This window comes from Streptomyces paradoxus (assembly GCF_014202475.1).
Taxonomy (GTDB): domain Bacteria; phylum Actinomycetota; class Actinomycetes; order Streptomycetales; family Streptomycetaceae; genus Streptomyces; species Streptomyces paradoxus.
The window spans coordinates 55778-506240 of sequence record NZ_JACHGV010000005.1 but is presented as its reverse complement, the minus strand read 5'-3'; the positions used below and the strand labels follow the sequence as shown (position 1 = coordinate 506240).

Here is a 450463-nt window from a genome sequence, read left to right as displayed (position 1 = left end):
GGGATCCAGGGCCGCTCCGGTGGGCGTCCCGCGCGCGGGCAGGAGCAGCTCCAGGTGCTCGTAGACCTCCTGCGCGGAGGCGGGCCGGTGCTGCGGGTCCTTGGCGAGGAGACGCAGGACGAGGGCCTCCAGGGCCTCGGGGACTTCGGGGCGGAGGCGGCGTACGGGCACCGGGGGCTCGTACAGGTGGCGGTGCAGGACGCCGAGGGCCGTGGAGCCGGAGAAGGGCACGTCGCCGCTGAGCAGTTCGTGCAGGACCACGCCGAGCGCGTACAGGTCGGTGTACGGGCCGACCGCGCCGCCCATCGCCTGCTCCGGGGCCATGTAGGCGGGCGAGCCGATGGGGGTGCCGGTGTGGGTCAGGCGGGTGGTGTCGGCGTCCATGACGGAGGCGACGCCGAGGTCGAGCACGGTGACCGTGCCGTCCTGCTTCACCATGACGTTGCGCGGCTTGAGGTCGCGGTGGACGATCGGCACGGCGTGCACGGCGCTCAGCACGGCGCACAGCTGCGCGGCGACCGCGACCGCCCACTGCCAGGGGTACGGCTCGTGCTCGGCGAGGTGCCCGGCGAGGTCGGCGCCGTCGATGTACTGCATGACGAGGAACAGCTCCTCGCCCTCACTGCCGGCGTCGTGCACGGTGACCAGGCCGGGGTGGTCGACCTGCGCGGTCACCCGGCACTCGCGCACGAAACGGCGGCGCAGTTCCTCCGCGTCCTGGCCGGCCACCTTGTCCGGGCGCAGCAGCTTCACCGCCACGCGCCGGTCGAGCCGCTGGTCGTACGCCGTCCACACCTGGCCCATGCCGCCCTGCCCGAGGACGGTGGACAGTTCGTAGCGGCCGGCGACGACTCGTCCTGCCGCCGCCGTCACCTTCCGTCCTCGTGGTCGCCGTCCCGGTGGGCTTCGCCCTCGTGCCGGCGCAGGTAGTCGCTGAGCTCGTCGAGTTCGGCGCGGACCTGGTCGATACGGGCCGGGGCGGGGCGCTGGGGGGACGGGGGCGGCTGGATCGGGCCGGGGACCGGGGGCGCGGCGTCCCGGGGGGTGGGTGTGTGGGGTGCGGGAGGCTGCGGCACCGGCGTGGACGCCGGGGCGTACGGCGGCGCGGGGTGCTGCGGGTAGCCGTACGGGGTGTGCCCGACGGTCGATGCGTGGGGCGAGGCGTAGCCGGCGAACCTCCGCTGCTCGCCGTGGTGGCCGATGTCCACGACGAGGAAGTAGACGGCGGCGCCCGCTCCGAGGAGCAGGATCGCGGCCAGCGCGATGTCGGTCCGGTAGTCGCTCTCCGGCAGCGCGCCGATCACGGCGAAGCACGCGATGGACAGCGGCAGGCTCACCCAGGCCAGCGTCCAGTCCAGGGCCCGGCCGCGCAGCACGGCCACCCGGAACAGCGGTACGCAGGCCAGCACGCCGCAGGTGAGGAAACCGGCTGCTGCGAACAGCACGCGCAGGGAGATGACCGTTGCCGCGCTGCGGGGAGGCGGCGCCGCGCCGTGGCCGTACATGACTGCTCCTGGACCGGTGGCCGATGAGGACGGACGTGCGAGTGACAGACCCTGTTGGGGAATCCGAGCGTATAGCCCGACACGGACAACCGGTCACGGGTTGTACCGAACCGTTGTCATGCTGATCACTTCGTGTGAACAGCCCGCCCCACTGCCTACAACGGGTGCCGCATCCACACGTTGGGCTCGACGTACACCGCGTACCCGCGCTCCACCTCGCAGCGCACCGGCACCAGGGCGCCCGGCACTTCGACGTCGCCGTCGGTGTCGAAGGGCAGGCCCGTCCAGCGGCGCCAGTCCGCGAGCGGGGCGGACACCGTCATGGACGCCGGTGCCACCGAGTCGATGGTGGCTCCGGCCCGGGCGTGCACACGCAGCCAAGGGTCCTGGGGCAGGCCGTCGGGGCGGACGCGGTGGGCGTACTCCTCCATCGGCGTACGGGGTTCCAGGTGCTTGGCGTTGGGGCGGACCGGGGCGACGACCTCGCGGAAGCCACGGGCCCGGGCGTTGTCGCGCATGGCCGAGAGCATCACCGCGGACAGGCCGCGACCCTGTGCCCGCGGTGCGATGGAGACCGAAACGGCGCTGACCGTGTCGGGCCGGATGCCACGCCGCAGGTCGGAGAAGGCCCACACCAGCATCGCGTCCCAGCCGTTGCCCGGCAGCCGGCCGCCGCGGCGCTCGGTGCCGAGGGCGAACGGCACGCTGTAGGCGTTCGCCACGATCTCGCCCTGCTCGTCCTCGGCGAACAGGACGTACTCCGGGAGTTCGGCGGCGATGCGCGGGAAGTGGGCGGCGCCCACGAGGTCCTGGATCACGAACTCCGGCCAGGTGTCCGCCATCCCGACGACCCGCTCCAGCATGTCCGGGCGGTCGGCGAGGCTCGATATCTTCAACTGCATGTGATCAGGGTAGGTACGAGGGCGAAGACCCGGAACCGGATTACGGCCCGGCAGCGGGAGCGGGTCACCGGGCGGGCACGCGGTCCGCCGCCCGGTGAGACCCGGCTCGCCGAGCGCCGGCGCGATGAGTCCAACCGGCATCCGTCAACTCCCCGCCCCTCAGCACCTGATCGGCAGGTCGGGTCCTACCCACCGCACTGCTTCAGCATCATGTCCTTGTCGGGAACCGTCACGGGGAGTTCGTACTTCAGCGACACCTGGGCGAAGCGCACCGAGTAGGCGCAGCGGATCCGCTTGTTCGGCGGCAGCCAGGACGCCGGACCCGAGTCCCCCTTCGAGCCGTTGGTCGGTCCGTCCACCGGGACGAGGTTGAGCGGGTCGTTGGCGATGGACTCCCGCTTGTCCTTCGTCCAGCGCGAGGCGCCCATCTGCCAGTCGTACGACAGCGGCATGACGTGGTCTATCTGGACCTTGATCGCATGGGACTTGGTCCACTCGATCGACTTCCCGGTGTACGGGTCGTGCAGCGTCAGCGCGGTGACGACGCAGTCCGATCCCGACCGGAAGCGCAGGTCTTCCCCGTCCCGCTTGAGGAGGTCGTTGCGGGTGTCGCAGCCGTTGCGGGAGAAGGGGACGTCGCGCGGCGCCGAGTCCATCCAGGCGTAGCCGAACTCGTCCCGTTCATAACCCGTCCTGGGGCCGCGGCCCTTCGTGTCCACCTTCTCGATCAGGGCACGCGCCCTCTCCTTGTCGGCGCGGGAGGTGATCGCCGCCAGCCCCGGTTTGGTGCCGTCCGGGTTGTCCAGCGGGTTGGCGGCCCGTCCGTCGCCGGCGGCCGGGGCACCCGAAGCGGAGGCTCCACCGCCGTCCGCGGGCGGGGCCAGGCCCTCGCAGCCGGCCAGTGCCGAACCGGTGAACACCATCGCGACGGCCAGTGCCGCCCCGCCCCTCAGACGCCTCACCGTGCGCCCCTCCTCCGTCTGCCTGTTCCGCTCCGGCACGGGCGGCCCGTGCCGGGTCCCACCGTAGCGAGGAAGAGGTTCAGACCACATCGGGCCTCAATGCGCATACTTCACATCTCGCGCGTATCGTCGGTTCTGAGTCACCTCCGGAGGGAGCTTTGCATGGGCATCTTCGACAAGTTCAAGAGCCAGGCGCGGAACAAGGGCAAGCAAGGCTCTGACACCGCGGAACAGCGGATCAACGAGAGGACCGGCGGCAAGTACGAGGACCGGGTCGACTCCGGCCAGCAGCGCGTCGAGGGCTCGCTGGGCATGGAGCGCGACCGCGACCGGCCCGAACAGCAGTAACGCCTCCGCCTCCGGGGCCGTCCGCGGAGACATGGACGCATCTCCTGCGGACGGCTTCGCCGTGTCCGGGACTCCGGATCAGGACCCGAGCACCGACGTGAGGAACTCCCCGACCCACGCCAGCAGTTCGCGACCGACCAGCGGCTTTCCGCCCACCTTCGCGGTCTTCGGGCGCGGCACCAGCACCTGGTGCACCGCCGGCTTGAGGACGACCCCGGGGTACAGCCGCTTGACCCGCAACTCCTGCGACTCGCGCAACTCCACCGGCGCGAACCGGATGTTGTTGCCCTGCAGCACGATCTCGCCGACCCCGCACGCGCGCGCGAACATGCGCAGGCCCGCGACGAGCAGCAGGTTCTCCACGGGCTCGGGCAGCTTGCCGTAGCGGTCGACGAGCTCCTCGCGGACCGCCTTGATGTCCTCCTCGGAGTTGGCGGAGGCGATGGCACGGTAGGCCTGGAGGCGGAGGCGCTCGCCCGGCGCGTAGTCGTGCGGGACGTGCGCGTCGACGGGCAGCTCGATCTTGACCTCGAGCGGCGGCTCCTCCTCGATCTCGCCGGTCTCCAGCTGGCGCCGGTAGTCGGCGACGGCCTCGCCGACCATCCGCACGTACAGGTCGAAGCCGACGCCCGCGATGTGGCCGGACTGCTCGCCGCCGAGGAGGTTGCCCGCGCCGCGGATCTCCAGGTCCTTCATGGCCACGTACATACCGGCGCCCATCTCCGTGTGCTGCGCGATGGTCGCGAGCCGCTCGTGCGCGGTCTCGGTCAGCGGCTTCTCCGGCGGATACAGGAAGTAGGCGTAGCCGCGCTCGCGGCCCCGGCCCACCCGGCCGCGCAGCTGGTGCAGCTGGGACAGGCCGAAGTTGTCGCCGCGCTCCACGATCAGGGTGTTGGCGTTGGAGATGTCGATGCCGGACTCCACGATCGTCGTGGACACCAGCACGTCGAACTTCTTCTCCCAGAAGTCGACGACGACCTGCTCCAGCGCCGACTCCGACATCTGCCCGTGGGCGGTGGCGATGCGCGCCTCGGGGACGATCTCGCGCAGCCGGGCCGCCGCGCGGTCGATCGACTCGACGCGGTTGTGGATGTAGAAGACCTGGCCCTCGCGCAGCAGCTCACGGCGGATCGCGGCGCCGATCTGCTTCTCCTCGTAGGGGCCGACGAAGGTCAGCACCGGGTGGCGCTCCTCCGGCGGGGTGGTGATCGTCGACATCTCGCGGATGCCGGTGACCGCCATCTCCAGCGTCCTGGGGATGGGGGTCGCGGACATCGTCAGCACGTCGACGTTGGCCCGGAGCTTCTTCAGCTGCTCCTTGTGCTCGACGCCGAAGCGCTGCTCCTCGTCGACGATGACCAGGCCCAGGTCCTTGAACTTGGTCTCGGACGAGAACAGCCGGTGCGTGCCGATGACGATGTCGACCGAGCCCTCGCGCAGGCCCTCCAGGACCGCCTTGGCCTCGGTGTCGGTCTGGAAGCGGGAGAGGGCCTTCACGCTCACCGGGAACTGCGCGTACCGCTCGCTGAACGTGCCGAAGTGCTGCTGCACCAGCAGGGTCGTGGGCACCAGGACGGCCACCTGCTTGCCGTCCTGGACGGCCTTGAAAGCGGCGCGGACCGCGATCTCGGTCTTGCCGTAGCCGACGTCGCCGCAGATCAGGCGGTCCATCGGGACCGTCTTCTCCATGTCCTCCTTGACCTCGGCGATGGTGGTGAGCTGGTCGGGCGTCTCCGCGTAGGGGAAGGCGTCCTCCAGTTCGCGCTGCCAGGGGGTGTCCGCACCGAAGGCGTGGCCGGGGGCGGCCATGCGCGCGCTGTACAGCTTGATGAGGTCGGCGGCGATCTCCTTGACGGCCTTCTTGGCGCGGGCCTTGGTCTTCGTCCAGTCGGCGCCGCCGAGGCGGTGCAGGGTGGGGGCCTCGCCGCCGACGTACTTGGTGATCTGTTCCAGCTGGTCGGTGGGGATGTAGAGGCGGTCGCCGGGCTGGCCGCGCTTGGCGGGGGCGTACTCGACGACCAGGTACTCGCGGGTGGCGCCCTGCACGGTGCGCTGCACCATCTCGATGTAGCGGCCCACGCCGTGCTGCTCGTGGACGATGTAGTCGCCCGGCTCCAGGGTGAGCGGGTCGATGGTCTTGCGGCGGCGGGCCGGCATGCGGGCGCCGTCGCGGCCGGACGCCTTCTGGCCCGTCAGGTCCGTCTCGGTGAGGACGGCGAGTCTGAGGGTCTCGTCGATGAAGCCGTGCTCGATGGAGCCGCATGCCACGTGCACGACGGAGGGGGAGATCTCGGCGAGGTCCCCGTCCAGGCGGGCGGCGATGCCCTCGCCGCCGAGGACCTCGACCGTGCGGGCCGCCGGGCCGTGGCCCTCGGTGATGAACACCGCGCGCCAGCCGTCGGCGAGCCAGCCCTTGGTGTCGGCGAGGGCCTTGGCGGTGTCGCCGCGGTAGGTCTCCGGGGCGTGCATGCCGAGCTTGAGGGTGTCCCCGTCGAGCTCTTCGTCGGCGGCGAACGGCGACACCGACCACCACATCATGTCCAGCTCACGGGCCCGGTCCCGGACGTCCGCGATGGACCACAGGGAGGCCGCGCCGACATCGATGGGGGCCTCGCCGCCACCGGCGGTGGCCGCCCAGGAGGCCTGCAGGAACTCCTGCGAGGTGGCCACGAGGTCCGACGCGCGCGTGCGGACCCGCTCCGGGTCGCACACCACGGCCATGGCGCCCTTGGGCAGCACGTCGAGCAGCAGCTCCATGTCGTCGACGAGGACCGGCGCGAGGGACTCCATGCCCTCCACCGCGATCCCCTCGGCGATCTTGCCGAGCAGTTCACCGAGCTCGGGGTGCTGTTCGGCCAGAACACGCGCGCGCGTGCGGACGTCCTCGGTGAGCAGCAGCTCGCGGCACGGCGGCGCCCACAGGCCGTGCTCGGCGACTTCGAGGGAGCGCTGGTCGGCGACCTTGAAGTAGCGGATCTCCTCGACGTCGTCGCCCCAGAACTCGACGCGCAGGGGGTGCTCCTCGGTGGGCGGGAACACGTCGAGGATGCCGCCGCGCACGGCGAACTCGCCGCGCTTCTCGACGAGCTCCACGCGCGCGTACGCCGCTGCCGCGAGCGCTTCGACGATCTCGCCCAGGTCGGCGCTCTGCCCCGGCCTCAGGGAGACCGGCTCCAGGTCGCCCAGGCCCTTGACCTGCGGCTGGAGCACGGACCGGACGGGCGCCACGACGACCGAGACCGGGCCGGTCTCGGGGTCGTCGGGGCGGGGGTGGGCCAGGCGGCGCAGCACGGCCAGGCGGCGGCCGACGGTGTCGCTGCGGGGGCTGAGCCGCTCGTGCGGGAGCGTCTCCCAGGACGGGTACTCCACGACCCCCTCGGCCGGGAGGAGGGAGCGCAGGGCCGCGGCCAGGTCCTCCGCCTCACGGCCCGTCGCCGTGACCGCCAGCACCGGGCGGCCCGTCTCACGGGCGAGGGCGGCGACCGTGAAGGGGCGGGCGGCTGGGGGGCCGACCAGGTCGACGTGCATGCGGTTGCCGTCTGCGGCCGCCCTGATCGCTTCCGCGAGGGCGGCGTCCTTGACTACGGCGTCGAGCAGACCGTGCAGGCTCATTCGGGGCTTTCCGTCCAGGGGGGTGGGCAAGACGACGGGCCTGACGCGCGCCGCGGGCCGGGGGGTCTCCAGCGTACGATGATGCGCGCCCGCGCGGCGGGCCTGTGGATAACGCCCGTTCTCCCCGGGGCGAACACCCGCGCCGTCCGGTGCGGCTCCCGGAGGGCGCGCCGGCCGGGAAGCCCGGTTCCCGCGGCACGCCGGCGGCCGAGTGGGGATTCGGCCGCCCAACCTTCACAACATCATCCCCACCCGTTGTTTTCGCCCCGGCATGATCGGTCGGACGCCCTTCCGGCCGTTCATCGCACCCCTGAGGCACGGCATGCCTGCCCCCACCGTCCAGGTCTCACAGCCCCGCATACCGGCGCCGGTCGCCCGCCCCCGGAGTGACCGGCCCCCCGGCCGCGCGCGAGGTGAGCCCTGGGCCCTCGCGGCGGTCCTCTTCGCCGCCTACACCGTCGTCTCCGTCGGCCGCTACCGGCACATGGCCACCCTCTCCTGGGACCTGGGCATCTTCGAGCAGGTCGTGCGCGCCTACGCGCAGCTGCGGGCGCCGGTGTCCGACCTCAAGGGGCCGGGGTTCGTCATCCTCGGTGACCACTTCAGCCCGGTGACCGCCCTGCTCGCGCCGCTGTACCGGCTCTTCCCCTCGCCGGCCACGCTGCTGGTCGCGCAGGCCGCGCTGTTCGCGCTGTCCGCCGTGCCCGTCACGCGGGCCGCCACCCGGCTCCTGGGTCCTCGCCGCGGGCTCGCGCTGGGTCTCGCGTACGGGTTGTCGTGGGGCGTCCAGCGTGCCGTCGACTTCGACTTCCACGAGATCTGCTTCGCCGTCCCGCTGGTCGCCTTCTCCCTGGAGGCCCTCCTCACGCGGCGTCCCCGCGCGGCCCTGGGGTGGGCGCTGCCCCTGGTGCTGGTGAAGGAGGACCTGGGACTGACGCTGGCCGCGATCGCTCTCGTCGTCGCCTGGCGGGCGCGCGGTTCGTCGCCGCGGACGGTGCGGTACGCGCTCGGCGGGGCGGTGTTCGGCCTGGTGGCGACCGTGCTCGTCCTGACGGTGGTCGTCCCGTCGTTCAACACCTCGGGCGGCTACGACTACTGGACCAAGGTCAGCGATGCGGGCAGCCCCTTCGACGGCGCCGGCAGCAAACTGCGCACGCTCGCCTGGCTGCTGGTCCCGACCTCGGGCCTGCTCGCCCTGCGCTCCCCGCTGCTGCTGGTCGCGCTGCCGACGCTCGGCTGGCGGTTCCTCTCCGGCGACGAGCACTACTGGGGCACCGACTGGCACTACAGCGCGGTCCTGATGCCGGTCGTCTTCCTGGCCCTCGCCGACGCGCTCCCGGCCGTGCGCCGCAGCACGCGCGCGTGGCTGCGTTCGTACGCCGCCCACCTGCCGGCCGCCGTCGCCGCGGCGGCACTGGCGCTGACCACGTCACTGCCGCTGGCGCAGCTCACCGAGGCCGAGGTCTATCGCAGGCCGGCCGCGGTGTCCGACGTGGAAGGGCTGCTGGCGCGGATTCCCGACCGTGCCGCCGTCGAGGCCAACATCGGCCCGATCAGCCGCCTCACGTCGCGCTGCCAGGTCTTCTGGCTCGGCGACACCCGGGGCGTCCTGCCGGAGTACATCGCCCTGGAGAACACCGACGGCAGGTATCGCGACCCCGTGGGCTACGCCCGGACGCTGCACCCCCTCGCCGAGTACGCCGTAGCGGGCGAGGCAGCCGGGTACGTGGTTCTCGAGCACGAACGGTGACGGCCGGGGCCCGACTGACGCACCGAACGGTGACGGCCGGGGCCTGACGCGTCCGTGCGTCGGGCCGAGGGCGCCTGGCCGGCCCGCCTCCCGCCGGCGAGGCCCGCCACACACCCGCCCACTCCGGCAAGCCGTCGGGCCCGCCCCGGAGGTCAAGTCCTCCGGGGCGGGCCCGTCCCCCGCAACCCCCGTGTGCGGTGGTCTCGGCGGCTCCGGCTACTCGGTGGCGATCGCGTTCAGGACGTTCATCCGGCCTGCCCGGAACGCCGGGATCAGGGCGGCGAACAGGCCCACGAACGCCGAGCCGATGAAGACGCCGATGATCGTCGGCCAGGGGATGTCCAGGACCCCGAGGCCCTCCAGGGCGAGCAGTTGCTGTGCCGTGGCGCCCCAGCCCATGCCCAGTCCGAGACCCAGCAGGGCACCGAAGAGGGCGATGACGACCGACTCCATGCGGATCATGCGGCGCAGCTGGCGGCGCGAGAGGCCGATGGCCCGCATCAGGCCGATCTCCCGGGTGCGCTCCACCACCGACAGGGCCAGGGTGTTCACGACGCCCAGGATGGCGACGATGATCGCCAGGGCCAACAGGCCGTAGATCATGTTGAGCAGCTGGCCGATCTGGTCCTTCAGGGCGTCCTTGTAGTCGGTCTGGTCGCGCACGATGTACTGCGGGTAGTCGTGCAGCGCCGACTTCAGGGACTTGTAGGCGGCGTCCTGCTGCCCCTCCTTGGCGCTGGCGAAGACCAGCGCGTCCAGCGGCATCTTGTCGGCCGGGACGTACTTGGCCACCGTCGAGATGGAGGTGTACATCGCTCCCGCGTCGATCACGACGTCGCTGCTGGTGATCGCCCGGACCGTCAGGTCGGCCGCGGAACCGTCCTTGAAGGCGACCTTGATCTTGGACCCGAGGCTGATGCCGTGGTCCTCGGCGAACTTCTCGTGGACCGACATCGAGTCGGGCTTGTAGGCGTCGGGGAGCTTGCCGGCGACCGTCTCGGTGCGCAGGTCCGTCGCGTACGACGGGTCGGCCGCCGTGATCGCCGTGTCCTTGAGCGTCTTGCCGTCCGGGGTGGTGAAGTCGGCCTGGGTCAACTTGTACTCGGTGACGCGCTCGACGTGCGGCGCCGACTTGGCGGCCTTGACGGCCTGCGGGGTGATCAGCTGGCCGCGGTCGGACTGGATGATGAAGTCCGTGCCGACGGTCTTGTCGAGCTGGTCGGTGGCGGACGCCACCATGGAGGAGCCGACCACGGACAGGCACGCCACCAGGGCCAGGCCGATCATGAGGGCGGCGCCCGTCGCACCGGTGCGGCGCGGGTTGCGCAGGGCGTTGCGCTCGGCCATGCGGCCGACGGGGCCGAACATGCGCAGCAGCACTGCGCCCAGGACGCGGACCACGGCGCCGGCGAGCAGCGGGCCGATGACGACGAAGCCGATCAGCGACAGCACGATGCCGAGGCCGAGCCACAGGGAGCCGTCCTTGGCCTTGTCGGCCGCCGACGCCAGGTAGAGGGCGAAGCCGCCGGTCCCGGTGAGGACCGTGCCGATCGCGGCGCGGATCCAGCCGGCCTTGGCGTCCGCGGGGGCTCCCGCGTCGCGCAGGGCGGCCATCGGGGAGATCTTGCCGGCGCGCCGGGCGGGCAGGTAGGCGGCCAGCACGGTGACGATCACACCGAGGACGAGGCCGACCACCGGAGTCGTCCAGGCCACCGTGAGGTCGTCGGTGGACAGTTCCATGCCCACCGTGCCCATGACCTTCATCAGGCCCACGGCGAGGCCGACGCCCGCGCCGACGCCGAGCACCGAGCCGACGACACCGAGCAGCAGCGCCTCGGCCAGCACCGAGCGGTTGACCTGCTTGCGGGAGGAGCCGATGGCGCGCATCAGGCCGATCTCCCGGGTCCGCTGGGCGACCAGCATGGAGAAGGTGTTGATGATCAGGAAGATGCCGACCAGGAAGGCGATCCCGGCGAAGCCGAGCATCGCGTACTTCATGACGTTCATGAAGCCCTCGACGTCCTTCTGGTTGGCGTCGGCGGTCTCCTTGGCCGTCTTCACCTGGTAGCCACCGCCGAGTTCGGCCGTGACGTTGTTCTTCAGCTGTGCGTCGCTGACACCGGCGGCCGCGGTGACGTTGACGTTGGTGTAGACGTCGCTCTCGCCGACCAGGGTCTGCTGGGCGGTCTTCGTGTCGACGTAGAAGATCGCGGCGCCGGGGTTGGTGACGGTGAAGTCGGCGATGCCGGAGATCTTCGCGGTGTGGGTGCCGATGGCGCTGATGACGCCGATCTCGTCGCCGAGCTTCAGGTCGTGCTTGTCGGCGGTGTCGGCGTCGACCATGATCTGGTCGGCGCCCTTGGGAGCCGCACCGGAGGTGATCTTCATGGTGCGGGCCTCGTTGGCGTTCCAGCTGCCGACGATGGTCGGGGCGCCGCTGGAGGGCGACAGGTTGTCCTTGTCGGCGTCGACGACCGTCACCGAGGTGGAGAACACCGCGCCCTCGGCGGACTTCACGCCCTGGGCCTTGCGGACCTCGCCCAGCACGGAGGCCGGCATGACCGGCGGCTTGCCGTTGTCCGCGGTCGTCTCACCGCTGTCGGAGGCGCCCTTGGCGCTCACCGTCACATCGGAGGAGGTGGCGGCGAAGAGCTTGTCGAACGTGGTCGACATGGTGTCCGTGAAGACGAGCGTGCCGCAGACGAAGGCGACCGACAGCAGGACGGCGACCGCGGAGAGCGCCATCCGCCCCTTGTGCGCGAGGAAGTTGCGCATCGAGGTCTTCATGACGGTCATGACGTGCGCCCCCGGGCGTCGAAGTCCTTCATGCGGTCGAGGACGGCCTCCGCGGTCGGCTTGAACATCTCGTCGACGATGCGGCCGTCGGCGAGGTACAGCACCCGGTCCGCGTAACTGGCGGCCACCGGGTCGTGAGTGACCATCACGATGGTCTGGCCCAGCTCGTCGACCGACCGGCGCAGGAAGCCGAGGACCTCGGCGCCGGCGCGGGAGTCGAGGTTTCCGGTCGGCTCGTCCCCGAAGATGATCTCGGGCCGGGCGGCGAGCGCCCGCGCCACGGCGACGCGCTGCTGCTGGCCGCCGGAGAGCTGGGTGGGCCGGTGCTTGAGCCGGTCGGCGAGCCCGACGGTCTCCACGACCCGCGTCAGCCACTCCTTGTCCGGCTTGCGGCCCGCGATGTCCATCGGCAGGGTGATGTTCTCGATCGCGTTCAGCGTCGGCAAGAGGTTGAACGCCTGGAAGATGAACCCGATCCGGTCCCGGCGCAGCCGCGTGAGCTTCTTGTCCTTCAGACCGGTGATCTCGGTCTCGTCGAGGTAGATCTGGCCGCCCGTCACGGTGTCGAGCCCGGCGAGGCAGTGCATGAGCGTGGACTTGCCGGACCCCGAGGGGCCCATGATCGCGGTGAACTGGCCGCGTGCGATGTCCACGTCGACGTGGTCGAGGGCGACGACGCGGGTCTCACCGGATCCGTACGCCTTCACGACCTGCCGCGCCCGCGCGGCAACGGCCGTTCGCCCTCCAGTACCCCCGTGCCTGGGAATGGTCACAGCCGAAGTCACGGTATGTCTCCTATATCGGTCAGCAAATGGTGAAGGCGGTCGCCTGGTCGGCAGCCGTCGTGCGCGGTGCCGGACCAGGAACCGGTCCGACGCGTTTCAGTCTCGCGGCGGGGAGGGGTCCCGCGCCCTGGTGCTCAGCGCAGTCTTGTGCTGTGGAAAACCCCACCCCCGCCGGTGTGCCAACCGCCCCCCGGCGGCGTAAAGCCAGGTTAAGGAAGGCCCGCTCCCCGTCTCGTCCTCCGCCGGTACCAACCCTCCCCAGGTCGTAGTACGGAGGTACCCCTAGGGGCAGTCCACCGAAGGGTGGAGGCCGTCTCAGGGTCGGCTCCACCCGTCGGTCCACTCAGGCTCCACCCTCCCGCTGCGTGAGGGTCAAGTGGGAAGCTGTCCGCGGCAGGTAGGTGCAAGGGGCAGGCATCAGCGACGGGACATGTGGCGAGGGCGGGGCCGGGGCGAGGGGGAGGACCGGGAGTGGGCGGCACCAGTTCAGCGGAGCGTGAGACCGCGCGTCCCGCCACGGCCGGCCGGCGTGGAGCCGTCGTCGCGGCGCTCATGCTCTCGATGGCGCTGGCGGCGCTCGACGCGACCATCGTCTCGACCGCCGTCCCGCAGATCGTCGGGGACCTGGGCGGTTTCTCCGTCTTCTCCTGGCTGTTCTCCGGCTATCTGCTGGCCGTGACCGTCACCCTGCCCGTGTACGGCAAGCTGTCCGACACCTTCGGCCGCAAACCGGTCCTCATAGCGGGGTCGGTGGTCTTCCTGCTCGGCTCGCTGCTGTGCGCGCTGGCCTGGAACATGGGGGCGCTCATCGCCTTCCGTGTCGTGCAGGGCCTGGGCGGCGGCGCGCTGCAGGGCACGGTGCAGACACTCGCCGCCGACCTGTATCCGCTGAAGGACCGCCCGAAGATCCAGTCGAAGCTGTCGACGGTGTGGGCGGTGTCGGCGGTCGCCGGCCCCGGTCTCGGCGGGGTGCTCGCCGCCTATGCGGACTGGCGGTGGATCTTCCTGATCAACCTGCCGATCGGTGCGGTGGCGCTGTGGCTGATCGTGCGTCACCTCCACGAGCCGGAGCGGGAGGCCACCGCGCACGCACGCGTGGACTGGGCGGGGGCGCTCGCGGTGTTCGCCTGCGGCGGCGTACTGCTCACGGCCCTGGTGCAGGGCGGGGTGGCGTGGCCGTGGCTCTCGGCGCCCTCACTGGCCCTGTTCGGTGCGGGACTCGCCCTGGTCGCGGTCGTGGTGCTGGTGGAACGCCGGGCGGCCGAGCCGGTCATCCCGGGCTGGGTGTGGCGGCGCCGTGCGATCGCCGCGGTCAATCTGGCCCTGGGCGCGCTGGGCCTGCTGATGGTCGCGCCGTCGGTCTTCCTGCCCACGTACGCCCAGTCGGTGCTGGGTCTCGCGCCCGTGGCCGCCGGATTCGTCCTGTCCGTCTGGACGTTGAGCTGGCCGGTGTCGGCGGCGCTGAGCCAGCACGTGTACCGCAGGATCGGCTTCCGCAACACGGCGATGCTGGGCATCGGCACGGCCGCGCTGATCCTGTTCGCGTTCCCTTTCCTGCCCTATCCCGGGCAGGCGTGGCAGCCCGCGCTGCTGATGCTGCTGCTCGGCGCCGCGCTGGGCCTGTTCCAGCTGCCGCTCATCGTCGGTGTGCAGTCGACGGTGGGATGGGCGGAGCGCGGTACGACGACCGCGTCCGTGCTGTTCTGCCGCCAGACCGGCCAGACGATCGGCGCGGCGGTGTTCGGCGCGGTCGCCAACGGGGTGCTGGCCGCCAGGCTCGGCGGTGCGGGCGACCTCGACTCGGTGACGCGGGCACTCGACTCGGGCAGCGCGCCGGAGGCGACCCGGCGGGCGATCGCCGACGCGGTGCACGCGGTCTACCTCGGCGCGGCGTGCGCGGCGGCCCTGGCGTTCCTGGTGCTGCTGTTCCTCGCGCCCCGGAAATTCCCGGTGCTGAAGGACTGAGCGTCCCTATCCTCACTCGCATGGTGACCTTGGAACCCCTGCGGGCGGATCACGCGGAAGCACTGCTGGCGTTCGAGCGGGAGAACCGGGCGTACTTCGCCCGCACGGTGCCGGACCGCGGGGACGCCTTCTTCACGGCGGAGGGGTTCGCCGCACGCCTTCAGGCGCTCCTCGACGAGCAGCACGCGCGCGTGTGCCGCTTCCATGTGGTCCTCGGGGAGGACGGTGAGCTGATCGGCCGGATCAACCTGATGGACCTGGTGGACGGCAGCGCCGAACTCGGTTACCGCGTCGGCGAACAGGCCGCCGGCCGGGGCGTGGCGACGGCGGCCGTCGCGCAGGTGTGCCGGCTGGCGGCAGCCGACTACGGCCTGACGTCCCTCACCGCGCGAACGACCCTCGGCAACCCGGCTTCCATGAGGGTCCTGACCCGCAACGGCTTCACGTGGGTGGAGAACACGACGGTGGACGGCAGCCCGGGGGTCCGCTACGAGCGACGGCACCTCGACGCCGCCCCCGACAGCCCCCAGGTCGTGTCCGCAAGGTCAGGGCAGCCAGAGCTGTAGAACGGCGATGGGGACCAGGGCCTGGTTGCGGCGGGCGAGTGTCGTAGCGGGCAGCGTCAACTTCACCGTCCTCGCGGGCAGTTCGGTCCCGCGCCGGACCGACCGGCGGCCGGCCTTCCGGGCGACGGCCGACGATCACGCCGAAGTGCCCGCGTCCGTGGCGCTGATCCACCGCGGCTGACACGCCGGGGATCCCCGAAAAGCGGGGTTAACGCGGGTAACACACGAGGTCAAAAAGGTAAGCGCATACCGACCGATCAGTTTGCTGAAACCCTCGCGCTGAACCCCTACCCCGAAGTAGCGTGCGTGGCTCCCGCCCCCCACCTCCCTGCGGCCCGCCGCACCGGATCCCACCCTCGCAAGGAGTACCGGGATGTCCTACGACCCGTCCCCGTCCTACCCACCCCCGTCCTACCCGTACCGACCACCCGATCCGCCCGCGTCGTACGACCCGTACACGTACGAGACCTATCCCTGGGCACCTCGGGAGGCTCCCGAGCCGGCCGAACGGCGTCCCCAGCGCCACGCCGCGCTCGGACACCACAGCGACCTGCGGGTCCTGCGCAGCGCCTACCGCTGGCAGCGGCGCGTGGCCACGCTCACGGCGCTCGGCTACTTCGTCCTGTTCCTGATCCTGTCGGCGTTCGCGCCGTCGTTCATGACGAGCACCGTCACCGACGGCCTGCCCACCGGCCTGCTGCTCGCGCTCGTCCAGGTCCCCGTGACCTGGCTCGCGGTCGCCCTGTACGAGCAGACGGCCCGCCGCCGCGTCGACCCGATCGCGGACCGCATACGCAAGCACGCCGAGCTGGACGCGAAGCGGGAGGGAGCACGGTGACCACCGTTTTCAGCGGCAACGCCCAGGCGATGTCCCTCGTCGGCTTCTCCGCCGTCGCCACCATCACCCTGCTGCTCTGCGTGATGACGGGCCCGGACCGGGACGACCTGGACGAGTTCTACACCGGCTACAGCTCCCTGTCCCCCATGCGCAACGGCCTGGCGATCGCCGGGGACTACATCTCCGCCGCGACCGTCCTCGGCACCGGCGGGGTCATCGCCCTGTTCGGCTACGACGGGATCGTGCTGGCGCTGAGTACGGCCCTGTCACTGATGCTGCTGATGTTCCTGCTGGCCGAACCGCTGCGCAACGCGGGCCGCTTCACCATGGGCGACGCACTGACGCGCCGGATGCCGGGACGCGCTGTCCGTATCGCCGCCTGCGCGGTGACCCTGGCGGCACTGGTACCGCTGATGCTCGTCCAGCTGGCGGGCACCGGGCAGCTGATGGCGTTCATCCTCGGCTTCTCCGGCGAGTCGCTGCAGACGGGCTGCATCATCGGCGTGGGCGCGCTGATGATCAGCTACGCGGCGATCGGCGGGATGAAGGGCACCGCCCTCATCCAGATCCTGAAGATCGTGTTGCTGCTCGGCTCCGGCATGGTGGTCGCGCTGCTGATCCTCAACCGGTTCGACTGGGACCCGGGCGCCCTGTTCGACGCGGCCGCACAGAACAGCGGTGTCGGCTCGGCGTTCCTCTCCTCGGGCCTGCAGTTCGCGGGCGGCCCCAGCCCCGACCTGGACATGATCACCGCACAGCTGACGGTGGTCCTCGGCGGTGGCGTCCTGCCGCACGTCACCATGCGCATGTACACGGCCTCCAGTGCCCGGCAGGTGCGGCGCTCGATGTCCTGGGCGGTGTCGGGCGTGGCCCTGTTCGTGCTGGTCATCACGGTCGTCGGCTTCGGCGCGACCGCGCTGATCGGACGGAAGCTGATCGCGCAGGTCGACCCGCAGGGCAACACGGCGTATCTGCTGGGATCGCAGGCGGCGTTCGGGCGGGACGTGTCGTCGGCGGAGACGTTCCTGTTCACGACCGTCACCACGGCGGTCTTCCTCACGCTGCTCGCCTCCGTCGCCGGCATGATCCTGGCCTGCGCCAACTCCCTCGCGCACGACGTGTTCGCGGCCCGGGTGCAGGAGATGTCGCCGCGGCGCGAGATGACCGTGGCACGGCTGTCGGCCCTGGCCGTGGGCATCCCCGCGATCCTCCTGGCCACCCAGGTCCAGCACCGCAGCCTGCAACCGCTGGTCACGCTGTCCTTCTGCCTGGGCGCCTCGGCCATCGCACCCGCGCTGGTCTACAGCCTCTTCTGGCGCCGCTACACGCGAACGGGCCTGCTCAGCACCCTCATCGGAGGCTCCCTGGCCGTCCTGGTGCTGATGCCGGGCACCAACCTGGTCTCCGGCTCACCCGTCTCGGCCTTCCCCGAAGCCGACTTCAACTGGTTCCCGTTCACCACGACGGGCCTGCTCTCGATACCCCTGGGCTTCGCCTGCGGCTGGCTGGGCACGATCGCCTCCGGCCGCCGGAAGTCGGAGGAGCAGCGCCACCAGTACGAGGCCGTGGAGGGCTGGATCCTGGCGGGCGCGGTCCGCAGGGACAACTGACGCGGAACCGCGGGCACCGGTCGGCGTGGTCAGAGTGATCGGCGGCGCGGACCGCCCGTCGCCGCCAACAGGGTGACGCCCGCGGCCTGCCGCCGGTACGAGTGCCGCCCGTGTCCGTTACACGTGACAGGGGCGGCACCAGCGGGCACCCGCCGACGCTGTCACTCCGCCGTCGACTGTCCCGCCCACGCCGTCAGGCTGGTGTGGACGCGGGCGATGTGGGCGAGGGCGTCGTCCCGCTGCTCGGCGTGCACGCGCAGGAGCCGGCCCGTCTCCGCCTCCACGGCCTCCGCGTGCTCCCGGGCCCGGGCGACCAGTTCCGCGGCATGCGCTTGGGCCTCTTCCTCCAGGTCGCGGGCGGAGTCCCCGGCGTCGGCGAAGGCCTGCTCGGCCTCGGCCAGCACGGCCTCGGCGCGCGTCACCGCCTCGTCGTGGTGGGCGTCGGACGCCGCCTCGCGGGCGGCCTCCTCACGCTCCGTCTCCGCCCACCGCTCGCCGCGTTCCCTCTCCTGCTCGGCCAGCATCCCGGAGGTGCGCTGCCGCATCTCCCGCAAAGCGGCCACTGCCTCGCCCCGAAGCTCCCCCTCCTCACGCCGTGCCGCGCCCAGGATCTCGTCGGCCTCGGCGTGCGCGGCGAGCAGCCGCTGCCGGGCACGTTCGTCGGCGTCGGCGCGTACGGCCTCGGCATGCGCCCGTGCGGACTCGCGCACGCCTGCCGCGGACGCCCGCGCCCCGTCCACCAGTTGGCGCGCCTCGTCCCGCGCCCCCTCCCGGACGGCCGCGGCCTCCTGCTCGCCGAGTTCGAAGAGGCGCCGCGCCCGGTCGCCGAGCGTCTCGTAGTTCTGCGGGGCCAGCCGGGCCACGGCCTCGCGCAGCCGCGCCAGTTCTTCGTCCATGCGCCGGGCGAGCACCGTCAGGCGGGCGGCTCTCTCCCAGGCCGCGTCCCGGTCCGCGGAGAGGGCCTCGGCGTACTCGTCGACCTGCTCGGGACGGTAGCCGCGCCCCCGCACGGCCGTGAAGCCGTGCGGTGACACCGTCGCGCCGCTCATCCGGACCCCTCTCCACCACACCGATGTGAAGTCGCGCCAGAAATGGGATGATTCAGCGCACATCTTGGTGGATCAGACGGAAGTGTTCATAACGCGACACTCCGCTCAGGGGTCAGGGCCTCGTGGCCGGACCGGCGGCCGCCTCAGCCCCAGTTGGTGCCCGCGGGCTCCTGGATGGTCGTGTTGATGCGGTTGAACATGTTGGTGACCGAGACGGTGAGGATCAGCGCGGAGAGTTCCTTCTCGTCGAAGTGGTCGGCCACCTCGTCCCACAGCGCGTCCGGCACCGACTCCCCCGAGAGGTCGGAAAGCCGTGTCATCGCCTCCGTCAGCTTCAGGGCCGCGCGCTCGGCGTCCGAGAAGAAGGGCGCGTGCCGCCAGGCGGCGACGGCCGCGATGCGCTCCTCGCTCACCCCGGCCTTGCGGAGGTTGGCGACGTGCCCGTGCACGCAGGCACCGCAGCCGTTGATCTGGCTGGCGCGCAGCCCGGCCATCTCCGCCACGTCCTGCGCCAGACCGCCCTCCCCGATCGCCTGGAAGAGGGTGCCGATGCCCTTCATCGCGCCGGAAAGGACGTACGCCGGGTTCGTCATCCGTGCCTGCATGATCTCTGCCTCCTGTGTCGGCGGTGCGTCGCTGTCACTGCACTGACGGAGCGGCGGAGGAAGGTGTGACAGCCCGAGCGAAGAATTTTTCGGCGCGGGCATGAGAAAGCCGGGCCCGGTCGCACGAGCGACCGAACCCGGCTCCTTCGGAACACGTCAGCGGCGACGGCTCACAGCAGTCCGTCCCACATCTCCTCCAGCAGCACCGACCACCAGCTCTCCGGCGAGCCCAGCGCCGCCGGATCGAGCGCGGCCAGCTGGGCCTGGAAGTCGACGGTCCAGCGTCCCGCCTGCTCCTGGTTCAGCCCGAACCGCAGCCGCCACATCCGCCCGAGCAGCGCCAGGCAGCGGGCGAACTCCGGCAGCCCGGTGTTCACGAACTGCGGCGGTACGGGCGCCCCGCCCGGCCCGGCCTCCACCGGCACGGCGACGATGTTCGCCGTGCCGTACTGCACGCAGATCGCCTTGCCGAAGTCGCTGCCCATCACCAGGTAGGAACCAGCGTCCGCGGCCGGCTGCACACCGCGCTCGGCCGCCAGCTCCGCCAGCGTCGGAACGGGCCGCCCCGGCTGGGCCTGCGCCCAGAAGAACGGGCCCATGTCCATCGGCAGTCCGGCCGCCACCAGCGTGTGCGCCACCACCGGGGGCACACCCTGCCGCGACACGGCGGCCTGCTCGAACCGGAACACCCCCGGCCCGAACGCGGCCCCCAGCTCCTGCCCGATGGCCTCCGGCGGGATCGGCGGCGCCGGCTGCACCGGCGGCAGCGGCGCACGCACCGGAGCCGGCCGCGCCGGGCCGTCCGCCACCTGGTGCAACTCGCCCTGGTGGGCCAGCAGCTGCTGCATGCCCTGCTGCCGGCTCGCGTGGTCGGTGCCGTACGGGGCGATGCTCGTGATGCGGGCCTGCGGCCACTGCTCCCGGATCATCCGCGCGCAGTACGCGCCCGGCAGCTCGCACGACTCCAGCTCGGTGTGCAGCTCCAGCACCTGGTCCGGGGGCACGTTCATGGCCCGCAGCTCGTGGAAGATCTGCCACTCCGGGTGCGGCATGCCCGGCGCCGAACGCCGGATCAGCTGCTGCTCGGAACCGTCCTGCGCGCGGTAGCGCAGCACGGCCTGGTAGCCGGGGCCGACGGTCGGCTGCCCGGTGGGCTGCTGCGGATAGCCGTACGCCGGCGGCTGCCCGGGAGCGGGCTGGCCGGGCGGCGGCATCGCACCCGGCGGGATCGCACCGGGCGGCATACCCGGAGGCACCGCACCCGGCGCCCCGCCGTGCGGCACGGGCGGCGGCCCACCAGGCACGCCAGGCGCGCCCGGAGCTCCGGGCGCTCCCGGGGCAGCGGGAGGCGCGCCGGGGGCCTGCGGCGGCGGAGGCACGCCGGGGCCGCCCGCCGGAGGCGTGGCCAGCATGGTCTCCGCGTGATGCACGGGACCCGGGCCGCCAGGAACACCCGGGGCACCAGGAGCCCCCGGGGCGCCGGGCGGCTGCGGCGCACCAGGCGGGTTCGGAGCACCGGGCGGATGGGGAGCACCGGGCGCTCCCGGAGGCCCCGGCGGCTGCGGAGGCTGAGGCGCGCCCGGGCCCATCCGGCCGGGGTCGGCGAACATCGTGGCGGCATGGTGGACACCCCCAGGAGGCGTACCACCAGGGGCACCGGGCGGCTGCGGCGCACCGGGGGGACCAGGCGGCTGCGGCGCACCCGGACCCTGCGGAGACCCGGCCCCCGCGGAATTCCCCGGGCCACCGGGCGCACCGGGCCCTCCGGAGCCGGGCCCTCCCGGAGCACCAGGCCCGTCAGGACCGAGCGCCGACACCAGCTGCGTGGGCACATAACCGCCCGCCGGAGTCCCCGGAGCCCCGGGCCCCGACGGCGGGGGCGTACTGCCCGGCCGTGCACCCGGCACACCCGGCGCACCCGGAGCACCCGGTGGAGGCGGTGTGGCCGGACCCGCGCTCCGCCCACGGCCCGGCGGCGGAGCCGCCTTGCTGGTCGCGGCGTCGGCGATGTCCCCGGCGTTGGGCGCGAGCGGCCGCTCCGGCGCACCCGGACCGGCAGGCGGCTGCGGCGCACCACCCACGGGACCGGCAGGACCGGCCGGGCCGGCGGGACCTGCAGCCCCGCCACCCGCCCCCTGCGGATAGCCGTACGGCTGCCCACCCGGCACAGGCGGAGGCGTACTGCCCTGCGGCACCCCGCCGGGCGGCGTCCCCGGCACACCGGGCGCGGTGGCCGGACCCGAGGGGTAGCCGTACCCCGGCCCGCCCGCGGGGCCGGAGCCCGGGGCGCTCGGACCGTCCACCGCCGGCGTCACCGCGGTCGGCGGAAGCTGACTGCCGCCCGACATCAGGGCCGTATGGGCATCGGGTGTCGTCGACGGCGGCGGCGTGGCACCGTCGGTCTCGCTCAGCGGCGGCGCGAAGACCGTCGCCGGCAGCGGTACCGAACGGTCGTCACCGGCATCGCCGTTGGTGTCCGTACCGGCCCACGGCGTCGCCCCGTCGGGCACACCCGGCGCGGCGGAAGCACCCGGACCGGTGGCCGAGGCCTCGCCCTCCTCCGGGTCACTCCCCCCGGCGGCCGGCCACGCCGTACCACTCCCCGGCGCGACGGGCGCCCCCTGGGCGGGAGTCGCCGCGCCCGCAGCCGAGGCACCGGAAGCGGCACCGGAAGCCGCCCCACCGGCAGACACCGGACCATCGGCAGCAACCGCAGGACCCGAAGGGGCCGCAGAAGCCGAAGAGGCCGCAGGAGCCGAACCCGTCTCACCGGACCCCGCACCCCGCCGATCCGGAATCCCCAGCTTGTCCGCCGCATCCTGCAACCACTCCGGCGGAGTCAGCAGGAACGACGTCTGGTTCAGATCCACCCGCGCCGCAGGCGCAGCCGGTGCCGGCTCCTCCGCCTCGTCCGGACGGCCGTACTCCTCCTCGTACCGGCGGATCACCTCACCCACCGGCAGCCCGGGCCACAACGTCGCCTCACCGCTGTCCCGCGCGATCACCAGCCGCTGCGCACCACCGTCCGACCGCGGCCCGTCCGACCGGTCCTCGGCCCACACCACGAACCCCAGGTCGAACTCCCGCACCCGCACCTCACGATGCTGGTACGCCGGGAGATCCCCGTTGATCCACTCTTCCGCGCGCTCCTGCGCCTGCGCGAAGGTCACCATCGCCGACCTCACTCCCCCACGGCCGAGGACGACACCGCACCCACCGGCACCACACGCGCGAACCCGCCGTCCACCATCAGGTTCGCCACCGTCTCCAACTCCGGCGGATTGCCCGCCAGCCGCGACAGGAAGACATCGAAGTCGTCCCCGCACGGAAGCAGCAGCCGCTCCACCCGCTCCGCGGGCGGAACCGAGGGATCCACGTCCCGCGCGTCGTCGTACGCGCAGAACCACACGGACCCGATGCGCTCGCCCTTCACCTTCACGGCCAGCAGCCCGCCCTGGACGAAGGCGACCCCCAGATAGTCCTTGGTCAGATGGTCACGCAGACACTTGTTGACGTACACCAGGTCATTGACCGCGGCCTCGTCGCGCACCGTGAAGAACGGCTGGTCCACCAGCAGCCCCAGCGCCGCGTCCAGCGCGGCACCCACCGGCGCGCAACCGCCCGCCGCCTTCAGGAACGACCGGTACGCACCCGGCAGCCGGTAACCGAGGTCCTCCTCGACACCCTGCACCTGCGACTCCGTCACCGCCACACCCGACTTCGGCAGCCCGAAGTGCGCCGGACGCGTCTCCTGCAACGGCCGCGTCCCCCGCTTGGAGTGGTCCACACCCGACGTCGCCACACCACCGTGATGCCGCAGCAGCGCCTTCACCTCGACCGGAACCAGCTCCAGCCGCCGCGAACCCACCACGTGGTGCCACGTCCAGCCGTGCGGCGTCGCCACCGCCGGCACCGTGTCCCACAGTTCGTGCCCGGACGCCGACAACGCCGTGTTCGCCGACACGTAGTCCGTCAGCCGCAACTCGTCGACACCGAAACCCTCCGGCGGCTCCGCGATCTCCGCGGCCGCACGCGCGTAAGCCGAGAAGTCGGGGTAACCATGCTCATCGACCCGTACCCCTCTCGGGTGACGGGCCGCCCGGACCGGATCCGGGAAATGCACGACCTGCCCGGCGTAGGCCGCGTTCGGCGGCGCGGCTTGCTGCCCGAGCCGACCTGTCGTCATGGCGGTTGCCCCCTGCGGCACTCTGTACGACCCGTATTGACCACCCTTGGCGCCCTACGACCCGTATCGACTGTCACGTCTTGTTCCTCGACTGCACTGCACCTCGGCGCACTTCACCGCGCCTCACTGCAACCGCCGACCCCGCGGATCACCCTCCGGTTCACTGCATCGAACCCCGAACGGATCACCGCATCGCCCGCGGTGCCGACAGCCTATGCGGTACGACGACACCGGTCACCGGCACCGGCCGGCACCCCCTCCGCTTCCGTGACCAGCCGTCACCCCACCGTGACGGCACACCCCGCTCCGGGCGTGTCGCCGCGCCCCAGCTTCCGCACCGGCCACGGCATTTGGCAGTCTGTGCCCCCCGGGGGGATGCACGGAGGGGAAGACGATCATGAACGCCACGCAGACGGGACCACACACCGGCCGGTCCGCCGACCCACGAAACGGCGACCCCAGAGGCACAAGCCGCGACCCCGGCCCCCTGGCCGGCGACCCGCGAGCCACCGACCCCCGCGGCGGCGACCCCCGCATCGGCTGGAGCACCACCGAAACGGCCCACACCCCCGCCCTCCGGCACCGCCGCGACGGCATCCTCCCCACCGTCGCCGCCGCCCTCTCCGTCCGCGGCGCCACCCTCACCGGCACCGCCGCCCGCGGCGACACACCCCCCGCCCTGCACCCCCTCGTCCAGGACTTCCTCGACACCCTCACCAGCGCCCAACGCGACCGCTTCACCGGCCGCTGTGCCGAAACCATCCTCATCTCCCGCCACATCGCCGCCGCCGACACCGCCCGCAGCAAACGCGCCGCACGCAAACCCATGACCAACGGCGAGGCACGCAAAGCCCTCAAGCAGGCCAAACTCACCACCCGGCGCATCCGCGAGGACGGCGACCCCCTCCACGGCAGCTTCGCCACCCCCTGCCGCGCCTGCACCGCGCTCAGCGCCCACTTCGGGGTCCGCATAGTCGACCCGGCGTCCCAGAACGGCTGACGCCCACCCCCCACCCCCAGCACCACACAGCACGGCACACACACACGCGCGCCTCATGACCTCGACGAGACGAAGGGCAGATGCACACCGACCGCACCTCCACCACCCGCTTCGCCGTACCCGTCGACGCCGCCCTGCGCGCCGCCGGCTGGCAACCCGGACGCTGGGACATCAAACAAGCCGAGATCTGGGCCGACACCCTGCGCGACCACATCTCACCCGCAGGCCATCGCCACACCGTCTTCCCCGCCGCCGTCGAAGCCTGGGCCGAATTCGGCGGACTCCACATCACCCCCACCGGCCCCGGCCGCCAAGTCGCCCCCGCCACCCTCCACCTCGACCCGCTGCACGGCCTCCACATGGCCCGCACCCTCGCCGACCTCGGCCGCGCCCTCGGCACCGACGTCTGCCCCCTCGGCACCGAAACCGACAGCCAGGCACTCCTCGCCATCGACACCGACGGCCGCGCCTACACCCTCGACCACACCGGCGACTGGTACCTCGGCCCCGACATCGACCACGCCCTGGCCACCCTCATCACCGGCACCGGACCCGCCCGCCTCACCACAAACTGACCCCGGACCCCACCCCCGGACGGGCTACGACGCCGGAATCACCGCCGACACCCGGAAACCCCCCGCATCCGTCGGCCCCGACACGAACACCCCACCCAGCGCCGACACCCGCTCCTTCATCCCCACCAGCCCGTTCCCCCCGGACGGCAACCGCGCCGACGACGCCGCCTCCTCCGGCGGCTCGTTCTCCACCTGCATCGCGATCTCCGACACCCGATGCGCCAACCGCACATACGTCTTCGCCCCGGCCGCGTGCTTGTGGACGTTCGTCAACGCCTCCTGCACCACCCGGTACGCCGTCTGCTCCACCAAAGGCGCGTACGACCGCGCATCACCCTCCACCGACAACGCCACCACCATCCCCGCGGCAGCCGACTGCCCGACCAGCTCCTCGATCTCCGCCAGAGACGGCCCCTCGTCATCCGCAGCCCGCGAAGCCGCCGCAGCGGCAGCCACCCCCACCGCCACCAACGGCACCGACGCCGCACGCTCAGGACGCCCGTCCCCACCGGTGCGCAGCACCCCGAGCATCTCCCGCAACTCCGTCAGCGCCTGCCGCCCCATGTCCCCCACCAGCGCGGCATTCCGGACAGCCTTCTCCGGATCCTTCCGGGCCACCGCCTGCAGCGCCGCCGCATGCACCACCATCAGACTCACCCGATGCGCGACGACATCGTGCATCTCCCGCGCGATCCGCGTCCGCTCCTCGTTCCGGGCCCACTCGGCCCGCTCCTCCGCCCGCTCCGCGAGCAACTGAAGCTCCCGCTCCAGACTGTCCGCCCGCTCCCGCAGGCTCTCCATCAGCCGCCGCCGCGCCCCCACGTACAGCCCGAGCAGCACCGGAGGCGCCGTGAAGCCCAGCGACATCGTGATCGCCGCGAAGGGCACGAACCAGTCCCCTATGTCCAGGTCCCCCCGGGACATGTCCTGCCGCGTCTTCACGAACGTCACGATCAGCGTCCCCACCAGCGACATCCCCGCCAGCGACGCGATGATCCGCCGGGGCAGCTCCGCCGCGGCCAGCGTGTACAGGCCGACGACGCCCATCAGGAAGCCCATCTCGGCGGGCGTGATGGCGATCGACACCAGCACCACCGCGATCGGCCACCGCCGCCGCACGACCAGCACGGAACCGGCCAGCAGCCCGAACACGACCCCCGCCGCCACCGGGATCCCCGCGTCCCGGGCGAACGGGATCCCCTCCAGCCCGCACTCCAGCGCGGACACCACGGCCAGACCCACATCGAGCCCGGCGCTACGCCGCCTGGCCCACCACCAAGGCCCTCCCCGGGCCGTCACATGCTCTTCCCCCGTCGCGGTCATGCCTCCCAGCCTACGGGCGGCCACCGCCGGTTTTCCGGTGAGTTTCCCGGACTGGCCTACACCACACACCGTGACCGTTCGGCTGCGAAACCACCCGATATCCCTCGAACTGCCGAATCGCTCACCGTTCGACCCTGGAACCCATCATTCCGCCCAGACGGTATGCGTATGACACATGCATCTGGCAAGTACGCGGACTTCGAGGGCCTGCGGGAGAGGGCGGTGGCACTGCGCAGGCAGGGCCTCAGCCTCCGCCAGATCCGCGACGAACTGAAGATCTTCAACAACGACATCCTCAACCAACTGGTGAAGGGAGAACCGCCCCCGGCCTGGACGAAGCGCCCCCGGGCGAAGGACGACCTGCGGGAGAAGGCAAGGGAGCTTCGACTCCAGGGCTGGACGTACGACCAGATCGAGGTGGAGCTGGGGTGTTCGAGGAGTTCAGTGTCGCTGTGGGTTCGGGATCTGCCGAAGCCGGAGCGCAAGCGAACTCCCGAGGAGGCGTCAGTGATCGCGAGGCGTGGCTGGGAAGCCACCATGCGCCTGCGGGACGAGGAGCGACAGCAGACCAAGGCGGCGGCCAAGCAGGCCGTCGGCGCACTGTCGCCGCGCGAGCTGTTCCTCCTGGGCGTCGGCCTGTACTGGGCAGAGGGCGGCAAGGACAAGCCGTACGCCCGCCGCGAGAACGTCTGCTTCGTCAACAGCGACCCCGGCATGATCCAGGTCTTCCTGGCCTGGCTCGACCTGCTCGGAGTGGAGCGCGAGCGCCTCAAGTTCACCGTGATGATCCATGAGTCGGCCGACGTGGTGGGCGCCGAGCGGTACTGGGCCGACCTCGTCGGCGCCGATCGATCCGCCTTTAACAAAACGACGCTGAAGAGGCATAACCCGAAGGCACACCGCAAGAACGTCGGCGATTCCTATCGAGGCTGCTTGGTAGTCAAAGTCCTGAAGGGCGCCGATCTATACCGTCGCATCGAGGGCTCCTGGTACGGCATAGTGGAGTCCGCGCGCAGCCCGATCTCCTGAATCGGACATAGCGCGCACTTCATCCCGGATCGTCTAAGGGTAGGACAAACGGTTTTGGTCCGTTGAATGAGGGTTCGAATCCTTCTCCGGGAGCCCACAGAAAGCACGACCTCAGTTCGGGTCCTGACCCACAATCCATCGGTCAGGACCCGCACCCATGCCCCCACAAAAACCCCCCGGTATCCTGCGGATGTCACCCCACCCCATCCACAGCCGAAGGGCATCCCGTGAGCGCCAACCGCCCGGCAGCCGTCGTCGTTCTCGCAGCGGGTGAGGGCACCCGTATGAAGTCGGCCACACCCAAGGTCCTGCACGAGCTCTGCGGCCGCAGTCTCGTGGGGCATGTGCTGGCCGCCGCAGGCGAGCTGCAGCCCGAGCACCTGGTCGTCGTGGTCGGCCACGCCCGTGAGAAGGTCACCGCGCACCTCGGTGAGATCGCCCCCGACGTCCGTACCGCCGTACAGGCCGAGCAGAACGGCACCGGGCACGCCGTGCGGATGGGCCTGGAGGAGCTGGGCGGGTCCGTCGACGGGACCGTCGTGGTCGTGTGCGGGGACACTCCGCTGCTGACCGGTGCCACCCTGCGGGCCCTCGCCGACACCCACTCCGCCGACGGCAACGCGGTCACCGTGCTGACCGCCGAGGTGCCGGACGCGACGGGGTACGGGCGGATCGTCCGTGACGACGCCACGGGTGCCGTCACCGCCATCGTGGAGCACAAGGACGCCACCGACGTCCAGCGGTCGATCCGTGAGATCAATTCGGGTGTGTTCGCCTTCGACGGCCAGCTGCTCGCCGACGCGCTGAAGAAGGTGCGGACGGACAACAGCCAGGGCGAGGAGTACCTGACCGACGTGCTCGGGATCCTGCGCGAGGCCGGGCACCGGGTCGGGGCGTCCGTGGCCGGCGACCACCGTGAGATCGCCGGGATCAACAATCGTGTGCAGCTCTCCGAGGCCCGGCGGATTCTGAACGACCGGCTGCTGACCGAGGCGATGCTCGCCGGTGTGACGGTCATCGATCCCGCGACGACCTTCGTCGACGTCACCGTCACGTTCGAGCAGGACGCCGTCGTTCACCCGGGCACCCAGCTGCAGGGCGCGACGCACCTGGCGGAGGGCGCGGAGGTCGGGCCAAACTGCCGCCTGACCGACACGCGGGTGGGTGCGGGTGCGCGGGTCGACAACACCGTGGCCATGGGGGCCGAGGTCGGCCCGGAGGCGACGGTGGGGCCGTTCGCGTATCTGCGTCCGGGGACGCGGCTCGGCGCGAAGGGCAAGATCGGTACGTACGTCGAGACGAAGAACGCGTCGATCGGGGACGGGACGAAGGTGCCTCACCTGTCGTACGTGGGTGACGCGACGATCGGGGAGCAGTCCAACATCGGTGCCGCGAGCGTGTTCGTGAACTACGACGGGCAGGAGAAGCACCACACGACGATCGGTTCGCACTGCCGGACGGGTTCGGACAACATGTTTGTGGCGCCTGTCACGGTGGGGGACGGTGCGTACACCGCTGCCGGGTCGGTGATCACGAAGGATGTGCCGCCCGGTTCGCTGGCCGTGGCCCGTGGTCAGCAGCGGAATATCGAGGGTTGGGTGGCTCGCAAGCGTCCGGGGAGCGCGGCTGCGAAGGCGGCGGAGGCGGCTTCCCGGGAGTCGGCCGGCGAGGGCTGACCGGAAACCGATGCCCCAAACACGGCGTACGGTGATAAGTGCACAACCCGCACCCCCACCAGCTGAGACGGCCTCCGGCAAGCCGGCTGCGAGGTCTCTCGCCACCCAGCTGCGACACCTCTGAGGAGACAGTGCTGTGACCGGGATCAAGACGACCGGCGAGAAGAAGTTGATGTTCTTCTCCGGCCGCGCCCACCCCGAGCTTGCGGAGGAGGTCGCCCAACAGCTGGGTGTCGGGGTCGTCCCGACGAAGGCCTTCGACTTCGCCAACGGTGAGATTTATGTGCGTTATCAGGAGTCGGCGCGTGGTGCCGACTGTTTCCTGATCCAGAGCCACACGGCTCCGATCAACAAGTGGATCATGGAGCAGTTGATCATGATCGACGCGTTGAAGCGTGCGTCGGCCCGCTCCATCACGGTCATCGTGCCGTTCTACGGTTACGCGCGGCAGGACAAGAAGCACCGTGGGCGTGAACCGATTTCGGCGCGTCTGATCGCGGACATGATGAAGACCGCGGGTGCGGACCGGATCCTGACCGTGGATCTGCACACGGACCAGATCCAGGGCTTCTTCGACGGTCCGGTGGATCACCTGTTCGCGTTGCCGCTGCTGGCGGACTACGTGGGCCGGAAGGTGGACCGGGAGAAGCTGACGGTCGTGTCGCCGGACGCGGGCCGGGTGCGGGTCGCGGACCGCTGGTGCGACCGGCTGGGTGCGCCGCTGGCGATCGTGCACAAGCGGCGTGACAAGGACGTCGCGAACCAGGTCACCGTCCACGAGGTCGTGGGTGAGGTGAAGGGTCGCGTGTGTGTCCTGGTGGACGACATGATCGACACGGGTGGGACGATCTGTGCCGCTGCGGACGCGTTGTTCGCGCACGGTGCGGAGGATGTGATCGTGACGGCGACGCACGGTGTGCTGTCGGGCCCGGCGAGCGACCGTCTGAAGAACTCGCGGGTGAGTGAGTTCGTGTTCACGAACACGCTGCCGACGCCGTCGGAGCTGAGCGGGGACCTGGACAAGATCTCGGTGCTGTCGATCGCGCCGACGATCGCGAGCGCGGTGCGTGAGGTGTTCGAGGACGGTTCGGTGACGAGCCTGTTCGACGAGCAGTAGGCACCTCTGGTGGTGCTTGCGTAGATCCTTTTGGGTGCGGCCTCCCCTTCCGAGTAGACTGCTGAAGTTGCTCGGCGAGGGAGGCCGTTCCCGTTTTGGGGATGTGGCTGTCCGTTATCGACGCGCTCTTCGTAGCAGGCCGTTCGTGGCCGGGTGACCACGTCCGTTCTGATTTCGAGGAGTGACTATGTCCGAGGTGAAGATCTCCGCCGCGACGCGCACCGAGTTCGGCAAGGGTGCCGCGCGCCGTATCCGTCGTGAAGACAAGGTTCCGGGTGTCCTGTACGGGCACGGTTCGGACCCGCTGCACCTGACCCTGCCGGGTCACGACCTGCTGATGGCGCTGCGTACGCCGAACGTGCTGATCGCGCTGGACATCGACGGCAAGACGAACGAGCTGGCGATTCCGAAGTCGGTGCAGCGTGACCCGCTGAAGGGCTTCCTGGAGCACGTGGACCTGCTGCTGGTGAAGCGCGGCGAGCAGGTCAACGTCGAGATCTACGTCCAGACCGAGGGTGAGCTGGCCCCGGGCGGCAACCTGCTGGAGCACGTGCTGAACGCGCTGCCGGTTCAGGCCGAGGCCACCCACATCCCGGAGTCGGTGACCGTCTCCGTCGAGGGTCTGACGGCCGGTGACTCGATCCTCGCCAAGGACATCCCGCTGCCGAAGGGCACGACGCTGGCCGTCGAGGAGGACACCGTCGTCCTGCAGGTCCTGGCCGCGCAGGCCGAGGAGGCCCCGGAGGGCGAAGAGGCCGAGGGCGAAGAGGCCGCCGAGGCCTGATCCTCTGCGTCGTCGTTTCGTCGGCCGCTGTTCCCGTGCGGGGCAGCGGCCGACGCGTATGAAGGAGACATGGACGTGACGACCGATGCCGCCGCTCCCTGGCTGATCGTGGGGCTGGGCAATCCGGGGCCGGAGTACGCGGGGAACCGGCACAACGTGGGTTTCATGGTGGCCGATCTGCTGGCGGACCGGGTCGGGGGGAGGTTCAAGCGGGCCGGGCGGGCGCAGGCTCAGGTCGTGGAGGGCCGGATCGGGCCGCCGGGGCCGTTGAACCGGCGGGTGGTGCTGGCGAAGCCGATGTCGTTCATGAATCTGTCGGGTGGGCCGGTGAACGCGCTGCGGGACTTCTACAAGGTGCCGGTGGCTCATGTGGTGGCGGTGCATGATGAGTTGGACATCGATTACGGGGTGCTGCGGCTGAAGCTCGGTGGTGGCGACAACGGGCACAACGGGCTGAAGTCGATGACGAAGGCGTTCGGGTCGGACTATCACCGGGTGCGGTTCGGGATCGGGCGGCCGCCGGGGCGGATGCCGGTGGCGGATTTCGTGCTGAAGGATTTCTCGTCGGCGGAGCGCAAGGAGCTGGACTACTTCGTGGACCGGGCGGCGGACGCGGTGGAGGCGTTGGTGATCGAGGGGCTGGAGCGGGCGCAAAGCACGTACAACTCCTGACTTGTCGCCCGGCGAGGTTGACGGGCCGTTCAGGCATGGCCAATGATCCCGGCCATGCCTGCCCACGCCACTCCTTCGTCCCCGGCCTCGGCCGTCGTGTTGCGGTTCGGGCGGTTCGCGGCGATGGGTACGGTCGCGTTGCTGATCCTGATCGCGGGTGTGTGGGCGTCGTGGGGTACGGCGCAGCACGTGATGCTGACGAAGGGCCGGGAGCGGGGCACGGTCGAGGTGGTGCGGTGCGGGCCGGAGACGTGCTCGGGCCGGTTCTCGCCGTTGTCGGAGGGGTCGCAGCCGCGGTCGCGGGTGGTGCTGGAGAAGTCGGTCGCGGTGGAGAAGGGCCGGACCTACACGGTGGTGCTGAAGCCGGGCAGTGACGACGCGGTGCGGTCGGGTCCGGCGGGGGTGTTGTACGCGTGGGTTCCGCTGGGCGGTGCGCTGTTGCTGGGGTCGGTCGTGGTGGCGGGTGGTCTGGCGCGGACGCGGTTGGCGTGGGTGCTGGCGGGGTCTGGTGTGGCTCTGCTGACGGTGGTGTTCGTTGCCGTCTGAGGGGTTCGGTCGTTCTCCTCTTCGTGGAGGGGCGAGCGTTGTGTGTTCGTGATTGACGTGCTGCCGGGCGAGGCTGGAAGCTGAGCCGCCCCCTCCACATCTTCCCGGTCACTTCTCGAAGATGGACTGCCTCTCCATGCGAACCTTCTCGCGTTTCGGCGCTGTGTGCGCCGCCGCTTCCTCGGTCCTGCTGCTTGCTCCGGCCGCCCAGGCGACCCCTCCCGGTGACAACGGCACGGTGAAGATCCATGACGCCTCGACGGGCGAGGAGTTGCGCCGTAACGAGCCGCACGTGTGCGCCTTCTACCTGGACGCCTTCGGTTTCGACGGTGGTCAGGAGGTCGACTGGCACATCGACGCGATCCCTCCGAGTGAGAACAAGGGGGAGACCGTGAAGTCGGGTGCGCTGACGCTGGACGCCCAGGGTCACGGCCGCAGCGAGGACCTGTCGCTGCCCGACGGGCACTACAAGCTGTTCTGGAACTTCGAGGGTGAGAAGGGCGCTGCCAAGCACAAGGTGTTCTGGTCGGACTGTGAGGACGAGCAGGAACCGGGTGGTTCGACGCCGTCGGGTTCGGCGTCCGCGTCGCCTTCGTCGGAGGCGTCCGGTGAGCCGTCGGGTGAGCCGGGTGCGTCGGCGTCGCCGAGCGCGTCGGACGGTGCCGGTGTGCCGGCGTCCTCGTCGCCGTCGCCGCAGGGTGGTGGCGAGGGTGATCTCGCCGAGACGGGCAATGGGGCGCCGGTGGGTGTGCTGTCCGGTGTGGCGGCGGCGCTGGTGGCGTGTGGTGGGTTCCTGATGCTGCGGCGCCGCAAGGCCGGCCGCGGCTGATCCGGATGGCACTGTGCCCCCGAGCCTGTACGGGCTCGGGGGCACAGTCGTGTGCGGGGGCGGTTCAGCCGGTGTTGCGCAGGCCGGCCGCCACACCGTTGACGGTGAGGAGCAGGGCGCGGGCGAGGAGCGGGTCGGGCTGTTCGCCGGCGGCGGCCGCGTCGCGCTGCCGCTTGAGCAGGGCGACCTGGAGGTAGGAGATGGGATCGAGGTAGGCGTCGCGGATGGTGAAGGTCTGCTTCAGCACGGGCGCGGCGTCGAGGAGTTCGGCTTCGCCGGTGACGCGCAGGACTTCGCGGATGGTCAGTTCGTGTTCGGCCTTGATGGTGTCGAAGACGTGCTTGAGCTCGTCGGGGACGAGGGTGTCGACGTAGTGCTGGGCGATCCGCAGGTCGGTCTTGGCCAGGGTCATCTCGACGTTGGAGATGAAGTTGCGGAAGAAGTGCCACTGCTGGTGCATCTCGTCGAGGACGGTGTCGAGGCCGGCTTCGCGCAGGGCCTTGAGGCCGGAGCCGACGCCGAACCAGCCGGGGACGATCTGCCGGGACTGGGTCCAGCCGAACACCCAGGGGATGGCGCGCAGGCCGTCGAGCGAGACGCCGGAGCCGGGGCGGCGGGAGGGCCGGGAGCCCAGGTGCAGGTCGGCGAGCTGGTCCACCGGCGTCGATGCGAGGAAGTACGTCGGCAGGTCGGGGTCCTCGACGAGGCGGCGGTAGGCGGCGTGGGCGGCGTCGGAGACGACGTCCATCGCGGCGTCCCAGCGGGCGAGGGCCTCGTCGGACTGGCGGGGTGCGGTGTGCAGGGCGGACGCCTGGAGGGTGGCCGCGACGGTCAGCTCCAGGTTTTCCCGGGCCAGGGACGGGATGAGGTACTTGTCGGAGATGACCTCGCCCTGCTCGGTGACCTTGATCTCGCCTTCGAGGGTGCCCCAGGGCTGGGCGAGGATGGCGTCGTGGGTGGGGCCGCCGCCGCGGCCGACGGTGCCGCCGCGGCCGTGGAAGAGGCGCAGGCGTACGCCGTAGCGGTGGGCGACGTCACGCAGGCGGCGCTGGGCGCGGTGGATCTCCCACTGGCTGGTGGTGATGCCGCCGAACTTGGAGGAGTCGGAGTAGCCGAGCATGACCTCCTGGACGTCGCCCCGGAGCGCGACCAGGCGCCGGTAGGACGGGTCGGAGAGCATGTCTTCGAGGATGGTGTCGGCGGCCTTGAGCTCGTCGGTGGTCTCCAGCAGCGGCACGATGCCGATCTTGGCCCAGCCGGCGTGGAGGTCGATGAGGCCGGCTTCGCGGGCGAGGACGGCGGCGGCGAAGACGTCGTCGGCGCCCTGGCACATGGAGATGATGTAGGACTCGATGACCTCGGGTCCGAAGACCTCCAGGGCGCGCTTGACGATGCCGAAGACGCCGAGGGTCTTCTCGCCGGGCGCGTCGACGGGGGCCGGGGTGGGGGCGAGCGGCCTTCTGGACCTGAGTTCCTTGGCGAGGAGCTTGGCGCGGTAGTCGCGGGGCATGTCGGCGTAGCGCCAGGATTCCTCGCCGAGCCGGTCGAAGAGCTGGCCGAGGGCGTGGTGGTGGGCGTCGGCGTGTTCGCGGACGTCCATGGTGGCGAGCTGGAGGCCGAAGGCGGCGAGGGTGCGGATGGTGCGGGCGAGGCGGCCGTCGGCGAAGAGTCCGCCGCGGTGCTCGCGCAGGGAGCGCTGGATGATCCGCAGGTCGTCGAGGAGTTCGCTGGTGCCGAGGTAGTCGCGGCCGTCGCGGTGGGCGGTGCCCTTGGCGAGGCGCTTCTTGGTGTTCTCCAGCTTCTGCCGGATGCAGGTGGCCTTGAGCCGGTAGGGCTCTTCGGCGTTGAGGCGCTTGTAGCGGGGGCTGATCTCGGGGAGGTTCTCCAGGTCGGCCTGGAGGGAGGTCAGCAGTTCCTCGGTGGCGCCGGCGTAGCGGATGGAGTTGGACAGGAAGCCGCGGAGTTCGTCGATCGTCTCCAGGGCGTCGTTGATGCCGTGTTCGTGCTGGAGGATGAGGACGTCCCAGGTCACCTGGGGGGTGACGTTGGGGTTGCCGTCGCGGTCGCCGCCGATCCAGGTGCCGAAGGTGAGGGGGCGGGTGTCGTCGGGGAGCTTGACCCCGGCGCGCTCCAGCTCGGCGGTGAGGTCCTCCAGGACGTCGCCGACGGCGTTGGCGTGCAGCTCGTCGAGGTAGTAGATGGCGTTGCGGGCCTCGTCGGCGGGCTCGGGGCGCACCACGCGCAGTTCGTCGGTCTGCCAGACGAGGTCGATGTTCTCGGCGAGGCGGGTGTCCAGGCGGCGCCGGTCGGATTCGATGACCGGGGTCTCCAGGAGCGCGGCGATGCGCCGGAGCTTGTTGAGGACGGACCGTCGTGCGGCTTCGGTGGGGTGGGCCGTGAAGACGGGGCGGACGTTGAGGTTGCGGACCGTCTCGCGCAGGTGCTCGGGGTCGGCGTCCTTGAGCCGGTCGGCCGTACGGGCGAGGAGTCCGCCTTCGGCGGCGCGGCGGGCGCGCAGCTCGCGGCCGCGGTGGACCTGCTCGGTGACGTTGGCGAGGTGGAAGTAGGTGGAGAAGGCGCGGACCAGCTTGGCCGCGGTGTCGAGTTCGGTGCCGCGCAGCAGCTCGGCGGCGGCCTCGCCGTCCTCTCGGGTGAGGCGGCGAACCTTTTCGACGAGTTCCAGCAGCTCGGGGCCCTCCTGGCGGACGAGGGTCTCGCCGAGGAGGTCGCCCAAGCGGCGGATGTCGGCACGCAGCTCACTGCTCGTCGTCGTGGTCTGGTCGTCGGCACTGCTCACAGGTGCGGCTCCTTGCAGTGTTGAAGCTCGTCTGGGAGGGGAACCCGGACGGCGTCTCGCGCGGCGGGGCGCCGCATACGGTCCGGACATCCGGGAGGAAATCAGAGCGGACCGCGCTGTCCGACCGACACCAGGATAGGTGTCGGCGGGGACGCGCAGGCTCGCGGGCTCTTGCCGCCGGGCGACGCGCTGCCATACTTACGATGCCGTAGGTTACGGACCCGTAGGGAGCAGGTCACGGTTCCCGTGCTGCGGCTACCCCTTCTCCGTCCACATACCCCCCAGGGGATGCGTATGACCAGTAGTTCCGACGTGATCGACACCGCCCCCAAGGCGCCCGGTCAGGCCTCCGACGCCGACTCCGCCACGCTGGGCGGCGAGCAGAAGCGGTCCATCGAGCAGGTCGCCCTGCTCCTCTTCATCACCGTCCCGTTCCTCGCGCTGCTGGCGGCGGTTCCGCTGGCGTGGGGCTGGGGGGTGAGCTGGCTGGACCTCGGTCTGCTGGTCTTCTTCTACTACCTGGGGTGCCACGGCATCACGATCGGTTTCCACCGCCATTTCACGCACGGTTCCTTCAAGGCCAAGCGGCCGCTGAAGATCGCTCTGGCGATCGCGGGTTCGATGGCGGTCGAGGGTCCGCTGGTGCGCTGGGTGGCCGATCACCGCAAGCACCACAAGTTCTCCGACGCGGAGGGTGACCCGCATTCGCCGTGGCGGTTCGGTGAGACCCTCCCGGCGCTGATGAAGGGCCTGTGGTGGGCGCACATCGGATGGATGTTCGATGAGGAGCAGACGTCGCAGGAGAAGTACGCCCCGGACCTGATCAAGGACAAGACGCTCCGGAACATCTCCCGCCAGTTCGTGCTGTGGACGGTGGTGTCGCTGGCGCTGCCGCCGCTGATCGGCGGTCTGGTCACGATGTCCTGGTGGGGCGCGTTCACCGGCTTCTTCTGGGGTTCGCTCGTGCGAGTGGCCCTGCTGCACCATGTGACCTGGTCGATCAACTCGATCTGCCACGCGGTGGGCAAGCGGCCCTTCAAGTCGCGTGACCGTTCGGGCAACGTGTGGTGGCTGGCGGTCCTGTCCTGCGGTGAGTCCTGGCACAACCTGCACCACGCCGACCCGACGTCCGCGCGGCACGGTGTGATGCGCGGGCAGCTGGATTCGTCCGCCCGGCTGATCCGCTGGTTCGAGATGGCGGGCTGGGCGTACGACGTGCGCTGGCCGTCACGCTCACGTATCGATTCGCGCCGTAACACCGGGGAAGGCGGCTCCCCGCGCGGGAAGGAGCCCGTCGAGGCGGCATGATGGTCGCTGTGGCGACCGACTCGAGCAGCACCCCCAGCAATGACAAGCCGCGGCGAGCGCGTCGCACCCGGATGACCGGTGCCGAGCGCCGTCAGCAGCTGCTGGAGATCGGTCGCACGCTCTTCGCGGCGAAGGGGTTCGAGGGCACGTCGGTGGAGGAGATCGCGGCGAAGGCCGGGGTCTCGAAGCCGGTGGTGTATGAGCACTTCGGCGGCAAGGAAGGGCTGTACGCGGTCGTGGTGGACCGTGAGATGCGGCGTCTGCTGGACATGGTGACCAGCTCGCTCACGGCCGGTCACCCCCGCGAACTCTGCGAACAGGCGGCGTTCGCCCTGCTGGACTACATCGAGGAGTACACGGACGGTTTCCGCATCCTGGTCCGTGACTCCCCCATCCCCCAGTCGACGGGTTCCTTCGCCTCGCTGATCTCGGACATCGCCACGCAGGTGGAGGACATCCTGGGCCGCGAGTTCAAGAGCCGCGGCTTCGACCCCAAACTGGCGCCGCTGTACGCGCAGGCCCTGGTCGGCATGGTCGCCCTGACCGGCCAGTGGTGGCTGGACGTGCGCAGGCCGAAGAAGGCCGAGGTGGCCGCGCACCTGGTCAACCTGGCGTGGCACGGCCTGGACGGGATAGAGGCCAAGCCGCACCTCATAGGGCGCCGCAAGGCCTGAACCCCCTGCGTTGCCGCACAGCCCCCGCCGGCGTGAGCGGGGGCGGTGGCCGTCAGCCCGGCTTCCGGGCGACGGCGAACACCCGGCGGAACGGGAACGGTGTGCCGTGCGGGCCGGCCGGGTACGACTCGCGCAGGGCCGCCCGGTACTCGGCGACGAAGTCCTCCCGCGCCTCGGGCTCGTCGGCGAGGGCGGTCAGCACGGGCCGCAGGCCGGTCCCCTTCACCCAGTCGAGCACCGGGTCCTCGCCTTGGAGCAGGTGGATGTAGGTCGTCTCCCACACGTCGGCCGCGCAGCCGAGGGACGTCAGCCGCTCCAGGTAGGCCTCTGGTGTGAGGACGGCGTCCGAGTGGCGCAGAACGCCGGCGAGCCGGTCACGCCAGCGCGGCGAACCGGCGAGTTCGCGCATCAGCCGGTGGCTGGGGGCGTCGAAGTTCCCGGGCACCTGGAAGGCGAGGGTGCCGGACGGCTTCAGCCCGGCCACCCAGTCGGCGAACCGCTCGACGTGCCCCGGCACCCACTGCAGGGTGGCGTTGCTGACGATCAGGTCGTACGGCTCGTCCGGCGCCCAGGTGCGCACGTCGGCGAGGGCGAAGTCGAGACGCCCGCCGCCCTCGGTGGGGCCCTGGTGATCGACGTGGGCCTGGTCGAGCATTTCGGGCGAGTTGTCGTAGCCGGTGATCCGGGCGGTGGGCCAGCGATCGGCGAGCAGCGTGGTGACGTTGCCGGGGCCGCAGCCGAGGTCCGCGATGCGGGGTGCGCCGCCGGGCAGCTCGGGAACGCGGGCGAGGAGGTCGGCGAAGGGGCGGGCGCGATGCCCGGCGTGGCGGAGGTACTGGGCGGGGTCCCAGGTGGGGGCGGCTGCGGGCATGGAGTCCTCCAGATGTCCTGGTGGTGGCCGTTCGGGACGCACACCCACCGTGACACCCCACATATCTCGACGTCAAGAAAATTGATGTCAAGAGACTCTACGTCGACACAACCACTACACTGATCGTCATGGAGGACGAGGTCGATCGGCTGGTCGCAGCGTGGCGCCGGGAGCGCCCGGACCTCGACGTGGAACCGCTCGAGGTGCTCAGCCGTGTGAGCAGACTGGCCCGGCATCTGGACCGGGCCCGGCGGCTGGCGTTCGCGGAGCACAATCTGGAGCCGTGGGAGTTCGACGTCCTGACGGCCCTGCGCCGCGCGGGCACGCCGTACCAGCTCTCGCCGGGGCAGCTCCTCACCCAGACGCTGGTCACCTCGGGCACCATGACGAACCGCATCGACCGCCTGGCCAAGAAGGGCCTGGTGGAGCGGCTTCCCGACCCCAGTGACCGCCGGGGCGTCCTGGTCCGGCTGACGGACGAGGGCCGGGACCGCGCGGACCAGGCCCTGGCGGGTCTGCTGGACCAGGAGCGCGCGATCCTCGCGGAGCTCTCCCGGGCCCAGCGCGGCGAGCTGGCGGGGCTGCTACGCCAGCTGACCGCCCCGTTCGACAACATCCCCGGCTAGATCCGCGGGCCCGACCCCGGCCCGCCGCGCCAGGGCGACGGCGGCGAGGGTGGAGTGGACGCCGAGCTTGCCGAGGACGTTCTGCATATGGGTCCGCACGGTGTGCGGCGACAGGTACAGGCGCTCGGCCACGGCCTTGCGCCCCAGCCCCGCCACCATGCACCGCAGCACTTCCCGCTCACGCGGAGTGAGGGACTCGACGAGCCGCTCGCTCTCGGTGCGGTGCTTGCGGGCGGCGGTGAGCTCCCGCAGGACACCCGTCAGCAGGGCGGGAGGCAGATGGGTCTCCTCCCGCAGCACGCCCCGGATGACCGTGAGCAGGCGGGACAGCGAGCAGTCCTTGGCGACCCAGCCGGAGGCGCCGGCCTGCAGGGCGAGCGCGGCCCGCCGTGGATCGTCCTTCTCGGCGAGCACGACGATCCGCACATTCGGCTGCGCCGAGCGCACTCCCGTGACGAGGGAGATCCCGTCGACGAGCCCGTCCTCATTGCCCTCCTGCACGGGTACGGCCGGGCGGGCGCCCGGCACCTTGCCGCCCAGATCGGCGTCCACGAGCAGCACGTCGAAGCGCCGCCCCTCTGCGACCGCCCGCTCCAGGCTGCGCAGCGCGGCCGGACCGCTGCCGGCCGCCGAGACGTCGACATCGGGCTCGGCGGCCAGAGCCGCCGCGAGTGACTCGGCGAAGATGCGATGGTCGTCGACGACCAGGACTCGGATGCGAACCACGAAACCCCCTTCCCCGAGCTCCCGAAGAGCAGGGGCTACCCCATCACCGGAGGATGACACCGCGCGGGTACGACGCCGGAGTGTCCGGAACTGCCGCACCGACCGTCCGTCGTTGCCGCAGCAGCCTGTTCGGGTCGCCGCAGCCGCACGGCCGCCGCCGTGCAGTAACCGCTACCCCCACCCCGGGCGTCGTACCCGGCTGTCTCGCCCCCTGATCGGCACCGGCCCCCACCGGTGCTGTTCATCAGGGTACGGACGGGGGCCCGGAGCGGAAGGTTATTTGCAGAACTGACTGTCCGACGCGTTTATGGTGTGCCGCATGTTCCGTCTTGAGACAGAAGTCGACAAGGCCCGACGTGATCTGCTCCGCACACGCCTGCGGGACACGAACACAGCCGCCTCTCCGGTCCTGCGCGCCCTGCGCGGAACACCGGACGAAAGGGACGTCCCCTTGCATGTGTGGGCTGTGAACGACAGCGACGACGGCCTCGCCGGCGGCCTGGTCGGCCACACCTGGGCGACCTGGCTCCACGTGACGTACCTCTGGGTCGACGAACGCCATCGCGGCCGGGGTTTGGGTGCGCGGTTGCTCGCGCAGGCGGAACACATCGCGACGATGTCCCGCGGCTGCCGCGCGGCCCGCCTGGAGACCTGGGACTTCCAGGCACCGAGGTTCTACGAGAAGCAGGGGTACGAGGTGGTCAGCGTGATCCCCGACTATCCGCCGGGGATCACGGAGTACGCGTTGACGAAGAGGCTGGGCTGATCTGCGACTGCGAAGCCCTCGATGCCGCGCCGACTTCGACCACCGATAGCGTTGGTTCGCTTGAGTTATCCCCCCACATGATCAACGGGAGACACAGTGAACCGCCCCGCCCGGCTCGTGACGGCCGCGCTCACCGCATCCGCGGCCCTGCTGCTGACCGCCTGTGGCTCGGGGGGAGGTGACGGTTCGTCGTCGTCCGACAAGATCGCCGGAGCGGATTCGGGCGACCAGGCCTCTGCTTCGCCATCGGTTTCCGCGTCTGCGGACGGGATCGACCGGCCGGAGATCAAGCTCCCTGGGGACATGAAGCTGGTGTTCGAGGGCGAGCAGACCGGTGACGCCGTCAAGGACGCGATCCTGGCGGACAACGAACGGGCCGTCAGCACGGTGTGGCAGGCCGTGGCCTCCAGCGATCTGAAGAAGTCGGGCATGGGCTTCTACTACACGGATACCGCGCTGAGGGGCGTCTACAACTACGCGAAGGACAACAACGCCAGGAAGACCAGCTGGGCCGGCACCCTGCGCTACTTCGACCGCCGGGTGACGGTGTTCGACAAGACGTCTGCGGCACTGACGTACTGCGTGGACGAGAGCCAGGCGAACGTCAAGGACCTGAAGACGAAGAAGGTGAAGGTGGTCGAGACCTCACCTGACAGCTACGTGTACTACAACGCCAGCGTGAAGCAGGACAAACAAGGCGTCTGGCAGATCTGGAGCCTGCACGAGGACCGCGGTTCCCAGAGGTGCCAGCCGTGACCCAACGCGTGGCGCTTGTTGCCCTGACCGCCACGATGCTCTTCCTCGGAGTTGACACAGCCGTCGCTGGAGGTATCGGCAGCAACGGAGAGCAAGCCGAGCAAACGTCCGGTGACTCCTCGGGCCCCCTGCTGGAGTCCCGCGTCAGCTTCAACGTGAAGGGCAGCGCCCCCTCGAAAGACAGTGGCCCGATCACGTCCACCGCCGTGGACTGGGAACCGCCGGCCTGCTGGTACGAGCCCTACTGGAAGGCCAAGGACTTCAAGACCTACACCGAGGCCAACTGGTCGATCTACGACTCGGTCGGTGGTGCGCCTGCGGGCGTCGCAGACGACAAGGCCCGCTACAAGGGGGGCCGCCCCTACAAGGACTTCAATGTCGACAAGAACGACGAGGGCATGTGGTGGGTGGCCGTCAAGAATCCGAAGATGGAGGATGACCCCGCCGCCGGAAACTGCAAGCGCGACCCCTTCTGGGTCGACAACGGCAAGGACCCCGGTGTCCCCCAGGCCATCGACACCGAGACCCTCGCCGGGCTCGCGCACCAGCGCACCGTCGTGCCGCCGACCGAGATCTCCATGGCGCCGAACGGCAGGTCCACGGTGAACGCGCCCACCTGGGTCTGGCTGGACGAGGGGGCGTTCAAGCCCGTCTCCGTCACGGCCAGTCTGCCCGGCACGGGGCTGTGGGCGACCACCACGGCCAAGCCGGTGAGCCTGCACCTCGATCCGGGAACGGCGGACGCGGAGACCCTCCCGGCGTCCGGTGAGTGCCTGATCAACGACGACGGCTCCATCGGAGAGCCGTACGCCAGGGGCAAGGGGGAGCGGACGCCTCCCTGCGGCGTGCGGTACCTGCGTTCGTCGGGAGACGACACCTACGGCCTGGAGGCGACTCTCACCTGGGAGATCACCTGGGAAGGCGCGGGCGGCACGGGCGGTGACCTGCCCAACGGCACGTTCGCCACCACCACCGAGGTGCCGGTCCAGGAGATCCAGTCCGTCAACCGCTGACGCGGAGATGACAGCAGCGCCCCCGTGGGAACGAGGGCGCCGCTTTCGTCGGGGTGGTCAGTGGAGGCGGCGGGCGCCCGCCGACGGGACCGCTTCGAAGACGCGGGGGCTCTTGAAGCCCGCCGCCGCGAAGGCCTCCGTCACCGCCTTGGTGATGGCGTCGACGTCCTGCTCCTCCGCAAGGACGATCGCCGAGCCGCCGAAGCCGCCGCCCGTCATGCGCGAGCCGAGGGCGCCGGAGGCCATGGCCGTGTCGACGACCAGGTCCAGTTCCGGGCAGGAGATGCGGAAGTCGTCGCGGAGGGACGCGTGGCCCTCGACGAGGACCGGACCGATCGCGCGGGTCTCGCCCGACTCCAGGAGGGAGACGACCCGTTCGACGCGTTCGTTCTCCGTGACGATGTGGCGGACCAGGCGGCGGACCTCCTCGTCGTCGCCCAGGCGGGCCAGCGCCGCGTCCAGGCCGGCGTAGGGGACGTCCCGCAGCGCGTCGACGCCCAGCAGGGCCGCGCCCTTCTCGCAGCCGGCCCGGCGCTTGCCGTACTCGCCCTCGCTGTGGGAGTGCTTGACCTGGGTGTCGACGACCAGGAGGCGCATGCCCTCGGCCGCCAGGTCGAAGGGGATCTGCTTCTGGGAGAGGTCACGCGTGTCGAGGAACAGGGCATGGCCCGTCTCGCAGCAGGCCGACGCCGTCTGGTCCATGATGCCGACGGGGGCGCCGACGTAGACGTTCTCCGCGCGCTGGCACAGGCGGGCCAGTTGCCAGCCCTTCAGGCCCAGTTCGTACAGGTCGTCGAGGGCCAGCGCCACCACGACCTCCAGCGCCGCCGACGACGACAGGCCCGCGCCGGAGGGGACCGTCGAGGCGAGGTGGATGTCGGCGCCGGTGACCGGGTGACCGGCCTCGCGCAGCGCCCACACCACACCCGACGGGTACGCCGTCCAGTTCCGGTCGGCCTCCGGCACCAGCTCGTCGACGCGCAGTTCGACGACCCCGCCCTCGACGTCCGCCGAGTGCAGGCGCAGTACGCCGTCCGTGCGCCGGGAGACGGCCGCCACGGCGGTGTGCGGCAGCGCGAAGGGCATCACGAAGCCGTCGTTGTAGTCGGTGTGCTCACCGATGAGGTTGACGCGGCCCGGGGCCGCCCAGACCCCCTCGGGGGCGGCTCCGTAGAGCTCCTCGAAACCGTCCCGCACCTGCTGTGCGCCCACTACTGCTCCCTTGCGATGTTCTGCGCGAAGTCCCACGCGTCCGCGACGATTCCCGCGAGGTCCGCGCGGGACGGGTTCCAGCCCAGCTTCTCGCGGGCCGTGGCGGCCGAGGCCACCAGGACCGCCGGGTCACCGCCCCGGCGCGGGGCGACCACCTCCGGAATCGGGTGACCGGTGACCGTGCGGACCGTTTCGATGACCTCGCGGACCGAGAAGCCGTTGCCGTTGCCGAGGTTGCAGATCAGGTGCTCACCGGGCTCGGCGGCCGTCAGGGCCAGCAGGTGGGCCTCGGCGAGGTCCGCGACGTGGATGTAGTCGCGTACGCAGGTGCCGTCCGGCGTCGGGTAGTCGTCGCCGAAGACCGAGATCGCCTCGCGCCTGCCCTGCGCGACCTGGAGGACCAGCGGGATCAGGTGGGACTCGGGATCGTGGCGCTCGCCGTACGCGCCGTACGCGCCCGCGACGTTGAAGTAGCGCAGCGACACCGCGCCCAGGCCGTGCGCCGCGGCCTCGCCCGTGATCATGTGGTCGACCGCGAGCTTGGAGGCGCCGTAGGGGTTCGTCGGGGACGTGGGCGCCGACTCGACGATGGGGATCTGCTCGGGTTCGCCGTACGTCGCCGCCGTGGAGGAGAAGACCAGCTTGCGGACGCCCGCCTCGCGCATCGCGGCCAGCAGCGCCATGGTGCCGCCGACGTTGTTGTCCCAGTATTTCTCGGGCTTCACGACCGACTCGCCGACCTGCGAGAACGCGGCGAAGTGGAGCACGCCGTCGAAGGAGGAGTCCAGCCACTTGGCGGCGTCGCGGATGTCGCCCTCGACGAACGCCGCGTCCGCCGGGACGCCCTCGCGGAAGCCCGTGGAGAGGTTGTCGAGGACGACGACCTCGTGACCGGCCTCCAGCAGGTGCTGGGCGACCACGCTGCCGACGTATCCCGCGCCGCCCGTCACCAGGTACTTCCCGCTCATGAACTCGCTACCTCTCGCAGTCGCTCGGCCGCGCGCTCCGGCGGCACGTCGTTGATGAACACGTTCATGCCGGACTCGGAACCCGCGAGAAACTTCAGCTTGCCGGAAGTGCGGCGGATGGTGAAAAGCTCGAGGTGCAGTGCGAAGTCCTCACGCACGACCCCGTCGAAGTCCTCCAGCGCGCCGAACGGGGCCTGGTGCCAGGCCGCGATGTACGGCGTCGGGGATTCACTCTCACCGAAGATCCGGTCGAAGCGCCTCAAGAGTTCCAGGTAGACCTTGGGGAACTCTGTGCGCGCGCCCTCGTCCAGCCCGAGCAGGTCGGGCACGCGGCGCTTGGGGTACAGGTGGATCTCGTACGGCCAGTGCGCCGCGTACGGCACGAAGGCCACCCAGTGTTCACCTTCCAGGACGACACGCTCACCGGCCAGTTCGCGCTCCAGAACGGCGTCGAAGAGGTTCTCCCCGCCGGTCATCTCCTTGTGCGTCGCGGCCGAGCGGAGCATCAGGGCGGTGCGGGGGGTGGTGAAGGGGTAGGCGTAGATCTGGCCGTGCGGGTGCCCGAGGGTCACGCCGATCTCGGCACCCCGGTTCTCGAAGCAGAACACCTGCTCGACGGCGGGGAGGTGGGACAGCTCCGACGTGCGGTCCGTCCACGCCTCCAGGACCAGACCGGCCTGCTCCTCGGTGAGGTCGGCGAAGGACGCGTTGTGGTCGGAGGTGAAGCAGACGACCTCGCAGCGGCCCGAGTCGCCGGCGAGCGAGGGGAAGCGGTTCTCGAAGACGACGACGTCGTAGGACGAGTCGGGGATCTCGCTCAGGCGGTCGCCCTCGGAGGGGCACAGGGGGCACTCGTCGGCCGGGGGGTGGTAGGTGCGGCCCTGGCGGTGCGAGGCGATGGCGACGGAGTCGCCGAGGAGGGGGTCGCGGCGGATCTCGGACGTGGTGACGGTGCGGTCCAGCGGGCGTCGGTCGGTGGCGTCCCGCACGCTGTCGTCACGCAGGTCGTAGTAGATGAGCTCGCGACCGTCGGCCAGCCGGGTCGAGGTCTTCTTCACGCCGGACTCCTTGTCCTTCAAACAGAACCCAACATATCAAAACACAACTCACCACAATCGTCAACATCACAATCAAACAAAGAGCATCAGCGGGCGGGTTCAATAACTGAATGCGGAGAAGTGGATTCCGCGAGGTATCAGTTCCCGCAACAAGGCGAGGGCTCATGCAGACCCCCACATATCTGGCAGCCGAGCTGCGGCTTCCCACGAACTGGCTCGACTACACGATCCTCGGCATCTACTTCGTCGTCGTCCTCGGCATCGGCTTCGCCGCCCGCCGCTCGGTGAAGACCAGCCTCGACTTCTTCCTCTCCGGCCGTTCCCTGCCCGCCTGGGTCACCGGTCTCGCGTTCATCGCGGCCAACCTGGGGGCCACCGAGATCCTCGGCATGGCCGCCAACAGCGCCCAGTACGGCGTCTACACCACGCACTGGTACTGGATCGGCGCCATCCCGGCCATGGTCTTCCTCGGCCTGGTGATGATGCCGTTCTATTACGGCTCCAAGGTGCGCTCGGTCCCCGAGTTCCTGCTGCTGCGCTTCGACAAGGCGGCGCACCTGCTCAGTTCGATCCTCTTCGCCTTCGCCGCGATCCTCATCGCCGGCGTCAACCTCTACGCCCTGGCCATCGTCGTCGAGGCGCTGCTGGGCTGGCCGGAGTGGGTGGCGATCGTGGTCGCCGGCTTCTTCGTCCTGGCGTACATCACGCTCGGCGGCCTGTCCTCGGCGATCTACAACGAGGTCCTGCAGTTCTTCGTGATCCTGGCGGCGCTCATCCCCATCTCCGTCCTCGGCCTGAAGAAGGTCGGCGGCTGGGACGGCCTGTCCGACTCCCTCACCGAGAGCCGTGGCGCCGACTTCATGACGTCCTGGGGCGGCACGGGCATCGGCAGCGACAACCCGCTGGGCGCGAACTGGCTGACGATCGTCCTGGGCCTCGGGTTCGTCCTCTCCTTCGGCTACTGGACGACGAACTTCGCCGAGGTGCAGCGCGCGCTGTCCGCGAAGAACCTCTCGGCGGCCCAGCGCACCCCGCTCATCGCCGCCTTCCCGAAGATCTTCATCGTGTTCCTGGTGATGATCCCGGGCCTGGTCGCCGCGGTCCTGGTCCCGAAGATCGGCACCTCCGGATCCGACCTCCAGTACAACGACGCCATCCCCTACCTGATGGAGCAGCTGCTGCCCAACGGCGTGCTGGGCATCGCCGTCACCGGCCTGCTGGCGGCGTTCATGGCGGGCATGGCGGCGAACGTGTCGTCCTTCAACACCGTGTTCACGACGGACATCTGGGCGAAGTACGTCGTCAAGGGCCGCGAGGACGAGTATTACGTGCGCTTCGGCCGGCTCATCACGGCGATCGGTGTCCTGGCCTCCATCGGCACGGCGTTCCTCGCGCGGTCCTTCTCGAACATCATGGCCTACCTCCAGACACTGTTCTCCTTCTTCAACGTGCCGATGTTCGTCGTCTTCATCATCGGCATGTTCTGGAAGCGGGCTTCGATGAAGTCCGGCTTCTGGGGGCTGCTCGCGGGCACCACCGCGGCGATGGTCAACTACTTCGTCCTCTACAAGCAGGACGTCATCGACATCCCCTCCGACCAGGGGGCCAACTTCGTCTCCGCGATCGCGGGCTTCGTCGCGGGCGCGGTGGTGATGGTGGCGGTGTCGCTGTTCACCGCGCCGAAGCCGGCGGAGGAGTTGCAGGGGCTGGTCTACGGCACGACCTCGCCCGGCATGGCGGAACCGCCGGCACCCGGGGACGAGGCCTGGTACCGCAGGCCGGCGCTGCTGGGCTGGGGCGCGATCGTCCTGGCCGCGGCCTGCTACATCCCGTTCTCGTTCTGACCGAGGGAGGATTGACAGATGTCCGAGTTCTACTCCGACAAGGACGTGCAGCGGGAAGTCACCGAGCTGCAGGGCAAGTCGGCGACCGCCGCGCGGCTGTTCGACATCCGGCGGATCATCGGCGGGCTGTTCGTGGTCTACGGCGTCATCGTCACGATCGCGGGGTTCACGGCGTCCGATGCGGACATCGACAAGGCGGAGGGAGTGAACATCAACCTGTGGACGGGGTTGGGGATGCTGCTGCTGGGCTTGTTCTTCCTGGCGTGGCTGAAGCTGAGGCCTGCGGCGCCGGCACCTCCGGGGGTTGAGCCGGAGGACGACGAGCGGGTGGAGTGACCCGGCCGCACCGGTGCTGAGGCCGGGTGGTGCGCAACCCACGACGCGCCCGCACCCGCCGTCGCACGCAAGGGGCCGCGCCGGGGGGGTGTCCGCCCGCAGCGGTTGGCGCGTCGACGCCAGTCAGTCGGTGAGTAGGTCCATCGCGCCGTTCCGAGGACGGACACCCCCGGCGCGGCCCCGACCCACCACCGGCGAGAAGGCGAAGACGCGCACCCCCACCACCGATCAGACGGCTCACGGCTCCCGGGACACCGGCCCCGCCCGGTCCAGCAACCCCGTCCGCGCCGCCAGCGCCGCCGCCTCCAGGCGCGACCCCACGCCCAGTTTCATCAGGACCCGCTGGACGTGCGTACGCGCCGTCGACGGTGCGATGCCCATGCCCGCCGCGATCAGCCGGGTGTCCTCGCCATCCGCGACGCGGACCAGGACCTCGACCTCCCTCGGCGTGAGCATGGACAGCAACCGCTGCCCCTCGTCGTCCGGTTGGGCCGCCGGGTTGAGCAACTCGCTGAACGCCCCCTGCAGCAACTGCGGCGCCACCGCCGCCTCCCCCGCCCGCGCCTTCAGGATCGCCCGCTCGACACCCTCTATGCGCTCATCGTGGCGGACATAGCCGGAGGCCCCCGCCGCGAACGCCGCAGCGATGCCCCGCGGGCTCGGCACCGGCCCCAGCACCAGCACCGCGACCTGCGGCCGCTCCCGCTTGATCCGCACCACCGGGTCGAAGATCCCCGGCTCCGCCGGGGCCGCCGTCCCCAGCAGGCACACCTCCGGCGCCCTCGTGATCACCAGCTCCGCCGCCCCCGCGGCCGGCGCCGCCGCGGCCAGCACCCGGTGCCCCCGCAGCTTCAGCGCCGAAGCCAGCGCCTCGGCCAGCAATCGGTGGTCGTCGACCACCATGAGCCGCACTCCCATCGAGCAACCCCCCAGTCACCCCAGCCCCCCATGGAAGCCCCCCGGCTCCCCCGCCTTCATGCCCCCGGAAGCTACACGCTTGTTCGACGTTGCGCTCCCCCTACCCGCGAGAATCGCCCCGGATCACCGAAATTGCCATCATTCCAGGTTGACCGCGCCAAACACGAACGGTCCCGCCCCTGAACAGGGACGGGACCGAAGGGAACCTCAGTCGGTCACCAGACGATCAGCTCGTACCGAAGCCGACCGCCAGATACTCCTTGTCCCTCACCGTCGACCGCTTGCTCGCGTACACCTTGGACATGTAGAGGTGCCCGTCGGCGTACAGGAACTCGGAGTACTCCGGCGACATGCTGGTCTCCACGTCGCGCACGGCGTCCGTCGCGGGGTTCTGCAGCAGCGTCGTCTCCTTGAAGCCGGTGCCGGAGATGGTCACGACCTGTCCGCCCTTGTCGTACGGGGGACGCTTGTACGCGATCAGGTTGCCGCCGTCCATACGCAGCGGCGAGATCGTGTAGCCGTCGCCCGCGTCGGCCCGCTGCCCGGTCTGCTTGCCGGTGGCGAGGTCGAAGGCGACGATCTCGTTGGTCTGGCTGTACTTGCCGGTGCCGTCGTGCTCCTCGGTCGGCAGGTACAGCCGGTCGTTTCCGACGGCCAGCAGGTTGCAGGCCTCGACGCGGGTGATGCCCTCGCAGCGGGCCGCGAACTGCTCGCCCGGCGCGGAGATGCGCGTGCGCAGCTTGCCGGTCTTGCCGTCGATGGAGAAGAAGTCGGAGATGCCGCTGCCGTCGCCCGCGGAGTCGCCGACGTCGGCGGCCACGACCAGGGGGTTGGTCGACACGATGCTCGCGTACTCGATGCCCTCGGTCATCTTGTACTCCGAGATCACCTTCCCGGACTTCGGGTCGATGGTCTGGATGTGCAGCTGCCGCTGGTCGTAGGAGCCGCACTTGCGCACCGCGACCAGCTTCTCGCCGCCGCCGTACCCGGCGTCGTAGCAGGAGTCGGCCGGCTTCGGGCTCCACAGGAGCTTGCCGGAGACGTCGAAGGCGGCTCCGCCGCTGGTGCTGCCGACGGCGACGGTCTTCCCGCTGAGCGTGATGTTGTCGAAGTTGATCAGCTGGTCACCGGTCTTGACCGTCTTGGTCCACAGCCTCTTGCCGGCGTCGAGGTCGATGAGCGCGATCTGGCTGCACCCGTGCGAGGGGTCGGCCTTCGTGGGCATCGCCGGCTGGTAGAGGATCGCCGTCAGGTTGTCGTCCGTGACGTGGCGGCTGGCCTGGCAGACCGGGCCGGCCAGCGGGATCTTCCACAGCTCGCCGCCCTTGTCGCGGTCGTAGCCGACGATCCGGGCGATGCCGCTCTTGACGTACGCCTTGTCGGTGAGCCACGAGCCGGAGACGACGACCGTGCTGTCGTTCTTCACCTCGGGCGCCGGGACCTGGAAGAGGACCTTGGCGCTGGGGTCGGACGGCGCCTTCTCCTTGCCGGAGGTGGTGCCGCCGTTGCCGTCGTCCGTGCCACCGGTGCCGCCGCTGGAGGAGGCGGTGTCGTCCTTCTTGCCGTCGTCCTCGCCGGACGAGGCGTACCAGACGCCGCCGCCGATGATCAGGGCGATCGCCACGACCGCGGCGACGATGATCAGCATCTGGGCGTTGAACTTCCCGCCGCCGCCCGGCTGTCCGGCCTGCGGCGGGTGCGGCATGGTCTGCTGCGGATAGCCGTAGCCGGGCTGCTGCCCGTACCCCGGCTGCCCGTAAGGCGCCTGCGGCTGCCCGTACGGCCCCGGCTGCTGACCGGGGTAGCCGTAGCCGGGCGGGGCCTGCGGAGGCTGGGGCGCCGGGGCCCCCTGCGGATACCCGTACCCCTGCGGGGGCTGGGGCGGGGTCTGCGGGGCGGCAGGCGGAGGCGTCTGCGGGGCCTGGGGCGCCTGGGGGTAGCCATACCCCGGCTCCGGGGCCTTGCCGAGGTCCGGCCCGGCCGCGGGCGGCGGGGTCTGCGGCGGCTGGTCCTGGGGCGGCCCGAAGCCGCCCCCCTGCGGGGGCTGCTGGGGCGGCGGGGGCGGCGGCTGGGTCATGGCGTGGGTACCTCGGGGAAAGGGGCGGACGACGAAGGCAGTTCGGAAGGAGGAGGAGTCACTTGCCGTAGGCGAGCATCAACTTCTCCTTCGTGTCGTCGTTTCCGCTCAGCCGGGTCGTCGAGATGTAGAAGCGCCCGTCGGCCCAGTCGATGTCCTTGGAGAAGAAGCTGTCCTCGATGTCCGCGGCACCCTGCGGGTTCTGCAGCAGCTTGGACGGCTTGTGGCTGCTGCCACCGGTCGGGATGGACACGATCTGCCCGCCCGCGTCGTACGACGGCTCCACATAGGCGATGAGCTTGCCGCCCTCGGTCTTGACCGGCAGCATCGACTCGTCGGAGGGCGACTTCACACGCCACTTCTCCTTGCCGTCGGCGAGGTTGACCGCGACGATCTCGTTGGCGCCGGACGTGGCCTCGGTCGGCAGGTACAGCGTGGTGTCGTCGACCGCGACGCCCTCGCAGCCCGTGAGGTCGCGTTCGAGGATGGCCCAGCCGCACTCGGGGGCGAAGTCCTCGTCGAAGCCGACCTGCGAGCGGAACTTGCCGCCGGAGGTGAAAGTGGAGATGTTCCAGGCCTTCTTGGCCTCGTTGGTGCTGTAGACGACCAGCGGGCTGACCGAGTAGGTGCGCGCGACCCGCCAGCCCTTGTCGAACGGCTGGGTCCACCTGGCCTTGCCGGTCTTCGGGTCGAGCTCCTGGATCTCGTCGTGCTCCTTGTCGGTCCCGGCGCCGCAGGAGGAGACGGCGATCAGCTTCTCCCCGCCGGCGAACGCGGCGGGGAAGCAGGCGTTGCCGTACTTCTTCTTGTCGAAGAGCTTGTCGCCGTTGGTGACGTCGTACGCCGTGCCGGACTGGGAGCGGCCCACCATCAGCGTCTTGCCGGTGATGGACAGTTCGACGGAGAGCGTGGAGTCGAACAGGGCGCCCTCGGCGACCTCTTCCTTCCAGCCCTTCTCACCGGTGCCGAGGTCGATCTCCTGCAGCTGGTTGCACTTGGCGCGGTCGCTGCTGCCGCTCATGTACGCGACGACGATCTTGTCGTCGGAGGTCTTCTGCTGGGTCGTCGCGCAGATCTTCTGCGGGAAGGTGATCGCGTCCCAGGCGGGCTTGCCGTCACCGACGTTGTAGGCGAAGAGCTGCTTGTACGCGGCCTTCACGGCGGTCTTGCCGGTGATCCACATGCCGTCGGCGTCGGCGCCGGAGCCGGGCGCGTCGGGCGCCTCCTTGTACCAGAGGACCTTGGCCTCGCCGGCCTGGCGGCCCTCGTTGAGGTTCTCCGGGTCCTCGCCGCCGTCGCCGCTGCCGTCACCGGGGTTGACCGGGGCGGAGGAGCCGGGCTTGGCGTCGTCGGTCTTCTGGGCGACCGGCTTCTTCTTGCCCTTGCCGTCGTCACCGCCGGTGACGGCCCACACGGTGCCGCCGACCACGAGCAGCGCGGCGACCGCGGCACCGATGATCATGGCGGGCTTGCCCTTGAAGAAGTTGTTCGAGCCGCCCCCGGGCGGGGTGCCGGGCGCACCCGGGTACTGCGGCTGCGGCGGGTAGCCGTATCCGGGCTGGCCGTACGGGCCCGGCTGCTGCGGCTGGCCGTACGGGCCGGAGTTGTACGGCCCGGGCTGCCCGTACGGACCGGGCTGCTGCGGGGCCTGCTGCGGGTAGCCGTAGCCCGGCTGCGGCGGGCCCTGCGGGGGCGGCGGCGTCTGGGGCGGGCCCTGGGGCGGCGGCGGGGTCTGCGGCGCCCCGTAACCACCGCCCTGCGGCGGCTGGTTCTGCGGTGCTCCGAAGCCACCGTGCGGTGGCTGATTGGGCGGCTGAGTCATCAGCGGCTCCCCCGTTCGATCACTGATTTTTAGCCACGCCCTGAGGTACACGATGGGCTCAGAGTCGCTTCATAAAGTTCTAAGACGCCTCTTTCTATCACCAGGTTCCGACAGCACAGCGGGCCGATCACCCCCTGTTCCCAAGGGAGGACCGGCCCGTGATGCCCCCGTTATGCGCCTTCACGCACCCTTCACGCGTCCTCGGCCAGTTCCAGCCAGCGCATCTCCAGCTCCTCGCGCTGACCGGCCAACTCCCGCAACTCGGCATCCAGTTCGGCCACCTTCGCGAAGTCCGTGGCGTTTTCAGCGATGTGGGCGTGGAGCTTGGTCTCCTTCTCGGAGACCTTGTCGAGCTGCCGCTCGATCTTCTGGAGCTCCTTCTTGGCGGCGCGCTGGTCGGCCGCGCTCTTCTCCGGTGCGGCGGACTGCTGCTGCGCGGCGGCGGGAGCCGAGGCGGCCGCCGCCTCCTCCATGCGCTGCCTGCGCTCCAGGTACTCGTCGATGCCGCGCGGCAGCATCCGCAGGGCGCCGTCACCGAGCAGCGCGAACACCCGGTCGGTGGTGCGCTCGATGAAGAACCGGTCGTGGGAGATGACGATCATCGAGCCGGGCCAGCCGTCGAGGACGTCCTCCAGCTGCGTCAGCGTCTCGATGTCGAGGTCGTTGGTGGGCTCGTCGAGGAAGAGGACGTTGGGCTCGTCCATGAGCAGGCGCAGCAGCTGGAGCCTGCGGCGCTCACCACCGGACAGGTCGCCGACGGGCGTCCACTGCTTCTCCTTGCCGAAGCCGAACGTCTCGCACAGCTGCCCCGCGGTCATCTCGCGCCCCTTGCCGAGGTCGACGCGCTCGCGCACCTGCTGCACGGCCTCCAGCACGCGCGTGGCCGGGTCGAGTTCGACGACCTCCTGGGAGAGGTAGGCCAGCTTCACCGTCTTGCCGACACGCACGCGCCCGCCCACGGGCTGGGTCTCGCCGTCGGACCGGGCAGCCTCGGCCATGGCCCGCAGCAGGGACGTCTTCCCGGCCCCGTTGACCCCGACGAGGCCGATCCGGTCGCCGGGTCCGAGCTGCCAGGTGACGTGCTTGAGGAGGACCTTGGGGCCCGCCTGGACGGTGATGTCCTCCAGGTCGAACACGGTCTTGCCGAGCCGCGAGGACGCGAACTTCATCAGCTCGCTGCTGTCCCGGGGCGGCGGCACGTCCGCGATGAGCTCGTTGGCGGCCTCGACGCGGAACCGCGGCTTGGACGTACGGGCGGGCGCCCCGCGGCGCAGCCAGGCCAGCTCCTTGCGGACGAGGTTCTGCCGCTTGGCCTCCTCGGTGGCGGCGATGCGCTCGCGCTCGGCCCGGGCGAAGACGTAGTCGGAGTAGCCGCCCTCGTACTCGTAGACCGCACCGCGCTGGACGTCCCACATGCGGGTGCACACCTGGTCGAGAAACCACCGGTCGTGGGTGACGCAGACGAGGGCCGACCGGCGCTTCTGCAGATGACGGGCCAGCCAGGCGATGCCCTCGACGTCGAGGTGGTTGGTGGGCTCGTCCAGGACGAGCAGGTCCTGCTCCTCGATGAGCAGCTTGGCCAGCGCGATCCGGCGCCGCTCACCGCCGGACAGCGGGCCGATGACGGTGTCGAGGCCCTTGGGGAAGCCCGGCAGGTCGAGCCCTCCGAACAGGCCGGTCAGCACGTCCCTGACCTTGGCGTCGCCGGCCCACTCGTGGTCGGCCATGTCGCCGATGACCTCGTGGCGGACGGTGGCCCCGGGGTCGAGGGAGTCGTGCTGGGTGAGCACGCCGAGGCGGAGCCCGCCGGAGTGCGTGACCCGCCCGGTGTCGGCGCTCTCCTGCTTGGCGAGCATGCGGATGAGCGTGGTCTTGCCGTCGCCGTTGCGGCCCACGACACCGACGCGGTCCCCTTCGGAGACGCCGAGGGAGACGCCGTCGAGCAGGGCACGGGTGCCGTACACCTTGCTGACGTTCTCGACATTGACCAGGTTGACGGCCATTACTCTCCTGCCAAGGGGGATGGATCGACTCTCCAGGGTAGACGCGCGCGGGGGTGTTCCGGCCGGGGCGGTCAGCCGCCGTCGGCGGCTTCCCGGCGCCGCTGGTAGCGCCACACGTCCATCAGCCGTTCGTCGAACGGCAGCTCGGGATCGAGGGGGCCGATCCGGTGCTCGGCCTCCACACAGCGCGGATCGTCACGGTAGGCCAGCCCGGACACGGCACAGATGCGGACGGGCTGTGCCTCGTCATGGGTGAGCGCGACCAGCGCGTCCCCTACCTGGGGTTCGCTCCCCCGGTGGTGCCCGAGCCAGCGGCACGCCGCCTCGCGTACGTCGGGGTCCTCGTCGCGGGCCAGGGTGAGCACCGCGGCGAGGCTCTCGGGGCGGGCCTGGGAGCGGCCGTCCTCGGAACGCTCCAGGGTGTCCGGCACCAGGGAGCGCACCCTCGGGTCCGGGTGGGTGAGGTGCGACAGCCCCACGGCCTCGATCTCCGGGGCGCTGTCGTGGGTCATCGCGTTCAGGAGGGCGGCCAGCACCTCTGGGTCCTCCTCCTGTTCGGCCCAGGGCACCAGCTCCCTGCCCCGGTCCCAGAAGGGGTCGGCCTGCTTGACCGCGTCGCCGAGGATCAGGAACAGCAGGATCTCCGCCGCGAGCAGGCGGTGCAGCCGGTCGGGGTGGTTGAGGAGGTCCCGGGTCCACTGCCAGGTCTCCTCGTCCAGCCGCCGGCCGAGGGTGAACACCACGTCCGACCAGACGACGTGGTCCCGGTCGGGGTGGGCGAGGGCCCGGTCCACCAGTTCGTCGAAGGGCGTACGGATCCCGTAGCGCTCCTCCATGGACGTGAGCACCGCCCGGTGCTCGTCGCGCACGGTCATCCCGCCGAGCGTGAGCTGCTCGCACCACCAGCCGATCTCTTCGTGCCGGACCCGGATCCGCTCGATGGGGCCGGTGCGTCCGGTGAGGCGGCGCAGTTCCGCCTCGGCGCCCGCCTCGGCCCAGCGCCGGGCCCGGGCCAGCAGTTCGGTGCGGGCGGGTGCCGGGAGGGGGATCCGGCTGGTGGCGAGCGCGTAGGTCAGGAGGTGGGACCCGCCGTCCACCGCCCGCAGCAGCGGGGTGCTCCCGTCGGGCAGCCGGCACAGGGGGTCGGCTCCGGCCTGGAGCAGCGCTTCGGCGACGGGTTCGTCGTAGGCCGCCACCGCGAGGCAGAGGACCGGGAGGCCGTCGGCGAGGGTGCCGGGGTCGGCGCCGGACTCCAGCAGTGCCGTGACCTCGTCCGCGTCCCCGCGCCGTACCGCCGCGACCAGTTCCCGCACGCCTGAGCCCCCCTCGTGGAACAACCGGGAGAGCCTAGGCGCCCGGCAGCGGCCGGGGCACGTGATTAACGCCCGGCGATCGTCGCCCCGGGGGCCGGGCCCGAGGCCGTGCGGACCGTCCGGCACGTCCCGGAGGCGAGCAGGGCCTGCGCCACCGCGGCGGCCGACTCCGGGTCGCGGACCAGGAACGCGGTGGTCGGGCCGGAGCCCGAGACGAGGGCGGTGAGGGCGCCGGCGGCCCGCCCCGCGGCCAGGGTGCCGGCGAGTTCGGGGAAGAGGGACAGGGCCGCGGGCTGGAGGTCGTTGGAGACGGCGGCCGCGAGCGCGTCCGGGTCGCCCTTGGCGAGGGCGGCGAGGAGTTCGCCGGAGGCGGCGGGCTCGGGGATGTCCGTGCCCTCGCCGAGCCGGTCGAACTCGCGGAAGACCGCCGGCGTGGACAGGCCCCGCCCGGCCATCGCGAACACCCAGTGGAAGGTGCCGCCGGTCTCCAGGGGCGTCAGCTGCTCGCCCCGCCCGATGCCGAGGGCCGCCCCGCCGACCAGGCTGAACGGCACGTCACTGCCCAGCTCGGCACAGATGTCGAGTAGTTCCTCGCGGGAGGCGCCGGTCTCCCACAGGGCGTCGCAGGCCACCAGGGCGCCGGCGCCGTCCGCGCTGCCGCCCGCCATGCCGCCGGCGACGGGGATGTCCTTGGCGATGTGGAGGTGGACGCCGGGGCTGCGGCCGTACCGCTCGGCCAGCGCGATCGCCGCGCGCGCCGCCAGGTTCGTACGGTCCAGGGGGACCTGGTCGGCGTCCGGGCCCTCGCAGGTGACGCGGAGCTCGTCGGCCGGGGTGACGGTGATCTCGTCATAGAGGCCGACCGCGAGGAAGACGTTGGCCAGGTCGTGGAAGCCGTCGGGGCGGGCGGCGCCGACCGCCAGCTGGACGTTGACCTTGGCCGGGACGCGGGCCGTGACGCTCACGCGGGCTCCTTCTCCTGGTGCTGGTTCGCCTTGTGCTCGGCGATACGCGCGAACTCTTCCACGGTCAGCGACTCGCCCCGGGCCTGCGGCGAGACCCCGGCGGCGACCAGGGCCTCCTCGGCGGCTGCGGCGGATCCGGCCCAGCCGGAGAGCGCGGCCCGCAGCGTCTTGCGGCGCTGGGCGAACGCGGCGTCGACGACGGCGAACACCTCCCGCTTCGAGGCCGTCGTCTTCAGCGGCTCGCTCCGGCGGACCAGGGAGACCAGGCCGCTGTCGACGTTGGGCGCCGGCCAGAACACGTTCCGCCCGATGGCACCGGCGCGCTTGACCTCGGCGTACCAGTTGGCCTTGACCGAGGGGACGCCGTAGACCTTCGAGCCGGGCGGCGCGGCGAGCCGGTCGGCGACCTCCGCCTGGACCATGACGAGGGTGCGCTCGATGGTCGGGAAGGTGTCGAGCATGTGCAGCAGGACCGGGACGGCCACGTTGTAGGGGAGGTTGGCGACCAGCGCGGTCGGGGCCGGGCCCGGCAGCTCGGTGACGTGCATGGCGTCCGAGTGGACCAGGGCGAACCGGTCGGCGCGCTCGGGCATGCGGGCCGTGATGGTCGCGGTCAGGGCACCGGCGAGCACGTCGTCGATCTCCACGGCGGTGACCCGGTCGGCGACCTCCAGCAGTGCGAGGGTGAGCGACCCGAGCCCGGGGCCGACCTCGACGACCACGTCGTCGGGGCGAACCTGTGCGGTGCGGACGATCCGGCGGACGGTGTTCGCGTCGATCACGAAGTTCTGTCCGCGCTGCTTGGTGGGGCGCACGCCGAGGGCTGCCGCGAGCTCGCGGATGTCGGCGGGGCCCAGGAGGGCGTCGGGGGTGGGGCTGCTGGTCACGGGACAAGGGTACGGGGGTTCGGTTCCCCCTTATCCGCCCAGCCGTGCCCCGCAGTGCGGCCAGGGGCTGGCCCCCCGCCGCACGTACAGCTTCTTGGCCCGGTAGGTCTGTTCCGCCGCCGGGGCGTCCTGGGGGCGGCCGCTGCCGCCGAGGGCCTGCCAGGTGCGGGTGTCGAACTGGTACAGGCCGCCGTAGGTGCCCGAGGAGTCCACCGCGTCGGGCCGGCCGCCGGACTCGCAGGCCGCGAGGCCCTGCCAGTCGAGGTGGTCGGCGCCCCGCACGGACGCGGGGCGCTGTTTGGTGCCGACCTTGACCACCTGCGGGCGCGGCTCGCGCACCACCTCGGACCTGATCCGCCGCGGCTTCTGCTTGACGCCGTTGACCGTGCGCAGGGCGAAGGTGACCCGGCGCAGGCCCGGCTCGCCCGCGCGCTCCACGACCTCCGTGCCCCGGAACAGGTCCGGGTCCTCCGTCCGCCGCACCTGGAACGGGATCGGCTCCTCGCGGACCTCCTTGCCGCCGGTGATCCGCAGTACCGTCACGGTCTGCCCGTCGCGCGGGAAGCTGCCCTGCGGGACCGACGTGGTGTCCTGGCCGTGCAGGGTGATCCCGGCCTCCTCGACGGCCTCCCGGACGGTCGCCGCGTTGGTGCGCACCGTGCGGGCGCGGCCGTCCGCCATGACCGTGACCGTGCGCTCGGTCCGCACGTCCAGTGCGAGCCCTTCGCGCCCGATGCGCCGGGAGCGCGACGCGGACACGTACGCGCCCTCCTGTCGCACACCCAGCTGCCGCAGCGCTCCCTCCACCGTGTGGGCGGTCGTCCAGACCTCGCGCCTGTGCCCGTCGAGGGTGAGCCGCAGAGGACGGCCGAAGTGCACGGCGACCTCGTCGCCGCTGCTGATCTCCGCGCCGGGGCCGGGCGCGACCACATCATGGGCGCCGACCTCGACGCCCTCCTCCGCGAGCAGCTCGGTGACGTCGTCCGCGAAGGTGTGCAGCGTGCGCGCCTTGCCGTCCACGTTCAGCTCGATCGCCTTGTCCTTGGCGACGAACGCGGTGGTGCCGCCCGCCAGGAAGGCGACGACCAGGGCCTGCGGGAGCAGCCGCCGCATGGGACTGTCCGGGCGCTCGGGGTAACGCGCCTTGTGCCGGCGTGCGGTTCTGCGGTGTGCGCCGGTGCGCGCCGCGGCACGCGATCCGGTGTGCGCTCCCGGGGCCGGGCCCGTGTACTCGACGGACCCGGGGCCCGGCCCGTCGTCCGGAGCGCCCTGCCGGGGCAGCCCGGGCAGGGTCGGCCCCTCGTAGGCGGGCCGGTAGGTGTCCTCGTAGGCGCCGGGTGCCCCGGGCGTCCCGCAGCCGAGCGTCTCGGCGCTGTGCAGATCGGCCGGCGGCACGTCGAAGCCGCCGTACACCGGGTCGGCGGGGGCCGGGCCATACGTCTCGTACGTTTCGTATGTCTCGTACGTCTCGTATCGGGAGTTGCTCACGCCGACACGCTCCAGGGGCCGGAGGGGGTCCAGAGGGGTCCGGATCGGGCCCCCAGAACCTAGCGGAGCGTTCGTCACTCTCCAAAGCGACGCGACTACGCACCGTCCTGCGGCCGGTGTCAGTACCCGAAGGCGCGTGCGGTGTTGGCGCCGAGCGCCGTGGCCAGCGTGTCCTCGTCGATGCCGCGCACCTCCGCCATGGCCCGCACGGTGACCGGCACGAGGTACGGCGCGTTGGGCCGCCCGCGGTAGGGCGCCGGGGTGAGGAAGGGCGCGTCCGTCTCGACGAGGAGGAGCTCCAGCGGGGCCACCGCCACCGCGTCCCGCAGGTTCTGGGCGTTCTTGAAGGTGACGTTGCCGGCGAAGGACATGAAGTAGCCCGCGCTCGCGCAGATCCCGGCCATCTCGGCGTCGCCGGAGTAGCAGTGGAAGACGGTCCGCTCGGGGGCGCCCTCCTCCTTCAGCACGCGCAGGACGTCGGCGTGGGCCTCGCGGTCATGGATGACCAGGGCCTTGCCGTGCCGCTTGGCGATCTCGATGTGGGCGCGGAAGGACAGCTCCTGCGCGTCCTTGCCCTCGGGGCCGGTGCGGAAGTAGTCGAGGCCGGTCTCACCGACGCCCTTGACCTGCTCCAGCGCGGCCAGCCGGTCGATCTCGGCCAGCGCTTCGTCCAGCGCGGCCCGGCCGCCGGGTTCGCGGGCGCCCTGCCGCGACCACCCGTCGGGGTCGCCGTGCACGATCCGGGGCGCCTCGTTCGGGTGCAGGGCGACCGTGGCGTGGACGGCGTCGTGGGCCGCCGCGGTCTCGGCCGCCCACCGGGAGCCCTTGAGGTCGCAGCCGACCTGCACGACCGTCGTCACTCCGACCGACGCCGCCTTCGCCAGCGCCTCCTCGACCGTGCCGGACTGCATGTCCAGGTGGGTGTGGGAGTCGGCGACCGGCACCCGGAGAGGTTCCGGGAGGGGCGGGGCCGCGTTCTTGTCCTGGCGGCCGGCGTCGTTCGAAGGCATGCCCCGATCCTACGAAAGGGGTACGCCCTCCCCGATGGGGGAGGACCGGGGAGGGCGTCGGACAAGGCAGCCGGACGGGTCAGCTCGCCTTGCGCTGGAAGGGGTGCAGCAGGTCGGACAGGTGCCAGTGGTGGTGCTCGCGCTCCTCGCCCTCGGTCCCGGCCGCTGCGGCGGGCGCCTCCACGGGCCCGGCGGGCGGCGGCACGCGGGAGGGCCGGTGCGCCGCGTCGCGCGCCGACGCGACCCGCCCGGGCCGCATGATCCGCACCACGTGGCTGTCGCAGTTGTGGCACTCGGGCCTGCTCAACGGGGAGGGCACCACCTTGCCGTCGGCGACGTAGAGCACGAACTCGTGGCCCGCGGCGTCCGTATGGTGCTCTATCTCGTACGACTGCTCCCAGCCGTGCCCGCACCGCATGCAGGCGAACGAGTAGGACTCGTTGACGACTGCGGTCGCACCGGCGCGGAGCCCGGTCTGCCCTGCGATCTCACTCATGCCAGCTCCTGTTCCGCTGTGGCGTGAGGACGATTCCGTCCCCGCAACCCAGTGGACTCCTCGGCCGGACCGATGGCAGCAGACCTGTCGTCTATTGGCCCCGATTTGGGCGTCCCTTGCCCCTGCGCCCCTTGCGCTTTACCCACCCATGGGGCGCACGCTCAAACGACATGCGCCCTGCTCAGAGGGCGCTTGGTGCCCCGACAGGGGCGCGGGGAACTGCGCGATCAACCACACACAACGCGCACCCCGCCAAGCACTCCGGCCCCCACCCCGAACCCGGCTAGGGAGCGGCATTCTTCGCGGCGACCACCGCATCGAAAACCACCCGCTTCGGCACCCCGGCCTCCACCGCCACCGCGGCGATCGCCTCCTTGCGCCGCTCCCCCGCTTCCTCCCGCACCCGGACCCGCCGCACCAGCTCCTCGGGCCCGACCTCCTCGGGCCCCTTCTCCGGTGCCCCCTCCACCACGACGGTGATCTCCCCGCGCACGCCCTCCGCGGCCCACGCGGCCAGTTCCCCCAGCCCGCCCCGCCGGACCTCCTCGTACGTCTTGGTCAGCTCCCGGCACACCGCGGCCCGCCGCTCGGCCCCGAACACCTCGGCCATGGCCGACAGCGTGTCGTCGAGCCGGTGAGGAGCCTCGAAGTAGACGAGCGTCCGCCGCTCCCCGGCGACCTCCCGCAGCCGCCCCAGCCGCTCCCCCGCCTTGCGCGGCAGGAATCCCTCGAAGCAGAACCGGTCGACCGGCAGTCCGGACAGCGCGAGCGCGGTGAGCACCGCGGACGGCCCGGGCACGGCGGTGACCCGCACGTCCCGCTCCACCGCGGCGGCGACCAGCCGGTACCCCGGGTCGGACACGGACGGCATCCCCGCGTCCGTGACGAGCAGCACCCGCGCCCCGCCCACCAGCTCCTCGACCAGCTCCGGCGTCCGGGCGGACTCGTTGCCCTCGAAGTACGACACCACCCGCCCCTTGGGCGTGACACCGAGCGCCTGGGTCAGCCGGCGCAGCCGCCGCGTGTCCTCGGCGGCGATCACATCGGCTCCGGTCAGTTCCTCGGCGAGCCGGGGCGGGGCGTCCGCGATGTCGCCGATGGGGGTGCCTGCTAGTACGAGGGTTCCGATCACGCTCCCATCCTCCCAGGGGCGGAGGATGCGGACTCCTCCCAGGGGCGGAGGATGCGGACGCATACCGGCCATGCACGGGACTCACACAGAACGGTTCCCTACGATGGCGCGGTGACCAGTACCGCGTCCTCCACGGACACCCGGCAGGGCCAGGCGCCGCTCGACCAGCGGCCGTCCTGGCAGCAGCGGCTGCGCCGCTTCGGCTACCAGGGGCAGCCCAGAAGCGACGCCCGCGACGTCCGTGACCGCCTGGTGCCGCCGTACACCGAGCCTTCCCCGCGCCTGTGGGCGGCGCTCGGCGTCCCGCACACGCTCGCGGGCCGGCTGGTGCGCTGGTCGGGCTGGATCGGCCCGCTGCTGGTCACGCTGCTGGCCGGGGTGCTGCGGTTCTGGAACCTGGGCAGCCCCAGGGCGGTGATATTCGACGAGACGTACTACGCCAAGGACGCGTGGGCGCTGATCCACCGCGGGTTCGAGCTCAACTGGGACAAGAAGGCCAACGACCTGGTCCTGTCGTCGGGCGGGCACGTGCCGCTCCCGTCGGACGCGGCCTACGTCGTGCACCCGCCGGTCGGCAAGTACGTCATCGGGCTCGGCGAGCTGATGTTCGGGTTCGACCCCTTCGGCTGGCGGTTCATGACGGCGGTGCTCGGCACGCTGTCCGTGCTGCTGCTGTGCCGGATCGGCCGCCGCCTGTTCCGCTCCACCTTCCTGGGGTGTCTGGCGGGCGCGCTGATGGCGGTGGACGGCCTGCACTTCGTGATGAGCCGCACGGCGCTGCTCGACGGTGTGCTGATGTTCTTCGTGCTGGCCGCGTTCGGCTGTCTGCTCGTCGACCGGGACCGGGCCCGCGCGAGACTCGCCGCCGCGCTGCCGCTGGACGAGGACGGCCGGGCCCGGCCCGACCGGCACACGGCCGAGACGGCCCGGCTGGGATGGCGCCCCTGGCGCTGGGCGGCGGGCCTGATGCTGGGTCTGGCCATCGGCACGAAGTGGAACGGCCTCTACATCCTGGCCGCGTTCTGCCTGATGGCGGTGTTGTGGGACGTCGGTTCGCGGCGGGTCGCCGGTGCCCGGCACCCGTACGCGGCGGTCCTCAAGCGCGACACCGGCCTCGCGTTCCTCGCCACGGTCCCGGTCGCCCTGGTCACCTACCTGCTGTCCTGGACCGGCTGGATCCTCTCCGCCACGAACGGCTCCGGCGGCTACTACCGCAACTGGGCCGCGACCAGCGGCAAGGGCGGCAGCTGGACGTTCCTGCCCGACTGGCTGCGCAGCCTGTGGCACTACGAGCACCAGGTGTACGAGTTCCACGTCGGCCTGTCCTCGCCGCACACCTACCAGTCCAACCCGTGGAGCTGGCTCGTCCTCGGCCGCCCGGTGTCGTACTTCTACGAGTCCCCGGCCCCCGGCAAGGACGGTTGCCCCGCCGACGCCGGCGAGAAGTGCGCCCGCGAGGTCCTCGCGCTCGGCACGCCGCTGCTGTGGTGGGTCGCCTGTTTCGCGGTCCTCTACGTGCTGTGGCGCTGGTTCTTCCGCCGGGACTGGCGCGCGGGCGCCATCGCCTGCGGCATCGCGGCCGGCTACCTGCCCTGGTTCATGTACCAGGAGCGCACGATCTTCTTCTTCTACGCGGTCGTTTTCCTGCCGTTCCTGTGCCTGGCGGTGGCGATGCTCCTCGGCGCGATCATCGGCCCACCCCGCTCCACCGACACCCGCCGGGTCGCGGGCGCCACGGCCGCGGGCGTCCTGGTCCTCCTGATCACCTGGAACTTCATCTACTTCTGGCCCCTGTACACCGGCCAGGCCATCCCGATCGACGACTGGCGGTCGCGGATGTGGCTGGATACGTGGGTCTAGCCGGACGCATGGGCATGACGGTCCGCGCTCGCCCGGACCGTCACGATCGTGGCGGTCCGGCAGCGGCCGTGGACCACGCAGGCCAGGACGCCGCCTGGGCGTAGCGAGCTCATGTCACCCGGCTCAAGGCAACCTGGGCGCGCCACGGCACCGCACGACCGAACGCCACTGTTCGCCGGGGTGCGCCAGTCATCACTCCGGACAGCGCCAGTGTTCGGTCAAAATTCGAAACACCCGTCCCCCTGGTAATCGCTTACGCATAGAGTGCCCCCGGGATCGAGCTTTCTGAACGCGTTCAAAGAGCGCGGGAGGCTCAACGGGGAGGGGCCGGTCCATGGGCAAGGGGGTCAGAGTCGCCGTCATAGGCGGCGTGTTCGCGGTGATGGTGGGCGGGGCCGGGTACGGCGCCTACAACATCGTGAGCGCGCTCAACGGTGACGGGGGCGGCACGGGCGGGGTGGCCGCGGAGAAGAAGTCGGGGCCGCCCGAGAGGGACGAGGTCGAGGAGACCACGGCCAAGTTCTTCAGGGCCTGGGAGAAGGGCTCCGCCGCCACGGCGGCCTCGTACACGAACAACGACGGCGCGGCCGAGCAGCTGCTCACCGCCTTCGGCGACGACGCGCACATCACCGGCGTGAAGATCACGCCGGGCGCGGCCCGGGGCACCACCGTGCCGTACACGGTGCAGGCGAAGGTGGCCTACGAGGGGAAGTCCAAGCCGCTGAGCTACAAGAGCGAGCTGAAGGTCGTGCGCGGGCTGACGACCGGGCGGGCGCTGGTCGACTGGCAGCCGTCCGTCGTGCACCCCGAGCTGAAGAAGGAGGACACCCTCGTCACCGAGCAGTCGGCCACCCCGCCGATCGAGGCCGTGGGCCGTGACGGCTCCGAGCTGACGAAGGAGAAGTACCCCTCCCTCGGCCCGGTCCTGGACGCCCTGCGCGACAAGTACGGCGAGAAGGCCGGCGGCGCCCCCGGCGTCGAGCTGGTCATCCGGCACGTCGGCAACGGTGCTCCGGACACGCCGCTGCTCACCCTCGCCAAGGGCAAGCCGGGCAAGCTCACCACCACGATCAGCCCGGGCGCGCAGGCGGCGGCCGAGAAGGCGGTCAAGCGGTTCGCCCAGTCGTCGGTGGTGGCCGTCAAGCCCAGCACCGGCGAGGTGCTGGCCGTGGCCAACAACCGCACGGACGGCTTCAACGCCGCCTTCCAGGGCGAGGCGGCACCCGGCTCCACCATGAAGATCATCACTGCGGCGATGCTCATCGACAACGGCGTGACCTCGATGAACGGCCCCGCGCCCTGCCCCGACACCGCCGTGTGGCAGAGCCAGACGTTCAAGAACCTGACCAACATGAAGCCCGACGAGAGCGCGTCGCTGGCCAACAGCTTCATGCGGTCCTGCAACACCGCCTTCATCAAGCTCATCGACGAGAAACCGCTCACCAACGCCTCCCTGACCCAGGAGGCCGAGCAGCGCTTCGGCCTCGGGCAGGACAACTGGAAGACCGGCATCGCCTCCTTCGACGGCAGCGTCCCCGCCGTCGACGGGCCGGACCGGGCGGCGGGTGCCATCGGGCAGGGCCAGGTGCAGATGAGCCCGCTGAACATGGCGTCGGTCACCGCGACCGCCATCACCGGCGCCTTCCGCCAGCCCTACCTGGTCTCGCCGAAGCTGGACGGCCGGGAACTGGCCCAGGCCCAGGGCCTGCGGGGGAGCACCGCCGCGCAGCTCAAGCAGATGATGCGGCTCACGGCCACGCAGGGCACCGCCGCACGGGCCATGGCCGGGCTGGGCGGCGACATCGGCGCCAAGACCGGTTCCGCCGAGGTCGACGGCAACGCCAAGTCCAACAGCTGGTTCACCGGATTCCGCAACGACATCGCGGCGGCGGCCATGACCGAGGAGGGCGGCCACGGCGGCGACGCGGCCGGGCCGATTGTCGCAGCCGTGCTACGAACAGGTGGCTGATCTCACCTCCGCGGCACGGGACTCTAGGGTGGTGGCCGTCGTTGCACCATGGGACAGCTGAGGGCAACGGGGACCCTGGGGAATATCGGAGGAACGGACAGCAGTGGGCAACAGAAGGCGCGTCGCCGAGCGACGGAAGACCAGACCCGCCGTGATCGGCGGGATGATCGCCGTGGTCGTCGTGGGCGCCGGGGCCGGTGCCTACGCGCTGTACGGCGGTGGCGCCGTCGCCGATGACGGGACGCGGGCGTCGGACCAGAAGCCCAAGGTGAAGACGGGCCCGCTGTCCCCGGCCGAGGTCACCACCACCGCCCGCGCCTTCCTCACCGCCTGGCAGTCCCAGAAGGTCGACCGGGCCGCCGCGGCCACCGACGACGCGGCCGCGGCCCGGTCGCTGCTCACCGGCTACACCAAGGACGCCCACATCAAGGACGTCACCCTCACCCCGGGCAAGCCCACCGGCGACAAGGTGCCCTTCTCCGTCAAGGGCACGGTGTCCTACAAGGGCACCGACAAGCCGCTGGCGTACGACAGCGCCCTGACCGTCATGCGCCGCACCGCCGATGGAAAGCCGCTGGTCGACTGGCACGCGGCGGTCGTCCACCCGGATCTGCGGGACGGCGACACCCTGGTCACCGGAGCGGCGGGCACGCCCCCGGTCAAGGCGCTCGACCGGGACGGCGGCGAACTGACCAAGAAGAAGTACGCCTCGATCGGCCCGATCCTGGACGGCCTGCGCGAGAAGTACGGCAAGGAGGCCGGCGGCAAGGCCGGCATCGAGCTGCGGGTGGTGCGCGGGAAGGCCGCCGAGGCGAAGGACCTCTCCGACAAGACCCTGCTGGAGCTGAGCGAGGGCACGCCCGGCACGGTGAAGACCACCCTGGACCCGAAGCTCCAGGCGGCGGCCGAGCGGCAGGTCGGGAAGAAGGCCCGGTCGTCGGTGGCCGTGGTGCGGGTGTCGACCGGTGAGATCCTGGCCGCCGCCAACGCCTCCCCCGGCTTCAACACCGCCTTCCAGGGCTCCCTGGCCCCCGGCTCCACGATGAAGGTCATCACCTCGTCGCTGCTGATCGAGAAGGGCCTGGCCTCGGCGGACAAGAAGCACCCGTGCCCGAAGTACTTCACGTACGGCAACTGGAAGTTCCAGAACGACGACAAGTTCCAGATCAAGAACGGCACCTTCAAGGCGAGCTTCGCCCGCTCCTGCAACACGGCTTTCATCAGCCAGGCCCCGAAGCTGAAGAACGACGACCTGACCAAGGAGGCCCAGCAGGTCTACGGCCTGGGGCTGAACAACTGGGCGATCGGTGTGCCGTCCTTCGACGGCGCGGTCCCGGTGCAGTCGGCGGCCCAGATGGGTGCCTCGCTGATCGGGCAGGGCGGGGTCCGTATGAACCCGCTGAACATGGCGTCGGTGTCGGCGACGGTCAAGGCTGGCACCTTCCGCCAGCCGTACCTGGTCTCCCCGGACGTGGACGGGCGCAAGCTCGCCAAGGCCGCGCGCACGATGCCGGCGAGCACCCTGTCCCAGCTGCGTGAGCTGATGGCGTACACCGCCGCGTACGGCACGGCCGCGGAGGCGATGGCCGGGGTCGGCGGCGATGTCGGTGCGAAAACCGGTTCCGCCGAGGTCGACGGGCAGAAGAAGCCGAACGGCTGGTTCACGGCCTACCGGGGCGACCTGGCCGCCGCGGGCGTGGTCCAGCAGGGCGGGCACGGCGGTTCGACGGCCGGCCCGATCGTGGCGGCACTGCTGAAGGCGGGGGGCTGAGCCGCGGGTTCAGCGCGTGACGGGGTTCAGTGCTGACGGAGTTCAGCGCCTGACAAGGATCAGTGCGTGACGGGTTCCGCGGCGGCGATGTAGGTCCGCCGCAGGAACCGCAGCAGCGCCTGGCGCTCGAACTGCACCACCGACACTCCTTGCGCGGAGTGGAACTCCACCACGACCTGCACCCGGCCGCAGGGCCACACCCGCACCTCGCCGCTCCCGGCAGGGACCCGCAGCCCCTCCTCCAGCAGCTCACGGCTGAAGACCCACTCGTGTCCCCCGGTCCCGGGCAGCACCATGCGCACCTTCCGGGGGTCGTGATCGGGGTCGTACCGCAGGGTGACCGGAACCGCCTCCAGCTCGTCGACCAGCGGCACGGCCGCGTCCGAGACGATGTGGGCTCGCGCGTACTGCTCGACTACGGACATCGGACGGCCCCTTCACCGTGCGCAATCCGAGTGGAAACCGTGCGTCCACTCCCCCTCCAATGTCGCATATTTTCCGGATTGCGCGCCTGGAGCCGGATATATCACGGGTGAGATAAAACGAGCATCACGCTCTTGCAAATCGTTCGCATCAAGCCACATCATCGAACGGTGCATGTACCTGACGGATTCATCGACGCGCCCACCTCCGCCGCCACCGGTGTGATCGCCGCGGGCGCCGTCGCCGTGAGCCTGCGCGGCGCACGGCGCGAGCTCGACGAGCGCACGGCGCCGCTGGCCGGCCTCGTGGCGGCGTTCATCTTCGCCGTGCAGATGCTGAACTTCCCCGTCGCGGCGGGGACCAGCGGCCATCTCCTCGGCGGTGCGCTGGCGGCGATACTCGTCGGCCCCTACACCGGGGTCCTGTGCGTCTCCGTCGTCCTGCTGATGCAGGGCATCCTGTTCGCTGACGGCGGTCTGACCGCGCTGGGCGTGAACATCACCAACATGGCGATCGTCACGACGGTCGTGGCCTACGCCCTCTTCCGCGGCCTGGTGAAGGTGCTGCCCCGCACCCGCCGGTCGGTCACCGCGGCCGCCTTCGTCGCGGCCCTGGTCTCCGTCCCGGCCGCCGCGCTGGCCTTCACACTGATGTACGCGGTCGGCGGCACCACCGACGTCTCGATCGGCAAGGTCGCCACCGCCATGGTCGGCGTGCACGTCCTGATCGGCATCGGCGAGGCCGTGATCACCGCGCTGACCGTCGGCGCGGTCATCGCCGTCCGTCCGGACCTGGTGTACGGGGCGCGCGGGCTGACGCAGAAGCTCAAGCTGCGGGTGAACGGCGAACTCGTCGACGCCCCCGGCGCCGACCCCGTGCCCGCCGCCGCCCGGACCTCGCACCGCAAGGTCTGGGCGGGCGGTCTGGCCGCCTCCCTCGTGCTGGCCGGGTTCGTCAGCTTCTACGCCTCGGCGAACCCCGACGGCCTGGAGAAGGTCGCCGCCGACCACGGCATCGACAAGAAGGCCGAGGAGCACGCGGTGGCCGGCTCCCCGCTCGCCGACTACGGCGTCGAGGACGTCGACGACGACCGCCTGTCCGGGGGACTGGCGGGTGTCATCGGCGTGGGTGTCACGGTCGTCGCGGGCACCGGCGTGTTCTGGGCCGTGCGCCGCCGCCGCACCGACGGCACCTCCCCGTCGGACACGACGAACACGCCGGACACGGCGAGCACGACGAGCACGAGCGTCTGACATGGGAGCAGGGCACGCGCACAAGCTGTACCGGCACGGGCACTCGCCCGTGCACGGCCTGCCGCCGCACACCAAGCTCGCCGCCGTCTTCGCCTTCGTGGTCGTCGTCGTGTCGACGCCACGCGAGGCGATGTGGGCCTTCGGGTTGTACGCGGTGCTGCTCGGGGCCGTCGCGTGCGTCGCGCGCGTGCCCGCCGGCTTCCTGCTCCGGCGGCTGCTGATCGAGGTGCCGTTCGTCGCGTTCGCGGTGCTCATGCCGTTCGTGGCGGAGGGCGAACGGGTCGACGTCCTCGGTCTGTCCCTGAGCGTGAACGGCCTGTGGGGCGCCTGGAACGTGCTGGCCAAGGGCACGCTCGGCGTCGCGGCCTCGGTGCTGCTGGCCGCCACGACCGAGCTGCGCGAACTGCTGCTCGGCCTGCAGCGCCTCAAGCTCCCGCCGCTCCTCGTGCAGATCGCGTCCTTCATGATCCGCTACGGCGACGTCATCACCGACGAGATGCGGCGGATGCGGATCGCCCGGGAGTCCCGCGGCTTCGAGGCCAAGGGCGTCAAGCACTGGGGCGTGCTCGCCAAGTCGGCCGGCGCGCTGTTCATCCGCTCCTACGAGCGCGGCGAGCGGGTGCACCTGGCCATGGTCAGCCGCGGATACGCCGGTTCCATGCCCGTCATCGACGAGGTGACCGCGTCCCGGGCGCAGTGGTCGTACGCCCTCGCCCTCCCCTGCGCCGCGCTGCTCGTCTGTCTGCTGGGATGGACCCTGTGACTGCTTCTCTGGAGGTCTCGGGCCTCGCTTTCGCCTACCCCGACGGGCACCAGGCCCTCTTCGGCGTCGACTTCTCGGTCGCGCGCGGTGAGCGGGTCGCGCTGCTCGGGCCGAACGGCGCCGGCAAGACGACCCTCGTGCTGCACCTGAACGGCATCCTGACCGGCGGCGCCGGCACGGTGAAGGTCGCCGGGCTGCCCGTGGACCGGCGGAACATGGCCGAGGTCAGGCGCCGGGTCGGCATCGTCTTCCAGGACCCGGACGACCAGCTGTTCATGCCGACGGTCCGGGAGGACGTGGCATTCGGGCCGGCGGCTGCCGGGCTGAAGGGGCCGGAGCTGGAGGACCGCGTGCAGCGGGCCCTGGAGCGGGTCGGCATGGCGGAGTTCAGGGACCGTCCGCCGCACCACCTCTCCTTCGGGCAGCGCCGCCGGGTGGCCGTCGCGACCGTGCTGGCCATGGAGCCGGACATCCTCGTGCTGGACGAGCCGTCCTCCAACCTCGACCCGGCCTCGCGCCGCGAACTGGCGGACATCCTGCGCTCCCTGGACGTGACCGTGCTGATGGTCACGCACGACCTGCCCTACGCCCTGGAGCTGTGCCCGCGCTCCCTGATCCTCAGCGACGGGGTGATCGCGGCCGACGGGCCGACCGGCGAGCTGCTCTCGGACGAGGAGCTGATGCGGGCCCACCGTCTGGAGCTGCCGTTCGGCTTCGATCCGCGTTCCGTCCCGGCGGCTCCGGCCCGTCCGTGACAATGGCCGCGTGACGAACGAGGAGAGCACCGGACCACCGCTGCTGGACGACCAGCTGTGCTTCGCGCTGTACGCCGCCCAGCGCGCGGTGACGGCGGCGTACCGCCCGCTCCTCGACGACCTGGGCCTCACCTACCCCCAGTACCTGGTGCTGCTGGTCCTCTGGGAGCGCGGTGAGACGACGGTGAAGGAGCTGGCCGCGGCCCTGCGCCTCGACTACGGCACGGTCTCGCCGCTGCTGAAGCGGCTGGAGGCGGCCGGTCTGGTCCGGCGTGAGCGGTCGGCGCGGGACGAGCGGTCGGTGCTCGTGGCCGTGACGGGGCGCGGGGAGGAACTCCGGGAGCGGGCGGGGCGGGTGCCCGGCGCGCTGATGGCGGCGACGGGGCTCGACGGGACGGAGGCCGGGCGGCTGCGGGCGGAGCTGTGGCGGCTGGCCGAGCGGGCGGAGTCGGCGGCGGACCGGGCCCGCTGAGGGTTATCCCTCGTTGTGACCCCCTGGTATGACAAGCCAGTTACTGGCCAGTACCTTGTGCACGATGTGTTTGTGCGCACTTGGTTCCGGGGGAGGACAGCATGACTGACGGCCCCGCCGTCGACACCCGCCCGACGAAGATCATGTTCGTGGCGGAGGCCACCGCCCACGGTGGTCGCGACGGCTATGTCACCAGCCAGGACGGTCAGATCGACCTCAAGGTCGCCATGCCCCCGCAGCTCGGCGGCGACGGCAACGGCACCAACCCGGAACAGCTCTTCGCGGCCGGCTACAGCGCCTGCTTCCACAACGCCCTGATCCTCGTCGGCAACCGCGAGGGCTACGACCTGACCGGCTCCACGGTCGCCGCGAAGGTCGGCATCGGCCCCAACCGGCAGCGCGGCTACGGCCTAGCGGTCGCCCTCAGCGTCTCGCTGCCGGTCGTCGACCCGGACCTGGCGACCAGGCTGGTGGACGCGGCCCATGAGGTGTGCCCGTACTCGAACGCGACCCGCGGGAACATCGACGTGACCATCCTGCTTGGCTAGAGGGGAGCACCACGAGCACAGCGGCGAGCGAGGAGTACGGGCGTGGACGTGCACGGCACAGTGGCCGAGGGCTTCGAGCCGGTGAGGGACGCGTTCGTAAGGAACTTCGAGACGCTCGGGGACCGGGGCGCGGCGGTCGCCGTCTACCGGGACGGGCAGCAGGTCGTCGATCTCTGGGGCGGCACCAGGGACGTCGACGGCACGGCCCCCTGGGAGCGCGGCACCGCCCAGGTCGTGCGCTCGGCGACGAAGGGGGTCGCCGCCGCCGTACTCCTGCTGCTGCACCAGCGCGGACAGCTGGACCTGGACGCGCCGGTGGGGCACTACTGGCCCGAGTTCAAGGCGCGGGGCAAGGAGCGGGTGCTGGTCCGGCACGTGCTGAACCACCGCGCCGGGCTGCCGGTCCTCGACCGGCCGCTCACCCCGCAGGACGCCCTCGACCCGTTGAAGGGCCCGGAGGCCGTCGCCGCGCAGGCCCCGGTCTGGGAGCCCGGCACCGACCACGGGTACCACGCGCTCACCTACGGCTGGCTGCTCGACGAGCTCGTGCGGCGCGTGACCGGGCAGGGCACCGGGGCGTGGCTCGCCTCCCAGGTCACCGGCCCGCTGGGCCTGGATCTCTGGCTCGGCCTGCCGGAGTCGGAGGCCGGCCGGGCCGGGCGGGTGGGCCGCGTCGAGGGGGCCGAGCGGACCGGTGGTCTGCGGGCCCGCCCGAAGCGGTCGGTCACCGAGGCCTACGAGGACCCGGCCTCCCTCACCCGCCGGGCGTTCGCCGCGATCTCCCCCTTCCCCGACCAGAACGACCCCGCCTACCGCGCGGCCGCCCTGCCCGCGACGAACGCCGTGGCGACGGCGGACGGACTGGCCCGTTTCTACGCGACCCTGATCGGCGACACGGCCGGCGCCGCCCGCCTGTTCACACCGCAGACGGTGGAACTGGCCCGGGCCGAGGAGTCGGCGGGCCCCGACCGGGTCCTGGTGGTCGGCACCCGCTTCGGCCTCGGCTACATGCTGCACGGCAGCGCGTCGCCGCTCCTCACCCCGGGCTCCTTCGGCCACCCGGGGCGCGGCGGTGCCCTGGGCTTCGCCGACCCGGAGACGGGAATCGCCTTCGGCTACGTCACCAACGGCTTCCGCAAGACCGTGACGGCGGACCCGCGGGCACAGGGGCTGGTGCGGGCCGTGCGGGGAGTGCTGGACCTCTAGAAGCCGCTAGACATGGATGGGGTGCGAGGTCCGGCCGGACGCCTGGTCGATCTCCTCGTGGGCTTTGGTCAGCAACCGCATGGCGAGTTCGTTGAGCGCCCTCGCCCCGGCGATCTCCTCCCCGACCCTCGGCTGATTGGCGTCGGTCCGGTGCCGGCTCGCGTGGCCGTGCGCCCGTACCTCGGTACCGTCGGGCAGGCGGACCATCGCGGCCGCTCGCGTGTGCTGGTCGTCCTCCGTGAACTCCATCTCGACGTGCCACCCCACGGTGGTGTGCATCATGACGATCACCTCCGGAACGCTTAGTTCCAGGGTGCTCCTCGCACGGGCCGGACGCACCCGTCCGACGGGCCCCTATCCGGCGTGCAGCATCAGCCCTATGCCGACGACGAGCAGCCCGGCCGCCGCGATCCTCGGCGCGCCGAACCGCTCCTTGAAGAACACCGCCCCAATGGCCGCGCCCACGATGATCGACGACTCGCGCAGGGCCGCGATGGGGGCGAGTTCGGCCCTGGTCTGGGCCCACAGGACGAGGGCGTAGGCGGCGACGGACAGCGCGGCGCCGAGCAGCCCGACCCCGGCGAAGGGCCGGAGCAGGGCGACCGTCTCCCCGCGCCGGCGCCACGCCGCGTACGCCGGGATGACGACCCCCTGCACCGCCATCAGCCAGGCGATGTAGCCGAGGGAGGACCCGGAGGCCCGTACGCCAAGACCGTCGACGACGGTGTACACCGCTATGGTCAGCCCGGTCGCCAGAGCCGCCCCGATCGCCGCCCAGTCGGGCCGCCGCCCGCGCAGTCCCCACAGGGCGACGCCGGTCAGCCCCGCGCAGGACAGGGCGATCCCGGCGGCGGCCCACCCGTCGGGCACCTCGTGTGCGAAGAGGGCGGCGAGCAGGGTCACGACGAGCGGCGCGGTGCCCCGGGCGATCGGATAGGCCTGCCCGAAGTCGCCCAGCCGGAAGGACTTCATCAGCAGGGCGTAGTAAGCGATGTGGACGGCGGCGGAGGCGAACAGGTACGGCCACGCTCCGGCCGCCGGAAACGCCACGAAGGGTGCCAGGGCCAGTCCGATGAGGACCCCGCCGCCCGAGATCAGCGTGAAGCCGGCCAGCTTGTCGGTGATCTTGTGGGCGATGGCGTTCCAGCTGGCGTGGGTGACGGCGGCGAGCAGAACGGCGGCCGTGACCAGGGGGGTCACGCGGTGCGCTCGCGCACGTCCACCAGGGTGCCGTCGGCGTGGGCCACGAGGTCCTCGGGGGCCATCGGGAACACGGCGTACGGCGTCCCGGCCGCGGCCCAGACGACGTCGTGCTCCAGCAGGGACCGGTCGGCGAGCACCCGGGTCCTGGTCCGGTGCCCGAAGGGCGGTACCCCGCCGATGGCGTACCCGGTGGTCTCCCGCACGATGTCCACCTTGGCCCGGGTGACCTTGTCGGCGCCGAGTTCCTTGCGGACCAGTTCGAGGTCGACCAGGGAGGCCCCGTCCATGAGCACGAGCACTGGAACGCCGTCCGCGGCGAAGATCAGCGACTTGCAGATCTGGCTCAGCTCGCACCCGATCGCGGCGGCGGCCTCGGCGGCGGTACGGGTGGCATCCGGGAACCGGCGGACCTGTCCCACGAGATCCCCGAGCCCGAGCTCCCGCAGGGCCTCGGCGAATCGGGGGTGGGCTCCGGAGCCCTCGGCGTCAGTGGCGGCTGTCGTCGTCATGCCCTGCACGCTAGCGGTACGTGTAGAGGACAAGCGAGGCCGTTTCAGCCGGTGGTGTCCTCCGGCCGGACGTCCGCGAACTCCCACCAGGCGAGCGGCAGCCAGTCGCCGTCGACGAAGCCGTCGACGGATCCGCCGGTGCCCTGGATGGCCACGCGGGTCCCGACAGGGTAGGTGGTGCCGGACAGTCCGGAGACCGCCACGAGAAGGGTGCCTATACGACGAGACAAAGCCCTACTTCCTTTCTCCTCTGGGTGCAAATCGTCTCATCATGCACCAGCCTGGTATATGAGCCACGGCACAGATGGAGGTGCTTGACGATGAGGGCTGTCGTATACAAGGGGCCCTTCGAGGTAGCGATAGAGCAAGTGGAGGATCCACGGATTCAGCACCCGAACGATGTGCTCGTCCGGGTCACGTCAACGGCCATCTGCGGCTCCGACCTGCACATGTACGAGGGCCGCACGGCCGCGGAGCCGGGCATCGTGTTCGGCCACGAGAACCTCGGAACAGTCGAGGAGACAGGAGAGGGTGTCACCACACTCAGCAAGGGCGACCGGGTGGTCATGCCGTTCAATGTGGCCTGCGGGTTCTGCAAGAACTGCTCGGCGGGCTTCACGGGCTTCTGCCTGACGGTGAACCCGGGCTTCGCCGGCGGCGCCTACGGCTATGTCGCCATGGGGCCCTACACGGGCGGCCAGGCGGAGTACGTACGGGTCCCGTACGCCGACTTCAACTGCCTGAAGCTCCCGGAGGGCACCGAGAAGGAGACCGACTTCGTGCTGCTCGCGGACATCTTCCCGACGGGCTACCACGGCAACGAGCTGGCCGACGTGCGCCCCGGTGACACGGTCGCCGTGTACGGCGCCGGTCCGGTCGGGCTGATGGCCGCCTACTCCGCGATGCTGCGCGGTGCGAGCAAGGTGTTCGTGGTCGACCGGGTGGCGGAGCGCCTCCAGAAGGCCGAGGAGATCGGCGCGGTCCCGATCGACTTCACCCAGGGCAACCCGGCGGAGCAGATCAAGGAGCAGACGGACGGCCAAGGGACCGACAAGGGCATCGACGCCGTGGGCTACCAGGCCCAGGCGCAGGGCGAGGACCGCGAGGAACCGGCGATCGTTCTGAACTCCCTGGTCGAAACGGTCCGCCCGACGGGCGCGCTCGGCATCCCCGGCCTCTACGTACCGAGCGACCCGGGCGGTCCGGACGAGTCGGCCAAGAAGGGCATGCTGATGGTCTCCGTCGGACGCCTCTTCGAGAAGGGGCTCCGCCTGGGCACCGGGCAGTGCAACGTCAAGCGGTACAACCGCCACCTGCGGGACATGATCATCGAGGATCGCGCGAAGCCCAGCTTCGTCGTCTCGCACGAACTGCCGCTCGAACAGGCTTCGTCGGCATACGAGAAGTTCGACAAGCGCGTCGAGGGCTACACGAAGGTGGTCCTCCACCCACAGGCGGCGTAAGGAGCCCGAGCAGAGCCGATCGGAGCATCCGGGCCACCTCGGCGCACCCGTTCGAAGAGGCCGGTGAGGGCGCACCGTGGGGACGGTGCGCCCTCACCGGCCGGTCTTTCACGAGGTGTCAGACGCGGACCAGTTCCCTGTCGCCGTCGTCGTCACCGGAGGCGGCGCGCAGGCCCTCGCCCTCCACGTCCACGTTGGGCAGCGCGCGGTCGAGCCACCTGGGCAGCCACCACGCCTTGCGGCCGAGGAGGGCCAGGACGGCCGGGACGATGGCCATGCGGACGACGAACGCGTCGAAGAACACCGCGATCGCGAGGCCGAAGCCGATCATCTTGACCATGGACTCGGACGAGCCGATGAAGCCGGCGAAGACGGCCATCATGATGACCGCGGCGGCGGTGACGACCCGCGCGCCGTGCCGGAACCCGGTGACCACGGCCTGCGCGGGCTTCTCACCGTGGACGTAGGCCTCCCGCATCCGGGTCACGAGGAACACCTCGTAGTCCATCGCCAGGCCGAAGACCACGCCGACCATGAAGATCGGCATCATCGACATGACCGGCCCGGTCTGCTCCACGCCCATCAGGCCGGACAGCCAGCCCCACTGGAAGACCGCGACGACCGCGCCGAGGGCCGCCATCACCGACAGCAGGAAGCCGAGGGCCGCCTTCAGCGGGACCAGGATCGAGCGGAAGACCACGATCAGCAGGAGGAAGGCCAGCCCGACGACCAGCACGAGATACGGCACCAGCGCGTCGTTGAGTTTCTCGCTGACGTCGATGTTCATCGCCGTGCTGCCGGTGACCAGGACGTTCGCGTCCGTGCCGGCCTTGATGTCCGCGCCCGCGTCCCGGATGCCGTGCACCAGGTTCTCGGTGGTGACGGAGGACGGCTTGGAGCCGGGGATCACGGTGATGGTGGCGGTGTCACCGGCCTTGTTGGGCTGCGCCGGCGTGACCGTGACGACGTCCTTCAGGCCCTTGATCTCGTCGCCGGTCTCGGCGAAGGCCGCCTTGGGGTCGTCGCTGTCCTTCGCGTCGACGACGACCATCAGCGGGCCGTTGAAGCCCGGTCCGAAGCCCTCGGACAGCAGGTCGTAGGCGCGGCGCTGGGTGGTGGAGGTGCGCTGGGAGCCGTCGTCGGGCAGGCCCAGTTCGAGGGAGGTCGCCGGGACGGCGGCCGCGCCGAGGCCGATGACGCCGAGCAGCAGGACCGCGACCGGGCGGCGGACGACGAAGCTCGCCCAGCGCGTGCCCAGGTTCGGCTTGGCCGGCTGGTCCTGCTTCTTCGCCCGGCCGAGGAGCTTGCCCTTCTCCCCCATCGGCTTCACCTTGCGGCCCGCGTAGCCGAGCAGCGCCGGGACCATCGTCAGGGCGATCAGCACCGCGATGGCCACCGTGCCCGCCGCCGCGATGCCCATCTTCGTCAGCATCGGGATGTTGACGACGGACAGGCCCACCAGCGCGATGACCACGGTCAGACCCGCGAAGACCACCGCGGAGCCCGCCGTGCCGACGGCCCGGCCCGCCGCCTCCTCGCGCTCGCGGCCCTCGGCCAGTTCGGCGCGGTAGCGGGAGACGATGAACAGGGCGTAGTCGATGCCGACGGCCAGGCCGATCATCATCGCGAGGGTGGAGGTGGTCGAGCCGAGATCCAGCGCACTGGCCAGGCCCGTGATCGCGGAGACGCCGATGCCCACGCCGATGAGCGCCGTCAGCAGCGGCAGCCCGGCCGCGACCAGCGAGCCGAAGGTGATGACCAGGACGACCGCGGCGACCGCGATGCCGATGATCTCGCTGGAGCCGGTGTGCGGGACCGCCTGGAGCGCGTCACCGCCGATCTCGACGGTCAGCCCGGCCTCGCGCGCGTCCTGCGCGGTGTCCTGAAGGGCGTCCTTCGCCGCGTCGTCCAGCTCCATGCCGGAGACCTTGTACGACACCTGCGCGTAGGCGATCGTGCCGTCCTTGCTGACGGCCTTCGCCTGGTACGGGTCGGTGACGCGGACGACCTCGGAGCCGTCGGACAGCTCCTTCACCGTCTCCTGGACCGTCGCCTTGTTGCCCGGGTCGGTCATCTTCTCGCCGCTCGGCGCCTTGAAGACGACGCGTGCGGTGGCTCCGTCGGCACTGGTGCCGGGGAAGCGCTGCTCCAGCAGGTCGAAGGCCTTCTGGGCCTCGGTGCCGGGGATGGAGAACGAGCTGTTGCCCGCGGCGGGGGCACTGGCCGCGCCGACACCGGCGAGGGTCAGCAGCGCCACCCATATCAGGGCGACGAAGTGCCGCCGCCGGAACGAGAGCCGGCCGAGTTTGTAGAGGAAAGTGGCCACGAGGGCGTACTCCCGGTCAGTCGTGGGGTCTTCAGGGCAGGGGTGATCAGCCCGACGACGTGAGCGGATACGTCAGGTAGGGGCTAGCTGAGGGGGACTACTCGGTGGGCACGCCGAGGGCGGGGAGGACCACGGCGTCGATGTACGAGATCAGGAACTGCTGTGTCGGCGGCTGGTCGTCGATCAGCGTGCGCGTCGCGAACGCGCCGATGAGCATGTGCATGACGTAGCCCAGCGCCGGGGAGTCGGCGCGGACCTCGCCTCGGTCGACGGCCCGCTGCACCACTCGGTGGAACTCCTCCATCTCCGGCTCCACGAGCAGTTCCTTGAACGCCTGGAGGAGGTCCGGATTTGCGTGCACCGCCATGAACAGGCCCCGCATCAGCGCGGCGTTCTGCTGCATGGTGCAGTCGTCCTCACGGGAGGTGAGGGCGTGCAGGTCGCCCCGCAGGGACCCGGTGTCGATGTCGGAGATGTTGCCCGGCTTGTTGTGCCGGATCGCCTTCGCCACCAGCTCGGGCTTGCCGCCCCACTGGCGGTAGAGGGTGGCCTTGCTGGACCGGGTGCGCGCGGCCACGGCGTCCATGGTGAGGGCGTCGTAGCCGACTTCGCGGAGCAGGTCGAGCACGGCCGTGTAGAGCTCGGCCTCACGCTCGGGGGTGATCCGGCTGCGACGCGCGGCGGCGACCTCGGTCATCCCTCTCACCTTCCTGACTCCGAACGACACGGTTTCGTACGTCACGAATGTAGCGCACCCCTCATGGAAACGAAACCGTTTCGTACGTGTGCTGGGTCACGAGCGGACTTTTGCCTTGAGTTGCCCCGGTCCGTCCCCCGGCAAAGCATGAGGGCGTGACCTATCTGCGTCTGCCGCATCTCCATGACGACCTGCTGTGCTTCGTGGCCGAGGACGACCTCTGGCTCGCGCCGCTCGACTCCCCCGGCCGGGCCTGGCGGCTCACCGTCGACCGCACCAAGGCGGGCCACCCGCGCTTCTCGCCCGACGGCCGCCGGCTCGCCTACACGAGCTGGCGCAGCCTGGTGCCCGAGGTCCACGTCGTCCCGGTGGACGGCGGCCCGGGCCGCCAGGTGAGCCACTGGGGCAGCGCCGACACCCGCGTGTGCGGCTGGACCCCGGACGGCGAGATCCTGGCCGTGGCCTCGCACGGCGAGCCCTTCTCCTACTTCACCTGGGCCTACAAGATCTCCCCCGACGGCGACCCGGGCCGCAAGCTGCCCTGGGGGCCGGTCTCCGACATCCAGGTCGCCGACGTGTCCGGCGAGCGCAGGTCCCTGCTCCTCACCGGCACCCCGCCGCACGAACCGGCGTCCTGGAAGCGCTACCGCGGCGGCGCCATGGGCCGGCTCTGGCTGCACGGCGAACGGCTGCTCGAAGGCATCGGCGGCCATCTGCACTCCCCCATGTTCGCCGGCGGCCGCATCGCGTTCCTCTCCGACCACGAGGGCATCGCCAACCTCTACTCGTGCGCCTATGACGGCTCGGACCTGCGCCGGCACACCGACCATGACGCCTTCTACGCCCGGCACGCCGCGAGCGACGGCACCCGGGTGGTGTACCAGTGCGCGGGCGACCTGTGGATCGTCGACGACCTGTCCCCGGACTCCGAACCGCGCCGGCTGGACGTACGCCTCAGCGGGCCGCGGGCCGGGCGGCGCCCCTACCAGGTGGCGGCGTCCCGGCACGTCGACGGGCTCTCCGTCGACGAGACCGGGCGGGCCAGCGCCGTCGTGGTACGCGGCAGCCTGTACTGGCTGACCCACCGGGACGGCCCCGCCCGCACCCTCACCGACACCCCCGGCGTCCGGGTGCGGCTGCCCGAGATGCTCGGCGCGAGCGGGCGCGTGGCGTACGTGACGGACACGGAGGGCGAGGACGCGATCGAGATCGCCTCCCTGCCCCGGGCGAGCGGCGAGCGGGCACCCCGGCGTCACGCCCCGGGCGCGCTGGGCCGGGTTCGCGAACTGGTCTCCGACCCCGAGGGCGAGCGGCTGGCGGTCGCCTCGCACGACGGCCGGCTCCTCCTCGTCGACGTCACGGAGGGCTCAGGGGGCGAGGTCACCGAACTGATCCGGTCGGTCAACGGGCCCGTGCGCGACCTGGCGTTCTCCCCGGACGGGGCGTGGCTGACCTGGTCGCACCCGGGCATCGGGCGGACCCTGCGGCAGATCAAGACGGCCCGGCTCGCCGACCGGCTGATCGTCGACGTCACCAACGGCCGTTTCGAGGACGAGAACCCGGTCTTCACGCGCGACGGCCGCTACCTCGCCTTCCTGTCCTGGCGCGGCTTCGATCCCGTCTACGACGTGCACACCGGCGACCTGTCCTTCCCGCTGGGCTGCCGCCCGTACCTCGTGCCGCTGTCCTCCGCGACGCCCTCGCCGTTCGCGGTGAACCCGGAGGGCCGCCCGGCCGCCGGGGGCCTGGACCCGGTGGAGGACGACGACAACGGCGACAACGGGGCCGTCACCGTCGAGGTCGAGGGGCTGGAGAGCCGCGTCACGCCGTTCCCGGTGGCCGCCTCCAAGTACTCCGCGCTGCACCCGGTGGCGGGCGGCGGGCTGGTGTGGCTGCGCTGGCCGATCTCGGGCGCCCTCGGCGAGACGTTCGCCAACCCCGACGACACCACCGGCCGGCCGACCCTGGAGCACTTCGGCATCACCAAGGCCAGGAAGACCGAACTCGCCCAGCACCTCGACTGGTTCGCCGTCAGCGGCGACGGCAGCCGGCTGGTGATCGTCGACGAGGGCGAGCTGCGCGCGGTCCCGGCCGGCGAGCAGGGCGACAGCGACTCCACCGTGTGGATCGACGCGCGCCGCATCCTGCACACGGTCGACCCGGCGGCGGAGTGGCGGCAGTCGTACGAGGAGGCCGGGCGGCTGATCCGGGCCTACTTCTGGGATCCGGGCATGTGCGGCATCGACTGGGACGGCGTGCTCGACCAGTACCGCCCGCTGGTCGAACGGGTCGCCTCCCCCGACGAGTTCGCCGACCTGCTCCGCGAGGTCCTGGGCGAACTGGGCACGTCCCACGCCTACGTCACCGCCGCCCGGCGCAACGAGGGCCCGCCGCACTACCAGCGCCGGCAGGGCCTGCTGGGCGCCAACCTCGTCCGCAGGAACGGCGGCTGGGCCGTGAAACGGATCCTGCCCGGGGACTCCTCCGACTCCAAGGCCCGCTCCCCGCTGGCCGGTTCGGGCATCCGGGAGGGCGCGGTCCTCACCCACGTGGACGGCCGCCCGGTGGATCCGGACACGGGCCCCTACCCGCTGCTGGCCGGCGCGGGCGGTACGACCGTGGAGCTGACCTTCGACCCGGCGGAGGGCACGGGCCCCTCCCGGCGGGTCGCGGTCGTCCCGCTCGTCGACGAGCGGCCGCTGCGCTACCAGGACTGGGTGGCCAAACGCCGGGCAGTGGTACGCGAGTTGAGCGGAGGCCGCTGCGGCTACCTGCACATCCCCGACATGGGCGGCTCGGGCTGGGCCCAGTTCAACCGCGACCTGCGCATGGAGGTGTCCCGCCCGGCCCTGATCGTGGACGTGCGCGGCAACGCCGGCGGTCACATCAGCGAGCTGGTCATCGAGACGCTGAGCCGGACGATCCTGGGCTGGGACCTGACCCGCGACGCCCAGCCGGTGTCGTACACCTCGAACGCGCCGCGCGGCCCGGTGGTGGCCCTGGCCGACGAGGCGACCTCCTCCGACGGCGACATGATCACCGCCGCCTTCAAGCTGCTGAAGCTCGGCCCGGTCGTGGGGCAGCGCACCTGGGGCGGGGTGGTCGGCATGACCGGCCGGCACGAACTGGGCGACGGCACGGTGATCACGGTGCCGATGAACGCGGCCTGGTTCGACGCCTACGGCTGGTCGGTGGAGAACAAGGGCGTCTCCCCCGACATCGATGTCCTGCGCACCCCCCTGGACTGGGCCGAGGGGCGGCACGCCCAGCTGGCCGACGCGGTGGAGCTGGCACTCGGACTGCTGGAGAGCAACCCGCCGGCGACGCCGCCGCCCTACAGCGACGTACCCGACCGCTCCCGCCCGAAGCTGCCGCCCAGGACCTGAACGCCCGGGGCCGGACAAGGGAAAGGGGCGCCCCGCACGGGGACGCCCCAGTCCGCTCAGCACGCAACGTCAGGCGTCGAAGTCCTGGTCGAAGCGGTCCTCCTGCTCGCGCTCACGGTCGCGGTGCGGCTCCGTGCGCTCACGGTCGCGCTGCGGCTGCGAGGGGTCCATGTCCTCGTCGCGCCGGCGGTTGCGGCCCGGCACCTGCTCGCGAGCCTGCTCCGCCTTCTGGCGAGCCTGGTTCTGCCACTGCTCGGACTTCTCCTGGAACTGGTCCTTCATACCCATGTGGGTTCACTCCCGTTGGGGGTGAGGGGATCTGGCTCGATCAGATTCACACGGGCCGTGACGCTGCGCATGTCGATCACTTACGCAGCGTAGTCCGCTGCTGTTCGTCGGCCTCGCCACCGGCCCCGACCAGGCCCGTGCGCATGCCCGTCAGCCGGTCCGCGAACCGCCGCATCTCGCGCTGGCCCACCGTCCCGATGACGCCGGGCAGATAGCCGCGCACGCCCTGCATCCCGCGCAGCCACCACTGCCCGTACACATGGCTCGACCGGCGCTCGATCCCTTCCACGAGCCGGTCCACGGCCGGCCCCAGCGGGTAGGTCTTGTTGGACGGCCAGGGCAGCCGCTGCCTCAACTCCCGCATGACGTCGTCCTGGTCGGCCCCGCGCACCATGTCGGTGTCGGTCCACGACAGGTACCCGACGCCCACCTTCACGCCCCGGTGCCCGACCTCGGCCCGCAGGCTGTGCGCGTACGCCTCCACACCGGACTTGGACGCGCAGTACGCGGTCATCATCGGCGCCGGGGTGATCGCGGCGAGGGACGCGATCTGCAGCAGATACCCCCGGCTCTCCAGCAGCGACGGCAGGAAGGCCCGGCCGGTCACGGCCGAGCCGATCAGGTTGACCTCGATCACCCGCCGCCAGGACTCCGGGTCGGAGTCGGCGAAGGGACCGCCGGTGGCGACACCGGCGTTGGCGACGACGATGTCGACCCGCCCGAAGCGCTCCTTGACCTCGCTCGCGACCCGGGCCATCGCCTCGTGGTCGGTGACGTCGGCGTGCCAATGGTCGCTGTCGCTGTGCAGCCGCCCGGAGACCTGCTTGAGCCCGTCCGGCTCCAGGCCGACCAGCGCCACCTTCACCCCGCGCGCGGAGAGCTTGCGGGCCAGCAACTCCCCGACGCCGCGCGCCGCCCCGGTCACCACGGCGACCTTGCCTTCGAGGCTCACCCTGCTCATGCGCTCTCCTCGGATACGACCTGGATGTGTGTGCGGACCAGTTCCCGGATGGTGCCGGTGACCAGTTCCGGCGCCTCGACGGGCGTCATGTGGCCGATGCCGGGCAGTTCGACGATGCCGGTGCACTGCGGCAGCGCGGCGGCCAGGGCCCGGCTCTGCCCCGGCGGTGTCAGCCGGTCCGCCGTCCCGACGATCACGGCCGTGGGCACGTCCAGCTCCCGCACGCCGTGGTCGAGGTCGAGCAGATCCAGCACCTGCGACCAGGCGTGGCGGACCTTGCGGGGGCAGGCGTGCACGATCCGGGCGCACGCCTCGATCATGTCCGGGGCCGAACCGGGGCCCATCGTCCCGTACTTCAGGATCCGGCGGGCCAGCGGTGTGACCGGCCCGAGCGGGGCACGGGAGCCCAGGATCCGCCGGGTCAGCCAGGTCCGCACCGGCCCGGCCCGCAAGGGGACGACGGTGGAGGCGGCGACCAGCTGCGAACTGCCCGTGCTGCACAGCAGGACCGCCGCCGCGTGCGCACGGAACGCTGCTCTGCCGGAGGCCGCCATGATGGTCATCCCGCCCATGGAGTGCCCGGCGACCACGGCCTGTTCGCCGGGCGCGAGGGTCGCCTCCAGTACGGCTTCCAGATCGTCGGCGAGCGCGTCGGGGCTGCACGCGGGGCTCGCCGGGCTGCGCCCGTGGCCGCGCTGGTCGTAGGCGATGACCCGGTGGTCGGCGGCCAGGCCGCGGATCTGCGCCGCCCAGAAGGCGGTGGAACAGGTCCAGCCGTGGGCCAGGACGACGGCCGGCGCGCCCTCGGGCCCGTGGACCTCGACGTGCAGCCGGGATCCGTCGGCGGAGACGACGGTCGGTTCACGCGCCGGGGCGGGCGGGGCGTAGGGGCCGGATCCGACGTGCAGAAGGCGGCTCACGCTTCCACCCCGGCTTTCTCCTGCGCGATGCCCTTCACGGCCGCGGGAGCCCGCAGGACGTCGTACTCCGCGAGGTCGACGCGCCGTGTCGCCCGCCGGAACTCGCCGGTCGTACCGGGCCAGATGGTGGTGTTGCGGCCGCTCGCGTCGAGGTACCAGCTGGTGCAGCCGCCGGTGTTCCACACGGTGCGCTGCATGCGCTCCTGCACCCGGTGGTTCCAGGAGCGCACCGCGTCCGGGCGGGCGTCGAGGGCCACCCGGCCCCCGAGGACGTCGAGTTGACGGACGTAGTCGGCCAGGTAGTTCAGCTGGGACTCGATCATGAGGATCATCGAGGAGTTCCCGAGGCCGGTGTTGGGCCCGATGATCGTCATCCAGTTGGGGAAGCCGGCCGCGGAGGCGCCGCGCAGGGCCTCCATGCCGCCCTTCCAGGTCTCGGCGAGGGTCCGCCCGTCGGCGCCCACGACCCGCTCGGCGATGGGCATGTCGGTGACGTGGAAGCCGGTGCCGAAGACGATCGCGTCCACCTCGGCCTCGCTGCCGTCGGCGGCGACCAGGGTGGACCCGCGGACCTCGGCGAGCCCGCTCGCGACCACGTCCACGTTGGGCTGCGCGAGCGCGGGGTAGTAGTCGCTGGACAGCAGGATCCGCTTGCAGCCGATGCGGTAGTCCGGGGTCAGTTTCGCCCGCAGCGCCGGGTCCTTGACGGAACGGGCCATGTTGCGCCGCGCCAGCTCCTCGACGAGGCCGAGCTGCTTGGGATGCTTGGTGAACGCCTGGACCTGCAACTCCCGGATGCCCCACAGCAGTCCGCGCCTGAGCTGCGAGGTGAAGGGAAGCTGCCGGTGCAGCCACCGCTCGGGACCGCTGATGTTCCGGTCGACGCGGGGCATGACCCAGGGCGGGGTGCGCTGGAACAGGGTCAGGCGCGAGACCTCGGGCTGGATGGCGGGCACGATCTGGGCGGCCGAAGCTCCGGTCCCCACCATGGCGACGCGTTTGCCGCGCAGGTCGCAGTCGTGGTCCCAGCGGGCCGAGTGGAAGACCTCGCCCGGGAAGGAGTCCAGCCCCGGGATGTCCGGGATCTTCGGGTCGGACAGCGGCCCGGTCGCCGACACGACCATGTCCGCCGACAGGCTCCCGCTGCTGGTCTCGATGTCCCAGCACAGCCGTTCGGCGTTCCAGCTCATCCGCTTCACCTCCGAGTCGAAGCGGATGTGCGGGCGCAGCCGGAACACGTCCGTCACGTGCTCCAGGTAGGCGCGGATGTGCTCCTGCCCGGAGAAGGTTCGCGGCCAGTCGGGGTTGGGCGCGAAGGAGAACGAGTACAGATGCGAGGGCACGTCACACCGGCACCCCGGGTAGCTGTTGTCCCGCCAGGTGCCGCCGACGCTGCTCGCCCGCTCCAGGACGACGAAGTCGGTGACGCCCTCGCGGCGCAGCCGCACGGCGGCCCCCAGCCCGCCGAACCCGGACCCGACCACCGCGACCCGCACATGCTCGTGTTCGCGCTCGCCCATGCCGACACCTCCACACACCAGGAGAACCATGCCAGTGAACACTGGCGCAGTGGGAGCGTAGGGCAGCGGCGTACCGATGGGTAGGGGGCGGGGCGAGGAAAGTTACCCCTGGTACGCCTTAAGGTGCCCAGGTGGCCGAGAAGCGTGAATACCGCATGGAAGAGCTGGCCCGCCTCGCCGGGATCACGGTGCGCACCCTGCGCTTCTACCGCGAACGCAAGCTGATCCCGCCACCCCGCCGCGAGGGCCGCATCGCCTGGTACGACGACCAGCACCTGGCCCGGCTGCGCACGATCACGGCCCTGCTGGAGCGCGGCCACACCCTCAGCGGCATCGCGGAACTGGCGGAGGCCTTCGACCACGGCCGCGACGTCGGCGACCTGCTCGGCGTCGGCGGCCCCACCGAGGAGGAGCCGGTCCACCTCACCCCCGAGGAGCTCGCCGACCACTTCGCCGGCGAGGCCACCCCGGAGAACCTCGCCGCCGCGATGGAACTCGGCTACCTCGGCACCGACGGCGGGGAGATCGTCCACATCAGCCGCCGCCTCCTGGAGGTCTCCTCCGCCCTGGTCCACGAGGGCATCCCCCTCGCGGAGGTCCTCGGCGCGGCCGAACAGGTCCGCACCCACGCCGACGCCCTCGCCGAACTCTTCACCACCCTGGTCCTCCGCCACGCCTCCCCCGAGGACCTGCCCCGCCTGCGCCCCCTGGCCCGCAGCGTGGTGGAGGCGGAACTGTCACTGGCGCTGGACCGCAGGATGCGGAAGCCCTAGAGGTCGTAGACGACGGTCACCGGCGCGTGGTCCGACCACCGCTGCGCGTGCGTGGCGGCCCGCTCCACGAACCCCTTGACCGCCCGCCCGGCGAGCCCCGGGGTGGCCACGTGGTAGTCGATCCGCCATCCGGTGTCGTTGTCGAAGGCCCGCCCCCGGTACGACCACCACGAGTACGGCCCCTCGGTGTCCGGGTGGAGCACGCGGACGACGTCGACGTAGCCGCCGTCCTCCGGAGTGAGGACCCGGGTCAGCCACTCCCGCTCCTCGGGGAGGAACCCGGAGTTCTTCTGGTTGCCGCGCCAGTTCTTCAGGTCGGCCTGCTGGTGGGCGATGTTCCAGTCGCCGCAGACGAGCACCTCGCGCCCCTCGGCGGCGGCACGCTCCCGCAGCCCCTTCAGGTGGGCGAGGAACTCGCCCATGAAGCGTTCCTTCTCGTCCTGCCGCTCGGTGCCGACCTCGCCGGAGGGCAGGTAGAGGGAAGCGACGGTGACCCCGGGCAGGTCGATCTCCGCGTACCGCCCACTGCCGTCGAACTCTTCCGAGCCGAACCCGACCCGGACCCGGTCCGGCTCGCGGCGGCTGTACAGGGACACCCCGGCCCGCCCCTTGGCGGCGGCCGGCGCGTGCACGACATGCCACCCCTCCGGCGCGCGGACGGGCCCGGGCAGCTGCTCCGGCTCGGCGCGCACCTCCTGGAGGCACAGCACATCGGCTTCGGTCTCCGCGAGCCACTCCACGAAGCCCTTCTTCGCGGCGGCACGCAGCCCGTTCACATTCACAGAGGTCACTGTCAGCAAAGCACTCTCCTCGACATCACCGGCGACCCCAGCGGCAGGACCCGTTGTCGGAGGTCACAGTGAGCACCCCGGCACGATACCGGCACCCTGGACGAGGTCCAGTTCCGGATCGAATACGGTAGCGGCCATGCACATACGCCGGGTCTCCTTCGACCACCCCGACGCCATGAAGCTGAACGACCAGGTCCAGGCCGAGTACGCGGTCCGCTACGGCGACGACGGCGACGCCACGCCCATGGCCGCCGCGGACTTCGAACCGCCCAACGGCACCTACCTGATCGCGTACGACGAACACGGCACCCCCGTCGCCTCGGGCGGCTGGCGGGCCCAGGACGCCAACGACGAGGGCAACGTCGACGGCGACGCCGAGCTCAAGCGCATGTACGTGGTCGACGGCATGCGCGGCCGGGGTCTGGCCCGGCGCATCCTGGCCGCCCTGGAGGAGGACGCCCGCGCGGCCGGCCGCGTCCGCATGGTCCTGGAGACGGGCACCAAGCAGCCGGAGGCCATAGCCCTGTACACGTCCAGCGGCTACGAGCCCTGCGCCAAGTTCGGCTACTACCGCCTCTACGAGTCGAGCCGCTGCTTCGCCAAGAGCCTTTGAGGCGTGTGGCACTGAACACACGTCAGAGCCCCGGTCGGTTTCCCGACCGGGGCTCTGAGCTGCGTGGACCTGAGGGGATTTGAACCCCTGGCCCCCTCGATGCGAACGAGGTGCGCTACCGGACTGCGCCACAGGCCCTTGCAACGAGTGAAACTTTAGCACCCCGATCGGCCTGCTTGGAAATCCGTTCCCCAGGGGCGGTCACCTGCGGCTTCGCGGGCCTACTCGTTGGCGGCCCGGGGCCGGTCCCCGTCCTCGTACTGGTCGAACAGCGGGGTGCGGCCGCGCTCGCGGGCCCGTCGGGCGGAGGCCGCGCGGCGGGCGTCGGTGCGTCCGTCGCCGTCGTCGTCGCCCGCGTCCTGGGCGGGGGGCTGCGGCTCACCCGGGCGGTCCGCGGCGGCGGACTCGCTCTGCGCGTTCGGGGTGACCGCACTCGACCGGGCCGCGCTCCAGGTGTCCGGGGCGCCGAGATCCACGTCACTGGTGGCCCGCGGGGCGACCGGGGCCGTCACGTACGTCGGCAGGGGCACCGGCACCGGCTCCCAGCTGTCGCCGCCCTGCCCGGGCCGCCGCTGCCGCTCGCGCTGCTGGTCGACCCACTCCGCGTGGTCGGTCTGTTCGACGAGGGCGCGCCGGTCCGCCGCGAGGGCCGACAGGCCGGGGTCGGTCACCGGCTCGGGTCCCTCCTCCGGTTCGTCGCTCTCCTCGTCGGCGAGGGCGCGCCGGCGGGGCTGGCGCTGCCGCTCCTGCAGGCGCTGCGCCGCGGCCTCGGCCATGCGGCGGTCCATCTGGTACGCGAAGCGGCGGCGCTCCTGGGAGCGCAGGTACGCGATGTAGACGCTGAGCATGACCGCGGGCACGCCGGGCGCCCACAAAAAGGCGAGCCCTCCGACCGCGGCGACGATCGCGCCGAGGGTGAAGGCGAGGAACAGCATGGTGGTGGTGCGCCGGCGGCGCGCGAGCACCTTCAAGCGCCGGGCTCGTGCCGCGGCCGCCTGGTTCGCCTGCGCCGAGGCGCCGCGCCGGGCGGCGGGGACCCGTTCCCGGGGATGTCCGGACGTCCCCGCCTTCGGTGCGGGCGACTGACGGGCCGGGGGTTCGGGGCCGGGCGAGGGTACGGGTGCCTGGGTCTGGGGGCGGGTCTTGGACACGGCGAAGGCCCGGACGTCCACCGAGTCGGTGACGGCGTCCAGGTCGCCGGCGTCCTGCTCCCCCTCGTCGGTGGAGCGCGCCCGCAGGTCCTTGGCGTACCGGCGCTCCATTCCCGCCCGTCCGGACAGCAGCCGGATGGCGGTGCTGAAGCGTTCCGTCGGACGGGCCTCGTTCAGCTCGTCCTGCCTACGGAGCCACATCGGCACCAAGTAGGCGGCCCAGGCCCCGACAATGACTGCGTAGATGAGGCCGCTGCTGCTCACGCCTCACACCGTAGAGGGGTTTGCGTGAGGCCATCTGCCAATTGAGCCGGTGTGTCGCACGATCTGGCTGATATTTCGAACTTTTCTTGCGATCGTTGCGATCAGCAGACCGCCCAGGCCGGGAATTCATTGCCCTGAGATGGTCACCGGTCGATCAATTTCGAACACTTATTCAATTTCCGGGGTAGCGCCGCATTCCCGGATCACTCTGCGACCGTGCCCGCTGCCAGCGCCTCAGCAACCCGTCCGGCACCTCTTCCGCGGTGAGGGCGAAGACGAGATGGTCGCGCCAGGCCCCGTCGATGTGGAGATAACGCGGCCGCAGACCCTCCTCGCGGAATCCGAGTTTCTCCACGACCCGGCGGCTGGGCCCGTTCTCGGGGCGAATGCAGACCTCGATGCGGTGCAGTCCGACGGTGCGGAAACAGTGGTCGGTGACAAGCGCCACCGCCGTCGGCATCACGCCGCGGCCGGCCACCGCCTCGTCCACCCAGTAACCGACATGGCCCGAGCACATCGAGCCCCAGGTGATCCCGGCGACCGTCAACTGCCCGACCAGCCGCCCCTGGTACTCGATGACGAAGGGCAGCATCCGGCCCGCGTTCGCCTCCGACCGCAGATGCCGGACCATCTGGCGGAAGGTCGGGCGGTGGGTCATCGGCCCGCCGGGCGTGGGCGGCGGGATCGTCGCCTCCCAGGGGCGCAGCCAGTCGCGGTTGCGCCGGTTGACCTCGCGCCATGCCCGCTGGTCGCGCAGCTTTATCGGCCTGAGGACGATGTCGCCGTCCACCAGCTCCACGGGCCAGGATGGGCTGTTCAGCTCGCACCCCCGCTGCCGGGTCTGGGGTGGTCGCCGCCCCGGAGCTGCTCGACGGCGTGGACGAGCAGCGGCTCCAGCACGGCCAGGCCGTCCTTCACGCCGCCGCTGGAGCCGGGCAGATTGACGATCAGGGTGCCGCCCGCCACGCCGGCCAGACCCCGGGAGAGCGCCGCGGTCGGCACCTTCTCCCGGCCGAACGCCCGGATGGCCTCGGCGATGCCCGGCACCTCGTGGTCGATGACGCGGCGGGTCGCCTCGGGGGTGCGGTCGGTGGGCGAGATGCCCGTGCCGCCGGTGGTGACGATCACGTCGTAGCCGGCGTCGGCACCGGCGCGCAGGGCGGCCTCGACCGGGTCGCCGTCGGGAACGACCTGCGGCCCGTCGACCTCGAAGCCGAAGCGCTTCAGGCCGTCCGAGACCATCGGGCCGCCCTTGTCCTCGTAGATCCCGGCGGCGGCCCGGTTGGAGGCCGTGACCACCAGAGCGCGATACGTCATGCCCGGCTCCAGTCGCCCGACTTGCCGCCCGTCTTCTCCTCCACCCGTACGTCCGTGATGACCGCTCCCTTGTCGACCGCCTTGACCATGTCGATCACGGTGAGCGCGGCGACGGAGACCGCGGTGAGGGCCTCCATCTCGACACCCGTGCGGTCCGTCGTCTTCACGGTGGCCAGGATCTCCACCGCGTCGTCCGCGACCGACAGGTCCAGTTTCACACCGGACACCGACAAGGGGTGGCACAGCGGGATCAGATCGGGGGTGCGTTTGGCGCCCATGATCCCGGCGATCCGCGCGGTCGCGAGGGCGTCGCCCTTGGGGACGCCCTCGCCGCGCAGCAGCTCGATCACGCGGGGCGAGACGAGGACGCGCCCGCTGGCACGGGCGGTGCGCGCGGTCACGTCCTTCTGAGACACGTCGACCATGCGGGCGGCGCCCGCCGCGTCGATGTGCGTCAGCCGGTCCTGTGTGGGGCCGTCCTGCGGGGGTGGGTCCTGCGTGCTCATGCTGTGTGGCGCTCCCGGTCCGGGCCCGTCGCGGTGCGGCGCACGGGCCTGTTGTGCGCGACACGGTACCCCCAACCAGCGCCTATCGGCCGAGCAGGACCACCTCGACGTCGGTGCCCGGCTCGACGGACTCGGTGTCCTCGGGGACGGCGATCAGGGCGTCCGCGTGGGCGAGGGCGGCGACCAGGTGGGATCCGGCGCCGCCGACCGGGGTGACCTTGCCGTCGGCGTAGGTGGCGCGCAGGAACTGGCGGCGGCCCTTCGGGGAGGTCAGCGCCTTGTCCGCCACCAGGGTCGCCCGGGTCGTCGGGCGGTGGACGTCCTGGAGGCCCATCAGGGTGCGGATCGCGGGGCGGACGAAGAGTTCGAAGGAGACGTACGACGACACCGGGTTGCCGGGCAGGGCCAGCAGCGGGGTGTGGTCGGGGCCGATGGAGCCGAAGCCCTGGGGCTTGCCGGGCTGCATGGCGAGCTTGCGGAAGTCGATGCCGCTGCCGGCCTCGTCCTCGTCACCGACGTGGGACAGGGCTTCCTTCACCACGTCGTACGCGCCGACGCTCACGCCGCCCGTGGTGACCATCAGGTCGGCGCGGACCAGCTGGTCCTCGATGGTGGAGCGCAGGGTCTCGGCGTCGTCGGCGACGGCGCCCACCCGGTAGGCGATGGCGCCGGCGTCGCGGGCGGCGGCGGTGAGGGCGAAGCTGTTGGAGTCGTAGATCTGACCGGTGCCCAGTTCCGTGTCCGGCTGGACGAGTTCGCTGCCGGTGGAGAGCACCACCACGCGCGGCCGCGGGCGGACCCGGACGGTGCCGCGGCCGATCGCGGCGAGCAGGGCGATCTGGGGCGGGCCGAGGACGGCGCCGGCCTCCAGGGCGCGGTCGCCGGCCTTCACGTCGCTGCCCTTCGCGCGCACATGCGCGCGCGCCTCGGCCGGACGGTACACGTGCACGTGCCCGGTGGCGCCCTCGGGGCCGAGGCTGCGGGCGCGCATGCCGTGCACCGGGCCCTCGCCGAGCCCGCCGTCGGTCCACTCGACGGGCACGACCGTCTCGGCGCCGGGCGGCAGCGGGGCGCCGGTCATGATCCGGGCGGCCTGGCCGGGGCCCACATGGAGCAGTTCGGCCTGGCCCGCGGCGACGTCCCCGACGACCTCCAGGGCCGCCGGGAACTCCTCGCTCGCGCCCGCGACGTCCGCGACCCGTACCGCGTAGCCGTCCATCGAGCTGTTGTCGAAGGGCGGCAGGGACACCGGCACCGTGATGTCCTCGACGAGGACGCAGCCCTGGGCGTCGAGCAGGTGCAGCTCGATGGGTTCCAGGGGGCGGACGGTGGCGAGGATGTCCTCCAGGTGCTCGTCCACCGACCACAGGTGGTCGGGGCCGAAGTGGTCCTGGCCGGTGACGTGGGGCGCGGCGCTGCTCAACGGGCTACATCTCCTCGGCTACGTAACTGCGAAGCCAGGTCCGGAAGTCCGGGCCCAGGTCTTCACGTTCGCATGCGAGTCGGACAATGGCACGCAGGTAGTCGCCGCGGTCGCCGGTGTCATAGCGGCGGCCCTTGAAGACCACGCCGTGCACCGGGCCGCCGATCTTCTCGTCCGCCGCGAGCTCCTGCAGGGCGTCGGTGAGCTGGATCTCGCCGCCGCGGCCCGGCTCGGTCCGGCGCAGTATCTCGAAGATGTGCGGGTCGAGGACGTAGCGGCCGATGATGGCGTAGTTGGACGGGGCGTCGGCCGGGTCGGGCTTCTCGACCAGGCCGCTGATCTGGACGACGTCGCTGTCCTCGGTGGTCTCCACAGCCGCGCAGCCGTAGAGGTGGATCTGCTCCGGGGCGACCTCCATGAGCGCGATGACGCTGCCGCCGCGCTGCTCCTGGACCTCGACCATGCGCTGCAGCAGCGGGTCGCGGGGGTCGATCAGGTCGTCGCCGAGGAGGACGGCGAAGGGCTCGTCGCCCACGTGCGGGGCGGCGCACAGGACGGCGTGGCCGAGGCCCTTGGGGTCGCCCTGGCGGACGTAGTGCATGGTCGCGAGGTCGCTCGACTCCTGCACCTTGGCGAGACGGCCGGCGTCGCCCTTCTTCTGGAGGGCCGACTCCAGCTCGTAATTGCGGTCGAAGTGGTCCTCCAGGGGGCGCTTGTTGCGGCCCGTCACCATGAGGACGTCGTCGAGACCCGCGGCAACGGCCTCCTCGACCACGTACTGGATCGCGGGCTTGTCCACGACCGGCAGCATCTCCTTGGGAGTGGCTTTGGTGGCCGGCAGGAACCGGGTGCCGAGGCCTGCTGCGGGAATGACAGCCTTGCTGATCCGAGGGTGCAACTGAGTCATGTCGGCCACCCTATCCGGTGCCTTTGCATGGAATCTGCGGCTCCGGTTCATAGGCGCTCATATGAGCGTATTGCGACGGTACGGGAGCAACCATTGAGGCCTATCGCACGTCCGGGCGAGCCTGACAAGCGGAGTTTGCGGCGCGAGATCCTCGCGGTGAGGAACAGGTTGACGCCGGATGACCTGCGGGAAACATCGGCCGCGCTGGCCGGGCGGGCGCTGGAGCTGCCCGAGTTGGCGCGGGCCGGGACGGTGGCCGCGTACGTCTCGGTGGGGAGTGAACCCGGGACACTCGCGCTCCTGGACGCGCTGCGCGCCCGGGGCGTGCGCGTGCTGCTGCCGGCCCTGCTGCCCGACAACGACCTGGACTGGGGCGCGTACGAGGGCGAGGGCTCCCTGGCGCGCGTGCAACACGGCGGCCGCATGGCCCTCTTCGAACCCGCGGGCGAGCGCCTCGGGCCCGACGCCGTGACCACCGCCGGCGCCGTGCTGCTGCCCGGCCTCGCGGTGGACGCGCGCGGGATGCGGCTCGGGCGGGGCGGCGGCTCGTACGACCGGGTCCTGACGCGGCTGGAGCGGGCGGGGACGCATCCCGCCCTGGTGGTGCTGCTGTACGACTCCGAGGTCGTCGGGCACGTCCCCGCCGAGCCGCACGACCGGCCGGTGGACGCGGTGGTGACACCGTCGGGGGTGCGACGGTTCCGGCCGGCGCCCTGACGCCGAAGGGCCCTCCACGCGCGCGTGGAGGGCCCCTTGTTCACCGGCTCACGGTCTGAGCACCAGCTTGTCGGCGGTGCTCTTCTCGACCGCCTGGTCCGAGAAGGACCAGGGCAGCAGTTCGCCGTCTGCCCACTTCTCGGTCTGGTCGACGTAGTGGGAGTTGTAGGCGTGCCCGGAGGCGCCGGTGAGGTTGATCCACTTCGACTTGTCGAGGTCGCCGAGGTTCACCACCATCCGCATGGACGGCACCCACACCACCCCGTAGCCGCCGGCCGCGTTCCAGCCGGTCGCGTTGACCGTGGCCTCGCCGCCGCCGAGCTCCCAGGGGCCGCGGTTGAGGGCGTACTGGATGAAACCGGGGCCCGCGGTGCCGAGGGTCTGGTTCTTCAGGAACAGGCGGTGCAGCCGGCCCCAGCTCCAGGAGTCGATGTCCTTGCCGAGCTTGGCGGTCAGCTCCCAGCGGGCGTCGATCATGGCCCGCTTGAACAGCTGGTCGCGGTCGACGGCACCCGGGCGGCTGTTGCTCACCTTGGGCGTCTTCCACCAGTCGCTGTCCGGCTGGTTCATGAGCTTGCGGACCACCTCGAACCAGCGGTCGCCGCCGTCCGGCTGCGCCCGGTCGGGGTCGCGCTGGCCGCACTCGCGGACCTTCTCGGCCTCATCGGCGGGGCCGGTGGTGTTGACCGGCTCGACCCACAGGCACTGTCCCTTGGGGCGCAGCTCCTTGGGCAGCTTGTTGCCGAAGGCGAGCTTGAGGATGTTGCGCCACACCGCGTTGAAGTAGGCCGCCGCCGCGGAGTCGGCGTCCTGGGTGTAGTCCCAGCCCTCCAGGAGCTTCTGCGCCTCGCGGACGTCCTTGTTCCCGGGGTCGATCTTCAGCAGCTTGGGCACCAGCAGCCGGGCGATCTCGCTGCTGTTGTCCAGCTGCATCTGGCGCATGTCGTCCGTGGAGATCTTGCCGCCGTCCTTGATCTTCGACTGGATCAGGTCGGTTATCCGCTGGCTGCGGGCGCCGTAGCCCCAGTCCGCGGTGAGCGTGTACGGGTACTCGTCCGGGTCGATCACTGCCTGGTTGGCGGTGACGATGTAGCCGCGCTCGGGGTCGTACTCGTAGGGCAGCGCGTCCTGGGGGACGTACCCGGTCCAGCGGTACTTGGAGTCCCAGCCGGGCGCCGGGATGGAGCCGTCGTCGCCCTTCGCGCGCGTGGGGATCTTCCCCGGCAGCGTGTAGCCGATGTGGTTCTCGGTGTCGGCGTAGATCAGGTTCTGCGAGGGCACCTCGAACCGGGCGGCGGCCTTGCGGAAGTCGGTCCAGTTCTTCGCCTTGTCCATGGCGAAGACGGCGTCCATGGTGGTGCCTGGCTGCAGGGCGGTCCAGCGCAGCGCGACGCCGTAGCCGTCGCCTCTGTCGGGTGCGGCGGTGTCGACGGCGGCCTTCCTGCCGACCCTCACGAGCTCCTCGTCGCGATCGGACAGCAGAGGCATCCCGTCCTCGGTCTGCCGTACGACGATCTTCTTGGACTCGCCCCCGGCGACCTTGATGGTCTCCTCGCGTGTCTTGAAGGGCTTGACCTTGCCGTCGTACAGGTAGCCGTCGCCGGTGAGCTTCTCCAGGTAGAGGTCCGTGACGTCGACGCCGGAGTTGGTCATGCCCCAGGAGATGTCCTGGTTGTGGCCGATTATCACGCCCGGCATGCCGGCGAAGGTGTAGCCGCTGACGTCGTACTGGCACGCGCTGGAGACGCTGCGGCAGTGCAGGCCCATCTGGTACCAGACGGACGGCAGGGAGGGCGACAGGTGCGGGTCGTTGGCCAGCAGCGGCTTGCCGGTGATGGTGTACTTCCCGCCGACGACCCAGGAGTTGGAGCCGATGCCGTCGCCGTTCACGCCGACGGCCGGCGGGAGGTCGTCCAGGACGTTGGTGAGGCCGCCGAGCTGGCTGTCCAGGCCCGCGGTGCCCGAGGCGCCGGAGGCGGTGCCGCTCGCGCCGGACGTGCCGGAGGCGGCGCCCTGGGTGCCCGCCGTTCCGGCGGAGGCTCCCGCGGTGCCGTTCGCGCCGGAGGTGCCGTTCGCGCCGCCCTGCTCGAACGTCTGCGTCAGCTCGTTGTACTGGCCCTCCTGGACGATCGCCTTGTTCCGGCCGTACGGGTACTGCGGGTACAGGTCGGCGATCTGCTTCGGGCCGAGGCGGCTGGTCAGCAGGGCGCGGTCGATCTCGTCCTGCATGTTGCCGCGCAGGTCCCAGGCCATCGCCTTCAGCCAGGAGATCGAGTCGACCGGGGTCCACGCCTGCGGCTTGTAGTCGTTGGTGAAGCCCAGTGCCGCGTACTCCAGGGAGATGTCCTCGCCGTCCTTGCCCTGGAGGTAGGAGTTGACTCCCTTGGCGTAGGCCTGGAGGTACTTCTTCGTGGTGGCCGACAGCTTGGTGTCGTACTCCTGCTTGGCGACCCGGTCCCAGCCGAGGGTGCGCAGGAACTCGTCGTTGTCGACCTGGCTCTTGCCGAACATCTCCGACAGCCGGCCGGAGGCCATGTGGCGGCGGACGTCCATCTCGTAGAACCGGTCCTGCGCCTGGACGTAGCCCTGCGCCATGAACAGGTCCGCGTCGGAGGAGGCATAGATCTGCGGGATGCCGTAATGGTCGCGTTTGACCTCGACGGGGCCCGAGAGGCCCTTCAGCGTGAGGGTGCCCTTCGTCTGCGGGAAGGAGGCCCGGACGGTACTGATGGACCAGTACGACCCGTAGGCCACACCCCCTATGAGGGCCAGCACCAGGACGAGCACGATAAGTCGGGCTTTGCGCCCCTTTCTCCTGCCGGACTTGCCGGGCTGCTGACCCGTGGAGGCGGTGGTGTTGGGGGGCATCGCTGTCCTTGCTGTCCTAACGCGAGCGGCAGGTTCGGCTGTGCTTTTAACTGAGCGCTGGAGCAACGATAGGCGCAGGGCCTTGCGCCCCTTGACGCGGAGTCGGGAACCAGCACGGACGGATGTTCGATCTTGCCCCAAGAAGTGTCAAGAAATCGTCAAGAGTTAGGTAAGGTAACGAAGTAGTTGGCGCGGTGCGCCACAGCTTCATGTGCGATGTACGTGAGCCCACGCGCGCGTGCGTGCGGGCCAGGGAAGGATTCGGCCGCTGACTGTTCACCACCTCAACCAGCTCCTGCTCGTCTGCTCGCTCGTCCTGCTCGTCGCCGTCGCAGCGGTACGGATCTCCTCGCGCAGCGGGCTCCCCAGCCTGCTCGTGTACCTGGGGATCGGCGTCGCCATGGGCCAGGACGGCGTGGGCGACATCCATTTCGACAACGCCGAACTGACTCAGGTCATCGGGTACGCGGCCCTGGTCGTGATCCTGGCCGAGGGCGGTCTGGGCACGAAGTGGAAGGAGATCAAGCCGGCCCTGCCGGCCGCCACGGCACTGGCGCTGGCCGGTGTCGCGGTGAGCGTCGGGGTCACGGCGTCGGCCGCGCACTACCTCATCGGGCTGGAGTGGCGGCAGGCCCTCATCATCGGGGCGGTCGTCTCCTCGACCGACGCGGCGGCCGTGTTCTCCGTGCTGCGCAAGATCCCCCTGCCCGCGCGCGTGACGGGCACGCTGGAGGCGGAGTCCGGCTTCAACGACGCCCCGGTGGTCATCCTCGTGGTGTCCCTGTCCATGGCCGGGCCCGTCGAGCACTGGTACACGCTGCTGGGCGTGATCCTGCTGGAGCTGGCGATCGGCGCGGCCATCGGACTCGCGGTGGGCTGGCTGGGCTCCTGGGGGCTCAGGCACGTGGCGCTGCCCGCCTCCGGCCTCTACCCGATCGCCGTCATGGCGATCGCCGTGGTGGCCTACGCGGCCGGCGCGCTCGCCCACGGGAGCGGCTTCCTCGCGGTGTACCTCGCCGCGATGGTGATGGGCAACGCGCGGCTGCCGCACTGGCCGGCCACCCGCGGGTTCGCCGACGGGCTCGGCTGGATGGCCCAGATCGGCATGTTCGTCCTGCTCGGCCTGCTGGTCACCCCGCACGAACTGGGCGACGACATCGTGCCCGCGCTGGTCATCGGGCTGGTGCTGACCATGGTGGCGCGACCGCTGAGCGTGGTGCTCTGCCTGTCGCCGTTCCGGGTGCCCTGGCAGGAGCAGGCCCTGATGTCCTGGGCGGGGCTGCGCGGGGCCGTGCCCATCATCCTGGCGACCATCCCCATGGTCCAGGGCGTCGACGCCAGCCGACGGATCTTCAACATCGTCTTCGTGCTGGTCGTCGTCTACACCCTGGTCCAGGGCCCGACGCTGCCCTGGCTGGGCCGCAAGCTGCACCTGGGGGACGGCTCGGAGGCCGCCGACCTCGGCATCGAGTCGGCCCCGTTGGAGCGGCTGCGCGGCCATCTGCTGTCCGTGGCGATCCCCGGCGAATCGAAGATGCACGGCGTGGAAGTGGCCGAGCTGCGGCTGCCGCACGGCGCGGCCGTGACGCTCATCGTGCGCGGAGGCGAATCCTTTGTCCCGCTGCCGACGACGATCTTGCAGCGGGGCGACGAGCTCCTCGTGGTCGCCACGGACCCCGTCCGGGACGCGACCGAGAGCCGGCTGCGGGCCGTGGGGCACGGCGGCAAGCTGGCCGGCTGGCTGGGCACGGACGGGGCGAGCCGTTGAGGGCGTTTTGCGCGGTTTGGGATTTGTAGGGCGTCCAGGGGCATGGTGCTCACTTTCACAGGAGAGCAGCCCTTGATCCCTGTACGATGAAGGCGTTACCCAGATCGAACCAACTCTGCCTGACGCAGAGCTGGCGCGACCGTATGGCGGTCGGGACACCCCTCCTCACCGGGCCCCGGCATCTACCGCAGTTCCGCGCAAGAGGACAGCTCTCGGCGCCGCCCGCTACGGGGCCGCGCTACCAGGCGGCAGAAAGGCACGGGCCGTGGCGTCCACGGTCACCTCGAAGGCGTCGGAGAACCCGACGGCTTCCGCCCGCCCGGGATACGGCCGGCTGCTGCGCACCCGCGGCGCCTGGACGTTCCTGCTCCCCGGCTTCGCGGCACGCCAGCCGTTCGCGATGCTGACCATCTCCATCGTCCTGCTGGTGCAGCACACCACCGGCTCCTACGGTGCGGCGGGCGCCGCCGCGGCCGCCACCGGCGTCTCCATGGCCCTGTTCGCGCCCTACAGCGGCCGTCTCGCCGACCGCTACGGGCAGCGCGCCGTGCTGGTCCCCGGAGTGCTGCTGCACGCTCTGTCCGGTCTGACGCTGACCGCGCTCGCGCTCATGGACGCACCCCTGTGGGCGGTGTTCGCGGCGGCCGTCCCGACCGGTGCCTCGGTGCCGCAGGTCGGCCCGATGGTGCGGGCCCGCTGGGGCGTGAAGCTCAAGGACTCGCCGCTGATGACCACCGCCGCGGCCTTCGAGTCCGTCACGGACGAACTGACCTTCGTGGTCGGACCGCTGCTGGCCACCGCCCTGTGCACGGCCGTCGACCCGGCCGCCGGACTGGTCACGGAGGCCTCGCTGACCCTGATCGGCGGTCTGCTGTTCGCCGCGCAGAAGAGCACGCAGCCCTCGGTCGCCACCGGCGGGCACGCGCGCGTGGAGCACGCCTCGGCACTGCGCGTCCCCGGGGTGCGCGTGCTGATCGTGACCTTCCTGGGCATCGGCACGGTCTTCGGCGGCATGCAGGTCGCGCTGGCCGCGTTCACCGAGTCGATCGGCGAACCGGGCCTGAACGGCGTCCTCTACGGCGTCTTCGCCGCGGGCAACATGCTCTCCGGCGTGGTCTGCGGCGCGATCGTCTGGAAGGCGGCCCCGCAGCGGCGCCTGGTCATCGGCTACGCGGCGCTCGCCCTGGCCGCGTCCGGTCTGTGGGCCGCCCACTCGGTGCCGGTCCTCGCCGGCCTCGGCCTGCTGGTCGGCATGTGCATCGCGCCTGCCCTGATCACCGGCTACACCCTGGTCGACAGCCTGGTCCCGGCCGGTGCCCGCACCGAGGCCTTCACCTGGCTGACCGGAGCGGTCGCGCTCGGCCAGGCCGCCGCCGTCACGGTCGCCGGTCAGCTGGAGGACCGCTTCTGGTCGGGCGCCGGTTTCCTGGTGCCGATGGGCGGCACGGTGCTGGCCCTGGCGACCCTCCTGGCGCTGCGGTCCCGGCTGGCGGCGCGGGCCAACGGCCGGACCGTTGCACGTGGCGTGGGTCACCGCGTGCCGGTGGCAGTGGACTGAGCGGCCGGAATACGTCACTATGGATCGTCGTTAGCACTCATCGAGTGAGAGTGCCAGGAGGAAGACAGTGCCCACCTACCAGTACCAGTGCACCGCGTGCGGCGAGGGCCTCGAGGCGGTGCAGAAGTTCACCGACGACGCCCTGACCGAGTGCCCCAGCTGCCAGGGCCGCCTGAAGAAGGTGTTCTCGGCGGTCGGCATTGTCTTCAAGGGCTCCGGCTTCTACCGGAACGACAGCCGCGGCTCCTCGTCGAGCAGCTCCCCGGCTGCGAAGTCGAGTTCCGCGTCCTCGGGCTCGTCCTCCTCCGACTCCGGCTCGTCGAGCTCCGGCTCGAGCTCGTCGTCGAGCACCAGCAGCTCCTCCTCCAGCACCACCGCCGCGTAAGGCCCGATTCTTACGGGACCCTGTCGCCCTCGGGCGACGGGGTCCTCGGCGTTCCTGCGTCCGGTTAGGGTGCGGGCATGGCGAACAAGGCGAACGTGGCGGACCAGGAAGGCGCCGGGATCGGCGTCATCGGCGGCTCGGGGTTCTACTCCTTCCTCGACGACGTGACCGAGATCCAGGTCGACACCCCGTACGGGCCGCCCAGCGACTCCCTCTTCCTCGGTGACGTCGCCGGCCGGCGGGTCGCCTTCCTGCCGCGGCACGGACGGGGCCACCACCTGCCGCCCCACCGGATCAACTACCGGGCCAACCTGTGGGCGCTGCGCTCGGTCGGCGTGCGCCAGGTCCTCGCCCCGTGCGCCGTGGGCGGCCTGCGCCCCGAGTACGGGCCGGGCACGCTGCTGGTGCCGGACCAGCTGGTGGACCGCACGAAATCCCGCGCCAACAGCTACTTCGACGGGGTGCCGCTGCCCGACGGCTCCGTGCCGAACGTGGTGCACGTGTCGCTGGCCGACCCTTACTGCCCCGCAGGGCGGGCCGTCGCGCTGAAGGCGGCGCGCGGCCGGGACTGGGAGCCGGTGGACGGCGGCACGCTGGTCGTGGTCGAGGGGCCGCGCTTCTCGACGCGTGCGGAATCGTTGTGGCACCAGGCGCAGGGCTGGTCGGTGGTGGGCATGACCGGCCACCCCGAGGCGGCGCTCGCCCGCGAGCTGGAGCTCTGCTACACGTCGCTGACCCTCGTGACCGACCTCGACGCGGGCGCCGAGACGGGCGAGGGCGTCTCGCACGACGAGGTGCTGCGGGTGTTCTCGGCGAATGTGGACCGGCTGCGGGGGGTGCTGTTCGACGCGGTGGCCGGGCTGCCCGCCGAGGGCGAGCGGGACTGTCTGTGTGTGCGTGCGCTGGGCGGGATGGATCCGGGGTTCGCGCTGCCGTAGGGCTCCGCGGCGGGGCCCGTGGGGGTGCCGGCGCTGGTGGTGCTGGTGCTCATTCCGGCGGTTGGGGCTGTGGCTGCGGAGCGTCCCGTTCGGGTGAGGGAGTTCTCCACAGGCCGGCGGTGGATCCACAGGCCTGAGCGGGCGGTGGCGCGAGACCTCATCGTGGGGGACGCAAGCCGGTCCCTCGTCACAGGTGGTGGTCTCCGTGTCCCTCGCTCGTTCCTCGGTCGTGCCCTCGTCTCCCTCCTGGTCACGCGCCTCGTGCCCGCCCGGCGCGGAGGTGCCCGCGACCCGTGAGGTGCCGCGGTTCGAGCCGGTACGGGTCCGCGGCGGGCACCGGTCCGGCCGGCTCGTCCGGCACCGGCGAAGGGCCGTGGCCGTGGGGCTCGCGGTCACCGCCACGGCACTCGTGGCGGCGGGCCCGCGCGATACCGACGCGGCCCGTGGTCATCCCCGGGCCCGGCCTCCCGCCCACACGGCCTCGGTGTCCGGGGAGCAGCCCCCGCTCACGCGCCGGGCCCCGGGACCGGTGACGGCCCCGGTCCGGATCGCCGACGCGGCCACGGTAGGACTGCTGCGGCCCGGCGACCGGGTCGACGTCATCGCCGCCGAGGGGGCGGTGCCGGGCGGCGACGCCCGGGTGGTCGCGCGCGGGGCCAGGGTGACGAAGGTGCCGGAGCCGGTGGAGGGCGCGGGCGACAGCGGGGCGCTGGTCGTGCTGTCGGTGCCGCGGGCCACCGCCGCCCGGCTGGCCGGCGCGGGTGCCACCGGGCGGCTGGCGGTGACGCTGTGGTGATTGCGTGCATGATCGCGTCAAGGCCCTCGTTCAAGGGACCTGGTTGCCCGGTTCGGCCCAGCGGTGACGTAGGTTGCGGAGCGTTTTGTTCCACAAGCTGCTCGTACGAGGAGAGGCCCCCAGGTGAGCGAGAAGAAGGAGCCGAGTGTCTGGGAGGGCTTCAAAGCCTTCCTGATGCGCGGGAACGTCGTCGATCTGGCGGTGGCGGTGGTGATCGGTGCCGCCTTCACCAACATCGTCAACGCCGTGGTGAAGGGGATCATCAACCCGGTCGTCGGCGCCATCGGGACCAAGAACCTGGACCACTACAGCTCGTGTCTGAGCTCGACCTGCGAGGGCGAGCAGGGCATCCAGATCCTGTGGGGTTCCGTCCTCGGTGCCGCCCTGAGCTTCGTGATCACCGCGGCGGTCGTGTACTTCCTGATGGTCCTGCCCATGGCGAAGTACCTGGCCCGGCAGGAGGCCCGCCGGAAGGCGAAGGAGGGCACGCAGGAGATCTTGGAGGTGACCGAGCTGGAGGTGCTGAAGGAGATCCGGGACGCCCTGGTCGCCCAGCGCGGCTCGGGGCACGACCGGGAGGAGCGCGACGGCTTCAGAGGTGGTGGGGGGGCTTCTCGTCCAGGAAGCGCTTGAGGTCCGCCGCGCTGCCGCCGGAGTCGGTGCGCTCGCCCCAGCCGCGGTCGGTGTCGTCGGAGGACTGCTGGTCGAGCGGGTCGTCGAAGACCAGCGCGGGCTTCGGCTCGCGCGGCTCGGGGCCGGGGACGGTACTCATGCAACCAGGGTACGGTCGCGGAGAAATTCCCCGTGCCTTCTGCTCTGCTGGGACGCATGACGTCCAGCCCCACTCCCCCGCCCGTCCCCGCGCCCGGCAACAGGGGGGCGCTGCGCAGGCTTCGGGCCCGTGGCCGCGACGAGGCGCACCGGACGGCCTCGCCGCTGGAGCTCTTCTTCGATCTGTGTTTCGTCGTGGCCGTCGCCCAGGCGGGCATCGCGCTGGTGCACTCCGTCGCCGAGGGGCACGCGGGCCAGGGCATCCTCGACTACGCCATGGTGTTCTTCGCCCTGTGGTGGGCGTGGATGAACTTCACCTGGTTCGCCTCGGCGTACGACAACGACGACGTCCTCTACCGGGTCGTCACGCTGGTCCAGATCGCGGGTGTACTGGTCCTCGCGGCGGGGGTCTCGCGGGCGTTCGAGGACCACGAGTACCTCGTGGTCTGGCTCGGCTACGCGATCATGCGGGTGGCCATGGCGGCGCAGTGGCTGCGGGCGGCCCGCGCCGCCGGGGGCCCGGAGCGTACGACGGCCCTGCGTTACGCCGGCGGCGTGCTGGCGTGCCAGGCCGGCTGGCTGGGGCTGCTGTTCCTGCCCGAGGGGGGCCGGCCCTGGTGGTTCCTGGTGATGGCGCTGCTGGAGATGTGCGTGCCGCCCGTCGCGGAAAGGCACCACACCACGTCCTGGCACCCCCGCCACATCGCGGAGCGGTACGGGCTGTTCACCATCATCGTGCTCGGCGAGACGATCGCGGCGGCCACGATCGCGGTGAAGTCGGGCATCGACGAGAACGACGCGCTGGGCGAGCTCCTCCCCATCGCGGCGGGCGGCCTGCTGGTCATCTTCGCCGCGTGGTGGATCTACTTCGTGGTGCCCATCCACGGCCATCTGCGGACCAGCCGCCAGGCGTTCCTGTGGGGCTACGGCCACTACCTGGTGTTCGCCTCGGCGGCGGCGATCGGGGCCGGGCTGGAGGTGGCGGTGGAGGAGACGGTCGGCAAGGCACACGTCTCCACACTGGCGGCGTCGGCCGCGGTGACACTGCCGGCGGCCCTGTACCTGCTCACGGTGTGGGTCCTGCACTCGCGCCACTTCAAGCGGGGCATCACCCAGCAGCTGGTGCTGCCGACGACGGCCCTGCTGGTGATCTGCTGCACGTTCCTGGGGCACTGGGCGGTGTTCGCGGCGGGAGTGGTCTGCGCGCTGTCGGTGGCGGCCGGAGAGACCCTGGCCACGCGCCCGGCCACGCGGGAGAGCGGGCCGGCGACGCGGACCGGGTGAGGGCCTCCGCGAGCCGGTCCGCGCACCGGTCGACGGGCTGACGCGGCAGCCACCGGCTCGGTACGCCCGCCGGGGCCGGTGGCGGACGAGACTGTGCCCCATGACAGTTGACGCACTGACGGATGTCGCCGGCCTGCGCGTGGGACACGCGACCCGCACCGGCGACGGTTGGCTCACCGGCACCACGGTCGTGCTCGCCCCGGAGGGCGGGGCCGTGGCCGCCGTGGACGTGCGGGGCGGCGGGCCCGGCACCAAGGAGACCGACGCGCTGGATCCCCGCAACGTGGTGCGGAAGGTGGAGGCGGTCGTGCTGACCGGCGGCAGCGCGTACGGGCTCGACGCCGCGTCGGGGGTGATGGCCTGGCTGGAGGAGCGGGGGCGCGGGATCCGCGTCGGGGCGAAGCCGGCCGAGGTCGTGCCCGTGGTGCCCGCCGCCTGTGTCTTCGACCTGGGGCGGGGCGGCGACTTCCGGGCCCGGCCGGACGCGGTGACCGGCCGGGCCGCGGTCGAGGCCGCCGCGGCGAGCGAGCTCGGCGCGCCGGTGCCCCAGGGGTGCGTGGGGGCGGGCACGGGAGCGGTGGCCGGGGTGGTGAAGGGCGGCATCGGCAGCGCGAGCACGCTGCTCGGCTCGGGGATCACGGTGGCCGCGCTGGTCGTGGCCAACGCGGCGGGGTCGGCGCTGGATCCGGAAACGGGGGTGCTGTACGGGGAGTTGTTCCAGGGGCGGGTGGAGTACCCGGGGGCCCAGGTGCACGCCCGGGCGCGGCGGCGTCTGGCCGAGGCGGCCGAGAGGAATACGCCGCCCCCGCTCAACACGACGCTCGCGGTGGTCGCCACGGACGCGGACCTGTCCAAGGCGCAGGCACAGAAGCTGGCCGGCACGGCGCACGACGGCATCGCCCGTGCGGTGCGGCCGGTGCATCTCCTCAACGACGGGGACACGGTGTTCGCGCTGGCGACGGGCGACCGGGCCCTGGACGCCGCGAACCCGCTCGCCCTGAACGAGATCCTCGCGGCGGGTGCGGACATGGTGACGCGGGCGATCGTCCGGGCCGTGCGGGCGGCGGACCCGGTGGACGGTCCGGGCGGGGCGTGGCCGTCGTACGGAGAGTTGTACGAAAGCCGCTGAACTGGCCCGCGGGCACAGCGGATCCACAGCCGAACCGGAATTTGTCGCGGTTCTGTCACGTGACGGCCTTCATGGGGAACGGACGGAACCCGACCGGTTCCCCGGCCCCTCTTCCCTCACGTACTGGAGCGGATCACGCAACATCACACGAACTGGGAGCAGCCCGTGACAACGCCGAACATTTCAGCGCGGCGCACTCTGACGGCCTGTGCCGCCCTGATGGTCGGCGCCCTGACCCTCACCGCCTGCGGTGGCAGCGCCAACGCCAAGGACGACGGGAAGGACGGCAAGGGCGGCGCCAAGACGTCCGTGGCGAAGATCGCCATCTCGGCGAAGGACGGTTCGACCGGCGCGTCCATCAACACGACCGGCGTGAAGGTCAGCGACGGGAAGCTGACCGAGGTGAAGATGACGGTGGCGGGCAGCGGGCAGACCGTCGCGGGCTCGGTCTCCGGTGACGGCAAGGTCTGGAAGCCGAAGGAGCAGCTGGAGCGCGGGACGAAGTACCAGATATCGGCGACCGCCAAGGACGCGGATGGCCGGACGGCCGCGGCCAACTCGATCTTCACGACGGTGACGACGTCGAACAGCTTCATCGGGACCTACACGCCGGACAACGGCACCACGGTCGGCGTGGGCATGCCGGTGTCGTTCACCTTCGACAAGACCATCACCGACCGGAAGGCCGTGCAGTCGCACATCACGGTCTCCTCCAGCAGCGGGCAGAAGATCGTCGGGCACTGGTTCAACGGGCAGCGCCTCGACTTCCGGCCGGAGGAGTACTGGAAGGCCGGCTCCAAGGTCACGATGAAGATCGACCTGGACGGGGTCGAGGGCGCGAACGGCGTCTACGGCGTGCAGAAGAAGACGGTCACGTTCACGGTGGGCCGTTCGCAGGTCTCCACGGTCGACGCCAGCACCCAGACCATGACGGTCATCCGGGACGGCAAGACCATCAAGACGATCCCGATCTCGGCGGGCAGCCCGGAGCACACCACCTACAACGGGCAGATGGTGATCTCCGAGAAGTTCGTCCAGACCCGGATGAACAGCCGGACGGTCGGGCTGGGCGGGGAGTACGACATCCCGGACGTGCCGCACGCGATGCGTCTGACGACGTCGGGCACGTTCATCCACGGCAACTACTGGTACAACAAGGGCAACCCGCCCTTCGGCCGCCAGGGCACCAGCCACGGCTGCGTCGGTCTCGCCGACGTCCAGGGCGCGGGCGGCAGCACGTCGGCCAAGTGGTTCTACGACAACTCCCTCATCGGGGACGTGGTGATCGTGAAGAACTCCCCCGACAAGACGGTGGCGCCGGACAACGGACTCAACGGCTGGAACATGCCGTGGAGCCAGTGGGTCGCGGGCAGCACTTCCTGACCGTCCGGCAGACCGCCTGAAAGATCGCCCCAGCTGGGGTTTTTGACGGACCGACCGGGCCGCGCGGGAACTTTTCGCGCGGCCCGCGCGTTTTCCCGGACGTACGTTTTCTCGGTTCCCGGACATGATGTCCGACCGAGGGGCTACCGTATGCACCCACAAGGTGACATGCAGCAACGCCGGGAGAAACCTTGAGCGTTCCGTACGAGACGGCAGCGTACGAACCCCACGACTCGCCCGAGTCTCCGGAGGAGCACCTCGCGCGACTCCTCGGCCGCGCCCTGAACTCCTTCGAGCTACCGGACGAGACGATAAGGCGCCTGGACTGCGCGCTGGCGCACGACGGTTCGCTGCACTCCGCGCACCACAGTGCGGGCCTGCACCGGGAGACGTACCGGCACACATGGCTGCTCGCCGACGGTTCGGCGCTCACGCTCTGGGAGCTCGTCCACAACACCGCGCCGGGCAGCGAACCGCATCACGAGGTGTACGTCGACGAGGAGGAGCTGCGCGCGGCCACCATGCGGCTGCCGCTGCCGCCGGACACCCCGGACTTCGAACTGCCGGTGACGGTACAGCTGTCACCCGTCCCCGCCCCCCGGCATGCCTACGCCGGGGAGAACTCCGCGGACCACGCGCGCCGTTTACTGCGCCGGGCGGAGAACACGGACCGGCCGGGTGCGGAGACGGCGGCCCTGCTGGCCACGGCGTCGGGGCACCGGATCACCCAGGCCTTCGGCCGGCCGTGCCGCGCGGGCCGGGCGGGCCTGGGCTTCTCGCTCTACGAGCACGCGTTCCTGCTGCGCGACGGCGAGGAGGTCTCCCTCTGGGAGGTCGAGCACACGGCGACGCCGGACGGACGGCACATGTGCGAGGTGTACGCCAGCGAGGACGCGGCACGCGAGGCGATGGAGCGGCGGGCGGCGCAACGCTCCTGAGGCGGACGGAGGTTCGCTAGACGCCTCTGTCGCCGAGTTGGCGCACCAGGTCGGCGAAGGCGGCTCTCTCCTCGGCTGTCAGCTCCAAGGACTCCGACCGGGGGCCCGTCTGCCGCTGTTGCGGGAGGGCGGGGAGCGGGTGGCCTTCGGGCCATCGGGAGACGTGCTCGGGCATGCGCCCCAGTAGACACCACGGCCCGGGACTTCGGTCCCGGGCCGTGACTTTCGTGATCTATCTCGCAGGTGGCATGAACGGTTCACACGCCTCGAATCGGGCGAACCCCCAGCCGCTTCACACCGCGACGGGCTGCTTCGTCTCCGCCGCCCGTGCCGCGCCGCCCTCGCCGGACGCCGCCGCGGCACCCGGGACCGGCTTGCGCAGGCCCTTGAGGACGATCACCAGGGCCGTCGTGACGCAGACGCCCGCGGCGATGGCGATCAGGTAGAGGAACGCGTTGCCGATCAGCGGGACGACGAAGATGCCGCCGTGCGGGGCGCGCAGGGTGGCGCCGAAGGCCATCGACAGGGCGCCGGTGACCGCGCCGCCCGCCATGGAGGCGGGGATGACGCGCAGCGGGTCGGCCGCGGCGAACGGGATCGCGCCCTCGGAGATGAACGAGGCGCCGAGCACCCAGGCGGCCTTGCCGTTCTCGCGCTCGGTCTGGGTGAAGAGCTTGCCGCGCACGGTCGTCGCCAGGGCCATCGCCAGCGGCGGGACCATGCCGGCCGCCATCACCGCGGCCATGATCTTCATCGCCGAGTCGCTGGGGCTGGCCACCGCGATACCGGCCGTGGCGAAGGTGTAGGCGACCTTGTTGACCGGGCCGCCGAGGTCGAAGCACATCATCAGGCCGAGGAGGGTGCCGAGCAGGATCGCGTTGCTGCCGGACAGGCCGTTCAGCCAGTCGGTCATGCCCTTCTGGGCCTCGGCGATGGGCTTGCCGATGACGACGAACATCAGGAACCCGACGATCGCCGAGGAGATCAGCGGGATCACCACCACGGGCATGATGCCGCGCAGCGCCGCCGGGACGTTCACCTTCTGGATCGCCATCACCACGCCGCCGGCGATCAGACCGGCCGCCAGGCCGCCGAGGAAGCCGGCGTTGATGTTGAACGCGATCATGCCGCCGACGAACCCGGGGACGATGCCGGGCCGGTCGGCCATGCCGTAGGCGATGTAGCCGGCCAGGACCGGGACGAGGAAGCCGAAGGCGACACCGCCGATCTGGAAGAGCAGGGCCGCCCAGCTGTCGGCCTGGGTCCACAGGAAGTGGTCCATCACCGACGGAGCCTTGTTGATCTTGTAGCCGCCGATCGCGAACCCGAGGGCGATGAGCAGACCGCCCGCGGCGACGAACGGCACCATGTAACTGACCCCGGACATCAGCCACTTGCGCAGCTTGGTGCCGTAGCCCTCGCCGGAGTCGCCCGCGCGGTCCACCGGGGAGGACGGGGCGGAACCGGAGGTGACCTCGCCGCGCGCGGCCTTCTCCCGGACCTCGGCGATGAGTTCGGCGGGGCGGTTGATGCCCGCCTTCACCCCGACGTCGACGGTGGCCTTGCCGGCGAACCGCTCCTTCTCCCGTACGGGCACGTCGTGGGCGAAGATCACGGCGTCCGCCGCCGCGATGACCTGCGGGTCGAGCCGGGTGAAACCGGCCGAGCCCTGGGGCTCGACGGTGAGTTCCACGCCCGCCTCACGGCCGGCGTTCTCCAGGGACTCGGCCGCCATGTAGGTGTGGGCGATGCCGGTGGGACAGGAAGTGACGGCGACGATGCGGAACGGCCGCTCCTCGGCGGGGGCGGTGTCGTCGGTGACCGTGGCGGCGGCGGGAGAGGCCGCTCCCGCCGACGCCACGGTGTCTTCGGAACCCGCGGGTGCGGGTGCTTCCGGCTCGTCGCCGCGGATCAGGGCCGCCGCGGCCGGCGCGTCGCCCACCGCGCGCAGGGCGTCGGTGAACTCGCTGTTCATCAGCTGCCGGGCCAGCGACGACAGGATCGTCAGATGGGCGTCGTCCGCACCGGCCGGCGCGGCGATCAGGAAGATCAGGTCGGCGGGGCCGTCCGCGGCACCGAAGTCGATGCCGGCGGCGCTGCGGCCGAAGGCGAGCGTCGGCTCGGTGACGTGCGCGCTGCGGCAGTGCGGGATGCCGATGCCGCCGTCGAGGCCGGTCGGCATCTGGACCTCGCGGGCCGCCACGTCGGCGAGGAAGCCGTCCAGGTCGGTCACCCGGCCCAGGGCCACCATGCGCTCGGCGAGGGCTCGCGCCGCCGCTTCCTTGGTGTCGGCGGCCAGGTCGAGATCGACCAGGTCCGCCGTGATCATGTCGCTCATCGCGGGCTCCTTAGCACGCGTATCGCCCGGTGGGAGGGGTGGGCGGGGAGGGGGACGGGGGTGCGGTGGGGGGTGACGGGGGTGGAGGCGTGGCCCAGGGGTAACGGGGAGGGGGCCCGCCGCTCGCGCGTCGGTCCGCGCTGCTCGTCGTACGTCATGACACCGGCTCCTTCAGCACACGGTCCGCCGGGACCTCGGCCGTGACCGTCACCGCCGCCGGGTCCAGGTCGCTCGGCGTCGGCATGACGCTGCCGGGGAGCTGGACGGCCGCCGCGCCGTGGGCGACCGCGGAGGCGAGGGCCTCGGGGCCGTTGCCGCCGGCGATCAGGAAGCCGGCGAGGGAGGAGTCGCCGGCGCCCACGTTGCTGCGGACGGCGGCCACCCGGGCGCTGCCGAACCAGGCGCCCTCGTGGGTGACGAGCAGCTGTCCGTCGGCGCCGAGGCTCGCGAGGACGGCCCGGGCGCCCATCTCGCGCAGTTCCTCGGCGGCCTTGACGGCGTCGCCGACGGTGGCGAGGGGACGGCCGACGGCTCCGGCGAGCTCCTCGGCGTTCGGCTTGACCACGTCCGGCCGCTCCCGCAGGGCGGCGAGCAGCGCGGGCCCGGAGGTGTCCAGGGCGATCCGCGCCCCGGCGGCGTGCGCGCGGGCGACCAGGTCGGCGTACCAGGAGGGGGCGAGTCCGCGCGGGAGGCTGCCGCAGCAGGCGATCCAGGAGGCGTCGCGGGACTGCCGGCGCACGGTCTCCAGGAGCAGTTCCCGCTCGGCACCGGAGAGTTCGGGGCCGGGCGCGTTGATCTTCGTCAGGACCCCGTCGGATTCGGCGAGGGCGATGTTGGAGCGGGTGGCCCCGGCGACCGGGACGGGCGCGACCTCGATGCCCTGCTGGTCGAGCAGGTCGGCGACGAGGGCGCCCGGGGCACCGCCCAGGGGCAGGATCGCCACCGTGCGCTGCCCCGCCGCGGCGACGGCACGCGAGACGTTCACACCCTTGCCGCCCGGGTCCATCCGCTCGCCGGTGGCGCGGATGACCTCGCCGCGGTCGAGGGACGGCACCTCGTAGGTGCGGTCCAGGGACGGGTTGGGGGTGACGGTGAGGATCATGCGCGCACTACTTCCGTGCCGCCGCGCTCGATCGCGACGGCGTCTTCGGGGCTCAGCCCGCTGTCGGTGATCAGCAGGTCCACATCGCTCAGGTCGCCGAAGCGGGCGAAGTGCTCCTGGCCGTGCTTGGAGGAGTCGGCGAGCAGCACCACCCGGCGGGCGGCGGCCACGGCCGCGCGTTTCACGGCGGCCTCGGCGAGGTCGGGCGTGGTCAGGCCGTGTTCGGCGGAGAAGCCGTTGGCGGCCACGAACAGCACGTCGGCGCGGATCTCGCCGTACGCCCTGAGCGCCCAGGCGTCCACGGCGGCGCGGGTGCGGTGCCGTACGCGCCCTCCGATGAGGTGGAGCTGGATGCCGGGGTGGTCGGCGAGGCGGGCCGCGATGGGAAGGCTGTGCGTGACGACGGTGAGGGAGGCCTCCAGCGGGAGGGCGGCGGCCATCCGGGCCACCGTCGTCCCGGCGTCGAGGATGACCGTGCCCTCAACGGGCAGTTCCGCGAGGGCGGCCTTGGCGATGCCGTCCTTCTCGTCGGCGGCGGTCGTCTCGCGCTCGGCGAGGTCCGGTTCGAAGTCGAGCCGTCCGGCCGGGATGGCCCCGCCGTGCACCCGGCGGACCAGTCCGGCGCGGTCGAGGGCCTTCAGATCCCGACGGATCGTCTCCGCCGTCACCTGGAACTCCTCGGCCAGCGACACGACATCCACTCGGCCGCCGTCACGGGCGAGCCGGAGGATCTCCTGCTGCCGCTCCGGTGCGTACATGTCCGTCCGCCTCCACCTCATGCCCGAACGTGTGGTTTCAGCGGGAGGCTACGCCGAGATTTCCGCGAAGTAAACAGGTTCGGACCCAATCGGGCATGACCGGAAAGGTCCAGCGACCACGGGAGCGGAGACGCGAACGGGCCCGGCACCGAGGTGCCGGGCCCGTTTCCTCCGGTCAGACCAGCGCCGGTTCCTTCGCCGCCACCGGCGCCTGCTCGCCCTCCACATGCTGAGCCGGCCGCTTCGGCAGCGCGAACATCAGCAGGAAGATGGCGCCCAGCACCGCGGCGACCCAGCCGAGCGCGTTCTGGAAGGCATCCGCGAAGGCCGGACCGATCTGCTCCGGCCGCAGGTGGTCGGAGATCGTGCCGAAGAACACCACCGACACCAGGCCGAGCCCCAGCGCGTTGCCCATCTGCTGCACGGTGTTGATCAGCCCCGACGCCGAACCGGCGTGCTCGCGCGGCACCTCCGAGAGGATCGCGTCCGTCAGCGGCGCGACGATCAGGCCCATGCCCACGCCCATCACCACGAGCGGGAGCGCCATCTGCCAGGGCTCTATCGCGAGGCCGTAGTGCCCGGACTCCCAGATGTAGAGCAGCACCCCGGCCGCCATCACCAGCGCGCCCGCCTGGAGCACCCTGCGCCCGAAGCGCGGCACCAGCTTCTGCACCGACATCCCGGCCGCCACCGACACCGCGATCGAGAACGGCACCCCGGTCAGCCCGGCCTTCAGCGGGCTCCAGCCCAGCCCGAACTGCATGTACAGCGTCCACACCAGGAAGAACACGCCGAGCGCGACCCCGAAGACGGTCTGCACGGCGATCCCGGCCGCGAAGCTCTTGACCCTGAACAGCGACAGCTCGACCAGCGGGGAACCGTCCCGCGCGGCCTTGCGCTTCTCGTACGCCACCAGCACCGCGAGGACGGCGAGCGACCCGGCCATCGACACGTACCCCCACACCGGCCAGTCCAGCTCGCGGCCCCGGATGAGCGGGTAGAGCAGCATCAGCAGGCCCAGCGTCACGAGCGCGACGCCCACCAGGTCCAGCTTCAGGGCGCGCGGCGCCTTGGACTCGCTGATGAAGCGGCTGCCGAGAATCAGGCCGGCGACACCCACCGGCAGGTTGATCAGGAAGATCGACCGCCATTCCCAGCCGAACAGGTTCCACTCGGTGAGCAGCGCGCCCAGCAGCGGGCCGGACACGGCCCCGAGGCCGACGACCGCGCCGAACAGCCCGAAGACCTTGCCCCGTTCGTGCGCCGGGAAGGTCGCGTGCACGATCGACAGCACCTGCGGCACCATCAGCGCCGCCATGCCGCCCTGCAGGAACCGCGAGGCGACCAGCATCTCCGGGTTCACCGCGAGACCGCACAGCGCGGAGGCGACCGTGAACCCGCCGATGCCGACGAGGAAGATCCGCTTGCGCCCGTGGATGTCTCCGAGCCGTCCGCCGGTGATCAGCCCGGCGGCGAAGGCGAGGGCGTAACCGGCGGTGATCCACTGGATCTGGCTGAAGGACGCGCCCGCCTCCCGCTGGATCGAGGGGATGGCGATATTGACGATCGTCACGTCGACGAGGTCCATGAAGGCCGCGGTCATCACGATCGCGAGGGCGAACCAGCGCCGGCGGTCGGTCCCGCCGCCCGCCGTGCCGAGGGTGGTGTCGGTGGAGTTCATGATGCGAAGCTAAACCCCCAATAGGTCAGATCATGTCCTAGTGGTGCGGCATCCTCTTCGCTATGACGACGGACACTCCGGCCCGGCTGCTGACGCTCCTCTCCCTCCTCCAGACGCCCCGCGAATGGCCCGGCGGCGAGCTCTCCGAGCGACTCGGGGTCTCCCGCCGCACCGTGCGGCGGGACATCGACCGGCTGCGCGAGCTGGGCTACCCCGTGCAGGCGACCAAGGGCGCCGACGGCGGCTACCGGCTGGTCGCCGGCAAGGCGATGCCGCCGCTCGTGCTCGACGACGAGGAGGCCGTGGCCATCGCGGTCGGGCTGCGCGCCGGGGCGGGGCACGCGGTGGAGGGCCTCGACGAGGCCTCGGTGCGGGCACTGGCCAAGCTGGAGCAGGTCCTGCCGGGCCGGCTGCGCCACCGCGTGACCACCCTTCAGGCCGCGACTACGCCACTGACCAGTGGGGACGGGCCGAGCATCGCGCCCGAGACGCTGACCGTCATGGCCTCGACGGTGGCCGGGCACGAGCGGCTGCGGTTCGCCTACCGGGCCGCGGACGGCACCGGGTCGCGGCGCCTGACGGAGCCGTACCGGCTGGTGTCGACGGGCCGCCGCTGGTACCTCGTGGCGTACGACATCGACCGGGACGACTGGCGCACGTTCCGTGTCGACCGGGTCAGCGAGCCGTTCGCCACCGGGGCCCGGTTCGTACCGCGCGAACTGCCGACGGGGAGCGCGGCCGAGTACCTGCGGCGCTCGATGCAACGGCAGCAGCGGTCCTACGACTTCGACGTCACGTTCGCCGCACCGGCCGGCTTCATCGCCGCCCGGGTCCCCCAATGGCTGGGCACTCCCGAGCCGTTGGACGAGGGCAGCTGCCGGCTGCGGTGGTCCGCCGGGGACGCGGTGCAGTGGGTGGCGTTCCGGCTGGCGATGCTGGAGTGCGACTTCGTGGTGCACGAGCCGCCGGAACTCGTGACGGCGGTCCGGGAGTTGGGGGCACGGTTGAGCAGGGCGGCCGGTGGACGGGACGCGGCCGGGGCGTGAGCCCTGGACGCGTCTCCCCCACGGGAAGTCCCGCAGAGGGACGCGGGCGGAGCCTGAGCCCTCGCGTCACGGCCCCCACGGGAAGTCCCGCAGGGCCGCGAGGTTGCGCAGGGCGAGTTCCGCCGGACCGTCCGGGCCCTCGACGGGCCCGTCCCCCGCGGCCCAGGCCTCCAGCGCGGCACGGACGGCGGCACTCGCCACGGCGGCGGCGAAGCGCAGCTCAGGGGTGATCGCGGGTGGCCGACCGGTCGCGGCAACGTTGTCGCCGCCCCGGCGCGCCCCGGCAGCGCCGGGCGCGTCTGCACGTGTCACCCGTTCCGCCAGCACCTCCCCCAGCAGCCGCTCGGAGGCCTGGCACACCTCCGCCCACACCCTGCGCAGGGACGGGGTCGTCTCGGCCAGGCGCAGCAGCGAGCGGACCCGCTCCCAGGAGGACGCCGAGACGCCGACGCCGGGGGTGAGGGTGTGGCGCACCCCCTGCTCCAGGGCCCGGAGGACCCCGGCGTCGGCGGGAGCGGCGCGTACCGCCTCCACCCAGCGGCGGGCGCCGGTCGCGTAGAGCGGGGCGACGGCCTCCTCCTTGGTGGCGAAGTACCGGTAGAAGGTGCGCGGGGCGATGCCCGCGGCCTGGGCGATGTCCTCCGCGCGGGTGGCGCGCAAGCCGTGCCGCACGAAGAGGCCGGCCGCCGCCCGGGCGATCTCCATACGTGTCTCGGCCTTCCGCCGCTCGGTCAGCGAGGGCGAAGGCGGGGTCGGGGTGGTGCTGCTCACGCCCGGCAGGCTATGCCCATGTGACACAATCTGCCATCTGGCGGGCCACCCCGTGGTTCAGGTACGGGGTGGCCCGCCCTCCAGCAAGAGAGCCGGGCCCCGACGTCCGGGGGGAGGGACGCCGAAGCCCGGCTTCGGGGAAAGTCCCGGCGCCGGGGGGAGTGCGACGGGACGTGGCTGTCGGGGGTCAGGGGGTGTGACCCCGGGCCCGAACTGGTGGACCCAGAAGTCTTGTTCCCTGAGTCCGTGGATTGAAGCGGCGTTACAACGCCATGTTTGCGCGGTCTTTCGCCACCCGGCGTACGCGGTGCCCTCCGGGCGCACACGGTCCGTGACCCACTGGCCGCAGCGGGAACGGGTCGTACGCCCGGACGCTCACCGTCTTCCACCGGTCTCGCGCCACCCGGCGAAGGGCCACGCGGATCTCAGACGGCGCTGGTCACGCCGCCGCGTCGAACCCGGTGCTGCGGGCCAGCTTCTTCAGCTCCAGCAGCGCGTGCTTCTCGATCTGGCGGATGCGTTCGCGGGTCAGGCCGTGCTCCTTGCCGACCTCGGTCAGCGTGCGCTCCCGGCCGTCCTCGATGCCGTAGCGCATCTTGATGATGGAGGCCGTGCGCTGGTCGAGGCGGCCGATCAGGTCGTCGAGCTCCTCGCTGCGCAGCAGGGTGAGGACCGACTGCTCGGGCGACACCGCCGAGGTGTCCTCCAGGAGGTCGCCGAACTGGGTCTCGCCCTCGTCGTCCACCGACATGTTCAGCGAGACCGGGTCGCGGGCCCAGTCCAGGACATCGGTGACCCGCTCGGGCGTGGAGCCGAGCTCGGCGGCGATCTCCGCGGGCTCCGGGTCCCGGCCGTGCTCGCGGTTGAACTCGCGCTGCACACGGCGGATCCGGCCGAGCTCCTCCACGAGGTGGACGGGCAGGCGGATCGTACGGGACTGGTCGGCTATCGACCGGGTGATGGCCTGGCGGATCCACCACGTGGCGTACGTGGAGAACTTGAAGCCCTTGCGGTAGTCGAACTTCTCGACGGCGCGCACCAGGCCGGCGTTGCCCTCCTGGATCAGGTCCAGCAGCGGCAGGCCGCTGCGGGGGTAGCGGCGGGCGACGGCGACGACCAGGCGCAGGTTGGAGCGGATGAAGACGTCCTTGGCCCGCTCGCTCGCGTCGACCAGGGCCTGCAGCTCCTCGGGCGAGGCCCCGGCCTTGTTCTCCTCCAGGCCGTCGAGGATCTGCTGTGCGAACACACCCGCTTCGATGATCTGCGACAGCTCGACCTCCTTGGCGGCGTCGAGCAGCGGTGTGCGCGCGATCTCGTCGAGGTACATGCCGACCAGGTCGCGGTCGGCGATCTCGCCGCCATGGGCGCGAACACTGCTTGCCGCGTCGGCCGTCTCGCCGGTGGCGGACTGACGACGGGCGACGGCACGGGTTGCCATGCGAGCTCCCTTGCGATGGTGAGGTCAGCGGGTGGTCCTTCGGACGCTGGACTCCGTCTTCCGGGACTCTCCGGACTCTCCTCGGGTGCCCTGCATCCGATGGAAACAACGACTGGAATCAGGACAGAATTCCCAACCCGGCCTCCGATTTTTCTGATCATGCAGTACCCTGTCCGCCCACCCGGGGAGGCGCGATGCCGTCGGAACACACAGAGGTGCAGGTCAGGCCGGGAGTCGAGGGTGACCTCGACGCCCTCACGGCCCTCTACAACCACTATGTACTTGAGACGGCGATCACATTCGATACCGCGATCTTCACTCCGGGGGAGCGCCGCCCTTGGCTGCTCTCCCACCCTGAAGACGGGCCGCACCGCCTGATGGTTGCCACGGCACCGGACACTCAGAGGATTCTGGGCTACTCCACATCCAGCCCTTTCCGAATGAAGCCCGCCTATGCCACCTCGGTGGAGACGACCGTGTACGTGGCCCCCGACGCCGGCCGGCGCGGCGTCGGCACACTCCTCTACAAGGCCCTCTTCGAGGCCCTCGCGGGCGAGGATCTGCACCGCGCCTACGCGGGCATCGCGCTGCCGAACGAGGCGTCGGCCCGGCTGCACGAGCACTTCGGCTTCCGGCACGTCGGCACGTACCGGGAGGTGGGCCGCAAGTTCGGCCGGTACTGGGACGTGGCCTGGTACGAGAAGCCGTTGTAGGCGCCCGCCTCGGAAGCCGTTGCAGGTGCCCGCCTCGGACCTGCCTGCCTCAGCCGAACTGCACCGACCGCTTCGCCAGCCCCATCCAGAACCCGTCGATCACGGACTTCTGCGCGTCCAGCTCGCCGGTCGCGTCGGCCGCGCCCATCGTCACGAAGAGCGGGGCGAAGTGCTCGGTGCGCGGGTGGGCCAGCTGCCCCGCGGGGGACTTGCGGGTGAAGTCGAGCAGGGCGTCCACGTCACGCGCCTCCAGCGCCCGCCGGCCCCAGTCGTCGAACTCCGCCGACCAGGCGGGGATGCCGCCCTGCCGCAGCGCGGCCAGGTTGTGGGTGAAGAAACCCGAGCCGACGATGAGCACGCCCTCGTCCCGCAGCGGGGCGAGCCTGCGGCCGATCTCCATGAGCCGGACCGGGTCGAGCGTCGGCATGGACACCTGCAGGACCGGGAGGTCGGCCTCCGGGTACATCTCGACCAGCGGGACGTAGGCGCCGTGGTCGAGGCCGCGGTCGGGGACGTCCTGGACGGGTATGCCGGGGGCGCGCAGCAGCTTGCGTACGGACTCCGCGAGCTCCGGTGCGCCGGGGGCGTCGTACGTCACCCGGTAGTAGTGCTCCGGGAAGCCCCAGAAGTCGTAGACGAGCGGGACGGTCTCGGTGGCGCCGAGGGCGAGCGGGGCCTCCTCCCAGTGGGCGGAGACGATCAGGACGGCCTTGGGTCGCGGCAGTCCGGCGGACCAGGCGGCCAGCTCACCGGGCCAGACCGGGTCGTCCGCCAGGGGCGGGGCGCCGTGGCTGAGGTACAGAGCGGGCATGCGCTCCTGGGTGGCGGCGGACATGCTGCGGCTCCTTCCAAAACGTGGTTCCCTACAAAACTGTACGGACCATTTGTTTAAAGTTCAAGGAGGAGCCACGTAAAGTGGAACGCATGAAGGCACCCGCATCCGCACCGACACCGGGCTCCGCCCAGGAGCCCCAGGAACCGCGCTGGCTCACCGACGAGGAGCAGCACGTCTGGCGATCGTTCATGGAGGGCGTCACCCTCCTCGACGACCATCTCGACCGTCAGCTGCAGCGCGACGCGGGCATGCCGCACGTCTACTACGGCCTTCTGGTCAAGCTGGCCGAGGCGCCGCGGCGACGGCTGCGGATGACCGAGCTCGCCATGCTGGCGAAGATCACCCGGTCCCGGCTCTCGCACGCCATCGCGCGGCTGGAGAAGAACGGCTGGGTGCGCCGGGAGGACTGCCCCGACGACAAGCGGGGCCAGTTCGCCGTCCTCACGGACGAGGGCTACGACGTGCTGCGGCAGACCGCCCCGGGCCATGTGGAGGCCGTGCGCCAGGCGGTCTTCGACCGGCTCACCCCGCAACAGCAGAAGTCCCTCGGCGAGATCATGCGGATCGTCGCCGAGGGACTTCAGCCGGCCGAAGCGGGTGCGGACCTGCCCTGGCTCCGCTGACGCGCGAGCCGGGCAGGTCCTGGATTCCGCAGGTGCGGGGCGTCCCCTTCCCCGCGCCTACGGATGGCCCGAAGGGGTGCGGTGCGCGGGCGTCAGTGGGCGACGACCGGGATCTGCACCTCGTCCGCCGCGTCCTCGCCGGAGGACGCCGTCGCCGGAGCGCCCGGGCGGCCGGCGTTGACGAAGGTCAGGGCGATCACGGCGGCCACCACGAGGATGCCGACGGCGAACCAGATGGCGCTGGTGTAGCCCTGCACCATGGCCTCCAGCTGGACCAGCTGCTGCTGGGACCGGCTGGTCGCCCCGGCGATGTGGTCGGCGACGTACGCCGTCGTCGCCGAGGCGGCGATGGTGTTCAGCAGGGCCGTGCCGATCGCGCCGCCCACCTGCTGCGAGGTGTTGACCATCGCCGAGGCGACGCCGGAGTCACGCGGCTCGACGCCCTGGGTGGCCAGCGACATGGCCGGCATGAACGCCGTACCCATGCCCAGACCGAGCAGCAGCATCGCCGGCAGCAGCAGGGCGGCGTACGAGGAGCCGATCTCCAGCTGGGTCAGCAGCAGCATGCCGAGCGCGGCGACCAGGAAGCCGGGGCCCATCAGCAGACGCGGCGCGACCCGGGTCATCAGACGGGTGCCGATCTGGGTGGAACCGGTGATCATGCCCGCGATCATCGGCAGGAAGGCGAAGCCGGTCTTGACCGGCGAGTAGCCCTTCACGATCTGCAGGTAGTAGGTCAGGAAGAGGAACAGGCCGAACATCGCGATGATCGCGAGACCGAGGGAGAGGTAGATCCCGCCGCGGTTGCGCTCGGTGACCACGCGCAGCGGCAGCAGCGGGGCCTTGACCTTGGACTCGACGAACACGAAGGCCGCGAGCAGCACGGCCGAGGCGACGAACATGGCGACGGTCACGGTGTCGCTCCAGCCGTCGGACTCGGCGCGGGTGAAGCCGTAGACCAGGGCGACCAGGCCGAAGGTGGACAGCAGCACACCGGGGATGTCGAGCGGCGAGCGGTTGCGGCCGCCCTCCGGCTCACGGATGACGAAGTACGCTCCGGCCGCGGCGACGATGGCGAACGGGATGTTCACGAAGAACGTCCAGCGCCAGTCCAGGTACTCGGTGAGGAAACCGCCGAGGATCAGGCCGACCGCACCGCCGCCACCGGCGATCGCGCCGTAGATGCCGAACGCCTTGGCGCGCTCCTTGGCGTCGGTGAACATCACGGCCAGCAGGGAGAGCGCGGCGGGCGCGAGCAGGGCTCCGAAGACGCCCTGGAGGGCGCGGGCGCCGAACATCATCGCCTCGTTGGTGGCCGCGCCGCCGAGCGCGGAGGCCGCGGCGAAGCCGCCCAGACCGACGACGAAGGCCTTCTTGCGGCCCCACAGGTCGGCTATCCGGCCACCGAACAGGAGCAGACCGCCGAAGGCGAGCGCGTAGGCCGTGACGACCCACTGCCGGTTGCCGTCGGAGATGCCCAGGTCCTGCTGGGCGGAGGGCAGGGCGATGTTCACGATGGTGGCGTCCAGGACGACCATCAGCTGGGCGAGCGCGATGAAGACGAGCGCTTTCCAGCGGCCGGCGTCCGGTTCTCTGACCGGTGTGCCGAAGGTCTTGGAGGCTGTTTCAGACATGGGGATACCCACTTCGGGACTTCGTGACGGAAAAAGGTGACGAAAGGTGACGGCTCGTCTGCGGGGACGGCCGTAGGGACTGTCGTTCAGCTGTCGTTCAGGGGTTCAGACGGGTGGGGCGGCCTGAAACTCATCGGCGAAGCGGTCGGACGGAGCTCATGGAGCTGGACGGATCGGGCTGGTTCGGATCGGGCTGGTTCGGATCGGGCTGGACGGTTCGGTCAGGGCCGGCGCAGGTCCTCCAGGGTCACGGCCGTGCCCGGGAGGGCGGAGCGGGCGGGGGCCCGCAGCCCGTCCAGGAGCAGCTGAAGATGGCGGTGGACGAACCGGTCGGCCCGGAAGCATTCCGTTCCGGCCGGGGGCCTGCTGAGCTGGGCCACGGCGATCATGACGTCCCCGACGTCCACGTCGGACCGGAGCTGCCCGGCCTCCCTGGCGCGGTCCATGACCTCCGCGATCAGCCGCTCGACCCGTTCGCGCGCGGCCTCCAGGTCCGGGTGGTGCTTGTCGAACGTGCTGGAGACCATCGGGCACAGCGCGCTGATCCGCTCGTCGGCGGCGGCGTGCACGAAGCGCTCCAGCGCCTCGAACGCGTCGCCGGTCTCGGTGAGCGCGGCCTCGGCGGCCGCGGCCGTACGGTCCATGACGGAGCAGACGACCTCGCGGACGAGCGCGTCGCGGTCCGGGAAGTTGCGGTACACCGTGGCGTTGCCGACCCCGGCCCGGCGGGCGATCTCGTCGAGCGGCACTTCGGGGCCGTGCTCGACGAACATCTCCCGGGCGGCGGTGACGATCCGCTCCCGGTTGCGCAGGGCGTCGGCGCGGGGCCGGGGCACCTTGCGCGCTTCGGGGGTGGCGGTCTGCACGGTGTACTCCTGGTGAGTGAGGCGATCCGGGGACTGCATCCCCGTTTCGGTCGGACACATGGCTAAACGGGGACTGGGTCCCCGGTATTTCCCGCTCGCGCGGAAATTGTTTGTGACCTGGCTCACAAGACCATCCGGCCCCTGCTCAAGACCATCCGGCCCCTACTGACGGGAAACCCACGATCGGTCTCCTCCAGCGCGCGTCCCCCCCGCCCCGCGACGCAGGGTGATCGCAAGGGTGCAGCCGGAGACCGGTGGCTGCCGTGGCGCGGGAGGTCCCTTGCAGGTCCCTTGCAGGCAGCCGCAGCCCCGGCACCCCCGCCCGGACGGCACGGGGCCGCCCGGCCACCGGATACCGAGGCGCCGTCTGGCCGCCCTGGCCTGCGTGACCGCCCTGACCTTCACGGTCAGCACCTCGGCGGGCACGGGCCGACTCGCACCGGGCGCCAGCACGGCGGGAGCGGGCCCCGTCACCCTGTCCCACACCTCCGCACACGGTCCCTGCATGATCCGCAGCGCACGCGAGGTCCAGATGTCCGAGGGCATCCCCACCTCCGCCGGTTACACCCGCTCCACCGGCACCGTCCGGGCCCTCACTCTCATGATCGACTTCTCCGACGCCCCCGGCGAGGGCGACGCCCAGGACCGCTTCCACGAGTTCTTCCCGCAGACCCGCGACTGGTTCCGCACCAGCTCCTACGGCCGCCTCGACTACCGTCCCGAGACCCCGATACCGGGCTGGCTGCGGATGCCGAAGTCCTTCCGCGAGTACGGCATAGAGCGCGGGGCCCCGTTCGAGCCCGGCTACCGCGCCCTGGTCGAGGACCTGGTGGCCGCGGCCGACCCGAAGGTGGACTTCCGCGCGTACGACCTGCTGAACGTCCTGGTCACCCCGAACGCCGGCCCCTCCGCCCTGGACACGGTCCTGTCCGTCACCTTCGCCGGCAACCCGGAGGCACCCCGGGCCGACGGCAAACCCGTGGCCAACGCCTCCTTCGTCTACTCCCGCCAGGACGACGGCTCCGGCTCCTACGACCGCACCGGCTACCGCGTCCTCCCCCACGAGAACGGCCATGTCTTCGGCCTGCCCGACCTGTACACCGCGGAGGGCGGGGGCGCGGTCGGCCACTGGGACATCATGAGCGAGGACTGGGGGGCCAACAACGACTTCCTCGGCTGGCACAAGTGGAAACTGGGCTGGCTCGACGCCGCCCAGGTCCACTGCGCGGCGTCCCCCGGCACCACGGAGTACGCCCTGACGCCCCTGGCCCTGGCCGGCGGCTCCAAACTGGTCTTCGTCCCCCTGGACCGCAGAACCGGCTACGCCGTCGAACTGCGCACCCGCGCCGGCAACGACGAGGCGGTGTGCCGCCCGGGCGTCCTGATCTACCAAGTCGACGCGAAGGTGGACACGGGCATGGGCCCGGTCACCGTCATCGACTCCCGCCGCGACAGCGGCGGCTGCACCCGCGCGCCGAACGTCCACGCGGAACTGTCGGACGCGCCGTTCACACCCGGCGAGACGTTCCGCGACGCGGCACGGGGGATCACGATCGAGGTGGCGGGGGCGGGAGCGGTGGGGGCGGCGGGGGCCGGTGGGGAGGGGGCGTACCGGGTGCGGGTGACGAGGAGGTAGGGAAGGGAGGAGGTAGGGAAGGGAGGAGGTAGGGAGGGGTGGGGAGGAGCAGAGGTGGGGGGCGCGCGAAGCGCCGGGGGGAGTTCAACGCCCCGGACAGCCCGGCATCCGGACCACCGTTTCGGATTACGGTGGGCCTGCCGCGACCGTCGCGGTCTTCGCGGCCGTCGCGGTCCTCGCGGCCGTCGCGACCGCCGTACCGGAGAACCGATGCCAGCGAAGCCCATGCCCGAGACGCCTCCGGAGGGGTCCGCCCCGACGGCCGACGAGAAGGGACCGCCGGCCGAGGGGGCCATGACCGCCAGGGCAGCTGCCCTCACCGGTACCGGTGGGAGCGCCCCCGCGGAGGCGGTCGCTCCCCTCATCCGCGGAATCGCGGTGCTGCGGGAACTGACGGAGGCGAACGGCACGCTGAGCCTGAGCGGCCTGGAACGCGCCACCGGCCTCGCCCGCTCCACGGTCGACCGCATCACGACCACCCTCGCCCGCATGGGCTACGTCCGCTTCGACGGCCGGGACGTCCACCTGTCCCCCCGCCTCATGGAACTGGGCAACGCCTACCTGTCGGCCCTGCGCCTGCCCGCCCTGCTCTCCCCGCACGCGGACGCCCTGGCAGACGAACTGGACGAGTCGGTCTCCCTCGCGGTCGCCGACCAGGACGGCATCCGCTTCATCCACCAGGCGACCCGCCGCCGCGCGATGTCCCTCAGCTTCCGCATCGGCGACCTGCTCCCGGCCGAACGCACCGCGCCCGGCCCGCTGTTCGCGGCGGAGTGGACGACCGCGGACTGGCAGCGCTGGCGGGACCGCAGGGCGGCGGATCCGAGGGACCTGTCCTTCACGGCCGTACCGCCACGGACGCACCGACCGGACGCGCGGGACGACGACACCTTCGTCAGCCGCACGGAAGAGGCGTCCGCCAACGGCTGGTCCCTGGACGACCAGTTGATCGAGCCGGGCCTGGTGGCGATCTCGGTGCCGGTCCGCAGCCCGGGACCGGACGGCCGGATCGCGAGCGTGGCGAGCGTGGTCAGCCACACGAGCCGCCACACCGCCCACACCCTGCGGACGGCCCTCCTCCCGAGGCTGCGGTCCACGGTCGAGGCGATGGAACGCGAACTCCGCGACACCCCGCCCCCCGAGCCCGGCCCGCCCCCCTCGGACCTGGCGCTCTGGACGGGCGCGTCCAAGCAGCAACTGGGACGCGAGTTCATCGAATCCCTGGCCCGGGGACTGACCGTCCTCACGGCCTTCGGCGAGGGCAGGCCGGAGCTGACCCTCACGGAGGTGGCCCGGGCGACGGGCCTGGCCCGGGCGACGGCCCGCCGGGCCCTGATCACCTACGAACACCTGGGCCTGGTGGCCCCGGCCGGCCGCACCTTCGCACTGACCCCCCGGGTCCTCTCCCTCGGCTTCCCACCCCTGTCCCGCACCACCCTCCCGGAGATCGCCCAGCCCCACCTGGCCGACCTGACGTCCCGCATCCACGAGTCGACGTCATTGGCGGTGCTGTCGGACTCCGGCGAGGAGATCCAGTACACGGCCCGGGCGACGACGGCCCGGGTGATGAGCGTGAACATCACGGTGGGCACGAGCCTGCCGGCCCACGCGACGGCACCGGGCAGGGTCCTGCTGGCGGACACCCGTGAGGAAGGGACCCTCGCCTCGGTCCGCTCCCAGGGCTACGCCCTGGTGGACGAGGAACTGGAAGAGGGCCTCCGCTCGATCGCGGTCCCGATCCGCGACCGATCGGGCCGGGTGGTGGCGGCCCTGAACACAGCCCTGCACGCCAGCCGCCGCACCCCGCGGGAGTGCGTGACGGACCTCCTTCCGGAACTGACGGCGACGGCGATGCGGATCCAGACGGACTTCCATACGGCGGCGCGCTTCACTCACGTCGCGGCGTCGTGACGCCCGCGCGGTCCGGCCAGGACTCTGACGTACCCGGCGCCACGTGTCTCCCGGGGGCCCTTGAGGTGCCCCACGCCACGTGCCTTCCCCGGGCCCGGAGGTTGCCCCGCGCCACCTGCCTCCCCCGGGCCCTGAGGTTGCCCCACGCCACCTGCCTCCCCCGGGCCCTGAGGTACCTCGACGCCACCTCGCCACCCCGGATCCCTGACGTGACCCCCACACCCGCCCGACCCGCATCCGGTACGCTGACGCCTGTGGTCCTCCCAGACCACGGGCACGTCGCTGCTTGCGTCCAGTGCCACTGCCTTCGTAGCTCAGGGGATAGAGCACCGCTCTCCTAAAGCGGGTGTCGCAGGTTCGAATCCTGCCGGGGGCACCAGCGAGAAGGCCCTGGACCGATCTTGGTCCGGGGCCTTTGACATGCGCTTCTGACATCAACGCGGGCGATCACTCGCGCTCAGGGCGCCTCTTTCGCAACAGCCGGTCCATGTGGCTCATGGCCTCACGCTGGGTGTCCTGGACAACGTGGGTGTACACGTCAATGGTGATGCTGATCTGGGAGTGGCCCAAGATCTTCATCACGATGCGGGGCGCGACCCCGGCCGTGGTGAGGAGGGTCCCGGTGCCGTGCCGAGCGTCGTACAGCCGGATGACGCAGAGGCCAGCTACGGCTTCATCTGACGTATTCCAGTTCGGAGTGGCTCGACGAGCAGGGTCCGTGTCAGTCCTGCGTGCCACAGTCATGCCATGACAGACGAGCAGAGCCCTGCTAGGACAAGGCTGTTGCAGGTGCTTGGCACCATGAAGACGTTTGAACCCGAAGGTGACTACTACGCCCTCACCCTTGGAGCCAATCGACGCGGGCGCCCATTCTGGGGGGCGCAGACTCACTGGGTTGGGTTCTCCGAACGGAATCCTCGCTGGGAAGTACGGGCCGCCAGCCTCGTTAATCCCGCAGGCGTCGCCGAAGCCTGGTCCGTGATGGGACGGGACTGGGTCGCCGTGCATGATGAGGCCAGCCTCGCGCTCTACCTGCGGCTCGGCGGGAACGCTCTGGTCGCCAAGCAAGTTGCTGAAGACCATTTGGCCGATGTGATCGCACCCTCGGAGTGCATGCATGACGGCTCCATCGAGGTGGGCGGATTCGGGTATCTCGGTACTGAGCACCTTCCGGACGATGCGGTTGAGCGTCGGGCTCCTAGCAAGAAGCTATGGATGCAAGTCATCAAGCGGGATGGTTTTCGGTGCGTGGTCTGTGGTCGCAGGCCCAGCGATTACACGGACATCGAGCTGCATGTGCACCACCTAGTGCCCTGGCGAATGGCTGGCCCGACGGCCGAGGAAAATCTCGTCACCCTCTGTAGTACGTGCCATAAGGGCCTCGCTCCGGACTACGAGCCGACCCTGCGCGAGCTTGCTCGGCTGCCTGGGCCAGCTTCAGGCTTGGACATGGACAACTCAGAGTTCGACGAGGAGGTGGCGCGCTACCGCGAGTTTGCACAGGAATTGGTCAGTCGCGCGCGGGGGGCCGAAGGAGCACCGCAGGACACACAGTCGTAGTCATCCGATCAAGAAGCTGGGCTCACGCCGACCGGCACCGTCCCGGTCACCACTCGTCCGGCGAGCAGGCGACCTCCGCTGCGTAGCGATTCTCATGGCAGGGCAGCAGCTTTGGGTGCAGCGCGATGTCGTAGACGAACCGCTGACGGGGCGATCTAGGCCAGGACTCGGCCCGGAAGGGCTTCGTTCCGTTGCGGAGCACGAGGCCTGCGTGCCTACCGTCGGCATCCGTGTAGGTTGCTCGATATCCCAGTCGCAGGTGTCGCCCGTGACGGCGGCCACGCGCAGCCCACCGGGTTCCAGGCCGCCACCCAGGTCGATCCTTCGACGCTCGAAGTACGGGCGGGCCTGGTCCGGGCCTTCATCGGTGCCAACGGGGACGATCGGAATGGAGTCCGTCCCGGTGAGATCGAACAGGACTCCGGAGTATGCGGACTCACCGGCGTTCGGCTTTCGAACCACTGTCTGCGCGGTCGGGGGGCACAGTGCACGTTGACGGCCCGCATCCCGGTAATGGAAACGGGAGACTTGCGCTTGCTGAACAGGTTGAGGGTGCAAAAGGAGCTAGGTCCGTAGGGATGCCGCTCCGCCTTCGGCATGACTGGGGTGGCGCCGATAACTCGGCCGCCCAACGGGCCAAGCAGGCGCCACACACGGCGGCCGAAGTCGTCGGTTTCCGCATCCAACGCCAGCAGGGCCCGTACCTCTCCGGGGTTCAGCGTGCGATCGAGCACGATGGTCCACTCGTCGCCGTCAAGTGCCGACGTGTCGGGACTCGCGACGGCTGTGAAGGGAGGCTCCTGCCGGTCGAGCCGGTCTTCGACGTCCTGCTCGGACTGCAGGCGCGAGTCGACGGTGACCAACTCATAGGCGTAGTCACCAAGCAGCCCGAGCAGCACCCCGCAGACTGCCACGACCCCGGTGACGGTGAGGATGGCTGCGCGTGTCCGCCGCCGCTTGGCCCGGGACAGTGACGCCGTGCCGGGTGCAAACTGCTCGGCCAATGCATCGCGGAAGCGTTCCCTGTCAGGAGCCGGAGCGTCGCTGGGAGCTGGCGCCGAGGCGGGCGGCCGGGCACCAGCTAGACCGCTAGGGGTAATGTCCGCCGCGGGCAGCCCTCCCGGCTCAGAACCGACCGTACTCGGCTCTTCGGTCGGCGCTGGCTGGCCGGTCGGCGATGCGGGCGGGGTAGACCCTCCTCCCAGTGCAGGTTCTTCTGCCGGTGTAGATCTTTCGCTCTGCGCCGGACTGGTGGATGGGACTGCCCGCGGAGACCGCGACAACGGCCGTGGAGCGGCGCGAGATCCCTCCACCCCAGGGTTCGCAGGATCATCCAGCGGACGGCAGTGTGGGCATGCGCGGTGCCTCCCCCTTGCCTCGGTTGCCCGTGGGCGGGTGAGGAGGCTACCGCCTGTCCCGAGCGCTGGATGGTGTAGCCGACAACGCCCGAGGAACTTCGACTGGTATGCGCCCCTCGAAGTCACTGCTCGGCGCGGGGAATTGAACTCTTGTGCGGCTACGAGCAGGGGGTTCGCGAAGTCAGCCTAAGGATCGCCACCGTGCTGCCGGCCTCGCGGGGTTGCTTTGGTCGACGACACCCAGCAGCGTGGGCCTAGAAGGGATGGGGGAGCGGCGGGGCATGCGCGGCCTGGTTGGTCAGCTCACACGCCCTCGCAGCTGGCTGACGCGGGCTGACGTTCGTGCCACTACCGTGCCAGATATAGGAGTCAGCCACGGGCAGCAGCGGCGGTGTGCAGTCAAGTTGCCAGCCACCACATCAGTTATCGAAGCCGCAAATCAGTAGCGAGACACTTCAGCCGCTCTCCTAAAACGGGGGTCGCAGGTTCGATCCTGCCGGGGCACAGTCAGAAGGGCCAGTTCAGAAGAGGTTTCCTCCGGGGCTGGCCTGGGAGCAGGTCTGCGTCGATCATCACGCCGCATGCGCGACGGCGCGGTCACGCCGTGCCAGCCGATACTCCGCATAGAGCCGGTCACCGATGTCGCACGGGGTGGCGGCCCTGCCGTACTCGTCCACAGCACGGCACTCCTCGCACCCCGGAAAGTGCAGCAGGATGCGCAGATACGCGGCTTGCTCCGGGCCCGTTGGGGCACTGGTGGTCAGGGCTCTCGTAGTTGGCACACAGGGCACTTACGGACCGGGCCAGCCGTTGTGCGTGAGCGATGCGGGCAGAGACGCAGCGACCGGGCTCGGCGTTCAGTCGTCACCGTGCCTCCCCGAGACAGAAGAACGCCCATACCCGCACCGCGCTGTTCCCCGGACGATGCCGACGCGGGCCCCTCGATCTCCGGCATGGCTTACTGCTCCATCCAAGGTTCCTCATGCCGCTCACACGTAAAAGTCCGGATCAGCTACGGGTTGGACTCTCCGAAGGCGGATTCCATGCGGTCGACGACCTGTCCGGCGGAGCACGGCAAGCGCTGATCATCAGCCGTCGAGTTACCGTTCGCGTTGCATCGCATTGCTGCGCGCCCACGTCTGAAACTCGGTCAGGCTGGGTGTCAGAGTCGCCCCGTCTGCCAGATTGGGTCGTCGGGTGCGGGGCGTCCGTCGAGGCGCTGGAGGGGTTCTCCGGTGAGCGAGAGATGCCGACGAGCGACGGCTATGAAGTGTGCCTGTGCGGCAACGACTCTGCCTCTGAGCTCCATCCAGTGCTCCTCGGGAGCCAGACCCCGCCGAATGGCAATGTGAAAGCGCCAGATCTGCTCGTCAATGGTGTGCGCGGCTGCTGCGATGTCTGGGCTGGCAACGAGATTGACGCTGCCGAGGGCCTCGCCCCAGGGGCGCCAGTCGACTGTCGTCGGGGCAAGCACGCCTTGAGGGATGTCGTCGGGTCGGTTGCGGTCCATGTCGCTGAGGTCTACGAGCACTGAGGATGATTCCCGCAGCACACGGACGCACGCTGCCGCCTGCTGTTCCCTGATCCAGTGGCGTTCTTGAGCTCTTCTGCTGACGATGCTCCCGACGAACACGCCAATCAGTGTGGTCAGCACGGCCCCGACCGGAGCCGCCAGTAAGGCCGGCAATGACGTCATATCAGTCATTCTGGCGACGATTCGGTGGCTTGAGTAGCGGCTCATCTCAGCTCGCTGCAGCCGGCCAGAGGGCAGCGCCGCGCCCTTTGCCGAAGCCGTTCAGGAACCCGGAGATCGCAGCCCACTCGTCGACCGCATCCACCGACCTCGGCCCCGGCTGCCGGATCCGCGGCGCCGCTGACTCACCCCCTGAGCATGCCCCCCGTGCCAGACAGTGCGGGGACCACAGGGAACAGCGTCACCCATCCAGCACACCCTCAGGTCATGAGCCCTCTCCGCAGCAGTCAGCAAGCCCATCGGCCCCGTAGAACCCAAGCTTCCCAAGCGGAGGCGGTTGGGTCGCTCACCGGCAGTGGCCATGCCGGTCATCATCCCGGCCATTCGGGGGATACGCGGGCGGCCTCAGAGAGATATCCCACCCTGCGGGGGCATCCCTTGCTGGGACGAAAGGGAGACATGATGCCGCTCTATCTATCGAGGTTCAGCTACACGCCGGAGACCTGGGCGAGACTCATCGGCCACCCCGAGGACCGCGCAAAGGCCGCTCAGTCGTACATCGAGTCCGTTGGCGGCAAGCTCCACGGCTTTTGGTATGCGTTCGGCACCCGCGACGGTTACAACCTGTGGGAGGCCCCCGACAACGTCTCCATGGCCGCAGTCGCCCTGGCGATCAGCGGGGGCGGCGCACTCAGCTCGTTCGAGACGACCGTTCTCCTGACCGTCGACGAAACCATGAACGCCCTGCGCAAAGCCGGGCAAGTCCAGTACCGGGCTCCCGGCGCCTAGCGGTCCAGACGGCTGGCGGCTGCTGGGGGTTCAGGCATCGAGACGACAGCGAGGTACAGCTACCGTCACGCGTCCAGTAGTGGTCGTTGAAGGCCGCATAGCGTCATGCAGCCGTCATGGCTGTGGCCGTCGTCAACGGCCGGACCCCGAGGGCACTTTGGTCGACGCTGCGTCGTCAGCGGTCAGTAGCGTCCTTGAAGTGCCTTGTGCGCGCCGTACGCTTCGACGAATCCCTGGATCGCCTGAAGGTTGTCGGCGAAAGATGTGGATCGCCACTTCGCCTTCGTGCCGTCGCTGTATCTGAGGTCCACCCAGACGCTGAGCGTCGCGAAGGAACTGCTGGAGGAGGTGCTTGCGGCCGCCTTCAGCGTTATGTCGGCCAGCTCGTAGAAGTTGATGATCGTCAGCGGCTTGCGTTCGTCCTTGTACTCGATGGCGCCTTCCGGGGTGATGACCAGCAGCGGGTTCGGGTCCTCCGATGTCCCGCGCAGGAAGCCGGACACCTTTCCGCGCTTCTTGGTGAAGACGCGCCAGTCCGCCGGTACGGGACCTTGGCGCGCCTGCGTGAGGATGGTTCGCGGATCCGTCATGCCACCTCCGGTGTCTGGCACCGTGCACCTGCGAGACCGGCCAGGAACAGGAAAATTGTCCGCTCCCTGGCCTATGTGCGCCACTCAGCGTCCCGCGAGCCGACGCGGGGCTCACCCGGCCAGCACGATGGCATGCGGCGACGGTGCCAGCCGTGCCCGGTAGCGGCGGATCCCCCAGCTGCGGTGCTCCAGCTCCGCCGCCATCAGCACCTCCGCCGTGTTCAGCCGGCCGGGCACGAGTTCCACCAGCGCGGCCACGGGATGGTCGCCGGCCAGCGGGTAGCTCTTGACCCGGCGAAACTCCCACTGCGGGTTCGGCTGGGACGAGCCGTGGCCGCGGACGATCCACTCGTCCCTCTCCGGCCCCGCACCCGGTGGCTTCTCCACGCCCACTTCCAGCACACCCGCGTTGACCGTGAAGCTCATGCCCATACCGGAGCCGGCGACAGGGCGGGTGCGCTCCCCCGGGTCGATCAGCCGTGCGACGGGCTGTGCCCGGCCGTCCGGTGTGGACAGGGAGACGCCCAGGGAGGCGTGGCGGAACGCGCCTTTGCCGGTCGGTGTCTCCGGGCGGAAGGAGCACACCATCAGCAGCTGCCGGAACTCGCGGTCGGGCGTCGCCTTGACGTAGGACGCCCACTCCGCGGGCACGCCCTCGTGGTCGGCGGGCAGCACGTCCCAGCCGAACGTGAGCCTGCCGCGCAGCGGCTCGTCGTCCGCCGGGCCGCCGAGGGTGCGCTCCGGCAGGAGCTCGACCTCGTGCAACCGGACCTCGGTCATGCCACGGCTCCTTCGCTCCGACCGTGCAGGTAGGTGAACGCTCCCCAGTCACGGTAGTGGGGATGCCGGGCGCGGGTGGCGAGTTGGGCCTCGCGGAAGGCACGCTCCGGGTCCAGGAGATCGTGCGCGATCCGGTGGTGCATGTGGTGGTAGAAGTACGTGGCCGGCCCCGGGCGTACGGGCCACAGGCATCCGACGACGGCCTGCGCTCCGGCGGTGATCAGTGCGGACGGGATGCCCCGGACGTTGTCCGCGCGGTCGAACCGGCCCAGCGCGGACTCGCACGCGGCGAGGGTGACCAGGCGGACACCGCGCAGGTCGGCCTCCAGGAAGTCGTAGGCGAAGACCCTGCCGTCGTCGTCTAGGTCCGGGGTGAGGTGAAGGCAGTGCATCCACGGCGCGTCCTGGTCGAGCGTTCCGTGTACGGCGATGTGGACCACGTCCGCCGTGGAGAGCTCCGCGAGCAGCCTGTCGCGCGTGGCCGCTGGACCGGTGAAGGCGTCCGTGCCGACCGCGTCGGCGATTTGACGCGCGTGCTCCTCCAGCGCCGGTTCGGCCTGCAGCCCGTAGGGCACGCCGCCGTCGGCGGAGGCCAGTACCGCGGTGCGGCGCGGCCGTACGGGGCCTGCGGCGGGCGTCAGGGCTTCGAGGCCGGCGATGGTGGTGACCGTCCAGTCGTCGGCGATCATCCGGTCCCCGGTGCGGCACAGCGGTAGCGGCAGGTAGTGCAGCGCGCCGTGCGGCCAGGCCAGGATCCGGTCCTTGCCCTGGGTCCGCCACTTGTCCCACAAGTCGGCGCCGCCGAGCGGCAGGTCGCCGGGCTGCCGCAGCAGCCGGCTGCCTTCCGGCGTCACGTCGCCGAACAGCGGGTCGCGTTCGACCTCTGTCCGGATCGCCTCGACCCGGTCCGCCACCGGGTGCCGGTCGTGGTTCTCGTCCGCGCCGTCGCCCAGGTGCACGACGAGGTCCCGGCCCTGCCTGGTGACCGCGAGAAGCACGGCCGCGCCGCTCACGGCGGCGGGCAGGAACCAGGTCAGCAGTACGGTCCGGTCGTCCAGCAGCTCGTGCGCTCTCGCCCAGAGGCGCTGGTCGTCGATGAGCGGTGCCGAGCGGCGGCTCAGTTCGTCGTCGATGAGCGACGAGACGCGCCACCGCAGGTTCCGGGCGATCTGCCGGGTGTCGTGGCCGCCGGGACGGTGGTCGGAGTCCAGTGCGTTCAGCAGGGGCGGCGGCCCGCCGGACGCACCGTGGGAGGCGGCGGGGCCCTCCAGGTCGCGCAGCTTGCCGAGGAGGTGCTGGATGTGCGCGGGCAGCGCGAGGGGGCCGTCGATCCGCCACCACGCGCCCAGCTCGGGTCCCTTGCCCGCTTGGTGCAGGCCGAGCATCAGCCCCATCGGCAGGGTCTCGGATTCCGCGGTGAGCTGCCAGACCGCCGAGTGCACGAGGTCGCGCAGTATCCCGCCGAGTTCGGGCGCGCGGCTCGTGTCGAAGTTCGGCACGTCCACGATGATCGCGGACAGCGCCGCCTTGAGTTCTTCGCCGTGGAGGTCGCCCACCTGCTGCACGAACGGCACCAGGCTCGCCCGCGCGAGTTCCTCGAAGCCGAGCGAGGCGTAGCCGAGTGCCGCGTACGTGTAGTAGCCCCACGGGAACGGGACAGGGCCGACGACCGGCTCGCCCGCCTGGGCCGCCTGGTGGTAGAGGTCCGCCGTCAGCAGCGTGGCTTCCTCGCTCCGTACGTCGCCCGCCTGCCTCAGGAGGGTCAGCCCCAGCGCCGGCTGCCGCAGGTCGCGGGCGTGCGCCGCCGTGTGCAGCAGCGCCGCCGACCGCTGCGTCGGGGTCCATGAAGGAGGGGACTGGGAGGGAGGGGACTGTGACAACGACGCCGCGAGCGGATGGTCGGAGCCGGCGCCCGGGCAGTCGGTGGGGTCGTCGGGCAGCACGTGGAGGCGTGCCTCGGTCAACTGCCTGCGGTGGGCGGGGTCCCAGCGGACGCCGAGCTGTTCCGCCCAGTCCAGCACGGTCCGCAGCAGGGGCCGGTCGGCGCGTTCCCGGGCCAGGTTGACGCCCTGGCTGATCACCTTCGCGGTGACGCCGCTGCCGTGGGCGGCGGCGAAATCGGCCCAGGGCGACCCGAAGATCGCCCTGGGCAGCCCGTCGGCCAGGGTCGGGGGGATCCCGTCCACCACCCTCAGCAGGAACAGGGCGACATCCGGATCGTCGGCGGTGGACGAGTCGAGCCATGCCGACAGCGCGGCGCCGGCGGCATCCCGGTCGACTCCCTCCTCGTCCGCGAGGATCTGCGCCAACGAGGCCAGGAGCCGGGGCTTTCGCGTGCCGCCCTCCAGCTCCAGGGCGCGCACCACCAGGTGTCCCGCCTCCGCCACCAGCCGGTGGGACTCGGCCTGGAAGGGCTCCTCGCCGGTGAACCACGTGCGGTACAGGTCCGCGTCCAGCCGAGCGGACCAGACGGTGCGCAGCCCGCGGGCGTAGTGGTCGGCGGCGAGGTCCTCCGGTCCCCGGGTGGCTATCCGCAACCGGGCGGCGGCCAGCAACGCGGCTTCCCGGGCGGCGGACGCGGCGGGCGCCGCCCCTCCCCCAGCCGGGAGTCCGGCGGGATCGCTCAGCTCGTCGATCAGCCGTGTCGCCAGCGCGTCCGCTTCCTCGAAGACCGCGCGATCGCACCGGTCCGCCACCAGGGGGACGGCCGACTCGACGGTACGGAGCGCCGCGTCCCGCCAGGCGGCCTCGGCCCCGCAGGCGTCGGCGACTTCGGCGACCAGCCTCCAGTAGACGTACATGAGCTCGACCAGGCCGCGGTGGTCCAGGAACTCGTCCCGGAACAGCAGTTCCACCATCGCTTCGGCGGTCAGGGCCTGGTCCGTATGTTCCGCCAGGGCTCGTCTCGTCCGCTCCAGCTCGCGCGCCTGGTGCTTCGCCTGGGGCAACGACAGGATCCGGTCGCACGTGAAATGTGCCAGGTCCGTGAGCGTGCCGACCGGGTCGATGAGGAACCTGACCGTCGGCGCGCCTTCCTCATCGTGCGGTCCGCGGCCCGGCTCGCCGAAGCGCACGGGGCCGGCGCACACCATGCCCTGCCGCGTCTCGACGTCGAGCGCGCCGATCGGATCGTCCTCGGCAGGCAGCACGTGGGAGACGACCAGCATGACCGAACCCGAGGCGATCGCCGCCTCACGCCAGCCCGGCGGCTCGTCCAGGCGGAGGTCGTGCGCGAAGTGCGCGCCGTCCGGGCTGAGGACGGACAGCACGCCTGCGTCATCCCGCGTGACACACCACCTGTGGTCGACGGGGTGCCCGAAGGGCAGTTCGTTCAGTGAGAGGAGCACGGGGAGGCCCCACCAGCCGTTCGCGCGGGTGAACAGGCTGCCCCCGGACCCCTCGCCGGCGGTGAACGGGCTGATGGCGGCCAGCCCCACCGCCAGGCCGGCATGCCGAACGCCCTCCACCTCCGCTGTGAACGCCCACCCCGTGATGTCCCGCGACAGCCGCACGCCGTCCCCCCTCGCGCCAACCGGTCATCAGTGGGACTCACCATTGCACGCCCCTCCGCTCAACCCAGCGACGAGAACAGCCGGTCGGCTCCCAGCAGTCCCAGCGTCGTGCCGATGGCGTTGGCGCTCAGGAAGAGTACGTTCTGGCCCGTGGACAACAATTCCGCCTCGGGGTGGGTCGTCAGCGCCCAGAGGCGGTCCTGGCTCAGCCCCCAGACCATGCCCCGCACACCGACGGGCTTACGGAAGGCCAGGAGAAGTCCGACGGCACCGAGGAGCGCGGGCCGCGCCGCCCAGGGGAGATCCGTCGCGAACAACTCCACGGCCCCTGCCGCCAGGAGCAGCGGACCGATGAGGCTCCTCTCGTCGGCCTTGACCTCGCCGGCCGGCCCTGATCGGCTGAGCCCATGGCCACGGACTCCAGCGATGACGACGAAGCGATGCCGGTCGCGTCCCGCCTCGCCGCCCAGGCCATCGGCACCAGGCGGCTCGACCTGCTGCCGCTGCGTATCGAGCACGCCGAGGAGATGGCCGACGTGCTGTCCGATCCGGCCCTGCACACCTTCATCGGCGGTGCTCCGGACACCCCGCAGGCCCTGCGCTCGCGCTACCGGCGCATCACGGCAGGCTCTCCCGATCCGGCCGTCTCCTGGCTGAACTGGGTGATCCGGCTCCGTGACGAGTCCTGCGTGACGGGTACCGTCCAGGCGACGGTCAGCCCCTCCGGCCAGGGAACCGTCGCCGAGGTCGCCTGGGTGGTGGGGGTGCCGTGGCAGGGACGAGGCATCGCCGCCGAAGCGGCCCGGGGACTCGTCGACTGGCTCGGCCGGCAGCCCGTGCACGCCGTGGTCGCCCACATCCACCCCGAGCACCGGGCGTCCGCCGCCGTCGCCACCGCCGCCGGGCTCGCACCCACCGGCGAACGGCATGACGGCGAGATCCGATGGCACCGGGGCATCCCGCGATAGCTTCGGCGTCGCCAGGCCTTGACTCCGACTCCGGATACACCATGCGCAAGCGCTCCGCACGACATATCCGGAAGAACCCCGACACCAGCCGTGCGGGTGCCACCGTGAGGTGTGACCTCGACAACGTTCCTGCCGTTCATCGGCGTTGTGCTCGGTGGCCTCGTGTCGACCCTGGCCCAGTACTCGTTGGGTCGCGCTTCGGAGCGGGCCGAAGTGCGGCGAAGCGCTCGTGAACGCGCCGAGGCGCGTCGCAACGAACGCGTCACCCACCTCGTCGACTTCCTGTCCTCGGTGCAGGAAGCCGAACGGGTCGCCGTGGACCGCTACCACCACCGTCTGGCCGACGAGCAGTGGCAAGCGCGGGCGAAGCAGTCCATCGACAGGATGTGGGTGGCGCAGAAGACCATCCACATGCTGTGCGCGTCCGAGGTGAACGCGGCGGCACGTCGTCTGGCGTACGACGTCCAGGACGTGATCAGAAAGGGCCCCGACGACCTGGGAGAGCCGCAGGACGAGAAGGTCTGGGCCTACATCCGCCCCAGCCGGAGGGCGTTCCTCGATGTCGTGCGCGACCAGTTGGAGTAGCCACCGCGTGCAGGGGCCCTAGCCCCGGCCCGCTGTGCCTCGTCCCGCTCCTGACGTCTCCTCTTGCGCTGTCCCGGCATCGGCCCAGCATCGTCGGCTTCCACCATCACGGCAAGGTCGTTCCCCCACGGCAGACAATCTCGCCGTGTGAGGGATAGCCGCGCACCCCTCATCACGTCGTCATGGTTCGAGAAGGGGAGGGTCGATGGAGGCCTCTAGTCATGACGAGTTCCGGGAGTTCGTGGCAATGCGCTCCACCGCGCTGCTGCGGCTCGCGGTGCTGCTCACCGGCGGGGACCGGCACGCCGCCGAGGATCTGCTGCAGATTGCACTGATGAAGGCCTACGGGCGCTGGGCGCGCATCGAGCAACACGAGGCCTACGTGCGGCAGGTGATGTACCGCCAGCAGGTCAACCGCTGGCGGTTGCGCAGGCATCGCGCGGAGACGACGGTGCCGGTGCTGCCCGAGTCGGGTACGGACGCCGACGCCGGGGCGGAGTCCGAGTTGCGGATCGCGCTGTGGGCGGCGCTCGGGCGGCTGTCGAAGCGGCAGCGGGCCGTGGTCGTGCTGCGCTACTTCGAGGATCTGCCGGAGGCCGAGGTCGCGGCGCTGCTGGGATGCCCGGTCGGCACGGTCCGCAGTACGGCGCACCGGTCGCTCGCCAAGCTCCGGGTGCTCGTACCGGAGCTCGGGCCCGAAGGGCCCGCGGAACGGGTCCAGCCGCTCAGCTACACGCCGAAGGAGGTCCAGCGATGACGACGGAGCGGGTGGAGGAGAAGGTCCGGGAGACGCTGAACGCGGTCGCCCTGGACGGGGTGCGGGCGCCCGGGGATCTGGTCGAGAAGGTGGTGCGGCGGCGCAGCCGGCGCCGTTTCTCGCAGGCCGCGGGGGCGGCGGTCGCCGTCGCCGCGATCAGCGTGGGGGCGGTGTTCGGCTTCGGGGACGCCGGCCGGGCGGGGCAGGACCGGCCGGTGCGGCCGGCGGCGTCGCCGGCGACTCCGCCGGAGGGCTGGAAGCCGTGGCAGAGCAGCAGCCCGGGCGACAGTGAGCGGGGGTGCCTGGTGGACGGTTCCGCGCTGTACTGCAGCGGGCGCACGTACGACACCGTGAAGATCGACGCCAACACCGGTGAGCGGCTGTGGACCGTCGAGGTCAATCGCGAAGGCGACGGGATCGACCGCCCGTTCGCCGCGCGCGACGGGGTGGTCTACGCCTTCCGCAACCACACCGCGGAGAACCAGCCGGACGGGGACTACGCCGGGGGTACCGATCTGATGGCGGTGGACGCCGAGAACGGCGACGTGCTGTGGACGGTCGAGATGCCGCAGGACGACCGCACGGCCCAGGCCGCCATGCTCATGGACGGCGCGGTGCTGGCGAACACCCCGTCGGTCCGCACGGTGTCGGCCCTCGATCCGCTGACCGGCAAGGAGAAGTGGCGGTACAGCTGGGACAAGGGGACCGTGTGCCAGCGGGCCGTGCTGGGCGGGGTGCCCTATCTGCTGTGCGCGCGGGACGTCGAGAAGCCGGACGGCACCGATGTTCTCCGGCTCGATCCCGCCACCGGAAGCGCCACGAAGGTCACGACCCTGCCCGGCATGCAGCAGCTGATCGGGACCTCGGGGGACCGGATGGTCCTGATCGCGGCGCGGGGTACCGACGGCGGGGACCTGCGGCTGACCACGGTCAGCGGCTCGGGGGAACGGGCCTCACATCCCTACCGGATCAACGGGCCGCAGGCCGGCTCCGATGTCGTCGGTGATCGTCTGATCTCCGTGTCCTGGCAGGGCAAGGCCTCGGCCTACTCGCTGACCACGGGAAAGGCGTTGTGGACCCGCCCGGTGGGCGTCGGGATGCCGGACCAGGACGCGATGCAGGGCCTCGCCTCGCCCGTCGTGTCGACGCGGCAGGGGGTCGTGTACTTCCTCGGCCAGGACGGAGATCTGTCCGGACTCGATCTGCGCACCGGTGAGCAGGTCTGGCGCGGTCACGCCGACCTCCGCACACCGCGTCCCGGGCTCGCGGACACGCCCCAACTCCTGCTCTATGGAGATGTGTTGGTGGCCCGGAACGGCAGCAAGGTCGTCTCCCTGCTGCCCCGGACCGGTGGCTGACCCGACCGCCGGAAAATCCTGTGCGTCCGCTTGCCCCGCCCGGTACGGTCGCGCTCGCGCCGCGGGCTCATCGAGAGCTCCGCACGCGGCCGTCCGGGCAGTCCGGTCCCCCACGCCGAGAGCAGGTTTCGTCCATGGCATGTCGTATCAGTGAACTCGTGCTCGGTTGCCGCGACGTGGAGGTGCTGGCGCAGTTCTGGTGTGAGGTGCTGGACTTCGTCGTGCTCGACCGCGATGGGGACGAGTGCATCGAGATCGGGCCGCGCGAGGGGTTCGGCGGACCTCAGCCGACGATCATCCTCAGCCGGAGGGACGAGCCGGAACCGGGCAAGACCCGGCTGCACATCGACGTCAATCCCACCGACCGCGATCAGGACGCCGAGCTCGAACGACTCCTGAAGCTCGGGGCGCGCCCGGCCGACATCGGCCAGACCGGCGAGGAGCAGTGGCACGTGCTCGCCGACCCCGAGGGCAATGAGTTCTGCCTGCTCAAGGCCCGGCTGAAGGCGCTCTGACGGCGCGTAGCCCGTCCCCGCCTCCTGAGCAGGCGGGCCGCAGTGTGGTCCCGGCTTGATCCGGAAGGATCTCGAAACATTCGAGGTCCGGAATCCCTCCCTCCGCGAGCGAAGGGCAGGCGATGCGAACCGACTTGGAGCCAGGCATCGATCAACTCTCACCTGAACAGCGGGAATGCTCGCCGGCCCGGACTCGGACAGCCCCGAACCTTTCGTAAGAGCCGCCGAAACCATTGACAGTTGACAGGGCCCGGCCAACACTCCGGATGACAGAGCTCCCCCATCGACCCACCCCCACGAGGACGAGGAGGAAGCACCCCATGAAGGAGTCACCAGGCCGCTTCCGGCTGCTCATCAGCAGCGCCTGCACCATGCTGCTGGTCGCGGTCGCGGCCCTCACCATGCCGGGCACCGCGCACGCCGACACCGTCATCACGACCAACCGGACGGGCACCGACAACGGCTACTACTACTCGTTCTGGACGGACGCGCCGGGGACGGTCTCCATGACCCTGTCGTCCGGCGGCAGTTACAGCACCTCATGGCGCAACACCGGGAACTTCGTGGCCGGCAAGGGCTGGAGCACCGGCGCCCGCCGCACCGTGACGTACTCGGGCACGTTCAACCCGTCCGGCAACGCCTATCTGACCCTCTACGGCTGGACGGCCGACCCGCTCGTCGAGTACTACATCGTCGACAACTGGGGCACCTACCGGCCCACGGGCACGTACAAGGGCACCGTCACCAGCGACGGCGGCACGTACGACATCTACAAGACGACGCGGTACAACGCCCCGTCCGTCGAGGGCGTACGCACCTTCGACCAGTACTGGAGCGTGCGGCAGTCGAAGCGGACGGGCGGCACCATCACGGCCGGGAACCACTTCGACGCGTGGGCCCGGGCCGGGATGCGGCTGGGCAGCTTCAAGTACTACATGATCATGGCGACCGAGGGGTACCGGAGCAGCGGCAGCTCCAGCATCAGGGTCGGGCCGTGACGGCGAAGAGGGCGCTCGCCCTCCTCGCGACGGCCGCCGCCCTCACCACGACGGCCACCACCGCCTCGACCGCCGCCCCGGCGCACACCACCGCCTGCACCGGCTACGTCGGACTCACCTTCGACGACGGCCCGTCCGGCACCACCACCCGGCTCATCGACGCCCTCAGGCGGAACGGCCTGCGGGCCACGATGTTCAACCAGGGCCGGTACGCGGCCGCCAACCCCGCCCTGGTCCGGGCGCAGGTGGCCGCGGGCATGTGGATCGCCAACCACAGCTACACGCACCCGCATCTGACCCGGCTGAGCCAGGCACAGATCGACTCCGAGATCTCCCGCACCCAGCAGGCCATCAGCAACGCCGGAGGCGGCACCCCGAAACTGTTCCGCCCGCCGTACGGCGAGACCAACGCGACGGTGAAGTCCGTCGCGGCCCGCCACGGCCTGACCGAGATCATCTGGCACGTCGACTCACAGGACTGGAACGGAGCGAGCACCGACGCGATCGTCCAGTCCACCGCCCGCCTCACCAACGGCCAGGTCATCCTCCTGCACGACGGTCCGGCCAACACCCTGGCGGCCGTCCCCCGCATAGCCCAGACCCTGGCATCCCGCGGCCTGTGCCCGGGCACGATCTCCCCCCGGACGGGCCTCGCGGTGGCCCCGTCCTGACCGTTCCGGAACCTGGCATACCTGAGTATTCGTGCTCATGACGAGTCCGGCGCCGTTCCCCGATGCTGGTCGTATGACCAAACGGGGAATGGTGGCGGCCGGGGCCGCGCTCGTCGGTGGTGTGCCGGTGGCCGCCTGGGGGCTGATGGGGCAGCAGAACTACGACGGGCTGCCGGCCAGTGAGCTCGACTACGCGTTCCAGCCGTGGGACATCGGGGACGGCGTGGCCGCGGTCGCCGGGGGGCTCGCCCTGGTGCTGGCTGCGGCCGGGGCGGCGGTGCTCGTGCGGGGCACGCTGCGCGGGGCGATGGACGGGCGGTGGTGGGGGGTGCTCGGGCCGCTGGTGGTGCTCGGTCTCATGCTCGGGGTGGGGTGGCGGATCCTGACCGCGGGGGGCATCGGGGCCAACATCGGAGCCGGGCTGCTGATCATGCTGGGTACACCGGTCGCCGCCGGGCTGCTGCTGTGGGCCCTGGCGTTGGCCCTCTGGCTGCTCGTCGAGCGACGCGGGCACGGGAGCGGCGGCGACATGGGAGGGATCTCCTCCCGCGGGGTGTAGCACCGGGCGGGCCGTGGCCGAAACCGCACGGCAGGCGCCTGGCGGGAGGGACAACCGCCTTATCGGGTGGGGAAGTTCGCCTAGGTTGGGGGCCGTTCCGCCCTTCCCCGCCCCCCAGGAGGCCCCGCCGTGTCCGACGACAGCCTGCGTGAGCGCATCGACACCTCCAAGCCGCACTCGGCCCGCTTCTGGAACTACTTCGTCGGCGGCAAGGACAACTACGAGGTCGACCGCGAGATCGGCGACCAGATCAAGTCGATCTTCCCGGGGCTGGTCGACGTGGCGGTCACGAGCCGCCGGTTCCTGGGACGGGCCGTCGATTACCTGGCCGGGGAGCAGGGCGTACGGCAGTTCCTGGACGTCGGCACCGGGCTGCCCACCGCCGACAACACGCACGAAGTGGCCCAGCGCGTCGCGCCGGACGCCCGGATCGTCTACGTCGACAACGACCCCATCGTGCTGGCCCACGCCAACGCCCTGCTCACCAGCACGCCCGAGGGCAGGACCGCGTACCTGGACGCCGACCTGTACGACCCCGAGGCCGTCCTGAAGGCCGCCGCCGGCACGCTGGACCTCTCCCGGCCGGTCGGCCTGATGATCCTCAACACCCTCGGCCACGTCGCCGACTACGAGCGGGCCCGCGATCTGGTACGGCGGCTCATGGCCGGGCTGCCCGCCGGAAGCCACCTGGTGATCAGCGACAGCACCGCGACCAGCGAGGGCATGATCGCCGCGTCGGAGGCGTACAACGCGAGCGGTGCGGTGCCGTACTACGTCCGTCCGGTCGCCGAGATCGCCGGGTTCTTCGACGGGCTGGAGCTGGTGGAGCCCGGTGTGGTGAGGGTGCCCGAGTGGCGGCCGGGGGCTGCCGGTGCCGTCGGTCCTGGCGCAGTGGATGCGTACTGCGGGGTGGGGCGCAAGGCGTAGGCGCGTGGTCCGGTGCGGCGGGGTGGGGGCTGATCGCGCAGTTCCCCGCGCCCCTGTGGGGGACCGCCTCGCTCCGTTCACCCGTCCGGGCCGGTCATCTCAGCTCTCCACCACCCCCACGCGATAATCAGGACATGCCCGCCCCTCCCCCCGTCCCCGAGCCCGCCGGCCGGCTCCTCGGTGATCTGCTGGCGGCGGGTGAGGCCTGCTCCCTCGTCCTCGCCGGCGGATACGCGGTCCTGGCGCACGGGCTCCTGGAGCGGACCGGACCGGCCGTGGACGCCGCCACGGAGCACCCGGCCGCGATGGAGGTCGTCGCGGACACCGTCCGGACCGGGCTGGTCGGGAGGGGCTGGCTCGTGCAGACCCTGGAGACCGGGCCGCTGTCCGCCCAGTTCGTCGTCACCGACGCGGCGAGCGGCGTGGAGTGCGAGGTCGCCCTGCACAAGGAGGTGCTGTGGCGCCCGCCCGTGGAGACGGAACTGGGCCCGGCGCTCTCCCTCGACGACCTCGTCGGCACCCGGGTGCGGGACCTGGCCGACCGCGGACTCGCGCGCGACCTGGTCGACGTCCACGCCGCCTCGGCCCGCTGGAGCCACCCCGAACTCGAGGAACTCGGCCGCCGCCACGCCCCCGACACCTTCGACCTCACCGACCTCCAGGCCCGGCTGACCGGCACGGACTGGCTCGACGACAGGGCGTTCACCGTTGCCGGCCTCGACGCCCCGTCCGTCGCCGGGCTGCGCCGCTGGGCCCAGGAGTGGGCCGACGACATCGCCGAACGCCTCATCGAGGGCGAGGCCCCGGACGAGGAGTGACGCACACGCCCCGCACGGCGACAGACCGGTCGGTACCCTGACCCGATGGGGAACGGGGCAGCCGGACAGGTGGGGGTGGTCGCCGCGCTGGTGCGCGCGGCGTTCCTGGTCGACGGTGTGTACGCGGAGGCCAGCCGGGCGTACGGACTGACGCCGCAGCAGGGGCAGTTGCTGTGTGTGCTGTTGCCCCAGCCGTACGGCATGAGCGAACTCGGCGAGACGCTCGGGCTGGCGAAGTCGAGCCTGACCGGGCTGGTGGACCGGACGGTGCGGCGAGGACTGGTACGGCGGGAGGCCGACCCGCGCGACGGACGGGCCGTGCGGGTGGGGCTGACGGACCAAGGAGCCGCGCTGGCCCGGAAGTTCTACGCCGAGACCTGCCGTCGCATGGAGGCCCTGCCGTCCGGGCTGAGCGGCAGCGAGCGGGACCGGCTGGCCGTTCTGCTGTCGAGGGTCGTCATGGACAACGAGGTCCCCGAGGTGTTCGTGGAGACCGCGGCCGTCCCCGTTTCCGTCCCCGGCGACTCCCCCTCCTGACAGCCCCTCAGCGGCTCACCGCCCTCGGCTCCGCCCGCTTCGCCGCGCCCATCAGCAGCAGCGTCACCCCTGCCGACGCCCCGGCCATCGCCGTCATCGCCGCCGCCGGGGACGTCAGTTGGGCCACCGAGCCCGCGAGCGCCGCCGCCACACCCTGCATCGTGAGCATCCCCGCCGAGTGCAGCCCCAGGGCGTGCCCCGTGAGCCCGTCGGGGGTGAGAGCGACCAGCCGCTCCTGCTGCACGAGGCTCGCGCCGAACCCCACGGAGGCCAGCGTCACCGCGGCCGCCGCGAGCGCAAGCGCCGGGCACAGCAGGAACACCACGTACGGGACGGCCAGGAGCAGCAGAAGCGGAAATCCCAGGCGGGAGCGCAGGCCCGGTGGGAGCACGCGTCCGACCAGCACGTCCCCGGCGAGCATGCCCAGCGCGGCGCAGGCGAAGAGGGTGCCGGCGGAGTCGGGGGCATAGGAGACGTAGAGGGATTCGCAGCCGACGACCAGGCCGTTGGGGATCCACAGGGCCAGATAGACCTGGCGGCGGGGCGGGGACGACCAGAGCAGCGCGTTGGCGCGCCAGGTCGCCGCTGCCGAGGGGCGGCCCGCCGTACGGGGCGGGCGGCGGGTCAGGCCGAGGCGGACGACGACGGCCGCCGTGCCGTACAGCCCGGCGGCGGCCAGCAGGGACAGCCGCGGGGAGAGCAGGGCCACGAGGGCGCCGCCGGTCGCGTAGCCGGCGATCTGCATGAGGCCGCTCATCATGTTGAACACCGAGCGGCCGAGCAGATAGCCGTCCTTGGAGAGGATCTCGTTGAGCAGCCCCCAGCGCACTCCCCCGCCCACCGACTCCACCAGCCCCTTGGCCAGGACGATCGCGAAGAGCCACCGGACGGACAGGCCGGGCAGGGCCAGGGCGGCGGTGGCCGCGGCGAAGAGCAGCGGCAGGGCCGTCAGGGCGGCGCGCGGGGGCAGCCGGTCGGCGGCGGAGAGCAGGACGCTCGCGCCCAGCACCTGCACCAGCGACGAGCCGAACATGCTCACCGCGGACAGCAGCGGTGAGCCGGTCGCCCGGTAGACCAGGGTGCCCAGGGCCAGTCCGCCCATGGTCTGGGCGACCGTCTGCGCCGAGGCGGCCAGGAAGAACGGGGTGAACTCGGGCGTGCGGAACAGTTCGCGGTAGCTGCGCATACGCGGAGTCTTCGGCGCCCCTGAGCGCGTGGTTATTGTTTCGCGCGGACGCGAAACCTCGCGAAGGGGGGCTCATGGGCTGGTGGCAGATCAGCGCCGACACCCTGGCCGGGAGCCGGTTCGTGATCTCGCCGTTCGCCGAGGCCTTCGCGAGTCTGCGGCTGCTGCACGCGGCCGAGGCGGCGCACCCCGGCGAGCGGCGGTGGCTCGACGCCCATCTGCCGGCCTACCGGCGGCGGCTGGCCCGGGACCCGGTGACCGCACAGCTGATCAGCGCCGGGATCGGGCGGGAGTGGACGGCCGACTTCCTCTCCCCCGCCCCGCGCGACGGGGAGCCCTTCGAACAGGGGGTCGAGCGGGTGCGGGCGGCCGACCCTGAGGCGGCCCGCGCCCACCTCACCGTCTCGCTGCGCGGCCCGGTCCCGGCGGTGCTGCACCGGGACGACCTCCCGGAGCGCGCCGCGGACCTGCTGACGTACGTCTGGACCACGGCCGTGCGGCCGTACTGGCCCCAGCGCCGGCACATCCTCGAAGCCGATGTGGTCGCGCGGACCGCGCAGGTCAGCCGGGGCGGCTGGGCGAGCGCGCTGGACACGCTGCGGCCGGGGACGCAGTGGCTCGGGGAGAACCGGCTCCAGGTGAACGCGCACGAATACCCGCCGCGCGAGCTGTCCGGCGCCGAGCTGGTGTTCGTGCCCATCACCACGCAGCGCATCGGCTGGGTGGCGTGGGAGGGCACGGAACGGTACGCGCTGGTCTACCCGTGCGCCGGGGCGCTCGCCGACCCCGGCGGCGGGCCCGTGCCCGCGAGCCTCGGCGCGCTGCTGGGCGCGGCTCGCGCCGGGGTGCTGGTCCGGCTCGGCTCGCCCCTGAGCACCAGCCAGCTGGTCGCCGTGACCGGGCAGGGGCTCGGCTCGGTCGGGCGGCATCTGCGAGTGCTGCTGGACGCCGGTCTGGTGGAACGGCGGCGGGCGGGCAGGTCGGTGCTGTACTCGCGGACGGCGGCGGGGCAGGTCCTGGTGGAGGCCACCGAGGCCCGGAACCGGCCCGGACCCCGCCGGAGCTAGGGTCTGAGCATGACGACTACCAACGGTTCCTCTCCCCTCGACGTCGAGATCGGTGCGCTGCAGGGCGGCCCGGCCGACCTGTCCCAGTACGCGGGCAAGGCGGTGCTCGTGGTGAACGTCGCCTCCAAGTGCGGCCTGACCCCGCAGTACACGGGCCTGGAGAAGCTCCACGAGCAGTACGCCGCGCGCGGCTTCTCCGTCCTCGGCGTGCCCTGCAACCAGTTCCTCGGGCAGGAGCCCGGCAGCGCCGACGAGATCGCCGAGTTCTGCTCGGCCACGTACGGCGTGACGTTCCCGATGACCGAGAAGGTCGAGGTGAACGGCGAGGGCCGGCATCCGCTGTACGACCGCCTGACCGGCTTCGCGGACGCCGAGGGGCACAGCGGTGACATCCGCTGGAACTTCGAGAAGTTCCTCATCGGCCGCGACGGCCGGGTCGTGGCGCGCTTCTCGCCGCAGACCGAGCCGGACTCCGCGGAGGTCGTGGCGGCGATCGAGGCCGAGCTGGCCTGACGTCCCGCGGCTTGACCTTGCCCCTGGGGCAGGCCCGAGCGTCCTCGTCGTCGGGCGGAAGAGCCGCCCGACGACGGAGGATGCCATGGTGGACGGACCTGAACGGAACCTGGAACTGTTCACCATCGGGGCGTTCGCCGCGCGCGCCCGGCTCTCGGCCAAGGCCCTGCGGCTGTACGACCGGCTGGGCCTGCTGGCCCCGGCGCACGTCGACGAGGCCACCGGCTACCGCTACTACCGCGCCGGCCAGGTCGAACGGGCCCGGCTCGTGGCGATGCTGCGGCAGCTGGACATGCCGCTCGCCCGGATCGCCGAGGTGGTCGAGGCGGGCGACGGGGCCGGGGCGGCCGAGCTGCTCGGCGCGTACTGGGCGGATGTCGAGGCGCGGGTGGCGGGGCAGCGGACGCTTGCCGAGTACCTCCGTGGACGGCTGTCGGGGAGGAGCTCCGAGATGTACGGGAAGTTCACGGTCGAGACGGTGGAGGCACCCCCGCAGGTGGTGATCTCCGAGAAGCGGCACACGCTCGCGGACGAGCTGCCGGCGTGGATCGGGGCGGCGCTGGGCCGGCTGGAGGAGGCGGCCCGGGAGTGCGGAGGCGTGGCCGGGGTGCCGTACGTCGCCTATCACGCGGAGGTGTCGATGGAGAGCGACGGCCCCGCGGAGGCGTGCGTGCCGGTGGCCGACGAGGCGGCGGCCCGGGCGTGGGCCGAGCGGCGGGGCCGGGCGTGGGAGACGGCGGTCCGGGTGGAGCCGGCCCGGCGGCTGGCGTACACCAGGATCACCAAGGCGCAGGTGGCGCACCCGCAGATCCTGGCCGCTTTCGAGGCGGTGGAGGAGTGGATGGCGGAGCGGGGGCTGACGGCGACCGGCCCCTGCCGGGAGCTCTACTTCGCGGACTGGGCGGCGGCGGGACCGGAGGACCCGGTGTGTGACGTGGCGTTCCCGGTGAGCTGATCCCCCCTCGGGTCCTGCTCAGGCCCGCGGGCACCAGGGAGCCCTCTCGGCAAGGACGGCGATGCTGGTCGAGAGGGCTCTGTCGGTGGTGCTCGTGGTGCGGTCGGTCTCGCGCCTCAGGCCTTGACCGAGTCCACGAAGGCGTTCCACGCGGCGGCGGGAAACGCCAGCTTGGGGCCCTCGGGGATCTTGGTGTCCCCGAGCTCCAGGGCCTCTTCGACGGTCGACCTGACCATCACGCACGCGCCGTTGTTGTTGGTGTAGGAGGACGTCGTCCACGTTTCCGTGGCGCCCAGACGAATTGCCATGTTCGCTCCGTTGCCAGTTGCGTTTACGCCAACCCGTGCTGGTGGTTGGCGTGATCGACGCTACTCGCCAACATCTCCGTTCGGAGCAGTCATTCACTCGACTGGATGGCATATTCCAGGGGAGACTTCCAGTCAGGCGTGTCAGGGGTGTAACATCCCGCGCTTTGCCCGACGGAAAGTCATCCTCCGGCGGCGGCTCAGCGCGCGTACTCCTTCGCCACGCGCTCGATGAGCTGCCGTGACTGGTCCACGTTCAGCGCCTGTGCCCGCAGGTGCTCGTACATCACCGTGTACTTCTGCACGTCGAGCGGCTTCTCCAGGTAGAGGTCGCTGGTGACGCCCTCGATGTAGACGACGCTGGAGTCGGCCGCGTCGGCGAACTCCAGGATCGAGTACTGGCCGTTGATGCCGGCGTGCGCGCCGACCTCGAACGGCAGGACCTGCACGGTGATGTGGGGCAGCTGTGACATCTCGACGAGGTGCTCCAGCTGCTCGCGCATCACCGGCCGGCTGCCGACGATCCGGTGCAGGGACGCCTCGTCCAGGACCACCCACAGCCGCAGCGGTTCCGTGTCGGCGGTGATCCGGCCCTGCCGGCGCAGCCGGACCTCGACGCGCTTGTCGTTGTCGGCCTCCGACGCCTCGGGCGAACCGCCGCGGATGATGGCCTCGGCGTACGCACGGGTCTGCAACAGGCCGGTGATGATCTGGGGTTCGTAGACGCGGAGCGACTCGGCGTCCGTCTCCAGGCCGATGTAGACGCTGTAGGGGATGTCCCCGAAGGCGTGCCACCAGCCCTGCTGCCGGGAGTCCTTGGCCATCTGCATCAGCGAGTCGACGATGCGCTGGTCCTCGACCTCGTAGACCCCGCACAGGTCGCGCACGTCGCGCTGGCTGATGCTGCGCCGCCCGTTCTCCAGGCGGCTGATCTTCGACTGCGACACCAGCAGCCGCTCGGCCACCTCTTCGGCCGTCATGCCCTTGAGCTCACGGAGCCTGCGGAGCTCCTGGCCCAGCCGGCGCCGCCTGACGGTGGGATTGACATTGGACGCCACGGGACGTGCACCTCCGGCTGCGTGCCTCTACTTTGCGTTTCTGCTGTTGAGCAGACTGCCACCAAGGTGCTTACTACCGCTGGGAAACGGTGGATATGCGACGGGTACACGCCAGTTCGGACACGGCACGCCGAGCGGGGCGAAGAGAGTGTGCGCTCTCTTCGCCCCGCTCGGACAGCGGCTCCCGTGACCGGGTCGTGGGTCCCGTGGTGCGTGTGCCGGTCGTAGGTCGTGCTGGTGCCAGTCGCGCCGGTGCGGCGCGGCTCAGTGGGCCACGGCGCGGGCCATGCTTCCGTGGCGCGGCTGCATCGGGACGCCGCGGGCGGGTTCCGATGCGGGCCTGGCCGTACCGGCGGCCGGACGGCCGGACGGTGCCGGGCTGCGGCGCGGCTGGGCCGCGACGCCGTTCTGGACGTCCATCACCGCGTGCGCGACGAGACCGCCCATGGGGTCGTGCCTGATCAGGTCCCTGAGCCGGGAGCGAGAGGAACGTCCCTCGTTGCCCGGGTACAGGTGCTTGCCGAGGCCGACCGCGTGAGCGAGGGCCGCGAGGGCCGCGGTCCGCGGGTCCGGCGGTACGCCGGTGCGGATCGCGGAGTCCAGCCGGGCCCTGATCTCCCGGCTGATCTCGGTGTCCGTCGCCTGATAGCGAGTCGTCGGCAGCACTCCGCACATCTGGCCGGCCACGGCATGCACCATGCCGCACCGCTCCAGATGCGAGAGGTAGGTCTGGCGCAGCCCGAGACGCGGCCCGCCGATCCAGTGGACGGCACGCACGGGAGCGCCACGCCTTCGCAGCAACTCCAACGCGCAGTCCAGTGTTGGATCTCCAGTCGGCCGTGGTGCCACCACGGCGATACGATCCCCGTCTGGGGCTATCCGTCCGGCCAGCGCCAGCTCTACTAGCTGTGCTCCGGCCAGACCGAGGTCGAGCGACTGCGGCTGTGCAGTGGTACCCGTGGCCGGGTCCAACGCCAGCAGCAGAAGCTCCTCCGGAAGTGTTCTGCGGCTCCTGCCCATCCATGCCTCCCCGCGTGGATGAAAGACAGGGTGACCCCTCTCACATTGGTCTGTCGAGGGTGCGTGACCGGTTCGTAGTGGAACCAGTAGGTATGTCGTTCTCGTCTACCGGATGGGTTTGGCCCGCACACAGGACACTGGTACATGGTTCGGACAGCGCCGGAGCGGTGTCACGGGCGGCGGTTCACGGTTCGGTACGCGCACGCGGGGCATGCGGCGCGAGGAGGAGGCATCGGTGGCGGGCGAGTCCCCCGACAGGTCGAAGCAGCGCGAGTCGTCGGCACAGAAGACGTCGGGGAGCGCGAGTCCGGTTCCGGAGGCCAGGAGCGAAGTCGCCGACCCGCGGCTCGCGGTGGCCCGGGACCCGGAGAGGTCCGCCGCGCGGGGCGGTGCCGATACGGCGACCCGCGTGCTGTCCACGCGGACGGCGCAGGAGCCGGAGAACACCGAGGACGACGCCGAGCGGGTCGACGGCGACTCGGGCCCCGAGGGAGCCGACAGCGACTCGGGCGCCGAGGACGCGGCGGCCGACGCCGGGCAGGACGCTTCCGGCTCCTCCGAGGGATCCGGGAAGTCCCGGGAGTCCGAGGAGTCCGAGGAGTCCGAGGGCAGTGACGGGCGGCTGCGGGATGCCGTCGCCGCGTGGGTCGCGTCGGCGGACGGGGGCGAGCCCGCTGCCGCCGAGAACGCGGAGAAGGGCGGGAAGGCCGAGAAGGCAGATGCGGACGCCGAGGAGACCGACGCGGACGCCGACGCCGACGCCGAGGACGACCGTGCGGACGAGCCCGCGGAGGCCGGCACGGACGCGGAGGACGCCGAGGAAGCCGAGGATGACCAGGAAGCCGCCGAGACGGCGTCCGAGGGCTCCAGGAGCGGCCAGGGTGACGCCGACGAGCCCGAGGCGGACCGTTCCGCCAACGCCGACGACGAGGACACGACCGAGGCGGAGACTGAGGCTGAGCCGGAGGCTGACGAGCAGACCGACGACGGGGACTCCGAGCCCTCGGCCCCCGTTGCCGACAACGACGTCAAGGGCCGGACCCCGGACGACGACGCCGACGACGCCGACGGCACCCCCGCCGAACCCCCCGTCGACCAGCCCACCGCCGTCTTCAAAGCCGTACGGCCTCCGGTGGACCAGCCCACCACCATGCTGAAGCTCGGGGACAGGGCCAAGGACCTCCCGAAGTCGGACCTCCCGAAGAAGGACGTTCCGCAGAAGGACGCCCCGACGAAGGACGTTCCGGAGAAGGACGCCGAGCGGACCAGCAAGTTCGTCGCGCTCAAGCCGCTGGACGACCCGTCGGCGAGGAAGCCGGCGGCCCCGGCGGCGGCCCCGGCCGACGCCACCGCGCCCGTCCCCACCGTCGGCCCCGAGCGGACCACGCAGCAGCCCCTGCCGCCCAAGCCGCCGCTGGATCTGCTGGCCGAGCTGACGAACACCCCGCCGCCCCCGGAGACCCCGCTGCGGACGGCGGCCCGGCGGGTGAAGATCTGGACGCCGCTGGTGCTGCTGCTGGTGGTCGTCTTCGCCGTCGTGCAGAGCGTGCGCCCGCTCCCCTCGCCCACGCTGGAGCTCACCGCCGAGGACAGCTACACCTTCGAGGGCGGCAAGGTCGACATTCCCTGGCCCACCAAGGGCCAGGCCGCGCTGGACGTCCAGGGCATCGGCACGTTCGGGTCCTCCGGCGAGCAGAAGCCCGTCCCGATCGCGAGCGTCGCCAAGGTCATGACCGCCTACGTGATCCTGCGCGATCACCCGCTCAAGAGCGGTGCGGACGGCCCGAAGATCCTCATCGACCAGGCCGCCCAGGACCAGTCCGACGCCGGCCAGGAGTCCACCGTCGACGTGACCAAGGGCGACCGGATCACCGAGCGGGAGGCCCTGGAGAGCATCCTGATCGCGTCCGCGAACAACGTGGCGCGACTGCTCGCCCGCTGGGACGCGGGGTCCGAGAAGGCGTTCGTGCAGAAGATGAACGACGCCGCCGAGGACCTCGGCATGAAGAACACGACGTACACCGACCCGTCGGGCCTGAACAACACGACCGTCTCCACGGCCGTGGACCAGGTGAAGCTCGCCAAGGCCGCCATGCTGCAGCCGGCGTTCCGCGAGGTCGCGACGATGATGTCGTACGTCGACTACAAGCAGAAGAAGCACGACAACTGGAACCGCCTGGTCGGCTACAACAACGTCACCGGCATCAAGACCGGCACCACCACCTCGGCGCTCGGCAACCTCGTCTTCGCGGCCAAGAAGGACGTGAACGGCGAGACCCACCGGATCATCGGCGCGGTCGTGCGCCAGCCCGCCGGCGGCCCGGACAACACGATCCTGGGCGCGGCTCTCCACGAGGGCGACAAGCTGATCCGGGCCGCGCAGGGCGCGCTGGAGTCGGCGACGATCCTGAAGAAGGGCGACGTCGTCGGGTACGCCGACGACGGTCTCGGCGGGCGTACGCCGGTCGCCGTCACCGAGGACGTCACGGCCGTCGGCTGGGCGGGTCTGTCCGTCAAGCTGACGTTCGCCGCGGACGACCTGCCGCACACGGCCGAGGCCGGCACGAAGGTGGGCACGCTCACCGTCGGTGACGGCACCACCAGCGCCGTGAAGGTCCCGGTGGCCCTCCAGAAGGACCTGGTGGAGCCGGGCTTCGGGGCCAAGCTCACGCGCCTCGGCTGACCCGGGGCGCGACCCGCACCACCGCACTCCGCCGGTAACGGCCCGTCCGGGCGCCGCCCGGCGGGGTGCGTGCTAGCGTCCCGAACCGGGACAGGCCGAGAACAGAAGACGGGACACGGGGAGTGCCTTCGAGTGGCCACTGCGGAGCCGACACGCGCAGACGACGCCGAACCGGGCTCGGTATCAGGCCCGCGAATACGCCTGCCCGAAGCACCGGAAGCCGACGCGCCGAAAGCCAGCGCGGCTGACGGCAACGCGTCCGAAGACGGCGCGCGCGACGACGGCGGGGCGGGGTTCGAGTGGCCCGCTCCCGTACTCGCGCTGCGTGAGCGCATGCTGCGGCACCCGGTCCTGTCCGTCACGGGCCTGGCCGCGGCGCTGCACATCCTCTGGTTCTTCACGTTCGCGAACAGCGGTGGCGACCTGGCCGCGCAGGACGCGTGGGCCGAGTTCGTCGGCCGGCACCCGGACTCGGCGTACAACCTCGCCTGGTACGGCGGGATGCACCCGGTGTCGTACAGCATGGTGTCGCCGTATCTGATGTCGGTGCTCGGCGTGCGGACGACGATGATGATCGCGGGCACGGTCTCGGCCGGTCTGCTGACGCTGCTCCTGCTGCGCAGCCGCTCCGTCCTCAACCCGCTGTGGGCGTCTCTGGCCGGTGTGTTTGGGCTGTTCTGCAACGCGGTGTCCGGGCGGGTGACGTTCGGTCTCGGCATGATGTTCGCGCTCGGCGCGGTCGCCGTCGTGTTCTGCTGGCCGTACCGGTGGCGCTACAAGCGCTGGGCGAAGGCCCTGAGCGCGGCGCCGCTGGCCGCGCTGGCCACCATGTCGTCGCCGGTCGCGGGCCTGTTCGTGGGCCTGGTGGCGGTGGCGCTGTTCCTGCAGAAGCGGCGGCCGGGCGCGTGGGCGCTGGGCCTGGCGCCGACCGCGGTGGTGGCGGTGTCGGCGTGGCTGTTCCCGTTCTCGGGCACGCAGCCGATGATGATCGGCTCGGTGCTGCTGCCGCTCGCGTTCTCGGTCCTCGCCTACGTGCTGGTCCCGCGGGAGTGGAAGACGGTCCGGCTCACGGCCGCGGTGTACGGCCTGGGGGTCGTGCTGGTGTGGCTGATCAGCTCCCAGATCGGTTCGAACATCACGCGGCTGGCGATGCTGTTCGCCGGGGTCGCGCTGGTCGCCGCGCTGCCGTTCACGGTGCCGCGCAGCCGCAAGTGGTACGCGGCCGTCGTGGCGCTGTGCGGTTTCGGCGTGTGGATCGGCTTCAAGACGGTCGACGACATCGTGCACACGGCCCCGGCGGCGTCCTGGTCGCGCGAGCTCGCGCCGCTCGTCAACGAGTTGCAGGAGGTCGGCGCCGAGAAGGGCCGGGTCGAGGTCGTCCCGGCCCGCTCCCACCGTGAGGCCTCCGCGCTCGCCCCGTACGTCAATCTGGCCCGCGGCTGGAACCGCCAGGCCGACATGGAGCGCAACCCCCTCTTCTACGACGACACCCTCAACTCGGCGAACTACCACGAGTGGCTGAAGCGCTGGGCGGTGCACTACGTCGTGCTGCCCAAGGGCGAGCCGGACGGCGACGGCGGTCAGCGGGAGCGGGCCCTGGTGCGGCGCGGGCTGCCGTATCTGACGCAGATCTGGGGCGACGCCACCTGGCAGCTGTTCAAGGTGAGCGCCCCGACCCCGCTGGCCGAGCCGAACGCGGTGGTCGACCGGGCCGAGCAGGGCGAGATGGTCCTCCAGGTGAAGAAGGCGGGCCGGATCCTGGTCCGCATCCCGTACTCGCCGTGGCTGAGCGTCGTCGACGCGGAGGGCAAGAGCCTGAAGCCGCCGCAGGAGACGGAGGAGTCCCGCAACCGCCCCGAGGGCGAGCCGAAGACGTACGTGAACGTCAACGGCTGCCTGACGGAGACGGAGGAGGACGCGCAGGGCGACAAGTGGACGGAGCTGCTGGCCCCGAAGGCCGGCACGTACCGCCTGGCGGCGCCGTACCAGCTCCCACGGGGGACGCCGTGCCCGGAGGAGCTGCGCTGAGCCGGTCGGCCCGCTCTGCATCACCCCTCTGAACCACCTTTCCCGTTCGATTACAGTGCTGAGCTGTCGTACGTATGGACGGTGCCTGGGGAGGTCAAGGTGGGTGCGACTGCCGGCGCCGTCTGGGGCCGTACGGAGCAGCAGGACTTCCGCAGCCGGGTGCGCGGGACCCTGCTCGGCGTGGCCGTGGGAGACGCGCTGGGCACGCCGGTCGACGGGCTGACCATCGGCGGGATCCGGGAGGCGCACGGGGCGGAGGGCCTGGTGGACCTGGCCCCCGCCTACGGCAGACGCGGCGCCGTCACGCACCTCACCCAGCTCACCCTGTTCTCCGTCGACGGACTGATCCGGGCCCAGGTCAGGCGGGACACCGGCGCCTGGCATCCGCCGACCGACCTGCACCGGGCGTATCTGCGCTGGGCCGCCACCCAGCGCGACTGGGGGCCCGACGAGCGCCGCAAGGAAGACGGGTGGCTGGCGCGGGAGGAGTGGCTGTACGCGCGGCGGGAGCCCAGCCGCGCGCTGCTGCTGGGCCTCGGCGACGAGACCATGGGGACGCCGGAGGCGCCCAAGAACCCCGGTGAGGCCGGGCCCGAGGCCGCCGCCCGGTCGGCCCCCTTCGGGCTGCTGGTGGGCTGGGAGCCGCAGCTGGTCGCCCAGCTCGCCGTCGAGTGTGCGGCGCAGACCCACGGTCATCCCACGGCGGCCCTGGCGGCGGGCGCGTACGCGGTGATCGTGCATGCGCTGGCGCTGGGCGAGAGCATCGACGCCGCCGTGCAGCGGACCTTCGGGCTGCTGGCCGTCCGGCCCGGGCACCAGCCGGTGTCGGAGGCGCTGCAGCATGCGCTGGGTGCCGTGCGGCAGGGCATGCCCGGCCCGGAGCGGGTGGCCGAGCTGAGCGGGGCGGGTACGGCGGAGGGGCTGGTCGCCGCCGCCGTGTACTGCGCGCTGGTCGCGGCCGACGTCCGGCACGGGCTGTGTCTCGCCGTGAACCACGACGGCCCGTCCGCGGCCACCGGCGCGCTGACCGGCGGCCTGCTCGGCGCGCTGCACGGGGAGACGGCCCTGCCGCCGGGCTGGCTGGCCGAGCTGGAGGGCCGTCCGACCATCCTGGAACTCGCCGACGACTTCGCCATGGAGATGACCCAGGGCCCGGCCCTGCACGGCCCGGCCGGCTCGTCCCCCGGCTGGCTCGCCCGCTACCCGCGAGCCTGAAACCCTCCCGCTCCGTCCCGCGACACGACGCCGGACGGACGAGCGGTATCCCGACCATCACACGCCTTGCCGCATGGCCGGCGTAGAGAGCTATAGTGCTAGGCAACTAGATAAATGGAGGAACTGGTGATTGAGTTCCACCTGAACAGCCGGTCCGGCCTGTCCCCGTACCAGCAATTGGTCCAGCAGGTACGGCACGCGCTGCGCCTGGGGCTGCTGGAGGAGGGGGACCGGCTGCCGACGGTCAAGGACGTGGCGAAGCAGATGGCCGTCAACCCGAACACGGTGCTCAAGGCGTACCGGGAGCTGGAGCACGACGGCCTGGTGGCCGCCCGCCCCGGCGTCGGGACGTTCGTGACCCGGACGCTGGCCGACGGCACGCTCGCCGCGCACGGACCGCTGCGCAAGGACCTGCAGCGCTGGCTGACCAAGGCCCGCCTGGCCGGGCTCGACGACGAAAGCATCGAGGCACTGTTCACGAGCACGTTTCGTGACGCCGCCGGAGAGGACGTGGCGTGAGCGCCGTCTTACGGGCCCAGGGCCTGGGCAAGAGGTACAAGCAGCGCTGGGCGCTGCAGAACTGCGACCTGGACGTCCCCGCCGGCCGGGTGGTCGGCCTGGTCGGTCCCAACGGCGCCGGCAAGTCGACCCTGCTGAAGCTGGCCTCCGGGATGCTGACCCCGACCGCCGGCACCATCGAGGTGTGCGGTGGCCGTCCTGCCGCGGGTGTGGAACAGCTGGCCAAGGTCGGCTTCGTCGCCCAGGACACCCCGACCTACTCCGGGCTGAGCGTCGCCGACCACCTCGACTTCGGCAAGCGCCTCAACCCGAACTGGGACGACGCCGTGGCACGCGACCGGATCCGTCGCCTCGGCCTGGATCCCGAGCAGCGGGCGGGCAGGCTGTCCGGCGGCCAGCGCGCGCAGCTCGCTCTCACCCTGGGCATCGCCAAGCGCCCGGAACTGCTGATCCTCGACGAGCCGGTCGCCGCCCTGGACCCGCTCGCCCGACGGGAGTTCATGCAGGACCTGATGGAGGCCGTCGCCGAGCACGAGCTGAGCGTCGTGCTCTCCTCCCACCTGGTCTCCGACGTGGAGCGGACCTGCGACTACCTCATCGTCCTGGTCGACTCCCGGGTGCAGGTGGCCGGCGACATCGACGACCTGGTCGCCTGCCACCACCGGCTCACCGGACCGCGCAGGGACCCGGACACGCTCCCGGCCGGTCAGCACGTCATCACCGCCAGCCACACCGACCGGCAGACCACCCTCCTGGTGCGCACCGGCACCGCGGTCCACGATCCGTCCTGGACCGTCAGCCCACTCGGTCTGGAGGACGTCGTCCTGGCCTACATGACCCGGCCCGCCGACGCGGTGCGTGACACCCGGCCCGCGCTGGAGGTACTCCGATGATCTGGCTGACCTGGCGCCAGTTCCGCACCCAGGCCGCCGTGGTCTTCGCCGCCGTGGCAGTCCTCGCCGCCGTCCTCGCGGTCACCGGCCCGCAACTGGCCGACCTCCACCGGACGGCCGGCAGCGGCCTGGTGGACCGGGTCTCCGGTTCGGACCAGAGCCTCTACTACACCGGGCTGCTGGTCGTGCTCGCCGTGCCGGCGGTCATCGGGATGTTCTGGGGCGCCCCGCTGATCTCCCGTGAACTGGAGACCGGCACCCACTACCTCGCGTGGAACCAGGGCGTCACCCGCACGCGCTGGCTCGCGACCAAGCTGGGCCTCGGTGCGGCGGCCTCCATGACCGCCGCCGGACTGACCAGCCTCGCGGTGAGCTGGTGGAGCAGCCCCATCGACCGGGCTGTCAACGGCGGCGGCGCGACGGACACGTACTTCCCGCGGCTCGACCCCGTGGCCTTCGCCGCACGGGGTGTCGTCCCCATGGCCCATGCCGCCTTCGCCTTCGTCCTGGGCGTCGCCCTCGGCCTGGTCCTCCGCCGCACCCTGCCCGCGATGGCCACCACGTTCGCCCTCTACGTCGCCGTCCAGCTCGTGGTGCCGCTGTGGATCCGGTCCCACCTGGCCGCCCCGGACCGGACCACCGTGCCGATCGAGCCCGACGGCGCCCCCATCAGCGTCCAGGACGAGGCCGGGCAGATCATCGCGCACCTCGACGACGTGCCCGGGGCCTGGGTCACCTCCCAGCAGACGCTGAACGCCGCCGGTCAGCCCGCCCCCGTGCCGTCGTCCTTCCCCGACTGCCTGCGCACCGAGTCGGGCCCGCCCACCCTGCAGCAATTCGAAGGCTGCATCGCCGACCTCGGCGCCCTGGGCTACAAGCAGCAGGTGACGTACCAGCCCGCCGGCAACTTCTGGGCCCTGCAATGGGCCGAGACCGGGCTCTACCTCGGCCTCGCCCTGGCCCTGACGGGGTTCTGCGCCTGGTGGATCCGCCGCCGGGTGACCTGACGGACGCAGGTCCCGCCTCTGTGCGGTCGTGCCGGGCGGCGCGCCTGCCCAACGGGAAGGGGCGCCGCCCGGCGTGAACGTCGGGGGTTCACCCCTCGGCGGTGCGCACCACGTCGTCCGCCGGACCGGCCGGGGTCGGGATCGTGGCCGACGCCGCGCCGTCCCCGTCCGTGTTGATCTTCTCGATGAGCGCCAGCCGCTCCGGGGTGTCCTCCGGCCGGATATAGCCGACCAGGATGTAGAGGACCAGCGAGACCGCCAGCGGGATCGACACCTGGTACTGGAGCGGCACGCCGCCCTCGACGTTCCAGTTGATCGGGTAGTTCACCAGCCAGAAGGCGAGCAGGCCCATCGACCAGCTGACGAGCGCCGCCGTCGGGCCGGAGCGGCGGAACGCGCGCAGCAGGCCCAGCATCATCGGGATCGCCATCGGGCCCATCAGACCGGCCACCCACTTGATGACGACCGTGATGATGTCCTTGAAGGCGGGGGAGTTGACCTGCGTCGCCGCCGCCATGGACAGGCCGAGGAAGACGACCGTGGCGATGCGGGCGACCCGCAGGCCCTGGCTCTGGTTCCAGGCCCGGGCCCTCGCCCAGATCACCGGCGCGCAGTCCCGGGTGAACACCGCCGCGATGGCGTTGGCGTCCGAGGAGCACATGGCCATGGTGTGCGAGAAGAAGCCGACGATGACCAGGCCCAGCAGGCCGTGCGGCAGGAGCTGTTCGGTCATCAGGGCGTAGGAGTCCGAGCCGTCCGGCTTCTGCGACTCGACCAGCAGCGGCGACATCCACATGGGGAAGAACAGCACCAGCGGCCAGACCAGCCAGAGGATCGCCGAGAGGCGCGCCGACCGCTCGGCCTCCTTCGCGTTCGGCGTGGCCATGTAGCGCTGGGCCTGGTTGAGCATGCCGCCGTTGTACTCGAAGAGCTTGATGAAGAGGAACGCGAGCAGGAACACCGTGCCGTACGGCCCGACCAGCGGTTTCTCGTGGCCCTGGAGTTCGGGCGAGTCCCAGACGCCGAAGAAGCCGCCGTGGTCGTCGAGGCGTACGAAGACCGCCACGAACATCGCGATGCCGGCCAGCAACTGGATGATGAACTGGCCGAGTTCGGTCAGCGCGTCCGCCCAGAGGCCGCCGATCGTGCAGTAGATCGCCGTGATGCCGCCGGTGATGAGGATGCCCTGATTGAGGGAGATGCCCGTGAAGACGGACAGCAGCGTGGCGATCGCCGCCCACTTCGCGCCCACGTCGACGATCTTCAACAGCATGCCCGACCAGGCCAGCGCCTGCTGCGTCTTGAGGTCGTAGCGGTTCTTCAGGTACTCCAGCGGGGAGGCCACATGGAGCCGGGAGCGCAGCCGGTTGATGCGCGGGGCGAACAGCTTCGACCCGATGGCGATGCCGAGGGCGATGGGGAAGGACCAGGTGACGAAGGACGTGACGCCGTAGGTGTAGGCGATGCCGGCGTACCCGGTGAACATCACCGCGCTGTAGCCCGACATGTGGTGCGAGATGCCGGAGAGCCACCACGGCATCTTGCCGCCGGCGGTGAAGAAGTCGCTGACGTTGTCGACGCGTTTGTGCGACCAGACGCCGATCGCGACCATCACGGCGAAATAGCCGATGAGCACGGCCCAGTCGAGACCGTTCATGTGCGCCCTCCCAGGGATCAGCCCGGCGCTCATCGTGGGCGCTGCCGCGTGAACACGACAAGTGACCGTCAGGTCAAGGAGAGGTAAAGAAGTTCTGTGTGATGGTTGCCGTTCATCCACATGAACTCAACGCATCAGCTCCCCCGCGTTGACCAGCAACGACTGCCCGGTGATCGCCCGCGCCCTGTCCGACGCCAGGAACGCCACCGCGTCGGCCACATCCGTGTCCGTGGCCAGATCCGGCAGCGCCATCCGCTCGGTCAGCCGCTCCAGGACGGCCGCCTCCGGCACCCCCTCCGACTGCGCCGCGAACTGCACGTACGCCTGCACCGGCGGGCCCCACATCCAGCCGGGCAGCACGGTGTTGACCCTGATCCGGTGGGGCCCCAGCTCCCGCGCGAGCGAGTACATCGCACTCGTCAGCGCCCCCTTCGACGCCGCGTACGCCGCCTGCCGCACCTGCGACGGGGCCGCCACCGCGGACTGCGTCCCGACGAACACCACGGATCCGCCGCCCTGTTTGAGCGACGGCAGACAGGCCCGGGTCATCCGCAGCGTGCCCAGCAGGTTCACATCCAGGACCGACCGCCAGGACTCGAAGTCGGCGTCCTCCAACCCGCCGAAGTAACTGTCCAGCGCGGCCACATGCACGACGGCGTCGATCCCGCCGAACCGCTCCCGCGCCACCTCGGCCAGCGCCTCGCACTGCACCTCGTCGCGGATGTCCGTGACCCGGTACGCCGTACACGCCCCGCCGGGATCGACCTCGGCGGCCGTCTTCGCCAGGCTCGCCTCCGTACGGGCCCCGAGCACGGCACGCCCGCCGTCCCGTACGACAGCCGCCGCGACCTGCCGTCCGAGCCCGGCCCCGACCCCCGACACGACGACCGTCTTCCCCGCGAGCAGTGACATGGCAGGACCTCCCCGGACCGCAACCCTGGCGCTCTATCTGACGGAGCGTCAGAGTATGGGTCAGCCACCGACGAAGGGGAAGGGCATGAGCGAGGACACCCGCAGCGAGCTGTACGCCGAACTGGCCGCCGTCGGCCCCTACGGCACCCACGCCGGACACGCCCTCATCACCATGGTCGAGCCGCATCCCGGCCATGAGTACGCGTACAACCGCTGGTACGAGGACGACCACTACTACGCCGGTGCGATGGCCATGCCCTGGATGCAGGCCGGCCGCCGCTGGGTGGCGACCCGCGACCTCCAGCTGCTGCGCTACCCCGAGAAGTCGGCGATCGCCCAGCCCGTCACCGCCGGCTGCTACCTCTCCACGTACTGGATCACCGCCGGCCGCTACGACGACCACATACGCTGGACGGTCGCCGTCAACAAGCGCCTCAACCGGGACGCCCGCGTCTACCACGACCGTACGCACGTCCTCACGGCGTTCCAGAACCACGAGGCGACGGTGTACCGCGACGGAGCGGCCGGCCCCCGGGACGTCCACGCCCTCGACCACCCCTACGCGGGCCTGGTCCTCCAGGTCGTCGAGGCGGACACCCCCGAGCAGCGCGCCCCGCTCCTCCATTGGCTGCGCACCCGCCACCTCCCCAAGCGCCTGCCGGGCTCCCCGGCCGCCCTGGTGACGGTCTTCAGCCCGACCCCCCCTCCCCGGCGACCGCATGACGTACGTGAAACAGGTCGAGGGCGTCGACACCCGCCTGACGCTCCTGTGGTTCCTCCAGACCGACCCGAGGGAGTGCTGGGAGCCGTACTTCACCGGCCTCGACACGGCGGTGGCGGAATCGGGGCTGGGCAGGGTGGAGCTGGTGGCCCCGTTCATCCCGACGGTGCCGGGCACGGACACGTACGTGGACCGGCTGCGCTGAGGCCGGGCGCGCCGCACGGCGGCCACACGTCGCTGACATCAAGCGGGCTTGGACCCGGCGCCAGTTCCGCCCACACGGTCTTGCCGTGGGCCGCCGCCTCCAGCACGCCCCAGCGGTGCGCGTACGCCGCGACGATCCGCAGCCCGCGGCCGGTCTCCGCGTCGTCCGCGACCGGTTGCGGGAGCCGTGGGATCCGGTCACCCCGGGCGTCGGTGACCTCGATACGGAGCGTGCGGTCGGCGTGCAGCCGCAGCGTGAGCCGGAAGTCCCTGCCCTGGACGCGCCCGTGCAGCACCGCGTTCGACGCCAGCTCGGCCACCACCTGCGCGGCGGCGTCATACGCCTCGCCCCATTCGTCGAGCTGGCGTTCGGCGAGCAGGCGAGCCAGTCGAGCACCCCTTCGAGTGGCGGACAGCTGGATCGCGAAGTGGCGTACGGGGGTGCTGATTTCAGCGAGGGATTTCTGGCTCATGTCACCCAGCGTGGCCGCCCGAACCTACTCTGAACAGTGACGACCCTGGTACGGAACGTGACTGTCCGGACGTGAGGCGGGGTCGTACGGCTCGTACGTCAGGAGGGGAAGGCGTGGAGGACGAGGAAGCGGCGGCCGTGCTCAGGACGGTCGGGCGGCAGATCAAGATGTGGCGCGAGGCAGCCGGGCTGAAGCAGGCGGAGTTCGGATCGGCGATCGGGTACGGGGAGGAGATGGTGTCGTCCGTGGAGCGGGCGCGCCGGATCCCCAAGCCGGATTTTCTCGACAAGGCGGATGAGGTACTGGGTGCCTCCGGCAAGATCTCCGCGATGAAGGAGGACGTGGAGAAGGCCAGATACCCGAAGAAGGTAAGGGACCTCGCGAAGCTGGAGGACGAGGCCGTCGAACTCGGGGCCTACGACAACCACCAAGTTCATGGGCTGCTCCAGACTCCGGAGTACGCCCAGGCCTTGTACGCCATGAGGCGCCCGGCCTTCACCGAGGACGAGATCGAGCGGCACGTCGCCGCCCGCATGGCACGGAAGGCCGTGTTCGATCGCGTGCCGCGCCCGCTCATCACGTTTGTCCAGGAAGAGTCGACGCTGCGGAGGCCGATCGGGGGCAGAATGGTGCTCCGCCGACAGCTCGAACACCTGTTGCGGGTCGCTGGGTTGCGGCACGTTTCGATCCAGGTCATGCCGACGGACCGGGAGGACCACGCGGGTATGGCAGGTCCGTTCCGGGTGCTGAAGCTCCAGGAGGGCAAGACCCTGGGGCACTTCGAGGCCCAGTTGCACAACCGCGTGATCGACGATCCCCGTGACGCCCAGATCCTCGACATGCGCTATGGAATGATCCGGGCCCAGGCCCTCTCACCTCGGGAGTCCCTGGCCTTCATTGAGAAAGTCCTAGGAGAAGAGACGTGACCACTGACCTCCACTGGTTCAAAAGCAGTTACAGCAGCAACGACGGTCCCGATTGCGTAGAGGTCGCCATATCCACTGCTCAGCCCGCCATCCTTCTCCGCGACTCCAAGAACAAGAACGGCGCCCGGCTGGAATTCACCGGCGGCGCCTGGTCCGAGTTCGTGGAGTTCGCGGCGGGGCGTTGAGCCTCAGTTCTGATTCGCACGATGTTCACCTGCCGATGAACGGCCCCAGTACCGCACGGTCGGTTTCCGAAAGGCGTTCCAAAGCCGCGGAATTCAGTTCCCGTACGCGTTCCACATCCGCCCGGGCCTCCTCCCGCCGACCGGAGACCGCGTGCAGCACGGCCCGGCGGGACAGTGCCCAGACGTACCCCGGGCGCATGTCCACCGCGCGGTTCAGGTCGGCCAGTGCCTCCGCGTGGCGGCCCAGCCGGGCCAGGGACTCGCCCCGGCTCGCGTACGCCGACGTGTACGCGGGGTCCAGGGCCAGCGCGACGTCCAGGTCCGCGACCGCCTCTTCGTCGTGGCCGGTGACGCGCAGCGCGTCACCCCGCTCGCAGCGGGCCCAGGGCCAGTCGGGGTTCAGGGCCAGCGCCCGGTCGAGGTCTGCCAGTTGGCGGTGGGATTCGCCCCGTGCGCGCCAGACCCGGGCGCGGCGGGCGAGCGCCCAGGCGTAGTCCGGGTCGAGGTCCAGCGCCCGCCCCAGGTCGGCGAGGGCCGCGTCGAGGTCTCCGGCGCGCTCGTGCGTGGCGCCCCGGGAGGCCCAGGCGAATCCGAGCGCGGGGTCGAGGCGGATCGCCTCGGTGAGGTCCCGGATCGCCTCGGTGTCCCGTCCGGCGATCCGCTGGTGTTCGCCGCGCAGCGCGACGTACCAGGCGTTGTCCGGTTCCAGCGCGACGGCCCGGTCCAGGTCGGCGATCGCCCCGTCGTGGTCGCCCAGGTCTCCCCGGATCCCGGACCGGTGCCGGTAGGCGACGGCCAGTTCCGGATCGAGCGCGACGGCCCGGTCGTACTCGGTGAGGGCCTGCGCGTACACGCCCTCGCCGCGCAGCTCGTCGCCCCGCACGAGGCGGGCCCGGGCCTGAGCCGGAGCGTCGAGTACCGCACGGCGCAGGAGCAGCCCGAGCGCGGCGCCGACGCCCTCCGTGTCGAGGGCCGCCGTCAGTTCGGTGCCCCACCGGGACGCCGGCTCGGCGTCCGCGTCCGCTCCGGCGTCCACCAGCGCGCGGGCCCACCGCCCGGCCACGCCCGCCTCGCACGCCCGGACGAAGTCCCCCAACGCCTGCGGCAGCGCGTTCCGGTCCCCCGCGCACAGCGAGTGGTACGTCTCCTCAAGCCGCAGCTCCCGCCACGCCTCGTCCGCCCACAGTTCTCCGGTGCCGCGGCCCGCCCCGGCCTCTTCGCACCAGGCCCCGAACAGACCGGCCAGGTGCCGCTGCCGCTGCGCCCACTCCCGGGGCGACCTGCGGCGTTCCGCGCGCAGCATCGGCGCCCGTACGACGTCGTGGTAGCGCAGTCGTCCCCCGCCGCGCTCGTGCACGAACGGCATCCCCCGCAGCCACGCGTAGAGGGGCTCCCGTTCCTCCGGCGGGCAGTCGGCCGCCGCCCGGAACACGTCCCCGTCCAGCCACCTCGGCAGCGCGCAGGCCAGGGCGGCGGCCCGCCGGGCCGGGTTCTCCTCCCACTTGAGGAAGCGGTCCACAGCCGTCGCGCTCGGGTCGCCCACGTCGTCCGGGTCGGTGGGGCGGGACTCGGCGAGGGTGGAGACCAGGACGGGGAGGCCGCCGGTCAGGCGCAGCACCTCCGCGACGACCGGTTCGGCGGTCACGCCCCTGGCGGCCAGCAGACCGCGTGCCTCGGTCTCCGTGAAGGGGGCGAGCGGGAGGTCCGTCACGAAGTCCGCCAGCCCGCCCCAGCGGGCCGGGTCCAGGGGCGCCCGGCCGGCCGTGACCACCACCGTCGTGGCGGGCAGGGGGCCGTGGCGGTCCGTCGTCATCGTCTCGTGCAGCCAGGGGTCCAGGTAGGGGCCCGTCCGCTCGTACGTGTCCAGGAAGAGGGTGATCCAGGGAGCGGACGTGTCCGCGAGCTCGCGCAGGAGGACCGGTGTGAGCACCTGCTCGGGGGCGAGGACCAGCTGGAGGTCCTCGTGGTTGCGGAAGCGGTCAATGAGGCTCGCGCGCAACCGGTCGGCCACGTGGGCGAGTTGCTCCGCGTCCAGCATGCCCGCCAGTGGGCCGACGACCGGCACCATCCCGGCGGCGACGACCCCGGCCCGTGCCACGATCCTGCCCCCGGCGGACGGTCCGGGCTCCTCCGGCTGGGTGTCCAGAACGGCCAGCGCGGCCAGTTCCGCCTCGTGCCGGCGCTCTCGGTGGGCGGCGAGCAGCCGGTCCAGCTCCTTCAACCGTCTGCCCTGAGCGGCGAACTGACGACTGATCTCCGCCATCATTTCGGGCACGCTGCCCGCGCTGTCGTCGATGTACGCGGTCAGCGCGCCCTGTTCACGGGCGACCTGCTCGAACTCCCGCAGCAGGAAGGTCTTCCCGACGCCCGCGTTGCCGTGCGCGTGGAAACGGAAGCGGTGGCGTTCGTCGTGCGGGGCGGTGTCGAAGTTCACCCGGAACAGGGCCCGTTCGGCGCCCCGGCCGACGAATCCGGCCCGGGTGCGTTGCCGGATCAGATCCTGCATCGACGGTCGCTCCTGGGCCATCCGTACGTCCCCTCGTCTCGCGCGGCCGGCTTCGGGCTCATTCTCTCGCGTCCGCTCGGGCCGCTGGGGAGAATGATCGGCATGGCCACCTCCACACCACGCGGCGCACTGTCGCTCGCCGCCACCCTGCTCACCGCCACCATCGCCCTGTACATGGCGCTCGTCGCGTTCGGGAACATCACCGACTTCGGGACCAATCAGCAGTTCGTCCGGCACGTGCTGGCCATGGACACCACGTTCAAGGACGAGGACCTGATGTGGCGTGCCGTCACGAGCCAGGGGCTGCAGGACGCCGCCTACGTCGGGATCATCGTCTGGGAGACCGTCGCCGCGCTGGTCCTCATATACGGGAGCTGGCTGTGGGCCAGACGCGATGACCTGCGGGCCCGGCGGATGTCCACGTACGGGCTGCTGATGGTGATGCTGCTGTTCGGGGCCGGGTTCATCGCGATCGGCGGTGAGTGGTTCTCGATGTGGCAGTCGGAGGACTGGAACGGTCTGGACGCCGCGACCCGCATCTTCCTGTTCAGCGGGGTCGTGCTGATCGTCAACCAGCTGTCGGCCCCACGGGCTCAGCCGCCCGCCTCCTGAGCGCTGCCGCTACTTGACCACGGTCACGGTCGTGCCGACCGTGCCGAACGCCCACAGTGCCGTGCCGTCCGCCTTCCGCATCCTGACGCCGCCCGTCTTGGTGCCGGAGGCGGCGGGCGGCGGTGAGGCCCCGTCGACCGCGTTGGAGAAGGCGACGGAGACCCCGTCCTTCGAGGCGAAGTACATGATGTGCTCGATCTGGACGCCGTCCGAGCCGGTCGTGGCCGCGTTGCGCGACGACACGGTGTAGGTGCCCGGGTCGGGGCTGACCGAGCCCGGCCAGACGGTGAACGTGCGGCGGCTCGCCTCGCTCGCGTCGACCAGCCACACCCGCTTCTCGCCGAGGGAGTAGACGACGCGCCGGCCGGTGCCGGAGCCGTCGGGCACCCGCGCCGGGACCGACGCCGTGGGGGTGGGCTGCGCCGAGGCCGTGCTGCTGGGCTTGGCCGACGTGGCGGTGGGGTGCGGGCCCCGGTCCGCCTGCACACCCAGGACCGTCACCGCGGCTATCGCTCCCACGGTCAGCCCGGTCACCCAGGCCCACGAAGGAAGTCGGGCAGGCACCGGCACGCATCTCCTCAGTCACGGGACCCCGCATCGAAGCGGGGTTCCGTTCATCGTACTGCGCACCCGTGACCCCTCGGCTCCCTCAGGGGTCCCCGGCGGTCTTGCGGACCGGGACCGGGCCCGTGCCGGCTCCGCGGGCGGCGTAGCGCGGGGTGCGCACGGGTGCCGGGTAGGAGAGGTGCACCAGCCGGGTCTGCTCCTGGCGCATGTGCATGAGCGACTCCAGGATGTAGCCCACGAGCAGCACGAGCGCCGCGATGGTCATGATCGCGGCTGCGAGGATCGCCGTGGGGACCCGGGGCACGGTGCCCGTCTCGACGAAGTCGGCGATGACGGGGATGCCGAGGATGAGGGAGACCAGGGCGAGGATTCCGGCGAGGGCGGTGTGGACCAGCGAGGGGCGCTCGCGCCGCGCCAGGTCGAGGATGACCCGCAGGATACGCCAGCCGTCCCGGTAGGTGCGCAGCTTGCTCTCGCCCCCGGCCGGCCGGACCCGGTAGTCGGTGAGGACCTCCGCGGTGGGCAGCCGCAGGTGCAGCGCGTGGATGGTCATCTCGGTCTCGGTCTCGAACTCGCGGGCGAGCGCCGGGAAGGACTTCACGAAGCGCCGCGAGAAGACGCGGTAGCCGCTGAGCATGTCGGTCACGTCGTTGCCGAACAGGGACCGCACCGCCCCGGTGAGCAGCTTGTTGCCGACCGCGTGCCCGGCCCGGTAGGCCCCGTCGACCGTCACGCGGCGGGCGCCGACGACCTGGTCGTACGGCCCCTCGAAGAGCAGGTCCACCAGGTCGCGGGCGCGGGAGGCGTCGTAGGTGTCGTCGCCGTCGATGATGAGCAGCGCGTCGGCGTCGACGTCGGCGAAGGCGCGGCGGATGACGTTGCCCTTGCCCTTGCGGGTCTCCTGCCGGACGATCGCGCCGGCCTCCCGGGCGACCTCCACGGTGCGGTCGGTGGAGGCGTTGTCGTACACGTAGACGACGGCCTCGGGGAGGGCCGCGCGCAGGTCGCGGACGACCTTGCCGACGGCCGCCTCCTCGTTGTGGCACGGCACGACACACGCGATCGTCGGTTCCACGACCACTCCTCGCTCGACTCACCCGGCCGGTTCCTCAGACAGTCAGCACCTCAGACAGTCAGCACCTCATACATCAGCACCTCATACAGTCGGACATAGTGCGATATGAGCGCGCCTGACCGGATGGGGCACGCCGGGTCGTTAGGCTCGCCGTGTGCCGGTCCTCGACTCTGTGACGCTGCGTGCGCGTGACGCCATCAAGGGCATCTGGCGCGAGGCCGCCAAGTTCGGCGTCGTCGGGGCTCTGGCCTTCGTCGTCGACAACGGCGGCTACAACCTGCTCGTCTTCGGCCTGCCCGGCGGTGCGGAGGGCGGGGTGATGCGGACCGCCCCCGTACAGGCGTCCGTCATCGCGACGGCCGCCGCCGCGCTCTTCAGCTGGGTCGGGAACCGCTGCTGGACCTATCGCGGTCGGCACCGCGAGAAGGTGACCCAGGAGCTCGTGCTGTTCCTCGTCGCGAACGGGGTCGGGCTCGCCATCACCGCGGGCACGGTCTTCGCCTCCCGGCACCTGCTCGGGCTGGACTCGGCGCTCAGCGACAACACCGCCCGCATCCTCGGCTGGGTCCTCGCGACCCTGTTCCGCTTCTACGCCTACCGGCGCTACGTCTTCGTCGCCCCCTGACCGGCCGGGATCCATCGAGCCGCTAGCATCCGGCATATGGGACAAAAAGGATGGACGTGGCGTCAGAACCGGCAGTGGGTCTGGGTCCTGGCCGCCGTCGCCGCGGTCTGCTGCCTGGGCACGATCCTCGTCTTCGCCCCCGGCTTCCTGAGTCCCGACAGCCTCGACCAGCTCCGCCAGGCCGAGGGGAAGAAACCCCTGACGGACTGGCATCCGCCCGTGCTCAGCCTGGTGTGGCGGGCGCTCATCGCGGTGACCGGCTCGATCGCGGCCATGCTGGTGCTCCAGTGCCTCGTCTTCTGGACGGCGCTGTGGGTACTGGCCCGGTGCGTGTGGGGACTGACCGCGAGCCGGGGCGGTTCGCTCGCCGTGCTGGGCCTCGGGCTGGCTCCGTTCGTGCTGACGTTCGTCGGGGTGGTGTGGAAGGACGTGCACGCGGCGTTCGCGCTCCTCGCCGCGTGCGCGGTCGCCTTCACCGGCCTGCTGCTGCGGGACCGCGACCTCCGCCCCGCCGTCCGCTGGGGCCTGCTCTGGCTGGGCGTGCTGTTCCTCGCCTACGCGATGCTGGTGCGCAAGAACGCCGTCGTCGCCGCCGTCCCCGTCTTCGTCATGCTGGTCCTCGCCCTGTGGGGCAGGCCCGGACGCCGTACGTGGGTGACGTGCACGGCGGCCCTCGTGGCCGGGCTCGCCGTGCCCGCCACCGCCATCTCCGTGTTCGCCGCGCCGCTCCAGACCAAGCAGGGCGCCCAGATCATGCTCGACGACCTCGTGCACGTGCTGAGCGTGGAGGAGCTGCGGTCGGCGGACGTGCCGCCCGCCCTGCGGGACCGGCTCGTGGCCTCCGCACGGGAGTGCGAGCGGGTCGGCGCCCTCTCGGACGCCTACTGGGCCTGCTACCAGCGCCCGGCGGACGGGCTGCGCGAGGACTCCGGCGAGATCACGTCCCTGTGGCTGCGCGAGATGAGCGGGCACGTGCCGGGCTATCTCCAGTACCGCCTGCTGCTCTTCACGACCCTGCTGTTCGAGACCGACTACGCGTACAAGGCGGGGATCACCCGCAACGACCTGGGCATCGAGGTGGCGCACCCCCGGCTGGAGGACGCGCTCGGCACGTACGTCAAGGGCATGATCGAGGACGTGCCCTGGATGTTCCGCGGCTGGTTCTGGCTCGCGGTCGCACTCGTGATCGCCGTCCGGCCCGGCAGGGGCGTCTTCGCGATGCCGGTCCGGGCGCTGGGCATCAGCTCGGCGGCCTACATCCTGGGCTATCTGCCGATCATGCCCGCGACGGACTTCCGGTACGTCTACTGGCCGGCGATCGCCTGCGCCCTCGGCCTGCTGCTGCTCTGGCTGGGCCGGGGCACGCCTCCCCCACGGCCGGCGAGCCCCGGCGCCCCGGCCGGCCGTACCCTCACGGCGCAGCAGCCGGCGGACGCCGGGGGCCAGTAGCGCGTCAGTCCAGCACCGGCAGCAGCTGGGGCAGATGCCCGTCCGACGCGGCCGCCGCCCGCTGCCGCTCCTCGGGGACCTCCCCGTACAGGGTGCTGCGGGCCCTGGCCGGACGGCCCGCGGCGTCCGCCACCGCGATCAGGTCCTTCACCGACTTGTACGACCCGTACGACGAGCCCGCCATGCGGGAGATGGTCTCCTCCATGAGGGTCCCGCCGAGGTCGTTCGCGCCCGAGCGGAGCATCTCGGCCGCGCCCTCCGTGCCCAGCTTCACCCAGCTGGTCTGGATGTTGGGGATGTACGGGTGCAGCAGCAGCCGGGCCATGGCCGTGACCGCCCGGTTGTCCCGCATGGTCGGGCCCGGGCGGGCGATCCCCGCCAGGTAGACCGGCGCGTTGGTGTGCACGAACGGCAGCGTCACGAACTCGGTGAAGCCGCCCGTGCGCTGCTGAATGCCGGCCAGGGTGCGCAGGTGCCCGAGCCAGTGCCGGGGCTGGTCGACATGGCCGTACATCATCGTCGAGGACGAGCGGATGCCCAGCTCGTGGGCGGTCGTCACGACGTCGATCCAGTCGGCCGCGGGCAGCTTGCCCTTGGTGAGGATCCAGCGGACCTCGTCGTCGAGGATCTCGGCGGCGGTGCCCGGGATGGTGTCCAGGCCCGCCTCCTTGGCGGCGGTCAGCCACTCGCGGACGGACATGCCGGTGCGGGTCGCGCCGTTGACGACCTCCATCGGCGAGAAGGCGTGCACGTGCATGCCCGGGACGCGTTCCTTCACGGCCCGCGCGATGTCGAAGTACGCCGTGCCGGGCAGGTCCGGGTGGATGCCGCCCTGCATGCAGACCTCCACCGCGCCCACCTCCCAGGCCTGCTGGGCCCGGTCGGCGACCTGGTCCAGGGAGAGGGTGTAGGCGTCGGCGTCGGTGCGGCGCTGGGCGAAGGCGCAGAAGCGGCAGCCGGTGTAGCAGACGTTGGTGAAGTTGATGTTGCGGGTGACGATGTAGGTGACGTCGTCGCCGACGGCCGACTTGCGTACGTCGTCGGCGACCCGGGCGAGCGCGTCCAGCGCCGGACCGTCCGCGTGCAGCAGGGCGAGGGCCTCGTCGTCGGTGAGCTTCGTCGGGTCGTCGGCGGCCGTGCGCAGGGCCTCGCGTACGTCGGTGTCGATGCGCTCGGGGGCCATGCCCGGGGCGGCGGCCTCGCGCAGGGCGGCCCAGTCGCCGTACACCTCGTCGAAGTCGTCCCGGCGGTCCGACGTACGGCCCTCGGAGTCGATCGAGGAGTGCAGGTCGGTGCGGCCGGACGCCGTGAAGACCTCCTCCGGCTCCTGCCACGGCAGGCCCGCCGGAACCGCCTCGGGGCGGGCCAGGCCGGTCTCCGGGTCGGCCAGCGCGGCCACGTGCGGACGCAGCCGCGGGTCCAGCCAGGGCTCGCCGCGGCGCACGAACTCCGGGTAGACGCAAAGGCGTTCGCGCAGCTCGAACCCGGCGGCCCGGGACTTCTCGGCGAGCTGCTCGATCTGCGGCCAGGGGCGCTCGGGGTTGACGTGGTCGATGGTGAGCGGGGAGACGCCGCCCCAGTCGTCGATGCCGGCGCCGATCAGCCGCTCGTACTCGTCGTCGACGAGGTTGGGCGGAGCCTGGATGTTGCCGCTCGGGCCCATGAGGAGCCGGGCGACGGCCACCGTGGCGACCAGTTCGTCCAGTTCCGCGTCGGGCATGCCGCGCATCGCGGTGTCCGGCTTGGCGCGGAAGTTCTGGATGATCAGTTCCTGGACGCCGTGGTAGGCCCGGGACACCTTCCGCAGCGCGAACAGCGACTCGGCGCGCTCCTCGTAGGTCTCACCGATGCCTATGAGGATCCCGGAGGTGAAGGGGACCGAGGAACGCCCGGCGTCCTCCAGGACGCGCAGCCGGACGGCGGGCTCCTTGTCGGGAGAGCCGTGGTGGGGGCCTCCCGGTTCCGACCAGAGGCGGGTCGCGGTGGTCTCCAGCATCATGCCCATGCTGGGCGCGACGGGCTTGAGGCGCTGGAAGTCGGCCCAGCTCATGACGCCCGGGTTGAGGTGCGGCAGCAGGCCCGTCTCCTCCAGGATGCGGATGGAGATGGCACGGACGTAGGCGAGGGTGTCGTCGTAGCCGTGCGCGTCGAGCCACTCGCGCGCCTCCGGCCAGCGGTCCTCCGGCTTGTCGCCGAGGGTGATGAGGGCTTCCTTGCAGCCGAGGGCCGCGCCCTTGCGGGCGATGTCCAGCACCTCGTCCGGCGACATGAACATCCCGTGCCCGTCCCGGCGCAGCTTGCCGGGGACGGTGACGAACGTGCAGTAGTGGCACTTGTCGCGGCACAGCCGGGTAAGGGGGATGAAGACGCTCTTCGAGTACGTGATGACGCCGGGCCGCCCGGCCGCCTCAAGGCCCGCGTCCCGCACCCGGGCGGCCGAGGCCGACAGGTCCTCCAGCTGCTCGCCCCGGGCCTGGAGCAGCACCGCCGCCTCGGCGACGTCGAGCGAGACACCGTCCCTGGCCCGTTTCAGGGCGCGACGCATGGAGTTGTCGGTGGGTCCGGTTCCGGAGGTCGCGGAAGTCGTCATCCTTCGAGCATACGAGTGCGCTGATCAGGCTCGGGGCAGCCCCGTCAGTGGAAGGCCAGCCAGCCGATGCCCAGGGCCGAGACGAAACCGGCGGCGGCCACGGCGGCCGGTCTGTGGCGGTGCAGGGCGAACCAGGCCAGCGCGGCGGTCACCAGCACGGCCGTCGTGCCGATCGCGGCACGCAGCAGCCCCTGACTGTAGCCGTACTCGGTGAAATGACGCAGGAGCCAGGAAAACCAGGCAAGCCGCATGACGCTCTCTCCCCCCGTGGTGAACTGAACAGTAGTTTAGTAGAGGGAGGCCAACCGGCTTGCCGGGCAGGGGACTTGTCAGAGATGGGCGGCGAGGCCGTCCAGCGTCTTCAGCACCTCCGCCTCCCCCGCCGGAGGCAGCTGCGCCACGACCTCCTCGATGCCGAGGTCGGCGTAGTGGGCGAGCTTGCCCGGGGTCGGGTGGACGGCGTAGGGGACGACCTGGAGGGCCCGGGGGTCGCGGCCGGCGTCGGCCCAGACGGTGCGCAGGACCGGCAGCGACTCGCCGAGGCCGCGGCCGCCGATCGGCAGCCAGCCGTCGGCGTACTCGCTGATGTGGGAGAACAGCTTGGGCCCGGCGGCCCCGCCGACGAGCGTGCGCGGGCCGATGACCGGACCGCGTGGCTTTTGCACGGGCTTGGGATGAGCGTGACTGGCCCGGACGCTGCCGAACTCCCCGTCGTGGGCGGCCGGTTCCTCCGACCACAAGGCCCGCATCAGCGCCATCCGGTCCCGGACCAGCTCGCGCCGGGTACTCCACAGCACGCCGTGGTCGGCGGCCTCCTCGACGTTCCAGCCGAAGCCGATCCCGAGCGTGAACCGGCCGCCGGAGAGATGGTCGAGGGTCGCCACCTGCTTGGCCAGGTCGATCGGGTCGTGCTGGGCGACGAGCGTGATGCCCGTGCCGAGCCCGAGCCGCTCGGTGACGGCGGCGGCCTGACCGAGGGCCACGAACGGGTCGAGGGTGCGGCCGTACTCGGGCGGCAGCTCACCGCCCGCCGGGTACGGCGTGGTCCGCTCCACGGGGATGTGGGTGTGTTCGGGCAGATACAGCCCGGCGAAACCGCGGTCCTCCAGCTCCCGGGCCAGCCGGGTCGGAGTGATCGTCTCGTCGGTGAGGAAGATCGTCACGGCGATGCGCATGACCTTTCTCTACCCGAGGGCGGCCCGACTGTCCATACCGACCGGTCGGACCATCCACCGTTCGTCGTCCGGTTCCCCTCCCTTGCGCACAAATTCACGACTCAATACAAGGGTTGCAGGCACCACCCCCGCACCACCCACGCCACGTCACCGACGACACCTGGGGAGCAGCAGCATGTGCGAGGACAGCCACGGCGGGCTCGGCCGGCGCGCTCTGTTCATGACGGGAGCGGCGGCCGCGCTTACGTTGGGAAGCGTGAGCTTCGCTTCAGCGGCCGACGGGGACCAGGAGAGCAGGACCGTGCGCGGCACGCTGCCGCCCGGGTCCCCGGACTTCGTGTACGTGCCCGTCGAGGTCCCTGCCGGTGTCCGGGAGCTCAAGGTCGCCTACACCTACGACCGGCCGTCCGTCCCGGCCGGGACGCTCGGCAACGCCCTCGACATCGGCGTCTTCGACGAACGCGGCACCGAGCTCGGCGGCCGGGGCTTCCGCGGCTGGTCGGGCGGGGCGCGCACCGAGTTCTTCCTCCGCGCGGACGACGCGACGCCCGGCTACCTCCCCGGCCCGGTGCGCGAGGGCACCTGGCACATCGCGCTCGGCCCGTACACGGTCGCCCCGCAGGGCCTGTCGTACGAGATCACGATCACGCTGACCTACGGGGAGCCGGGCGAGACCGTGGAGCCGGTGTACCCGCCGGAGCGGGCCAAGGGGCGGGGGCGCGCCTGGTACCGGGGCGACTGCCATCTGCACTCCTGGCACTCCGACGGCCGCCGCACCCCCGCCGAGATCGGGGAACTGGCCCGGGCGGCCGGTCTGGACTTCATCAACTCCTCCGAGCACAACACGCACGCGGCGCACGCGCACTGGGCCGACGTGGCCGGGGACGACCTGCTGGTCATGCTGGGCGAGGAGGTCACGACCAGGAACGGGCACGTCGTCGCGCTCGGTACCGACCCGGGCACCTTCGTCGACTGGCGCTACCGGGCCCGCGACAACCGCTTCGGCCGGTTCGCCCGGCAGATCCGCCGGGCCGGCGGCCTGGTCGTCCCGGCCCATCCGCACGCCACCTGCATCGGCTGCAACTGGAAGTTCGGCTTCGGCGAGGCGGACGCCGTGGAGGCGTGGAACGGCCCGTACACGCCCGACGACGAGGTCGCCCTGGCCGACTGGGACAGCATGCTCGTGGCGTCCGTACGGGACGGGCGCGACTGGATCCCGGCCATGGGCAGCAGCGACGCCCACCGCTCACCGGACGCGGTGGGCAGCCCCCAGACGGTCGTCCTCGCCGACGACCTGACCCGGGAGGCCATCCAGGAGGGCATCCGGGCGGGACGCTCCTACGTCGCCGAGTCCGCGAGGGTCACGCTGTCCTTCCGGGCGTCCGGCGGACGCGGCGAGCACGCGGGCATCGGCGAGCGGCTCGCCGTCGGCCGCGACACCCCGGTCACCGTCCGCCTGGAGGTCACCGGCGCCCCGCGCTGCACGGTCCGCCTCGTCACCGACCAGGGCGTCGTCCACACCAGCGCCCCGCTGCCGGTGGCCGGCTCGGGCGTGGTCGAGTGGCGGACGACACCGTCGTACGCGGCGTACGTACGGGCCGAACTGCGCCACGAGGCGGCGGCGGGACCGCTCCCCGGGCCGCTGGCGGCGTTCACCAACCCGATCTTTCTCGGACGTCGGTGAGATCGAGTGTCGGACCCCCTTATGTGGATCACGGAAGTAGAGGGCCAGCCGCCCGTCGTCCGACTCCGCCGCCGGGCGGGCAGCGGCAGTACGTCCCGGTCCACGACCGGCCAGCGGTTGTCCCGCCGCACCGACCTGAGGTTCCGCGCGACCACCGCCGTCCAGCGCCGCCTCAACCCGCTCCTGCGCCGCCTCCCCCTCCAGACGGTCCTGGAGACGACGGGCCGCGTCTCGGGGCGGCCCCGCCGGACGCCGGTGGGCGGGCGCCGCGTCGGCGGCTCCTTCTGGCTGGTGTCGGAGTTCGGCGAGCGGTCGCAGTACGTGCGCAACATCAAGGCGGATCCGCGGGTACGGGTACGGATCCGCGGCCGCTGGCACGCGGGCACGGCGCATCTGATGCCGCAGGACGATCCGGTGGCGCGGCTGCGCGGGCTGCCCCGGGTCAACAGCCTGGGGGTGCGGGTCCTCGGGACGAACCTGCTGACGGTGCGGGTGGACCTGGACGCCTGAGGGGCCTCACCCCGGCCACACGATCGCCTGCACCTCGCTGTAGGCGTGCAGCGCGTACGACCCGACGTCCCGGCCGACGCCACTCTTCTTGAAGCCGCCGAAGGGCGCTTCCATGTTGCGGCCGACGGTGTTCACGCCCACCCCGCCGGCCCGCAGCCGCCGCGCCACCCGGAAGGCCCGGGCCACGTCGCCCGACCAGACGTAGTCGATGAGGCCGTAGTCGGTGTCGTTGGCGAGCGCGATGCCCTCCTCCTCGTCGTCGAAGGGGACGACGGCCACCACCGGCCCGAAGATCTCCTCGCGGACCACGCGCATGTCGCTGCCGCAGCCGGCCAGGAGGGTGGGGGCGACGTAGAAGCCGCTGGGCAGAACCGGGCGTTCGCCGCCCGTCACCACCACCGCGCCCTCCTTCCGGCCCAGTTCGACGTACGACTCCACCCGATCCCGGTGCGCCCCCGAGATCACCGGCCCGACCACGGTGTCCCGCTCGCGCGGGTCCCCGACCTTCAGCCGGCGGGCGTAGGCGGCCAGTTGGTCCACCAGACGGTCGTGGATGCCGCGCTGCGCCAGCACCCGTGTCGGTGCCGTGCAGATCTGGCCGCTGTAGAAGGAGAAGGTCGTGCCGATCCCGGCGACGGCCGAGCCGAGGTCGGCGTCGTCGAAGACGACCGCGGCGCCCTTCCCGCCCAGCTCCATCAACTGCCGTTTCATGTCGCGCCCGCACACCTCGCCGATGCGCTGCCCGACCGCCGTGGAGCCGGTGAAGCTGACCATGTCGACGTCCGGCGACGCCACGGCCGCCTCGCCGACCTCCGTACGGGAGCCGCTGACGACGTTCACCACGCCCGGCGGCACGCCCGCCGCCTCCAGGGCCTCCGCCATCCGGTACACCGACAGCGGATCCTGCGGGGCCGGTTTCACCACGACCGTGTTGCCCATGGCCAGGGCGGGCGCGATCTTCCCGGCCGGGTTGGCCCAGGGGTTGTTGTACGAGGTGACGCAGGTGACGACCCCGACGGGCTGCCGGACGGCCAGGGCGCCCATCACACCCGCCTTCCCCATCGGTCCGGCCTCGTTGATCTGCGGCGGGACCGGCCACTCGGCGGGCTCCACGCGCGCGTAGCGCCGGAAGCGGGCGGCGGCGACGCCGACCTGCATGCCACGCGCGGTGCCGAGGGTCGCTCCGGTCTCCGCCCGGGCCAGTGACGCGTACTCCTCCAGCCGTCCGGTGATGATCCCCGCCGCCCGCCCGAGGACCGCGGCCCGCTCCTCCGGTGCGGTGCGCGACCACGGCCCGAAGGCCTCGCGGGCCGCGGCACAGGCCGCGAGCACCTGCTCCCGCGAGGCCTCCGGCGCCCACCCGACGGTCTCCTCGCTCGCCGGGTCGGTCACCTCGTAGTGCCCGCCGTCCGGCTCCACCCAGGAGCCGCCGACGAACAACGGCTGCCGTGCCGTCACCGTGTGCTCACCGTCTCCGTGTCCCGCCCCGAGCGGAGCACCCGGCCCGGTACGGCCCCGGTCACCACGTCGTCCCGGATCGCCTCGGCCCCGTTGACCCACACGGCCCGCACGCCCAGCGCCCGGGAGTCCAGCCGCGGGCTGCCGCCCGGCAGGTCGTGCACCAGGGTGGCCGGGCCCGCGTCGATCCGCTCCGGGTCGAACAGGACCAGGTCGGCGTGCCAGCCCTCCTGGATCCGCCCCCGCTCGCGCAGTCCGAAGAGCCGTGCCGGGTCGTCGGTCAGCATCTTCACGGCCTGCTCCAGACCGACCAGCTTCCGGCCCCGCAGGCAGTCCCCGAGGAACCGGGTGGTGTACGGCGCCCCGCACATCCGGTCCAGATGGGCGCCCGCGTCGGACCCGCCGAGCAGCACGTCCTCGTGCTGCCAGGTCTCGGCCCGCAGCGCCCAGGACGCCGGGTCGTTGTCGGTCGGCATCGGCCACAGCACCGTGCGCAGTTCGTCGTTGGCGCAGATCTCCACCAGACACTCGAAGGGTTCCTGCCCGCGCTCCTCGGCGATGTCCCGCACCACGCGCCCGGTGAGCCCGGCGTTCGCCTCGCTGTAGGTGTCGCCGATGACGTACCGCCCGAAGTTCGCGAGCCGCCGGAAGACCCCCGCCTCCTTGGAGTTCGCGCGCCGCAGCAGCTCGGCCCGCACGTCCGGGTCGCGCAGCTTCTCGATCCGCTCGGGCACGGGCAGTCCGAGGACCGGCCCCCACCCGGGGATGAGGTTCAGCGCGCAGAACGTCCCCAGCGACATGTTCATGGGGGTGAGGATCGGCATGGTGAGGGCCACGACCCTGCCGCCCGCCTTCCTCGCCTGCTCGCTCGCCAGCAGCTGCCGGGGCACGCGCTCGGGAACGGACGCGTCGATGGTCAGCACGTTCCAGTTCAGCGGCCGCCCGGCCACCGCGCTCATCTCCACGAACAGATCGATCTCCGCGTCGCTGAACTGGTCCAGACAGCCCGCGACGATCGCCTCGATCTGCGTGCCCTCGCACTCCCCGACGGCCCGCGACAGGGCCAGCAGCTCGGCCGGCTGGGCGTGCCGTGAGGCGACGGGCTGCCCGTCGCCGTCGGAGTGACTGCTCGACTGGGTGGTGGACAGGCCCCACGCCCCGGCGTTCATGGCCTCCCGCAGCAGCCGCACCATCGCGGCGAGCTGCTCCTGGCTCGGCTGCCCGCCCACCGCGTCCGGCCCCATCACGTACCGCCGCAGCGCACAGTGCCCCACCATGAAACCGGCGTTGACGGCTATCCGCCCCTCCAGGGCGTCCAGGTACTCCCCGAAGGAGTGCCAGCTCCAGGGCGCCCCCTCCTCCAGCGCCACCAGCGCCATGCCCTCGACCCTGGACATCATCCGCCGCGTGTAGTCGGCGTCCTCGGGCCGGTCAGGATGCAGCGGCGCGAGCGTGAACCCGCAGTTCCCCCCGGCGACGGTGGTGACGCCGTGGTTGAGCGAGGGCGTGGCGTACGGATCCCAGAAGAGCTGGGCGTCGTAGTGGGTGTGGGGGTCGACGAAGCCGGGGGTGAGGACGAGTCCGGTGGCGTCCTCGACCGACCGTGCCTCCTCGGTGACCGTCCCTACGACGGCGATCCGACCGTCTCGTATCCCGACGTCGGCGGTGTATGCCGAGGCACCCGTCCCGTCCACGACTGTCGCGCCCTGGATGACGTGATCGAGCATGGGGGCTTCCTCTCAGCTCCGGTGCGATGTCCTACCTCAAGGGGCGCGGGGAACTGCGCGATCAGCCACGCACCACCCGCACCCGCCGACGAAAGCTCAGGCGCCCTGACGGAACCGCGAAGTCCGATGCACGGGATCCGTATCGATCCTGGGAATCACGTACTCCCCGACCAGCCGGATCGTCTGCAGCGTCTCCTCCTTCGGCACCCCCACCGGCAACCCGAAACTCAGCTGATCCGCCCCGGCCTGCTCCCACCGCTTGCACTGCCGCAGCACCTCGTCCGGATCCCCGCAGATCAGCAGCTCCTCCTCGATGAGGACCTCCACGAACTCCTCGGTGTACTCCGGCAGCGTCTGAGGCCACACCGGGAACCCCTCGGGCCGGGGGAACGTGTCGTGGTACCGGAACACCAGCGAGGGCAGGTAGTGCAGCCCCCCGCTCGCGGCGATCCGCACCGCCTCCTCATGGGTGGGCGCGCAGATCGCCGTGGTCGTCACCATCACGTTGTCGTTGACGAACGCGCCGACCGGCTCCGCGTCCACGATCGCCGTCTTGTACTGCTCCAGCACCCACTCCATGTCGGAGACCTTCTGCACGCTGAAGCCGAGCACGCCGAGCCCCTTCTTCGCGGCCATGGCGTACGACGGGGGCGAACCGGCCGCGTACCACATGGCCGGGTGCGCCGGACCGTACGGCTTCGGCAGGACCTTCCTCGGCGGCAGCGACCAGTGTTTGCCCTGGAAGCCCTGGTACTCGTCCTGGAGCCACATCCTGGGGAACTCGGCGATGGTCTCTTCCCACAGCTCCTTGGTGTGGTTCATGTCGGTGACCCCCGGCATGAACCCGAGGATCTCGTGGGACCCGGCGCCCCGTCCGCTGCCGAACTCGAAGCGGTTGCCGCTGAGGTGGTCGAGCATGGCGACCTTCTCGGCGACCTTCACCGGGTGGTTGACGGGGGCGAGCGGGTTGAAGATCCCGGAGCCGAGATGGATCCGCTCGGTCGCGTGCGCCAGGTACCCGAGGAAGACGTCGTTGGCGGACAGATGCGAGTACTCGTCCAGGAAGTGGTGCTCGGAGGCCCAGGCGTACTTGAAACCGGACTTGTCGGCCTGGATGACGTACTCGGTCTCCTCCATCAGCGCCTTGTGCTCGGCGAGCGGGTCGGTCTCGGCCCGTTTGCCGACGTATCCCTGAACGAAGATGCCGAATTCCAAGGAGGTTCACCGCCCCTGCGTTGTTCTGACGCACCGTCAGATTTATGAGTCAGACTGTTCCACCGGCCCTCGGGAGCGTCAATAGCTGATGGTGTGTCAGATAATGCTGACCCCGGCCAGCCATCCGCCGTCGATCACGAACGGCTGGCCCGTGATGTACGACGAGTCCTCCGAGGTCAGGAACAGCGCGAGCCTGGCCACCTCCTCGGGCCGCCCGGCCCTGCCCAGCGGCACGAGCTTGCGGTACAGCCGGTCGAGGCCCTTCGCCGTCTCCCCCGGGTCGGCGTCCGGGTCCAGCCGCGCCGGGTTGGACATCGCCGTGTCGATGGCCCCCGGGCAGACGGCGTTGACGCGTATCCCCCGCCCCGCCAGCTCCAGGGCGGCGACCCGGGTCAGGCCGACCACGGCGTGCTTGGTCGCGGCGTAGGCGCCCACCGCGGCCATCCCGGTCAGGCCCGTGCAGGAGGCGGTGTTGACGATCGTGCCCCCGTCGGCCATCTCCGGGGCGACCGCCTTGATGCCGAGGAGGCAGCCCACCTGGTTGACCTGGACGACCTGCATGAACTCGTCGAGGGGTGTGTCGAGGAGGGAGTTGAAGCGCAGGATCCCGGCGTTGTTGACGAGCCCGTCGACATGGCCGTAGGCCTCTCGGGTGGCGGCGACGGCGGCCCGCCAGTCTTCCTCCCGGCCCACGTCCAGATGGACGTACCGCGCGCCGATCTCCTTGGCGAGGGCCTCGCCCTGGTCGTCGAGCACGTCCGCGAGGACCACCCGGGCCCCCTCGGCCGCGAACAGCCGGGCCTCCTGCTCACCCTGGCCGCGTGCGGCGCCGGTGACGATGACGACCCGTCCGTCGAGCTTGCCCATGGGGTCTCCTCACAGCTCGGGGGCGACCTCGGCGCCGAACGCCGCGATCTGATCGGTCAGTTCGCTGCGGCTCCGGCTTCGGAACCGCAGCTGGATCTGGTGCACGCCCATCGCCCGGTACGCCCGCAGCGACTCGGCGAGTTCCCGCGGCGCGCCGGTGAGGGTGCGCCGCCCCACGTCCCACCGGGGCGTCCCGGCGTACAGCGGCTCGGCAATGGCACCCACGGTGAACGGGCCCCGCGCACGGGCCTCCTCGCGCAGTTCCCCGATGCGGGCGATCTGCGCCGGCAGCCGGTCCCTCGGATCCCCCTGCGGCAGCCACCCGTCGCCCTTGAGCGCGGCCCGGCGTACGGCGGCGGGCGAGGAGCCGCCGACCCAGACGGGAACCCGGTCCTGCACCGGCCGGGGCCGCTGCCCGAGCCCCTCGAAGTCGTACAGCTTGCCGTGGTGCTCGGGGAACTCCTCGGGCCCCAGGGCGGCGCGGAGGGCGTCGAGGCACTCGTCCAGCACGGCGCCGCGCCCGCGGAAGTCGACGCCCAGCGCCTCGAACTCCTCCCGCACGTGCCCGGCTCCGACCCCGAGGACCAGCCGGCCCCCGCTGAGGTGGTCGAGGGTGGCGTACTGCTTGGCGGTGAGCAGGGGGTGCCGCAGCCCGACGATCGCGACATGGCTGAGCAGCCGGACGCGTTCGGTGGCGGCGGCGAGGAAGGCGAGGGTGGCGACCGGGTCGTACCAGACGGTGCTCATCGCGGCGGCGAGGCGGCGCGGGATGCCGACGTGATCACAACTGGCCAGGTAGTCGAACCCGGCCCGGTCGGCGGCGCGTGCGATCTCCAGCAGGTCCTCCGGCCCGGCCTCCGCCTCCCAGCCCTCTGCGTAGAGGGTGCTCTGCGACTGGACGGGGAGCTGCATCCCGTACCGCAGGCTCACCGCGCACCACCGCCGCCGCCCGGCCACAGGCCCTCGGCGGTGAGCCCGAGCAGCTCGATGGCGTTGCCGCGCACGATTCGCTCGACCACCTCCGCCTCCAGGTGCCCCATCTGCGCCTCGCCGACCTCGCGGGACTTGGGCCAGGTGGAGTCGGAGTGCGGGTAGTCGGTCTCGTAGAGGACGTTGCCGACGCCGATGGAGTCGAGGTTGCGCAGGCCGAAGGCGTCGTCGAAGAAGCAGCCGTGGACGTGCTCGGCGAAGAGCTCGGACGGTGGCCGGTGCACCTTGTCGGCGACTCCGCCCCAGCCGCGGTTCTCCTCCCACACCACGTCGGCCCGCTCCAGGATGTAGGGGATCCAGCCGATCTGCCCCTCGGCGTACATGACCTTGAGGTTCGGGAACTGCTCGAACTTGCCGCTCATCAGCCAGTCGACCATGGAGAAGCAGCAGTTGGCGTAGGTGATGGTGGAGCCGACGGCGGGCGGGGCGTCCGCCGAGGTGGAGGGCATGCGGCTGCTGGAGCCGATGTGCATGGCGACGACCGTGCCCGTCTCGTCGCACGCTTCGAGGAAGGGGTCCCAGCCGTCGGTGTGGATGGAGGGCAGGCCGAGGAACGGCGGTATCTCGGAGAAGGCGACGGCGCGGACCCCGCGGGCGGCGTTGCGCCGGACCTCCGCCGCCGCCAGCCCGGCGTCCCACAGGGGGACGATGGGCAGGGGTATGAGCCGCCCGTGCGCGTCCGGGCCGCACCACTCCTCCACCATCCAGTCGTTGTAGGCCCGCACGCAGAGCAGGCCCAGCTCGTGGTCCTTCGCCTCGGTGAAGGTCTGGCCGCAGAAGCGCGGGAACGTGGGGAAGCAGAGGGCGGACTGGACGTGGTTGACGTCCATGTCGGCGAGCCGCTCGGTGACGTCGTAGGACCCGGGCCGCATCTGCTCGTAGGTGATGACCTCCAGCCGGATCTCGTCCCTGTCGTACCCGACGGCGGTGTCGAGCCGGGTCAGGGGCCGCCGCAGATCCTCGTAGACCCACCAGTCCCCGACGGGCCCGTCGTCCCCGGGCTGCCCCATGACCGGCTTGAAACGCCCGCCCAGAAAGGTCATTTCCTTCACGGGGGCCCGGACGATCCGCGGTCCGGCATCCCGGTACTTCCCCGGAAGCCGGTCCTGCCAGACGCTCGCGGGCTCCACGGTGTGGTCGTCCACGGAGATGATCAGCGGAAACGTGCTGTCGTGGGTGTCCATGGCGCTCACGGTAGCGCTGATCTGACGGGGCGTCAGCTACGTGGTACTGGAGCGCTTGGGCTCCAGCCCCCTCCCTGCACCTGGGCATGCCCGTCCGGACACGGCCCATCCGCTCCACTGTCTCCTCACCCGAGGGCGAGCAGCGCCGCGCGAATCTCCGCGAGCATCCCGGCAGGGCGGTGGAACACGTCCTGGGCGGTGAAGCGCAGCAGGCTGCGCACCTCGGGGCACTGGAGGACCTGGTTGAAGCGGGAGACGTCCCGCCGGTGCGCCTCGCGGGTGCCGTGGTAGGCGTAGCCCTCGATCTCGACCGCCAGCCCCTCGCGCCGGAACAGGAAGTCGAGGACGACGCGACGGCCGAGCGGGGTGAACAGTTCGACCTGAGTCTCGGGCCGAAGGCCGGTGTCGGCCATGCGCAGGCGGGCGACGGTCTCGGCCGGCGATCCGGCCCGAGGGTCGCACAAGTCGAGCCATCGGCGGGTCTTCGCCGACCCCCGCGACGGGTGTGCCGCCGCCACCGCGTCCAGTCCGGCAAGCGGCGCCCTTCGTGCGGACCCGGCCCGACGGTGGGTCACCGCCGACTCCAGGGCGACGAACGCGTCGTCCCTCGGCAGGGAGCGGAGCAGGTCGACGAGAGTCCGTACGGGACTGGTGACCCGCAGGCCCTGCCGCAGGGCCACGTCCTCGGGGGCGAGGAACATCCGCCGCACGTGCACACCCTTGGCCTTGCCGCGGAAGCTGAGGTCGGGGTCGAGGAACTCCAAGGGCGCTTCAGCAACAGGGGTGAGGGTCTCGATGCGCCAGAGGGCGGCGGCGGAACGGTGGCTCACGACGAGTCGGGGAGTGAGGAGCTGGACGGCTCGCAGCCGGGTGGGGAGGTCCGCGGCCCGCCCGGGCTCCAGCCAAGCCCCGGCCTGAAGCCGGCCCCAGCCCTCCGCCCGAAGGGCACGGGTGAGGCTCCGGGCGGGCCAGCCCGACGCCAGGGCGTCAGCGCCCGTAGCGCCGTTCGTTCTTCCACGCCGCCAAGATCGCAGGAAACACGGCAGGCCTGGGCGGCCTGTGGATAACTTCCCGGCTCACCGCGCTCGACGCGATGCGCTTCGCTGGGGTGTCGATCAGAGCGATCAGAGCGAGGCGAGCAAATCGGTCTGGTGTGAGATCACGTGGGATGAGCCGGCACAGGTGGCGTCATGCCAGAGTTCCGTTTCCGTGGCCGGACACACCTCGGCCGCGACGGCTCCCCCTCCGCGCCGCCGCGGCCGAACCCCGTGCGTGGTGGCTTACTTCGTCGGCTTGAAGGGCTCCGACGTGGCGTGCAGGTCCTTCGTCTCCAGCGGCTCGCCGGTGGCGTGCAGGTCCTGCTTCTTGACGGCGCCCTCGTCCGTGGCGTGCAGGTCCTTGGTCTCCAGCGGCTCGTCGGTGGCGTGCAGGTCCTGCGGCTTGAGCTCGTCGCTCATGATCGTCAACTCCCCTTGACATGGAACAGGCAGTGAGGTCGACGGGCCTGCCCGGTCACTCCCCCGAGGATGGCCGGGCAGGCCCGCCCGGGCCCGCTCACCCTGAAACATCAGAGCGAGGCCCGTGCAGTGACCCGTCTGCCCCCCGACGCGACGGATCGACTGCGTCCATGATGGCGTGGGGGGATAAACGATTGATGAACGCCCCGACCGCTGCTCAGGCCGCCTGCACCGGGGACAGCAGCGCACGCACCTCGGCCGCCTCCGGTGAGCCCAGCTCCTCGTAGATCCCGGCCGCTTCCTGCCAGCAGACCTGGGCCCGGCCGGTCTGGCCGATGCCGCTGAGCGCGCGCCCGAGCACCGTGAGGACGTTGCCCCGCCGCCACTCCCCGCCGATCCCGCGCAGCACGGTGAGCGCCATCTCGGCGTTGGCGGCCGCGCGGGCCGCGCGCCGGGCTGCGAGATCGACCTCGGCCAGCCGGAACAGGCTCATGCCCTCCCAGAGGCGCTGCCTGCTGTCGCGGAAGACCTCCAGGGCCTCCTGGAGCCGGGCGGCAGCGTCGCCCAGTTCGCCGCTCTGGGTGAGGGCGAGCCCGAGGGCGTAGCGGGCGTTCGCCCCGCGCATCGAGTTGCCCATGCCGTCGTAGATGTCGATGCCCTCCTGGGCCAGCGCGACCGCACTCTGGGTCCGCCCGGTCGCCAGGTGGATCCGGGAGAGGTTGCAGAGCGCGGCGGCCTCGCCCGGACGGTCGCCCAGGGCCCGGAAGTGCTCGATGGCCCGGGAGAGGTGCTCCTCGCCGTCCGTGTGGCGGTTCTGGTACAGCGCGATGATGCCGCGCGCGTTGCGCGCCCAGCAGACGGGGAGCAGGTCGTCGGACTCCTGCGCGAGGAGGATGGCCCGTTCCGCCTCCTCCTCGGCCCGTTCGAAACGGCCGCTCACGTGGTGGACGTTGACGAGCGTCATCAGCGCTCGTGCCTCCGCCCGCCCGAGGCCGTGCGAGCGGGCCGCGCCGACGAGCGCCTCGGCCGTCGCCTCGTACTCCCTGGAGTTGGCCCCCGACTCGGAGAGGTCGTGCGCCGCCCACAGCATGTCGATCGCCCGGGGGAGGGTCTCCGGCCGCCCCGCGGACTGCCGTACGCACGCGAGGAGGCAGATGGCCTCCGCGTACAGCCAGTCCTGCGCCGCGTGCCGGTCGTCGAACCGCAGCCCCGGGTACGACGTGGGCTCCAGGTGATCCACCAGCCGGTCCCCGGGGCGCTCGATCGCGTACACGCCCGCCGCGGACGCCAGGTAGAAGTCCAGCAGCCTGGACAGCGCCGACCCCCTTTCGCTCGGGGGAAGTTCGTCCCTTTCGGCGCAGGCACGCGCGTAGAGCCGCACCAGATCGTGGAAGCGGTAGCGGCCGGGGGCCGCCGATTCGAGGAGGGAGGTGTCCACGAGGGACTCCAGCAGGTCCTCCGTGTCCTCGGCCGGGAGGTCCAGGACCGCCGCCGCCGCGGCGAGGGAGATGTCGGGGCCGTCCGCGAGGCCCAGCAGGCGGAACGCGCGGGCCTGGGCCGGTTCCAGCTGGCCGTAGCCGAGTTCGAAGGTGGCCTTGACGGCCAGGTCGCCGGCCTGGAGTTCGTCCAGGCGGCGGCGCTCGTCGGCGAGCTTCGCCGCGAGGACCGACACCGTCCAGGTGCGGCGGGCCGCGAGGCGGGACGCCGCGATGCGGATGGCCAGCGGGAGGAAGCCGCAGGCCGCCACCACGTCCAGGGCGGCCTCGCGCTCGGACGCCACCCGCTCCTCGCCCACGATCTTCGTGAACAGCGCCAGCGCCTCGTCCGGGGACATCACGTCCAGGTCGATCAGGTGGGCGCCCGCCAGGTCCACCATCCGCGTACGGGAGGTGACCAGCGCGGCGCAGCCGTCCGTGCCGGGCAGCAGGGGGCGCACCTGGGCGGCGTCCCGGGCGTTGTCCAGCAGGACCAGGACCCGGCGGCCGGCCAGGACCGAGCGGTAGAGGGCCGCGCGTTCCTCCAGGGAGTCGGGGATCGCCGAGTCGGCCGTGCCGAGGGCCCGCAGGAAGGAGCCGAGGACCGTCTCCGGCTCCGCCGCCAAGGCGCCCGCGCCCTGCAGGTCGACGTACAGCTGCCCGTCCGGGAACGCCGTGCGCGCCTGGTGGGCCACGTGCACCGCGAGGGTCGTCTTGCCGACGCCGCCGATGCCGGCCAGTGCCGAGACCGCCATGACCCGGCCCTCGGCGGAGGCGAGGATGTCGCCCAGTTCGCGGACGAAGGCGGTACGGCCGGTGAAGTCCGGAACAGTCGCGGGCAGTTGCGCGGGGCGGACCGGCACGGAGGCCGGTTCGGGGGCCGGGGAGGAGGGCTCCGCCAGGCCCGGGTCCGCCTGGAGGATCCGCTGCTGCAGCTCGCTCAGGCCGGGGCGCGGGTCCACGCCGAGTTCGTCGGCGAGCAGACGGCGGGTGTCGGCGTACACGGCAAGGGCCTCGGCCTGGCGGCCGCTGCGGTAGAGCGCCAGCATCAGCAGCTCGCGGAGCCGCTCGCGCAGCGGATGGGCCGCGGTGAGGGCCGTGAGCTCGGAGACGGCCTCGGCGTGACAGCCCTGCTCAAGATCCATGTCCAGGCGCGATTCGAGGAGTTGGAGCCGCCACTCCTCCAGACGCACGCGCTGGGCTTCGGCGTAGGGGCCGGGCACTCCGGCCAGGGTCTCCCCGTCCCACAGGGCGAGGGCGCGGCGCAGGGTGTCGCGGGCGTGGCACAGGTCGCCGGCGGAGCGGGCCTTCTCCGCCTCGGTCGCCAGGTCGTGGGCGACGGTGAGGTCCAGGGCGCCCTCGGCGAGACCGCGGACCGCGTAGCCGCCGGACTCGCTGACCAGGACGGCGGAGGTGCCGCCCGCCCGGCGTCCCTCGCCGCCCGGGTCCAGCACCTTGCGCAGGCGGGAGGCGTACGTCCGTACCGCCGCCAGTGCCTGCGAGGGCGATTCATCGCCCCACAGGGCGTCGATCAGCTCCGCCGCCGTGGCCGTCCGGCCCTCGCGCAGCAGCAGGGCGGCGAGCAGGGCGCGTTGCTGGGGGGATCCGGTGGCGACCGGCTCGTCACCGCGCCAGGCGCGCACGGGGCCGAGCACGCTGAAGCGCAGGGTCACTGGCTCGGCCGGCCTCTCCGGCTCGGCCGTCGTCGCAGACCCCGGCGATGCCGGCGTGGAGTCGAAACGCCGCTGCTCCGGTACGCGCGGCACACCGTTCGGTACACCGTCCATGCAGTCCCCCTAGACATCCTGAGCAACCACGCCAGTTTGCCTTGTTGACGGCGGATACGTCAGCTGTGGGAGACACCGATCACAGGGCGGCGCACGGGAGTCCATGAAGTCTGCACAGTCTCTCCGCACATGGGTGGCCAGGGGCCGCTTACTCGGGGGGAGTTGGAGCGTTCGGGCCTGCTGACGGGGCTCCGGCCCAGGTCGGCGAACGAGAGGGCTGCCCAACTGCTCCTGTTGACGACTGGTGTCGCCGGGACGTGTCCGGGGGCGTCGCGCGATAGTGGTCACCGGTTCAGCTTCCCAACCCGAAGGCGGCCCCCATGCCCGGCGACCAGCCCCACCTCTACGAGACCCTCGACGAGCGGTTCCGGACGGGGCGGTGTCAGGCGGGGGACTCGCGGCTGGAGACGTTGTACGACGGGTGCCGGTGGGCCGAGGGGCCGGTGTACGTGCCCGCCGGGCGGTATCTCGTGTGGAGCGACATCCCGAACGACCGGCTGCTGCGGTGGGACGAGACCACCGGGGCCGTCGGGGTGTTCCGCTCCCCCGCCGGATACCCGAACGGCAGCACCCTGGACGGCCAGGGCCGTCTCATCACCTGTGAGCAGGGCAACCGGCGGGTGACCCGGACCGAGCACGACGGCTCGGTCAGCGTGATCGCCGAGCGGTTCCGGGGCAAGCGGCTCAACAGCCCGAACGACGCCGTCGTGAAGTCGGACGGCTCGGTGTGGTTCTCCGACCCCGAGTTCGGGATCGCCACCGACTACGAGGGGCACCGCGCCGAGTCCGAGATCGGGGCCCGCAACGTCTACCGCGTCGACCCCACGAACGGCGAGGTGCGGCTGGTCGCCGACGGGTTCCAGGGGCCCAACGGGCTGGTCTTCTCGCCGGACGAGCGGCGGCTGTACGTGTCCGACAGCGTCGCCAACCACATCCGCGTCTTCGACGTCGGCGAGGACGGCGCCACCCTGTCCGGCGGCGAGGTCTTCGCCGCGTGCGCCAACGGCAACTTCGACAACATCCGGTTCGACGACCAGGGGCGGCTCTGGGCCGCCGCCATGGCCGGGGGCGTGCACTGCTACGACCCCGACGGCACGCTGATCGGCCGCATCCTGGTGCCCGGCACCGTCGCCAACGTCCGGTTCGGCGGCGCCCGGCGCAACCGCCTGTTCATCGCCGCCGACACCACCCTGTACTCGTTGATGATGTCGGTCACCGGCACCCCGGCCCTGCCGGTCAGCCGGTGACCGGGTCCCGCAGCGCGCCCTTCACGACCTTCCCGCTCGCGTTGCGCGGCAGTTCCGCGACGAACCGGACGGTCCTCGGGACCTTGTAGTTCGCCATCTCCCTGCGGGACCAGGCGATCAGGTCGTCGGCGGTCAGCAGGGCCCCGGGGCGCCGTACGACGTAGGCCCTGCCGACCTCCCCGAGCCGGGCGTCCGGTACGCCGATCACCGCCACGTCCGCCACGTCCGGGTGGAGGCCCAGGAGCTGCTCTATCTCGGCGGGGTAGGCGTTGAAGCCGCCGACGATGAACATGTCCTTGATGCGGTCGGTGATGCGCAGGTTGCCCGCGGCGTCCAGGACTCCGACGTCGCCGGTGCGCAGCCAGCCGTCCGGCGTGAGCACCTCGGCGGTGGCCCGCTCGTCCTCGTAGTAGCCGCTCATGACGTGGAAGCCGCGCACCAGGACCTCGCCCGGCAGGCCGGGTGCCAGGGCCCTGCCCTCACCGTCCACGACCCGCACCTGCGTGCCGGGGATGGCGCGGCCCGACGTGGACGCGATCACCGTCGGGTCGTCGCCGCGCCGGCACATCGTGACGACACCGCTCGCTTCGGACAGGCCGTAGGCGGTGAGGACCGTGCCGATGCCCAGTTCGGTGCGCAGCCGCTCCACCAGCCGCAGCGGCACGACCGCAGCCCCCGTCACGACCAGGCGCAGGGCCGTCAGGTCGTGGGCGTCCCGGGCGGGGTGGTCCAGGAGGGACTGGAGGAGGGTCGGGGGGCCGGGGAGCACGGAGATCCGCTCGGCGGCGATGTTGGCGAGGACCGTCGTCACGTTGAACACCGGCTGGGGGATCATCGTCGCGCCCCGCATGAGGCAGGCGATCACCCCCGCCTTGTAGCCGAAGGTGTGGAAGAAGGGGTTGACGATCAGGTAGCGGTCGCCCCGGGTGAGGCCCGCCAGGTCGCTCCAGATGCCGTACGCCCGCAGCGTCTGGTCGTGGGTGATGACGGCACCCTTGGGGCGGCCCGTCGTGCCCGAGGTGAAGATGATGTCCGAGGGCCAGGCCCCCTGGACGGCGCCGGACCTTTCCCGTACGTCCGCCGTCCCCATCCCCTCCCCCGCGGCCAGGAAGTCCTTCCAGGTCAGGAAGTCCGCCGGGGCGTCGCCCGAGAGGACGACCGCGTGCTTCAGGGCCGGCAGGCCAGGCAGGGGGCCGGTGCCCGGGCCGTCTCCGGCCGCCCGGCGCAGGGACGCCACGTACGACGTGCCGAGGAACGTGCCGGTGACGAACAGCAGCCGGGTGCCGCTGCGGCGCAGCACGTCCGCGGCTTCGGCGCCCTTGAACCGGGTGTTCAGCGGCACGAGCACCGCCCCCGCGCAGACCGCGCCCAGGGCCGCGACGATCCAGTCGAGCGAGTTCGGGGCCCAGATGCCGACCCGGTCGCCCGGTTCGACACCGGTCGCCATGCAGGCCGCCGCCGCGCGCTCCACGCGGGCGCCCAGCTCCGCGTAGGTGACGCGGGTCCGGCCCTCGACGACCGCCTCGACGTCCGCGTACCGCTCGGCCGCCGTCCTGACCAGGTCCGGAACGCTTCCCCATGCCGTATCCGCTCGCACAGCGCGCCTCCCGACGACGTAGGAGCTGACTGTCCGTCAGATTATCTGTAATCTGACGACCTGTCAGCGACCGTTCGGGCCCGGAGGTGCGCGCAGCATGGCAGCAGGATCGGGAGGCCTCAAGGACGCCACCGCCATCGTCGGCATAGGCCAGACGCCCTTCGCCAAACGGCTCCCGGAGGACGAACGCACCCTCGCCTGCCGTGCCGTGCTGGCCGCGCTCGACGACGCGGGGATCGCGCCCGGCGAGGTCGACGCCCTCGCCTCCTACACCATGGAGGAGACCGACGAGGTGGAGCTGGCGAAGGCCTGCGGCTTCGGCGACCTCACCTTCTTCAGCAAGGTCGGCTTCGGCGGCGGGGGTTCGTGCGCCACCGTCGCCCATCTCGCCGCCGCCATCACCGCCGGGCAGGCGAACGTCGGGGTGGCCTGGCGGTCCCGCAAGCGGGGCAGCGGGCCCCGGCCCTGGACGAACACCACCGTCCAGCTCCCGACCCCGGCCCAGTGGACCCGGCCCTACGGGCTGCTGAGGCCGGCCGACGAGATCGCGATGCTCACCCGCCGCTACCTGCACGAGTACGGCGCCAGCCGCGACCACCTGTTCAACGTCGCCCTGGCCTGCCGCAACCGGGCCAACCAGAACCCCGCCGCGATCATGTACGACCGGCCCCTCACCCGCGAGATGTACATGACCTCCCGCTGGATCAGCGAACCGCTCTGCCTCTTCGACAACTGCCTGGAGACCGACGGGGCGCTGGCCTGTGTCGTGGTCTCCGCCGAGCGCGCCCGCGACTGCCGGCAGCGGCCCGTCCTGGTCCATTCCGTCGCCCAGTCGCTCCCCGCCCAGCACCACGGCATGGTGAACTACTGGAACGACGACCCCCTCACCGGGCCCGCCTGGGCCGCCGCCCGGCACCTGTGGAAACACTCCGACCTGGCCCCCGAGGATGTCGACGTCGCCCAGATCTACGACGCCTTCACGCCCCTGGTCCTGCTCTCCCTGGAGGGCTACGGCTTCTGCGGGCGCGGTGAGGGCGGGGCGTTCACCGAGGGCGGGGCGCTGGAGACCGGCGGGCTGCTGCCGCTGAACACCGGCGGGGGCGGGCTGTCCGAGGCCTACGTCCACGGCTTCAACCTCATCAACGAAGGCGTGAAGCAGCTGCGCGGGACCAGTACCGCGCAGGTGCCGGACGCCTCGGCCTGCCTGGTCACGGCGGGCGAAGGGGTTCCCACCTCCGCGCTGCTGCTGAGGAGTTGAGGAGCAACCATGCTGCGTCCCGTCCCCGACGCCGACGGCGCCCCCTTCTGGGAGTACGCCGCCCAGGGCGAACTCCGCGTCCAGGCCTGCGCCGCGTGCGGAGAACTCCGCTTCCCGCCCCGGCCCTGCTGCCCGCACTGCCAGTCCTTCGACAGCGAGTGGCGGCCGGTGTCCGGCCGGGGCCGGGTCTGGTCGTACGTCGTCGCCCATCCGCCGCTGCTGCCCGACTACGCCGCGCAGGCGCCGTACAACGTGGTCGTCGTCGAGCTGGAGGAGGCGCCCCGCATCCGGCTGGTGGGCAATCTGGTCGCCGGGGCCGGACAGCCCCTCGACTCGCTGCCGCCGCAGAGCGTGCGCATCGGCGCCCGGGTCCGGGCCGTCTTCCACGACGGGCTGCCCCAGTGGGTCCCGGAGCGGTCATGAGCAGTGTGCTCCTGGAGGCCGACCGGGACAGCGGGGTCGCCGTCGTGACGCTGGACCGGCCCGGGCGGCTCAATGCCGTCGACCTCGCCATGGCCGACGAACTGGCTTCCATCTGGCATGAGTTGCGGTTCGACGACGCCGTGCGGGCGATCGTCCTCACCGGGGCCGGCGAGCGGGCCTTCTGCACCGGCATCGACCGGGACGCCGTCGTGCCGCAGCCGAACTCGCCGTACGCGCAGGACGATCCGCTGCTCGGGATCGGGCCGAAGGCGAACGACCTGTGGAAACCGGTCGTCGCCGCCGTGCACGGCATGGCCTGCGGAGGTGCCTTCTACCTGCTCGGCGAGGCCGAGTTCGTCGTCGCGGACCCCACGGCCACCTTCTTCGACCCGCACACCACCTACGGCATGGTCAGCGCCTACGAGTCCGTGCTCATGGCGCAGCGCATGCCGTACGGGGAGGCCGCGCGGATGGCGCTGATGGGGACGGCGGAGCGGATCTCGGCGCGGCGGGCGTACGAGATCGGGCTGGTGTCGGAACTCGTGCCCAAGGGCGAGGCGTTGGGGGCGGCGACCGCGTGCGCCGCCGTCCTCGCCGGGTATCCGACCGAGGCCGTGCAGGGGACGGTCCGGGCGCTGTGGGCCGCGAGTGAGGCGGGCCGCGCGCAGGGATTCGCACAGGCACCGCATCTCATCGCACTCGGGAACGCGGCGGGTGAGCGGCAGGCCCGGCTGTTCACCGAGCGGCGGCGGGAGTACCGGTTGCGCGAGTGAAGTCGTTGACCCCTACACCCTTATGCTCGGGGCGTGGTTGAGCATCGGATGATCGACGTCAATGGCATACAACTGCACATCGCCGAGCGGGGCGAGGGCCCGCTCGTGGTGCTGCTGCACGGATTCCCGGAGTCCTGGCACTCCTGGCGGCACCAGTTCGGCCCGCTGGCCGAGGCCGGTTTCCGGGTGGTCGCGCCCGACCAGCGCGGGTACGGCGGCAGCGACCGCCCCGAGGACGTGGCCGCGTACAGCATCCTCCATCTGGTGGGGGACGTGGTCGGGCTGGTCCACGCGCTGGGCGAGGAGCGGGCGTTCGTCGTCGGGCACGACTGGGGCGCGCCGGTGGCCTGGCACACCGCGCTGCTGCGGCCGGACGTGGTGCGCGGGGTGGCGGGGCTGAGCGTTCCGCCGCCGTTCCGCGGCAGCCGGCCTCCGCTTCAGACCATGCAGGAGCGGTTCGAGGGCCGCTTCTACTGGAACTACTTCAGCCGGCCGGGGGCCGCGGACGCCGAGTTCGCCGCCGACACCCGCACGACCCTGCGCAAGCTGCTGTACTCCGCTTCCGGTGACGCGCCGGACGCCGGGCGTCCCGAGCAGGCCCTGGTCGACCTGGAGCGCGGCTGGCTCACGGACACGCCGGACCCCGAGGTGCTGCCCGAGTGGCTCACCGAGCAGGATCTCGACGTGCTCACCGAGAGCTTCGAGCCGGGCTTCACCGGCGCGCTCAACTGGTACCGCAACCTGGACCGCAACTGGGAGCTGACCGCCCCCTGGCAGGGCGCGGTCGTCTCCCCGCCCGCGCTGTACGTGTACGGCGACCGCGACCTGGTCCCCGCCTTCCCCGGGACGCCCGAACTGATCGAGCGGCTGCCGGACTTGATGCCGGACCTGCGCCGCAAGCCGCTCGTGCTGCCGGGCTGCGGCCACTGGACGCAGCAGGAGCGGCCCGCCGAGGTGAACGAAGCGCTGATCGGCTTCCTGACGGAACTGCGGGACTGACGCACCGCGGCCGGTCGTCCCATTGCCTGGCGACCGGCCCGCACCCGGCGTAGCGTCGTGGGTGGGAGCGCTGCACGGGCCGCTCCCCGACGAGCGGCGGCCGCCGTCCGGAGCACCCCTTCCGTACGCCGGGACGACGGCCGTCCCGGGCCGGTCAGGCGGTGCGCGCCGTGCCCGTGCCCTTCTCCGCGTCCAGTGCGTACACGCAGCGGTCCTTGCTGCACGCGTACACCACCCCGTCCCGGACGACCGGGGAGCCGGTGATCTCTCCGCCGGTGGCGAGCTTCCAGCGCAGCCGGCCGTCGTCGGCCTTCAGGGTGTAGAGCAGGTGGTCGGTGGAGCCGAAGTGGATACGGCCCTCGGCCACCGAGGGGGCGCCCACGATGTCGCCGCCCGCCTGGAAACGCCACTTGGGTGTGCCGGTGACCGCGTCGAGGGTGTAGAGGCCCTTGCCGCTGCCCACGTGGACGTGTCCTGCGGCGACCAGGACGGGGTCGACGCAGGAGCGGGCCTCGGTGGCGATGCGCCAGCGGTCGCGGCCGTCGGTGGCGTCGAGGGCGTAGACCGTGCCGAGGTAGTCGGCGAGGTAGATGCCGCCGCCGGTGACGGCCGGGCCGGGGACGAAGGTGGGCGGGCAGAGGAACACGGCCGGGGCCTCGAAGTGCCACTTCACGTGCCCGGCGGCCACGTCGAGGGCGAGGACGCGGGTGCCGGCGCAGACGTAGACGTAGCCGTCGGTCGCCTGCGTGAGCCGGATCGGGACGCCGCCGCAGGAGGCCGCGTCGCCGATCGGGTACGACCAGCGCTCGTCGCCGGTGCGGGCGTCCAGGGCGCGCAGCCGGGCGTCCTGCCACACGTAGACCGTGCCGTCGTGCAGGGCGGGCCCGGCCTCGGGGGACTCGAAGTCGGACTGGCAGCCGGTGACCTCCCACAGCTTCTGGCCGCTGGAGGCCTCCCAGCCCTGGACGCCGCCGCCGCGGGTGCCGGTGACGACGGTGCCCCGGGCGGCCTGGAGCGAGTAGACCCAGGCGTCCGTCTGGAGGCGCCAGAGGTCGGCTCCCTCTCGGGCGTCCAGGGCGAACAGGGTGGGCCCGTCGGAGGCGTGGATACGGCCGTCGGCGACCGCCATGGACCAGGCGACGTCCCGGGTCTTGAAGCGGCGGCGGCCGGTGGCGACGTCCAGCGCGTGCACCTCGAAGGAGGTGACGTAGACCAGGTCGTCGGCGACCGAGGGCGTGCCCCAGACGTCGTTGGACATGCGGAAGCGCCAGGGCCGCCAGCCGCCGGCCTGCTCCGGCGGCGCGGCCGGGGCCGGGGGCGCGGCGACGGCGGGGCCCACGGCGGGGTCCGTGCCGTTGACGCCGGGACGGGGCTTGGACCAGGAGGCGGCGAGGGCGGCCTCCGGTGCCGGCGCCTGCGCGGCGGCGGCGCGGACGTCCGCTACGCGCGGGCCCGGGCCGATGGGCACCTTGGCGCCGGCGAGGCGGACGGGACCGGTGTCGGGGCCGATGGGGGCACCTCCCTGCTCGAGCGAAGCCGAGAGCTTGGGGGAGGGCGCGGGGGCGGGCGACGGGACGACCGGGTCGTGCGCGGGCGGGGGCGGGATGGGCGCCGGGCCCGGTGCGGGGCGTCCGCCGCCGCTGCGGCCGGCGCCGGGGGCGGGCTTGCCGGCCGGGCGGCCGTTGCGGCGGGACTCGATCAGGCCCACGGCCCGCTCGGGCAGCCATGCGGAGGCCGTGCCGCTGTCGTCGGAGCCGGAGCCGAAGAGGTGGGGGGCCAGCTGGGCCTGGAGGTCGGCCGGGTTGGGGCGGGCCGTCGGGTCCATCTGCATACAGGACTCGATGAGCGGACGCAGTTCGTCCGGCAGGCCTTCGAGGTCCGGGCCCTCGCGCAGCAGCATGAAGACCGTCTCGACCGGGTTGGCGCCGTGGAAGGGCGGGTGGCCGGTGGCGGCGAAGACCAGCATGGAGCCCAGGGAGAAGACGTCGCTGGCGCCGGTGACGCTGCGGGAGTCCTTGGCCTGCTCGGGGGACATGTAGGCGGGCGTGCCGACGGCGACGTTCGTCATCGTCAAACGCGTGTTCGAGACGCCCGACGCGATGCCGAAGTCGATCACCCGGGGCCCGTCCTCCACGACGAGGACGTTCGACGGTTTGAGGTCCCGGTGCACCAGGCCCGCGCCGTGGATGGACTGGAGCGCCTCGGCCACGCCCGCCGCCAGCCAGCGCACCGCCTGGGCCGGCATCGGACCGCAGTCGTTCACTATCTCTTCGAGGGAGGGCGCGGGGACGTACGCGGTGGCCAGCCACGGCACGGCGGCGCGCGGGTCGGCGTCCACGACCGCGGCCGTGTAGAAGCCGGAGACGGCGCGGGCCGCCTCCACCTCACGCGTGAAGCGGACCCGGAACAGCTGGTCCTCGGCCAGCTCCGTCCGGACGGTCTTGATCGCCACGCGCCGGCCGGACGCCGAACGCGCGAGATAGACCAGCCCCATGCCGCCGGCACCCAGCCGTCCCAGCACCTCGAACGGCCCGATCCGCCGCGGATCGTGCTGCGTCAGCTGATCCACCACTCTGCCTGCCACCTCCCCGTACGAGCCGCGCCAAAGCCACATGTTCCACGCGACCCCGTGCAGCGTCTCACCACCGCACCGCCATGGCGGCACGCACCCTGATTCTTCCTGGCCGGAGCCCTGGTTGCGAACCCGGTGACAATTCGGATGTCTCGGGAGACAAGCGAACAAACGATGACCAAACAATGCCTGCTCAGCGGCGCAGCAGCGCGAAGGACGCCCCTTGATCGTCCGTGACGACGGCGACCTCGCCGTACGAGGTCTCGAAGGGCGGGGCCTGGACCCGGCCGCCGAGCCGTGTCACGTCCTCCAGCGCGGCCGGTACGTCCTCGACGGCGAAATGCACGAGGAAGTGGGGCGGCATCTGCGCGGGGAACACGTCGGAGACGGGGGCGCGGCCGAAATCGGGCTCGGCGTCCGGCCCGAACAGGGCCTCCCGGAAGAGATCGCCGTAGAAGGCGTTGGCGGCCTCGGTGTCGCGGGCGTACAGCTCGGCCCAGGCGAAGGTGCCCGGCTCGTGCCGCTTGCCGAAGCCGGGGTGCTCCTCCGGCTGCCACAGGGCGAACACGGCGCCCTCGGGGTCGGTGACGAGCGCGGTGACGCCCAGTTCCCCGGCCGGCACCGGCGCCGAGACGATCTGCCCGCCCGCGTCCCGGATGCGCCGGGCCAGGGCCGGTGCGTCCGGGGTCGCGAAGTACACCGTCCACACGGTGGGCAGCCGGCCGTCCACCTTGCGGACCAGCGCGGCCACGGGTTCGCCGTCCTTCAGCGCCTGCGCGAAGGAGCCGAACCAGTCCTCGAAGGTCCACCCGAAAAGTTCACCGTAGAACCGCTTGCCCGCCTCGACGTCGGGAAGCTGGGCGTCCACCCAGCAGGGGACGCCCTCTCCGTACACCGATGCCCTGTTTTCGGCCATGCCGCCAAAGTAACCGCGACTGCCGCAACCCGCAGACCAGGCACACAGCCTCCGTACTCCCTCGCACCCCATTTGCAGTCGGCCGAATCGCGCCCCGATCACGCCTCGGTAAGCTGACGGCATGACAGGACAAGTGCGTACCGTCGACGGCCGCGTGGCCGGCCGGCGTGGGCAGGCGACCCGGCAGAAGCTGCTCGACTGCCTCAGCGAGATGCTCAGCTCCTCCCCGTACCGCGACGTCAAAGTCATCGATGTCGCCCGGAAGGCGGGCACTTCGCCCGCGACCTTCTACCAGTACTTCCCGGACGTCGAGGGCGCCGTCCTGGAGATCGCCGAGCAAATGGCGACCGAGGGCGCCGCGTTGACGGAGCTCTTGGAGGGCCGTTCGTGGGCCGGCAAGGCCGGCTGGCAGACGGCGCAGGAACTCGTCGACGGCTTCCTGGAGTTCTGGCGCAAGAACGACGCGATCCTCCGGGTCGTCGATCTCGGTGCCGCCGAGGGCGACAAGCGGTTCTACAAGCTCCGGATGAAGATCCTCAACTCGGTGAACAACTCCCTGGCGGACGCCGTCGCCGAGCTCCAGGCCAAGGGCAGGGTCGACAAGGACGTGAACCCGGCGGCCGTCGCCGGTTCGCTCGTCGCGATGCTCGCGGCCGTCGCCTCCCACCAGAAGGGCTTCTCCTCCTGGGGCGTGAAGCAGGCCGAACTGAAGCCGAACCTCGCCCTGTTGGTGCACCTGGGCGTCACCGGCCGGAAGCCGACGAAATAGCGCGGCGCGCGGCCTCTTACGTATCCAAGTCCTGTCTGGCAGGCGGTGGTTCACGCAGGTGGACCGCCGCCTGTCGCGCTTTTCCGCCTCGGCACGAGCCGGAAAACCCGGATCTCCCGCTCCACCCGCGCCTGGTACGCCGCGTACGGCGGCCAGAACGCCAGCAGCGCCTGCCACGCCGCCGCCCGCTCCTCCCCCGCCAGCAGCCGGGCCGTGACCGGGACGTCCCGGCCCTTCCAGCTGATCTCCGCGTCGGGATGGGCGAGCAGGTTGTGGCTCCAGGCGGGGTGCCCCGGCCGTCCGAAGTTGGACCCGACGAGGATCCAGCAGCGCCCGCCGTCCTCCGGCATGCAGGCCAGGGGCGTACGACGGGGCAGCCCGCTCCTCGCCCCGGTGGAGGTCAGCACCACACCGGGGAGCAGTTGCGCGCTGAGCAGCACCTTTCCCCGGGTGAGCCGGTGGACGGCCCGGTCGAGGGCGGGCACCACGTGCGGCGCCACCCGGGCGAAGCCCCTGGTAGACGACACCTTCTGCACCACGCGCGCACCCCTCATGTGCCGGCCTCCTCGAAGACGTGTGCCGCGGCGGCCGCGTGCGCCCGCAGCCGGTGCACCGGCCCGAACAGCAGCTCGTCGCCCGCGGCACGCTTGAAGTACAGGTGAGCCTCGTGCTCCCAGGTGAATCCGATGCCGCCGTGCAGCTGGATGCCCTCGGCGGCGGCGCGGCGCAGCGCTTCGAGCGCCTGCGCGAGGGCGAGATGGGCGGCCGTCTCCTCCCCGGGGGCCGGGGCCGCGGCGGCCCAGGCCGCGTAGTACGCCGCCGACCGGGCCGCCTGGACCTGGACGTAGGCGTCGGCCAGCCGGTGCTTGACCGCCTGGAAGGAGCCGACCGGCCTGCCGAACTGCTCGCGCTTCCCCACGTACTCGACGGTCCGCTCCAGCACCCGTCCGGCAGCCCCCACGGCCTCGGCGGCGAGGCAGGCGGCGGCGGTGCCGCCGAGCCGGGCCAGTGCGGGGAGGGCGTCGGCGGCTTCGTCACCCAGCAACTCGGCCGGTACGTTGCGCAGTTGGATCCGTGCTTGGGGGCGGGTGGCGTCCAGGGCGGTCTGCCGTACGCGGGTGAGACCGGCCGCGTCCCCGCGTACCAGGAAGAGCAGCACGCGGGACCGGGCGAATCCCCCGGTGTGCGCGGCGACCACGAGCAGCTCGGCACTGTGCCCGTCGAGCACCTGGTCGGCCTGCCCGTACAGCTGCCAGCCGTCCTCGGCCCGCCGGGCCTGTACGCCCCCGGCCCGCCCCCCGCCGGCCCACTCCCCGCGCCGGTCGAGGCCGGTGAGCGCGAGGGCGGTGGCCAGGGCGGGCCCCGGTACGGCGAGGGTGGCGGTGAGTCCGCCGGAGGCGATGCGCGGCAGGAGCCCGGCGCGCTGGGCGCCGGTGCCGAGGGCGAGCAGCAGCGGGGCGGCGAGGACGGCGGTGGCCAGCAAGGGGGTGGGGGCGAGGGCCCGGCCCGTCTCTTCGCAGGCCAGGGCCAGTTCGGTCACCGAGCAGCCGACTCCGCCGCAGGTCTCGGGGAGGGCCAGTCCGGGCAGGCCCAGTTGTCCGGCGAGGGCGGTCCACAGGGCCCGGTCGTGTCCGGCCGGGGTGTCGACGGCCGCCCGCAGCTCTTCCGGACCGCACCGCTTGCCGAGCAGGTCGCGCAGGGTGCGGCGGATCTCGTCCTGTTCGTCGGTGAAGCGGGCGTCCATGGGGCACCTCTCTCCGCATCTGACGGTGCGTCATATTAGGGCGGCGGAACAGGGAAGCCCAGAGCCCTGCCGCGCTCACCCGAATCTGATGTACCGTCAGATGCATGGTGGCCCGGAGGAAAGTGGCCGTCGTCGGCGCGGCCCTCTCGGACTGCGGCCGCGTGGACGACGCGACGCCGTACGCCCTGCACGCCCAGGCGGCCCGCCGCGCCCTGGCGGACGCGGGCCTGGACCGCACGATCGTCGACGGCTTCGCCTCGGCGGGCCTCGGCACCCTGGCGCCCGTCGAGGTCGCCGCCTACCTGGGCCTGCGCCCCACCTGGGTCGACTCCACCTCCGTGGGCGGTTCCACCTGGGAGGTCATGGCGGCCCACGCGGCGGACGCGATCGCCGCCGGGCACGCCCGCGCGGTGCTGCTCGTCTACGGCTCGACGGCCCGCGCCGACGTCCGCGCGGGCCGCCGCACCGGGACCCTGTCCTTCGGCACGCGGGGTCCCCTGCAGTTCGAGGTCCCGTACGGCCACACCCTGATCGCCAAGTACGCCATGGCGGCGCGCCGCCACATGATCGAGTACGGCACGACGATCGAGCAGCTGGCGGAGGTTGCGGTGCAGGCCCGGGCCAACGCGGCCCTCAACCCGGAGGCGATGTTCCGCACCCCGGTCACGGTCGAGGACGTCCTGGCCGGGCCCATGATCGCGGACCCGTTCACCAAGCTGCACTGCTGCGTGCGATCCGACGGCGGGGCGGCGGTGCTGCTGGTGGCGGAGGAGTACGTACGGGACTGCCGTACGTCACCGGTGTGGGTGCTGGGCGCCGGGGAGTCCGTGTCGCACGCGGCGATGTCCGAGTGGCCGGACTTCACGGTGTCCCCCGCGGCGGTGAGCGGGCGGCTGGCGTTCGGACGGGCGGGGGTGCGGCCGTCGGAGATCGACGTCGCCGAGATCTACGACGCGTTCACCTACATGACGCTGGTGACGCTGGAGGACCTCGGCTTCTGCGCCAAGGGCGAGGGCGGCGCGTTCGTGGAGAAGGGGCGGCTGCTGGTCCGGGGCGGCGAACTGCCGGTCAACACCGACGGAGGCGGCCTGTCGGCCCAGCACCCGGGGATGCGGGGACTGTTCCTGCTGGTGGAGGCGGTGCGGCAGCTGCGCGGGGAGTGCGGGGCCCGGCAGGTGAGGCGGGGCGACGGTTCACTGCCGCGCCTGGCGGTGGCGTCGGGGACGGGGGGCTGGTTCTGCTCGTCGGGGACGGTGGTGCTGGGGGCGGGGTGAGCGGTCCGGGAACCGGTGACAATCGAGGCATGGCAACCGATCTTCACGAGCTGCTGAGGTCGCTTCGGGTCTGGGACCCGGAGGTCACGGACCTGCACGCCTTCGAGCCGGCCACCGCCCCGGCGACGCCCCTGCCCCTGTTCACCGAGTGGTTCGCGGCTGCGGTGGCGGCCGGCCAGACGGAGCCGCACACCATGTCGCTGGCGACCTCCGACGAGTCGGGCCTGCCCGACGTACGGATCGTGATGCTGCACGGCGCGGACGCGGACGGCTGGTCCTTCGCGTCCCACGCCGGGAGCCGCAAGGGCAGGCACCTCGCCGACCGCCCGTACGCCGCGCTCGGCTTCTACTGGCCGGTCCTGGGCCGCCAGGTCCGGGTGCGCGGCCCGGTGACGGCGGCCCCCTCCGAAGACGCCCAGGGCGACCTGCACGCCCGCTCGACCGGCGCGCTGGCGGCGGCGCTGACCGGGCGGCAGAGCGAGGTCCTCCCCTCGCTGGACGACCTGGCCCGGGCCTCGGAGTCGGCGTGGGAACGGGCGTCACGGGAACCGGAGGCACCGGTGCCGTCCTGGACGCTGTACCGGCTGCGGGCCGATGAGGTGGAGTTCTTCCAGGGCGACGAGCGACGCCGGCACGTCCGCCTCCGCTACCGGCGGGAAGGGGCGCAGGACGAGCAGGAGTGGACGCGGGAGCTGCTGTGGCCGTGAAGGCCGCCGTCAACCGGTCCTGGATGAGGGCGACTTGCGACCTAGGCCGTTGGGGCCGGCCGGTTGGGCCCGCGGTCCGATGCGCGGGACAGCGGGGCCGGTTAGCTTCGCACCATGCGTATAGGACTACTCGGCACCGGTAACGTCGCCCGCGCCCTGGCCCACGGCTGGAGCGCGGCGGGACACGACGTACTCCTCGGTTCGCGCGAGCCCGGGGAACGAACGGACCTGGGACTGCCCGTGGCAGGCCTGGACCAGACGGCGGCCCATGCGGAGGTGCTGGTCAACGCCACGCCGGGGAACGTCTCCCTGGACCTGCTCCGCTCCATCGGGGCACCCGCCCTGGCCGGCACGCTGCTGATCGACGTCGGGGTCGGTCTCTCGGACGACTTCACGGAGCTCTCGCACCCGAACAGCAGCCTGGCCGAACAGATCCAGCGGGCCTTCCCGCGGACCCCCGTCGTCAAGACGCTGTGCACCATGGACTCGACCGCGATGACCGCGCCCGACGGCCTGGCCGGCCCGTCCACCGTCTTCCTCTCCGGCGACGATCCCCGGGCCAAACAGACCACCGGCCGCCTGCTCACCGACCTCGGCTGGCCCGCCTCGTCCCAGCTGGACATCGGCGACATCACCACGGCCCGCGGCCAGGAGCACTTCGCCCTGCTCTTCATGGGCATCGCGAACGGCCTGGGCTCCCACACGTTCAACATCCGGGTGGTGCCCGGGGCGGCTGCCTAAGAGCCGCCCAGCTGGTGCCAGTCATGACCGCACCCGCCGGCGCGGTACCGCTCAGCCGCCGCGCGTCCGCACGACCCAGGACGTGGACCAGCACAGCGCGCTCGTTCACGGGTCACGCCCCCTCGCTCTCCGTCGTGAAGTCGTACACCTCGAAGTCCGCCACCGGCCGGTAGCCGATGCGCTGGTAGAGGCCGTTGCTGGTCGGGTTGGACAGGTCCGTGAAGAGGAGGACCTCGTCCGCCCCGGCGGCCAGGGCGGCGCGGCTGACCTCGGCCGTCGCCGCGCCCGCGTAGCCGCGGCCGCGGAGGTGGGGCGGGGTGTAGACCGTGGTGACGCGGACCTGACCGGCGACCCGGGGGCTGGTGCCGGCCATGGCGACGGGAGTGCCGTCGGGGGCCTCCCAGAAGGTGATGCCGCCGCTGTCGATACGGGCGTCCGCCCACTCGGCGGAGTGGCGGACGGTGCCCAGGCCGACGGATTCGCTGAACTCGTCGTGCCAGCGCCGGAGTCGCTCGCGGTCGGACTCGACGGCGACCCGGGGGCGGCCGGGCGGCACGGGGCCGGGCGCGGTCAGGGTGCCGAGCCGGTAGAGCCGCTGGTGCTGGCGGAGGGCCGCTGTAGCGCCCGTGTGCCGCTGCCAGGCCGCCGCGAAGGCGCCCGCGGTGCCGGACTCCGCGTTCACCCCGGGCAGGCTCCCGCCGAGGGCGGCCAGTCGCGCGGCGAGGGCGTCGGTGTCCTCGGGGGTGAGGGCCGTGATGTTCAGCCAGTGCGGCGGGGTGCGGAAGAAGGCCGCCCGGACCTCTCCGGCCTCCAGCACGCCGAACTCCGGTTCCCCGTCGCCGTACACGCTCCGGCCACGCGTCCGCAGGGTCTCCGTGACCGTCAACGGCACGGTGTGCAGCGCCGGCCGGGAGCGGAGGAAGGCTCCCGCGCGGGTCAGGAAGTCGTCGAGGTCATGGGTGAGGTGCCAACTACCCGTGCCCATGGCTGTATCGGTGTCGGTATCCATGGTTCATGGTGCCGTCCGGGGCCGCCCGGGCTCTCCTGAATTTTCGGCGGGCCCCCTCGCCTCACGCGCCGGCGCCCTCGGCGAGCGTGTGCGCCACCAGCGCGTTGGCGTGACCGTGCCCCAGGCCGTGCTCGGTCTTGAGCCAGTTGACGAGCTCCATGTGCCGGGTCAGCGGCGAGGTGCGGATGAGCTCCTGCCACTCGGCGACCGGCCGGCCGTACTTCTTCTCGATGGAGGGGAAGTAGCTGGCGGGGCCCTTCACAGGTGCGGTCATGTCGGCCGGTCCCTTCTGCGCTGCGGTGGTGCTGCGGTCGACAGGTACGACCCGCGGTGCGGGACGGACTGATCGCCCATCGGCGGTGACGTGCGTCACACCACCGCGTCACCCGGCTCTCCCCACGGGTCCTCCGGCTCCGGATCCGTGGCCAGGCGTGCGTGCAGGTGGGCGTCCCGGAACGCGTCGTGCCGCTCTTCCTGGAAGATCGCACCGCGCAGGGTCCCCTCGTACGAGAACCCGCATCTCTCGGCGATCCGGCACGACGCCTCGTGACCGACCGCGTGGTCCAGCTCCAGCCGGTGCATGCCGAGTTCCGTGAGGGCCCAGCGGGCGGCGAGCAGGAGGGCCCGGGTGGCGACACCCCGTCCGCGGGCCTCGGGGAGCACCCAGTAGCCGACCCGGGCGACCTTCAGGTGGTACTTGATCTCGTTGACGCCGACGTGCCCCAGCGGGGCGTCGCTGCGCGCGTCCGCGACCCGGAACGACACCGACGTCCCCTCCATGGCGGCCTGCGCCCGCGCGAGCAGCGACTCCCGCGCACTCGCCCGGTCCGTGACCGGCCGCAGCGGGGTGTTCCAGCGCCGGAACTCCGGGTCCCGCAGCCCTCGCAACCACGTGTCGACGTCGGCACCCGCCCCCGCGTCCCACGGGCGCAGGAGGAGGCCGTGACCGCGGAGATCCGGGTGGGGGCCGGTCGGTGAGTGGTCGCGTATGGGGGCCATGGGTCCCATTCAAACCCCTGGGGCGCGATCCGGGATGCCGTGCCGGGAAGAACGCGGTCGCCCCAGAGGGCCGGGTTCCGGGGCGCCGGCCTCCTCGGGCACCGGCCGTTCAGGCCCCCGGCACCGGCCGGAACACCGGGATCCCCTCCCGGAACACCACCTCCAGTGCCGCCCCGCCGGACAATTCCGGCTCCTCACCGGCCCGGTGGGCCCCCGCCCCCACGATCTCCGTCATCATCCGCGGCCCCTCGGCGAGTTCGACCACGGCGGCGACGTACGGCACACGGTCCGCGAACGGCGGCAGGTCGTTGCGGTGGACCACGGACCAGGTGTAGAGCGTGGCGCGGCCGCTGGCCGTCTCCCACGTCACGTCCTCGCTCCAGCAGTGGGGGCAGAACTCGCGCGGGTAGTGGTGGGGCCGGCCGCAGGCCCCGCAGCGGCGGATCAGCAGTCTGCCCACGGCGGCCGCGTCCCAGTACGTCCGCGTGAAGGCGTCGGGCTCGGGCAGGTCGAAGCGGCCGGCCATCAGAACAGCCCCAGCGCGCCGTCCAGCGACCAGGTCTGCCAGGACATCCCGAACAACGCGACCACCGACATCAGCGCCATCATCAAGTTCTGCCCCTGCTCTGCGACGTCGTGGATCATGAGCGTGAAGTAGAGGGCGTTGAGGAGCAGCCCGCCGGCCAGGGCGACCGGGGTGAGGAAGCCGGTGATCAGGCCCAGGCCCAGCGCCAGTTCCGCGTAGACGACGACGTACGCCATCACGCGCGGGCGCGGCGCGACGGCCGCCCGGAAGCCGGAGCGGACGGCGCTCCAGCGGTGGTCGGCGGCTATGCCGGCCGCCCACGCGATGCCGGTGCCCCGCTCGAACCAGGCCTTGCGGTCCTTGTGCCGCCAGCTCTCCAGCCACCACAGCCCGAGCCCGATCCGCAGCACGGCCAGCCATTCCGCCCCGGTGAGCCAGATCGTGTCCATGTGATCTGACGGTACGTCAGTTCCAGGGGACCGCAAGACCCGCGAACGCCCTTCCTCCGGTACGGCGCCACGGCCGCCTCCGCGAGAGGCCGTGCCCGGCCCCCGGCAGGAACGATCACCACCCCGCCACAACCCGGCCCGCTGCGCCACGAGCCCCACTCCCTCCCCCTACAGCCGTGATCAATCCGAAACCAATTCCGGTCTTGACCGAGACCCATCAACCGGCCCCGTGATTACGCTCGCGCTCATGGCCGACTCCACACCCCCCACACACGCCTCCGCGCAGCCCCCACCCGACCGCCCCGTCTACGTCATCGGCGGCGGCCCCGGAGGGCTCTCCGTCGCGTACGCGCTGCGCGCCCGGGGCATACGGGCCGTCGTCCTGGAGAAGTCCGACCGCGTCGGGTCGTCGTGGCGCGGCCACTACGACCGGCTGCACCTGCACACCACCCGCCGCCTGTCGGCCCTGCCCGGGCTGCCGATGCCGCGCCGGTTCGGGCGGTGGGTGTCCCGGGACGACGTGGTGCGGTACCTGGAGAAGTACGCCGAGCACCACCGTCTGGAGATCGTCACCGGCGTCGAGGTGTCCCGCGTCGAGCGCACCCCCGACGGCACGGGCTGGCTGCTGCACGCCACCGGCGGCCGGGAACTGACCGGCGCGGCGGTGGTCGTCGCCACCGGCCACAACCACACCCCGCGTCTGCCGGACTGGCCCGGCCGCTCCGCCTTCAGCGGCGAGTTCCTGCACGCCCGCGAGTACCGCAGCGGCAAGCCCTACGCCGGCCGGGACGTCCTGGTCGTCGGGGTCGGCAACACCGGCGCCGAGATCGCCGTCGACCTGGTGGAGTGCGGCGCCTCCCGGGTCCGGCTCGCCGTGCGCACCGTCCCCCACATCGTGCGCCGCTCCACCGCCGGCTGGGCCGCCCAGTACAGCGGCGTCCTGGTCCGCCGGCTGCCGGTCGGCCTGGTCGACCGGATCTCCCGGGTGCAGGCCAGGGTGGCCCTGCCCGACCTGTCGGCCCACGGGCTGCCGCGTCCGGACACCGGGCTGTACACGCGGGTGAAGCAGGGGGCCGTCCCGGTGCAGGACGTCGGCCTGATCGACGCGGTGCGCAAGGGCAGGGTGGAGATCGTGGCCGCCGTGGACGCTTTCGAGGACGGCGGCAAGATCGCCCTGGCCGACGGCACCCGGATCTCCCCGGACGTGGTGATCGCCGCCACCGGGTACGTCCGTGCCCTGGAGGGCCTGGTCGGTCACCTCGACGTGCTCGACGACCGCGGCAGGCCCGTCGTCCACGGCGCCCGCACCCCGAGCACCGCCCCCGGCCTGTACTTCACCGGCTTCACCAACCCGATCAGCGGCAACCTCCGCGAGATGGCGCTGGACGCGGTGAAGATCGCCAAGGCGGTCGCGCGCAACGGCCCCGGGAGCGTGTCCCGCCTGCCGGGCTGAGAGACGCGGTCGACGCCTTCGGCAACTTTGCCCGCCCACACCGTTCCTGACGTCGCATCAGTTCAGTAATCTGACAGAGCGTCAGTTAGCGGCTGTCTCACAGGAGCGGGCGGAAACGATGCTTGGATCGACCCACGGCACCCTCACCACCGACTCCCGCCGGGCCCGGGCCATCGCCTGTGGCGAGCGGTCCGGGCCCGTCGTGCACGGCAGGCCCGCCCAGGACGGCGACCTGGACGTCAGCGGACGGCCGCTGCACGCCGGCGTGCCCGACCTGGACCGCTTCTTCCGCCCCCGGTCCGTCGCCGTGATCGGCGCCTCGGACGCCGAGGGCCGTCCCAGCACCGGCATCACCCGGCAGCTCGCCGACTGGGCGGAGCGGGTCGGTGCCCGGCTCCACCCGGTGCATCCCAGCCGTCCGTCCGTCTTCGGCATACCCTGCTCCCCGTCCGTCGCGGACCTGCCCGAGCAGGTAGATCTGGCCGTGGTGCTGGTCGGTGACCCCCTTCCGGTGATCGAGGAACTGGCCGAGGCCAAGACGCGGTTCGCGGTCGTCTTCGCGTCCGGGTTCGCCGAGACCGGGCCGGAGGGCGAGGCCGCCCAGCGGCGACTGGCCGCCGCCGTCGAGCAGTCGGGGCTGCGGCTGCTGGGGCCCAACACCAACCTCAACGCCTTCGAGCGGTTCCGTGACGACCTGGAGGGGCCGGCGATCGCGCTGATCACCCAGTCCGGCCACCAGGGCCGCCCGGTCTTCGCCCTCCAGGAACTCGGCATCCGCCTCTCCCACTGGGCCCCGACCGGCAACGAGGCGGACCTGGACAGCGCCGACTTCCTCTCCTGGTTCGCCGAGCAGCCCGAGGTCGGCGCCATCGCCTGTTACCTGGAAGGGCTCAAGGACGGCCGCTCCTTCCTGCTCGCCGCCGACCGGGCCGCCCGGCGCAAAGTCCCGGTCGTGGCCGTCAAGGTGGGCCGTACCGAGACCGGCGCCCGCACGGCCGCCTCCCACACCGGCAAACTCACCGGCGCGGACGCCGTGGTGGACGCGGCGCTGCGCCAGTACGGCGTGATCCGGGTCGACGGGCTGGACGAACTCCAGGACACGGCCGCCCTGCTGGCCCGGGCCCGGCCGCCGCGCGCGGACGGGGTCGTCGTCTACTCGATCTCGGGCGGCACCGGGGCGCACGTCGCCGACCTGGCGACCGCCGCGGGCCTGAGCCTGCCGGTCCTGTCCGAGGCCAGGCAGGCCGAGCTGCACCAGTGGATACCCGAGTACCTGAGCGTCGCCAACCCGGTGGACAACGGCGGGCATCCGGTGGGGGACGAGCGCGGCCGGAAGATCATCGACGCGATCCTCGCCGACCCCGCGGTGGGCGTACTGATCTGCCCGGTCACCGGCCCGTTCCCACCGCTCAGCGACCGGCTGGTACGGGACCTGGTGGACGCGGCCGAGCAGACCGACAAGCTGGTCTGCGTGGTGTGGGGTTCGCCGGTCGGCACCGAGCCCGCCTACCGCGAGGTCCTGCTCGGCTCCTCCCGCGTGGCCACGTTCCGCACGGTCGGCAACTGTCTCACCGCCGTCCGCGCCTACCTCGCCCACCACCGCTTCACGGCCGCCTACCGCTCCCCCTTCGACGAGGCACCGCGCACCCCTTCGCCGTCCTACCGCAAGGCGCAGGCCCTGATGCAACCGGGCCGGCAGCTGAGCGAGCACGCTGCGAAGCAGCTGCTGCGGGCGTACGGCATCCGCGTACCGCGCGAGCAGCTGGTGACCAGCGCGGCGGCGGCCGTCCGCGCGGCCGGGCTCGTGGGCTACCCGGTGGTGATGAAGGCCTCCGGGTCCCGGATCGCCCACAAGACGGAGCTGGGCCTGGTGAAGATCGGGCTCACCTCGGCCAGCCAGGTCCGCGACGCCTACCGGGAGCTGACCGACATCGCCCGCTACGAGGACGTCGCCCTGGACGGTGTCCTGGTCTGCCAGATGGTGGAGCAAGGCGTCGAGATGGTCGTCGGTGTCGCCCACGACGACCTGTTCGGGCCGACCGTGACCGTCGGACTCGGCGGGGTGCTCGTCGAGGTGCTGCGCGACACCGCCGTGGGGGTGCCGCCCTTCGGGGAGGAGCAGGCGCGGGACATGCTCGCCGGGCTGCGCGGGCGGGCCCTGCTCGACGGCGTCCGGGGTCGGCCGGCGGCGGATCTGGACGCGCTGGTCGAGGTCGTCCTGCGCGTGCAGCGCATGGCCCTGGAACTCGGCGATCAGCTGGCCGAGCTGGACATCAACCCGCTGATGGTCCTGCCGCAGGGGCAGGGCGCGGTGGCGCTGGACGCGCTGGCGGTGTGCCGCTGATGCCGGCCGTTCTGCGGGCGACGAGCGGCCACGTCCTCTCCCTCACCCTCAATCGGCCCGAGGCGCTCAACGCCCTCACACCGGACCAGCGGGACGAGATCGTCCGGCTGCTGTCCGAGGCGTCGGCGACCCCCGCGATACGAGCCGTCGTGATCACGGGGACGGGCCGCGGCTTCTGCGCCGGAGCGGACCTGCGGGGCGCCGGGACATCCGGCGAACGCCTGCCGGGCGATGTCGCGCGCACCCTGCGCACCGGCGCCCAGCGGCTGATCGCCGCCGTGCTCGACTGCGAGAAGCCCGTGATCGCGGCGGTGAACGGCACGGCGGCCGGACTCGGCGCACATCTTGCGTTCGCCTGCGATCTGGTTCTCGCGGCCGAATCCGCCCGTTTCATCGAGGTGTTCGTACGCCGCGGACTGGTCCCCGACGGCGGCGGCGCCTATCTCCTGCCGCGCCTCATCGGCCCGCAGCGGGCGAAGGAGCTGATGTTCTTCGGCGACGCGCTCAGCGCGCCGGACGCCGAACGCCTCGGGCTCGTCAACCGGGTCGTCCGGGACGAGGAGCTGGAGAAGACCGCGCACGCCTGGGCCGAGCGCCTCGCCTCCGGCCCGACCCGGGCCCTTGCCCTGACCAAGCAGCTCGTCAACGCCTCCCTCGACACCGACCGCGCCGCCGCCTTCGCCGCCGAGGCCGCCGCGCAGGAGATCAACATGACGACGGCGGACGCGCGGGAGGGCGTGCGGAGCTTCGTGGAACGGCGGGGCGCGGAGTTCGGAGGACGCTGACCCTTCCTATCTGACGGTGCGTCAGCTTCAATGACGGGTGTGATGGGACAAGCAGGGATGGCGGAAGCCGCCGTCCGCTACCTCAGGTCGAACCGCACACCCGCCCCGGAGCCCGTCGAAGCGCTGCCGCGCCCCGATCTGCGCTGCGTCGCCGAGGACGAGCGTGCACCCATCGACCCGCGTGAGTTCCGGCGCGTCCTCGGGAACTTCGCGACGGGCGTGGCGGTCATCACGGCACCGCCCGCGGCCGACGGCGACTCCCCCGCCGGCTTCGCCTGCCAGTCCTTCACGTCCCTCTCCCTCACCCCGCCCCTGGTGGCCTTCATGGTCGGCCGTACGTCGACGACGTGGCCGCGGATCGCCCGCGCCGGGGTGTTCTGCGTGAACGTCCTGGGCGCCGGCCAGGGCGAGTTGTGCCGCGCCTTCGCGGTCAGCGGCGCGGACAAGTTCGCGGGCGTGGCCCACGACGCGGCGCCGGTGTCGGGCTCGCCCCGTCTGACGGGCGCCGTGGCGTGGATCGACTGCGCGATCCACGCCGTCCACACCGGCGGTGACCACCTCATCGTGGTCGGCCGCGTGAACGCCCTCGGTACGGCGGACGATCCGTCCGATCCGCTGCTCTTCCACCAGGGGCGCTTCACCCGGCCGGCGCACCCGTAGGGCCTGTCGTTCGGCTCACGCCGCCGCAAGCCGCCACAGTGACGTGACCTCGGCCGCCCGTGCGGCGTGCAGCGGATCGCCGGTGTCCCGCACGCGCGCGTGGCGCGGACGGGTGTCCATCCGGCGCCCTCGCCGACCCGGACCAGGTGATGGCCCGGGCCGCCGTGGTCTGCGGCACCTCGACCGCCGGGCCGCGAAGCTCTGCCCCGGCCCCGCCTGGGAGGAGTGGGCAGCTGCCATGGCCCGGGCCGCGGCCGGGCCGGACTCCGGGGCTCTGGGGGTGCTCGCCGACCGTGGCCGGACCAAGAGGATCCGCAACACCGCACGGGCGGGCCTCACACGGCGGGGCGGAAGCTGAACCCCGCCCGCTCTCCGATCGGTTCAGGCCACGGCCACCTCACCCGCCGTCCTCCGCCGGATCACCAGCGCCATCAGCGCCGCAGCCGCGCACAGCGCCCCCGACGCGTACCAGACCACGTCGTAACTGCCGAACGTGTCGCGGGCGACGCCGCCCAGGAAGGCCACGAGGGCGGCGCCGACCTGGTGGGAGGCGAGGACCCAGCCGAAGACGATCGCACTGTCCTCGCCGTACTGCTCGCGGCACAGGGCGAGGGTGGGCGGGACGGTGGCGACCCAGTCGAGGCCGTAGAAGACGATGAAGAAAATCATCGGCGGGTGGACCGCGGGGCCCAGCAGGAGCGGGAGGAACATCAGCGACACGCCCCGCAGCGCGTAGTACACCGCCAGCAGGCGGCGCGGCTCGAAGCGGTCCGTGAACCAGCCGGAGGCGATCGTGCCGACGACGTCGAAGACACCGATGACCGCGAGCAGGGACGCGGCGGCCTGGACGGGCATGTGGTGGTCGTGGGCCGCGGGGATGAAGTGGGTCTGGATCAGGCCGTTGGTGGAGGCGCCGCAGATCGCGAAAGTGCCGGCGAGCAGCCAGAACGGTCCGGTGCGCACAGCGGAGAGCAGGACGGTCACGGCCCGGCGGGCGGCACCGGGCACGGGCGGCGGCTTCGGCACGAACTCGGCGGCCCCGTACGGCTTCTGGCCCACGTCCGCGGGGTGGTCGTGCAGCAGGAGCCAGACGAACGGGACGACCGCGAGCGCGGCGAGCGCGACCGTCACGGCGGCCGGGCGCCAGTCGTACCGCTCGATGATCCAGGACAGCAGGGGCAGGAAGATCAGCTGGCCGGAGGCCGAGGCGGCGGTGAGGATGCCGCTGACCAGGCCACGGCGTGCGGTGAACCAGCGGTTGGTGACGGTCGCCGCGAAGGCCAGCGCCATGGAACCGGAACCGAGACCGACCAGCAGGCCCCAGCACAGCATCAACTGCCAGGCCGCGGTCATCCACACGGTGAGCCAGGAGCCGGCCGCGATCACGGTCAGGGCGACCGCGACGACCCGGCGGATGCCGAAGCGGTCCATCAGGGCCGCCGCGAACGGGGCCGTCAGACCGTACAGCGCGAGGTTCACCGAGACAGCGGCCCCGATCGTGCCGCGCGACCAGTCGAACTCCTCGTGCAACGGGTCGATGAGCAGGCCCGGCACGGAACGGAAGGCGGCGGCGCCGATGATCGTCACGAAGGTGACGGCGGCGACGAACCAGGCGCGGTGCACCCGCGTACGAGTCGGCTTCGGCGGCTGCCGCACAGCCGCTGCATCGGTTGTCTGGGTCACGCCATAGAGCCTGCGACCTGCGGCGCGCTCCATCGAGTGGCCCGAAGGACAGCATTCGTTAGGATCGGGCCATGAGCCGTGAGCCGGAGTTCCGCCCGCACCGGGTCGTCGTCCTCGCCCTCGACGGCCTGCTCCCCTTCGAACTGGGCATCCCGCACCGCATCTTCGGCCGCCCCAGGGACGCACAGGGGCGTCTGCTGTACGACGTCGTCACCTGCTCGATCCGCCCGCCGGGCCCGGTGCAGACGGACGCCGACTTCGCCATCCAGGTCGAGCACGGCCCCGAGGCCCTGGCCACCGCCGACACCGTGATCGTCCCGGCGTCGTACGAACTCGGCCCGGTCTTCGAGGAGGGCGTGCTGACCGCCGAACTGGCCGCCGCCCTCGACCACATCCGCCCCGGCACCCGGCTCGCCTCGATCTGCACCGGCGTCTACGTCCTCGCCGCCGCCGGCTTCCTCGACGGCCGCCCCGCCACCACGCACTGGGCCGACGCCGACCGCTTCCAGCGGCTCTTCCCGCACATCGACGTCGACCCGGACGTCCTGTTCATCGACGACGGCGACGTCCTGACCTCCGCGGGCGTCGCGGCCGGCATCGACCTGTGCCTGCACATGGTGCGCCGCGACCACGGCGCGGCGATCGCCAACGACGTGGCCCGCCGCACGGTCGTACCGCCGCACCGCGACGGCGGGCAGGCGCAGTACATCCACCGGCCCGTGCCCGACCCGCAGCAGGCGACCACCACCTCGGCCCGTGCCTGGGCCCTGGGCCGTCTCCACGAGCCGATCCAGCTGCGCGACATGGCGGCCCGGGAGTCGATGTCGGTGCGCACCTTCACGCGCCGCTTCCGTGAGGAGACCGGCGTCAGCCCCGGCCAGTGGCTCACCCAGCAGCGCGTGGAGCGGGCCCGGCACCTCCTGGAGTCCACCGACCGCTCCGTCGACCAGGTGGCGCGGGAGGCGGGCTTCGGCACGGCCCAGTCGATGCGCCAGCACCTCCAGGCGGCCCTGGGTGTCACACCCACGGCCTACCGGCGGACGTTCCGGGCGGAGAAGGAGACCGCCTCCGCCCTCAGAAGGTGAGCACCGCCCGCGCCACCCGCCCCGCCTCCGCGTCCGCCGCCGCCTTCTCGAAGTCTTCGACCGGACAGGTCCGGGTGACCAGTTCGTCGAGCAGGAGGCGCCCCTGGCGGTACAGCCCGGCGTACAGGGCGATGTCCCGCTGGGGCCGGGAGGAGCCGTAGCGGCAGCCCAGGATGGACTTGTCGAGGTACATCGAGGAGACGCGGAAGGACGCCTCGGCAGTGGCGGGCGGGACCCCGAGGAGGATCGCCTGGCCGTGCCGGTCCAGGGCGTCGATGGCCTGCCGGATCAACTCCACGCGGCCGACGCACTCGAAGGCGTGGTCCGCGCCCGTGGGCAGCAGGTCGCGCACGCCCTCGGTGGACGTGAGGAAGTCGGTCGCGCCGAACCGCCGCGCCGCCTCCTCCTTCGCCGGGTTGGCATCGACGGCCACGATCCGCCCGGCGCCCGCGAGCCGCGCGCCCTGGAGCACGTTCAGGCCGATGCCGCCCGTGCCGATGACGAGGACGCTGTCGCCGCGGTCCACGCGCGCCCGGTTCAGTACGGCCCCCACCCCGGTCAGCACCCCGCATCCGATGAGCGCCGCCGAGGTCATCGGGATGTCGTCGGGGATGCGGACGGCCTGGACGGCCTTGACGACCGTGCGCTCGGCGAACGCCGAGTTGGACGCGAACTGGTGCACCGGCGAGCCCTCGTGGCGGAAGGGCCGGCCGGGGCGTCCGATGGCCTGCCGGCACATGGTCGGACGGCCCCGGTCGCACTCGGCGCACGTTCCGCAGTTCGCCAGGGTGGACAGCGCCACATGGTCACCGGGCGCGACATGGGTGACGCCCCCGCCCACCGCCTCCACGACCCCGGCCCCCTCATGGCCCAGCACCACCGGGACCGGGAACGGGATGGTGCCGTTCACCACCGACAGATCGCTGTGGCACAGCCCGGCCGCCGAGATCGCGACCCGCACCTCACCCGGCCCTGGCTCGCGCACCTCCAGGTCCGACACGACCCGGACCTGCTTCCCGTCGAAGATCACGCCTCGCATCACACGGCTCCCTTGGGCTCCCTGGGCAGACCGAGCACCCGCTCGGCGATGATCGTGCGCTGGATCTGGTCCGAGCCGCCGTAGATCGTGTCGGCCCGGGAGAAGAGGAACAGGTGCTGGGAGGCGTCCAGTTCATACGGCGTGGCGGCCGACCAGTCAGCAGGCCCCACCGACGCCGCCGCACCCCGCACCAGCACCGCCAGCTCCCCGAGCCGCTGGTGCCAGCCCGCCCACAGCAGCTTGGCCACGCTCGGGGCACCCGCGTCGCCGGAACCCCCCAGGGTGCGCAGGGCGTTCCAGCGCATCGTCCGCAGCTCGGCCCACTGCCGCACGAGCCGTTCCCGTACGACGGGGTCGTGCACGGCGCCCGACTCCTCGGCGGCGCGCACCACTGCCCCCAGTTCCTCTGCGAACCCGATCTGCTGTGCCAGCGTGGACACCCCCCGCTCGAAGCCGAGCAGGCTCATGGCGACGCGCCAGCCGTTCCCCTCGCCCCCGACGACGTGCTCGGCGTGCGCGCCGTCGAAGAAGACCTCGTTGAAGTCGCTGGTGCCCGTCATCTGGCGGATGGGGCGGACCTCGATCCGGCCGGGCTGGTCCATGGGGACGAGCAGGAAGGTCAGCCCGTGGTGCCGCACCGAGCCGGGTTCGGTCCTGGCCAGCACGAAACACCAGTCCGCCTCGTGTGCGAGCGACGTCCAGATCTTCTGGCCGGTGACGCGGTACGTACGGCCGCCCGGCTCGCGCACGGCCGCGGTGCGGATGCCGGCCAGGTCCGATCCGGCGCCGGGTTCGCTGTACCCCTGGCACCAGAGTTCCGCTCCGGCGGCGATCGGCGGGAGGAACCGGGACTTCTGCTCGTCGGTGCCGTGGGCGATGAGCGTCGGGCCGAGCAGGTTCTCCCCGATGTGCCCGGAGCGCGGGGGCGCGCCGGATCGCGCGTACTCCTCGGCCCAGACCACCTGTTGGGTGAGGCCGGCGGTCCGGTTCCCGAACCCGGAGGCCCCCCACCCGAGCCCGATCCATCCGGCAGCGCCGAGAGTACGTTCCCACGTGCGGCGGTCAGTGACTCCTCCGGCATGCACCCCCAGCCAGCCGCGCACCTCGGCGCGAAAGTCCTCATCCTCTTGCCCGAACCCGAACTCCACTCTTGACCGCCTTAGATTGGCCAGGTACTTGCGCATGGGCAGCGGGGCAACCCCCCTCAGGGGCGCGGGGAACTGCGCGAACGACCACACTCCACCCGCACCCGCCAAACCACCCCGCCACCCGAGCTACTGGGCGTTCGGCCGCTCCCCCCGACCCGCCGCCCTCTCCATCTCCCGCACCCGCTCCAGCAACGGCATCGGATCCACCCCCACCGACCCGGGCAGAAACTCCGCGATCCGATCCACGGTCCATCCGCCGGAGGCATACGCGGCACGCACCTCCCTCGGCTGCGCCCACACCGCGATCTTCGCCCCGGCCACCGTGTACACCTGCCCGGTGATCCCCTCCCGGGAGGCCGCGTCGGACAGCAGGTACACCACCAGCGCGGCGACGTCCTCCGGCTCCCCGATCTCGGCCAGTTCCATCGGCACCCCGGCCGACATCCGGGTCCGCGCGACCGGCGCCACCGCGTTCGCGGTCACCCCGTACTTGTGCAGCCCGAGCGCGGCGCTGCGCACCAGGGAGATGATCCCGCCCTTCGCGGCGCTGTAGTTGGCCTGGGAGACGGACCCCTGGTGGTTGCCGCTGGTGAAGCCGATCAGCGTCCCGGACCGCTGCTTCCGCATGACCGCGGAGGCCGCCCGGAACACCGTGAACGTGCCCTTCAGATGCGTCGCGACGACCGGGTCCCACTCCTCCTCGGTCATGTTGAACAGCATCCGCTCGCGCAGGATCCCGGCCACGCAGACCACACCGTCCAGCCGCCCGTACGACGCCAGCGCCACGTCGACGACCCGCTGCCCGCCCGCCATCGTGGAGATGTCGTCGGCGACGGCCACCGCCTCGCCGCCCGCCGCCTCGATCTCCTTGACCACGGCCTGGGCGACCTCGCTGGCCGGTGACGCGCCGTCGACCGAGACGCCGTAGTCGTTGACGACGACCTTCGCTCCCTCGGCCGCCGCCGCGAGCGCGACCGCCCGGCCGATGCCCCGCCCGGCACCCGTGACGGCGACGACCTTGCCTGCCAAGAAGTTCCCCACGCCCGGCCCCTTCCCGTCCCACGGTTTCTGACGGACCGTTAGATTCTCGTTTCCCGAATTCTACGACCCGTCAGATACGGGAAGACAAGCCCCGGGGAGGACTCATGTCGCTGCCGGACGCGTTCCACGACATCGCCAAGCGCGTGAACAACTGGGGCCGTTGGGGATCCGGCGACGAGATCGGCACCCTGAACCTGATCACCGACGAGGTCGTCAGGCAGGCCGCGGCGACCGTCCGCACCGGCCGCCGCGTCCCGCTCGCGCTCCCCCTCCAGCAGGACGGCGTGCAGACCGGGATGATCCCCGGCCGGGTGAACCCCCTGCACACCATGGTGCAGATCAACCAGGAGATCTTCGGCCCGGGCACGGTCGCATGCAGCGACGACGTCGTGACCATGGGGCTCCAGGCGGCCACCCATTGGGACGCCCTGCCCCACGTCTCGCACTCGGGCCGGCTCTACAACGGCCGTCCCGCCCGCACCGTCACCGCGCACGGCGGCGCCGAGTTCAGCGGCATCGGCACGGTCCGGCACGTCGTCTCGCGCGGGGTGCTGCTGGACGTCGCCCGGGTCCGCGGCACGGACCGGCTCGACGGCGGGTACGCCGTCACGCCCGAGGACCTGGACGCCGCCGAGGAACTGGCCGGCACGCGGGTGCGGGCCGGCGACGTCGTGCTCGTGCGGACCGGGCAGATCCAGGCCTGCCTGGCCGGGGACCGGCACGGTTACGCGTATCCGTCACCGGGGCTGTCGATCCGCACGCCGGAGTGGTTCCACGCGCGCGATGTCGCGGCCGTCGCCAACGACACCCTGACCTTCGAGGTGTTCCCCCCGGAGGTGGAGGACCTCTGGCTGCCGGTGCACGCCCTCGACCTCGTGGAGATGGGCATGCCACAGGGCCAGAACTGGAATCTCGAAGAGTTGTCCACAGCCTGTGGAGAAGCGGGCCGGTACGCGTTCCTGCTGACGGCGACCCCTGAGCCGTTCACCGGGGCGACCGGCTCTCCGGTGGCTCCCGTCGCCGTCCTGTAGGCCCGCGGGTCCGGGACCCGCCCGCCGGACGCCCGGCACACCGGCACGGCCGGGCCGCCATCCGCTGCAGCTGGATGGCGGCGCCGCGCTGCTCGCCCCGAGCACGGCAGCGCGCGCCGCCACCCGACTCCGGCGCTCCCGCCCCGACTCCCCGCCCCTGTAGGGAGCCGACGCCGAATCACGACTCACACTCGCCGAGGGCCGCCGTCCACCGCGGCCCCCGCCGTCCCCTCACGGCGAATCGCTGCCCACCAGCGTGAGCAAACGGTCACGACGGGTCAACAGGAGTTCGGAGAAATGTCGCTTAGGCGGCTTTTGCCGTGGGCGCGCACGGAAGCACGTCCCGGCGCATCGCCGCATGCCCTGACGGAACCGGCCGGCCCGCCGTGCACCCGTGCCCCGGCCCCGCCGCACGAACCCGCGGCATGTGCCGCCGTACACCACACCCGGCCGGAAGGGCGGCGGCGCTACACCGCTTCGTACGCCAGGCCCTCGAAAGCCGCCCCGCCGCACGCCACCGCGCCCCCTCCGCACGACGCCGTGAGGTCCGGGGACTTCGCGCACCGGTCCACCTCGCACCAGATGCGCTTGCCGGTGGCCTCCACGCTCCAGCCCCAGCGGTCGGCGAGGCCGTCGACGAGCGCCAGGCCCCGGCCGCCGGTCGCGTCGTCGCCGGCGCACCGGGGCACGGGGGCCCGGCCGCTGCCGTCCGCGACCTCCAGACGGACCGTGGCCTCCTCCGTCACCACGTGCGGCAGGGACAGCCGCAGGACGGCGGGGCGGCCGGTGTGCACCACGGCGTTGGTGACGAGCTCGGAGACGAGCAGGATCAGTGTCTCGGCAAGGGGTTCGTCGGCCTGTATGCCGGACCCGGCCAGGCGGGAGCGGGCCCACCGCCGGGCCCGCCCCACTTCTGCGGGGTCGGGCCGGATCTCCAGCTGCACTTGAAGCACCTGCACCGCTCACACCATCCGAACCGGCGGACACTTAGGCTCGCGCCTCACGAGGGCCACGATCGTAGCCATTTTCTGCATGGCCAGAACAACGGCCGGGACGAGGATCACGGAACGTGAATCCCTTGTGGGACAGCATGGTTGACGTACAGTCACGTCAACAAGCGCTTCGGGCATATTCCAGCGCGAAGGAGTACCCGTGCGGCATACTGTGCGACGCCCGCCGCGGGCAGTCGAACAGGCGGCGCCACGGGGTCGCACTGCGCTCGGAGCCACTCGCATTTGACACAAGGTACCGGAGCGGGCAATCGACTCCAGGCCGTAACGAGTCACACTGAGGACACAAGCCGATATCAACGCTCCGTGATTCCGGTATGCCACGATCCGTGACATCTCCGGGAGTGGTCGTGGCGACACCGCAGCCAGACGGCCCGTCAGGCCGTCTCGGACGCCAGGGCCGCCGCGAGCATCTCCTCACTCTCCGTGACGCCGCCCGCACGCTGAGCTCGAACCCATGCGCGTTTCAGATGCAGATGGACCTCGGACTCCCAGGTGAAGCCCATGCCTCCGTGCACCTGGAGACAGTCGCGGGCGCCGCGCACGGCGGCCTCGTCGGCGAGGATCCGGGCCGCGGCGATGTCGGCCGGGTCGGCGGTGACGGCGGCCGCGTACACGGCGGCGCGGGCCGTCTCCGCCCGGACCAGGATCCCCGCGCACAGGTGCGCCACCGCCTGGAAGGCCCCGATGGGCCGTCCGAACTGTTCGCGCGCCCGGGCGTGTTGCGCCGCCAGCTCGCAAACACGGGTCGCCGTGCCGAGTTGCTCGGCGGCGGTGAGCAGGACCGCGACGGGGTCGGTGCCGGAGGCGGGCCGCCCGGCGGGCACGCGGTGCAGGGGCGTCAGCGGGTCGAGCGAGCGCAGCGGCACGGCCCCCGCGCTGTCCCCGCGTACGACGTCCGCCGCAGCCAGCCATTCCACGAGCCCGCCGTCCACAGCCGCCACCACCGTCTCCCCGGTGGCCGCGCCCGGCACGGCACCGGCCGCGAGGTGGGTGGCGACGAGCGGCCCGGGCAGCAACGCCCGCCCCGCCTCCTCGAACACCAACACGGCCTCCGGCAGCCCGAGTCCGACCCCGCCGTCCGCCTCCGGCACCCGCAGCGCGAAGAACCCCAGGTCACCGAGGGCCCGCCACAGCCCCCGGCCGAGCCGCGGCGCCCCGACCGCCCGCCCCGTCCCCTCCCCGGCGGCACCACCCCCGTCGGCCTCCTCCACCGCCGCCCGCAGAGCCCGGCCGTCGAACTGCCGTGCCAGGGCCTCGCGCACCCCCACCCGCAGCGCCCGCTGGTCGTCCGTCAGCCTGAACCGCATGGCACCTCACCGTCCCTTCGGCAGGCCGAGGATGCGCTCGGCGATGATGCTGTGCTGGACCTGCGAGGTGCCGGCCGCGATGGTGTACGCCAGGGAAGAGAGGCGGTCGGGGGTCCACGGCCGGTCCAGGTCGAGGCAGTCCGGGCCCAGCACCTCGGCGGCGGCGTCGTAGAGCTCCTGGCGGGCGTGCGAGTAACGGAGCTTGAAGACCGAGCCACCCGCGCCCGGTACTCCGCCCGAGGCCTCCGCCGCGCTCACGTTCCACTGCGTGAGCCGCCACAGTGCCCGGAACTCCGCGTTGAGTCTGCCCAGCCGGCGTCTGAGGGCCGGGTCGTCCCAGCGGCCGTTCTTGCGGGCCTCGACGGCCAGTTCGGCCAGAGCCCGCCGGCAGGCGACGACCTCGCCCGCGAAGGCCGTGCCCCGCTCGAAGGACAGCGTCACCAGGGTCACGCGCCAGCCGTCGTTCTCGTCCCCAACCCGGTTCGCCACCGGCACCCGCACCTCGTCCAGGAACACCTCGGCGAACTCGGCCGGCCCGGCGAGCGTGCGCAGCGGCCGTACGGTGATGCCGGGCGCGTCCATGGGCAGGGCGAGCCAGGTGATGCCCCGGTGCTTCGGGGCGGCCGGATCGGTGCGGACCAACAGCTCGCACCAGTCGGCGACTTCGGCGTGTGAGGTCCAGATCTTGGAGCCGGTCACCACGTAGTCGTCGCCATCGCGCCACGCGCGGGTGCGCAGGGCCGCGAGGTCGGACCCGGCGTCCGGCTCGCTGAAGCCCTGGCACCAGACCTCCTCGCCGCGCAGGATCGGCGGCAGCCAGCGCGCCCGCTGGGCGTCCGTGCCCTCGGCGGCGATGGTCGGCCCGGCGTGCAGCAGGCCCACGAAGCCGGCCCCCACATAGGGCGCTCCCGCCTTCTCGGTCTCCTCCAGGAAGATCAGGCGGACGCCCGGGGTCGCGTCCCAGTGGACGCCGGCGTATCCGGCCTCGTACAGCCTGCGCTGCCAGCCGAGGTCGTACGCCCGCCGCCCCGGCCAGTCGCCGGGGGAGGGCCTGGGCGGGAGACCGGGGAGCGTGCGCGCGAGCCATTCCCGCAGCCGGGCCCGGAAGTCCTCCTCCTCGGGCGTGTACGACAGGTCCATCAGCGGTCGAGGTCCAGGTCCAGCATCCGGATGGCGTTGCCCCGCATCAGCTTGTACACCGTCTCGTCGTCGAGGCCCTTGACGTGGTCGAGGGCGACCTCCTTGGTGTGCGGGAAGGTCGAGTCGACGTGCGGGTAGTCGGTCTCGAAGGTGGCGTTGTCCCGGCCGACCACGTCGATCGACGCCACGCCGTGCTGGTCGCGGAAGAAGCAGCAGAACATCTGCCGGTAGTAGTACGTCGACGGCGGCTCGGGGATCGTGTCGCGGACGCCGCCCCAGGCGCGGTGCTCCTCCCAGACGTCGTCGGCGCGTTCCAGGGCGTACGGGATCCAGCCCATCTGGCCCTCGGAGTAGGCGAGTTTGAGGCGCGGGAATTTCACCAGGACCCCGCTGAAGAGGAAGTCCATCATCGAGGCCATCGCGTTGTTGAAGCTGAGCGAGGCCTGGACGGCGGGCGGCGCGTCCGGGGAGGCGGCCGGCATCTGGGACGAGGACCCGATGTGCATGTTGACGACCGTCCCGGTGTCCTGGCAGACCGCGAAGAACGGGTCCCAGTAGCCGGAGTGGATGGACGGCAGCCCGAGGTGGGTGGGGATCTCCGAGAAGGTCACCGCCCGCACCCCGCGCGCGGCGTTGCGGCGGATCTCCGCGACGGCCAGGCCGATGTCCCACAGCGGGATGAGGCACAGCGGGATGAGCCGCCCGCCGCTGTCGCCGCACCATTCCTCGACCATCCAGTCGTTGTAGGCGCGCACGCAGGCGAGGGCGACCTCCTTGTCGTGCGCCTCGGCGAAGGTCTGGCCGCAGAAGCGCGGGAAGCTGGGGAAGCAGAGGCTCGCCTCGACGTGGTTGAGGTCCATGTCCTTCAGGCGTTCCTTCGGGTCCCAGCAGCCGGGCCGCATCTCCTCGCGGGTGATGCCCTCCAGGGTCATCGCGTCCCGGTCGAAGCCGACGGCGGCGATGTTGCGCTTGTACGGGAACTTCAGGTCCTCGTAGATCCACCAGTCGGTGGGCTGGCCGTCGGGGTCCATGGTGATCCGGTACTTGCCGCCGACGTAGGCGAGTTCACCGATCCCGGCGGTCAGGGGCCTCGGGCCGCGCTCGCGGTACTTGGCCGGCAGCCAGGTGTCGAAGAGGTGGGCGGGCTCGATCACGTGGTCGTCGACGCTGATGATGCGGGGCAGTTCGGTCGCCATGGGTCCCCTCCGCCGGACGGTACTTATCTGATGCAGCGTCAGATAGCATCCCACCTGACGACCCGTCAGCCAAGCAGCAGGGGGCAGTCGTGAACGAGACCCCGCACGCCCTGAGTTCGTCCCGCACCCTGTGGGAGCTGGTCACCCGCCGGGCCGCCCTCACCCCCGGCCGGCCGCTCTTCCTCCAGGACGGCCGCACCCTCACCTTCGAGGAACTGCGCGCTCGCGCCGAGCGGGTCGCGGCCGGGCTGTACGGCATGGGCGTACGCCCCGGCACAGTGGTCGCCTGGCAGCTGCCCACCCGTATCGAGACGGCCGTGCTGTCCTTCGCTCTGGCCCGCCTCGGCGCCGTGCAGACGCCGGTCATCCCCTTCTACCGGGACCGCGAGGTCGGCTTCGCACTGCGCGAGTCCAAGGCGGAGTTCTTCGCGGTGCCGGGCACCTGGCGCGGCTTCGACCACGGCGAGATGGCCCGTCGGCTGGGCGCGAGGGGCGTCTTCGAGGCCTACGACGACCTGCCCGAGGGCGATCCGTCCCTCCTGCCGCCCCCGCCCCGCGACGGCACCGCCGTCCGCTGGATCTACTGGACGTCCGGCACGACCTCCGACCCCAAGGGCGTCCTGCACACGGACCGTTCGCTGCTCGCGGGCGGTTCCTGCCTGGCGCATGCGCTGCGCCCCTCGGCGGACGACGTGGGGTCGATCGCCTTCCCGTACGCCCACATCGGCGGACCCGACTACACGGTGATGCTGCTGCTGTACGGCTTCCCGGCGGTGCTGTTCGAGCAGTTCGCCCTGCCGGACGCACTGGAGGAGTACCGCGCGCACGGGGTGACGATGGCGGGCGGGTCGACGGCGTTCTACTCGATGTTCCTGGCGGAGCAGGCCAAGCGGCCGGGAGAGCCGGTGGTGCCGTCGCTGCGGCTGCTGGCGGGCGGCGGGGCGCCCAAGCCGCCGGAGCTGTACCACGCCGTCGTGCGCGAGATGGGCGTGCAGCTCACCCACGGGTACGGCATGACCGAGGTGCCGATGATCACCATGGGGGCGCCGGACGACACCCCCGAGCTGCTGGCGACGACCGAGGGGCGGCCTCCGGAGGGGATGGAGATCCGGATCGTGGACGGGGAGGTGCGGCTGCGCGGCGAGGCCGTGTGCCAGGGGTATCTCGACCCGGGGCAGACGGCGGAGGCCTTCGACGAGGAGGGGTTCCTGCGCACCGGCGACCTCGGGCGCCTGACGGAGACCGGGCACCTGGTCCTCACCGGCCGGCTGAAGGACGTGATCATCCGCAAGGGCGAGAACATCTCGGCCCAGGAGATCGAGGACCTGCTGCACCGGCATCCGGCGGTCGGGGACGTGGCGGTGATCGGGCTGCCGGACGCGGCGCGCGGGGAGCTGGTGTGCGCGGTGGTGGAACAGCCGCCGGGGGCCGAGGTGTTGACGCTCGCGGCCGTGACCGCCTTCCTGCGCACCGAGGGACTGTCGGTGCACAAGCTGCCGGAGCGGCTGGAGGTGGTGGACGCCCTTCCGCGGGGCGAGACCCTGCGGAAGGTGCTGAAGTACAAGCTGCGCGAGCGCTATGCGGGCGGGTGACGCGGCTCGGGCACGCGCCCCCGTCCAGGCTATTCGGGCACGGTGAAGTAGCGGGCGAAAGCGGGTACGACCTCGGCCTCGCCGACCTTGCCGTCACCGTCCGCGTCGAGCGCGGCGGCGGCCGGCCCGGCGAGGTCCTCGGGGACACCGAGGCACTTCAGGACGCGGCCCGCCTCCTCGACCGTCGCGGCGCCGTCCCCGTCGGTGTCGGCGACGTCCAGGGCCGCGTGCAGGAAGGGGCGGGCGATCTCGGCGAACCGGTCGGGGTTGTCACGCAGGCGCTTGACCGCGCCGTTGACGAACTCCTCGCGCGTGATGCGCTGGTCGCCGTCGCGGTCCGCTATCCCGGCCATGCCCTGCCAGAAGGCCTCGGCGCCGCCGTACAGCGCCTGCCCCTTGTCGGACCGGGCCGTCACGGCGAACTCCGTGAGCAGCGCCTTGGCGGCGCCGTAGAAGTCCTCGCGGTCGATGTAGCCGTTGCCGTCCTGGTCGAAGGTGGCGAACCGGGCGGCGATCCTGCGCTCGTACTCGCTGCTGACCATGTCTTACTGGGCCGCCTTACGTCGGGTGGGGTGCTTCTCGGTCGGAGCGTACGACGGAGGGGGCCGTTCGGGCGCGGGAAAACGTCACTTGTGCCAAGTCCGGGGGAATTCCGGGACAACGGCGTGTCGGAACGGCAACACTCCGTCTACCGTGCGTCATCGAGCCGTCACGCGGACAGGGGTTCGCCCTCGTCGCCGAGGGCCGCGTGCACGTCGCCGTACACGTCGAACAGCCTGCGGACGCCCAGCGCGCCGAGGACCCGGTTGACGTGGGACCCGTCCGCCGCGCCCCGGGCGGGCAGCACGAGGCGCAGCCGGCCCTGGCAGGAGCGGATCAGCCGGCGGGCCGCGATGAGCACGCCGACGCCGCTGGAGTCGCAGAAGAACACCTCGGACAGATCCAGGACGAGACAGTGGTGCCCCTCGGCCACCACGTCGTGCACGCGCTGACGCAGCACCGGTGACGTCACCAGATCCAGCTCGCCGGACACCTGGAGCACGGCCCATTCGCCCTGCTCGCCGCCGGTCACTTTGAAGGTCACCACCACGCCCCTCGCTCGCCAAAACGGAAGCAGTCCCTACGCTTCCTTGCAGCGCGGCTGCCCAGCGGCAGTTCCCTGAAACACAACCCGAAAAACGGATCCCCCGCAGAAGAGGCTTGTTTTAGTCGACTTCGATCCTGTTCGATCCTCTTCAGTCAGGTCTGATCGGAGGGTGGCGGGGTAGGCGCGAGCCCAAAGGCATCCTGCGCGAGCCCCGCGGCCCTCTACCACCTGCGGCCGGTCAGGGGGCGCACATTGCAACAAAGGGGCGTGCGCTACCGGACGTGCCGACTACATTCGAGGAAACACCGGAGACAGGCTGGACAGGGCACGGGCGCGGGACACGAGCAGGGGGTGAGGGGGCCGCATGGCGAAAAAGGACGTACCGCCTCGCTGGGACCGCAAGATGCAGCAACGGCTCGCCCGTGGGGAAGCCGCCGCTCTCGGCGAGCTCTACGACCGGTTCGCCTCCCTCGTGCACGGCCTCGCCCACCGCGTGCTCGGCGACGAACGAGCCGCCGACGGCATCACACGCGAGGTCTTCATCCACGTCTGGGAGCATCCCGACTCCTACGACCCCAAGCAGGAACCACTGCGCACCTGGGTCGCCACACTGACCCACCGGCTGGCGGTGCAGCGGCTGCGCGCCACCGAGACCGCCGCCCTCGCCCGCGAAGGCTCCGGCACCACGGAGGAACTGGAGCACAGGGTGCGCCGCGCCTCGGTCGCCGCCCGCGCCGACTACATCGTCCAGTCCATGCCGGTCCCGCTGCGCTCGGCCCTGGAACGGGCCTACTTCCAGCGCCGCGACTACCGCCAGACCGCCGCCGACCTCGGCATCACCGAGGACGAGGCCCGCCGCCGGCTGCGCCTGGGCCTGCAACTGCTCTCCACCGCCCACGACACCGAAGCACCGGGCGCTCCGCCCGGATACGGGGGTGCGGTGTGAACGGGCCGGAACGGTTCGAGGCGCACGACGGCGACGAGGAGGACAACGGCCCCGAGGGGAACGGCCCCGAAGGGAAGGGCGACACCCCGGCACACGGGAGCCCGCCGCGGATACCCCTGCCCCGGGCCTCCGTCGAGGACAGCGGACTGCCACTGCCCGCGCCGGCGGACCTCGGCGTCACGGCACCGCCGCCCGCCCCGCCCGTCTTGGAGCACCCCGTGCTGAAGGCCCTGCTCGGCGCCTGGGCGCTGGCCGCCTGCTCGCCCGAGGAGGCAACGGCCGTCGAGGAGCACCTCGGCGACTGCGGCTCCTGCGCCGACGAGGCCCGGCGGCTGCGCGAGGCGGTCGGCCTGCTGCAACGCCCCGAGAGCCTCGACCTGGACCCGGGGCTGCGCACCCGCGTCCTGGACACCTGCCTGGAGCGGCGCCCGCCGCGCATCCCGGTCCCGGACTGGGCCGCCGCGTACGACGCCGAGACCGCGCGCCTGGACGCCCTGCTCCAGGACTTCGGCGACGCCGAGTGGCACGCGCCGGTACGGCTGCGCTGGTTCCGCTCCGACGCGGCGACCAGCCGCCGCACCACCGTCGCCGGGGTCATCGCGCATCTGCTCGGCGTCGACGGCCTGGTGGCGGTCGCGCTCGGCCTGGACGACCCGCTGGGCGATGTCCCGGCCCGGCAGCCGACCCCTGCGGCCCGCACCGAGGCGCTCTGGCGCGCCTCCCACTTCCCGCCCACCCGGTTCGTCCGCGCGCCCTGGCGGGAGCAGAGCCACAGCCTCGTGCGCACGGTGTCGTTCACGGGCGGCGGCGCGGAGAAGGTTCCGGTGTCGTACGGCGACTTCGAACTGCCCCTGCACGACGCGATGCTCGACCGCGCCTTCGAGTGCTGGGTGCACGCGGAGGACATCGCCGACGCGGTCGACTACCCCTACGACCCGCCCTCGCCGCGCCATCTGCACCGCATGATCGACCTGGCGGCCCGGATGCTGCCGACGGCCCTGGCCCACCGCCGCCGGGCCGGCCTGGCCTCCCCCGCCCACCATCGCCATCTGGTCGCGGCGGGCGAACCGGGCCGCAGCCTGCGCCTGGAGATCGAGGGCTCGGGCGGCGGCGAGTGGCTGATCCCCCTCGACTCCCCCGCGGCGAAGGGCTCCGCCGAGCACGAGGTGGCCCACGTGGCCCTGGACGGCGTCGAGTTCTGCCGCCTGGCCGCCGGCCATGTCCCCCCGCAGGAGGCGGCGGCAGGCCAGGTCGGCGACAGGGAGGCGATCAGGGATGTCCTGTTCGCGGCCGCTTCACTGAGCAGGATGTAGACCCGACCTCAAGGACGCGCCCTCAGGGGCGCGGGGAACTGCGCGACAAGCCACAGACAACCCGCACCCGCCACGAAAAGGGACAACCCCACCCACTAGGCGAAAATCACAGTCCGCCGCCCATTGAGCAGAATCCGCCGCTCGGCATGCCACTTCACGGCCCGCGCCAGCGCCTGGCACTCCACGTCACGCCCGATCGCGACCAGCCCTTCCGGCGTCACGTCATGCCCGACCCGCTCGACCTCCTGCTCGATGATCGGCCCCTCATCAAGATCAGCCGTCACGTAATGGGCGGTCGCACCGATCAGCTTCACACCCCGGGCGTGAGCCTGGTGATACGGCTTCGCCCCCTTGAAGCTCGGCAGGAACGAGTGGTGGATGTTGATGATCCGCCCGGAGAGCGCCTTGCACAGGTCGTCCGACAGCACCTGCATGTACCGGGCGAGCACGACGAGCTCCACGCCCTCGTCCCGCACGATCCCCAGCAATTGCGCCTCGGCCTCGGCCTTCGTGTCCTTCGTCACCGGGATGTGGTGGAAGGGGATGTTGTACGAGCCCACCAGCTCGGCGAAGTCCTTGTGGTTCGACACCACTCCGGCGATCTCCACCGGCAGCGCGCCGGTCCGCGCCCGGAACAGCAGGTCGTTCAGGCAGTGCCCGAACTTGCTGACCATCAGCAGGATGCGCATCTTCTGGTCGCCCCGGTGGATCTGCCAGTCCATCTGGAACGAGTCACCGATCGCCGCGAAGCTGGCCCGCAGCTTCTCCACGGTCACGGGCGCGTCCGCCGAGAAGTGGACGCGCATGAAGAACAGTCCCGTGTCGTGGTCGCCGAACTGCTGGCTGTCCTCGATGTTGCAGCCGGTCATGAAGAGATAGCTCGACACGGCGTGCACGATGCCCTTCCTGTCCGGGCAGGAGAGGGTGAGGACGTACTGGTCGGCCGGGACCGCGGCGCTGGTGGACTGCTCGTTCATGCAGGACAGGGTCCCACAGGGGACGACACCACCGGCAACCGTCCCGCTGTACGGACCGGCAACGACAGGCCCTAGGCCGACCTCGTCATGATCTGCAGCACGTCCAGGCTGCGCGGCGCCGTGTCCGGCTCCTCGCCGTCACCTGCCGCGAGCCGTACGTGCGCCTCCCGGGCCGCCCGGACCGCCTCCGGCCACGCCTCGTGCTCCAGGTACGCGGCGACCGGGGCGTCCGGCCCGACCTGGTGCATGATCCGCAGCACCCGCAGCACCGCGGTGTCGACGAGGGCCGCCTCCTGCGCGTCGCGGAAGATCGTGCCGACGTACTTCTCGGCGGACCAGTGGTCCAGCCAGGTGTCCTCGACCAGCCGGTACACCGCGTCGGTCACGTCGCCGTAACCGTCCACGCCGGCCAGCCAGACGTCCCGCTGGAAGCCGGGATCGGAGAGCATGTGCAGGGCCGAGCGCACGTTGCTGCGCCAGCGCCACCACGGCATGTCGTTGACAGGCATGCCGCCCATGGTGGATGAGCGACGGCCACGACGGGAAGAGTTCTCCGAAGCTTGCACGGTCATCGATCGTACGTTCCCCTCCACATCGGCCACACCGGCCCCCGCAATTCACCTGTGCGTCACCAATTGTTGACCCGAGATCACTCACGGGTTATCCGTGTGGCGGAATCGTGCAGGACCATGACCGGCAGGCGACGCACCCGCAGCACATTCCTCCCCGGCCTCCTCACCCGTCACGCCAGAAAAGGCGTCCTCTCCGCGGGCACGGCGGTCGCGTGCGCGTCGCTCCTCGCCGGATGCGGTGTCGTCCCCGGCACCACGGGGGATGTCGGGGACGGCACCATCACCGTCATGACATGGGCCCCGCAGAGCACCAAGGCCACCAACAAGCCCGGAATGCCCGCCTTCGCCCACGCCTACGCCCGTTGGATCAACGCCAAGGGCGGGATCAACGGCCGCAAGCTGAACGTGCTGACCTGCAACGACCACAACGACAGTGTGGCCGCCGCCAAGTGCGCCCGGCGTGCCGCCAAGGAGAACGTGGTCGCGGTCGTCGGATCCTACAGCCAGTACGCGGACTCCTTCTTCCCGTCGCTGGAGGGCGCCGGCATCCCCTACATAGGCGGCTACGGCGCCACCAACGCCGAGTTCACCAGTCCTCTGTCGTACCCCGTCAACGGCGGCCAGCCCGCGCTGCTGGCCGGTCTCGGCAGTGCCCTCGCCGAGTGCGGGCCCGTCGCGCTGATCCGGCCCGACACCATCGCGGGCGACCAGCTGCCCCCGCTGCTCGACTCGGGCCTGAAAGCCGGCGGGCACCGGGCCTCGAACGACCAGCGGGCGGCGGAGGACGCCACCGAGTACGACGGCCAGGCAGCGCGCGCCCTGCGCACGACGAGCTCCGACAGGGGGGACCAGGGGTGTGTGGTGCCCGCCCTCGGGGACCGCAACGGCACCTTCATGGACTCCTTCCGGCGCGCACGCGAGGACTACCCCGAGGTGCGGACGGCCACCGTGCTCGGCAGCGTCGACCAGACGGTGATCGACGCCACCGGCGGGGCGTCGGGCCCCTACGAGGGCTCGTACATCACCGGCTGGTACCCCGTGGCGAGCGATCCGCGCTGGAACGGGATGAAGCGGGTGATCCGGGAGCAGGCCTTCGGCGACAACCGCATCGACCCCGCGGACGCCGGAGTGCAGACCACGTGGATCGCCTACACGGTGTTCCGGCAGGTCGTCGAGTCGCTCGGCGACGGCGAGGTGTCCGCCGACACGGTGGCGGGGGCCCTGGACGACGGTCTGAAGGTCACCACGGGCGGCCTCACACCAGCGCTGCAATGGCGGTTCCAGGACAAGCTCGCCGCCGTGGGCTTCCCGCGCCTGGTCAACGCGAACGTGACCCTCCAGGTGGTGCGGGAGGGGCGGCTGGTCTCGGCGCGCAAGGGCTTCGTCGACACCACGAGGACGCTGGAGAACGCCGACGTGAACTACTGAGCGCCGCCGCCCGGCCGTTCACGTCCCGCTCGGACCGCCCCCGTCACAGCTGCGTCGGCTGCCGCTCGGTGAGGCCGTACTTCCTCGCGATCCCGTTCCACAGCCCGGCCGCCTTGGCCTTCTCCGTGCTGGCGACGCCGCTGGCCCGGTTGCCGGCCTGGGTCTGGCCGGTGACCCGGGCCTGGCCCTTCCTGCAGCCCTTCTTGCCGGCGGTCTGGTCGGCCCAGGCCGCGTAGTGGTTGTCGGCCGAGGCGGAGGCCTGCCAGGCCTTGGTGAGGGCGGTGGTCAGCGCGGTGTGGCCGGGCAGCTTGTCGACCTCGATGCCGGAGAGGCGGGTGACCAGCCCGGTGCGCTGCTTGGCCGCGTCGCGCAGGTCCTTGGCGGCCTGGGGGAGGTTGTCGCAGCCCTTGACGTCGGCGACGGCGTTGATCACCGTGCTGCGGCTGTTGCCGCTGTCGGCGAGCAGCTTGTCCAGCTCGACCGCCTGGGCCCGGGCCGGGTCGGCGGACGGGGAGGCGGAGCCGTCCGACGCGGGTGCGGAGGCGGCCACCGTCTTGTTGTCGCCGCCGTCGTCCTCACCGCCGCCTCCGCCACCGGCGAGCAGCGCGCCCGCCCCGACGCCGAGGACGGCGATGCCGATGCCGACGGCGGCGATGACGGGGACGCGCGAGCCGGTACGGCCACCGCGCGACCGGCCTCCGGCGGACGGGTCCTGGGAAGGCTCGGGAGCTGCGTACGGGGGCTGCGGCCGGGGCTGCTCGACGCGGGGCATCTGCTGCGTGGCCCCGGCGGGGCTCTCGGCGCCGCCCTGGCGGAAGAGGTTGTCGAACTCGGCGGGCGGCTGCTTGTCCCCGCCGGGCACCGGCGGGATGAACTGCGTCGCCTCGGCGTCGGGATGCGAGGCGGCCGGCAGCGGCCCGGCCCCCGCGCCGGTCCGGGGCCCGGTCCCGAGGAACCGCGTCGCCTCGGGGTCCTCCCCGGACGGCATCTCGGGCGGCAGCGCCCCCGGGCTCACCGGGGGTATGTACTGCGTCGCCCCCTCGTCGGCCGACGGCGCGACGGGCGGTATGTACTGGGTGGCCGCGGCGGCCGCGTCCCCCGCGACGGGCGGTATGTACTGAGTGGCCCCCTCGTCGGCGGGCGCGGGCAGGGAGGCGCCCCCGGTGGCCCCGGTGGCCCCGTACGCGCCGGAGACCGGCGGCAGACCGCCGCCGTACGCCTCGGCGCCCGGCTGCGGCCGGACTCCCCCGCCCGGGGTGCCGTACCCGTCAGCCGCCGGCGGCAGACCGGCTCCCTGCGGATACCCGTACCCGGAGCCTCCCTGCCCGCCGGTTCCCGGCTGCGGCTGGGGCGCGCCCCCGGCGGAGGCGCCGTAGGCGTCGGTGCCCTGCGGCAGGGCGCCGGTGCCCTCCGGGGGCAGCGGGGCCCCCGCACCGGCGGCTCCGTACGGGTCGTAGCCGGTGTGGGCCGCGGGCGGCTGGGCCGTGCCGTACGGGCCGGGGTCGGCCGGTGCGCCGGCGTAGGGGTTCGGGGGCTGGGCGCCTTCCGGCGGGAGTGCGCCCGGGGCCTGCGCGTCCCACGCGGGCGGCTCCGGCGCGCTCCACTGCTGGGGCTGGGACTGCCAGGTCCGGCCCGGCGGCGGGGGCGGGGTCTGCTGCTCGCCGGGGCCCCACGGCTGGCCCCAGGTCTGGCCCTCCGCGGGGGCCGAGGCCTGCGGCTCGCCCGTCGGGGGCGGGACGGGCCGGCGGCCCGGGGCGTCGCCCGGTCCGCCCGTCATGCCCGGCAGCAGGGGTTCGCCACCGTCGGAGGGCAGCACGATGCCTTCGCGCGCGGGGCGCGCCGAGGGCTCCTCGCCCTGTCCACTCTGCGTCACCGGGACTCCTACTAATGGGGGACCTTGTGAATCGTCGGGTCACGCTACCGGGTCCCCAGAGCCCCGTGCCACGCAGCACAGGGCCCGGCCTCCTGCCCTGTGAGCGCGGTAACACCGGCGGGGCACGGCGCGTTGCCCAGGTCACCTCCTCCGTGCCCGGCAGCCGTTTCCCGCACGTTCACGCATCCGCAGACCCTGTGTTCACGCCGCCGCCTGCAGGTCGAGCCGCGCCCCGAACTCCCTCACCACCGCCTCGTCCCGGTACGGCTCCAGCCGCTGCTGGAAGTCCTCCAGGTAGTCGGCGCCCCGGTTGGAGCGCAGTCCCTCCAGCAGTTCCACGGCCCTCATGCCGGTGTTGCACGCCTCTTCGATCTCCCGCTGCTGCACCTGCGCCGTGGCCAACAGCACATAGCCGATGGCCCGGCGGCGCGCCCGCGTCTCGGGATGCCCGGCCAGCGACTCCTGCGCACACCGGGCCGCCGCCTCGGCCTGCCCGAGGTCCCGGTGGCAATGGGCCAACTCGTCGGCGAGGTAGGCCTCGTCGAAGTGCGCGATCCACACCGGGTCGTCCCCGGCGGCCGGGTCGGCCGCCTCCAGGGCGCTCACCGCGCGCCCTGCCGAGGACTGCGCGGCGCGCACGTCGCCCATGAGGGCGTGCCCGCGCGCCTCCGCCGCCAGGAACATCGACTCCGCCCGCGGCGACACGCGCCCCCGCGCCCCCTCCTGCGCCGCCCGTGCCAACTGCGCGATCTCCCGCGGGTTTCCGAGCTGGGCGGCGAGATGGCTCATGGACGCCGCGAGGACGTACCCGCCGTAGCCGCGGTCCCCGGCGGCCTGCGCCAGCCGCAGCGCCTGGATGTAGTAGCGCTGGGCCAGACCGGGCTGGCCCGTGTCGACGGCCATGTAGCCGGCGAGCTCCGTCAGCCGGGCCACCGCGGCGAACAGGTCCCGCCCGACCGCCTCCCGGTACGACCCCGCCAGCAGCCCCGAGACCACGCTGTTGAGGTAGTGCACGACGACCGGCCGCACATGCCCGCTGCCGTACTGGTGGTCGAGATCCACCAGTGCCTGCGTCATGGCCTGGACCGCCTGCACGTCGGACCGCCCCACCCGCGGCCCGGCCGAGCGCGAGACCTGCGCGTCGGGCGCGGAGATCAGCCAGTCCCGGCTGGGCTCGACCAGCGCGGACGCCGCGACGGAGGAGCCGGACAGGAAGTCCCGCCGTCCCACGTCACTGCGCCACAGCTCGCAGACCTGCTCGATGGCCCCCAGTACCGTCGGCGAGAACTGGAGGCCCACGCCCGAGGCGAGGTTCTTGCCGTTGGCCATGCCGATCTCGTCGATCGTGACCGTACGGCCGAGCTTGCGGCCCAGCGCCTCGGCGATGATCGCCGGGGCCCGCCCCCGCGGCTGCTGCCCGCGCAGCCAGCGCGCCACCGACGTCTTGTCGTAGCGCAGGTCGAGGCCGTGCTCGGCACCGCACATGTTGACCCGGCGGGCCAAGCCGGCGTTGGAGCATCCGGCTTCCTGGATGAGCGCCTGCAGCCGTTCGTTCGGCTGCCGGGCGACGAGCGGCCTTGCGGCCATGGCGTACCCCCTGAGGCTGCGGTGCCTGCGCACGCACCGAGTTGACGTGTCTTCCGCGGCCGAACCCCCTCACGTCCCGGCGAAAGGATCCGGCCGTGAAGATCAATGCCCCGCCGACCAGGCGAAAATGCGAGGCATGTGAGGAATGCCGGGGTATCGGCTGTTGCCGGCCCCACACGTGGCTACCCAGCTCCGCGACGGATCCTCCTGCGCGCCCCCGCACATGCACCCATGCGCCCCGCGAACAGGGGCGATGCTCTCCCCCGCGCACACGGGTGGGCGTAACCCCTGGTGACGACCAGAGTTGTGTTCATCGTGGAAGAGACGATCGCCGGCACCGAAGCCGCTCAGATCCCGAAGCAGCGCGGGGAATCGCTGCTGGAGACCGCTGTTCGCTACGCCGAGGAACGCCACTGGGACGTGTTCCCCGGCACCTGGCTGGAAGCCGTCGACGGCAGCCAGCGCTGCTCCTGCGGTGACGCGGCGTGTCCGGCGCCCGGGTCGCACCCGGCGCGCCCGGACTGGGCGACGCAGGCGACGGGCAGCGCGACGGTGGCGCGACGGATGTGGCAGAAGCAGCCGACCGCGTCGATCCTGCTGCCGACGGGGCGGACGTTCGACGCGATCTCCGTGCCGGAGACGGCCGGGTTCCTGGCGCTCGCGCGCATGGAGCGGATGGAGCTGACGCTCGGGCCGGTGACGCTCACGCCGGACCGGCGGATGGAGTTCTTCGTGCTGCCGGGGGCCGGTGTGAAGGTGCCCGACCTGGTGCGAAAGCTGGGGTGGTCGGTGTCGTCGCTGGATCTGACCGTGCTGGGTGAGGGGGCGTACGTGGCTGCGCCACCCACGCGGTTCGGGTCCCGGGGGGCCGTGCAGTGGGCCTGCCGGCCCACTCCGGCGAATCGGTGGCTGCCGGATGCGGAGGAGCTGATCTCGCCCTTGGCCTATGCGTGCGGGCGGGATCGCTGAGCGCCCCCTCGTCTGCCCCGTTGCCGTTGCGTGGCGGCTGCGGGTCGTCCGTGGTTGATCGCGCAGTTCTCCGCCCCCCTCGAGAACACCACCGTAGGGTGCAAGGTGACGGAGGGAGGCGCGGTGGGATCCAGCGCTGTGCGTGTGCGGGGGCTCTGGAAGCGGTTCGGGCAGCAGGTCGCTGTCGCCGGGGTCGATCTCGATTTGCCCGCGGGCAAGTTCATCGGGCTCGTCGGGCCGAACGGGGCCGGGAAGACCACCACCTTGTCGATGGTGACCGGGCTGCTCAGGCCCGACCACGGGACCGTCGAGGTGGTCGGGCACGACGTGTGGCGGGACCCCGTCGAGGTGAAGGCCCGGATCGGGGTGCTGCCGGAAGGACTGCGGCTGTTCGAGCGGCTCTCCGGGCGGGAACTGCTGGCGTACAGCGGGCGGTTGCGCGGGCTGCCCGGCGCCGAGGTCGACAAGCGGGCCACGCAGCTCCTCGACGTCCTCGATCTCGCCGGGGCCCAGCACAAGCTGGTCGTCGACTACTCGACCGGTATGCGCAAGAAGATCGGGCTCGCCGGCGCTCTCCTCCACAATCCCGAAGTGCTGTTCCTGGACGAGCCGTTCGAGGGGGTCGACCCCGTCTCCGCGCAGACCATCCGGGGTGTCCTGGAGCGCTACACCGCCTCGGGCGCCACGGTCGTGTTCTCTTCCCACGTCATGGAGCTCGTCGAGTCGCTGTGCGACTGGGTCGCCGTCATGGCCGCCGGGCGGATCCGCGCCACCGGCACGCTCGCCGAGGTGCGCGGGGACGCGCCCTCGCTGCAGCGGGCGTTCCTCGAACTCGTCGGCGCGCAGAGCCGGGACGCCGGGTCCGATCTCGACTGGCTGGGCGGCGGGACCCGGTGAGCACCGACGCGATCACCCCCGTCTTCGTACGGCTGAAGCTGTCGCTGCTGCGCAACGGGCTGCGGCAGTCCGGCGGGCGGAAGGCCGCCTACATCACCTCGGCCGTCTTCGCCCTGCTGTTCGCCGCGCTCCAGCTGATCGGCCTGATCGCGCTGCGCGGCCATGCGCACGCCGAGTCGGTGGTGGTGCTGGCGGTGGCGGTGCTGGGGCTCGGGTGGGCGGTGATGCCGCTGTTCTTCCCCAGCGGTGACGAGACACTCGACCCGACCCGGCTGGTGATGCTGCCGCTGCGGCCCCGGCCGCTGGTGCGGGCCCTGCTCACGGCCTCGCTGGTGGGCATCGGGCCACTGTTCACGCTGTGCCTGCTGGTCGGTTCCGTGATCGCGGTGGCGCGGGGCGGGGCCGCGTTCGTGGTGGGTGTGGTCGCCGTCGTCCTGGCGCTGCTGGTGTGCGTGGCGCTCGCGCGGGCCGTCGCCGCCGCCAACGTACGGCTGCTCACCAGCCGCAAGGGGCGGGACCTCGCGGTGCTCAGCGGGCTCGTCATCGCGGTCGGGGCGCAGATCGTCAACTTCGGCGCGCAGCGCATCGGGGCGTCGGGGCTGGGCGAGCTCGACCCGGCGGCCGGGGTCCTGCAGTGGGTGCCGCCCGCGTCGGCGATCGGGGCCGTGCACGCGGTGAGTGAGGGCTCGTACGGTCTCGCCGCCGCGCAACTGGCGCTGAGCGCGGGGGCGCTGGTGGGGCTGCTCGCGCTGTGGTCACGGCACCTCACCCGGCTGATGACCTCACCCGACGGATCCACCCTGCCGGGCGCCGAGTCGGCCGCCGGGGAACGGTCGTCGACCGGGTTGGGGCGGCTGCTGCCGACGGGCCGTACGGGCACGGTCATGGAGCGCAGCCTGCGGTACGTGTGGCGCGACCCGAAGACCAAGGCAGCCTGGGTGACGTCGCTGGCCATCGGGCTGATCGTGCCGGTGTTCAACGCCTGGCAGGGCACCGGGTCGGTGTACTTCGCGTGCTTCGCCGCCGGGATGCTCGGCATCCAGATGTACAACCAGTTCGGGCAGGACACCTCGGCGTTCTGGATGGTCGCGATGACGATCTCCTCGACGCGTGACGCCTACGTCGAACTGTGCGCCCGGGCGTACGCCCTGCTGCTGATCACCCTGCCGTACGCCACGCTCGTGACCGTTCTGACGACGGCCATGCTCGGCGACTGGCGGCGGCTGCCCGAGGCCCTGGGGCTGTCCTTCGCGCTGCTCGGCGCGATGCTCGCGACCGGGGCGTGGACGTCCGCCCGCTTCCCCTACTCCATCCCGCAGGAGGGCTACAAGAACGTCGCCCCCGGGCAGACCGGGCTGGCCTGGATCTCCATCTTCGGCGGGATGATGGCGGCCGCGCTGCTGTGCGCGCCCGTCATCGCGCTCACGATCTGGCTGAACGTGAGCGCCGACGGCGAGGACTGGACGTGGCTGCTGCTGCCGGTGGGCACGGCGTACGGGGCGGGGCTCGCGGCGGCGGGGCTGAAACTGGCCGCTCCGCGGACGGCCCGGCGGCTGCCGGAGATCCTGGCGGCGGTCAGCAAGGGGTGAGGCGGCTGCGGAGGCGGCGTCAGTCGTCGCCCAGGGAGTCCAGGAAGGGCTCGATCGCGGCGCGCCAGGCCTCCGGCTGGTCGTAGTGCACCAGATGGCCGGCGTCGGCGACCTCCGCGTACTGGCCGCGGGGCAGGACCCGGACCATCTCCTGGGCCTCGGCGCGGCCCAGCTCGCCGTCCAGGCCGCGCACGACCAGGGCGGGGCAGCGGACCTGGGCCAGCTCCTCCCAGTGCGCGTCGTACACCCACGTCTCGCGGGAGCGGAGCATCTGCTCCGGTTCGAAGACCGGGCGCCAGCCGTCCGGGGACTCGGCCATCACCTCGGCGTAGAACTCGCCACGAGCCGGATTGGGCCGCTCCACCCAGGGGTCGTCCTCGCCGAACCACTTGCGGACGTCGGCGAGCGTGGCGAAGGGCAGCGGCCAGGCCTTGAACCACTGGTCCCACTCGCGCTGGGAGGCGGCGCCGAGCGCGGAGGCCCGCATGTCGCAGATGATCAGCCCGCGGACCAGGTCGGGACGCCGCGCGGCGAGCTGCCAGGCGGTCAGCGCGCCCATGGCGTGGCCGATGAGGACGACCGGGGCGAGACCGAGCTGCTCCAGAGCGGCCTCGGCGTCGTCGACGTAGGCGTCACGCGTGAAGGAGCCCTGCGGGGGTTTGTCACTGCGGCCGTGGCCGCGCTGGTCGAGGGCGACGGCGCGGTAGCGCGCGGAGAGCCAGCGGGCGGTGTACGCCCAGTGTGAGGCCCGGCCCATGAGGCCGTGCAGTAACAGCACGCCCGGGGAGCCCTCCGGCGCGGTGTGCCCGTCGTGCGCCCCCTGACCGTCCTGCGCCGGATCGGTCTTGGGCGGGTCCCCGAACTCCCAGGCCGCCAGGCGTACGCCGCCCGTCCCGGTCACGTCGATGCGTCGCGCCATGTCCTGGCACCCCCCAAGCTTCGCGCGGACCGCGGCTGTCTGAGCCGGCCGGTCCTGGAACCGTGTTCTGCCTGCTGTGCCTTCTGCCGTGCTGGTTGCCGTACCTGTCGGTGCAAGTGTGCCGTGCACCGCCCGCAGACTATCGAAAGCGCATTCGAGAATGGGGTTCTCGCGGGCAACACCCCTCGTTCGAGTGACCACCCCCGGGGATTGATCGCCGCTGCCCGGGGGAGATCTTCAGCGGGAGGCGGACCGCTCGGGGAAACCGGTCCGAGGGGAATGACCCTGAGAGCTCGGGGCTCCGGGTCAGCACAGGGGAGGACAGGCCCCGGCGCCACAGGGCGCCGGGGCCCTCCACATCTCCACGGCACATCCTCCCGCCCCCTCCCCGGCCGGGCGACATCGCTGTCGAGCCACGGCCCAGAGCCCCTCAGGTCATATGCCTCACGCGACAGCGTCGCACGGGAAGCGTACGAGCGCTGCCATTCGCCGGACCGGACCGCGGATTCGGTCCGGATCACGCCAACGCCACAAGAACCCCCTGCGCAACGGGAGTCGGCCGAAGCCGGCCACTCGGCTCCGGCCCCGGCGACCCGGCCGGATCAGGGCTTGGCGACGAACACGTGGGAGGCCACTTCCGACTCCAGCTCGGCCGCCTCGCCGCCGCTGCCCACCAGCACCCCGCCCGCCGACTCCGTCACGCTCACCACCGAGCCGGGCTGCACGCCCGCCCGCCGCAGCGTGTACATCAGCTGCGCGTCCGTCTGGATCGGCTCGCCGATCCGGCGCACCACGACCGTCTTGCCCTCGGCACCCGGGTCGAGACTCGCCAGCGACACCATGCCCTCGTCCAGGAACGGATCGGCGCCGTCCTTCTCGCCGAGCTCCTCCAGACCCGGGATCGGGTTGCCGTACGGCGACTCCGTCGGATGCCGCAGCAACTCCAGGACCCGGCGCTCCACGGCCTCGCTCATCACGTGCTCCCAGCGGCACGCCTCGGCGTGGACCTGCTCCCACTCCAGACCGATCACGTCGACGAGCAGACACTCGGCCAGGCGGTGCTTGCGCATCACACGCGTGGCCAGCCGGCGGCCCTCGTCGGTCAGCTCCAGATGCCGGTCGCTGGCGACGGACACCAGACCGTCGCGCTCCATCCGCGCCACGGTCTGGCTGACGGTCGGCCCGCTCTGGTCCAGCCGCTCGGCGATACGGGCGCGCATGGGGACCACACCCTCTTCCTCCAGCTCGAGGATGGTGCGGAGATACATCTCCGTGGTGTCGATCAGTCCGGACATACGTGCCCCTCGAATGAGATCTGCCGGAGGCTGGACGGCTCACCGGCGTGTGCGCTGGCCCTGCACCCAATTCTGCCGGATACCACCGACAACCGTGCCGCGGGAGGGAAAGCCGGAGATTACCCGGCCGTCCGCCAGGGTACGGACTTCTCTTTCGGGCGCTTCCCCGGCACTCGCTCCACGCCCCTCACGGCCGTATTGACACCGCACTGGTCCAGACCGCACCGTGATGCGCGACACGAGCCGCGAGGCCAGCCTGAAGGGACCCCGTATGAGCGACCGCGCGCCGGCCGGCCAGTTCATCGACGCCGCGATCGGCCTGCTGCGGCGGCTGCGCGACGAGGAGGCCGACAGCATCGCCGCGGCCGGGACGCTCCTCGCCGACACCGTCGCCGACGGCGGCCGGCTCTTCGCCTTCGGCGCCGGGCACTCCTCCCTCGCCGCGCAGGACCTCGTCTACCGCGCCGGCGGCCTCGCCCTGATGAACCTGCTCGCCGTACCGGGTGTCGTCGGCGTCGACGTCATGCCCGCGCCCCTCGGCTCCGCCCTGGAACGCGTCGACGGCCTCGCGAGCGCCGTCCTCGACAGCTCCCCGCTCCGCGAGGGCGACGCCCTGCTGATCATCTCCCTGTCGGGGCGCAACGCCCTGCCCGTCGAGATGGCCATGAACGCCCGCGCCCTGGGCGTCAAGGTCATCGGCGTGACCTCGGTGGCCTACGCCTCGGAGACGAAGTCCCGGCACGCCTCCGGGACCTACCTGAAGGACCACTGCGACCTCGTCCTCGACTCCAAGATCGCGGTCGGCGACGCGGAACTCACCCACGACGACATCCCCGCCCCCTTCGCCCCCGCCTCCACGGTCGTCACCTCCGCCCTCCTCCAGGCCGTCATGGCGACGGCCGCCACCACCCTCGCCGACCGCGGCATCGAGCCGCCCCTGCTGCGCTCCGGGAACGTCGACGGCGGCCACGACTGGAACGCCCGGGTGATGGAGCAGTACCGCGACCGGATCTTCTACCGGCACTGACCGGGCCGGTACGGGCGCCCCTCACTCCCCGTCCGACAGCCCCGCCAGATCCAGCGCCGCAGCGATCCGTACGGCCACGTCCTCCGCGTACATCGCGTCGGACCGCTCGAAGGCACTGCGGCCGGCGCCCCTCAGGAACGTCACGACGCCCAGGGTCCGGCCCCGGCTGCGCAGCACCGCGCACAGGGCGTGCACCGCGTCCGGAGGCCACTGGCGGGCCAGCGCCCACTCACGGGCCGCCTCGGGCGGGGCGGCCCCCGCACTCGCGCGCAGAGACCCGACGCGCTCCACGCACTGCAGGGCCGGATGCCCCTCGGCGTAGCGGACGGGCAGGCCCGCCTGACCGGCCAGCCTGCTCGGGCCCGGCGCTCCGGACGGTGTGGCGGCGACCCGGACCAGCCGGACGGGCCCCTCGGCCTCCGCGTCCGTGAGCGCGCCACCGGCGACCCGGTCGATCAACCCGTGGTCGGCGAAACCGGCCAGGGCGAAGTCCAGATGGACCGTCGCCGCCTCCGCCGGGTCCTCGCACTCGGCGGCGGCCCGCGAAGCGCGGTGCAGCTGCTGCGTACGGAAGCGCAGCAAGGAAGCCTCCTGCTCGGCTTGCTTGGCCTCCGTCACATCCTGGAACAACCAGCCCACACCCAGCGGAACCGGCTCCTCCGCGAGCGGCGAGGCCAGCCGCAGGAAGCCGCTGCGCCAGCACCGCCGCTGCTCGCCCTCCTTGGCCCGCACACTCACCCACACCTCGGCGGGCGCGGGCGGCGCGCCCTCCGCCAGCACGTGCTGCAGCGCGCTCTCCAGCTCCTCCACGCCGTGCGACAGCAACTCCCCGAGCGGCCGTCCCAGCACCGATGTACGGCCCGTGCCCAGCGCCCGGGCCGCGTGCGCGTTCACCACGGCCGGCCGCAGATCGACGTCGACCAGCACGACACCCCAGCTGGCGTCCTCGAACAGGGCCTCGCTCAGCGCGATCGAGCGCTCCAGATCGATCTGCGCGTGCACCTCGCTGAACGCGCAGTACACCCCCGCGGGCTTGCCGTCGGGCCCGAGCACCGCCGCCGACTGCGTACGGACGAGCACCCGCCCGCCGTCCTTCGTCAGCAGGGCGAACTCGTGCACCTGCCGCCCCGGCGCGTGCATCGCCGACAGCAGCCGCCCCTCGACCTCCTCGGCGTCAGCGCTGCGCACGGCCCACCCGGCCAGCCCATGCCGCCCCACGGCCTCGTCGGCGCCCCACCCCAGGATCCGCTCGGCCTCACGGTTCCAGTGCGTCACGACTCCGTCGGCGTCGAACGCGCACAGCGCCGCGTCCATGCCGTCCAGCAAAGCGGCAAGCAGATCCGAACCATCCGAACTCTCCCGCTCGGGCTCGTCCGGCCCCAGCTCGTCGGTGGTCCCACTACGCCGGGAAGCACTCACCTGGACCCCCTGCAGGCTGCGTCCGCACGTACGGCACGTCGGTTCGCTCCTTGCAATCATTCAACTGGAACGTGACCCAGCGCACACCGAGTTCCCACAACATTGAAGGAATCGTTGTACGGCGGCAATCCCCACGTCAACGCCACGGAGACGGCCCGCGAGGCGGACCTCCCACTCCCGTTCCCCGAAAAAAACGGTTGATCCCGAGCCGAACGGTTTCTTAGGGTTCCAGGTACACGAGAGAGGAGGTGGTTCGGCAGATGTATGGAAACCGGACGCGTGAGGTGGCTGCGGGCTAGCGGCCCGTCACCACACTCAGTGCGGTGCCGAGCCAGCGCGTGAGCGAGCGTGCAGCCGGCCCAATCTCAGGCAGTCACCCGACCCGCGAGTCGCCGGTACGTCCGGCCGGCTCCTCCCCAGGAGGAACCAGACTCGCGGGTCGTCTGCGTTTTTCCGCGTCTTCCGGGGGCGATGACAGTGGGTGCGTGGCGCGACGACCGGATCGGCAGTGCTCTGCGGGGTGAGAACCCGGCCGTGATGCGGCGGCTGGAGTCCGGGTTCGCGGTGATCGGGGATGTGCAGTTCCTGCCCGGCTACTCGGTGCTGCTGACCGATGATCCCGCGGTGCGGCGGTTGTCCGAGCTGCCGCGGAGCGGGCGGCTGGCGTTCCTGGCCGACATGGACCGGCTGGGAGAGGCCGTCGAGCTGGCCTGCCGGCGGGTGGAGCCGGGGTTCCGGCGGGTCAATCTGGAGATTCTCGGGAACGCCGACGGGTTTCTGCACGCGCACGTGTGGCCGCGGTACGACTGGGAGCCCGCGGAGCTCGTGCGGCTGCCCGTGTGGCTCTACCCGCGGGGGATGTGGGGCGAGGAGCGCCACGCGCTCGGGGCTCGGCACGAGCCGCTGCGGGAGGCCATCGGGGAGGAGCTCGACCGGCTCTCGGGGCGGGGCATGCCGACGGCCCCACCCGGGGACGGGTGAGGCCGTGGGTGGGGTGGGTCAGTGGGCGATGTCCTCGTAGCCCTCGATGTCGTGGGGGTCGCGGGTGCCCGGGCCCACGTAGCGGGCCGAGGGGCGGACCAGGCGGCCGGTGCGCTTCTGCTCCAGGATGTGGGCGGACCAGCCGGCCGTGCGGGCGCAGGTGAACATGGACGTGAACATGTGCGCCGGGACCTCGGCGAAGTCCAGGACGATGGCCGCCCAGAACTCGACGTTGGTCGCGAGGACGCGGTCGGGGCGGCGGGCGTGGAGTTCCGCGAGGGCCGCCTTCTCCAGGGCCTCGGCGACCTCGAAGCGGGGGGCTCCCAGCTCGCGGGCGGTGCGGCGCAGGACCCTCGCCCTCGGGTCCTCGGCGCGGTAGACGCGGTGGCCGAAGCCCATGAGGCGTTCGCCCTTGTCGAGGGCGTTCTTGACGTAGGCCTCCGCGTCGCCGGTGCGTTCGATCTCCTCGATCATGCCGAGGACGCGGGAGGGTGCGCCGCCGTGCAGCGGGCCGGACATCGCGCCCACCGCGCCGGAGAGCGCGGCCGCGACGTCGGCGCCCGTCGAGGCGATCACACGAGCTGTGAACGTGGACGCGTTCATGCCGTGCTCGGCGGCGCTCGTCCAGTACGCGTCCACCGCCGCCACGTGCTTGGGGTCCGGCTCGCCCCGCCAGCGGATCATGAAGCGTTCGACGACGGACTGGGCCTTGTCGATCTCCCGCTGCGGGACCATCGGCAGGCCCTGGCCGCGGGCGGACTGGGCGACGTAGGACAGGGCCATGACGGCCGCCCGTGCCAGGTCGGCGCGGGCCTGCTCGGCGTCGATGTCGAGGAGGGGTTTGAGGCCCCAGACGGGCGCGAGCATGGCCAGGGCCGACTGGACGTCCACGCGGATGTCGCCGGAGTGCACGGGGATGGGGAAGGGCTCGGCGGGCGGCAGACCGGGGTTGAAGGCTCCGTCGACGAGCAGGCCCCAGACGTTGCCGAACGAGACGTGGCCGACGAGGTCCTCGATGTCGACGCCCCGGTACCGGAGTGCGCCGCCCTCCTTGTCCGGTTCGGCGATCTCCGTCTCGAATGCGACGACTCCCTCGAGCCCGGGTACGAAGTCGGACATCAGGCGGCTCCTCGTGATGGAAGTGACAGATGGTGTGATGTGGGGTGGGACGTACGAACCATGTGTCAGTCGGCTTGCGAAGGCGGCCGTCCAGTGGATCCACGGTCGTGTACGGCGACTCGCGGTCCTGGCCGGTTGCCCCTGTGATGCCCCGTCCGGCCGACGGTCACCCAACCGGAACGGCACGGAAACGATATCCCCGAGTGCCACCGTTGGGGAGGGTTCACGGCACTCAGTGCCACGCAGTGACGAAGGACACCGTCCGTACGGCAAGATGACCGGGTGACCGACCGCGACGACGTTCCCTTCGATCTGGCCTCGATGCGCAAGCAGTACCGGGCCGAGGGGCTCTCCGAGACCGAGCTCGCCGCCACGCCCGTCGAGCAGTTCGCGCGCTGGTTCAAGCAGGCCGCGACGGACGGCGGGCTGTTCGAGCCGAACGCCATGATCGTCTCGACGGCCGACGCCGAGGGGCGGACGAGTTCCCGTACGGTGCTGCTGAAGCACTTCGACGAGCAGGGCTTCGTCTTCTACACGAACTACGACTCCCGCAAGGCCCGTGACCTGGCGGAGAACCCTTTCGTCTCGCTGCTGTTCCCCTGGCACCCCATGGCCCGGCAGGTCATCGTGAGCGGGATCGCCCGGCGTACCGGCCGGGACGAGACGGCGGCGTACTTCCGCACCCGCCCGCACGGCTCGCAGCTGGGGGCGTGGGCCAGCGCCCAGTCCTCGGTGATCGCGACCCGGGCCGACATAGACGGCGCGTACGCGGAGCTGGCCGCGCGCTATCCGGAGGGCGAGCAGGTGCCGGTGCCCCCGCACTGGGGCGGTTTCCGGGTGGCCCCGCAGACGGTGGAGTTCTGGCAGGGCCGCGAGAACCGGCTGCACGACCGGTTGCGGTACGTGGAGCGGCCGGACGGGAGCTGGCGGGTGGAGCGGCTCAGTCCTTGAGGTTCAGATCCCGCCCCACACGTACGCCGTGCGGTGGCCGTCGAGCAGGGCGGCCAGGCGGGTCCGGAAGTCCTCGTGGCGGAGGGTGTCGTCCTCGCCGGCCGCACGAACCGCGTCCTCGGGCTACCACTCGGCCATCCGAACCGGTCGCCCGTGGTCAGCCCAGCGTCTCCTCCAGCAGCCCCGCCCACTGGGCCACCACCCGTTCGCGGCGGGCCGCGTCGTCCGTGAGGAGGTTGGCGAGGCCCAGGCCGCGGGCCATGTCGAGGAGGCCCTGGACCGTTTCGCGGACGCCGGGGAGGGATTCGTCGGCGGCGAGGAGGTCGACGGCTATGCGGTGGGTCTCGCGGCCGACGCGGGATTCGAGTTCGGTGACGCGGGGGCGGAGCTGCTCCTCGTTGGAGGCGGCGACCCACAGGTGGAGGGCCGCGCGGAACAGCGGTCCCGTGTAGAGGTCGACCAGGGCGGCGACGACGGCGTGGCGGTCGCCTGCCGCGCCCTCGGGGAACAGGGCGCGCAGGGCCGTGGAGCGTTCCTCGGCGACGTATTCGACGGCCGCCGTGAAGAGGTCCTCGCGGGTCGGGAAGTGGTGCTGGGCGGCGCCGCGGGAGACGCCGGCGCGTTCGGCGACGACGGAGACGGTGGAGCCTGCCCAGCCGTGTTCGGCGAGGCAGGCCACGGCGGCTTCGAGGAGCCGCTGCCGGGTGGCCCGGCTGCGGTCCTGCTTGGGGACTCTCTCCGCACGGTCGGCCGTGCTCACACCACCCATGCCGCATCCCGTCGCTCGAGGAAGGCCGTCATCCCCTCGCGGGCCTGCGGGGAGGAGAACAGCCGGGCCGAGAGCGCGGTCAGGGCGTCCGCGTCCCGGTCGAAGGCTTCCAGCACCCTAGCCGTGAGCAGCCGTTTCGTCTCGGCCAGGGCGTCGGGCGCGGAGCGGCGCAGACCCTCGAGGATGGGGCCGAGGAGGCGGTCGACATCGCTGTCACAGGTCGTGAGCAGGCCCGTTGCCACCGCCTCGGCCGCGTCGAAGCGTTCGCCGGTGAGGTAGTGGCGGGCCAGTGCGCGGGGGTTCGTGCGGGGCAGGAGCGGGAGGGAGATGACCGCGGGGGCGACTCCGATGCGGACCTCGGTGAAGGCGAAGGTGGCCTCCGTGGAGGCGGCGGCGATGTCGCAGGCGGCCAGGAGGCCGAGGCCGCCCGCGCGGACGTGGCCGGTGACGCGGGCGACGACCGGTTTGGGCAGCTCGATGATCTGCCGCAGCAGGGCGACCAGGGCCTCGGGGGGCGGCGGGTCCTTGAGGTCGGCGCCCGCGCTGAAGGTGTTGCCGGTGTGGGTGAGGACGATCGCGCGGACGCCGGTGTCCTTGCCGGCGTCGGTGAGCGCGCCGGCGAGTTCGCCGACCAGGGCCGCCGACAGGGCGTTGCGGTTGTGCGGTGAGTCGAGGGACAGGGTCTCCACGGCTCGCGCGCGGGTGCGGGCGATCAGCGTCATGCGCTCTCCCTGAGCTGTCGGCGGAGGATCTTGCCGGAGGCCGCGCGGGGCACGCCGACGATGAAGGTGACGTGGCGTATCCGCTTGTAGGGGGCGACGCGTTCGGCGACGTACATCATGATCTCCGCCTCGGTGAGGTCCGCGGCGGACGGCTGGCGGACCACGTAGGCGTGCGGGGCCTCGTTGCCGTCGTCGTCGTACCTGCCGATGACGGCGGCGTCGGCGATGCCCGGGTGGGTGAGGAGGAGGGCCTCCAGTTCGGCGGGGGCCACCTGGAAGCCCTTGTACTTGATGAGTTCCTTGACGCGGTCGACGACGAACAACCAGCCGTCGCCATCCACCTGCCCCACGTCGCCGGTGTGCAGCCAGCCGTCGGCGTCGATCATGGCGGTGGTGGCGTCGGGGCGGCCGAGGTAGCCCTTCATGATCTGGGGGCCGCGGATGAGGATCTCGCCGGGTTCGCCGGCGGGGAGGTCCTTGCCGGGGTCGTCGAGGGAGACGATGCGCATCTCGGTGCCGGCGATGAGTTTGCCGACGGTGCCGGGCGGGGCGTCGTTCATGGCGTCGAGGGGGACGACGTGCGTGCCGGGCGACAGTTCCGTCATGCCGTAGGCCTGGCCGACGGGCGGCAGGCCGAGGCGCCGGGAGCAGGCGAGGGCGAGCCGGGCGTCCAGGGGTGCGGCGGCGCTGACGATGTACCGCAGGGACGACAGGTCGTACTGGGCGACGGCCGGGTGTTTGGCGAGGGCCAGGACGATCGGCGGGGCCACGTACAGGGCGGTGATGCGGTGGTTCTGGACGGCGGCGAGGAACTGCTCCAGGTCGAAGCGGGTCAGGACGACGACGGTGGCGCCCTGCCGCAGGGGCGCGTTCATCAGGGCGGTGAGGCCGTAGATGTGGAAGAAGGGCAGCACGGCCAGGACGCGGTCTCCCGGGCCCGCGGGGATCGCCGGGTGGAGCTGGGCGAGGTTGGTGGCGATCTGCCGGTGCGTGAGCATCACGCCCTTGGGGGTGCCGGTGGTCCCGGAGGAGTAGGGCAGGGCCGCGATGTCCTCGGCGGGGTCGATGGCGACCCGCGGTTCGGGGGCCGTCGAGGCGAGCATGTCGATCAGGGAGCGGTGGCCGCTCGCGCTGTCGCACACGAAGATCTCGCGTACGCCGCCCGCGAGTTCGGCGGCCCGGCGGGCGGCGTCCAGCAGCGGTGACACGGTGACGATCCAGCGGGCCGCCGAGTCCCTCAGCTGTTCGGCGAACTCCTCGGCGGTGGCGAGCGGGTGCACGGTCGTGACGGTGGCGCCCGCGCGCGTGGCCGCGTAGAAGGCGGTCGGGAAGGCGATGGTGTTGGGGCTGTGCAGGGCGAGGACGTCGCCCTTGCGGACACCGGCCTCGGCGAGGGCGGCGGCGACGCGCCGGTGGAACCGGTCCACCTGCTCGTACGTGAGAGTGGTGCCGTCCGTGCCGTCGATCAGCGCCGAGATGTCGCCGAACTCGGCGGCCCGGGCCAGGACCGCGTCGTGGATGGGCAGGTCGACGGGCGGGACGTCTGCGTACTCGCTGCGGAACATGGCGGGTTCCTCCTCGCGGCGCGGGCCGTCTCAGGGTCCTCAGTACGACTTGGGCAGGCCCAGGGTCTGGTGGGAGACGTAGTTGAGAATCATCTCCCGGCTCACCGGGGCAATACGAGCCACGCGCGCGGCCGTTATCAGCCGGGCGAGGCCGTACTCGCGGGTGAGGCCGTTGCCGCCGAGGGTGTGCACGGCCTGGTCGACGGCCTTCACGCAGGCCTCTCCGGCGGCGTACTTGGCCATGTTGGCGGCCTCTCCGGCGCCCATGTCGTCGCCGGTGTCGTAGAGGTGGGCGGCCTTCTGCATCATCAGGCGGGCGAGTTCGAGGTCGATGTGCGCCTGGGCCAGGGGGTGGGCGATGGCCTGGTGGGCGCCGATGGGGGTGTTCCAGACGGTCCGGTCGCGGGCGTACTCGATGGCCTTCGCGAGGGCGTGGCGGCCCATGCCGATCGCGAAGGCGGCCGTCATGATGCGTTCGGGGTTGAGGCCGGCGAAGAGCTGGAGCAGGCCTGCGTCCTCGTCTCCGACCAGGGCGTCGGCGGGCAGCCGTACGTCGTCGAGCGTCAGCTCGAACTGCTTCTCCGCGGCGTTCAGTTCCATGTCGATGGGGCGGCGGGCGAAGCCGGGGGTGTCGCGCGGGACGATGAAGAGGCAGGGCTTGAGGCGGCCGGTGCGGGCGTCTTCGGTGCGGCCGACGATGAGGGTCGCGTCCGCGATGTCCACGCCGGAGATGAAGACCTTGCGGCCGGTGAGGAGCCAGTCGGTGCCGTCTTTGCGTGCCGTGGTGGTGATGCGGTGGCTGTTGGAGCCGGCGTCGGGTTCGGTGATGCCGAAGGCCATGAGGCGGGTGCCGTCGGCCAGGCCGGGGAGCCACTGTTGTTTTTGGGCGTCTGTGCCGAAGCGGGCTATCACGGTGCCGCAGATCGCCGGTGAGACGACCAGCATGAGGAGGGGGCAGCCGGCTGCGCCGAGTTCTTCGAGGACGATGGAGAGTTCGGAGATGCCGCCGCCACCTCCTCCGTACTCCTCGGGGAGGTTGACTCCGAGGTAGCCGAGTTTCCCGGCTTCGGACCAGAGTTGGATGGGGTCGCTGCCGGGGCCGTGGCGTTTGCCGAGGGCGGTGACGGCTTCCCGGAGCGCCTTGTGGTCTTCGGTGTCCATGAGGAGTCCTTTCGGTGCGGGCCGGATGTGGCTTGTCGCGCGGTTCCCCGCGCCCCTTCAGGCCTCCTGCACGACCGCCAGCAGCATGCCCGGCTCCACTTGCTGACCGGGGGTGACCGGCAGCGAGGTCAGTGTTCCCGTCACCGGGGCCGTGATCTTGTGCTGCATCTTCATCGCCTCCAGCCAGAGCAGGGGCTCACCCGCCGTCACGGGTGTTCCCGCCATGAGGCCGTCGGCGACTCGGACGACGGTGCCCGGCATCGGCGCCAGGAGGGAGCCCGGGGCGTGGTCGGTGGTGGGGTCGGGGAAGCGGGGCAGGGCGGTCAGGGCGGTGGTGTTGACGTAGACCTGCTCGCCGTAGCGGGTGACCTCGTACTTCCGCTCCACCCCGTCCACTTCGAGGATCACAAGACGGGCGTCGGCGTGCACCACCCGCACCCCGTCCGCCTCCAGGCCGTTCCGGGTGTGCCGGTAGCGGGCCTCGTGTTCCTCGCCCGCCATCAGGTACCGCTTGGTCTGCGGCTGTGAGGGGACGTTGCGCCAGCCGCCGAAGCGGGAACGGCCGTGGGCGTCGGCGAGGGCGGCGGCCAGGGGGGCGTGCGGGTAGGGGTGCGGCTCGGTCAGGTCCGGCAGGTGCCGGTCGTAGAAGCCGGTGTCCATGCGGGCCGCGGTGAACTCGGGGTGGCGCAGGGAGCGGACCAGGAGGTCGCGGTTGGTGGCGGGGCCGTGGATCTCGGCGCGTTCCAGGGCGGAGGCGAGTGTGCGGACGGCTTCCGCGCGGGTCGGGGCGTGGGCCACGACCTTGGCGATCATGGGGTCGTAGTGGACGCCGATCTCGTCGCCGTCCGTGTATCCGGTGTCCAGGCGGACGGGCCCGGGGACGGACAGGCGGTGCAGGGTGCCGGTCTGCGGGGACCAGTCGCGGGCGGGGTCCTCGGCGTACAGGCGGGCCTCCACGGCGTGGCCGCGCGCGGGGGCCGGGTCGGTTCCGAGGGGGTGGCCCTCGGCGACGCGGATCTGCTCCGCCACCAGGTCGATGCCGAAGACGGCCTCCGTGACAGGGTGTTCGACCTGGAGGCGGGTGTTCATCTCCAGGAAGTGCGCCCTGCCGTCGGCGACGAGGAACTCGACCGTTCCGGCGCCCACGTAGTCGACGGCCCGGGCGGCCCGTACGGCGAGGGCGCGGACCTCCTCGTCGAGTTCGGCGGGCAGGCCGGGGGCCGGGGCCTCCTCGATCACCTTCTGGTGGCGGCGCTGGAGGGAGCAGTCGCGGGTGCCGAGCGGCCGGACCGTGCCGTGGGTGTCGGCGAGGATCTGCACCTCGACGTGGCGGCCGTTCTCCACGTACGGCTCGACGAAGACCTCGCCGTCGCCGAAGGCACTCGCCGCTTCGGCACGGGCGGCGGCCAACTCGGCCTCCAGGCCGGCCAGGTGGCGTACGACGCGCATGCCACGGCCGCCGCCGCCCGCCGCCGCCTTGACCAGCACCGGCAGGTCCGCCTCGGTGACGTCGGTGAGGGGCTCGATGCCCATGAGCTGCTTGGCGCGGGTCTTGGACGCCATCGCCTCGATCGCGGACGGGGGCGGGCCGATCCAGACCAGGCCGGCGTCCTCGACGGCCCGGGCGAAGCCGGCGTTCTCGGAGAGGAAGCCGTAGCCGGGGTGCACGGCGTCCGCCCCGGCGGCGAGGGCGGCCTTCACGACAAGGTCGCCGCGCAGATAGGTGTCGGCGGGCGTCTCCCCCGGGAGTCGTACGCTCACGTCCGCCATCCGCGTGTGGAGGGCGTTCGCGTCGGCGTCCGAGTGCACGGCGACGGTGCGGATGCCCAGGTCGCGGCAGGTGCGGAAGACGCGACAGGCGATCTCGCCCCGGTTGGCGACCAGCACAGAAGTGATCACTGAAGGTTCCTCACATCCGGAAGACGCCGAAGCCGCCGCGCGCGCCCTCGAAGGGGGCGGTGTGGATCGCGGACAGGCACAGGCCGAGGACGGTGCGGGTGTCTCGCGGGTCGATGACGCCGTCGTCGTAGAGCCGCCCCGACAGGAACATCGGCAGCGACTCGGACTCGATCTGCTGCTCGACCATGGCGCGCAGCGCCGCGTCCGCCTCCTCGTCGTAGGGCTGCCCCTTGGCGGCGGCGGACTGGCGGGCGACGATCGACAGCACGCCCGCGAGCTGCTGGGGGCCCATGACGGCCGACTTGGCGCTGGGCCAGGCGAAGAGGAAGCGGGGGTCGTAGGCACGGCCGCACATGCCGTAGTGCCCGGCGCCGTAGGAGGCGCCCATCAGGACGGACAGGTGCGGGACCTTCGAGTTGCTCACGGCGTTGATCATCATCGCGCCGTGCTTGATGATGCCGCCCTGCTCGTACTCCTTGCCGACCATGTAGCCGGTGGTGTTGTGCAGGAACAGCAGCGGGATGTCGCGCTGGTTGGCGAGCTGGATGAACTGCGCGGCCTTCTGGGACTCCTCGCTGAAGAGCACGCCCCGGGCGTTCGCCAGCACCCCCACGGGATAGCCGTGGAGGGTGGCCCAGCCGGTCGTCAGGCTCGTCCCGTACAGCGGCTTGAACTCGTCGAAGTCGGAGGCGTCGACGATGCGGGCGATGACCTCGCGCGGGTCGAAGGGGCTCTTCAGGTCGCCGGGGACGATGCCCAGCAGCTCCTCCGCGTCGTACTTGGGCGGCTCGGCGGCGCCCGGGTCCCCGTACGCCTTGCGGTGGTTGAGGCGGGCGACCACGCGCCGGGCCTGCCGGAGCGCGTCCTGCTCGTCGACGGCGAAGTGGTCGGCGAGGCCCGATACGCGCGCGTGCATCTCGGCGCCGCCCAGGGACTCGTCGTCGCTCTCCTCACCGGTCGCCATCTTCACCAGCGGCGGACCGCCGAGGAACACCTTCGCCCGCTCCTTGACCATGATCACGTGGTCGGACATGCCGGGGATGTAGGCGCCGCCGGCCGTGGAGTTGCCGAAGACGACCGCGACGGTCGGGATGCCGGCGGCGGACAGCCGGGTGAGGTCGCGGAAGATGGCGCCGCCGGGGATGAAGATCTCCTTCTGCGACGGCAGATCGGCACCGCCGGACTCCACCAGGCTGATGCAGGGCAGCCGGTTGGCGAGGGCGATGTCGTTGGCGCGCAGGGCCTTCCTCAGCGACCAGGGGTTGCTCGCGCCGCCGCGCACCGTCGGGTCGTTGGCGGTGATCAGGCACTCCACGCCCTCGACGACACCGATGCCGGTGACGAGGGACGCGCCGACGGTGTACTCACTGCCCCAGGCGGCCAGCGGGGACAGCTCCAGGAACGGTGTGTCGGGGTCGAGGAGCAGCTCGATGCGCTCGCGGGCGAGGAGCTTGCCGCGCTTGCGGTGCCGTGCGACGTACTTCTCGCCGCCGCCCGCGAGGGCCTTGGCGTGCTCGCCGTCGAGCTCGGCGAGTCTGGCGAGCATGGCCTCGCGGTTGGCCCGGTGCTCCGGGCCGTTCGGGTCCAGGACGGAGGTCAGGACGGTCACAGGAGGGCCTCCGGTATGTCCAGGTGGCGTGAGCGCAGCCATTCGCCGAGGGCCTTGGCCTGCGGGTCGAAGCGGTGCTGCGCGGCGACGCCGGCGCCGAGGATCCCCTCGACGACGAAGTTGAGGGCGCGCAGGTTCGGCAGCGCGTGCCGTACGACGGTCAGTTCGCGGCTCTCGGGGATCAGCTCCCGGAACCGGTCGACGGTCAGCTGGTGCGCGAGCCACCGCCAGGCGGCGTCGGTGCGGGCCCACACCCCGACGTTGGCGTTGCCGCCCTTGTCCCCGCTGCGGGCGCCCGCGACCAGGCCGAGGGGCGCCCGTGTCACCGGCCCGGGTGACAGCGGCTCGGGGAGCGGAGGCTCCGGGACGTCGTCGAGTACGAGGGTGTCGTGGGGCGGCGGCACCGGAACCCGGGTTCCGTCATGGAGGACCGCCACATGGTCGACTGCCCCATGGGGGACGTACACATCCTCGAAGACCCCATAGGGCGAGCCCTTCCCCGGTGGTGCCAGCACGTGGAAGCCGGGGTAGCTGGCCAGTGCCAGCTCCACGGCCGCCCCGCTCAACGCCCGCCCGACGGTCCCCTGGTCGGGGTCCCGCACGACGAGCCGCAGCAGCGCGCTCGCCGTCTCCTCGCTCGGGGCGTCGGCGCGGTCGGTGCGGGCGAGTTCCCAGCGCACGTCGGCGACCTTGGCGAGGGCGGGTTCCATCTGGTCCCGCACCAGGGCGGCCTTGGCCTCGACGTCGAGGCCGGTGAGCACGAAGACGACCTCGTTGCGGAAGCCGCCGAGCCGGTTGAGCCCGACCTTGAGGGTGGGCGGCGGTGCCTCCCCGCGCACGCCTTCGATCCGCACCCGGTCGGGGCCGTCCTGGCGCAGCCGTACGGTGTCGAGCCGGGCGGTGACGTCCGGTCCCGCGTACCGGGCACCGGCCGTCTCGTACAGCAGCTGCGCGGTGACCGTGCCGACGTCGACGAAGCCGCCGGTGCCGGGGTGCTTGGTGATGACGCAGCCGCCGCCCTCGTGCAGCTCGGCGAGCGGGAAGCCGGGGCGGCGGACGTCGCCGTCCCGGAAGAAGGCGTAGTTGCCGCCGGTGGCCTGCGCCCCGCACTCCAGTACGTGCCCGGCGACGACGGCGCCCGCGAGCCGGTCGTGGTCGCGCGGCGTCCATCCGAAGTGGGCGGCGGCGGGCCCGGTGACCAGGGCCGCGTCCGTCACCCTCCCGGTGACGACGACGTCGGCGCCCGCCCGCAGGCACTGCGCGATGCCGAAGCCGCCGAGGTAGGCGTGGGCGGCGAGGGAGCCCCGGTGTGCGGCGGTGAGGTCGTCGCCCGCCACATGGGCGACACGTACGGGGATGCCCAGCCGGCCGGCCAAGTGCCGTACGGCGTCGGCGAGTCCGGCGGGGTTGAGCCCTCCCGCGTTGGTGACGATCCTGACACCCCGCTCGTGCGCGAGGCCCAGGCAGTCCTCCAGCTGCCGCAGGAACGTGCGGGCGTATCCGGCGGCCGGGTCCTTGAGGCGGTCCCGGCCGAGGATGAGCATGGTCAGCTCGGCGAGGTAGTCGCCGGTGAGGACGTCGAGTTCGCCGCCGGTGAGCATCTCGCGCATCGCGTCGAAGCGGTCGCCGTAGAAGCCGGAGGCGTTGCCTATGCGGAGGGTCGTCACGAGGCCGCCTCCTCGCCGCTGCGCTCGGGCGTCACGAGCCGGCCTCCTTCGGCGGGCGTCCGCGGCCGGGCGGTCCCGCGAAGGCCTGCGCGATGCCGAGCCAGCGGTCGGCGTCGGGGCCGTCGGCGCGCAGGGCGAGGCCGGTGCGGTGGGCGCGCTGGGTGACCAGGAGGCAGAAGTCGAGGGCGGGTCCGGTGACGCGCTGCGGGGCGTCCTCGGGGCCGTACGTCCACAGGTCGCCGGAGGGGGCGCGCAGTTCGACGCGGAAGGGGTCGGCGGGCGGGGTGAGGCCGTGCACGCCGTAGGCGAAGTCCCGGGTCCGCACCCCGAGCCAGGCCACATGCCGCAGCCGGTCGGTGGGTGGGCGCACCACACCCAGGGCGTCGGCCACGTCCTGACCGTGGGCCCAGGTCTCCATGAGACGGGCCGTCGCCATGGAGGCGGCCGACATGGGCGGGCCGTACCAGGGGAAGCGCGCGCCGGGCGGGGCGGCCCGCAGGGCCTCCTCCAGTGCCGTGCGGCCGCCGCGCCACCGGGCGAGCAGCTCGCCGGGCGGGCCTCCCGCCCCCTCCTCGGCGCCCTCGTCGACGAAGGATCCCGGCGCGGCCAGGGCCTTTTCGACCAGCGCGTGGAAGCCGTCGGCGTCCGTGACGGCGAGCAGGGCCGAGCGGTCCGTCCAGGCGAGGTGGGCGATCTGGTGGGCCACGGTCCAGCCGGGCGCGGGGGTCGGGAGCGACCAGCGCTGCGGGGACAACCCGGCCACGAGACGGTCGAGTTCCTCGCTCTCCTCGCGCAGATCGTCGATCACGGAGGTCGGATCGGGCACGGGCGCTCCCCTCGGGGCACGGCGGTGTGCTGGGTGGTGCGGCGTGCTGAGGAGCATGGCAGCGGCCCCAGAAACAATCAAGCATGCTTGCATGAATTGTTGCGCTGGCGGAGAGCTCGGCGGAGCGCGCCGGGCGTCGCGGGGCAGGCGGGACTGTGCGCCCCGCCAGGGCTCACTCGTGCACCCGCCCGGCGCCTCGGCGCTCAGCCGGCCGCGCCCGCTTCTCTCGCCGCCTCCTCCAGCCTGCGCCGATGGGCCTCCCACCCGGCCCGGTCGCCCGGGGGCATGCTGTCCTTGCCCGGGGTCAGGCCGACCGAGCCGTCGATGAGTTCGCGCACGATGTCGGCGTGACCGGCGTGACGGCTGGTGTCGGCGATCACGCGCACCATGATGTGGTGCAGGGTGGTCTCGCGCCGCTCCTCGGGCCACCAGGGGACGCGACCGGTCGCGTCCAGCGGCAGCGCCGCGATCGTGCCGTCCGCGTGCTCCCACGCCCTGCGGTACAGGCCCGTGATGTCCTCGCGCGACTCGTCCGGGGTGGCCCACATGTCGGCGTTGGGCTCGGCGTCCCGCGTGTACCACCAGGGCGGCGGGTCCTCGTCGAAGAAGGGCCGGCCGAAGGTGTCGCCGAAGTACCCCAGCTCCACTCCGGCGGTGTGCTTGACCAGCCCGAGCAGATTGGTGCCGGTCGGCGTCAGGGGGCGGCGGATGTCGTACTCGGAGAGCCCCTCGAGCTTCCACAACAGGGCGTCACGCGCGTCCTGGAGGTAGCGGAGGAGGTCGGCCTTCGGGTCCGGTGCGGTCATGCGGGCAGTGTGGCACCGGGCACTGACAACCGGGCCGGGCCGACGAGCGGCCGCTCCCCTCGCGGGGCCGCTCAGCCCTCCATGCCAGTGCTCTCCAGAGCAGCCCGCTTCTTGCGCCCGCCGCCCACCTGGGTGCGCACCGCGCCCATGCTCGCCGCGACGACGAGGGCGATCGCGGCGGCCTCGGCGGCGCTGAGGGCCTGGTCGAGGATGAGGAAGCCGGCCGTCGCGGCGATGGCCGGTTCGAGGCTCATCAGGATCGCGAAGGTGGAGGCGGGCAGGCGGCGCAGGGCGAGGAGTTCGAGCGTGTAGGGCAGCACCGAGGAGAGCAGGGCCACCGCCGCACCCAGGCCCAGCGTCACCGGGTCGAGCAGCTTCGTCCCCGACTCGGCGATGCCCAGCGGCAGGAACAGCACCGCCCCCACCGCCATGGCCAGCGCCAGCCCGTCCGCCTGCGGGAAGCGGCGGCCCGTACGGGCGCTGAAGACGATGTAGGCCGCCCACATGGCACCGGCACCCAGGGCGAAGGCCGCCCCTGTGGGGTCGAGGCCGCTGAAGCCGCCCCCGCCCAGGAGGAAGACACCGGCGAGGGCCAGTGCCGCCCAGACGAGGTTGATCGCGCGCCGGGAGGCGAAGACCGACAGGGCGAGCGGGCCGAGGACCTCCAGCGTGACCGCGGGGCCCAGCGGGATGCGGGCGACGGCCTGGTAGAAGAGGCCGTTCATGGCGGCCATGGTGATGCCGAAGACGACGACGGTGCCCCAGTCGGTGCGCGAGTGGCCGCGCAGTCGCGGGCGGCAGACCAGGAGCAGCACGACGGCTGCGACCAGCAGGCGCAGCGCCACGACGCCGAGCGCCCCCGCCCTGGGCATGAGGGTGACCGCCAGGGCGCCGCCGAACTGCACGGAGATCCCGCCCGCGAGCACCAGGCCCACGGGTCCGAGGGAGCCGAGCCGGCCCGGGCCCGCGGCCGACGCGCTGGCGTCGGCGGCGGTCGCGGACGAGGGTGAGGTGGCGGTCTCCGGCGTGGTCACGGGCGGGTCCTGTGCTCGGGATCGGTGTCAGGGGCGCGACGGGTGTGCGGTGCGTACACCGGGGCACACTCTACGTACATCCCGATGCACTGCACAGTCCAGGGTAATGGACTCCGTCAGGTGCGTGAACCCCTTTTGCCGCTGTCTCGGGCTGTGAGACGTCAGCGGCGGGCGAGGTACAGGTTCAGCGCCTTGTACAGCAGCCGGTTGAGCGGGTAGTCCCATTCGCCGAGGTACTCCACGGCCTCGCCGCCGGTGCCCACCTTGAAGCGCAGCAGACCCAGCAGATGGCTGGACTCCTCCAGGGTGTCGGTGATGCCGCGCAGGTCGTAGACGGCGGCGCCGAGTTCGTGCGCGTCGGTCATCATGCGCCACTGGACGGCGCTGCTCGGCTGGACCTCGCGGCGGCGGTCGGTGGAGGCGCCGTAGGAGTACCAGACGTGGTCGCCGACGGTCAGCATGGTGGCCGCGGCGAGCACCTCGCCGTCGTGGTAGGCGAGGTAGAGCCGCATCCGGTCCGGGTGTTCGGCGGTGAGCGCGCTCCACATGCGCTGGAAGTACGGCAGCGGGCGCGGGATGAAGCGGTCCCGCTCGGCGGTCTCGCAGTACAGCTCGTGGAAGGCCGGCAGGTCCTCCAGGTCGCCGCGCACGACCTTCACCCCGGCCTTCTCCGCCTTCTTGATGTTGCGCCGCCACTGCTGGTTCAGGCCGTTGTGGATGTCGTCCAGCGACCGGCCGGCGAACGGCACCTGGAAGACGTAGCGGGGCTGCCCGGCGGCGAAGCCGTCCTCGCCGGACGCCTCGGACTGCCGCCAGCCCATCCGGCGCAGGCTGTCCGCGACCCGGCCGGCCCGCGGTTCGTACGACGTCGCCCGCACGTCGCGCAGCCGCCGGGCGGCCGGGTCCGCGATCGCCGCCTTGACCGCGTCGGCGCTCCAGCGGCGCACCACGACCGGCGGGCCCATCCGCACCGCGAAGGCGCCCCGCCGTCTCAGGTGCGCGAGCATCGGCTCCAGCAGCCGTTCGAGGCCGGGCTCGTACCAGTCGATGAGCGGTCCCTCGGGGAGGTAGGCGAGGTACCGCGGCAGCCCGGGCAGGCGCGGCCCGGGCAGGGGGCGCAGCAGCACCAGTCCCGCGCCGACGAGCTGTCCGCCGCCGTCGAACCAGCCGAGGCTCTCCGCCCGCCAGTCGGGCTTCACCGCACCCCAGGAGGGCACCTGGGTGTGGCTGGCGGAGGGGCGGGCGGTGACGAACGCGAGGTGCTCGTCACGGGTGATCGGCTGGACGCGGACGCTCATGCGCGGGCTCCTTCGAGCAGTGGCCCTCGGGTGGGCAATGGCTGGTTCCGCGAGCCTAGGAGCGGCTTCGGCCCTCCCCCGGTTCAGACACTCGGGTCCGCCCCGCCGTGGCCCGAACGCCTCATGAGCCGTCGCGTCCGGGGGCCTCGTCCAGGGCCGCGGCCAGGACCTCCGCCAGATGCCTGCCCCGTACGCCCGCCAGCTGCTGGAGCTGGGTGCGGCAGGAGAAGCCGTCCGCCAGGACCACCGTGCCGTCGGGGGCGTCCCGTACGGACGGCAGGAGCTGTTCCTCCGCACAGGCGGCGGACACCTCCCAGTGGCCCTTCTCGAAGCCGAAGTTCCCCGCGAGGCCGCAGCAGCCGCCGCTCAGTTCGCCGGTGAGCCGGGCCGCCTCCCGCAGCCGGCGGTCGGCGGCGTCGCCGAGCACGGCGTGCTGGTGGCAGTGGGTCTGCCCGGCCACCGGGCGGTCCACGCGCGGCGGCCTCCAGCCGGGAGCGTGCCGCTCCAGTGTCTCCGCGAAGGTGAGCACCCGCCCGGCGAGGCGGGCCGCGCGCGGGTCGTCGTGCAGCAGTTCGGGGACGTCCGTGCGCAGGGCGGCGGCGCAGCTGGGCTCCAGGACCACGACCGGGGCGTCGGTCTCCAGCACCGGCTCCATCAGGTCGAGTGTGCGGCGCATGACGGCCCTGGCCCGGTCCAGCTGGCCCGTCGACACGTACGTCAGCCCGCAGCAGACCCGCCCCCGGCCCCGCAGCAGCGCCGACGGATCGAGGGCGACGGTCCTGCCGTCGCCGACCGGCGGCTTCGCCAGGTGCACGGTCGGCGGCAGCGCCACCCGAAGCCCGGCCGCCTCCAGGACCCGTACGGCGGCCTGCCCCACCGCCGGGGAGAGGTGCTCGGTGAAGGTGTCGGGCCACAGGACGACCACGTCGCCCCGCGTGGCCGGGCGGTGCGCCCGCCGCCGCTCCCACCACCGGCTGAACGTCCGCCGGGCCACCCGCGGGATCTCCCGCTCGGGCGCGATGCCGCCCAGCCGCTTCGCCGCCCACGCCAGAGGCCGTACCGCGCACAGGGCGTTGACCAGCCACGCCGTGCGCGTGCGGGCCACCGCCCGGAGCCATACCGGCAGCCGGCCCATCGAGTGGTGCGCGGCCGGCCGGCGCCGCCCGGCGTAGTGGTGGTGCAGGAACTCCGCCTTGTACGTGGCCATGTCGACCCCGACCGGGCAGTCCGACCGGCAGCCCTTGCAGGACAGGCACAGGTCCAGCGCGTCCCGGACCTCGGTGGAGCGCCAGCCGTCCGTGACCACCTCACCGGCGAGCATCTCGTGCAGCAGCCGGGCCCGCCCGCGTGTGGAGTGCTCCTCCTCGCCCGTCGCCCGGAAGGACGGGCACATGACGCCCGGGCCGGACACCGATGCCGTACGGCACTTGGCGACGCCCACGCAGCGCCGCACCGCCGCCGGGAAGTCGCCGCCGTCGGCGGGGTAGCCGAAGGCCACGCCGACCGGTTCGCGGGGCAGGACGGAGAAGCGCAGGCCGCTGTCGAGCGGCGCGGGGCGGACGAGCATCCCGGGGTTGAGCAGGTCGTCCGGGTCCCACACCCCCTTGACCCGTTCGAAGAGGCCGACCGTCTCCGGTCCGTACATCCGCGGCAGCAGCTCCGCCCGCGCCTGCCCGTCGCCGTGCTCCCCGGACAGCGATCCGCCGTGCGCCACCACCAGCTCCGCGAGCTCCTCCGAGAAGCTGCGGAAGCGGGCGACCCCGGCCTCCGTGAGCAGATCGAAGTCGATGCGGACGTGGATGCAGCCGTCCCCGAAGTGCCCGTACGGCGTGCCGCGCAGCCCGTGCGCCGCCATCAGCGCACGGAAGTCCCGCAGGTACGCCCCCAGCCGGGCGGGCGGCACCGCGCAGTCCTCCCAGCCCGGCCACGCCTCGGTCCCGTCCGGCATGCGGGTCGCCGTACCGCTCGCGTCCTCCCGGATCCGCCACAGCGCGCGCTGCCCCGCGGGGTCCGTGACCACGCGCGCGTCCAGGACGTCGGCGGCCCGCACGATCGCCTCCGCACGCGCGCGTGCCTCCCCCGCCGACTCCCCGCCGGTCTCCACGAACAGCCAGGCCCCGCCCCGCGGCAGCGCCTCCGGGGAGGGCACCAGGTCGGCTGCCATGCCCTCCACCGTCAGCGGCCGGAGCGGCAGCAGCCCGGCCGCGGCCTCCGCCGCCGCGCTCTCGTCGGCGTAGCCCAGCACGGCCAGCGCACGCGCGCGGGGCGCCTCGACCAGGCGGACGACCGCCTCCGTCAGCACGCCGAGCGTGCCCTCCGAGCCGCAGAAGGAGCGGGCCACGTCAGCGCCCCGCTCGGGCAGCAGGGCGTCCAGGGCGTAGCCGGAGATGCGGCGGGGCAGGTCGGGGAAGCCGGTGCGCAGCCGGGACAGCTCGCCCTCCAGCAGCGCCCGCAGTCCGTCCGGCGCCCCGGCCCAGTCCCGGCCGAGCCGCAGCCGCTCGCCCCGGGCGGTGACGACGTCCAGCTCGCGCACACTGTCCGCGGTCGTCCCCCATGCCACCGAGTGCGAGCCGCACGAGTTGTTGCCGATCATGCCGCCGAGCGTGCAGCGGCTGTGCGTGGACGGATCGGGCCCGAACCGCAGACCGTGCGGGGCGGCGGCCTCCTGGAGCCGGTCGAGCACCAGACCCGGTTGCACGACGGCGGTGCGGCTCTCCGCGTCGAGCGACACGAGCCGGTTCATGTGCCGGGTGAAGTCCAGCACCACGCCCGTGCCCGTCGCCTGTCCGGCGATCGACGTGCCGCCGCCTCTCGCGACGACCGGGACCCCCCGCTCCCGGCACACCTCCAGGACGGCCGCCACGTCGTCGGCGTCACGCGGAGCGACCACGCCCAGCGGCACCCGCCGGTAGTTGGAGGCGTCCATGGTGAGCAGTGCCCGGGACGTGACGTCGAACCCCACGTCACCCCGGACGCCCCGGCGCAGCTCCGCCTCCAGGGCGGCCAGATCCCCGACATCCGTCATGCGTCCAGCATGCACCCGGCCACTGACAGTGACGGACCGGGGCGCCCCCGGCGGCTCAGCCCTTGACGGCGGAGCTGGCCACGCCCTCGACGAACCACCGCTGGAAGAACGCGAAGACGATCAGCACGGGGAGCACCAGCAGCACGCCGAAGGCGAGGATCTGGCCCCAGTCCGGGGGCTGCTGGCCCTGGAAGACGCTCATCTCCAGCGGCAGGGGGCGCACGGACGGGTCGGACACCATCAGCACCGGCCACAGGAAGGAGCCCCACTGGATGAGGAAGGTGAGGATCGCGACCGAGGCGAACACCGGCCTGGACATCGGCACGATGATCGCGAAGAAGGTGCGCCAGGGCCCCGCGCCGTCCAGCCGGGCCGCCTCCTCGATACTGGTCGGGATCTTCTTGAAGAACGTGTGGAACTGGTAGATCGCGAAGGCGTTGGCGACGAACGGCAGCGCCTGGATGAACAGGGTGTTGCGCTGGCCGTTGAACATGTAGAACAGCGGCACCGCCACCGACTCGAACGGGATCAGCATCAGCAGCAGGACGAGGGTGAACACGGCGTTCTGCCCCCGCCACTTCAGCCGCGTCAGCCCGTAGGCCGCCATCGAGTTGACGATCAGCCCGCCCGTCACCACCACGAACGACAGCAGTACCGACACGCCCATGAACTGCCAGAAGTAGCCGGTGCTGTCGGAGTTCAGGCTGTCGAGGACGGCTGCGTAGTTGTCGAAGGAGAGGTGGGTGGGCAGGAAGCCGGAAAGGCCGTTCAGGACCTCGTCCGACGGCTTGAGGCTGCCGAGGAAGAGGTAGAGCGCGGGGAGGGCGAAGACGAACGCCAGGACGCTCAGGACGGTGTAGTCGAGAACGCGGCGCACGGGCGTACGGGTCAGGGCCATGGGTCGGTCAGTCCTCGTTGTCGGGCCGGACGACGCGGCGCTGGACGATGGTCAGGGCGACGACGATCAGGAAGAACACCACCGTGACGGCCGAGGCCTGGCCGATGTCGTTCTCGTCGAAGGCCGTGGTGACGGCCTGGTACATCACCGTGCGGGTGGCGTCCTCGTCCAGGCCGCCGCCGCGGATGAGGATGTACACCTGGTCGAAGACCCGGAAGGACAGCACCGAGGTCAGCATCGCGACGAACACGAGGGTGCCGCGGATGCCGGGCAGGGTGACGTGCCGGAACTGCTGCCAGCGCGAGGCCCGGTCCAGCTCGGAGGCCTCATAGAGCTCGCCCGGGATCTGCTGCAGGCCGGCCAACAGGATGACCATCTGGAAGCCGACGCCCTGCCACACCGACAGCACGATGACCGAGGCCATCGCGGTGAGGCCGTCGCCGAGCCAGTCGAAGGCACCCCAGTTGCCGAACGTCACCACGTCCAGCGCGGAGTTGAGCATGCCCTGCTCGCTGCGGGCGAGGATCAGCCGCCAGATCACGGCGACCAGCGCCATCGGGAAGACCACCGGCATGAAGAAGAAGGAGCGGAACAGGCCGATGGCCTTCAGCTTGCGGTTGAGCAGGATCGCCAGCGCCAGCGCCAGACCCGTCTGGAGCGGTACGACGACCGCGGCGAAGGTCAGGTTGTTCAGCAGCGCCCGCAGGAACGGGCCGGACAGATCAGGGTCGGTGAACAGCCGCCGGTAGTGCTCCACGCCGAAGAAGGCGGGCTCCAGCGGCGAGCCGAGGCGGACGTTGTAGAAGGAGAGCACCACCGCGTAGCCGAAGGGGATGCCGACGAAGGCGATCAGCCCGCCGACGGCCGGGGCGGACATCAGCAGCCCGTGCAGCCGGTCACGGTTGCCGCGCGCGTGACGCGGGGGCTTCGCGGGGGGTGCGGACGGGACGGCCTGCGCCCGGCCTGGGGCCGCGGTGTGCGCGGGTTCCACGGTTTTCACGGGAGGGTCCTCTTCCCGGCGGGGCGGTCGCGGTCGGTCGGGTGGCTGTGTCGCCACGTCGACGGCGGCCGCCCGGGCCGATGCGTCCTGCGGGTTACGGGATCTCGTAGCCGGCGTTGTCGGTGAAGTCCCGGTCGATGGCGCGGGCGGCCTTCCGCAGGGCTTCCCCGGGGTCGGCGCCGCCGTAGATCGAGTTGAGGGCCGTGCTGAACTTGGCGGTGACGGTGGGGTATCCGGCGGTCACCGGGCGGGTGACGGCGACGCAGGAGGAGGTGATGTCGCTGTCGCCACACGGCTTGGCCAGCTGGTCGGCGAAGAGCTGGAGCGGGCCGCCCTTCTTGTACAGCTCGCTCTTGGCCAGCGCGGTCTTGGTGGCGGGCACCGCGCCGTTGGCCTTCGTCATCGCGCCGACGTTGGTGTCGTTCAGCAAGTAGTCGAGGAAGGTGCCGGCGGCCTTGCCGTTCTTGCTGTCGGCGCCGATGCCCCACGCCCACGAACCCTGGCCGGTCTTGGGACCGTTGCCGAAGTCGGGCAGCGGCAGGACGACGAGGTCGTCACCGAGGGCCTTGCTGTAGGCGGGGTAGTTCCAGTGGCCGACCCAGCTCAGCGCGACCTTGCCCTGGGCGAAGGCGTTGCCGTCGGTGTTGGGGTCGACGTAGGTCTTCCAGGACTGGAAGGTCTTCATCGCGGAGACGGTCTTGGGGCTGTCCAGGGCGCCCTCGGCCTTGCCGTCCTTCAGCAGGCCGCCGCCGGCCGACCAGACGATCGGGGAGAAGCCGAAGGTGCCCCACTCGGAGGCCAGGCCGTACTGCTCCGATATGTCGAGGACCTTGCCGTCGGAGTCCTTGCCCTTCAGCGCCTTGAGGGCCTTGCCGAACTCCTCGGCCGTCCAGGCGTCGTCCACGCTCGTCGGGTACTTCACGCCGGCCGCGTCCAGCAGCTTCTTGTTGGCGTACATGCCGAGCCCGGCGTCGAACATGCCGAGGCCGTAGTGCTTGCCGTCGATCTCGCCCTGCGCCTTGATCGCGTCGGTGGCGTTGCCGAGGGTCTTGGCGGAGACGTGGCCGTCGACCGGGGCGAGCTTGCTGTTGTAGACGAAGTTCGCCATCGTCGGGCCGTCGAACTCCAGCACGTCCGGCAGTTCGGAGGCGTCCGTGGCGGTGATGGTCTTCGTGTAGTCCTTCTCCGGTATGAGCTTCAGCTCGGCCTTGACGGCGCTCTGCGAGGAGTTGAAGGACTTCACCGCGTTCTGCAGCGCGGTCGCCTCGCTCGCCTGGCCCTGGTGGGCCCAGACGCTGATGGTGCCCTTGCCGCTGCCCTCCTCGGCGGAGGTGTCGCTGCCGCCGCTCCCGCCGCCGCAGGCGGCCAGCGCGGCCAGCGGCAGCAGGGCGAGGGCCGTCAGGCCCGTACGGCGGTGTTTTCCGTGGCCGGTGATCATGATGGTGCCTCCGAGCGGGTGTGCGGTGGGTGCGAGGGCGTGGGAAAGGGCGTGCGGAAGGGCGGGGGGAAGGAGGGAACAGGTGGGGAGCTACCGCTGCCGGCCGGTGTGCGGCGGCGCGGTGGTCTCGCGGAGGATGAAGCGGATGGGCATCTCGACGGGCTGCGGCGACCCGGCGTCCGGTTCGTCCAGCCGCGTCAGCAGCAGCCGGGCCGCCTCCCGGCCCTGGGCCGCGACCGGCTGGGCCACGGTGGTCAGCCCGACCACCTCGGACAGCTCGTGATCGTCGAAGCCGACCACGGACACGTCCTCCGGAACCCGCAGCCGGTGCCGGCGCAGGGCGCGCAGCGCGCCCATCGCCATCTCGTCGGACTGGGCGAACACGGCGGTCGGCGGGTGGCGCAGCGCCAGCAGCTCGGTCATGGCCCGCTCACCGCCCTCGACCGTGTAACCGCCGTCCGCCTCCAGGGCGGGGTCGGGCTCGATCCCGGCGTCGGCCAGCACGTCCAGGTAGCCCTGCCGGCGGTCCAGGGGCGTGGTCCAGTGCAGCGGCTCGCTGGCGCCGGAGATCATGCCGATCCGCCGGTGGCCCAGGTTCACCAGATGCCGCACGGCGCTCTCCGCCCCGCCCCGGTCGTCGATGCCGACGACCGTGAAGCCGGGCCGGGCGCCGCCGACCGTGGTCGCCAGCGGCACGCCGAGGGAGCACAGGGCTGCGGCCTCGTCCGGGTCCGGGATCAGCAGGGACAGTACGGCGTCGACCCGCTTGCGGATCGGCAGCTTGGTGAAGAAACGCTTGCGCGCCTCCGGTGAGCCGAGGTTGTACAGCAGGACGTCGTAGCCGGCGGCGCTGAAGACCTTCTCGGCCGCGTCCAGCACCGTGCCGAAGAACCAGCGGCCGACGTACGGGACGACGACGCCGATGGTGTAGGTGCGTCCGCTGGCCAGGCTGGAGGCCGAGCGCGAGGCGGTGTAGCCCAGTTCGGCGGCGGCCGCGACGATCCGGGCCCGCATCTCCTCCGACACTCCCGAACGGCCGCGCAGGGCGCGGGACACGGTGGACGCCGAGACGCCGGTGGCCTCGGCGACATCGGTGATGCTGACCGTCACGGGACGCTCCTTGATCGGGTGTGCGCGCCGCGTGGCGGGGGTCCGGAGCACGTCGGCGGGAGTGGGAGTGACGAGACCGTAAACCCGCTCACCTGGTTGCGCAAGCGTTTGCGTTCAGATTTACTTCGGCTGACTCCCAGAGGAACTCCCCCCAGCAAGATCACAGCGCACGCGTTTGAGTGCCGCTGTCGGCAGACAGGACCTGTCCATGCGATACGCGCCGCCCGGCCTCTGCGTGAACGACTTCGACGTCCTGCGCCAGGCGGACGGCACCTACACCGTGCTGCACCTCCAGGGCCCGTGGACGGCCGAGTTCGACCACCTGCGCATGGAGACCTCGTACGGCCGGGCCACCTCCGCCGACCTGGTCCACTGGGAGCCGCAGGGCACCGCCTTCGGCAACGGCCTGCCGGGCCGCTTCGACCAGCAGGCGGTGTGGACCATGCACGCCTTCCCGCACGGCACCGGTATGGCGATGCTCTACACCGCCGTCTCCGGACTCACCCCGGGCGGCTGGCCCCTGCAGTCGATCGGCCTGGCCCGCTCCGGGCGCACCGACGGCACCGGCTGGCGCCGCCACGGCACGGGGCCGGTCGTCGAGGCGGACGGACGCTGGTACCGCACGGGCGAACGTATGGGCTGGCGCGACCCCTTCGTCGTACGCGACGACGAGTCCGACGGGTGGGTGATGGTCGTCTGCGCCGCCGACGCCTCCCTGCCCGTCGAAGTCAGCGGCTGCGTCGCCTGGGTCACCTCCGACGACCTGGAGCACTGGACCGTCCACCCGCCGCTCATCTCCCCCGGCGACGTCGACGAACTGGAGTGCCCCGTCCTCGAACGCCTCGACGACGGCGGCTGGCTGCTGCTCGGCTCCATCGGCGCCACCCGGGGCTTCGAGGCGTGGACCGCTCCGCGTCTGCGCGGCCCGTGGACCCGCCGCGGCCCGCTCGGCCCGACCGGCGCCTACGCCCCGCGCGTCGTCGCCGCCCCCGACGGCTCCCGCGTCGTGCTGCACACCACCCCGCGCCGCGTCGGCCTCAGCGACACCGGCGAGCGCTGCCGCGGCATGCTCGCCCAGCCCAAGTCCCTCGCCGTACCGGCGGATTCGGCACCCCGCCTGGAATGGTGGCCGGGCCTGGACCCCTGGCTCGGCGAGGAGACGCACGAGGCGCTCCTGCACGCGGTCGGCGACGTCGGCCTCTCCGGCCGCACCGAGGTCACCCTGCGCACGCAGGTCTCCGACCAGGACCGGCCCGCCCTCACGGTCGGCTGCGACGGCAAGAACCTGTGGGTCACCGGCCCCGACGGCACCCCGCTCGGCGAGACGCCGCTGCCGGAGCCCGCCGCCTCGCTGCGCATCCTCACCGTCGGCGAGTACGTCGAGGTCTACGCCGACGGCGTCTTCGTCCTCACCACCCTGTGCTACTCCGGCCGCCCCGCCCCCTGGACGGCCACCACCGAGGGCGGAGTCCGCCCCGTCGCCGTCCGCCCCCTCCGGCTGCCGGACCCGCACCGCGACGACGCCTCGGCCGTCTGGCCCGGCCCGCCGCCGCACTGACCTGTCCACACCCCGTCTCACCCGACGGACGACGTTTCGCCCAGGTTTCTGGAAACGGCTACGCTCCCCTGCGTGGCTGAGATCCAGATTCCTGCTGACATCAAGCCCGCCGACGGTCGATTCGGCGCGGGCCCCTCCAAGGTGCGGGTGGAGGCGCTGGACGCCCTGGCCGCCACCGGCACGTCCCTGCTCGGCACCTCCCACCGCCAGGCTCCCGTCAAGAACCTGGTCGGCAAGGTGCGCGAAGGCATCAGCGAGTTGTTCCAGCTCCCCGAGGGCTACGAGGTGATCCTCGGCAACGGCGGCTCCACCGCGTTCTGGGACGTCGCGACCCACGGCCTGATCGAGAACAAGTCGCAGCACCTCAGCTTCGGCGAGTTCTCCTCCAAGTTCGCCAAGGCCGCGAAGCTCGCGCCGTGGCTGGCCGAGCCGGACGTCATCTCCGCCGACCCGGGCACGCACCCGGAGGCGGTCGCCGAGGCGGGCGTGGACGTCTACGCGTTCACCCACAACGAGACCTCGACCGGTGTCGCCATGCCGATCAAGCGCGTGGCGGGCGCCGACGAGGGCTCCCTGGTCCTGGTGGACGCCACCTCCGGCGCGGGCGGCCTCCCCGTCGACATCGCCGAGACGGACGTCTACTACTTCGCCCCGCAGAAGTCCTTCGCCTCCGACGGCGGCCTGTGGATCGGCGTGTTCTCCCCGGCCGCGATCGAGCGCGCCGAGCGGATCCACGCGTCCGGCCGCCACGTCCCGGAGTTCTTCTCGCTGCCGACGGCGATCGACAACTCCCGCAAGAACCAGACGTACAACACCCCGGCGCTGGCCACCCTCTTCCTGCTGAACCAGCAGCTGGAGTGGATCAACGGCCAGGGCGGCCTGGACTGGTCGGTCCGGCGCACCGCCACCTCCGCCCGCACGCTCTACGGCTGGGCCGAGGACATCAAGTACGCCAGCCCCTTCGTCACCGACCCGGCCAAGCGCTCGCAGGTCATCGGCACGATCGACTTCACGGACGAGGTCGACGCCGCCGCCGTCGCCAAGGTCCTGCGCGCCAACGGCATCGTCGACACCGAGCCCTACCGCAAGCTCGGCCGCAACCAGCTGCGCGTCGCGATGTTCCCGGCGATCGACCCGGCGGACATCGAGGCGCTCACCAAGTGCGTCGACTACGTGATCGAGAAGCTCTGACCTTCTCCCGTACGTGACCGAGGGGCGCCCCGCACGCTGGGGCGCCCCTCGCTCTGCTCAGACAGCCGCGTGAGGCTGTCCTCCTCCCCGCCGTCCGCCGGAATGTCTGCTCGCGCCGTACCGGTGACGGACCCGGCCGGCGGCGCTGAGCCCTACTCCGCACCCGGAACCGAGCGCGCCAGCCGGAACCCCACATCGTCGATCCGGAACGTCGGATGGCTCCGGCGGCGTACCGAGGCGCGGCAGCTCCAGTGCTCGTCGGACCAGCCGCCGCCGCGCAGCACCCGGTAGGTGCCGTAGACCTCGGCGTCATAGAGGTCCCAGCACCAGTCCCAGACGTTGCCCAGCATGTCGTACAGGCCCCAGGCGTTGGGCTGTTTGCCGCCCACGGGGCGGACGCGGTCGGCCGAGTTGCCGCGGTACCAGGCGATGTCGTCGAGCGGACCGTAGCGCGGGCCGGTGCCGCCGGCCCGGCAGGCGTGCTCCCACTCGGCCTCGGTGGGCAGCCGGTAGCCGTCGGCGGCGGTGTTCCAGCCGGCGGTTTCGCCCCCGGGCCGCACCTCGTACGCGGGGGTCAGGCCCTCGCGCACGGACAGGACGTTGCAGAACCGCACCGCGTCCCACCAGGACACGCCCTCGACGGGCAGCCGGTCACCCCGGGCCGTGCTCGGGCGCTCGCCGGTGACCTCCGCGTACCGGGCCTGGGTGACCGGCACGGCCGACATCCAAAACGACGCGACCTCGACCACCCAACTGCGCTCGGTCCGGCGGTCGGACAGCGTGACGGACCCCGCCGGGACATCCACCATGTCGTTGTTCATGCGCTCCCCCATGACCGGACAGCCTAGGGGCGCCCGGCGAATATCACCGGACGCCCCCTGTCGTCCCGTCAGGCCTGGGTCACCGAGACGCTCAGCGTCCGAACCCCAGGATCCCGCGCAGGCTCTCGCCGACCGCCGCGACGGCCGGCTGCGTCGCGCCCGCCGCCTTCTGCGCCGCCGGCTGCGGCTTGGGGTCGGCGGTCTTCTTGCACACCGCGTCCGCCACACCGTTGCCGTGCGGGACCTTGCCGTTGGTGAGGTACGCGGCGAGGTACTTGTCGAGGCAGGCGTTGCCGCTCAGCGTGATGCCGTGGTTGCCTCCGCCCTGCTCCACCACCAGGCTGGAGCCCTTCAGCAGCCGGTGCATCGTGACGCCGCCCTGGTAGGGGGTGGCCGCGTCGTCCGTCGCCTGGAACAGCAGCACCGGCGGGAGCTTGCTGTTGGCGACGTTCACCGGCTTCAGCGTCTTTGTCGGCCAGAACGCGCACGGTGCGTTGTACCAGGCGTTGTTCCAGGCCATGAACGGAGCCTTCTCGTACACCGCCCAGTTGTCCTTGCGCCACTGCTTCCAGTCGCGCGGCCAGGACGCGTCACGGCACTGCACCGACGTGTAGACGCTGTAGCCGTTGTCGCCGGAGGCGTCGATCGCCGCGATGCTGTCGTACGCCTTGACCAGCGCGGCGGTGTCGTGCTTGTTGACGTAGGCCGCGAACGTCTGGGCGAGCGTGGGCCAGTAGCCGTTGTTGTAGCCGCCGGGTATGAAGATGTCCTCCAGCTCGGAGGCGCCCACCTTGCCGCCCGCGGGCTTCTTGGCCAGGGCCGCCCGCATGGCGTACCACTTGGCCTCGATCTTCTTCGGGTCGGTGCCGAGCTTGTAGGTGGAGTCGTACTTGGCTATCCACGCCATGAGCGCCTTGTGACGCTTGTCGAAGGCGTAGTCCTGCTGGATGTTGTCGTCGTACCAGACGCCGGTCGGGTCGACGATCGAGTCCAGCACCAGGCGCCGCACCCGCTCGGGGAACAACTTGGCGTAGACCGCGCCCAGGTAGGTGCCGTACGAGTAGCCGAAGTAGTTGATCTTCGATGCGCCGAGGGCCTTGCGGATCGAGTCCATGTCCTTCACGGCGCTGACCGTGTCGATGTACGGCAGCACGTCCTTGTACTTCGTGCCGCAGGCCTGGGCGAAGGACTTGGCGCGCGCGAGGTTGGCCTTCTCGAGCGCCGGGGTGCTGGGCACGGAGTCGGGGCGCACCGGGTCGAAGTAACCCGGCTTGCAGTCCAGGGCGGGCTGGCTCTTGCCCACTCCGCGCGGGTCGAAGCCGATCACGTCGTACTGGGCGGCGACCTCCTTGGGCAGGGACGACGCGACGAACGGGGCCAGCGACAGGCCGCTGCCACCGGGGCCGCCGGGGTTGACGAGCAGCGGGCCCTGGGACTTCGGCGCGGTGTGCGGCACGCGGGACAGGGCCAGCGTGATCTGCTTGCCCCGCGGCTTCGCGTAGTCGAGCGGCACCTTCACGGACGCGCACTGGAGCGTCGGGGCGTCGTCCGTCCCGCACTTCTTCCAGGTGATCTTCGCGGCGGCGGTCCGGGCGGTGTCGGCGGACTGCGACGCGCTCGCGTTGGCGGGTGCGGCGGTGAGTGTCCCGGTCAGGACGACCGTGACGCCGCACAGTACGGCTGCGCTTCTTCTCATGGAGTTCTCTCGCAACGGTGAGGGGGGTCGGGCCCGTGAATGACACGGGCCGTGCCGCATCGTTTCGGAAGAGCGCACCGCGCATGTACGGATTCGACCGAGACTTGACCAAATCGAGTCACAGTCCGCTCTCAGAAACCCCTCACAAGTGAAGTGTTCTGACGATTCGGACAGGCCGGCAGGCCGGAGGGGCAGGCCGAGTGGGCCGGCCGAGGGGCGGACCAGCAGTCAGGCAGGGCACGGGGCGCCCGAGGAGCACGGGGCGCCCCGCCTCACCCCGTGCTCACGTCGCCGTGCACGTCACGGCCGGCACACCCCCGCCCCCGGGCGCGCCCCCGAACCCGAAGCTCGCCGAACTCCCCGCGGACAGGCTGCCGTTGTGCGCGGCGTTCACCGCCGTGACGGTCGCGCCGGTCTGGGTGTGGGTCGCGTTCCACATGCTCGTGACCTTCTGCGAGCCGCTCCATGTCCACGTCACCTTCCAGGACTTCAGCGGCAGCGTGCCCGTATTGGTCACCTTCACCTCGGCGTTGAAGCCGCCGCCCCAGTCGCTGCCGACGGTGTAGGCGGCGGCGCAGGTGGGCGTGGTGCCGCCCGGCCCGCCCGGGCCGGGTCCGGGGCCGCCGGGGCCGAAGCCCGGGGCCTTGACGGATGCCAGGTACGCGTCCTTCGCCGTGTCGACCGTCTGCCAGTCGTCCTTGAGGATGCCGCCCGTGTCACCGGAGTTGGGGTTCCAGGACCAGAACGTCCAGTGGAAGCTGTCGGCACCGTGCGCGGACGTCGAGCGCAGGTACTTCACCAGCTCGGCCAGCCACTTCTGGTCCACCGAGGGCTGGAGCGTCGTACCGAACTCGCCGAGCCACACCGGGGCGATGTTCTGCTTGAAGATATAGCCCCAGTACTTGTCCCAGATCCCCGGCATGTTGGCGGGGAAGGACGGGTCGGAGAACCAGGACTGCTGCGCCACCGACGTCGCGTAGTCGTGCGCCGAGTACACCAGCCGGTTCGGGACGTCCAGCTGGACCGGGTGCCGGGCGACGCCCATCAGGTTCCCGCCCCACCAGCCGTTCGTGCCGTCGTACGACTGCACGCCCTCGACCATGATCAGCAGCTCGGGGTTGACCGACAGCACCGCGTTGCCCGCGCGCTGGGCGGCCAGGCGCCAGTCGCGGGAGGTGTCGCCGCAGCCCCAGCAGGCCGGATCGTGGGGCTCGTTGTGCAGGTCGATGCCGACCACGGTGGAGTTGCCCTTGTAGCGCGTCGCCAGGGCCTTGAGGTTGGTGATCCACGTCGACTCGGGGACCGACGCCGTGTACCAGAGCGCCGACTGGCCCGCCGCGTCCGGGCGGTGGCGGTCCAGGACGATCTTCAGGCCGGACTGGCCCGCGTAGGCGACGATCCTGTCCAGGACCTGGAGGGACGTCAGCCCGCGCAGGTCCGTGTTCCTGCCGTCGTGGTTGATGCTGTCCGGCATGGTGCCGGGCTTGAGGATGTCGTCGCTGTACGGCATGCGGATGGTGTTGTAGCCCAGCGACTTCATCTGGTCGATCATGCTCTTGTAGTCGCGGGCCCACAGGCCGTGGACGACGTGATTGGCGGTCTCGAAGCCGAACCAGTTGACGCCGGCGATACGCACGGGCTGGCCGGCCGCGTCCAGGATCTGCCGGCCGCTGGTGTGCCAGTAGCCGGCGCCTGCCTGCGCGTCGATGTCGGCGAGTGCCGACGACTGCGTACCGGCCAGGGGTAACAGGAGCGCCGCGGCGACGCACAGCGCTCTTCGCAGAGTGCGGAACATGGCTGCTTCCTCTCGGGGAGGCGCGGCCCCGGAACAGTTGGGAGCGCTCCCATCCATGCCGCGCACCTTCCAGGAAACTGACACACCATGAGCACGTCAAGGAGCTTGCGTTCAGTCGTCCCGCCGCTCGGCCCTCCGCAGGGTGCGGCCGCTCCGTACGACGAAGCCCACGGTCCGCTACGGCCACGTCCCGGACTCGGCCCGGCTCGCGGTCGGCGACGACGCATGCCGTCCGGTCCGCACGAGTGCGGTGATCCGCTCCACGGCCTCCTCGATCTGAGATAGGCACTGCTGCACTTGGGGCGGGGGCGCGCCGAGAGGGTCTTGCACGTCCACATCACCCATACGGGTCGACACGGCGCCACGGCGAGCGGCCGCGCCCTGTACGAGAGCAGCGAACCGTGCGGCCGGATCCAGCATGCCCGCGGCGTCCTCGGACCGCACCAGCCGGGCGAACTCACGGAAGGTGAACGCACGGGACAACGCACGCACGGGGGAGAGTCGCACGGCGGCCTCACGATGCTCCCGCGCGGCGCCCAGCACCAGGTCCGCGTTCTCGACCATGTCCTCGGTCAGCCGGCGGGAGCCCACCCCGCAGGGCCGCAGGCCGCGTCCGGCGAGGAAGGAGGTGACAGCGGCCGCCGCGGGCACACCCGCGACGGCCCGGGTGCCGGCACTGCTCACGTCGATCACGTGCCGATGTTCGAGCAGCTGGTGCCTGAGCAGGCACTCGGCAAGCGGAGAGCGATAGAGGTTGCCGGTGCAGACCACGAGTACGCGGAACGGGGGCACGCACCCTCCAGAAGGGGAAGAAGTGAAGATCAGGACGGGCGGCGCGGGCGGGTGTCGCCGCCGTTCATGCCGGACGGGATCGGGGTGGTCGCCGCAGGCCGACCTCCCTACTTAGCGCATACCGGGCGACTTCGGTCCTCGAACCGGGGGCAACGGCGGCCAGTCCGGTGATCTGTATACGCCATAGGGCGCCATATCTCCCAAAGATGTCTAACGAACCCCATTCAGCGCTATCTATGCACATACCGTACTCGGGGTCGGACCATGCCGTCGCCTGATTCCACTTGAGGAGCGTGAAAGCGATGACGGCGTCATCGAAGTGTCGTGCCGCCTTGGCGACCGCGGCAGCCTCTGCTGTCCTGGCCGCAGTCCCCGTCATCGGGGCCCAACCTGCCCACTCCCAGCCGTATCCGCCCGATCCTCCCACCCTGACGCTCACCGCCACCACCGTCGTCGCAGGAGACGACCTCGGCTTCACAGGGACCGGGTTCCTTCCGACCGAGGGGGTGAGCGCATTCCTGTTCTCGAAGCCGGTCAAGCTGGGCCGCTTCACCGCCGACTCGAACGGCACGGTGAAGGGCACCGTCACCATCCCCAAGTGGACGGATCCGGGCAAGCACTACTTCCGCCTCAAGGGAGTGGAATCGAACCGGTCCTTGGGGGCCAAGATCATCGTGCGCCCGCACAAGCCTCACCTCGCCGACACCGGTGACGACCGCTCGCTCGTCATGGTGGGCGGAAGCGCAGCGCTGCTGGCGCTCGGGGCCGGTGCGGTGATGGCCGTCCGGCGGCGGAAGCACAACTGACCACCCACCTACCGGACAGTCGCGAAGCCTGTGCAGTACCGGCGGCCGACAGCGGATCCCCCGACGCATCCCCTCACCTTGCCGTCGGAGTACCCGCTGTCGGCCGTTCGCGGCCCGGGCCGCCTGAAGCGGACTCCCCGGGGAAGGCGCCCGCCGGTCTGCCGCTGTCCCTCACGCGGTCGAACGGGAAGCCCGGTGGGCTGAGCCGGCCCACGTGCCGCGCCCACCAGGACGACCCGTGCGCCGTCGCGGAGACCGTCAGTGCCGCAGCGTGCCGGACTCGAGGTTCTCCACGTACCAGGCGTACGTCCGGGCGATCCCTTCCCGCAGGCCGACACGAGGAGCCCAGCCGAGCGTCGTGAGCCGGGATACGTCAAGGAGCTTGCGCGGAGTACCGTCCGGCTGCTTCGTGTCCCACTCGACGCTCCCCCGGTATCCTGCGACGTCCGCGACGAGCTCCGCCAGCTCCCGGATGGTCAGGTCCGTGCCGGTGCCGACGTTGACCGGGCCGTCAGCGTCGTAGTGCTCGATCAGGTGCAGACACGCCCGTGCCAGATCGTCCGCGTGGAGGAACTCCCGACGGGGTGTGCCGCTGCCCCAGTTCACCACCCGTCGCGCACCCGACTTCCTCGCCTCGTGGAAGCGCCGGATCAGGGACGGCAGCACATGAGAGCGCTCGGGGTGGAAGTTGTCGCCCGGCCCGTACAGGTTGGTCGGCATGGCGGAGATCCAGGGCAGTCCGTACTGGCGTCGTACCGCCTGCACGTGCAGAATGCCGGCGATCTTGGCGATGGCGTAGGCGTCGTTGGTCGGCTCCAACGGCCCCGTCAGCAGCGCCTCCTCACGGATAGGCTGCTCGGCGAACTTCGGGTAGATGCAACTGGACCCCAGGAACAGCAGCCGCTCCACCCCGTGCTCCAGGGCCGCGTCCAGCACGTTCACCTGGATGCGCAGGTTGTCGGAGAGGAACTCGGCGGGCCGGGTGGCGTTCGCCCTGATCCCGCCCACCCGCGCCGCGGCCAGTACCACCACGTCCGGGCGCCTGGCCGCGAACCAGCCGGACACCGCCCGCCGCTCCCTCAGGTCCAGCTCCGCCGAGCCGGGCGCGACCACGTCGGTGAACCCCTCACGGCGGAGTTCCCTGCGCACCGCCGAACCGGCCAGCCCGGAGCCTCCGGCCACGAACACACGCGCCGAGCGGTCGAGGGGGCGGTGCACCCTGCCCTCCGGCACCGGGGCAGGTGCGTGGACCGCCGAGGCGGCCGGGACTGCGGCACCGGTGTCAGTACAGGCGCTCATGGGCTCGATGCCCTCCTTCGGACGGTCCGTCAAGAGGCGCCGTCTCTCGCGACTCCGGCAAACGGACCACTCATGAACCGAGCGGAGCCAGTACACAACGCTCGAAAACGCGACACAACGGCATGAGGCGGATGATAGCGCCGATTTCCGTATTCTTGCCGGGGTGCCGGAGGTGCCGGAGTTCGGGCCGCATCCTGTCCGTCCTTACGGCCCTGCCCGAGAAGAAGGCGCGTGACCGTCGTGACGGACGGCGCCGCACGCCACGTGGCCCGGAGGAAGCAGCATGCTGAAGACGAAGATCGCCGATCCCACGAGGCCCGGATCCTTTGCCCACGCGGCTCGTGCCAAGCGCTGGGACGAACTGCTGCGATGCTTTCCCGACCTGGCCGAGATGCACGTTCTCGACCTCGGCGGCACCCCGACCGCCTGGCGTGTCGCACCCGTTCGGCCGGCCCACGTGGTGACCGTCAATCTCGACCCGCGTACGGCCCTGCACACCGAGTCCGGAATCACGCCGGTCGTCGGGGACGCGTGCGGCCTCTCGCTGCCGACGCACATGGTCACCCGGCGATTCGACCTCGTGTACTCGAACTCCGTCCTGGAACACGTGGGAGGGCACTACCGGCGGCGGCAGTTCGCCGACACGGTGCACAGCCACGCCGAACACCATTGGGTGCAGACCCCCTACCGCTACTTCCCCGTAGAACCCCACTGGCTGTTCCCAGGGCTGCAATGGCTCCCGTTCCCGGCCCGCGTCGCCGTCTCCCGGCACTGGGGGCACGGACACGTCCCACGCGCGGGGCGTGCGCAGGCCACCCGGGACGTCCAGGAGGTCGAGCTGCTGTCCGCGGCCGAGATGCGGTCCTACTTCCCCGCTTCCACCATCTGGTTCGAACGCTTCGCGGGGCTCCCCAAGTCACTGGTCGCCAGGAGGTGAGCCCTACCCGCCGTCCGCCCCGCCCAGGTGCATGTCCCAGCCCTCAACAGCCCAGTAAAGGAATCCGCGTGACGGACAAGACCGCGCTCATCACCGGCATCACCGGTCAGGACGGCTCCTACCTGGCAGAGCTGCTGCTGGAGAAGGGATACGTGGTGCACGGTATCGTCCGCCGCGCCTCGACCTTCAACACGCAGCGCATCGAGCACCTCTACCGGGATCCGCACGACCCCGAGGCGCGCCTCTTCCTGCACTACGGCGACCTGACCGACGGAACCCGGATCGCGGGGCTGCTGGAGCGCCTGCGACCCGACGAGGTCTACCATCTGGCTGCCCAGTCCCACGTACGGGTGTCCTTCGACGAGCCGGAGTTCACCGGGGACTCCACCGGGCTGGGCACCACGCGGTTGCTCGAGGCCGTCAGGACGACAGGCCTGCCCTGCCGGTTCTACCAGGCATCCAGCTCCGAGATGTTCGGTGCCTCCCCGCCGCCTCAACACGAGGGCACCGCCTTCCACCCCCGCTCCCCGTACGGGGTCGCCAAGGTGTACGCGTACTGGGCGACGCGCAACTACCGGGAGGCGTACGGGATGTACGCCGTCAACGGCATCCTGTTCAACCACGAGTCCCCTCGCCGCGGCCCGACCTTCGTCACCCGCAAGGTGGCCACGGCCGCCGCACGCATCAAGGCCGGCCTGGAGGACGTCGTCTACCTGGGCAACCTCGACGCCCGACGGGACTGGGGATACGCGGCGGAATACGTCGAGGCGATGTGGCGGATGCTGCAACAGGACGAACCGGACGACTACGTGGTCGCCACCGGCGTCAGCTACAGCGTGCGCGACTTCGTCGAGCAGTGCTTCGCCCACGTCGGCCTCGACTGGCGCGACCATGTGCGGTTCGACGAGCGATACCTGAGACCGACCGAGGTGGACGACCTCGTCGGAGACGCCTCCAAGGCCGAGCGGGTCCTCGGGTGGAAGCCCGTCGTGCGCGCTCCGGAACTCGCCCGCCTCATGGTCGATGCCGAAGTTACGCGGATCTCCCCTGCACCTGCTACTTGGATCAAAACGCCTGCGACCGTCTCCGCATTGGAGTTGGCGAGGCCTTGACGCTTCGCGCCGACCGAGGTCAGCGGCACCATTCTTACGTGATGCCGGAAACCAGGCGAAAGCTTAACTTTCGCCTTCCACTTTCACAGGCACAGATGTCCACTCACCTCACGGCCAGGACACTGGGTTGGACGCCAATTGACGGCTAGGGTCGTTGCATGCCCAAAGCAAAGACAGCGGTCAGGCACACCCTCGACCGATTGCTCCGAATTGCTGATGCGCGCGTGATCACGATGGAGGAGGAAGACGCCGGCCGAGGACGGTACGCCCGCGCAGTACAGGGCTTGTACGACGTTTATGTCGAACATGTTCTCCCCGACCTGAGGGAACGGGATGGCCGGGTTTCACTGATCGCAAACCTCATCGGGACAGAGACCGGTGAGGCAATGTTCCTTCTCCACTGGCTGCAGAATGCCCAGGACAGTGGAGAAGGTGACATCGTCGAGATGGGTGTCGCTCAAGGCGCCACGTCGGCATTGTTGGCGAATGAGATCTTGAATACCCGACGGCACCTGTGGCTGTATGACTCGTTTCGAGGATTGTCGCGCCCGACTACCGAGGACAGACTCATCGACGACATCGAAAACCGGGGATCGATGGACGGCTACGAGTCGACGATGGCGTTTCCGCAGCAGCCTGTGAAGCAGCGGCTTGCCTCATTGGGGTTCCCGCCCGGACGGACGCACATTGTCGCGGGTTTCATCACCCCTGACGTCCGAGACCTGCCGGATCTCGTAGCCTTCGGTTATCTCGACTTCGACCTGTACAAGCCCATCCTGACGGGCCTGCGGCTGCTTGGGCCCAGGACGCGGCCCGGTTCTGTCCTGATGGTCGACGACTATGGGTACTTCTCCTCCGGCCCAGAGCAGGCTGTCCGGGACTTCCTTGCCGAGGACGACCGCTTCGATCTCGTTGTCGGCCCAAGAAGCGCTGGCCACTTCTGCGCCTTGCTACGGCGCTGAAGCGTGTTGCAGTAGGCGCGATCAGGGCATTTCCCGCGTATGGGTGAGGTGTTGAGAGGCGCAGGTGTGGATCAGGGCTTGATCAAGTTCCGTTGAGGTCGGGCTTGTGGGTGATGCCCAGGATGGGGAGGGCTCGTTCGGGTTGGTCGCGGATGGCGCGGGTGGTCTTCGCGATGTTGGTCACTCCGAGGGCTTTGAGGTCCGCGTGGACCCTGTTGCCTATTGGCAGTTGAAGGCTGACAACGGCTTGGTGGTGCTGGCAGGGTTGGTGGTGCGGTCGGTTCTTTCCTGATCCCCGATCGTGGGGTGGGATGGGCGTGTCGATGGAGCCGCGGTCGTGGCCGGAGCCGGATCCCGTGGTGGCGCGGGCGGTGCGTGCGAAGAACTACGGGCGGCAGGTGCTGTTGCCGGTGGCGGTGCGCGACCGGCTGGGGGAACTGTTCCCGGACGAGGAGTTCGCGGAGGCTTTCGGCGCGACAGGGCCGGCGGGCTGGTCTCCGGGGCGGCTCGCGTTGGTGACGGTGTTCCAGATGGCGGAGAAGCTGACGTACCGTCAAGCCGCTGAGGCGGTGCGTGACCAGCTCTCGTGGGCCTACGCGCTCGGGTTGGAGCTGACCGACACCGGCTTCGACTTCACCGTGCTGTCCCAGTTCCGTACCCGGGTGGTCGAGCACCATCTGGAAGGAGAAGGTCCTGACCTGCTGCTGGAAAGGCTGACGGAGCAGGGGCTGGTCGGTGCCGGGGGCAAGCAGCGCACCGACTCCGCCCATATCGTCTCCGCGGTGCGGGACCTGAACCGCCTGGAGCTGGCCGGGGAGAGCGTGCGGGCGGCGGTGGAGGCGTTGACGGTGGCCGCGCCGCACTGGGTCGCCGGCGTGCTGGACGTGCCCGGCTGGTCGCGCCGCTACGACACCCGGATCGACACCTGGGGCATGCCCTCCTCCGCCACCAAGCGCGACCAGCTCGCGCTGACCTACGCCCGCGACGGCTTGCCCTGCTGAGCGCCGTCCACGATCCACGCTCCGAACCCTGGCTGCGAGAGCTGCCCGCGGTGCAGACCCTGCGCACCGTGCTGCTGCAGAACTACACCCGCACCACCGCGCGGGGCGGGCGCGAGGTCGTGGCCCGGCGCACCAGGACCGAGGAGGGGGGGTGACGGGCTGCCGCCCGGCCATCTGCGCATCGCTTCCCCCTACGACCTCGACACCCGCTGGTCCGCCAAGCGCGACACCTTCTGGAACGGGTTCAAGCTGCACGTGAGCGAGAGCTGCACGGACGCGCCCGAAAAGGAGCGCACCGCCCCGAACCTGATCACGAACGTGGCCACCACCGCCTCCACCGTCCCCGACACCAAGGCCCTGGACGGCATCCACCAGCAGATGCAGCGCCGTGGCCTGCTCCCGGGCGAGCACTACCTCGACTCCGGCTACCCCAGCGCCGACCTGATCGTGAAGTCCCGCCAGAGCTACGGCATCGCACTGATCACCCCGGTCCTGCTCGACCAGTCCCGCCAGGCCCGCGCCAACGCGGGCTTCCAGGCCGACGCGTTCACCATCGACTGGAAGTACCAGCAGGTCACCTGCCCCCAGGGGCAGACCAGCTCTTCCTGGAGCCCGTGCACCCAGCACGGCTATCCGATGATCGTGGTCGCTTTCACCAAGCCGGCCTGCGGCCCCTGCCCGGTCCGCGAGTTGCGCACCACCAGCCGCCGGGGCTTCCGCCAGCTCACCACCTTGAACCCGTGCCCGCTGACCGAAGCCCTGCGCACCGCCCGCGCCGAGCAGGCCGACCGGCACTGGCAGGACGCATACGCCCTACGCTCCGGCGTCGAGGGCACCATCCGCCAGGCCCTCGCCGTCACCGACAGCCGCCGGGCCCGCTACCGCGGCCTGGCCAAGACCCACCTCGAACACGTCCACAGCGCCGTCGCCCTCAACCTCATCCGTCTCAACGCCTGGTGGAACGGCAAACCACTCGACCGCCGCCACACCAGCCACCTCGCCCGACTCGAACTCAGCCTCGCCGCGTAGCCGAATGGGCAACAGGGTCGGTCCTCGCCTCAAAGACGCCGCCCACCGTGTGCCGAGGCGATACGGCGGTACTGGGCTTCATAACAGTGCGTCAAGCCAGGCCAGGCGAAGCGTCGGGCGCGACGCAGAGCTTCGCCACCCAGCAGCAGTCGGCGCTCGGGCTCGCGCGCCATGCGCACGATTGCTGAAGCGATCTCATCAGACCGCCGGACGTCCACCAGTTCGCCCGCGGTGCCGAAGTCGAGCAGCCATGGCACCGCGCCTGAGGAACGACCCGCCACGATCGGCAGGCCCCGGGCCATGGATTCGAGCACGGTCATACCGAACGACTCCTCCAGTGTCGGAGCCACGAAGATGTCAGCGCGGTCCATGGCTGTGAGGACGTCCTCGATAGGCAGCGGACCGGCGAATACAGTTCCGGAGGCGAGGCCGCGCGCATGCGCCCAGGACTCCGCTGGACCGCCCTCTTGGAAGTCATTCCCTACCAGAACGAGTTCCGCATCTCCGAGTTGTCTGCGAACTGCTCGAAAAGCCCGGAGCAGGGTACCCACATTTTTCAGTGGAGAGAAATCTGAATTCACCGAAAGGATGCGCCGCACGGGCGACTCGCGGAGCGGATTCCCCTTCGCGAAGAAGCCGGAGGGCAGACCGTTCGGCAAGAGATGCGCAGAATTCCGACCGATACGGCCGAGCCGCTCACCAATATAGGGCGAGACCACGGCGAGATCCCTTGCCTTCATCAGGCAGTGAGCTTGCATCAGCAGTCTGACCAGCCGGTACGGATCAGGCAGACGGCGCAGAATTACGGGAGCCCAGTCATGCACGCTGATGAGGCACGGGTGTCTGCTGGCAAGTGCACCTAGACCGAACTCGTACGTCCAGTGGGCGTGGACCACATCCGTGTCCACGGAATCGAGCAGATCACGCACTGCGTTGCGCTCATGTCGGAATGCGTCCCGGGCACGGTGCTGCTCGCGATAGGAACCGACCAGCACGTTCACCGCCCCGATACGCCACTCCACCGGGGCCGTGACATCGGGACTCAAGGTCACCAGTGTCACCTCGTGGCCATTGCGGGACAGTTCCACGGCCAGTGAGGTGGATACGGACCCCCCCAAGCCTTTGGGAACGGTGGGCTCGAGGCTTGGGTCGAGCATCCGGGACAAGTACAGCAGGTCCACGGGGGCAGCGATCGTTACTCGCATGTTGTCCTTATGGTTTGAATGTTCTGACGGATCGAATCCACACCCGTGCCGAAGCGGAGTGAACGGATATCACCGCCTTCGCCCATCCCGTAGTCCATGGTAGATCGCGGCGTACGCCGCCACGCCACGCGCCATGCCGAACCGATCACGCAGCGCATGTGGAGCGCCACGAATGCGCTCGTCCCGCCCGGCGACGGCCAGCGCTCGGGCGAAAGCCTCAGGTGTGGCCTCCGTCAGCATGACGGCTGGGCCGGCCGTCGCCAGATCTCGCAGGCCGGGAACATCTGCGAGGACGGCGGGAAGCCCCGTGGCGAGAGCCTCAATTGCCGCGATTCCCACGCCTTCATGGGAGGACGGCATCACGAAGACGTCGGCCGCGTGGAGCGCCTTCAGAGGATGGTCGAGGCCGAGGAAGCATGTCCGCTTCACCACGCCCAGCTGGTCAGCCAGGCAGCGCTCGCTGTGCGCCTCGTCTTCCTGGCCCACATGGAGGTACATGAGGTCCGCAGGGCTCATGGGATGCGCCATCGCCTCGAGGACCATGCCGTGGCGTTTGACGGAGGAACAATTCCCCACGCTGACGGCTACGAGGTGGCGCTCATCAAGCCCTAGGTCAGCCCTTGCCCTCGCCCTCTCCTGAGGACTCGGGGGGGAGAATGCGCTGTCGTACCAGTTTTCGACGACCTGGGAAGTGTTGCCGAAATACCTCAGCTCGTTTTCCGTGACGGACGCGCTGACCGCGACATGTACGGTGCCCAGTGCGCTGAGCATTCGGCGCTGTACCGAACGCTCGGCGCGCAGCGGGCCGTGGAACTGGAAGACGCTGTGGACGGTGCGAACCACCGCGGCTCCCGCACTGAGCGCAGCCAGCGCGAACCAGAAGTTTCCGCGTTCGGCGTGGAGATGGACCACGTCGTATCCCCCTGCCCTGACATGTCGTCCGAGCCGGAAAGGAACTCTCTGCAATGGGCTGTCCGGAAGACGGGCGACACGGTAACCGACTGCGCGCAGGTCCTGTGCCAGAGGGCCGACGGCCGGTGCGACAGCGAGAATATGGGATTCGACACCGTGTTCCCTCCACTGGTCGGCTGCACTGCGCAACATGACTTCGGCACCCGACGCCCGAAGTTCGTTGAGGACATGCAGCACACGAAGTGGCAGCCGACTTGGCACTTCATTACTCATAAAGGACCTCCAGAGGAGCCGCCGAATTCGGCCGATAATATCCAAAAGGTTCGAAAGCGGGCCTTTTCCGAAGAAAACTGTAATGGATTGGATCAGTGCTGCTTCGTTTTGGTAGCCGCCGTTCATGCCTTCATGCAGCGATACAAGCGGGCGTCGCTTCAACCAGCCGAACTCGAATCCCGCATGCTGGCAGCGGCTCCGCAGTCGGTCTCTCCGTGGAGCGGACCGTTGTGCCGCTCACTGTGGCGATTGGCACCACTGCCCGCAGAGCGGCGAGCCCGCACCAGTCCAGTCTTGGCATGCCGGACTCACGCCGTGACTCCTGCCGCTGAGTCTCCATGCCGGCCGGAGGAGTGCGAAGCCCAGTTCACGACTGGCGAGATACGCCTTTGTCCAGGGAAAGATCTCGTTGTCGAGGCCCACTCCCCGTGTGCCGCCCACCAGCCGGGGCGTACGGGCCCGAGCCATCGCCTTGAACCGGCTGCGTGATCGCATCTTCCCCTGCGAAGTCAGATCGCTGAGCGCGTGGGGCGCCCATGGCCACTGCCTTGCTCTCTCCGGTCGGCAGCTTTCCAGCCGTCCAGCTGTGCCTGGCATGGACCAGAACGAGTCCGAGAGCCATTCCTTGTTCCAGGGACAGCGCGTAGGTGAAGCAGAACGTCAGCTGGGTTAGCACAAGAATGCGGCCCAGAACATCTGCTCGGGAATTCGATCGTATGGCAAGCAATGCCCACAGGCAGATGCCGACGAAGAGAACGAGCCCGATCACACCAAGTCGCAGCAGTGTCTGGATATAGAAGTTGTGCGGGGAGACGGTGACGATCTGCCCGTCGATGAGACGGGCGAACCCTGTTCCGAACGGCTGGCCCAGCAGCGCGTCGATCACTCCGCTGCGCCGGGCAAGCAGCTCCTCCCAGCCAGAGACCCGCCAGGCGAACGTGCTGTGTGCACCCTGCATGGTGGAGTAGGACGATCGAAGGTCCTCGCCGGTTGAGCCCAGCGAGACGACCCGGGCTCCCAAGGCAGCAGTGGTGCTCACGATCAGGGCCGTGGCCGCGAAGGAGATCCTCTCCTGGGCCATCCGGCGGCTCAGGACCACGTAGGCCGCGATGCCTACCAGCGTGACGATCCAGATGGTCCGGTGTTGTAGCAGCACCACGACAACGAGCAGGCCCAGTGCCAGGGCGCGGTAGGGGCGTGAGTGCCAGCGGAGCGTGATGAGCGTCAGGGCTGCCTGAGCGATGACCAGAGCTGGTCCGGCATCGACCGGCCTGGCGGTCACCAGCACTCCGTTCGCCAAGAGAAGCTCGCCGGCGGACGCGATTCCGTCGACAGACCAGCGTCCCGCGCAGATCACCACGCAGGCGAGCGACAGGAAGACCCACGTCTTGAGCATGAACCTGGTGACGTCCGAACCGATGTCTGAGGTGAAGACGTACAGAGTCGCGGTCAGGAAGTAGATGTAGGGGCGGCACTCGTTGACGGCCGGCTGCAATCCGAATTCAGCGATTCCGCGGCTGAGACTCACCACCGTCAGCGCGAGCATCAGGGCTGGTGCGGATGCTCTGCCGCGCTGGAAGAAGCGGGTGATGACGCGGCCGACCACGACCACCGCGGCGGGTACCGTGGTGGCGTCGGCCGCGGAGACCGTGAGATCGGCGATCTGCAGCGCCATCGACTGCTGCCGTGTCAGTACGTCGATGACCATCGGGCAGAGAAGCAGGACGATTCCGGCCCTGACATGTTTGGCGAACACCCATGACAGCGCCGCGAGGAGGATCCCCGCCGCGCACAGTTGCAGGAGTACCAGAGGGGTAACGGGCATACGGAGACCTCGACGCCCTCGACCAGGTGGGAACAGAGGGTTGCTCGGTTCCTGGGGTTCGAGGACGCTCTTTCGATTGCGCGGAGAAGCCTGAACAGCGTTGTACCTCACGAACGGCAACAAAAGGGTCAAGCGCGGTAGGCAGTCATCCCCCTGGCCAGCCAAACGGAGTCACGTGGCCGCGTTTCACGCTCGTTCCGCCGCGGTGTGCTTTCTGCTGCCGAAGGCCGACTGGATCAGTGCACGGCCGCGGGCCGCCCGGACGCCCCTGAGGGAACGGCCGAACAGGAGGACTGACGCACCCGCTGCCGAACCGGTGGCGAGTTGGAGCCCCAGAGCCACCGTCGGAGGTTGGTCCCTCATCACATGTCCCGCGGCTGCCGCGGTGGACGCGACGAATACGGCGACAGCCGTCGACTGCGCATAGGCCACCAGCACTTCGGGCATCGATCCCGGAATGGCGCGACTGAGCCACACAAGGTATGCGGCGTGCTGAAGGATCCGAGCCGCCACCAGCGCCGCAGCCAGCCCGGCCACTCCGGTATCCGACGCAACAGCAGCAGCGGCTGCCGTCAGCAGGACGATCAAGTGCAGGAGTTCGATCACTGCCTTTTGTCCCACTTTGCCGAGTGCCTCCGCCAGCACGGCGGGAAGATACGCGAGAACGTTCAGCAGGCCCACGACGGCCAGAGGGGGCACCAGGTCCGCGGTGGCCTGCCACGCATCACCAAGGAGGACTTCGACCGCGTTGTCGGAGCACACGGCGACGGTTGCGGCCATCGGGGCGAAGAGCAGCGCGGTCACCGACATGCTGTCGATGTACGCCCCCTTGAGTCGGTCGCGGTCGCTTTGGGCGCGGCTGAATGCCGGCAGCAGCACCTTGTTCAGGGCAGCCGCGGTCTGGTGCAGGGGAAGAGCCGCCATGAACCATGCGCGGTTGTAGTGGCCGAGTGCTTGCACTCCTGCGTATCTGCCGACCAGAACGGTGTCGGCGCTGAAGGCGAGGAACTCCAGGAATCCCACGAGAGAGACCTTTGTACCGAAGGCGGCCATCCCTGCCATCGCACGCACGTCGAAGAGCGGCCGCAGATGACGCCATGTCAGTGCACAGTGGGTCAGGGCCGTCAGAGCGGACTGCCCCAAAGCCGCGTACACCAGGCTCCACACCCCGCAACCCATTACTGCCGACACCAGTCCGAAGCCGCAGTAACCGACGAGATAGGAGAGGAACTCGATCAGGGAGACAGTCCGGTACCGCATGCTGCGGCGCAGCAGTCCCGAGGCGGTTGCGCTGACGGCGGAGAGCAGGAAGCTCAGAGCCAGAGCACGGCAGACGGGGGTAAGCTCCGGCGGCGCGTGGACGGCCTGAACCCCGAACGGAGCGACTATCCAGAACAGCGCGTAGAACGCGAAGCCGGTCGTGATGCCGACCGCGCAGCTTGCCCGGATGTCGCGCTCCCGCAAGACCGGGCGTTGAACGACGGCCGAGCTCAGACCGCCCTGGGCGAAATAGCTCACGAAACGGAGCATGAACATCGCGAGGGCGACCAGCCCGAAGTCACTCGGGGTGAGCAGTCGGCTGACTGCCGCGGAATACGGGATCTGCACGACGAACGTTCCGAAGGCCGCCAACAGCGTCCATCGCGCTCCTCGCACAGTGGTTGAAGTCAGTCCCGCTGCGGAGGGGGACCGCGTGGCATCGACGTCACCCGGCACGGCAGCCGAATCCTCGGCGGACTCGGTCGAGACCCCCAGTGGCGAAGAGCCGGACATACGGTGAGACGAACCAGACCGGCCACATCGGACCGGCATGCCGCCGGGTGAACCGCAACCAGCTGGCCGGCGGAAGGCCTTTGGGGGCGCACATCAGACGCAGCCGCTTCCGGAGAGACAGCGCAGGGTCCGTCCAGTCCCCCTCCGTGGGGTTGCGCGGACACGTACCCAGCGTTCCCGGGACGATCCAGATGGCACATCCGAGGTACCCGGCGCGCAGGCCGTAGTCGAAGTCGGCCAGACCATGACTGAAATCCGCGTCGATCTCCCCGACGCGTTTGACCACAGAGCGAGGGATGAGGACCAGGTTCCCATTCATCGTCTCGGCCTGAACCGGCCTGCCGGCCGGAGCGACCTTGGTGAAGGACACCGGACGCAGACAACTGCGGCGGTGCATACCCGAGTAGGTCACCGCGCCGGTGCGTGGATCGCGCAGGGCGCCTACGGCGATGCTGTCCCCTGCCTCCGAACGGGACAGCGATCGGTGGGTCTCGAGCAACTGCGACAACGCTCCGGGGTCCAGGAGGACGTCGTCGTTGAGCCACAGCAGGTAGTCGTAATCCCCTGCGGCCGACGCCGCGAGTGCCATCGCCTTCGCCCAGAACAGCCTGCCGTTGCCCTGAAGCACACGGATGCCGGGCCATACCTCGCGAGCAGCTCGTGCGGTGCCGTCGGTGCTGCCATCGTCGGTGAGCACGACACTCACGGATACCTCGGGTCCGCCCTGCCCGATCAGCGACCGCAGGCATCGGACCGTGCTCTCGCGACGGTTGTGACAGGCGATCAGCACCACCACGCGCGTCACGGGTGCCGTCGACCGGCCCATGGTCTTCTCCCCTGGCCCAGGGCTCACCGCTCGGGCGCTACGAGGGCTTCGGCGCGACGCACCTCAGGGAGCTCGGACACCTGCTGTGCCACGCCCGGGGCGGCCAGCACCACGCAACCGCGACGGCGCCCGCTCTCCATGCTGGACGGGCAGTTCGGCCAGAACGTGTCGTAGGGCGCGACGGTCTCCCCCAGATAGTCCATCGACAGCTGCAGGTCACCGTAGGTGTCGAATTCGTAACCGTCGTCGTCGGGCACCTTGAAGTCGTCGATGACGATGACCGAGTCTGTCCACGCCTCCGTGATGATGTCGACTTCCTCCCGGAGGGGGAGATCCTTTTCCCAGTGGGCGTCCAGGTAGAACAGGACCCGCGAGCAGGGAAACCGGGCGTCGTCGCGCAGCGTCCGCAGAGCATCCCTGGAATCCTCGTTGAGCACCCGGACGTCTGGATTTCTGCGGAAACGTCTCTCGGCGCAGCGTGCGAATCCGCGGTTCTTTTCGACGGTGAACACGGGAGCACCGGACAGATGCCACAGGAACTGCGTCGATCCCCCGCAGTAGGTACCGGATTCGAAGATCGCCTGGGGCTGGAGTTCGCGGACCAGGGAGCGGAACAGGTTCTGACGGAATCGCTGCCCGTTGAGGACGGCGGGCCACGGCCCGTAGAGCCATGGCCGCATGGTGCGGATGGGCTTGGTGATCGTGCGCCGGAGCCGAACGGGCAGGACATCGTATGCACGCCCATTGGTCCGGCTGCCCGTCGGCCTTGGAACAGTCATTTAACTGACACCCTTCATGGAATGGGCTCGTCGGTCTGATGCAATTCCTCAAGTCGGCTCACGGCCTTGTCCCGAGCATATGCAGCAAACCGTCGCAGAAGCGCTCTGCCATGCCGTCCGCCGTGTAGTCGGCGGCGTCCTTGCGGCACGCTTCACGTAGGGATTCCAGGCGGGAGCGGTCGCTCAGCACTTGCTGCACCGCCACCGCATAGGCCTCCGGATCGTCTCGACTGACCACTGCGTTTCGTCCGTGCTCCAGGTATTCGAACTCGGGCGCGTGCCAGGGCCAGTCGGTGGTGACGATGGGTGTCCGGAGGGCGAAGGAGTCCACCGCGCACAGTCCCACCCGCCCCGGCATCAGCATGACGTCCGATACCGCTCCGAGCAGCGCGACGTCCTGTCCGGCGCGGTGCCCGAGAGCCAGCACCGGGCTGTCCGGGGCGAGGCTCGCGGCTTCCACCAGGGGCCGGTCGACACCGTCTCCGGCCACCAGCAGCTTGAAGCCCGGCAGGCCGGTCGCGAGACGTCGCGCGCATTGGAGCAGGAAGGGGATCCGCTTCGGGGTATCAAGTCCCCCTACGTACAGAGCCGTTCGTCCCGGCTTGAGATGGTGGCGCTCGCGCAGCGCGGCGGCCGCGGCGTGTTCGGGCGTGCCCTGGATGTCCGCGCGCTCACGCGTGACGGTCAGCTCCCTGGTGTCCACGGAGTTGCGCAGGACGGTGATCCTGTCCCGGGGGAAACCCCGCGAGGCGACGTGTGAGGCTCCCCCCTGGGTGTAGGCGAAGAACCAGGCGGCCTGCCGCGTGAGCGCATCCTTGGCAGCTTCTTGGAGCCGGCTCGTTTTCTTGGTGTACGTGCGGCCGTGGCCCCAGAACGCGACCCGTGGAGGGCGACCACCCGGCCGCCGCGTCATCTGACGCAGCAACAGCGGATAGGCCTCCAGGTTCCGCAGTGCCTGCTCCAGTACCACCGCGTCGGCGGAAGCGGCCCAGTCCGTCACCTGACGCCACAGAAGGGACCGTCCGCCGGGAGCGGGCAGCCGTCGTGAAGGTACCTGTACCGCGCAGGCGCAAGGGGCTGCGTCGCGCCGGGCCGCCTGCTGCGGTGGTACCAGCCCGTACAGCACTTCCAGGTCAACCCCTGCGGAGCTGAGCCGGCCCTGCAGGTGATTGAAGAACGACGTCCGATAGCCGGGAACGTAGGGCTGCACCACGACAACGCGCCGCCGGGTCTCCCGGGGGCTCACCGGAGTGATCGTCATGGCCGCACCTCGGGGATCCGGGCCGGGGTTTCCCGGCGATGTCGGACGAGTCCGCCCGAGTTCAGGCGATCTCCGGCCACCGCACCGCTGTCCGTTCGCACCGGGCGGGACGCCTGGCGCACCACCCCATGGACGAAGCGCGCGTTGCCGAACAGGTACCGGCGCCACAGGCGGCGTGGTTCACAGCCGAGCCGGAACAGCCATTCCAGCCCGTTGTGCCGCATCCAGTGCGGTGCCTGCGGCTTGTTACCGGCGACGAAGTCGAAGGCCGCGCCCACGGCCACGGCCACCACGGGCAGCGCGTCGCACAGTTCGGCGGCCCAGCGGTCCTGCTTCGGCGTGCCGAGTCCGACCCAGACGATGTCCGCCGCGGCGGAACGGATCCGCTCCACCTGCTGGCGCCGTTCGTGGACGTGCAGGGGCCGGAAGGGCGGGGAGCAGGTGCCCACGATCCGCGCCCCGGGATAGCGCCGCCGCAGCTCCCGGTGGAGTGCGTCGAGCACCTGGGGCGTGGAGCCGAGAAGGTAGTGGTTCAGTTCCGTGTGCTGAGTCAGGGCGAAGACGTCCGTGAGGAGGTCGGGACCGTACACACGTGTGCCGGGCAGTTCGGCGGTGGGGTGGAGCAGTCGGTTGGCCCATACGACCGGCTGCCCGTCGGGCAGGTTCAGGGCGGCCGAGCGGAGGATGGCGCGCAGCTCGGGGTCCCGGTCGGCCAGGGCGAGCGTGTAGGCGTTGGACAGGTGTACGTCACTGCCGCGCCGGCTGCCGGAGGCGCCGGGTTCGCCGGTGAGTCCCTGCCGTGCCTCGCGCATCAGGTCGGCCAGGTGCACGACATGGCGGGCCGCGCTGTCGCGGGTGTGTGCGGTGATGGGCACACCGAGGCACTCGACCACGGGAGCGGCCACCGGCATCGTTCGACTGCTCGGAGGGGCGGTCATGAGGCGGCGGAGCTCGGCGTGAATCCGGCGGGGCGCGGGCCGCTCCCGGCGCACTCCCCGACGGACAGACGCCGGCGGAAGTACGTGACGGTGTCGCACAGGCCGCGTTCCACGGGAGTGGTGGGTTCCCAGTTCAGCAGCTCGCGGGCCAGGGCGATGTCCGGACGCCGCCGCTCGGGGTCGTCCTGGGGACGGGGGATGAGCGTGATCTCGGAGCGGGACCGGGTGAGCTTGCCGATCCACTGCGCCAGCTCCAGCATGGAGACCTCGTGGGGATTGCCCAGGTTGACGGGTCCGCCGTGGTCGCAGGCAAGCATGCGCAGGAGGCCTTCGACCACATCGTCGACGTAGCACAGCGACCTGGTCTGGTTGCCGTCGCCGGTGACCGTGATCGGCTCCCCGCTCAGCGCCTGGCGGATGAAGGTGGGGATCGCCCGTCCGTCGTCCGGGCGCATCCGCGGCCCGAAGGTGTTGAAGATGCGCACGATCTTGGCGTCCACACCGCGACTCCTGCGGTACGCCATCGTCAGTGCCTCACCGAAGCGCTTCGCCTCGTCGTACACCGAACGCGGGCCCACCGGGTTCACATGTCCCCAGTAGCTCTCCGGCTGAGGATGGACCAGCGGGTCGCCGTACGACTCGGAGGTGGAGGCCAGCAGGAAGCGGGCGCCCTTGGCGGCGGCCAGATCCAAGGCGTGCCAGGTGCCGGCCGAGCCCACCCGGAGTGTCTCCAGGGGCAGTTTCAGGTAGTCGGCGGGGGAGGCGGGTGAAGCCATGTGAAGGACGGCGTCCACCGGCCCCGGCTCGTCCAGGCCCTGGGTGATGTCCCGTTGGCGGAACTGGAAGCGCCGGTCGCCCATGAGGTGCTCGATGTTCTCGGGGCCGGACGTCAGGAAGTTGTCCACGCAGACGACTTCGTGGTCCGCCTGAAGCAGCCGTTCACACAAATGGGAGCCGAGAAACCCGGCCCCACCCGTCACTACCGCACGCATGCAGGTCCTCTCGGCCGCCTCGCCCAGGCTGTGGCGAGGGCGAGCTTCGGTGTCATTGCCGAAGCGTAGATCAATGTCGTGTTTCTATTCCTTAGTCAGGAATAGTCCGATTGAAATGTCCTGCGGGCCACCATGCGCCCGAACCAGGGCACGTTTCACCCGTTCTGCCGCAGAAGACGAAGGGACGCCCGATGCCGGTATCCGCTGCGAAGACGGCCCCTCACCGGCCGGCTCCCGGTGGGCGGGCGCACGTGGGCGTCCGGGCCGCCAAGCGGTTCATCGACTGCGCGGGGGCCGCCGTCCTGCTCCTGTTCGTGGCGCCGGTGCTGATCGCCGCCGCCGTCGCGGTGAAGCTCGACAGTCCGGGCCCGCTGCTGTTCCGCCAGCGCCGCACCGGCTGGCGGGGCAAAGAGTTCCACGTCCTGAAGCTGCGGACGATGCACGTCGGTTCGGAGCGGTTGCGCGTCGCCATGGAGGAGTCCAACGAGGCCGACGGGCACCTCTTCAAGATCCGCGAGGATCCGCGGGTGACCACGGCCGGGCGCTGGTTGCGGCGTTACTCCCTGGACGAGTTGCCGCAGCTGGTCAATGTGCTGCGGGGGCAGATGTCCCTGGTCGGCCCCCGTCCGCTCCCTGTCGTGGACTCGGCGTTCACCGGGGAGGCCCGGCGCCGCCTGCTGGTCCGCCCCGGGATCACCGGGCTGTGGCAGGTGAGCGGACGGTCCGACCTCGCCTGGGAGGACGCCCTGCGTCTGGATCTCGAGTACGTCGACACCTGGTCGATCAGGCTGGACCTGGCGATCCTCTGCCGGACCCTCCCCGCCGTGCTGCGCGGTGACGGCGCGTACTGAGCCGGCGCCCGCGCGACGCGCGGAGTGCTCACCTCCACACCCGGCGCCCCACGGGGCGTTGCGGGGACCCGCAGGCCCCAGCGAACGAGATCAGCCAGGGAGTGACATCAGATGTCCGAGACTCGCCGTGGTGCGTCGCGGGTGCAGGAATCCCCGCCCGGTGCGAAGCGGGCCCGATGGATTCCGCGCCGGTACGCGGACCGGGTCCTGCCCGCCGTCGTCGTCCGCCGGCTGCGCGACCGTCGCGTCAGGATGCCGCTGTACGCCGTGGCCGGACTGGTCCTGGCCGGTGCCGCCTGGATCGCGGCCACCGGAGTACTCGCCCGGAATGAGCTGCTGGCGGCCCAGCGAAGCCTGGAGACGCTGCGGCGGCAACACCTCGCGCAGCCCGCTGCGGCCTCGGCCACCGCTGCCGGCCCTCCTGCGGCGCTGACCGCGACAGTGCGGGACGCGGTGCGCGACGCCACCGGCCACGCCGCCCGGGCCCACCGGCTCACGACCGGCCCCGCCTGGTTCCCGGCGGCTCATCTGCCGGTTCTCGGCGCCCCCTTCCGTACGGTACGCGGTATCGCGGAGGCCTCCGACCGGCTGACCCGCGACGTGCTCCCTCCCCTGGTGCGCACCGTCGAGGAACTCGATTCCACCGGGGCGGACGACGGCCGGCACCTGAACCTCTCCGCGCTGCGCCGTGTGGCTCCCCTTCTCGAACAGGCCTCGCGCAGCGCATCGAGGGTGCGTGCCGATGTCGACGACCTCCCGCACGGCACCTGGCTGCCGGCCACCGACCGGGCGCGCACCGAACTCGCCCGGCAGCTCGACCGGATCACCCCTCTCGCCCACGATGCCGCCGCGGCGGCCCGGTTGATGCCCCCGATGCTCGGAGCCGACGGACCGCGACGGTATCTGGCGGTGTTCGAGAACACCGCGGAGGCTCGTGGAACGGGTGGGCTGCCGGGAGCCTTCGCGGTGCTCAGGGCGGAGCGGGGCCGGCTGAGCTTCGAGCACTTCGGCAACGACACCGAACTGAGCGAGGCCTATGCGGACGTCGACCTGGGAGCGGAGTTCAACGGGCTCTACGGCCCCAGCGCCCCGACCCGGACCTGGGTCAACTCCAACATGAGCCCGCACTTCCCGTACGCGGCGCGGATCTGGGCCGCGGCGTGGCAGCGGCACAGCGGCCAGCGGGTGGACGGCGCCTTCGGCCTGGACCCCGGTGCGGTCTCCGGGCTCCTCGCCGCCTCCGGCCCTGCCCGGCTGCCCGACGGGAGCGCCGTCACCGCGCACAACGTCGTGGATCTCAGCGAGCGCGCCAGCTACGCGCTCCACCCGGACTTCAAGCGGCGCAAGGCGTACTTCCTCGATGTGGCGCGCGCGGTGGCCATCCGGCTGCTCGGCGCGTCGGCGGACCCCACGAGCCGGACCGCACTCTTCTCGGCACTGCACCGGCAGTTGGGAGAGGGGCGGATCAAGGTGTGGAGCGGGCACGCGGCGGAGCAGCGCGAGCTCCTGGCGCGGTCGTTCGGCGGAGCGCTGCCCGAAGGTTCCGCTCCCCTGGCCGGACTGGTCGTCAACAACGCGGCGGGTACGAAGCTCGACTACTACCTCGACCGCCGGCTCACGTGGGCACCGGGCCGGTGCGTGGACGGCCGGCGCGAGGTCACCGTGACCGTGCGCCTCGCCAACCGGGCTCCTGCCTCGGGGCTCCCGCCGTACGTCGTCCAGCGGGTGGACGCCCCGCCCTACGACACCCGGCCGGGTGACAACCGCCTCCTGGTGTCCTATTACGCCAGTGCCGGCGCCACCCTGTCCCGTGCCACCCTGGACGGACGCTCCGCTCAGCTCAGCCACGGCACCGAGCGGGGCCACCCCGTCTTCACCCTCGACGTCGAGCTGCCCGCGGGTGCCGCGCGCACCCTCGTACTCCACTTGCTGGAACGGCCCGCGGACCGTTCTGCCTTCGTGCTGCGTCAGCCCCTGGTGCACCCCCTGCGGGCCAGAGCGCTCCCGAGCGGTCCGTGCACCGGCTGATCCGCCCCCTCGGCGGCACGGGAGCCGGTTCCAGGTCGGCCGTGCCGGAACGCACGCCGCGCCGACGCCGATGGCGGCTCCGGCCGACTCGGCGGCAGGTGGCACGTTTTGGCCGTGTATCGCGGATACGATCACGTAGCTGCCAAATATCCATGTTGCTGCCTTTTTGAACACCTGGGATGGATACCTTGAATCTGTCCGACTACCTTCGGTTCCTGGTCAGGCGCTGGCGGATCATCGCGGCGCTGGGCCTGCTGGGAACAGCGGTCGGCGTGTTCGTCACCCACACCACCACACCGCAGTACCAGGCCACCTCGACCCTCTTCGTGTCGCTCCAGGACTGGGACGACACGGTCAAGCTCAATCAGGGCAACAGCTTCGCCCAGGCTCGCGTCCGCTCCTACGCGGAAGTGGTCACCAGCCCTTACGTGACCGGACCGGTCGCCGAGTTTCTGCGGCTGGACATGACGCCCTCACAGCTGTCCCGGAAGATCACCACAGAGGTGCCTCTCGAAACGGTACTTCTCAAGATCACCGTCACCGACACCAAACCGGTCCGGGCGGCCCGGATCAGCAACGCGGTCGCCCACCGCTTCGCCGAGGTCATCGCCAAGATCGAACGACCGGAGGGCGCCCGGCTCTCGCCCGTCCGGCTGAGCATCACCGAGCACGCCACCAGGCCCAGGACGCCGACGTCCCCGAACCTGGTGCTCAACCTCGCACTCGGGCTCGTGGCCGGCCTGGGCCTCGGTACCGGCCTGGCGGTCGCGCGGGAGTCGCTGGACACCTCGGTGCGCAGCCGCAGCGACCTCACCCGGTGTCTCGCCGGCACCGGCGGAACGGCCGTACTCGGCAGCGTCGTCCTCGACCAGAGTGCCTCCCGGCACACGGTGGCGGTGGACGACGACGCGTTCGGCCGGCGGGCGGAGGACTTCAGACGGCTGCGCACCAACCTCCGGTTCGTGGACATCGACGCCCCGCCCAAGGTCATCGCGGTCACCAGCGCGGTGCCTGCCGAGGGGAAGACGAGCATCTCGATCAACCTGGCGTCCTCCCTGGCCGAGTTCGGTTCCTCGGTCTGCCTGGTCGACGCTGACCTGCGGCGCCCCAGTGTGGCCTCCGCGCTCGGCCTGGTACAGGACGCCGGGCTGACCACCGTGATGATCGGCCAGGCGAACGCCGAGGACGTGACGCAGTCGGCGGGCTCATTCTCGGTGCTGGCCAGCGGGGTGCTGCCGCCGAACCCCGCGGAGATGCTGGGCTCGGAGCAGTTCCGCACCGTGGTGCGCTCGCTCGCCGACAGGTTCGACCATGTGGTGATCGACACCGCGCCGGTCCTCCCGGTCGCGGACACACCGGCGATGGCCTCGGCGGTCGACGGCTACCTGCTGGCCGCCCGCTACGCGAAGAGCTCCCGGGGTCAGGTCACCGACGCCGTGCGCGCACTGCAGGACGTCGGCGCCACCGTGCTCGGCAGCGTCCTCAACATGGTGCCCGCCAAACGCGACAGCGAGCAGTACGGCTACGGGTACCGCCCCAAGACCTCGGGACGCCGCGAGCGGCTCCGGCTCCTGGCCCGGGCCACGCTCCGGCCACGGCTGCGCCGCCGCGGCAGGCCGGCGACGATCGGCGTCTTCCCCGCGCCGGCCGCACCGAAGGGGAAGGACACCACCCCGGTGGCTGCCCAGGAAGGCGGAGACCATCACTGACCGAGGAGGGGATGCCGCGGCCGGCCCGGGCCGCGCCCGGCAGGTGCCGCGCCCTCGGCCCGGCGGTCGTCGGCGCAGCGGACCCGGAATGGCGGTTCGCGGCTCCCGGCCGATGGCCCGGTGCGCGCGGATGCGCGCACTCCCGGCCCTCGCGGCCGCGGTCCTGGGGGGCTCGGCACTGCTCGCCTCCTGTGCGGCTGACGACCGCTCACCGATGCACACGAAGACCGCGGCCGGGTCTGCCGTGGGGCCGGTCGAGCACCTGAGGGTCAGGGTCCTCGACGTCCTGCCTCACGACCCGAAGGCCTATACGCAGGGCCTGGAGATGGCGGGGCGAACCCTCTACGAGGGGACGGGCATGGCCGGTGAGTCGTCGATCCGCCGGGGCCCGCCCGGCCGGCGTCCCGCCGTCCGTGCCGACCTGCCGGCTCCACTGTTCGGGGAAGGGGTCACCGTCCTCGGACGGACGTTGTGGCAGTTGACCTTCCGGGACCACATCGCCATCGAACGGGATGCCAAAACCCTGGCCGAACTGCGTCGTCTCCCCTACCCGGCGGAGGGCTGGGGCGTATGCCACCAGCCGGGGCGCGGGCGGCTGGTCACCAGTGACGGTTCCGCTCGGCTGACCTTGCGGGACCCGCGCACGCTGGCCCCGACGGGTGAACTCCTCGTCACTCATCGAGGCCGTCCGGTGCCGCGGCTCAACGAGCTGGAATGCGTGGGCGACCACGTGTACGCCAATGTCTGGCCCTCCGACCGGATCGTGCGCGTCGACTCGGGCACCGGCGCGGTCACCGCTCAGATCGACGCCTCGGGGCTGCTGTCCTCGAAGGAGCGACAGCCCGCCGAGGTGCTGAACGGCATCGCCGCCATCCCGGGCACCGGAGAGTTCCTGCTCACCGGCAAGTGGTGGCCGAAGATGTTCCGGGTGGTTTTCGTCGCCAGGTGATCCGGGCGACGTCTGTCTGGGAGGGGACGTACTTCGACCACGTCGGGTTTCAACTCCGGCGGATCCTGGACGAGTCGGAGAACCGCCTTCCGGCTTCTACTTCCGTCGGCGCAGCCCACGCAGACCGAGCAGGGCGGCGCACGCCACGGCCACCGCGATGGCGCCGGTCCTGAGGTTGCCGCCGAGCCCGTCGCCGCCGGCTCCGTCGTCCCGTGCGGCCGAACCGCCGCTGCTTGAAGAGGCGCTGGATCCACCGGGCGCGTCCTGCCCCTCCACCGGGCTGTCCGCCCCCTCTGCGCCGTACATCAGCTTCTTGCCGTCCGCGGTGTAGGTGACGGACTCCCCCTGGCCGAGGAACGGCACACCGAGCCGTTCCTTCTTCTTGATCTTCCCGCCGTTCCAGTCGTACGCGATCGCCCCGAAGTAGCTGCGGACGACGAGGTGTTCGCCGTCCGGGGAGAGCGTGGCGTCGGTGGCCTCCAGGTCGGGGACGGCCGCGACGGGCCGGAACGTGTTCGACCCGGACGGGGAGAGCCGGGCCGGACCCTCGTACAGGTGCCCGCCCTTCTCGTTCTTGTCGACGATGTAGACGCGGCCGGTCTTCGGGTGCACGACAAGGGACTCGGCGTCCCGCGCGCCGTCGGAGTACTTCACGACGTACTGCGTGGCCTTGATCGTCTGGTCGCGCAGGTTCTTCGGCTCGGGCAGCCGGTAGATCCAGACGTACGGCCAGGTGCCGCCGAGGTTGTCGCCGATGTCGCCGACGTAGATCTGGTCGTCCGGCCCGATGGAGATGGCCTCGACGTCGCGGGGGCTGCCCACGCCGGACATGGTGACGGTGGCGACCGTCTCGCCCGTCGCGCTGTCGACGGCGTAGAGGTACGCCCCGTCGTCGCTGTCGTTGTGCGTCCAGTAGATGCCGGGGTGCTGCCGCGAGGCCGCCAGGCCGCTGGACTCGGTGATGCGCGGGTCCTTGATCGTGAACTCCTCGTCGCCGTCGGCGGCGGAGGCGGGCACGGCGAGGGCGCCCGTGAGGAGGGCCGCGGCGAGGAGGGCGAACGGTCTGCGCATGCCCCAAGCCTGCCATCCGGCTCCGCGGTTCATCGGCGTAACGGATCACAGGCCCGACGGCAGGCCGGAGGGGCGTGGCCCGACTCACACCCCGCCGGGCGTTCAGATCGTTCATCATGAGCGGATGCTCAGGTTCATGCCCGTCGGTGACTCCATGACGATCGGAAGCACGGGCGAACACACATGGCGCTACCGGCTGTGGCAGCACCTGTGCCGTTCCTACGGCGGCCCCTTCACCCTCGTCGGGCCGCGCGAGACGCTCTACGACAAGCTCGCCGAGGCCCCGGTGTCGTACGCCTACGCCGAACCGGACTTCCCGCGCGCCCACCTGGCCGGCTGGGGCGAGGGCTGGCAGCACATGGCGCCGCTGATCGGCGAGGCGGTGCGGTCGTGCCACGCGGACGTGCTCCTGGTCTCCCTGGGCCTGATCGACCTCGGCTTCTACACCAACGCGGAGCAGACCGCCGAGAACGTCCGGGCTTTCACGGCCGAGGCGCGGGCGGCGAACCGCCGGGTGGGGATGGTGTGGCTGCCGGTGACGCCGAACGTGCGCGCCCAGTCGGACGCGGCCTTCGCCGGCGAGGTCGCCCGCTTCAACGAACTCCTCGCCAAGGCGGCAGCCGACCTCGACGAGCCCGGCTCCCCCGTCCTGGTGGCCTCACCCCCGCCGTCGTACGACATCGCCACCGACACCTACGACGGCACCCACCCCAACGCGAGCGGCGAACACAAGATCGCGGCGGCCTTCGCGGACGCGATGCACCAGGGCTGGGACCTGGCCGGGCCCTACGGGGAGTAGCAGGCTCGACGGACCAAGGCTCCTCCCCGAGATCGCTTGCTTGGAGCGCACTTCAAGACGTTGGCTTGGGGACCATGAAGTACACGCAGCTCGGACGCACGGGACTCAAGGTCAGCCGGCTCGTCCTCGGCACCATGAACTTCGGCCCCCAGACCGACGAGGCCGACAGCCACGCCATCATGGACGCGGCGCTGGACGCGGGCATCAACTTCTTCGACACCGCCAATGTGTACGGCTGGGGCGAGAACAAGGGCCGTACCGAAAGCATCATCGGCAACTGGTTCGCCCAGGGCGAGGGACGCCGCGACAAGGTCGTCCTCGCCACGAAGGTCTACGGCAACATGGGCGCCGACGGCCCGGCCTGGCCCAACCACGACAAGCTCTCCGCGGTCAACATCCGGCGGGCCGTGGACGCCAGCCTCAAGCGGCTCCAGACCGACTACATCGACGTCTACCAGTTCCACCACATCGACCGGGACACCCCCTTCGACGAGATCTGGCAGGCGATCGACGTCCTGGTCCAGCAGGGCAAGATCCTCTACGTCGGGTCGTCGAACTTCCCCGGCTACAAGATCGCCCAGGCCAACGAGATCGCCGCCCGGCGCGGCGGCACCATCGGCCTGGTCAGCGAGCAGTGCCTGTACAACCTCGCCGAGCGGCGCGCCGAGATGGAGGTCGTCCCGGCCGCGCAGGAGTACGGGCTCGGCGTCATCCCGTGGTCGCCGCTGCACGGCGGTCTGCTGGGCGGTGTCCTCAAGAAGGAGGTCGAGGGCAAGCGCCGCGCCTCCGGCCGCGCGGCCGACGCGCTCAACGACCCCGCCACCCGGGCACAGATCCAGTCCTACGAGGACCTGCTCGACAAGCACGGCGTCGAGCCCGGCGAGGCCGCCCTGGCCTGGCTGCTCACCCGCCCCGGCGTGACCGGCCCGATCGTCGGCCCGCGCACCGCCGAGCAGCTCGCCTCCGCCGTCCGCGCGTCCGAGCTGGAGCTCTCCGAGGAACTCCTGACCGGCCTGGACGAGATCTTCCCGGGCCCGGGCCCGAGCCCGGAGGCCTTCGCCTGGTAGGCACGCCCCCCTCAGGGGCGCGGGGCCGGTATCGACATGCGGCTTCGCCGCGTGGGCGCGACCGGCCCCCACCGGCCCGCAGCCGGAGAACAGCCGTCAGCAGTTCCCCGCCGCCCTACCTCCCGAGCACGGAAGCCAGGGCCACGACGAGAAACATCAGCACGAGCACACCGGCCATGATCCGGTTGCGGGTTTTCGGGTCCACGGCACCGAGCCTAACCGGCGCCGCCGAGCGGCCAGCGCCCGACCGCCTCGTACCGGGGCTGCTCCCCCGGGACCCCGGAGGCCGGCAGATGGCTCCGCACCAGGCAGAGCTCCCGCACCGTCCAGGTCCGGCCCGAGAACCCCGCGAGGACGTCCAGAAAGGGCCGCACCTCCCCCGCGGCGCGGTTCCGCGCCACGGTCAGATGGGCCTTGTACCGCCGGTGCTCCCCCATCGGCACCCCGGCCTTGCGCGCGGCCGCCTCGGCCCGCTCGGCCAGCAGCCGGAGGGTCGCCAGGTCTCCCTCGGCCCCGGCCCACAGCGCCTTCCCGTGCCCGAACTGCCCGCCACCCCGCACGGCCAGTGCGAACGGCTCGGTCCGGCGCGCGGCCCGCTCCAGCCGCTCCGACAGCTCCGGGACGACAGCGTCGTCGACCTCACCGTAGAAGGCGAGCGTGAAGTGCCAGCCGGGACGGCCGGTCCAGCGCATGCCGTCGGCGCCGGGCAGCGCGCGCAACTCGTCGACCACACCGCCGAGTTCACGGCACACTTCGTCAGGGGGCAGCACGGCCGCGAAGAGTCTCATGGGGCCAGCCTGGCACCATGAGGCCATGCGGATCACCATCCGGGACGGCGGGCCCGACGACATTCCCGCGATACTCGGCATGCTCGACAGCGGCGTGGAGTGGCTGGTCTCCCAGGGGCGCACGGGGCAGTGGGGGACGAAGCCGCTGTCGCAGAGCCCGAAGACCGTGGAGTCGGTCCGCCGGTACATGGCGGAGGGCAGCGTGTACATGGCCGACGCCGACGGCGTCCCGGCCGGCACCCTCACCCTCACCGGCTCGGCGGGCGCCTATCTGTCCCACCTCCCCCAGCCCGGCGAACCCGAACGCTACATCCACTGGCTCGCCTCCGACCGCCGCTTCAAGGGACACGGCGTGGGCAGCGCCCTGCTCACCCACGCCGCCGAGGAGACCCGCCGCGCCGGGATCTCCCTCCTCCGCGTCGACTGCTACGCCGGCGACGACGGCAAGCTCGTCCGCTACTACGAGTCCAACGGCTTCACCCGAACCGAGTCCTTCACGGTGGGCGAGAACAAGTGGCCGGGGCAGTTGCTGGCCAGGCGGGTGTAGGCGGCCTCCGGACCCGGGCGTGTCCCGGTCACCGTGCGTATCGTTGTACTGCGCGGCCGGGTTCATCCACGGATGCGGCCGGGGAGGAGCGCCACGATGACCGTCCTTGACGACAGGATCGAGATGGCCGACAGCAGCGGTGAACTCACCCTCGACACGATGTTCGAGTGGGTGGAGACGATGCCGGTCCCCGAGGGCTACAAGGTCGAGATCGTCGGGGGGAACATCTTCATGGCGCCTCAGCGGGACACCCACTGGGACATCATCGCGGACATCTACGACCAGCTGCGCACCAAGTACCCGCGCAAGCGCGTGAAGTCCGACGTACGCGTCGACTACCCGGGCCACCTCAACGGCTTCGCCTCCGATGTGACCGTGATGGCGGAGGGAGCGGTGAAGAACGAGAAGGGCCTGTGGCGCTACCAGGACGTCGAGTTCGTCGCCGAGGTGATCTCCAGGAAGACCGGCGCCAACGACTACGGCCCCAAGAAGGACGCCTACGCCGCCGCCGGTGTGCCGGTGTACCTGATCGTGGATCCGTACACCGGCCGCTGGCATCTGCACACCAAGCCCAAGGACGGCGAGTACCGGGGCGAGCTGAGCCTGGACTTCGGGGACGAGATCGACCTGACGGGCACCGTGGTCGGGCTCGTCCTCGAGACCGGCGAGTTCCCCCGGGACTGACGCCGCCTACGCCGCCGGGGCCAGCGCCTCCTGCTGCTCCCGGGGCACGAACCGCACGCGGGGGTGCCCCCGGTGCCAGCCCACCGACAGCCGGAGGTTGCCGACGCGGGCCAGGATCAGGCCGATCACCGCCGCGGCGAGTGCCGCCACCGCGCCGCCGGCCGCGAGGCCGACCCGGGCGCCGTAGGTGTCGGTGATCCAGCCGACTATCGGGGCACCGACCGGTGAGCCGCCGAGGAAGACCATCATGTAGAGGGCCATGACACGGCCGCGCATGGCCGGGTCCGTGGACATCTGGATGCTGGTGTTCGTCGTGACGTTGACGGTCATGCCGAACAGGCCCAGCGGGATCATGAGCAGGGCGAACATCCACAGGGTGGGTGTCGTGGCCGCCACGACCTCCAGCGTGCCGAAGACCAGCGCCGCCGCGATCAGCAGCCGCAGTCGGGCCGTGCCCCGCCGTGCGGCGAGCAGCGCGCCCGCGACCGAGCCCACCGCCATCAGCGTGTTGAACATGCTGTACGCGCCCGCCCCCGCGTGGAACACGTCGTCCGCGAAGGCCGACAGGTAGACGGGGAAGTTGAAGGCGAACGTGCCGACGAAGCCGACCAGGACGATCGGCCAGATCAGTTCCGGGCGGCCGGTGACGTAGCGCACGCCTTCGCGCAGCTGCCCCTTGGCGCGCGGGGCGCGCTCGACGACGTGCAGCTCGCGGGCGCGCATCAGCAGCAGGCCGGTGAGCGGCGCGATGAAGGACAGGCCGTTGAAGAGGAAGGCGTAGCCGGTGCCGACGCCGGTGATGAGTATGCCCGCGACGGCGGGGCCGACCAGCCGGGCGGACTGGAAGTTCGCCGAGTTCAGGCTGACGGCGTTCTGCAGCTGTCCCGGGCCGACCAGCTCGGAGACGAAGGACTGCCGGGCCGGGTTGTCCACGACGGTGGCGAGACCGACGGCGAACGCGGCTACGTACACGTGCCACACCTGAACCTGCCCGGTGAGGGTGAGGACGGCCAGGGCGATCGCGGTGAGCGCCATCGAGGACTGCGTCACGAGCAGGGCGGGCCGCTTGCGCAGCCGGTCGACGAGGACACCGCCGTAGAGGCCGAAGAGCAGCATCGGCAGGAACTGCAGCGCGGTCGTGATGCCGACGGCTGCGGAGGAGCCGGTGAGGCTGAGCACCAGCCAGTCCTGGGCGATGCGCTGCATCCAGGTGCCGATGTTGGAGACGACCTGCCCCATGAAGAACAGGCGGTAGTTCCGCACCTTCAGGGAGGAGAACATCGAGGACTTGCGGGCGGGCCGGGTGGAGGCGGGTGCGTCGAGGGCGGGCGGGGAGTCGTGGGGTTCAGGTGCGGGGGCGGAAGCTGTTCCGGGTCCCGAACTCAAAGGGTTCGCCTCCTTGCTACATACGGCTTACAGGTGCGCGAGCTTCTCCAGCACGGGGGCGGCGGCGCGCAGTTTCGCCCACTCGTCCTCGTCGAGGTTCTCCACCAGCGTCGCCAGGAACGCGTTCCGCTTGGCGCGGCTCTCCTCAAGCATGGTCTCGGCCTGCTCGGTGCGCGTGACGACCTTCTGGCGCCGGTCCTCGGGGTGCGGCTCCAGCCGGACCAGGCCCTTGGCCTCCAGCAGCGCCACGATGCGGGTCATCGACGGCGGCTGGACGTGCTCCTTGCGGGCGAGCTCGCCCGGCGTGGCCCTGCCGCACAGGGACAGGGTGCCCAGCACCGACATCTCGGTGGGGCTGAGCGATTCGTCGACCCGCTGGTGCTTGAGCCGACGGGACAGCCGCATCACTGCGGATCGGAGGGAGTTCACGGCGGCTACGTCGTCGCCATGGCTGAGGTCCGGCATGTTCTTTAGCGTAACTCATTACTCTCGCTAAAGACCAGCGGTGACACGCCGGGCGGTCCGTGACGCCCGCCACTGAAGCGTGACATCACTCATATGGGTGATCCGGCGGCGGAACCTCGCTCACCGCACCGAACGGTGCCGCGACCCTCGTGCTCATGGGGACCAGCGTGCTCAGCCTGCGAATAGACCACGACCTGCTCGAACGGCTCCGGCACCATGCCGCGAAAAGCGGAATGAGCGTCCAGGACTATGTCGTCCGGACGCTCATTCGCAATGACTTCGACCAGCGGTTCCAGGCCGCCGTCGAGGAGACGGAGAGGTTCTACGGCTCGTCCGGCTCCGAGGACGAGGATCAGGTCAGACCCAGCGCCGGCATCAGGTAGTAGAACGCGAACACCGCCGCCACCGCGTACATCGCCGGCGGCACCTCCCGGCCCCGCCCGGCCGCCAGCCGCAGCACCACGAAGGTGATGAAGCCCATGCCGATGCCGTTGGTGATCGAGTAGGTGAACGGCATCATCAGCATCGTCACGAAGGCCGGGACGGCGATCGTGTAGTCCGCCCAGTCGATCTCCTTGACGGACCCGGCCAGGATCAGGAAGCCGACCGCGACCAGTGCGGGCGTGGCCGCCTGGGAGGGGACCATCGTGGCGACCGGCGTCAGGAAGAGCGCGGCGGCGAAGAGGCCGCCGGTGACGACGTTCGCGAGGCCGGTCCGGGCACCCTCGCCGACCCCGGCCGTGGACTCGACGAAGGCGGTCGTCGCGGAGGAGGAGCTGGCGCCGCCGGCGGCGACCGCGAGGCCGTCGACGAACAGCACCTTGTTGATGCCGGGCATCTGCCCCTCGCCGTCGGTCAGCTTCGCCTCGTCGGAGACGCCCATGATCGTGCCCATCGCGTCGAAGAAGCACGAGAGCAGCACGGTGAAGACGAAGAGCACGCCGGTGAGCATGCCGACCTTGCCGAAACCGCCGAACAGGCTGACCTGCCCGATCAGCCCGAAGTCGGGGCCGGCGACCGGGTTGCCGGGCCACTTGGGCGTGGTCAGGCCCCAGCTCGGCACCTTGGCGACCGCGTTGATGACGACCGCCAGGACCGTCATGGCGACGATCGAGATCAGGATCGCGCCGGAGACCTTGCGCACGATGAGCGCGAGGGTCAGCAGGACTCCGAGGACGAAGACGAGGACCGGCCAGCCGTTCAGGTGACCGTCGCCGCCCAGCTGGAGCGGGACGGTGGTCTGGGCGGCGTCCGGGATCCGGGAGACGAAGCCCGCGTCGACCAGCCCGATCAGCATGATGAACAGGCCGATACCGATGGAGATGGCCTTGCGCAGCCCGTAGGGCACGGCGTTCATGACGCGCTCGCGCAGCCCCGTCGCCACCAGCAGCATGACCACGAACCCGGCGAGGACCACCATGCCCATCGCGTCCGGCCAGGACATCCGCGGGGCGAGCTGGAGGGCGACCACGGAGTTCACGCCGAGGCCGGCGGCCAGCGCGATCGGGACGTTGCCGATGACGCCCATGAGGAGGGTGGTGAGCGCGGCGGTGAGGGCCGTCGCGGTGACCAGCTGCCCGTTGTCGAGCTGGTGACCGTACATGTCCTTGGCGCTGCCGAGGATGATCGGGTTCAGCACGATGATGTAGGCCATCGCGAAGAAGGTGGCCAGACCGCCCCGTACCTCGCGGGACAGGGTGCTGCCCCGTTCGGAGATCCGGAAGAAGCGGTCGAGTGCGCCGTACGTGCGCCCGGCTCCCGGCTGTTCAGGGGCGGGGACCTTGGCGGGAGCCGAGGAGGACATGTGTTTGGTGTTTCCTACGAAGAGAAGTGGTCAGACATAAACCGTTTCAGTATGAACATATAAGGCTTCGATCGGCCATCTCCGCGCGTAGACCGGATCTCCTCGTAAGCTGTCCCCATGGCGAAGTGGACCCCCAGACACGAGGCGCCGGAGCCCCTGGAGGGCCCCGTGGTCGCCACCATCACCGGCGGCACGATCCTGTGGTTCGTCCTCTTCCTGGTGCAGCTCCCCTTCTACGGCTGGTTCGACGACCACGGCCACACCTGGTGGGTGTGGACCTGCCTGGCCGGCGCCGGACTGGGACTGATCGGCATCTGGTACGTCCGCAAGCGCGACGCCGCGATCAAGCGGTCGGCCACCCAGGACCCGACGGCGTCCCCCACGCCCCAGTAGCCCCGAGCGCACCACAACGAACAGTCAGTCGGGCCGCTCTTCCCGACGAGACACCCGCCCGCCCCCTCCCTACGCTCAGGAGAGGGCGGCGAAACGCTCGAAACCGTCGCGCGGGACCCGCCGCCGGACCGGTGAGGAGCGCAGCGATGACGATGCAGAACAGCGCGGCCGAGGCCGACCGTGCCCTGAAGTCCAAGCACCGGGCGATGTGGGCCCAGGGCGACTACCCGTCCCTGGCCGCCGAGGTCATCCCCGACCTGGGAGCGATCCTGGTCGAGGCGTGCGGGGTGGGCTCCGGCCGGCGGGTGCTCGACGTGGGCGCCGGCTCCGGGAACGCCGCGATCCCGGCGGCCCTGGCCGGCGCGGACGTGGTGGCCTCCGACCTGACCCCCGAGCTGTTCGAGGCCGGCCGGGCGGTGGCCGAGAAGCAGGGCGCGCACCTCACCTGGCGGGAGGCCGACGCCGAGGCCCTGCCCTTCGGGGACGCCGAGTTCGACACCGTGATGTCCTGCGTGGGCGTCATGTTCGCCCCGCACCACCAGCAGGCCGCCGACGAACTCGTCCGGGTCTGCCGTCCCGGCGGCACCATCGGGCTGCTGAACTGGACGCCCCAGGGCTTCATCGGCCGGATGTTCGCCGCGATGAAGCCGTACGCGCCACCGCCCCCGCCCGGAGCCCAGCCGCCCCCGCTGTGGGGGGACGAGGACCATGTCCGCGCCCTCCTCGGCGACCGGGTCACGGACGTCAGCGCCGAGCGCCGCACGGTCCGGGTCGACCGCTTCGCGACGCCGGAGATGTTCCGCGACTACTTCAAGGAGCGCTACGGCCCGACCATCAGCGTCTACAAGAACATCGCCGGCGAGCCCGAACGCACCGCCGCCCTGGACGGCGCCCTGGTGGACCTCGCCCGCGACGGCGACCAGGGCACGGGCTCCGGCGGGACCGTCCTGGAGTGGGAGTACCTGCTGTTCACCGCCCGCCGGACGGGCTGACACCGGGACGTGGCACCGCGGTCCGACGGCGTACAACTGCCGTACGACCACGGCACGAAGTCCGTCCTTCCCAGGTCGGATCTTCGCCGCATTCAGCGGGTGAAGCGGCAAATCCGCACGTACCGTCGAATGCATGACGCATCTCGACGCGGGTGCCCGGCCCGACTCCGCGCGGCCGGTGACGGTCACCTCCCGCGAGACCGGCCTGACCAGTGCTCAGGTCGCCGAACGGGTGGAGCGCGGCCAGATCAACGACGTGCCGGTGCGCAGCAGCCGCTCCACCGTCGACATCGTCCGGGCGAACGTCTTCACCCGCTTCAACGCGATCATCGGCGTGCTGTGGCTGATCATGCTGGTGGTCGCGCCGATCCAGGACAGCCTGTTCGGGTTCGTGATCCTCGCGAACACCGGCATCGGAATCGTCCAGGAGTGGCGGGCGAAGAAGACCCTGGACTCGCTCGCGCTGATCGGCGAGGTCAGGCCGACCGTGCGCCGCGACGGGACCGCCGCGCAGGTCAGCACGTCCGAGATCGTGCTGGACGACCTGATCGAGATCGGGCCCGGGGACAAGGTCGTCGTCGACGGGGTCTGTGTCGAGGCCGACGGTCTGGAGATCGACGAGTCGCTGCTCACCGGCGAGGCCGACCCGGTCGTCAAGCAGCCGGGCGACCAGGTCATGTCGGGCAGCTTCGTGGTCGCGGGCGGCGGGGCCTTCCAGGCGACGAAGGTCGGCCGGGAGGCCTACGCCGCCCAGCTCGCCGAGGAGGCCTCGCGCTTCACCCTCGTCCAGTCCGAGCTGCGGTCGGGCATCTCCACGATCCTCAAGTACGTCACGTGGATGATGGTCCCGACCGCGATCGGCCTGGTCATCAGCCAGCTGATCGTGAAGGAGAAGGGCTTCGACGACTCCGTCGCCCGCACGGTCGGCGGCATCGTCCCGATGGTCCCCGAGGGGCTGGTCCTGCTCACCTCGGTCGCCTTCGCCATCGGCGTGATCCGTCTCGGCCGCAAGCAGTGCCTGGTGCAGGAGCTGCCCGCGATCGAGGGGCTGGCCCGCGTCGACACGGTCTGCCTCGACAAGACCGGCACCCTCACCGAGGGCGGCATGGACGTCACCGAGCTGCGGCCGCTCCAGGGCGCCGACGAGACGTACGTACGCAAGGTGCTCGGCGCGCTCGGCGCGTCGGACCCGCGGCCGAACGCCTCCCTGAAGGCGATCATCGACACCTACCCGGCCGTCGAGGACTGGCGGTGCACCGAGGCGCTGCCGTTCTCCTCGGCCCGCAAGTACAGCGGCGCCGCGTTCAGCGAGGGCGACGGGCAGGCCGGCCGCTGGCTGCTGGGCGCGCCCGACGTGCTGCTGGCGGAGGACGATCCGGCCCTGGCCGAGACCGGGCGGCTGAACGAGCAGGGCCTGAGGGTGCTGCTGCTCGCCCGGGTCGCGCGGGACCTGGACGACCCCGAGGTGACGAAGGGGGCGAAGCCCACCGCCCTGGTCGTGCTGGAGCAGCGGCTGCGGCCGGACGCCGCCGACACCCTGCGCTACTTCGCCGACCAGAACGTCCGCGCCAAGGTCATCTCCGGCGACAACGCGGTCTCGGTCGGCGCGGTCGCCGCCAAGCTCGGCCTGTCCGGCACCACCGTGGACGCGCGGCGGCTGCCCGCCGAGCGGGACGGGATGGCCGAGGCCCTCGACGGCGGCACGGTGTTCGGGCGGGTCACCCCGCAGCAGAAGCGGAACATGGTGGGTGCGCTGCAGTCCCACGGGCACACGGTCGCGATGACCGGTGACGGGGTGAACGACGTGCTCGCCCTGAAGGACGCCGACATCGGCGTGGCGATGGGCTCCGGCTCGGAGGCGACCCGGGCGGTCGCGCAGATCGTGCTGCTGAACAACAGCTTCGCCACGCTGCCGTCGGTGGTCGCCGAGGGGCGCCGGGTCATCGGCAACATCACGCGGGTGGCGACGCTGTTCCTCGTCAAGACGGTCTACTCGGTGCTGCTGGCCGTGCTGGTGGTGTGCTCGCAGGTGGAGTACCCGTTCCTGCCGCGCCATCTGACCCTGCTGTCCACGCTGACCATCGGCATCCCGGCGTTCTTCCTCGCGCTCGCGCCCAACAAGGAGCGCGCGAAGCCGAACTTCGTGCGGCGGGTCATGCGGTACGCGATCCCGGGCGGGGCCGTGGCGGCGGGGGCGACCTTCGCGACGTATCTCATCGCCCGGGAGCACTACACGGGTGCGGGTGCGCTGGACGCGGAGACGAGTGCGGCGACGCTCACGCTGTTCGTCATCTCGATGTGGGTGCTGGCGATCATCGCCCGGCCCTACACCTGGTGGCGGATCGCCCTGGTCGCCTCCATGGCGGGGGCGTTCCTGGTGGTGCTGGTCGTGCCGTGGCTGCAGCACTTCTTCGCGCTGAAGCTGGTGGGGATGACGATGCCGTGGATCGCGGTCGGCATCGCGGCGGTGGCGGCGGCCGCCCTGGAACTGCTGTGGAGGTGGGTGGACCGCCGCTTCCCCGCGTAGCCGGTGCTACTTCACGTCGACGTAGTCGCCCGTGGCGTTGACCGCCGGGGTGGTCGTCGTGCCGGCGAAGCTGAAGCGCCAGTAGCCGTCGTACGCGGCCGTGGCGGTGGCCTTCACGTTGCCGTACTGGTCGGAGTACACCGTCTTGAGCGTGGTGTACGTGCTGGTGCCCGCCTTGCGGAACTGCAGCTTGACCGGCTGGTTGGTGTAGCCGTGGTAGGCGTTGTCCTCCCAGTTGGCGCGGGACAGCTTGCCGGTGGACGTGATCGTCTTGCCCTTGTAGACGGGCTCGGGGCCGGCGTTGACCGTCAGCTTGGAGTAGCGCTGGACCTTGGTGGTGCCCAGGCCGCCCTGCGACTTCTCGGCGCCGTCGCTGGTGACGGCGAGGGCACCGGCGCCCCAGGTGCCGGCGTCGGAGTTGAACAGGTCGCCGTCGGCCGGGCGGATGTTGATGACGCCCTTGCAGTTGAGGACCGTGGACGAGGCGGCGGTGCAGGTGGCCGGGTCGTCACTGATCAGGACGTTGTCCGCGGCGTCGAGCGAGGAGCCGTGGTAGATCAGCGGGCCGGTGGCGAAGTTGTCGGAACCGGTGTCGAGGTCCGCGGCGTGCGTCACGGTGAAGGTGACGGGGAAGCTCACCACGTTGGTGGTGCCGACGACGATGTTCTTGCCGCTGTTGACCTTCACGTTGGAGAAGGTGACGTCGAGCGTCGACTCGGTGGTGGCCGCGCCCGCGTCGGCCGCGGCGGAGCTGAACGCCTGCTTGCCGGACGGGGCGTCGGCGGCCTGGGCGGCGGGCACGACGAGGGCGGAGAGGGCCAGGGCGCCGGAGACGGCGGCCACGGTGGCTCGGATGTGCATGTGTTTCCCCAGGTGGAGAAGTGATCTAGGAGTCTGTTGACTCACGCGATCAGATCCACGAGCCCCCGTTGGGGTTGTACGGCGCGGGCCGGGTTTTGCCGTCTCATCCGTAACGTTTGACACAGGCGTGACATATGCCCAGCGGAAAACGGCGCCGCCGGCCCCGGCATGGTTCTCCGGGACCGGCGGTGTCGTGGTGTGGACGGTCGCTGCGGGCGGTGTTATCGCACGTCGACGAAGTCACCCGCGGCGTTGATCGCCGGGGTGGTCGTGGTGCCCGCGAAGGAGTAGCGGAAGTAGCCGTCCGCCGAGGCCTTGACGGTGGTCTTCAGCTCGCCCGTGGAGTTGGACGTGATGGTCTTGACCGTGGTGTAGGTGTCGCTGCCCTTCTTGCGGAACTGCAGCTTGACCGGCTGGTTGGTGTAGCCGTGGTAGGCGTTGTCCTCCCAGTTGGCGCGGGACAGCTTGCCGGTGACCGTGATGGTCTTGCCCTTCATCACCGGCTCCGGCGAGGCGTTGACCGTCAGCTTGGAGGCCCGCTGGACCTTGGCCGTCTTGTAGGCCTCGCGGATCACGTAGTCGCCGTCGTTACCGGCGGCGGCGGCCCACACCTTCCAGGTACCGGCCAGGATGTTGCTGTAGACGTTCTCGTTCGGGTCGGCGATCAGCGTGACCTTGCAGGTGGCGGTGGTCGCGCTGGAGTTGGTGCAGTTGCCGACCTGCTCGTCGTCCAGGCTCTCCGGCGCGATCGCGCCGTCGGCGCTGTCGGTGTCCGGGCCGTGCCACAGCATCGCGAAGGCGTCCTGGATGCCCTCCGGGTCGGTGGCCGTCACGGAGACGGTGAAGGACTTCTTGACGGTCGTGCCGACCACGATGTTCTTGCCGCCGTTGACGGTCACACCCGTGATCTTGGTGTCGCCCAGGGACTCGTCCGCCGGGGCGGCGGCGGTGAACGGCGTGGCCTTCGAGGTGGACGGGACCAGCGACGCCAGGTCGGGCGTCCGGTTGTCCGCCTGCGCGGCCGGCATGGCGAGGGCGGAAAGGGCCAGGGCGCCGGTGACGGCGGCCACGGTGGCTCGGATACGCATGCGTTCTCCAGGTGGAGAGGGGCCCCGGTGCTCGTCGTCGGCTCTCGGGGCCCAAGTGATCGTGGAGTCTGTTGACTCACGTGATCAGATACCTGAGGGATGCGCTTGGTTGTACGAACGGTGAAAGATTTGTGCGGGGATTTTCACCCAACGGCCATACCGGGAGAGCCGGTTAGTCGAACCACCGGTCCCGCGCCAGCTCCTGCGTCCTGGACGGGTCCTCCAGCAGTGCCGCCACCTCGAACCGCCGCGGCCACTGCCCCGCCGCCCAGGCGAGTCCCGCCGCGACACCCTCCAGGGTGGCGGCGTGCAGGACGCCGTCGTCGGTGAGGCGCCAGTCGATCTCCACGCCGTCCACGACGAGTTCCTCGTGCTCCACGTAGAAGGACGGGGTCCGCCGGCCGAGCAGCACCCGCACCGGTTCCGGCACGTCGTGCTCCGTGCCCTCGGAGGTGACCTCCCCGGTGACGGACTCGCTCAGCCGCCGCACCTGGAACAGTTCGGCCAGCTCGGCGGCGCGCGACGGCGGTACGGGAAGCAGGGGGACACCGGACGTGAACGGCAGCAGGTCGGGCGAATCGCAGACCACCGCGTCGGCCGCGTCCACGACCTCCACCCGGCCGTCGGTGACGGCCCGCAGGTCGTCCGGCAGGGTCACCTGCTCCGGGTCCAGTTCGGCCAGGGACCCGTACAGGGCGTGCAGTTGAGCGCCCGTCACCTCCAGCTCGGGGTCGGCGAGCCGGTCGAGCAGTTCGGCGGCGCCGCCGGGCTCGTCCAGCAGCGCGGCGACGGACGTCCGTACGCCCAGCGCCCGCAGCACCTGTTCGTCCTCGAACCCGGTCGCGTCGGCCTCGTCGTACAGCCCGCGCAGCAGCGGGTCGCCGCCGGAGGCCCGCAGACCGGCCGGGCGGCGGCCGTCGAGCACGGGGTTCCCGCGCAGCCACCACGCGGTGTACGGCCGGACGACCTCGTGCGTGCCGTCCGGCAGCAGGATCCGCACGGGCTGCACGATGGCGTCCCGCAGCGGCGGCCGGGACAGCAGGGCCAGCGCCTGCGCCCACTTGTCCTCGTCCACGAGGTCCAGGTCCCGCACGGCGATGATCTCGGTGGCGACCGGTGGCACCGGGCTGTCCGGGAAGCGGTCGAGGATGTCCTCGCACCACACGTCGACGGCGTCCAGCAGGCCCGCGTCGTCCGGCTCGGCGAAGTCGGTGTCGCCGGGCTCCAGTTCGTCCGGGTCGAGGACGACGTCGGTGGCGCGGACCACCGCGAAGTTCACCAGGACACCGCAGGCGGCGAGCGGCTGCTCGCCCCACTTCGCGGCCAGCTCGGCGTCCACGGAGGCGAGTTCACCCTCGCGCATGACCTGGGCGAAGGGGCCGCCGGGGAAGACGAGTTCGCAGGCCGGGGCCGGTTCGCCGTCCTCGTCGGGCAGCGCGAGCGCGCCGAGCCAGGGCTCGTCACCGGGCTCCAGGGCGGCGTCCCGCACCAGGGCGAGCACGGTGTCGGCCAGTTCGTCGGCGTCGAGGGAGTCCTCCTCCCAGTTCACCCCGCCGTCGTCGTCCAGGGACGCGGCGACGGCGGCCCGGACCTGCGGGGTGGTCAGGACGGCCCGCGGCGTGGCGGGCAGGGCGCCGAGCTTCTCCAGGAGGGGGTGGGCGGCGTCCGGGTGGGCGACCTTCAGGCCGAGCCGGGCCAGCACCTCGGGGTCGGTCCGGCCGGCCTCCGCGCCGGGCAGCAGGACCTGCCGGGGACCGATGGTCGTACGGCCGTCGGCGAGCGGGACCGGGAGGCCCGACAGGCGGTCCGGGTCGATCCCGGCCAGGCTGTCGTAGAGCCGCCGCCACCAGCCGGGTTCCTTCTCCAGACCGGCGAGGCGGTCGACGGCGTCGGTCAGCGGGACGCGGGCGACGCCCAGGGTCCGCAGCTGGGCGCGCCGTTCCAGCCCGGCGGGCAGGAGGGTGGGCAGCACCTCGGCGAGCACTCGCACGGTGTCCGCGCCCGCGCCCTCGACGACCTCGGCGTCCCGCGGCCGCAGCGACTCGGGCACCTCCTCGCCGTCCTCCGCTTGTGGCTCTACCGCGGGCGGCAGGAAGGACGTGCGCGGCAGCCGGTCCAGGATCGCCTGGCGCAGGGCGCCGTCCAGCTCGCCCCTGCCGAGCGGGCCGGGCACGAGGTCGATGATCCCGGTGGTCACCGGCCGCCAGGCGCCGAGGAGTTCGGCATAGGAGTCGGCCGCGCGCTGGACGAGGAAGTCGGTCAGCGGGCCGGGGGCGGCGTGCCGGCGGGTGGAGTCCAGCGGGAACGAGGCGATGAGCAGGGCCGGGACGCCGAGCGGTTCGTCGCTCGGGGTGGGGGCGTGCACGACCGCGCTGGTGCGGGGCCTGGCCGGGCTGCCGTCGCTGTCCACGGGCACGGCCCAGGTGACGGACCAGTGGGGCCGCAGCCGCTCCTCGACGGGCCGGTCGGCGAGGAGGTCGGGGGTGAGGGGGCCCTGGGCGGCGGCGGTGCGCCAGTGGGTGACGCCGTGGGCGGAGTCGTCGACGACGGTGAAGGCACCGTCGCTGCGGCGGGTGAGGGTCCGCGGGCTCTCCCCGTTGATCTCGACGACGAGCTCTTCGAGTCCGGGGAGGGTGAGCAGCAGGGCGTCGTCGACGGCCCGCAGGAGACGCTCGGCGAGATCGGCGGCGGCCGCGTCACGCAGCGGCAGGATGACGGCGGTGTCGTACGGGGCGGGGGCGGTGCCCTCGGCGGCGTACGGCAGCCGCAGCAGGGGTACGTGGCCGTCGCGGCGCCGGACCTCGTCCCCGAGGCCGGGGCTGTGCCGGGCGGTGTCGGCGGCCAGTGCCCTGGCCTCGGCGAGCGACCACCGCACACCGCCGTGCCGGCCGACGACGGCGGGCTCGTCGGTGACGGAGAGCACGGCGGCGAAGCCGACACCGAACCGCCCCACGGAGGACGTGTCCCGTGTGTCCCGCTTGGCCGAGGCCCGCAGCGTGGACAGCGACTCGACGCCGGCCGCGTCCAGCGGGGCGCCGGTGTTGGCGGCGACGAGCACCCCGTCGCGCAGGGTGAGCCGCAGCCGCCCCGGCACCCCGGCCCGGGCCGCGGCGTCGGCGGCGTTCTGGGCGAGTTCCACGACGAGCCGGTCGCGGTAGCCGCCGAGGACGAGGTCCTCCTCGGCGTTGGCGTCCTCACGGAACCGGGCGGGGCTGGTGGCCCAGGCGTCGAGGACACCGCGCCGCAGACGGGCGGTACCGAACGGATCGGCCCCCTCGGCGGCGGGCCGCACGAACTTGCTGCTCACGTTCCGTTCCTTCTCCTCGTGGACGTGAGGACGAAGGTACCGCCTGCGGAGCACCCACCGTGCGCCCGCCCGACGCGGGCGGCCGGCCCTACGAGTGCCCCAGTTCCTCCGTGTCCTGGTCCGCCGTCGGTGTCACCGAGCCTGAGTCCGGCGACGGGCGCAGCGGGAAGGGGTCGACCCGGGTCTCGTCGATGACCGGGGCGGGCGGCTGGGGCGGCCGGGGCATGACGGCGGCCTCGGAGTGGCCGCCGCAGCCGTAGGCGAGGGAGACCAGGCGGCCGTCGGCCGGGGAGAACTCGTTGGCGCAGGCGCCGAAGGCCTGGCCGAGGGAGCCCCCGATGGGGACGAGGAAGCCGCAGCTGACGCAGGCCGCGGGGGCCGACTGGGCCATGGGGGTCTTGGGGCCGAACGCCTCCTCCCAGCGGTCGGCCGCGGTGTGCAGGCCGTAGCGGGACAGGACGCGGGCGCGGCGCATGCCCAGTTCCTCGGCGACCGCCGGGATCGAGCCGCGCAGCGGGGCGACCGTGAAGCCGGACGAGGGGCCCGTGGTGAGGTCCGCGTCCTCCGCCTCCACCAGGTCGGCCATCTCGTGCGATACGGGGACGTTCGGGGCGGGCTCGTCCTCGCCCGTGTAGCCCGGCTCCAGCCGCAGGTCCTCGGCGTCGGTGGGCAGCAGATCGCCCGGACCCATGTCGCCGGGACGCAGCCGCTCGCTCCACGGCACCCACTCGGGGGCGAGCACCGCGTCCGGACCGGGCAGCAGCGCCGCCTCGTCCACCGTGACGATCTTCGCGCGGGACGCCCTGGCCACCGTCACGGCCCAGCGCCAGCCCCGGTACCCGAGCTCGCGGCACTCGAAGAAGTGGGTGACGACGCGGTCCCCCTCGGAGACCAGACCCACGTGTTCCCCGACGATTCCCGGCGCGGCGGCCTCCTCGGCTGCGGCGCGTGCGAGGTCGACGGCCTCGGCGCACAGGCGGTCAGGGGTGCGGCTTCGCGTTGTCGCTGCGCTCACAGGTATCGCTTCTCTCCATACGCCGTCTCACGAGTGCGCCACTCCCAGCGCGGGGGCGGACGGAGCGGACCGGGGGACCGCGTCGACATCCTTCATCCATTTTGCGGGATGGCTGAGATACGCACGCTACCCTTCCGCCCCACGTCGCGTACACCGACGGTCCTGTTGCGCCGCCCACCGGACCGTGAGCCGCCGCCCCGGACAGTCACCCCACAGGCCCTATACAAGCGGTAATGGCACTACCCACAGCCTTATCGGGGCACTATGACGACGTGGCAGCCGCGAAGACACCCCCGGGCGCCACCGGGACCGGTGGGTCGAAAGGGGTCAAGGGAAGCAGCCGACTGAACGGACCGGGCCGTCTGGGCGGCTCCCTCCGTGCGGTCGGCCGTGCCCTGCACTTCCCCGTGACCGGCACCGCCCGCGGCATCCGCAAGGCGACCCACGCGCACGGCGCCGGCGAGTCCGGCCTCGGCAAGCTGATCGAACTGCACGGCGTGAACGGCGCCGGCGACGTCATGATCACCGTCGCCCTCGCCTCCACGGTCTTCTTCTCGGTGCCCACCGACGAGGCCCGCGGCCGCGTCGCCCTGTACCTCGCCATCACCATGGCGCCCTTCACCCTCCTCGCGCCCGTCATCGGCCCGCTCCTCGACCGCATCCCGCACGGCCGCCGCGCCGCGATGGCCGGCGCGATGCTGGCCCGGGCGCTGCTCGCGATCGTCCTGTCCGGCGCGGTCGTCAGCGGCGGCCTGGAGCTGTACCCGGCCGCGCTCGGCGTCCTCGTCTCGTCGAAGGCGTACGGCGTGGTCAGAAGCGCGGTCGTGCCCCGGCTGCTGCCTCCGCGCTTCTCCCTGGTGAAGGCCAACTCGCGCGTCACCCTCGGCGGTCTCCTCGCCACCGGCATCGCCGCGCCCATCGGCGCCGGGCTCCAGCAGATCGGTCCGCGCTGGCCCCTTTTCGGCGCCTTCGTGCTCTTCGTGGCGGGGACGATCCTGTCGTTCACGCTGCCGCCGAAGGTGGACTCCGCCAAGGGCGAGGACCGCGCCCTGCTGGCGGCGGACGAGCAGCACCTGCACGGGCCGCACCGGCAGCCGGTCAAGCGCCCCGGGCTGCGCACGGTCGGTCCGGCCGTCACCCACGCGCTGGCCGCCAACGCCGCCATCCGCTGCCTGACCGGGTTCCTGATCTTCTTCCTGGCGTTCCTGCTGCGCGAGCACCCGGTCTCCGGCCAGAGCGCCGCGGTGTCGCTGGGGATAGTGGCCGTCTCGGCGGGTGTGGGCAACGCGCTCGGCACGGCCGTCGGGGCGTGGCTGCGCTCCCGGGCACCGGAGATCATCATCGTGACGGTCGTGGCCTGCGTGGCGGGTGCGGCGATCACGGCCGCGGTGTTCTTCAGCGCGGCCCTGGTGGCCGCGCTGGCCGCCGTCGCCGGGTTCGCCCAGGCCCTGGCCAAGCTCTCCCTGGACGCGCTGATCCAGCGGGACGTGCCGGAACTGGTCCGGACGTCGGCCTTCGCGCGCTCCGAGACCCTGCTGCAGATGTCCTGGGTGCTGGGCGGGGCGGTCGGCATCGTGATGCCGCTCAACGGCACGGCCGGGCTGGCGGTGGGCGCCGCCATCGTCGGCACCGGGTGGCTGACGACCGTACGGGGGCTGCTGGATTCGGCCCGGCGCGGGGGCACGGGCCGGGCGCGCGTGGCGTAGGGCCGGGTGGGGGCCCTTCTGATGGATCTGCCAGGGAGCCGTACCCCGCGTGGGCGGTGCGACCCGAGGGCCCGATAGCCTTCGCCCATGAACACGTTGCAATCCGTTGTGCGACGCCGCCGCGCCGTCGCCGTCGCCGGCGTCGTATCCGCCGGACTGCTCGTCCTGTCGGCCTGTGACAAGCCGACTCCGATGGCCACGGTCACCGTGGGCAGCGACTCGGTGAACTCCGAGGCCACCTGCGGTGGCGAGGGCGACGCCCTGAAGCAGTCCGATCTCGCGGGGTGCCTGAAGGACAAGGGCATCAAGAGCATCTCCGTCGACCCCGACGAGACGGTGCGCTTCGGTGTCGACCCCGAGATCGCCGACAAGGGCTGGACGATCCTGATGAACGGTCAGCCGCTGACCGACTCCAGCACGAAGACGTACCGCACGATCCCGGGCAGCGTGTTCTTCAACGCCCAGTACGGCGCGCAGGGCAACTCGACGCTGGTCTCCATCAAGGAGGGCGAGAAGGACGCGTCCGGCCTCTGGAACTTCAAGCTCAAGAAGGACGCCTGATCGCTGCCGCTGGGCTCGGCCGGGTCCTCGTAGCCACCGCCGTTCCCGTGGAGCGGGACGCGGTGGCCAGGGCTTGCCCCGGTGACAGCGGCATCGAGGTGATCGCCGTCGGTGTCGGGCCCGCTCTCGCGGCCGCCGGGACCGCGTCCGCCCTCACCGCCGCCGCCCTGCGGGGCGAGCCCTACCGCCTCGTCGTGTCCGCCGGGATCGGGGGCGGGTTCCAGCCCGGGGCGCCACTGGGGTCGCTGGTCGTCGCCGACGGAATCGTCGCGGCCGATCTGGGGGCCGAGACCGAGGACGGCTTCGTGCCGGTCACCGAGCTCGGCTTCGGCACCGTCAGGCACCAGCCGCCCGCGGATCTCGTACGGCGGGTCGCGGAGGCCGCCGGGGCCCGGACCGGGGCCGTGCTCACGGTGTCGACGGTCACCGGGACGGCTGCCCGGGCCGCCGCCCTGCGGGAGCGGCACCCCACCGCCCTCGCCGAGGCCATGGAGGGTTTCGGCGTCGCCGAGGCCGCCGCCGCGCAGGGGGTGCCCGTGCTGGAGATCCGGGCGATCTCCAATCCCGTCGGGCCGAGGGACCGCGCCGCCTGGCGCATCCCGGACGCTCTGGCAGCCTTGACCGAGGGGTTCGGGAAGCTCACCGCCGTACTGGAGGGTTGGAACCGGCATGACAGTTGAGCAGCTGCAGATCGCGTACTCGCCCTGCCCGAACGACACCTTCGTCTTCGACGCCCTGGCCCATGACCGCGTGCCGGGTGCCCCCGCCCTCGACGTGACCTTCGCCGACATCGACGTCACCAACGGCATGGCCGAGCGCGGCGAGTTCGACGTGCTGAAGGTGTCGTACGCCGTGCTGCCCTACGTCCTCGACGACTACGCCCTGCTGCCCTGCGGGGGCGCGCTGGGGCGGGGCTGCGGGCCGCTGGTCCTGACGCGGGAGGCGGGCCGGGAGCTTGGGGGACTCACCGGCCGGACCGTCGCCGTGCCGAGCGAGAAGTCGACGGCCTACCTGCTGTTCCGGCTGTGGGCCGCGGACACCGTGGCCGACGGGGTGGGCGAGGTCGTCGTCATGCCGTTCCACGAGATCATGCCGGCCGTGCGGGACGGCAAGGTCGACGCCGGCCTCGTGATCCACGAGGCGCGCTTCACGTACCGGAACTACGGGCTGCACAAGCTCGCCGACATGGGCGAGCACTGGGAGAACACCACCGGACTGCCGATCCCGCTGGGCGCGATCATCGCCAAGCGGTCGCTGGGCGAGCAGAAGCTGCGGCTGCTCGCCGACTCCATCCGCACGTCCGTGCGCGCCGCCTGGGACGATCCCGAGGTGTCCCGGCCGTACGTCATGGAACACGCCCAGGAGATGGATCCGGCCGTCGCCGATCAGCACATCGGGCTGTACGTCAACGAGTTCACCGCCGGCCTCGGCGAGGACGGCTACGCGGCCGTGCGCGGGCTGCTCACCCGCGCGGCGGCCGAAGGGCTCGTACCGCCCCTCGGCCCGGACGCACTGCGTTTTCCCTGAGGCCTCAGACGTCCAGCTGGTCGGCGACCGCGCGCAGCAGGCCGGCGATCTTCTTGCCGGCCGTCTTCTCGGGGTAGCGGCCCCGCTCCAGCATCGGCGTGATGTTCTCCAGGAGCGTCGTCAGGTCCTGGACGATCGAGGCCAGCTCGTCGGGCTTCTTGCGGGTCGCGGCGGCGACGGACGGGGTCGGGTCCAGGATCGCCAGGGACAGCGCCTGGTCGCCGCGCTGTCCGGCGACCACGCCGAACTCCACGCGCTGACCGGGCTTGAGCGTGTCGACTCCGGCGGGGAGGACGGAGGAATGGACGAAGACGTCACCGCCGTCGTCGCGGGAGAGAAAGCCGAAGCCCTTCTCGCTGTTGAACCACTTGACCTTGCCGGTAGGCACGTCTGTCCTCGTCCTCGTACTCGTCGGAAAACTGCTTCTGGAAACGGCTCTTGATAGCACTCGGGCGGGTCGTACGGACCCGCCGGTACCCAGGCTAATGCTCTTGCAGCCGGTGACAAGACGTCACCCGGTTGTTCCTTCGCGCTGGGAACTACCCTGGTCGGGTGCGTGACAAAACCCAAACGAATTCCGCCGCTCCCGGTGACCGCCTCGTCCGTGCCGGAGCCGTCGTCTTCTTCATCGGCGCTGTGGCCACACTGGTCACGGTCGCCCCGTTGTTCCTCGGGACGACTCCCTTTCCGACGTACATGTTCGGATTGAGCATGCTCATGGCGGTCGGATTCCTGATGGCCGGAGCGGGAGTGCTGCGTTCCGTCGCGGCGGGCCGGCGTCAGGCGCGCGCGGGACGGTAGTCCGAAAGCCACCGCGGGAATTCGGTCAGGTCGGTGAGGACCACGTCCGCGCCCGCCGCGCGCAGTTCTTCCGGAGGGCAGGGGCCGGTCGCCACCCCGACCGAGAGCGCCCCGGCGGCCCGGGCGCCGCGCACGTCCCCGACGTGGTCGCCGACGTAGACCCCCGCGTCGTGTTCGCGCAGCGCCTCCGCCTTCTGCTCGGCCCACAGGTCGCCGATGACGGCGTCGGGCTCGATGCGGAGGTGGGCGAGGTGCAGTTTGGCGTTGGGCTCGTACTTGGCGGTGACGACTATCGCGCGTCCGCCGGCCTCCCGTACGGCCGCGATGGCCTCCCGGGCGCCGGTCAGCGCCGGGGTCGCGGCGATGGCGATCGTCGGGTACATCTCCCGGTACAGGTCCGCGACGGCCGCGACCTCCTCGGCCGGGAACCAGTTGATCAGCTCCTCCGCCAGCGGCGGCCCGAGCCGCGTGACCGCCAGGTCGGCGTCGATGTACGTCCCCGTCCGCTCCGACAGTGCCTGGTAGCAGGCCCGGATGCCGGGACGGGAGTCGATGAGGGTCATGTCGAGGTCGAAGCCGACGGTGAGTGCGGGCGGGGTCTTGAAGGCCATATGGGCCATTGTGCCCAGAGGGTGTGAACGACAGGCGTCCGGCTGTGGCGGCCCTAGCGCGTGCGCTGCGAGCGCCACACCAGGAACAGGGCCGACGCCACCGCCGCTCCCCGCACCACCCACGGCCAGGTCTCGGCCACCGCGGCGTTCATGTGGCCCTCGGCGATCGGTTCGCCCCAGCGGCCGTTCATCCGGCCCCACAGCCACACCAGGCCCCCCGCCACGGAGAGGCCGGGCAGGATCACCACCGCCCACTTCGTCTCGGTCTGGGACAGGCGGCGTGAGGCGTAGGCGATGAGCCAGCCGAGCAGGAGGACGAACCAGTTGCCGAGCACGGCACCGGCGACCAGGAGTGCGGCGGCGGCCAGGAGGAGCGGGTTGCTCCAGCTCCCGGAGGGCAGGCGCGGCAGACGGCGGCGGCTCCCCGCCTCGGCCACCTCCGCCGCCTCGACGACCGGCTCCGCTTCCTCGGCGTCCGGCTTCTCCTTCTCCGGCTTCCGCGGCGCCGGCGGCTTCAGCAGGTCCGGCAGCTCCACGCCACCCACGAAGCCCGGCACCTCGTCGCCCACGCCGAAGGGACTGCTGTCCACCCGCCACCAGTCCGGCTGGACCGCACTGTCGCCCAGTTCGTGCCCGGCGGCCAGGTGCGGCGGGGCCGGGCCGTCGGACGGCGCGGGCTGGGGCTCGGCGGGCCGCGCCGGGCGGGGACGCGGCACGACGCGCCGCACGGCGCCCTTCGCCCGCTCCTGCGGCGCGGCCTCGCGCTGCACCGGGACGGCGGCGGGAGCGGCACCGTACGGCTCACCGCCCGTGCCGCCCGCCGCGGCGGTCACGACATCGTCGGGGCTGCCCAGCCGGGACAGGATGCGGCGGACGGCGGCGGGCGAGTCGACGGTGGCCTTCGCACGGCGCTTGTCGATCTCGTTGCGCAGGTCCGCGACCAGTCGCATACGGGTGGCCGACGACAACTGCCGCTGCTGGGCCACGTCGCCGACGCGGCTCAGATACTCGTAAACGACCTGGTCGCTCTCAATCCCCACGAAGTCCCCTCCGGGGCGGGTGCGTTGCGTGACGCCGTCGGACGACGGTACCGCGAGGACCGGCAGAGCGGCCAAAAGCCCGTCCCGCGTCCGGGGGAGGCGAGGCCGCTCACAGTCGGCCCGGCCGCCGGGGGCGACCCGCTACCGTGGACCGGATGAGCACCGAGGACAGGCCCCCGGCCCCCCGCTCCCTCGCGGAAGCGCTCCGCGCGCGGGGCGACGCCGCGCTGGGCGCGCTCCTGCGCAGCCGCCCGGATCTCATCACGCCCGTCCCCACCGACCTCACCCAGCTCGCGACCCGCGCCGGCACCCGAGCCTCGGTCGTGCGGGCCCTGGAGCGGCTGGACCGGTTCGCGCTGCAGACGGCGGAGGCGCTGGCCGTGGCGGCGGACCCGGCGACGTACGGCGAACTGCTCGGGCTCATGGCCGGGGACGCCCCCGACCCGGCCGTCGTCGCGGCCCTGCCGCACGCCGTCGACCTGCTGCGCGAGCAGGCCCTGGTCTGGGGCGCCGACGACCGGCTGCGGCTGGTCCGCACGGCGCGTGAGCTGCTGGCCCCCTCCCCGCAGCACCCCTCGCCGACGGGGCTCGGTCCGACGGTCCAGGAGGCCACCGCCGGGATGTCGCCGGGGCGGATCCAGGAGATCGTCACGGCCGCCGGGCTGGCCTCGACGCACGACTCGGTCTCCGCGGTGACCGCCCTGGCCGGGCTGTTCACGGACCGGGCCCGGATGGCCGCGCTGCTCGCCGACGCCCCGGCCGACTCCCTGGACGTGCTGGAACGCCTGGTGTGGGGGCCGCCGTACGGGCAGGTCACCGCCGATCCGGCGCCCCGGCTGCGCTGGCTGCTGGACCGCGGGCTGCTGCTTCCGACGGCGCCCGGGACGGTCGTCCTGCCGCGCGAGGTCGCCCTGCACCTGCGGCGCGGCCTGGCGCACCGGACGCCCGAGCCGGTGCCGCCGGTCGTGGAGGCGGCGGCCGTTCACCGTCCACAGGTTGTGGACAGCGCCGCGGCCGGACAGGCGTACACCGCGCTCGCGACCGTCGAGGAGTTGCTGAAGGACTGGGACGAGGGCGGGCCGGCGGTGCTGCGGGCCGGCGGGCTGAGCGTGCGGGACCTGAAGCGGACCGCGGTCGCCCTCGACGTGCCCGAGCCGGCCGCCGCGTTCTGGGTGGAGCTTGCGTACGCGGCGGGCCTGATCGCCTCGGACGGCGAGGCCGACGAGCGGTACGCGGCGACCCCGGCGTACGACGAGTGGCTGGAGCAGCCGCCCGCCGAGCGCTGGTCGCGGCTGGTCACGGCCTGGCTGGCGGCGACCCGCACGGCCGGTCTCGTGGGCGGGCGGGACGCCAAGGACCGTACGCTGTCGGCGCTCGGGCCGGGCCTGGACCGCTCGGCGGCGCCCGAGGTGCGGCACCGGGTGCTGGCGCTGCTGGCCGGGCTGCCGGAGGGCGCCGCCCCGGCCGCCGGGTCGGTGCTGGCCCGGCTGCGCTGGGAGCGGCCGCTGCGCGGCGACCGGCGGGAGGACGACCTGCGCGGCCGGCTCGCCGAGTGGGCCCTGTCCGAGGCGGAACTGCTGGGCGTCACGGGCCGGGGCGCGCTGTCGGCCCAGGGCCGGGCGCTGCTGGGCGCGCCCGCGGCTCCCGCGCCGGGCCCGGAGGCGGAACCGTCGGGGCCGGGGGACAAGCTGCCCGTCCACCACCACCGCACCGCACCGCTCGCTCCCCTCTCCCCCGCCGAGCAGGCCGTCGCCTCCGCCGCCGCGGCCCGGCTGCTGGCGCCGCTGCTGCCCGAGCCGCTGGACCACGTGCTGCTCCAGGCCGACCTGACGGCCGTGGCGCCCGGGCCCCTGCGGCGGCCGCTCGCGGACATGCTGGGTGTGCTGGCGGACGTCGAGTCCAAGGGCGGGGCGACCGTCTACCGGTTCACGCCCGGCTCGGTGCGGCGGGCGCTGGACGCCGGGCAGGCCGCCTCCGACCTGCACGCCTTCCTCGCCGCGCACTCCCGCACGCCGGTGCCGCAGCCGCTGGCGTACCTGATCGACGACGTGGCCCGGCGGCACGGCCATCTGCGGGTCGGCGCGGCCTCGGCGTACGTGCGCTGCGACGACGACGCGGTGCTCAGCGAGATCCTCGCCGACAAGCGGGCCGCCGGGCTCGGGCTGCGGCGGCTCGCGCCGACCGTGCTGGCCGCGCAGGCCGACCCGGCCGGGCTGCTGGAGGGCCTGCGGGCCATGGGGTTCGCGCCGGCCGCCGAGTCCGCCGAGGGCGATGTGCTGATCACCCGCGCCCTGGCCCACCGCACCCCGCCCCGCACCGCGCCCGAGCCGGTCCCGGACGGCCCGCCGGTCCCCGACGGCACCCTCCTCGCGGCCGCGCTGCGCGCCATCCGGGCCGGCGACCTCGCCTCCACCGCCCCGCGCAAGCCCGGCGCGGCTCCGGCGGCCCAGGGCGAACTGCCCCGCACCGGTGCGGCCGAGACCCTCGCCACCATGCAGGCCGCCGTCCTCACCGGCGAGGCCCTGTGGATCGGCTACGTCAACGCCGAGGGCGCCGCCAGCCAGCGGGTCATCGCCCCGGTCCGCGTCGAGGGCGGCTTCGTCACGGCGTTCGACCACACAGCGGACGAGGTCCGTACGTATCCGCTGCACCGGATCACCGGGGTCGCGGAGCTCGCCGACGACGCGGGCTGACGGCCGCTCGCGGCCCGTATCACCCGTTCGGGTGCAGGCGGGCGTTCATACACGCCACGCCGGGGGTGTCCCACGCGCGGGCGACCTTCCCGGGCGTGCCGCATCACGCCGTGTGCGCGGGGGCAGCCACCGGGTGTCCTGTGAGCTCCGCCGAAAGGAAGTCCTCCGCATGCGCGTTATCCGCCGAGTCGCCGCCGTCCTCGCCACCGTCGCCCTGATGACGTTCGGGGGGCTCGTCACCCCGGCCTCCGCGGTGGGCATCGATGTCGCCGGCCTCGTCCTGGAGACACCGCAGATCTGATCCGCTCCCGCGCACCCGTCGGGCCGGTCCAGGCGCCCCGGACCGGCTCGCGGTGCGGTGTCCCCCGTCCCTCAGCCCGTGAAAGGCCCGGTCGTCCTCATGCGTGAGAACCTGCCCGCCGTCGCTGTCTGTGCCGTCGTGCTCGTGGGGGTCCTCGCGCCCTCCGCCGCCGCGGCCTCCGCGCTGCCGCTGCCCCTGCCGGTCACCGCGGTGGAGCCGCTGGTCACCGAGGGGATCTCCATCGAAGGCCCGCTGGTGCAGAACGTCAGTCTGCCCACGCCGAAGTAGCGCGGCGCGTCCGGTAGCTGTCGCCGTCCAGCCGCACGATCTCGGCGTGATGGGCGAGGCGGTCCGTCATCGCCGGGGCGGACGGGCCGAAGACCTCGTCCCAGCGGCCGAGCGGGCGGTCGCTGGTCAGGATCAGTGAGGCCCGCTCGTACCGGTGCGCGACGAGCCGGAAGAACAGGCCCGCGGTCGCCGCGTCGAAGGGTGTGTAGCCGACCTCGTCGACGATCAGGAGGGGGTGATCGTCGAGAGCGGTCAGCTCCGCGTCGAGCCGGCCGGCGGCCCGGGCGTCGGAGAGCCGGGCGGCCCACTCGGCGGCGGTCGCGAACAGCACCCGGTGCCCGGCCTGGCAGGCCCGCACACCGAGGGCGACGGCCAGGTGGGTCTTGCCGGTGCCGGGCGGCCCGACGAAGACCACGTTGCGCCGGGCGTCGACGAAGTCCGCCTTGCCGAGCCGCGCCAGAGCCTCCCGGTCGAAGCCCCGGGGATGCTGCTGGTCGAAGTCCTCCAGCACCTTGCGCGCCGGGAACCCGGCGGCCCGGATCCGTGCCTCGGTGTCGGCGTCGGGGTCGGACCGCGGGGGGATGACGGCGGCAGGGGGCCTCTCGGATTCCGGTTCCGTCTGTTGCCGGCTTCCGTGGTCGCCGGCCTGCGCGGGCGGGACCGGCGCGCGGTCGGCGTGTCCGCGGTCCGTGTGGGCGACCATCGGCCCCGACATGTAGGCGAGGATCGCGGCCGAGGCGATGAACGCCATGTGGATCACCGTCCCCCACAGCAGGGCGTGCCGGGAGGTGTGGTGGACGTCCACGAACATCTGGAGCAGGTGCACGGAGGAGATGCCCACGATCGCCGTGGCGAGCTTGACCTTCAGCACGTTGGAGTTGACGTGCGAGAGCCATTCGGGCTGGTCACGGTGGCCCTGGAGGCCGATGCGCGAGACGAACGTCTCGTAGCCGCCGACGATCACCATGATCAGCAGGTTGGCGATCATGACGACGTCGACGAGCTTGAGCACCGCGAGCATGACGTACGTCTCGGTGGCGTGCCCGCCCAAGCACATCAGGATTAAGGTCCAGAGCTCCTTGAAGAACTTGTAGACGTAGACGCCCTGGGCGGCTACCAGCCCGAAGTACAGCGGGGCCTGGAGCCAGCGGGTGGCGAACAGGGCGTATCCGAGCGTGGTGGTCGTCGGGTTCTGCACCTTCGCCATTCTTCGGGGCCGCGATGGAAAAACTGAATTCACACCACACGTTGGGATGAATAGGCATTCAGTAGGACTGGACGCGCAGATCACACCACCCGACGCGGCCGATCAGGCACACTGGACGTTTGGCCGAGGCTTCGCGCTGTCGAGCCGTCCGAGCCCTCCGGCCACAGAAAGGGTGCCGCGCGTGAATGGTCCGCTGATCGTCCAGTCCGACAAGACCCTGCTCCTGGAAGTCGACCACGAGCAGGCCGACGACTGCCGCCGGGCTATCGCCCCGTTCGCGGAACTGGAGCGGGCGCCGGAGCACATCCACACCTACCGTGTGACGCCGCTGGGCCTGTGGAACGCCCGCGCGGCGGGGCATGACGCCGAGCAGGTCGTGGACGCGCTCGTGCAGTACAGCCGCTACCCGGTGCCGCACGCGCTGCTCGTGGACATCGCCGAGACGATGGACCGCTACGGCCGTCTCACCCTGTCCAAGCACCCGGCGCACGGGCTGGTCCTGACCACCACCGACCGCCCGGTGCTGGAGGAGATCCTGCGGTCGAAGCGGATCACGCCGCTGGTCGGCGCCCGCATCGACCCGGACACGGTCGCCGTGCACCCCTCCGAGCGCGGGCAGATCAAGCAGACGCTGCTGAAGCTGGGCTGGCCGGCCGAGGACCTCGCCGGGTACGTCGACGGCGAGGCGCACGAGATCGAGCTGGCCGAGGACGGCTGGGCGCTCCGGCCGTACCAGAAGCAGGCCGTGGAGAACTTCTGGCACGGCGGTTCGGGCGTCGTCGTCCTGCCCTGCGGCGCGGGGAAGACGCTGGTCGGGGCCGGGTCGATGGCGCAGGCGAAGTCGACCACCCTCATCCTCGTCACGAACACGGTCTCCGCCCGGCAGTGGAAGCACGAGCTGGTGAAGCGGACCTCGCTCACCGAGGACGAGATCGGCGAGTACAGCGGCACCCGCAAGGAGATCCGCCCGGTCACCATCGCCACCTACCAGGTGCTGACGACCCGGCGGAAGGGCGTCTACCCGCACCTGGAGCTGTTCGACTCGCGGGACTGGGGGCTGATCGTCTACGACGAGGTGCACCTGCTGCCCGCGCCGGTCTTCAAGTTCACCGCCGACCTCCAGGCGCGCCGGCGGCTCGGCCTGACCGCCACCCTGGTCCGTGAGGACGGCCGGGAGTCGGACGTGTTCTCCCTGATCGGTCCCAAGCGGTTCGACGCGCCGTGGAAGGAGATCGAGGCGCAGGGCTACATCGCGCCCGCCGACTGCGTGGAGGTCCGGGTCAATCTGACGGACTCCGAGCGGCTGGCGTACGCCACGGCCGAGACGGAGGAGAAGTACCGCTTCTGCGCGACGACCGCGACGAAGCGGAAGGTGACCGAGGCGATCGTGCGGCGGTTCGCCGGGCAGCAGATCCTCGTCATCGGCCAGTACATCGACCAGCTGGACGAGCTGGGTGAGCACCTCGGGGCGCCCGTGATCAAGGGCGAGACGTCGAACGCGCAGCGGGAGAAGCTCTTCGACGCCTTCCGCGAGGGTGAGATCAGCGTGCTCGTCGTGTCCAAGGTCGCGAACTTCTCGATCGACCTGCCGGAGGCGACGGTCGCCATCCAGGTCTCGGGCACCTTCGGCTCCCGGCAGGAGGAGGCCCAGCGCCTCGGCCGGGTGCTGCGCCCCAAGTCCGACGGCCACCAGGCGCACTTCTACTCGGTGGTCGCCCGGGACACCATCGACCAGGACTTCGCCGCCCACCGCCAGCGCTTCCTGGCGGAGCAGGGCTACGCGTACCGGATCATGGACGCGGACGAGCTGCTGGCGGAGAGCTGACGGGGCCGGGCCGGACCGCTCACTTGCGGCGGACCACGCCTACTTCCTCTCCGTACTGACCGAGGACGACCACGTCGAAGGCTGCGCCCGCGAAGACCTTGACGGCGCGCAGGGCATCGCCAAGACGGTGGCGGTGGCTGCCTGCCACGGCGGTGGCGCCGGGCGGGCGGCCCGGTGCCGGGGCGGGGGAGATGGTTGCTGCGCTCATGTCTCCATGGTGCGTTTTCGTCCGTAAAGCCCGCGTCGGTCTCGGGACCGAACCTTGCGGCGGTCCGCGTACGCCCCTGGGGTGACCCCCTCCTTCCGGGAGGAGGGTCCCGTCCCCTAGGGGACGGGAAAGAGGGGACCCGGGGGACGGGAAGAGGGGATCCGGGGGACGGGAAAGAGGAGACCCGGGGGACGGGAAAGAGGGGACGGGAAAACCGTTCGCGGTCACCGCTCCCGCTCCTCTAAGATCTCCGCTCTTGCCCGCCTCCGCCACGGAGTGCCGCCGACCGGACGGAAACCGGCCGGTATCTCACCGCCCACTCTTCAGCAGGTCCCTCCGGAGGCACCCCCTTGTCCACGCCCGTCGACGACCCGCTCGCGCGTGAGCGCTCCCACCTCTCCGCGTCCCGTTCCGCCCTGCGTGCCATGCGCGAGGGCGTCGAGGCCCTCGACATCAGCGACGTCACCGCGAACTGGGTCAACGCCGAGGCGCTGGCCCACCAGATCGAGGAGCGCATCAAGGCGCTCGCCGACCTCAGCGGCACCCCGCTGTTCTTCGGCCGGCTCGACTACCTGCACGCCCCCGGCGCCCAGGAGGCGGAAGGCGCGGAAGGGGAGCGCTTCTACATCGGGCGACGGCACGTGCACGACCACGACGGCGACCCCATGGTCATCGACTGGCGCGCGCCGGTCTCGCAGCCGTTCTACCGGGCCTCCAAGAAGGACCCGATGGACATCGCGCTGCGCCGCCGCTTCGGCTACACGGGCGGCGACCTCACGGCGTACGAGGACGAGCACCTGTCGGACCCGGCCGAGGCCGCCCGGACCAGCAAGCTGCTCCAGCAGGAGATCGAGCGGCCGCGTGTCGGCCCGATGCGGGACATCGTCGCGACGATCCAGCCGGAGCAGGACGAGATCGTCCGGTCCGGCCTCTCCGGCACGGTGTGCGTGCAGGGCGGCCCGGGCACCGGGAAGACCGCCGTCGGCCTGCACCGGGTCGCCTACCTCCTCTACGCCCACCGCGAGCGGCTCGCCCGTACCGGCACGCTGGTCATCGGTCCGAACCGGTCCTTCCTGCACTACATCGAGCAGGTCCTGCCCGCGCTGGGCGAGCTGGCCGTCCAGCAGGCCACCGTCGACGACCTCGTCGCCCACGTCGACATCAAGGGCACGGACGACGCGGCGGCCGCCGTCGTCAAGGGCGACGCCCGGCTGGCGCAGGTGCTGAGGCGGGCCCTGTACGCGCACGTCACGATGCCCACCGAGCCGGTCGTGGTCGTGCGCGGCTCCCGCCGCTGGCGGGTCCCGGCGTACGAACTGGAGGACATCGTCCGCGAGTTGCTCGACCGCGACATCCGCTACGGCGCCGCCCGCGAGGCCCTGCCGCAGCGCATCGCGCACGCCGTGCTGGTGCAGATGGAACGGTCGGGTGAGGCCCCGGACGACCGGGTGCAGGACGCGGTGGCCCGCAACAGCGCGGTCAGGGCGGCGGTCAAGGCGGTCTGGCCGGCCGTCGACCCGGCCAGGCTGGTGCTGCGGCTGCTGTCGGACGCGGAGTTCCTCGCCGTCCACGCCGACGGGATCCTCGACGAGGAGGAGCAGAAGGCGATCCTCTGGGCGAAGCCGGCGCGCAGCGTGAAGTCGGCCAGGTGGTCACCCGCGGACGCCGTCCTGATCGACGAGGCCACCGACCTGATCCAGCGCACGCACTCCCTCGGGCACGTCGTCCTCGACGAGGCGCAGGACCTCTCCCCCATGCAGTACCGGGCGGTCGGCCGCCGCTGCACCACCGGCAGCGCGACCGTCCTCGGCGACCTGGCGCAGGGCACCACGCCCTGGGCGACCCGGAGCTGGCAGGAGGCGCTGACCCACCTCGGCAAGCAGGACGCCCTGGTGGAGGAGCTGACGGCCGGTTTCCGCGTCCCGACGGACGTCATCACCTACGCCTCCCGGCTGCTCCCGCACATCGCCCCGGGCCTCACCCCGGTCGTGTCGATCCGCGAGAACCCAGGCCACTTCGAGGTCCGGCCGGTCTCCGGCCCCAAGGACGTGGTCGAGGCGTGCCGCGAGTCGCTGCGCCACGAGGGTTCGACGGGCCTGATCGCGGCGGACGCCCGCGTGCCCGAACTGGCCGAAGCCCTGACGGAGGCCGGCATCCCGTACCTCGGCCCCGGCGAGGAAACCACCCAGGACACCCGCCTGACCCTGGTCCCGGCGTCGCTGGCGAAGGGCCTGGAGTACGACTACGTCGTCCTGGACGAGCCCCGGGCGGTGGTCGACGGCGAACCGGACGAACGGACAGGGCTCCGACGTCTGTATGTGGCGCTGACGCGAGCGGTGTCGGGCCTGATCGTCACGCACGCGGCCGGGCTGCCGCCGCAGTTGGCCTCGACCACCCTTCGCTGACGCGCCGGACCTGCGCAACGGGCATCACCGGCGGTGATGCCCGTGGGTCGCCCGTCAGCGCCCGGCAGTCGCTCCTGCGCTCAGGTCGCGACCAAGCCGCCGTCGGCGGTGAGCACCGCGCCGGTGATGTAGCTGGCCTTGTCGGAGGCCAGGAACACCACGGCCTCGGCGATCTCCTCGGGCTCGCCGGCGCGGGTGAGCGGTGTGCTCCGGCTGAACGCCTCGAACATCTCGCCCACCGTCTCGACGGCCATGTCGGTCCGGATCGGGCCGGGCGCCACGGAGTTGACGCGAACGCCCGCCGCGCCGAACTCGACGGCCCACGACCGGGTCAGCGCGTCCATCGCGGCCTTGGAGGCGTTGTAGACGGAGCCGACCGGGGTGCCGATCTGCGCGGCGACCGACGACACGTTGACGATCGCACCCTTCTTCCTGGCCACCATGGCCGGCGCGAGGGCGGCCGTCAGGAAGTAGGACGCACGAACGTTGATGTCGAACACCTGCTCGTAGCTGTCGAGTGACTGCTCAGGGGTCGACGAGAACGGGAAGATGCCCGCGTTGTTCACCAGGATGTCCACCTCGCCGACCTCCTCGGCGAGCTTGCGGACGTCGTCGATGTTCGCGACGTCCGCGACGACGAAGTGGCCCGTCCCGCCCGCCTGCTCGATCAGCTCGACGGTCTCCTTGCCGAGCTCGGCCCTGCGCCCCGTCACGTAGACGGTGGCACCCGCCTCCGCGAGCTTGACCGCGACCGCGCGGCCGATACCCGACGTGGCGCCGGTGACGAGTGCCTTCTTGTCCTGCAGTTCGTTGGTTGACATGTCTGCAAACGTGGCGGTGCCAGATCGTCGGAGCATAATTTCGGCATATACGGCCTGGTCAGGTCGCGCAGGCATCGAAATGAATCAGGTGGTCAGGGCCGCTGTGCGCCGGGCGAAGTAGAGGCGCACGAAGTGCGGCAGCCGGTAGCGGCCGAGTACGAGCGGCTCGATCAGGTGCACGCCCGTGAGCGACTCCAGCACCATCTCGATCTCGCCGGGGTCGGCCCCGGACATCTCCGCCGCATGGTGGCTGTCGATCACCTCGGCGTCCTGGCGCGCGAAGCACATGAGCATGTGCCGTTCCGGATCGCTCAGCTGCTCCTCGGCCTCGATCAACGGGGCGAACATCGCAGCGCAGTCGGAGGGGATCACGCCGTCGAGCCTGCTCTCCCGCTCCATTTGCAGCAGAACCATCCCGATCGTCCAGTGAGGACGCGAGCTGAGCTTGCCGCCCATCACCCTGATCGGGCCCGGCAGTCGCGAGAGGCGTTCCAGCAGCGCCTCGGCCTGCCCGGGTTCCGCGTCCGCGCGCACCGGGCCGAGGACCTTGCGGAAGAAATCCCGTGCCTCCCGCTCGGCCAGCCCGGCGATCTTCAGCCAGGTCACCCCCGGCAGCTCGTGCAACCGGCGGACACTCGTGAGAATCATCGCCGAGCCGGGCGTGGCGAGATCGCGTACGGCCGCCGCGTCCTGCACGTCGTCGACCACGACCAGGAAACGCTTGTGGCGTGCCTTCTCCCGCCACAGTGCGGCTTTGTCGCCCACGGGGTTCTCCACGCCGACCGCGCGCAACAGCTCGTCGGCGACGTCCCCGCCCCTGACGAAGATCTGCCCGTCGGGGAAGCGGCCTCTGACGAGATGGCCGATCCGGGTGGCCAGCGCGGTCTTGCCGCTGCCCCGCATCCCGGTGATGCCCACGGTGCCCGGCAACGCCCGGAGAGCCTGCGCGATCTCCTCGGCACGGCCGGTGAAGTCGAGTAGATCCGGCAGCAGTTGCTCCGGTCTGCGCGGCAGGGTGAGGTCGCCCTTGAGGATCTGTGCGTGGACCTTGCGCAGCTCCGGCCCTGGTTCGAGGCCGAGTTCCTCGCCGAGGAGTGCGCGCGCCCGGTGGAAATGGTCAAGTGCTTCGCCCTGCCTGCCCTCCAGGTAGAGCGCGCGCATCAGCAGGGCGCGCGGTCGTTCCCTGAGCGGGAAGGCGGCGACGTGCTTCTGCAGCTCCAGCACGTCGAGTTCGCGTTCGAGGCAGTCCTCCCGCGCCTTGAGCCGGTAGTCGCCGAGCCGCACCCGCTGCGCGTCGAAGTAGGCACTCCGGAGGCCTTCCAAGGGCTCGCCGCGGCAGTCTTGGACGATCTCCGCGCGGACGGTGTACCCCCCGTCCCTGGACTTCAGGTTCAGCTCCGGAAGGAGCTTGCGGATCTTGTACACGTACGTCCGCAACGCCATCACCGCGCTCGGCGTCGGGTCGTCCCAGACCATGCCGATCAACTGGTCGTTGCTCAGCCGGATGCCGTTGTTCAGCAGCAACGCCGCCAGCACCGCCCGCTGCTGGCGCGGCCCCAGTTCGATCTCCTCCTCGTCGCGCCAGGCTCGTACCGGACCCATCAGTGAGAAGCGCAGGCTCATGCAACGGCACAACGCACGGGCACATCCCCTGCTTCCCCGTGCAGAGGCGACCCCAGCGGAGGCGGGGTGTACGACTCGGTGTTGCGGACATCACCGCACGCGGGTCACCGTCACCCAGGGGGGAGGCCCAGGGCGTTCAGACGGCGTCCAGGGCGGCCCGCCACCGTGCGACGGCTTCCGCCGACACCGGCGCCTCCCAGCCCTCCGGCCGGGCCGCCCCGCCGATGTGGAAGCCGTCGACCCCGGCCTTCAGCAGCATCGGCACATGATCGAGCCGCAGCCCGCCGCCCACCAGCAACTGCTGCCCGTAGCCCGGCTCCCCGGCCCGCCCGGCCTCCGCGATCAGCACGGCCAGCCCGCCGTCGACCCCGTCCGCCGACCCGGCCGTCAGATACGTGTCCAGCCCCGGCATCCCGTCCAACTGCTTGCGCAGGGCGGCCCGGTCGGCGGCCCGGTCGATGGCCCGGTGGAACGTCCAGGGGCATCCGTCCAGCACCGCCACCACCCGCTTCACGGCCGCCAGGTCGACCGCACCCCCTCCATCGAGGAAGCCCAGCACGAACTCCGACGCCCCGGCCTCCCGCAGCTCCGCAGCCGTATCGGCGAGCCGGTCGACATCCCCCGCAGCGAACCCGTCCGCCAGACGGATCATCACCCGCAGGGAGATGTCGACCGCCCGGCGGATCCCGGCGACGGTGGCGGCCGACGGCGTGAGCCCGTCGGCCGCCATGTCGGTGACCAGTTCAAGGCGGTCCGCGCCTCCCGCCTGGGCGGCGACCGCGTCCTCGACGCCGAGGGCGATCACCTCCAGGACTGCACGCTTGCTCATGGGGCCCCTTCGTCGGATGGGCGTCGGCGTTCGGCGACAGGTCTAGTCCAATCAAAGACTACGCTGCCCACTCCCGCGCGATCCGAAGCCCCCGGGACGGCGCCTCAGCCGTAGATGTTCAGCTCCTTCACTTCCACCCCGGCCAGCTCGAACGCCGGCACCCCGTCGACCGGCCGTCCCGTGTACAGCCGTACGAGCGTGGACCCGTCCCCGATGAAACGGCCGGGGGGCCGCTCCCCGCCGCTCTCCCCGAGCCGCAGCGGCTCGTCCAGGTCGTCGAGGTCGGCGTGCAGCGGCACGTGTCCCCGCTCGCGGGTGATCCGGGCGAGCAGCGCGAGCGCGTCCGGCAGCCCGGCCCCGCCGTACGCCCCCGGCTCGCCGAGGGCCTCGCGGACGTCCCCGGCGTGCACCCACTCCCCGAGGGCGAGGCCGTCCAGCCTGCCGCCGGCCCGGGCGATCGCGGGCCCGGCCGCGCCCATCCCCCGCTCCAGCTCGTCGACGACCCGCGCGTCGCTCCAGCCGGCCCGGTCCGCGATGTCCCGGTCGTTGGCCTCGGGCGAGAACACGCCCTCCTCGAACCGGCCCTCCGCCACCCGGGTCAGCGCGGCCGAGCAGTGCGCCAGCACGTCCCGCACCGTCCAGCCCGGACACGCGGCGACAGGCAGCGCGAAGTCCTCCCCGGCCCGGTCCCGCAGCAGCGGGATCAGCGCGTCACGCTCGATCGTCAGCAGCCGCCCGGGCTGCTCGGGGTCCCGTACGTCTGGAACATCAGCAGGTGTCGTCATGACCCCCACGCTAGGTGCCCGACCCCGCTCGGCGGGAGAATGCCCCCATGGCCGATCTCGACTCCCTGCGCACCCGCTTCGCCCGCACCCTGGAAGCGGCCCGGGGCCCGGCCGGCGGCCCTGACCCGGCGCCGTACGCCGATGCCCTGCTCACCCGCTGGCAGGAGCCCCAGCGCCGCTACCACACGGTCGGGCACCTGACGGCGGTCCTCGACCGCGTCGACGAACTGGAGCGGTACGCGCACGACCCGGACGTGGTCCGGCTGGCCGCCTGGTTCCACGACGCGGTCTACCTGCCCGACCGCTCCGAGAACGAGGAGCGCTCGGCCCGCCTCGCCGAACGCGCCCTCGCCGAAGCCGGCGTGCCCGACGCCAAGACCGCCGAGGTGGCCCGCCTGGTCCGCCTCACCGTCACCCACGACCCCGACGACGACGACCCCGACGGCCAGGTCCTGTGCGACGCGGACCTCGCGATCCTCGCCTCGCCCCCGTCGGCGTACGCCGCCTACACCGCGGCCGTCCGCGAGGAGTACCACTTCGTCCCCAGCGACGCCTTCCGCGAGGGCCGCGCCGCGATCCTGCGCCAACTCCTCGACCTCCCCCGCCTGTTCAGGACACCGCACGGCACCGCCAAGTGGGAGGCCACGGCCCGCTACAACCTCACCGCCGAGCTGGAAATGCTGTCGCTCCCACCCCGGAACTCCTCGTAGCCTGCCCGCCATGTGGACAACGGGAGCGGAACAGGTGGAGCAGGCCGTCGCCGAGTGCGTGAGCCTGCTGGGGGCGGTCACCGAGCGGGACTGGGAAGGGGTGCGGGCCGGGCGGCTGGAGTGGAGCTGCCGGGAGACGGCCGTGCACATCGCCGACGATCTCATCGCGTACGCGGGGCAGCTCGCGGGGCGGGAGCAGGACGGGTACTCGCCGTTCGACATCGCTCTGGAGGAGGGGACCGACAACGCGGGCGTGGTGCGGGTGATCGGCGCGATGGGTGCCCTGCTCGCCGCCGCGGTCCGCACCACCCCGCGGGACGTGCGGGCCTTCCACCCGTACCCGTTCCGCAGCGCGAACCGTGAGGGGTTCGCCGCGATGGGTGTGATCGAGGTGCTGCTGCACACGCACGACATCTCCGAGGGGCTGGGCCTGTCGTACGAACCGGCGCCCGAGCTGTGCGACTTCGTGCTCACCCGGCTCTTCCCGCACGTCCAGCCCGGCCCCACCCCATGGCCGACGCTGCTGTGGGCCACCGGCCGCGGGGACCTGCCCGGCCGCGCCCCGGTGACCGAGTGGCGCTGGAACAACAACCTGGTGATCGGCACCGAGCGGCTCACCCTGGAGGGCGTCACCCCCGCGGCGGCCACCGACCTGTCCACGGTCGGCGACGGCGGCTTCGAGTGGATCGAGGGCGGCCCGGTCGAGGGCACCCGGGTCGGCGCCGGGCTGGTCCACAAGCAGTACGAGGACGGGGTCCACCGCCCGGAGTGGGGCATGTACGTGCTCGTCCGGCGCGAGGACGGCCGCGCGCTCGGCGCCATGGGCTTCCACGGCGTCCCGGACGAGGCAGGGCGGGTCGAGATCGGCTACGACCTGGTCGAGGGCGCCCGCGGCCACGGCTACGCCACCGAGGCGCTGCGCACGCTGTCGGCGTGGGCGCTGGACCGGGACGAGGCGCGGACCGTGGTCGCGGTGGTCGAGCGGGGCAACCTGCCGTCGCAGAAGGTGCTCGCACGGGCCGGATTCACCCAGGTGCCCGCCGAGGACCCCGAGCACCTGGCCTACGAGCTGCGCGAGTCCCGGGAGGGATAGCGCCCCTTGGGCCGCCGCAGCCCAGCCGCGTGCAGCAGCCGCACCACCTCGCGGCTGCCGACCTCCACCGCCCCGGCCCGCACCGCGTCGGCGTACCGCTCGCCGGGGATGTCGTAGTGGTCGCGCTCGAAGGCCCGGCGGGGGACGCCGAGGCGCGCGGCGAAGGTGTGGAGCTCGTCGTAGGAGACGTCGCTGACGAGGTGGGACCACATGCGGCCGTGGCCGGGCCAGGTCGGCGGGTCGATGTAGATCGTCACGAAGGCCTCACGAGGACGCCGGCCCGCCGGTGGCCTCGCCCAGCGATCCCACCGCCGCGACCTTCACGCCCGCCTCGCTGCACACCCAGTGCGGGTCGGGCCCCAACTCCGGTTCCACGTCGAGGGCGTGCGGCTCACCGGCGCCGCACACCGGGCACAGCGGCCAGCGGCCGTACCGCTCCAGCAGGGCGTCCTGGACGTCCTGCGCGACCAGACCGGCCACGTACCGGGCTCCCTCGGGCCACTGCTCGACCCACCATCGCCGCTGCTTGACGGACTCCTCGACCAGGGACACGACATCCGCCTCGGCGACGCGTCCCGCGACGAGGTCGGCCAGCACGAGGGCGCGCGCGGCGTGCAGCGCCTGCTCCAGGGGGCTGATGGGATCCATGCACCCATTGTGCGCACTCTTGACCCCGTCGCCGCCCCGAAAATATCTTTCAATCGTGACCCGAGACGTGAAGGAAATTTTCGCCCGCGATCGGAGCGGCTCCTCCGGGGTGAGCGGCGCCCCGCCCGCCCCCGCCGCCCTCGCGGCCAAGGTCCGCACGCTGGGCCCGTCGATGACGCGCTCCATGCAGCGCGTCGCCGAGGCCGTCGCGGGCGACCCGGCCGGCTGCGCGGCCCTCACGGTCACCGGCCTCGCCGAACTCACCGGCACCAGCGAGGCCACCGTCGTACGCACCGCCCGCCTGCTGGGCTATCCGGGTTACCGGGACCTGCGGCTGGCGCTCGCCGGCCTCGCCGCGCAGCAGCAGTCGGGCCGCGCCCCGGCCATCACGACGGACATCGCCGTCGACGACCCGATCGCCGACGTGGTCGCCAAGCTCGCCTACGACGAGCAGCAGACCCTCGCCGACACCGCCGCCGGTCTCGACACCGTCCAACTGGGCGCGGCCGTCACCGCGCTGACCACGGCCCGCCGCACCGACGTGTACGGCGTCGGGGCCTCCGGCCTGGTCGCCCAGGACCTCACGCAGAAGCTGCTGCGCATAGGGCTCCTGGCCCACGCCCACAGCGACCCGCACCTCGCCGTCACCAACGCCGTCCAACTGCGCGCGGGCGATGTCGCGGTCGCCGTCACGCACTCCGGGTCGACGGGGGACGTCATCGAGCCGCTGCGGGTCGCCTTCGAGTGCGGTGCGACGACGGTGGCGATCACCGGCCGCCCGGACGGCCCGGTCACGCAGTACGCCGATCATGTCCTCACCACGTCCACCGCACGCGAGAGCGAGCTGCGTCCGGCGGCGATGTCGTCCCGGACCGGCCAGCTCCTCGTGGTGGACTGCCTGTTCGTGGGGGTGGCGCAGCGGACGTACGAGACGGCGGCGCCGGCGCTGTCGGCGTCGTACGAGGCGCTGGCCCACCGGCATCGTTCCTGAGGCCGCCGCCCCGCCCAGCACCGGAAAGACACGGAAAGAGCCGTCCATGACCTCCACCTCCAGCCCCCGTGATCTCAGGACCGAGTTGGAGTCCCTGACCACCGAGGCCTTCCGGCCGGAACTCGCGGACATCGACCGGCTGCCCACCCTCGACATCGCCCGGTTGATGAACGGCGAGGACGCAACCGTGGCCGGGGCGGTAGCGGCCCGGCTGCCGCAGATCGCCGCCGCGATCGACGCCGTCGCCGAGCGGATGGCCCGGGGCGGCCGCCTGGTCTATGCGGGCGCGGGCACGGCGGGCCGGATGGGCGTCCTGGACGCCTCCGAGTGCCCGCCCACGTTCAACACCGACCCCTCCCGGGTCGTCGGCCTGATCGCGGGCGGCCGGGATGCCGTGGTCACCTCGGTGGAGGGCGCGGAGGACTCCCGGGACCTGGCCGAGGCGGACCTGAAGGCCCTCGACCTGACCCCCGACGACACCGTGGTCGGCGTCTCCGCCTCCGGCCGCACCCCGTACGCCATCGGCGCGGTCGAACACGCCCGCGCCTGCCGCTCCCTCACCATCGGCCTCGCCTGCAACTCCGGCAGCCCGCTCGCGGCCGCCGCCGACCACGGCATCGAGATCGTCGTGGGTCCCGAACTGCTCACCGGCTCCACCCGCCTGAAGGCCGGCACGGCGCAGAAGCTCGTCCTCAACATGCTCTCGACGATCACGATGATCCGGCTGGGCAAGACCTACGGGAACCTGATGGTCGACGTCCGCGCGTCGAACGACAAGCTCCGGGCCCGCTCCCACCGCATCGTCGCCCTCGCCACCGGAGCCGCCGAGGAGGACATCGAGCGGGCCCTGACCGCCACGGACGGCGAGGTCAAGAACGCGATCCTCGCCCTCCTGGCCGACGTCGATGGACCGACGGCGGCCAGGCTGCTGGAAGAGTCCGACGGCCACCTGCGCGCGGCCCTGGCGGCGGCCGGCTGAACCGTCACGCCCCCACGACCACCCGCTGTTCCTCCCCCTCCCCCAGCCGCTCGGCCTGTTCCGCCGTCGCCTTCTCGGCCAGGGCGCTGACCGCCGTGTTGAAGCGCTCCATCGACGTGGGGCGGTCCGGGCCGAGGACGTACTCCTTGAGGACCCGGCGCTCGGGTGCCATCGGGTCGTGCGCCGGCTCGCGGACCGACCGGAGGATCTCCGGCAGGCGGATGCAGGCCCGGTCGAGCAGGTAGGCGCCCCCGGCGGTGGTGTACGCCGCCCGGAACTCCTCGTCGGGCAGGTCGTTCGCGTTGGTCAGGACGTACGGCTTGAGGCTCGCCACGAAGTCCGCGACGACCGACGAGACATCGCTGATGAGCATGTCGGCCTGGTCGAAGCACTCGTACAGCGTGGGCAGTTGCTTGAGGATCACCTGGTGCCGGACCGGCCCCCGGCTCTGCCAGAAGAGCCGGTGCCACTCGGCCCGCAGCTCGTGCCACTCCGCCTCCCCGTCCCCGGCGGGGAGGCGCGCATCGCGCACCTGCTGAGCGTCGTCGCCGGTGAGCCGCCCGGACAGTTCGCCGAGCCGGGCCTGGATCTCGGCGAGCCGTGGCCGGGCGGCGGCGATCGCGGCCTCGGCCTCCTGGGCGTCCCGCCGCTCGTTGTCGGCGCGCAGCAGCTCCCGGACGGCCCGGTCCGCCTCGGCCGCCACCCGGGAGCGCTTGCCGGTGAGGGGGTGCGGCTTGTAGAGGACGCGGACGTTCTCGGCGAGCAGCCTCTCGACCAGCGGCACGCCCATCGGGATCAGCGACGTGTGGCAGTCGTCGTCGCTCCAGCCCTCCCAGGTCGGCGCGTACAGCACGGTCGGCACCGGCCCCGGCACATGGTCGGCGTGCAGCCGGATCGACGACAGCTGCGGGCGGCCCACCTCGACGATCGCCGAGTCGCTGATCGCGTGCCGCACCCGCTGGTAGCGGTCGCGCCCGGCCCGCCCGGCCACCCAGATCTCGTCGTACACCTTGCTCACCCGGTTGCTGCTGGCGAGCTTGTCGCTGTCGCCGTGCCCGATGAACACGTGCTTGGCCTCGGCGACGCGCAGCATGTGCACGTTCTTGCCCGCGTTGCCCGGGTAGAGGACGACCCGCAGCTGGGGCAGCTCCAGCTGCGCCACGTCGTCGGCCTTCGGCACGCACACGACCGGGATCGACGTACGGCCGAGGTAGCGGAACGACGCCCGCTCCCTCAGGATGATCAGCGGCCGCCGGTCGAGCTGCTCCAGCGTCTCGATCCACATGTTGACCTGGTACATGAAGTCCCGCGACACGGCCGCGAAGCTGAAGTACAGCGCCACCTCCGGCCGGTATCCGGCGAGTTGCCGGTTGAGCTCGGCGATCACCTCGTCGTCCGGCGGCATCCGCCGGGCCCGGCGCAGCTGCCCCAGCAGCGCCGCCACGGCCGCGGCCGCCAGCCCGGCGGTGAGGGCGAATCCGACGCCCGCGGGCTGCCACGCCCCGGCCGCGAGCGCGGCGAGGAGCCCGGCATGGGCCGGCAGGTCGAGGTGCAGCAGCTTGCGCAGGAAGCGCCGGTAGAGGAGCGCGGGCGGCGACTGCGGGATGCCCGCCCCGCTCATGTCGAGGTTGCGCACCACGACCGGCAGCGTGCGGCGCCGCCGGATGGCGTGGTGCACCGCCGTGTACAGGATCACCAGGCTGAAGTGAGCGCTGAAGACGGCCAGTGCGGCCACCAGCACCGCGCCCGGCGCGTCCATCCGGTCGGCCAGCGCCAGCAGCATCACCGTCCGCACGGCGAACCGCATCGTCCGGGTCAGCTGCAACGCTGCCAGCCGCCGCACGAAGGCGGGAGCGCGCGAGTGCAGCACCTCGTCCACGGCGTAGGTCACGGCCGAGGCGGCGGCGAACCCCCACAGCGAGGGGAGCAGTGCGAAGACGGGCAGTGCGGCGAATCCGGCGGCGAACAGGAACACGAGAAGAAGGTCGGTCTTCCCGCGCACACGCAGGACACCGCACAGCCAACGGAACGTCATAAGACAGGATTCCTCTGGGGAAAGGATGTGATTTCCGGAGTGGCGTGCGGTGGGGCGAACGCCGGCGTATGCGCGATACGCCTGTTCGACGGTGGTGGAGGGCGAATGGTTGTACATCCGCCGTTGGCAATTACTTCACCGTGACTTGGGCTCCCGGTTGACTTGCCGAACGCGAGCCCGCAGGGCCTCCCGCACGGGCAACGACCGCAGTACGTCGGTGAGTTGCTCGGCCGTCCGTACGTTGCACCGCCCCAGATCGACCAGGGCGAACGGCTCGTCACGCGCGGCCGTGACCGGGTCCACGCGCAGGGACGGCAGTACGACACCGACTCCCGCGAGGGCGTCCCGCAGCGACTTCACGATCTCTTCGGTCGAGCGCATCCTGTCCTACCTCCACGCTGAGTTTGTGATTCACCACACAGCGTGGCCGAGGCATCCCTAACCTGGCCAGATACGGCGGTCCAACAACCCGATGTGTACGACAGGGAGTCGCCCATGCCCGGATCCAGGGACCTCGACCCGTCCTCCTCCCCACGGGCCCTCCTGGGCGCCGAACTCCGCCACGCCCGCGAGAAGGCCGGCCTGAGCCAGGAGGAACTGGGGCAGCGGCTGTTCGTGAGCGGGTCGTTCATCGGGCAACTGGAGGCGGGGACGCGGAGGTTGCAGCGGGAGTATGCGCGGCTGCTGGACGAGGTGCTGGGGACGGAGGATTTCTTCCAGCGGAACTGTGCGGCGGCGGCGAAGTCGAAGTATCCGGACCACTTTGCGGAGGCGGCGGAGGCGGAGGCTGCGGCTACTGAGATCCGGCAGTTCGCGCCGCTCCTCATTCCCGGGCTGCTGCAAACCCCCGCGTACGCACGGGCCGTGTTCCGCGCGTACCGGCCCACAGCACCGGAGGCGGTGATCGAGGAGTTGGTGACTGCACGGATGGACAGGGCTCGCATCCTCGACGATCCAACAAGCCCGTTGTTGTGGATGGTGATTGACGAGGCTGCACTACGGAGGGAGACCGGTGGGCGAGAGGTCATGGCAGGAGCGCTACGCCATGTCACGGCCCTGATCCGCAGGAACCGGATCATCGTGCAGGTGCTGCCGTTCGGCGCGGGAGCCCACGCGTCGATGGAGGGCTCCATGAAGCTGATGGATTTCGAGGACGCGCCTCCGTTGCTCTACTTCGAGGGAGTCGGCACGGGACGACTGGAGGATGACCCGGCAACCGTCCACCACCAGCGGCGTACCTTCCAGCTCCTCACCGCCTGCGCCCTCCCCCCGGACGGATCCCTGGCTCTCATCGAAGACATCGCGCAGGATTGCGGCCATGAGGAACACGCCTGAGTGGTACAAGTCCAGCTACAGCGGCGGCAGCGGCGGCGACTGCCTGGAGATAGCCGACGGCCACCGCACCCTCATCCCCGTTCGCGACTCCAAGAACCCCGAAGGCCCGAAGCTCGTGTTCCGGGCCACCGCCTGGTCCGCGTTCGTCGAGAACCTCAAGGACGAGACGGCCTGAGCTTCGGGACCCGGGCTTCGAGCCCTCTTTTCAAGGAATGGGTGGAGGGCCTCAACCCACCCTCCCACCCCGAGAGTTGACGCGACGCGTCCGGCTTGCCACGGACAGTCACGTACCTCTAACGTTCCCTGCACAAAGCAACAGCCCCCGCCCGGTGCTACCAACACCTGCGGGGGCTTAACCATCGAGATCGAAAGCAGTCGATCCCATGGCTGAAGCCAACTCTAGTGCTGCCTCCCCGTCCGCGCACCCCATGGCGGGCCCGGGCTACGGCAAACGCAGCGCCCCAGACCAACTCCCCCGCACCAACCACGACTTCGCACACCTCTCACCGCGCGAAGCCTCCATCGCCACCTACCTCGACCGCCTCCCCGACGGCGCCGACATCTCCGTAAAGACGCTGGCCAAACAGCTCCCGTACGGACAGTGCGCCCTCGGCACGGCCCTCAACCACCTCCAAGGGGCAGGGCACCTGCGGCGAGGCCGGGAGTGCATCACGGCCGACGACGGCAGCTCCCGCTGGATCACCCGATCGTGGTGGTCCCGCACCGCCCAGGATGACGACTGGTGGGCCGCCTTCACCCGCGGCGACGTACCGCGGCAGGCAGCACGCCCCACCCGCTCCCGGGCCCACATCCTCCTGGCAGCCCTCGGCCGCACCATGCCCGTGCTGTCCCTCTCCGAGGCAGACTGCGCGGCCCTGGCTCCCCTCGTGACGGACTGGTTCGCGCGGGGCGCCTCGGAAGACGACGTACTGCGTGCGCTCACCGCCGGCCTGCCGACGCCCGTCCACCACGCCGCCGCACTGGTCCGCAACCGCCTGACCAGCAAACTCCCACCCCCACCCGCTCCACGCCCACCCCTACGGGTCCTGGAGTGCGCAAACTGCGGCGCCCCGGGGCGACCGGAAACCCTGCCAGGGGGGCGTTGCAGCGCCTGCCGGGGCGAACACACCCCCGCACAACCCCCCGCACCCCTGTCCGCCCCCACGGTCCACGACCACGCGGCCCAGATCCGCGTTGCGATGTCCCGACAACGACAAGAGAGGGCACACACATGACGGCTCCTACGGTCCGGCGCCACCAGCCCGGGGCACGATGGAGGGAAGGAGGCAAAGCCATGACCCGAGACACGACCGACCGCCCGCAGATGAATGTCGAGGACTTCGACGAACTCGTGAGCAGGGCTCCGAGGGAGATCCGGAACAGGCTGGAGTTCCTGGGCGGGCGACTGTGCATCCGGCACGGCCCGCTCGACGTGGACGAGTTCGAAGAGCTTGCCGCGGTAGCGCCCGAGACGGTGCGGCTTGAGTACATCGATGGAAAGGTAGAGGTCAAAGCTGTGCCGGACGGCAACCACCGCTCGATCTTCATGTGGCTGCTGCGCCAGTGCATGCAGCACCGGCCTGACCTGGACCTCGTTCCCGAGTCCGGCGTCAAGGCAGAGGCCTACCGCAAGGGTCGCGCTCGCACGGACGGAACGCTCGTGCCAGTGGATCATTTTCGGGGCGACGGCGAGTGGTCCGACCCCGACGGTGCCCTGATGACCGTGGAGATCACCTCCCACGACCGCGACACCGATCAACGCGACCGCATCGACAAGCCCGTCGGCTACGCAGCGGCCGACATCCCCGTCTACCTGCTCATCGACCGCGACAACAACACACTCACCGTCCACAGCGAACCGAAAGACGGCCGCTACCAGCAGATCTCCCGACACCCCTGGGGCGCCACCGTCGAGCTCCCCGCCCCCGTGAACATCACGCTCGACACCGAGAAACTCAAGGACTACGCGGACTGAGGACAATGGGCACCATGAACCACGCCCAGCTCACCGCCCTAGGCCGCGCCCTCCGACTCCTCGGCGAGCACGGGGAGGCCCTCACGGCCGACACCCCGGACGCCAAGCTGCACGAGGTCAAGGCCGATCTGAAGCGCGCGCTGGACCTGCTGGAGGAGAGCGTCGCGAACGCCGCGCCCACCACCCGCTGCCCCGAGCACCCGAACGGCCCGGTCGACGAGGCAGCCCCCGACCTGTGCCTGCTGTGCGAGACGCGGCGCCGGGCCGCCCGCCGAAACGAGTTCAACGGGCCCGCCCCCCAGCACCAGCCCATCCAACCCGCACCGTCCCGCTACGGCGTGCGCGGCGACCGCCCCCAGCCCCAGCAGCGCTGGCTGGCGGAGCTGTGGAACGGCCAGACGTGGCAGCTGTGCGGCACCCCGCGCCGGGACCGGCGCGAGGCGGAGCTGTTCATCAACGCCCAGCGCAAGGCACCCCGGGCCGCCATGGCGTACCGGCTGGTGCACGAGTTCACCGATTACGAGGTGCTGCGGGTGTGGGGGACGCCCGTGCGGATCGACATCGAGCCGATGGGCAACCTCTAGACCCCTACAGCAGCGGCAGGGGCAGGAACTCGTACCCCTCCCACAGCCGCCGCGACCGCTCCTCCGGGTACGCCGTGACGACCGGCTCCGCGTCCAGCACCTGCACCAGCCGCTGCTCGTCGTCGTAGGCCGGCCAGCCCGGGTCGCCCGTCCTCGCGAACGCCGTCCAGGACGCGCGGAAGCGGGACGCCAGCGACAGCGCCTCGGCGGACGGCTCCACGCCCGCGAACAGCAGCAGCCCCAGGTCCGCGCTGTACGTGCCGAACAGCAGCGGGATGTCCAGACCGTGGCAGGCACCGAGTGCGCCGCCGTTGCCCGGGGCCGGCCAGGTCAGTTCGTAGACGTGCGCGCGTCCGCCGCCCGCGCGCTGGGCCTCGGCCAGGTGCAGGGTCGGCATGTTGAACAGCCAGTCCGTCTGGACGCGTTCGTGGAGCTCGCTCGGGGAGGCGTCGGGGAAGGCCGTGCGGTAGGCCTGCTCGCCGTCGGGACCGGGGGCGAACAGGCGGAGGGCCGAGGCCGCCCTCTCCTCGGTGATCCGCCCCAGTTGGCCCGCCATGGCGATGAACAGGCGGTACTCGTCGCGGTTGTGGCCGACGAGGAGGTCGACGTTCTTCGCCGATCCGGACCGCAGGGCCTGCCACGGCATGGACGGCAGGACCTCCCCGTCGACCACCGGGGAGAAGGGCGTGACCGTGGGCGCCGCCTGGCCCCAGCGGTCGACGCGCTGGAGCATCTTGGCGCTGAGGGTCTCGCCCGCCGAGGTCAGTCGGTGCGGCGCGATCGTCGAGAGGTCGGCCACCGTGGGGCGCAGGCCCAGCTCGGCGGCGAGGGCGGTGCCGATGTCCCGGGCCAGGGCGTCGGAGAAGAACGTCCCCGGCACGCTCTGCGCGATCGCCCGCCGGAACAGACCGGCCGCGTTCGGCATGGCGAGCAGCGAGGCGATCGAACCCGCGCCCGCGGACTCCCCGAAGACCGTGACCTGGCCGGGGTCCCCGCCGAAGGACTCGATGTTGTCCCGCACCCACTCCAGCGCGGCCACCTGGTCGAGCAGTCCGCGGTTGGCGGGAGCGCCCTCGATGAACGCGAAACCCTCCATGCCCAGGCGGTAGTTGAGGGAGACGACCACCACGTCGCCCTCGGTGGCGATGCGCCGGGCGTCGTAGCCGGGGCTGCCGGAGTGGCCCAGCTTGTAGGCGCCGCCGTAGATCCACACCATCACCGGCAGGCGGGCCGCCGGGTCGGGTTCGGGCGTCCAGACGTTGACCGTGAGCCACTCGTCGCCCTCGGGCACGTCGAGCAGGCCCGGGCCGCCCAGGTTGCCGAGGTCCTGCGGGGGCGGCGGGCCGAAGGCGTGCGCGTCGCGTATGCCGTCCCAAGGGAGGGCGGGGCGGGGGGCCATGAAGCGGGCCTCGCCCACCGGGGGTGCGGCGAACGGGATGCCGCGGAAGACCGCGAGTCCCTCTTCCCTCCGGCCGCGCACCGCACCGGCGGTCGTACGGACCACCGGTGCGGGCTCCTCGGAAAGACCGCCCGTCGGCGGGTGGGACTCGGTCGTGGCCATCTGGATCTCCTCACAAGGTGCCGGTGAACAAGCGTTCAGCCAGTGTCCTTGACTGACGCAAGGAGATCCAGAGTCACAGGTGCCGGTTCAGCTGAGCGTCTTCAGCGCCGCCGCAGCGTCGTAGGGGGCCAGCTCGTCGAAGCGCCCGTCGAGGACCTTGCGGGCCCACTGCGGGTCCTGGAGCAGGGCGCGGCCGACGGCGACCATGTCGAACTCGTCGCGCTCGAAGCGGTCGAGGAGGTTGTCGAGGTCGCCGACCTCGGCGCCCTCGCCCTGGAAGGACTTGAGGAAGTCGCCACCGTCCAGACCGACCGAGCCGACGGTGATGGCGGGCTTGCCGGTGAGCTTCTTGGTCCAGCCGGCCAGGTTGAGGTCGGAGTCCTCGAACTCGGGGACCCAGTAGCGGCGGGTGGAGGCGTGGAAGGCGTCGACTCCGGCGGCGGCGAGCGGCGTCAGGATGGACTCCAGCTCCTCCGGGGTCTCGGCGAGGCGGGCGCGGTAGGCCTCCTGCTTCCACTGGGAGTAGCGGAAGATGATGGGGAAGTCGGCGGAGACGGTCTCGCGGACGGCCGCGACGATCTCCTCCGAGAGCTTGGCGCGGGCGACCCGGTCGCCGCCGTAGGCGTCGGTGCGGCGGTTGGTGCCCTCCCACAGGAACTGGTCGAGCAGGTAGCCGTGGGCGCCGTGGAGCTCCACGCCGTCGAAGCCGATGCGCTCGGCGGCGGCAGCGGCCTCGGCGAACGCGCCGATGACGGCGTCGATGTCGGCCTGGGTCATGGCCTTGCCGGTGGGCTCGGTCGCGCCGAGGCGCAGCCCGGAGGGGCCGACGGCCGGGGCATCGGCGACGGGCGGCTCGCCCTGGTTGCGGACCATGCCGATGTGCCAGAGCTGCGGCACGATGGTGCCGCCCGCGGCGTGCACCGCCTCGGCGACCTTCGCCCAGCCCGCGAGCTGCTCCTCGCCGTGGAACCGCGGCACGCGGTCGCTCTGCCCGGCCGACTCGTGGCCGACGTAGGTGCCCTCGGTGACGATCAGGCCGACTCCGGCGGCGGCGCGGCGCGCGTAGTACGACACGACGTCCTCGCCGGGCACGCCGCCCGGGGAGAACATGCGGGTCATCGGCGCCATCGCGATCCGGTTCGGAACGGTCAGGCCGCCCAGCGATACGGGCCGGGACAGGATTTCGGCGGCGCGGGAGGCGGAGGCGGCGACAGTCACGTGGGGGCTCACTTTCGGATACCGGGGGGTATGTGCATACGCATGGGACGACCTAACCTTCAACCATCCGGTCCCGTCAGGGCCATCCCACCCCCGCTGTGATCCCGGACACGCGCTCCGCACTCACCCCGCAACGCACCCGGACACGCCCGAGGGCGGCACCCCCTGCCGGAACAGGAAGTGCCGCCCTCGGAAAGGACGTTGATCGACCGGGTCGATCAGAAGTCCATGTCACCGCCCGGCATGCCGCCGCCGGCGGGCGCGGCGGCCTTCTCCGGCTTGTCGGCGATGACGGCCTCGGTGGTGAGGAACAGCGCGGCGATGGAGGCGGCGTTCTGCAGCGCGGAACGGGTCACCTTCGCCGGGTCGATGATGCCCTCGGCGATCATGTCGACGTACTCACCGGTCGCGGCGTTCAGGCCGTGGCCGACGGTGAGGTTGCGGACCTTCTCCACGACGACGCCGCCCTCGAGACCACCGTTGACGGCGATCTGCTTCAGCGGGGCCTCCAGCGCGAGCTTCACGGCGTTGGCGCCGGTCGCCTCGTCACCGTCGAGCTCCAGCTTCTCGAAGACCTGGGAGGCCTGCAGCAGGGCCACGCCACCACCGGCGACGATGCCCTCCTCGACGGCCGCCTTGGCGTTGCGCACGGCGTCCTCGATGCGGTGCTTGCGCTCCTTGAGCTCAACCTCGGTGGCGGCACCGGCCTTGATGACCGCGACACCGCCGGCGAGCTTCGCCAGGCGCTCCTGCAGCTTCTCGCGGTCGTAGTCCGAGTCGCTGTTCTCGATCTCGGCGCGGATCTGGTTCACGCGGCCCTGGACCTGGTCGGCCGAGCCGGCACCGTCGACGATGGTGGTCTCGTCCTTGGTGATGACGACCTTGCGGGCCTTGCCCAGCAGGTCGAGCGTGGCGTTCTCCAGCTTGAGGCCGACCTCCTCGGAGATCACCTCGCCGCCGGTGAGGATGCCGATGTCCTGCAGCATCGCCTTGCGGCGGTCGCCGAAGCCCGGGGCCTTGACGGCGACGGACTTGAAGGTGCCGCGGATCTTGTTGACGACCAGGGTCGACAGGGCCTCGCCCTCGACGTCCTCGGCGATGATCAGCAGCGGCTTGCCCGACTGCATGACCTTCTCCAGGAGCGGGAGCAGGTCCTTGACGTTCGAGATCTTGGAGTTCGCGATCAGGATGTACGGGTCGTCGAGGACGGCCTCCATACGCTCCATGTCGGTGGCGAAGTACGCCGAGATGTAGCCCTTGTCGAAGCGCATACCCTCGGTGAGCTCCAGCTCCAGACCGAAGGTCTGGGACTCCTCGACGGTGATGACGCCTTCCTTGCCGACCTTGTCCATGGCCTCGGCGATGAGCTCGCCGATCTGGGTGTCGGCGGCGGAGATGGAGGCCGTGGAAGCGATCTGCTCCTTGGTCTCGACGTCCTTCGCCTGCTCCAGCAGGGCGGCGGAGACGGCCTCGACGGCCTTCTCGATACCGCGCTTGAGGGCCATCGGGTTGGCGCCGGCGGCTACGTTGCGCAGACCCTCGCGCACCAGGGCCTGGGCGAGAACGGTCGCGGTGGTCGTACCGTCACCGGCGACGTCGTCCGTCTTCTTGGCGACTTCCTTGACCAGCTCGGCGCCGATCTTCTCGTACGGGTCCTCGAGCTCGATCTCCTTGGCGATGGAGACACCATCGTTGGTGATCGTGGGCGCGCCCCACTTCTTCTCGAGGACGACGTTGCGGCCCTTGGGGCCGAGCGTCACCTTGACGGCGTCCGCGAGCTGGTTCATGCCGCGCTCGAGGCCGCGCCGCGCCTCCTCGTCGAACGCGATGATCTTGGCCATGTGAAGTGGTCCCTCCAGGACTGGGGGTGATTACTTCGGACCGCGCCCGCGCCCGCGACGGACGGCTCGCCAGCCTTGTGGTTCCTTCCCACCTGGCCTGCGGGCCTCACCGACCCGGTCCTTACGTTGTCACTCTCACCTTCAGAGTGCTAACGCAATGATTAGCACTCGACCCCTGCGAGTGCAAGCGCCTCCCGGGGATCGGGCGGGGGCGTCAGCCGCCCGCGAACACCGGCCGGCGGGCCCTTCGAACACCGGCCGGCGGACCCTTCGAACACGCGGAAGGGCCCGCACCCCGGGGGGTACGGGCCCTTCTGAGAAGACCGGTCGCTTGAGCGTTGGTCGTGGTGCGCGTTCAGGCAGAGACGCGAACCATGTCGGCCTGCGGTCCCTTCTGGCCCTGCGAGATCTCGAACTCGACCCGCTGGCCCTCTTCAAGGGTGCGGTAGCCGTCCATCTGAATCGCGCTGTAGTGGACGAAAACATCCGCACCACCGTCGACCGCGATGAAGCCGTACCCCTTCTCCGCGTTGAACCACTTGACGGTGCCCTGAGCCATGCCTAACTCCCCTATTACTGGCCCTTGCACAGATCCACACTTCGCGGACCCGGGTCAGACCTCACCCCCCACGGTTGGGGGCGTGCGCCGGAACGCGTCGACCGCGGCTGAATGTATCTGTCCAACTGCCGTCTGCAACAGGTCAATCGGACGAGAATTCTGGACGCGCAGGGTCCGGAATGTGGGGAGAATTCGCCCGAATTCAGGGCAAGTCGGGCCACACAAAAGGAACAAAAGCCGCGAAAGACGTGCACACTTTGGCTACATCTTGTCGGACTCGCGGCAGGAATTCAGGGTTCCGATCAGGGGATCGGTATCGCGTTCCCCAACTGTACCCCGCTCAACCACGCAGAATTGCCCCCTCCGCTTCTCTCACGGAGGGGGCAATTCGATGAACTCTCGGTAATCGTCGTTACCGAAGGTAACAATCGGGCCGGGCGACCGGTTCAGCCACCGGCGACGGCGGGAATGATCGACACACCGGCACCGTCCGGCGTCGCCGTCTCCAGCCCCTGCTCGAACCGCACGTCGTCGTCGTTCACGTACACGTTGACGAACCGGCGCAGCTTGCCCTGGTCGTCGAGCACCCGGGCGGCGATCCCGGTGTGGTTCTTCTCCAGATCGGCGATGACCTCACCGAGGTTCGCGCCCTCGGCGGCGACCTCGGCCTGCCCGCCGGTGTAGGTACGCAGGATGGTGGGGATCCGAACGGTGACGCTCATGACTTCAAAACCTCCGGTTGGGCGAGATACCTAGGGGCGCGGGGAACTGCGCGACCAGCCCCCACAGGCCCGCAGCCGACAACGATCAGACGAGCCCAGCCTCACGGAACGAATCGAGGTTGGGACGAATCGTCGCGGTCAGCCCGGTCCCGGCCACCGCATCCAGCGTCTTCAGCCCGTCCCCCGTGTTCAGCACCACGGTCGTCAACGACGGGTCGAGCACCCCGTTCTCGATCAACTTGCGCGTCACACCCACCGTCACACCACCGGCGGTCTCCGCAAAGATCCCCTCGGTCCGCGCGAGAACCTTGATCGCGTCGACGATCTGCTCGTCGTTCACGTCCTCCACCGCACCGCCGGTCCGCCGCGCGATGTCCAGCACGTAGGGGCCGTCCGCCGGGTTGCCGATGGCGAGGGACTTGGCGATGGTGTCCGGCTTCTGCGGCCGGACCACGTCGTGGCCGGCCTTGTACGCCGTCGACACCGGCGAGCAGCCCTCGGCCTGCGCACCGAAGATCTTGTACGGCTTGTCCTCGACCAGCCCGAGCTTGATCAGCTCCTGCAGACCCTTGTCGATCTTCGTGAGCTGCGAGCCGGAGGCGATCGGGACGACCAGCTGGTCCGGCAGCTGCCAGCCAAGCTGCTCGCAGATCTCGTACGCGAGGGTCTTGGAACCCTCCGCGTAGTACGGCCGCAGGTTGACGTTGACGAAGCCCCAGCCCTCACCGGCCGGGTCGCCGATCAGCTCGGAGCAGAAGCGGTTCACGTCGTCGTAGTTGCCCTCGATGCCGACGAGCTCGCCGCCGTATACCGCGGCCATGACGACCTTGCCCTGCTCCAGGTCGTGCGGGATGAACACGCAGGAGCGGAAGCCGGCGCGGGCCGCGGCGGCACCCACCGCACCGGCGAGGTTTCCGGTGGAGGAGCAGGAGAGCGTGGTGAAGCCGAAGGCGCGGGCGGCCTCCAGGGCCTGGGCGACGACACGGTCCTTGAAGGAGTGCGTCGGGTTGCCGGAGTCGTCCTTGACGAACAGCTTGCCGGCGTCGACACCCAGCTCGCGGGCCAGGTTGTCGGCCTTGACGAGCTTGGTCCAGCCGGGGTTGATGTTCGGCTTGTCCGCCACGTCGGCCGGGACGGGCAGCAGCGGGGCGTAGCGCCAGATGTTCGCGGGGCCCGCTTCGATCCGCTTGCGGAGCTCCTCGGTGTCGTAGGCCGAGAAGTCGTAGGCGATCTCCAGCGGGCCGAAACACTCCTCGCACGCGAAGACCGGTCCGAGGGGCACGCGGTGACCGCACTCGCGGCAGCTCAGCGCTGCGGCGGGACCGAGGTCTACGGTGGAGTCAGTGGTGCTTGCAACAGTCTGCACAGCCATGTGAGGCGAGGCCCTTTCTCCTCATCTTCCTCACGACGCATCTCGCCGTGAGACGGATTTGGCACCTTCCCGAGCCGGGAGCCTCGCGCATGTGGTCGACAGTGACCTACGAGTACCGACTGGAGGGTTGCCGGGGCTTCATCGGGCCGTTTCCCTCTGCCCCTCTGGATGAGCTGTATGTGGTTGTGGGCGGCGGGTGACCCCGGACATGCGATGGTCATCCGCCTTGTTCAAGACTGTAACCGACGACCAGGACAGTTGAGATAGTCGTCCGAACCGCGAGATGGATCACAGTCTGTCCCGCCTGGAGAACGCAGAGGAGCCGCCACGGTGCTGGAAGAAGTCGAGCGCTGGCTGAGCACCCGTTCCTGGTCCGCGAACGATCGCCCGCTCCACCAGATCCTGGCCGCCAAGCAGCGCACGGGCCAGACGGTCAGCGTCGTGCTGCCCGCCCTCAACGAGGAGGCGACCGTCGGCGACATCGTCGCCGTCATCCGCCACGACCTGATGCGGCAGGTCCCGCTCGTCGACGAGCTGGTCGTCGTGGACTCCGGCTCGACCGACCGCACCTCCGAGGTGGCCGCCGCCGCGGGCGCCCGGGTGGTGCACCGGGACGGCATACTCCCGCGCCTGCCCGCCGTGCCCGGCAAGGGCGAGGTGCTGTGGCGCTCGCTGCTCGCCACCCACGGGGACATCGTCTGCTTCGTCGACGCGGACCTGAGGGACTTCTCGTCCGACTTCGTCTCCGGGATCGTGGGCCCGCTGCTCACGGAGCCGGACGTGGACCTGGTGAAGGCCATGTACGACCGGCCGCTCTCCGGTGCCGCCGGGCAGGGCGGCCGGGTCACCGAGCTGATGGCCAGGCCGCTGCTCAACATGCACTGGCCGCAGCTGGCCGGCTTCGTTCAGCCGCTCGGCGGCGAGTACGCGGCCCGCCGCTCGCTGCTGGAGCAGCTGCCGTTCCCCGTCGGCTACGGCGTGGAGCTGGGGATGCTGGTCGACGCCCTGCACCTGTCGGGCCTGGGCGCCCTCGCCCAGGTGGACGTCGGGGTGCGCAAGCACCGGCACCAGGACGGGCAGGCGCTCGGCCGGATGGCCGCCGCGATCTACCGCACGGCCCAGCTGCGGCTGGCGCGAGGGCATCTGGTCCGGCCGTCCCTGACCCAGTTCGAGCGGGGGGAGGACGGCTTCGAGCCGCGCACGTACTCCGTGGACACCGAGGAGCGTCCGCCGATGGTGGAGATCGCCGAGTACCAGGCGCGGAAAGCGGCCTGACCGGGGCCGTTTTCGGCCGGGCACGGCAGATCCGTACGTTTGAGCGTTTACGGGCCGGGCTAGGTTGAGGCTTATGGCTTCAACGTACGGTGCTGCACGGGTGCTGGTGGCCTCCAACCGGGGCCCGGTCTCCTACACGGTGAGTGAGGACGGTTCGCTGGACGCCAAACGGGGCGGCGGCGGGCTGGTCTCCGGCCTCTCCGCGATCGGCTCGGACGCGGACGCGCTGTGGGTGTGCTCGGCGCTGTCCGACGGCGACCGGGAGGCGGTCCGGCGCGGGGCCGGTGAAGACGGCGTGCGGATGCTGGACATCCCGGCCGGCATGCACGCCGACGCGTACAACGGCATCGCCAACTCGGTCCTGTGGTTCGTGCACCACATGCTCTACCAGACACCCCTGGAGCCGGTCTTCGACGCGGAGTTCCGCCGGCAGTGGGCGTCCTACGAGGCGTACAACCGGGCGTTCGCCGAGGCGCTGGCCGAGGAGGCGGCGCAGGGTGCGGCGGTGGTGGTGCAGGACTACCACCTGACGCTGGTGCCGGGCATGCTCCGCGAGCTGCGGCCCGACCTGCGCATCGGGCACTTCTCGCACACGCCGTGGGCGCCGCCCGAGTACTTCCGCATGCTGCCGGACGACGTGGCCGGGCAGGTGCTGCGCGGCATGCTCGGCGCTGACCGGCTGGGTTTCCTCACCGAGCGCTGGGCGCAGGCGTTCACCGAGTGCGCCGAGCGGTTCGCCGGAGGGCTCGGGGGCACGCGGGTCGGGGTGCACGGGCTGGGCGCCGACGCGGACTTCCTGCGCAAGCGGGCGCACGAGCCGGACGTCGAGGAGCGGATGGCCGCGCTGCGGCAGGAGATCGGCGAGGGCCGCCGCACCATCGTCCGGGTCGACCGCACCGAGCTGTCCAAGAACATCGTGCGCGGCCTGCTGGCCTACCGCCGCCTGCTGGAGACCCACGACGAGTGGCGCGAGCGGGTGGTGCACGTGGCGTTCGCCTACCCCTCGCGGCAGGACCTCGCGGTGTACCGGGACTACACGGCCGAGGTGCAGCGCGTCGCCGACGAGATCAACGCCGAGTACGGCACGCCGGGCTGGACGCCGGTCGTGCTGCACGTCAAGGACGACTTCGCCCGTTCCCTGGCCGCGTACCGGCTGGCGGACGTGGCCCTCGTCAACCCCATCCGGGACGGCATGAACCTCGTCGCCAAGGAGGTCCCGGTCGTCTCCGACGCGGGCTGCGCGCTGGTCCTGTCGCGGGAGGCCGGGGCGCACGAGGAGCTGGGCGAGGACGCGATCACGGTGAACCCCTACGACGTGACGGGCACGGCGACGGCCCTGCACGAGGCGCTGTCGATGCGCCCGGAGGAACGGGCCGAGCGCAGCAAGCGCCTGGCAGCGGCGGCGACGGCACTGCCGCCGGCCCAGTGGTTCGTGGACCAGCTCGACGCGCTGAGGGGCTGAGCGGCGATGAACGCGAACGGGCTGCCCGCGCCTGTCACGAAGGCCGGCGAGGACGGGCTCGCCGCCCTGCTCGCCGACCCCGGCAAGGCGCTGGTCGCGCTGGACTTCGACGGGACGCTCGCGCCGATCGTCGCCGATCCGGAGCTGGCCCGGGCCCATCCGGAGGCGCTGGGCGCGCTGGTGGCGCTCGCCCCGAAGGTCGCCGCCGTCGCGGTGATCACCGGCCGGCCGGCCGAGGTCGCCGTGCGCAACGGCGGCTTCGCGGACGTGCCCGGTCTTGAGCACCTGGTCGTCCTCGGGCACTACGGCGCCGAGCGGTGGGACGCCCGCAGCGGCAAGGTCACCGCCCCCGACCCGCACCCCGGCGTCGACGCCGTCCGTGCCGAGCTGCCCGGGCTGCTCGAAGGGAGCGGGACCTGGGTCGAGGACAAGGGCCGGGCGGTGGCCGTGCACACCCGCCGGGCCGCCGACCCGCAGGCCGCCTTCGAGGCCCTGCGCGAGCCGCTCACCGGCCTGGCGACCCGGCACGGCCTGATCGTGGAGCCCGGCCGCATGGTCCTCGAACTGCGCCCGCCGGGCATGGACAAGGGCGTCGCCCTGACCGGCTTCGCCCGGGAGATCGGCGCCGGATCCGTCCTCTACGGCGGCGACGACCTGGGCGACCTGCCCGCCTACTCCGCCGTCGACACCCTCCGCACATCCGGCACCCCGGGCCTGCTGGTGTGCAGCGGCAGCGACGAGGTGACCGAGCTCAGCGAACGGGCGGACGTGGTGGTGGACGGCCCGGAGGGCGTCGTAGAGCTCCTGGCCTCGCTGGCGAATCTGATCGGCTGAGGGTCGCGCCCCATAGGGGCGCGGGGCAGCATCGATATGCGGCTCCGCCGCGGGGCGCGATCAACCACAACGCACCCGCACCCCGCCACGGCAGAAAGCCCTACGGTCCTCAGCGCTCCGACCGACGCGTCTCCCGGACACGCCGCAGCCGGTTCACCGTCACCGGATCATGCTCCAACGCCCGAGCGTCATCCAGCAGGGCATTGAGAAGCTGGTAGTACCGCACAGGGGCGAGCCCCAGCTCCTCGCGTATGGCCCGTTCCTTCACGCCCGGGCCGGAGAAGCCCCGGCGTTCGAGCGCGAGGATGTCCCGCTCCCGGCGCCCCAGCCCCTGCTCACCCGTGTCCTCGTCCATGCCCGGCACCGTAACCCCTGCCACCGACAGCGGAGCTACTCCGCGCTCTCCGCCCGGCCCGCCGCCGCCTGGAGGTGGCCGAGGACGCCCGAGGGGCTGCCGCCGGGCGCGACGGCCTTGCCGATCTGCTGCTTGACCAGGGCGCTGACATCGGCCCAGGAGGTCTTGCCGACCGGGTAGAGCTCGGAGGCCAGCAGCTCCTCCAGGAACGGCCTGAGGTGCCGGTCCTCCTCGGAGGCGGCCATGGTGGTGGACGCGGAGGAGGTGACCGGCAGCAGGTCGTACTCACGGGAGAAGGCCAGCACGTTCTTCTCGCTGTAGACGAAGTCGAGGAAGTCGCCGATCTGGTCGCGGTGGCCGTTCTCGCGGAAGGCCGTCATCCAGTCGGCCACACCGAGCGTCGACTTGCTCGGGCCCCCCTTGCCCGGCATGGGCACCATGCCGTACTTCACGCCCTTGCTCTCGGCGATCTTCATCAGCGAGGGGTGGCCGTTGAGCATGCCGACCTGGCCCTTGGCGAACGCGGCGAACGCCGCGGCCCGGTTCAGCTCGCCCGGCGCGACCGGCCCGGTCAGGTCCTTGCCGACCAGGTCGTTCTTCAGCCAGGAGAAGGTGTCGATGTTCTCCGGGGAGTCGATGCCGTAGCTGTCGACGCTGTCGGTGTAGCCGCCCCCGCCGCTGAGCATCCACTGCATGGTCTCGGCCTGCGCCTCCTCCGGGCCGAGCGGCAGCGCGTACGGGTACTTCACACCCTCGGCCTTGAGCGCCTCGGCGTCCTCGGCCAGGTCGTCCCAGGACTCGGGCGGGGTGATGCCGGCCTTGGCGAAGAGGGTCTTGTTGTAGAAGAGGACGCGGGTGGAGGCGGCGAACGGCATCCCGTACTGCACGCCCTTCACCTGGCCCGCGGAGGCCAGCTGCCCGACGAAGTCGGCCTGCACGGGTATGGAGAGCAGGTCGTCGGCCTTGTAGAGCTGGTTCTTGGCCGCGTAGTCGGCGTAGGCGCCGATCTGGGCCATGTCCGGCGGGTCACCGGCGGCGACCATCTCCCTGACCTTGCGGTCGACGTCGTTCCAGGAGTAGACGCTGACGTCGATCGTGACGCCGGGGTGATCGGCCTCGTACTCGTCGGCGAGCTTGTCCCAGTACTTCTTCGAGCTGTTGGCCGCGCTGTCGCCGTAGTCGGCGGCGACCAGTTTGAGCGTCACGTCCCCCGAGCCGCCCGTGACGCCGCAGCCGCCGAGAACCGCCGTCATGCCCAGTGCGGACACCGCCGCGATCGTCCCTGCCATTCGCCGCCGCTGCACCGCTGTTCTTCCCCAACCCTGGCGTCGCCGCCTCTGAAACTTTTCGATATCCGGAATAAGGTCTACACCACGCGAGTGGACTAGACCTCTTGTGGGTCCCCGGGTCACACTGGTTCCGTGAGACATGTCATCGCCCTCGACGTGGGCGGCACCGGAATGAAGGCCGCCCTGGCCGGACCGGGGGGCGAGGTGCTGCACCGGGCCCGCCGGGCCACCGGACGCGCCCAGGGGCCGGACGCCGTCGTCGCGGGCATCCTCGGCTTCGCCGCCGAGCTGCACGCCTACGGCGCCGAGCACTTCGGCCAGCCCGCGTCCGCCGCCGGCGTGGCCGTCCCCGGCATCGTCGACGAGGCACAGGGCGTCGCCGTATACGCGGCGAACCTCGGCTGGCGTGACGTCCCCCTGCGCGACCTGCTGACGCAGCGGCTGGGCGTCCCGGTCGCCCTCGGCCACGACGTGCGCACCGGCGGCCTCGCCGAGGGCCGGGTCGGTGCGGGCCGGGGCGCGGACCGGTTCCTGTTCGTGGCCCTGGGCACCGGCATCGCGGGTGCCATCGGCGTCGACGGCCGGGTCGAGGCGGGCGCGCACGGCTTCGCGGGCGAGATCGGCCACATCGTCGTACGCCCCGGCGGATCCCCCTGCCCGTGCGGACAGCGCGGCTGCCTGGAGCGCTTCGCCTCGGCGGCGGCCGTCAGCGAGGCCTGGGCCACGGCCTCCGGCGACCCGGACGCGGACGCGGCGGACTGCGCGAAAGCGGTGGACTCCGGCGACCCGAAGGCGGGGGCGGTCTGGCAGCAGGCGGTGGACGCTCTGGCCGACGGCCTGGTCACGGCCCTGACGTTGCTGGACCCCCGCACTCTGATCATCGGCGGCGGGCTGGCGGAGGCGGGAGAGACGTTGTTCGCACCCCTGCGTGAGGCCATCGGCCGCCGCATCACCTTCCAGAAACAGCCGACACTCGTACCGGCGGCGCTCGGTGACAGTGCAGGTTGTCTCGGGGCGGGTCTACTGGCCTGGGATCTTCTGGCATCGACCGACCGCATGGAGGTAACGCCCTGATGACCGATGCCCCAGGGGCGCGGGGAACTGCGCTACCAGCCACGAATCACCCGCACCCCGCAACATCGGGAACCCCCACGGTCCTCACCGGCGCGACAGTGGTACTCCCCACCGGCACCGTCAAAAACGGCCGCCTGGCCGTCCACGGCACCCGCATCGCCCCCACCGTCCCCGAAAACGCCCAGGTCATCGACGTAACAGACCACTACGTGATCCCCGGCTTCGTCGACCTGCACAACCACGGCGGCGGCGGAGCCTCCTTCACCTCCGGCTCGGTCGACGACATCCTCAAGGGCATCCACACCCACCGCCTGCACGGCACGACCACCCTGGTCGCCTCCACCGTCACCGGCGACATGGACTTCCTCACCCGGCGCGCCGGCCTGCTGAGCGAACTCGCCGAACAGGGCGAGATCGCCGGCGTCCACTTCGAGGGGCCGTTCATCTCCCCCTGCCGCAAGGGCGCCCACTCCGAGGCCCTCCTGCGCGACCCCCACCCCGCGGACGTCCGCAAGCTGATCGACGCGGCCCGGGGCCAGGCCAGGATGCTCACGCTGGCCACCGAACTCCCCGGCGGCCTGGACTCCGTACGCCTCCTCGCCGACCACGGCGTGATCGCGGCGATCGGCCACACGGACGCCACGTACGAGCAGACGGTCGAGGCCATCGACGCGGGCGCCACCGTCGCCACGCACCTCTTCAACGCGATGCCGCCGCTCGGCCACCGCTCCCCCGGCCCGATCGCCGCCCTCCTGGAGGACGACCGGGTCACCGTCGAGCTGATCAACGACGGCACACACCTGCACCCCGCCGCGCTGCAACTGGCGTTCCACCACGCGGGCGCGGACCGCGTCGCGTTCATCACGGACGCGATGGACGCGGCCGGTTTCGGCGACGGACGCTACTGGCTGGGCCCGCTGGAGGTGGAGGTCGCGGACGGCGTGGCCCGGCTGGTGGAGGACGGCACGATCGCCGGCTCGACCCTCACGCTGGACCGCGCCTTCAAGCGGGCGGTCACGGTCGACGGCCTGTCCGTCGAGGACGCGGTGACGGCCCTGTCCGCCACCCCGGCCCGACTGCTCGGCATGGCCGACACGATCGGCTCACTGGAGCCCGGAAAATACGCCGACCTGCTGATCCTGGACTCCGCGTACGAGTTGAAGGGCGTGATGCGCCGGGGTGAATGGGTGGTCGGTCCCCAACTGGGCTGATCCATCCCCCAGTCGAGAGACGGTGGCCGACTCCAGGACTGGGCCGGCCGCCGTCTCTTTGGCATGATCGGGCTACCTGCACGTTCATGTCGGCAAGCACATCGGGGGAGGTCGGCCCAGGTGATCCTCACGGTCACGCTGAACACCGCTCTCGACATCACCTACCGCGTACGGTCCCTCAGGCCGCACGCCTCGCACCGCGTCTCCGAGGTGACGGAGCGCCCCGGCGGCAAGGGCGTCAACGTGGCCCGGGTGCTCGCGGCCCTCGGGCACGAGGTGACGGTGACGGGGTTCACGGGCGGGGCGACGGGCCGGGTCGTGCGGGAGAAGCTCGCGGCGGTACCGGGCGTGGTGGACGCGCTGGTCCCCCTCGCGGGCGCGACCCGCCGCACGGTCGCCGTGGTCGACGAGCGCACCGGCGACACCACCCAGCTGAACGAACCGGGCCCGATGGTCACGCCCGGCGAGTGGTCGGCGTTCCAGGAGGCCTACGGGGACCTGCTGGCTGCCGCGTCGGCGGTGGCCCTGTGCGGCAGCCTGCCGCCGGGCGTGCCGGTGGGCGCGTACGCGGGCCTGGTCCGGACGGCCAGGTCCGCCGGGATCCCGGTCCTCCTGGACACCAGCGGCGAGCCGCTGCGCCGGGGCGTCGCGGCCCGCCCGGACATCATCAAGCCGAACGCCGACGAACTGGCGGAGCTGACCGGCTCCCACGAACCGCTGCGCGCCACCCAGGACGCCCGCCGCCGGGGCGCGGGCGCGGTGGTCGCCTCCCTCGGCCCCGATGGCCTCCTCGCCGCCACCCGAGAGGGCCGCTGGCGAGCGACCCCACCGACGCCCGTACGGGGCAACCCCACAGGCGCGGGCGACGCGGCAGTGGCAGGCCTGCTCTCGGGTCTGGTGGAACACCTCCCCTGGCCGGACCGCCTGGCCCGGGCAACGGCCCTGGCGGCAGCGACGGTGCGGGCACCGGTGGCCGGGGAGTTCGACCGGGGGGTGTACGAGGAGCTGCTGGCGAGGGTGACGGTGTCGGGGGAGGTCAGCGCGGCGTGAGCGGAGCAGTCACTTCTGCAGCCAGAGCTGGTCGAGGACCGCGTCACACTGGTTGCCCTCGTTGCAGGCGATCTCGATCGTGTTGGTGCCCTTGGTCAGGTTGACGTTGGACCACGTCTCCTGCCAGCCCTTGTCCCAGTCGCCCTTGGGCAGACCGCCGAAGTTCTTCATGTTGACGGGCCGGTCCTGGGTGTCGCCGTTGACCACCAGCGTGGCATTGGCGTCCACGCCCGGGATGCCGTAGCGCACGTAGAGGCGGTAGCTGCCGGCCTTCTCGATGCCGTCGACCGTCCAGGTCACCTTGGCACCGACCTGGTTGAAGCCCGTCACATAGACCCCGCCGTCGGCCTTGGCGCCCTTGAATTCCGACGCCGTCGTCATGCCGGGGCTGAGCCGCAGGGCCTTCGCGTCGGTCTCGGGGAGCTCCTGCTGGGCCGCCCCGGCCTTCGTGGTCGAAGGGCTCGGCTTCGACTCCTCGGACTGGGTCGGGCTCGTGCCCACCTTGTCGGACGCGTCGTCCTTGTCCTTGTCGCCGCCCAGCATGACCACGCCGATGCCGATCACCACCGCGGCGACCACCGCGATCGAGCCGATCAGCAGGCCCTTGGTGTTGGGGCCGCGGCCACCCCGGCCGCCGCCGCCCGCCGGGGTCGCGTGCTGCGCGGTCTGCGCGCCGCCCGGCAGCGTCTCCGGCGCGGCGTAGTGCGCGTTCGGCTGGCTGTACGTGCCCTGCTGCGGGACCTGGCCGTACGGCGCCGTCTGGGTGTTCTGCGGCTGCTGGCCGTACTGGCGCGTGCCGACCGCGCGCACCCGGTTGACCGAGTTCGGGTAGCCGTAGCCCCCGGACGGCGGCTGGGCTCCGTTGGCCTGCCCGTCGGCGTAGAGATAGCCGAACGGGTCGTCGTCCTCGGGCGTGCTCGCGCCGTTGTTGCCGGGCGTCATCCCTTGGTCTCCTCAGTCAGGTGCGGTGCATGCGGTACACGGGTGAGTAAGCGAGCCTACCCGCTCCCAGAGACCCAAACGGGTGACTCAGACCGCATCAACTCACTGACCTGGGCTTCACCCGGCGCGTCTGTGTTGTTTGGGACGAGATCGTTTCTCGACGTACATCCGCTCGTCAGCGGATTTCAACACTTCGTCCGCCGTCATTCCACAGTGTGCCCATCCGATGCCGAAGCTGGCGCCCACCCGGACGGCCCGCCCCTCGGCACGGATGGGCTGAATGATCTCGTTGCGCAGCCGGACCGCGAGGTCCTGGGCGTCGGCGCGGCCGAGCCCGTCGGCCAGGATGACGAATTCGTCACCCCCGAGCCGGGCGACCGTGTCCCCGTCGCGGACGCCGTTGCTGAGCCGCCGGGCGACCTCGATGAGAACCGCGTCACCCGCGTTGTGCCCGAACCGGTCGTTGATCGACTTGAAGCCGTCGAGGTCGCAGAAGAGCACCGCGAGCCCCTTGGTGCCGTCGTCGTGGTTCCCGTCCGGCGCGACGGTGTGCACGTGGTGGTCGTAGGCCTCGTACGGCTCGGTGCCCTGCCGGAAGTCGAAGCCGGGCCCGACCACGTCGAAGGCGGGGTGGCCGTAGGCCGCGTCGACGGACTCGACGGCGGTGTGCGGGGACGACGCGCGTTGACAGAGCCGGGAGGACAGCCGCGAGCGCAGCTCCGCGGAGTTCGGCAGGCCGGTGAGCGAGTCGTGCGAGGCGCGGTGGGCGAGCTGGAGCTCGCGGCGCTTGCGCTCCTCGATGTCCTCGACGTGGGTGAGGAGGAAGCGGGGCCCGTCGGCGGCGTCCGCGACCACGCTGTTGCGCAGGCTGACCCAGACGTACGTGCCGTCGCGGCGGCCGAGGCGGAGCTCCGCGCGCCCGCCCTCCGCCGAGGTGCGCAGCAGGGTGCCTATGTCCTCGGGGTGGACCAGGTCGGAGAACGAGTAGCGGCGCATCGCGGAGGCGGGGCGGCCCAGCAGCCGGCACAGCGCGTCGTTGGTGCGCAGGATCCGGCCGTGCTGGTCGCCGCCCATCTCGGCGATGGCCATGCCGGACGGCGCGTACTCGAAGGCCTGCCGGAAGCTCTCCTCGCTCGCCCGCAGCGCCTGCTGCTCGCGCTCCAGCCGGACGAGGGCGCGCTGCATGTTGGCGCGCAGCCGGGCGTTGCTGATGGCGATGGCGGCCTGGAAGGCGTACATCTGGAGGGCCTCGCGGCCCCAGGCTCCGGGCCGGCGGCCGTTGCGCGGCCGGTCCACGGAGAGCACGCCGATCAGCTCGCCGCACGTACCGCTGCCCTTCGGGGCGGGCGCGTACATGGGGGCGAAGAGGCGGTCGGCCGGGTGCCACTCGTCCTCGAAGCGGGGGGCGGGGCCGTCGGTGTACCACTGCGGGACGTCGTCGTCGTCGAGGACCCAGCCCTCGGTGTGCGGTATGAACACCAGGTCGCCCCAGTGCTCGCCCATGCTCAGCCTGCGTTCCCAGGACTCGCGCGAGCCGACACGGCCGGTGATGAGGGCCTCGGCGGCGGGGTTCCCGGCGAAGGCGGCGACGACGAGGTCGCCGTCCGGCCGTACGAGGTTCACGCACGCCAGCTCGTACCCGAGGGCCGCCACGACGCCCTCCGCGACGGTCTGCAGTGTGTCCGCCAGGCTGCGGGCCGTGTTCATGTCGGCCATGACCTGGTGCAGTTGTCGCAGGGACGCAAGACGGACGTAGGGCTCCGACTCGGTCTCCATGCTCGCCCTCCCCCCGAGTACTCGCAGCGATTCAAGGGTCTCGTCGGCGTATCGTCCTGGCAGCTTCCCAGCCACTGAATCACAGCGCGCTGCTCACTCGGTACACAGGGTCAACAATTCCTGCCCCTTGTGACTCAAGTCACAGGCAAACCTGAACAATTGAGTGGAGTTTCTGCGTTCTTCACGTGCGTCTACCGAACGCAAAGTTTGTCAGGTTGCGCACATGTTTTTCCTTCGTTCTTCCCGGAGGCCACCCGGGTCGGTCGGGAGTCCTAGGACCGTGATCGGGCGGGAGTCCGATGCGGGGCGTGCGGGGCGGACATTAGCGTTTCCGGCGTGCCGAACACTCCCGCTGTCACGTCCCCGATCATTCCGTCGCCCGCCTCCGGGCATGCTGAGGGGGTGAGCAACGACGAGTTCCGCGCCGCCATGTCCCGGCTGGCCTCGGGTGTGGTCCTGGTGACCGCGCAGGAGCCCTCGCTCGACCCGGACGACCCCTCGGCGCCGGATGTCGAGGACGTGGGCATGACGGCCACGGCCTTCATGTCGGTGTCCCTGGACCCGCCCCTGGTGCTGGTGAGCCTGCGCAACGGCTCCCGCATGGACGAACTGCTGGAGGAGCAGGAGCTGTGGGCGGTCTCGGTCCTCTCCGAGAGCCAGCGGCACATCGCGGGCCGTTTCGCGATGAAGGGCCGGGTCAGCGACCGGCTGCTGTTCGCCGACATCCCGTACACGCGCGGCGAGTACACCGACGCCCCGCTGGTCGGCGGCGCGCTGGCCGTCCTGGAGTGCCGCACCGAGCAGCGCGTCCGGGCGGGCGACCACACACTGGTCATCGGCCGCGTCCTGACGGCCCGGGTGCCGAGCGCGGAGGGCGGGCCGCTCGCGTACTTCCGGGGCCGCTACCGGCAGTTGGGCTGAGGAAATCCCGCTGGCCCGGGCACGGACGGCCTGCCTAGGGTGCGCGCATGACCACGACCGGCCCGCGCCTCGAAGAGATCACCGCCGCGAATCTCGACGCCGCCCTCGGCATCCGCGTCCGCCCCGACCAGGAGCACGCGGTCGCCCCGGTCGTGAAGTCCCTCGCCGAGGCCTACGTGCATCCCGGCATCGCCTGGCCCCGCCTGATCCTGGACGGCGACCGCCCGGTCGGCTTCCTGATGGCCTGCCTCGGCATCGACTGGTACGGGGACGGCAGCGAGATCCGCTCGGGCCTGTGGCGGCTGAACATCGCGGCCGGTGAGCAGGGCAGGGGGTACGGCCGGTTCGCCGTCGAGTCCGTCGCCGCCGAGCTGCGCCGCCGCGGCACCGAGAAGTTCTACGTGACCTGGCACCCGGGCCCGAACGGCCCGGAGGGCTTCTACCTGGGCCTCGGCTTCCGCCCGGACGGGGAGAACAGCGGAGGCCAGACGGTGGGACTGCTGGAGCTGGCCTAGCCCCAGTCCCGCGCGGAGCGCCCCCGCTTCGTCTCCGAGCGCTGCTTCTTCTCCCGCAGCCGCCGCTCGTTGATGCCCCGGGGGATCCGGGTGGGCTTGCGGGGCCGGGGCGGGGGTGCGGTGGCCTCGGCCAGGAGCGCGGCGAGGCGTACGGCCGCGGCCTCGCGGTTGCGCCACTGGGAGCGGTGCTCGGAGGACCGTACGGTGACGACCCCGTCGACCAGGCGCCCGGCCAGCCGCTCCAGGGCCCGCTGCTTCCACACCGCGGGCAGCGCCTCGGTCTTCGCCAGGTCGAAGCTCAGCTCGACCTTGGAGTCGCTGGTGTTGACGTGCTGCCCGCCCGGCCCCGACGACCGCGAGAAACGCCACATGAGCTCGGCCTCGGGCAGGGAGACGGAGCCGCGGATGACATGAGGACCGGACATGCCGTCCATGTTCCCGTTCCTGTCCCGTCCACGTCACCCGAATAATCGCGGGTAAAGAAAGTAAAGGAGCTGGAACCTCGCGTACCCCTCTCCACGTTCATGGGGGTAGCTGTAGCTTCGGTGCCGCAGCTTCTTTGCCGCACGTAAACGAGGGAAGGGACTCCCAACAATGGCTGTAAGCCTGTCCAAGGGTGGCAACGTCTCGCTCACCAAGGAGGCTCCGGGCCTGACCGACGTCACCGTGGGCCTCGGCTGGGACGTCCGCACCACCACCGGCACGGACTTCGACCTCGACGCCTCGGCGATCGCGGTCAACACGCAGGGCAAGGTCTACTCGGACGCCCACTTCGTGTTCTTCAACAACAAGCAGACGCCGGACAACACCATCGTCCACACGGGCGACAACCGCACGGGTGAGGGCGCCGGCGACGACGAGGCGATCAACGTCAACCTCGCCGCCCTCCCGGCCGACATCGACAAGATCGTCTTCCCGGTCTCGATCTACGACGCCGAGAACCGCAGCCAGAACTTCGGCCAGGTCCGCAACGCCTACATCCGCATCGTCAACCAGGCCGGCGGCGCGGAGATCGCCCGCTACGACCTGTCGGAGGACGCGGCCACGGAGACGGCCATGGTCTTCGGCGAGCTCTACCGCAACGGCGCGGAGTGGAAGTTCCGCGCGGTCGGCCAGGGCTACGCCTCGGGCCTGGTCGGCATCGCCCAGGACTTCGGCGTGAACGTCTGACGGACGCCTGAGCGTTTCGCGGGGAAGCCCCCCGGGCCGGAGACCGGCCGGGGGGCTTCGCCTCAGGGGCGCGGGCTGTGCCGATGGACGTCCCTGGGTGAGGGCTCAGGGCTGCTCCGGCTTCCCGTCCCCGTACAGCCAGTCCTCCCAGACCCCCTCCAAGTCCTCCCCGGGCGCCCGCTTCTCGACGTAGGCCGTGAAGTCGGCGGTGTCGGCGTTGCCGTACCGGTACTCGGCCGCCCACCCCTTCAGGATCGAGAAGAACCGGTCGTCCCCGACCGCCTGTCGCACCTTCTGCAGCACCATCGCCCCCCGCCAGTACACCGGCGGGTCGGAGATCCGCGCGGCGCTCGGCGGGTCCGCCGGCGGGAACTCCCAGATCTCCTCCTCCGCCTCCTCCGTGTCGAAGTGCTCGCCGGAGTACACCGCGTCGAACATCTCCTGCGCGCTGTCACCGCCGTGGTCCTCCTCCCACAGCCACTCCGCGTACGTAGCGAAGCCCTCGTTGAGCCACATGTCCCGCCAGCTCTCCGGCGAGACCGAGTCGCCGTACCACTGGTGGGCGAGCTCGTGGACGAGGAGCGTGATGTCGGGCGCCCCCGGGAACACCGGCCGGCTCTGGGTCTCCAGGGCGTAGCCGACGGACGCCGCGCTGTCGACGATCGCGCCCGTGGAGGAGAACGGGTACGGCCCGAACCGCCGCTCGGCCCACCGCAGCACCTCGGGCAGCCGCCCGAGCACGGGCCGGCTCGCCGCCGCCTCGGCCGGATCGACGGCCGTGTACACGGGCAGGTTCCCGGCCGTGGACCGGCTGACGGCGAAGCGGCCGATCGCGACCGTCGCGAGGTAGCTCGCCATCGGCCGTGCCGTGTGCCAGGTGGACGTGGTACGCCCCCGGGCGGTCGTCTCGCTCCGAAACTCCCCGTTGGACACGGCCCGCAGCCCCTCCGGCACGGTCACCGTGAGGTCGTACGCCGCCTTGTCGGAGGGGTGGTGGTTGCCGGGGAACCACGCCATCGACCCGGTCGGCTCGCCCAGCGCGAGCGCCCCGTCGGTGGTGCGCAGCCAGCCCTCCTGGGAGCCGTCCGGGTCCGTGACGGTCTCGGGTGCGCCCGCGTAGCGGACCGTCACACGGAACGTCTCGTCCCGGTCGAGATCCTCCCGCGGGCGGACGGTGAGCTCCTGCCCGGCGCGGTTCCAGCGGGCCGTCTCGCCGTCGACGGTGATCTTCTCGACCTCCATGCCGAGCAGGTCGAGGTTGAAGGCGGAGAGGTCCTTGGTCGCGCGGGCGGTGAGGGCGGCCGTGCCGGTGAGCTGGTGGGCGACGGGGTCGTAGGCGAGGCGCAGACCGTAGTGGGAGACGTCGTAGCCGCCGTTGCCCGCCTTCGGGAAGTAGGGGTCGCGGACGCCGGAGCCGCCCGGGGTGCCGTGCACTCCGCCGCCGCAGGCGGTGAGGAGGAGAGCGGAGGCGAGCAGAGCGGAGAGGGGCAGCGCGGAGGCGGGCCGAGTGGCTGCGGGCCGGGTCGCTGCGGACGGGGTGGGGACAAGGCGTGCGGAACGGGCCACGGTCGCGATCCTACGGGCGCGTGACACCATCACCTCCGTGCTCGACATCGGCTACGCCCTCTCCAACCGCTTCCCCGACCCGCCGCAGACCGACTACCGCCGCGCGGACGTCCGGGCGCTGCGGCACGACCTGTTCTGCGGGGACGTCTACCTGGCGGACACCAAGACGGATCACGAGGTGTCCACAGCCTGGGGATGGGTGCCGGTGCTCGACTTCGCGTGGGCGCTGTGCGACATCGTGGAGCGGATCGACCGGGATCCGGCGGGTTCACGGGCCTCCCGGCCGCAGCGGGCGGAACTCGACTTCACCGAGTCGACGGACCGGATGCTGTTCGAGCGCCGCTTCGGCTGGGTGGACATCGAGGCCGACTGGATGCGCGCGGAGGAGCCCGCACTCACCGTCTCCCACAGCGAACTGCGCCGCGAGGCACGGGACTTCCTGCACGACCTGATCGCCGACCTCACCGACCTGCACGACGACCTCGCGGAGAACCCGGCGATCTGGACCCTCCAGGCCCGCTTCCCCCGTCTGCCGTGAACGCCGCCGTGAACACCGCCCCGGTCAGTCCTCCACGCGGATCCCCCACTGCGCGGCCAGCACGGGCGCGAGGTCCAGCAGCTGTGCGGTGCTGATCACCGCCCCCGACAGCCGGTCCAGCCCCCGGCTGATCTCCAGGGAAGCGGCGCCCCGCAGGTCGACGTCCGTGAGGGTCGCCGCGTGGAAGTCGGCGCCCTTCAGCGCGCAGTCCACGAACTCCACGCGCTCCAGGCGCGCACCGCCGAGGTCCGGCTCGACCAGCACGCAGCCCTGGAAGACGACGTCCCTGAGCCGGGCCGTGCGCAGGTTCAGATAGTCGATCTTGCCGCCGCGGATCAGCACCCGCTCCAGCACCGCCCCGTGCAGCTGCGGTCCGCCGAGCCGGGCATCGGTCAGCTCCACGTCGCGCAGGGTCGCCTCGGCGAGGTCGGTGCCTACGCCGCGGACGCCGGTGAGGGTGGAGTCCAGGACCCGGGTGTGCCGCAGCCGGGTCTCGTCCAGCACGCAGCCCGTCAGCGCGCAGTCCATGAAACGGGCGCCCGAGCCGTCCTGCCCGGCGAGGTCGGCCTCGCGGAAGTCCAGCCCGTCGTAGTCCCCGTCCGGCTCCAGCCCGCCGCCCTCGTACGGCTCCAGCACCGGCAGCCGCACCTCCGGTCGCCGCGCGCCCTTCACACCCGTACCGCCCGCCGCTCTCCTCGCCATGCCCCCATGCTGCACCCCACCGCTGACAACCGGCCCTGACCTGCGCGGACACCGGTGATGTCACATTCCGGCGCCCTCGATCGGTCGTACTCCCAGAAGGCCACCCCAACCCGAGGGAGATCCACAGTCATGCACCGCATCACCGTCATCGGCGGCGGCTTCGCCGGACTGACCGCGGCCATCACCGCTGCCGAGGCGGGCGCCAGGGTCACCATCCACGAGGCCCACCACACGCTCGGCGGCCGGGCGCGCACCGCCGAGGGCCCGTACCGCACCAACGAGGGCCCGCACGCCCTCTACAACGGCGGCCCGCACTGGGCCTGGCTCAAGCAGCGCGACCTCATCGGGCCGCTCGCCCCGCTCCCGCCCCTGGAGGCGGCCCGGCTCCGGCTGCGGCACCAGGGCGTGCTGCGCCGCACCCCGCCCTTCCCGATGCTGAAGCTGCTGCGCCCGACGGCCCGGCAGGCACCCGTCGACGCCGACTTCCTGACCTGGGCGACCGGCATCGCCGGCGAGGAGGGGGCCCGGGCAGCCGCGCACTACTCGGCGGTCGCCCTGTTCCACCACGATCCCGGGTCGCTGTCGGCCGCGTTCGTGCAGGAACGGCTGCGCCGCGCCACCAAGCTGCCGCCCGAGGCGCACTACCCGCGCGGCGGCTGGGCGAGCGTCATCGACCGGATGGCCGCCCGCGCCTGGAACCTGGGCGTCCGGATGGAGACGCTGTCCCGCGTCGACACGCTCCCCACCGACACGCCGGTCGTCGTCGCCACCTCCCTCGACGCCGCCCGCCGCCTGCTCGGCGACGACTCCCTGACCTGGCCGAGCGGCCGTACCGCCCTCGTCGACCTGGCCGTACGCACTCGGCGCGGAGATGCCTTCGCGGTCTCCGACCTGGACGCGCCCGGCTGGCTGGAGCGGTTCACCGCCCAGGACCGCAGTCTCGCCCCGGCCGGTGAGCAGCTGATCCAGGGCCAGATCCCCATCGCCCCGCACGAGTCGAAGGCCGACGGCACCGCCCGCGCCGAGCAGTTGCTCGACCTGGGTTTCCCGGGCTGGCGCGAGCGGGTCACCTGGCGGCGCGGGTCGGTGGCCAACGGCCGTACGGGCGCGGTCGATCCGCCCGGCACCAGCTGGCGCGACCGGCCGGCCGTGGACCGGGGCGACGGGGTCTACCTCGCCGGCGACCAGGTCGCGGCCCCCGGCGTGCTGTCGGAGGTGTCCTTCAACAGCGCCCTGACGGCGGTCTCCCTGGCCCTCGGCCGGCACGAGGTTGACCTCAAGCGAGCTTGAGGTTGAAGACTGGTCACGTCGAACGCCCTTACAGAGGAGTCGCCATGCACGCCGTCCGCCTGCACGCCTTCGGCCCGGCCGAGAACCTCACCTACGAGCGGGTCGAGGACCCCCTGCCGGGCCCCGGCCAGGTCCGTATCGCCGTACGCGCGGCGGGCGTCCACCTCCTGGACGCCGCCCTGCGCGAGGGCATGCCGGGCGGCCCGGCGGCCGAGCCGGCGCCGCTGCCGACCATCCCCGGCCGCGAGGTCGCCGGTGTCGTGGAGTCCCTGGGCGAGGGTGTGGCCGAGGTGTGGCGCGGCAAGCGGGTCGTCGCCCACCTCGGCTTCGTCCCGGGCGGCTACGCCGAACTGGCCGTCACCGATGTCGAGCGCCTGCACGAGATCCCCGGGAACCTGGACTTCGCCGAGGCCGTCGCCATGATCGGCACGGGCCGTACGGCGATGGGGATCCTGCAGTTCGCCGAGCTCGGCCCCGGCTCGGTGGTCATCGTCCCGGCCGCCGCCGGAGGCCTCGGCACGCTCCTCGTGCAGTACGCCAAGAACGCCGGGGCGCACGTCGTGGGACTCGCGGGCGGGCCGGAGAAGACCGCCCGGGTGCAGGCGGGCGGCGCCGACCTCGCCGTCGACTACAAGGACCCCGCCTGGCCCGCGAAGGTCCGCGCGCACCTCGGCGGCCGGACCGCGACCGTCGTCTTCGACGGCGTCGGCGGCGACGTCGCCCGCGAGGCCGTCGCCCTCCTCGGCCCGGGCGGCAAGCACATCGTCTTCGGCTGGTCCGGCGAGGGCATCCGGAACGGCGGGCCCTACCTCGTCGAGGGTGTCTCCGAGGAGGTCCTCGGCCCGGTGATGCTGGGGAAGGCGGGCGGACCCGACCCGGTCCGCACCCTGGAACTGCGGGCCCTCGCCGAGGCCGCGTCCGGCCGGCTCACCCCGGCCGTACAGCGCTACCCGCTGAGCGAGGCGGCGGCGGCGCACCGGGCGCTGGAGACCCGCGGCACGACCGGCAAGGTGGTCCTGGAGCCCTGACCGGCCCCGGCGACCAGGCTGGTACGCCCCGGCAAAATCGCATGCCCCACCCGGCGCGCCCCACTACCGTGCCGAGAGTGATCGACATTCCCCGGGAACTGGCGGCATCACAGGAGAAGTTCAACGGAGAAGCGGGCCGCGCCTTCATCGCCGGACTGCCGGAGCAGGCGGCCCGCTTCCTCGACCACTGGGACCTCGGACCCGACGGACCACCCATGCACGGCGTCTGCGCCCTGGTCCTCCCGGTCCTTTGCGCCGACGGCACCCGCGCGGTCCTCAAGCTGCAGATCCTCGACGAGGAGAGCGAGGGCGAACCGGTCGCGCTGCGCGCCTGGAACGGCGACGGAGCCGTCCGCCTCCTCGACCACGACGAACCCACCGGCACCATGCTGCTGGAACGCCTCGACGAAACCCGCATGCTGTCCCGCCTGCCGGACACCCATGAGGCCGTGGTCACCATCGCCGAGCTCCTGGCCCACCTCACGTCCTTCCCGGCCCCGCCCGGCATGCGCCGCCTCGGCGACATCGCCCGCGGCATGCTCGACCAGACCCCCTGGGCCCTCGCCCGCATCCCCGACCCGGAGGCCCGCCGCCTCGTCGCCGACTGCGCGGCCGCGCTGCGCGAGGTCGTGGACGAGCCGGGCGACCGCCTCCTCCACTGGGACCTCCACGACGAGAACGTCCTCGCCTCCGACCGCGCCCCCTGGCTCGCGATCGACCCCAAGCCCCTCGCGGGCGACCCCGGCTTCGAACTGTGGCCCGCCCTGGACAACCGCTACGACCCCGACGACATCCTCTGGCGCTTCGACGCCATGACCGACATCCTCGCCCTGGACCGCCCCCGAGCCCGCGCCTGGACCCTCGCCCGCCTCCTCCAGAACACCCTGTGGGACATCGAGGACACCCGGCCCGTCGACGACGCCCAGCTGGAGATCGCCCGGCGGCTGCGCGGTCGCGGCCTCTGACGCGGGAGGGGCAGCGAACAGCCCCGTGCCGCGGTACCCCCCTCGTCGTACCGCGGCACGGTGCCGGTCCGTCAGAAGCAGGGCTTGGACACGTTGCCCACCTCGTTGCCCTTGAGCAGGCCGCCCCAGATGTAGTTGCCGTCCGACAGCAGCACCCACTTGTCGTGGCTGATGCCGTTGGCGGTGACAGGGCCGCCCACGAGCCAGCATTCGGCGCTGAGGCTCTGGTTCGCCGCGACCGTGTAGGCGATCCGGTAGCCCACCGCCGGACCGACCCGCACGTTGCCGTTGATCCAGGTGACGACCGTCTGGTTGGCACGCACGGTCGCGGCGGCCCGCTCGGCCTGCTGGTCCGGCGCGGCGACCGCCGGAGCCGCCGTACCGGCCCCGACGAGGATCGCCGCGGCCGCCGCCGTCATGAGCTTGATCCGCGAACGTGAGGTGAAACGCTGCATCGTCGTCCGTCTCCTTCGATCACGCGCAACTCGCTGCCTGTGCTTCCATGTACGTCACCTGTACGCACGGCACGGCAGTCGGGTTGCAGCGGATACGGACTTCTTTTCCCGGACTTCCGGGCGGGGACCACACGGGGGCGCAACGGGGCATGACGGAGGAGGAGTTCGACATCTTCTACGCCTCGGCCTTCCCGCGGCTGGTCGGGCGGGTCTACGCCGTGACGGGGGATCTGGCAGAGGCGCAGGACGTCGTCCAGGAAGCGTTCGTGCGCGCCTGGGACCGGCGGCGCGAGATGCTGGCCGACGAGGCCCCTGAGGCGTGGGTGCGTACGGTCGCGGTACGGCTCGCGGTCAGCCGCTGGCGGCGTGCCCGGCGCTGGCTGGAGCTGGTGCGCCACCACGCGGCCCCCGAGCATGTCCCGGGACCCGGCCCGGAGCACACCGCGCTGGTCCAGGCCCTGCGCAGGCTGCCGCAGGCACAGCGCACCGCGATCGTTCTGCACCATTTGTGTGACATGAGCGTGGAACAGGTGGCCTCCGAGACCGGCGCGGCCGTGGGAACGGTGAAGGCCCGCCTGTCCCGCGGCAGGGCCGCGCTCGCCGTGCACCTCGACCCCGGGCGGAACAGCGGTGAGAAGGAGGGCGACCGTGTCCGATGACCTCTCCGACCTGCTGCACGAGGTCGCCGACCGGCACCGTGCCGCCCCGTCGGTGCCGGCGCAGGAGATCAGACGGCTGGCCGAGCGCCGTGGGCGCCGGCGCCGTGCGGCCTACGCGGGCGGGGCCGCCGCCGTCGCGCTGGCCCTCGCCGGTGGTCTGGCGGTGGCGTTCACCGGTCACGACGGCGCCCGCCCCGCACCACCAACCGCCGCGAGCGCCGGCGCGCCTCCACGGCCGTCACCACCTCAGCGGCAGGCAACGGCGACGGTCGACCTCACGCAACACGAACTCACCCTGTCGGGGCGCCGGTTGCCCGTATCCGGCGGCACCGCCCAGCATCCGACGCCGACCGGCCGGATGACCGTCGTCGCCAAGTACCCCGAACGGCGCCTGCCGGGCGCGACCGTCGGCCTGGGCGAGGAGTACGACGTCGCCATGCGCTGGGTGGTCGAGCTGCGGGCCGCCGACGGCACGACCAACTACCTCGTCGCCCTGACCTTCAACGAGCAGGCCCCCGGCGAGCGCGACGTCACACACGGCTGGATCGGCCTGCGCTCGGCGGACGCGAAGTGGTGCTACGAGCTGCTGCGGCCCGGCGACGTCATCCGCATCAGCCGCACAGGCCCGGCCCCGGGCTGAGGCCGAGCATGCGAAACCCCAGGTCAGACAGCATCTGACCTGGGGTTCCAAGGGAGCCCCCTGTCGGATTCGAACCGACGACCTACGCATTACAAGTGCGTTGCTCTGGCCAGCTGAGCTAAGGAGGCGGGTGCCGTGCGCCGGGTTGTCGTGCGCGAGGGCGGCACCACTGTACACAGAGCCTGTTACGCCGAGCCACGAAGTTCCGTCCGGGCGGACTCCTCCGCCACCTCGTAGGCGAAGCGGTACGCCACCGACGGCTCACCGTGCCGTGCGGTGAAGTCGCCCTCTCCCGTGAGGCCGGTCAGCTCCCCGCTCCCCGACCCCGGCACCACCTGGAAGGTGCAGTGCACGGTGCCGTCCTCGCCGAAGAACCCCCGTTCCTCCACCGCGAAGCTCCCCTCACGGCCCTCGACGCGGCCGGTGAAGAGTTCCATGCCGCTGAAGGAGCCGGTCTTCGCGGTGACGTAGACGATCGTGTACTCGCAGTTCGTACCGGCCGCCTCGATGCCGCCCGTGAAGGTGTTCCGGACGGAGGCGTGGGCGAGGCGGGGGTTCGCGTCCTCGCCGGGGCCGATCACGCGTTCCTGCCAGTCGGCGAAGGTGAAGTGACCGGTGGTGGTGCGGGTGCCGGGCATGGTGGTCCTCTTTCGGCCGGGGCTGATGTCCTCCACCAGCCTCGACGCCGTACCTGACATCTCCTGTCAGGTACGGCGACGGACGCCCGACAATGGCCCCATGCGCGCCGACCGGCTCCTCTCCCTGCTCCTGCTGCTCCAGAACCGCGGGCGGATGACCGCACCCGAGCTCGCCGCCGAGCTGGAGGTGTCGGTGCGGACGGTCTACCGGGACGTCGAGGCGCTCGGGGCGGCCGGTGTGCCGGTGTGTGCCGACCGGGGGCCCGAGGGCGGCTACCGGCTGGTCGACGGGTACCGGACGCGGCTCACCGGCCTGACCGACGCCGAGGCCGGTTCGCTGTTCCTCGCCGGGATGCCCGGGCCCGCCCGGGACCTGGGGCTGGGGGCGGTCCTGGCCAGCGCCCAGCTGAAGGTCCAGGCGGCCCTGCCCGCCGGGTTGTCCTCGCAGGCCCGGCGGGTCCAGGAGCGGTTCCACCTGGACGCGCCCGCCTGGTTCCGGGAGGCCGACCCCGTGCCGTGTCTGGAGGCCGTGGCGGCGGCCGTGTGGGAACGGCGGGCACTGCGGCTGCACTACCGGCGCTGGCGCGGCGAGGTGCACCGGGAGGTGCGGCCGCTTGGCCTCGTCCTGAAGGGCGGCATCTGGTACCTGATCGCGCTCGCCGAGGAGGCCGTACGGACCTACCGGGTGTCGCGCGTGCTGTCCGTCGAGGACACGGGGGAGGTCTTCGAGCGCCCCGCCGGGTTCGACCTGGCCGCCTACTGGGCCGAGTCCTCCCGGCGACTGGAGGCCGCCCTGCACCAGGGCACCGCCCGGCTGCGCGTCTCACCCCGCGCGCGGCGGCTGCTGCCGATGCAGTTCGGCGCGGCGGGCGTACGGGCCCTGGGCAGCGCGGGGCCGCCCGACGGGGACGGCTGGGTGGAGGTGGAGCTGACCGTGGAGTCGGAGGCGGTCGCCGTGGGAGACCTGCTCCGGCTCGGCGCGGAGGCGGAGGTGCTCGGCCCTCCCGGGCTCCGGCAGGCCGTGGCCCGGGAGGTGGCGGCGCTGGCCGACCGGTACGGACAGCCGTGAGCAGGCTCGGACAGCGGTGAACAGGTCCGGTCGGCCGTAGCGTGCCGCTTCGAAAATTTCCGCGAAGTTCACAGGCCCGGAACTACTGACAGACGTGTGAACGCCAGGTACCGTCCTGAGCCAGTTCACTCGCGTGGACTACACCACAACGGAAGACCGTCGTGGCACCGCCTTCCTACTCGGATCGTCCGGCACGTTCCTGCCGGTAGAAGGGGTTCATTCACCATGGCCACTGTCTCGTTCGACAAGGCGACCCGGATCTACCCGGGTTCCACCAAGCCCGCCGTCGACGCGCTGGAGATCGACATCGAGGACGGCGAGTTCCTCGTCCTCGTCGGCCCCTCCGGCTGCGGAAAGTCCACCTCGCTGCGCATGCTCGCGGGCCTGGAGGACGTCAACGGCGGAGCCATCCGCATCGGTGACCGCGACGTCACGCACCTGCCGCCGAAGGACCGGGACATCGCCATGGTGTTCCAGAACTACGCGCTCTACCCGCACATGACCGTCGCCGACAACATGGGCTTCGCGCTCAAGATCGCCGGCGTCAACAAGGCGGAGATCCGGCAGAAGGTCGAGGAGGCCGCGAAGATCCTCGACCTCACCGACTACCTGGACCGCAAGCCGAAGGCCCTCTCCGGCGGTCAGCGCCAGCGTGTCGCCATGGGCCGCGCCATCGTGCGTGAGCCCCAGGTGTTCCTCATGGACGAGCCGCTGTCCAACCTGGACGCCAAGCTCCGTGTGTCCACGCGTACGCAGATCGCCTCGCTCCAGCGCCGCCTGGGCATCACCACCGTCTACGTCACCCACGACCAGGTCGAGGCCATGACGATGGGCGACCGCGTGGCGGTCCTCAAGGACGGTCTGCTCCAGCAGATCGACACCCCGCGCAACATGTACGACAAGCCCGCCAACCTCTTCGTGGCCGGCTTCATCGGCTCCCCGGCGATGAACCTCGTCGAGGTGCCGATCACCGACGGCGGCGTGAAGTTCGGCAAGTCGGTCGTGCCGGTGCAGCGTGACGCGATCGCCGCCGCCACCGACAAGACCGTCACCGTCGGCGTCCGCCCCGAGCACTTCGAGGTGGCCGGCGCGGACGCCGAGCTGGGCCTCGCGGTCACGGTGAACGTCGTCGAGGAGCTCGGCGCCGACGCGTACGTCTACGGCACCGCCAAGGTCGGCGACGACTCCAAGGACCTCGTCGTCCGCGTCAGCGGCCGTGACGTCCCGGAGAAGGGCAGCCAGCTGCACGTCGTGCCCCGCTCCGGCGAGACCCACGTGTTCTCGACGTCGACCGGTGCGCGCCTGTCCGACTGATCAACCAGGAAACGCACAACCCCGGGTGAATCACCCAGGTTGACGAAGAGGGCCCCGCAGCGTGCTGCGGGGCCCTTCTCGTTGTCGACAAATACCCCGGCAGACCGGACGTTTCGAGCTCTGTGCGTCAACGCCTTACCCAGAAAGTGGCACTCTCTCATCCCCCGAACCGGTGACTAAATGTCTACAAACCATTACCGGGCGCTACCCTCACACGCGTGAAGCACTCCATGAACCAACAGACGCGACGCGGCCAGGGCCCCGTCCGCCGGATCGGCCGCACCCTCGCTTTCGTCCTGCCCGTCGTCCTGGTGCTCTCCGGGACCCTCGCGGTCACCCGAGTCAACTGGTCGGGGAACTCCACCGACCCGGTGCTCACCGCCGCGGACACCTCTGTGGGCACCCCACGGGCCGCCAAGCGCGCACCCCAGGACATCCTGCGCGACAGGCTCCTGACCGAACTGCAGGAGGAGGACCCGGGCGTCGCCCTCACCCACCTCCAGCAGGCCGTCAACGGCCGCCCGTCGCTGGCGAAGCACTGCGCGTCCATCGCCCGCGCCCTCGGCCAGGCAGCCGTCCGGGTCTACGGCCCGACCCGCGCCCAGTCCTACGCGCGCCCGGTGTGCGACACCGCCTTCGCCACCGGCGTCGCCGCCGCGCACAGCTGAGCGCACAGCCCTGCCACCGGGTGGGAAGTCCCTGACGGCCGGCGCCCGAACGCTCGCCGGCCGCTGTCCCGGGCGGGACGCCACGTACAGTTCGTGTCCATGAGCGATCCGAGCGCCGCGTCCCGCCCCGTTCAAGCCGTCGTTCTGGCCGGTGGCCAGGGCTCCCGGCTGCGTCCGTACACCGACGACCGGCCCAAGCCGATGGTCGAGATCCCCGGGACGGGGACGCCGATCATCGGCCATCAGCTGTCCTGGCTCGCCGACGAGGGTGTGACGGACGTCGTCGTCTCCTGCGGCCATCTCGCCGAGGTCCTGCAGAAGTGGCTGGAGACGGCCGAGCTGCCCGTCTCCGTCACGACGGTCGTCGAGTCGGAGCCGCTCGGGCGCGGCGGCGGCCTCAAGTACGCCGCGGCGCATCTCCCCCACCCCGACCAGCCCTGGTACGCGACGAACGGCGACATCTGGACCCGGTTCTCGCTGCGGGACATGGCCGACTTCCACGCCGAGCGCGATGCCGTCGCGACGCTGGCGCTGGCGCGGCCGAGGCTGCCGTGGGGGGCGGTGCAGACCGACGGGTTCGGGCGGATCACCGACTTCATCGAGGCGCCCCCGTCGACCTTCGAGATCAACGCCGGCGTGTACGTCTTCTCCCCCGAGTTCGCCGGGCTGCTGCCGCACCGGGGGGACCATGAGCGGACCACGTTTCCTCATCTGGCCCGTGAGCGGCGCCTCGCCGGGTTCACGATCCCCCAGGGGTCGTACTGGCGGGCCATCGACACGGCGAAGGACCTGACGGAGGCGGCGAAGGAACTGGCGGCGTTGGGGCGTTGACCGCGGCGTGCGGTGTGCTTCGGCCGCGGGCCCGCCGTGGCTGCTCGCGCAGTTCCCCGCGCCCCCGAGGGACATCTGGCCTCTACGCGTGAAAAGGCCCCGCACCTGACGGTGCGGGGCCTTCTGTCGTGCTGGTCGGGGGTCAGCCCAGCAGGCCGCCCACCAAGCCCGGGCGGCCCGTGGAGGAGCCGCCGCCCGTGCCGCCGGTCGAGCCCGTGCCGCCCGTTGCCGTGCCGCCACCGGAGGTGGGGCCGGTCGTGGTGCTCGGGGCCTGGTCGGCCGGGGAGGACTGCTGAGGCGGGGCCTGGCCGACGGTGCCCTGGGTCTGGCTGGGCGAGCCGCCGGTGACGGTGCCGGTGTCGCGGGTGGCGTCCGGCCGGGTCGTGGTGCCCGCGCTCGGGCTCGCGGAACCGGCCGTGGCGCCCTGGGTGGGTGAGGAGGAGGCCGACGGGGTCCGCTTCTCCTTGCGCTTGCCGGGCTCACCCGGCAGCGGGGAGCCGGGCAGCTCGTTGCGCGGGGCCTCGCCGGGCCCCGGGACGACGACCCGGTCGGCGTCGCGGACGGCACCGCCGAGCAGCGAGCCGACGAGCAGGGTGACGCCGGTGGCGATGGCGGTGACGAGGGCGCCGCGGCGCAGCACGTAGCGGCGCAGGTCCCAGATGTCGGCGCGGGGGCCGAGACGGCGCCAGGCACTGCCGGCCAGACGGCCGTCGACGGAGTAGACGGGGGCGCCGGCGATGATCAGCGGCGACCAGGCGGCGAGATAGATGATGTCGGGCGTCTCGTAGGCGGGGACGCTCTTCCAGCTGACGGTGACCAGCAGCGCGGCCGACAGCAGGGCGCCCAGGCAGGCGGCGACGCGCTGCCAGCAGCCCAGCACCGTCAGGACACCGACGATGACCTGGGCGAAGGCGATGACCAGGCCGGCGCCGACCGGGTGCTCCAGGGCGAACTGGCGCAGCGGCTCGGCGACTTCCCACGGGTGCAGCGTGTTGAGCCACTTGACCATGGAGCCACGCTTGCCGCCTTCGAAGTAGACGGGGTCGCACAGCTTGCCCATGCCGGCGTAGATGGAGATGAAGCCGAGGAAGACACGCAGCGGCAGCAGGACGACGGCGAGGTTCATCCGGCGGCCCGGGTAGTAGGCGTGCCGGGCCGGGTCGTCGCCGTGCCGCTTGGCCCGGCGCCCGGTGCCGTCCGCGCCGGGGGCGGACTCCTCGAAATCGTCGTCCTCGTAGGCGGGTTCGCCGTACGCCGGTTCGTCGTAGGCGCTGCCGGCGGTCCGCATGGGCGGCAGCAGCCGGGTGCCGTCGGCGGGTTCGCGGGTGCGCTGGGGGCCGACGACCGGGGTCTCGACGGTCTGGGCGAGGTCGTCCTCGTAGCCGGCGCCGCCGTAGCCCGCGCCCTGGTACCCGGGGTCGTCGTAGCCCGGGCCCACACGGGAGATGACCTGGGTGGCCCCGGTGTCGGAGCCGGACTCGTCGGCGTGGCGGACACTCTCGTGCCGCACGGCCTGCAGGAGCCGGTGCGCCCCGGTGTCGTCGGGAGCGGATCTGCCGCTCCAGACGACGGGCCGGCGGCGGGCGGTGGCCCCGTCCGCCCCGCCCCCCACCTGGGGGATACGGGCGGTGTCCTCGGTGGCGGTCAGGTGCCGTGCGACCCGGGGGGACTGGACGCGACGCGTCGAGACGCCCAACTGCACGCGGAAACTCGCGTGATTGACGATGACCTGCGCCGGGTCGCTCGGCACCTTCACCATGCTCAGCGCGGGAGCGTCGTCGAGTCCCGACGAGCGGTCCCCCGTGGGTGTGCGGGGTGTTCTGGTGTCCACACTCATCTAACCGAGTGACGTCGCGTTAGGACACTGCTTTGACCCCCCGGATCTGTCCGGACCCCGTCAAGCTTGTCCTCGTCGCCCCGATGACACCGGAATATCCCGTTACGGGTGAAGTTCCGGACGCCTGTTCAGTGGCGTCGGCGGGCCGCCTCGTACAGCACGATCCCCGCCGCCACACCGGCGTTGAGCGACTCGGCGCCGCCCGGCATCGGGATCCGCACCCGCACGTCACAGGTCTCCCCGACGAGCCGGGACAGCCCCTTGCCCTCACTGCCGACGACGATGACGACCGGGCCGTCCAGCGCCGGAAGCTCACCGAGCTCGGCCTCGCCATCGGCGGCCAGGCCGACGACCGTGATGCCGGCCTTCTTGTACGCCTCCAGGGCCCGGGTGAGGTTGGTGGCGCGGGCGACCGGGGTGCGGGCCGCCGTACCGGCGGACGTCTTCCAGGCACCGGCCGTCATACCGGCCGCGCGGCGCTCGGGGACGACCACGCCGTGACCGCCGAAGGCGGAGACGGAGCGGACGACCGCGCCGAGGTTGCGCGGGTCGGTGACGCCGTCGAGGGCGACGATCAGCGGGTCCACACCCTCGTCGTAGGCGGCGGACGCCAGGTCCTCGGGGTGGGCGTACTCGTACGGCGGGACCTGGAGGACCAGGCCCTGGTGGTTGAGACCGTTGGTCATCCGGTCCAGCTCGGGACGCGGGGCCTCCATGAGGTTGATCCCGCCGCGCTCGGCGGCGACCTGGAGGGCCTCGCGCACCCGCTCGTCGTTGTCGATGAACTGCTGGACGTAGAGCGTGGACGCCGGGACGCCCTCGCGCAGCGCCTCCAGAACCGGGTTGCGCCCGACGACCAGCTCGGACGTGCCCTTGCCGCCACGGCCGCGCACGGTGGGCCGGCGCACGGCCTGCTTCGCCTTGGCATTGGCGACGCGGTTCTTCTTGTGCCCCTTGCGCATCTCGGCGGGCGGGGTGGGGCCCTTGCCTTCCAGGCCCCGGCGCCGCTGGCCGCCACTGCCGACCTGCGCGCCCTTCTTGCCGGACATGCGGCGGTTGTTCGCGGCCATTGAGCTACCTGTCTCCGTGAAGTGATGCGTACGTACGTCTGTGTACGGCTCTTACGTCTGTGCAGTGTGCCGCCCGGAGGCCCGGGCGGCACATCGAGCGCCCCGTGGGGCTCGTCTCAGCGCGGGCCGAGGCTCCATCGCGGCCCCTGCGGGCTGTCCTCGATGACCAGGCCGGACTGGCTCAGCTGGTCGCGGATGGCGTCCGCGGTGGGCCAGTCCTTGCGGGCCCGGGCGGCCTCACGCTGGTCCAGCACCATGCGGACGAGCGTGTCGACCACGCCGTGCAGGTCCTCGCCACGGTCGCCCTCCCCGGCCCACTGGGGGTCCAGCGGGTCGAGGCCGAGCACGCCGAGCATCGCGCGCACCTCGGCGAGCCGGGCCACGGCTGCTTCCTTGTCGTCGGCCGCCAGGGCACTGTTGCCCTGCCGGACAGTGGTGTGCACCACGGCGAGCGCCTGCGGCACGCCCAGGTCGTCGTCCATGGCCTCGGCGAAGGCGAGCGGCACCTCGGGGGCGGGCTCGACGACGCCGGCCTTCTCGACCACGCGCTGCACGAAGCCCTCGATCCGCGCGAACGCCGACTCGGCCTCGCGCAGCGCCTCCTCGCTGTACTCGATCATCGAGCGGTAGTGCGGGGTGCCGAGGTAGTAGCGCAGCACGATGGGCCGCCAGCGCTTGACCATCTCACTGACCAGGACGGAGTTGCCGAGCGACTTGGACATCTTCTCGCCGCTCATGGTGACCCAGGCGTTGTGCACCCAGTACCGCGCGAACTCGTCGCCGTAGGCCTTGGCCTGGGCGATCTCGTTCTCGTGGTGCGGGAAGACCAGGTCCAGGCCGCCGCCGTGGATGTCGAAGGCGGTCCCGAGGTACTTGTGCGCCATCGCCGAGCACTCCAGGTGCCAGCCGGGACGGCCGCGGCCCCAGGGCGTCTCCCAGTCGGGCTCCCCGGGCTTGGTGGCCTTCCACATGGCGAAGTCGCGCGGGTCGCGCTTGCCCGAGACGCCCTCGTCGGGCTGACGCAGGTCGTCGATGTCCTGGTTGGACAGCGCCAGGTACTCCGGGAAGGAGCGGACGTCGAAGTAGACGCTGCCGTCCGCGACGTAGGCGTGCCCGCGCTCGATGAGGCCGCGCATCATCTCGACCATCTCGGTGATGTGGCCGGTGGCACGCGGCTCGTAGGTCGGGGGCAGGCAGCCGAGCGCGTGGTAACCGTCGTTGAACGCGCGCTCGTTCTCGTAGCCGATGGCCCACCAAGGACGGTTCTGGCCGGCCGACTTGGCGATGATCTTGTCGTCGATGTCCGTCACGTTCCGCACGAACGTGACGTCGTAGCCGCGGTACTCGAACCAGCGGCGCATGATGTCGAAGTTCAGCCCGGAGCGGATGTGCCCGATGTGCGGGGCGGCCTGCACGGTGGCACCACACAGGTAGATCGAGACGCAACCCGGCTGGAGCGGGGAGAAGTCACGGATCTGCCGGGCGCTGGTGTCGTACAGGCGAATAGTCACCACTCCAGGGTAGTGGGCCCCGGGGGGTGCCTCAGGACCTTCCCCTCGGGGCGGACACATTCGTGACATTGGCAACGGGTACGCCCCGCAGGCTTGTCCTCAGCCCGCGCGCACCACCAGCGCCGTGGCCACCGCCATCAGCCCTTCGTCCCGGCCGGGGAAGCCGAGGCCGTCCGTCGTCGCGCCCGACACCGACACCGGGGCTCCGGCCGCCTCGGACAGGAGTTTCTGCGCCTCGTCCCGGCGCTTGCCGATCTTCGGGCGGGGGCCCACCACCTGTACGGCGATGTTGCCGATCCGGAAGCCCGCCTCGCGCACGATGCGCGCGGCCTCCGTCAGGAGGGTGACCCCGGAGGCGCCCGACCACTCGGGGCGGCCCGTGCCGAAGTGCTGCCCCAGGTCACCGAGGCCGGCGGCGGAGAAGAGGGCGTTGCAGGCGGCGTGGGCGACGACGTCCGCGTCGGAGTGGCCGGCCAGGCCCGGGCCCTCCCCCTCCCACTTCAGGCCCGCGCACCACAGCTCGCGGCCCTCCTCGAAGGCGTGGATGTCGGTGCCGATGCCGACCTGGGGCAGCACGGGCTGGTCAGAAGCCATCGTTGAGCCTCCTGCGGGCCAGGACCGCCTCGGCGAGGACCAGGTCCAGGGGGCGGGTGACCTTGAACGCCTCCTCGTGACCGGGGACGGCCACGACCGTGAGGCCGAGCTGCTCGACCATGCCGGCGTCGTCGGTGACCTCGCCGGTGACCGTCTCGTGCGCCCGGACCAGCGTGGCCCGGTCGAAGCCCTGCGGGGTCTGCACCGCCCGCAGCAGGGCGCGCTCCGGGGTGGCGACGACCGGCTCCGGCTCGCCGGGGGTGCCGGCGGGCTCGACCTGCTTGACGGTGTCGGCCAGCGGCAGCGCCGGGACCACGGCCGGTGCGCCGTCGCGTACGGCCTCGATCACGGCGTCGACCGTGTCCACCGGCACCAGCGGCCGGGCCGCGTCGTGGACCAGCACGATGTCGTGGCCGGGCGGCAGCGCGTCCAGGCCGAGCTTCACCGACTCCTGGCGGCTCTGCCCGCCCGGGACGACGAGGAAGTCCGTCCGCTCGGGCAGCGCGTGCGCGTCGAGCAGGGACCTGACCTCGGCGGCGCCGTCGGGCGGGGCAACGACGACGACCAGGGAGACGGCGCGGGAGGCGGCCATCGCGCGGACCGCGTGGATCAGCATGGGCGTGCCGTTCAGCGCGCGCAGCGCCTTGGGGGCGCCCGGGCCGAGCCGGACACCGCGGCCGGCGGCCGGGATCACGGCCGCCGTACGGGCCGCCGAGGGGCCGGCGGACGGCGAGGGACGCGAATCGTCAGACATCGGTTCCTGTCAGGTTTGTGTGCTGGCCTGGCGTGGGTATGGCCTGGAGGAGTGCCGGGCGCGACGCGCTCGACCGGACCCTTCCGTGACGCTGGTCGAGCCGGCTGCCCGGGCCCGGCACGCCAAACACCGGGGCGTGAGTGATAACACATCCCGGGGCGGTGGCGCATCGGCGTCGGAGTATGAACATGCCGCAGCGCCCGGCGACAGGGAATTCGTCATCGGGCACCGCGGCATTTCGATGTGCAGGCGCGCGCTCGGTGCGCGGAGCGCTGAACGACCGGCTTCGCCTCAGGAGGCGAGAACCTCGTCGAGCAGGGCTTCGGCCTTGTCCTCGTTGGTGTTCTCCGCGAGGGCCAGCTCGCTCACCAGGATCTGGCGTGCCTTGGCGAGCATGCGCTTCTCACCGGCGGAGAGTCCACGCTCGCGCTCACGACGCCACAGGTCACGCACCACTTCCGCGACCTTGATGACATCGCCCGAGGCGAGCTTCTCCAGGTTTGCCTTGTATCGACGGGACCAGTTCGTGGGCTCCTCGGCGTACGGCGCGCGCAGCACCTCGAAGACCCGGTCCAGCCCGTCCTGACCGACCACATCACGCACGCCGACGAACTCCGCATTGTCCGCTGGCACACGTACCGTCAGGTCGCCCTGGGCGACCTTCAGCACCAAGTAGGTCTTGTCCACGCCTTTGATCTGGCGAGTTTCGATGGCCTCGATCAGCGCGGCCCCGTGATGGGGATAGACCACGGTGTCGCCAACCTTGAACGTCATGTGACAGGTACCCCTTCCGTGGCTATCCAGGGTAACACGGAAACTGCGGGTTCTGAATGGCGTTTTCGCAGGTCAGGGCATATCTCGGGGCTTGACAAGTCCAACAGGAACGTGCTTCGGACAGGGAGCGGAAGAAGGTATTCGCAGGTGGGAGCGGCTCTTCGGGGCGAGTGAAACGCGTACGTTACACGCATCCGGAGCATCCTCCAGAAGGGCGAACATCCCCATATGTCCGGTTCCGTATGATCGACTTCCGCTACTCCGTTCGGCGGCCCGAGCCGGGTTCCGGTCGAATCCGGAATTGATCACGAGGTGCCCGGACGGGTCACCGGTGATCAATTCCGAGGTGCCTCGCGCATTCCTTCACGGAAAATCCGTGCTACTGCCCGGGGTTCTTATGTGAATGCCGGACGAGCAACGCGCCAATGCGGCGCGGCAGTCCTGTGTGACTCAGGTGGACTCGGCGGTGACGGGGGGTCGGGTGCGGCCGGACGAGGGCGGCTCGGTAACCTAAGGCCCGCTGACAGACACTTAGGGCGGCTTTATCGGCCGCTCCGCTCGAGTCAAGGAGTTGCCGCCGCCGTGAGCAGCAGCCTTCGACGCGGTGCCCTCGCCGCCGCCGTCACCGCGTTCTCGATCGCCTCGCTCGCCGCGTGCGGCGCCGGCTCCAACGCCCAGACCCTGGAGATCAAGCCGGACAACGCTGCCACGAGCGTCGGCGACATCAAGATCCAGAACGCGGTCGTGATCACGCAGCCCGACCTCGAGTCGACCGGCCCGGCCGCGATCTCCGCGACCTTCTTCAACTCCGGCCGTACCGCCGAGACGCTGGAGTCCATCACCCTCCCGGGCACCGGCAAGACCGCCCAGCTCAAGCCGGCCAAGGGCGGCAGCCTCAGCATCCCGCCCGGCGGCTCGCTGATCCTGGGCGGCCAGAACAACGCAACGGCGATGCTGCCGAGCAGCCGTGAGGCCGTGCAGGACGGCAACGCCCAGAAGGTCACCTTCACCTTCAGCAAGACGGGTGCCGTGAGCCTGCGCGCGTTCGTCGTCCCCGCCGAGCACTACTTCAAGGAGTGGGGCCCGACCGAGGTTCCGGCCGCGCCGGGTGCCTCGTCCTCCCCGTCCGGTTCGCCCGCCGCGGGTGAGTCGGGGGCCCCGGAGAGCCCCGCGGGCGGTGAGACGCCGGGTGGCCACGAAGCGTCCGGCACGCCCACCGACGCGGCCTCGGCCAGCGCGGGCGCCGGGCACTGAACAGTCGCGAAACGAAGGCGGGGCCTCTCCTGGGAGAGGCCCCGCCTTCGTTTCGCCGTCGTGCGCGGCCGGTCTACGGCTCGAACTTGTAGCCGAGGCCGCGGACCGTCACCAGGTAGCGCGGAGCGCCCGGGTCCGGCTCGATCTTGGCGCGCAGGCGCTTGACGTGGACGTCGAGGGTCTTGGTGTCACCGACGTAGTCGGCGCCCCAGACCCGGTCGATCAGCTGCATGCGCGTCAGCACGCGGCCGGCGTTGCGCAGCAGCATCTCCAGCAGGTCGAACTCCTTCAGCGGCAGGTCGATCTTGGTGCCGCCGACGGTGACCACGTGCCGGTCGACGTCCATACGGACCGGGCCGGCCTCCAGGGCCGCCGGCGTGACCTCCTCGGGCTCGCCCCTGCGGCGCAGCACGGCGCGGATGCGGGCGACCAGCTCGCGCGAGGAGAACGGCTTGGTGACGTAGTCGTCGGCTCCTATCTCCAGCCCGACGACCTTGTCGATCTCGCTGTCCTTGGCGGTCACCATGATGACGGGGACGTTGGAACGGCCGCGCAGCTGGCGGCAGACCTCGGTGCCCGGCAGGCCGGGCAGCATAAGGTCGAGGAGGACGAGGTCGGCGCCGTTGCGCTCGAACTCGTCGAGTCCGTCGGGCCCGGTGGTCGCGACCGCGACCTCGAAGCCCTCCTTGCGGAGCATGTACGACAGGGCGTCGGAGAAGGACTCCTCGTCCTCGACGACGAGCACACGGGTCACGGAAGGACCTCCGGGGCGGGAAGCGTTTCGTACGCGTTCGATTCGGGGGAATGAGGGGTGGACCGCCCGGCCTCCTCGTCGAGGCCCGCGCCTCCTGCGCGTGTCTCTCGGGCGGGCTGCTGATGTGCGCGGTCGCGGGCCGCACCGGCCTCCGGCAGCCGCAGGGTGAAGGTGGAACCCTGGCCTTCGGCGCTCCACACCGTGACCTCCCCGCCGTGCGAGGCGGCCACGTGCTTCACGATCGCCAGCCCCAGTCCCGTACCGCCGGTGGCACGGGAGCGGGCCGGGTCGACGCGGTAGAAGCGCTCGAAGATGCGCTCCTTGTCCTTGTCGGAGATGCCGATGCCCTGGTCGGTGACGGCGATCTCGATGTGGTCCCCGCCGGGCGCGTTCACACTGCGGGCCGCTATGCCGACGCGCGTGCGGGCGGGCGAGTAGTTGACCGCGTTCTCGACGAGGTTGCCGAGGGCGGCGGCGAGCTGGCCGCGGTTTCCCCAGACCCGCAGGTCGGCGGCACCGCCCGCGGCCATGGTGATCTGTTTGGCCCCGGCCTGGTGCCGGCAGCGGTCTATGGCCTCGGCGACGAGCTCGTCGACGCGGACCGGCTCGGCGTCCTCCAGCGGGTCGTCGTTCTGCACCCGCGAGAGGTCGATGAGCTCCTGCACCAGGCTGGTGAGCCGGGTCGCCTCGATCTGCATGCGCCCGGCGAACCGCTCGACGGCCTCGGGGTCGTCCGACGCGTCCATCACGGCCTCGGAGAGCAGCGAAAGGGCACCGACCGGCGTCTTCAGCTCGTGGCTCACGTTGGCGACGAAGTCCCGCCGGACGGCCTCGATGCGGCGGGCCTCGGTCAGGTCCTCCACGAGGAGCAGCACCAGCCGGGAGCCGAGCGGCGCGACCCGCGCGGACACGGCCAGGGCCTCTCCGCGTCCGGTGCCGCGCCGCGGCAGGTCCAGTTCGACCTGGCGTATCTCGCCGTCCCGCCGGGTGTCCCGGGCCATCTGCAGCATCGGCTCGACGGCCAGCTTGCCGCCGCGGACCAGGCCGAGGGCGTACGCCGCCGAGCTGGCCTTGACCACGGCGTCCGCCTCGTCGAGGACGACGGCGGACGACCTGAGGACCGACAGGACCGTGTCAACGCCCGGCGGGAGGACCGCGTCCGTGTGCAGGGAGCTCCGGGTGGGGCGGTTCTGCTCGCGCTCGCTCCAGCGGAACGCGAGCATGGCGATGACGCCGGTGAGCACCCCGGCGATCGCTGCCACTGCGGCAACCGCCGCGTTCACGTCCATGCACCCAGGTTAGGCATGGCTCGGGCACCCTCCACAGCCGTCGGACTGCGAGCTCGAACACTCGTCGCCCAGAGTTCACCTTGGAGCCAGTATTGGTTCATTTGGGATGACGGAAACGGACGCGTAAGGGCCGGAACGTGGGAGCGTGGGGTTCGGACCGTTGGTAATACGACGGTCGTACCGCCGGTTGTCCGGTGGGCCCCGGCCCTTGGACCCCCGACTGAGACGCACGAGAGGGAAAGCCTGATGCGGGACGCGTACCACGAGGAACTGGACTCGATCGGCGACGGTCTGGTGGAGATGGCCCGGCTGGTCGGGTCGGCGATCGGGCGCGCCACGACCGCCATGCTCGACTCCGACCTGAAGCTGGCCGAGAACGTCATCGAGGCCGACCAGCGGGTCGACGAACTCCAGCACGAGCTGGAGGCACGGGCCATAGCCCTGCTGGCGCGGCAGCAGCCGGTGGCGACGGACCTGCGGATCGTCGTCACGTCGCTGCGGATGTCGGCCGACCTGGAGCGCTCGGGCGACCTCGCCCAGCACGTGGCGAAGCTCGCCCGGCTGCGCTACCCCGACCGTGCGGTCCCGAGCGACCTGCACGCCACCATCCTGGAGATGGGCCAGCTCGCGCAGCGCCTGATGGCGAAGGCCGCCGAGGTGATCATCACCAAGGACGTCGACCTGGCGCTCCAGCTGGAGCAGGACGACGACGAGATGGACCTGCTGCACCGCACGCTCTTCCAGCACCTGATGGACGACCGCTGGAAGCACGGCATCGAGACGGCCGTGGACGTCACGCTGCTCGGCCGCTACTACGAGCGGTTCGCCGACCACGCGGTCTCGGTCGCCAAGCGCGTGGTGTACCTGGTGACGGGCGAGCACGCGGACGAGCTCCAGGCGGACACGCAGCCGGAGATCCAGGCGGTCCCGGGGGCGGAGAGCGCCTGACGGGTTGTGCCGGGGGCGGGGGCCGGGGATCGGGGCCGGGCGCGCGGGCGCCTCAATGCGCCGTTGATGCGCCCAGCGTCACGGGCATCCAATGGGCACAGGCACCAGCCCCGAGGAGGGACCCATGGCCGAATCCCCCACCAGCACGACGCCCGACCCCGCCCGGCAGCGCGAGACCGAGCAGCCCGCCGAGATCAGGAGCCTGCCCCTGATCGCCGCGTGCGGCTGCGGCTCGGGCTGTGGCTGCGGGTGCCAGTCGGGCAGCCCCTGCCAGTGCGGCTGACGCCGACGCGGTGTTGCGTACGTCCTCCAGGGCCCCGGCGGTGTCGCCGGGGCCCTGCGCGTGGCGCCTGGGGTCGCCCGGGTGGCCGTACGGGCGGAGCATGGGAGGGAGGCACGGCGGCAGGGGCCGGCGCCGTTGGCGTCGCCGTTGCCCGGAAGGAGGCGTGAGGCATGCCCAAGTTCATGGATGTCCACAGCGGCATGAAGGGCATCACGGAGGAACAGTTGCGTGAAGCCCACAACGCGGACCTCGCGATAGAGAAGGACGAGCAGGTCCACTTCGAGATGGCCTGGGCGGACCCGGAGTCCGGCCATGTCTACTGCCTCTCCGAGGCACCCTCGGCCGAAGCGGTCCAGCGCATTCACGAGCGCGCCGGGCACAAGGCGGACGAGGTGCACCCCGTGCCGCTGACGGTGCGGTGACCCGCCGCACCGTCAGCGGCGCCGGCCGGCGTTGAGGCGGGCAGCCTGCCGGGTCAGGTAGTCGCGTTCGGCGAGGTTGGGCGCTTTGCGGGCCGCCTCGGCGTACAGGCGGGCCGCCGTTTCCGGGTCACCGTCGCGCTCGTGGAGGTAGGCCGCCACCGCGGCGTACCGGGGCAGTGAGTCGTCCAGTGCCGCGAGCGCCGCGAGTCCGGCGCGCGGTCCGTCGGCCTCGCCGACGGCCACCGCGCGGTTGAGCCGGACGACCGGACTGTCGGTCAGGCGCGTCAGTTCGTCGTACCACTCGACGATCTGCACCCAGTCGGTCTCCCCGGCGGTGGGCGCGTCGGCGTGCAGTGCCGCGACGGCGGCCTGGGCCTGGAACTCGCCCAGCCGGTCGCGGGCCAGAGCCGCCTGCAGGATCCCGACGCCCTCGGCGATCATCCGTGTGTCCCACCGGCCGCGGTCCTGCTCGGCGAGCGGCACCAGGCTGCCGTCGGGCCCGGTCCGGGACGCCCGCCGCGCGTGATGGAGCAGCATCAGGGCGAGCAGCCCCGCCACCTCGGGGTGGTCGATCGCGGCCGCGAGCTGCCGGGTGAGCCGGATGGCCTCGGCGGCGAGGTCGACGTCGCCGGAGTAGCCCTCGTTGAAGACCAGGTAGAGCACGCGCAGCACGGTCGCGACGTCGCCGGGCTGGTCGAACCGCACGCCGGAGACGGTGCGCTTGGCCCGGCTGATGCGCTGGGCCATCGTCGCCTCGGGCACGAGGTAGGCCCGGGCGATCTGCCGGGTGGTGAGCCCGCCGACGGCGCGCAGCGTGAGCGCGACCGCCGACGACGGCGTCAGCGAGGGGTGGGCGCACAGGAAGTAGAGCTGGAGCGTGTCGTCCGCGCCGGGCGCGGGCCCGGGCGGCGGCTCCTCCTCGACGAGGTCCTCACGCCGGCGGCGGGCGCTGTCCGCCCGCGCCTGGTCGAGGAACTTGCGCCAGGCGACGGTGACCAGCCAGCCCTTCGGGTCCCGGGGCAGGCCGGACGGCCAGACGCGGACCGCCTCGATCAGCGCGTCCTGCACGGCGTCCTCGGCCGCCGCGAAGTCGGCTCCGCGGCGGACGAGGATCGTGAGCACGCCGGGTGTGAGGCTTCTGACGAGGGCCTCGTCCATCGGTGGTCACTCCGTGACGGTGGGATGGGCGGCCAGGAAGGGGCGCACCTCCAGCCACTCGTGGATCGGCTTGCCGCCCGCCCCGGGGGCGGCCGACAGCTCACCGGCCAGCTCGACCGCACGCTCGTAGCCGTCGACGTCGATGATCATCCAGCCGGCGATGAGGTCCTTGGTCTCGGCGAACGGGCCGTCGGTGACCGGCGGGCGTCCCTCACCGTCGTAGCGGACCCAAGCCCCTTCCGGGGCGAGCGCCTGACCGTCGACGAACTCGCCGGTCTGCTCCAGCCGGGCCGCGAAGTCGTTCATGTACTGCAGGTGGGCCGAGATCTCCTCGGGCGTCCACTGGTCCATGGGCACGTCGTTGACCGCTGCCGGGGCGCCGCGGTAGTGCTTCAGGAGCAGGTACTTGGCCATGGTGACTCTCCTCGGTGCCGGTGCGACCCATCTTGGCCGCCTTCACCCCGGGGACGGAGCGGGGCACGGGTTCTCGACATCACCGCCGAAGTTTTTGCCGCCGATTTTTTGTGGGCCGGTGCTCACTTTGTCTGCGGGCCGGTGCTCACTGCCCGACGCGGCCGTCGATCCGTTCGCGCAGGAGGTCGGCGTGGCCGCAGTGCCGTGCGTACTCCGCGATCTGTGCGACCAGGATGTCGCGGAGCTGGACCTGTCCGCCCGGTTCGGGGCCGTAGTCGGAGAAGCCGGCGTTGCGGGTGGCGAGGTCGGTGACGCCGGCCAGGAAGTGGTCGGTGCGCTCGATCTCGGCACGCCACGCCCGCCAGGCCTCGTCCACGACCGCCTGGTCGGCGACGGCACCGTTGAAGTCACCGTCCCGGTCCTCCTCCGTGCGGTACAGCTTCGGCGCGTCCTCGCCGGCCATCACCCGCCGGAGGTGCCGCTCGTCCTCGGTCAGGTGCCGCACCAGCCCGAGCAGGGACATCGTGGACGGCGGGACGGAACGCCGGGCCATCTGCTCGGCGTTGAGTCCCGCGCACTTCATCTCGAACGTGAGGCGGTAGTTGCGCAGGTAGTCGAGGAGGATGCCGCGCTCGTCGACGGGCTGGGCGTCGGTCTCACGAGGGTCGTCGTCGGGGTCGACCCACATGTCGGGGTAGATCGTCGCCTTCGTCCACCGCGTCGTGTCCGAGGTTGCAGACGCGGTGGATGTCGCTCGTTCGCCGGTGTGTTCGCCTGAGACCATGCGGGCATGGTGGACCGGGTGGGGTGGGGGCGCCACCGAATATCGGGCGGCGGGCGGGGCGGAGGGGCGGCGGCCCGATAACGACGAGGCCGCTTTCACCGCACGCGGGGTCATCGTGCTGCCGTGACCAGCGCGACGGAGCGCCCTCTCCTCTGCCTCGACGTCGACGGCCCGCTCATCCCGTTCGGGTCATCGTCCGGTCACCCCCACCCCGCTGCGGCCGGTCAGGGAAACCCACTGCTGGAGCGGCTCGACCCCGAACTCGGTTCGCGCCTCATGGCCCTGGGCTGTCAGCTCGTCTGGGCGACGACCTGGATGGAGGAGGCGAACGAAGTCGTCTCCCCCCTCGTCGGACTGCCGAGACTGCCCGTGGTCGAGTGGCCGGCCCCCTCCGCCGGCCAGGGCCCGCACGGCCTGCACTGGAAGACCGGCCGCCTCGTCGAGTGGGCCGACGGCCGGCCGTTCATCTGGGTCGACGACGAGATCGCCGCCATGGACCACCTGTGGGTGGAGGCGAGTCATCCCGGGCCGGCGCTGCTGCATCGTGTCGACCCGGCCAGGGGCCTCGTGGACGCCGACTTCTCCGCACTCGCCGGGTGGCTTCGTCCCGTCATGCCGGGATGAGCACCGCGAGCGGTCCCGGCTGAGCGTCAGGCGCGTGCGGACGGGCCGGTCAGGCCCAGGTCCGGTTGAGGAAGTCGGCGATCAGCGGGGCGATGTCGGGCAGGTGGTCCTCCAGGGCGAAGTGACCGGTGTCGAAGAGGTGCAGTTCGGCGTCCGGCAGGTCGGCCAGGTAGGCACGCGCACCGGGTTCCGGGAAGAACGGGTCCCGGCTGCCCCAGGTGATGAGCGCCGGCGGCCTGTGCTTGCGCAGCCACGCCTGCCAGTCGGGGTAGGCGGCGATGTTGCTCTTGTAGTCGTAGGCGAGCGCGCGCTGGGCGTCCTTGCGGCCGGGCAGGTCGAGGAAGTGCTGGTCGAGCAGCCAGCCTTCGGGGGCGATCATCTCGGGGTCGGTGGTGCCCAGCTCGTACTGGGCTCGGGTGGAGTCCAGGGTGAACAGGTCGAGGACTGCCTGCTCCGCGCCGGGGGTGTCGGGGGTGAGGGCGGTGAACTCCCGGGCCGCGTCCGACAGTCCCTCGGCGTACGCGTTGCCGTTCTGCACGATCAGGCCCGCGACACGGTCCGGGCGCCGGAGCGCCAGGCGGAAGCCGACGGGTGCGCCGAAGTCGAAGAGGTACATCGCGAAGCGGGTCAGGGCCAGGCGTTCGGTGAAGCGCTCCACCACGTCCGCGAGCCGGTCGAAGGAGTAGACGAACCCGTCCGGGACGCGGGTGTGCCCGAACCCCGGGTAGTCGGGGGCGATGAGCCGGTAGTGGCGGCCGAGAGAGTCCATGAGGCGGCGGAACTGGTGCGAGGCGGAGGGAAAGCCGTGCAGGAGCAGCACCACCGGGGCGTCAGGACGTTCGGGCAGGGACTCCCGGTAGAAGACCTCCACCTGACCGACCTCGACGAACCGGTGGACGGTCCGGGCAGGAACAGGGATGCGGGACGGTGTCACGGACATGGATCACATGCCTCCTCGGCGTGAAGATGCATTAGTCATAGCCTCGCCCCTACTAACGCGTCAACTGCGCGATGTAGCATTAGGACATGGCTGACAGTGCACCGCTGACCGGTGAGCCCCTGGCCTTGGACCTGGTCAACACCCGCCCGACGGGGGCACACGGGCGCGTGGATCTGCTCGCCACCCCGCGACAGTTGTCCGACTGGCTGGCCCTGGAGCGGGACCGCCTCCAGGGGGAGGTCCGGGACAGCGCGCCGACCCGGGCCGACCTCGACCCGGTCCACGCCGTCCGAGCACACGCCGAAGCCGCCGTCCGGGCGTTGCTGGACCGGGCCGAACCCCCCGCGTCCGCCCTGCGCGGGCTCACCGACGCCCAGCGCGCGGCACCCCCCGTACGCGAACTCGCCTGGAACGGCACCGCCGTCACGGCCGTCTCCCGCCGTGACGGCCCCCTCGGCATCCGCATCGCCGCCCTGCTGGCCGAGGCCGCGGCCGAGGTGCTCAGCGCCCCCGCGATCGGCGGACTCAAGGAGTGCGAGGCCGACGACTGCGTCCTGGTCTTCCTTCCGTCACACCCCCGCCGCCGCTGGTGCTCCCCCACCCGCTGCGGCAACAGAACCCGCGTGGCCCGCCACTACCGGCGGCGCAGCGCGGCCGACGCTTCCTGAGGCGGATGCAAGGGAACGCTCCAAGAGTCGGCCCCGCCGCAGCAACAAGCCCCCCGCCGGCGGAGAACCCGCAGGCAGGGGGCTTCTTCAGCGCTGCTTACTTCTTCTTGCCCTGGGTCTTGTCGGTGATCTCGGGGAGCTGGGTTCTCGCTGGTCCGGGCGGCGTTCCCGGGTGCCTGAGTGGTCGTCGTTGGTCGTCGTTGGCCACTGCCGAGCGGCCTCGGACGGCCCAGGGACGGCCCAGCCAGCACCGTTATGAGCGTCGGCTTACCGCGTTACGCAGTGCCTCGAACAAACCCATGCGATCCCCGATACGGAACCTCTGGGCGTGAACCCTCCCTCCGCCTGCCGGAGCCGGGATCGCCGATCGCGGAGCACCTCGGGGCGGCTTAGGCTGAGATCAAGGGCCCTCGAGTGGAAGGGAACCTCGAGATGCATTTCGTCCTGATCGCGACCCACACCCCGGAGGTCTGTCCGACCTCTAACGCGACAACGCGCGACCTGATGCTGCAGACCGCCCCTGATATCCCGAACCTCGCCCAGAAGGCAGGCGTCGAGATCGTGGCCGGCCCCTTCGTCAACCGTGAACACACGATTGTCGTGGTCGTACAGTCCGACAAGGTAGAGAACGTCGACCGCTTGCTGACGGAGTCTCGCCTCCCCCAATGGAACCGCGTCCGCGTGCTGCCGTCGCTGACCATGGAGGAAGGACTCACCGATATCGAAGCGCAGACGCCGATCTTCTGAACCCACCCGCTCAGGCACGCGGCCGGTGCTTCGATGCGGGCGCCGAGATGCGCAATGGCCTGCCGCCATCAGCGCAGACGAACACAGCCGGTCCCGCCTTCGCCCTCTTCAGGGCCGCGTGCTTCTCAGGCCGCGCCGGGCTGGAGATCGACCCGGCGCAGGTGGAAGCGCCGTGGATCGATTGGCGTGGCGTGGGGCCAGAGCGTCGGGGATCGGCGACGAGCAGCTGAAACAGGACCAGTCGCTACGGTGCCCCACCAACACGCTTTCCAACTGTGTTGGTGGGGGGGCTGGGCTTGTGCGGGGGCGTTCACCTGCGTACATGAGCGGTCGGCCGCCAGTGTGGGGACGGCTCCGGGGTCCCGCCTGAACGGCCATGAACGGCGCTGAATGAGACGGAAACTGAGACGGCCGGTGGGGCCGGGCTCGCTAGCATCTTCGCTGTTGAAGGGGGAGTCATGGCACTGGTCGGCAAGGGATCGCGACGGATCGTTGTCGACGGCACGGTCTACCGCTGGCGGCTGAGGGGCCGGCCGACGTACTGCCAGGGCCTGGCCTGGTCGCCGTGTACGTTCGCGGTGGAGCATGCGAACACTCCGGAGTCGACGCTCGTGGTCATCACCGACCAGCCGCATCCGAGCAACTGGGTCGGCCGCGAGGCTGAGCCGGTACTGCCGTCCGGTGTAGCCGCGGCTGTTCGGCTTGCCTTGCGTGAGGGTTGGACTCCGACGGTTCCGGGCTCATCGTTCCACCTCGACCAGTCCACTGGCTTCACGTCCTCGTCCTGAGCGGTGTAGAGGCTGAGCACCGCTTTAGGAGTTCGGTCCGAGCCTGCTTCGGGTGCTGTTGCGGACTGGTGCGACGGCCGGACAAGGGCGCTGATGTAGGCCACCGTCCGGCGTCGTTGATGTCAGCCGGGGATGTCATGCACGCCCATCAGACGGTGGAGATCTTCAAGGGCTGCCAGCGGGGCTGCCGCCTGGGGTCGTCGATCGACGCATTTGAAACTCTGCATACTTGGCGGTGAAGACGCAGGTGTAGTCGAGCAGCGCTTCGGCGAGCTCCAAAGCATCTCTGGCGTCTTCCCGGCCTACCGCGTCCTTGCTGAAGGTCGGGGTCGCCCAAGGGAATCTCTCACCCTCGGGTCTACCGGGACCGGGACGCCGGCTCGGTGTCAGTCGTCGATCGCCTGGTAGACCGTGGTCCAGAAATCGTGGAAGAGCCGCGCCGGGTCCGGGACGGACGTCCCGACCTGGGTGAGCAGGATTCCGGTGATCTGGTTTTCCGGGTCGGCGTAGGTCGAGGTGCCGCTTCCGCCGTCCCAGCCGAACTGGCCGACGGGCGCGTAGTCGCCGCGGTAGGTGCGCACCGCCATCCCGAAGCCCCAGCCGCCGTGCTGCCCTTGACCGAAGGACACATGGACGTTGTTGACGGCCATGGCGTGTCGGGCGGCTTGCTGCTCGGGCGCGAGGCGGTTGGTGGTCATCAGGTTGACGGCGGCCCGGGACAGGATCCGCTCGGTCCCGTGCATCCCGCCATTGAGCAGCATTCGGAAGTAGGCGTGGTAGTCGTCGGCGGTGGAGTTCAGTCCGCCGCCGCCGCCCTGGAACGCCGGAGGCTGGCTGTGGCGGCCGCCCTTGGCCTCGTCCCACACGTGGAACTCTCCGCTCTGCGGGTCGGGGGCGTAGAGGGGCGGCAGCCGGTCGATCTTGTCGGCGGGCACGTGGAAACCGGTGTCCTTCATGCCCAGGGGGTCGAAGATGCGTTCGCGCAGGAACGTCTCGTACGACTGGCCGGTGACCCTGGCGACGAGCACGCCGAGGAGATCGCTGGCGATGTGGTACTGCCAGCGCTCTCCGGGCTGGTGCATCAGCGGCAGCGCGCCGAGGCGGCGCATCCACTCGTCCGGCTCGGGCATCGGCGTCGGCAGATTGGGCGTGAGCCCTTGCTCGAAGACCGCGTTCATGATCGGAGTTCCCAGCGACGTCATATCCATGCCGAGCCCGAACGTGGAGGTCAGCACGTCCCGTACGGTGATGGGCCGCCGCGCTGGCACGGTGTCGTCCAGCGGGCCGTCGATCCGCTTCAGCACCTGACGGTCGGCGAGTTCGGGCAGCCACGGATCCACCAGGTCGTCCAGCCGCAGCCTGCACTCGTCGAGAAGGATCATCGCCGCCGACATCCCGACCGGCTTGGACGTCGAGGCCATCCGGAAGATCGTGTCCCGGCGCATCGGCGGGCCGCCGTCGTGGCGCATCGTCCCGAGCGCTTCGGCGTGCGTCCCCTCGCCCCGGCTGACCAGCGCGACCAGCCCCGGAATCTTCCCGGACTCGACATACCGCGCCAGCACGTCGCGCATCCTGCGCAGCCCTGCTTCGGAGAAGCCGCTGTTGCTTTGTCTCATGATGAATCTCCTTGCGTACAGTGTTCGATCTTCAAGACCCGCCCCGGCGTGGCGCCGCCGGTCCCTTGCCCGGCATCTACGACCCCACCGGCCCCGGGAAGCTGCTGTCGGCGTTCTGGCCGCGATGGCGGAGACAAAGGGAGACCGAGCGGGAGAACATCCGCGAGTCAGCGCTGGATGGGACAGAACCCGCCGAGTTCGCGTCCGCCGCCTGGGCGGTGCTGATGTTCCACAGGGCCGGGTCAGGCCACAGGGGTTCCGGCCCACGGGGCGAGCGCCGTGTAGGCCGGCCGCCACTGGTGCTCGTAGGCATGGCGTGCAGGCCCGGGCAGGGGGGCCAGCACCTTCGTGATCGTCCTCTCGTCGGCGTCGTCCAGGAGCCAGGGCAGGAGCCGGGGCGCGTCGGGGCCGATCCGCTGGGCGTGGACCTGGCCGAAGTGGGCCCACTGCACCGGCGTGACGACCTCTTGGACGAGCGGAAGCGCTGCTTCCTCCTCGTGCGCGAGGTGCCCGGTCAGGCCCGTGACCAGGGAGTCCGCGAGGTCGCCGACCAGGTTAGGCGTCGTTCCCGGGTCCGCCAGGGCCTTGTCGAGCGCTTCGACCAGCGGATCGAGGGCCGCGTGCTCGGCCTCCATCGCCTCCAGGAGGGCGAGGTCGTCGGGCCTCCCGGTGAGGTTGCCGCGCAAGGCCGGCCACAGGACGTCGTCCTCGGCGCGGTGGTGGACATGCAGAGCCACCTTGAGAAGGTCCCAGCCCGCGGCGGCACGCAGGGCCTCGCCCGGGTGGCGATCGGCGCGCGAGGTGATGCGGGCGACGTGCTGGAGGTCGCGCCGAAGCGCGTGGTGCATCGCGTACATCACGGTCATGTCGAGCCGGTCGTTCATCGTGTCCTCGTTCCTTGCTCGTGACCGCGCCCGTGTCCCGTCGGCCAGCTCAGCCCCCAGGTGGTGCCCGCGGGGCGGGTGACCGCTTCCGCCAGACGCATCGTCGCCCGCTCGGCGTCGGTGAAGAAGGGCGCCTTGCCGGTTGGGAGCACGACAGCCAGGTCCTTCATACGTGTCTGCATGGTGAAATCTCCTGTGAGCAGGCGCCGTTCGGCGCGTCGCTCTCCGGTGGCTTCAAGGCTCCCTCGGGGCGGTGGACGTGATCAATGCCGGATCTGGAATGGCCCCGATAACCGGAGGGTTATGTCGGGGAACGTGAGGACGCGGGGGGCATCGTGGAAGTACGGGACATCGAGATCTTTCTGACGCTCACAGAGGAACTGCACTTCGGGCGTACCGCCGCGCGGCTGCGCGTGAGTCAGGCGCGTGTGAGTCAGGCGATCAAGCAGCAGGAACGCCGCCTCGGCGGCGAGCTGTTCGACCGCTCCAGCCGTCGCGACATCCGATTGACACCGCTGGGCCAACTCCTGCGAGACGATCTGAAGCCGGTGTACGCGAATCTGCTGGCGAGCTTGGAACGGGCCCGGCTCGCAGCTCAGGGCGTCACCGCCACGCTGCGCATCGGCATGATGCCCTTCAACCTGCCTGATCTGCACCCCCATTGGCGAGTCTTCCGGACTCGCCACCCCCAATGGCAGCTTCAGGTGCGCCAAGCCCCCTACGTCGATCCGTTCGGCCGGCTCCGCGCCGGGGAGATGGACGTCCTGGTCGCCTGGCTGCCCGTGGAGGAACCCGACCTCACCGTGGGCCCGATCCTGTTCCGCGACCCGCGCGTGCTCGCCGTCTCCAGCGACCACGAGTTGGCGGAACGATCCTCCGTATCGCTGGAGGCGGTCGCCGACTTCCCGCATGCCACGGCCCCCCAGATGCTGGACTACTGGGAGGACGCGTACCTGCCCTTCCAGACCCCCCAAGGCAGATCCATCGAACGCGTCGACACCGTCACCACCCCCGACGCCCTGATCAATCTCGTCGGCACCGGCGAGATCGTCCACACGTTCCCTGCCCACGTCACCAAGTACTGGGCCATGTCCCACATCCGGTGGCTGCCGCTCCCCGACATGCCGGCCCTGCCGTACGCCCTGGTGTGGCGCAGCGAGACCGAGAACGACCTCATTCGCGCCTTCGCGGAGGTGGTGCGCAGCCTCGGTATGTCTCGTCTGTGAATGGCCGGGTACAGAGGAGCGAGGTCCGAATTCCGCCAGCGCGCAGGGTCGCGGGCGCGTGACGCCGGGGCCGCCTCGCCGTCGTCGTGCCGCCTCGTCCCGAGCGCTTCGACGTGCGTCTTACGACCCCGGCTGAGGGTCGGCCTGCCGAAGTCGTTCAGGTTCTACGACCTTCGCCACACAGGGCACACCCTGTCGACGCGGGCCGGAGCGACGCTGAAGGACACGATGGTGCGGATCGGCCAGTCCTCAGAGAAGGCGGGAGGTCGCCGACGGGCTGGACGAGATGGTGCGCGTCGCCCGCGAAAAGGCCGCTGAGCAGGCCGCGCAGGAGCCAAGTGGTGGGGGGCGCCTGAGTCGGTCTAGACAGCGACGAAGGCCCAGGTCGCTGACCTGGGCCTTCTTTGAAGAGCGGATGACGGGAATCGAACCCGCGCTCTGAGCTTGGGAAGCTGAGGTGATCTAGGAGCGGGAGCCCTACTGACCTGCGGCGGAGCGATGTCAGCCCATGGGGGCGGTCGCCTGATTCCCCGGAGTTCCCCGCGGTTCCCCGCACGATCTGGCACCGATCTGGCACGACCTTGTCGTCTCGGCTGGTCGGTTGTCGTCGTTGGCGTATTTAGTTGCTGTGCGCAGAGCCTGATTCACGTATGCGCCACTCAGCGTAGCGTCGATAAGAGCACAGAATGCACTTGCGTCTCGTCCACCTCAACGGGTTTGCAGCCGAAGCTCACCTCTTGGCAGAGAGCCCTTACTGCACGGACACTATGGCAGGGGGTCAGCATGTACAACGCCTTGTCGCTTGCCATTTCCCTAGTGGCCTTGGGGCTTTCAGGATTTTTCACGCTTCGGCAAATACGTCAGGCGCGCTCAACCAGCCATATGACCATGCTTCTTGAGGTGGCCCTCCATAATATCCGCGATAAAGACTTCCAAAGTGATCAGCATTACGTACTAACACGACTTGCGCAGGAACATGCGCCCGCAGCCGGCATGGATGCGCTTCCCGAACCAGCGCTTACCATGACACGCAACGTCGCCTTCAGCTATGAGTACATCGGAGCAATGGTTGCTCTTGGAATGGTCGACTCAAGTCTGGCACTGAGTGTCTTTCACTTCCGGGTCAGGCAAGTATGGACCGCACTGGAACCTTATGTGCGCGCGGAGCGGGAGATAAGGAATGCTCCCTTCCTGCCCTTCTTTGAGCACCTCTACCTGGTGTCTTGCGCTAACCCCACCGCGAAGTTCTTGCGCTCTCTCGGCCTACGCAACACTGACGGTTACTCACCGGACGCGTGATCCAGTACCCCTCCGGTCTGCCTCCGGAGGCCCGTTGAGATTTGGGCAACGCAGCAGGTCGTATCCCTGTAGATGATGGATCAGGTGGGAGCAGCCCACGGATAGTCCACGGCTGGCTGAGCGCCGCTTTAGGAGGTCGATCCGGCCCCGCTTCGGCTGCGGTCAGCGGCTGGTGGGACGGCCGGGCACAGTCGCTGGTGTACGCCCCCGTCCGGCGTCGTTGATGTCAGCCGTGGATGTCAGAAGCCGGAAATTGCGGGCGTCGCTACGGCGACGGGAGCGGTTTCGGCGCCTAGCGTGACGCCAGGCTACCCAGCTCCGGGGAGGGCCAGCCCATGCCGTTGCAGTACGCCTCAATGCTTACCGCCAGCGGCAGAGGCCGAACTAACCTTTATCCGTTGCCTCACGCTGCCAGGACAGATCTACCTCGAAAGCCTCTGGTTTCCTGCCCACGTTCTGCACCGGGACAGGCGCGTCTAGTTCACCGCGGATTATTTCTTCATGGAACGCTTTGGCCAATGTGTCCCAACGTGTCGCCAACTGCGCACAGAAGCGCCATATCGTCTGGCTTTGGGATGATCATCTACGGCTCCGCTCTCCTGGGATCGGTTCTTGGCAACCCGAAGAACTGGGTGGGTGGCGTCCTCGCTATCACGATGATCGTCGCCGCTGTGCATGCTGCCATCCTCGATGCGGACTGGAAGCCGGGCCGGTAACAGCCGAGACAGCAGCGTCCGCCCTCATGCCACAGAGAAGCGGGAGCGTCTGAGAGCAATGGACCGCCGGAGGAAGGTCGGACGGTCCACTTGCTGTGCCCTTCTGAGGAGAGCGCGCCATGCGGTTTCGCGAGGGCATACCGCCTCTGGGTGAAGTCCCGGACGACGTACGGGAGATTGCCAAGCAGCTGCGGGAGTTCGTGACGGCCGCCGGCTTCCGGACGTTCCGAGAGCTTTCCGATGAGACTCGATACATCGAGAAGGAATTGCAGCGACGCAATAAAGAGCCAATTCGAGGAAATGGGATTTCTAAATCGACTGCCGCCGCCGCATGCCAGGGCAGACAAGCACCCTCGGAAAAAACCGTGTACCTTATCGCCTTGGCTTGCCTAAGAAAGCACCCGGCACTCCAGGAAAGCCTTGCGGCATGCATCAATCAGGGCAAGAGAGCGCGCCAAATCCCAACGGCAACACAGGCGTTCAGTCACAACAAAGAAAGAGTCACCGCCGAAGGTTAAGGACTCCCAAAGGGCGGCCGTCCTAACTGGGCAAGGATGGGTCATTTCCCTGCGGAAATTCTACCCTCGCTACAAGTTGGTGAACCTGTACGGGTCCATACAACCGATCACGGTGTTCCCTGCCAAGAGGGAACAATGGAACGATCTAGAGGCTTGCGTCGGCAACCTGACAAATCAAACGATTCCGGGGCACGATGTCTATGCCGATGAGGCTGAAGAGTTCGATCCGTCCGGCCGCGCCGAATTCGATGAGCACGTTGCAACAACTATACCTAAGCGGAAATGGAACGGTCCAACATTTGCACTCCAGCGCCTTTCTTTCCCTGACGGGAAAGCGAAGATTGATTGCAAGCTGGGGCGCTACTACGTATCGCTTGTTACCTCTGAAGCGTGCGATATGGAGCTGATGCGCGCCTTGGCGCCACAGCCCGACGGTCCGGTCCCGCTGTCAGAGTTGCCGCGTAGGAGTTGGGCCCATAACAAGGCTGGTGATCCCGTGGTCAACGGAAGCGGACGGTCGGCCGCCGTCGCAGTCGCAACAGTAATCCTCAAAGCGGCGGAAGGCGGGGGCTACGACATCTTGCTTAATCCGCGCTCTGGAGAAGTCGCAACGCATCAGTTCTTTAATCACGTAGCTCCGTCCGGAATATTCTCCCCGCTCGATGTGAACCCCCCCACCTTCCATAAAGAATTCTCGGTCCACAGAAACTTCTTCCGAGAGTATATCGAAGAGTTGTATTCGGTTGACGAGTACGAGATTGGAACCAAGCCGCATCACGACGTGGAGGAAGAGCCGGAGATTGTGCAGCTAATAGAGGCCCTGAATGCAGGAGTGGCCAGCCTTTACTACACCGGAATATCCGTTAACCTTCTGAACCTGCGACCGGAAATATGCACGCTTCTTTTCATTCGTGATCCCGATTGGTATAGGCGGGAGCTCGCGGAGGCGGATAAGAGTGGGCGCCCCTGGCGCATGGCATGGGAATGGCTAGGTCGAGAGAATGAATATCGGCTTCCGTCCGGACGGCAGCATCAATATCTCTTCCCTTTGAATGAGAACTTTGAACCGCGCATCCCGCATGAGCCGATGCTGCGGCCAGCCGCTCTCATTCCGAATGCGGCTGCCGCGATTGACCTTGCTCTACGCGTAGTCAAGTGAAACGGCTCCGTATACGCGCCAAGCTTCTCGAGATCAAGGCTGGTTCAGGTATGCCTGCGCCCGGCCGATGAACTGTCCGGCTGCCACGCCAGCGGCTTCTTGAGCTGCTACAGCAGCCTGTCGTTGCTCGCCGCCCTCTTCGCCCTGCGCGACAACGTCCCCGAAGGTCCGAAGTGCGATCCACCAAGTCCTCGTGGTGTCCTCGATCGCTCCGACGGCATCCGCTAGCTGATTAGGTCCCTCAAGGATCACAGCGAATGTCGCTGCTGACTCTGCGGGTGTACGCCCATCTCATGCCGAGCAGCCGCCAGCGCACCCGAAAAGCCGTGGCTGCCGTCTTCGAGGGCGCATACGCTCCCGTGCGCTGAGGCAGGAGGGCGAGATGTCCGACGAGGAGTCCACCGAGTACTACACGCTGCTCTGCGACGACCTGTCCCACGAGGTGGTGCTCGTCGACTGTGGGCCCCGCGAGATGGATGTGATCCTGGCAGTGCGCAAGGTGACCGGGCAGAGCTTGTGGCACAGCCGGGTCCTGGCGCGCCAAGCGCCCGTCACCCTCCTTGGGGGTCTGTCTGCGTACAGGGCCCAGTCCGCTGTCGCTTTGCTCCGCAGCGCCGGAGCCAGAGCGGAGTGGAGAGAGGAGCCGGAGCCCGGAGAGCGCACGGCCCCATCGCCCTGACGGCCCGGAGACGGCCCAGAGGCAGCGAAAAGCCCCCTCCCGGCGGAGAACCCGCAGGCAGGGGGCTTCTTCAGCGCTGCTTACTTCTTCTTGCCCTGGTTCTTGACCGCCTCGATGGCCGCTGCCGCCGCCTCGGGGTCCAGGTACGTGCCGCCCGGGTTCAGGGGCTTGAAGTCGGCGTCGAGCTCGTAGGAGAGCGGGATGCCGGTGGGGATGTTGAGGCCGGCGATGTCCGCGTCGGAGATGCCGTCCAGGTGCTTGACCAGGGCGCGGAGCGAGTTGCCGTGGGCCGCGACCAGGACCGTGCGGCCGGTCAGCAGGTCGGGGACGATCGCGTCGAACCAGTACGGGAGCATGCGGACGACGACGTCCTTCAGGCACTCCGTGCGCGGGCGCAGCTCCGGCGGGAGGGTCGCGTAGCGCGCGTCGGAGAACTGGGAGTACTCGGCGTCGACGTCGAGCGGCGGGGGCGGGGTGTCGTAGGACCGGCGCCACAGCATGAACTGCTCCTCGCCGAACTCGGCGAGCGTCTGGGCCTTGTCCTTGCCCTGCAGGGCGCCGTAGTGGCGCTCGTTCAGGCGCCACGAGCGGTGGACCGGGATCCAGTGGCGGTCCGCGGACTCCAGCGCCAGCTGGGCCGTGCGGATCGCGCGCTTCTGGAGGGACGTGTGGACCACGTCGGGGAGGAGGTCGGCGTCCTTCAGGAGCTCGCCACCGCGGACTGCCTCCTTCTCGCCCTTCTCGTTGAGATTGACGTCCACCCAGCCGGTGAACAGGTTCTTCGCGTTCCACTCGCTCTCGCCGTGGCGGAGGAGGATCAGCTTGTACGGTGCGTCGGCCATGCCTCAGAGCGTAATCCACGCTTTCGCCCGTTCGCGTGGCTGCCCGGCAGGCGGACGTTTGACTGAATCTGCTAATTGAGTGGTCCCCGTCAACCGGCGCCTTGTAATTTGCGCTTACCACTAGCGCCGCTTACAGGCTGCTTGCAGGCTTCACGGCCGGCGCGCTGCTGACACCTGTTGCCTCCGGGGGATCCATGCCGTACGTCCTGTGTGCCCGACGTGCCGTCCGGGAGACGGTCTCGGGTCTGCCCCGCGAGTTCTGGTGGCTGTGGACCAGCACGCTGGTCAACCGGCTCGGTGCCTTCGTCGCCACCTTCATGGCGCTGTACCTGACCCTCGACCGCGGCTACTCCGCCACGTACGCCGGTCTGGTCGCCGCCCTGCACGGGCTCGGCGGGGTGATCTCCTCGCTGGGCGGCGGGGTGATGGCGGACCGGCTGGGCCGGCGGCCCACGCTGCTGATCGCGCAGGCCTCGACCGCCGTGTCCGTGGCGCTGCTGGGGTTCGTGCACGACCCGGTCGCGATCGCAGGGGTCGCCTTCCTGGTCGGCATGGCGAGCAACGCCTCGCGGCCCGCCGTGCAGGCGATGATGGCGGACATCGTCCGGCCCGAGGACCGGATCCGCGCCTTCTCCCTCAACTACTGGGCCATCAACCTCGGCTTCGCCGTCTCCTCCATGGCCGCCGGGTTCATCGCCGAGGTCAGCTACCGGGCCGGGTTCCTGATCGAGGCGGGGATGACGATGGTCTGCGCGATCCTCGTCTTCATGCGGCTGCCGGAGTCCAAGCCCGCCGGGCCGGCAGTGCAGCCCGCCGGGCCGGCGGTACGGGCCGCCGGGCCGGACGACTCCGTGAGCCTGGGCACCGTACTGCGCGACGGGCGGTTCATGAGCGTCGTCGGGCTGTCCTTCCTGATCGCGCTGATCTTCCAGCAGGGGTCGGTGGGGCTGCCGGTGGCGATGGGCGAGGCCGGTTTCACCCCGGCCGAGTACGGCATGGCGATCGCCGTGAACGGCGTGCTGATCGTCGTCCTCCAGATCCCGGTCACCCGCTTCATCGAACACCGGGATCCCCGTCGGCTGCTGGTCGTCTCGTCCGTCCTTGCGGGGTACGGCTTCGCGCTGACCGCCTTCGCGGGGTCGGTGGGGGTCATCGCGCTCACCGTGTGCGTGTGGACGCTGGCGGAGATCGTCAACGCGCCCACGCAGACGGGTCTCGTCGTACGGCTGTCCCCGGTGCACGGACGCGGCCGCTACCAGGGCATGTACACGATGTCCTGGTCCGTGGCCGCCCTCGTCGCCCCGCTGCTGTCCGGGCTGGTCATCGACCGGTTCGGGGCGGAATGGCTGTGGGGGTCGTGCGCGGTGCTGGGGACGGTGGCCGGGGCGGGGTACGCCGTGTTGATGCGGCGGGTCGCGGAGGACGGGGAGAAGGCGGAAGCGGCGGACGGCCTCCGGGCGCTGCCGGCCGGGCCCAGCAGGGACGCACGAAGGAGCGGGACGCCGTGAGCACGCGCCACCCCGAGCGCCACACCGCACGCCTGCGCCTGCGTCAGTGGAGCGGGGCGGACCTGGACGCCCTCGCGGAGATGGACGCCGATCCGGAGGTCATGCGGTACATCGGGGACGGATCGCCCAGCACCCGTGAGCGGACCGTCGCGGCATGGGCCCGGATGCGGGCGGCCTGGGACGAGCGGGGCTACGGCCTGTTCGCCGCCGAGGAGAGGGCGACCGGCGAGCTGGTGGGCTGGGCGGGGCTGGCCGTTCCGGCCTTCCTCCCCGAGGTCATGCCGGCGGTGGAGATCGGATGGCGGCTACGGCGCCGCTCCTGGGGCCGGGGCTACGCGACGGAAGCCGCACGCGAGGTCCTGGCGTTCGCCTTCGGCGAGGCGGAGGCGGACGCAGAGGCGGAGGCGGACGCCAACCTGGAACGCGTGGTCAGCATCTGCCACGTCGACAACCACGCCTCGCTCCGCGTCATGGCCAAGCTCGGGATGACGTACGACCGCACCACGCGCGTCCCCTCCCACGGGCAGCCGGTCCGGGTCATGGCGATCACACGGGAGGAGTACCGCTCCTCGGCGTGACGGCGGCGTGACCTCCTGGTCCGTCCCCCCATCGCTGCGGCGTGCCGCGCGGCCGGCGCTGGCAGGTCTCCTCCTGGCCATCGACGAAGCCCGGTCGTCGGTTGGGTCCCGGACGACTTCTCCGGGCCGCCCCCGTACAGGCCGGGGATGCAACCATTCCCTGCGGAGCTGGAACCCCCGGAAGCCGGCCGCGCGCTCGCGACCATATCCCCGGGCACTGACAACACCGCGCGCACGCGGCCGCCCTACCCGTCCACGAAACCGAGCTCCGTGTCCGGCCGGCACTGCGGGCAGGCCTTGACCCCTTCCGCGAGTGCGCGCCGGGCATGGTCGCGGTCGACGCCCTTGCTGCGCCGGCCCGCGTTCCAGCAGCCGCCGACGTGGACGTACACGGCCTCCTGTCCGGACAGGCCGCGTTCGATCAGCCAGTCCGGCGCGGGCGGCCGGGACAGCAGACCGTGCCGGCGTTCGGCCTGGCGGCGTTCCTCGTCTGCGATCCATCGGCGGGTGCGTGCCAGGTCGCGTTCCTGCACGCGCTCCAGGAAGCGGAGCAGCGCGAGCCGCGACTCTGGATCGTTCATGCGTTCGATTCTAGGATCGATGTCGCCTCCCGGCCCACCCCGGACCACCAGCGGGGGCGGCACCGCTTACCTCCGACGTAATCGACGCTCCCCCGGCGCCCCGGCAGGCTGGGACCCATGACACCCGCCGACACCACTGAAGCCACCCGCCTCGCCGTCCAGAAGTTCCTCGGACTCCGGGTCGCCGGTGACACCGAGGGGCTCACCGCGCTCTTCGCCGACGAGGTCGACTGGATGCTCGCCGACAACCCCGGCGTCCCCTGGATCCGGCCGCGGTCCACCGCCGCCGAATGTGCGGCACAGGCCGACGAACTGGGCCGGTACACCGTGCCGGAGGACGCTCGCGCGTCCGTGGACACCGTCCTCGTCGACGGGACCGACGCCGTTCTGATGGGTCAGCTCTCCGGGACCGTCCGGGCGACCGGGAAGTCCTTCTCGGGGCCGTTCGCGCTGCGGCTCACCGTCGAGGACGGGCGGATCACCCGGCACCACCTCTACGAGAACAGCCTGTCGATCGCCGAGGCCTGCGCCCCGTGACCGCGCCTACCTCCGCGCGGAGTCCGGCCACCGGCGCCTGCCGCGCGGGTCCCTCCGTGAGCCTCAGTCCCGTCGCACCAGCCGCCAGTACTGCCGCTTCTCCTCGTCCCGTACGACCACCCCGAGCCGCAGCAGCTCGTCGCGCAACTCCCGGGCGTCCCTGGCGTCGTCCTCGTGTTTGCGGGCCTGCGCGCGGGCCCGCAGCAGGGCGTCCGCGCCCGGCGGCAGGCCGGGGGTGCCGGGCACCCAGCGGCGGAACTCGGCGCGGTACGGGTCCTGCTGCGCCCACTCGTACCCGTGTTCCGCCAGGGCGTCCGCGAGGCGTTGCCAGGGCAGGCCGCAGCGTTCCCTTGCCCGTTCCATGCCGTCCGGGCCGAGCAGCACGAGCTGCTTGCCGTCCCGGAACAGCACGGAGATCTCCTCGCGGGTGAACTCCTGGGAGCTGTCCCGGACGGTCAGGGTCACATGGGTGTCGCAGACGCGGACGGACAGCGACTCGTGCACCGCCGTGAAGCCGAGCAGCAGGCCGCCGAGCACACCCACCGCGATCGTGCCGAGGGTGAGGGCGGGTTCCGGGACCGAGGTCAGCAGCTCGGCCGGGCCTTCGAGCGGCGCCCACGGCAGGGTGAGCAGCAGACGGGCGAGGAGTGGGAGCAGGGCGCCGGCCACGGCACCGCAGGCGACGCAGAAGAGCACGATGGCCCAGGCCGATTCGGCGAGTTCCGCCGTATCGCCCGCCCGCGGCCGGGGGCTCTTGCGCAGGGACACGTTCCTGGCTTCCTCCATGGAACGAGTCTCGGGAAGAGCCGTCCGCCCTGTCATCAGCCGTTGGTCTACGTGCCTGCGACTTTGGTCTCACGGATGCATCCGCGCTCCCTTGACCACCTTGTCCACCGCGTTCTTCGGGCCGTAGACCGCGAGCCCGGCCAGGTCCAGGTCGGCGGTCGGCACGGCCCGTACGGCGGCGCGGTTGTCGCGGTCGTTGCCCGTGGCGAAGAGGTCGGAGGTGAAGACCGCGCGGGGCAGGGCGCGGGAGAGGGCCCGGGTGTGGGCGGTGGCCAGGGTTTCCTTGCCGGCCTCGAAGACCATGACGGGCTGGCGGAACATGGGGAGGTAGGGCACGCCGTCCGCGTCCTCATACGGTTCGCCGATCACCTCGGGAAGCTGCGTTCCCAGGCCGCTGACCAGGAACGACGTCACATTCAGGCGCTGCCAGGGCTCCAGGTCGGCGCGCAGCAGCACGGCGATCTTCGTGTCGAAGCGGATCGGCTCGGGCCGCGGGGGATCGGTGATGGTGTTCATGATCCGAGCGTGCCGGGCAGTCCCCGCCGAGGTCTTGTACGTTCTTTGCATGGCCTCCCAGCCCGCCCGGATCGTGTCCGCCTGGCGGCCCGCCGTCCCGGGTGTCGTCGAGGTCTTCCACGCCCGGTTCACCGAGTACGCGTATCCGATGCACGTCCACGACGCGTGGACGCTGCTGATCGTCGACACCGGAGCCGTGCGCTACGACCTCGACCGGCACGAGCACGGCACCCCGCACGACACCGTGTCGCTGCTGCCGCCGCATGTGCCGCACAACGGCTCCCCCGTCACCCCGGAGGGCTTCCGCAAGCGGGTGCTGTACCTCGACGCGACGCATCTGGGCGACGAGTTGATCGGGGCCGCCGTCGACCGGCCCGATCTGCGCGATCCGCTGCTGCGGCGGCGCGTGGGGCAGTTGCACGGCACGCTGGGGCGGCCCGGCGAGGAACTGGAGGCCGAGAGCAGGCTGTTGTTCGTCGGGGAGCGGTTGCGCGGGCATCTGCGGGGCGATCCCGCCGCCCCCCGGCCCGCCGATCCCGTTCTGGCGCGGCGGCTGCGCGAGTTGCTGGACGAGCGGATCGTCGAGGGCGTCGCCCTGCGGGAGGCCGCCGGGCTGCTCGGGGCCCATCCCGCCCATCTGGTCCGGGCGTTCAGCACGGCCTACGGCATCGCCCCCCACCAGTACCTGACGTCCCTGCGCGTGGGGCGCGCCCGGCGGCTGCTCCTGGAGGGGCGCTCACCGGGCGACGCGGCGGTGGCGGCCGGGTTCTACGACCAGTCCCACCTCACCCGGCACTTCCGGAAGCTGGTGGGGGTGCCACCGGGGCGTTACCGGGCGGACACCCTCTAGCGCTCGGGGCGCTGGGTGAGGTGCGCGAACGCGTCCAGATTGCGGGTGGACTCGCCCCGCGAGACCCGCCACTCGTACTCCTTGCGGATCGCCGAGGCGAAACCCAGCTCCAGCAGGGAGTTGAAGGCGCCGTCGGAGGCCTCCAGGACCTGGCCGAGCAGGCGGTCGAGCTCGTCGGCGGTGACCGCCGGCAGGGAGAGACGGCCGGTGACGTAGACGTCGCCGTGCTGGTCGACGGCGTAACTCACCCCGTAGAGCTTGAGGTTGCGTTCCAGGAGCCAGCGGTGGACGCCCTGCTCGTTCTCGTCGGGGTGGCGGATGACGAAGGCGTTCAGCGACAGGGAGTGGCGGCCGACGATCAGGGAGAGCGTCGTCTTCAGCTTGCGGGTGCCGGGGAGCTGCGCGACGTAGGTGCCGGGCCGGGGGCTCTCCCACTCCAGGTCGGCGTCCTTCAGGACGGTCTCGATGACCTGGGCCGCGCGCTGTTCCTGATCGGTTTCAGCCATGCAGCGAGCGTACGCGACGGCGGTGTGCCTGCATCGCGGCCGTGTAGACGTCCGCCGTGGCTGCGGCCGCCGTGTCCCAGCCGAAGGACTGGGCGTGCCGGGCGGCCTGACCGCCGAGCCGGGGCACCAGTTGCGGGTCGTCGGCGAAGTGGCCCAGCACGCGCGCGTAGTCGGCGGGGTTGTGGCCCTGGACGAGGAAGCCGGTGTGCCCGTCGCGCACGGCGACCGGCAGGCCCCCGACCGACGCGGCCAGCACCGGGGTGCCCGCCGCCTGGGCCTCTATGGCGACCAGTCCGAAGGACTCGCTGTAGGACGGCATGACCAGCACGGAGGCGGCGCGGAACCAGTCCGCCAGCTGCTCCTGGCCGACCGGCGGGCGGAACCGTACGACGTCGGCGATGCCCAGGCGCGCGGCGAGCTTCTGCAGGCCCTCCGGCTTGGCGAGGCCGCTGCCGGAGGGGCCGCCGACGACGGGCACGAGGATGCGCGAGCGCAGTTCGGGGCGCTGGCCGAGGAGGACGGCGACGGCGCGCAGCAGCACGTCCGGGGCCTTCAGGGGCTGGATGCGCCCGGCGAAGAGCGGGATCAGCGCGTCCTGGGGCAGGCCGAGGCGGGCCCGGGCGGCGGCGCGGCCGTCGGCGGGCGAGAAGCGGCCGAGGTTCACGCCGGGGTGGACCACGGCGACCTTGTCGGTCTCGGCCGCGTAGTGCCGGACCAGCTCGTCGGCCTCTTCGGTGGTGTTGGCGATGAGCCGGTCGGCGGCGGCGACGATCTGCGTCTCGCCGATCACGCGGGCGGCCGGTTCGGGGGTGTCGCCGTCGGCCAGGTTGGCGTTCTTGACCTTGGCCATGGTGTGCATGGCGTGCACCAGGGGGACGCCCCAGCGCTGGGCGGCGAGCCAGCCGACGTGGCCGGAGAGCCAGTAGTGGGAGTGCACCAGGTCGTAGTGGCCGGGGCGGTGGTGGGCCCAGGCCTGCATGACACCGTGGGTGAAGGCGCACAGCTGGGCGGGGAGGTCCTCCTTGTGGAGGCCCTCGTAGGGACCGGCGTCGACGTGCCGGACGAGGACGCCCGGGGCCAGCTCCACGGTCGCGGGGAGGGCCGCCGCGGTCGCGCGTGTGAAGATCTCGACCTCGACGCCGTGCGCGGCGAGGCGCTGGGCCAGCTCCACGATGTAGACGTTCATGCCGCCGGCGTCGCCGGTGCCCGGCTGGTGGAGCGGGGAGGTGTGCACGGAGAGCATGGCGACGCGGCGGGGCCTGCGGTGCAGCCGGAGGCGGGCGGGCGATGACGTGGCGCGCCGGCCGAGCCTGCCGATGTACTGGCTCACGTGGCGTTCCTCCTCGCTCCGGGCATGCCTTCCGCAGGGCGCACGCTGCCCTCCGACGGAGTCCAACACCGGAAGCAGGTGCTCCATTTCCCGATTCGGCAGTTTTACCGAATCATTACCGCCTGTCGCTCAACCGTTCGAGGGCGTCTGCTACTGGCACCCCGCCCAGCGGCGGCGGCACCTCGCCCCCTGACCGGGCCGGAGGCCGCTTAACCTCGTACGTATGACACCCCGCGCAGCGACCCGACCCCTGGGCACGGTGACGCGCGGGACGACCAACCCCAACCGGCTGCGCCGCATGGACCGCTGGATCGTGGCCACGCACGGCGCCGAGCTGCGCCGCGCCACCGATTCCGTCTCGGTCGACCTCGGGTACGGCGCCGCCCCCTGGACGGCCGTCGAACTGCTCCAGCGCCTGCGTACGGTCGCGCCACGCGCGCGAGTGGTGGGCGTGGAGATCGAACCGGCCCGGGTCGCGGCGGCGCTGCCCTATGAGCGGCCGGGGCTCGTCTTCCGGCACGGCGGCTTCGAGATCCCGATCCCGCAGCGGCCCCTGCTCGTCCGCGCGGCGAACGTGCTGCGGCAGTACGAGGAGGGCGAGGTCGCGGCCGTGTGGCAGCGGCTGTGCGCGCGGCTCGCACCGGCCGACCCGGCGACCGGGTCGCGCGGCGGCCTGCTGGTCGAGGGGACCTGCGACGAGATCGGGCGCCGGCACGTCTGGGTCGCGCTCGGCCCGGAGGGTCCGCGCACGGTCACCTTCGCGACCCGGCTGGGCTCCCTGGAGCGTCCCTCGGACCTGGCGGAACGGCTGCCGAAGGCGCTCATCCACCGCAATGTCCCGGGCGAGCCGGTGCACGCCTTCCTGCGCGACTTCGACCGCGCCTGGGCGGCCGCCGCCCCCTACGCCTCCTACGGCGCCCGGCAGCGCTGGATGCGCGCGGTCCGGGACCTGACGGCCGACTGGCCGGTGACGGACGGGCCGGTGCGGTGGCGGCAGGGCGAAGTGACCGTGCGCTGGGAGGCATTGGCCCCGGGCGCCTGACTTCTCCGGTCCGGGCGCGGTCCGTTGCGGTCAGGGCGGAGGCTGTTGCCGTTCGGACGGGGGCCGATGGAACGATCTCTTTGAGTCGTTCGTCACACAGACCGGGGAGATCGCATGCCGGGGGCATAGCGGCGAGGGGGCGGCGGGAAGTACTACCCCTGTCGCTTTCCCGGCCGACATGGCAGCATCCCCGAACGAACCGCAAGTTACTGACGGTTAATCAGTTTGGGGGCTGAGGTATGGGAACGGGCAAGCGCGGCCTGATCGCGACGGCGGTGGCCGTGGTCTGCGCGGTCACGGTGCTGGCCGCACCGGGCACGGCGTTCGCGAACCCCACCCCCTCCCCCACCCCGAGCGCGGCCCCGGCCCTCGCGGCCGGCAAGGACCTCGAAGCCGTCCGCAGGAAGCTGGACAAGCTCTACCGCGCGGCGGCCCGCGCCACCGACGAGTACAACGCCGCCGAGGAGAAGGCGGACAAGCAGTCCGCCGAGGTCGTCGAGCTGGCCAAGAAGATCGTCAAGGGCCAGGAGAAGCTCCGGAAACTGAAGGACCGCGCGGGCGCCGCGGCCGCCGCCCAGTACCGCGGGGGCGGGCTGCCGCCCGAGGCCCACCTGGTGCTGAGCGACACCCCGCAGGACTTCCTCGACGGCGCCGGCCGGGTCCGCGAGGGCCACCACGCGACGAAGGGCCTGCTCGGCGAACTGACCCGCACCCAGGAGGACTTGGAGCAGTACGCCAAGGACGCCTCCGCGCAGTGGAAGAAGCTGGAAGCGGGCCGCAAGGCCAAGGCCGCCGCACAGAAGAAGATCGAGAAGCAGATCGCGCAGGCGGAGAAGCTCGAATCCGCGCTGCAGAAGGAGGAGCAGGAGCGCCTCGCCGAGCTGGAGAAGGAGGCGGCGAACAAGGCGCAGACCGCCTGGCTCGACTCCGGCATCCTCGACGAGATCGACGGAAAGGCCTCCGAGCAGGGCAAGAAGGCCGTGCAGTACGCCACGGCCCAGATCGGCAAGCCGTACCAGTGGGGCGCCGAGGGCCCGAAGACCTATGACTGCTCGGGGCTGACGTCACAGGCCTGGATATCCGCTGGGCGCGGCATCCCGCGCACCTCGCAGGAGCAGTGGAAGCGGCTGCCGCACATCGACATCCAGGACATGCGGCCCGGCGACCTCATCATCTACTTCGGTGACGCCAGCCATGTCGCGATGTACATCGGGGACGGGGCGATGGTGCACGCGCCGCGGCCCGGCCGCACCGTGACGATCGCCGGGGCCGGGACCATGCCCATCCTCGGCGTCGTCCGGCCCGACGCGGACACCGGCGCCAACTGATCGCCGACGGCGGCCCGAAGGCGGCGGCCCGAAGGCGGCGCACCGGATAGCGGACACCCGCGGTGACCTGGCCCACGTGACCCACCGCACGCTCCGGCGCGAGCCAACCGTGCGCTGACGTGACGTTCGTCATCCCCGCAGCATCTCCGAGCTGTCCAACTGCGGCACATATCGCGGCATATGACACTGGCCGGTGGCACAGCGGCGTGGCTCACACCATTCCTATGCGGCACCGACACCCGCTATGGTCCCCGTCGGTGGGTCGAGGTCCCTCGCCCCACCGTGCCCTCGGGGGGAGGGAAGGAACCCAAGACGATGCCCGTACCCATACCGCGGCAGAGAGCGATCCCGGCCGTGGAGAGTGGTCAGGCGCAGGCCGCGTCCCCGCACGGCGGCTCGGCCGAGGAGTCCGCGAAGGACGCCTCGCCCACGGGCCGCACACCGGACACCGCCGGGAACACCACGGACAAGGTGGAGAACAACGCCGCCCACACCAACCTGACGCTGCTTTTGATCGAGGACGATCCGGCCGGCTCGCCGATCGTGCCGGACATGCTCGACCAGGCGGGCAAGCCGATCCGCGTCCGCACGGCCCGCAACCTGACGGAGGCCGGGCGGCTGCTGACCGACGACGTCCACTGCATCCTGCTGGACCTGGCGCTGCCCGCGCCCGGCCACAGCGACTCCGAGGACGAGCTCGCCGTGCTGCGACACGTGCTGGAGCTCGCGCCCCGGCACGCCGTCCTGGCGCTGACCGCCTCCGGCGACGCCGAGCGCGGCGCCGAGGCGGTGCGCGTCGGCGCCCAGGACTACCTCTTCCGCGACGAGCTGGACGGCAGGCTGCTGAGCCGGGCGATCCGCTACGCGGTGGAGCGCAAGCGTTCCGAGTCGGCCGAGCGCCGGCTCGCCGAGGGCCGGCTGCGGGCGCAGGAGAACCGGCGCCTGGAGCGCGGCCTGCTGCCGACGCCGCTGCTGGAGGGCTCCCCGCTGCGGTTCGCCGCGCGCTACCGCCCGGGCCGCTCGCGCGCACTGCTCGGCGGCGACTTCTACGACGTCGTGCGCACGCCGGACGGCACCGTGCACGCCATGATCGGCGACGTCTGCGGGCACGGACCGGACGAGGCCGCCCTCGGCGTGGAGCTGCGGATCGCCTGGCGCGCACTGACCCTGGCGGGTCTGTGCGGCGACCAGCTGCTGGGCACGCTCCAGCAGGTGCTGGAGCACGAGCGGGCCGACGACGAGATCTTCGCGACCCTGTGCACGGTGGACATCGCGCCGGACGGCCGCCGCGCCGGCCTGTGCCTGGCGGGTCACCCGTCGCCGCTGCTGGCCCGCCCGGGCAAGCCGGCCCGCCTGCTGCCGTACGACAACAACGGACCGGCCCTCGGACTGCTGCCCGGCGCCCGCTGGCCGCGGATGCAGGTGGAGCTGGGCGCCGAGTGGAGCCTGATGCTCTACACCGACGGCCTGATCGAGGGCCACATCGGCCAGGGCCGGGAGCGGCTCGGCCAGGACGGCATGACGGAGATGGTCCGCCGCCAGATCGCCGAGGGCCTGCGGGGCGAGCAGCTGCTGCGGGCTGCGGTGAACGAGGTGCGCGACCTCAACGGCGGCGAGCTGACGGACGACGTGGCGGTCCTGCTGCTGGACCGGGTGCCGTAGCCCCGGACACCCCCGCGGGGGGCTTTACCGGCCGCCGTTCCACGGGCCGTAGGGGCCGTCGCTGCTGGAGCCGCGCTGGCTGCGGCCGCCGCCCGGGAGCGCCCGGATCGCGGGCCGTACGTCGACCATGTACACGATCGTCGCGATGAGGCCGATGATCGGCAGGAACGACAGGATCGGGAAGAGCAGGTTCACCACGAAGGCGATCCCCAGGATGATCAGCCAGAAGGGCTTGGTCTTCTTGTCGGCCGCCCGGTAGGCGTCCTCCCGGCGCACAGCCGCGTCGAGCAACGCGAAGCCGCTGAAAACGATCAGGGCCATGCTCAGAAGCCACATAAACCCTGCGAAGCCCTGCATCAGCACAACGTCCACCACCTGACTCGGCTCGTCCTACGCGTCACCGTACCCGTACAACGGGCCGGGCACCCTCAGGGTGCCCGGCCCGTGTGACCGCTCCGCCGTCCTACTTCGCGGGCGGGGTGGTCTTCTTAGCGGTGGTGGTCTTGCGCGCCGGGGCCTTCTTGGCGACGGGCACCTTCTTCGCCGGGGCGGCGGCGGCCGGCTTCGCCGGCTCGTCCTTGACCTCGACGGGCTGCGGCTTCGGCTCGACGGCCACGGCCAGCTCCTCGACGCCCTCGGCGACGTCCTCGATGCTGTCGGCGGCCTCGCCGCGCCAGGTCCGCACGGCCTGCTCGCCGTGCTCGGCGACCTTCTCGTAGGTCTCACGGGCCTTGACGGCGTACTCGGCGGCCACGCCGACGCCGCGCAGCGCGAAGTCCTGGGCGCTCTCGCCGAACTTCTTCAGGTCCGCGTCGATGGTGCTGCCGAGCTTCTTGATGTCGACATCGATGGAGCCGATGAACTCCGTGACCTTGGCCTGCAGGGTCTCCTGCGTCTCCTTGACGCGGGCGGAGGCCTCCTTGGCCCGGGCGGACGCCTTCTCCTGGACGGCCTTGGTGTCGGTGTTGCGTACGGCGTCGATCCGCGCGGGCGCCTCGGAGCGCAGCTGCTCGACCAGGGCCGGCACCTTCTTGGCCTGCTGAAGCGCCAGGTCGGCGGTGCCTGCGGCGAAGTAGAGCGGGGTCGGGTCGCTGAGGGTCTTGCGCAGGTCGTCGGTGATGGCCATGGTGATGGTCCTCCCGGATTTCTCGCTTGAGGGTTCGGCTGAGGGTTGTGTGATCCGCGGCAGAGCGGCCGGTGCCCTGGTCCGGCTCAGCCGGCCGTCTGCTGCGGGTCGATGTCGCTGCCGTCGTTCTTGCTGAGGCTCTTATTGACGCTCTTGCCGGTGCTCTTACGGCTGCGGCGCCGGACGGGCTGAGCGCCCGCGGCCGGTCCGGGCGCAGGTATCTCGGCTCCGGCACCGGGAGCGTCCCCGTCGACGCTCACCACACCGTCCCCGGGGACGACGCCGACGACACCCGGAGCGTCCGAGCCGTCACCGCTCCCGAACCCGTTCTCCTTGCGGAAGGACTCGTAGATCTGCAGCAGCACCTGCTTCTGGCGCTCGTTCAGCGCGGGGTCGGCGAGGATGACGGCGCGCGTCTCCACCTCGTCCCGGTCCCGCTCGGCGTCGAGGATGCCGGCCCGGACGTACAGCGTCTCGGCGGAGATCCGCAGGGCCTTGGCGACCTGCTGCAACACCTCCGCGCTCGGCTTGCGCAGCCCGCGCTCGATCTGGCTCAGATACGGATTGGACACCCCGGCGGCATCGGCGAGCTGCCGGAGCGACAGCTGCGCGGTGCGCCGCTGTTCGCGCAGATAGTCACCGAGATTGCCGACGTTGAGCGATGCCATGCCTCCACAGTGCAACACCTCGCTAACTATTGCAAGCACCCGCTTGCAAAAGTGCGCCACGCCACCCGGCCGTCGCTGATGAGCCTGAGCACGATAGGTGTCGCATTTGCACGACAACTGTCGTAGGGAGCACGGAACTACGCCAGAACGATCAGGCCGCGAGCACGGAAGCCTCGGGCCCCGCGTCACCTCGCGGGTGTGACCGGTGCACACACGCCGCGCGGCGCCCGATGCCGGGCCCCCGGTCAGCCGGCTTCCGTCAGGGCCGCGTGCGCGGCGGCGAGGATCTCCTCGGAGAGCGGGGAGCCCTGGGTGGCCCGGGACAGGACCAGAGCACCGACCAGGATGCACAGCCGGGCGAGGCCGCTCTCGCCGCCCCCGACGGCCTCGACGGGGGCGAGGAACGCGGCGAAGTCGGCCACGCCCTCCGCGTAGGTACGGCGCGCCTCGCGGCCTTCGGGTCCGCGCGCGACGTCGATGGCGAGAGCCGCGACCGGGCAGCCGTCCGCCGCGTTGTCACGGTGTTCGACGGAGAGGTAAACGTCGATCAGGGCCCGCTGAGCGGCATCCCGCTGCCCGTTGTGCCGCTCGAGCCCGGCCGCATTGCGCCGTGCGAACTCATCGAAGGCGTGGGCGGTGACCTCATCGACGAGCGCTTCCTTGGAGGCGAACTGCTTGTAGAAGGCACCGTGGGTGAGGCCGGCCGCCTTCATGAGATCGGCGACGCTGACGTGGGTGCCCTGCTCCCGGAACAGCCGCGACGCGGTGTCCACCACCCGCCTGCGATTTTCCTCCGCCTGCGCCTGCGATACGCGGCCCATGGCCACCTCCCATTTGGATGTCGACTGGCATCTATCGTAGTCTGGCGTTTAGATTGTTGTCGCAATCTAATTGGCGCGGGTGTCCCGACGGCGCCCGAAACGGAGATGATGATGAAGGCCTTCGTGGTCGAGAAGTACAGTGATGCGGCCGGAATGCGCGCCGCCGAGATACCTGACCCTCAGGTGGGCGCCGACGACGTCCTGGTCAAGATCCACGCGGCGGGCGTCAACCCGCTGGACATGAAGATCCGCAATGGTGACCTCAAGGTGATCCTGCCCTACCGTCTCCCGCTCGTCCTGGGCAACGACCTCGCCGGGACCGTCGTCCGGGTCGGATCGTCCGTCGACCGCTTCGTCGTGGGCGACGAGGTCTACGCGCGGCCTGACAAGGACCGCATCGGCACCTTCGCCGAACTCCTCGCCGTCCACCAGGACGACCTCGCCCCCAAGCCCGCCACGCTCACCATGACCGAGGCCGCCTCCCTCCCCCTGGTCGCGCTGACCGCCTGGCAGGCCCTGGTCGAGCGGGCCCACGTACAGCCGGGCCAGAAGGTCTTCATCCACGCGGGCGCCGGCGGCCTCGGTTCCATCGCCGTCCAGCTGGCCAAGGCACTGGGCGCGTACGTGGCCACCACCGCGAGCACCGCCAAGGTCGACCTGGTCAAGGAACTCGGCGCAGACGAAGTCATCGACTACCGCACACAGGACTTCACCGAAATCCTCCACGGCTACGACGTCGTCCTGGACTCCCTCGGCGGCGAGAACCTCGCCAAGTCCCTGCGCGTCCTCAAGCCCGGCGGCCAGGCCATCTCCGTCGTGGGCCCGCCCGACCCGGCCACCGCCCGCGAGCTCGGCTCGAACCCGGTCGTGCGCCTGGCCGTCACCGCCCTCAGCGCCAAGACCCGGCGCCAGGCCAAGCGCCTCGGCGTCACCTACGCCTTCCTGTTCATGAAGGCCAGCGGCGCCCAACTCCGCGAACTCACCCCCCTCATCGACGCCGGGAAGATCCGCCCCATCGTCGACCGGGTCTTCCCCTTCGACGAGACCCTCCAGGCCATGGAGTACGCCGAGAAGGGCCGCCCGAAAGCCGGCAAGGTCGTCGTCTCCATGACGTGAGCACAGGGCACCGCTACCAGCAGCTGATCCTCTTCGAGACTCTCGAACCCGTGCAGCCGCCCCGTGGACACCAGCGACTCCAGACCGGGCCGGTGCCGCTGCTCCCGCCGCCAGGTGAACCCCCGCATCGGCCCGCGGCTCGCCACCGGCACCTGCTCCAGGTGGCGGACCGGGCCCGTGATCTCGTCCCCGGCGTACTTCCACGTCGCCGTCCACCGATCCGGCCACCCATCGGACAGGTCCATGCCTCCCCGTCCCGCGTCCAGCCCGACCGGGACCAGCAGGTCCGTCCACGTACAGCGATGGGACCACAAGGAGTCCCGGGTATCGCTCATGTTCCCAGGGAAGCCGCACGCCTCCCCTGGGAGGGGCGATCTTCGAAGTTGACGACGACTTGCCTGCAAAGAGCGCGGATCACGTCAGGAACGATGCGCTCAGAGCTTCACGAAAGGGCACGTCGGGACGGAAGGATGACGACACCTATCGTGCTCATGCTCAGTCGCTGATGTGTGACTCTCAGCGAAACTGGCCTTGGTGCGCCGTACGGTGACGCCCTGGTCGAGCGTGGCACGCTCGGCGGGCTGCAGGTCGGCCGCGCGGAGGAAGTCGGCGACCTTGCCGGGCAGGTCGAGGGCGACCGGCAGCTCCGGGGCCAGGGCGTCCGGAGCAGCGGCCGTGTACTCGGCAGGAGGTCGGCGACGGCGGTTCGGATGGCGCCGCGGCTGACGTCGTGGTCGCGTTGCGAGGGCGGCGATGGAGCGGCCTTCCAGATACGCGGTGCGCACGGCGCCCACCTTCCCCGCCACTACGGCCGGGCGGCGGCCGCCCTTGTTGCCCTTGGCCACGGCCGCCCTCAGCCCGTCGTAAGTCAGCTCGCGCTGGAGGTCACCCTGGAGCTCCCCGGCGGCGGCGAGGGTCTGCACCATGAACTTCACGGTGGACAGCGGCTCCCCGGTGCCGCGGACACCGCTGTTGGCGATTCCCCGAGTCGACACAGAGGTGCGGCTCGTCCGGTCCGGCACGCGTCAACGCCGGTTCGAGTCAGCCGATGGAGGAGATGCCGCCCTCGCGGGCGTCGAGCAGCTCGTCCCAGTGCTCGGCCGCCCATTGGCACGCGGCGGCCAGCGGCTCCAGCATGCTGCGGCCCAGCGGTGTCAGCGCGTACTCCACCCGCAGTTTCGGGTCGGCGTGCACGGTACGTGACACGAACCCGTTCCGCTCCAAGCCGCGGAGCGACTGGGTGAGCGCCTTCGGGGTGACGCGACTCAGTGGTACGCGGAGTTCGGAGTATCTGCGCGGGCCGTCGTCCAGGCAGCGGAGGACCATGGATGCCCATTTGTCACCGAAGCGGAAAGGCAGCAGCGGGGACGGGCACAGCTCGTCGAACAAGTCGGGTGGCAGCGGTGGCCGTTGCGTCATCGAGGGTCTCCCGTCTCAGGTCTTGGTATCCAGCTGGATACCGACCTTCTGGATATCTTCCGGAGCATCGACTCAACGGGAGGTATTCCGACGATGGGCAGGATCGTGGTTGTCGGGGCGGGTGGCTGCCCGACTGCTCGACAACCTCACTGATCCGCACCCGTCCTCCTCTGGCCGGAAGGCAGTCGGCTTGCCGCACCTCAAGTCAACGTCAGATGTGCAGTAACGGGCATCGAATGAACACCATCATTTCGCCCCATAAAGGTAAGGCAGGACATTATGCGTGCAGCCCGCTTCCATGAATACGGCGGAGCGGAGAGCCTGGTGATCGAGCAGGCCCCCGACCCCAACCCCGGACCCGGTGAGATCCGTGTCCGCGTCGCGGCGGCCAGTGTCAATCCCATCGACTGGAAGCTGCGCGCCGGCACCCTGCACCAGCTGATTCCCCTGGAGCTACCCGCCATCCCCGGGCGCGACGCCGCCGGCGTGGTCGACGAAATAGGTGACGGGGTGGAGGGGGTGAGCATCGGCGACCGCGTCTTCGGGCTGGGCGGTGTCACCGGCGCAACCGCAGAGCTGGTCATCCTCTCAGCCTGGGCCCACGCCCCCGACACGTGGAACGACGAGCAGGCCGCGGGCGCCGGCCTCGCATCCGTGACCGCGATGCGTGGCCTGACCGCGCTCGGCTCCCTGGCGGGTCGCACCCTTCTCGTCGAGGGCGCGGCCGGAGGCGTGGGCGGCGCGGCAGTCGAGATCGCTGTGGCACAAGGTGCCACCGTGATCGGGACAGCCAGCGAACGCAACCACGAGTTCCTCACCTCTCTCGGCGCCGTTCCCACCACCTACGGCCCCGGCCTCGCGCAGCGCCTCTCCACTCTCGCCCCGCACGGCGTCGACATCGCGCTCGACACCGCGGCCTCCGGATCCCTGGACCACCTCGTCGCGATCACGGGCGACCCGACACGCGTCGCGACCGTCGCCGACCACGCAGGCGGGCAGCGCCTCGGCACGCATGTGGTCAACGCGGAGAACGACTCCACCCTCTTGTCCGCGGCCGCGGAACTGGGCCGGCAAGGCCGCTACACACCCCGTATCGAACAGACCTACCCCCTGGAGCGGATCGCCGACGCCCACGCGCACGCCGAGCGCGGACGCACACGCGGAAAGATCGTGATCTGCATCTGAAGCGGGGGCACGGCGCAGATGCGCCAGTCCGCCAAGCGATGGGTGCACGGTGACCTGCACCCCGCGAACGTCGTCGTCGCGGACGGCATACTGGCAGGCGTCGTCGACTTCGGCGCACTCTTCGCTGGCGACCCGGCCTGGGATCTTGCGGCCGCCTGGATGCTGCTCCCCGCAGGCGGCGCCCCTCGGTTCTTCAACAGCTACGCACAGGCGGATGAGTCGGCGATCCGACGAGCACGCGGGCCGGCCGCGTGATGCTGATGGGCCAGAACGGGAACCGCGGCCTGCCCGGCGGCCGCCCTGTGCTGACCATGTACTGAAGCCCGGGCCGGTGGCGCTGGGCGGCGGCGAGCCGGCTCCCCCTGTACAACGCCCCCTCCTCTCGGCCCAGTTCCTGCCAGGCGTTGGCCGCCTCGGTCAGGTTCCGGTGCACACGCAGGCGTTCGCGGTCGTCACCCTGCCCGCGAAGGGCACCTACGTCATCGAGCTGCCGAAGCCGACCCGCGATGCGCCCGAGGAGGGCGAACCGAACGCCTGAACCCCGCCTCTCCCTCAGGCGGCCTCAGCCTCCGATGATGCAAAAGGGATGCCCCGCCGGATCCGTCAGCACCCGCCACCTGCCCGGGTTCGGCTGCTGCTCCGGCCTGCCCGCACCCAACTCCACCAGCCGCTCCTCGGCCTCGTCCAGGTCCTCGACCCTGAAGCAGCAGTGCAGCTGCTGAGGAACCTCCTGGTCGGGCCAGCTCGGAGCCCGGTAGCCGTCGACCCGCTGGAAGCCGAGGGAGAGTCCGCCCTCACCGCTCAGCGCGGCGAACTCGGCGTTCGACTTCGGATGCCGTTCCAGCCCGGTGGCCTGCTGGTAGAACGCCGCGAGGGCGAGCGGATCAGCGCAGTCCAGGGTTATCGCGCTCAACTTCATCCGGCCAGCACCTCCTGACAGTCCGACCAGGCGGCTTGGCTCAGCAGGGGACGGATACGGGTGAAGAGGCTGAGGAGTTCGGGTCCCCACTGGTCGCGGAAGGCGGGGTCGAGGCGAGCGAGGTCGGTCTCGTTGGCGGCGGACAACTCGGCGAAGTCGCGCCGCGACCGGGGCTCCGGGATGTGGCTCAGGCCGGTGAACCGGTCATGAAAAGGTCCGTCGGCATCCGCGAGCGTCGGATAGGTGGCCCTGCGATCGCACGAGGCGTACAGGTACACCAGGGCCTCGGCCTCGGCACCGACCGCCGCCGCGAGTTCGCCACGGCGGTCCAGGGGCAGCAGGGCTTCGGGGAAGCCATCGGTTCCGTAGAACGCGTGGCACAGGCCCGCCAGTTGCAGGGCCGGGCGGGCGCCCCACGCCGCGAGTTGTCCCTGGACCCGTGTGAGGTGGGCGAGGAGGGTGCCACCCGGATGGGCGATGTCCGCCGCGCCGAGGCCGCGCAGGAGCGCGACGGCCGGTCCGGAGTCGGGAGGGGAGACAGGCACAGGGGGAGTCCTTCCAGCAGTGGTCGGGCGTCAATCATCAAATCGGTGGACGACCCGGGCCGGCCACCGATTTGATCCCCGTCGTGACGACTCCGCAGCAAGCCCTGGTCCGGTCCGCCGCCCGCAACAACGCCGAGTGGTGTGCGGTGATGTGCCGGACCCACGAGGTGGACAGCGGGTTCGGGAAGGAAGCCTGGGCCGCCGCCCGGCGGACGCCTCTCTACTACCCCGACGCCGTGACGCTGGAGCCGGGCGCCGACCCGGAGGCGCTCGTCGCGCGCATCGACACGGCATCGCCCGGGGCCTCGGTGAAGGACAGTTTCGCCGACCTCGATCTGACCGGGGCCGGGTTCCGGGTGCTGTTCGAGGCGGAGTGGATCCACCGTCCGGCGGGTGTTCCCGTCGCCGCGCCGGACCTCACCTGGGATGCCGTGAGAGATCCGGACGCGCTGCGCGACTGGGCCCGGGCCTGGGACGGCGGGGGCGGCAACGCGGACCTGTTCGGGGCTGGGCTGCTCGACGACCCGGAGACGTTCGTGCTCGCCGGGCGGTCCGCCGACGGCCGGGTGACCGTCGGAGCGGTGGCCTGCCGAAGCAGTCACGTGGTCGGCGTGTCCAACGTCTTCGGACCTCCCGAGGTGGCCTGGCCCCTCGTCCTGCACGCGGCCTGCCGGCTCTTCCCCGCCCTGCCCGTCGTGGGCTACGAGCGGGGAGACGACCTGGCGGCCGCCGTCCGCCACGGCTTCGAGGCCGTCGGACCGCTCCGGGTGTGGGTGCGGGAACGCCCGGCCTGAGCCACCCGGCGTCACCCCGGCTTGTACGCCAGGAACGTGCCCACCTGCCTCTTCGTCCCTCCCTCCGGCTCCTGCACCACCCGCGTCGTGACCACCAGGCCCGCCCGGTGGAGGAGTTCGGCGATGCGGTCCGGCGGGAGCAGGTACGACGCGTAGGACACCGGATGGTCGCCATAGGCGTGAGTCGGGCGGAGTCGCTCGCCGTCGCCGACATGGCCGGCCAGCATCAGCCGGCCGCCGGGCGCGAGGGTGCGGTGGAACTCGGAGAACACGGTCGGCAGCCACTGCGGCGGGGTGTGGTGGGTGGCGTAGTACGCGAGGATGCCGCCGAGCTCGCCGCCGGTGATGTCCAGCGCGGTCATCGAACCGACGCTGAAGCGGAGTTCCGGGTACGCCGCCCGGGCCAGCTCGATCATCCTCGGCGACACGTCCACGCCGAACGCCGGCACCCCGAGGGCCGCCAGATGTGCCGTCACCTTGCCGGGGCCGCAGCCCAGGTCGGCGACCGGCCCGGGGTGCGGGGGCCGTACGAGGTCGGCGAACGCGGCCAGCATCGCGCGGGACACCGGGTCCAGTGCGGCCGGTTCCTTGACGCGCCGGGCGTAGTCGGCGGCGACGGTGTCGTAGGACTCGCGGACAGCGGTGAGGTGGGAGGGCTCGGTCATGCCGCGAACCTAGGCGACGGCGTGACCCGACCCGTACTCCGACGCCGGTACGCCGGGTTACTCCCGCCGTGCGACGACCCCGCGCCCCCCGTTCGGCACCGTGTCCGACGTGGACACGCCTACCGAACAGAAGCCGGGCAAGCCGAGGAAGCCGCGCCCGGGCCCGCCGCCGAGGCTCGGCCGCCCGGCCCGCCGGGCCGCTCTCGCCCTGCACGTCATCGCCTCCGCCGGCTGGCTCGGGCTCACGCTCGGACTGCTCGCGCTCGGGATCACCGCCGCCACCACCGGGTCCGCCGGGACCGTGGAGGCCTCCGTGCGGGCCATGAAGCTCTTCGCCGACTGGCTCCTGCTGCCCGTCGCGTTCCTCACGCTCCTCAGCGGCCTGCTGCTGTCGCTGGGCACGAAGTGGGGCCTGGCCCGGTACCGGTGGGTGTACACGAAGTTCTGGCTGACCCTCGCGACGACCACCGCCACGGTGTTCGCGCTGCGGCCCGGGGTGAACTCCGCGGTCACCGCCGTCGCCGCGGGCGGGCCGCTGCCGGACGCCGGTGACGTGCTGTTCGGGCCGGTCGTGTCGCTGTCCGCGTACGTCTTCATGACGGTGATCTCCGTCCTGAAGCCATGGGGGAAGACCCGCCGTGGTCGCAGAATGGCAAAGGCATTTGCCTAAAGTCTTTAGGCAAGGGCACACTCTCTTCAGGCAGAAGGGAGAGCCCTCATGGCACGCGTAGGACTGACGCCCGAGCGTCTGACCGAGGCCGGCGCCGAGCTCGCCGACGAGGTCGGCTTCGAGCAGGTCACCGTCTCGGCACTCGCCCGGCGGTTCGACGTCAGGGTCGCGAGCCTCTACTCGCACGTGCGGAACTCCCACGACCTGAAGACGAGGATCGCCCTGCTCGCCCTCACGGAAATGGCCGACCGGGCCGCCGAGGCCCTGGCCGGACGGGCCGGCAAGGACGCCTTGGCCGCCCTCGCGAACGTGTACCGCGACTACGCCCGGGAACACCCGGGCCGCTACTCGGCGGCCCAGCTACGGCTCGATCCGCAAGCGGCGGCCGCGAGCGCCGGTGTCCGGCACGCGCAGATGACCCGGGCGCTGCTGCGCGGCTACGACCTGACGGAGCCGGACCAGACCCACGCGGTCCGGCTGCTCGGCAGCGTCTTCCACGGCTACGTCAGTCTGGAGCTCGGCGGCGGTTTCAGCCACAGCGCCCCGGACACCGAGGAGACCTGGGCCCGGATCCTCGACGCCCTCGACACGCTGCTGCGGAACTGGCCCGTGGCCCCTACCGATCCCCGAGGCTGACACCCATGCACACCGAGCACGACTGGATCACCACCCCGATCACGGCGGACCTGCTGCGCGGCGCCCTCGACGTGGAGCGCACCGAGCACGGTCTGCTCCCCCACCGGCTCCCCGCCCGGGCCCGCGCGCAGAACAGCAACGCGCAGCTGGCGATGGCCGAGGCCCAGCCCTCCGGCGTACGCCTGGTGTTCCGTACCGCCGCGACCGCCGTCGAACTGGACACGCTGCGCACCAAGCGCGACTACACCGGCTTCCCGCCGCGCCCGGACGGGCTGTACGACCTGCTCGTCGACGGCGTCCGGGCCGGCCAGGCCGCGGGGACCGGCGGCAACGTCCTCACCGTGGACCTCGCCACCTGGGCGGGCGAGGTCACGCCCGGCCCGGTCGGCACCGTGCGCTTCACGGGTCTGCCCGCGCGGGACAAGGACGTCGAGATCTGGCTGCCGCACAACGAGACCACCGAGCTGGTCGCCCTGCGCACGGACGCGCCCGTCACGCCCGCGGCGGACCGGGGCCGCCGGGTGTGGCTGCACCACGGCAGCTCGATCAGCCACGGTTCGGACGCCGCGAGCCCCACGGCCATCTGGCCGGCGATCGCCGCGCTGCGCGGCGGTGTGGAGCTGGTCAACCTCGGCTTCGGGGGCAGCGCGATGCTCGACCCGTTCACCGCGCGTGCCATGCGGGACACCCCGGCCGACCTGATCAGCGTCAAGATGGGCATCAACATCGTCAACCAGGACGCGATGCGGCTGCGCGCCTTCGGTCCCGCCGTGCACGGTTTCCTCGACACGATCCGCGACGGGCACCCGGACACCCCGCTGCTGCTCGTCTCCCCCATCCACTGCGCCATCCACGAGGACACCCCCGGCCCCACCGCCCCCGACGGCGACGAGATCGGCAAGGGCCGCCTGGTCTTCGCCCCGATGGGCGACCCGGCGGAGACGCCCATGGGCAAACTCACCCTGACGGTCATCCGTGAGGAACTGTCCCGCATCGTCGAACAGCGCGCCGCCGACGACCCGAACCTCCACTACCTCGACGGCCTCGCCCTCTACGGCCCGAAGGACGCCACCGCCCTCCCCCTGCCCGACCACGTCCACCCGGACGCCGCCACCCACGACCACATCGGCACCCGCTTCCACGAACTGGCCTTCACGAAGGGAGGGCCTTTCGGCTGAGGTCGGTCCGTCAGTCCGACCGTGTCGCCCGCGTCGGCCGTGACCCCGCCGCAGCGCACCCGCTGCGCACCTCCCGGACCTCGGCGAGGTCGCGGATCAGCCCGTCGGCGACGAACGCGGTGATGCCCCGGCGCCGGGCGACGGCGCAGACGTTGCCGCCGGCCAGGGCGCAGTCGAGGTCGCCCGACTCCACGACGACGACCGAGCCGGGCCCCGGTGGATCGCGGCGTGCGGCATCAGGTGGTCGCCGGGAGGGCACCGCACGGTGAAGGCGGGTCCGGCCACCCGGGGCACCGGGCCCCACAGCGGCCGGATTCCGAAGTCCATGACCTGCCCTCGGCCCGGCAAGTCGGCCGGCGTGGTCGTGGGGATGTCCGTGAAAGCGCCGACGTCAGCCATGCCCTGGACCCTGACCGCGTTTCACCGGAACGGCAGCGGCCTGCCTCGCACCACCTCCAGCCGCGACACCGCCCGCGTCAGCACCACGTACAGCCGGTGCAGCCCCCGTTCCTCCGCCTCGGCGATCGCCGCCGGCTCGACGGCCACGACATGGTCGTACTCCAGGCCCTTGACCACGCTCGCCGGCACCAGGGCGACCCGCGCGCCGAGTTCGTCCGGGCCCGCCGCCCCGATGCCGGCCGCGTCCAGTGCCGCCCGCACCCGGGGGACGTCCGCGTCCGCCGCGACGATGCCGACCGAGCCCTCCCGTCCCAGCGCGTCCCGAACGGCCGCCACGACCGCCCCCGGCACGCCGTCCACGGTCGTCTCCCGCATCCGCAACTCCCCGTCCCCGCGCAGCGAACGGGCCGCCGGCACGTCCACGTCGAGCCGCTCCAGCAGCCGGTTGGCGAGCCCGACGACGGCCTGCGGCACCCGGAACCCGGTGGTCAGGGCGACCACGGCCGCGTCCGGTTTCCCCAGGTGCGCGAGGACCGTACGCCAGGACCGGGCCGCCCACGGCGTCGTCCCCTGCGCCAGATCACCCAGCACCGTCAGCGAACCGAAGCGGGCCCGGCGGGCGATGGCCCGGCACTCCATCGGGGACAGGTCCTGCGCCTCGTCGACGACGACGTGCCCGTACCCCTCCGGATGCGCGATCAGCCCGGCGACCTCGTCGAGCAGCACCAGGTCGGCGGCCGACCAGCGGGCCGACTTCCACGACCGGGGCGGCCGGTCCCACAGCAGGGCCCGCTGCTCACGGGCGTCGAGCAGCCCCTCGGCGGCCGCCGCCAGCACCCGCTCGTCGCCGAGCAGTCCGGCCACCACCTCCTCCGGCCGTACCCGCGGCCACACGGCGTCGACGTACGCCGACACCGGCCGCGCCCGCTCGACCCGCCGCACCCAGGCGCTGGGCGGCGGCCCGGCCCGCCGCTCGACCTGTTCGCGCAGACACCGCACGATGCGCGCCCGCACCCACTCCCGCCCGACCTCGTACGGCGGTTCCTCCTCCCGCACCCCGGCCACGATCCGCGCGAGCTCCCCCGCCGGCACCCGCCACCGGTAGGCCCCGTCCGGCAGGACGATCTCCGCGCCGCTCCCCTCGACGCGCACGCGCGCGTACAGCGCCCGCCGCAGCACCTCCGCCATCCGGGCGTCGTGCTTCACCACGGCGGCCCGCTCGTCGTCCACGCCGCGGACCGGGCCGCGCGCGATCTCCTCCCCCAGCGTCGACTGCCGCACCCCGCTCTCGCCGAGGGCGGGCAGCACCTCGGCGATGTACGACAGGAAGGTGCGGTTGGGCCCGAGGATCAGCAGACCGCCGCGCCGGATGCGCTGCGGGTACGTGTAGAGCAGGTACGCGGCCCGGTGCAGCCCGACGGCGGTCTTGCCGGTGCCCGGCGCGCCCTGCACGCACACCGACAGCGCGAGGTCCCCCCGGACGAGGTCGTCCTGCTCGGGCTGGATCGTCGCGGCGATGTCCCGCATGGGCCCGACCCGGGGCCGTTCGATCTCCCGGGCGACGATCTCGCTGTCGCGCGTCTCCCCCTGCTCCAGGTGCTCGTCCTCCAGGCCGGTGAGATCCCCGGAGTCGCCACGGCTCCCGGGCGCCCAGCCGAACCGGCGCCGCACGGCGACGCCCTGCGGGTCCCGGGCCGAGGCCTGGTAGAAGGCCCGCGAGACGGGGGCACGCCAGTCGACGACGAGGGGCGGTTCGGCCGGGTGCTCGGAGATCCGCAGCCGCCCGATGTGCAACTGCCCCTCGCGGCCGCGCAGGGCCCCGAAGAACAGCGGCCCCTCGGGCAGTTCCCGCAGCGCCTTCGCCCGGCTGCGCAGCTGGTACCCGAGGACTTCGGCATCGGCCCCGGAGGCGGACACGTCCTCCCCGATGACGACCTGTTCGCCGGCGCCCTCGACCATCGCGGCGAGGGCGGTCCGGCAGCGCTCGTGGTGGGTGCGTTCCTGATCGAGGACGGACTGGAGGGCAGGCTCGGTCGAGGTCATTCCACCGAGCCTACGGGAAAACGTAACTGAGTTAAATAAATTACCGAGCCTCACCAGAGAGGTGGGGTGGCAGCCCGGCCGCGAGCCACCCGAACGCCCGCTCCGCCGCCGCGACCGCGTCCGGCCGCACGTCCTCAACCCGCTCCCCCGCCGCGATCCGCCGCCAGTTCTCCAGCGCGAGCACCCGCAGCACGGCCATGATCTGCCCGGCCGCGAGCCGCGCGTCCAGATCACCCCCGAGCACCTCGGCGAGCGCGGCCTCCGACCGCTCCTGGTGCGTGTGCGCACGGGCCACCAGGGAGGGCGTCCCGTAGAGCAGGGAGTGGAACGCGAGCACATCGGGATGGTCGCTGAGCCCGGTCACGGGGTCCCCCCGCTCCAGCCCCTCCAGGAAATGCCGTCGCAACGCCTCCACGGCCGCCCCCTCGGCCTCCGCCACCACCCGGGCGGCCTCCCCCTCGTGATCGGCGATCCGGTACAGCACCAGATCCTCCTTGGCCGGGAAGTACCGGAACAGCGTCGGCTTCGAGATCTCGGCCGCCGCCGCCACCTCCGCGACGGACACCGCGTCGAACCCCTTCTCCATGAAGAGCCGCACGGCGATGTCCGACACGGTCTCGTACATCCGCTGCTTCTTGCGCTCACGCAGGCCGGGGTCGCTCATGAGGGGAGCCTACGCAGTAGCGGGGAGCGGCCGGTCGGCTAGGCGAAGGCGCGGGCGAGGTAGGGGTTCGCCGTGGAGCGCGTGGGGAGGCCGAGGGAAGCGGTCGCGGTGGCGAGGGTCACCGCGTAGGAGTCGACGGCTCTCCGGACGTTCGGGGCGTCCAGGCTCGCTCCGGTCACGATGCGGTCCAGGTCGACATAGGCGGAGCGCACGATCTCCAGCCAGCGGTACACCTGCCAGTCCGTACGCCAGTCGTGCGTGTACTCGGCCGGCAGCCGGCTCTCCCAGCGGCGGAACATCCGGTCCCTGATCTCCGGCCGGGTCGGCGTGAGGTGCATGTGCCGGACGAGGTCGTAGAGGGGGTCGCCGACGACGGCCATCTCCCAGTCGATGATGGTCAGCGCCAAGTGGTCGTCGCGGCGTACGAGGTTCCAGGGGTTCAGGTCACCGTGCAGCAAGGCGGGCTTGCGCTCGCTCAACTCGTGCCGGGAGAGGATCAGCCGCAGCCGGTCCGCGTCGGGCAGTCCGAGATGCCGGGCCAGCTGCTGCGACTCCTTCGGCAGGTCCCCCACCAGGGCGATGAGCTGGTCACGCAGCCAGCAGTGGAACCGGCCCTCGCCGGCCGTCGGATCGACCTGCTCGTACCGCACGCGGGTCAGGGCGCACAGCTGGTCCACCAGGCTGTCGGCCTCGTGCGGCAGCAGGCCTTGGACAGGGTGGCTGGGGAACCGGCCGACGTCCCGTGGCCCGACGTAGGTGTGGAAGGCGATGGTGTCGCTCTGCAACGTCTCGCCCAGGGCGAGCACCCTCGGCGCCGCCACATCGGTGGCGGACTCCTCGATCGCCCGCAGCACGGCGTGTTCGCTGAGGAAACCACGCTCCCGGCGGCACACGTCGGGCAGCTTCCGCCGGACGACCACGGGTGAGTCGACACCCGGCACCGTCACCACCGTGTTCAGGTGGGCGGTCCCCTTGAACACCCGGTCAGCGGGGGCGGCCCCCTCCGCCAGCAGGGCCTCCCGCACCGCGGCGGGCGGGAAGTCGGGGCGCTCCGGAACACGCCGGTCAGGCCGCCACTCGAACGCCTTCGCGATCCAGGCCCGGCCGCTGATGTCCCCGTTCATGCGGGACACCAGCCACCGGAACAGAGCCCGCCTGATCTCGCCCTCGCGGGGCACCTTCGTGAGGCGCAGCGGTTCCGCCGCCGCCTCCAGGGCCCGCCGCACCTCGGCCGTCGCCTCGTCCAGGCTCGTCTGCGTGAACGATTCCTCCAACGACCGGGCAGCCCGCATTACGTCCGGGAAGACGGACTGGGCCCGCTCGAAAGCCAGGTAGTGCCGCAGATCCCTGGCAAGGCCGTTGACGGCGGCCGGACGGATCTCCTGCATGGCCCCGGCCCACGCGTCGACCACCTCGGCCCACTGGTCGGCCGGGTACCGCATACGGACGAGGTGCGTCGCGAGGTCGTGCAGCGGGTCACCGTAGGTCGCGAGTTCCCAGTCGACACAGATGAGCGGCGGGTCACCCGCGTACGACACGATCACGTTGTCGCGGTGCAGGTCGGCGTGGAGCAGGCTGTACGGCCGACGGGCCATCGCGGGGACCCGCCCGGCCAGCTCGGCGAGCGTGTTCTCCGGAATGCCGAGCGCCGCGAACAGCCCGCCGAAGGAGCCCCGGTTGGGCCGTCTGATCTGCCGGTCGGCCAGGTGGACCAGCGTCTGGAGGAAGCCCTGGCTGTCCATGTCGTTGCAGGGCCAGACGGTCGGGAGGGCCGGCAGCGCGCCCCGCCGTACATGCGCCATCTGGGCGAGCAGACCCGCCAGGGCCTGGATGAGCAGGGTGTCGACGGGCTTGCCGTTGCCGCAGACGCTGGAGAGCGGAACGCCTTCCACGAAGCTGTGGATGGCGAAGCCGTCCTGCTTGACCAGGCATTCCGGCGCGTGCGGCAGGGCCCCCCGGACGGCGTCGAGGATCTCCGCCTCGTTCTGCCACGTCCGGATGACGACAGGCAGTGCGTCCGGACGCCGGATCCGGACGGTCACCGAGGTCCCCGCTTCGCGCCCGACCAGGCGGGCCATGCCCTCCGTGAGGGGGAGGACGTAGTTCCTGTTGTGGTGGCCGCTTGTCGCCTGCCCCACCTCGGCGGCCAGTTTCACGAAGGCCCGGCAGGTGGCGTCGTGCGAGGCGCGCTCCCCGAGAAGAGGACGGGGAAGAGGGGGTGCGCCCACTGGCCGCTCCGGGAGTACGAGAAGGGGGGACGGTACGGCAAACCGTAGGTTCGCGGCCGGTGCCGCGCATGGCGGAGTGAGCCAATACGGGTGGTTTGCCACTCATCTGCATGAGGTGGCGCGAACTTGTTCGATGGCGGGCCGGTTAGCCCTTTCACATACGAACGAGGACGCGCTTTTGACTCAATCGGTGCACGGTGCGGGAATGCTACACCCAGCCGCCCCTTGTCCCTCTCTCTCCTCCCCAGCGCCCCTTTCGCTACTCGGGGCGCTCGGACAACAGGTTCCAGACGGAGCCGTACCACCTGCGCATGGTGTCCACGAAGACGGTCCCGGCCGAGTCCGGGTCGTCGTCCTCCACGTGGTGCGTCAGCGTGGCGCCGAGGCCCAGGACGTCGAGTGCCCGCACCTGCTCCCCGTTGTCCAGAACCAGCTCCCGCTCGACGACCTGGTACAGGCCGTGCAATACCTGACCCCCGTTGATCACGTACAGCTTGAAGGTCGGCGTCAGGGGTGTGTGCCGGATCTGGAGCTCCACGGACGGGACCAGCTTCGCCGCCTCCAGGTCCCTCAGCACGTGGTTCAGGGACTCGGTGCTCCGCCTGGTGATGGTGCGGAAGCGGTCTCTCAGGCGGGGAGCGTCCCTGTCGTCGAGAGCGCGCGGGTAGGGCAGCTCCAGCGACTCCGAGGGCAGGAGCATGCGCAGGGTGATGCGCTCGGGCGCGATGATGCCGGAGCGGATCCGTTCGGCCTGCAGCCGGATGTGGACGTCCAGCGACTCGGACGTCAACGTATAGACGTCCAGGGCGACTTCCGGTTGCTCGAACGCCGCACTGATGAGAGGGCCGAGCGTGATCACGCGGTCGGGCCGTTGACTGCTCGTCGGCGAGTGGATCCGCTGGGACTTGATCACCTTGGACCCGCTCCCCTGACGGGACTCGATCCAGCCCTCGCTCTTCAGCTCCCTGAGGACCCGCTGCACGGTGTCACGGGAGACGCTGAACTCGTCGGCCAGCTCGCGCTGTGGCGGCAGGAGGGAGTTCAGCGGGTAGCGGCCGCTGGCCATGCGCTCCCGCAGCTCTCCCGCGACGCGCCTGAATGATCTGCCGCCGCCCTCGCCGGTGTGCCCCTCACTCACACCGCGACCGTACCTCTTCACTCCTGCAGTCAAACCGGCTTCAGTCAACTCAGGAAGGCAACTTGCCTGCCGGTTAAGGGATCAGCAGCCCAGGGCAGAACCACTCTGCGACAACCAGTCCAATTGGACTGCAAGTTGATCGCTTCACGGGAAGTGGTAGCTGGGGGCGCCATGAAACTCGTACAACTACTGTCCGCACTCTTCGGCCTGATCTCCGAGCGCATGATCGAGACCCGCTACGGCACGTCCGGCATGCTCTGCCTGTTCCTCCTCGGGGTCGGCCTCCGAACCCGCAATCCAACCTGCCTGACCATAGCCGCCGTCCTCATGGGCCTGTTACTCGCCCGGTACTAGCAGCGCGCCTACGTACGCAGCAGCCTCAGCAGCGGTTCCAGGGACTCCAGCACCACATCGGCCCCGGCCGCCCTCAGGAGTTTGGCCTTCTTCCCGTTGCGCGCGTAGCCCAGGAACGGCACCCCGGCCCGCTCCGCCGCCTCGAGGTCGGAGGGCGTGTCGCCGATCATCAGGGCATCGCCCGACGCCACCCCCATCGCGTTCAGCGCCCGATTCAGGCAGTGCGGATCCGGCTTCAGGTGGCGCAGTTCCTGGGTGCGGCCATAGATGTGAGGGGCGAAGCAGTCGACGAGGCCGCGGCTCGCGAGATACTTGCGGACCACCCGAGGCGAGTTGTTGGTGGTGACGGCCAGCCGGGCACCCACCGCGGCCCAGGTGCGTACCAGCGGATCCGCGTACGGCGTCGGCCAGGCCGACGACGCGGCCCGCAGCTCCTCCTGGGTGAGGCGTTCCTCCAGCTCGGCGACGAGGTCGCTGCCGGGGTGCCGGCGGTCCACGGCGCGCAGGACGACATGCGGGTCGAGGGACTCCCGCTCGGTGTCGGTCAGCAGGCCGTGCAGGCCCCGGCTCTCGAGCCAGGAGACCAGGTCGGTCGCCACCTGCTCCGCCGAGTGCCCGGCGAACAGGCGGCAGATGGGCCCGTCGAAGTCCCAGAGCACGATGCGCGCGCGTCTGGTCAGATCGCGGAGTCCGTACGGATCGTTCTCGGTCTCGATTGTCACCGCACCAGTCTGCGTCGCATCAGAAGTCACTAGGAGAGTGTCAGGTCCGTCGTGATGGTTTCCCAGAGGGCGTTGAACCACTTCTGCGATTCCTCGACGAAAGCCGCGTCCCGCCGCCCCGCCCGCTTCACGAAGGAGAAGAGGAGGGACTGGGAGCCGAGGACGTCGTACATGTCCAGGGTCTGGCTGCCCCACTCCTCCGCCCGCCTGGTCAGCATGTAGTAGCCGATCAGGGCCTCCTCCTCGTTGAGGAGGTACAGCTTCACCGGCGGGGTGAAGGGCAGCGCCCGGAACGTGACGTGCACGTCGATGCCGTGCGTCGAGCGCAGCGCGCGCAGGTTGTGCTGGAGGACCTGCCCCTGGGCGTTGCGCATGGACAGCCAGCGCTGGTGGACCGGGTTGTCGTCGCCGTGGGCCTCGACCGGGACGGGGAAGGCCAGCTCGATGTCCCGGGAGGGGACCAGGATGCGGACGTCGATGGCCTCGGGGTGGATGCGGCCCTCGTGGATCAGGCGCAGCGGCTCGCCGATGGCGACCATCAGCGTCTCCGCGGTGTGACAGACGACGTCGACGCGGACGCGCGGGGCCGAGAACGCCTCCGTCAGGCGCGGCGCCAGACCCACCATCGTCGGCTGGGGCTCGCCCCGGGCCGGGGCGGGGGCGGCGATCCGTGGCGGGCTGCCCTTGCTGACGTTGGTGAGGAGGCCGTCCTCCTGGAGGATGCGCAGGGCCTGGCGGACGGCGCCGCGCTCCACGCCGAACTCCTCGGCGAGTCCGGCCTGGGTGGGCAGGCGGTCCCCGGGCTTGAGATCACCGGCACGGATGCGTTCCCGCAGGATGTCGGCGATCTCCTGGGGCGATGACCTTCTGCTGCCGTTCACTGCCACGTTCTCCGCCACGCTCTCCTGGGTCACGACCAAACGCTACAACTCTGATCCATCTGGCGGCAGTTGTTTGGAAGTTGTTTATAACTAGGGGCCAAGTGGGGACAACTTAATCAGAGTTGGTTGCCAACTTCTCGGAGTTGGCGGAAGTTTTGCTTCCGGACTGCCGAAGGGGGAACACCGATGCCAGCCCTCGCTCTCCTCTCCGCCGCCTTCGTCGTCGCCTTCGAACAGCTCGTCCAGTGGAAGTACGGTCCGGCCGGCATCGTCGGCCTGATCCTTCTCACCGTAGGCGTCAAGGCCAAGAGCCCGGCCGTCAGCTCCGCGGGAGCGGTCGTGCTCGCGCTGCTGATGACGGGGCCCGCCCGATGAGTCACCGCGCCACCCCGGAACGACCCGTGGGAGACGTCAGGTCGTGAGCACCAGCTCCGAACTGATCGTCTCCCACAGTGCGTTGAACCACAGGTGCGACTGCTCCACGAACGTCGTGTCGCGCAGCCCGGCGCCCTGCCGGAAGGCGAACAGCATGGACTGGGTGCCCTGGGCGTCGTACAGCGCCGGCTGCTCGTGATCGGCCTCGGCCTCCCGGCGCGTCAGCGTGTAGTACGCGAACAGCGCCTCCGTACCGTTGAGCAGGTACAGCTTCACCGGCGGGGTGAAGGGCAGCGCCCGGAACGTGACCCGCACATCGATGCCGTGCGTCGAGCGCAGGGCCAGCAGGTTGTGCTGGAGGACCTGCCCCTGGGCATTGCGCATCGTCAGCCACCGCTCGTGCACCCAGTCGTCTCCGCTCCCCTCGACCGGCACCGGGAAGGCCAGGTCGATGTCCCGGCTCGGCAGCAGCACCCGCACGTCGACCTTGGCCGGTTTCAGCCGTCCGGCGTGGATCTGCCGCAGCGGTTCCCCGATGGCGAGCGTGAGCGAGATGGACGTCAGGCACACCGCGTCGATCTCGACGTGCTCCGCCGCGAACGCCGTCGCTATCCGGGGCGCGAGGGCCACCGTGGTGGGCAGCGGCGGGGCCTGCGGGCCGGTCAGGGCGCCGACGGGGTCGGCGGCGACGGTCGCCGGGCTGCCCTTGGACACGTTGGTGAGCAGCCGCTCGGACTGCAGGACGCGCAGCGCCTGCCGTACCGCACCGCGCTCGACACCGAACTCGTGGGCCAGCTGGGCCTGGGTGGGCATGCGCTCACCCGGCCGCAGTGCCCCCGACCTGATCCGGGCACGCAGCTCATCGGCCACCTCGCGATGTGTTCTCTGTGGCCGCTGCGACCTCTTCCGTCCATTGACGGAGTCGTGTTCCGGGTCCACACCTGAACAGTACAACTTCCCGCCATCTTTAGGCAGTTCAGGGAAAGGTGGTTATGAGCCGCTTCCAAGCGGAGATAAGAACAGTGAAGTTGGTAACCAACTTGGGGAACATGGTCAGACCTTCAGAGGGTTGGCCACCCGCTCAGGGACTCCCTTCCGGAGGGGAGCCGGGAGTCCCGCCCGGCCGGCACGGCCGCACGACACCCACAACTGAACAGCTCGCTACGGATGCGGGCCCAGCATCACCGGCAGGAGGGAGCGGCTCAGAACATGTCCGGGCACCAAGGCCGCCTGGACGTACGCAGCAGGGCGTCGGCCTTCCGGGCGGCGCCCGCTCGTTCTTCGCGCACTCGCCCCAGCGCCGCCAGCCGCACCGCGGACTCGTCCCCGAGCCACAGCGCGGCCAACTCGCCCAGTCCCAGTTCCAGTTCCGCGCTCTCGGTGGTCGCCGTGCAGGACGCCCCCTCGGGTGAGGCCTCCAGCCGGTAGCGCCCGCCGGTCAGCCCGTCCACCCCGGCTGTCTCCAGCACCAGCGTCCCCTGCCCCTCGTACGTGCGCGCCTCCAGGGCCCGTACGACGTCCAGGATCCGGACCCACAGCCAGTCCGCCTGCGAGGTGATCCCCGCCGCCCTCGGGTCGCGCAGGAAGTGCGGGAGCAGGTCGTCGGGCGCCCGCCAGCCGCTCTTCACCTTCACGACCCAGTCGATGGAGCACAGGTACTCCCACAGCGCGCGTTCCGCGGCCGGTGTCACGCCGAGCAGCCACCGCACGCTCGCCGTGTTCAACGGCTGCTTGGCGTCACCCCAGTTGTCGTCCACGTCGTACGCGGCCATGCCCTCGACCTCGCCGGACGCCGAGCGGTACACCGCGTAGAACGGGTCCTTCCAGGACGGGTCGATCCGTACGGCGCCGGTGTTCCACTTCCACCACAGCTCGTCGCGGTCGATGGCGCCGGGCTGGCGGCGGCACAGCCGCGCGTGCAGGTCGGGGCCGAGCTTGCGCACGTCCTCGCCCTCCACCAGGTCGATCCGCCCGCCGTCCGCCGGGCCCGCCCAGCGGGCGTCGAGGCCGGCGCGCGGCACGTCGATCGTCCACTCCGCCATCCAGGTCGCCGGCCCGAAGCCGTAGCGGCCGTAGATCGGGTACTCGGCGGCGATCAGCGTCGCGACGACGTCCCCGCGCTCCCTGGCGGCCGCCAGGTCCCGCGCCATCATCCGGCTGAGCAGTCCGCGGCGGCGGTGGGTGGCGGTGACGGTGACGCCCGAGATCGCGTCCGCCGGGACGCCCGCCCCGCCGACGGCCGTGAGCTCCTGGTCGAACGACCGGAAGGTCGCCACACACCTGCCGTGGTCGAAGGCTCCGAGGTAGCGGCCCTCGACGAACCTCTCGCGCCGGCCCTCGATCTCCTCCTCGGTGAGCGCGGGCACCCGCAGGAAGCCGGTGTTCACGGCACGCAGCCAGTCGGGGAACTCGGACGCGGTGATCGGGCGTACGTCGATGTCGTCGGCGCGGGACACGGAGGTCATGAACTCACGCTAGGCGGAGGGCCGGTCGGTGTCGCGTGAATAACCGACCGGCCCTCCCCCGGGCCCCGTGACGGCTCACACCAGCAGGTCGTCGACCTGCGCCTCCCCCTCGCGGTACCGGCGCGTGATCTCCGCGCTGCACTCGTCGGCCGTGCGCTGGAGCCGCTGCCGGCGCCGGGAGACCTGCTGCTCATGGCGTTCGAGACGTCCCATGGCCGTGTTCAGCTCCTGGTCCGTGCGCGCGTCCAGGTCGGACAGCTCGACCTCGGCGAGCATCTCAGCGGCCAGCCGCCGGTACTCCTCGCCCTGCGGGGTGCCCAGGGTCAGATGGCGGGCCGAGGAGCGGTGCCGGGCCGGGGCGTCCCGCAGGATCTCCGCCAGCCGCTCCACCACCGACCCCTCCTCGGGTGCGGCGGCGGAGGCCACGCCCGCCGGCGAACGCCGGGAGATCTCCGCGCGCAGGATGTCGATCCGCCCCTGGAGCAGCCGCCGCAGATAGCTGAGGTCGGCTTCGTCGCGCTGGGCCTCGCGGCGAAGCGTGCGCAGGTCGGGCAGGCTCAGCGCGGGCAAATCCGGTCCGGAGGTGTCCGAGGGCAGCCGCGGGCTGTCCGTGCGCTGTGTGGGCGGCCGGTGGTATTCCGACGCGCCGATCCCCGTGTACGTCGACCGGAAAGCCGCCTGCTGCTGTCCGGTGCTTGGTGTGCTCATGTGCCTCAACCGTCCCCTCGACCGGTGTGTGCAAGCATCGTGCCACCCCAAGTGGCCGCTATGGGAATGAGTGCCCCCGATAGACCCCAGATGGGCGGTATAGCAGCAAAATACGGCCGTGCAGGGGCTGTTGGCGCCCGCGCAAACCACCCTTTCGGGCCATGCGGCGTCCGCCCGCGGCGCCGATGTCACCGCCCTGCATGATGGACGTATGCGAGCAGTGGTGCAGAGGGTGGACGGCGCGAGCGTCGTCGTGGACGGCGAGACGGTGGGAGCGATCGAGGGCGAGGGGTTGTGCGTCCTCGTCGGCGTCACCCACGAGGACACCAAGGAGAAGGCGGCCCAGCTGGCCCGCAAGCTCTGGTCGATCCGCATGCTGCACGACGAGAAGTCGTGCAGCGACATCGACGCCCCGCTGCTGGTGATCAGCCAGTTCACCCTCTACGGAGACGCCCGCAAGGGCCGCCGCCCCACCTGGAACGCCGCCGCCCCCGGCGACGTGGCCGAACCCCTCGTCGACGAGGTGGTGGCCCAGCTGCGTTCTCTGGGCGCGACCGTGGCCACGGGCCGTTTCGGAGCGGCGATGAGGGTATCGCTGACGAACGACGGCCCGTTCACGGTGCAGATCGAAATCTGACCCGAAAGATCTACAAGTCCTACGGCTCGACGACGACTTCCTGGGCCGCGGCCGTGTCACCGGCCACCAGCCGGGCGTCCACGGCGACGTTCCGCTTCACCAGGGCGAGGGCGACCGGCCCGAGCTCGTGATGCCGGGCGGAGGTCGTGATGAAGCCGATCTTCCGGCCGTCGGGGCCGTCGTCGGCCAGCCGGATCTCGGTGCCCGCCGCCGGCAGGTGGACCTCGCTGCCGTCCAGGTGCAGGAAGACCAGCCGGCGCGGCGGCTTGCCCAGGTTCTGCACCCGGGCGACCGTCTCCTGCCCCCGGTAGCAGCCCTTCTGCAGGTGCACCGCCGACCCGATCCAGCCCAGCTCGTGCGGGATGGTGCGGTGGTCGGTCTCGAAGCCGAGCCGGGGCCGGTGCTGCTCCACGCGCAGCGCCTCGTGGGCGAGGATCCCGGCGGGCGGCCCGGCCTGCGCCGCGTAGGCCTCCAGGTCCGCGCGCGGCAGGAACAGGTCCCGCCCGTGCGGCGTCTCCCGTACGACGACGCCCTCGGGGACCTCGGCGATGGAGCCTGCCGGGAGGTGCACGACCGCGGTGTCCGCCGTGCGGTCGGCGACCTCGACCTTGTAGAAGAACTTCATCGACTCCAGGTACGCGATCAGCGCCTCCTGGGTGCCCGGCTCCACATGGGCCCAGACCGTCCCGCCGTCGTCGACGAGGTACAGCGCGTGTTCGATGTGGCCGTTCGCGGAGAGGATCAGGGCCTCGGTGGCCCGGCCCGCCGGGAGGTCGCTGACGTGCTGGGTGAGCAGCAGGTGCAGCCAGGCCAGCCGGTCCTCGCCGGTGACGGCGACGACCCCCCGGTGCGAGAGGTCCACGAATCCGGTGCCGTCGGCGAGGGCACGCTGTTCACGGAACAGATCGCCGTAGTGGGCGGCGACGCCTTCGTCCACGCCCTCGGCGGGGACGGCGCCGGGCAGGGTCAGCAGGGGGCTCTTCATATACGTAAGCCTACGACTCGGTAGTTGAAGCCTTGAGCGTGCAGTCCTCGCACCGGCCGAAGATCGCGAAGTGCTTCAGGTCGGTGTCGAAACCGAAGGTCTCCCGCAGCTTGGCCGTGAACTCCGCGGCCACGGAGACGTCCGCCTCGATCACGTTCTGGCAGTCACGGCACACCAGATGGATGTGGTGGTGCCGGTCCGCGAGGTGGTACGTCGGCGCCCCGTGCCCCAGATGCGCGTGACTGACCAGACCGAGCTCCTCCAGGAGCTCCAGCGTCCGGTACACCGTCGAAATGTTGACCCCCGACGCCGTCTTCCTCACTTCCACGAGGATGTCGTCGGGGGTCGCGTGCTCAAGGGTGTCCACGGCTTCGAGCACGAGTTGCCGCTGCGGGGTCAGCCGGTAACCGCGCTGCCGCAGATCGCTCTTCCAGTCGGTGCTCACCACACCGGCCAGTCTAGGACTACTTGAAGAAAGCGATCCCGTCGTCCGGCATGTCGTCGGGCAGGGCCTTGGCCCAGCGCTCGACCTCCTCCGGCGTGACGACCTTCTTGAGGTGGGCGGACATGTACGGGCGCAGCTCGACCTCGGGGGTCTGCTTCTCGCCGACCCACATCAGGTCGCTCTTGACGTAGCCGTACAGGCGCTTGCCGCCGGTGTAGGGCTGGGAGGCGGCCGTGCGGGCCACCGCGTCCGTCACGAGGTCGATCTGCGGCTTCTTGTCGGCCAGCTCGCCGTACCAGATCTCGATGACGCCGTCGTCGCGGGTCATCGTCACCTCGACCTTGCGGCCGGCGTCGATCCGCCAGTAGCCGTGCTCGGACTCCAGGGGACGGACCTTGTTGCCGTCCTTGTCCAGCACCCAGCTGTGGGACTGGTACTCCAGGAAGTCCCGGCCGTCGTGGGTGAAGGAGACCTCCTGCCCGAAGTTGCACTTCTCGGAGCCGGGGAAGTCGTGCACGCCGGCGCCCGCCCAGTTGCCGAGCAGGAAGGCGAGCGGGACGAGGTCCTTGTGGAGGTCGGACGGGATCTCGATCATGAGAACTTCCTAGACGTGGGTCAGCGCTGGCCCTGGTACAGCTTCTTCACGGTCAGTCCGGCGAAGGCGAGGACGCCGACGGCGACCAGGACCAACAGGATTTCGAAGAAGATCTCCACGGGGTGCTCCTTGAGCGGGGGTGCGAATGGGTGCACAGGGCCGAGCCCAGCTTACGCGGGCCCCTTCGGCACTACGATTCCGGCTATGGCGAAGAAGCTGGTGATCAAGGTGACGGCGGGGGCCGACGCCCCCGAACGGTGCTCTCAGGCGTTCACGGTGGCGGCGGTGGCCGTGGCGAGCGGCGTCGACGTCTCCCTGTGGCTGACCGGCGAGTCAGCCTGGTTCGCCCTGCCCGGCCGTGCCGCCGAGTTCGAGCTGCCGCACGCGGCTCCCCTGCCCGACCTGCTGGACTCCCTCCTCGTGGGCGGCCGTGTCACCCTGTGCACGCAGTGCGCGGCCCGCCGCGAGATCACGGAGCAGGACGTCATCAAGGGGGTCCGTATCGCGGGCGCGCAGGTCTTCGTGCAGGAGGCGATGGCGGACGGGACGCAGGCGCTCGTCTACTGAGGCGGGGCCGTGTAGAGGCAGAACGGATGGCCCGCCGGGTCCAGCAGCACCCTGACGTCGTCCTGCGGCTGGAACCCTGCGAGCCGCGCGCCCCCGGCGACGGCCCGCGCGGTCTCCCGCTCCAGATCGTCGACCTCGATGTCGAGGTGGATCATCATCTGCTGCCGGTCCGCGGCGCTCGGCCAGACGGGCGGCCGGTAGGCGGGCTCGGTCTGGAACGACAGCCCCGTACCGCCGCCGGGCGGGCGGATGTGCACCCAGTCCTGCCCGTCCTGCCCGCGCCACACCCGCCAGCCGGGCAGCAGCCGCAGGTAGAAGTCCGCGAGCTCGCGGGCGTTCGGGGCGTCCAGGACCGCCGCTGTCAGTCTCATGGGGCCGGGATACCCCGGACGGGCGGGACGACGCCGCTCAGTGCGGCCGCTTCTTGCCGTCCAGCTCGTCCCACCACTCGTCGGACTGGGGATCGCCGGAGGGGTCGTCCCACCACCGGTCCTCCGGCCCGCGCCGGTTGGCGACCATGGCCGCGACGGGCGGGATGACCATGGCGACGACACACATCCCCACGGCGGCGGGGACGGACCACAGCCGCACGACACCCCAGGCCAGCACGAAGAGGCCGATGCAGAGGCCCATCATCGCGAAGTACGTGTGACGCCGCCGTGCGTACATACGTCCAGCGTAGATCCGGGCAGGCCGAAGGGCCGCACCCCAGGCGTCCAACCCGGGGGGTGCGGCCCTTCGAGGACCGGTCGTCGTCAGACGGCGATCGCGACCTCCGCCAGGCCGCCCTGCTGGGCGACGACCGTGCGGTCGGCGGTGGCGCCGGGCACGAGGGCACGGACGGTCCAGGTGCCCTCGGCCGCGTAGAAGCGGAACTGTCCGGTCGCCGAGGTCGGCACCTCGGCCGTGAACTCGCCGGTCGAGTCCAGCAGACGGACGTAGCCCACCACGGGCTCGCCGTCCTTGGTCACCTGACCCTGGATGGTGGTCTCACCGGGCTTGATCGTCGAGGCGTCGGGGCCGCCGGCCTTCGCACCGCACATGTCGTACTCCTGAAGTCTGGAAAGGTCGGTCGGGGAGGGTTACTTGTTGGCGCCGAGCTCGATCGGCACGCCCACGAGGGAGCCGTACTCGGTCCAGGAGCCGTCGTAGTTCTTGACGTTCTCCACACCGAGGAGCTCGTGCAGCACGAACCAGGTCAGCGCGGAGCGCTCACCGATGCGGCAGTAGGCGATGGTGTCCTTGGCCAGGTCGACGCTCTCCTCGGCGTAGAGCTCCTTGAGCTCCTCGTCCGACTTGAAGGTGCCGTCGTCGTTGGCGTTCTTGGACCACGGGATGTTGCGGGCGGACGGGACGTGGCCCGGGCGCTGCGACTGCTCCTGCGGCAGGTGGGCCGGGGCGAGCAGCTTGCCGGAGAACTCGTCGGGCGAACGCACGTCGACGAGGTTCTGCGACCCGATGGCGGCCACGACGTCGTCGCGGAAGGCGCGGATGGACGTGTCCTGGGCCTTGGCCTTGTAGTCCGTCTTCGGGCGCTCCGGCACCTCGTCGCCGGCGACCAGCTCGCGGGCGTCGAGCTCCCACTTCTTGCGGCCGCCGTCGAGGAGCTTGACGCTCTCGTGGCCGTAGAGCTTGAAGTACCAGTAGGCGTAGGAGGCGAACCAGTTGTTGTTGCCGCCGTAGAGGACCACGGTGTGGTCGTTGCCGATGCCCTTCTCCGACAGGAGCTTCTCGAAGCCCTCCTGGTCGACGAAGTCACGGCGGACCGGGTCCTGCAGGTCCTTGGTCCAGTCGATCCGGATGGCGTTGCGGATGTGGTTCTTCTCGTAGGCGGACGTGTCCTCGTCCACCTCGACGATGGCGATGGTCGGGTCGTCCAGGTGCTCCTGGAGCCAGTCGGCGTCAACCAGGACGTCGTTGCGGCTCATGCTTCTTCTCCTCCGGGGCAGTTACGGCGGGGCGTGCGAGGTCTGCAGGGCGCACCCTTGAGGCAGGGCGGCGCACGGGTGCCCGTGATGCGGGGCTACGGGGATGCGCGCGCCGGCGCGACTGCCGACGCGATCGCTCAGAAGGTGCGACAGAGCATGGCGGCGACGCGGCACAGGTCTACTGCCCGCCGCTTCGTGAGGTCCGCCTGTCGCTTCATAGCGTCGATCGTAGGGACGGTCGGGCGGGCATGTCACCGGCGTGTCGCATACTGAGACGGGATGATCCGCCATATGGGATGCGAGGGCTCCGTGAGGCTGCGTGGCACGGACCGTGACCCGACGTATCGGCCGTCACATCTGAGCTGCGGACGCCGCCGTCTCGCCCACCGGACACCCCTGGTCCGGCGCCTCGCGCTCTGCCTACCCGGCCAGCCGGACGTCGGAACCCTTCACCGTGATCTCGACGCCGTCCGGGGCGGCCTGGACCGTGTCCAGCTTGATGCCGCCCGGCAGGCCGTCGATCTTCTGCTGGAAGTCGGTGATCGCCCGGACACGGTTCTCGGCGATGTCGACACCGCCGAACTTGGGCAGCCCGTCGGCGTGCACGCGGACGGTGCCGTTGTCCACCTTCACCGAGCTGAGCACGGAGACCGGCTCCGGGAGCTTGGTGCCGAGCACCGTGGCCTCGACGGTGACCTTGATCTTGCCGTTGCCGCCGTCGGAGAGGCCGACGACATGGGCGGTGACGCCCGGGGCGACCTGGGTGGGCTCGGACTTCGCCGTCTTCAGCAGCTCGTCGTAGGCGATGGTCGCGGTGCCGGTGGCGCTGGAGGCGGTGGCGGAGCTGTAGTCGCCGGAGAACTCGACGCCCCGCATGTCGGCCTGGAGGTCGTCGATGCGGATCTTCTGGCCGCCGTTGCCAGTGGTGGCCTCGTAGTCCTTGATGCCGACCTCGATGTCGTCCAGGGAACCGCCGGCGACCTGGGTGAGGAACGGGAAGCCCTTGATCGACACGTCGGGGGTCGCCGACAGGTTCTCCGTCGTCTTCAGCCGGTCGGCGGCCTCGTCCTCGGCGAAGTTGACCGCGACGCGGTCGGCGATCACGAAGAGCCCGCCCAGGATCACGACGAAGATCAGCAGTATTCGCAGTGCGCGCATGCGGTGTGTCCCCCACCCAGTCGGTTAGACGGCGGTCCCTGACGACCGGGTGGCCGTCCCTTGCGTGAGAGTAACCCTGGAGGGAAGGGGGGCCGCCGGATTGTTGATCATCTGTGACAGGGCGGAGGCCAGTCGTCCGGCGGCCGGGGCTACGCCAGCGCCCTGCCCAGGACGTACACCGCCGGGGCCGCCGCGGCCAGCGGCAGGGCCACGCCCGCCGTGAAGTGGACGAAGCGGGACGGGTAGTCGTAGCTCGCGACCCGGTGGCCGATCAGGGCGCAGGCGGCGGCGCCCGCGCCGAGGAGGGCACCGGAGGTGCCGAGGTCCGTGACCGACCCGGCCGCGATGCCCGCGCCCGCCGCGGCGAGGAGGGACACCACCACCGAAGCCGGGGTCGGCAGCGGCACCGCGCGGGCCAGGACGGCCACCGCCACGGCGACCGAGCCCACCGTCACCGCGTCCGCGGCGGCCGCGAGGTACCCGCCGGCCACGATCGCCAGCGCCGAGGCCGCGACCGTCGCCATCAGGCCGTACATCCGCTCGTCCGGGTCGGCGTGCGACCGCAGCTGCAGGACCAGCGCGAGCAGCACCCACACCCCGAGCGTGCCGAGGATCGCCGACGGGGAGCGGTCCGACGCCAGCAGCGCCGCGTCCGCGGCCAGCGCGCCCGCGAAGCCCAGCGCGATGCCCTGCCGGGCCGGCCACATGCCGTTCAGCCGGAACCAGCCCGCCGCCGTGACCGCCTGGAGGACCACCAGCGGCACGAGCAGCGCGTACGTCCCGACCGCCGCCGCACCGGCCAGCAGCAGCCCGAGCAGCGCCGTCAGCGCGGCCGGCTGCATGCCGGGCTCGATGATCGGGGACCGGCCCTCCGCCCGGGCCCGCTGAGCGTCGGTGACGCGGGTGTTCCCGCCGACGGTGGCGGGGCCGTAGCCGGGAGCTGAGGCGTCGGCTCCGGCCGGGGCCGCAGGTCGCTGCGGCGGCGACTGGGGGGTCAGGATCGCCGTCTCCGGATCCGGCGCCTGCGCGGACACCGACCGGTGGTTCTGCGTCTCCCAGGTCTGCCCCTGCCACTGCTGCGTGTACTGCTGGGCGGCCTGCGGGTCCTCGTACCCCTGGTGCCCCTGGTACCCCTGCCCGGGCCACGTCTGCGGCGCCTGTGGCTGCTGCCCGTAGGGGTCGTACGGCTGGTGGGGCCGGTTCGGCTGGTCGTTCATCGTCATCCTCCTGCGAACGGCGGGAGTACCTCGACCGTGCCGCCGTCGGCCAGCCGTACCGTCTCATGCCCGCGGGTGCCCACGGGGTCGCCGTCCACGAGGAACGAGCACCGGCGCAGGACGCGCTCCAGTTCGCCGGGGTGCCGCTCGCGCACCCCGTCGAGCGCCTCGGCGAGCGTGGCCGCCTCGTACGGCTCCTCGGCCACCCCGGCCGCGGCCTTGGCGGCGGCCCAGTAGCGCACCGTGACCTTTGGCATCTGCTTCCTCAATGAATTCGACGGTGAACCCCGTCAGGCTAGCCCGCCCGGCCCACGCCCCACGCCCCGATCCGGGCCAGCAACTCGTCGCCCGCCGCGTGCTCGGCATGCCCCATACCGGCCTCCAGCCACAGTTCGCCCTGGTCACCGGCGGCCGCGGCCAGCATCCGGGGATGGTCGACGGGAAAGTAGCCGTCGGCGT

The 450463-nt window shown here is 71.4% G+C and carries 428 protein-coding genes, 4 tRNA genes, 5 pseudogenes and 1 riboswitch (2 of these 438 cut by a window edge); of the genes and pseudogenes, 200 read left to right on the top strand and 237 right to left on the bottom strand.

The genetic code is table 11. The features are described 5' to 3' along the window. The 4 genes from HNR57_RS19945 to HNR57_RS19930 form a co-directional block, all read right to left on the bottom strand. On the bottom strand, positions 1 to 831 hold the 5' portion of the coding sequence (locus tag HNR57_RS19945; protein WP_221342779.1) for a serine/threonine-protein kinase. Its footprint begins 666 nt before the window's first position; the window shows 831 of its 1497 coding nt (coding positions 1-831); its start codon is at positions 829 to 831; the stop codon falls past the left edge of the window. Positions 832 to 869: 38 nt separating this feature from the next. Beyond that, the gene (locus HNR57_RS19940) at positions 870 to 1505 is read right to left on the bottom strand and encodes a hypothetical protein (protein WP_184561353.1); all 636 of its coding nucleotides are present in this window, start codon (positions 1503 to 1505) and stop codon (positions 870 to 872) included. A 155-nt stretch (positions 1506 to 1660) separates the two neighbouring features. Beyond that, positions 1661 to 2407, bottom strand: coding sequence for a GNAT family N-acetyltransferase (locus tag HNR57_RS19935; protein WP_184561352.1), 747 nt, complete (start codon positions 2405 to 2407; stop codon positions 1661 to 1663). Positions 2408 to 2592: 185 nt separating this feature from the next. Continuing rightward, on the bottom strand, positions 2593 to 3369 hold the full coding sequence (locus tag HNR57_RS19930) for an HNH endonuclease family protein (RefSeq protein WP_313674136.1): 777 nt from the start codon (positions 3367 to 3369) through the stop codon (positions 2593 to 2595). Between the two features lie 162 nt (positions 3370 to 3531). Between HNR57_RS19930 and HNR57_RS19925 the strand changes: the two genes are divergently transcribed. Then, positions 3532 to 3717, top strand: a complete 186-nt coding sequence (locus HNR57_RS19925) for an antitoxin (RefSeq protein ID WP_184561351.1) — start codon at positions 3532 to 3534, stop codon at positions 3715 to 3717. Between the two features lie 78 nt (positions 3718 to 3795). Here the strand turns inward: HNR57_RS19925 and mfd are convergent, their stop codons facing one another. Beyond that, positions 3796 to 7329, bottom strand: a complete 3534-nt coding sequence (gene mfd, locus HNR57_RS19920) for a transcription-repair coupling factor (RefSeq protein WP_184561350.1) — start codon at positions 7327 to 7329, stop codon at positions 3796 to 3798. A gap of 322 nt (positions 7330 to 7651) precedes the next feature. On the opposite strand from mfd, the gene HNR57_RS19915 reads away from it, so the two are divergent. Further along, a complete protein-coding gene (locus HNR57_RS19915; RefSeq protein ID WP_184561349.1) occupies positions 7652 to 9079 on the top strand; it encodes a DUF2079 domain-containing protein in 1428 nt (475 codons plus the stop codon). 216 nt (positions 9080 to 9295) lie between these two features. Here the strand turns inward: HNR57_RS19915 and HNR57_RS19910 are convergent, their stop codons facing one another. Together HNR57_RS19910 and HNR57_RS19905 are read right to left on the bottom strand one after the other, a co-directional pair. After that, positions 9296 to 11875, bottom strand: a complete 2580-nt coding sequence (locus tag HNR57_RS19910) for an ABC transporter permease (protein ID WP_184561348.1) — start codon at positions 11873 to 11875, stop codon at positions 9296 to 9298. Then, positions 11872 to 12660, bottom strand: coding sequence for an ABC transporter ATP-binding protein (locus HNR57_RS19905; RefSeq protein ID WP_033312060.1), 789 nt, complete (start codon positions 12658 to 12660; stop codon positions 11872 to 11874). Before HNR57_RS19905 ends, HNR57_RS19910 begins: the two co-directional genes overlap by 4 nt. 471 nt (positions 12661 to 13131) lie before the next feature. Between HNR57_RS19905 and HNR57_RS19900 the strand changes: the two genes are divergently transcribed. From HNR57_RS19900 to HNR57_RS19880, 5 genes are all read left to right on the top strand, one after another. Continuing rightward, positions 13132 to 14625 carry an MFS transporter gene (locus tag HNR57_RS19900; protein ID WP_184561347.1) on the top strand — a complete coding sequence of 498 codons (1494 nt, stop codon included), beginning with the start codon at positions 13132 to 13134 and terminating at the stop codon, positions 14623 to 14625. 20 nt (positions 14626 to 14645) lie between these two features. Then, positions 14646 to 15191, top strand: a complete 546-nt coding sequence (locus HNR57_RS19895) for a GNAT family N-acetyltransferase (RefSeq protein WP_184561346.1) — start codon at positions 14646 to 14648, stop codon at positions 15189 to 15191. Between the two features lie 7 nt (positions 15192 to 15198). Then, the gene (locus HNR57_RS19890) at positions 15199 to 15372 is read left to right on the top strand and encodes a hypothetical protein (protein WP_184561345.1); all 174 of its coding nucleotides are present in this window, start codon (positions 15199 to 15201) and stop codon (positions 15370 to 15372) included. Positions 15373 to 15564: 192 nt separating this feature from the next. Next, a complete protein-coding gene (locus tag HNR57_RS19885) occupies positions 15565 to 16029 on the top strand; it encodes a DUF485 domain-containing protein (protein ID WP_184561344.1) in 465 nt (154 codons plus the stop codon). Beyond that, positions 16026 to 17639: a sodium/solute symporter gene (locus HNR57_RS19880; RefSeq protein WP_184561343.1), complete on the top strand. Its 1614-nt coding sequence runs from the start codon at positions 16026 to 16028 to the stop codon at positions 17637 to 17639. The genes HNR57_RS19885 and HNR57_RS19880 overlap by 4 nt, the downstream gene beginning before the upstream one ends. 161 nt (positions 17640 to 17800) lie before the next feature. On the opposite strand, the gene HNR57_RS19875 is transcribed toward HNR57_RS19880, so the two are convergent. From HNR57_RS19875 to HNR57_RS19860, 4 genes are all read right to left on the bottom strand, one after another. Further along, positions 17801 to 18688 carry a cellulose-binding protein gene (locus tag HNR57_RS19875; RefSeq protein ID WP_184561342.1) on the bottom strand — a complete coding sequence of 296 codons (888 nt, stop codon included), beginning with the start codon at positions 18686 to 18688 and terminating at the stop codon, positions 17801 to 17803. Between the two features lie 143 nt (positions 18689 to 18831). Beyond that, entirely contained in the window at positions 18832 to 19293 is a 462-nt protein-coding gene (locus HNR57_RS19870; RefSeq protein ID WP_184561341.1) for a carboxymuconolactone decarboxylase family protein, read from the bottom strand. A gap of 170 nt (positions 19294 to 19463) precedes the next feature. Beyond that, positions 19464 to 22466, bottom strand: coding sequence for an SUKH-4 family immunity protein (locus HNR57_RS19865; protein ID WP_184561340.1), 3003 nt, complete (start codon positions 22464 to 22466; stop codon positions 19464 to 19466). A gap of 8 nt (positions 22467 to 22474) precedes the next feature. Further along, complete coding sequence (locus tag HNR57_RS19860; RefSeq protein ID WP_184561339.1) at positions 22475 to 23479, bottom strand: SMI1/KNR4 family protein; 1005 nt, start codon at positions 23477 to 23479, stop codon at positions 22475 to 22477. 397 nt (positions 23480 to 23876) lie between these two features. On the opposite strand from HNR57_RS19860, the gene HNR57_RS19855 reads away from it, so the two are divergent. After that, positions 23877 to 24479: a YwqJ-related putative deaminase gene (locus tag HNR57_RS19855; protein WP_184561338.1), complete on the top strand. Its 603-nt coding sequence runs from the start codon at positions 23877 to 23879 to the stop codon at positions 24477 to 24479. Positions 24480 to 24559: 80 nt separating this feature from the next. Then, positions 24560 to 25054, top strand: a complete 495-nt coding sequence (locus HNR57_RS19850; RefSeq protein ID WP_184561337.1) for an SUKH-3 domain-containing protein — start codon at positions 24560 to 24562, stop codon at positions 25052 to 25054. Between the two features lie 24 nt (positions 25055 to 25078). Here HNR57_RS19850 and HNR57_RS19845 read toward each other — a convergent pair whose 3' ends face one another. Continuing rightward, complete coding sequence (locus HNR57_RS19845) at positions 25079 to 26377, bottom strand: sensor histidine kinase (RefSeq protein ID WP_184561336.1); 1299 nt, start codon at positions 26375 to 26377, stop codon at positions 25079 to 25081. 168 nt (positions 26378 to 26545) lie between these two features. Here HNR57_RS19845 and HNR57_RS19840 point away from each other — a divergent pair, with 168 nt between their 5' ends. From HNR57_RS19840 to HNR57_RS19805, 8 genes are all read left to right on the top strand, one after another. Beyond that, complete coding sequence (locus HNR57_RS19840; RefSeq protein WP_184561335.1) at positions 26546 to 27406, top strand: hypothetical protein; 861 nt, start codon at positions 26546 to 26548, stop codon at positions 27404 to 27406. A 22-nt stretch (positions 27407 to 27428) separates the two neighbouring features. Then, positions 27429 to 27499, top strand: a tRNA-Gln gene (locus HNR57_RS19835). A 134-nt stretch (positions 27500 to 27633) separates the two neighbouring features. Beyond that, the gene (gene glmU / locus HNR57_RS19830; protein WP_184561334.1) at positions 27634 to 29082 is read left to right on the top strand and encodes a bifunctional UDP-N-acetylglucosamine diphosphorylase/glucosamine-1-phosphate N-acetyltransferase GlmU; all 1449 of its coding nucleotides are present in this window, start codon (positions 27634 to 27636) and stop codon (positions 29080 to 29082) included. Positions 29083 to 29218: 136 nt separating this feature from the next. Further along, positions 29219 to 30199 carry a ribose-phosphate diphosphokinase gene (locus HNR57_RS19825; RefSeq protein ID WP_184561333.1) on the top strand — a complete coding sequence of 327 codons (981 nt, stop codon included), beginning with the start codon at positions 29219 to 29221 and terminating at the stop codon, positions 30197 to 30199. Positions 30200 to 30386: 187 nt separating this feature from the next. Continuing rightward, positions 30387 to 30983 (top strand): 50S ribosomal protein L25/general stress protein Ctc, encoded by a 597-nt coding sequence (locus HNR57_RS19820; protein ID WP_184561332.1) that lies wholly within the window; start codon positions 30387 to 30389, stop codon positions 30981 to 30983. Between the two features lie 69 nt (positions 30984 to 31052). After that, positions 31053 to 31655: an aminoacyl-tRNA hydrolase gene (gene pth, locus HNR57_RS19815; RefSeq protein ID WP_184561331.1), complete on the top strand. Its 603-nt coding sequence runs from the start codon at positions 31053 to 31055 to the stop codon at positions 31653 to 31655. A gap of 42 nt (positions 31656 to 31697) precedes the next feature. Then, complete coding sequence (locus HNR57_RS19810) at positions 31698 to 32201, top strand: hypothetical protein (protein ID WP_184561330.1); 504 nt, start codon at positions 31698 to 31700, stop codon at positions 32199 to 32201. A gap of 136 nt (positions 32202 to 32337) precedes the next feature. After that, complete coding sequence (locus HNR57_RS19805; protein ID WP_184561329.1) at positions 32338 to 33030, top strand: LPXTG cell wall anchor domain-containing protein; 693 nt, start codon at positions 32338 to 32340, stop codon at positions 33028 to 33030. 64 nt (positions 33031 to 33094) lie between these two features. On the opposite strand, the gene ppc is transcribed toward HNR57_RS19805, so the two are convergent. Continuing rightward, positions 33095 to 35827 carry a phosphoenolpyruvate carboxylase gene (gene ppc, locus HNR57_RS19800; RefSeq protein ID WP_184561328.1) on the bottom strand — a complete coding sequence of 911 codons (2733 nt, stop codon included), beginning with the start codon at positions 35825 to 35827 and terminating at the stop codon, positions 33095 to 33097. 294 nt (positions 35828 to 36121) lie between these two features. Here ppc and HNR57_RS19795 point away from each other — a divergent pair, with 294 nt between their 5' ends. Then, the gene (locus HNR57_RS19795; RefSeq protein ID WP_184561327.1) at positions 36122 to 37135 is read left to right on the top strand and encodes an acyl-CoA desaturase; all 1014 of its coding nucleotides are present in this window, start codon (positions 36122 to 36124) and stop codon (positions 37133 to 37135) included. Beyond that, the gene (locus tag HNR57_RS19790; RefSeq protein ID WP_053675827.1) at positions 37132 to 37809 is read left to right on the top strand and encodes a TetR/AcrR family transcriptional regulator; all 678 of its coding nucleotides are present in this window, start codon (positions 37132 to 37134) and stop codon (positions 37807 to 37809) included. Before HNR57_RS19795 ends, HNR57_RS19790 begins: the two co-directional genes overlap by 4 nt. A gap of 52 nt (positions 37810 to 37861) precedes the next feature. Here HNR57_RS19790 and HNR57_RS19785 read toward each other — a convergent pair whose 3' ends face one another. After that, positions 37862 to 38680 carry a trans-aconitate 2-methyltransferase gene (locus tag HNR57_RS19785; RefSeq protein WP_184561326.1) on the bottom strand — a complete coding sequence of 273 codons (819 nt, stop codon included), beginning with the start codon at positions 38678 to 38680 and terminating at the stop codon, positions 37862 to 37864. A gap of 128 nt (positions 38681 to 38808) precedes the next feature. Here HNR57_RS19785 and tamR point away from each other — a divergent pair, with 128 nt between their 5' ends. After that, positions 38809 to 39306: a MarR family transcriptional regulator TamR gene (gene tamR / locus HNR57_RS19780; protein ID WP_184561325.1), complete on the top strand. Its 498-nt coding sequence runs from the start codon at positions 38809 to 38811 to the stop codon at positions 39304 to 39306. Here the strand turns inward: tamR and HNR57_RS19775 are convergent. Beyond that, entirely contained in the window at positions 39265 to 40032 is a 768-nt protein-coding gene (locus HNR57_RS19775; protein ID WP_184561324.1) for a LuxR C-terminal-related transcriptional regulator, read from the bottom strand. The two genes, tamR and HNR57_RS19775, sit on opposite strands and share 42 nt — an antisense overlap. Positions 40033 to 40339: 307 nt before the next feature. On the opposite strand from HNR57_RS19775, the gene HNR57_RS19770 reads away from it, so the two are divergent. The 3 genes from HNR57_RS19770 to HNR57_RS19760 all read left to right on the top strand — a co-directional run bounded on the left by HNR57_RS19770 (position 40340) and on the right by HNR57_RS19760 (position 42567). Next, a complete protein-coding gene (locus HNR57_RS19770) occupies positions 40340 to 40798 on the top strand; it encodes a GNAT family N-acetyltransferase (protein WP_184561323.1) in 459 nt (152 codons plus the stop codon). Between the two features lie 96 nt (positions 40799 to 40894). Then, positions 40895 to 41554: a hypothetical protein gene (locus HNR57_RS19765; RefSeq protein WP_184561322.1), complete on the top strand. Its 660-nt coding sequence runs from the start codon at positions 40895 to 40897 to the stop codon at positions 41552 to 41554. Further along, entirely contained in the window at positions 41542 to 42567 is a 1026-nt protein-coding gene (locus tag HNR57_RS19760; protein ID WP_376772269.1) for a hypothetical protein, read from the top strand. Before HNR57_RS19765 ends, HNR57_RS19760 begins: the two co-directional genes overlap by 13 nt. 57 nt (positions 42568 to 42624) lie before the next feature. Here the strand turns inward: HNR57_RS19760 and galK are convergent, their stop codons facing one another. From galK to galT, 3 genes are read right to left on the bottom strand one after another with little or no spacing between them, the layout of a single operon-like run. Further along, the gene (gene galK, locus HNR57_RS19755; protein WP_184561321.1) at positions 42625 to 43779 is read right to left on the bottom strand and encodes a galactokinase; all 1155 of its coding nucleotides are present in this window, start codon (positions 43777 to 43779) and stop codon (positions 42625 to 42627) included. Further along, positions 43779 to 44747, bottom strand: coding sequence for a UDP-glucose 4-epimerase GalE (gene galE / locus HNR57_RS19750; protein ID WP_184561320.1), 969 nt, complete (start codon positions 44745 to 44747; stop codon positions 43779 to 43781). The genes galK and galE overlap by 1 nt, the downstream gene beginning before the upstream one ends. Then, entirely contained in the window at positions 44744 to 45805 is a 1062-nt protein-coding gene (gene galT / locus HNR57_RS19745; RefSeq protein ID WP_184561319.1) for a galactose-1-phosphate uridylyltransferase, read from the bottom strand. Before galT ends, galE begins: the two co-directional genes overlap by 4 nt. A 164-nt stretch (positions 45806 to 45969) precedes the next feature. On the opposite strand from galT, the gene HNR57_RS19740 reads away from it, so the two are divergent. Both HNR57_RS19740 and HNR57_RS19735 read left to right on the top strand, forming a co-directional pair. Next, positions 45970 to 47649, top strand: a complete 1680-nt coding sequence (locus tag HNR57_RS19740) for a sodium:solute symporter family protein (RefSeq protein WP_184561318.1) — start codon at positions 45970 to 45972, stop codon at positions 47647 to 47649. An 18-nt stretch (positions 47650 to 47667) separates the two neighbouring features. Further along, complete coding sequence (locus HNR57_RS19735) at positions 47668 to 47985, top strand: hypothetical protein (RefSeq protein ID WP_184561317.1); 318 nt, start codon at positions 47668 to 47670, stop codon at positions 47983 to 47985. A 237-nt stretch (positions 47986 to 48222) separates the two neighbouring features. On the opposite strand, the gene HNR57_RS19730 is transcribed toward HNR57_RS19735, so the two are convergent. The 11 genes from HNR57_RS19730 to rsmI form a co-directional block, all read right to left on the bottom strand. Then, positions 48223 to 48903, bottom strand: coding sequence for a helix-turn-helix transcriptional regulator (locus HNR57_RS19730; RefSeq protein WP_184561316.1), 681 nt, complete (start codon positions 48901 to 48903; stop codon positions 48223 to 48225). A 226-nt stretch (positions 48904 to 49129) separates the two neighbouring features. Then, the gene (locus HNR57_RS19725; protein WP_184561315.1) at positions 49130 to 50980 is read right to left on the bottom strand and encodes an outer membrane protein assembly factor BamB family protein; all 1851 of its coding nucleotides are present in this window, start codon (positions 50978 to 50980) and stop codon (positions 49130 to 49132) included. 58 nt (positions 50981 to 51038) lie between these two features. Continuing rightward, positions 51039 to 52802, bottom strand: coding sequence for an outer membrane protein assembly factor BamB family protein (locus HNR57_RS19720; RefSeq protein ID WP_184561314.1), 1764 nt, complete (start codon positions 52800 to 52802; stop codon positions 51039 to 51041). Positions 52803 to 52993: 191 nt separating this feature from the next. Continuing rightward, the gene (locus HNR57_RS19715) at positions 52994 to 54805 is read right to left on the bottom strand and encodes an ABC-F family ATP-binding cassette domain-containing protein (protein WP_184561313.1); all 1812 of its coding nucleotides are present in this window, start codon (positions 54803 to 54805) and stop codon (positions 52994 to 52996) included. Between the two features lie 71 nt (positions 54806 to 54876). Beyond that, positions 54877 to 56118, bottom strand: a complete 1242-nt coding sequence (locus HNR57_RS19710; protein ID WP_184561312.1) for an ankyrin repeat domain-containing protein — start codon at positions 56116 to 56118, stop codon at positions 54877 to 54879. 65 nt (positions 56119 to 56183) lie between these two features. Then, positions 56184 to 57083 carry a 4-(cytidine 5'-diphospho)-2-C-methyl-D-erythritol kinase gene (locus HNR57_RS19705; RefSeq protein ID WP_184561311.1) on the bottom strand — a complete coding sequence of 300 codons (900 nt, stop codon included), beginning with the start codon at positions 57081 to 57083 and terminating at the stop codon, positions 56184 to 56186. Then, a complete protein-coding gene (gene rsmA / locus HNR57_RS19700; RefSeq protein ID WP_184561310.1) occupies positions 57080 to 57970 on the bottom strand; it encodes a 16S rRNA (adenine(1518)-N(6)/adenine(1519)-N(6))-dimethyltransferase RsmA in 891 nt (296 codons plus the stop codon). The genes HNR57_RS19705 and rsmA overlap by 4 nt, the downstream gene beginning before the upstream one ends. Before the next feature lie 30 nt (positions 57971 to 58000). Then, positions 58001 to 59458: a resuscitation-promoting factor gene (locus HNR57_RS19695; protein WP_184561309.1), complete on the bottom strand. Its 1458-nt coding sequence runs from the start codon at positions 59456 to 59458 to the stop codon at positions 58001 to 58003. A gap of 119 nt (positions 59459 to 59577) precedes the next feature. Continuing rightward, complete coding sequence (locus HNR57_RS19690) at positions 59578 to 60468, bottom strand: TatD family hydrolase (RefSeq protein WP_184561308.1); 891 nt, start codon at positions 60466 to 60468, stop codon at positions 59578 to 59580. A gap of 79 nt (positions 60469 to 60547) precedes the next feature. Continuing rightward, positions 60548 to 60964 carry a hypothetical protein gene (locus tag HNR57_RS19685; protein WP_184561307.1) on the bottom strand — a complete coding sequence of 139 codons (417 nt, stop codon included), beginning with the start codon at positions 60962 to 60964 and terminating at the stop codon, positions 60548 to 60550. Between the two features lie 283 nt (positions 60965 to 61247). After that, entirely contained in the window at positions 61248 to 62096 is an 849-nt protein-coding gene (gene rsmI / locus HNR57_RS19680) for a 16S rRNA (cytidine(1402)-2'-O)-methyltransferase (protein WP_184561306.1), read from the bottom strand. 111 nt (positions 62097 to 62207) lie between these two features. Between rsmI and HNR57_RS19675 the strand changes: the two genes are divergently transcribed. The 3 genes from HNR57_RS19675 (at position 62208) to HNR57_RS19665 (ending at position 67696) form a co-directional block, all read left to right on the top strand. Beyond that, a complete protein-coding gene (locus tag HNR57_RS19675; RefSeq protein WP_184561305.1) occupies positions 62208 to 63956 on the top strand; it encodes a dolichyl-phosphate-mannose--protein mannosyltransferase in 1749 nt (582 codons plus the stop codon). Between the two features lie 334 nt (positions 63957 to 64290). Continuing rightward, positions 64291 to 65925: a penicillin-binding transpeptidase domain-containing protein gene (locus HNR57_RS19670; protein WP_184561304.1), complete on the top strand. Its 1635-nt coding sequence runs from the start codon at positions 64291 to 64293 to the stop codon at positions 65923 to 65925. 103 nt (positions 65926 to 66028) lie between these two features. After that, positions 66029 to 67696: a penicillin-binding transpeptidase domain-containing protein gene (locus tag HNR57_RS19665; RefSeq protein WP_184561303.1), complete on the top strand. Its 1668-nt coding sequence runs from the start codon at positions 66029 to 66031 to the stop codon at positions 67694 to 67696. A 59-nt stretch (positions 67697 to 67755) separates the two neighbouring features. Here HNR57_RS19665 and HNR57_RS19660 read toward each other — a convergent pair whose 3' ends face one another. Next, the gene (locus tag HNR57_RS19660) at positions 67756 to 68121 is read right to left on the bottom strand and encodes an SsgA family sporulation/cell division regulator (RefSeq protein WP_184561302.1); all 366 of its coding nucleotides are present in this window, start codon (positions 68119 to 68121) and stop codon (positions 67756 to 67758) included. A 168-nt stretch (positions 68122 to 68289) separates the two neighbouring features. On the opposite strand from HNR57_RS19660, the gene HNR57_RS19655 reads away from it, so the two are divergent. From HNR57_RS19655 to HNR57_RS19630, 6 genes are all read left to right on the top strand, one after another. Next, positions 68290 to 69372 carry an energy-coupling factor ABC transporter permease gene (locus HNR57_RS19655; RefSeq protein ID WP_184561301.1) on the top strand — a complete coding sequence of 361 codons (1083 nt, stop codon included), beginning with the start codon at positions 68290 to 68292 and terminating at the stop codon, positions 69370 to 69372. A 1-nt stretch (position 69373) separates the two neighbouring features. After that, positions 69374 to 70135 (top strand): cobalt ECF transporter T component CbiQ, encoded by a 762-nt coding sequence (cbiQ, locus tag HNR57_RS19650; RefSeq protein ID WP_184561300.1) that lies wholly within the window; start codon positions 69374 to 69376, stop codon positions 70133 to 70135. Continuing rightward, positions 70123 to 70890 carry an energy-coupling factor ABC transporter ATP-binding protein gene (locus HNR57_RS19645; protein WP_184561299.1) on the top strand — a complete coding sequence of 256 codons (768 nt, stop codon included), beginning with the start codon at positions 70123 to 70125 and terminating at the stop codon, positions 70888 to 70890. Before cbiQ ends, HNR57_RS19645 begins: the two co-directional genes overlap by 13 nt. Positions 70891 to 70900: 10 nt before the next feature. Continuing rightward, complete coding sequence (locus tag HNR57_RS19640) at positions 70901 to 71362, top strand: MarR family winged helix-turn-helix transcriptional regulator (RefSeq protein ID WP_184561298.1); 462 nt, start codon at positions 70901 to 70903, stop codon at positions 71360 to 71362. A 101-nt stretch (positions 71363 to 71463) separates the two neighbouring features. Further along, the gene (locus tag HNR57_RS19635) at positions 71464 to 71910 is read left to right on the top strand and encodes an organic hydroperoxide resistance protein (protein WP_184561297.1); all 447 of its coding nucleotides are present in this window, start codon (positions 71464 to 71466) and stop codon (positions 71908 to 71910) included. A gap of 42 nt (positions 71911 to 71952) precedes the next feature. Beyond that, positions 71953 to 73116: a serine hydrolase domain-containing protein gene (locus tag HNR57_RS19630; RefSeq protein ID WP_184561296.1), complete on the top strand. Its 1164-nt coding sequence runs from the start codon at positions 71953 to 71955 to the stop codon at positions 73114 to 73116. A gap of 6 nt (positions 73117 to 73122) precedes the next feature. Here HNR57_RS19630 and HNR57_RS19625 read toward each other — a convergent pair whose 3' ends face one another. The 4 genes from HNR57_RS19625 to HNR57_RS19610 all read right to left on the bottom strand — a co-directional run bounded on the left by HNR57_RS19625 (position 73123) and on the right by HNR57_RS19610 (position 75058). Next, complete coding sequence (locus HNR57_RS19625) at positions 73123 to 73398, bottom strand: DUF1876 domain-containing protein (RefSeq protein WP_031138714.1); 276 nt, start codon at positions 73396 to 73398, stop codon at positions 73123 to 73125. A 72-nt stretch (positions 73399 to 73470) separates the two neighbouring features. Further along, positions 73471 to 74316 (bottom strand): EamA family transporter, encoded by an 846-nt coding sequence (locus HNR57_RS19620; RefSeq protein WP_184561295.1) that lies wholly within the window; start codon positions 74314 to 74316, stop codon positions 73471 to 73473. Continuing rightward, positions 74313 to 74828, bottom strand: coding sequence for a YbaK/EbsC family protein (locus HNR57_RS19615; RefSeq protein ID WP_184561294.1), 516 nt, complete (start codon positions 74826 to 74828; stop codon positions 74313 to 74315). The genes HNR57_RS19620 and HNR57_RS19615 overlap by 4 nt, the downstream gene beginning before the upstream one ends. Positions 74829 to 74872: 44 nt before the next feature. Then, a complete protein-coding gene (locus HNR57_RS19610) occupies positions 74873 to 75058 on the bottom strand; it encodes a hypothetical protein (RefSeq protein WP_031138719.1) in 186 nt (61 codons plus the stop codon). Between the two features lie 90 nt (positions 75059 to 75148). Between HNR57_RS19610 and HNR57_RS19605 the strand changes: the two genes are divergently transcribed. Continuing rightward, positions 75149 to 76291, top strand: coding sequence for a glutathione-independent formaldehyde dehydrogenase (locus HNR57_RS19605; RefSeq protein ID WP_184561293.1), 1143 nt, complete (start codon positions 75149 to 75151; stop codon positions 76289 to 76291). Between the two features lie 118 nt (positions 76292 to 76409). On the opposite strand, the gene HNR57_RS19600 is transcribed toward HNR57_RS19605, so the two are convergent. Beyond that, the gene (locus HNR57_RS19600) at positions 76410 to 78617 is read right to left on the bottom strand and encodes an MMPL family transporter (RefSeq protein ID WP_184561292.1); all 2208 of its coding nucleotides are present in this window, start codon (positions 78615 to 78617) and stop codon (positions 76410 to 76412) included. 97 nt (positions 78618 to 78714) lie between these two features. Beyond that, positions 78715 to 79314 (bottom strand): TetR/AcrR family transcriptional regulator, encoded by a 600-nt coding sequence (locus tag HNR57_RS19595; protein WP_184561291.1) that lies wholly within the window; start codon positions 79312 to 79314, stop codon positions 78715 to 78717. Positions 79315 to 79469: 155 nt separating this feature from the next. Between HNR57_RS19595 and HNR57_RS19590 the strand changes: the two genes are divergently transcribed. After that, positions 79470 to 82700: a S41 family peptidase gene (locus HNR57_RS19590; protein ID WP_184561290.1), complete on the top strand. Its 3231-nt coding sequence runs from the start codon at positions 79470 to 79472 to the stop codon at positions 82698 to 82700. 69 nt (positions 82701 to 82769) lie between these two features. On the opposite strand, the gene HNR57_RS19585 is transcribed toward HNR57_RS19590, so the two are convergent. The 4 genes from HNR57_RS19585 to HNR57_RS19570 all read right to left on the bottom strand — a co-directional run bounded on the left by HNR57_RS19585 (position 82770) and on the right by HNR57_RS19570 (position 86389). Further along, positions 82770 to 82988, bottom strand: a complete 219-nt coding sequence (locus HNR57_RS19585; RefSeq protein WP_161369811.1) for a hypothetical protein — start codon at positions 82986 to 82988, stop codon at positions 82770 to 82772. Between the two features lie 76 nt (positions 82989 to 83064). Beyond that, positions 83065 to 83949, bottom strand: a complete 885-nt coding sequence (locus HNR57_RS19580) for an SDR family oxidoreductase (RefSeq protein WP_184561289.1) — start codon at positions 83947 to 83949, stop codon at positions 83065 to 83067. Then, entirely contained in the window at positions 83946 to 84869 is a 924-nt protein-coding gene (locus HNR57_RS19575; protein WP_184561288.1) for an alpha/beta fold hydrolase, read from the bottom strand. The genes HNR57_RS19580 and HNR57_RS19575 overlap by 4 nt, the downstream gene beginning before the upstream one ends. Beyond that, positions 84866 to 86389, bottom strand: coding sequence for a flavin-containing monooxygenase (locus HNR57_RS19570; RefSeq protein WP_184561287.1), 1524 nt, complete (start codon positions 86387 to 86389; stop codon positions 84866 to 84868). The genes HNR57_RS19575 and HNR57_RS19570 overlap by 4 nt, the downstream gene beginning before the upstream one ends. 131 nt (positions 86390 to 86520) lie before the next feature. Between HNR57_RS19570 and HNR57_RS19565 the strand changes: the two genes are divergently transcribed. Then, positions 86521 to 87162 carry a MerR family transcriptional regulator gene (locus HNR57_RS19565; RefSeq protein ID WP_184561286.1) on the top strand — a complete coding sequence of 214 codons (642 nt, stop codon included), beginning with the start codon at positions 86521 to 86523 and terminating at the stop codon, positions 87160 to 87162. Here HNR57_RS19565 and HNR57_RS19560 read toward each other — a convergent pair. Next, positions 87159 to 87962 carry an exodeoxyribonuclease III gene (locus HNR57_RS19560; protein ID WP_184561285.1) on the bottom strand — a complete coding sequence of 268 codons (804 nt, stop codon included), beginning with the start codon at positions 87960 to 87962 and terminating at the stop codon, positions 87159 to 87161. The genes HNR57_RS19565 and HNR57_RS19560 overlap by 4 nt on opposite strands. Before the next feature lie 127 nt (positions 87963 to 88089). Here HNR57_RS19560 and HNR57_RS19555 point away from each other — a divergent pair, with 127 nt between their 5' ends. Continuing rightward, positions 88090 to 88566, top strand: coding sequence for a GNAT family N-acetyltransferase (locus HNR57_RS19555; protein WP_184561284.1), 477 nt, complete (start codon positions 88090 to 88092; stop codon positions 88564 to 88566). A gap of 64 nt (positions 88567 to 88630) precedes the next feature. Here HNR57_RS19555 and HNR57_RS19550 read toward each other — a convergent pair. The 7 genes from HNR57_RS19550 to galU form a co-directional block, all read right to left on the bottom strand. Beyond that, positions 88631 to 88704: transfer RNA gene (locus HNR57_RS19550), tRNA-Ala, on the bottom strand. An 83-nt stretch (positions 88705 to 88787) separates the two neighbouring features. Continuing rightward, positions 88788 to 89981, bottom strand: coding sequence for a divisome protein SepX/GlpR (gene sepX, locus HNR57_RS19545; RefSeq protein ID WP_184561283.1), 1194 nt, complete (start codon positions 89979 to 89981; stop codon positions 88788 to 88790). Between the two features lie 172 nt (positions 89982 to 90153). Next, positions 90154 to 90780 (bottom strand): GNAT family N-acetyltransferase, encoded by a 627-nt coding sequence (locus tag HNR57_RS19540; protein ID WP_313674094.1) that lies wholly within the window; start codon positions 90778 to 90780, stop codon positions 90154 to 90156. A gap of 17 nt (positions 90781 to 90797) precedes the next feature. Then, positions 90798 to 91298 carry a MogA/MoaB family molybdenum cofactor biosynthesis protein gene (locus tag HNR57_RS19535; protein WP_184561282.1) on the bottom strand — a complete coding sequence of 167 codons (501 nt, stop codon included), beginning with the start codon at positions 91296 to 91298 and terminating at the stop codon, positions 90798 to 90800. Next, positions 91295 to 91804 (bottom strand): cyclic pyranopterin monophosphate synthase MoaC, encoded by a 510-nt coding sequence (gene moaC, locus HNR57_RS19530; RefSeq protein WP_062927360.1) that lies wholly within the window; start codon positions 91802 to 91804, stop codon positions 91295 to 91297. Before moaC ends, HNR57_RS19535 begins: the two co-directional genes overlap by 4 nt. Positions 91805 to 91886: 82 nt before the next feature. After that, positions 91887 to 93227 (bottom strand): molybdotransferase-like divisome protein Glp, encoded by a 1341-nt coding sequence (gene glp / locus HNR57_RS19525; RefSeq protein ID WP_184561281.1) that lies wholly within the window; start codon positions 93225 to 93227, stop codon positions 91887 to 91889. A gap of 4 nt (positions 93228 to 93231) precedes the next feature. Further along, on the bottom strand, positions 93232 to 94134 hold the full coding sequence (gene galU / locus HNR57_RS19520; protein WP_184561280.1) for a UTP--glucose-1-phosphate uridylyltransferase GalU: 903 nt from the start codon (positions 94132 to 94134) through the stop codon (positions 93232 to 93234). 168 nt (positions 94135 to 94302) lie between these two features. Between galU and HNR57_RS19515 the strand changes: the two genes are divergently transcribed. After that, on the top strand, positions 94303 to 94851 hold the full coding sequence (locus HNR57_RS19515; protein WP_376772268.1) for a 5-formyltetrahydrofolate cyclo-ligase: 549 nt from the start codon (positions 94303 to 94305) through the stop codon (positions 94849 to 94851). Between the two features lie 48 nt (positions 94852 to 94899). Here the strand turns inward: HNR57_RS19515 and HNR57_RS19510 are convergent, their stop codons facing one another. After that, entirely contained in the window at positions 94900 to 97719 is a 2820-nt protein-coding gene (locus HNR57_RS19510) for a penicillin acylase family protein (RefSeq protein WP_184561278.1), read from the bottom strand. 238 nt (positions 97720 to 97957) lie between these two features. Between HNR57_RS19510 and HNR57_RS19505 the strand changes: the two genes are divergently transcribed. The 6 genes from HNR57_RS19505 to mscL all read left to right on the top strand — a co-directional run bounded on the left by HNR57_RS19505 (position 97958) and on the right by mscL (position 103797). Next, entirely contained in the window at positions 97958 to 99487 is a 1530-nt protein-coding gene (locus tag HNR57_RS19505) for a potassium/proton antiporter (RefSeq protein WP_184561277.1), read from the top strand. Positions 99488 to 99752: 265 nt separating this feature from the next. Further along, positions 99753 to 101045, top strand: coding sequence for an MFS transporter (locus HNR57_RS19500; RefSeq protein WP_184561276.1), 1293 nt, complete (start codon positions 99753 to 99755; stop codon positions 101043 to 101045). A gap of 67 nt (positions 101046 to 101112) precedes the next feature. Next, entirely contained in the window at positions 101113 to 101430 is a 318-nt protein-coding gene (locus HNR57_RS40595; protein ID WP_184561275.1) for an FmdB family zinc ribbon protein, read from the top strand. A gap of 77 nt (positions 101431 to 101507) precedes the next feature. Continuing rightward, positions 101508 to 102368: an S-methyl-5'-thioadenosine phosphorylase gene (locus HNR57_RS19490; RefSeq protein ID WP_184561274.1), complete on the top strand. Its 861-nt coding sequence runs from the start codon at positions 101508 to 101510 to the stop codon at positions 102366 to 102368. Between the two features lie 205 nt (positions 102369 to 102573). Then, positions 102574 to 103164: a hypothetical protein gene (locus HNR57_RS19485; protein ID WP_313674088.1), complete on the top strand. Its 591-nt coding sequence runs from the start codon at positions 102574 to 102576 to the stop codon at positions 103162 to 103164. A 123-nt stretch (positions 103165 to 103287) separates the two neighbouring features. Continuing rightward, entirely contained in the window at positions 103288 to 103797 is a 510-nt protein-coding gene (gene mscL / locus HNR57_RS19480) for a large conductance mechanosensitive channel protein MscL (RefSeq protein ID WP_184561273.1), read from the top strand. Here the strand turns inward: mscL and HNR57_RS19475 are convergent. Next, positions 103757 to 103936 (bottom strand): hypothetical protein, encoded by a 180-nt coding sequence (locus tag HNR57_RS19475; RefSeq protein ID WP_030845027.1) that lies wholly within the window; start codon positions 103934 to 103936, stop codon positions 103757 to 103759. The two genes, mscL and HNR57_RS19475, sit on opposite strands and share 41 nt — an antisense overlap. A 56-nt stretch (positions 103937 to 103992) precedes the next feature. On the opposite strand from HNR57_RS19475, the gene HNR57_RS19470 reads away from it, so the two are divergent. From HNR57_RS19470 to HNR57_RS19455, 4 genes are all read left to right on the top strand, one after another. Next, positions 103993 to 105219, top strand: coding sequence for a low temperature requirement protein A (locus HNR57_RS19470; RefSeq protein ID WP_184561272.1), 1227 nt, complete (start codon positions 103993 to 103995; stop codon positions 105217 to 105219). Between the two features lie 100 nt (positions 105220 to 105319). Next, entirely contained in the window at positions 105320 to 106348 is a 1029-nt protein-coding gene (locus HNR57_RS19465; protein ID WP_184561271.1) for a P1 family peptidase, read from the top strand. A gap of 219 nt (positions 106349 to 106567) precedes the next feature. Further along, the gene (locus tag HNR57_RS19460) at positions 106568 to 107731 is read left to right on the top strand and encodes a L,D-transpeptidase (RefSeq protein ID WP_221342691.1); all 1164 of its coding nucleotides are present in this window, start codon (positions 106568 to 106570) and stop codon (positions 107729 to 107731) included. Positions 107732 to 107922: 191 nt separating this feature from the next. Beyond that, complete coding sequence (locus HNR57_RS19455) at positions 107923 to 108669, top strand: DUF6227 family protein (RefSeq protein WP_184561269.1); 747 nt, start codon at positions 107923 to 107925, stop codon at positions 108667 to 108669. 16 nt (positions 108670 to 108685) lie between these two features. Here the strand turns inward: HNR57_RS19455 and HNR57_RS19450 are convergent, their stop codons facing one another. The 5 genes from HNR57_RS19450 to HNR57_RS19430 form a co-directional block, all read right to left on the bottom strand. Beyond that, complete coding sequence (locus HNR57_RS19450) at positions 108686 to 108844, bottom strand: hypothetical protein (protein ID WP_184561268.1); 159 nt, start codon at positions 108842 to 108844, stop codon at positions 108686 to 108688. A 117-nt stretch (positions 108845 to 108961) separates the two neighbouring features. Beyond that, the gene (locus HNR57_RS19445) at positions 108962 to 111007 is read right to left on the bottom strand and encodes a PTS fructose transporter subunit IIABC (RefSeq protein ID WP_184561267.1); all 2046 of its coding nucleotides are present in this window, start codon (positions 111005 to 111007) and stop codon (positions 108962 to 108964) included. A 154-nt stretch (positions 111008 to 111161) separates the two neighbouring features. After that, positions 111162 to 112109 (bottom strand): 1-phosphofructokinase, encoded by a 948-nt coding sequence (pfkB, locus tag HNR57_RS19440; RefSeq protein WP_184561266.1) that lies wholly within the window; start codon positions 112107 to 112109, stop codon positions 111162 to 111164. Next, positions 112106 to 112867, bottom strand: coding sequence for a DeoR/GlpR family DNA-binding transcription regulator (locus HNR57_RS19435; RefSeq protein WP_184561265.1), 762 nt, complete (start codon positions 112865 to 112867; stop codon positions 112106 to 112108). Before HNR57_RS19435 ends, pfkB begins: the two co-directional genes overlap by 4 nt. Before the next feature lie 175 nt (positions 112868 to 113042). Next, positions 113043 to 114548 carry an MFS transporter gene (locus tag HNR57_RS19430; RefSeq protein ID WP_184561264.1) on the bottom strand — a complete coding sequence of 502 codons (1506 nt, stop codon included), beginning with the start codon at positions 114546 to 114548 and terminating at the stop codon, positions 113043 to 113045. Positions 114549 to 114610: 62 nt separating this feature from the next. Here HNR57_RS19430 and HNR57_RS19425 point away from each other — a divergent pair, with 62 nt between their 5' ends. Further along, positions 114611 to 115594, top strand: coding sequence for a helix-turn-helix transcriptional regulator (locus tag HNR57_RS19425; protein ID WP_184561263.1), 984 nt, complete (start codon positions 114611 to 114613; stop codon positions 115592 to 115594). A gap of 66 nt (positions 115595 to 115660) precedes the next feature. On the opposite strand, the gene HNR57_RS19420 is transcribed toward HNR57_RS19425, so the two are convergent. After that, positions 115661 to 116365 (bottom strand): TetR/AcrR family transcriptional regulator, encoded by a 705-nt coding sequence (locus tag HNR57_RS19420; RefSeq protein WP_313674081.1) that lies wholly within the window; start codon positions 116363 to 116365, stop codon positions 115661 to 115663. Positions 116366 to 116804: 439 nt separating this feature from the next. Next, positions 116805 to 117803: a sigma-70 family RNA polymerase sigma factor gene (locus HNR57_RS19415; protein ID WP_031107295.1), complete on the bottom strand. Its 999-nt coding sequence runs from the start codon at positions 117801 to 117803 to the stop codon at positions 116805 to 116807. Between the two features lie 194 nt (positions 117804 to 117997). Between HNR57_RS19415 and HNR57_RS19410 the strand changes: the two genes are divergently transcribed. Beyond that, positions 117998 to 118516, top strand: a complete 519-nt coding sequence (locus HNR57_RS19410; RefSeq protein WP_184561262.1) for a GNAT family N-acetyltransferase — start codon at positions 117998 to 118000, stop codon at positions 118514 to 118516. Positions 118517 to 118565: 49 nt separating this feature from the next. Here the strand turns inward: HNR57_RS19410 and HNR57_RS19405 are convergent, their stop codons facing one another. Next, complete coding sequence (locus tag HNR57_RS19405) at positions 118566 to 119351, bottom strand: dioxygenase family protein (RefSeq protein ID WP_184561261.1); 786 nt, start codon at positions 119349 to 119351, stop codon at positions 118566 to 118568. Positions 119352 to 119440: 89 nt separating this feature from the next. On the opposite strand from HNR57_RS19405, the gene HNR57_RS19400 reads away from it, so the two are divergent. Next, positions 119441 to 119974, top strand: a complete 534-nt coding sequence (locus HNR57_RS19400) for a MarR family winged helix-turn-helix transcriptional regulator (RefSeq protein ID WP_033314579.1) — start codon at positions 119441 to 119443, stop codon at positions 119972 to 119974. A 92-nt stretch (positions 119975 to 120066) separates the two neighbouring features. Here HNR57_RS19400 and HNR57_RS19395 read toward each other — a convergent pair whose 3' ends face one another. Next, positions 120067 to 121608, bottom strand: coding sequence for an MFS transporter (locus HNR57_RS19395; protein WP_184561260.1), 1542 nt, complete (start codon positions 121606 to 121608; stop codon positions 120067 to 120069). A gap of 221 nt (positions 121609 to 121829) precedes the next feature. Next, complete coding sequence (locus HNR57_RS19390; RefSeq protein WP_184561259.1) at positions 121830 to 122474, bottom strand: TetR/AcrR family transcriptional regulator; 645 nt, start codon at positions 122472 to 122474, stop codon at positions 121830 to 121832. Positions 122475 to 122841: 367 nt separating this feature from the next. Here HNR57_RS19390 and HNR57_RS19385 point away from each other — a divergent pair, with 367 nt between their 5' ends. The 3 genes from HNR57_RS19385 (at position 122842) to HNR57_RS19375 (ending at position 126400) form a co-directional block, all read left to right on the top strand. Next, complete coding sequence (locus tag HNR57_RS19385) at positions 122842 to 124110, top strand: M6 family metalloprotease domain-containing protein (protein WP_184561454.1); 1269 nt, start codon at positions 122842 to 122844, stop codon at positions 124108 to 124110. Between the two features lie 210 nt (positions 124111 to 124320). Then, positions 124321 to 126021 carry an IclR family transcriptional regulator domain-containing protein gene (locus HNR57_RS19380; protein ID WP_376772267.1) on the top strand — a complete coding sequence of 567 codons (1701 nt, stop codon included), beginning with the start codon at positions 124321 to 124323 and terminating at the stop codon, positions 126019 to 126021. A 303-nt stretch (positions 126022 to 126324) separates the two neighbouring features. Continuing rightward, positions 126325 to 126400: transfer RNA gene (locus tag HNR57_RS19375), tRNA-Arg, on the top strand. Positions 126401 to 126468: 68 nt separating this feature from the next. Here the strand turns inward: HNR57_RS19375 and HNR57_RS19370 are convergent. After that, positions 126469 to 126687: pseudogene (locus tag HNR57_RS19370) on the bottom strand (tyrosine-type recombinase/integrase); the annotation flags it as partial. 81 nt (positions 126688 to 126768) lie between these two features. On the opposite strand from HNR57_RS19370, the gene HNR57_RS39605 reads away from it, so the two are divergent. Beyond that, positions 126769 to 127581, top strand: a complete 813-nt coding sequence (locus HNR57_RS39605) for an HNH endonuclease (protein ID WP_246554751.1) — start codon at positions 126769 to 126771, stop codon at positions 127579 to 127581. 1991 nt (positions 127582 to 129572) lie between these two features. Here HNR57_RS39605 and HNR57_RS41125 read toward each other — a convergent pair. Together HNR57_RS41125 and HNR57_RS19360 are read right to left on the bottom strand one after the other, a co-directional pair. Then, entirely contained in the window at positions 129573 to 129800 is a 228-nt protein-coding gene (locus HNR57_RS41125) for a DUF6415 family natural product biosynthesis protein (RefSeq protein WP_513820935.1), read from the bottom strand. A gap of 301 nt (positions 129801 to 130101) precedes the next feature. Next, positions 130102 to 130644, bottom strand: a complete 543-nt coding sequence (locus tag HNR57_RS19360; RefSeq protein ID WP_184561258.1) for a hypothetical protein — start codon at positions 130642 to 130644, stop codon at positions 130102 to 130104. A 450-nt stretch (positions 130645 to 131094) separates the two neighbouring features. Between HNR57_RS19360 and HNR57_RS19355 the strand changes: the two genes are divergently transcribed. Next, positions 131095 to 131421, top strand: coding sequence for a GYD domain-containing protein (locus HNR57_RS19355; protein ID WP_184561451.1), 327 nt, complete (start codon positions 131095 to 131097; stop codon positions 131419 to 131421). A 182-nt stretch (positions 131422 to 131603) separates the two neighbouring features. On the opposite strand, the gene HNR57_RS19350 is transcribed toward HNR57_RS19355, so the two are convergent. The 4 genes from HNR57_RS19350 to HNR57_RS19335 all read right to left on the bottom strand — a co-directional run bounded on the left by HNR57_RS19350 (position 131604) and on the right by HNR57_RS19335 (position 136626). Beyond that, positions 131604 to 132011, bottom strand: a complete 408-nt coding sequence (locus tag HNR57_RS19350; RefSeq protein WP_184561257.1) for a hypothetical protein — start codon at positions 132009 to 132011, stop codon at positions 131604 to 131606. A 111-nt stretch (positions 132012 to 132122) separates the two neighbouring features. Continuing rightward, positions 132123 to 132791: a hypothetical protein gene (locus HNR57_RS19345; RefSeq protein WP_184561256.1), complete on the bottom strand. Its 669-nt coding sequence runs from the start codon at positions 132789 to 132791 to the stop codon at positions 132123 to 132125. After that, positions 132788 to 136303, bottom strand: a complete 3516-nt coding sequence (locus HNR57_RS19340) for a CHAT domain-containing protein (protein ID WP_184561255.1) — start codon at positions 136301 to 136303, stop codon at positions 132788 to 132790. Before HNR57_RS19340 ends, HNR57_RS19345 begins: the two co-directional genes overlap by 4 nt. A gap of 59 nt (positions 136304 to 136362) precedes the next feature. Then, positions 136363 to 136626 (bottom strand): hypothetical protein, encoded by a 264-nt coding sequence (locus HNR57_RS19335; protein WP_184561254.1) that lies wholly within the window; start codon positions 136624 to 136626, stop codon positions 136363 to 136365. Between the two features lie 117 nt (positions 136627 to 136743). Between HNR57_RS19335 and HNR57_RS19330 the strand changes: the two genes are divergently transcribed. The 11 genes from HNR57_RS19330 (at position 136744) to HNR57_RS19280 (ending at position 144996) form a co-directional block, all read left to right on the top strand. Beyond that, positions 136744 to 137271, top strand: coding sequence for a GNAT family N-acetyltransferase (locus HNR57_RS19330; RefSeq protein WP_184561450.1), 528 nt, complete (start codon positions 136744 to 136746; stop codon positions 137269 to 137271). Between the two features lie 111 nt (positions 137272 to 137382). Continuing rightward, the gene (locus HNR57_RS19325; protein ID WP_184561253.1) at positions 137383 to 137856 is read left to right on the top strand and encodes a hypothetical protein; all 474 of its coding nucleotides are present in this window, start codon (positions 137383 to 137385) and stop codon (positions 137854 to 137856) included. Between the two features lie 205 nt (positions 137857 to 138061). Then, positions 138062 to 138613, top strand: coding sequence for a SigE family RNA polymerase sigma factor (locus HNR57_RS19320; RefSeq protein ID WP_184561252.1), 552 nt, complete (start codon positions 138062 to 138064; stop codon positions 138611 to 138613). Then, positions 138610 to 139971, top strand: a complete 1362-nt coding sequence (locus tag HNR57_RS19315) for an outer membrane protein assembly factor BamB family protein (protein WP_184561251.1) — start codon at positions 138610 to 138612, stop codon at positions 139969 to 139971. Before HNR57_RS19320 ends, HNR57_RS19315 begins: the two co-directional genes overlap by 4 nt. Positions 139972 to 140105: 134 nt before the next feature. Next, entirely contained in the window at positions 140106 to 140486 is a 381-nt protein-coding gene (locus HNR57_RS19310) for a VOC family protein (RefSeq protein WP_184561250.1), read from the top strand. A 320-nt stretch (positions 140487 to 140806) separates the two neighbouring features. After that, positions 140807 to 141484 carry an endo-1,4-beta-xylanase XynA gene (gene xynA / locus HNR57_RS19305; RefSeq protein WP_184561249.1) on the top strand — a complete coding sequence of 226 codons (678 nt, stop codon included), beginning with the start codon at positions 140807 to 140809 and terminating at the stop codon, positions 141482 to 141484. Further along, complete coding sequence (locus HNR57_RS19300; protein ID WP_184561248.1) at positions 141481 to 142155, top strand: polysaccharide deacetylase family protein; 675 nt, start codon at positions 141481 to 141483, stop codon at positions 142153 to 142155. The genes xynA and HNR57_RS19300 overlap by 4 nt, the downstream gene beginning before the upstream one ends. Before the next feature lie 73 nt (positions 142156 to 142228). After that, the gene (locus HNR57_RS19295; protein WP_184561247.1) at positions 142229 to 142714 is read left to right on the top strand and encodes a hypothetical protein; all 486 of its coding nucleotides are present in this window, start codon (positions 142229 to 142231) and stop codon (positions 142712 to 142714) included. A 129-nt stretch (positions 142715 to 142843) separates the two neighbouring features. After that, entirely contained in the window at positions 142844 to 143641 is a 798-nt protein-coding gene (locus tag HNR57_RS19290; protein ID WP_184561246.1) for an SAM-dependent methyltransferase, read from the top strand. A gap of 134 nt (positions 143642 to 143775) precedes the next feature. After that, complete coding sequence (locus tag HNR57_RS19285; RefSeq protein ID WP_184561245.1) at positions 143776 to 144459, top strand: hypothetical protein; 684 nt, start codon at positions 143776 to 143778, stop codon at positions 144457 to 144459. 45 nt (positions 144460 to 144504) lie between these two features. Then, positions 144505 to 144996, top strand: a complete 492-nt coding sequence (locus HNR57_RS19280) for a MarR family winged helix-turn-helix transcriptional regulator (RefSeq protein ID WP_184561244.1) — start codon at positions 144505 to 144507, stop codon at positions 144994 to 144996. Positions 144997 to 145003: 7 nt separating this feature from the next. Here HNR57_RS19280 and HNR57_RS19275 read toward each other — a convergent pair whose 3' ends face one another. Continuing rightward, entirely contained in the window at positions 145004 to 146182 is a 1179-nt protein-coding gene (locus tag HNR57_RS19275) for an MFS transporter (RefSeq protein WP_184561243.1), read from the bottom strand. A 74-nt stretch (positions 146183 to 146256) separates the two neighbouring features. Between HNR57_RS19275 and HNR57_RS19270 the strand changes: the two genes are divergently transcribed. From HNR57_RS19270 to HNR57_RS19260, 3 genes are all read left to right on the top strand, one after another. Next, entirely contained in the window at positions 146257 to 147249 is a 993-nt protein-coding gene (locus HNR57_RS19270) for an ArsR/SmtB family transcription factor (protein ID WP_184561242.1), read from the top strand. Positions 147250 to 147258: 9 nt separating this feature from the next. Next, complete coding sequence (locus tag HNR57_RS19265) at positions 147259 to 147762, top strand: glutathione peroxidase (protein ID WP_246554745.1); 504 nt, start codon at positions 147259 to 147261, stop codon at positions 147760 to 147762. 85 nt (positions 147763 to 147847) lie between these two features. Continuing rightward, a complete protein-coding gene (locus tag HNR57_RS19260) occupies positions 147848 to 148717 on the top strand; it encodes a MerR family transcriptional regulator (protein ID WP_184561241.1) in 870 nt (289 codons plus the stop codon). A 116-nt stretch (positions 148718 to 148833) separates the two neighbouring features. Here HNR57_RS19260 and HNR57_RS19255 read toward each other — a convergent pair whose 3' ends face one another. The 3 genes from HNR57_RS19255 to HNR57_RS19245 form a co-directional block, all read right to left on the bottom strand. After that, positions 148834 to 149025: a DUF397 domain-containing protein gene (locus HNR57_RS19255; RefSeq protein WP_184561240.1), complete on the bottom strand. Its 192-nt coding sequence runs from the start codon at positions 149023 to 149025 to the stop codon at positions 148834 to 148836. 197 nt (positions 149026 to 149222) lie between these two features. Further along, a complete protein-coding gene (gene relB / locus HNR57_RS19250; RefSeq protein WP_184561239.1) occupies positions 149223 to 150080 on the bottom strand; it encodes a type II toxin-antitoxin system RelB family anti-toxin in 858 nt (285 codons plus the stop codon). Positions 150081 to 150344: 264 nt separating this feature from the next. Continuing rightward, on the bottom strand, positions 150345 to 151100 hold the full coding sequence (locus HNR57_RS19245) for a GOLPH3/VPS74 family protein (RefSeq protein ID WP_184561238.1): 756 nt from the start codon (positions 151098 to 151100) through the stop codon (positions 150345 to 150347). 235 nt (positions 151101 to 151335) lie between these two features. On the opposite strand from HNR57_RS19245, the gene HNR57_RS19240 reads away from it, so the two are divergent. The 6 genes from HNR57_RS19240 to HNR57_RS19215 all read left to right on the top strand — a co-directional run bounded on the left by HNR57_RS19240 (position 151336) and on the right by HNR57_RS19215 (position 159445). Next, on the top strand, positions 151336 to 153783 hold the full coding sequence (locus HNR57_RS19240; RefSeq protein ID WP_184561237.1) for a D-alanyl-D-alanine carboxypeptidase family protein: 2448 nt from the start codon (positions 151336 to 151338) through the stop codon (positions 153781 to 153783). A gap of 132 nt (positions 153784 to 153915) precedes the next feature. Further along, positions 153916 to 155811, top strand: coding sequence for a DUF8823 domain-containing protein (locus tag HNR57_RS19235; protein ID WP_184561236.1), 1896 nt, complete (start codon positions 153916 to 153918; stop codon positions 155809 to 155811). Between the two features lie 99 nt (positions 155812 to 155910). Then, positions 155911 to 157026, top strand: coding sequence for an ADP-ribosylglycohydrolase family protein (locus tag HNR57_RS19230; protein WP_184561235.1), 1116 nt, complete (start codon positions 155911 to 155913; stop codon positions 157024 to 157026). Positions 157027 to 157140: 114 nt separating this feature from the next. Beyond that, positions 157141 to 157545: a GntR family transcriptional regulator gene (locus tag HNR57_RS19225; protein ID WP_184561234.1), complete on the top strand. Its 405-nt coding sequence runs from the start codon at positions 157141 to 157143 to the stop codon at positions 157543 to 157545. Then, on the top strand, positions 157542 to 158438 hold the full coding sequence (locus HNR57_RS19220) for an ABC transporter ATP-binding protein (protein WP_184561233.1): 897 nt from the start codon (positions 157542 to 157544) through the stop codon (positions 158436 to 158438). The genes HNR57_RS19225 and HNR57_RS19220 overlap by 4 nt, the downstream gene beginning before the upstream one ends. Continuing rightward, positions 158435 to 159445, top strand: coding sequence for an ABC-2 membrane transporter-related protein (locus tag HNR57_RS19215; protein WP_184561232.1), 1011 nt, complete (start codon positions 158435 to 158437; stop codon positions 159443 to 159445). The genes HNR57_RS19220 and HNR57_RS19215 overlap by 4 nt, the downstream gene beginning before the upstream one ends. An 88-nt stretch (positions 159446 to 159533) precedes the next feature. On the opposite strand, the gene HNR57_RS19210 is transcribed toward HNR57_RS19215, so the two are convergent. Both HNR57_RS19210 and HNR57_RS19205 read right to left on the bottom strand, forming a co-directional pair. Further along, positions 159534 to 161102 carry a sodium:solute symporter family protein gene (locus HNR57_RS19210; RefSeq protein ID WP_184561231.1) on the bottom strand — a complete coding sequence of 523 codons (1569 nt, stop codon included), beginning with the start codon at positions 161100 to 161102 and terminating at the stop codon, positions 159534 to 159536. A gap of 126 nt (positions 161103 to 161228) precedes the next feature. Next, positions 161229 to 162014, bottom strand: coding sequence for an SDR family oxidoreductase (locus HNR57_RS19205; protein ID WP_184561230.1), 786 nt, complete (start codon positions 162012 to 162014; stop codon positions 161229 to 161231). Between the two features lie 85 nt (positions 162015 to 162099). Here HNR57_RS19205 and HNR57_RS19200 point away from each other — a divergent pair. Then, a pseudogene (locus tag HNR57_RS19200) lies at positions 162100 to 162940 on the top strand (hypothetical protein). Here the strand turns inward: HNR57_RS19200 and HNR57_RS19195 are convergent. After that, on the bottom strand, positions 162891 to 163412 hold the full coding sequence (locus tag HNR57_RS19195) for an ATP-binding protein (protein ID WP_184561229.1): 522 nt from the start codon (positions 163410 to 163412) through the stop codon (positions 162891 to 162893). The pseudogene HNR57_RS19200 and the gene HNR57_RS19195 sit on opposite strands and share 50 nt — an antisense overlap. Positions 163413 to 163525: 113 nt before the next feature. On the opposite strand from HNR57_RS19195, the gene HNR57_RS19190 reads away from it, so the two are divergent. Next, positions 163526 to 164338 carry a helix-turn-helix domain-containing protein gene (locus HNR57_RS19190; protein ID WP_184561228.1) on the top strand — a complete coding sequence of 271 codons (813 nt, stop codon included), beginning with the start codon at positions 163526 to 163528 and terminating at the stop codon, positions 164336 to 164338. Continuing rightward, positions 164335 to 164523 carry a DUF397 domain-containing protein gene (locus HNR57_RS19185; protein ID WP_184561227.1) on the top strand — a complete coding sequence of 63 codons (189 nt, stop codon included), beginning with the start codon at positions 164335 to 164337 and terminating at the stop codon, positions 164521 to 164523. The genes HNR57_RS19190 and HNR57_RS19185 overlap by 4 nt, the downstream gene beginning before the upstream one ends. Positions 164524 to 164548: 25 nt before the next feature. Here HNR57_RS19185 and HNR57_RS19180 read toward each other — a convergent pair whose 3' ends face one another. Beyond that, positions 164549 to 167029, bottom strand: a complete 2481-nt coding sequence (locus tag HNR57_RS19180) for a tetratricopeptide repeat protein (RefSeq protein ID WP_184561226.1) — start codon at positions 167027 to 167029, stop codon at positions 164549 to 164551. Between the two features lie 102 nt (positions 167030 to 167131). Between HNR57_RS19180 and HNR57_RS19175 the strand changes: the two genes are divergently transcribed. Next, complete coding sequence (locus HNR57_RS19175) at positions 167132 to 167641, top strand: DUF2165 domain-containing protein (RefSeq protein ID WP_184561225.1); 510 nt, start codon at positions 167132 to 167134, stop codon at positions 167639 to 167641. Positions 167642 to 167650: 9 nt separating this feature from the next. Here HNR57_RS19175 and HNR57_RS19170 read toward each other — a convergent pair whose 3' ends face one another. Both HNR57_RS19170 and HNR57_RS19165 read right to left on the bottom strand, forming a co-directional pair. After that, positions 167651 to 168205, bottom strand: coding sequence for a hypothetical protein (locus HNR57_RS19170; RefSeq protein ID WP_184561224.1), 555 nt, complete (start codon positions 168203 to 168205; stop codon positions 167651 to 167653). 85 nt (positions 168206 to 168290) lie between these two features. Further along, a complete protein-coding gene (locus tag HNR57_RS19165) occupies positions 168291 to 169289 on the bottom strand; it encodes a glycosyltransferase family 2 protein (RefSeq protein WP_184561223.1) in 999 nt (332 codons plus the stop codon). A 148-nt stretch (positions 169290 to 169437) separates the two neighbouring features. Between HNR57_RS19165 and HNR57_RS19160 the strand changes: the two genes are divergently transcribed. Then, a complete protein-coding gene (locus HNR57_RS19160; RefSeq protein ID WP_184561222.1) occupies positions 169438 to 169908 on the top strand; it encodes a GtrA family protein in 471 nt (156 codons plus the stop codon). A 36-nt stretch (positions 169909 to 169944) separates the two neighbouring features. Continuing rightward, on the top strand, positions 169945 to 171357 hold the full coding sequence (locus tag HNR57_RS19155; protein ID WP_184561221.1) for a hypothetical protein: 1413 nt from the start codon (positions 169945 to 169947) through the stop codon (positions 171355 to 171357). A 4-nt stretch (positions 171358 to 171361) separates the two neighbouring features. Here the strand turns inward: HNR57_RS19155 and HNR57_RS19150 are convergent, their stop codons facing one another. The 3 genes from HNR57_RS19150 to HNR57_RS19140 form a co-directional block, all read right to left on the bottom strand. Then, positions 171362 to 173947 carry a bifunctional FO biosynthesis protein CofGH gene (locus HNR57_RS19150; RefSeq protein WP_184561220.1) on the bottom strand — a complete coding sequence of 862 codons (2586 nt, stop codon included), beginning with the start codon at positions 173945 to 173947 and terminating at the stop codon, positions 171362 to 171364. Between the two features lie 44 nt (positions 173948 to 173991). Beyond that, positions 173992 to 174198: a hypothetical protein gene (locus tag HNR57_RS19145; protein ID WP_184561219.1), complete on the bottom strand. Its 207-nt coding sequence runs from the start codon at positions 174196 to 174198 to the stop codon at positions 173992 to 173994. Positions 174199 to 174276: 78 nt separating this feature from the next. Continuing rightward, on the bottom strand, positions 174277 to 175122 hold the full coding sequence (locus HNR57_RS19140) for an LLM class F420-dependent oxidoreductase (RefSeq protein WP_184561218.1): 846 nt from the start codon (positions 175120 to 175122) through the stop codon (positions 174277 to 174279). A 175-nt stretch (positions 175123 to 175297) separates the two neighbouring features. Between HNR57_RS19140 and HNR57_RS19135 the strand changes: the two genes are divergently transcribed. Both HNR57_RS19135 and HNR57_RS19130 read left to right on the top strand, forming a co-directional pair. After that, on the top strand, positions 175298 to 176806 hold the full coding sequence (locus tag HNR57_RS19135) for a CehA/McbA family metallohydrolase (protein ID WP_184561217.1): 1509 nt from the start codon (positions 175298 to 175300) through the stop codon (positions 176804 to 176806). A 117-nt stretch (positions 176807 to 176923) separates the two neighbouring features. Continuing rightward, the gene (locus HNR57_RS19130; protein ID WP_184561448.1) at positions 176924 to 177316 is read left to right on the top strand and encodes a nitroreductase/quinone reductase family protein; all 393 of its coding nucleotides are present in this window, start codon (positions 176924 to 176926) and stop codon (positions 177314 to 177316) included. A 6-nt stretch (positions 177317 to 177322) separates the two neighbouring features. Here the strand turns inward: HNR57_RS19130 and HNR57_RS19125 are convergent, their stop codons facing one another. From HNR57_RS19125 to afsR, 9 genes are all read right to left on the bottom strand, one after another. Further along, positions 177323 to 178774 (bottom strand): aldehyde dehydrogenase family protein, encoded by a 1452-nt coding sequence (locus HNR57_RS19125; RefSeq protein WP_184561216.1) that lies wholly within the window; start codon positions 178772 to 178774, stop codon positions 177323 to 177325. Then, positions 178771 to 180501, bottom strand: coding sequence for an N-acyl-D-amino-acid deacylase family protein (locus HNR57_RS19120; protein ID WP_184561215.1), 1731 nt, complete (start codon positions 180499 to 180501; stop codon positions 178771 to 178773). The genes HNR57_RS19125 and HNR57_RS19120 overlap by 4 nt, the downstream gene beginning before the upstream one ends. Before the next feature lie 96 nt (positions 180502 to 180597). Then, complete coding sequence (locus HNR57_RS19115; RefSeq protein WP_184561214.1) at positions 180598 to 181716, bottom strand: LLM class flavin-dependent oxidoreductase; 1119 nt, start codon at positions 181714 to 181716, stop codon at positions 180598 to 180600. A gap of 96 nt (positions 181717 to 181812) precedes the next feature. After that, the gene (locus HNR57_RS19110; RefSeq protein ID WP_184561213.1) at positions 181813 to 182583 is read right to left on the bottom strand and encodes an SDR family NAD(P)-dependent oxidoreductase; all 771 of its coding nucleotides are present in this window, start codon (positions 182581 to 182583) and stop codon (positions 181813 to 181815) included. A gap of 9 nt (positions 182584 to 182592) precedes the next feature. Continuing rightward, positions 182593 to 183495, bottom strand: coding sequence for a TIGR03619 family F420-dependent LLM class oxidoreductase (locus HNR57_RS19105; protein WP_184561447.1), 903 nt, complete (start codon positions 183493 to 183495; stop codon positions 182593 to 182595). 14 nt (positions 183496 to 183509) lie between these two features. Further along, positions 183510 to 184757: an amidohydrolase family protein gene (locus HNR57_RS19100; protein WP_184561212.1), complete on the bottom strand. Its 1248-nt coding sequence runs from the start codon at positions 184755 to 184757 to the stop codon at positions 183510 to 183512. A 125-nt stretch (positions 184758 to 184882) separates the two neighbouring features. Continuing rightward, the gene (locus HNR57_RS19095; RefSeq protein WP_246554743.1) at positions 184883 to 185587 is read right to left on the bottom strand and encodes an endonuclease domain-containing protein; all 705 of its coding nucleotides are present in this window, start codon (positions 185585 to 185587) and stop codon (positions 184883 to 184885) included. A 450-nt stretch (positions 185588 to 186037) separates the two neighbouring features. Beyond that, positions 186038 to 186214 carry a hypothetical protein gene (locus HNR57_RS19090; RefSeq protein ID WP_184561211.1) on the bottom strand — a complete coding sequence of 59 codons (177 nt, stop codon included), beginning with the start codon at positions 186212 to 186214 and terminating at the stop codon, positions 186038 to 186040. A 217-nt stretch (positions 186215 to 186431) separates the two neighbouring features. Further along, positions 186432 to 189476, bottom strand: a complete 3045-nt coding sequence (gene afsR, locus HNR57_RS19085; protein WP_184561210.1) for an SARP-family global regulator AfsR — start codon at positions 189474 to 189476, stop codon at positions 186432 to 186434. 320 nt (positions 189477 to 189796) lie between these two features. Between afsR and HNR57_RS19080 the strand changes: the two genes are divergently transcribed. After that, positions 189797 to 190723, top strand: coding sequence for an SMP-30/gluconolactonase/LRE family protein (locus HNR57_RS19080; RefSeq protein WP_184561209.1), 927 nt, complete (start codon positions 189797 to 189799; stop codon positions 190721 to 190723). Here the strand turns inward: HNR57_RS19080 and HNR57_RS19075 are convergent. Further along, positions 190713 to 192320 carry a FadD3 family acyl-CoA ligase gene (locus HNR57_RS19075; protein WP_184561208.1) on the bottom strand — a complete coding sequence of 536 codons (1608 nt, stop codon included), beginning with the start codon at positions 192318 to 192320 and terminating at the stop codon, positions 190713 to 190715. The genes HNR57_RS19080 and HNR57_RS19075 overlap by 11 nt on opposite strands. Positions 192321 to 192417: 97 nt before the next feature. On the opposite strand from HNR57_RS19075, the gene HNR57_RS19070 reads away from it, so the two are divergent. From HNR57_RS19070 to HNR57_RS19055, 4 genes are read left to right on the top strand one after another with little or no spacing between them, the layout of a single operon-like run. Beyond that, the gene (locus HNR57_RS19070) at positions 192418 to 193578 is read left to right on the top strand and encodes a lipid-transfer protein (RefSeq protein WP_184561207.1); all 1161 of its coding nucleotides are present in this window, start codon (positions 192418 to 192420) and stop codon (positions 193576 to 193578) included. Positions 193579 to 193587: 9 nt separating this feature from the next. After that, positions 193588 to 194001: a Zn-ribbon domain-containing OB-fold protein gene (locus HNR57_RS19065; protein WP_184561206.1), complete on the top strand. Its 414-nt coding sequence runs from the start codon at positions 193588 to 193590 to the stop codon at positions 193999 to 194001. After that, the gene (locus tag HNR57_RS19060) at positions 193998 to 194774 is read left to right on the top strand and encodes an enoyl-CoA hydratase/isomerase family protein (RefSeq protein WP_184561205.1); all 777 of its coding nucleotides are present in this window, start codon (positions 193998 to 194000) and stop codon (positions 194772 to 194774) included. Before HNR57_RS19065 ends, HNR57_RS19060 begins: the two co-directional genes overlap by 4 nt. A gap of 48 nt (positions 194775 to 194822) precedes the next feature. Continuing rightward, a complete protein-coding gene (locus tag HNR57_RS19055) occupies positions 194823 to 195773 on the top strand; it encodes an alpha/beta fold hydrolase (RefSeq protein WP_184561445.1) in 951 nt (316 codons plus the stop codon). 154 nt (positions 195774 to 195927) lie between these two features. Here HNR57_RS19055 and afsK read toward each other — a convergent pair whose 3' ends face one another. Together afsK and kbpA are read right to left on the bottom strand one after the other, a co-directional pair. Next, on the bottom strand, positions 195928 to 198345 hold the full coding sequence (afsK, locus tag HNR57_RS19050; protein ID WP_184561204.1) for a protein serine/threonine kinase AfsK: 2418 nt from the start codon (positions 198343 to 198345) through the stop codon (positions 195928 to 195930). Positions 198346 to 198538: 193 nt separating this feature from the next. Beyond that, positions 198539 to 199261 (bottom strand): AfsK-binding protein KbpA, encoded by a 723-nt coding sequence (gene kbpA / locus HNR57_RS19045; protein WP_184561203.1) that lies wholly within the window; start codon positions 199259 to 199261, stop codon positions 198539 to 198541. 121 nt (positions 199262 to 199382) lie between these two features. Between kbpA and HNR57_RS19040 the strand changes: the two genes are divergently transcribed. Then, positions 199383 to 200030, top strand: coding sequence for a TetR family transcriptional regulator (locus tag HNR57_RS19040; protein ID WP_167345935.1), 648 nt, complete (start codon positions 199383 to 199385; stop codon positions 200028 to 200030). Between the two features lie 50 nt (positions 200031 to 200080). Here the strand turns inward: HNR57_RS19040 and HNR57_RS19035 are convergent, their stop codons facing one another. After that, the gene (locus HNR57_RS19035) at positions 200081 to 200584 is read right to left on the bottom strand and encodes a nitroreductase family deazaflavin-dependent oxidoreductase (protein WP_184561202.1); all 504 of its coding nucleotides are present in this window, start codon (positions 200582 to 200584) and stop codon (positions 200081 to 200083) included. Further along, a complete protein-coding gene (locus HNR57_RS19030; RefSeq protein WP_184561201.1) occupies positions 200581 to 201774 on the bottom strand; it encodes an acyl-CoA dehydrogenase family protein in 1194 nt (397 codons plus the stop codon). Before HNR57_RS19030 ends, HNR57_RS19035 begins: the two co-directional genes overlap by 4 nt. Before the next feature lie 104 nt (positions 201775 to 201878). On the opposite strand from HNR57_RS19030, the gene HNR57_RS19025 reads away from it, so the two are divergent. From HNR57_RS19025 to HNR57_RS19015, 3 genes are all read left to right on the top strand, one after another. Beyond that, positions 201879 to 203048 (top strand): thiolase C-terminal domain-containing protein, encoded by a 1170-nt coding sequence (locus HNR57_RS19025; RefSeq protein WP_184561200.1) that lies wholly within the window; start codon positions 201879 to 201881, stop codon positions 203046 to 203048. 29 nt (positions 203049 to 203077) lie between these two features. Further along, positions 203078 to 203755: a pyridoxine/pyridoxamine 5'-phosphate oxidase gene (locus HNR57_RS19020; protein ID WP_184561199.1), complete on the top strand. Its 678-nt coding sequence runs from the start codon at positions 203078 to 203080 to the stop codon at positions 203753 to 203755. A gap of 114 nt (positions 203756 to 203869) precedes the next feature. After that, positions 203870 to 204496 (top strand): NADPH-dependent F420 reductase, encoded by a 627-nt coding sequence (locus tag HNR57_RS19015; protein ID WP_184561198.1) that lies wholly within the window; start codon positions 203870 to 203872, stop codon positions 204494 to 204496. Between the two features lie 112 nt (positions 204497 to 204608). Here the strand turns inward: HNR57_RS19015 and HNR57_RS19010 are convergent, their stop codons facing one another. From HNR57_RS19010 to HNR57_RS18990, 5 genes are all read right to left on the bottom strand, one after another. Then, complete coding sequence (locus HNR57_RS19010; protein WP_184561197.1) at positions 204609 to 205481, bottom strand: GNAT family N-acetyltransferase; 873 nt, start codon at positions 205479 to 205481, stop codon at positions 204609 to 204611. 85 nt (positions 205482 to 205566) lie between these two features. Further along, positions 205567 to 205779: a DUF4287 domain-containing protein gene (locus HNR57_RS19005; RefSeq protein WP_184561196.1), complete on the bottom strand. Its 213-nt coding sequence runs from the start codon at positions 205777 to 205779 to the stop codon at positions 205567 to 205569. A 95-nt stretch (positions 205780 to 205874) separates the two neighbouring features. Further along, the gene (locus HNR57_RS19000) at positions 205875 to 206504 is read right to left on the bottom strand and encodes a GNAT family N-acetyltransferase (protein ID WP_184561195.1); all 630 of its coding nucleotides are present in this window, start codon (positions 206502 to 206504) and stop codon (positions 205875 to 205877) included. Between the two features lie 109 nt (positions 206505 to 206613). Continuing rightward, on the bottom strand, positions 206614 to 207030 hold the full coding sequence (locus HNR57_RS18995) for a Zn-ribbon domain-containing OB-fold protein (protein ID WP_184561194.1): 417 nt from the start codon (positions 207028 to 207030) through the stop codon (positions 206614 to 206616). After that, positions 207030 to 207479 (bottom strand): DoxX family protein, encoded by a 450-nt coding sequence (locus tag HNR57_RS18990; protein ID WP_184561193.1) that lies wholly within the window; start codon positions 207477 to 207479, stop codon positions 207030 to 207032. Before HNR57_RS18990 ends, HNR57_RS18995 begins: the two co-directional genes overlap by 1 nt. 247 nt (positions 207480 to 207726) lie before the next feature. On the opposite strand from HNR57_RS18990, the gene HNR57_RS18985 reads away from it, so the two are divergent. The 4 genes from HNR57_RS18985 to HNR57_RS18970 all read left to right on the top strand — a co-directional run bounded on the left by HNR57_RS18985 (position 207727) and on the right by HNR57_RS18970 (position 212721). Next, positions 207727 to 208932: a flavin-containing monooxygenase gene (locus HNR57_RS18985; RefSeq protein WP_184561192.1), complete on the top strand. Its 1206-nt coding sequence runs from the start codon at positions 207727 to 207729 to the stop codon at positions 208930 to 208932. A gap of 118 nt (positions 208933 to 209050) precedes the next feature. Further along, a complete protein-coding gene (locus HNR57_RS18980; RefSeq protein WP_184561191.1) occupies positions 209051 to 211276 on the top strand; it encodes an acetate--CoA ligase family protein in 2226 nt (741 codons plus the stop codon). Then, positions 211276 to 212061 carry an enoyl-CoA hydratase/isomerase family protein gene (locus tag HNR57_RS18975; protein ID WP_184561190.1) on the top strand — a complete coding sequence of 262 codons (786 nt, stop codon included), beginning with the start codon at positions 211276 to 211278 and terminating at the stop codon, positions 212059 to 212061. The genes HNR57_RS18980 and HNR57_RS18975 overlap by 1 nt, the downstream gene beginning before the upstream one ends. A 42-nt stretch (positions 212062 to 212103) precedes the next feature. Further along, positions 212104 to 212721, top strand: coding sequence for a flavin reductase family protein (locus tag HNR57_RS18970; RefSeq protein ID WP_246554742.1), 618 nt, complete (start codon positions 212104 to 212106; stop codon positions 212719 to 212721). Positions 212722 to 213102: 381 nt separating this feature from the next. Here the strand turns inward: HNR57_RS18970 and HNR57_RS18965 are convergent, their stop codons facing one another. Beyond that, positions 213103 to 214404, bottom strand: coding sequence for an MFS transporter (locus HNR57_RS18965; protein ID WP_184561189.1), 1302 nt, complete (start codon positions 214402 to 214404; stop codon positions 213103 to 213105). Positions 214405 to 214475: 71 nt separating this feature from the next. On the opposite strand from HNR57_RS18965, the gene HNR57_RS18960 reads away from it, so the two are divergent. Further along, positions 214476 to 215489, top strand: a complete 1014-nt coding sequence (locus tag HNR57_RS18960; RefSeq protein WP_184561188.1) for a GlxA family transcriptional regulator — start codon at positions 214476 to 214478, stop codon at positions 215487 to 215489. On the opposite strand, the gene HNR57_RS18955 is transcribed toward HNR57_RS18960, so the two are convergent. From HNR57_RS18955 to HNR57_RS18945, 3 genes are all read right to left on the bottom strand, one after another. Beyond that, on the bottom strand, positions 215479 to 216528 hold the full coding sequence (locus HNR57_RS18955; protein WP_184561187.1) for a Zn-dependent alcohol dehydrogenase: 1050 nt from the start codon (positions 216526 to 216528) through the stop codon (positions 215479 to 215481). The two genes, HNR57_RS18960 and HNR57_RS18955, sit on opposite strands and share 11 nt — an antisense overlap. Beyond that, positions 216528 to 217676, bottom strand: a complete 1149-nt coding sequence (locus tag HNR57_RS18950; RefSeq protein WP_184561186.1) for an acyl-CoA dehydrogenase family protein — start codon at positions 217674 to 217676, stop codon at positions 216528 to 216530. Before HNR57_RS18950 ends, HNR57_RS18955 begins: the two co-directional genes overlap by 1 nt. Positions 217677 to 217802: 126 nt before the next feature. Then, a complete protein-coding gene (locus HNR57_RS18945) occupies positions 217803 to 218717 on the bottom strand; it encodes an SDR family oxidoreductase (RefSeq protein WP_184561185.1) in 915 nt (304 codons plus the stop codon). Between the two features lie 104 nt (positions 218718 to 218821). On the opposite strand from HNR57_RS18945, the gene HNR57_RS18940 reads away from it, so the two are divergent. Continuing rightward, positions 218822 to 219748, top strand: coding sequence for a cyclase family protein (locus HNR57_RS18940; protein WP_184561184.1), 927 nt, complete (start codon positions 218822 to 218824; stop codon positions 219746 to 219748). 467 nt (positions 219749 to 220215) lie between these two features. Here the strand turns inward: HNR57_RS18940 and HNR57_RS18935 are convergent, their stop codons facing one another. The 4 genes from HNR57_RS18935 to HNR57_RS18920 all read right to left on the bottom strand — a co-directional run bounded on the left by HNR57_RS18935 (position 220216) and on the right by HNR57_RS18920 (position 224404). After that, complete coding sequence (locus tag HNR57_RS18935; protein ID WP_184561443.1) at positions 220216 to 220692, bottom strand: ATP-binding protein; 477 nt, start codon at positions 220690 to 220692, stop codon at positions 220216 to 220218. A gap of 443 nt (positions 220693 to 221135) precedes the next feature. Next, the gene (locus HNR57_RS18930) at positions 221136 to 222068 is read right to left on the bottom strand and encodes an acyl-CoA dehydrogenase family protein (protein ID WP_184561183.1); all 933 of its coding nucleotides are present in this window, start codon (positions 222066 to 222068) and stop codon (positions 221136 to 221138) included. A 6-nt stretch (positions 222069 to 222074) separates the two neighbouring features. Next, a complete protein-coding gene (locus tag HNR57_RS18925; RefSeq protein ID WP_184561182.1) occupies positions 222075 to 223208 on the bottom strand; it encodes an acyl-CoA dehydrogenase family protein in 1134 nt (377 codons plus the stop codon). Beyond that, on the bottom strand, positions 223208 to 224404 hold the full coding sequence (locus HNR57_RS18920) for an amidohydrolase family protein (protein WP_184561181.1): 1197 nt from the start codon (positions 224402 to 224404) through the stop codon (positions 223208 to 223210). The genes HNR57_RS18925 and HNR57_RS18920 overlap by 1 nt, the downstream gene beginning before the upstream one ends. A gap of 89 nt (positions 224405 to 224493) precedes the next feature. Between HNR57_RS18920 and HNR57_RS18915 the strand changes: the two genes are divergently transcribed. Beyond that, the gene (locus tag HNR57_RS18915; protein ID WP_184561180.1) at positions 224494 to 225996 is read left to right on the top strand and encodes a class I adenylate-forming enzyme family protein; all 1503 of its coding nucleotides are present in this window, start codon (positions 224494 to 224496) and stop codon (positions 225994 to 225996) included. A gap of 29 nt (positions 225997 to 226025) precedes the next feature. Here HNR57_RS18915 and HNR57_RS18910 read toward each other — a convergent pair whose 3' ends face one another. Continuing rightward, positions 226026 to 226538 carry an EF-hand domain-containing protein gene (locus HNR57_RS18910; RefSeq protein ID WP_184561179.1) on the bottom strand — a complete coding sequence of 171 codons (513 nt, stop codon included), beginning with the start codon at positions 226536 to 226538 and terminating at the stop codon, positions 226026 to 226028. Between the two features lie 167 nt (positions 226539 to 226705). After that, complete coding sequence (locus HNR57_RS18905) at positions 226706 to 227086, bottom strand: STAS domain-containing protein (RefSeq protein ID WP_031136021.1); 381 nt, start codon at positions 227084 to 227086, stop codon at positions 226706 to 226708. A gap of 361 nt (positions 227087 to 227447) precedes the next feature. Here HNR57_RS18905 and HNR57_RS18900 point away from each other — a divergent pair, with 361 nt between their 5' ends. Continuing rightward, a complete protein-coding gene (locus HNR57_RS18900) occupies positions 227448 to 228029 on the top strand; it encodes a sigma-70 family RNA polymerase sigma factor (protein WP_184561178.1) in 582 nt (193 codons plus the stop codon). Further along, entirely contained in the window at positions 228026 to 229342 is a 1317-nt protein-coding gene (locus HNR57_RS18895; RefSeq protein WP_184561177.1) for a zf-HC2 domain-containing protein, read from the top strand. Before HNR57_RS18900 ends, HNR57_RS18895 begins: the two co-directional genes overlap by 4 nt. Positions 229343 to 229437: 95 nt before the next feature. Here HNR57_RS18895 and purU read toward each other — a convergent pair whose 3' ends face one another. Next, entirely contained in the window at positions 229438 to 230319 is an 882-nt protein-coding gene (gene purU, locus HNR57_RS18890; protein ID WP_184561176.1) for a formyltetrahydrofolate deformylase, read from the bottom strand. Between the two features lie 71 nt (positions 230320 to 230390). Then, positions 230391 to 230891 (bottom strand): SCO4402 family protein, encoded by a 501-nt coding sequence (locus tag HNR57_RS18885; RefSeq protein ID WP_033312170.1) that lies wholly within the window; start codon positions 230889 to 230891, stop codon positions 230391 to 230393. Positions 230892 to 231008: 117 nt separating this feature from the next. Here HNR57_RS18885 and HNR57_RS18880 point away from each other — a divergent pair, with 117 nt between their 5' ends. Beyond that, on the top strand, positions 231009 to 232319 hold the full coding sequence (locus HNR57_RS18880) for an ABC transporter substrate-binding protein (protein ID WP_184561175.1): 1311 nt from the start codon (positions 231009 to 231011) through the stop codon (positions 232317 to 232319). Positions 232320 to 232362: 43 nt separating this feature from the next. Here the strand turns inward: HNR57_RS18880 and HNR57_RS18875 are convergent, their stop codons facing one another. Both HNR57_RS18875 and HNR57_RS18870 read right to left on the bottom strand, forming a co-directional pair. Beyond that, on the bottom strand, positions 232363 to 234192 hold the full coding sequence (locus HNR57_RS18875) for a hypothetical protein (RefSeq protein WP_184561174.1): 1830 nt from the start codon (positions 234190 to 234192) through the stop codon (positions 232363 to 232365). Positions 234193 to 234393: 201 nt separating this feature from the next. Continuing rightward, positions 234394 to 235779: an NsdA family TPR-like regulatory protein gene (locus HNR57_RS18870; protein ID WP_184561173.1), complete on the bottom strand. Its 1386-nt coding sequence runs from the start codon at positions 235777 to 235779 to the stop codon at positions 234394 to 234396. 306 nt (positions 235780 to 236085) lie between these two features. Here HNR57_RS18870 and HNR57_RS18865 point away from each other — a divergent pair, with 306 nt between their 5' ends. The 3 genes from HNR57_RS18865 to HNR57_RS18855 all read left to right on the top strand — a co-directional run bounded on the left by HNR57_RS18865 (position 236086) and on the right by HNR57_RS18855 (position 239234). Continuing rightward, complete coding sequence (locus HNR57_RS18865; RefSeq protein WP_097217294.1) at positions 236086 to 236748, top strand: bifunctional DNA primase/polymerase; 663 nt, start codon at positions 236086 to 236088, stop codon at positions 236746 to 236748. A 105-nt stretch (positions 236749 to 236853) separates the two neighbouring features. Continuing rightward, a complete protein-coding gene (locus HNR57_RS18860; protein WP_184561172.1) occupies positions 236854 to 237645 on the top strand; it encodes an ABC transporter ATP-binding protein in 792 nt (263 codons plus the stop codon). Next, on the top strand, positions 237642 to 239234 hold the full coding sequence (locus tag HNR57_RS18855) for a transporter (protein WP_184561171.1): 1593 nt from the start codon (positions 237642 to 237644) through the stop codon (positions 239232 to 239234). Before HNR57_RS18860 ends, HNR57_RS18855 begins: the two co-directional genes overlap by 4 nt. A 19-nt stretch (positions 239235 to 239253) precedes the next feature. Here HNR57_RS18855 and HNR57_RS18850 read toward each other — a convergent pair whose 3' ends face one another. Next, positions 239254 to 240153: an alpha/beta fold hydrolase gene (locus HNR57_RS18850; protein ID WP_184561170.1), complete on the bottom strand. Its 900-nt coding sequence runs from the start codon at positions 240151 to 240153 to the stop codon at positions 239254 to 239256. A 602-nt stretch (positions 240154 to 240755) separates the two neighbouring features. Further along, a complete protein-coding gene (locus HNR57_RS18845; RefSeq protein WP_184561169.1) occupies positions 240756 to 241448 on the bottom strand; it encodes an iron-dependent transcriptional repressor DtxR in 693 nt (230 codons plus the stop codon). Between the two features lie 271 nt (positions 241449 to 241719). Here HNR57_RS18845 and HNR57_RS18840 point away from each other — a divergent pair, with 271 nt between their 5' ends. Further along, a complete protein-coding gene (locus HNR57_RS18840; RefSeq protein WP_184561168.1) occupies positions 241720 to 242475 on the top strand; it encodes an SIS domain-containing protein in 756 nt (251 codons plus the stop codon). A 21-nt stretch (positions 242476 to 242496) separates the two neighbouring features. Here HNR57_RS18840 and HNR57_RS18835 read toward each other — a convergent pair whose 3' ends face one another. Next, positions 242497 to 243954, bottom strand: coding sequence for a PAS domain-containing protein (locus HNR57_RS18835; protein WP_184561167.1), 1458 nt, complete (start codon positions 243952 to 243954; stop codon positions 242497 to 242499). A gap of 411 nt (positions 243955 to 244365) precedes the next feature. Between HNR57_RS18835 and HNR57_RS18830 the strand changes: the two genes are divergently transcribed. Next, positions 244366 to 244875: an HIT family protein gene (locus tag HNR57_RS18830; RefSeq protein ID WP_184561166.1), complete on the top strand. Its 510-nt coding sequence runs from the start codon at positions 244366 to 244368 to the stop codon at positions 244873 to 244875. 18 nt (positions 244876 to 244893) lie between these two features. Here the strand turns inward: HNR57_RS18830 and HNR57_RS18825 are convergent, their stop codons facing one another. Beyond that, entirely contained in the window at positions 244894 to 245994 is a 1101-nt protein-coding gene (locus tag HNR57_RS18825; protein WP_184561165.1) for a citrate synthase 2, read from the bottom strand. Positions 245995 to 246276: 282 nt separating this feature from the next. On the opposite strand from HNR57_RS18825, the gene pdxH reads away from it, so the two are divergent. Then, positions 246277 to 246945 (top strand): pyridoxamine 5'-phosphate oxidase, encoded by a 669-nt coding sequence (gene pdxH / locus HNR57_RS18820; RefSeq protein ID WP_184561164.1) that lies wholly within the window; start codon positions 246277 to 246279, stop codon positions 246943 to 246945. Between the two features lie 157 nt (positions 246946 to 247102). Here the strand turns inward: pdxH and HNR57_RS18815 are convergent, their stop codons facing one another. The 16 genes from HNR57_RS18815 to HNR57_RS18740 all read right to left on the bottom strand — a co-directional run bounded on the left by HNR57_RS18815 (position 247103) and on the right by HNR57_RS18740 (position 267772). Further along, a complete protein-coding gene (locus HNR57_RS18815) occupies positions 247103 to 247714 on the bottom strand; it encodes a TetR/AcrR family transcriptional regulator (RefSeq protein WP_184561163.1) in 612 nt (203 codons plus the stop codon). Further along, positions 247702 to 248436, bottom strand: coding sequence for an enoyl-CoA hydratase family protein (locus HNR57_RS18810; RefSeq protein WP_184561162.1), 735 nt, complete (start codon positions 248434 to 248436; stop codon positions 247702 to 247704). The genes HNR57_RS18815 and HNR57_RS18810 overlap by 13 nt, the downstream gene beginning before the upstream one ends. Further along, a complete protein-coding gene (locus HNR57_RS18805; RefSeq protein WP_184561161.1) occupies positions 248433 to 250001 on the bottom strand; it encodes a 4-coumarate--CoA ligase family protein in 1569 nt (522 codons plus the stop codon). Before HNR57_RS18805 ends, HNR57_RS18810 begins: the two co-directional genes overlap by 4 nt. 39 nt (positions 250002 to 250040) lie before the next feature. After that, positions 250041 to 251162, bottom strand: a complete 1122-nt coding sequence (locus HNR57_RS18800; RefSeq protein ID WP_184561160.1) for an acyl-CoA dehydrogenase family protein — start codon at positions 251160 to 251162, stop codon at positions 250041 to 250043. A gap of 57 nt (positions 251163 to 251219) precedes the next feature. Then, entirely contained in the window at positions 251220 to 253061 is a 1842-nt protein-coding gene (locus HNR57_RS18795) for an acetyl/propionyl/methylcrotonyl-CoA carboxylase subunit alpha (RefSeq protein WP_184561159.1), read from the bottom strand. A gap of 10 nt (positions 253062 to 253071) precedes the next feature. After that, on the bottom strand, positions 253072 to 254670 hold the full coding sequence (locus HNR57_RS18790; protein WP_184561158.1) for an acyl-CoA carboxylase subunit beta: 1599 nt from the start codon (positions 254668 to 254670) through the stop codon (positions 253072 to 253074). Next, the gene (locus tag HNR57_RS18785) at positions 254667 to 256337 is read right to left on the bottom strand and encodes an acyclic terpene utilization AtuA family protein (protein WP_184561157.1); all 1671 of its coding nucleotides are present in this window, start codon (positions 256335 to 256337) and stop codon (positions 254667 to 254669) included. Before HNR57_RS18785 ends, HNR57_RS18790 begins: the two co-directional genes overlap by 4 nt. A 31-nt stretch (positions 256338 to 256368) precedes the next feature. Beyond that, the gene (locus HNR57_RS18780) at positions 256369 to 257163 is read right to left on the bottom strand and encodes a TIGR03084 family metal-binding protein (protein ID WP_184561156.1); all 795 of its coding nucleotides are present in this window, start codon (positions 257161 to 257163) and stop codon (positions 256369 to 256371) included. A gap of 203 nt (positions 257164 to 257366) precedes the next feature. Further along, on the bottom strand, positions 257367 to 257969 hold the full coding sequence (locus HNR57_RS18775; RefSeq protein ID WP_184561155.1) for a DinB family protein: 603 nt from the start codon (positions 257967 to 257969) through the stop codon (positions 257367 to 257369). Between the two features lie 71 nt (positions 257970 to 258040). Beyond that, positions 258041 to 259003: an EamA family transporter gene (locus tag HNR57_RS18770; RefSeq protein WP_184561154.1), complete on the bottom strand. Its 963-nt coding sequence runs from the start codon at positions 259001 to 259003 to the stop codon at positions 258041 to 258043. A 161-nt stretch (positions 259004 to 259164) separates the two neighbouring features. Beyond that, positions 259165 to 260301, bottom strand: a complete 1137-nt coding sequence (locus HNR57_RS18765) for a lipid II:glycine glycyltransferase FemX (protein WP_184561153.1) — start codon at positions 260299 to 260301, stop codon at positions 259165 to 259167. A 121-nt stretch (positions 260302 to 260422) separates the two neighbouring features. Further along, on the bottom strand, positions 260423 to 263326 hold the full coding sequence (locus HNR57_RS18760; protein ID WP_246554738.1) for an FAD-binding and (Fe-S)-binding domain-containing protein: 2904 nt from the start codon (positions 263324 to 263326) through the stop codon (positions 260423 to 260425). 55 nt (positions 263327 to 263381) lie between these two features. After that, on the bottom strand, positions 263382 to 264224 hold the full coding sequence (locus HNR57_RS18755) for a carbohydrate ABC transporter permease (RefSeq protein ID WP_184561152.1): 843 nt from the start codon (positions 264222 to 264224) through the stop codon (positions 263382 to 263384). A 7-nt stretch (positions 264225 to 264231) separates the two neighbouring features. Continuing rightward, positions 264232 to 265224 carry a carbohydrate ABC transporter permease gene (locus HNR57_RS18750; RefSeq protein WP_184561151.1) on the bottom strand — a complete coding sequence of 331 codons (993 nt, stop codon included), beginning with the start codon at positions 265222 to 265224 and terminating at the stop codon, positions 264232 to 264234. Positions 265225 to 265318: 94 nt separating this feature from the next. Beyond that, positions 265319 to 266662, bottom strand: a complete 1344-nt coding sequence (locus HNR57_RS18745) for an ABC transporter substrate-binding protein (RefSeq protein ID WP_184561150.1) — start codon at positions 266660 to 266662, stop codon at positions 265319 to 265321. A 90-nt stretch (positions 266663 to 266752) separates the two neighbouring features. Next, positions 266753 to 267772: a LacI family DNA-binding transcriptional regulator gene (locus tag HNR57_RS18740; protein WP_184561149.1), complete on the bottom strand. Its 1020-nt coding sequence runs from the start codon at positions 267770 to 267772 to the stop codon at positions 266753 to 266755. Positions 267773 to 267980: 208 nt separating this feature from the next. Between HNR57_RS18740 and HNR57_RS18735 the strand changes: the two genes are divergently transcribed. Beyond that, entirely contained in the window at positions 267981 to 269330 is a 1350-nt protein-coding gene (locus tag HNR57_RS18735; RefSeq protein WP_184561148.1) for a glycoside hydrolase family protein, read from the top strand. Positions 269331 to 269402: 72 nt separating this feature from the next. Next, positions 269403 to 270521: a phosphoserine transaminase gene (gene serC, locus HNR57_RS18730; protein WP_184561147.1), complete on the top strand. Its 1119-nt coding sequence runs from the start codon at positions 269403 to 269405 to the stop codon at positions 270519 to 270521. Between the two features lie 152 nt (positions 270522 to 270673). Here the strand turns inward: serC and HNR57_RS18725 are convergent, their stop codons facing one another. From HNR57_RS18725 to HNR57_RS18710, 4 genes are all read right to left on the bottom strand, one after another. After that, a complete protein-coding gene (locus HNR57_RS18725) occupies positions 270674 to 271354 on the bottom strand; it encodes a formylglycine-generating enzyme family protein (RefSeq protein WP_246554736.1) in 681 nt (226 codons plus the stop codon). Positions 271355 to 271433: 79 nt separating this feature from the next. Beyond that, on the bottom strand, positions 271434 to 273038 hold the full coding sequence (locus tag HNR57_RS18720) for an alpha/beta hydrolase (RefSeq protein ID WP_184561146.1): 1605 nt from the start codon (positions 273036 to 273038) through the stop codon (positions 271434 to 271436). A gap of 283 nt (positions 273039 to 273321) precedes the next feature. After that, entirely contained in the window at positions 273322 to 274833 is a 1512-nt protein-coding gene (locus HNR57_RS18715) for a cellulase family glycosylhydrolase (protein ID WP_184561145.1), read from the bottom strand. A gap of 177 nt (positions 274834 to 275010) precedes the next feature. Further along, complete coding sequence (locus tag HNR57_RS18710; RefSeq protein WP_184561144.1) at positions 275011 to 275625, bottom strand: arsenate reductase/protein-tyrosine-phosphatase family protein; 615 nt, start codon at positions 275623 to 275625, stop codon at positions 275011 to 275013. Between the two features lie 332 nt (positions 275626 to 275957). Between HNR57_RS18710 and HNR57_RS18705 the strand changes: the two genes are divergently transcribed. Continuing rightward, positions 275958 to 276431 carry an LPXTG cell wall anchor domain-containing protein gene (locus HNR57_RS18705; protein ID WP_184561143.1) on the top strand — a complete coding sequence of 158 codons (474 nt, stop codon included), beginning with the start codon at positions 275958 to 275960 and terminating at the stop codon, positions 276429 to 276431. Positions 276432 to 276689: 258 nt separating this feature from the next. On the opposite strand, the gene HNR57_RS18700 is transcribed toward HNR57_RS18705, so the two are convergent. Then, positions 276690 to 277730 (bottom strand): GDP-L-fucose synthase family protein, encoded by a 1041-nt coding sequence (locus HNR57_RS18700; protein WP_184561142.1) that lies wholly within the window; start codon positions 277728 to 277730, stop codon positions 276690 to 276692. 283 nt (positions 277731 to 278013) lie between these two features. Here HNR57_RS18700 and HNR57_RS18695 point away from each other — a divergent pair, with 283 nt between their 5' ends. The 5 genes from HNR57_RS18695 to HNR57_RS39595 all read left to right on the top strand — a co-directional run bounded on the left by HNR57_RS18695 (position 278014) and on the right by HNR57_RS39595 (position 282771). Next, positions 278014 to 278667 (top strand): class I SAM-dependent methyltransferase, encoded by a 654-nt coding sequence (locus HNR57_RS18695; protein WP_184561141.1) that lies wholly within the window; start codon positions 278014 to 278016, stop codon positions 278665 to 278667. A 68-nt stretch (positions 278668 to 278735) separates the two neighbouring features. Next, positions 278736 to 279779 (top strand): GDP-mannose 4,6-dehydratase, encoded by a 1044-nt coding sequence (gene gmd / locus HNR57_RS18690; RefSeq protein WP_184561140.1) that lies wholly within the window; start codon positions 278736 to 278738, stop codon positions 279777 to 279779. 158 nt (positions 279780 to 279937) lie between these two features. Further along, positions 279938 to 280741: a TylF/MycF/NovP-related O-methyltransferase gene (locus tag HNR57_RS18685; protein ID WP_184561139.1), complete on the top strand. Its 804-nt coding sequence runs from the start codon at positions 279938 to 279940 to the stop codon at positions 280739 to 280741. A 323-nt stretch (positions 280742 to 281064) separates the two neighbouring features. After that, positions 281065 to 281742, top strand: coding sequence for a transposase (locus HNR57_RS39600; protein WP_246554771.1), 678 nt, complete (start codon positions 281065 to 281067; stop codon positions 281740 to 281742). Positions 281743 to 281901: 159 nt separating this feature from the next. After that, positions 281902 to 282771 carry a transposase gene (locus tag HNR57_RS39595; protein ID WP_313674177.1) on the top strand — a complete coding sequence of 290 codons (870 nt, stop codon included), beginning with the start codon at positions 281902 to 281904 and terminating at the stop codon, positions 282769 to 282771. 29 nt (positions 282772 to 282800) lie between these two features. Here the strand turns inward: HNR57_RS39595 and HNR57_RS18675 are convergent, their stop codons facing one another. From HNR57_RS18675 to HNR57_RS18635, 9 genes are all read right to left on the bottom strand, one after another. Beyond that, complete coding sequence (locus HNR57_RS18675) at positions 282801 to 283952, bottom strand: glycosyltransferase family 4 protein (protein ID WP_184561138.1); 1152 nt, start codon at positions 283950 to 283952, stop codon at positions 282801 to 282803. A 93-nt stretch (positions 283953 to 284045) separates the two neighbouring features. Beyond that, a complete protein-coding gene (locus HNR57_RS18670) occupies positions 284046 to 285287 on the bottom strand; it encodes a glycosyltransferase (RefSeq protein WP_184561137.1) in 1242 nt (413 codons plus the stop codon). A 241-nt stretch (positions 285288 to 285528) separates the two neighbouring features. Further along, positions 285529 to 286986 (bottom strand): O-antigen ligase family protein, encoded by a 1458-nt coding sequence (locus HNR57_RS18665; protein ID WP_184561136.1) that lies wholly within the window; start codon positions 286984 to 286986, stop codon positions 285529 to 285531. Positions 286987 to 287172: 186 nt separating this feature from the next. Next, positions 287173 to 288759 carry a lipopolysaccharide biosynthesis protein gene (locus tag HNR57_RS18660; RefSeq protein ID WP_281403893.1) on the bottom strand — a complete coding sequence of 529 codons (1587 nt, stop codon included), beginning with the start codon at positions 288757 to 288759 and terminating at the stop codon, positions 287173 to 287175. After that, positions 288692 to 289585 (bottom strand): glycosyltransferase family 2 protein, encoded by an 894-nt coding sequence (locus HNR57_RS18655; RefSeq protein WP_184561134.1) that lies wholly within the window; start codon positions 289583 to 289585, stop codon positions 288692 to 288694. The genes HNR57_RS18660 and HNR57_RS18655 overlap by 68 nt, the downstream gene beginning before the upstream one ends. Before the next feature lie 23 nt (positions 289586 to 289608). Beyond that, on the bottom strand, positions 289609 to 290265 hold the full coding sequence (locus HNR57_RS18650; protein ID WP_184561133.1) for an O-methyltransferase: 657 nt from the start codon (positions 290263 to 290265) through the stop codon (positions 289609 to 289611). Positions 290266 to 290422: 157 nt separating this feature from the next. Next, complete coding sequence (locus tag HNR57_RS18645) at positions 290423 to 291625, bottom strand: glycosyltransferase family 4 protein (RefSeq protein ID WP_221342683.1); 1203 nt, start codon at positions 291623 to 291625, stop codon at positions 290423 to 290425. Beyond that, on the bottom strand, positions 291622 to 292536 hold the full coding sequence (locus HNR57_RS18640; RefSeq protein ID WP_184561132.1) for a WecB/TagA/CpsF family glycosyltransferase: 915 nt from the start codon (positions 292534 to 292536) through the stop codon (positions 291622 to 291624). Before HNR57_RS18640 ends, HNR57_RS18645 begins: the two co-directional genes overlap by 4 nt. A gap of 23 nt (positions 292537 to 292559) precedes the next feature. Next, on the bottom strand, positions 292560 to 293555 hold the full coding sequence (locus HNR57_RS18635) for a UDP-glucuronic acid decarboxylase family protein (protein ID WP_184561131.1): 996 nt from the start codon (positions 293553 to 293555) through the stop codon (positions 292560 to 292562). 191 nt (positions 293556 to 293746) lie between these two features. On the opposite strand from HNR57_RS18635, the gene HNR57_RS18630 reads away from it, so the two are divergent. The 4 genes from HNR57_RS18630 (at position 293747) to HNR57_RS18615 (ending at position 299092) form a co-directional block, all read left to right on the top strand. Beyond that, positions 293747 to 294406, top strand: coding sequence for a sugar transferase (locus HNR57_RS18630; RefSeq protein WP_184561130.1), 660 nt, complete (start codon positions 293747 to 293749; stop codon positions 294404 to 294406). A gap of 111 nt (positions 294407 to 294517) precedes the next feature. Then, complete coding sequence (locus tag HNR57_RS18625) at positions 294518 to 296434, top strand: DUF4012 domain-containing protein (protein ID WP_221342682.1); 1917 nt, start codon at positions 294518 to 294520, stop codon at positions 296432 to 296434. Positions 296435 to 296613: 179 nt separating this feature from the next. After that, positions 296614 to 298143: a tyrosine-protein kinase domain-containing protein gene (locus HNR57_RS18620; RefSeq protein WP_184561129.1), complete on the top strand. Its 1530-nt coding sequence runs from the start codon at positions 296614 to 296616 to the stop codon at positions 298141 to 298143. A gap of 130 nt (positions 298144 to 298273) precedes the next feature. Then, a complete protein-coding gene (locus HNR57_RS18615; RefSeq protein ID WP_221342681.1) occupies positions 298274 to 299092 on the top strand; it encodes a glutaminyl-peptide cyclotransferase in 819 nt (272 codons plus the stop codon). Positions 299093 to 299188: 96 nt separating this feature from the next. Here HNR57_RS18615 and HNR57_RS18610 read toward each other — a convergent pair whose 3' ends face one another. Then, positions 299189 to 300163, bottom strand: a complete 975-nt coding sequence (locus tag HNR57_RS18610; protein ID WP_184561128.1) for a WD40 repeat domain-containing protein — start codon at positions 300161 to 300163, stop codon at positions 299189 to 299191. Positions 300164 to 300287: 124 nt separating this feature from the next. Between HNR57_RS18610 and HNR57_RS18605 the strand changes: the two genes are divergently transcribed. Both HNR57_RS18605 and HNR57_RS18600 read left to right on the top strand, forming a co-directional pair. After that, the gene (locus HNR57_RS18605; RefSeq protein ID WP_184561127.1) at positions 300288 to 300962 is read left to right on the top strand and encodes an SGNH/GDSL hydrolase family protein; all 675 of its coding nucleotides are present in this window, start codon (positions 300288 to 300290) and stop codon (positions 300960 to 300962) included. Positions 300963 to 301036: 74 nt separating this feature from the next. Further along, positions 301037 to 302029, top strand: a complete 993-nt coding sequence (locus tag HNR57_RS18600; RefSeq protein ID WP_184561126.1) for an aldo/keto reductase — start codon at positions 301037 to 301039, stop codon at positions 302027 to 302029. Positions 302030 to 302244: 215 nt separating this feature from the next. Here the strand turns inward: HNR57_RS18600 and thpR are convergent, their stop codons facing one another. Beyond that, positions 302245 to 302817, bottom strand: coding sequence for an RNA 2',3'-cyclic phosphodiesterase (gene thpR, locus HNR57_RS18595; RefSeq protein WP_184561125.1), 573 nt, complete (start codon positions 302815 to 302817; stop codon positions 302245 to 302247). A gap of 25 nt (positions 302818 to 302842) precedes the next feature. Here thpR and HNR57_RS18590 point away from each other — a divergent pair, with 25 nt between their 5' ends. Continuing rightward, positions 302843 to 303364: a GNAT family N-acetyltransferase gene (locus HNR57_RS18590; protein ID WP_184561124.1), complete on the top strand. Its 522-nt coding sequence runs from the start codon at positions 302843 to 302845 to the stop codon at positions 303362 to 303364. A gap of 96 nt (positions 303365 to 303460) precedes the next feature. Continuing rightward, entirely contained in the window at positions 303461 to 304048 is a 588-nt protein-coding gene (locus HNR57_RS18585; protein ID WP_184561123.1) for a Uma2 family endonuclease, read from the top strand. A gap of 6 nt (positions 304049 to 304054) precedes the next feature. On the opposite strand, the gene HNR57_RS18580 is transcribed toward HNR57_RS18585, so the two are convergent. Together HNR57_RS18580 and HNR57_RS18575 are read right to left on the bottom strand one after the other, a co-directional pair. Beyond that, a complete protein-coding gene (locus HNR57_RS18580) occupies positions 304055 to 305434 on the bottom strand; it encodes an MFS transporter (RefSeq protein WP_184561122.1) in 1380 nt (459 codons plus the stop codon). Between the two features lie 27 nt (positions 305435 to 305461). After that, on the bottom strand, positions 305462 to 305899 hold the full coding sequence (locus tag HNR57_RS18575; protein ID WP_033312219.1) for a MarR family winged helix-turn-helix transcriptional regulator: 438 nt from the start codon (positions 305897 to 305899) through the stop codon (positions 305462 to 305464). Positions 305900 to 306054: 155 nt separating this feature from the next. On the opposite strand from HNR57_RS18575, the gene HNR57_RS18570 reads away from it, so the two are divergent. Further along, on the top strand, positions 306055 to 306282 hold the full coding sequence (locus HNR57_RS18570) for a ribbon-helix-helix protein, CopG family (RefSeq protein ID WP_184561121.1): 228 nt from the start codon (positions 306055 to 306057) through the stop codon (positions 306280 to 306282). Here the strand turns inward: HNR57_RS18570 and HNR57_RS18565 are convergent. Beyond that, positions 306252 to 307703: an NCS2 family permease gene (locus tag HNR57_RS18565; protein ID WP_184561120.1), complete on the bottom strand. Its 1452-nt coding sequence runs from the start codon at positions 307701 to 307703 to the stop codon at positions 306252 to 306254. The genes HNR57_RS18570 and HNR57_RS18565 overlap by 31 nt on opposite strands. 117 nt (positions 307704 to 307820) lie before the next feature. Between HNR57_RS18565 and HNR57_RS18560 the strand changes: the two genes are divergently transcribed. The 3 genes from HNR57_RS18560 to HNR57_RS18550 all read left to right on the top strand — a co-directional run bounded on the left by HNR57_RS18560 (position 307821) and on the right by HNR57_RS18550 (position 311615). Then, entirely contained in the window at positions 307821 to 308096 is a 276-nt protein-coding gene (locus HNR57_RS18560) for a DUF2530 domain-containing protein (protein ID WP_184561119.1), read from the top strand. A gap of 146 nt (positions 308097 to 308242) precedes the next feature. Further along, positions 308243 to 309088: a class I SAM-dependent methyltransferase gene (locus HNR57_RS18555; RefSeq protein ID WP_184561118.1), complete on the top strand. Its 846-nt coding sequence runs from the start codon at positions 308243 to 308245 to the stop codon at positions 309086 to 309088. A gap of 133 nt (positions 309089 to 309221) precedes the next feature. Continuing rightward, positions 309222 to 311615, top strand: a complete 2394-nt coding sequence (locus HNR57_RS18550) for an HAD-IC family P-type ATPase (RefSeq protein ID WP_184561117.1) — start codon at positions 309222 to 309224, stop codon at positions 311613 to 311615. Between the two features lie 6 nt (positions 311616 to 311621). On the opposite strand, the gene HNR57_RS18545 is transcribed toward HNR57_RS18550, so the two are convergent. The 4 genes from HNR57_RS18545 to HNR57_RS18530 all read right to left on the bottom strand — a co-directional run bounded on the left by HNR57_RS18545 (position 311622) and on the right by HNR57_RS18530 (position 317886). Next, positions 311622 to 312476 (bottom strand): hypothetical protein, encoded by an 855-nt coding sequence (locus HNR57_RS18545; protein WP_184561116.1) that lies wholly within the window; start codon positions 312474 to 312476, stop codon positions 311622 to 311624. A 221-nt stretch (positions 312477 to 312697) separates the two neighbouring features. After that, positions 312698 to 313564 (bottom strand): DUF5707 domain-containing protein, encoded by an 867-nt coding sequence (locus tag HNR57_RS18540; RefSeq protein ID WP_184561115.1) that lies wholly within the window; start codon positions 313562 to 313564, stop codon positions 312698 to 312700. 172 nt (positions 313565 to 313736) lie between these two features. Beyond that, positions 313737 to 316871: a sacsin N-terminal ATP-binding-like domain-containing protein gene (locus tag HNR57_RS18535; RefSeq protein WP_184561114.1), complete on the bottom strand. Its 3135-nt coding sequence runs from the start codon at positions 316869 to 316871 to the stop codon at positions 313737 to 313739. 88 nt (positions 316872 to 316959) lie between these two features. Then, a complete protein-coding gene (locus HNR57_RS18530; RefSeq protein WP_184561113.1) occupies positions 316960 to 317886 on the bottom strand; it encodes a DUF3027 domain-containing protein in 927 nt (308 codons plus the stop codon). 272 nt (positions 317887 to 318158) lie between these two features. On the opposite strand from HNR57_RS18530, the gene HNR57_RS18525 reads away from it, so the two are divergent. The 4 genes from HNR57_RS18525 (at position 318159) to HNR57_RS18510 (ending at position 321680) form a co-directional block, all read left to right on the top strand. Continuing rightward, positions 318159 to 319592: an MFS transporter gene (locus HNR57_RS18525; RefSeq protein ID WP_184561112.1), complete on the top strand. Its 1434-nt coding sequence runs from the start codon at positions 318159 to 318161 to the stop codon at positions 319590 to 319592. Positions 319593 to 319679: 87 nt separating this feature from the next. Next, positions 319680 to 320153, top strand: a complete 474-nt coding sequence (locus HNR57_RS18520) for a DUF2771 domain-containing protein (protein ID WP_181361449.1) — start codon at positions 319680 to 319682, stop codon at positions 320151 to 320153. Continuing rightward, on the top strand, positions 320123 to 320833 hold the full coding sequence (locus HNR57_RS18515; protein ID WP_184561437.1) for a futalosine hydrolase: 711 nt from the start codon (positions 320123 to 320125) through the stop codon (positions 320831 to 320833). Before HNR57_RS18520 ends, HNR57_RS18515 begins: the two co-directional genes overlap by 31 nt. After that, positions 320823 to 321680 carry a 1,4-dihydroxy-6-naphtoate synthase gene (locus HNR57_RS18510; protein ID WP_184561111.1) on the top strand — a complete coding sequence of 286 codons (858 nt, stop codon included), beginning with the start codon at positions 320823 to 320825 and terminating at the stop codon, positions 321678 to 321680. The genes HNR57_RS18515 and HNR57_RS18510 overlap by 11 nt, the downstream gene beginning before the upstream one ends. A 4-nt stretch (positions 321681 to 321684) precedes the next feature. On the opposite strand, the gene HNR57_RS40290 is transcribed toward HNR57_RS18510, so the two are convergent. Then, positions 321685 to 322068 carry a cold-shock protein gene (locus HNR57_RS40290; protein WP_033312231.1) on the bottom strand — a complete coding sequence of 128 codons (384 nt, stop codon included), beginning with the start codon at positions 322066 to 322068 and terminating at the stop codon, positions 321685 to 321687. 164 nt (positions 322069 to 322232) lie between these two features. Between HNR57_RS40290 and HNR57_RS18500 the strand changes: the two genes are divergently transcribed. Beyond that, positions 322233 to 322481, top strand: a complete 249-nt coding sequence (locus HNR57_RS18500; protein ID WP_039932946.1) for a hypothetical protein — start codon at positions 322233 to 322235, stop codon at positions 322479 to 322481. On the opposite strand, the gene HNR57_RS18495 is transcribed toward HNR57_RS18500, so the two are convergent. After that, positions 322460 to 323101, bottom strand: a complete 642-nt coding sequence (locus HNR57_RS18495; protein WP_376772264.1) for an HAD family hydrolase — start codon at positions 323099 to 323101, stop codon at positions 322460 to 322462. The two genes, HNR57_RS18500 and HNR57_RS18495, sit on opposite strands and share 22 nt — an antisense overlap. Positions 323102 to 323145: 44 nt before the next feature. After that, positions 323146 to 324132 carry a hypothetical protein gene (locus HNR57_RS18490; protein ID WP_184561109.1) on the bottom strand — a complete coding sequence of 329 codons (987 nt, stop codon included), beginning with the start codon at positions 324130 to 324132 and terminating at the stop codon, positions 323146 to 323148. A gap of 155 nt (positions 324133 to 324287) precedes the next feature. Between HNR57_RS18490 and HNR57_RS18485 the strand changes: the two genes are divergently transcribed. The 3 genes from HNR57_RS18485 (at position 324288) to HNR57_RS18480 (ending at position 327414) form a co-directional block, all read left to right on the top strand. Beyond that, entirely contained in the window at positions 324288 to 326825 is a 2538-nt protein-coding gene (locus HNR57_RS18485; RefSeq protein WP_184561108.1) for a helicase C-terminal domain-containing protein, read from the top strand. 169 nt (positions 326826 to 326994) lie between these two features. Next, entirely contained in the window at positions 326995 to 327126 is a 132-nt protein-coding gene (locus HNR57_RS40285; protein WP_281403892.1) for a hypothetical protein, read from the top strand. A gap of 99 nt (positions 327127 to 327225) precedes the next feature. Next, a complete protein-coding gene (locus tag HNR57_RS18480) occupies positions 327226 to 327414 on the top strand; it encodes a hypothetical protein (protein ID WP_184561107.1) in 189 nt (62 codons plus the stop codon). Here the strand turns inward: HNR57_RS18480 and istB are convergent. Continuing rightward, positions 327392 to 328621 (bottom strand): IS21-like element helper ATPase IstB, encoded by a 1230-nt coding sequence (istB, locus tag HNR57_RS18475; RefSeq protein ID WP_184561106.1) that lies wholly within the window; start codon positions 328619 to 328621, stop codon positions 327392 to 327394. The genes HNR57_RS18480 and istB overlap by 23 nt on opposite strands. A gap of 181 nt (positions 328622 to 328802) precedes the next feature. Between istB and HNR57_RS18470 the strand changes: the two genes are divergently transcribed. Next, on the top strand, positions 328803 to 330446 hold the full coding sequence (locus HNR57_RS18470; RefSeq protein ID WP_184561105.1) for a DNA repair helicase XPB: 1644 nt from the start codon (positions 328803 to 328805) through the stop codon (positions 330444 to 330446). 19 nt (positions 330447 to 330465) lie between these two features. Here HNR57_RS18470 and HNR57_RS18465 read toward each other — a convergent pair whose 3' ends face one another. Then, positions 330466 to 330654 carry a hypothetical protein gene (locus tag HNR57_RS18465; RefSeq protein WP_161366646.1) on the bottom strand — a complete coding sequence of 63 codons (189 nt, stop codon included), beginning with the start codon at positions 330652 to 330654 and terminating at the stop codon, positions 330466 to 330468. Between the two features lie 350 nt (positions 330655 to 331004). On the opposite strand from HNR57_RS18465, the gene HNR57_RS18460 reads away from it, so the two are divergent. Next, positions 331005 to 333059, top strand: coding sequence for a HelD family protein (locus HNR57_RS18460; protein ID WP_184561104.1), 2055 nt, complete (start codon positions 331005 to 331007; stop codon positions 333057 to 333059). A gap of 80 nt (positions 333060 to 333139) precedes the next feature. On the opposite strand, the gene HNR57_RS18455 is transcribed toward HNR57_RS18460, so the two are convergent. From HNR57_RS18455 to HNR57_RS18440, 4 genes are all read right to left on the bottom strand, one after another. After that, a complete protein-coding gene (locus tag HNR57_RS18455) occupies positions 333140 to 333880 on the bottom strand; it encodes an SDR family NAD(P)-dependent oxidoreductase (RefSeq protein WP_184561103.1) in 741 nt (246 codons plus the stop codon). Positions 333881 to 333964: 84 nt separating this feature from the next. Beyond that, positions 333965 to 335482 carry an AfsR/SARP family transcriptional regulator gene (locus HNR57_RS18450; protein ID WP_184561102.1) on the bottom strand — a complete coding sequence of 506 codons (1518 nt, stop codon included), beginning with the start codon at positions 335480 to 335482 and terminating at the stop codon, positions 333965 to 333967. 157 nt (positions 335483 to 335639) lie between these two features. Then, positions 335640 to 336332: a copper homeostasis protein CutC gene (locus HNR57_RS18445; protein WP_184561101.1), complete on the bottom strand. Its 693-nt coding sequence runs from the start codon at positions 336330 to 336332 to the stop codon at positions 335640 to 335642. Positions 336333 to 336436: 104 nt separating this feature from the next. After that, positions 336437 to 337117, bottom strand: a complete 681-nt coding sequence (locus HNR57_RS18440; protein ID WP_184561100.1) for a maleylpyruvate isomerase family mycothiol-dependent enzyme — start codon at positions 337115 to 337117, stop codon at positions 336437 to 336439. 47 nt (positions 337118 to 337164) lie between these two features. Here HNR57_RS18440 and HNR57_RS18435 point away from each other — a divergent pair, with 47 nt between their 5' ends. Both HNR57_RS18435 and HNR57_RS18430 read left to right on the top strand, forming a co-directional pair. After that, positions 337165 to 337827 carry an HD domain-containing protein gene (locus tag HNR57_RS18435; RefSeq protein ID WP_184561099.1) on the top strand — a complete coding sequence of 221 codons (663 nt, stop codon included), beginning with the start codon at positions 337165 to 337167 and terminating at the stop codon, positions 337825 to 337827. A gap of 34 nt (positions 337828 to 337861) precedes the next feature. Beyond that, a complete protein-coding gene (locus HNR57_RS18430; RefSeq protein WP_184561436.1) occupies positions 337862 to 338920 on the top strand; it encodes a GNAT family N-acetyltransferase in 1059 nt (352 codons plus the stop codon). On the opposite strand, the gene HNR57_RS18425 is transcribed toward HNR57_RS18430, so the two are convergent. Continuing rightward, positions 338890 to 339177: a DUF4031 domain-containing protein gene (locus HNR57_RS18425; RefSeq protein ID WP_184561098.1), complete on the bottom strand. Its 288-nt coding sequence runs from the start codon at positions 339175 to 339177 to the stop codon at positions 338890 to 338892. The two genes, HNR57_RS18430 and HNR57_RS18425, sit on opposite strands and share 31 nt — an antisense overlap. Before the next feature lie 7 nt (positions 339178 to 339184). After that, positions 339185 to 339568 (bottom strand): DUF8819 family protein, encoded by a 384-nt coding sequence (locus HNR57_RS18420; protein ID WP_184561097.1) that lies wholly within the window; start codon positions 339566 to 339568, stop codon positions 339185 to 339187. A gap of 55 nt (positions 339569 to 339623) precedes the next feature. Between HNR57_RS18420 and HNR57_RS18415 the strand changes: the two genes are divergently transcribed. Together HNR57_RS18415 and murQ are read left to right on the top strand one after the other, a co-directional pair. Then, entirely contained in the window at positions 339624 to 340559 is a 936-nt protein-coding gene (locus HNR57_RS18415; RefSeq protein ID WP_184561096.1) for a MurR/RpiR family transcriptional regulator, read from the top strand. A gap of 46 nt (positions 340560 to 340605) precedes the next feature. Next, a complete protein-coding gene (gene murQ, locus HNR57_RS18410; protein ID WP_184561095.1) occupies positions 340606 to 341538 on the top strand; it encodes an N-acetylmuramic acid 6-phosphate etherase in 933 nt (310 codons plus the stop codon). A 4-nt stretch (positions 341539 to 341542) separates the two neighbouring features. Here murQ and HNR57_RS18405 read toward each other — a convergent pair whose 3' ends face one another. Next, positions 341543 to 343573: a hypothetical protein gene (locus tag HNR57_RS18405; RefSeq protein WP_184561094.1), complete on the bottom strand. Its 2031-nt coding sequence runs from the start codon at positions 343571 to 343573 to the stop codon at positions 341543 to 341545. A gap of 135 nt (positions 343574 to 343708) precedes the next feature. Continuing rightward, on the bottom strand, positions 343709 to 343954 hold the full coding sequence (locus HNR57_RS18400; RefSeq protein WP_184561093.1) for a hypothetical protein: 246 nt from the start codon (positions 343952 to 343954) through the stop codon (positions 343709 to 343711). A 114-nt stretch (positions 343955 to 344068) separates the two neighbouring features. Between HNR57_RS18400 and HNR57_RS18395 the strand changes: the two genes are divergently transcribed. From HNR57_RS18395 to HNR57_RS18375, 5 genes are all read left to right on the top strand, one after another. Continuing rightward, complete coding sequence (locus tag HNR57_RS18395; protein WP_184561092.1) at positions 344069 to 344908, top strand: helix-turn-helix domain-containing protein; 840 nt, start codon at positions 344069 to 344071, stop codon at positions 344906 to 344908. Continuing rightward, positions 344892 to 345083, top strand: a complete 192-nt coding sequence (locus HNR57_RS18390; protein ID WP_184561091.1) for a DUF397 domain-containing protein — start codon at positions 344892 to 344894, stop codon at positions 345081 to 345083. Before HNR57_RS18395 ends, HNR57_RS18390 begins: the two co-directional genes overlap by 17 nt. A 253-nt stretch (positions 345084 to 345336) precedes the next feature. Beyond that, positions 345337 to 346143 carry a hypothetical protein gene (locus HNR57_RS18385; RefSeq protein WP_184561435.1) on the top strand — a complete coding sequence of 269 codons (807 nt, stop codon included), beginning with the start codon at positions 345337 to 345339 and terminating at the stop codon, positions 346141 to 346143. 59 nt (positions 346144 to 346202) lie between these two features. After that, positions 346203 to 346883 (top strand): Uma2 family endonuclease, encoded by a 681-nt coding sequence (locus HNR57_RS18380; protein WP_246554734.1) that lies wholly within the window; start codon positions 346203 to 346205, stop codon positions 346881 to 346883. 14 nt (positions 346884 to 346897) lie between these two features. Then, positions 346898 to 347467: a hypothetical protein gene (locus HNR57_RS18375; RefSeq protein WP_184561090.1), complete on the top strand. Its 570-nt coding sequence runs from the start codon at positions 346898 to 346900 to the stop codon at positions 347465 to 347467. 4 nt (positions 347468 to 347471) lie between these two features. On the opposite strand, the gene HNR57_RS18370 is transcribed toward HNR57_RS18375, so the two are convergent. The 6 genes from HNR57_RS18370 to thrC form a co-directional block, all read right to left on the bottom strand. Continuing rightward, complete coding sequence (locus HNR57_RS18370; protein ID WP_184561089.1) at positions 347472 to 349028, bottom strand: carboxylesterase/lipase family protein; 1557 nt, start codon at positions 349026 to 349028, stop codon at positions 347472 to 347474. A gap of 87 nt (positions 349029 to 349115) precedes the next feature. After that, positions 349116 to 350246, bottom strand: a complete 1131-nt coding sequence (locus HNR57_RS18365; protein ID WP_184561088.1) for an NADH:flavin oxidoreductase — start codon at positions 350244 to 350246, stop codon at positions 349116 to 349118. Between the two features lie 218 nt (positions 350247 to 350464). After that, entirely contained in the window at positions 350465 to 352087 is a 1623-nt protein-coding gene (groL, locus tag HNR57_RS18360) for a chaperonin GroEL (protein WP_184561087.1), read from the bottom strand. 355 nt (positions 352088 to 352442) lie between these two features. Next, positions 352443 to 352646, bottom strand: coding sequence for a cold-shock protein (locus tag HNR57_RS18355; RefSeq protein ID WP_010035953.1), 204 nt, complete (start codon positions 352644 to 352646; stop codon positions 352443 to 352445). A gap of 446 nt (positions 352647 to 353092) precedes the next feature. Further along, positions 353093 to 353368: a MoaD/ThiS family protein gene (locus HNR57_RS18350; RefSeq protein ID WP_003991133.1), complete on the bottom strand. Its 276-nt coding sequence runs from the start codon at positions 353366 to 353368 to the stop codon at positions 353093 to 353095. 85 nt (positions 353369 to 353453) lie between these two features. Further along, on the bottom strand, positions 353454 to 354740 hold the full coding sequence (gene thrC / locus HNR57_RS18345; RefSeq protein ID WP_184561086.1) for a threonine synthase: 1287 nt from the start codon (positions 354738 to 354740) through the stop codon (positions 353454 to 353456). 18 nt (positions 354741 to 354758) lie between these two features. Then, positions 354759 to 354915, bottom strand: a riboswitch (SAM riboswitch). 155 nt (positions 354916 to 355070) lie between these two features. Here thrC and HNR57_RS18340 point away from each other — a divergent pair. From HNR57_RS18340 to otsB, 3 genes are all read left to right on the top strand, one after another. Then, on the top strand, positions 355071 to 356015 hold the full coding sequence (locus HNR57_RS18340) for a glucosyl-3-phosphoglycerate synthase (RefSeq protein ID WP_184561085.1): 945 nt from the start codon (positions 355071 to 355073) through the stop codon (positions 356013 to 356015). Between the two features lie 73 nt (positions 356016 to 356088). After that, positions 356089 to 357477 (top strand): alpha,alpha-trehalose-phosphate synthase (UDP-forming), encoded by a 1389-nt coding sequence (locus HNR57_RS18335; protein ID WP_184561084.1) that lies wholly within the window; start codon positions 356089 to 356091, stop codon positions 357475 to 357477. A 6-nt stretch (positions 357478 to 357483) separates the two neighbouring features. Beyond that, positions 357484 to 358311, top strand: a complete 828-nt coding sequence (gene otsB / locus HNR57_RS18330) for a trehalose-phosphatase (protein ID WP_184561083.1) — start codon at positions 357484 to 357486, stop codon at positions 358309 to 358311. A gap of 109 nt (positions 358312 to 358420) precedes the next feature. Here otsB and HNR57_RS18325 read toward each other — a convergent pair whose 3' ends face one another. Continuing rightward, positions 358421 to 358666, bottom strand: coding sequence for a DUF3263 domain-containing protein (locus tag HNR57_RS18325; RefSeq protein WP_184561082.1), 246 nt, complete (start codon positions 358664 to 358666; stop codon positions 358421 to 358423). 35 nt (positions 358667 to 358701) lie between these two features. Then, a complete protein-coding gene (locus tag HNR57_RS18320) occupies positions 358702 to 359955 on the bottom strand; it encodes an ABC transporter substrate-binding protein (protein WP_184561081.1) in 1254 nt (417 codons plus the stop codon). 132 nt (positions 359956 to 360087) lie between these two features. Here HNR57_RS18320 and HNR57_RS18315 point away from each other — a divergent pair, with 132 nt between their 5' ends. From HNR57_RS18315 to HNR57_RS18305, 3 genes are all read left to right on the top strand, one after another. Then, positions 360088 to 361029 (top strand): ROK family protein, encoded by a 942-nt coding sequence (locus HNR57_RS18315; protein WP_184561080.1) that lies wholly within the window; start codon positions 360088 to 360090, stop codon positions 361027 to 361029. Further along, positions 361029 to 362240, top strand: coding sequence for an N-acetylglucosamine-6-phosphate deacetylase (gene nagA / locus HNR57_RS18310; RefSeq protein ID WP_221342678.1), 1212 nt, complete (start codon positions 361029 to 361031; stop codon positions 362238 to 362240). Before HNR57_RS18315 ends, nagA begins: the two co-directional genes overlap by 1 nt. A 120-nt stretch (positions 362241 to 362360) precedes the next feature. Continuing rightward, on the top strand, positions 362361 to 363290 hold the full coding sequence (locus HNR57_RS18305) for a 1-phosphofructokinase (protein ID WP_184561078.1): 930 nt from the start codon (positions 362361 to 362363) through the stop codon (positions 363288 to 363290). Between the two features lie 9 nt (positions 363291 to 363299). On the opposite strand, the gene HNR57_RS18300 is transcribed toward HNR57_RS18305, so the two are convergent. Beyond that, the gene (locus HNR57_RS18300) at positions 363300 to 364232 is read right to left on the bottom strand and encodes a carbohydrate-binding protein (RefSeq protein WP_184561077.1); all 933 of its coding nucleotides are present in this window, start codon (positions 364230 to 364232) and stop codon (positions 363300 to 363302) included. A 117-nt stretch (positions 364233 to 364349) separates the two neighbouring features. Continuing rightward, the gene (gene cdgB, locus HNR57_RS18295; protein WP_184561076.1) at positions 364350 to 366008 is read right to left on the bottom strand and encodes a diguanylate cyclase CdgB; all 1659 of its coding nucleotides are present in this window, start codon (positions 366006 to 366008) and stop codon (positions 364350 to 364352) included. Positions 366009 to 366344: 336 nt separating this feature from the next. On the opposite strand from cdgB, the gene HNR57_RS18290 reads away from it, so the two are divergent. Together HNR57_RS18290 and HNR57_RS18285 are read left to right on the top strand one after the other, a co-directional pair. After that, the gene (locus HNR57_RS18290) at positions 366345 to 366929 is read left to right on the top strand and encodes a flavin reductase family protein (protein ID WP_184561075.1); all 585 of its coding nucleotides are present in this window, start codon (positions 366345 to 366347) and stop codon (positions 366927 to 366929) included. Positions 366930 to 366976: 47 nt separating this feature from the next. Continuing rightward, the gene (locus HNR57_RS18285) at positions 366977 to 367444 is read left to right on the top strand and encodes a GNAT family N-acetyltransferase (protein WP_184561074.1); all 468 of its coding nucleotides are present in this window, start codon (positions 366977 to 366979) and stop codon (positions 367442 to 367444) included. On the opposite strand, the gene arfB is transcribed toward HNR57_RS18285, so the two are convergent. Beyond that, a complete protein-coding gene (gene arfB, locus HNR57_RS18280) occupies positions 367441 to 367878 on the bottom strand; it encodes an alternative ribosome rescue aminoacyl-tRNA hydrolase ArfB (RefSeq protein ID WP_184561073.1) in 438 nt (145 codons plus the stop codon). The genes HNR57_RS18285 and arfB overlap by 4 nt on opposite strands. A gap of 160 nt (positions 367879 to 368038) precedes the next feature. On the opposite strand from arfB, the gene HNR57_RS18275 reads away from it, so the two are divergent. Beyond that, complete coding sequence (locus HNR57_RS18275; RefSeq protein ID WP_033312269.1) at positions 368039 to 368614, top strand: TerD family protein; 576 nt, start codon at positions 368039 to 368041, stop codon at positions 368612 to 368614. Positions 368615 to 368719: 105 nt separating this feature from the next. Here the strand turns inward: HNR57_RS18275 and HNR57_RS18270 are convergent, their stop codons facing one another. Beyond that, positions 368720 to 370210: a M1 family metallopeptidase gene (locus HNR57_RS18270; protein WP_184561433.1), complete on the bottom strand. Its 1491-nt coding sequence runs from the start codon at positions 370208 to 370210 to the stop codon at positions 368720 to 368722. Between the two features lie 7 nt (positions 370211 to 370217). On the opposite strand from HNR57_RS18270, the gene HNR57_RS18265 reads away from it, so the two are divergent. After that, on the top strand, positions 370218 to 370718 hold the full coding sequence (locus HNR57_RS18265) for a hypothetical protein (protein WP_184561072.1): 501 nt from the start codon (positions 370218 to 370220) through the stop codon (positions 370716 to 370718). Between the two features lie 24 nt (positions 370719 to 370742). On the opposite strand, the gene HNR57_RS18260 is transcribed toward HNR57_RS18265, so the two are convergent. After that, positions 370743 to 371420: a pentapeptide repeat-containing protein gene (locus HNR57_RS18260; protein ID WP_184561071.1), complete on the bottom strand. Its 678-nt coding sequence runs from the start codon at positions 371418 to 371420 to the stop codon at positions 370743 to 370745. Between the two features lie 129 nt (positions 371421 to 371549). On the opposite strand from HNR57_RS18260, the gene HNR57_RS18255 reads away from it, so the two are divergent. From HNR57_RS18255 to HNR57_RS18245, 3 genes are read left to right on the top strand one after another with little or no spacing between them, the layout of a single operon-like run. Then, positions 371550 to 372710, top strand: a complete 1161-nt coding sequence (locus HNR57_RS18255; protein ID WP_184561070.1) for an NAD(P)-binding protein — start codon at positions 371550 to 371552, stop codon at positions 372708 to 372710. 44 nt (positions 372711 to 372754) lie between these two features. Further along, a complete protein-coding gene (locus HNR57_RS18250) occupies positions 372755 to 373738 on the top strand; it encodes a zinc-binding dehydrogenase (protein WP_184561069.1) in 984 nt (327 codons plus the stop codon). Positions 373739 to 373779: 41 nt separating this feature from the next. Beyond that, on the top strand, positions 373780 to 374703 hold the full coding sequence (locus tag HNR57_RS18245; RefSeq protein ID WP_221342676.1) for an aminoglycoside phosphotransferase family protein: 924 nt from the start codon (positions 373780 to 373782) through the stop codon (positions 374701 to 374703). Positions 374704 to 374774: 71 nt separating this feature from the next. Here the strand turns inward: HNR57_RS18245 and HNR57_RS18240 are convergent, their stop codons facing one another. Beyond that, positions 374775 to 375158 carry an SH3 domain-containing protein gene (locus HNR57_RS18240; RefSeq protein WP_184561067.1) on the bottom strand — a complete coding sequence of 128 codons (384 nt, stop codon included), beginning with the start codon at positions 375156 to 375158 and terminating at the stop codon, positions 374775 to 374777. Positions 375159 to 375307: 149 nt separating this feature from the next. On the opposite strand from HNR57_RS18240, the gene HNR57_RS18235 reads away from it, so the two are divergent. Together HNR57_RS18235 and HNR57_RS39585 are read left to right on the top strand one after the other, a co-directional pair. Next, positions 375308 to 375817, top strand: coding sequence for a SigE family RNA polymerase sigma factor (locus HNR57_RS18235; protein WP_184561066.1), 510 nt, complete (start codon positions 375308 to 375310; stop codon positions 375815 to 375817). Next, on the top strand, positions 375807 to 376457 hold the full coding sequence (locus HNR57_RS39585) for a L,D-transpeptidase (RefSeq protein ID WP_184561065.1): 651 nt from the start codon (positions 375807 to 375809) through the stop codon (positions 376455 to 376457). Before HNR57_RS18235 ends, HNR57_RS39585 begins: the two co-directional genes overlap by 11 nt. A 54-nt stretch (positions 376458 to 376511) precedes the next feature. Here HNR57_RS39585 and HNR57_RS18225 read toward each other — a convergent pair. Together HNR57_RS18225 and HNR57_RS18220 are read right to left on the bottom strand one after the other, a co-directional pair. Beyond that, a tRNA-Thr gene (locus HNR57_RS18225) sits at positions 376512 to 376585 on the bottom strand. 57 nt (positions 376586 to 376642) lie between these two features. Continuing rightward, entirely contained in the window at positions 376643 to 377095 is a 453-nt protein-coding gene (locus HNR57_RS18220) for a DUF3224 domain-containing protein (protein ID WP_184561064.1), read from the bottom strand. A gap of 100 nt (positions 377096 to 377195) precedes the next feature. On the opposite strand from HNR57_RS18220, the gene HNR57_RS18215 reads away from it, so the two are divergent. From HNR57_RS18215 to HNR57_RS18200, 4 genes are all read left to right on the top strand, one after another. Next, complete coding sequence (locus tag HNR57_RS18215; protein WP_184561063.1) at positions 377196 to 378164, top strand: helix-turn-helix transcriptional regulator; 969 nt, start codon at positions 377196 to 377198, stop codon at positions 378162 to 378164. Between the two features lie 225 nt (positions 378165 to 378389). Then, positions 378390 to 379478 carry an ABC transporter ATP-binding protein gene (locus HNR57_RS18210; protein WP_031105478.1) on the top strand — a complete coding sequence of 363 codons (1089 nt, stop codon included), beginning with the start codon at positions 378390 to 378392 and terminating at the stop codon, positions 379476 to 379478. A 218-nt stretch (positions 379479 to 379696) separates the two neighbouring features. Continuing rightward, a complete protein-coding gene (locus HNR57_RS18205; RefSeq protein WP_184561062.1) occupies positions 379697 to 380146 on the top strand; it encodes a hypothetical protein in 450 nt (149 codons plus the stop codon). Positions 380147 to 380245: 99 nt separating this feature from the next. Further along, complete coding sequence (locus HNR57_RS18200) at positions 380246 to 380977, top strand: nucleotidyltransferase family protein (RefSeq protein WP_184561061.1); 732 nt, start codon at positions 380246 to 380248, stop codon at positions 380975 to 380977. A 142-nt stretch (positions 380978 to 381119) separates the two neighbouring features. Here HNR57_RS18200 and HNR57_RS18195 read toward each other — a convergent pair whose 3' ends face one another. The 6 genes from HNR57_RS18195 to HNR57_RS18170 form a co-directional block, all read right to left on the bottom strand. Then, positions 381120 to 382814, bottom strand: coding sequence for a DoxX family protein (locus tag HNR57_RS18195; RefSeq protein WP_184561060.1), 1695 nt, complete (start codon positions 382812 to 382814; stop codon positions 381120 to 381122). Positions 382815 to 382942: 128 nt separating this feature from the next. Continuing rightward, on the bottom strand, positions 382943 to 383884 hold the full coding sequence (gene rlmB, locus HNR57_RS18190) for a 23S rRNA (guanosine(2251)-2'-O)-methyltransferase RlmB (protein ID WP_184561059.1): 942 nt from the start codon (positions 383882 to 383884) through the stop codon (positions 382943 to 382945). A 116-nt stretch (positions 383885 to 384000) separates the two neighbouring features. Then, positions 384001 to 385395 (bottom strand): cysteine--tRNA ligase, encoded by a 1395-nt coding sequence (cysS, locus tag HNR57_RS18185; protein ID WP_184561058.1) that lies wholly within the window; start codon positions 385393 to 385395, stop codon positions 384001 to 384003. 99 nt (positions 385396 to 385494) lie between these two features. Next, positions 385495 to 385989 (bottom strand): 2-C-methyl-D-erythritol 2,4-cyclodiphosphate synthase, encoded by a 495-nt coding sequence (gene ispF / locus HNR57_RS18180; protein ID WP_062927607.1) that lies wholly within the window; start codon positions 385987 to 385989, stop codon positions 385495 to 385497. Next, complete coding sequence (gene ispD / locus HNR57_RS18175) at positions 385979 to 386743, bottom strand: 2-C-methyl-D-erythritol 4-phosphate cytidylyltransferase (protein ID WP_184561057.1); 765 nt, start codon at positions 386741 to 386743, stop codon at positions 385979 to 385981. Before ispD ends, ispF begins: the two co-directional genes overlap by 11 nt. Before the next feature lie 291 nt (positions 386744 to 387034). Then, complete coding sequence (locus HNR57_RS18170) at positions 387035 to 387517, bottom strand: CarD family transcriptional regulator (RefSeq protein ID WP_003953493.1); 483 nt, start codon at positions 387515 to 387517, stop codon at positions 387035 to 387037. Positions 387518 to 388099: 582 nt separating this feature from the next. On the opposite strand from HNR57_RS18170, the gene HNR57_RS18165 reads away from it, so the two are divergent. Continuing rightward, on the top strand, positions 388100 to 388771 hold the full coding sequence (locus HNR57_RS18165) for a copper chaperone PCu(A)C domain-containing protein (protein WP_184561056.1): 672 nt from the start codon (positions 388100 to 388102) through the stop codon (positions 388769 to 388771). Between the two features lie 73 nt (positions 388772 to 388844). Here the strand turns inward: HNR57_RS18165 and phoP are convergent, their stop codons facing one another. Both phoP and phoR read right to left on the bottom strand, forming a co-directional pair. After that, positions 388845 to 389516 (bottom strand): two-component system response regulator PhoP, encoded by a 672-nt coding sequence (gene phoP / locus HNR57_RS18160; protein ID WP_020271862.1) that lies wholly within the window; start codon positions 389514 to 389516, stop codon positions 388845 to 388847. 5 nt (positions 389517 to 389521) lie between these two features. Continuing rightward, the gene (phoR, locus tag HNR57_RS18155) at positions 389522 to 390814 is read right to left on the bottom strand and encodes a two-component system sensor histidine kinase PhoR (protein ID WP_184561055.1); all 1293 of its coding nucleotides are present in this window, start codon (positions 390812 to 390814) and stop codon (positions 389522 to 389524) included. Between the two features lie 246 nt (positions 390815 to 391060). On the opposite strand from phoR, the gene phoU reads away from it, so the two are divergent. The 3 genes from phoU (at position 391061) to HNR57_RS18140 (ending at position 392467) form a co-directional block, all read left to right on the top strand. Continuing rightward, positions 391061 to 391762, top strand: coding sequence for a phosphate signaling complex protein PhoU (gene phoU / locus HNR57_RS18150; RefSeq protein ID WP_184561054.1), 702 nt, complete (start codon positions 391061 to 391063; stop codon positions 391760 to 391762). Positions 391763 to 391886: 124 nt separating this feature from the next. Beyond that, positions 391887 to 392045, top strand: coding sequence for a hypothetical protein (locus tag HNR57_RS18145; protein WP_184561053.1), 159 nt, complete (start codon positions 391887 to 391889; stop codon positions 392043 to 392045). Between the two features lie 170 nt (positions 392046 to 392215). Next, positions 392216 to 392467 carry an SCO4226 family nickel-binding protein gene (locus HNR57_RS18140; protein WP_102909218.1) on the top strand — a complete coding sequence of 84 codons (252 nt, stop codon included), beginning with the start codon at positions 392216 to 392218 and terminating at the stop codon, positions 392465 to 392467. 12 nt (positions 392468 to 392479) lie between these two features. Here HNR57_RS18140 and HNR57_RS18135 read toward each other — a convergent pair whose 3' ends face one another. From HNR57_RS18135 to HNR57_RS18125, 3 genes are all read right to left on the bottom strand, one after another. Further along, positions 392480 to 393625 carry an RNA polymerase sigma factor gene (locus HNR57_RS18135; RefSeq protein WP_184561052.1) on the bottom strand — a complete coding sequence of 382 codons (1146 nt, stop codon included), beginning with the start codon at positions 393623 to 393625 and terminating at the stop codon, positions 392480 to 392482. A gap of 6 nt (positions 393626 to 393631) precedes the next feature. Then, entirely contained in the window at positions 393632 to 394039 is a 408-nt protein-coding gene (locus HNR57_RS18130; RefSeq protein WP_184561051.1) for a YciI family protein, read from the bottom strand. A gap of 145 nt (positions 394040 to 394184) precedes the next feature. Beyond that, positions 394185 to 394823, bottom strand: a complete 639-nt coding sequence (locus HNR57_RS18125) for a DinB family protein (RefSeq protein ID WP_376772263.1) — start codon at positions 394821 to 394823, stop codon at positions 394185 to 394187. A 123-nt stretch (positions 394824 to 394946) separates the two neighbouring features. Between HNR57_RS18125 and HNR57_RS18120 the strand changes: the two genes are divergently transcribed. Then, positions 394947 to 395447 carry an HAD domain-containing protein gene (locus tag HNR57_RS18120; RefSeq protein WP_184561050.1) on the top strand — a complete coding sequence of 167 codons (501 nt, stop codon included), beginning with the start codon at positions 394947 to 394949 and terminating at the stop codon, positions 395445 to 395447. A 49-nt stretch (positions 395448 to 395496) separates the two neighbouring features. On the opposite strand, the gene HNR57_RS18115 is transcribed toward HNR57_RS18120, so the two are convergent. Further along, positions 395497 to 396387, bottom strand: a complete 891-nt coding sequence (locus HNR57_RS18115; protein WP_184561049.1) for an alpha/beta fold hydrolase — start codon at positions 396385 to 396387, stop codon at positions 395497 to 395499. 86 nt (positions 396388 to 396473) lie between these two features. On the opposite strand from HNR57_RS18115, the gene HNR57_RS18110 reads away from it, so the two are divergent. The 3 genes from HNR57_RS18110 to HNR57_RS18100 all read left to right on the top strand — a co-directional run bounded on the left by HNR57_RS18110 (position 396474) and on the right by HNR57_RS18100 (position 398590). After that, complete coding sequence (locus HNR57_RS18110) at positions 396474 to 397055, top strand: CGNR zinc finger domain-containing protein (protein WP_184561048.1); 582 nt, start codon at positions 396474 to 396476, stop codon at positions 397053 to 397055. Between the two features lie 432 nt (positions 397056 to 397487). Beyond that, on the top strand, positions 397488 to 397802 hold the full coding sequence (locus HNR57_RS18105; RefSeq protein ID WP_184561047.1) for a hypothetical protein: 315 nt from the start codon (positions 397488 to 397490) through the stop codon (positions 397800 to 397802). Between the two features lie 458 nt (positions 397803 to 398260). Beyond that, the gene (locus tag HNR57_RS18100) at positions 398261 to 398590 is read left to right on the top strand and encodes a hypothetical protein (RefSeq protein WP_062929070.1); all 330 of its coding nucleotides are present in this window, start codon (positions 398261 to 398263) and stop codon (positions 398588 to 398590) included. 386 nt (positions 398591 to 398976) lie between these two features. Here HNR57_RS18100 and HNR57_RS18095 read toward each other — a convergent pair whose 3' ends face one another. From HNR57_RS18095 to HNR57_RS18085, 3 genes are all read right to left on the bottom strand, one after another. Further along, a complete protein-coding gene (locus HNR57_RS18095) occupies positions 398977 to 400206 on the bottom strand; it encodes a serine hydrolase domain-containing protein (protein ID WP_184561046.1) in 1230 nt (409 codons plus the stop codon). Between the two features lie 242 nt (positions 400207 to 400448). Continuing rightward, positions 400449 to 401090, bottom strand: a complete 642-nt coding sequence (locus tag HNR57_RS18090) for a hemerythrin domain-containing protein (protein WP_184561045.1) — start codon at positions 401088 to 401090, stop codon at positions 400449 to 400451. Continuing rightward, positions 401087 to 401272: a hypothetical protein gene (locus HNR57_RS18085; RefSeq protein ID WP_184561044.1), complete on the bottom strand. Its 186-nt coding sequence runs from the start codon at positions 401270 to 401272 to the stop codon at positions 401087 to 401089. Before HNR57_RS18085 ends, HNR57_RS18090 begins: the two co-directional genes overlap by 4 nt. Before the next feature lie 153 nt (positions 401273 to 401425). On the opposite strand from HNR57_RS18085, the gene HNR57_RS18080 reads away from it, so the two are divergent. From HNR57_RS18080 to HNR57_RS18060, 6 genes and pseudogenes are all read left to right on the top strand, one after another. Further along, positions 401426 to 402316, top strand: coding sequence for a LysR family transcriptional regulator (locus HNR57_RS18080; RefSeq protein WP_184561043.1), 891 nt, complete (start codon positions 401426 to 401428; stop codon positions 402314 to 402316). Between the two features lie 123 nt (positions 402317 to 402439). Next, positions 402440 to 402758: pseudogene (locus HNR57_RS39580) on the top strand (hypothetical protein); the annotation flags it as partial. A 341-nt stretch (positions 402759 to 403099) separates the two neighbouring features. After that, positions 403100 to 403615, top strand: a complete 516-nt coding sequence (locus HNR57_RS18075) for a DUF4760 domain-containing protein (protein WP_184561042.1) — start codon at positions 403100 to 403102, stop codon at positions 403613 to 403615. Between the two features lie 835 nt (positions 403616 to 404450). Continuing rightward, a complete protein-coding gene (locus HNR57_RS18070) occupies positions 404451 to 404849 on the top strand; it encodes a hypothetical protein (protein WP_184561041.1) in 399 nt (132 codons plus the stop codon). Between the two features lie 76 nt (positions 404850 to 404925). Then, positions 404926 to 406008 carry a hypothetical protein gene (locus tag HNR57_RS18065; RefSeq protein ID WP_184561040.1) on the top strand — a complete coding sequence of 361 codons (1083 nt, stop codon included), beginning with the start codon at positions 404926 to 404928 and terminating at the stop codon, positions 406006 to 406008. 382 nt (positions 406009 to 406390) lie between these two features. Next, the gene (locus HNR57_RS18060) at positions 406391 to 406687 is read left to right on the top strand and encodes a ribosomal protein L7/L12 (protein WP_184561039.1); all 297 of its coding nucleotides are present in this window, start codon (positions 406391 to 406393) and stop codon (positions 406685 to 406687) included. 80 nt (positions 406688 to 406767) lie between these two features. Here HNR57_RS18060 and HNR57_RS18055 read toward each other — a convergent pair whose 3' ends face one another. After that, on the bottom strand, positions 406768 to 407529 hold the full coding sequence (locus HNR57_RS18055; protein ID WP_033312308.1) for a phosphoglyceromutase: 762 nt from the start codon (positions 407527 to 407529) through the stop codon (positions 406768 to 406770). A gap of 194 nt (positions 407530 to 407723) precedes the next feature. On the opposite strand from HNR57_RS18055, the gene HNR57_RS18050 reads away from it, so the two are divergent. Both HNR57_RS18050 and HNR57_RS18045 read left to right on the top strand, forming a co-directional pair. Further along, positions 407724 to 409037, top strand: a complete 1314-nt coding sequence (locus HNR57_RS18050; RefSeq protein ID WP_246554732.1) for an MDR family MFS transporter — start codon at positions 407724 to 407726, stop codon at positions 409035 to 409037. Beyond that, on the top strand, positions 409034 to 409615 hold the full coding sequence (locus tag HNR57_RS18045) for a GNAT family N-acetyltransferase (RefSeq protein WP_313674012.1): 582 nt from the start codon (positions 409034 to 409036) through the stop codon (positions 409613 to 409615). The genes HNR57_RS18050 and HNR57_RS18045 overlap by 4 nt, the downstream gene beginning before the upstream one ends. A gap of 245 nt (positions 409616 to 409860) precedes the next feature. On the opposite strand, the gene HNR57_RS18040 is transcribed toward HNR57_RS18045, so the two are convergent. Next, positions 409861 to 410196 carry a DUF6233 domain-containing protein gene (locus tag HNR57_RS18040; protein WP_184561037.1) on the bottom strand — a complete coding sequence of 112 codons (336 nt, stop codon included), beginning with the start codon at positions 410194 to 410196 and terminating at the stop codon, positions 409861 to 409863. A gap of 117 nt (positions 410197 to 410313) precedes the next feature. Between HNR57_RS18040 and HNR57_RS18035 the strand changes: the two genes are divergently transcribed. Continuing rightward, the gene (locus tag HNR57_RS18035) at positions 410314 to 410733 is read left to right on the top strand and encodes a nuclear transport factor 2 family protein (protein WP_184561036.1); all 420 of its coding nucleotides are present in this window, start codon (positions 410314 to 410316) and stop codon (positions 410731 to 410733) included. Positions 410734 to 410796: 63 nt separating this feature from the next. Here the strand turns inward: HNR57_RS18035 and HNR57_RS18030 are convergent, their stop codons facing one another. Together HNR57_RS18030 and HNR57_RS18025 are read right to left on the bottom strand one after the other, a co-directional pair. Continuing rightward, on the bottom strand, positions 410797 to 411519 hold the full coding sequence (locus tag HNR57_RS18030) for a YqeB family protein (protein ID WP_184561035.1): 723 nt from the start codon (positions 411517 to 411519) through the stop codon (positions 410797 to 410799). A 69-nt stretch (positions 411520 to 411588) separates the two neighbouring features. After that, positions 411589 to 412035, bottom strand: coding sequence for a PTH2-like family protein (locus HNR57_RS18025; protein ID WP_184561034.1), 447 nt, complete (start codon positions 412033 to 412035; stop codon positions 411589 to 411591). A 49-nt stretch (positions 412036 to 412084) separates the two neighbouring features. Here HNR57_RS18025 and HNR57_RS18020 point away from each other — a divergent pair, with 49 nt between their 5' ends. Further along, positions 412085 to 412885 carry a helix-turn-helix transcriptional regulator gene (locus tag HNR57_RS18020; protein ID WP_184561033.1) on the top strand — a complete coding sequence of 267 codons (801 nt, stop codon included), beginning with the start codon at positions 412085 to 412087 and terminating at the stop codon, positions 412883 to 412885. Here the strand turns inward: HNR57_RS18020 and HNR57_RS18015 are convergent. Further along, positions 412882 to 413391 (bottom strand): type III secretion system chaperone family protein, encoded by a 510-nt coding sequence (locus tag HNR57_RS18015; RefSeq protein ID WP_184561032.1) that lies wholly within the window; start codon positions 413389 to 413391, stop codon positions 412882 to 412884. The genes HNR57_RS18020 and HNR57_RS18015 overlap by 4 nt on opposite strands. Continuing rightward, a complete protein-coding gene (mshA, locus tag HNR57_RS18010; RefSeq protein WP_184561031.1) occupies positions 413384 to 414721 on the bottom strand; it encodes a D-inositol-3-phosphate glycosyltransferase in 1338 nt (445 codons plus the stop codon). The genes HNR57_RS18015 and mshA overlap by 8 nt, the downstream gene beginning before the upstream one ends. A 223-nt stretch (positions 414722 to 414944) precedes the next feature. On the opposite strand from mshA, the gene HNR57_RS18005 reads away from it, so the two are divergent. The 3 genes from HNR57_RS18005 to HNR57_RS17995 all read left to right on the top strand — a co-directional run bounded on the left by HNR57_RS18005 (position 414945) and on the right by HNR57_RS17995 (position 418753). Further along, positions 414945 to 415763, top strand: coding sequence for a class I SAM-dependent methyltransferase (locus HNR57_RS18005; RefSeq protein WP_184561030.1), 819 nt, complete (start codon positions 414945 to 414947; stop codon positions 415761 to 415763). A 239-nt stretch (positions 415764 to 416002) separates the two neighbouring features. Further along, positions 416003 to 417091 (top strand): C40 family peptidase, encoded by a 1089-nt coding sequence (locus tag HNR57_RS18000; protein WP_184561029.1) that lies wholly within the window; start codon positions 416003 to 416005, stop codon positions 417089 to 417091. 315 nt (positions 417092 to 417406) lie between these two features. Next, positions 417407 to 418753, top strand: coding sequence for a PP2C family protein-serine/threonine phosphatase (locus HNR57_RS17995; protein WP_184561028.1), 1347 nt, complete (start codon positions 417407 to 417409; stop codon positions 418751 to 418753). Between the two features lie 24 nt (positions 418754 to 418777). Here the strand turns inward: HNR57_RS17995 and HNR57_RS17990 are convergent, their stop codons facing one another. The 4 genes from HNR57_RS17990 to HNR57_RS17975 form a co-directional block, all read right to left on the bottom strand. Then, a complete protein-coding gene (locus HNR57_RS17990; protein WP_078945429.1) occupies positions 418778 to 419110 on the bottom strand; it encodes a DUF2516 family protein in 333 nt (110 codons plus the stop codon). Between the two features lie 106 nt (positions 419111 to 419216). After that, complete coding sequence (locus HNR57_RS17985) at positions 419217 to 419879, bottom strand: hypothetical protein (protein ID WP_184561027.1); 663 nt, start codon at positions 419877 to 419879, stop codon at positions 419217 to 419219. 86 nt (positions 419880 to 419965) lie between these two features. Continuing rightward, positions 419966 to 420547 (bottom strand): helix-turn-helix domain-containing protein, encoded by a 582-nt coding sequence (locus tag HNR57_RS17980; RefSeq protein ID WP_184561026.1) that lies wholly within the window; start codon positions 420545 to 420547, stop codon positions 419966 to 419968. Between the two features lie 245 nt (positions 420548 to 420792). Further along, a complete protein-coding gene (locus tag HNR57_RS17975; RefSeq protein WP_184561025.1) occupies positions 420793 to 421368 on the bottom strand; it encodes a TetR/AcrR family transcriptional regulator in 576 nt (191 codons plus the stop codon). A 111-nt stretch (positions 421369 to 421479) separates the two neighbouring features. On the opposite strand from HNR57_RS17975, the gene HNR57_RS17970 reads away from it, so the two are divergent. Further along, positions 421480 to 422484: an NADP-dependent oxidoreductase gene (locus HNR57_RS17970; protein WP_184561024.1), complete on the top strand. Its 1005-nt coding sequence runs from the start codon at positions 421480 to 421482 to the stop codon at positions 422482 to 422484. A 434-nt stretch (positions 422485 to 422918) separates the two neighbouring features. On the opposite strand, the gene HNR57_RS17965 is transcribed toward HNR57_RS17970, so the two are convergent. Together HNR57_RS17965 and HNR57_RS17960 are read right to left on the bottom strand one after the other, a co-directional pair. Continuing rightward, positions 422919 to 423479: a hypothetical protein gene (locus HNR57_RS17965; RefSeq protein WP_246554728.1), complete on the bottom strand. Its 561-nt coding sequence runs from the start codon at positions 423477 to 423479 to the stop codon at positions 422919 to 422921. Between the two features lie 46 nt (positions 423480 to 423525). Further along, positions 423526 to 423903 (bottom strand): winged helix-turn-helix transcriptional regulator, encoded by a 378-nt coding sequence (locus HNR57_RS17960; protein WP_138047866.1) that lies wholly within the window; start codon positions 423901 to 423903, stop codon positions 423526 to 423528. 279 nt (positions 423904 to 424182) lie between these two features. Between HNR57_RS17960 and HNR57_RS17955 the strand changes: the two genes are divergently transcribed. Then, entirely contained in the window at positions 424183 to 425088 is a 906-nt protein-coding gene (locus tag HNR57_RS17955; protein ID WP_184561023.1) for an NADP-dependent oxidoreductase, read from the top strand. 39 nt (positions 425089 to 425127) lie between these two features. Next, positions 425128 to 425408, top strand: a pseudogene (locus HNR57_RS17950) (phosphotransferase); the annotation flags it as partial. Between the two features lie 242 nt (positions 425409 to 425650). Here HNR57_RS17950 and HNR57_RS17945 read toward each other — a convergent pair. Together HNR57_RS17945 and HNR57_RS17940 are read right to left on the bottom strand one after the other, a co-directional pair. Further along, positions 425651 to 426007, bottom strand: a complete 357-nt coding sequence (locus HNR57_RS17945; protein ID WP_184561022.1) for a VOC family protein — start codon at positions 426005 to 426007, stop codon at positions 425651 to 425653. Continuing rightward, positions 426004 to 426552 (bottom strand): DUF6817 domain-containing protein, encoded by a 549-nt coding sequence (locus tag HNR57_RS17940; RefSeq protein WP_184561021.1) that lies wholly within the window; start codon positions 426550 to 426552, stop codon positions 426004 to 426006. Before HNR57_RS17940 ends, HNR57_RS17945 begins: the two co-directional genes overlap by 4 nt. Before the next feature lie 83 nt (positions 426553 to 426635). On the opposite strand from HNR57_RS17940, the gene HNR57_RS17935 reads away from it, so the two are divergent. Next, positions 426636 to 427346: a hypothetical protein gene (locus tag HNR57_RS17935; protein WP_184561020.1), complete on the top strand. Its 711-nt coding sequence runs from the start codon at positions 426636 to 426638 to the stop codon at positions 427344 to 427346. A gap of 11 nt (positions 427347 to 427357) precedes the next feature. On the opposite strand, the gene HNR57_RS17930 is transcribed toward HNR57_RS17935, so the two are convergent. Further along, the gene (locus tag HNR57_RS17930; RefSeq protein ID WP_184561019.1) at positions 427358 to 428011 is read right to left on the bottom strand and encodes a class I SAM-dependent methyltransferase; all 654 of its coding nucleotides are present in this window, start codon (positions 428009 to 428011) and stop codon (positions 427358 to 427360) included. A 208-nt stretch (positions 428012 to 428219) separates the two neighbouring features. On the opposite strand from HNR57_RS17930, the gene HNR57_RS17925 reads away from it, so the two are divergent. From HNR57_RS17925 to HNR57_RS17915, 3 genes are read left to right on the top strand one after another with little or no spacing between them, the layout of a single operon-like run. Further along, positions 428220 to 428681 (top strand): DUF2269 domain-containing protein, encoded by a 462-nt coding sequence (locus HNR57_RS17925; RefSeq protein WP_184561431.1) that lies wholly within the window; start codon positions 428220 to 428222, stop codon positions 428679 to 428681. Positions 428682 to 428729: 48 nt separating this feature from the next. Continuing rightward, entirely contained in the window at positions 428730 to 429317 is a 588-nt protein-coding gene (locus HNR57_RS17920; protein WP_184561018.1) for a TetR/AcrR family transcriptional regulator, read from the top strand. A 5-nt stretch (positions 429318 to 429322) separates the two neighbouring features. Next, the gene (locus HNR57_RS17915) at positions 429323 to 430495 is read left to right on the top strand and encodes a GDSL-type esterase/lipase family protein (protein ID WP_184561017.1); all 1173 of its coding nucleotides are present in this window, start codon (positions 429323 to 429325) and stop codon (positions 430493 to 430495) included. A 19-nt stretch (positions 430496 to 430514) separates the two neighbouring features. Here the strand turns inward: HNR57_RS17915 and HNR57_RS39575 are convergent. The 5 genes and pseudogenes from HNR57_RS39575 to HNR57_RS17890 form a co-directional block, all read right to left on the bottom strand. After that, a pseudogene (locus tag HNR57_RS39575) lies at positions 430515 to 430894 on the bottom strand (RraA family protein); the annotation flags it as partial. 21 nt (positions 430895 to 430915) lie between these two features. Continuing rightward, positions 430916 to 432937 (bottom strand): HelD family protein, encoded by a 2022-nt coding sequence (locus tag HNR57_RS17905; RefSeq protein WP_184561016.1) that lies wholly within the window; start codon positions 432935 to 432937, stop codon positions 430916 to 430918. Positions 432938 to 432977: 40 nt separating this feature from the next. Then, positions 432978 to 433601: a TetR family transcriptional regulator gene (locus tag HNR57_RS17900; protein ID WP_184561015.1), complete on the bottom strand. Its 624-nt coding sequence runs from the start codon at positions 433599 to 433601 to the stop codon at positions 432978 to 432980. Between the two features lie 38 nt (positions 433602 to 433639). Beyond that, positions 433640 to 435829 (bottom strand): aminoglycoside phosphotransferase family protein, encoded by a 2190-nt coding sequence (locus HNR57_RS17895; protein WP_184561014.1) that lies wholly within the window; start codon positions 435827 to 435829, stop codon positions 433640 to 433642. Between the two features lie 259 nt (positions 435830 to 436088). Further along, a complete protein-coding gene (locus tag HNR57_RS17890) occupies positions 436089 to 436967 on the bottom strand; it encodes a winged helix-turn-helix domain-containing protein (RefSeq protein ID WP_184561013.1) in 879 nt (292 codons plus the stop codon). A gap of 171 nt (positions 436968 to 437138) precedes the next feature. Between HNR57_RS17890 and HNR57_RS17885 the strand changes: the two genes are divergently transcribed. After that, positions 437139 to 437321, top strand: a complete 183-nt coding sequence (locus HNR57_RS17885; RefSeq protein WP_184561012.1) for a hypothetical protein — start codon at positions 437139 to 437141, stop codon at positions 437319 to 437321. Positions 437322 to 437329: 8 nt separating this feature from the next. Here the strand turns inward: HNR57_RS17885 and HNR57_RS17880 are convergent, their stop codons facing one another. Together HNR57_RS17880 and HNR57_RS17875 are read right to left on the bottom strand one after the other, a co-directional pair. Then, complete coding sequence (locus HNR57_RS17880) at positions 437330 to 438043, bottom strand: HAD family hydrolase (RefSeq protein ID WP_313674008.1); 714 nt, start codon at positions 438041 to 438043, stop codon at positions 437330 to 437332. A 29-nt stretch (positions 438044 to 438072) separates the two neighbouring features. Further along, a complete protein-coding gene (locus tag HNR57_RS17875) occupies positions 438073 to 438963 on the bottom strand; it encodes a winged helix-turn-helix domain-containing protein (RefSeq protein WP_221342674.1) in 891 nt (296 codons plus the stop codon). Positions 438964 to 439110: 147 nt separating this feature from the next. Here HNR57_RS17875 and HNR57_RS17870 point away from each other — a divergent pair, with 147 nt between their 5' ends. Next, on the top strand, positions 439111 to 439299 hold the full coding sequence (locus tag HNR57_RS17870) for a hypothetical protein (RefSeq protein ID WP_031143363.1): 189 nt from the start codon (positions 439111 to 439113) through the stop codon (positions 439297 to 439299). 36 nt (positions 439300 to 439335) lie between these two features. Here the strand turns inward: HNR57_RS17870 and HNR57_RS17865 are convergent, their stop codons facing one another. The 3 genes from HNR57_RS17865 to HNR57_RS17855 all read right to left on the bottom strand — a co-directional run bounded on the left by HNR57_RS17865 (position 439336) and on the right by HNR57_RS17855 (position 442472). Further along, a complete protein-coding gene (locus HNR57_RS17865; RefSeq protein WP_184561010.1) occupies positions 439336 to 440253 on the bottom strand; it encodes a FadR/GntR family transcriptional regulator in 918 nt (305 codons plus the stop codon). 248 nt (positions 440254 to 440501) lie between these two features. Then, positions 440502 to 441764: a GNAT family N-acetyltransferase gene (locus HNR57_RS17860; protein WP_184561009.1), complete on the bottom strand. Its 1263-nt coding sequence runs from the start codon at positions 441762 to 441764 to the stop codon at positions 440502 to 440504. 75 nt (positions 441765 to 441839) lie between these two features. After that, entirely contained in the window at positions 441840 to 442472 is a 633-nt protein-coding gene (locus tag HNR57_RS17855) for an RsiG family protein (protein WP_184561008.1), read from the bottom strand. A gap of 211 nt (positions 442473 to 442683) precedes the next feature. Here HNR57_RS17855 and dtd point away from each other — a divergent pair, with 211 nt between their 5' ends. After that, positions 442684 to 443109 (top strand): D-aminoacyl-tRNA deacylase, encoded by a 426-nt coding sequence (gene dtd, locus HNR57_RS17850; protein WP_030242984.1) that lies wholly within the window; start codon positions 442684 to 442686, stop codon positions 443107 to 443109. A gap of 19 nt (positions 443110 to 443128) precedes the next feature. On the opposite strand, the gene ygfZ is transcribed toward dtd, so the two are convergent. From ygfZ to HNR57_RS17835, 3 genes are read right to left on the bottom strand one after another with little or no spacing between them, the layout of a single operon-like run. Continuing rightward, positions 443129 to 444094: a CAF17-like 4Fe-4S cluster assembly/insertion protein YgfZ gene (gene ygfZ, locus HNR57_RS17845; RefSeq protein ID WP_184561007.1), complete on the bottom strand. Its 966-nt coding sequence runs from the start codon at positions 444092 to 444094 to the stop codon at positions 443129 to 443131. Positions 444095 to 444104: 10 nt separating this feature from the next. Continuing rightward, a complete protein-coding gene (locus HNR57_RS17840; protein ID WP_030849015.1) occupies positions 444105 to 444542 on the bottom strand; it encodes a Fur family transcriptional regulator in 438 nt (145 codons plus the stop codon). 16 nt (positions 444543 to 444558) lie between these two features. Further along, entirely contained in the window at positions 444559 to 445134 is a 576-nt protein-coding gene (locus HNR57_RS17835; protein WP_184561006.1) for a heme-binding beta-barrel domain-containing protein, read from the bottom strand. Between the two features lie 204 nt (positions 445135 to 445338). Between HNR57_RS17835 and HNR57_RS17830 the strand changes: the two genes are divergently transcribed. Continuing rightward, the gene (locus HNR57_RS17830) at positions 445339 to 445701 is read left to right on the top strand and encodes a DsrE family protein (protein ID WP_184561005.1); all 363 of its coding nucleotides are present in this window, start codon (positions 445339 to 445341) and stop codon (positions 445699 to 445701) included. Here the strand turns inward: HNR57_RS17830 and HNR57_RS17825 are convergent. From HNR57_RS17825 to HNR57_RS17790, 9 genes are all read right to left on the bottom strand, one after another. Continuing rightward, positions 445695 to 446072, bottom strand: a complete 378-nt coding sequence (locus HNR57_RS17825) for a VOC family protein (protein ID WP_184561004.1) — start codon at positions 446070 to 446072, stop codon at positions 445695 to 445697. The two genes, HNR57_RS17830 and HNR57_RS17825, sit on opposite strands and share 7 nt — an antisense overlap. A 37-nt stretch (positions 446073 to 446109) precedes the next feature. Then, a complete protein-coding gene (locus HNR57_RS17820) occupies positions 446110 to 446370 on the bottom strand; it encodes a DUF3099 domain-containing protein (protein ID WP_184561003.1) in 261 nt (86 codons plus the stop codon). Between the two features lie 86 nt (positions 446371 to 446456). Then, positions 446457 to 446744, bottom strand: coding sequence for a DUF1416 domain-containing protein (locus HNR57_RS17815; RefSeq protein WP_003991226.1), 288 nt, complete (start codon positions 446742 to 446744; stop codon positions 446457 to 446459). Positions 446745 to 446783: 39 nt separating this feature from the next. Next, positions 446784 to 447629 (bottom strand): sulfurtransferase, encoded by an 846-nt coding sequence (locus tag HNR57_RS17810; RefSeq protein ID WP_184561002.1) that lies wholly within the window; start codon positions 447627 to 447629, stop codon positions 446784 to 446786. 137 nt (positions 447630 to 447766) lie between these two features. Then, a complete protein-coding gene (locus HNR57_RS40875) occupies positions 447767 to 447847 on the bottom strand; it encodes a putative leader peptide (protein WP_350310325.1) in 81 nt (26 codons plus the stop codon). A gap of 202 nt (positions 447848 to 448049) precedes the next feature. Beyond that, complete coding sequence (locus tag HNR57_RS17805) at positions 448050 to 448787, bottom strand: LmeA family phospholipid-binding protein (protein ID WP_184561001.1); 738 nt, start codon at positions 448785 to 448787, stop codon at positions 448050 to 448052. Between the two features lie 149 nt (positions 448788 to 448936). Beyond that, complete coding sequence (locus tag HNR57_RS17800; RefSeq protein WP_184561000.1) at positions 448937 to 450004, bottom strand: hypothetical protein; 1068 nt, start codon at positions 450002 to 450004, stop codon at positions 448937 to 448939. Positions 450005 to 450006: 2 nt separating this feature from the next. Then, positions 450007 to 450261, bottom strand: a complete 255-nt coding sequence (locus tag HNR57_RS17795) for a MoaD/ThiS family protein (protein ID WP_010036212.1) — start codon at positions 450259 to 450261, stop codon at positions 450007 to 450009. Positions 450262 to 450299: 38 nt separating this feature from the next. Continuing rightward, on the bottom strand, positions 450300 to 450463 hold the 3' portion of the coding sequence (locus HNR57_RS17790; RefSeq protein ID WP_184560999.1) for an alpha/beta hydrolase. It continues 688 nt past the right edge of the window; 164 of the gene's 852 nt are visible here — the last part of the coding sequence; its start codon lies off the right edge, out of view; its stop codon occupies positions 450300 to 450302.

Coding starts and splice junctions, on each gene's coding strand:
- HNR57_RS19940 (WP_184561353.1), bottom strand. CDS start 1,505: ATGTACGGCCACGGCGCGGCGCCGCCTCCCCGCAGCGCGGCAACGGTC.
- HNR57_RS19935 (WP_184561352.1), bottom strand. CDS start 2,407: ATGCAGTTGAAGATATCGAGCCTCGCCGACCGCCCGGACATGCTGGAG.
- HNR57_RS19925 (WP_184561351.1), top strand. CDS start 3,532: ATGGGCATCTTCGACAAGTTCAAGAGCCAGGCGCGGAACAAGGGCAAG.
- mfd (WP_184561350.1), bottom strand. CDS start 7,329: ATGAGCCTGCACGGTCTGCTCGACGCCGTAGTCAAGGACGCCGCCCTC.
- HNR57_RS19915 (WP_184561349.1), top strand. CDS start 7,652: ATGCCTGCCCCCACCGTCCAGGTCTCACAGCCCCGCATACCGGCGCCG.
- HNR57_RS19910 (WP_184561348.1), bottom strand. CDS start 11,875: ATGACCGTCATGAAGACCTCGATGCGCAACTTCCTCGCGCACAAGGGG.
- HNR57_RS19895 (WP_184561346.1), top strand. CDS start 14,646: ATGGTGACCTTGGAACCCCTGCGGGCGGATCACGCGGAAGCACTGCTG.
- HNR57_RS19890 (WP_184561345.1), top strand. CDS start 15,199: ATGGGGACCAGGGCCTGGTTGCGGCGGGCGAGTGTCGTAGCGGGCAGC.
- HNR57_RS19885 (WP_184561344.1), top strand. CDS start 15,565: ATGTCCTACGACCCGTCCCCGTCCTACCCACCCCCGTCCTACCCGTAC.
- HNR57_RS19875 (WP_184561342.1), bottom strand. CDS start 18,688: ATGAGCGGCGCGACGGTGTCACCGCACGGCTTCACGGCCGTGCGGGGG.
- HNR57_RS19870 (WP_184561341.1), bottom strand. CDS start 19,293: ATGCAGGCACGGATGACGAACCCGGCGTACGTCCTTTCCGGCGCGATG.
- HNR57_RS19865 (WP_184561340.1), bottom strand. CDS start 22,466: ATGGTGACCTTCGCGCAGGCGCAGGAGCGCGCGGAAGAGTGGATCAAC.
- HNR57_RS19860 (WP_184561339.1), bottom strand. CDS start 23,479: ATGACGACAGGTCGGCTCGGGCAGCAAGCCGCGCCGCCGAACGCGGCC.
- HNR57_RS19855 (WP_184561338.1), top strand. CDS start 23,877: ATGAACGCCACGCAGACGGGACCACACACCGGCCGGTCCGCCGACCCA.
- HNR57_RS19850 (WP_184561337.1), top strand. CDS start 24,560: ATGCACACCGACCGCACCTCCACCACCCGCTTCGCCGTACCCGTCGAC.
- HNR57_RS19845 (WP_184561336.1), bottom strand. CDS start 26,377: ATGACCGCGACGGGGGAAGAGCATGTGACGGCCCGGGGAGGGCCTTGG.
- HNR57_RS19840 (WP_184561335.1), top strand. CDS start 26,546: ATGACACATGCATCTGGCAAGTACGCGGACTTCGAGGGCCTGCGGGAG.
- HNR57_RS19820 (WP_184561332.1), top strand. CDS start 30,387: ATGTCCGAGGTGAAGATCTCCGCCGCGACGCGCACCGAGTTCGGCAAG.
- pth (WP_184561331.1), top strand. CDS start 31,053: ATGGACGTGACGACCGATGCCGCCGCTCCCTGGCTGATCGTGGGGCTG.
- HNR57_RS19810 (WP_184561330.1), top strand. CDS start 31,698: ATGATCCCGGCCATGCCTGCCCACGCCACTCCTTCGTCCCCGGCCTCG.
- HNR57_RS19805 (WP_184561329.1), top strand. CDS start 32,338: ATGCGAACCTTCTCGCGTTTCGGCGCTGTGTGCGCCGCCGCTTCCTCG.
- HNR57_RS19795 (WP_184561327.1), top strand. CDS start 36,122: ATGACCAGTAGTTCCGACGTGATCGACACCGCCCCCAAGGCGCCCGGT.
- HNR57_RS19790 (WP_053675827.1), top strand. CDS start 37,132: ATGATGGTCGCTGTGGCGACCGACTCGAGCAGCACCCCCAGCAATGAC.
- HNR57_RS19785 (WP_184561326.1), bottom strand. CDS start 38,680: ATGCCCGCAGCCGCCCCCACCTGGGACCCCGCCCAGTACCTCCGCCAC.
- tamR (WP_184561325.1), top strand. CDS start 38,809: ATGGAGGACGAGGTCGATCGGCTGGTCGCAGCGTGGCGCCGGGAGCGC.
- HNR57_RS19770 (WP_184561323.1), top strand. CDS start 40,340: ATGGTGTGCCGCATGTTCCGTCTTGAGACAGAAGTCGACAAGGCCCGA.
- galE (WP_184561320.1), bottom strand. CDS start 44,747: ATGAGCGGGAAGTACCTGGTGACGGGCGGCGCGGGATACGTCGGCAGC.
- HNR57_RS19740 (WP_184561318.1), top strand. CDS start 45,970: ATGCAGACCCCCACATATCTGGCAGCCGAGCTGCGGCTTCCCACGAAC.
- HNR57_RS19735 (WP_184561317.1), top strand. CDS start 47,668: ATGTCCGAGTTCTACTCCGACAAGGACGTGCAGCGGGAAGTCACCGAG.
- HNR57_RS19730 (WP_184561316.1), bottom strand. CDS start 48,903: ATGGGAGTGCGGCTCATGGTGGTCGACGACCACCGATTGCTGGCCGAG.
- HNR57_RS19725 (WP_184561315.1), bottom strand. CDS start 50,980: ATGACCCAGCCGCCGCCCCCGCCGCCCCAGCAGCCCCCGCAGGGGGGC.
- HNR57_RS19720 (WP_184561314.1), bottom strand. CDS start 52,802: ATGACTCAGCCGCCCAATCAGCCACCGCACGGTGGCTTCGGAGCACCG.
- HNR57_RS19715 (WP_184561313.1), bottom strand. CDS start 54,805: ATGGCCGTCAACCTGGTCAATGTCGAGAACGTCAGCAAGGTGTACGGC.
- HNR57_RS19690 (WP_184561308.1), bottom strand. CDS start 60,468: ATGCCTTCGAACGACGCCGGCCGCCAGGACAAGAACGCGGCCCCGCCC.
- HNR57_RS19685 (WP_184561307.1), bottom strand. CDS start 60,964: ATGAGTGAGATCGCAGGGCAGACCGGGCTCCGCGCCGGTGCGACCGCA.
- HNR57_RS19670 (WP_184561304.1), top strand. CDS start 64,291: ATGGGCAAGGGGGTCAGAGTCGCCGTCATAGGCGGCGTGTTCGCGGTG.
- HNR57_RS19660 (WP_184561302.1), bottom strand. CDS start 68,121: ATGTCCGTAGTCGAGCAGTACGCGCGAGCCCACATCGTCTCGGACGCG.
- cbiQ (WP_184561300.1), top strand. CDS start 69,374: ATGGGAGCAGGGCACGCGCACAAGCTGTACCGGCACGGGCACTCGCCC.
- HNR57_RS19645 (WP_184561299.1), top strand. CDS start 70,123: ATGGACCCTGTGACTGCTTCTCTGGAGGTCTCGGGCCTCGCTTTCGCC.
- HNR57_RS19635 (WP_184561297.1), top strand. CDS start 71,464: ATGACTGACGGCCCCGCCGTCGACACCCGCCCGACGAAGATCATGTTC.
- HNR57_RS19625 (WP_031138714.1), bottom strand. CDS start 73,398: ATGATGCACACCACCGTGGGGTGGCACGTCGAGATGGAGTTCACGGAG.
- HNR57_RS19615 (WP_184561294.1), bottom strand. CDS start 74,828: ATGACGACGACAGCCGCCACTGACGCCGAGGGCTCCGGAGCCCACCCC.
- HNR57_RS19605 (WP_184561293.1), top strand. CDS start 75,149: ATGAGGGCTGTCGTATACAAGGGGCCCTTCGAGGTAGCGATAGAGCAA.
- HNR57_RS19595 (WP_184561291.1), bottom strand. CDS start 79,314: ATGACCGAGGTCGCCGCCGCGCGTCGCAGCCGGATCACCCCCGAGCGT.
- HNR57_RS19585 (WP_161369811.1), bottom strand. CDS start 82,988: ATGGGTATGAAGGACCAGTTCCAGGAGAAGTCCGAGCAGTGGCAGAAC.
- HNR57_RS19580 (WP_184561289.1), bottom strand. CDS start 83,949: ATGAGCAGGGTGAGCCTCGAAGGCAAGGTCGCCGTGGTGACCGGGGCG.
- HNR57_RS19570 (WP_184561287.1), bottom strand. CDS start 86,389: ATGGGCGAGCGCGAACACGAGCATGTGCGGGTCGCGGTGGTCGGGTCC.
- HNR57_RS19555 (WP_184561284.1), top strand. CDS start 88,090: ATGCACATACGCCGGGTCTCCTTCGACCACCCCGACGCCATGAAGCTG.
- HNR57_RS19535 (WP_184561282.1), bottom strand. CDS start 91,298: ATGACGTATCGCGCTCTGGTGGTCACGGCCTCCAACCGGGCCGCCGCC.
- moaC (WP_062927360.1), bottom strand. CDS start 91,804: ATGAGCACGCAGGACCCACCCCCGCAGGACGGCCCCACACAGGACCGG.
- galU (WP_184561280.1), bottom strand. CDS start 94,134: ATGACTCAGTTGCACCCTCGGATCAGCAAGGCTGTCATTCCCGCAGCA.
- HNR57_RS19510 (WP_184561278.1), bottom strand. CDS start 97,719: ATGCCCCCCAACACCACCGCCTCCACGGGTCAGCAGCCCGGCAAGTCC.
- HNR57_RS19490 (WP_184561274.1), top strand. CDS start 101,508: ATGGCGAACAAGGCGAACGTGGCGGACCAGGAAGGCGCCGGGATCGGC.
- HNR57_RS19475 (WP_030845027.1), bottom strand. CDS start 103,936: ATGAGTACCGTCCCCGGCCCCGAGCCGCGCGAGCCGAAGCCCGCGCTG.
- HNR57_RS19470 (WP_184561272.1), top strand. CDS start 103,993: ATGACGTCCAGCCCCACTCCCCCGCCCGTCCCCGCGCCCGGCAACAGG.
- HNR57_RS19465 (WP_184561271.1), top strand. CDS start 105,320: ATGACAGTTGACGCACTGACGGATGTCGCCGGCCTGCGCGTGGGACAC.
- HNR57_RS19460 (WP_221342691.1), top strand. CDS start 106,568: ATGGTCGGCGCCCTGACCCTCACCGCCTGCGGTGGCAGCGCCAACGCC.
- HNR57_RS19450 (WP_184561268.1), bottom strand. CDS start 108,844: ATGCCCGAGCACGTCTCCCGATGGCCCGAAGGCCACCCGCTCCCCGCC.
- HNR57_RS19445 (WP_184561267.1), bottom strand. CDS start 111,007: ATGAGCGACATGATCACGGCGGACCTGGTCGATCTCGACCTGGCCGCC.
- pfkB (WP_184561266.1), bottom strand. CDS start 112,109: ATGATCCTCACCGTCACCCCCAACCCGTCCCTGGACCGCACCTACGAG.
- HNR57_RS19435 (WP_184561265.1), bottom strand. CDS start 112,867: ATGTACGCACCGGAGCGGCAGCAGGAGATCCTCCGGCTCGCCCGTGAC.
- HNR57_RS19430 (WP_184561264.1), bottom strand. CDS start 114,548: ATGAACTCCACCGACACCACCCTCGGCACGGCGGGCGGCGGGACCGAC.
- HNR57_RS19425 (WP_184561263.1), top strand. CDS start 114,611: ATGACGACGGACACTCCGGCCCGGCTGCTGACGCTCCTCTCCCTCCTC.
- HNR57_RS19415 (WP_031107295.1), bottom strand. CDS start 117,803: ATGGCAACCCGTGCCGTCGCCCGTCGTCAGTCCGCCACCGGCGAGACG.
- HNR57_RS19410 (WP_184561262.1), top strand. CDS start 117,998: ATGCCGTCGGAACACACAGAGGTGCAGGTCAGGCCGGGAGTCGAGGGT.
- HNR57_RS19405 (WP_184561261.1), bottom strand. CDS start 119,351: ATGTCCGCCGCCACCCAGGAGCGCATGCCCGCTCTGTACCTCAGCCAC.
- HNR57_RS19400 (WP_033314579.1), top strand. CDS start 119,441: ATGAAGGCACCCGCATCCGCACCGACACCGGGCTCCGCCCAGGAGCCC.
- HNR57_RS19395 (WP_184561260.1), bottom strand. CDS start 121,608: ATGTCTGAAACAGCCTCCAAGACCTTCGGCACACCGGTCAGAGAACCG.
- HNR57_RS19380 (WP_376772267.1), top strand. CDS start 124,321: ATGCCAGCGAAGCCCATGCCCGAGACGCCTCCGGAGGGGTCCGCCCCG.
- HNR57_RS39605 (WP_246554751.1), top strand. CDS start 126,769: ATGACAGACGAGCAGAGCCCTGCTAGGACAAGGCTGTTGCAGGTGCTT.
- HNR57_RS19360 (WP_184561258.1), bottom strand. CDS start 130,644: ATGACTGATATGACGTCATTGCCGGCCTTACTGGCGGCTCCGGTCGGG.
- HNR57_RS19355 (WP_184561451.1), top strand. CDS start 131,095: ATGCCGCTCTATCTATCGAGGTTCAGCTACACGCCGGAGACCTGGGCG.
- HNR57_RS19350 (WP_184561257.1), bottom strand. CDS start 132,011: ATGACGGATCCGCGAACCATCCTCACGCAGGCGCGCCAAGGTCCCGTA.
- HNR57_RS19345 (WP_184561256.1), bottom strand. CDS start 132,791: ATGACCGAGGTCCGGTTGCACGAGGTCGAGCTCCTGCCGGAGCGCACC.
- HNR57_RS19330 (WP_184561450.1), top strand. CDS start 136,744: ATGCCGGTCGCGTCCCGCCTCGCCGCCCAGGCCATCGGCACCAGGCGG.
- HNR57_RS19320 (WP_184561252.1), top strand. CDS start 138,062: ATGGAGGCCTCTAGTCATGACGAGTTCCGGGAGTTCGTGGCAATGCGC.
- HNR57_RS19315 (WP_184561251.1), top strand. CDS start 138,610: ATGACGACGGAGCGGGTGGAGGAGAAGGTCCGGGAGACGCTGAACGCG.
- HNR57_RS19310 (WP_184561250.1), top strand. CDS start 140,106: ATGGCATGTCGTATCAGTGAACTCGTGCTCGGTTGCCGCGACGTGGAG.
- xynA (WP_184561249.1), top strand. CDS start 140,807: ATGAAGGAGTCACCAGGCCGCTTCCGGCTGCTCATCAGCAGCGCCTGC.
- HNR57_RS19295 (WP_184561247.1), top strand. CDS start 142,229: ATGACCAAACGGGGAATGGTGGCGGCCGGGGCCGCGCTCGTCGGTGGT.
- HNR57_RS19285 (WP_184561245.1), top strand. CDS start 143,776: ATGCCCGCCCCTCCCCCCGTCCCCGAGCCCGCCGGCCGGCTCCTCGGT.
- HNR57_RS19280 (WP_184561244.1), top strand. CDS start 144,505: ATGGGGAACGGGGCAGCCGGACAGGTGGGGGTGGTCGCCGCGCTGGTG.
- HNR57_RS19275 (WP_184561243.1), bottom strand. CDS start 146,182: ATGCGCAGCTACCGCGAACTGTTCCGCACGCCCGAGTTCACCCCGTTC.
- HNR57_RS19270 (WP_184561242.1), top strand. CDS start 146,257: ATGGGCTGGTGGCAGATCAGCGCCGACACCCTGGCCGGGAGCCGGTTC.
- HNR57_RS19265 (WP_246554745.1), top strand. CDS start 147,259: ATGACGACTACCAACGGTTCCTCTCCCCTCGACGTCGAGATCGGTGCG.
- HNR57_RS19260 (WP_184561241.1), top strand. CDS start 147,848: ATGGTGGACGGACCTGAACGGAACCTGGAACTGTTCACCATCGGGGCG.
- HNR57_RS19255 (WP_184561240.1), bottom strand. CDS start 149,025: ATGGCAATTCGTCTGGGCGCCACGGAAACGTGGACGACGTCCTCCTAC.
- HNR57_RS19245 (WP_184561238.1), bottom strand. CDS start 151,100: ATGGGCAGGAGCCGCAGAACACTTCCGGAGGAGCTTCTGCTGCTGGCG.
- HNR57_RS19225 (WP_184561234.1), top strand. CDS start 157,141: ATGGAGGAACTGGTGATTGAGTTCCACCTGAACAGCCGGTCCGGCCTG.
- HNR57_RS19215 (WP_184561232.1), top strand. CDS start 158,435: ATGATCTGGCTGACCTGGCGCCAGTTCCGCACCCAGGCCGCCGTGGTC.
- HNR57_RS19210 (WP_184561231.1), bottom strand. CDS start 161,102: ATGAACGGTCTCGACTGGGCCGTGCTCATCGGCTATTTCGCCGTGATG.
- HNR57_RS19205 (WP_184561230.1), bottom strand. CDS start 162,014: ATGTCACTGCTCGCGGGGAAGACGGTCGTCGTGTCGGGGGTCGGGGCC.
- HNR57_RS19195 (WP_184561229.1), bottom strand. CDS start 163,412: ATGAGCCAGAAATCCCTCGCTGAAATCAGCACCCCCGTACGCCACTTC.
- HNR57_RS19180 (WP_184561226.1), bottom strand. CDS start 167,029: ATGCAGGATCTGATCCGGCAACGCACCCGGGCCGGATTCGTCGGCCGG.
- HNR57_RS19175 (WP_184561225.1), top strand. CDS start 167,132: ATGGCCACCTCCACACCACGCGGCGCACTGTCGCTCGCCGCCACCCTG.
- HNR57_RS19155 (WP_184561221.1), top strand. CDS start 169,945: ATGGGACAAAAAGGATGGACGTGGCGTCAGAACCGGCAGTGGGTCTGG.
- HNR57_RS19150 (WP_184561220.1), bottom strand. CDS start 173,947: ATGACGACTTCCGCGACCTCCGGAACCGGACCCACCGACAACTCCATG.
- HNR57_RS19145 (WP_184561219.1), bottom strand. CDS start 174,198: ATGCGGCTTGCCTGGTTTTCCTGGCTCCTGCGTCATTTCACCGAGTAC.
- HNR57_RS19140 (WP_184561218.1), bottom strand. CDS start 175,122: ATGCGCATCGCCGTGACGATCTTCCTCACCGACGAGACGATCACTCCG.
- HNR57_RS19135 (WP_184561217.1), top strand. CDS start 175,298: ATGTGCGAGGACAGCCACGGCGGGCTCGGCCGGCGCGCTCTGTTCATG.
- HNR57_RS19120 (WP_184561215.1), bottom strand. CDS start 180,501: ATGCTCGATCACGTCATCCAGGGCGCGACAGTCGTGGACGGGACGGGT.
- HNR57_RS19110 (WP_184561213.1), bottom strand. CDS start 182,583: ATGGGCAAGCTCGACGGACGGGTCGTCATCGTCACCGGCGCCGCACGC.
- HNR57_RS19105 (WP_184561447.1), bottom strand. CDS start 183,495: ATGCAGCTCCCCGTCCAGTCGCAGAGCACCCTCTACGCAGAGGGCTGG.
- HNR57_RS19100 (WP_184561212.1), bottom strand. CDS start 184,757: ATGGACACCCACGACAGCACGTTTCCGCTGATCATCTCCGTGGACGAC.
- HNR57_RS19090 (WP_184561211.1), bottom strand. CDS start 186,214: ATGAGCGACGAGCTCAAGCCGCAGGACCTGCACGCCACCGACGAGCCG.
- afsR (WP_184561210.1), bottom strand. CDS start 189,476: ATGGACGGTGTACCGAACGGTGTGCCGCGCGTACCGGAGCAGCGGCGT.
- HNR57_RS19080 (WP_184561209.1), top strand. CDS start 189,797: ATGCCCGGCGACCAGCCCCACCTCTACGAGACCCTCGACGAGCGGTTC.
- HNR57_RS19070 (WP_184561207.1), top strand. CDS start 192,418: ATGGCAGCAGGATCGGGAGGCCTCAAGGACGCCACCGCCATCGTCGGC.
- HNR57_RS19065 (WP_184561206.1), top strand. CDS start 193,588: ATGCTGCGTCCCGTCCCCGACGCCGACGGCGCCCCCTTCTGGGAGTAC.
- HNR57_RS19060 (WP_184561205.1), top strand. CDS start 193,998: ATGAGCAGTGTGCTCCTGGAGGCCGACCGGGACAGCGGGGTCGCCGTC.
- HNR57_RS19055 (WP_184561445.1), top strand. CDS start 194,823: ATGATCGACGTCAATGGCATACAACTGCACATCGCCGAGCGGGGCGAG.
- kbpA (WP_184561203.1), bottom strand. CDS start 199,261: ATGGCCGAAAACAGGGCATCGGTGTACGGAGAGGGCGTCCCCTGCTGG.
- HNR57_RS19040 (WP_167345935.1), top strand. CDS start 199,383: ATGACAGGACAAGTGCGTACCGTCGACGGCCGCGTGGCCGGCCGGCGT.
- HNR57_RS19035 (WP_184561202.1), bottom strand. CDS start 200,584: ATGAGGGGTGCGCGCGTGGTGCAGAAGGTGTCGTCTACCAGGGGCTTC.
- HNR57_RS19030 (WP_184561201.1), bottom strand. CDS start 201,774: ATGGACGCCCGCTTCACCGACGAACAGGACGAGATCCGCCGCACCCTG.
- HNR57_RS19025 (WP_184561200.1), top strand. CDS start 201,879: ATGGTGGCCCGGAGGAAAGTGGCCGTCGTCGGCGCGGCCCTCTCGGAC.
- HNR57_RS19020 (WP_184561199.1), top strand. CDS start 203,078: ATGGCAACCGATCTTCACGAGCTGCTGAGGTCGCTTCGGGTCTGGGAC.
- HNR57_RS19015 (WP_184561198.1), top strand. CDS start 203,870: ATGCGTATAGGACTACTCGGCACCGGTAACGTCGCCCGCGCCCTGGCC.
- HNR57_RS19010 (WP_184561197.1), bottom strand. CDS start 205,481: ATGGGCACGGGTAGTTGGCACCTCACCCATGACCTCGACGACTTCCTG.
- HNR57_RS19005 (WP_184561196.1), bottom strand. CDS start 205,779: ATGACCGCACCTGTGAAGGGCCCCGCCAGCTACTTCCCCTCCATCGAG.
- HNR57_RS19000 (WP_184561195.1), bottom strand. CDS start 206,504: ATGGCCCCCATACGCGACCACTCACCGACCGGCCCCCACCCGGATCTC.
- HNR57_RS18995 (WP_184561194.1), bottom strand. CDS start 207,030: ATGGCCGGCCGCTTCGACCTGCCCGAGCCCGACGCCTTCACGCGGACG.
- HNR57_RS18990 (WP_184561193.1), bottom strand. CDS start 207,479: ATGGACACGATCTGGCTCACCGGGGCGGAATGGCTGGCCGTGCTGCGG.
- HNR57_RS18985 (WP_184561192.1), top strand. CDS start 207,727: ATGGCCGACTCCACACCCCCCACACACGCCTCCGCGCAGCCCCCACCC.
- HNR57_RS18980 (WP_184561191.1), top strand. CDS start 209,051: ATGCTTGGATCGACCCACGGCACCCTCACCACCGACTCCCGCCGGGCC.
- HNR57_RS18975 (WP_184561190.1), top strand. CDS start 211,276: ATGCCGGCCGTTCTGCGGGCGACGAGCGGCCACGTCCTCTCCCTCACC.
- HNR57_RS18970 (WP_246554742.1), top strand. CDS start 212,104: ATGGGACAAGCAGGGATGGCGGAAGCCGCCGTCCGCTACCTCAGGTCG.
- HNR57_RS18960 (WP_184561188.1), top strand. CDS start 214,476: ATGAGCCGTGAGCCGGAGTTCCGCCCGCACCGGGTCGTCGTCCTCGCC.
- HNR57_RS18955 (WP_184561187.1), bottom strand. CDS start 216,528: ATGCGAGGCGTGATCTTCGACGGGAAGCAGGTCCGGGTCGTGTCGGAC.
- HNR57_RS18940 (WP_184561184.1), top strand. CDS start 218,822: ATGTCGCTGCCGGACGCGTTCCACGACATCGCCAAGCGCGTGAACAAC.
- HNR57_RS18930 (WP_184561183.1), bottom strand. CDS start 222,068: ATGCGGTTCAGGCTGACGGACGACCAGCGGGCGCTGCGGGTGGGGGTG.
- HNR57_RS18925 (WP_184561182.1), bottom strand. CDS start 223,208: ATGGACCTGTCGTACACGCCCGAGGAGGAGGACTTCCGGGCCCGGCTG.
- HNR57_RS18920 (WP_184561181.1), bottom strand. CDS start 224,404: ATGGCGACCGAACTGCCCCGCATCATCAGCGTCGACGACCACGTGATC.
- HNR57_RS18910 (WP_184561179.1), bottom strand. CDS start 226,538: ATGGTCAGCAGCGAGTACGAGCGCAGGATCGCCGCCCGGTTCGCCACC.
- HNR57_RS18900 (WP_184561178.1), top strand. CDS start 227,448: ATGGCGAAAAAGGACGTACCGCCTCGCTGGGACCGCAAGATGCAGCAA.
- purU (WP_184561176.1), bottom strand. CDS start 230,319: ATGAACGAGCAGTCCACCAGCGCCGCGGTCCCGGCCGACCAGTACGTC.
- HNR57_RS18885 (WP_033312170.1), bottom strand. CDS start 230,891: ATGACCGTGCAAGCTTCGGAGAACTCTTCCCGTCGTGGCCGTCGCTCA.
- HNR57_RS18880 (WP_184561175.1), top strand. CDS start 231,009: ATGACCGGCAGGCGACGCACCCGCAGCACATTCCTCCCCGGCCTCCTC.
- HNR57_RS18870 (WP_184561173.1), bottom strand. CDS start 235,779: ATGGCCGCAAGGCCGCTCGTCGCCCGGCAGCCGAACGAACGGCTGCAG.
- HNR57_RS18850 (WP_184561170.1), bottom strand. CDS start 240,153: ATGGCGCGACGCATCGACGTGACCGGGACGGGCGGCGTACGCCTGGCG.
- HNR57_RS18845 (WP_184561169.1), bottom strand. CDS start 241,448: ATGTCCGGACTGATCGACACCACGGAGATGTATCTCCGCACCATCCTC.
- HNR57_RS18840 (WP_184561168.1), top strand. CDS start 241,720: ATGAGCGACCGCGCGCCGGCCGGCCAGTTCATCGACGCCGCGATCGGC.
- HNR57_RS18835 (WP_184561167.1), bottom strand. CDS start 243,954: ATGATTGCAAGGAGCGAACCGACGTGCCGTACGTGCGGACGCAGCCTG.
- HNR57_RS18830 (WP_184561166.1), top strand. CDS start 244,366: ATGACAGTGGGTGCGTGGCGCGACGACCGGATCGGCAGTGCTCTGCGG.
- HNR57_RS18825 (WP_184561165.1), bottom strand. CDS start 245,994: ATGTCCGACTTCGTACCCGGGCTCGAGGGAGTCGTCGCATTCGAGACG.
- HNR57_RS18815 (WP_184561163.1), bottom strand. CDS start 247,714: ATGGGTGGTGTGAGCACGGCCGACCGTGCGGAGAGAGTCCCCAAGCAG.
- HNR57_RS18810 (WP_184561162.1), bottom strand. CDS start 248,436: ATGACGCTGATCGCCCGCACCCGCGCGCGAGCCGTGGAGACCCTGTCC.
- HNR57_RS18805 (WP_184561161.1), bottom strand. CDS start 250,001: ATGTTCCGCAGCGAGTACGCAGACGTCCCGCCCGTCGACCTGCCCATC.
- HNR57_RS18800 (WP_184561160.1), bottom strand. CDS start 251,162: ATGGACACCGAAGACCACAAGGCGCTCCGGGAAGCCGTCACCGCCCTC.
- HNR57_RS18775 (WP_184561155.1), bottom strand. CDS start 257,969: ATGACCGCACCGGACCCGAAGGCCGACCTCCTCCGCTACCTCCAGGAC.
- HNR57_RS18765 (WP_184561153.1), bottom strand. CDS start 260,301: ATGAGCGTCCGCGTCCAGCCGATCACCCGTGACGAGCACCTCGCGTTC.
- HNR57_RS18760 (WP_246554738.1), bottom strand. CDS start 263,326: ATGACGGATGTCGGGGATCTGGCCGCCCTGGAGGCGGAGCTGCGCCGG.
- HNR57_RS18755 (WP_184561152.1), bottom strand. CDS start 264,224: ATGGCCCTGACCCGTACGCCCGTGCGCCGCGTTCTCGACTACACCGTC.
- HNR57_RS18745 (WP_184561150.1), bottom strand. CDS start 266,662: ATGATCACCGGCCACGGAAAACACCGCCGTACGGGCCTGACGGCCCTC.
- HNR57_RS18735 (WP_184561148.1), top strand. CDS start 267,981: ATGCGATACGCGCCGCCCGGCCTCTGCGTGAACGACTTCGACGTCCTG.
- HNR57_RS18725 (WP_246554736.1), bottom strand. CDS start 271,354: ATGGGGGAGCGCATGAACAACGACATGGTGGATGTCCCGGCGGGGTCC.
- HNR57_RS18720 (WP_184561146.1), bottom strand. CDS start 273,038: ATGAGAAGAAGCGCAGCCGTACTGTGCGGCGTCACGGTCGTCCTGACC.
- HNR57_RS18715 (WP_184561145.1), bottom strand. CDS start 274,833: ATGTTCCGCACTCTGCGAAGAGCGCTGTGCGTCGCCGCGGCGCTCCTG.
- HNR57_RS18700 (WP_184561142.1), bottom strand. CDS start 277,730: ATGAGCGCCTGTACTGACACCGGTGCCGCAGTCCCGGCCGCCTCGGCG.
- HNR57_RS18695 (WP_184561141.1), top strand. CDS start 278,014: ATGCTGAAGACGAAGATCGCCGATCCCACGAGGCCCGGATCCTTTGCC.
- HNR57_RS18685 (WP_184561139.1), top strand. CDS start 279,938: ATGCCCAAAGCAAAGACAGCGGTCAGGCACACCCTCGACCGATTGCTC.
- HNR57_RS39600 (WP_246554771.1), top strand. CDS start 281,065: ATGGAGCCGCGGTCGTGGCCGGAGCCGGATCCCGTGGTGGCGCGGGCG.
- HNR57_RS18670 (WP_184561137.1), bottom strand. CDS start 285,287: ATGAACGGCGGCTACCAAAACGAAGCAGCACTGATCCAATCCATTACA.
- HNR57_RS18665 (WP_184561136.1), bottom strand. CDS start 286,986: ATGCCCGTTACCCCTCTGGTACTCCTGCAACTGTGCGCGGCGGGGATC.
- HNR57_RS18660 (WP_281403893.1), bottom strand. CDS start 288,759: ATGTCCGGCTCTTCGCCACTGGGGGTCTCGACCGAGTCCGCCGAGGAT.
- HNR57_RS18655 (WP_184561134.1), bottom strand. CDS start 289,585: ATGGGCCGGTCGACGGCACCCGTGACGCGCGTGGTGGTGCTGATCGCC.
- HNR57_RS18650 (WP_184561133.1), bottom strand. CDS start 290,265: ATGCGGCCATGGCTCTACGGGCCGTGGCCCGCCGTCCTCAACGGGCAG.
- HNR57_RS18645 (WP_221342683.1), bottom strand. CDS start 291,625: ATGACGATCACTCCGGTGAGCCCCCGGGAGACCCGGCGGCGCGTTGTC.
- HNR57_RS18640 (WP_184561132.1), bottom strand. CDS start 292,536: ATGCCGGTGGCCGCTCCCGTGGTCGAGTGCCTCGGTGTGCCCATCACC.
- HNR57_RS18635 (WP_184561131.1), bottom strand. CDS start 293,555: ATGCGTGCGGTAGTGACGGGTGGGGCCGGGTTTCTCGGCTCCCATTTG.
- HNR57_RS18630 (WP_184561130.1), top strand. CDS start 293,747: ATGCCGGTATCCGCTGCGAAGACGGCCCCTCACCGGCCGGCTCCCGGT.
- HNR57_RS18625 (WP_221342682.1), top strand. CDS start 294,518: ATGTCCGAGACTCGCCGTGGTGCGTCGCGGGTGCAGGAATCCCCGCCC.
- HNR57_RS18620 (WP_184561129.1), top strand. CDS start 296,614: ATGGATACCTTGAATCTGTCCGACTACCTTCGGTTCCTGGTCAGGCGC.
- HNR57_RS18615 (WP_221342681.1), top strand. CDS start 298,274: ATGCGCGCACTCCCGGCCCTCGCGGCCGCGGTCCTGGGGGGCTCGGCA.
- HNR57_RS18610 (WP_184561128.1), bottom strand. CDS start 300,163: ATGCGCAGACCGTTCGCCCTCCTCGCCGCGGCCCTCCTCACGGGCGCC.
- HNR57_RS18605 (WP_184561127.1), top strand. CDS start 300,288: ATGCTCAGGTTCATGCCCGTCGGTGACTCCATGACGATCGGAAGCACG.
- HNR57_RS18600 (WP_184561126.1), top strand. CDS start 301,037: ATGAAGTACACGCAGCTCGGACGCACGGGACTCAAGGTCAGCCGGCTC.
- thpR (WP_184561125.1), bottom strand. CDS start 302,817: ATGAGACTCTTCGCGGCCGTGCTGCCCCCTGACGAAGTGTGCCGTGAA.
- HNR57_RS18590 (WP_184561124.1), top strand. CDS start 302,843: ATGCGGATCACCATCCGGGACGGCGGGCCCGACGACATTCCCGCGATA.
- HNR57_RS18585 (WP_184561123.1), top strand. CDS start 303,461: ATGACCGTCCTTGACGACAGGATCGAGATGGCCGACAGCAGCGGTGAA.
- HNR57_RS18575 (WP_033312219.1), bottom strand. CDS start 305,899: ATGCCGGACCTCAGCCATGGCGACGACGTAGCCGCCGTGAACTCCCTC.
- HNR57_RS18570 (WP_184561121.1), top strand. CDS start 306,055: ATGGGGACCAGCGTGCTCAGCCTGCGAATAGACCACGACCTGCTCGAA.
- HNR57_RS18565 (WP_184561120.1), bottom strand. CDS start 307,703: ATGTCCTCCTCGGCTCCCGCCAAGGTCCCCGCCCCTGAACAGCCGGGA.
- HNR57_RS18560 (WP_184561119.1), top strand. CDS start 307,821: ATGGCGAAGTGGACCCCCAGACACGAGGCGCCGGAGCCCCTGGAGGGC.
- HNR57_RS18555 (WP_184561118.1), top strand. CDS start 308,243: ATGACGATGCAGAACAGCGCGGCCGAGGCCGACCGTGCCCTGAAGTCC.
- HNR57_RS18550 (WP_184561117.1), top strand. CDS start 309,222: ATGACGCATCTCGACGCGGGTGCCCGGCCCGACTCCGCGCGGCCGGTG.
- HNR57_RS18545 (WP_184561116.1), bottom strand. CDS start 312,476: ATGCACATCCGAGCCACCGTGGCCGCCGTCTCCGGCGCCCTGGCCCTC.
- HNR57_RS18540 (WP_184561115.1), bottom strand. CDS start 313,564: ATGCGTATCCGAGCCACCGTGGCCGCCGTCACCGGCGCCCTGGCCCTT.
- HNR57_RS18520 (WP_181361449.1), top strand. CDS start 319,680: ATGAACACGTTGCAATCCGTTGTGCGACGCCGCCGCGCCGTCGCCGTC.
- HNR57_RS18510 (WP_184561111.1), top strand. CDS start 320,823: ATGACAGTTGAGCAGCTGCAGATCGCGTACTCGCCCTGCCCGAACGAC.
- HNR57_RS18495 (WP_376772264.1), bottom strand. CDS start 323,101: ATGGCCCATATGGCCTTCAAGACCCCGCCCGCACTCACCGTCGGCTTC.
- HNR57_RS18485 (WP_184561108.1), top strand. CDS start 324,288: ATGAGCACCGAGGACAGGCCCCCGGCCCCCCGCTCCCTCGCGGAAGCG.
- HNR57_RS40285 (WP_281403892.1), top strand. CDS start 326,995: ATGCGCGTTATCCGCCGAGTCGCCGCCGTCCTCGCCACCGTCGCCCTG.
- HNR57_RS18480 (WP_184561107.1), top strand. CDS start 327,226: ATGCGTGAGAACCTGCCCGCCGTCGCTGTCTGTGCCGTCGTGCTCGTG.
- istB (WP_184561106.1), bottom strand. CDS start 328,621: ATGGCGAAGGTGCAGAACCCGACGACCACCACGCTCGGATACGCCCTG.
- HNR57_RS18465 (WP_161366646.1), bottom strand. CDS start 330,654: ATGAGCGCAGCAACCATCTCCCCCGCCCCGGCACCGGGCCGCCCGCCC.
- HNR57_RS18455 (WP_184561103.1), bottom strand. CDS start 333,880: ATGTCAACCAACGAACTGCAGGACAAGAAGGCACTCGTCACCGGCGCC.
- HNR57_RS18450 (WP_184561102.1), bottom strand. CDS start 335,482: ATGGGTCCGGTACGAGCCTGGCGCGACGAGGAGGAGATCGAACTGGGG.
- HNR57_RS18445 (WP_184561101.1), bottom strand. CDS start 336,332: ATGAGCAAGCGTGCAGTCCTGGAGGTGATCGCCCTCGGCGTCGAGGAC.
- HNR57_RS18440 (WP_184561100.1), bottom strand. CDS start 337,117: ATGACGACACCTGCTGATGTTCCAGACGTACGGGACCCCGAGCAGCCC.
- HNR57_RS18435 (WP_184561099.1), top strand. CDS start 337,165: ATGGCCGATCTCGACTCCCTGCGCACCCGCTTCGCCCGCACCCTGGAA.
- HNR57_RS18420 (WP_184561097.1), bottom strand. CDS start 339,568: ATGGATCCCATCAGCCCCCTGGAGCAGGCGCTGCACGCCGCGCGCGCC.
- murQ (WP_184561095.1), top strand. CDS start 340,606: ATGACCTCCACCTCCAGCCCCCGTGATCTCAGGACCGAGTTGGAGTCC.
- HNR57_RS18405 (WP_184561094.1), bottom strand. CDS start 343,573: ATGACGTTCCGTTGGCTGTGCGGTGTCCTGCGTGTGCGCGGGAAGACC.
- HNR57_RS18400 (WP_184561093.1), bottom strand. CDS start 343,954: ATGCGCTCGACCGAAGAGATCGTGAAGTCGCTGCGGGACGCCCTCGCG.
- HNR57_RS18395 (WP_184561092.1), top strand. CDS start 344,069: ATGCCCGGATCCAGGGACCTCGACCCGTCCTCCTCCCCACGGGCCCTC.
- HNR57_RS18390 (WP_184561091.1), top strand. CDS start 344,892: ATGAGGAACACGCCTGAGTGGTACAAGTCCAGCTACAGCGGCGGCAGC.
- HNR57_RS18385 (WP_184561435.1), top strand. CDS start 345,337: ATGGCGGGCCCGGGCTACGGCAAACGCAGCGCCCCAGACCAACTCCCC.
- HNR57_RS18380 (WP_246554734.1), top strand. CDS start 346,203: ATGACCCGAGACACGACCGACCGCCCGCAGATGAATGTCGAGGACTTC.
- HNR57_RS18375 (WP_184561090.1), top strand. CDS start 346,898: ATGAACCACGCCCAGCTCACCGCCCTAGGCCGCGCCCTCCGACTCCTC.
- HNR57_RS18370 (WP_184561089.1), bottom strand. CDS start 349,028: ATGGCCACGACCGAGTCCCACCCGCCGACGGGCGGTCTTTCCGAGGAG.
- groL (WP_184561087.1), bottom strand. CDS start 352,087: ATGGCCAAGATCATCGCGTTCGACGAGGAGGCGCGGCGCGGCCTCGAG.
- HNR57_RS18355 (WP_010035953.1), bottom strand. CDS start 352,646: ATGGCTCAGGGCACCGTCAAGTGGTTCAACGCGGAGAAGGGGTACGGC.
- HNR57_RS18350 (WP_003991133.1), bottom strand. CDS start 353,368: ATGAGCGTCACCGTTCGGATCCCCACCATCCTGCGTACCTACACCGGC.
- thrC (WP_184561086.1), bottom strand. CDS start 354,740: ATGGCTGTGCAGACTGTTGCAAGCACCACTGACTCCACCGTAGACCTC.
- HNR57_RS18335 (WP_184561084.1), top strand. CDS start 356,089: ATGGCTTCAACGTACGGTGCTGCACGGGTGCTGGTGGCCTCCAACCGG.
- otsB (WP_184561083.1), top strand. CDS start 357,484: ATGAACGCGAACGGGCTGCCCGCGCCTGTCACGAAGGCCGGCGAGGAC.
- HNR57_RS18325 (WP_184561082.1), bottom strand. CDS start 358,666: ATGGACGAGGACACGGGTGAGCAGGGGCTGGGGCGCCGGGAGCGGGAC.
- HNR57_RS18320 (WP_184561081.1), bottom strand. CDS start 359,955: ATGGCAGGGACGATCGCGGCGGTGTCCGCACTGGGCATGACGGCGGTT.
- nagA (WP_221342678.1), top strand. CDS start 361,029: ATGACCGATGCCCCAGGGGCGCGGGGAACTGCGCTACCAGCCACGAAT.
- HNR57_RS18300 (WP_184561077.1), bottom strand. CDS start 364,232: ATGACGCCCGGCAACAACGGCGCGAGCACGCCCGAGGACGACGACCCG.
- cdgB (WP_184561076.1), bottom strand. CDS start 366,008: ATGGAGACCGAGTCGGAGCCCTACGTCCGTCTTGCGTCCCTGCGACAA.
- HNR57_RS18285 (WP_184561074.1), top strand. CDS start 366,977: ATGACCACGACCGGCCCGCGCCTCGAAGAGATCACCGCCGCGAATCTC.
- arfB (WP_184561073.1), bottom strand. CDS start 367,878: ATGGACGGCATGTCCGGTCCTCATGTCATCCGCGGCTCCGTCTCCCTG.
- HNR57_RS18275 (WP_033312269.1), top strand. CDS start 368,039: ATGGCTGTAAGCCTGTCCAAGGGTGGCAACGTCTCGCTCACCAAGGAG.
- HNR57_RS18270 (WP_184561433.1), bottom strand. CDS start 370,210: ATGGTGTCACGCGCCCGTAGGATCGCGACCGTGGCCCGTTCCGCACGC.
- HNR57_RS18260 (WP_184561071.1), bottom strand. CDS start 371,420: ATGGCGAGGAGAGCGGCGGGCGGTACGGGTGTGAAGGGCGCGCGGCGA.
- HNR57_RS18255 (WP_184561070.1), top strand. CDS start 371,550: ATGCACCGCATCACCGTCATCGGCGGCGGCTTCGCCGGACTGACCGCG.
- HNR57_RS18250 (WP_184561069.1), top strand. CDS start 372,755: ATGCACGCCGTCCGCCTGCACGCCTTCGGCCCGGCCGAGAACCTCACC.
- HNR57_RS18245 (WP_221342676.1), top strand. CDS start 373,780: ATGCCCCACCCGGCGCGCCCCACTACCGTGCCGAGAGTGATCGACATT.
- HNR57_RS18240 (WP_184561067.1), bottom strand. CDS start 375,158: ATGCAGCGTTTCACCTCACGTTCGCGGATCAAGCTCATGACGGCGGCG.
- HNR57_RS18235 (WP_184561066.1), top strand. CDS start 375,308: ATGACGGAGGAGGAGTTCGACATCTTCTACGCCTCGGCCTTCCCGCGG.
- HNR57_RS18220 (WP_184561064.1), bottom strand. CDS start 377,095: ATGCCCGGCACCCGCACCACCACCGGTCACTTCACCTTCGCCGACTGG.
- HNR57_RS18215 (WP_184561063.1), top strand. CDS start 377,196: ATGCGCGCCGACCGGCTCCTCTCCCTGCTCCTGCTGCTCCAGAACCGC.
- HNR57_RS18210 (WP_031105478.1), top strand. CDS start 378,390: ATGGCCACTGTCTCGTTCGACAAGGCGACCCGGATCTACCCGGGTTCC.
- HNR57_RS18200 (WP_184561061.1), top strand. CDS start 380,246: ATGAGCGATCCGAGCGCCGCGTCCCGCCCCGTTCAAGCCGTCGTTCTG.
- HNR57_RS18195 (WP_184561060.1), bottom strand. CDS start 382,814: ATGAGTGTGGACACCAGAACACCCCGCACACCCACGGGGGACCGCTCG.
- rlmB (WP_184561059.1), bottom strand. CDS start 383,884: ATGGCCGCGAACAACCGCCGCATGTCCGGCAAGAAGGGCGCGCAGGTC.
- ispF (WP_062927607.1), bottom strand. CDS start 385,989: ATGGCTTCTGACCAGCCCGTGCTGCCCCAGGTCGGCATCGGCACCGAC.
- ispD (WP_184561057.1), bottom strand. CDS start 386,743: ATGTCTGACGATTCGCGTCCCTCGCCGTCCGCCGGCCCCTCGGCGGCC.
- HNR57_RS18170 (WP_003953493.1), bottom strand. CDS start 387,517: ATGACGTTCAAGGTTGGCGACACCGTGGTCTATCCCCATCACGGGGCC.
- phoR (WP_184561055.1), bottom strand. CDS start 390,814: ATGGACGTGAACGCGGCGGTTGCCGCAGTGGCAGCGATCGCCGGGGTG.
- phoU (WP_184561054.1), top strand. CDS start 391,061: ATGCGGGACGCGTACCACGAGGAACTGGACTCGATCGGCGACGGTCTG.
- HNR57_RS18145 (WP_184561053.1), top strand. CDS start 391,887: ATGGCCGAATCCCCCACCAGCACGACGCCCGACCCCGCCCGGCAGCGC.
- HNR57_RS18140 (WP_102909218.1), top strand. CDS start 392,216: ATGCCCAAGTTCATGGATGTCCACAGCGGCATGAAGGGCATCACGGAG.
- HNR57_RS18135 (WP_184561052.1), bottom strand. CDS start 393,625: ATGGACGAGGCCCTCGTCAGAAGCCTCACACCCGGCGTGCTCACGATC.
- HNR57_RS18130 (WP_184561051.1), bottom strand. CDS start 394,039: ATGGCCAAGTACCTGCTCCTGAAGCACTACCGCGGCGCCCCGGCAGCG.
- HNR57_RS18125 (WP_376772263.1), bottom strand. CDS start 394,823: ATGGTCTCAGGCGAACACACCGGCGAACGAGCGACATCCACCGCGTCT.
- HNR57_RS18115 (WP_184561049.1), bottom strand. CDS start 396,387: ATGTCCGTGACACCGTCCCGCATCCCTGTTCCTGCCCGGACCGTCCAC.
- HNR57_RS18110 (WP_184561048.1), top strand. CDS start 396,474: ATGGCTGACAGTGCACCGCTGACCGGTGAGCCCCTGGCCTTGGACCTG.
- HNR57_RS18105 (WP_184561047.1), top strand. CDS start 397,488: ATGCATTTCGTCCTGATCGCGACCCACACCCCGGAGGTCTGTCCGACC.
- HNR57_RS18100 (WP_062929070.1), top strand. CDS start 398,261: ATGGCACTGGTCGGCAAGGGATCGCGACGGATCGTTGTCGACGGCACG.
- HNR57_RS18095 (WP_184561046.1), bottom strand. CDS start 400,206: ATGAGACAAAGCAACAGCGGCTTCTCCGAAGCAGGGCTGCGCAGGATG.
- HNR57_RS18090 (WP_184561045.1), bottom strand. CDS start 401,090: ATGAACGACCGGCTCGACATGACCGTGATGTACGCGATGCACCACGCG.
- HNR57_RS18085 (WP_184561044.1), bottom strand. CDS start 401,272: ATGCAGACACGTATGAAGGACCTGGCTGTCGTGCTCCCAACCGGCAAG.
- HNR57_RS18075 (WP_184561042.1), top strand. CDS start 403,100: ATGTACAACGCCTTGTCGCTTGCCATTTCCCTAGTGGCCTTGGGGCTT.
- HNR57_RS18070 (WP_184561041.1), top strand. CDS start 404,451: ATGCGGTTTCGCGAGGGCATACCGCCTCTGGGTGAAGTCCCGGACGAC.
- HNR57_RS18060 (WP_184561039.1), top strand. CDS start 406,391: ATGTCCGACGAGGAGTCCACCGAGTACTACACGCTGCTCTGCGACGAC.
- HNR57_RS18055 (WP_033312308.1), bottom strand. CDS start 407,529: ATGGCCGACGCACCGTACAAGCTGATCCTCCTCCGCCACGGCGAGAGC.
- HNR57_RS18050 (WP_246554732.1), top strand. CDS start 407,724: ATGCCGTACGTCCTGTGTGCCCGACGTGCCGTCCGGGAGACGGTCTCG.
- HNR57_RS18040 (WP_184561037.1), bottom strand. CDS start 410,196: ATGAACGATCCAGAGTCGCGGCTCGCGCTGCTCCGCTTCCTGGAGCGC.
- HNR57_RS18035 (WP_184561036.1), top strand. CDS start 410,314: ATGACACCCGCCGACACCACTGAAGCCACCCGCCTCGCCGTCCAGAAG.
- HNR57_RS18030 (WP_184561035.1), bottom strand. CDS start 411,519: ATGGAGGAAGCCAGGAACGTGTCCCTGCGCAAGAGCCCCCGGCCGCGG.
- HNR57_RS18025 (WP_184561034.1), bottom strand. CDS start 412,035: ATGAACACCATCACCGATCCCCCGCGGCCCGAGCCGATCCGCTTCGAC.
- HNR57_RS18020 (WP_184561033.1), top strand. CDS start 412,085: ATGGCCTCCCAGCCCGCCCGGATCGTGTCCGCCTGGCGGCCCGCCGTC.
- HNR57_RS18015 (WP_184561032.1), bottom strand. CDS start 413,391: ATGGCTGAAACCGATCAGGAACAGCGCGCGGCCCAGGTCATCGAGACC.
- HNR57_RS18005 (WP_184561030.1), top strand. CDS start 414,945: ATGACACCCCGCGCAGCGACCCGACCCCTGGGCACGGTGACGCGCGGG.
- HNR57_RS18000 (WP_184561029.1), top strand. CDS start 416,003: ATGGGAACGGGCAAGCGCGGCCTGATCGCGACGGCGGTGGCCGTGGTC.
- HNR57_RS17995 (WP_184561028.1), top strand. CDS start 417,407: ATGCCCGTACCCATACCGCGGCAGAGAGCGATCCCGGCCGTGGAGAGT.
- HNR57_RS17990 (WP_078945429.1), bottom strand. CDS start 419,110: ATGCAGGGCTTCGCAGGGTTTATGTGGCTTCTGAGCATGGCCCTGATC.
- HNR57_RS17985 (WP_184561027.1), bottom strand. CDS start 419,879: ATGGCCATCACCGACGACCTGCGCAAGACCCTCAGCGACCCGACCCCG.
- HNR57_RS17980 (WP_184561026.1), bottom strand. CDS start 420,547: ATGGCATCGCTCAACGTCGGCAATCTCGGTGACTATCTGCGCGAACAG.
- HNR57_RS17975 (WP_184561025.1), bottom strand. CDS start 421,368: ATGGGCCGCGTATCGCAGGCGCAGGCGGAGGAAAATCGCAGGCGGGTG.
- HNR57_RS17970 (WP_184561024.1), top strand. CDS start 421,480: ATGAAGGCCTTCGTGGTCGAGAAGTACAGTGATGCGGCCGGAATGCGC.
- HNR57_RS17960 (WP_138047866.1), bottom strand. CDS start 423,903: ATGACGCAACGGCCACCGCTGCCACCCGACTTGTTCGACGAGCTGTGC.
- HNR57_RS17955 (WP_184561023.1), top strand. CDS start 424,183: ATGCGTGCAGCCCGCTTCCATGAATACGGCGGAGCGGAGAGCCTGGTG.
- HNR57_RS17945 (WP_184561022.1), bottom strand. CDS start 426,007: ATGAAGTTGAGCGCGATAACCCTGGACTGCGCTGATCCGCTCGCCCTC.
- HNR57_RS17930 (WP_184561019.1), bottom strand. CDS start 428,011: ATGACCGAGCCCTCCCACCTCACCGCTGTCCGCGAGTCCTACGACACC.
- HNR57_RS17920 (WP_184561018.1), top strand. CDS start 428,730: ATGGCACGCGTAGGACTGACGCCCGAGCGTCTGACCGAGGCCGGCGCC.
- HNR57_RS17915 (WP_184561017.1), top strand. CDS start 429,323: ATGCACACCGAGCACGACTGGATCACCACCCCGATCACGGCGGACCTG.
- HNR57_RS17905 (WP_184561016.1), bottom strand. CDS start 432,937: ATGACCTCGACCGAGCCTGCCCTCCAGTCCGTCCTCGATCAGGAACGC.
- HNR57_RS17900 (WP_184561015.1), bottom strand. CDS start 433,601: ATGAGCGACCCCGGCCTGCGTGAGCGCAAGAAGCAGCGGATGTACGAG.
- HNR57_RS17885 (WP_184561012.1), top strand. CDS start 437,139: ATGAAACTCGTACAACTACTGTCCGCACTCTTCGGCCTGATCTCCGAG.
- HNR57_RS17870 (WP_031143363.1), top strand. CDS start 439,111: ATGCCAGCCCTCGCTCTCCTCTCCGCCGCCTTCGTCGTCGCCTTCGAA.
- HNR57_RS17860 (WP_184561009.1), bottom strand. CDS start 441,764: ATGACCTCCGTGTCCCGCGCCGACGACATCGACGTACGCCCGATCACC.
- HNR57_RS17855 (WP_184561008.1), bottom strand. CDS start 442,472: ATGAGCACACCAAGCACCGGACAGCAGCAGGCGGCTTTCCGGTCGACG.
- dtd (WP_030242984.1), top strand. CDS start 442,684: ATGCGAGCAGTGGTGCAGAGGGTGGACGGCGCGAGCGTCGTCGTGGAC.
- ygfZ (WP_184561007.1), bottom strand. CDS start 444,094: ATGAAGAGCCCCCTGCTGACCCTGCCCGGCGCCGTCCCCGCCGAGGGC.
- HNR57_RS17835 (WP_184561006.1), bottom strand. CDS start 445,134: ATGATCGAGATCCCGTCCGACCTCCACAAGGACCTCGTCCCGCTCGCC.
- HNR57_RS17830 (WP_184561005.1), top strand. CDS start 445,339: ATGGCGAAGAAGCTGGTGATCAAGGTGACGGCGGGGGCCGACGCCCCC.
- HNR57_RS17825 (WP_184561004.1), bottom strand. CDS start 446,072: ATGAGACTGACAGCGGCGGTCCTGGACGCCCCGAACGCCCGCGAGCTC.
- HNR57_RS17820 (WP_184561003.1), bottom strand. CDS start 446,370: ATGTACGCACGGCGGCGTCACACGTACTTCGCGATGATGGGCCTCTGC.
- HNR57_RS17815 (WP_003991226.1), bottom strand. CDS start 446,744: ATGTGCGGTGCGAAGGCCGGCGGCCCCGACGCCTCGACGATCAAGCCC.
- HNR57_RS17810 (WP_184561002.1), bottom strand. CDS start 447,629: ATGAGCCGCAACGACGTCCTGGTTGACGCCGACTGGCTCCAGGAGCAC.
- HNR57_RS40875 (WP_350310325.1), bottom strand. CDS start 447,847: ATGAAGCGACAGGCGGACCTCACGAAGCGGCGGGCAGTAGACCTGTGC.
- HNR57_RS17805 (WP_184561001.1), bottom strand. CDS start 448,787: ATGCGCGCACTGCGAATACTGCTGATCTTCGTCGTGATCCTGGGCGGG.
- HNR57_RS17800 (WP_184561000.1), bottom strand. CDS start 450,004: ATGAACGACCAGCCGAACCGGCCCCACCAGCCGTACGACCCCTACGGG.
- HNR57_RS17795 (WP_010036212.1), bottom strand. CDS start 450,261: ATGCCAAAGGTCACGGTGCGCTACTGGGCCGCCGCCAAGGCCGCGGCC.